398 protein-coding genes, 10 tRNA genes and 10 pseudogenes (1 of these 418 cut by a window edge) are annotated in these 461,373 nt (G+C 42.6%); 214 read left to right on the top strand and 204 right to left on the bottom strand.

Features of this window, described 5'->3' with window-relative positions:
* Positions 1-270: 270 nt before the first annotated feature.
* From ACX6CI_RS07785 to ACX6CI_RS07795, 3 genes are read left to right on the top strand one after another with little or no spacing between them, the layout of a single operon-like run.
* Positions 271-963, top strand: coding sequence for a hypothetical protein (locus ACX6CI_RS07785; RefSeq protein ID WP_458777600.1), 693 nt, complete (start codon positions 271-273; stop codon positions 961-963).
* Position 964: 1 nt separating this feature from the next.
* On the top strand, positions 965-1,624 hold the full coding sequence (locus tag ACX6CI_RS07790) for a FlgO family outer membrane protein (protein WP_458777601.1): 660 nt from the start codon (positions 965-967) through the stop codon (positions 1,622-1,624).
* Positions 1,625-1,636: 12 nt separating this feature from the next.
* Positions 1,637-2,464: an SDR family NAD(P)-dependent oxidoreductase gene (locus ACX6CI_RS07795; protein WP_458777602.1), complete on the top strand. Its 828-nt coding sequence runs from the start codon at positions 1,637-1,639 to the stop codon at positions 2,462-2,464.
* Positions 2,465-2,473: 9 nt separating this feature from the next.
* On the opposite strand, the gene ACX6CI_RS07800 is transcribed toward ACX6CI_RS07795, so the two are convergent.
* The 3 genes from ACX6CI_RS07800 to ACX6CI_RS07810 all read right to left on the bottom strand — a co-directional run bounded on the left by ACX6CI_RS07800 (position 2,474) and on the right by ACX6CI_RS07810 (position 4,757).
* Positions 2,474-3,175, bottom strand: a complete 702-nt coding sequence (locus ACX6CI_RS07800) for a DVU0298 family protein (protein ID WP_458777603.1) — start codon at positions 3,173-3,175, stop codon at positions 2,474-2,476.
* A 169-nt stretch (positions 3,176-3,344) separates the two neighbouring features.
* Positions 3,345-4,415, bottom strand: coding sequence for a DUF4388 domain-containing protein (locus tag ACX6CI_RS07805; protein ID WP_458777604.1), 1,071 nt, complete (start codon positions 4,413-4,415; stop codon positions 3,345-3,347).
* Between the two features lie 12 nt (positions 4,416-4,427).
* Positions 4,428-4,757, bottom strand: coding sequence for a hypothetical protein (locus ACX6CI_RS07810; protein ID WP_458777605.1), 330 nt, complete (start codon positions 4,755-4,757; stop codon positions 4,428-4,430).
* 262 nt (positions 4,758-5,019) lie between these two features.
* Here ACX6CI_RS07810 and ACX6CI_RS07815 point away from each other — a divergent pair, with 262 nt between their 5' ends.
* From ACX6CI_RS07815 to ACX6CI_RS07830, 4 genes are read left to right on the top strand one after another with little or no spacing between them, the layout of a single operon-like run.
* Complete coding sequence (locus tag ACX6CI_RS07815) at positions 5,020-6,153, top strand: MFS transporter (RefSeq protein ID WP_458777606.1); 1,134 nt, start codon at positions 5,020-5,022, stop codon at positions 6,151-6,153.
* Between the two features lie 53 nt (positions 6,154-6,206).
* Positions 6,207-6,710, top strand: coding sequence for a shikimate kinase (locus tag ACX6CI_RS07820; RefSeq protein WP_458777607.1), 504 nt, complete (start codon positions 6,207-6,209; stop codon positions 6,708-6,710).
* A gap of 49 nt (positions 6,711-6,759) precedes the next feature.
* Positions 6,760-7,116, top strand: a complete 357-nt coding sequence (locus ACX6CI_RS07825; protein ID WP_458777608.1) for a nitrous oxide-stimulated promoter family protein — start codon at positions 6,760-6,762, stop codon at positions 7,114-7,116.
* Positions 7,117-7,140: 24 nt separating this feature from the next.
* The gene (locus ACX6CI_RS07830) at positions 7,141-8,031 is read left to right on the top strand and encodes a TIGR01777 family oxidoreductase (protein WP_458777609.1); all 891 of its coding nucleotides are present in this window, start codon (positions 7,141-7,143) and stop codon (positions 8,029-8,031) included.
* A 95-nt stretch (positions 8,032-8,126) separates the two neighbouring features.
* On the opposite strand, the gene ACX6CI_RS07835 is transcribed toward ACX6CI_RS07830, so the two are convergent.
* Genes ACX6CI_RS07835 through ACX6CI_RS07875 form a run of 9 tightly spaced genes read right to left on the bottom strand, consistent with a single transcriptional unit; the run spans position 8,127 to position 17,061 of the window.
* Positions 8,127-9,020, bottom strand: a complete 894-nt coding sequence (locus tag ACX6CI_RS07835) for a phosphoribosylaminoimidazolesuccinocarboxamide synthase (RefSeq protein ID WP_458777610.1) — start codon at positions 9,018-9,020, stop codon at positions 8,127-8,129.
* Between the two features lies 1 nt (position 9,021).
* Positions 9,022-9,885, bottom strand: coding sequence for a DUF3108 domain-containing protein (locus ACX6CI_RS07840; protein WP_458777611.1), 864 nt, complete (start codon positions 9,883-9,885; stop codon positions 9,022-9,024).
* Positions 9,886-9,901: 16 nt separating this feature from the next.
* On the bottom strand, positions 9,902-10,762 hold the full coding sequence (locus tag ACX6CI_RS07845) for a UbiA-like polyprenyltransferase (protein ID WP_458777612.1): 861 nt from the start codon (positions 10,760-10,762) through the stop codon (positions 9,902-9,904).
* A gap of 3 nt (positions 10,763-10,765) precedes the next feature.
* On the bottom strand, positions 10,766-11,329 hold the full coding sequence (locus ACX6CI_RS07850; protein WP_458777613.1) for a UbiX family flavin prenyltransferase: 564 nt from the start codon (positions 11,327-11,329) through the stop codon (positions 10,766-10,768).
* Between the two features lie 20 nt (positions 11,330-11,349).
* On the bottom strand, positions 11,350-12,204 hold the full coding sequence (locus tag ACX6CI_RS07855; protein WP_458777614.1) for a menaquinone biosynthetic enzyme MqnA/MqnD family protein: 855 nt from the start codon (positions 12,202-12,204) through the stop codon (positions 11,350-11,352).
* A gap of 5 nt (positions 12,205-12,209) precedes the next feature.
* Entirely contained in the window at positions 12,210-13,487 is a 1,278-nt protein-coding gene (locus ACX6CI_RS07860; RefSeq protein ID WP_458777615.1) for an amidohydrolase family protein, read from the bottom strand.
* A gap of 18 nt (positions 13,488-13,505) precedes the next feature.
* On the bottom strand, positions 13,506-14,561 hold the full coding sequence (gene mqnC, locus ACX6CI_RS07865; RefSeq protein WP_458777616.1) for a cyclic dehypoxanthinyl futalosine synthase: 1,056 nt from the start codon (positions 14,559-14,561) through the stop codon (positions 13,506-13,508).
* A 17-nt stretch (positions 14,562-14,578) separates the two neighbouring features.
* Positions 14,579-15,676 carry an aminofutalosine synthase MqnE gene (mqnE, locus tag ACX6CI_RS07870; RefSeq protein WP_458777617.1) on the bottom strand — a complete coding sequence of 366 codons (1,098 nt, stop codon included), beginning with the start codon at positions 15,674-15,676 and terminating at the stop codon, positions 14,579-14,581.
* Between the two features lie 56 nt (positions 15,677-15,732).
* Positions 15,733-17,061, bottom strand: coding sequence for a sigma-70 family RNA polymerase sigma factor (locus ACX6CI_RS07875; protein ID WP_458777618.1), 1,329 nt, complete (start codon positions 17,059-17,061; stop codon positions 15,733-15,735).
* Positions 17,062-17,322: 261 nt separating this feature from the next.
* Here ACX6CI_RS07875 and malQ point away from each other — a divergent pair, with 261 nt between their 5' ends.
* The 3 genes from malQ to ACX6CI_RS07890 all read left to right on the top strand — a co-directional run bounded on the left by malQ (position 17,323) and on the right by ACX6CI_RS07890 (position 20,736).
* Positions 17,323-18,930 carry a 4-alpha-glucanotransferase gene (gene malQ, locus ACX6CI_RS07880; protein ID WP_458778449.1) on the top strand — a complete coding sequence of 536 codons (1,608 nt, stop codon included), beginning with the start codon at positions 17,323-17,325 and terminating at the stop codon, positions 18,928-18,930.
* A gap of 108 nt (positions 18,931-19,038) precedes the next feature.
* Positions 19,039-19,114, top strand: a tRNA-Glu gene (locus tag ACX6CI_RS07885).
* Between the two features lie 206 nt (positions 19,115-19,320).
* On the top strand, positions 19,321-20,736 hold the full coding sequence (locus ACX6CI_RS07890) for an IS1380 family transposase (protein WP_458775562.1): 1,416 nt from the start codon (positions 19,321-19,323) through the stop codon (positions 20,734-20,736).
* 191 nt (positions 20,737-20,927) lie between these two features.
* On the opposite strand, the gene ACX6CI_RS07895 is transcribed toward ACX6CI_RS07890, so the two are convergent.
* Entirely contained in the window at positions 20,928-21,806 is an 879-nt protein-coding gene (locus ACX6CI_RS07895; RefSeq protein ID WP_458777619.1) for a pseudouridine synthase, read from the bottom strand.
* A gap of 265 nt (positions 21,807-22,071) precedes the next feature.
* On the opposite strand from ACX6CI_RS07895, the gene ACX6CI_RS07900 reads away from it, so the two are divergent.
* Positions 22,072-22,422: a type II toxin-antitoxin system RelE family toxin gene (locus ACX6CI_RS07900; protein ID WP_458777620.1), complete on the top strand. Its 351-nt coding sequence runs from the start codon at positions 22,072-22,074 to the stop codon at positions 22,420-22,422.
* Positions 22,423-22,483: 61 nt separating this feature from the next.
* On the opposite strand, the gene ACX6CI_RS07905 is transcribed toward ACX6CI_RS07900, so the two are convergent.
* The 3 genes from ACX6CI_RS07905 to ACX6CI_RS07915 form a co-directional block, all read right to left on the bottom strand.
* A complete protein-coding gene (locus ACX6CI_RS07905; protein WP_458777621.1) occupies positions 22,484-23,641 on the bottom strand; it encodes an ATP-grasp domain-containing protein in 1,158 nt (385 codons plus the stop codon).
* Positions 23,642-23,722: 81 nt separating this feature from the next.
* Entirely contained in the window at positions 23,723-25,003 is a 1,281-nt protein-coding gene (locus ACX6CI_RS07910; RefSeq protein WP_458777622.1) for an O-acetylhomoserine aminocarboxypropyltransferase/cysteine synthase family protein, read from the bottom strand.
* A 252-nt stretch (positions 25,004-25,255) separates the two neighbouring features.
* Positions 25,256-25,759, bottom strand: a complete 504-nt coding sequence (locus ACX6CI_RS07915; protein WP_458777623.1) for a hypothetical protein — start codon at positions 25,757-25,759, stop codon at positions 25,256-25,258.
* Positions 25,760-26,019: 260 nt separating this feature from the next.
* Here ACX6CI_RS07915 and ACX6CI_RS07920 point away from each other — a divergent pair, with 260 nt between their 5' ends.
* On the top strand, positions 26,020-26,235 hold the full coding sequence (locus ACX6CI_RS07920; RefSeq protein ID WP_458777624.1) for an RNA-binding S4 domain-containing protein: 216 nt from the start codon (positions 26,020-26,022) through the stop codon (positions 26,233-26,235).
* Between the two features lie 40 nt (positions 26,236-26,275).
* On the opposite strand, the gene ACX6CI_RS07925 is transcribed toward ACX6CI_RS07920, so the two are convergent.
* Positions 26,276-27,817, bottom strand: coding sequence for an adenylate/guanylate cyclase domain-containing protein (locus ACX6CI_RS07925; protein WP_458777625.1), 1,542 nt, complete (start codon positions 27,815-27,817; stop codon positions 26,276-26,278).
* 115 nt (positions 27,818-27,932) lie between these two features.
* Positions 27,933-29,450 (bottom strand): leucyl aminopeptidase, encoded by a 1,518-nt coding sequence (locus tag ACX6CI_RS07930; RefSeq protein ID WP_458777626.1) that lies wholly within the window; start codon positions 29,448-29,450, stop codon positions 27,933-27,935.
* 158 nt (positions 29,451-29,608) lie between these two features.
* On the opposite strand from ACX6CI_RS07930, the gene ACX6CI_RS07935 reads away from it, so the two are divergent.
* Positions 29,609-30,652, top strand: coding sequence for a hemolysin family protein (locus ACX6CI_RS07935; RefSeq protein WP_458777627.1), 1,044 nt, complete (start codon positions 29,609-29,611; stop codon positions 30,650-30,652).
* 97 nt (positions 30,653-30,749) lie between these two features.
* Here the strand turns inward: ACX6CI_RS07935 and ACX6CI_RS07940 are convergent, their stop codons facing one another.
* The 3 genes from ACX6CI_RS07940 to ACX6CI_RS07950 all read right to left on the bottom strand — a co-directional run bounded on the left by ACX6CI_RS07940 (position 30,750) and on the right by ACX6CI_RS07950 (position 33,712).
* The gene (locus tag ACX6CI_RS07940) at positions 30,750-31,859 is read right to left on the bottom strand and encodes a S1C family serine protease (protein WP_458777628.1); all 1,110 of its coding nucleotides are present in this window, start codon (positions 31,857-31,859) and stop codon (positions 30,750-30,752) included.
* Positions 31,860-31,887: 28 nt separating this feature from the next.
* Entirely contained in the window at positions 31,888-33,270 is a 1,383-nt protein-coding gene (gene mgtE, locus ACX6CI_RS07945) for a magnesium transporter (RefSeq protein ID WP_458777629.1), read from the bottom strand.
* Positions 33,271-33,511: 241 nt separating this feature from the next.
* Complete coding sequence (locus tag ACX6CI_RS07950) at positions 33,512-33,712, bottom strand: DUF2065 domain-containing protein (protein ID WP_458777630.1); 201 nt, start codon at positions 33,710-33,712, stop codon at positions 33,512-33,514.
* Positions 33,713-33,905: 193 nt separating this feature from the next.
* Here ACX6CI_RS07950 and purM point away from each other — a divergent pair, with 193 nt between their 5' ends.
* A complete protein-coding gene (purM, locus tag ACX6CI_RS07955) occupies positions 33,906-34,958 on the top strand; it encodes a phosphoribosylformylglycinamidine cyclo-ligase (RefSeq protein ID WP_458777631.1) in 1,053 nt (350 codons plus the stop codon).
* Positions 34,959-35,046: 88 nt separating this feature from the next.
* Here purM and ACX6CI_RS07960 read toward each other — a convergent pair whose 3' ends face one another.
* Together ACX6CI_RS07960 and fusA are read right to left on the bottom strand one after the other, a co-directional pair.
* Positions 35,047-35,559, bottom strand: a complete 513-nt coding sequence (locus tag ACX6CI_RS07960; protein WP_458777632.1) for a MogA/MoaB family molybdenum cofactor biosynthesis protein — start codon at positions 35,557-35,559, stop codon at positions 35,047-35,049.
* 14 nt (positions 35,560-35,573) lie between these two features.
* Positions 35,574-37,637 carry an elongation factor G gene (gene fusA / locus ACX6CI_RS07965; RefSeq protein ID WP_458777633.1) on the bottom strand — a complete coding sequence of 688 codons (2,064 nt, stop codon included), beginning with the start codon at positions 37,635-37,637 and terminating at the stop codon, positions 35,574-35,576.
* A gap of 239 nt (positions 37,638-37,876) precedes the next feature.
* Between fusA and murJ the strand changes: the two genes are divergently transcribed.
* A complete protein-coding gene (murJ, locus tag ACX6CI_RS07970) occupies positions 37,877-39,523 on the top strand; it encodes a murein biosynthesis integral membrane protein MurJ (RefSeq protein ID WP_458777634.1) in 1,647 nt (548 codons plus the stop codon).
* Positions 39,524-39,649: 126 nt separating this feature from the next.
* On the opposite strand, the gene ACX6CI_RS07975 is transcribed toward murJ, so the two are convergent.
* Genes ACX6CI_RS07975 through ACX6CI_RS07985 form a run of 3 tightly spaced genes read right to left on the bottom strand, consistent with a single transcriptional unit; the run spans position 39,650 to position 43,349 of the window.
* A complete protein-coding gene (locus ACX6CI_RS07975) occupies positions 39,650-39,973 on the bottom strand; it encodes a phasin family protein (protein WP_458777635.1) in 324 nt (107 codons plus the stop codon).
* A 2-nt stretch (positions 39,974-39,975) separates the two neighbouring features.
* A complete protein-coding gene (locus ACX6CI_RS07980) occupies positions 39,976-40,989 on the bottom strand; it encodes a tRNA dihydrouridine synthase (RefSeq protein WP_458777636.1) in 1,014 nt (337 codons plus the stop codon).
* A gap of 14 nt (positions 40,990-41,003) precedes the next feature.
* Entirely contained in the window at positions 41,004-43,349 is a 2,346-nt protein-coding gene (locus ACX6CI_RS07985) for a cyclic nucleotide-binding domain-containing protein (RefSeq protein ID WP_458777637.1), read from the bottom strand.
* Between the two features lie 573 nt (positions 43,350-43,922).
* Here ACX6CI_RS07985 and ACX6CI_RS07990 point away from each other — a divergent pair.
* From ACX6CI_RS07990 to ACX6CI_RS08050, 13 genes are all read left to right on the top strand, one after another.
* On the top strand, positions 43,923-45,158 hold the full coding sequence (locus tag ACX6CI_RS07990) for a beta-ketoacyl-[acyl-carrier-protein] synthase family protein (protein ID WP_458777638.1): 1,236 nt from the start codon (positions 43,923-43,925) through the stop codon (positions 45,156-45,158).
* 159 nt (positions 45,159-45,317) lie between these two features.
* On the top strand, positions 45,318-45,569 hold the full coding sequence (locus ACX6CI_RS07995; protein ID WP_458777639.1) for an acyl carrier protein: 252 nt from the start codon (positions 45,318-45,320) through the stop codon (positions 45,567-45,569).
* 4 nt (positions 45,570-45,573) lie between these two features.
* The gene (locus ACX6CI_RS08000) at positions 45,574-46,962 is read left to right on the top strand and encodes a phytoene desaturase family protein (protein ID WP_458777640.1); all 1,389 of its coding nucleotides are present in this window, start codon (positions 45,574-45,576) and stop codon (positions 46,960-46,962) included.
* Between the two features lie 121 nt (positions 46,963-47,083).
* Positions 47,084-48,487 (top strand): phytoene desaturase family protein, encoded by a 1,404-nt coding sequence (locus tag ACX6CI_RS08005; protein WP_458777641.1) that lies wholly within the window; start codon positions 47,084-47,086, stop codon positions 48,485-48,487.
* An 11-nt stretch (positions 48,488-48,498) separates the two neighbouring features.
* Entirely contained in the window at positions 48,499-49,239 is a 741-nt protein-coding gene (gene fabG / locus ACX6CI_RS08010) for a 3-oxoacyl-ACP reductase FabG (RefSeq protein WP_458777642.1), read from the top strand.
* 3 nt (positions 49,240-49,242) lie between these two features.
* The gene (gene fabZ / locus ACX6CI_RS08015; RefSeq protein WP_458777643.1) at positions 49,243-49,683 is read left to right on the top strand and encodes a 3-hydroxyacyl-ACP dehydratase FabZ; all 441 of its coding nucleotides are present in this window, start codon (positions 49,243-49,245) and stop codon (positions 49,681-49,683) included.
* Positions 49,684-50,097: 414 nt separating this feature from the next.
* Positions 50,098-50,799, top strand: coding sequence for a protein TolQ (gene tolQ / locus ACX6CI_RS08020; RefSeq protein WP_458777644.1), 702 nt, complete (start codon positions 50,098-50,100; stop codon positions 50,797-50,799).
* Between the two features lie 4 nt (positions 50,800-50,803).
* Complete coding sequence (gene tolR, locus ACX6CI_RS08025; protein ID WP_458777645.1) at positions 50,804-51,220, top strand: protein TolR; 417 nt, start codon at positions 50,804-50,806, stop codon at positions 51,218-51,220.
* A 30-nt stretch (positions 51,221-51,250) separates the two neighbouring features.
* Entirely contained in the window at positions 51,251-52,129 is an 879-nt protein-coding gene (locus tag ACX6CI_RS08030; protein ID WP_458777646.1) for an energy transducer TonB, read from the top strand.
* Between the two features lie 16 nt (positions 52,130-52,145).
* Positions 52,146-53,441, top strand: a complete 1,296-nt coding sequence (gene tolB, locus ACX6CI_RS08035; protein ID WP_458777647.1) for a Tol-Pal system beta propeller repeat protein TolB — start codon at positions 52,146-52,148, stop codon at positions 53,439-53,441.
* A 30-nt stretch (positions 53,442-53,471) separates the two neighbouring features.
* The gene (locus tag ACX6CI_RS08040; protein ID WP_458777648.1) at positions 53,472-54,554 is read left to right on the top strand and encodes a tetratricopeptide repeat protein; all 1,083 of its coding nucleotides are present in this window, start codon (positions 53,472-53,474) and stop codon (positions 54,552-54,554) included.
* Positions 54,555-54,569: 15 nt separating this feature from the next.
* A complete protein-coding gene (locus ACX6CI_RS08045) occupies positions 54,570-55,301 on the top strand; it encodes a TlyA family RNA methyltransferase (protein ID WP_458777649.1) in 732 nt (243 codons plus the stop codon).
* 402 nt (positions 55,302-55,703) lie between these two features.
* On the top strand, positions 55,704-56,477 hold the full coding sequence (locus tag ACX6CI_RS08050; RefSeq protein WP_458777650.1) for a hypothetical protein: 774 nt from the start codon (positions 55,704-55,706) through the stop codon (positions 56,475-56,477).
* 105 nt (positions 56,478-56,582) lie between these two features.
* Here ACX6CI_RS08050 and ACX6CI_RS08055 read toward each other — a convergent pair whose 3' ends face one another.
* The gene (locus ACX6CI_RS08055; RefSeq protein WP_458777651.1) at positions 56,583-57,512 is read right to left on the bottom strand and encodes a manganese-dependent inorganic pyrophosphatase; all 930 of its coding nucleotides are present in this window, start codon (positions 57,510-57,512) and stop codon (positions 56,583-56,585) included.
* A 307-nt stretch (positions 57,513-57,819) separates the two neighbouring features.
* Here ACX6CI_RS08055 and ACX6CI_RS08060 point away from each other — a divergent pair, with 307 nt between their 5' ends.
* The 8 genes from ACX6CI_RS08060 (at position 57,820) to ettA (ending at position 67,713) form a co-directional block, all read left to right on the top strand.
* A complete protein-coding gene (locus ACX6CI_RS08060) occupies positions 57,820-58,896 on the top strand; it encodes a hypothetical protein (RefSeq protein WP_458777652.1) in 1,077 nt (358 codons plus the stop codon).
* Between the two features lie 313 nt (positions 58,897-59,209).
* The gene (locus tag ACX6CI_RS08065; protein ID WP_458777653.1) at positions 59,210-59,908 is read left to right on the top strand and encodes a putative metalloprotease CJM1_0395 family protein; all 699 of its coding nucleotides are present in this window, start codon (positions 59,210-59,212) and stop codon (positions 59,906-59,908) included.
* A gap of 63 nt (positions 59,909-59,971) precedes the next feature.
* Positions 59,972-61,285 (top strand): M18 family aminopeptidase, encoded by a 1,314-nt coding sequence (locus ACX6CI_RS08070; RefSeq protein WP_458777654.1) that lies wholly within the window; start codon positions 59,972-59,974, stop codon positions 61,283-61,285.
* Complete coding sequence (locus tag ACX6CI_RS08075; RefSeq protein WP_458777655.1) at positions 61,282-61,914, top strand: lytic transglycosylase domain-containing protein; 633 nt, start codon at positions 61,282-61,284, stop codon at positions 61,912-61,914. The genes ACX6CI_RS08070 and ACX6CI_RS08075 overlap by 4 nt, the downstream gene beginning before the upstream one ends.
* Before the next feature lie 353 nt (positions 61,915-62,267).
* Positions 62,268-62,783, top strand: coding sequence for a TorD/DmsD family molecular chaperone (locus ACX6CI_RS08080; RefSeq protein WP_458777656.1), 516 nt, complete (start codon positions 62,268-62,270; stop codon positions 62,781-62,783).
* Positions 62,773-65,016: a molybdopterin-containing oxidoreductase family protein gene (locus ACX6CI_RS08085; protein ID WP_458777657.1), complete on the top strand. Its 2,244-nt coding sequence runs from the start codon at positions 62,773-62,775 to the stop codon at positions 65,014-65,016. The genes ACX6CI_RS08080 and ACX6CI_RS08085 overlap by 11 nt, the downstream gene beginning before the upstream one ends.
* Positions 65,017-65,047: 31 nt before the next feature.
* A complete protein-coding gene (locus ACX6CI_RS08090) occupies positions 65,048-65,860 on the top strand; it encodes a 4Fe-4S dicluster domain-containing protein (RefSeq protein ID WP_458777658.1) in 813 nt (270 codons plus the stop codon).
* A gap of 167 nt (positions 65,861-66,027) precedes the next feature.
* Entirely contained in the window at positions 66,028-67,713 is a 1,686-nt protein-coding gene (gene ettA / locus ACX6CI_RS08095) for an energy-dependent translational throttle protein EttA (RefSeq protein WP_458777659.1), read from the top strand.
* A gap of 48 nt (positions 67,714-67,761) precedes the next feature.
* On the opposite strand, the gene ACX6CI_RS08100 is transcribed toward ettA, so the two are convergent.
* The 3 genes from ACX6CI_RS08100 to purD all read right to left on the bottom strand — a co-directional run bounded on the left by ACX6CI_RS08100 (position 67,762) and on the right by purD (position 70,630).
* Positions 67,762-68,085, bottom strand: a complete 324-nt coding sequence (locus tag ACX6CI_RS08100) for an Hpt domain-containing protein (protein WP_458777660.1) — start codon at positions 68,083-68,085, stop codon at positions 67,762-67,764.
* A gap of 162 nt (positions 68,086-68,247) precedes the next feature.
* Positions 68,248-68,880, bottom strand: a complete 633-nt coding sequence (locus ACX6CI_RS08105) for an L-threonylcarbamoyladenylate synthase (RefSeq protein WP_458777661.1) — start codon at positions 68,878-68,880, stop codon at positions 68,248-68,250.
* Entirely contained in the window at positions 68,849-70,630 is a 1,782-nt protein-coding gene (gene purD, locus ACX6CI_RS08110) for a phosphoribosylamine--glycine ligase (RefSeq protein ID WP_458777662.1), read from the bottom strand. The genes ACX6CI_RS08105 and purD overlap by 32 nt, the downstream gene beginning before the upstream one ends.
* A 187-nt stretch (positions 70,631-70,817) precedes the next feature.
* Here purD and ACX6CI_RS08115 point away from each other — a divergent pair, with 187 nt between their 5' ends.
* Complete coding sequence (locus ACX6CI_RS08115) at positions 70,818-71,420, top strand: TetR/AcrR family transcriptional regulator (RefSeq protein WP_458777663.1); 603 nt, start codon at positions 70,818-70,820, stop codon at positions 71,418-71,420.
* Between the two features lie 30 nt (positions 71,421-71,450).
* Here the strand turns inward: ACX6CI_RS08115 and greA are convergent, their stop codons facing one another.
* The 4 genes from greA to ACX6CI_RS08135 form a co-directional block, all read right to left on the bottom strand.
* On the bottom strand, positions 71,451-71,936 hold the full coding sequence (gene greA, locus ACX6CI_RS08120) for a transcription elongation factor GreA (protein ID WP_458777664.1): 486 nt from the start codon (positions 71,934-71,936) through the stop codon (positions 71,451-71,453).
* A gap of 304 nt (positions 71,937-72,240) precedes the next feature.
* Entirely contained in the window at positions 72,241-76,287 is a 4,047-nt protein-coding gene (locus ACX6CI_RS08125) for a tetratricopeptide repeat protein (protein WP_458777665.1), read from the bottom strand.
* 159 nt (positions 76,288-76,446) lie between these two features.
* Positions 76,447-77,631 (bottom strand): DegT/DnrJ/EryC1/StrS family aminotransferase, encoded by a 1,185-nt coding sequence (locus ACX6CI_RS08130; protein WP_458777666.1) that lies wholly within the window; start codon positions 77,629-77,631, stop codon positions 76,447-76,449.
* 59 nt (positions 77,632-77,690) lie between these two features.
* Positions 77,691-78,713, bottom strand: a complete 1,023-nt coding sequence (locus tag ACX6CI_RS08135) for a sigma-70 family RNA polymerase sigma factor (RefSeq protein WP_458777667.1) — start codon at positions 78,711-78,713, stop codon at positions 77,691-77,693.
* A 262-nt stretch (positions 78,714-78,975) separates the two neighbouring features.
* Here ACX6CI_RS08135 and lepA point away from each other — a divergent pair, with 262 nt between their 5' ends.
* From lepA to ACX6CI_RS08150, 3 genes are read left to right on the top strand one after another with little or no spacing between them, the layout of a single operon-like run.
* Entirely contained in the window at positions 78,976-80,769 is a 1,794-nt protein-coding gene (gene lepA / locus ACX6CI_RS08140) for a translation elongation factor 4 (RefSeq protein WP_458777668.1), read from the top strand.
* Between the two features lie 43 nt (positions 80,770-80,812).
* The gene (locus ACX6CI_RS08145; protein WP_458777669.1) at positions 80,813-81,370 is read left to right on the top strand and encodes a DUF4136 domain-containing protein; all 558 of its coding nucleotides are present in this window, start codon (positions 80,813-80,815) and stop codon (positions 81,368-81,370) included.
* 20 nt (positions 81,371-81,390) lie between these two features.
* A complete protein-coding gene (locus ACX6CI_RS08150; protein WP_458777670.1) occupies positions 81,391-81,993 on the top strand; it encodes a lysophospholipid acyltransferase family protein in 603 nt (200 codons plus the stop codon).
* 69 nt (positions 81,994-82,062) lie between these two features.
* On the opposite strand, the gene ACX6CI_RS08155 is transcribed toward ACX6CI_RS08150, so the two are convergent.
* The 6 genes from ACX6CI_RS08155 to ACX6CI_RS08180 form a co-directional block, all read right to left on the bottom strand.
* Positions 82,063-82,962: a DMT family transporter gene (locus ACX6CI_RS08155; protein WP_458777671.1), complete on the bottom strand. Its 900-nt coding sequence runs from the start codon at positions 82,960-82,962 to the stop codon at positions 82,063-82,065.
* A 52-nt stretch (positions 82,963-83,014) separates the two neighbouring features.
* The gene (locus ACX6CI_RS08160; RefSeq protein WP_458777672.1) at positions 83,015-83,737 is read right to left on the bottom strand and encodes an ABC transporter ATP-binding protein; all 723 of its coding nucleotides are present in this window, start codon (positions 83,735-83,737) and stop codon (positions 83,015-83,017) included.
* Complete coding sequence (locus tag ACX6CI_RS08165; RefSeq protein ID WP_458777673.1) at positions 83,727-84,503, bottom strand: ABC transporter ATP-binding protein; 777 nt, start codon at positions 84,501-84,503, stop codon at positions 83,727-83,729. Before ACX6CI_RS08165 ends, ACX6CI_RS08160 begins: the two co-directional genes overlap by 11 nt.
* A 2-nt stretch (positions 84,504-84,505) precedes the next feature.
* Positions 84,506-85,456, bottom strand: a complete 951-nt coding sequence (locus tag ACX6CI_RS08170) for a branched-chain amino acid ABC transporter permease (protein WP_458777674.1) — start codon at positions 85,454-85,456, stop codon at positions 84,506-84,508.
* On the bottom strand, positions 85,453-86,349 hold the full coding sequence (locus ACX6CI_RS08175; RefSeq protein WP_458777675.1) for a branched-chain amino acid ABC transporter permease: 897 nt from the start codon (positions 86,347-86,349) through the stop codon (positions 85,453-85,455). The genes ACX6CI_RS08170 and ACX6CI_RS08175 overlap by 4 nt, the downstream gene beginning before the upstream one ends.
* Before the next feature lie 70 nt (positions 86,350-86,419).
* Positions 86,420-87,547 carry a branched-chain amino acid ABC transporter substrate-binding protein gene (locus ACX6CI_RS08180; RefSeq protein WP_458777676.1) on the bottom strand — a complete coding sequence of 376 codons (1,128 nt, stop codon included), beginning with the start codon at positions 87,545-87,547 and terminating at the stop codon, positions 86,420-86,422.
* Positions 87,548-88,043: 496 nt separating this feature from the next.
* Here ACX6CI_RS08180 and ACX6CI_RS08185 point away from each other — a divergent pair, with 496 nt between their 5' ends.
* The gene (locus ACX6CI_RS08185; RefSeq protein ID WP_458777677.1) at positions 88,044-89,783 is read left to right on the top strand and encodes a DUF342 domain-containing protein; all 1,740 of its coding nucleotides are present in this window, start codon (positions 88,044-88,046) and stop codon (positions 89,781-89,783) included.
* 50 nt (positions 89,784-89,833) lie between these two features.
* Here ACX6CI_RS08185 and ACX6CI_RS08190 read toward each other — a convergent pair whose 3' ends face one another.
* The 4 genes from ACX6CI_RS08190 to ACX6CI_RS08205 all read right to left on the bottom strand — a co-directional run bounded on the left by ACX6CI_RS08190 (position 89,834) and on the right by ACX6CI_RS08205 (position 93,951).
* Positions 89,834-90,061 (bottom strand): hypothetical protein, encoded by a 228-nt coding sequence (locus ACX6CI_RS08190; protein ID WP_458777678.1) that lies wholly within the window; start codon positions 90,059-90,061, stop codon positions 89,834-89,836.
* A gap of 8 nt (positions 90,062-90,069) precedes the next feature.
* Positions 90,070-92,124 carry an HAD family hydrolase gene (locus ACX6CI_RS08195; protein ID WP_458777679.1) on the bottom strand — a complete coding sequence of 685 codons (2,055 nt, stop codon included), beginning with the start codon at positions 92,122-92,124 and terminating at the stop codon, positions 90,070-90,072.
* Between the two features lie 38 nt (positions 92,125-92,162).
* Complete coding sequence (locus ACX6CI_RS08200; RefSeq protein WP_458777680.1) at positions 92,163-93,089, bottom strand: glycosyltransferase family 2 protein; 927 nt, start codon at positions 93,087-93,089, stop codon at positions 92,163-92,165.
* A 196-nt stretch (positions 93,090-93,285) separates the two neighbouring features.
* Positions 93,286-93,951: a Crp/Fnr family transcriptional regulator gene (locus tag ACX6CI_RS08205; RefSeq protein WP_458777681.1), complete on the bottom strand. Its 666-nt coding sequence runs from the start codon at positions 93,949-93,951 to the stop codon at positions 93,286-93,288.
* Positions 93,952-94,210: 259 nt separating this feature from the next.
* Here ACX6CI_RS08205 and dinB point away from each other — a divergent pair, with 259 nt between their 5' ends.
* Both dinB and sppA read left to right on the top strand, forming a co-directional pair.
* Positions 94,211-95,308 (top strand): DNA polymerase IV, encoded by a 1,098-nt coding sequence (dinB, locus tag ACX6CI_RS08210; RefSeq protein ID WP_458777682.1) that lies wholly within the window; start codon positions 94,211-94,213, stop codon positions 95,306-95,308.
* A 226-nt stretch (positions 95,309-95,534) separates the two neighbouring features.
* The gene (gene sppA, locus ACX6CI_RS08215; RefSeq protein WP_458777683.1) at positions 95,535-97,394 is read left to right on the top strand and encodes a signal peptide peptidase SppA; all 1,860 of its coding nucleotides are present in this window, start codon (positions 95,535-95,537) and stop codon (positions 97,392-97,394) included.
* Positions 97,395-97,600: 206 nt separating this feature from the next.
* Here the strand turns inward: sppA and ACX6CI_RS08220 are convergent, their stop codons facing one another.
* Together ACX6CI_RS08220 and ACX6CI_RS08225 are read right to left on the bottom strand one after the other, a co-directional pair.
* Positions 97,601-97,993 carry a hypothetical protein gene (locus ACX6CI_RS08220; RefSeq protein ID WP_458777684.1) on the bottom strand — a complete coding sequence of 131 codons (393 nt, stop codon included), beginning with the start codon at positions 97,991-97,993 and terminating at the stop codon, positions 97,601-97,603.
* Between the two features lie 131 nt (positions 97,994-98,124).
* Positions 98,125-101,040, bottom strand: a complete 2,916-nt coding sequence (locus tag ACX6CI_RS08225; protein ID WP_458777685.1) for a M16 family metallopeptidase — start codon at positions 101,038-101,040, stop codon at positions 98,125-98,127.
* Between the two features lie 289 nt (positions 101,041-101,329).
* On the opposite strand from ACX6CI_RS08225, the gene ACX6CI_RS08230 reads away from it, so the two are divergent.
* The 3 genes from ACX6CI_RS08230 (at position 101,330) to ACX6CI_RS08240 (ending at position 105,359) form a co-directional block, all read left to right on the top strand.
* A complete protein-coding gene (locus ACX6CI_RS08230) occupies positions 101,330-102,253 on the top strand; it encodes a lysophospholipid acyltransferase family protein (RefSeq protein ID WP_458777686.1) in 924 nt (307 codons plus the stop codon).
* A gap of 131 nt (positions 102,254-102,384) precedes the next feature.
* A complete protein-coding gene (gene msbA / locus ACX6CI_RS08235; RefSeq protein ID WP_458777687.1) occupies positions 102,385-104,112 on the top strand; it encodes a lipid A export permease/ATP-binding protein MsbA in 1,728 nt (575 codons plus the stop codon).
* Positions 104,113-104,168: 56 nt separating this feature from the next.
* A complete protein-coding gene (locus tag ACX6CI_RS08240; protein ID WP_458777688.1) occupies positions 104,169-105,359 on the top strand; it encodes an O-antigen ligase family protein in 1,191 nt (396 codons plus the stop codon).
* On the opposite strand, the gene ACX6CI_RS08245 is transcribed toward ACX6CI_RS08240, so the two are convergent.
* The 5 genes from ACX6CI_RS08245 to hisI form a co-directional block, all read right to left on the bottom strand.
* Positions 105,327-107,159 (bottom strand): ATP-binding protein, encoded by a 1,833-nt coding sequence (locus ACX6CI_RS08245; protein WP_458777689.1) that lies wholly within the window; start codon positions 107,157-107,159, stop codon positions 105,327-105,329. The genes ACX6CI_RS08240 and ACX6CI_RS08245 overlap by 33 nt on opposite strands.
* A 9-nt stretch (positions 107,160-107,168) precedes the next feature.
* Positions 107,169-108,857, bottom strand: coding sequence for a DUF6909 family protein (locus ACX6CI_RS08250; protein WP_458777690.1), 1,689 nt, complete (start codon positions 108,855-108,857; stop codon positions 107,169-107,171).
* A 227-nt stretch (positions 108,858-109,084) separates the two neighbouring features.
* Complete coding sequence (gene yihA / locus ACX6CI_RS08255; protein WP_458777691.1) at positions 109,085-109,669, bottom strand: ribosome biogenesis GTP-binding protein YihA/YsxC; 585 nt, start codon at positions 109,667-109,669, stop codon at positions 109,085-109,087.
* 82 nt (positions 109,670-109,751) lie between these two features.
* The gene (gene hisG / locus ACX6CI_RS08260) at positions 109,752-110,627 is read right to left on the bottom strand and encodes an ATP phosphoribosyltransferase (protein ID WP_458777692.1); all 876 of its coding nucleotides are present in this window, start codon (positions 110,625-110,627) and stop codon (positions 109,752-109,754) included.
* A 44-nt stretch (positions 110,628-110,671) separates the two neighbouring features.
* Entirely contained in the window at positions 110,672-111,055 is a 384-nt protein-coding gene (gene hisI / locus ACX6CI_RS08265; protein WP_458777693.1) for a phosphoribosyl-AMP cyclohydrolase, read from the bottom strand.
* A 364-nt stretch (positions 111,056-111,419) separates the two neighbouring features.
* Between hisI and ACX6CI_RS08270 the strand changes: the two genes are divergently transcribed.
* The 6 genes from ACX6CI_RS08270 (at position 111,420) to ACX6CI_RS08295 (ending at position 118,505) form a co-directional block, all read left to right on the top strand.
* Complete coding sequence (locus tag ACX6CI_RS08270) at positions 111,420-111,866, top strand: FKBP-type peptidyl-prolyl cis-trans isomerase (RefSeq protein WP_458777694.1); 447 nt, start codon at positions 111,420-111,422, stop codon at positions 111,864-111,866.
* Between the two features lie 468 nt (positions 111,867-112,334).
* Entirely contained in the window at positions 112,335-115,262 is a 2,928-nt protein-coding gene (locus tag ACX6CI_RS08275) for a hybrid sensor histidine kinase/response regulator (RefSeq protein ID WP_458777695.1), read from the top strand.
* A gap of 187 nt (positions 115,263-115,449) precedes the next feature.
* Complete coding sequence (locus ACX6CI_RS08280) at positions 115,450-115,908, top strand: chemotaxis protein CheW (RefSeq protein ID WP_458777696.1); 459 nt, start codon at positions 115,450-115,452, stop codon at positions 115,906-115,908.
* A 7-nt stretch (positions 115,909-115,915) separates the two neighbouring features.
* Positions 115,916-117,046 (top strand): protein-glutamate methylesterase/protein-glutamine glutaminase, encoded by a 1,131-nt coding sequence (locus ACX6CI_RS08285; protein WP_458777697.1) that lies wholly within the window; start codon positions 115,916-115,918, stop codon positions 117,044-117,046.
* 39 nt (positions 117,047-117,085) lie between these two features.
* Complete coding sequence (locus tag ACX6CI_RS08290; protein ID WP_458777698.1) at positions 117,086-117,919, top strand: CheR family methyltransferase; 834 nt, start codon at positions 117,086-117,088, stop codon at positions 117,917-117,919.
* Positions 117,920-117,935: 16 nt separating this feature from the next.
* Positions 117,936-118,505: a response regulator gene (locus ACX6CI_RS08295; protein ID WP_458777699.1), complete on the top strand. Its 570-nt coding sequence runs from the start codon at positions 117,936-117,938 to the stop codon at positions 118,503-118,505.
* Positions 118,506-118,528: 23 nt separating this feature from the next.
* On the opposite strand, the gene ACX6CI_RS08300 is transcribed toward ACX6CI_RS08295, so the two are convergent.
* Both ACX6CI_RS08300 and ACX6CI_RS08305 read right to left on the bottom strand, forming a co-directional pair.
* The gene (locus tag ACX6CI_RS08300; RefSeq protein ID WP_458777700.1) at positions 118,529-119,737 is read right to left on the bottom strand and encodes a pentapeptide repeat-containing protein; all 1,209 of its coding nucleotides are present in this window, start codon (positions 119,735-119,737) and stop codon (positions 118,529-118,531) included.
* A 139-nt stretch (positions 119,738-119,876) separates the two neighbouring features.
* Positions 119,877-120,380, bottom strand: a complete 504-nt coding sequence (locus tag ACX6CI_RS08305; RefSeq protein ID WP_458777701.1) for a thermonuclease family protein — start codon at positions 120,378-120,380, stop codon at positions 119,877-119,879.
* A 481-nt stretch (positions 120,381-120,861) separates the two neighbouring features.
* On the opposite strand from ACX6CI_RS08305, the gene ACX6CI_RS08310 reads away from it, so the two are divergent.
* Entirely contained in the window at positions 120,862-121,338 is a 477-nt protein-coding gene (locus ACX6CI_RS08310) for a cyclic nucleotide-binding domain-containing protein (RefSeq protein ID WP_458777702.1), read from the top strand.
* A 37-nt stretch (positions 121,339-121,375) separates the two neighbouring features.
* A complete protein-coding gene (locus ACX6CI_RS08315; RefSeq protein ID WP_458777703.1) occupies positions 121,376-122,845 on the top strand; it encodes a sigma-54 interaction domain-containing protein in 1,470 nt (489 codons plus the stop codon).
* A 61-nt stretch (positions 122,846-122,906) separates the two neighbouring features.
* Here ACX6CI_RS08315 and ACX6CI_RS08320 read toward each other — a convergent pair whose 3' ends face one another.
* The 4 genes from ACX6CI_RS08320 to ACX6CI_RS08335 all read right to left on the bottom strand — a co-directional run bounded on the left by ACX6CI_RS08320 (position 122,907) and on the right by ACX6CI_RS08335 (position 127,101).
* Positions 122,907-125,360, bottom strand: coding sequence for a hypothetical protein (locus tag ACX6CI_RS08320; RefSeq protein WP_458777704.1), 2,454 nt, complete (start codon positions 125,358-125,360; stop codon positions 122,907-122,909).
* Positions 125,361-125,691: 331 nt separating this feature from the next.
* Complete coding sequence (locus ACX6CI_RS08325) at positions 125,692-126,165, bottom strand: chemotaxis protein CheX (protein WP_458777705.1); 474 nt, start codon at positions 126,163-126,165, stop codon at positions 125,692-125,694.
* Positions 126,166-126,249: 84 nt separating this feature from the next.
* Positions 126,250-126,705, bottom strand: coding sequence for a chemotaxis protein CheX (locus ACX6CI_RS08330; protein WP_458777706.1), 456 nt, complete (start codon positions 126,703-126,705; stop codon positions 126,250-126,252).
* Between the two features lie 24 nt (positions 126,706-126,729).
* The gene (locus tag ACX6CI_RS08335) at positions 126,730-127,101 is read right to left on the bottom strand and encodes a response regulator (protein ID WP_458777707.1); all 372 of its coding nucleotides are present in this window, start codon (positions 127,099-127,101) and stop codon (positions 126,730-126,732) included.
* A 312-nt stretch (positions 127,102-127,413) separates the two neighbouring features.
* Between ACX6CI_RS08335 and ACX6CI_RS08340 the strand changes: the two genes are divergently transcribed.
* The 43 genes from ACX6CI_RS08340 (at position 127,414) to ACX6CI_RS08550 (ending at position 165,712) form a co-directional block, all read left to right on the top strand.
* Positions 127,414-129,822, top strand: a complete 2,409-nt coding sequence (locus ACX6CI_RS08340; RefSeq protein WP_458777708.1) for a tetratricopeptide repeat protein — start codon at positions 127,414-127,416, stop codon at positions 129,820-129,822.
* Between the two features lie 144 nt (positions 129,823-129,966).
* Entirely contained in the window at positions 129,967-130,383 is a 417-nt protein-coding gene (gene flgB / locus ACX6CI_RS08345) for a flagellar basal body rod protein FlgB (RefSeq protein WP_458777709.1), read from the top strand.
* Between the two features lie 32 nt (positions 130,384-130,415).
* Positions 130,416-130,847 carry a flagellar basal body rod protein FlgC gene (flgC, locus tag ACX6CI_RS08350; RefSeq protein WP_458777710.1) on the top strand — a complete coding sequence of 144 codons (432 nt, stop codon included), beginning with the start codon at positions 130,416-130,418 and terminating at the stop codon, positions 130,845-130,847.
* Between the two features lie 2 nt (positions 130,848-130,849).
* Entirely contained in the window at positions 130,850-131,149 is a 300-nt protein-coding gene (gene fliE / locus ACX6CI_RS08355; RefSeq protein WP_458777711.1) for a flagellar hook-basal body complex protein FliE, read from the top strand.
* A 212-nt stretch (positions 131,150-131,361) separates the two neighbouring features.
* Positions 131,362-132,987: a flagellar basal-body MS-ring/collar protein FliF gene (gene fliF, locus ACX6CI_RS08360; RefSeq protein WP_458777712.1), complete on the top strand. Its 1,626-nt coding sequence runs from the start codon at positions 131,362-131,364 to the stop codon at positions 132,985-132,987.
* Positions 132,988-132,993: 6 nt separating this feature from the next.
* Entirely contained in the window at positions 132,994-133,998 is a 1,005-nt protein-coding gene (gene fliG, locus ACX6CI_RS08365) for a flagellar motor switch protein FliG (protein ID WP_458777713.1), read from the top strand.
* Positions 133,985-134,773: a FliH/SctL family protein gene (locus tag ACX6CI_RS08370; protein WP_458777714.1), complete on the top strand. Its 789-nt coding sequence runs from the start codon at positions 133,985-133,987 to the stop codon at positions 134,771-134,773. The genes fliG and ACX6CI_RS08370 overlap by 14 nt, the downstream gene beginning before the upstream one ends.
* A gap of 55 nt (positions 134,774-134,828) precedes the next feature.
* Entirely contained in the window at positions 134,829-136,184 is a 1,356-nt protein-coding gene (locus tag ACX6CI_RS08375) for a FliI/YscN family ATPase (protein WP_458777715.1), read from the top strand.
* A 23-nt stretch (positions 136,185-136,207) separates the two neighbouring features.
* Positions 136,208-136,669 (top strand): flagellar export protein FliJ, encoded by a 462-nt coding sequence (fliJ, locus tag ACX6CI_RS08380; RefSeq protein ID WP_458777716.1) that lies wholly within the window; start codon positions 136,208-136,210, stop codon positions 136,667-136,669.
* Between the two features lie 15 nt (positions 136,670-136,684).
* Positions 136,685-137,206, top strand: coding sequence for a MotE family protein (locus ACX6CI_RS08385; RefSeq protein ID WP_458777717.1), 522 nt, complete (start codon positions 136,685-136,687; stop codon positions 137,204-137,206).
* A gap of 6 nt (positions 137,207-137,212) precedes the next feature.
* Positions 137,213-138,745, top strand: coding sequence for a flagellar hook-length control protein FliK (locus tag ACX6CI_RS08390; RefSeq protein ID WP_458777718.1), 1,533 nt, complete (start codon positions 137,213-137,215; stop codon positions 138,743-138,745).
* Positions 138,746-138,755: 10 nt separating this feature from the next.
* Positions 138,756-139,571, top strand: coding sequence for a flagellar hook assembly protein FlgD (locus ACX6CI_RS08395; protein WP_458777719.1), 816 nt, complete (start codon positions 138,756-138,758; stop codon positions 139,569-139,571).
* A gap of 62 nt (positions 139,572-139,633) precedes the next feature.
* Positions 139,634-140,899, top strand: a complete 1,266-nt coding sequence (locus ACX6CI_RS08400) for a flagellar hook protein FlgE (protein WP_458777720.1) — start codon at positions 139,634-139,636, stop codon at positions 140,897-140,899.
* Between the two features lie 322 nt (positions 140,900-141,221).
* On the top strand, positions 141,222-141,989 hold the full coding sequence (locus tag ACX6CI_RS08405; RefSeq protein WP_458777721.1) for a motility protein A: 768 nt from the start codon (positions 141,222-141,224) through the stop codon (positions 141,987-141,989).
* Positions 141,990-141,999: 10 nt separating this feature from the next.
* The gene (locus tag ACX6CI_RS08410; RefSeq protein WP_458777722.1) at positions 142,000-142,782 is read left to right on the top strand and encodes a flagellar motor protein MotB; all 783 of its coding nucleotides are present in this window, start codon (positions 142,000-142,002) and stop codon (positions 142,780-142,782) included.
* A gap of 44 nt (positions 142,783-142,826) precedes the next feature.
* Positions 142,827-143,330 carry a flagellar basal body-associated FliL family protein gene (locus tag ACX6CI_RS08415; protein ID WP_458777723.1) on the top strand — a complete coding sequence of 168 codons (504 nt, stop codon included), beginning with the start codon at positions 142,827-142,829 and terminating at the stop codon, positions 143,328-143,330.
* 15 nt (positions 143,331-143,345) lie between these two features.
* Positions 143,346-144,320: a flagellar motor switch protein FliM gene (locus ACX6CI_RS08420; protein WP_458777724.1), complete on the top strand. Its 975-nt coding sequence runs from the start codon at positions 143,346-143,348 to the stop codon at positions 144,318-144,320.
* Positions 144,321-144,333: 13 nt separating this feature from the next.
* A complete protein-coding gene (fliN, locus tag ACX6CI_RS08425; RefSeq protein ID WP_458777725.1) occupies positions 144,334-144,702 on the top strand; it encodes a flagellar motor switch protein FliN in 369 nt (122 codons plus the stop codon).
* A gap of 10 nt (positions 144,703-144,712) precedes the next feature.
* Entirely contained in the window at positions 144,713-145,120 is a 408-nt protein-coding gene (fliO, locus tag ACX6CI_RS08430; protein ID WP_458777726.1) for a flagellar biosynthetic protein FliO, read from the top strand.
* On the top strand, positions 145,113-145,886 hold the full coding sequence (gene fliP / locus ACX6CI_RS08435) for a flagellar type III secretion system pore protein FliP (RefSeq protein WP_458777727.1): 774 nt from the start codon (positions 145,113-145,115) through the stop codon (positions 145,884-145,886). Before fliO ends, fliP begins: the two co-directional genes overlap by 8 nt.
* A 143-nt stretch (positions 145,887-146,029) precedes the next feature.
* The gene (fliQ, locus tag ACX6CI_RS08440) at positions 146,030-146,293 is read left to right on the top strand and encodes a flagellar biosynthesis protein FliQ (RefSeq protein WP_458777728.1); all 264 of its coding nucleotides are present in this window, start codon (positions 146,030-146,032) and stop codon (positions 146,291-146,293) included.
* Positions 146,294-146,300: 7 nt separating this feature from the next.
* Positions 146,301-147,080 carry a flagellar biosynthetic protein FliR gene (gene fliR, locus ACX6CI_RS08445; protein ID WP_458777729.1) on the top strand — a complete coding sequence of 260 codons (780 nt, stop codon included), beginning with the start codon at positions 146,301-146,303 and terminating at the stop codon, positions 147,078-147,080.
* A 106-nt stretch (positions 147,081-147,186) separates the two neighbouring features.
* Positions 147,187-148,251 carry a flagellar biosynthesis protein FlhB gene (flhB, locus tag ACX6CI_RS08450; protein ID WP_458777730.1) on the top strand — a complete coding sequence of 355 codons (1,065 nt, stop codon included), beginning with the start codon at positions 147,187-147,189 and terminating at the stop codon, positions 148,249-148,251.
* A gap of 5 nt (positions 148,252-148,256) precedes the next feature.
* Complete coding sequence (gene flhA, locus ACX6CI_RS08455) at positions 148,257-150,353, top strand: flagellar biosynthesis protein FlhA (protein WP_458777731.1); 2,097 nt, start codon at positions 148,257-148,259, stop codon at positions 150,351-150,353.
* Positions 150,343-151,782 carry a flagellar biosynthesis protein FlhF gene (gene flhF / locus ACX6CI_RS08460; RefSeq protein WP_458777732.1) on the top strand — a complete coding sequence of 480 codons (1,440 nt, stop codon included), beginning with the start codon at positions 150,343-150,345 and terminating at the stop codon, positions 151,780-151,782. The genes flhA and flhF overlap by 11 nt, the downstream gene beginning before the upstream one ends.
* Positions 151,775-152,674, top strand: a complete 900-nt coding sequence (locus ACX6CI_RS08465; protein ID WP_458777733.1) for a MinD/ParA family protein — start codon at positions 151,775-151,777, stop codon at positions 152,672-152,674. Before flhF ends, ACX6CI_RS08465 begins: the two co-directional genes overlap by 8 nt.
* A gap of 89 nt (positions 152,675-152,763) precedes the next feature.
* Positions 152,764-153,495: a FliA/WhiG family RNA polymerase sigma factor gene (locus tag ACX6CI_RS08470; protein ID WP_458777734.1), complete on the top strand. Its 732-nt coding sequence runs from the start codon at positions 152,764-152,766 to the stop codon at positions 153,493-153,495.
* A gap of 34 nt (positions 153,496-153,529) precedes the next feature.
* Positions 153,530-153,958 carry a hypothetical protein gene (locus ACX6CI_RS08475; RefSeq protein WP_458777735.1) on the top strand — a complete coding sequence of 143 codons (429 nt, stop codon included), beginning with the start codon at positions 153,530-153,532 and terminating at the stop codon, positions 153,956-153,958.
* A gap of 145 nt (positions 153,959-154,103) precedes the next feature.
* A complete protein-coding gene (gene flgF, locus ACX6CI_RS08480) occupies positions 154,104-154,853 on the top strand; it encodes a flagellar basal-body rod protein FlgF (RefSeq protein ID WP_458777736.1) in 750 nt (249 codons plus the stop codon).
* Positions 154,854-154,888: 35 nt separating this feature from the next.
* Entirely contained in the window at positions 154,889-155,674 is a 786-nt protein-coding gene (flgG, locus tag ACX6CI_RS08485; RefSeq protein ID WP_458777737.1) for a flagellar basal-body rod protein FlgG, read from the top strand.
* Between the two features lie 5 nt (positions 155,675-155,679).
* The gene (gene flgA, locus ACX6CI_RS08490; protein WP_458777738.1) at positions 155,680-156,624 is read left to right on the top strand and encodes a flagellar basal body P-ring formation chaperone FlgA; all 945 of its coding nucleotides are present in this window, start codon (positions 155,680-155,682) and stop codon (positions 156,622-156,624) included.
* A gap of 1 nt (position 156,625) precedes the next feature.
* The gene (locus ACX6CI_RS08495) at positions 156,626-157,312 is read left to right on the top strand and encodes a flagellar basal body L-ring protein FlgH (protein ID WP_458777739.1); all 687 of its coding nucleotides are present in this window, start codon (positions 156,626-156,628) and stop codon (positions 157,310-157,312) included.
* A 45-nt stretch (positions 157,313-157,357) separates the two neighbouring features.
* Complete coding sequence (locus ACX6CI_RS08500) at positions 157,358-158,476, top strand: flagellar basal body P-ring protein FlgI (RefSeq protein ID WP_458777740.1); 1,119 nt, start codon at positions 157,358-157,360, stop codon at positions 158,474-158,476.
* A gap of 14 nt (positions 158,477-158,490) precedes the next feature.
* Positions 158,491-158,802 (top strand): rod-binding protein, encoded by a 312-nt coding sequence (locus tag ACX6CI_RS08505; RefSeq protein ID WP_458777741.1) that lies wholly within the window; start codon positions 158,491-158,493, stop codon positions 158,800-158,802.
* Positions 158,803-158,941: 139 nt separating this feature from the next.
* Positions 158,942-159,523: a hypothetical protein gene (locus tag ACX6CI_RS08510; protein WP_458777742.1), complete on the top strand. Its 582-nt coding sequence runs from the start codon at positions 158,942-158,944 to the stop codon at positions 159,521-159,523.
* Positions 159,524-159,531: 8 nt separating this feature from the next.
* Complete coding sequence (gene flgM / locus ACX6CI_RS08515; protein WP_458777743.1) at positions 159,532-159,819, top strand: flagellar biosynthesis anti-sigma factor FlgM; 288 nt, start codon at positions 159,532-159,534, stop codon at positions 159,817-159,819.
* Position 159,820: 1 nt separating this feature from the next.
* Entirely contained in the window at positions 159,821-160,174 is a 354-nt protein-coding gene (locus ACX6CI_RS08520; protein WP_458777744.1) for a flagellar protein FlgN, read from the top strand.
* A 1-nt stretch (position 160,175) separates the two neighbouring features.
* Complete coding sequence (gene flgK, locus ACX6CI_RS08525; RefSeq protein ID WP_458777745.1) at positions 160,176-161,615, top strand: flagellar hook-associated protein FlgK; 1,440 nt, start codon at positions 160,176-160,178, stop codon at positions 161,613-161,615.
* An 18-nt stretch (positions 161,616-161,633) separates the two neighbouring features.
* Positions 161,634-163,271, top strand: coding sequence for a flagellar hook-associated protein FlgL (gene flgL / locus ACX6CI_RS08530; protein WP_458777746.1), 1,638 nt, complete (start codon positions 161,634-161,636; stop codon positions 163,269-163,271).
* 191 nt (positions 163,272-163,462) lie between these two features.
* Complete coding sequence (csrA, locus tag ACX6CI_RS08535) at positions 163,463-163,702, top strand: carbon storage regulator CsrA (RefSeq protein ID WP_458777747.1); 240 nt, start codon at positions 163,463-163,465, stop codon at positions 163,700-163,702.
* Entirely contained in the window at positions 163,702-164,163 is a 462-nt protein-coding gene (locus ACX6CI_RS08540; RefSeq protein ID WP_458777748.1) for a flagellar assembly protein FliW, read from the top strand. Before csrA ends, ACX6CI_RS08540 begins: the two co-directional genes overlap by 1 nt.
* Before the next feature lie 274 nt (positions 164,164-164,437).
* Positions 164,438-164,605: a hypothetical protein gene (locus ACX6CI_RS08545; protein ID WP_458777749.1), complete on the top strand. Its 168-nt coding sequence runs from the start codon at positions 164,438-164,440 to the stop codon at positions 164,603-164,605.
* A 288-nt stretch (positions 164,606-164,893) separates the two neighbouring features.
* Positions 164,894-165,712 carry a flagellin N-terminal helical domain-containing protein gene (locus tag ACX6CI_RS08550; RefSeq protein ID WP_458777750.1) on the top strand — a complete coding sequence of 273 codons (819 nt, stop codon included), beginning with the start codon at positions 164,894-164,896 and terminating at the stop codon, positions 165,710-165,712.
* 78 nt (positions 165,713-165,790) lie between these two features.
* Here the strand turns inward: ACX6CI_RS08550 and ACX6CI_RS08555 are convergent, their stop codons facing one another.
* The 8 genes and pseudogenes from ACX6CI_RS08555 to ACX6CI_RS08590 all read right to left on the bottom strand — a co-directional run.
* Positions 165,791-166,222, bottom strand: a complete 432-nt coding sequence (locus ACX6CI_RS08555) for a hypothetical protein (RefSeq protein WP_458777751.1) — start codon at positions 166,220-166,222, stop codon at positions 165,791-165,793.
* 55 nt (positions 166,223-166,277) lie between these two features.
* Positions 166,278-166,796 (bottom strand): flagellar export chaperone FliS, encoded by a 519-nt coding sequence (gene fliS / locus ACX6CI_RS08560; protein WP_458777752.1) that lies wholly within the window; start codon positions 166,794-166,796, stop codon positions 166,278-166,280.
* Positions 166,796-168,238: a flagellar filament capping protein FliD gene (fliD, locus tag ACX6CI_RS08565; protein ID WP_458777753.1), complete on the bottom strand. Its 1,443-nt coding sequence runs from the start codon at positions 168,236-168,238 to the stop codon at positions 166,796-166,798. Before fliD ends, fliS begins: the two co-directional genes overlap by 1 nt.
* 59 nt (positions 168,239-168,297) lie before the next feature.
* A complete protein-coding gene (locus ACX6CI_RS08570) occupies positions 168,298-168,657 on the bottom strand; it encodes a flagellar protein FlaG (protein ID WP_458777754.1) in 360 nt (119 codons plus the stop codon).
* Positions 168,658-168,751: 94 nt separating this feature from the next.
* On the bottom strand, positions 168,752-170,038 hold the full coding sequence (locus ACX6CI_RS08575) for a flagellin (RefSeq protein ID WP_458778450.1): 1,287 nt from the start codon (positions 170,036-170,038) through the stop codon (positions 168,752-168,754).
* Positions 170,039-170,494: 456 nt separating this feature from the next.
* Positions 170,495-170,857: pseudogene (locus tag ACX6CI_RS08580) on the bottom strand (flagellin N-terminal helical domain-containing protein); the annotation flags it as partial.
* A gap of 393 nt (positions 170,858-171,250) precedes the next feature.
* Entirely contained in the window at positions 171,251-172,891 is a 1,641-nt protein-coding gene (locus tag ACX6CI_RS08585; RefSeq protein WP_458778451.1) for a flagellin, read from the bottom strand.
* A 12-nt stretch (positions 172,892-172,903) separates the two neighbouring features.
* Positions 172,904-173,314: pseudogene (locus tag ACX6CI_RS08590) on the bottom strand (flagellin N-terminal helical domain-containing protein); the annotation flags it as partial.
* A 505-nt stretch (positions 173,315-173,819) separates the two neighbouring features.
* Between ACX6CI_RS08590 and ACX6CI_RS08595 the strand changes: the two are divergent.
* From ACX6CI_RS08595 to ACX6CI_RS08605, 3 genes are all read left to right on the top strand, one after another.
* Positions 173,820-174,509 (top strand): PilZ domain-containing protein, encoded by a 690-nt coding sequence (locus ACX6CI_RS08595; protein WP_458777755.1) that lies wholly within the window; start codon positions 173,820-173,822, stop codon positions 174,507-174,509.
* A gap of 131 nt (positions 174,510-174,640) precedes the next feature.
* Positions 174,641-175,678: a hypothetical protein gene (locus ACX6CI_RS08600; RefSeq protein ID WP_458777756.1), complete on the top strand. Its 1,038-nt coding sequence runs from the start codon at positions 174,641-174,643 to the stop codon at positions 175,676-175,678.
* A gap of 1 nt (position 175,679) precedes the next feature.
* Positions 175,680-175,976, top strand: a complete 297-nt coding sequence (locus ACX6CI_RS08605; protein ID WP_458777757.1) for an EscU/YscU/HrcU family type III secretion system export apparatus switch protein — start codon at positions 175,680-175,682, stop codon at positions 175,974-175,976.
* 39 nt (positions 175,977-176,015) lie between these two features.
* Here the strand turns inward: ACX6CI_RS08605 and ACX6CI_RS08610 are convergent.
* The 11 genes from ACX6CI_RS08610 to ACX6CI_RS08660 form a co-directional block, all read right to left on the bottom strand.
* Positions 176,016-176,092: transfer RNA gene (locus tag ACX6CI_RS08610), tRNA-Asp, on the bottom strand.
* Between the two features lie 18 nt (positions 176,093-176,110).
* Positions 176,111-176,186: transfer RNA gene (locus ACX6CI_RS08615), tRNA-Val, on the bottom strand.
* Positions 176,187-176,221: 35 nt separating this feature from the next.
* Positions 176,222-176,298 (bottom strand) — tRNA-Asp (locus tag ACX6CI_RS08620).
* Between the two features lie 18 nt (positions 176,299-176,316).
* Positions 176,317-176,392: transfer RNA gene (locus tag ACX6CI_RS08625), tRNA-Val, on the bottom strand.
* A gap of 35 nt (positions 176,393-176,427) precedes the next feature.
* Positions 176,428-176,504 (bottom strand) — tRNA-Asp (locus ACX6CI_RS08630).
* A gap of 18 nt (positions 176,505-176,522) precedes the next feature.
* Positions 176,523-176,598, bottom strand: a tRNA-Val gene (locus ACX6CI_RS08635).
* A 113-nt stretch (positions 176,599-176,711) separates the two neighbouring features.
* The gene (gene lon, locus ACX6CI_RS08640; protein WP_458778452.1) at positions 176,712-179,030 is read right to left on the bottom strand and encodes an endopeptidase La; all 2,319 of its coding nucleotides are present in this window, start codon (positions 179,028-179,030) and stop codon (positions 176,712-176,714) included.
* A 143-nt stretch (positions 179,031-179,173) separates the two neighbouring features.
* Complete coding sequence (gene clpX / locus ACX6CI_RS08645; protein WP_458777758.1) at positions 179,174-180,442, bottom strand: ATP-dependent Clp protease ATP-binding subunit ClpX; 1,269 nt, start codon at positions 180,440-180,442, stop codon at positions 179,174-179,176.
* Positions 180,435-181,046, bottom strand: coding sequence for an ATP-dependent Clp endopeptidase proteolytic subunit ClpP (gene clpP / locus ACX6CI_RS08650; RefSeq protein WP_458777759.1), 612 nt, complete (start codon positions 181,044-181,046; stop codon positions 180,435-180,437). The genes clpX and clpP overlap by 8 nt, the downstream gene beginning before the upstream one ends.
* 162 nt (positions 181,047-181,208) lie before the next feature.
* Entirely contained in the window at positions 181,209-182,546 is a 1,338-nt protein-coding gene (gene tig / locus ACX6CI_RS08655; RefSeq protein WP_458777760.1) for a trigger factor, read from the bottom strand.
* 155 nt (positions 182,547-182,701) lie between these two features.
* Positions 182,702-182,786, bottom strand: a tRNA-Leu gene (locus tag ACX6CI_RS08660).
* Between the two features lie 348 nt (positions 182,787-183,134).
* Between ACX6CI_RS08660 and ACX6CI_RS08665 the strand changes: the two genes are divergently transcribed.
* From ACX6CI_RS08665 to ACX6CI_RS08700, 8 genes and pseudogenes are all read left to right on the top strand, one after another.
* A complete protein-coding gene (locus tag ACX6CI_RS08665) occupies positions 183,135-183,998 on the top strand; it encodes a thioredoxin domain-containing protein (protein WP_458777761.1) in 864 nt (287 codons plus the stop codon).
* Between the two features lie 83 nt (positions 183,999-184,081).
* The gene (locus ACX6CI_RS08670) at positions 184,082-185,038 is read left to right on the top strand and encodes a PhoH family protein (protein WP_458777762.1); all 957 of its coding nucleotides are present in this window, start codon (positions 184,082-184,084) and stop codon (positions 185,036-185,038) included.
* A gap of 11 nt (positions 185,039-185,049) precedes the next feature.
* Positions 185,050-185,493, top strand: a pseudogene (gene ybeY / locus ACX6CI_RS08675) (rRNA maturation RNase YbeY); the annotation flags it as partial.
* 24 nt (positions 185,494-185,517) lie between these two features.
* Positions 185,518-186,249 (top strand): pyridoxine 5'-phosphate synthase, encoded by a 732-nt coding sequence (locus ACX6CI_RS08680; protein ID WP_458778453.1) that lies wholly within the window; start codon positions 185,518-185,520, stop codon positions 186,247-186,249.
* A gap of 135 nt (positions 186,250-186,384) precedes the next feature.
* A tRNA-Leu gene (locus tag ACX6CI_RS08685) sits at positions 186,385-186,473 on the top strand.
* Between the two features lie 534 nt (positions 186,474-187,007).
* Entirely contained in the window at positions 187,008-187,406 is a 399-nt protein-coding gene (locus ACX6CI_RS08690) for a hypothetical protein (RefSeq protein WP_458777763.1), read from the top strand.
* A 338-nt stretch (positions 187,407-187,744) separates the two neighbouring features.
* Positions 187,745-188,167: a DUF5681 domain-containing protein gene (locus ACX6CI_RS08695; RefSeq protein WP_458777764.1), complete on the top strand. Its 423-nt coding sequence runs from the start codon at positions 187,745-187,747 to the stop codon at positions 188,165-188,167.
* A gap of 165 nt (positions 188,168-188,332) precedes the next feature.
* A complete protein-coding gene (locus ACX6CI_RS08700; RefSeq protein ID WP_458777765.1) occupies positions 188,333-188,560 on the top strand; it encodes a hypothetical protein in 228 nt (75 codons plus the stop codon).
* 57 nt (positions 188,561-188,617) lie between these two features.
* On the opposite strand, the gene ACX6CI_RS08705 is transcribed toward ACX6CI_RS08700, so the two are convergent.
* The gene (locus ACX6CI_RS08705; protein ID WP_458777766.1) at positions 188,618-189,652 is read right to left on the bottom strand and encodes an IS481 family transposase; all 1,035 of its coding nucleotides are present in this window, start codon (positions 189,650-189,652) and stop codon (positions 188,618-188,620) included.
* A gap of 141 nt (positions 189,653-189,793) precedes the next feature.
* Positions 189,794-192,064 carry an AAA family ATPase gene (locus ACX6CI_RS08710; RefSeq protein WP_458777767.1) on the bottom strand — a complete coding sequence of 757 codons (2,271 nt, stop codon included), beginning with the start codon at positions 192,062-192,064 and terminating at the stop codon, positions 189,794-189,796.
* 742 nt (positions 192,065-192,806) lie between these two features.
* Between ACX6CI_RS08710 and ACX6CI_RS08715 the strand changes: the two genes are divergently transcribed.
* Entirely contained in the window at positions 192,807-193,418 is a 612-nt protein-coding gene (locus tag ACX6CI_RS08715) for a recombinase family protein (RefSeq protein ID WP_458777768.1), read from the top strand.
* Positions 193,419-193,446: 28 nt separating this feature from the next.
* Here the strand turns inward: ACX6CI_RS08715 and ACX6CI_RS08720 are convergent, their stop codons facing one another.
* Positions 193,447-194,550, bottom strand: coding sequence for a PDDEXK nuclease domain-containing protein (locus tag ACX6CI_RS08720; protein WP_458777769.1), 1,104 nt, complete (start codon positions 194,548-194,550; stop codon positions 193,447-193,449).
* Positions 194,551-195,085: 535 nt separating this feature from the next.
* Between ACX6CI_RS08720 and ACX6CI_RS08725 the strand changes: the two genes are divergently transcribed.
* The 5 genes and pseudogenes from ACX6CI_RS08725 (at position 195,086) to ACX6CI_RS08745 (ending at position 197,233) form a co-directional block, all read left to right on the top strand.
* Positions 195,086-195,721, top strand: coding sequence for an AAA family ATPase (locus ACX6CI_RS08725; RefSeq protein WP_458777770.1), 636 nt, complete (start codon positions 195,086-195,088; stop codon positions 195,719-195,721).
* A 4-nt stretch (positions 195,722-195,725) separates the two neighbouring features.
* Positions 195,726-195,998: a hypothetical protein gene (locus ACX6CI_RS08730; protein ID WP_458777771.1), complete on the top strand. Its 273-nt coding sequence runs from the start codon at positions 195,726-195,728 to the stop codon at positions 195,996-195,998.
* A gap of 207 nt (positions 195,999-196,205) precedes the next feature.
* A pseudogene (locus ACX6CI_RS08735) lies at positions 196,206-196,412 on the top strand (WGR domain-containing protein); the annotation flags it as partial.
* Positions 196,413-196,688, top strand: coding sequence for an HU family DNA-binding protein (locus tag ACX6CI_RS08740; protein ID WP_458777772.1), 276 nt, complete (start codon positions 196,413-196,415; stop codon positions 196,686-196,688).
* A 104-nt stretch (positions 196,689-196,792) separates the two neighbouring features.
* Positions 196,793-197,233: an alanyl-tRNA editing protein gene (locus ACX6CI_RS08745; protein ID WP_458777773.1), complete on the top strand. Its 441-nt coding sequence runs from the start codon at positions 196,793-196,795 to the stop codon at positions 197,231-197,233.
* Between the two features lie 656 nt (positions 197,234-197,889).
* Here the strand turns inward: ACX6CI_RS08745 and ACX6CI_RS08750 are convergent.
* A pseudogene (locus ACX6CI_RS08750) lies at positions 197,890-199,393 on the bottom strand (IS3 family transposase).
* 165 nt (positions 199,394-199,558) lie between these two features.
* On the bottom strand, positions 199,559-199,900 hold the full coding sequence (locus ACX6CI_RS08755; protein ID WP_458777774.1) for a hypothetical protein: 342 nt from the start codon (positions 199,898-199,900) through the stop codon (positions 199,559-199,561).
* A 169-nt stretch (positions 199,901-200,069) separates the two neighbouring features.
* Between ACX6CI_RS08755 and ACX6CI_RS08760 the strand changes: the two genes are divergently transcribed.
* The 6 genes from ACX6CI_RS08760 to ACX6CI_RS08785 all read left to right on the top strand — a co-directional run bounded on the left by ACX6CI_RS08760 (position 200,070) and on the right by ACX6CI_RS08785 (position 213,316).
* Positions 200,070-200,807 (top strand): substrate-binding periplasmic protein, encoded by a 738-nt coding sequence (locus ACX6CI_RS08760; protein WP_458777776.1) that lies wholly within the window; start codon positions 200,070-200,072, stop codon positions 200,805-200,807.
* Positions 200,804-208,249 (top strand): PAS domain S-box protein, encoded by a 7,446-nt coding sequence (locus ACX6CI_RS08765; protein WP_458777777.1) that lies wholly within the window; start codon positions 200,804-200,806, stop codon positions 208,247-208,249. Before ACX6CI_RS08760 ends, ACX6CI_RS08765 begins: the two co-directional genes overlap by 4 nt.
* Positions 208,250-209,869, top strand: a complete 1,620-nt coding sequence (locus ACX6CI_RS08770) for a SpoIIE family protein phosphatase (RefSeq protein WP_458777778.1) — start codon at positions 208,250-208,252, stop codon at positions 209,867-209,869.
* Positions 209,870-209,917: 48 nt separating this feature from the next.
* Positions 209,918-210,250, top strand: coding sequence for an STAS domain-containing protein (locus ACX6CI_RS08775; RefSeq protein WP_458777779.1), 333 nt, complete (start codon positions 209,918-209,920; stop codon positions 210,248-210,250).
* A 27-nt stretch (positions 210,251-210,277) separates the two neighbouring features.
* The gene (locus ACX6CI_RS08780) at positions 210,278-210,949 is read left to right on the top strand and encodes a hypothetical protein (RefSeq protein WP_458777780.1); all 672 of its coding nucleotides are present in this window, start codon (positions 210,278-210,280) and stop codon (positions 210,947-210,949) included.
* A 114-nt stretch (positions 210,950-211,063) separates the two neighbouring features.
* Positions 211,064-213,316, top strand: a complete 2,253-nt coding sequence (locus tag ACX6CI_RS08785; RefSeq protein ID WP_458777781.1) for a SulP family inorganic anion transporter — start codon at positions 211,064-211,066, stop codon at positions 213,314-213,316.
* A 632-nt stretch (positions 213,317-213,948) separates the two neighbouring features.
* On the opposite strand, the gene ACX6CI_RS08790 is transcribed toward ACX6CI_RS08785, so the two are convergent.
* The 6 genes from ACX6CI_RS08790 to ACX6CI_RS08815 form a co-directional block, all read right to left on the bottom strand.
* The gene (locus ACX6CI_RS08790) at positions 213,949-214,758 is read right to left on the bottom strand and encodes a DUF932 domain-containing protein (protein ID WP_458777782.1); all 810 of its coding nucleotides are present in this window, start codon (positions 214,756-214,758) and stop codon (positions 213,949-213,951) included.
* Positions 214,759-214,920: 162 nt separating this feature from the next.
* A complete protein-coding gene (locus tag ACX6CI_RS08795; protein WP_458777783.1) occupies positions 214,921-215,223 on the bottom strand; it encodes a hypothetical protein in 303 nt (100 codons plus the stop codon).
* Between the two features lie 73 nt (positions 215,224-215,296).
* A complete protein-coding gene (locus tag ACX6CI_RS08800) occupies positions 215,297-215,773 on the bottom strand; it encodes a JAB domain-containing protein (RefSeq protein WP_458777784.1) in 477 nt (158 codons plus the stop codon).
* Positions 215,774-215,876: 103 nt separating this feature from the next.
* A complete protein-coding gene (locus ACX6CI_RS08805; RefSeq protein WP_458777785.1) occupies positions 215,877-216,260 on the bottom strand; it encodes a single-stranded DNA-binding protein in 384 nt (127 codons plus the stop codon).
* A 110-nt stretch (positions 216,261-216,370) separates the two neighbouring features.
* Positions 216,371-217,336, bottom strand: coding sequence for a PD-(D/E)XK nuclease family protein (locus ACX6CI_RS08810; RefSeq protein WP_458777786.1), 966 nt, complete (start codon positions 217,334-217,336; stop codon positions 216,371-216,373).
* Between the two features lie 105 nt (positions 217,337-217,441).
* A complete protein-coding gene (locus ACX6CI_RS08815) occupies positions 217,442-218,110 on the bottom strand; it encodes a hypothetical protein (RefSeq protein ID WP_458777787.1) in 669 nt (222 codons plus the stop codon).
* A 520-nt stretch (positions 218,111-218,630) separates the two neighbouring features.
* On the opposite strand from ACX6CI_RS08815, the gene ACX6CI_RS08820 reads away from it, so the two are divergent.
* From ACX6CI_RS08820 to ACX6CI_RS08850, 7 genes and pseudogenes are all read left to right on the top strand, one after another.
* The gene (locus ACX6CI_RS08820) at positions 218,631-219,383 is read left to right on the top strand and encodes a hypothetical protein (protein ID WP_458777788.1); all 753 of its coding nucleotides are present in this window, start codon (positions 218,631-218,633) and stop codon (positions 219,381-219,383) included.
* Positions 219,380-220,726, top strand: a complete 1,347-nt coding sequence (locus ACX6CI_RS08825) for a type IV secretory system conjugative DNA transfer family protein (RefSeq protein ID WP_458777789.1) — start codon at positions 219,380-219,382, stop codon at positions 220,724-220,726. The genes ACX6CI_RS08820 and ACX6CI_RS08825 overlap by 4 nt, the downstream gene beginning before the upstream one ends.
* Positions 220,723-222,117, top strand: coding sequence for an HD domain-containing protein (locus tag ACX6CI_RS08830; RefSeq protein ID WP_458777790.1), 1,395 nt, complete (start codon positions 220,723-220,725; stop codon positions 222,115-222,117). Before ACX6CI_RS08825 ends, ACX6CI_RS08830 begins: the two co-directional genes overlap by 4 nt.
* Positions 222,118-222,125: 8 nt before the next feature.
* Positions 222,126-222,824, top strand: a complete 699-nt coding sequence (locus ACX6CI_RS08835; protein ID WP_458777791.1) for a hypothetical protein — start codon at positions 222,126-222,128, stop codon at positions 222,822-222,824.
* A gap of 22 nt (positions 222,825-222,846) precedes the next feature.
* On the top strand, positions 222,847-223,251 hold the full coding sequence (locus tag ACX6CI_RS08840) for a recombinase (protein ID WP_458777792.1): 405 nt from the start codon (positions 222,847-222,849) through the stop codon (positions 223,249-223,251).
* Position 223,252: 1 nt separating this feature from the next.
* On the top strand, positions 223,253-223,576 hold the full coding sequence (locus tag ACX6CI_RS08845) for a hypothetical protein (protein WP_458777793.1): 324 nt from the start codon (positions 223,253-223,255) through the stop codon (positions 223,574-223,576).
* Between the two features lie 406 nt (positions 223,577-223,982).
* A pseudogene (locus ACX6CI_RS08850) lies at positions 223,983-224,633 on the top strand (ornithine cyclodeaminase family protein).
* Positions 224,634-224,895: 262 nt separating this feature from the next.
* Here ACX6CI_RS08850 and ACX6CI_RS08855 read toward each other — a convergent pair.
* From ACX6CI_RS08855 to ACX6CI_RS08885, 7 genes are all read right to left on the bottom strand, one after another.
* Complete coding sequence (locus ACX6CI_RS08855) at positions 224,896-225,774, bottom strand: DMT family transporter (RefSeq protein WP_458777794.1); 879 nt, start codon at positions 225,772-225,774, stop codon at positions 224,896-224,898.
* A gap of 162 nt (positions 225,775-225,936) precedes the next feature.
* Entirely contained in the window at positions 225,937-226,689 is a 753-nt protein-coding gene (locus ACX6CI_RS08860; RefSeq protein WP_458777795.1) for an SDR family NAD(P)-dependent oxidoreductase, read from the bottom strand.
* 24 nt (positions 226,690-226,713) lie between these two features.
* Positions 226,714-227,526: an SDR family NAD(P)-dependent oxidoreductase gene (locus ACX6CI_RS08865; protein ID WP_458777796.1), complete on the bottom strand. Its 813-nt coding sequence runs from the start codon at positions 227,524-227,526 to the stop codon at positions 226,714-226,716.
* A gap of 48 nt (positions 227,527-227,574) precedes the next feature.
* Entirely contained in the window at positions 227,575-228,117 is a 543-nt protein-coding gene (locus ACX6CI_RS08870; RefSeq protein WP_458777797.1) for a nitroreductase family protein, read from the bottom strand.
* 309 nt (positions 228,118-228,426) lie between these two features.
* Positions 228,427-229,098 (bottom strand): hypothetical protein, encoded by a 672-nt coding sequence (locus tag ACX6CI_RS08875; RefSeq protein ID WP_458777798.1) that lies wholly within the window; start codon positions 229,096-229,098, stop codon positions 228,427-228,429.
* A gap of 48 nt (positions 229,099-229,146) precedes the next feature.
* The gene (xylB, locus tag ACX6CI_RS08880) at positions 229,147-230,664 is read right to left on the bottom strand and encodes a xylulokinase (protein ID WP_458777799.1); all 1,518 of its coding nucleotides are present in this window, start codon (positions 230,662-230,664) and stop codon (positions 229,147-229,149) included.
* Between the two features lie 15 nt (positions 230,665-230,679).
* Positions 230,680-231,786 carry a glycerol dehydrogenase gene (locus ACX6CI_RS08885; protein WP_458777800.1) on the bottom strand — a complete coding sequence of 369 codons (1,107 nt, stop codon included), beginning with the start codon at positions 231,784-231,786 and terminating at the stop codon, positions 230,680-230,682.
* A gap of 1,117 nt (positions 231,787-232,903) precedes the next feature.
* On the opposite strand from ACX6CI_RS08885, the gene ACX6CI_RS08890 reads away from it, so the two are divergent.
* Positions 232,904-233,545, top strand: a complete 642-nt coding sequence (locus ACX6CI_RS08890) for a GntR family transcriptional regulator (protein WP_458777801.1) — start codon at positions 232,904-232,906, stop codon at positions 233,543-233,545.
* Positions 233,546-233,659: 114 nt separating this feature from the next.
* Here the strand turns inward: ACX6CI_RS08890 and eno are convergent, their stop codons facing one another.
* The 5 genes from eno to ACX6CI_RS08915 all read right to left on the bottom strand — a co-directional run bounded on the left by eno (position 233,660) and on the right by ACX6CI_RS08915 (position 239,262).
* On the bottom strand, positions 233,660-234,940 hold the full coding sequence (eno, locus tag ACX6CI_RS08895) for a phosphopyruvate hydratase (protein WP_458777802.1): 1,281 nt from the start codon (positions 234,938-234,940) through the stop codon (positions 233,660-233,662).
* 164 nt (positions 234,941-235,104) lie between these two features.
* Positions 235,105-236,109, bottom strand: coding sequence for a type I glyceraldehyde-3-phosphate dehydrogenase (gap, locus tag ACX6CI_RS08900; protein ID WP_458777803.1), 1,005 nt, complete (start codon positions 236,107-236,109; stop codon positions 235,105-235,107).
* A gap of 145 nt (positions 236,110-236,254) precedes the next feature.
* Positions 236,255-237,658 (bottom strand): pyruvate kinase, encoded by a 1,404-nt coding sequence (pyk, locus tag ACX6CI_RS08905; protein ID WP_458777804.1) that lies wholly within the window; start codon positions 237,656-237,658, stop codon positions 236,255-236,257.
* Between the two features lie 125 nt (positions 237,659-237,783).
* Positions 237,784-238,128: a phenylpyruvate tautomerase MIF-related protein gene (locus ACX6CI_RS08910; RefSeq protein WP_458777805.1), complete on the bottom strand. Its 345-nt coding sequence runs from the start codon at positions 238,126-238,128 to the stop codon at positions 237,784-237,786.
* A 468-nt stretch (positions 238,129-238,596) separates the two neighbouring features.
* Positions 238,597-239,262, bottom strand: a complete 666-nt coding sequence (locus ACX6CI_RS08915; protein ID WP_458777806.1) for an HAD-IA family hydrolase — start codon at positions 239,260-239,262, stop codon at positions 238,597-238,599.
* Positions 239,263-239,959: 697 nt separating this feature from the next.
* Between ACX6CI_RS08915 and ACX6CI_RS08920 the strand changes: the two genes are divergently transcribed.
* From ACX6CI_RS08920 to ACX6CI_RS08940, 5 genes are all read left to right on the top strand, one after another.
* Positions 239,960-240,988: a TRAP transporter substrate-binding protein gene (locus ACX6CI_RS08920; RefSeq protein WP_458777807.1), complete on the top strand. Its 1,029-nt coding sequence runs from the start codon at positions 239,960-239,962 to the stop codon at positions 240,986-240,988.
* Between the two features lie 193 nt (positions 240,989-241,181).
* On the top strand, positions 241,182-241,766 hold the full coding sequence (locus ACX6CI_RS08925; protein ID WP_458777808.1) for a TRAP transporter small permease: 585 nt from the start codon (positions 241,182-241,184) through the stop codon (positions 241,764-241,766).
* A 97-nt stretch (positions 241,767-241,863) separates the two neighbouring features.
* On the top strand, positions 241,864-243,147 hold the full coding sequence (locus ACX6CI_RS08930) for a TRAP transporter large permease (protein WP_458777809.1): 1,284 nt from the start codon (positions 241,864-241,866) through the stop codon (positions 243,145-243,147).
* Between the two features lie 126 nt (positions 243,148-243,273).
* Positions 243,274-244,068 carry a nitroreductase family protein gene (locus ACX6CI_RS08935; RefSeq protein WP_458777810.1) on the top strand — a complete coding sequence of 265 codons (795 nt, stop codon included), beginning with the start codon at positions 243,274-243,276 and terminating at the stop codon, positions 244,066-244,068.
* Positions 244,069-244,223: 155 nt separating this feature from the next.
* Complete coding sequence (locus tag ACX6CI_RS08940) at positions 244,224-244,973, top strand: PHP domain-containing protein (protein WP_458777811.1); 750 nt, start codon at positions 244,224-244,226, stop codon at positions 244,971-244,973.
* A 367-nt stretch (positions 244,974-245,340) separates the two neighbouring features.
* Here ACX6CI_RS08940 and ACX6CI_RS08945 read toward each other — a convergent pair whose 3' ends face one another.
* The 9 genes from ACX6CI_RS08945 to ACX6CI_RS08985 all read right to left on the bottom strand — a co-directional run bounded on the left by ACX6CI_RS08945 (position 245,341) and on the right by ACX6CI_RS08985 (position 254,096).
* Complete coding sequence (locus tag ACX6CI_RS08945; protein WP_458777812.1) at positions 245,341-245,664, bottom strand: tyrosine-type recombinase/integrase; 324 nt, start codon at positions 245,662-245,664, stop codon at positions 245,341-245,343.
* Positions 245,619-245,858, bottom strand: a complete 240-nt coding sequence (locus ACX6CI_RS08950) for a tyrosine-type recombinase/integrase (protein ID WP_458777813.1) — start codon at positions 245,856-245,858, stop codon at positions 245,619-245,621. The genes ACX6CI_RS08945 and ACX6CI_RS08950 overlap by 46 nt, the downstream gene beginning before the upstream one ends.
* A 12-nt stretch (positions 245,859-245,870) precedes the next feature.
* Entirely contained in the window at positions 245,871-246,308 is a 438-nt protein-coding gene (locus tag ACX6CI_RS08955; RefSeq protein WP_458777814.1) for a hypothetical protein, read from the bottom strand.
* 647 nt (positions 246,309-246,955) lie between these two features.
* Complete coding sequence (locus tag ACX6CI_RS08960; RefSeq protein ID WP_458777815.1) at positions 246,956-247,888, bottom strand: 4-hydroxyproline epimerase; 933 nt, start codon at positions 247,886-247,888, stop codon at positions 246,956-246,958.
* A gap of 89 nt (positions 247,889-247,977) precedes the next feature.
* Positions 247,978-249,516, bottom strand: coding sequence for a BCCT family transporter (locus tag ACX6CI_RS08965; protein WP_458777816.1), 1,539 nt, complete (start codon positions 249,514-249,516; stop codon positions 247,978-247,980).
* Between the two features lie 131 nt (positions 249,517-249,647).
* Positions 249,648-251,057 (bottom strand): trimethylamine methyltransferase family protein, encoded by a 1,410-nt coding sequence (locus tag ACX6CI_RS08970; RefSeq protein WP_458777817.1) that lies wholly within the window; start codon positions 251,055-251,057, stop codon positions 249,648-249,650.
* A gap of 198 nt (positions 251,058-251,255) precedes the next feature.
* Positions 251,256-252,056, bottom strand: coding sequence for a dihydropteroate synthase (locus tag ACX6CI_RS08975; protein ID WP_458777818.1), 801 nt, complete (start codon positions 252,054-252,056; stop codon positions 251,256-251,258).
* A gap of 44 nt (positions 252,057-252,100) precedes the next feature.
* Positions 252,101-252,733 (bottom strand): cobalamin B12-binding domain-containing protein, encoded by a 633-nt coding sequence (locus ACX6CI_RS08980; RefSeq protein WP_458777819.1) that lies wholly within the window; start codon positions 252,731-252,733, stop codon positions 252,101-252,103.
* Positions 252,734-253,298: 565 nt separating this feature from the next.
* The gene (locus tag ACX6CI_RS08985; protein ID WP_458777820.1) at positions 253,299-254,096 is read right to left on the bottom strand and encodes a substrate-binding periplasmic protein; all 798 of its coding nucleotides are present in this window, start codon (positions 254,094-254,096) and stop codon (positions 253,299-253,301) included.
* 198 nt (positions 254,097-254,294) lie between these two features.
* On the opposite strand from ACX6CI_RS08985, the gene ACX6CI_RS08990 reads away from it, so the two are divergent.
* On the top strand, positions 254,295-256,538 hold the full coding sequence (locus ACX6CI_RS08990; protein ID WP_458777821.1) for a hybrid sensor histidine kinase/response regulator: 2,244 nt from the start codon (positions 254,295-254,297) through the stop codon (positions 256,536-256,538).
* A complete protein-coding gene (locus tag ACX6CI_RS08995; RefSeq protein ID WP_458777822.1) occupies positions 256,539-257,996 on the top strand; it encodes a sigma-54-dependent transcriptional regulator in 1,458 nt (485 codons plus the stop codon).
* Between the two features lie 18 nt (positions 257,997-258,014).
* Here ACX6CI_RS08995 and ACX6CI_RS09000 read toward each other — a convergent pair whose 3' ends face one another.
* From ACX6CI_RS09000 to ACX6CI_RS09025, 6 genes are read right to left on the bottom strand one after another with little or no spacing between them, the layout of a single operon-like run.
* On the bottom strand, positions 258,015-258,908 hold the full coding sequence (locus ACX6CI_RS09000) for a sugar phosphate isomerase/epimerase family protein (protein ID WP_458777823.1): 894 nt from the start codon (positions 258,906-258,908) through the stop codon (positions 258,015-258,017).
* Positions 258,909-258,968: 60 nt separating this feature from the next.
* Positions 258,969-260,762, bottom strand: coding sequence for an ASKHA domain-containing protein (locus ACX6CI_RS09005; protein WP_458777824.1), 1,794 nt, complete (start codon positions 260,760-260,762; stop codon positions 258,969-258,971).
* A 3-nt stretch (positions 260,763-260,765) separates the two neighbouring features.
* A complete protein-coding gene (locus tag ACX6CI_RS09010; protein WP_458777825.1) occupies positions 260,766-261,524 on the bottom strand; it encodes a DUF1638 domain-containing protein in 759 nt (252 codons plus the stop codon).
* A gap of 1 nt (position 261,525) precedes the next feature.
* On the bottom strand, positions 261,526-262,170 hold the full coding sequence (locus ACX6CI_RS09015; RefSeq protein ID WP_458777826.1) for a corrinoid protein: 645 nt from the start codon (positions 262,168-262,170) through the stop codon (positions 261,526-261,528).
* A gap of 15 nt (positions 262,171-262,185) precedes the next feature.
* Positions 262,186-263,121 (bottom strand): GTP-binding protein, encoded by a 936-nt coding sequence (locus ACX6CI_RS09020; protein ID WP_458777827.1) that lies wholly within the window; start codon positions 263,119-263,121, stop codon positions 262,186-262,188.
* Positions 263,122-264,468 (bottom strand): uroporphyrinogen decarboxylase family protein, encoded by a 1,347-nt coding sequence (locus ACX6CI_RS09025; protein WP_458777828.1) that lies wholly within the window; start codon positions 264,466-264,468, stop codon positions 263,122-263,124.
* Between the two features lie 457 nt (positions 264,469-264,925).
* On the opposite strand from ACX6CI_RS09025, the gene ACX6CI_RS09030 reads away from it, so the two are divergent.
* The 3 genes from ACX6CI_RS09030 to ACX6CI_RS09040 all read left to right on the top strand — a co-directional run bounded on the left by ACX6CI_RS09030 (position 264,926) and on the right by ACX6CI_RS09040 (position 268,525).
* Complete coding sequence (locus ACX6CI_RS09030) at positions 264,926-266,527, top strand: sigma 54-interacting transcriptional regulator (RefSeq protein WP_458777829.1); 1,602 nt, start codon at positions 264,926-264,928, stop codon at positions 266,525-266,527.
* Between the two features lie 356 nt (positions 266,528-266,883).
* Positions 266,884-268,314 carry a trimethylamine methyltransferase family protein gene (locus ACX6CI_RS09035; RefSeq protein WP_458777830.1) on the top strand — a complete coding sequence of 477 codons (1,431 nt, stop codon included), beginning with the start codon at positions 266,884-266,886 and terminating at the stop codon, positions 268,312-268,314.
* A 64-nt stretch (positions 268,315-268,378) separates the two neighbouring features.
* Positions 268,379-268,525: a hypothetical protein gene (locus ACX6CI_RS09040; RefSeq protein ID WP_458777831.1), complete on the top strand. Its 147-nt coding sequence runs from the start codon at positions 268,379-268,381 to the stop codon at positions 268,523-268,525.
* A gap of 507 nt (positions 268,526-269,032) precedes the next feature.
* On the opposite strand, the pseudogene ltrA reads toward ACX6CI_RS09040, so the two are convergent.
* Positions 269,033-270,281: pseudogene (gene ltrA, locus ACX6CI_RS09045) on the bottom strand (group II intron reverse transcriptase/maturase).
* Positions 270,282-271,157: 876 nt separating this feature from the next.
* On the opposite strand from ltrA, the gene ACX6CI_RS09050 reads away from it, so the two are divergent.
* From ACX6CI_RS09050 to ACX6CI_RS09065, 4 genes are all read left to right on the top strand, one after another.
* Entirely contained in the window at positions 271,158-273,551 is a 2,394-nt protein-coding gene (locus ACX6CI_RS09050) for a glycyl radical protein (protein ID WP_458777832.1), read from the top strand.
* A 42-nt stretch (positions 273,552-273,593) separates the two neighbouring features.
* Complete coding sequence (locus ACX6CI_RS09055; protein ID WP_458777834.1) at positions 273,594-274,508, top strand: glycyl-radical enzyme activating protein; 915 nt, start codon at positions 273,594-273,596, stop codon at positions 274,506-274,508.
* 12 nt (positions 274,509-274,520) lie between these two features.
* Complete coding sequence (locus ACX6CI_RS09060; RefSeq protein ID WP_458777835.1) at positions 274,521-274,850, top strand: cupin domain-containing protein; 330 nt, start codon at positions 274,521-274,523, stop codon at positions 274,848-274,850.
* Between the two features lie 207 nt (positions 274,851-275,057).
* Positions 275,058-275,834 (top strand): GntR family transcriptional regulator, encoded by a 777-nt coding sequence (locus tag ACX6CI_RS09065; protein ID WP_458777836.1) that lies wholly within the window; start codon positions 275,058-275,060, stop codon positions 275,832-275,834.
* A 101-nt stretch (positions 275,835-275,935) separates the two neighbouring features.
* Here the strand turns inward: ACX6CI_RS09065 and ACX6CI_RS09070 are convergent, their stop codons facing one another.
* The 6 genes from ACX6CI_RS09070 to ACX6CI_RS09095 all read right to left on the bottom strand — a co-directional run bounded on the left by ACX6CI_RS09070 (position 275,936) and on the right by ACX6CI_RS09095 (position 282,569).
* The gene (locus tag ACX6CI_RS09070; protein WP_458777837.1) at positions 275,936-276,736 is read right to left on the bottom strand and encodes a dihydropteroate synthase; all 801 of its coding nucleotides are present in this window, start codon (positions 276,734-276,736) and stop codon (positions 275,936-275,938) included.
* A 101-nt stretch (positions 276,737-276,837) separates the two neighbouring features.
* Positions 276,838-277,980, bottom strand: coding sequence for a uroporphyrinogen decarboxylase family protein (locus ACX6CI_RS09075; protein ID WP_458777838.1), 1,143 nt, complete (start codon positions 277,978-277,980; stop codon positions 276,838-276,840).
* 140 nt (positions 277,981-278,120) lie between these two features.
* The gene (locus ACX6CI_RS09080) at positions 278,121-278,753 is read right to left on the bottom strand and encodes a corrinoid protein (RefSeq protein ID WP_458777839.1); all 633 of its coding nucleotides are present in this window, start codon (positions 278,751-278,753) and stop codon (positions 278,121-278,123) included.
* Positions 278,754-279,242: 489 nt separating this feature from the next.
* Positions 279,243-280,031, bottom strand: a complete 789-nt coding sequence (locus tag ACX6CI_RS09085) for an IclR family transcriptional regulator (protein WP_458777840.1) — start codon at positions 280,029-280,031, stop codon at positions 279,243-279,245.
* Positions 280,032-280,347: 316 nt separating this feature from the next.
* On the bottom strand, positions 280,348-281,388 hold the full coding sequence (locus ACX6CI_RS09090; RefSeq protein WP_458777841.1) for a threonine aldolase family protein: 1,041 nt from the start codon (positions 281,386-281,388) through the stop codon (positions 280,348-280,350).
* 65 nt (positions 281,389-281,453) lie between these two features.
* Positions 281,454-282,569 (bottom strand): carbon-nitrogen hydrolase family protein, encoded by a 1,116-nt coding sequence (locus ACX6CI_RS09095; RefSeq protein WP_458777842.1) that lies wholly within the window; start codon positions 282,567-282,569, stop codon positions 281,454-281,456.
* A gap of 165 nt (positions 282,570-282,734) precedes the next feature.
* Here ACX6CI_RS09095 and ACX6CI_RS09100 point away from each other — a divergent pair, with 165 nt between their 5' ends.
* Complete coding sequence (locus ACX6CI_RS09100) at positions 282,735-284,114, top strand: aminotransferase-like domain-containing protein (protein ID WP_458777843.1); 1,380 nt, start codon at positions 282,735-282,737, stop codon at positions 284,112-284,114.
* Positions 284,115-284,872: 758 nt separating this feature from the next.
* Positions 284,873-285,235 (top strand): HNH endonuclease, encoded by a 363-nt coding sequence (locus ACX6CI_RS09105; RefSeq protein ID WP_458777844.1) that lies wholly within the window; start codon positions 284,873-284,875, stop codon positions 285,233-285,235.
* A gap of 369 nt (positions 285,236-285,604) precedes the next feature.
* Here ACX6CI_RS09105 and ACX6CI_RS09110 read toward each other — a convergent pair whose 3' ends face one another.
* Entirely contained in the window at positions 285,605-285,823 is a 219-nt protein-coding gene (locus ACX6CI_RS09110) for a helix-turn-helix transcriptional regulator (protein WP_458777845.1), read from the bottom strand.
* Between the two features lie 986 nt (positions 285,824-286,809).
* Between ACX6CI_RS09110 and ACX6CI_RS09115 the strand changes: the two genes are divergently transcribed.
* The 3 genes from ACX6CI_RS09115 (at position 286,810) to ACX6CI_RS09125 (ending at position 288,547) form a co-directional block, all read left to right on the top strand.
* Positions 286,810-287,412, top strand: a complete 603-nt coding sequence (locus ACX6CI_RS09115) for a class II aldolase/adducin family protein (protein ID WP_458777846.1) — start codon at positions 286,810-286,812, stop codon at positions 287,410-287,412.
* Positions 287,413-287,462: 50 nt separating this feature from the next.
* On the top strand, positions 287,463-288,086 hold the full coding sequence (locus tag ACX6CI_RS09120; RefSeq protein WP_458777847.1) for a hypothetical protein: 624 nt from the start codon (positions 287,463-287,465) through the stop codon (positions 288,084-288,086).
* Positions 288,087-288,355: 269 nt separating this feature from the next.
* A complete protein-coding gene (locus tag ACX6CI_RS09125) occupies positions 288,356-288,547 on the top strand; it encodes a hypothetical protein (RefSeq protein WP_458777848.1) in 192 nt (63 codons plus the stop codon).
* Between the two features lie 99 nt (positions 288,548-288,646).
* Here the strand turns inward: ACX6CI_RS09125 and ACX6CI_RS09130 are convergent, their stop codons facing one another.
* Together ACX6CI_RS09130 and ACX6CI_RS09135 are read right to left on the bottom strand one after the other, a co-directional pair.
* Positions 288,647-289,195: an NADH peroxidase gene (locus ACX6CI_RS09130; RefSeq protein WP_458777849.1), complete on the bottom strand. Its 549-nt coding sequence runs from the start codon at positions 289,193-289,195 to the stop codon at positions 288,647-288,649.
* Between the two features lie 198 nt (positions 289,196-289,393).
* A complete protein-coding gene (locus ACX6CI_RS09135; protein WP_458777850.1) occupies positions 289,394-290,272 on the bottom strand; it encodes a DUF2971 domain-containing protein in 879 nt (292 codons plus the stop codon).
* Between the two features lie 464 nt (positions 290,273-290,736).
* Between ACX6CI_RS09135 and ACX6CI_RS09140 the strand changes: the two genes are divergently transcribed.
* Complete coding sequence (locus tag ACX6CI_RS09140) at positions 290,737-291,090, top strand: PilZ domain-containing protein (protein ID WP_458777852.1); 354 nt, start codon at positions 290,737-290,739, stop codon at positions 291,088-291,090.
* Between the two features lie 563 nt (positions 291,091-291,653).
* On the opposite strand, the gene ACX6CI_RS09145 is transcribed toward ACX6CI_RS09140, so the two are convergent.
* From ACX6CI_RS09145 to ACX6CI_RS09155, 3 genes are all read right to left on the bottom strand, one after another.
* Positions 291,654-292,997, bottom strand: a complete 1,344-nt coding sequence (locus tag ACX6CI_RS09145) for a type II toxin-antitoxin system HipA family toxin (RefSeq protein WP_458777854.1) — start codon at positions 292,995-292,997, stop codon at positions 291,654-291,656.
* Between the two features lies 1 nt (position 292,998).
* Complete coding sequence (locus ACX6CI_RS09150) at positions 292,999-293,307, bottom strand: helix-turn-helix domain-containing protein (protein ID WP_458777855.1); 309 nt, start codon at positions 293,305-293,307, stop codon at positions 292,999-293,001.
* Positions 293,308-293,523: 216 nt separating this feature from the next.
* Positions 293,524-293,599 (bottom strand) — tRNA-Thr (locus ACX6CI_RS09155).
* A gap of 276 nt (positions 293,600-293,875) precedes the next feature.
* On the opposite strand from ACX6CI_RS09155, the gene ACX6CI_RS09160 reads away from it, so the two are divergent.
* Both ACX6CI_RS09160 and ACX6CI_RS09165 read left to right on the top strand, forming a co-directional pair.
* Complete coding sequence (locus tag ACX6CI_RS09160; RefSeq protein ID WP_458777856.1) at positions 293,876-295,234, top strand: hypothetical protein; 1,359 nt, start codon at positions 293,876-293,878, stop codon at positions 295,232-295,234.
* Between the two features lie 165 nt (positions 295,235-295,399).
* Positions 295,400-296,113 carry a septal ring lytic transglycosylase RlpA family protein gene (locus ACX6CI_RS09165; RefSeq protein ID WP_458777857.1) on the top strand — a complete coding sequence of 238 codons (714 nt, stop codon included), beginning with the start codon at positions 295,400-295,402 and terminating at the stop codon, positions 296,111-296,113.
* Here the strand turns inward: ACX6CI_RS09165 and ACX6CI_RS09170 are convergent.
* From ACX6CI_RS09170 to rpsT, 6 genes are all read right to left on the bottom strand, one after another.
* Positions 296,110-296,772 carry a phosphoribosylanthranilate isomerase gene (locus tag ACX6CI_RS09170; RefSeq protein WP_458777858.1) on the bottom strand — a complete coding sequence of 221 codons (663 nt, stop codon included), beginning with the start codon at positions 296,770-296,772 and terminating at the stop codon, positions 296,110-296,112. The genes ACX6CI_RS09165 and ACX6CI_RS09170 overlap by 4 nt on opposite strands.
* A gap of 48 nt (positions 296,773-296,820) precedes the next feature.
* A complete protein-coding gene (gene trpC, locus ACX6CI_RS09175; RefSeq protein ID WP_458777859.1) occupies positions 296,821-297,600 on the bottom strand; it encodes an indole-3-glycerol phosphate synthase TrpC in 780 nt (259 codons plus the stop codon).
* A gap of 30 nt (positions 297,601-297,630) precedes the next feature.
* Positions 297,631-298,665 (bottom strand): anthranilate phosphoribosyltransferase, encoded by a 1,035-nt coding sequence (gene trpD, locus ACX6CI_RS09180; RefSeq protein ID WP_458777860.1) that lies wholly within the window; start codon positions 298,663-298,665, stop codon positions 297,631-297,633.
* A gap of 30 nt (positions 298,666-298,695) precedes the next feature.
* Entirely contained in the window at positions 298,696-299,310 is a 615-nt protein-coding gene (locus ACX6CI_RS09185; RefSeq protein WP_458777861.1) for an anthranilate synthase component II, read from the bottom strand.
* Positions 299,311-299,385: 75 nt separating this feature from the next.
* On the bottom strand, positions 299,386-300,891 hold the full coding sequence (trpE, locus tag ACX6CI_RS09190) for an anthranilate synthase component I (protein ID WP_458777862.1): 1,506 nt from the start codon (positions 300,889-300,891) through the stop codon (positions 299,386-299,388).
* Positions 300,892-301,188: 297 nt separating this feature from the next.
* Complete coding sequence (rpsT, locus tag ACX6CI_RS09195; protein ID WP_458777863.1) at positions 301,189-301,461, bottom strand: 30S ribosomal protein S20; 273 nt, start codon at positions 301,459-301,461, stop codon at positions 301,189-301,191.
* Between the two features lie 326 nt (positions 301,462-301,787).
* Between rpsT and ACX6CI_RS09200 the strand changes: the two genes are divergently transcribed.
* The gene (locus tag ACX6CI_RS09200) at positions 301,788-302,879 is read left to right on the top strand and encodes a cyclic nucleotide-binding domain-containing protein (protein WP_458777864.1); all 1,092 of its coding nucleotides are present in this window, start codon (positions 301,788-301,790) and stop codon (positions 302,877-302,879) included.
* A 150-nt stretch (positions 302,880-303,029) separates the two neighbouring features.
* Here the strand turns inward: ACX6CI_RS09200 and ACX6CI_RS09205 are convergent, their stop codons facing one another.
* The 4 genes and pseudogenes from ACX6CI_RS09205 to ACX6CI_RS09220 form a co-directional block, all read right to left on the bottom strand.
* Positions 303,030-305,234, bottom strand: coding sequence for a peptidase U32 family protein (locus tag ACX6CI_RS09205; protein ID WP_458777865.1), 2,205 nt, complete (start codon positions 305,232-305,234; stop codon positions 303,030-303,032).
* Positions 305,235-305,534: 300 nt separating this feature from the next.
* Positions 305,535-306,113: a phosphoribosylglycinamide formyltransferase gene (purN, locus tag ACX6CI_RS09210; protein ID WP_458777866.1), complete on the bottom strand. Its 579-nt coding sequence runs from the start codon at positions 306,111-306,113 to the stop codon at positions 305,535-305,537.
* 47 nt (positions 306,114-306,160) lie between these two features.
* Positions 306,161-306,736: pseudogene (locus tag ACX6CI_RS09215) on the bottom strand (IMP cyclohydrolase); the annotation flags it as partial.
* Positions 306,737-306,745: 9 nt separating this feature from the next.
* Positions 306,746-307,141, bottom strand: coding sequence for an RNA-binding S4 domain-containing protein (locus ACX6CI_RS09220; protein ID WP_458777867.1), 396 nt, complete (start codon positions 307,139-307,141; stop codon positions 306,746-306,748).
* Positions 307,142-307,371: 230 nt separating this feature from the next.
* Here ACX6CI_RS09220 and folE2 point away from each other — a divergent pair, with 230 nt between their 5' ends.
* The gene (folE2, locus tag ACX6CI_RS09225; protein ID WP_458777868.1) at positions 307,372-308,121 is read left to right on the top strand and encodes a GTP cyclohydrolase FolE2; all 750 of its coding nucleotides are present in this window, start codon (positions 307,372-307,374) and stop codon (positions 308,119-308,121) included.
* 55 nt (positions 308,122-308,176) lie between these two features.
* Here the strand turns inward: folE2 and ACX6CI_RS09230 are convergent, their stop codons facing one another.
* The 4 genes from ACX6CI_RS09230 to gpmI all read right to left on the bottom strand — a co-directional run bounded on the left by ACX6CI_RS09230 (position 308,177) and on the right by gpmI (position 312,732).
* The gene (locus ACX6CI_RS09230) at positions 308,177-308,401 is read right to left on the bottom strand and encodes a hypothetical protein (protein ID WP_458777869.1); all 225 of its coding nucleotides are present in this window, start codon (positions 308,399-308,401) and stop codon (positions 308,177-308,179) included.
* Positions 308,402-308,407: 6 nt separating this feature from the next.
* Positions 308,408-310,345, bottom strand: coding sequence for a sensor domain-containing diguanylate cyclase (locus tag ACX6CI_RS09235; RefSeq protein ID WP_458777870.1), 1,938 nt, complete (start codon positions 310,343-310,345; stop codon positions 308,408-308,410).
* Between the two features lie 83 nt (positions 310,346-310,428).
* Positions 310,429-310,971, bottom strand: coding sequence for a ribosome biogenesis factor YjgA (yjgA, locus tag ACX6CI_RS09240; protein ID WP_458777871.1), 543 nt, complete (start codon positions 310,969-310,971; stop codon positions 310,429-310,431).
* Between the two features lie 138 nt (positions 310,972-311,109).
* Positions 311,110-312,732 (bottom strand): 2,3-bisphosphoglycerate-independent phosphoglycerate mutase, encoded by a 1,623-nt coding sequence (gpmI, locus tag ACX6CI_RS09245; protein ID WP_458777872.1) that lies wholly within the window; start codon positions 312,730-312,732, stop codon positions 311,110-311,112.
* A 171-nt stretch (positions 312,733-312,903) separates the two neighbouring features.
* Between gpmI and ACX6CI_RS09250 the strand changes: the two genes are divergently transcribed.
* The 15 genes from ACX6CI_RS09250 (at position 312,904) to ACX6CI_RS09320 (ending at position 331,093) form a co-directional block, all read left to right on the top strand.
* Positions 312,904-313,509: a hypothetical protein gene (locus ACX6CI_RS09250; RefSeq protein WP_458777873.1), complete on the top strand. Its 606-nt coding sequence runs from the start codon at positions 312,904-312,906 to the stop codon at positions 313,507-313,509.
* Positions 313,502-314,773: a molybdopterin molybdotransferase MoeA gene (locus tag ACX6CI_RS09255; protein ID WP_458777874.1), complete on the top strand. Its 1,272-nt coding sequence runs from the start codon at positions 313,502-313,504 to the stop codon at positions 314,771-314,773. The genes ACX6CI_RS09250 and ACX6CI_RS09255 overlap by 8 nt, the downstream gene beginning before the upstream one ends.
* Positions 314,770-316,695 carry a molybdopterin biosynthesis protein gene (locus ACX6CI_RS09260; protein WP_458777875.1) on the top strand — a complete coding sequence of 642 codons (1,926 nt, stop codon included), beginning with the start codon at positions 314,770-314,772 and terminating at the stop codon, positions 316,693-316,695. Before ACX6CI_RS09255 ends, ACX6CI_RS09260 begins: the two co-directional genes overlap by 4 nt.
* A 68-nt stretch (positions 316,696-316,763) precedes the next feature.
* Positions 316,764-318,491 (top strand): aldehyde ferredoxin oxidoreductase family protein, encoded by a 1,728-nt coding sequence (locus ACX6CI_RS09265; RefSeq protein WP_458777876.1) that lies wholly within the window; start codon positions 316,764-316,766, stop codon positions 318,489-318,491.
* Positions 318,492-318,506: 15 nt separating this feature from the next.
* On the top strand, positions 318,507-318,731 hold the full coding sequence (locus ACX6CI_RS09270) for a MoaD/ThiS family protein (protein ID WP_458777877.1): 225 nt from the start codon (positions 318,507-318,509) through the stop codon (positions 318,729-318,731).
* 237 nt (positions 318,732-318,968) lie between these two features.
* Positions 318,969-320,030, top strand: a complete 1,062-nt coding sequence (locus ACX6CI_RS09275) for a glycosyltransferase (protein ID WP_458777878.1) — start codon at positions 318,969-318,971, stop codon at positions 320,028-320,030.
* Positions 320,031-320,314: 284 nt separating this feature from the next.
* Complete coding sequence (locus ACX6CI_RS09280; protein ID WP_458777879.1) at positions 320,315-320,737, top strand: pyridoxamine 5'-phosphate oxidase family protein; 423 nt, start codon at positions 320,315-320,317, stop codon at positions 320,735-320,737.
* Between the two features lie 147 nt (positions 320,738-320,884).
* A complete protein-coding gene (locus ACX6CI_RS09285; RefSeq protein WP_458777880.1) occupies positions 320,885-321,706 on the top strand; it encodes a competence/damage-inducible protein A in 822 nt (273 codons plus the stop codon).
* A gap of 235 nt (positions 321,707-321,941) precedes the next feature.
* On the top strand, positions 321,942-323,039 hold the full coding sequence (gene ychF, locus ACX6CI_RS09290) for a redox-regulated ATPase YchF (RefSeq protein ID WP_458777881.1): 1,098 nt from the start codon (positions 321,942-321,944) through the stop codon (positions 323,037-323,039).
* Between the two features lie 356 nt (positions 323,040-323,395).
* The gene (locus ACX6CI_RS09295; RefSeq protein WP_458777882.1) at positions 323,396-323,599 is read left to right on the top strand and encodes a hypothetical protein; all 204 of its coding nucleotides are present in this window, start codon (positions 323,396-323,398) and stop codon (positions 323,597-323,599) included.
* A 274-nt stretch (positions 323,600-323,873) separates the two neighbouring features.
* The gene (locus ACX6CI_RS09300; RefSeq protein WP_458777883.1) at positions 323,874-325,361 is read left to right on the top strand and encodes an ATP-dependent DNA helicase; all 1,488 of its coding nucleotides are present in this window, start codon (positions 323,874-323,876) and stop codon (positions 325,359-325,361) included.
* Between the two features lie 28 nt (positions 325,362-325,389).
* Positions 325,390-325,665: a hypothetical protein gene (locus ACX6CI_RS09305; RefSeq protein ID WP_458777884.1), complete on the top strand. Its 276-nt coding sequence runs from the start codon at positions 325,390-325,392 to the stop codon at positions 325,663-325,665.
* Between the two features lie 401 nt (positions 325,666-326,066).
* Positions 326,067-326,426, top strand: coding sequence for a hypothetical protein (locus ACX6CI_RS09310; RefSeq protein WP_458777885.1), 360 nt, complete (start codon positions 326,067-326,069; stop codon positions 326,424-326,426).
* 194 nt (positions 326,427-326,620) lie between these two features.
* The gene (locus ACX6CI_RS09315; protein ID WP_458777886.1) at positions 326,621-328,129 is read left to right on the top strand and encodes a fumarate hydratase; all 1,509 of its coding nucleotides are present in this window, start codon (positions 326,621-326,623) and stop codon (positions 328,127-328,129) included.
* Positions 328,130-328,741: 612 nt separating this feature from the next.
* A complete protein-coding gene (locus tag ACX6CI_RS09320) occupies positions 328,742-331,093 on the top strand; it encodes a PAS domain S-box protein (protein WP_458777887.1) in 2,352 nt (783 codons plus the stop codon).
* A gap of 141 nt (positions 331,094-331,234) precedes the next feature.
* On the opposite strand, the gene ACX6CI_RS09325 is transcribed toward ACX6CI_RS09320, so the two are convergent.
* Complete coding sequence (locus ACX6CI_RS09325; protein ID WP_458777888.1) at positions 331,235-332,521, bottom strand: peptidase U32 family protein; 1,287 nt, start codon at positions 332,519-332,521, stop codon at positions 331,235-331,237.
* Between the two features lie 225 nt (positions 332,522-332,746).
* On the opposite strand from ACX6CI_RS09325, the gene mnmA reads away from it, so the two are divergent.
* The 6 genes from mnmA (at position 332,747) to ACX6CI_RS09355 (ending at position 338,766) form a co-directional block, all read left to right on the top strand.
* Entirely contained in the window at positions 332,747-333,772 is a 1,026-nt protein-coding gene (mnmA, locus tag ACX6CI_RS09330; protein ID WP_458777889.1) for a tRNA 2-thiouridine(34) synthase MnmA, read from the top strand.
* Between the two features lie 12 nt (positions 333,773-333,784).
* The gene (mtaB, locus tag ACX6CI_RS09335; protein ID WP_458777890.1) at positions 333,785-335,110 is read left to right on the top strand and encodes a tRNA (N(6)-L-threonylcarbamoyladenosine(37)-C(2))-methylthiotransferase MtaB; all 1,326 of its coding nucleotides are present in this window, start codon (positions 333,785-333,787) and stop codon (positions 335,108-335,110) included.
* Positions 335,100-336,362: a CinA family nicotinamide mononucleotide deamidase-related protein gene (locus tag ACX6CI_RS09340; protein ID WP_458778454.1), complete on the top strand. Its 1,263-nt coding sequence runs from the start codon at positions 335,100-335,102 to the stop codon at positions 336,360-336,362. The genes mtaB and ACX6CI_RS09340 overlap by 11 nt, the downstream gene beginning before the upstream one ends.
* Before the next feature lie 101 nt (positions 336,363-336,463).
* A complete protein-coding gene (gene recA / locus ACX6CI_RS09345) occupies positions 336,464-337,519 on the top strand; it encodes a recombinase RecA (RefSeq protein WP_458777891.1) in 1,056 nt (351 codons plus the stop codon).
* A gap of 384 nt (positions 337,520-337,903) precedes the next feature.
* Positions 337,904-338,062, top strand: coding sequence for a rubredoxin (locus tag ACX6CI_RS09350; RefSeq protein WP_458777892.1), 159 nt, complete (start codon positions 337,904-337,906; stop codon positions 338,060-338,062).
* Between the two features lie 110 nt (positions 338,063-338,172).
* On the top strand, positions 338,173-338,766 hold the full coding sequence (locus ACX6CI_RS09355) for a redoxin domain-containing protein (protein WP_458777893.1): 594 nt from the start codon (positions 338,173-338,175) through the stop codon (positions 338,764-338,766).
* A gap of 128 nt (positions 338,767-338,894) precedes the next feature.
* On the opposite strand, the gene ACX6CI_RS09360 is transcribed toward ACX6CI_RS09355, so the two are convergent.
* From ACX6CI_RS09360 to ACX6CI_RS09440, 17 genes are all read right to left on the bottom strand, one after another.
* Entirely contained in the window at positions 338,895-339,602 is a 708-nt protein-coding gene (locus tag ACX6CI_RS09360; RefSeq protein WP_458777894.1) for a cytochrome c biogenesis CcdA family protein, read from the bottom strand.
* A gap of 2 nt (positions 339,603-339,604) precedes the next feature.
* Positions 339,605-340,003, bottom strand: coding sequence for a thioredoxin family protein (locus tag ACX6CI_RS09365; protein ID WP_458777895.1), 399 nt, complete (start codon positions 340,001-340,003; stop codon positions 339,605-339,607).
* A 10-nt stretch (positions 340,004-340,013) separates the two neighbouring features.
* Positions 340,014-340,244 (bottom strand): thioredoxin family protein, encoded by a 231-nt coding sequence (locus tag ACX6CI_RS09370; protein ID WP_458777896.1) that lies wholly within the window; start codon positions 340,242-340,244, stop codon positions 340,014-340,016.
* Positions 340,245-340,323: 79 nt separating this feature from the next.
* Complete coding sequence (locus ACX6CI_RS09375; RefSeq protein ID WP_458777897.1) at positions 340,324-341,427, bottom strand: permease; 1,104 nt, start codon at positions 341,425-341,427, stop codon at positions 340,324-340,326.
* Between the two features lie 68 nt (positions 341,428-341,495).
* Entirely contained in the window at positions 341,496-342,248 is a 753-nt protein-coding gene (locus ACX6CI_RS09380; protein WP_458777898.1) for a sulfite exporter TauE/SafE family protein, read from the bottom strand.
* Between the two features lie 12 nt (positions 342,249-342,260).
* Positions 342,261-342,641, bottom strand: coding sequence for a rhodanese-like domain-containing protein (locus ACX6CI_RS09385; RefSeq protein WP_458777899.1), 381 nt, complete (start codon positions 342,639-342,641; stop codon positions 342,261-342,263).
* 16 nt (positions 342,642-342,657) lie between these two features.
* Positions 342,658-343,101, bottom strand: a complete 444-nt coding sequence (locus ACX6CI_RS09390) for an arsenate reductase ArsC (RefSeq protein ID WP_458777900.1) — start codon at positions 343,099-343,101, stop codon at positions 342,658-342,660.
* Positions 343,102-343,142: 41 nt separating this feature from the next.
* The gene (locus tag ACX6CI_RS09395; protein ID WP_458777901.1) at positions 343,143-343,559 is read right to left on the bottom strand and encodes a putative zinc-binding protein; all 417 of its coding nucleotides are present in this window, start codon (positions 343,557-343,559) and stop codon (positions 343,143-343,145) included.
* Between the two features lie 35 nt (positions 343,560-343,594).
* Positions 343,595-344,692 (bottom strand): ACR3 family arsenite efflux transporter, encoded by a 1,098-nt coding sequence (gene arsB, locus ACX6CI_RS09400; protein WP_458777902.1) that lies wholly within the window; start codon positions 344,690-344,692, stop codon positions 343,595-343,597.
* An 11-nt stretch (positions 344,693-344,703) separates the two neighbouring features.
* The gene (locus tag ACX6CI_RS09405; RefSeq protein ID WP_458777903.1) at positions 344,704-345,066 is read right to left on the bottom strand and encodes an ArsR/SmtB family transcription factor; all 363 of its coding nucleotides are present in this window, start codon (positions 345,064-345,066) and stop codon (positions 344,704-344,706) included.
* 473 nt (positions 345,067-345,539) lie between these two features.
* A complete protein-coding gene (locus ACX6CI_RS09410) occupies positions 345,540-346,190 on the bottom strand; it encodes a hypothetical protein (protein ID WP_458777904.1) in 651 nt (216 codons plus the stop codon).
* A 122-nt stretch (positions 346,191-346,312) separates the two neighbouring features.
* Positions 346,313-346,690: a response regulator gene (locus tag ACX6CI_RS09415; protein WP_458777905.1), complete on the bottom strand. Its 378-nt coding sequence runs from the start codon at positions 346,688-346,690 to the stop codon at positions 346,313-346,315.
* A gap of 4 nt (positions 346,691-346,694) precedes the next feature.
* Positions 346,695-348,407, bottom strand: a complete 1,713-nt coding sequence (locus ACX6CI_RS09420; protein ID WP_458777906.1) for a sensor histidine kinase — start codon at positions 348,405-348,407, stop codon at positions 346,695-346,697.
* The gene (locus ACX6CI_RS09425) at positions 348,394-348,759 is read right to left on the bottom strand and encodes a NifB/NifX family molybdenum-iron cluster-binding protein (protein ID WP_458777907.1); all 366 of its coding nucleotides are present in this window, start codon (positions 348,757-348,759) and stop codon (positions 348,394-348,396) included. The genes ACX6CI_RS09420 and ACX6CI_RS09425 overlap by 14 nt, the downstream gene beginning before the upstream one ends.
* Positions 348,760-348,889: 130 nt before the next feature.
* Complete coding sequence (locus ACX6CI_RS09430; RefSeq protein ID WP_458777908.1) at positions 348,890-350,296, bottom strand: sigma-54 interaction domain-containing protein; 1,407 nt, start codon at positions 350,294-350,296, stop codon at positions 348,890-348,892.
* 99 nt (positions 350,297-350,395) lie between these two features.
* Positions 350,396-350,836, bottom strand: a complete 441-nt coding sequence (locus tag ACX6CI_RS09435) for a response regulator (protein ID WP_458777909.1) — start codon at positions 350,834-350,836, stop codon at positions 350,396-350,398.
* Positions 350,837-350,852: 16 nt separating this feature from the next.
* Positions 350,853-352,088, bottom strand: a complete 1,236-nt coding sequence (locus ACX6CI_RS09440; RefSeq protein ID WP_458777910.1) for a cytidylate kinase-like family protein — start codon at positions 352,086-352,088, stop codon at positions 350,853-350,855.
* 557 nt (positions 352,089-352,645) lie between these two features.
* Between ACX6CI_RS09440 and ACX6CI_RS09445 the strand changes: the two genes are divergently transcribed.
* The 3 genes from ACX6CI_RS09445 (at position 352,646) to nhaD (ending at position 356,215) form a co-directional block, all read left to right on the top strand.
* Positions 352,646-353,170 (top strand): CBS domain-containing protein, encoded by a 525-nt coding sequence (locus ACX6CI_RS09445; RefSeq protein ID WP_458777911.1) that lies wholly within the window; start codon positions 352,646-352,648, stop codon positions 353,168-353,170.
* Between the two features lie 44 nt (positions 353,171-353,214).
* Positions 353,215-354,708 carry an SLC13 family permease gene (locus ACX6CI_RS09450; protein ID WP_458777912.1) on the top strand — a complete coding sequence of 498 codons (1,494 nt, stop codon included), beginning with the start codon at positions 353,215-353,217 and terminating at the stop codon, positions 354,706-354,708.
* A gap of 70 nt (positions 354,709-354,778) precedes the next feature.
* Positions 354,779-356,215, top strand: coding sequence for a sodium:proton antiporter NhaD (gene nhaD, locus ACX6CI_RS09455; protein WP_458777913.1), 1,437 nt, complete (start codon positions 354,779-354,781; stop codon positions 356,213-356,215).
* 195 nt (positions 356,216-356,410) lie between these two features.
* Here the strand turns inward: nhaD and ACX6CI_RS09460 are convergent, their stop codons facing one another.
* Positions 356,411-357,346 (bottom strand): LysR family transcriptional regulator, encoded by a 936-nt coding sequence (locus tag ACX6CI_RS09460; protein WP_458777914.1) that lies wholly within the window; start codon positions 357,344-357,346, stop codon positions 356,411-356,413.
* A gap of 172 nt (positions 357,347-357,518) precedes the next feature.
* On the opposite strand from ACX6CI_RS09460, the gene ACX6CI_RS09465 reads away from it, so the two are divergent.
* Positions 357,519-357,695, top strand: a complete 177-nt coding sequence (locus ACX6CI_RS09465; protein ID WP_458777915.1) for a hypothetical protein — start codon at positions 357,519-357,521, stop codon at positions 357,693-357,695.
* A gap of 137 nt (positions 357,696-357,832) precedes the next feature.
* Here ACX6CI_RS09465 and ACX6CI_RS09470 read toward each other — a convergent pair whose 3' ends face one another.
* A complete protein-coding gene (locus tag ACX6CI_RS09470; RefSeq protein ID WP_458777916.1) occupies positions 357,833-359,146 on the bottom strand; it encodes an MgtC/SapB family protein in 1,314 nt (437 codons plus the stop codon).
* A 397-nt stretch (positions 359,147-359,543) separates the two neighbouring features.
* Here ACX6CI_RS09470 and hutH point away from each other — a divergent pair, with 397 nt between their 5' ends.
* The 13 genes from hutH to ACX6CI_RS09535 all read left to right on the top strand — a co-directional run bounded on the left by hutH (position 359,544) and on the right by ACX6CI_RS09535 (position 373,836).
* Positions 359,544-361,091: a histidine ammonia-lyase gene (gene hutH, locus ACX6CI_RS09475; protein ID WP_458777917.1), complete on the top strand. Its 1,548-nt coding sequence runs from the start codon at positions 359,544-359,546 to the stop codon at positions 361,089-361,091.
* A gap of 16 nt (positions 361,092-361,107) precedes the next feature.
* The gene (hutC, locus tag ACX6CI_RS09480; protein ID WP_458777918.1) at positions 361,108-361,851 is read left to right on the top strand and encodes a histidine utilization repressor; all 744 of its coding nucleotides are present in this window, start codon (positions 361,108-361,110) and stop codon (positions 361,849-361,851) included.
* Positions 361,852-362,357: 506 nt separating this feature from the next.
* Positions 362,358-363,677 carry a histidinol dehydrogenase gene (hisD, locus tag ACX6CI_RS09485; protein WP_458777919.1) on the top strand — a complete coding sequence of 440 codons (1,320 nt, stop codon included), beginning with the start codon at positions 362,358-362,360 and terminating at the stop codon, positions 363,675-363,677.
* 78 nt (positions 363,678-363,755) lie between these two features.
* Positions 363,756-364,958, top strand: coding sequence for a DegT/DnrJ/EryC1/StrS family aminotransferase (locus ACX6CI_RS09490; RefSeq protein ID WP_458777920.1), 1,203 nt, complete (start codon positions 363,756-363,758; stop codon positions 364,956-364,958).
* A 133-nt stretch (positions 364,959-365,091) separates the two neighbouring features.
* Entirely contained in the window at positions 365,092-366,087 is a 996-nt protein-coding gene (locus tag ACX6CI_RS09495) for a TRAP transporter substrate-binding protein (RefSeq protein WP_458777921.1), read from the top strand.
* A 79-nt stretch (positions 366,088-366,166) separates the two neighbouring features.
* The gene (locus ACX6CI_RS09500) at positions 366,167-366,712 is read left to right on the top strand and encodes a TRAP transporter small permease (protein ID WP_458777922.1); all 546 of its coding nucleotides are present in this window, start codon (positions 366,167-366,169) and stop codon (positions 366,710-366,712) included.
* Positions 366,713-366,723: 11 nt separating this feature from the next.
* Positions 366,724-368,007, top strand: a complete 1,284-nt coding sequence (locus tag ACX6CI_RS09505; RefSeq protein WP_458777923.1) for a TRAP transporter large permease — start codon at positions 366,724-366,726, stop codon at positions 368,005-368,007.
* Positions 368,008-368,230: 223 nt separating this feature from the next.
* Positions 368,231-368,614, top strand: coding sequence for a RidA family protein (locus tag ACX6CI_RS09510; protein ID WP_458777924.1), 384 nt, complete (start codon positions 368,231-368,233; stop codon positions 368,612-368,614).
* A gap of 89 nt (positions 368,615-368,703) precedes the next feature.
* Positions 368,704-369,705 (top strand): D-cysteate sulfo-lyase, encoded by a 1,002-nt coding sequence (cuyA, locus tag ACX6CI_RS09515; RefSeq protein ID WP_458777925.1) that lies wholly within the window; start codon positions 368,704-368,706, stop codon positions 369,703-369,705.
* Between the two features lie 168 nt (positions 369,706-369,873).
* Positions 369,874-370,599 (top strand): cysteate racemase, encoded by a 726-nt coding sequence (cuyB, locus tag ACX6CI_RS09520; protein WP_458777926.1) that lies wholly within the window; start codon positions 369,874-369,876, stop codon positions 370,597-370,599.
* An 84-nt stretch (positions 370,600-370,683) separates the two neighbouring features.
* A complete protein-coding gene (locus ACX6CI_RS09525; protein WP_458777927.1) occupies positions 370,684-371,334 on the top strand; it encodes a GntR family transcriptional regulator in 651 nt (216 codons plus the stop codon).
* Positions 371,335-371,473: 139 nt separating this feature from the next.
* Positions 371,474-371,827: a RidA family protein gene (locus tag ACX6CI_RS09530; RefSeq protein WP_458777928.1), complete on the top strand. Its 354-nt coding sequence runs from the start codon at positions 371,474-371,476 to the stop codon at positions 371,825-371,827.
* Between the two features lie 686 nt (positions 371,828-372,513).
* Entirely contained in the window at positions 372,514-373,836 is a 1,323-nt protein-coding gene (locus tag ACX6CI_RS09535) for a helix-turn-helix domain-containing protein (RefSeq protein WP_458777929.1), read from the top strand.
* A 121-nt stretch (positions 373,837-373,957) separates the two neighbouring features.
* On the opposite strand, the gene ACX6CI_RS09540 is transcribed toward ACX6CI_RS09535, so the two are convergent.
* From ACX6CI_RS09540 to ACX6CI_RS09550, 3 genes are all read right to left on the bottom strand, one after another.
* Positions 373,958-375,598 carry a glutamate synthase-related protein gene (locus tag ACX6CI_RS09540; protein ID WP_458777930.1) on the bottom strand — a complete coding sequence of 547 codons (1,641 nt, stop codon included), beginning with the start codon at positions 375,596-375,598 and terminating at the stop codon, positions 373,958-373,960.
* Between the two features lie 614 nt (positions 375,599-376,212).
* Positions 376,213-376,923, bottom strand: a complete 711-nt coding sequence (locus tag ACX6CI_RS09545) for a GAF domain-containing protein (RefSeq protein ID WP_458777932.1) — start codon at positions 376,921-376,923, stop codon at positions 376,213-376,215.
* A gap of 88 nt (positions 376,924-377,011) precedes the next feature.
* Positions 377,012-377,248: a hypothetical protein gene (locus ACX6CI_RS09550; RefSeq protein ID WP_458777933.1), complete on the bottom strand. Its 237-nt coding sequence runs from the start codon at positions 377,246-377,248 to the stop codon at positions 377,012-377,014.
* Positions 377,249-377,533: 285 nt separating this feature from the next.
* On the opposite strand from ACX6CI_RS09550, the gene ACX6CI_RS09555 reads away from it, so the two are divergent.
* Entirely contained in the window at positions 377,534-377,941 is a 408-nt protein-coding gene (locus tag ACX6CI_RS09555) for a septal ring lytic transglycosylase RlpA family protein (RefSeq protein ID WP_458778455.1), read from the top strand.
* Positions 377,942-377,970: 29 nt separating this feature from the next.
* Here ACX6CI_RS09555 and ACX6CI_RS09560 read toward each other — a convergent pair whose 3' ends face one another.
* On the bottom strand, positions 377,971-378,573 hold the full coding sequence (locus tag ACX6CI_RS09560; protein WP_458777934.1) for a MarC family protein: 603 nt from the start codon (positions 378,571-378,573) through the stop codon (positions 377,971-377,973).
* A gap of 379 nt (positions 378,574-378,952) precedes the next feature.
* On the opposite strand from ACX6CI_RS09560, the gene ACX6CI_RS09565 reads away from it, so the two are divergent.
* On the top strand, positions 378,953-381,232 hold the full coding sequence (locus ACX6CI_RS09565; protein WP_458777935.1) for a PAS domain-containing hybrid sensor histidine kinase/response regulator: 2,280 nt from the start codon (positions 378,953-378,955) through the stop codon (positions 381,230-381,232).
* A gap of 118 nt (positions 381,233-381,350) precedes the next feature.
* Here the strand turns inward: ACX6CI_RS09565 and ACX6CI_RS09570 are convergent, their stop codons facing one another.
* The 6 genes from ACX6CI_RS09570 to ACX6CI_RS09595 all read right to left on the bottom strand — a co-directional run bounded on the left by ACX6CI_RS09570 (position 381,351) and on the right by ACX6CI_RS09595 (position 385,820).
* Positions 381,351-382,682 carry a M20/M25/M40 family metallo-hydrolase gene (locus tag ACX6CI_RS09570; protein WP_458777936.1) on the bottom strand — a complete coding sequence of 444 codons (1,332 nt, stop codon included), beginning with the start codon at positions 382,680-382,682 and terminating at the stop codon, positions 381,351-381,353.
* A 239-nt stretch (positions 382,683-382,921) separates the two neighbouring features.
* Positions 382,922-383,491, bottom strand: a complete 570-nt coding sequence (locus tag ACX6CI_RS09575) for an RNA polymerase sigma factor (RefSeq protein WP_458777937.1) — start codon at positions 383,489-383,491, stop codon at positions 382,922-382,924.
* On the bottom strand, positions 383,488-383,943 hold the full coding sequence (locus ACX6CI_RS09580; protein WP_458777939.1) for a hypothetical protein: 456 nt from the start codon (positions 383,941-383,943) through the stop codon (positions 383,488-383,490). The genes ACX6CI_RS09575 and ACX6CI_RS09580 overlap by 4 nt, the downstream gene beginning before the upstream one ends.
* Positions 383,940-384,263 carry a hypothetical protein gene (locus ACX6CI_RS09585; protein WP_458777940.1) on the bottom strand — a complete coding sequence of 108 codons (324 nt, stop codon included), beginning with the start codon at positions 384,261-384,263 and terminating at the stop codon, positions 383,940-383,942. Before ACX6CI_RS09585 ends, ACX6CI_RS09580 begins: the two co-directional genes overlap by 4 nt.
* A 156-nt stretch (positions 384,264-384,419) precedes the next feature.
* Positions 384,420-385,448, bottom strand: a complete 1,029-nt coding sequence (locus tag ACX6CI_RS09590) for a B12-binding domain-containing radical SAM protein (RefSeq protein ID WP_458777941.1) — start codon at positions 385,446-385,448, stop codon at positions 384,420-384,422.
* 81 nt (positions 385,449-385,529) lie between these two features.
* Complete coding sequence (locus ACX6CI_RS09595; RefSeq protein WP_458777942.1) at positions 385,530-385,820, bottom strand: putative quinol monooxygenase; 291 nt, start codon at positions 385,818-385,820, stop codon at positions 385,530-385,532.
* Between the two features lie 269 nt (positions 385,821-386,089).
* Here ACX6CI_RS09595 and ACX6CI_RS09600 point away from each other — a divergent pair, with 269 nt between their 5' ends.
* Both ACX6CI_RS09600 and ACX6CI_RS09605 read left to right on the top strand, forming a co-directional pair.
* On the top strand, positions 386,090-387,535 hold the full coding sequence (locus ACX6CI_RS09600; RefSeq protein ID WP_458777943.1) for a pyridoxal phosphate-dependent decarboxylase family protein: 1,446 nt from the start codon (positions 386,090-386,092) through the stop codon (positions 387,533-387,535).
* A gap of 64 nt (positions 387,536-387,599) precedes the next feature.
* Complete coding sequence (locus tag ACX6CI_RS09605; protein ID WP_458777944.1) at positions 387,600-388,499, top strand: bile acid:sodium symporter family protein; 900 nt, start codon at positions 387,600-387,602, stop codon at positions 388,497-388,499.
* A gap of 249 nt (positions 388,500-388,748) precedes the next feature.
* On the opposite strand, the gene ACX6CI_RS09610 is transcribed toward ACX6CI_RS09605, so the two are convergent.
* The 7 genes from ACX6CI_RS09610 to ACX6CI_RS09640 all read right to left on the bottom strand — a co-directional run bounded on the left by ACX6CI_RS09610 (position 388,749) and on the right by ACX6CI_RS09640 (position 399,816).
* Positions 388,749-389,405, bottom strand: a complete 657-nt coding sequence (locus tag ACX6CI_RS09610; protein ID WP_458777945.1) for a CBS domain-containing protein — start codon at positions 389,403-389,405, stop codon at positions 388,749-388,751.
* Positions 389,406-389,603: 198 nt separating this feature from the next.
* Positions 389,604-391,247 carry a DUF342 domain-containing protein gene (locus tag ACX6CI_RS09615; RefSeq protein ID WP_458777946.1) on the bottom strand — a complete coding sequence of 548 codons (1,644 nt, stop codon included), beginning with the start codon at positions 391,245-391,247 and terminating at the stop codon, positions 389,604-389,606.
* A 206-nt stretch (positions 391,248-391,453) separates the two neighbouring features.
* Positions 391,454-393,748 carry a serine protein kinase PrkA gene (locus tag ACX6CI_RS09620; RefSeq protein WP_458777947.1) on the bottom strand — a complete coding sequence of 765 codons (2,295 nt, stop codon included), beginning with the start codon at positions 393,746-393,748 and terminating at the stop codon, positions 391,454-391,456.
* 72 nt (positions 393,749-393,820) lie between these two features.
* On the bottom strand, positions 393,821-395,443 hold the full coding sequence (locus tag ACX6CI_RS09625; protein ID WP_458777948.1) for a SpoVR family protein: 1,623 nt from the start codon (positions 395,441-395,443) through the stop codon (positions 393,821-393,823).
* A 43-nt stretch (positions 395,444-395,486) separates the two neighbouring features.
* The gene (locus ACX6CI_RS09630) at positions 395,487-396,872 is read right to left on the bottom strand and encodes a DUF444 family protein (protein ID WP_458777949.1); all 1,386 of its coding nucleotides are present in this window, start codon (positions 396,870-396,872) and stop codon (positions 395,487-395,489) included.
* 208 nt (positions 396,873-397,080) lie between these two features.
* Positions 397,081-399,141 carry a serine protein kinase PrkA gene (locus tag ACX6CI_RS09635; protein WP_458777950.1) on the bottom strand — a complete coding sequence of 687 codons (2,061 nt, stop codon included), beginning with the start codon at positions 399,139-399,141 and terminating at the stop codon, positions 397,081-397,083.
* 123 nt (positions 399,142-399,264) lie between these two features.
* Positions 399,265-399,816 (bottom strand): NADPH-dependent FMN reductase, encoded by a 552-nt coding sequence (locus ACX6CI_RS09640; RefSeq protein WP_458777951.1) that lies wholly within the window; start codon positions 399,814-399,816, stop codon positions 399,265-399,267.
* A 319-nt stretch (positions 399,817-400,135) separates the two neighbouring features.
* On the opposite strand from ACX6CI_RS09640, the gene ACX6CI_RS09645 reads away from it, so the two are divergent.
* Together ACX6CI_RS09645 and ACX6CI_RS09650 are read left to right on the top strand one after the other, a co-directional pair.
* The gene (locus tag ACX6CI_RS09645; RefSeq protein WP_458777952.1) at positions 400,136-400,903 is read left to right on the top strand and encodes a hypothetical protein; all 768 of its coding nucleotides are present in this window, start codon (positions 400,136-400,138) and stop codon (positions 400,901-400,903) included.
* A gap of 223 nt (positions 400,904-401,126) precedes the next feature.
* Positions 401,127-403,586 (top strand): mechanosensitive ion channel family protein, encoded by a 2,460-nt coding sequence (locus tag ACX6CI_RS09650; RefSeq protein ID WP_458777953.1) that lies wholly within the window; start codon positions 401,127-401,129, stop codon positions 403,584-403,586.
* Positions 403,587-403,794: 208 nt separating this feature from the next.
* Here ACX6CI_RS09650 and ACX6CI_RS09655 read toward each other — a convergent pair whose 3' ends face one another.
* Positions 403,795-404,454, bottom strand: a complete 660-nt coding sequence (locus ACX6CI_RS09655; protein ID WP_458777954.1) for a rhodanese-like domain-containing protein — start codon at positions 404,452-404,454, stop codon at positions 403,795-403,797.
* A 517-nt stretch (positions 404,455-404,971) separates the two neighbouring features.
* On the opposite strand from ACX6CI_RS09655, the gene mgtE (ACX6CI_RS09660) reads away from it, so the two are divergent.
* Positions 404,972-406,336: a magnesium transporter gene (gene mgtE / locus ACX6CI_RS09660; RefSeq protein WP_458777955.1), complete on the top strand. Its 1,365-nt coding sequence runs from the start codon at positions 404,972-404,974 to the stop codon at positions 406,334-406,336.
* An 86-nt stretch (positions 406,337-406,422) separates the two neighbouring features.
* On the opposite strand, the gene ACX6CI_RS09665 is transcribed toward mgtE (ACX6CI_RS09660), so the two are convergent.
* Genes ACX6CI_RS09665 through ACX6CI_RS09675 form a run of 3 tightly spaced genes read right to left on the bottom strand, consistent with a single transcriptional unit; the run spans position 406,423 to position 409,275 of the window.
* Positions 406,423-407,502 (bottom strand): succinylglutamate desuccinylase/aspartoacylase family protein, encoded by a 1,080-nt coding sequence (locus ACX6CI_RS09665; protein WP_458777956.1) that lies wholly within the window; start codon positions 407,500-407,502, stop codon positions 406,423-406,425.
* A complete protein-coding gene (locus ACX6CI_RS09670) occupies positions 407,495-408,760 on the bottom strand; it encodes a RimK family alpha-L-glutamate ligase (RefSeq protein WP_458777957.1) in 1,266 nt (421 codons plus the stop codon). The genes ACX6CI_RS09665 and ACX6CI_RS09670 overlap by 8 nt, the downstream gene beginning before the upstream one ends.
* A gap of 8 nt (positions 408,761-408,768) precedes the next feature.
* Positions 408,769-409,275 carry an ATP-dependent zinc protease family protein gene (locus ACX6CI_RS09675; protein ID WP_458777958.1) on the bottom strand — a complete coding sequence of 169 codons (507 nt, stop codon included), beginning with the start codon at positions 409,273-409,275 and terminating at the stop codon, positions 408,769-408,771.
* A gap of 335 nt (positions 409,276-409,610) precedes the next feature.
* On the opposite strand from ACX6CI_RS09675, the gene ACX6CI_RS09680 reads away from it, so the two are divergent.
* From ACX6CI_RS09680 to ACX6CI_RS09690, 3 genes are read left to right on the top strand one after another with little or no spacing between them, the layout of a single operon-like run.
* Positions 409,611-411,299 carry a hypothetical protein gene (locus ACX6CI_RS09680; RefSeq protein ID WP_458777959.1) on the top strand — a complete coding sequence of 563 codons (1,689 nt, stop codon included), beginning with the start codon at positions 409,611-409,613 and terminating at the stop codon, positions 411,297-411,299.
* A 31-nt stretch (positions 411,300-411,330) separates the two neighbouring features.
* Positions 411,331-413,781 carry a mechanosensitive ion channel domain-containing protein gene (locus tag ACX6CI_RS09685; protein ID WP_458777960.1) on the top strand — a complete coding sequence of 817 codons (2,451 nt, stop codon included), beginning with the start codon at positions 411,331-411,333 and terminating at the stop codon, positions 413,779-413,781.
* Positions 413,782-413,789: 8 nt separating this feature from the next.
* Positions 413,790-414,761 carry a zinc transporter ZntB gene (locus tag ACX6CI_RS09690; RefSeq protein ID WP_458777961.1) on the top strand — a complete coding sequence of 324 codons (972 nt, stop codon included), beginning with the start codon at positions 413,790-413,792 and terminating at the stop codon, positions 414,759-414,761.
* 120 nt (positions 414,762-414,881) lie between these two features.
* On the opposite strand, the gene msrB is transcribed toward ACX6CI_RS09690, so the two are convergent.
* The 4 genes from msrB to ACX6CI_RS09710 all read right to left on the bottom strand — a co-directional run bounded on the left by msrB (position 414,882) and on the right by ACX6CI_RS09710 (position 418,633).
* On the bottom strand, positions 414,882-415,967 hold the full coding sequence (gene msrB, locus ACX6CI_RS09695; protein ID WP_458777962.1) for a peptide-methionine (R)-S-oxide reductase MsrB: 1,086 nt from the start codon (positions 415,965-415,967) through the stop codon (positions 414,882-414,884).
* Positions 415,968-416,368: 401 nt separating this feature from the next.
* Complete coding sequence (locus ACX6CI_RS09700; protein WP_458777963.1) at positions 416,369-416,635, bottom strand: hypothetical protein; 267 nt, start codon at positions 416,633-416,635, stop codon at positions 416,369-416,371.
* Positions 416,636-416,836: 201 nt separating this feature from the next.
* Entirely contained in the window at positions 416,837-417,925 is a 1,089-nt protein-coding gene (locus ACX6CI_RS09705) for a sensor histidine kinase (RefSeq protein WP_458777964.1), read from the bottom strand.
* Between the two features lie 12 nt (positions 417,926-417,937).
* Positions 417,938-418,633: a response regulator transcription factor gene (locus ACX6CI_RS09710; protein WP_458777965.1), complete on the bottom strand. Its 696-nt coding sequence runs from the start codon at positions 418,631-418,633 to the stop codon at positions 417,938-417,940.
* A gap of 251 nt (positions 418,634-418,884) precedes the next feature.
* On the opposite strand from ACX6CI_RS09710, the gene ACX6CI_RS09715 reads away from it, so the two are divergent.
* The 4 genes from ACX6CI_RS09715 (at position 418,885) to ACX6CI_RS09730 (ending at position 424,613) form a co-directional block, all read left to right on the top strand.
* Complete coding sequence (locus tag ACX6CI_RS09715) at positions 418,885-421,962, top strand: translocation/assembly module TamB domain-containing protein (protein WP_458777966.1); 3,078 nt, start codon at positions 418,885-418,887, stop codon at positions 421,960-421,962.
* 63 nt (positions 421,963-422,025) lie between these two features.
* Positions 422,026-422,562: a DUF924 family protein gene (locus ACX6CI_RS09720; RefSeq protein ID WP_458777967.1), complete on the top strand. Its 537-nt coding sequence runs from the start codon at positions 422,026-422,028 to the stop codon at positions 422,560-422,562.
* A gap of 67 nt (positions 422,563-422,629) precedes the next feature.
* Entirely contained in the window at positions 422,630-423,112 is a 483-nt protein-coding gene (locus ACX6CI_RS09725; RefSeq protein ID WP_458777968.1) for a glutathione peroxidase, read from the top strand.
* A gap of 163 nt (positions 423,113-423,275) precedes the next feature.
* Positions 423,276-424,613 (top strand): alpha/beta hydrolase, encoded by a 1,338-nt coding sequence (locus tag ACX6CI_RS09730; protein ID WP_458777969.1) that lies wholly within the window; start codon positions 423,276-423,278, stop codon positions 424,611-424,613.
* Positions 424,614-424,674: 61 nt separating this feature from the next.
* Here the strand turns inward: ACX6CI_RS09730 and ACX6CI_RS09735 are convergent, their stop codons facing one another.
* The 13 genes from ACX6CI_RS09735 to ACX6CI_RS09795 form a co-directional block, all read right to left on the bottom strand.
* Positions 424,675-426,627, bottom strand: coding sequence for an alpha-amylase family glycosyl hydrolase (locus ACX6CI_RS09735; protein WP_458777970.1), 1,953 nt, complete (start codon positions 426,625-426,627; stop codon positions 424,675-424,677).
* A gap of 60 nt (positions 426,628-426,687) precedes the next feature.
* Positions 426,688-427,566 (bottom strand): carbohydrate kinase family protein, encoded by an 879-nt coding sequence (locus ACX6CI_RS09740; RefSeq protein WP_458777971.1) that lies wholly within the window; start codon positions 427,564-427,566, stop codon positions 426,688-426,690.
* On the bottom strand, positions 427,563-428,405 hold the full coding sequence (locus ACX6CI_RS09745; protein WP_458777972.1) for an HAD-IIB family hydrolase: 843 nt from the start codon (positions 428,403-428,405) through the stop codon (positions 427,563-427,565). Before ACX6CI_RS09745 ends, ACX6CI_RS09740 begins: the two co-directional genes overlap by 4 nt.
* The gene (locus ACX6CI_RS09750; RefSeq protein WP_458777973.1) at positions 428,398-430,569 is read right to left on the bottom strand and encodes an HAD family hydrolase; all 2,172 of its coding nucleotides are present in this window, start codon (positions 430,567-430,569) and stop codon (positions 428,398-428,400) included. Before ACX6CI_RS09750 ends, ACX6CI_RS09745 begins: the two co-directional genes overlap by 8 nt.
* A gap of 223 nt (positions 430,570-430,792) precedes the next feature.
* On the bottom strand, positions 430,793-432,193 hold the full coding sequence (locus ACX6CI_RS09755) for an efflux transporter outer membrane subunit (RefSeq protein ID WP_458777974.1): 1,401 nt from the start codon (positions 432,191-432,193) through the stop codon (positions 430,793-430,795).
* Complete coding sequence (locus ACX6CI_RS09760; protein ID WP_458777975.1) at positions 432,194-435,343, bottom strand: efflux RND transporter permease subunit; 3,150 nt, start codon at positions 435,341-435,343, stop codon at positions 432,194-432,196.
* Between the two features lie 33 nt (positions 435,344-435,376).
* The gene (locus ACX6CI_RS09765) at positions 435,377-436,510 is read right to left on the bottom strand and encodes an efflux RND transporter periplasmic adaptor subunit (protein ID WP_458777976.1); all 1,134 of its coding nucleotides are present in this window, start codon (positions 436,508-436,510) and stop codon (positions 435,377-435,379) included.
* A 238-nt stretch (positions 436,511-436,748) separates the two neighbouring features.
* The gene (locus tag ACX6CI_RS09770; RefSeq protein WP_458777977.1) at positions 436,749-437,033 is read right to left on the bottom strand and encodes a hypothetical protein; all 285 of its coding nucleotides are present in this window, start codon (positions 437,031-437,033) and stop codon (positions 436,749-436,751) included.
* A 393-nt stretch (positions 437,034-437,426) separates the two neighbouring features.
* Positions 437,427-438,221, bottom strand: a complete 795-nt coding sequence (locus tag ACX6CI_RS09775; protein ID WP_458777978.1) for a substrate-binding periplasmic protein — start codon at positions 438,219-438,221, stop codon at positions 437,427-437,429.
* Positions 438,222-438,378: 157 nt separating this feature from the next.
* Entirely contained in the window at positions 438,379-439,932 is a 1,554-nt protein-coding gene (locus tag ACX6CI_RS09780; RefSeq protein ID WP_458777979.1) for a sigma-54 interaction domain-containing protein, read from the bottom strand.
* 260 nt (positions 439,933-440,192) lie between these two features.
* Positions 440,193-441,470: a spore photoproduct lyase family protein gene (locus tag ACX6CI_RS09785; protein ID WP_458777980.1), complete on the bottom strand. Its 1,278-nt coding sequence runs from the start codon at positions 441,468-441,470 to the stop codon at positions 440,193-440,195.
* A 265-nt stretch (positions 441,471-441,735) separates the two neighbouring features.
* Complete coding sequence (locus ACX6CI_RS09790) at positions 441,736-443,622, bottom strand: GNAT family N-acetyltransferase (RefSeq protein ID WP_458777981.1); 1,887 nt, start codon at positions 443,620-443,622, stop codon at positions 441,736-441,738.
* A 248-nt stretch (positions 443,623-443,870) separates the two neighbouring features.
* Positions 443,871-446,384, bottom strand: a complete 2,514-nt coding sequence (locus tag ACX6CI_RS09795; RefSeq protein ID WP_458777982.1) for an efflux RND transporter permease subunit — start codon at positions 446,382-446,384, stop codon at positions 443,871-443,873.
* A gap of 494 nt (positions 446,385-446,878) precedes the next feature.
* On the opposite strand from ACX6CI_RS09795, the gene ACX6CI_RS09800 reads away from it, so the two are divergent.
* The 4 genes from ACX6CI_RS09800 to ACX6CI_RS09815 all read left to right on the top strand — a co-directional run bounded on the left by ACX6CI_RS09800 (position 446,879) and on the right by ACX6CI_RS09815 (position 451,441).
* Positions 446,879-447,826, top strand: coding sequence for a radical SAM protein (locus ACX6CI_RS09800; protein ID WP_458777983.1), 948 nt, complete (start codon positions 446,879-446,881; stop codon positions 447,824-447,826).
* Positions 447,827-448,028: 202 nt separating this feature from the next.
* Positions 448,029-448,235 carry a hypothetical protein gene (locus tag ACX6CI_RS09805; RefSeq protein ID WP_458777984.1) on the top strand — a complete coding sequence of 69 codons (207 nt, stop codon included), beginning with the start codon at positions 448,029-448,031 and terminating at the stop codon, positions 448,233-448,235.
* A 311-nt stretch (positions 448,236-448,546) separates the two neighbouring features.
* Positions 448,547-448,921, top strand: coding sequence for a hypothetical protein (locus tag ACX6CI_RS09810; protein WP_458777985.1), 375 nt, complete (start codon positions 448,547-448,549; stop codon positions 448,919-448,921).
* 1,338 nt (positions 448,922-450,259) lie between these two features.
* A complete protein-coding gene (locus tag ACX6CI_RS09815; RefSeq protein ID WP_458777986.1) occupies positions 450,260-451,441 on the top strand; it encodes a papain-like cysteine protease family protein in 1,182 nt (393 codons plus the stop codon).
* Between the two features lie 185 nt (positions 451,442-451,626).
* On the opposite strand, the gene ACX6CI_RS09820 is transcribed toward ACX6CI_RS09815, so the two are convergent.
* The 4 genes from ACX6CI_RS09820 to ACX6CI_RS09835 form a co-directional block, all read right to left on the bottom strand.
* The gene (locus ACX6CI_RS09820) at positions 451,627-452,148 is read right to left on the bottom strand and encodes a hypothetical protein (protein WP_458777987.1); all 522 of its coding nucleotides are present in this window, start codon (positions 452,146-452,148) and stop codon (positions 451,627-451,629) included.
* A gap of 3 nt (positions 452,149-452,151) precedes the next feature.
* Positions 452,152-453,615, bottom strand: a complete 1,464-nt coding sequence (locus ACX6CI_RS09825; protein ID WP_458777988.1) for a hypothetical protein — start codon at positions 453,613-453,615, stop codon at positions 452,152-452,154.
* An 822-nt stretch (positions 453,616-454,437) separates the two neighbouring features.
* Positions 454,438-455,223 carry an EcsC family protein gene (locus ACX6CI_RS09830; RefSeq protein WP_458777989.1) on the bottom strand — a complete coding sequence of 262 codons (786 nt, stop codon included), beginning with the start codon at positions 455,221-455,223 and terminating at the stop codon, positions 454,438-454,440.
* A gap of 53 nt (positions 455,224-455,276) precedes the next feature.
* Positions 455,277-455,489, bottom strand: coding sequence for a hypothetical protein (locus ACX6CI_RS09835; RefSeq protein ID WP_458777990.1), 213 nt, complete (start codon positions 455,487-455,489; stop codon positions 455,277-455,279).
* A 274-nt stretch (positions 455,490-455,763) separates the two neighbouring features.
* Between ACX6CI_RS09835 and ACX6CI_RS09840 the strand changes: the two are divergent.
* From ACX6CI_RS09840 to corA, 6 genes and pseudogenes are all read left to right on the top strand, one after another.
* Positions 455,764-456,052, top strand: a pseudogene (locus ACX6CI_RS09840) (amino acid permease); the annotation flags it as partial.
* 90 nt (positions 456,053-456,142) lie between these two features.
* Positions 456,143-456,691 carry a hypothetical protein gene (locus ACX6CI_RS09845; RefSeq protein ID WP_458778456.1) on the top strand — a complete coding sequence of 183 codons (549 nt, stop codon included), beginning with the start codon at positions 456,143-456,145 and terminating at the stop codon, positions 456,689-456,691.
* 27 nt (positions 456,692-456,718) lie between these two features.
* Positions 456,719-456,892: pseudogene (locus ACX6CI_RS09850) on the top strand (GlgC family sugar phosphate nucleotidyltransferase); the annotation flags it as partial.
* A gap of 76 nt (positions 456,893-456,968) precedes the next feature.
* A complete protein-coding gene (locus ACX6CI_RS09855; RefSeq protein WP_458777991.1) occupies positions 456,969-458,822 on the top strand; it encodes a SulP family inorganic anion transporter in 1,854 nt (617 codons plus the stop codon).
* Between the two features lie 54 nt (positions 458,823-458,876).
* Complete coding sequence (locus ACX6CI_RS09860) at positions 458,877-459,950, top strand: galactose-1-phosphate uridylyltransferase (protein WP_458777992.1); 1,074 nt, start codon at positions 458,877-458,879, stop codon at positions 459,948-459,950.
* An 84-nt stretch (positions 459,951-460,034) separates the two neighbouring features.
* Positions 460,035-461,099 (top strand): magnesium/cobalt transporter CorA, encoded by a 1,065-nt coding sequence (corA, locus tag ACX6CI_RS09865; protein WP_458777993.1) that lies wholly within the window; start codon positions 460,035-460,037, stop codon positions 461,097-461,099.
* A gap of 92 nt (positions 461,100-461,191) precedes the next feature.
* Here the strand turns inward: corA and ACX6CI_RS09870 are convergent, their stop codons facing one another.
* On the bottom strand, positions 461,192-461,373 hold the final stretch of the coding sequence (locus ACX6CI_RS09870) for a mechanosensitive ion channel family protein (protein WP_458777994.1). Its footprint extends 658 nt past the window's final position; the window shows 182 of its 840 coding nt (coding positions 659-840); the start codon falls outside the window, past its right edge; its stop codon occupies positions 461,192-461,194.

Raw genomic sequence — 461,373 nt, forward strand, 5'->3', positions numbered from 1 at the left:
ATAATGAGTTTGTGTTAAAAAAAATTTAAAACAATATCCGGATTTCTTATTATTTGTGACAGGCTTTCTGCTGTAAGGTATTAAAATCATATATTTCCCTTTACTTTTTTGACAAATGTCCGATAAAGTTGAATAAATAATAACACTCAACAAAGTGGAGTTTCTCCGATGCGGCCATTTTTAGTTTTTACGTTGTGCCTATCACTTCTGACCAGCTGCAGCAGCAGACTACCAGAACCAATCAGCTATCCATATACTCAGCAGCAAAAAATGCAGGCATCAGAACATTGGGAAGTGCTCGCAAAAGACTTATCTAATCGGATAAACAATCAATTAATCTTAACTGATAACATTGAAACATCAGTCTATGTCAAACCAACCTGCGGAGATGAAACTAATCCTTGCCAGGAAAACGAAACGTCTACATTCAACGAAGCCTTTAGAGACCTACTTATCACAAGCCTCTATAATTTTGGAATCCCCACTGAGAGTCGACCAACACCAGAATCAATCAAAGTCCTCTACAAGGTTCAGGTTGTCAGACATAACGCCAACAGATATCGCAGTCTCCAACCAGGTCTTCTCACATCACTTTCTGCCGCAATTCTGGTACTGCGAAATGCCCCTTCAGAACTCATCCTCCTCGCTTCGGGCGTAGCAGCCGACGTTGCGAATACAAGTTACACCACGAACGGACATTACGAAGTAATTATAACCACTTCTATGATAGAGAATCAAAAATATCTCTTTAGGGCCTCAGATATATATTACATCAATGATACAGATTTCTATCAATATCAACAAAACCATAGTGAAACAACTGCGATTACACTTAAAAAGAAAAACAGTAGACCAAACAACTCAGCACCTTCCTCCGATAGACCATTCCCATCGCCACCCGAGGACATAGCCCCTGAAACAGTTGATGAATTAACACCCTCTACTACAGAGAAAGGTATCTAATATGAACAGTATCACAGGAATTGCTGGCAATATTCTAAGAACTCCAAGGATATTGTTTATTTTGAACACCCTTTTGATCCTTATTATTATATCAGGATGCGCAAACCTTAATTGCACAAGACTTGAAGGGCTTCTCGGGGGAAAGACGAACCTTGTTGATTTCTCTTATAAAATCGCAGAAGACCTCGTGGTCACAGCAATCCCTCCACTCATTCCCAGAAGCGACGAAATGCCTGTTCTAGTTACAACCTTTGTGAGTAACAGCAATTTAGAAGTTACCAGTTCATTTGGACGACTACTACAGGAACACCTGAGCTCCCGTTTAGTTCAACTCGGGTACACCGTCAAAGAACTCAAACTGGCCAATAATCTGTACATAGAACCTCAGTCAGGTGAAACCATACTAACAAGAGACCTAACACAACTTAACCCAAACCTCAACGCACAGGCCATTGTAGTTGGAACCTTTACCCGTACAAACAGAATGCTTTATCTTTCCTCAAGGCTTATCAATCCTGCGACAAACAACATAATATCCAGTAATGATTATACACTCTGCATGGATGATGACATTCTCGCTATGTTTGGTCTACGAAGGCATACAGAAGATGGCGGAACTGTTCATGAACCGTCTCAACCGATATTAAATAAAATTTTATAATTGTATTACAACATGACGTTACAAGGAAAGACAGCTCTCATCCCTGGTGCTGCACAGGTTATTGGCCGAACTATTGCAAAAAAATTCGGGGAAATGAAAGCTACACTTATACTGCCCGTCTTTGATTGGCCTGAATCCATCGAGGATATGAAGGAAGAGTTTACGTCTCTTGGCTACACATTTCACATAATCTCAGCCGATCTCAGGTCAAAAGACGGCGTATTATCGGTTGTAAATCGTATAAAACAAACAACTGGCAGACTCGACTATCTCATTAATAACATAGAGCGGGGAGGCATGCCTATTGTCCATGGAAGTTATGATCACGCTCATAATGAAGGTCAGTGGGAACTTGAAATTGAAACCACTCTCAGAGGGAAATGGTTACTTTATCACCACTGCAAAGATCTTTTAACAAAAAGCAGTGATGGTGCTGTACTCAACATCAGCTCAATCTCTGGATCAACGGGTCGTAGCGGGCCCGCCTCTGTTTTTTTTAATGATGGCTATAGTGCCGCTAATCGTGCAGTTGATTCACTTACTGAACAATGGGCCCGCGAATGCGCTCCCCATACCAGAGTAAACGGTCTTATACTTGGCCTCATAGAGGGTAGGCATGGTGAAGGTACAAGGGGATGGGCAGAGCTGAGCGAAAATCAAAAAAAACAATTACATGATCATATATTGCTTGGCCGTACAGGCAAGGCTAAGGAAGTTGCCGAAGCGGTGTATTACTTATCTGTACAGGCGTCCTACATGACTGGTTCTATTGTTAAAATGGATGGCGGTTTTAGTCTTGGCTCGAACAAGGTGCCGACTATGCCTCCTGGTATCTTATAAAGAGATCCGTTAATTCACTACACAACCGTCGTAGATTGACTTCAGGCAGACTTCTTTGAATTCACCTTCCATATATATTTTCATTACACCATCTTTTAAATCTGGGAGAACTAAATCATTGGATGAGTATGAGTGCCCTAAATGAAATAGTGCCCACAGTGCCAGATGACGGACCTCCAAATCACTTGATGCCAGATATTTTTCAATATCCTCAACTATTCCACGTGCATTCATCTCTTCAGGATAATGTTTACATACCGTTCCAATCCCCCAGAGCAAACCCCGTTGTAAGAGTGGCAATTCAAGATAGTTGCCGTCTTGAAACAATTCGTCCCCATCTTCCAGCATATAAGAGATCAACATATGTAGATACTCATGACGCAGCAAATCGCTATTACACATAATTTGTGCCATAGCCTCAGGAGCACCCCATCCGATCCCACCTGATTCGTCATTAAGAGTCCAGAGAAATCTTCGCATAATTACACGAGCAGATTCCGGATTTTCATCGGCCATCTTTGGAACAAGAAGACCAAAACTACTTACTGCATGCCATTTAATCCGCTCATTTGCATCACACAGTGCAGAAAACAAGGCGTTTATAAGTGCAATTCTAGGGTATACTGAAAGTTTAAACTCTAACTCAGCAGGCTTGTATGTATCCAACAGTAAAAATATTTCTCTTTTAACCTGACGACGACTCAAAGACATTTTATCTTAATTTTTCCCATTGATGAACTCGAGTTAATAAACAGTAAACCTTGTGAGCAAGCAGATTCTCAAGCAATAGGTGCCCTCACATAATCCATATAAGACCAGTAGGTATCATCATTGTGTTGCAAACAAATAAAGGGTAAATCACATGTAATATGGCAGAGAATCAATGTCTATCATCCAACCGCTTCATTCCCTCCATGATCATTCCCATAAATCCGCCAAGAATATCTAACTGCTTTTCTTTATGACTCAACCCCTGGGTAAATTTAAAACGACCTTCTTCAATACCTATGATCTCATAAAAGGCATCTTTACCTGAGAGAGTACGATACTCGACATGCACGATTTCACCTTCATTAAAAAGAATATCGCCCCTGTCATCTCCATTTTCCAGCTTAAGATGTCCGGTTTTCTGATTAGAATTTACCATCTGACAAAGTTCAACAATGGAAATATCAGAGACCTGACCAACCATCCCAGAAGCGAGTTCGGCAGCCCTCTGCTCATTCATCTTGTTTATACGACTCACTAGAAGTTTATAGAAAAACACCTGAAGCGTTGGGAATCTGTTGAGAACATGCTTGAAATTTTTCTGACTCATAACAGCAACCTGACAGGGATCCGCCGCCATAATTGTCGTGCTAACACGCTCACCTGACAGCAAACTCATTTCACCAAACACTTCGCCCTTTCCAAGTTCTGCAAACACCACTCCCTGCTCATCAATGACTTCAGCACGGCCTGACAGTAAAATAAACAAGCGATTACCGGGATCACCTTTTTGGGTGATTGGAAATTGCCATGGGAACTCTGTTAATTCAAGCAACGTAGCAAGATCAAGCAGGTCCTCATCGGAAAGAACCTTAAACATAGGGATTTTACGGAGCAATCCAGCAAAATGCTGAACACCTTCAATTTTCTCTCTTTTCTCTGCCGCTGCCAACAATTTCATCTGAACCGTTGCAAATTCTTTATCTTTTTTATATTCAAAACGGATCAGGCCTGTACAGCCACCACATTCAAATTTAGCTTTTTCAGTTTTCCCGTGGGAGTATCTTTCGTAGTTACTCTCGGCAAGAGCAATGTCAACAAGATCCTTGGCAAGAGTTAAACAGGTAGGCTTGGCTGCCGGTAAGAGCAAAATACCATCACTTACCTTTAACTCCTCCCTCACATTATACAGAGGGCAATGATCGTCCTCTGTAATTATGAATACTCCATTTCTAAAATTCATGTGAAGCCTTCATCAGTCGGATCGACCAAAAAGAAGATAAATAACAAAACCCAAAGCAGCTGCTCCGCCAAACATCACCGGAAGAATTTTTTGAATATCAATTTCGCCATCCACCAGAAGCGAATTTGCATAATCTGTTCCGGAGAAATACCACGCCCCTACTCCAACTGCTATTACAATAATTTGAGTCCAACGTTGCTTATACACCATATGTGCAAGCATAAGAACGAAAGGGACCATAAGCCAGGGATTAACCAGCACACCCATATAATCAACCTCTCGTAACTGCTGATCTATATGAGTTGACTCGAACCAGTTGGCAATATCAGTGAAAATTTCCATGTACAACTCCTTAAAACAATATTCAAACTACACATTCAATGTAAACATATAATCTACTATAGATTATACCACATATAACACAATTGACGAACTTAGGTCTGACCTTCATTTTATCGACTGTTTAGAGTTAAATATCGTATTTTCTAAAAAATGAAGGTAGGTAGACTTACGGGTAAGGCAAGTATTGCAAAAAACGACTTTAAATAAAACAACGTTTACTCATTTATATTCGAATACAATGCAAAATTTCAAGAAAGATCCTATGTATTTATATTTATTAATCCTTACACTCTGCGCAACAGGGGGATTACAGGCATGGCGAACCCTGTTTGACAACTTTGCCGTCCAGGTGATAGGTCTTGACGGACACCACATCGGTGTCATTCAATCAATGCGAGAAATTCCAGGGTTTCTTGCACTACTTGTGGTCTATGTCCTGCTTGTTATAAAAGAACATAAGCTTGCTGCAATTTCCATATTTATACTAGGCCTTGGAATCTGCCTTACAGGGATTTTCCCAAGTTTTTACGGTTTGATATTCACAACCATACTTATGAGCTTTGGTTTCCATTATTTTGAGACCATGAATCAATCTTTAACTCTTCAGTATTTCTGTAAGGCTGATTCCCCTGTTGTTCTCGGCCTGCTTCGTAGTCGATCGGCTGCATGCAGTATGGCTGTAGCAATATTTTTCCTGCTATTTTCTGATTTTTTTAGCTTTACGTCAATGTACCTCGGGTTTGGACTGCTCATTATTATTGTAGCGATTTTTGCGTTAATGCAAAATCCAACACGACGAGACCTCCCCGTCCAACATAAAAAAATGCTATTCAAAAAACGATACTGCCTTTTTTACCTGCTTACCCTGCTTGCTGGAGCGAGACGACAAATATTTATTGCTTTCGCAGTATTCTTACTTGTCAAAAAATTTGATTATAGCGTTCAGGAAGTCGCCTGCCTGTTTCTATTTAACAATGCCGTCAATTATTTTCTCAGCCCTTTTATAGGCCGATGTATTGCGAAATATGGAGAACATAAAGTACTATCGCTTGAGTACAGTGCACTCATTCTTGTTTTTATAGGCTATGCTCTTGTTGAAAATAGATACCTCGCCGCTCTGCTCTATATTTGTGATCACATCTTTTTTAATTTTGCCATTGGTATAAAAACTTTTTTTCAAAAAATTGCAGACCCAAAAGATATTTCACCTAGTATGGCCGTCGGCTTTACCATCAATCACATAGCAGCTGTGGCCCTGCCTGTGGTCGGAGGATTGTTATGGCTGATAGATTACAAAATTCCTTTTTATGGGGGTGCCATCTTAAGCGTCACATCACTGATTGCCGTTCAATACATACCTGCACAATTAAAAAAACATATGAGTGCAAATAAATAATGCTTACAATCTTCTGATAAAAACCTTTTTTCACAGCGTAATTCTAATTAATTATGAAAAAAACTAACATAGTACTCATTGGTATGCCAGGATCAGGAAAATCCACGGTTGGTATTATTCTGGCAAAACTCGTTACCAAAAGATTCCTTGACACCGATATTCTCATCCAAAATATGGCCGGCAAGAGTCTCCAGTCCATCGTTGATAATGAAGGACATATGGCACTACGAGAAATAGAAGAAAAAGTACTGCTATCAGTGCGTTGTAAAAATCATATTATCGCCACCGGAGGAAGTGCCGCCTACAGTGAGCCTGCTATGTTGCATTTACAAAAGAATGGAACGATTATCTTCTTGCAAACAACACTTGCTGAACTCAAATCGAGGATTCATAATTACGAGACCAGAGGACTTGCGAAACGACCAGACCAGAGTTTTCAAGATCTCTTTGATGAGAGAGAATCATTATACAAAAAATATTCGGATGTAACTATTGAAGGATCTTCCCTGACCCAGGATCAGGTGTGCGATAAAATAATAGCACATCTCAGCTTGTGATAACTCATCAGAAAATTCAATACATAGGTAAGGAAAAGCACTAACACGAATGGATTCGAAACGTCTAGTCAGAGAAAAAAAAACTATTCAAGCTCTGCTATCCCTCTATTGTCGGCATCATCACCCATCAAAGAGCGATCAGTTATGTACAGAATGCAAAACTGTATTTGATTACGCAATAAAACGATTGAGTGCATGTCCTTTACAAAACAACAAACCAACCTGTGCCAATTGTATAATTCATTGTTATAGTAAGGATATGCAAAATAAAATTCGTAGGATTATGCGCTATTCCGGTCCCCGTCTTATTTTTAAGCATCCAATTCTTGCCATATGTCATATAATAGACGGAAGGATCAAACCCAGCCCCTTAAAAAACGACAGAAGATCAAACCCAGAAGATTAATTAACAACCACACATTACTATCTTATGAAAACAATGATTACGGGCTGTACAGGACTTGTTGGAAGCGCCCTCATAGAGGGTTTATTTAATAATGGACATTCCCTTCAATGTTTAAAGCGTGACCTCACACCCGATAGTAATCATTTCTGGGCCACAGATAGTCTACCTAAAGACGACACTAACACTTTTGAAGCTGTTATACACCTGGCAGGTGAAAATGTTGCAAATGGACGTTGGTCGCAAAAGAAAAAAGAATCTATCCTGAGTAGTCGACTAGATGGAACTCGCGAAATTATAGATTATATATCCCTACTCACAGAAAAACCGAAAGTGTTTCTCTGTGCTTCAGCCATTGGCTTTTATGGGTCCCGCGGAAACGAACTGCTTGATGAAAACAGCAGTTTAGGTGTCGGTTTTTTAGCAGAGGTATGTCAACAGTGGGAAAAAGAAACACAAAGGCTGGAGCAACTTGGCGTAAGGGTTGTAAATTTACGCTTTGGTATGATTTTGAGTGCAAAAGGTGGTGCTTTAAGCAAGATGATTCCACCATTTAAGGCGGGCCTTGGTGGCGTAGTGGGTACTGGCGAGCAGCATATCAGCTGGATATCGATTCGTGACGTCGTATCTATTATAGATTTTATAATGAATAACGAGGCTATAAATGGCCCGGTTAATGTAGTGAGTCCAATACAGTGCACTAATCGCGAATTCACGAAAACCCTCGGTGAAGTCTTGAGCAGACCAACTATTTTTAAGGTCCCGACTGCTGTTGCAAGACTCATCTTTGGACAAATGGCTGATGAAATGCTACTCACAAGTTGCAGGGTCACTCCCCAAAAACTCATGCATGCAGGGTACACTTTTTTAGACCAATCCCTCGAGTCAGTTTTAAATAATTGCGTAGAATCTCGTTAGCTATACAACCTCTGTCTACATTACAATAAAAATGCGTTTAACCAAAGAAAGGTTAAACGCATCAATTTCAACAAAGTAACAGTAATTTGTTACGGTTACTTAGAACATATTCGTTGTTGTGCCTCTTCATATCTAGCAATTGTTTTATCAATAATTTCTTGAGGGAGTTTCGGTGCAGGTGCTGTTTTATCCCAATCAAGGGTAGAAAGGTAATCTCTTAGGAACTGTTTATCAAAACTCGGCTGAGACTTACCAGGTTCATACTCATCCATTGGCCAAAACCTGGAGGAGTCTGGAGTGAGCACTTCATCAATAAGGATGAGTCTGCCGTCTACTTCACCTAATTCAAACTTTGTATCCGCTATAATGATCCCCTTGGTTCGAGCATAATCAGCTGCTTTTGTATACAGGGCAACTGAAATTTCAGCGATCTTATCAGCTTTCTCTTTTCCAACAATCTCCCTCATCCTTTCCATGGAAATATTTTCATCGTGATCTCCCAGATCCGCCTTTGTGGAAGGAGTAAAAAGAATCTCCGGAAACTTATCGGACTCTTTCATGTTTTCAGGAAGTTGAAATCCACAAACATTTGTGTCTTTTTTATAGGCACTCCAAAAGGACCCTGAGATATATCCCCTGACAATACATTCAATAGACAAAGGTTGCGTCTTTTTAACAAGCATCGACCGACCACGAAGGGCATCAGCATACGGTTGACACACTTCAGGATACTCTTCAACCACTGCAGTAATTAGATGGTTTTCAACAATATCACCAAGTAAATCAAACCAGAACAATGAAAGCTCGGTGAGGACGGCACCTTTTCCAGGGATAGGATCTTCCATGATCACGTCATAGGCAGACAGACGATCAGAAGCGACCATCAGCAGTTTATCATCATGCCCGGGAATTTCGTACATATCACGGACCTTGCCTCTATGTTTAAGAATCAGGTTTGGGAAATCGGTGGTTTTTACAGCATTTGTCATTTTATTGTTCTCCTATGGTTACTGTCTCAACTGCATCATCACTTCCGGACGGCAAATAAATATCACAGGAAGGATTTTGATATTCTGTGAGTCTCGCCGTCAATGATCCAATTGCAATTTTTGAATTTATTTTTACCGGAACCCTGCATTTATCATTTGTATACCAGATCACAGTGTCACCCTTTTTATCATAGAGCCCTTTAAATTTCATCACTGGCATTATTTTAGCTGCTGCAACATCACCCAGAATTGTACCTTCAAGGGTTGTGATTTCAATTGGATGGACAGCAACCTCCACCCGTTTTTTATCTGCAAAGGTAGGTACAAGAAAGGGTTTATCTTTTACAAACGTCATAAGACGACTATTAAAAAACGAGGAAAACTCGTTATTCACTGGACCATCTAACTGGTATTCTGCTTTTAGCTCATCATCTTTCGTATATCTTACACTATATTTTTCCTGATCGAACTCTATATACCTGTGTGCAGTATAACTATATCCCTCGTCCTGCCATACTTCGTAAAGATAGGGAAGCTTGTCAAGCCCCTGCACCTTAGTCACATGTAAATCGGAGATGGGGTAGAAAAGGTGTACGGCTCCGCCTTTCGTTGTTATAAATGCACGAATCTCAAAGCCATCATCCACTCCATCAATTGCGTTCATCTCAAGGTGAAGCTCACCTATCTTGATTCCACCACTCCAGGAAACATCATATTTTAAAAATTCTTTCCCTGAATACCCATAGTGAACCAGATTTTGATCTATAACACCAACGGGTATGATCTTAGCAGTGGGAGCTATATCTGATGATTCAACACCAGCACTGACAAGTGAACAAATCGCCACCGAGAAAATAGTCAACACAAGAAACCATCTAGCTTTAAAGAGTTGCAAGAGAGACCCATGTGGCAAGAAAGAGTGTTATACTGATAAATCCATTCATTGAAAAAAATGATGCCTGTATACGAGACAAATCATCCGGTCGTACAAGCATGTGTTGATACAAAAGAGCAGCAGAGGTCAGTGCAATACCAATGTAATAGTAGACATTGAGCCCTTGTGTCCATCCGGTTATTATAAAAAGAACAAAGGCTAGAATATGAAACAAGCCCGCTAGTCTGAAAGCATTACGTTTACCGAGCCTTGACGGGAGAGAATACAAACCTCTTTTTTTATCAAACTCTGCATCAAGACAACCGTAGATTGTATCAAACCCTGCAACCCAAAACAGAACTCCCAAAGATAGAACAAAGGGATAATCAACCATACTATTTTTTACAGCAACCCACCCGCCAAAAGGTGAAAAGGCCAGTGCTATACCGAGAACAATATGACAAAGGGACGTAAATCTTTTGGTGACCGAGTAAAACAAGGTCAACCCTAAAGCAAGTGGTGAGAGCAATAAAGTCAGCTCGTTAAGATTATAACATGCGAAGAAAAAAATCATCGCTGAGACAATTATCATGAGCCATGCTTCTTTAAGGCTCACCTCACCGGCTGGAATTGCCCTTGTCGCTGTACGGGGATTATCTCCATCAAATTTCCGGTCAATGATTCTATTAAAACCCATGGCAGTCGTTCTGGCCCCTACCATTGCAACAATAACCCACAACAGAGTGGGTATTTCAGGAAAACCTCGAGACGCTAAAAAAGCTCCGATAAAAGCGAAGGGCATTGCAAATATGGTGAGCTTAAACTGGATCATCTCCAGTAAAACTTTAACTTTGTTAATAACAGACATGTGCTACCATCTTTTTCGATTAGGGCTATCAATACCTATCTGATCGGCCAGCCGCCAGGCATAGGTTCTTGCTGCTTCCTCAAGGCTCTTTGGCTTGAGATAATAACTGGGCATCGTAGGACACAGTGTTGCACCTGCATCATGAACAGCAAGCATATTCAGTAGGTGCGTTCGATTAAGAGGTGTCTCTCGAACAGCCAGCACCAGTGGTTTTCTTTCTTTGAGCATAACATCTGCTGCTCGGTGTATCAGATTAATTGACATTCCCCCGGCAATAGACGCAAGACTTCCCATAGTACAGGGTAGTATAACCATTGATGAATAATCACTAGATCCAGAAGCAGGAGACGCTGCAAGGTCAGCCACATCATACCACTTGGAGACACAGGGCAGATCCGTTGGAGCAAGACCCTGCTCCATTCCCAGCACCTTCTCACCAGAACCGGAACAAATACCATGAACAACAAGATCCATAGCATCGAGATTGTCTAAAAATGCTTTGAGAAAAAGCATTCCGCTTGCTCCGGTCACTCCAAGCAAAATTTTATGGGATTGACTCTGTTTCATATCGTACTGCCTCATACCTGCTAACTCAAATTTGCGAACATTTTAAGAGGTAAAGCCTGACTACTTATGATCTCACGACGAATAAGTAATTCAAAAAACGATTCAAGTGCCTTACATTTTTTCGGTGAGAGATCGTATTGAATACCCTTAAGGTAATCACGACACTTTTGCTTTGAAAGGGGAATTCTTTGAGCAGAAATCTCACAAATTTCATCTAATTTCTCAGCCCCCTCATCTCTACAACGCAACAACTCTCTGTGAATTTCTGACAACATTTCGGGCTCTCTTTCACAGAAATCTTCCCTTACCGCACACACCGCATAGACAAAAGGCAGGCCTGTTTTGCGTTTCCAGATATCACCAAGGTCAAATTGATACAAATACGTGGCACTCTCAACCAGTCGAAGAGCGTCGTCTCCAATTGCCAGGACTGCCTTAAATTCTTTTTCTTCGGCTTTAAGTATATCACCGGTATGGTAAACAGGAGTCACTCCATGAAACTCTTCTAATATTATTTTAACCAGCTCAACTGATGTCTCAGATTGTGAGGTTAACAAAATATCATTTTGGTGCAACTGATCAATAGGCACATGAGACAGGAGCACAACAGAAGCTACAGGTCCATTGGCACTAATTGATAATCCGGACAATATCTTGTATTTGTCGGGGTGTTTGGCGTATTCAAAACTTGATACGAAACCTAGATCAATCTCACCTTCTTCAAGTTTACTGTTTAAAACCGACGGAGCATCTTCAACGAGCTCCCAATCAGGTCGTAGTACACTATCCTTCCATCTTTGATGAATAGGCGCAGTGTTCAGGTAGTTAACGATTCCAATTCGTGCGACGATATCAGCTGACTGTTGAGTAGACATAGTCCTTAATTGCTCCTGGGATTCCCAAATGTTTGCTGGATCCATTCTATTTTTTCAGGCCTGCCATTTGATACCAACATGTTTAATAACTCGCTCTCTGTAATGCAATTTATACTTTTATTACTATAGACATGAAGAAATGCGGCATTTTTACCTTTCGCTATGGTTCCAAATCGGTCGCTTTGACCAAAGGCATCAGCTCCAGCCTTTGTGGCCATAGCGAGAATATCTGATGCCTTTAGAGCTGGATAATCTCTTCTTATAATTTTCATTTCTTCCCACATATCCAAATGGCTATTAGACGCAATGGAGTCAGTCCCAATTGCTGGAAGCAGCCCACAAGAAACCATATCCTCTATGGGTGCCTTACCTGAATGAAGAAAATTATTTGATCCAGGGCATACACAGATATGCGCACCAGATTCCTTTATAGAAACCAGATCTGCCTGAGTGACATGAACACAATGTACAAGCAGGGTCTTATCGTTTAATAAACCAAGATTGGAAAAATATTCTACAGTAGTGCCGGCATTAGAACCATACTCAAAAAAATCATCCTTCCAAACACCTCTTTTAACCAGAAAATCATAAAAAAGGCCCTCAGCTGATCTGATAAAATCAGTCTCAGCACTTACTTCAGCTGTATGGACAGAAAAGATAGATCCTAGCTTATCTGAGCGTTGTTTTATCTTTTTTAAGAGTTCTGGACGGGTTGAGTAAGGAGCGTGTGGAACTGTTATAACCTCAGAATCAAACTCACTCAATCTATTGTACGCTGCCTCCACGGCCTCCTTAGATGAGCCGAGCATTTCCAGCATATGGTAAACCTCAGGCAGTTGATCTTTTTTAGGAGCAAGTGAGCTTCCCAAAAAAGAATTGCCAATATCACCAATAAAAACTACCCCGGACTCAAACTGCTGAGCAACCTGCTCACGAGCTATTTCCAATATTGTATTTTCACTACTACCTGGGCCAAATCGTTGTTCAAGAAGATCTTCCACCCAGTCGGTGAATGTTTTTTCAGGGGCGAGAGGTTTAATTCCAGTCAGGTGGGATAATTCCAGATGTGAGTGAGCATTTACAAGAGCTGGCAGAAACACTCCAGTAAAGTATTCAACCTCTATATCAGGATATCGAGCGGATAAAAGTTCAACTTCACTCACATCCTGTATCTGCCCATCCCCAAGTAGCACAGCACCATCTTTAACTGCCCGGCCTGTCATAGTGAGAAGCCAGGGAGCACAAACTATGCGTTTTGTATAGGTTTGAGCGGATATACTCATAATCTCAGCCCAGTTACCTCAGTTAACGAGAGTGTAATCCATTAATCTCTGTCGAGGTGTATAACCTGCATCGCTTACCAAGCGCCTGATCTCCTGCTCTGAAAGACTAAAGCTCACTCCAGCGGCTGCCACAACGTTCTCCTCAATCATGGTGCTACCAAAATCATTTGCACCAAAAGAGAGAGATAACTGTGCGATTTTAGGTCCCTGAGTAACCCAGGACGCCTGAACATTATCTATATTATCCAGATATATTCTAGATAATGCCAGCGTCTTTAAATATGTGAGGGAGCTTGTTTTTTCAATATCTGCAAACACAGTGTTATCTGGCTGAAATGACCAAGGTATAAATGCGGTAAATCCACCTGTTTCATCCTGAGCATTTCGCACCCTACGAAGATGCTCTAAGCGTTCTTCTTTGGTCTCAACGTGTCCAAACATCATAGTAGCCGTAGTACGAAGTCCCAATTTATGGGCAGTAGTCATTACCTTAAGCCATTCGTCTGCAGTACATTTCTTTGGAGCAGTCAGATTCCGCACCCTGTCAGAAAGTATTTCGGCGCCTCCTCCTGGTATTGATCCAAGGCCTGCATCCATCAACCGTTGAATCACAGTTTTAACTGATAGATTTGATATCTCGGCAAAATGATGAATCTCAGGAGGAGAAAAACCGTGGACATGAATCCCGGTATCTCTCATGAAGCGAACCATTTTTTCATAGTATTCCAGAGTCAAGTCAGGATGAAGTCCCCCTTGAAGCAAAATCTGTGTACCACCAAGATCCTGTGTCTCTTGTATCTTCTTCTCTATTTCGTCAAAACTCAGTAGAAAACCATCCGGATCTTCAGGTCCCTTGAAAAAAGCACAGAATTTACAAGCCGAAACACAGATATCAGTATAATTAATATTTCTATCAATTACATAGGTGACATGTTGTTCAGGATGTTTTTTCCTGCGCACCATATCAGCAAGAAAACCAAGAGTATGCAAATCTGCATTCTCTTCCAGATACCTATAGTCCTCATCACTGATGCGGCTATTTGAGCTGATTTTTTCGATTATCTTCTCAAGCATATCAAAGCCTCCGAGCCTTAGTCACAAACGTTCATATCTTCATAGAGAGTATCCCGTAACACCGGAATCCTACCAGACTCTTTGATAAGTCGAATAAGCGTCTTACTACCTATGCCCTGCTCTGTTTCAGCACCTGCCATATGGGTAATTACTTCCTCTTTCACCGTGCCGTCCATATCATCGGCACCAAATGAGAGCGCCAGTTGCGCCATTTTAGGACCAATCATCACCCAATAGGCTTTAATATGAGGAAAGTTATCCAACATAAGTCTTGAGACAGCAATGTTTTTTAAATCACTCATCCCTGTTGTTTTAGATATATCGGACATCTTAGTGTTTTTAGGGTGAAAAGCAAGAGGGATAAACGCGAGGAAACCGTTGGTCTCATCCTGGGCGTGACGAAGTGCATCAAGGTGTTCTAAACACTCATCTACGGTCTCAATGTGACCATACAACATAGTTGCATTGGTTTTAAAACCTTGTCTGTGAGCAATCTTTGCAATGTCTAACCACTCATCACCGGAAATCTTCTTTTCACAGGTGATTTGCCTAATTCTTGGACTAAACACTTCAGCTCCACCTCCAGGAAGAGAACCGAGTCCTGCATCGCGTAGTAGCTCAAGTGTTTTTTCAATGGATTTTCCTGCAAGACTTGCAAAATGGGCAATCTCAACACAGGTGAATGCCTGGATATGCATTTCAGGCTTCACCTCCTTAATTCCTTTTAGAATTTCGAGGTAATATTCAAACGGCAGATCGGGATGAATACCACCAACCATATGTACTTCGCTGATTGGTTCGTCAAGCCTGTCACGCACCTTCTGCTTAACATCCTCAACACTCATCTCATAGGCAAGGTCTGAGTCTTTCTCACAGCCAAATGCACAAAACTTACAGAGATTAGTACATATATTGGAATAATTAATATGCTGATTGTAAATAAAATACGTATTATCGCCGTTCTTACGATTTCTTACCATATTGGCCAAATACCCGAGAGCCAAAATGTCATTACATTCGTAGAGGGTTTTGCCATCAGCAAGAGTCAATCTTTCTTCTGATTTAACCTTCTCGAGGATTGTTCCTAATCCCCGTTCAACAATTATATTTTCCATAATAAACAAAAAAGCCGGGTTATTAACCCGGCTTTATCTATATATAGTTAGCGATATCAATCGATAAAAAACTTCAATTTTTCCCTGCGACTGGAATGACGCAATCTGTTAAGCGCTTTCTTTTCAATTTGTCTAATACGCTCTCTTGAAACATTGAAAAGCTTACCGATCTCTTCAAGGGTATATTCAGCTTTTTCACCAATTCCAAAACGAAGACGAATGATTTTCTCTTCCCTCTCGCTGAGGGTCTCCAGAATATCATTTACCCTGCCGGAAAGTTCACGAGTCTGCACCGCATCATATGGTGATTGTGATTCCTGATTTTCAAGAAAATCGCCGAGGGTTGAGTCATCATCACCAACAGGTGTTTCGAGCGAAATAGGCTCTCTTGAAGCTTCCAGGATAGACAAAATCTTATCCATAGGTAAACTCGTCGCCTTAGAAATTTCAAGGGGCGTCGGTTCGCGACCAAGTTCTTTAAAAAGAGCATAAAACGCTTTAAAGAACTGGCTTCTGAGTTCAAGAAAGTGAACAGGTAAACGAATTGTCCTGGTCTTATCTAGAATTGCACGGGTAATGGCCTGACGGATCCACCAACTAGCATAGGTAGAGAATTTATTACCCTTGGTGTAATCAAATCGGAACACCGCACGCATCAACCCAAGGTTACCTTCCTGAATAAGGTCTGCCAGAGTCAACCCCTGATGCATATATCTCTTAGCAATAGAGACAACAAGCCTCAAGTTTGCCCGAATCATCGTGTCTTTGGCAACTTCAATAGATCTGCTATAGGCTTCAAGCTTGGCCTGCAACTCAAAAAGACACCTGATATCAGGGTATTTTTTTGAGGTACTAATTACATTGTAACGCATGAAGTTGAGCTGTTGTTTCTTTGGTTTAAGCGTAGGATCACGCTTTTCCCATAGATCTATCCGCTCCCGGAGTAACTGGATTTCACGCACACCAGATTCATCTTCACGAATAGCAGTTATAATTGCTTCAAATCCCTGACGAATGGTTTTGGAGTATTTTGCTTCTTCTTCAGGGGTAAGCAGATCAAAACGTCCCATTTCCCTTAGATAGGTTGTGGTCGTTTCTTCCGCTTCATGGGTTTCTTCATCTGATGAGTTTGCAGCAGCATCTTTTTCGGGGTCAACTGCAGACACATCATTTTTCTCCCAGACTTCTCCGGAGAGCGTTCGTTTCTCACCATCTTTTTCAACAGTGACTATTTCAATAGAATGAGCACCTAGAAAGTTAAAAATCGATTCTATTTCATTTGGGTCTTTTATTTCATCGGGAAGGAGGTCGTTAAGGTCGTCGAAGCTGATACAACCTTCTTTCTTACCGGCTTTTAGTAGGTTTTCTTTAAGTTCAGGCAGCACTAGACACCCACTCCATATCTTGAATTTTAAAGACTATGTTGTATTACTACCTATTGGTGGTAATCGCGATAGCCTCAAGAATCACCAAAGGGTATTTTGAAGATTTTTGACAAAAAAAAAGCTGACGAGACAAACCTCGTTAGCGTTTAGTAAATTGAGAAGAACGTATTAGTACACCATCTATATAAAAATTGCAATTTTTAAAAATAATAAACCACCATGTAGTAATAGCCCTTTTGAAACCTTGCACTATACTATGCACTGAGTATCACAGTTTCAACCTTGACCCACATTTTTCTTTTAAAAGTTGACCAAATCTCCTACAGAAAAGGATATTTTATGATACCTGAACGCTCAAGTGGTATACTTGCCCATATCACATCTCTACCATCCCCCTTTGGCATCGGGGACCTGGGACCATCTTGCTATGAGTTTTTAGATTTTTTAAATAACTGCCAGCAGACGTATTGGCAATTCTTACCCACCAATCCAACCAATGGCCACTTTGATTATTCCCCTTATATGGCAAACTCTGCCTTTGCCGGAAACCCTCACCTCATTTCCCCTGAACTGCTGTTACAGGCAGGTTATATAGAAAAATCAGAGTTAGATAATTTCCCACCCTTTTCTCCCTACATCGCTGAATTGGATCAGGTTGTACCCTTAAAAACACAATTGTTAAAAAAAGCATTCATACAATTTAGTAATGTCATTCCAGAAGATTACAACGATTTCCTGACCCAAAACAGTTGGCTTAACGACTATTCTATTTTCATGGTGGCCAAAGAAATCTACAACAATCAAGGTTGGTTTTCCTGGCCTGCTCCTCTCGCCAAAAGAGACCAAACAGCCCTTGATAATTTCAAAGAGCAGCACCAGAGTAAAATCAACTATTACAACTTTGAACAATACGAATATTTCAGGCAATGGCGGCTGCTTCAGAAAGAAAGTAGATCCCGTGACATCCAGCTCTTTGGCGACCTGCCAATCTACGTGAGTTATGACAGTGTTGATGTTTGGGCCAACCAGGACCTCTTCACCTTAGATCCCCAATCCCTTAAACCCACTCATGTATCAGGGGTCCCTCCTGACTATTTCAGCAAAACAGGACAACGGTGGGGTAATCCACTCTATAACTGGCAAAGTAAATCAAAAGATATCCAGGGTAAACTTGTTACGTGGTGGACCGAGAGACTTCGTCACCTTTTTACCCAGGTGGATATTGCACGAATTGATCACTTCAGAGGATTTGAATCATACTGGACGATTCCTGAAGAAAACGAAGATGCTACTACAGGAGTTTGGCTCAAAGGCCCTGGAAAAGTTTTTTTCAATGAGATCGAATCACGTCTTGGAAAAATGAATATAATTGCTGAAGACCTGGGTATAATAACGGAAGAAGTCGTTAAACTACGGGATGCATTACATTTTCCAGGAATGAAGGTGTTGCAATTTGCCTTTGATGGAAACCCCGAAAACAGTTTTTTGCCTCACAATTTTGAGACAGATCAATGTGTTGTATATACAGGAACCCATGACAACGACACCACCATGGGATGGTTTTTAAGTGAACAGTTGAATGAAAAGCAACGTAATGAGGTGAAATTATCAGCCAACAGATCACCTAATGATGCATCACCAATCAATAAAGACATGATGTACCTCGCCCAGGCCTCTATTAGTAAGCTGTGTATTTTCCCCCTCCAGGACGTCCTCGGCTTTGGCAACGACTGCAAAATGAATAGCCCGGGAGAACCGAAGGGTAACTGGAGATGGCGTTGCAGCAAGGAGTTCCTCAGCGAAGATGTTTCGCAATACCTTGCACAATCAACAATACGCTTTGGTAGAAATCGTAAAGAAAAATCTTAAATCCAGTTAATTTACAAGTGTCAAAGATCACTGAACACAACACGATGCGATACTTCTTTAAACAAAGTGTTGACATCACCCATAAGGTTAAGTATAAACACGCCTGCTGGCCCCATCGTCTAGTGGCCTAGGACACTGGCCTCTCACGCCGGTAACAGGGGTTCGAGTCCCCTTGGGGTCACCAGCAAACAAATTCAAGCACTTAGCGATCATTCGTTAAGTGCTTTTTTTATTTCCTGACTTTCTCATCTCTAAAATGAAACCTATCCTCAATTAGAAATGTAATTGTCTTTTAGCCCGAATTTCTCATTAATTAGAACAAAAAAGGCCACAAAAGTGGTATATTTAACGTTATCTCAAGACGTTAGATAATCCAACAAAGGTGGCCTTATGGAAACAGAGTGTACAAAAAGTTACCGTTCATTTCAAGTCCTGGGAAAAAGAAGGATTGTTGCTGATTTCAGTGGTGGAACCATAACTTCCGATGGAGGGGCGCTGTTACTTCGAGAAGTTGAGCAACGAACAGCAATTCTCCAACGTTTTTCAGAATGTTTTACGGACTATCGAGATTCCAAACGTATTGAACATAGCGTACTATCTCTGGTTTCCCAGCGGGTTATTGGCATGGCTTTGGGATATGAGGATCTTAATGACCATGACCGTCTGGCCAGTGATAAAATGCTTGCTGTAGCAGTAGGTAAAAAAGATCCCCAAGGCCTGGACCGTAAATCCATAAAAGACAAGGGCAAGCCCCTGGCAGGAAAAAGTACCTTGAACAGGTTGGAATTGACAGCAACCGATGCAGATTCGAAGAGTGCCTACAAAAAAATTGTCCTGCAACCAGAATCTGTAGACAATCTTCTAGTTGATATCTTTCTCGAATCACAAACAAAAATCCCTGAAGAAATAATCCTTGATGTTGATGCTACTGATAATCCCTTACATGGCAATCAGGAAGGTAAATTTTTCCACGGTTACTATAAAGCGTATTGTTACTTACCGTTGTACATTTTCTGTGGAGAACATCTGTTGTGTGCACGGCTCCGGACTGCCAATAATGATGGCGCAGCTGGTACAGTTGAGGAGGTGGATCGCATAATCGCGCGTATTCGCTTATCTTGGCCGGACACTCGAATAATTATTCGTGGTGACAGTGGTTTTTGTCGTGAAGAGATCATGGTCTGGTGCGAAGATCATGATGTTCACTTTCTTGTTGGAGTTGCTAAAAACAACCGCCTTGCTGAGGAAATTGCAGAAGAACTGGCGCTAGCCAAAGCGTTGTATCAATGCAGTGGAAAAGCGTCACGCGTGTTTAAGGATTTTTGTTACAAAACTTTAAAAACTTGGCGATGGCATCGTCGAGTTGTAGGAAAGGCTGAACATTTGGCCAAAGGATCAAATCCACGATTTGTCGTTACCTCGTTACCAGCTGAACTCTATGGTGCTCGTGATTTGTATGAAATGATGTATTGTGCCCGGGGTGATATGGAGAATCGCATAAAGGAGCAGCAGCTGATGCTCTTTGCAGCAAGAACCAGTACCAAGAAAATGCACAGTAATCAAGTTCGACTCTATTTCTCCTCTCTGGCCTACGTTCTTACTCAAGCCCTGCGTCGTCTTGGCCTTGAAGGTACTGTGATGGCAAAAGCTCAATGTGACACCATAAGAATTAGATTATTCAAAATTGGAGCAAGGGTGAGACTGACAGTAAGAAAGGTTTGGATAGCATTTGCCGAAGGATATCCCTATAAGGAGATCTTCGATCAGGTTTTGAAAAATATCGGCAGAATACCCATCAGGCATTAACTGTGAATTCTGAATGAGCAGTGCAATCGACAGTTGAGGTGCGTTCTCTGGAGAAAATAACTCAAGGATTTTCGCTAGAAATGGCCTCAAAATAACCGGCGTTGGTTGATTGCTAGTGCTGAGATTTGAAAGGTCGCACTAATTCATCTTTTTATAGTAAATGAGCCACCGCCTCCGCGAAATTTTACACCTTATGAGAAATCCGGGTTAGATTCAAATGACATTTCACAACCAGTGATTGGATCTCGAAACGCTGTTTTCTTTGAAAGGAGCTGAAGTGGTCGATTGTAGTCATCAACCGCCTTTTCTTTTAATGTAGGATAATATTGATCATTGACAATGGGGAGACCAAGTCCACTGAGATGAATACGAAGTTGATGTTTTTTCCCAGTAAGAGGAAGAAGCTGCAACAACGCCCGTTGGCCTTGCCGTCTGAGTAGTACTATTTTTGACCGGGCATTAACCTTGCCCTCACAGGTTTGCATTCGAAACCAGGGTTTGCCCTTTTCGATACGATTCTCCACCAACCATTCGGGCTCTATAATATCACCCGAAAAATTGACGACAGCCTGATAGGTTTTCTGAACTTTTCCATCCACAAATAGTTGTTGATAAAGGCCCCTTGTTTCTTTTTGGGCAGATATCAGCACGATCCCTGCAGTCCCCCTGTCAATTCTATTAATAGGAGATAAGAAGTTATTTCCTGTGCTCTCTTTTAAACGATTAAGGAGGGTTTCTGTGACATAGGGGCCACCTGGAGTGACTGGTAAAAAATGGGGCTTGCACACAACAATTAAATGATCATTACTAAAAAGAATGCGCTCCTGAAAAGGAATGACCGGTTCTTCTAGCACTTCTCGAAAATAAAATAATCGCTTATTAGGTCTATACTTCGATGTTAAAGAGACAGGCGTTCCATCTTCTGCAAGTAACTTCCCTGAGGTTAAACGTTCCCGCCATACCCTTTCACTAATTTGGGGAAAGCGACCAACGAGGAAGGCCAATAGAGTAGGATATGGTTTATCCACTTCAGGCATACACACAGTCGACGCACTTGGCGAAATACCCAATATATTGTTCCTTGCTAAAATTTGAACTAATTATGAGATTTTGCATCATCACTCAACTCCCAGCGCTATAAGGATATACCGTACACAGTTAGCATAGGTTGCGGCAAAGATGCGAAGACATCTGTTTAACATACTACGTAAACAGCAATATGTTCAGAGAACTTTTCCTCTAGATTCGATATTCGTTATCTGGTAACAATCAATGGATAGTTAAATGACATAGAAATTCAAAATTCTGATGATACTTTTGCCATATAGTGACTCAATGCATAATAGACCCTTCGTTTATCGCCCATTACCTCATTTTTCAAGAAAGCTAGAGCACGTGGAAGGTGTGGATCCATCCGGTTATACTCGTATCAGCAAGGTTATCGACCGACTTCTGGAAAATCCAGGCAATTCAGATGGCAAGATGCGAGGCCTCTATAATGGCCGTTTTAAAAAGTATGTCGGCCGAAAGGACTATCGACTGATCTATTACTGGTGTCATTTATGCCGTAAAGAAAATCGGCGATTGGAGGAAAAATGCGATGGTTGTGATGAACTACCGGACAACAGTGTGATATTTTTCGATCTTTACCACAAAAAAGATATGAAAAAATTCAAGGAATTGTAAAACTGACACCAAGGGTCCCCAAAGGTAAACACTGAGGTCACCCCTCTTTTTTTATCAACATTCACTTCACAAACATTTGAGGATCTACATTTTGAATATATTCCAAATCACTCCGGTTATGTTTCCCCACTTCTAAAAACATAAAGGCAAATAGCGGCTTGGTTCCATAATCTATAGGTCGCAGATCAATGATGGAGGGAAACATTTCTTCAAGCTGTTTGTAGTCAAACCACTGGCCAATCTTGAGGTCGCTATTATGTTCAAGTATCCCTATGGCATATTCAGTCTCTTGCTTATCCCGTAGTATTTCATCCCATGCTGGAACCTTTTTTTCTATAAAATACTCGTAGACATTTACGCCATAAGCATAAAATGCAATATCAGTTGAACACCAGCCAGCAAACCGAAGTGGATTTACCTCAATTGGGCGAACCTCACCATGTTCATCTATACGTATTTCGGCATGAACAGGAAAACCTCTTAGATCGCCAATAGAGCTCAGTTGCTGTAAAAACTTCATCACACTATCAGAAAGTTTTTCAATAATAGAAGCTGAAGTTACATACAACCTGTCACTCATATCATGGGCCCCATTGAACCTATGCTCAAGTATATTTAAAATAACAGGACTATTATCATCATCAAAATACGCATCGACAGCGTATTCAGTACCTTCTATAACAGACTCTATAATAAATACGCTGTCATCAATCACTTCTTTTGAAAAGGTCCTGCTTCCCTCTCGGGTCTTTTCAAGAATGTCATTTTTAGCATCTTGCCACTGTCCCTCATTATCAATCCGGTAAACTCCAGCGCTTAAAAAACCTACCGTTGGCTTAATAACAAAAGGTTTTCCAACATCAGAAAAAGAGAGGGTTTGAAGATCTGTACAGGCTATTTCTTTAAAATAAATATCAGGGAAAATTTCCTGGGTCGCTTCTCTAAAAAGAAGCTTGTTTTTAAGAATTTTAACCTTACTCAGGATCTCTGAATCACTTCCACAAAGATCTGCTATAACCTTGATCCCATTTTCACTATTAGTATAGATCCATCGATTATGGTTATTTTCAATGTGCTCTTTTGCCTGTTCTTTTGTTACATAGTTGACCCCATTTGCCACTTGAGCTACAAGGAACTCCGTGGGCAAAACAGGTACCTGAGACTGTTTGAGGTAATTAATTGCAACATCAGAAACATATGGTTCGTCAAAAATAAACATGGTTATCTAAACGTTGTAAGGTACAGATACGGACCCCAGGTAATACAATTTTACCCAGGGTTTCTTCAGAAATATACGTAATCAGGCTTTTTCAAGAGCCTTGGAAAAATCTTTAATAATATCGTCAATGGACTCGATTCCAACGGAGACGCGGATAAGTTCAGGTAAAACACCAGCACTACGCTGATCTTCTTCGCTGAGTTGCCTGTGTGTCATACTGGCTGGATGCAACACTCCGGTTCGAACATCAGAGACATGGACTACTTTTTCAGCAAGCGTTAAAGCATCCATCACTTCTTCTGCTTTTTCACTGCCACCGGCAACACCAAAGGTGAGAACCCCACTGCCAGCCTTCATATACTTTTTACACAGCTCGTAATTTGGATCACTTTCCAAAAGTGGATATTTAACCCAAGTCACTTTCTCATGTTTTTCAAGAAATTTGGCTAGTGCCAGGGCATTATCACTATGTCTCTCCATTCGTAAATGCAGGGTCTCCAGACCTTTATTAGATAAAAAAGCGTTTTGAGGTGCCATATAGCAACCAATATCTCTCACCCACTGAACCCTCGCCTTGACGATATAGGCTGCTGGCCCGAAGGTGTCAACATAGCTTAGCCCATGATAGGACTCATCTGGCTCTGTCATTCCAGGAAACTTCCCGTTGGCCCAATTAAATGTGCCGCCATCTACAATCATTCCACCAACACTGGTTGCATGTCCATCTGTATATTTTGTCGTCGAGTGAATCACTATATCAGCACCATACTCAAGAGGTCGGCAGAGATATGGTGTGGGAAAGGTATTATCAACGACAAATGGAACGTCCAATTTTTTTGCAATTGCTGCGAATTTTTCAAAGTCTAACACCTTGGTTCCAGGGTTAGACAAACTCTCTCCAAAAAGGAGCTTTGTATTATCTTTAAACAATGCCTCTATTTCTGCAGCAGGTAAATCCGGGTCAACAAAACTTACCTCAATACCTAACTTTTTCAGAGTGTGTTTGAAAAGATTGAACGTACCACCATATAGTGTAGACAGAGCCACCATATGATCCCCTGCTTCACAAATATTTAAAACAGAAATAGTAGAGGCAGTCTGGCCGGAAGATAAGGCCAGGGCACCAACGCCACCTTCCAGCTGAGCCATTTTGTTTTCAAATACTTCTACTGTGGGATTGCTGATTCGTGAATACATATGACCTGCTACTTTCAGATCAAACAGATCAGCTATCTCTTTGCAGGTATCATATTTGTACGTTGTGCTCTGGACAATGGGCACAACTCGTGGTTCACCATTTTTAGGACTATATCCGGCCTGAACGGCTTTAGTTTCAATATTCCATTCATCACTCACTATCATTCACCATTAAAAAAATTAATATAAAATTTCCCAAAGAAGATTAACTATGCTTTGTGGTTACATAGAACGATAGTAAGAAATAAGATTTAAAATTGAGAATTCAAGCGGGTTACTTCGATTTGGAAGGAAATAATAAAGGCACTGTAATTAATAGTTTTTTAGATCATCAGAACTTTGTGCGAACTTCGCCATTAAAACAACAATAAAAGGCGGCAGTCCAGTAACGAATAGCCGCCTTGCATGCATGTATAATTACTGTTTTATTGGCTCACCAAAAGGATTAAGCCTACTCGCTGCTGCAACATCTACTGTTACATAGAAGTTAGCCTGGGTCTTTCCTAAAGATCCAGCACCAGATTCAGTCAGCACAACCATGCAGGTCTTATTGGGTTTAGTAAAGGCCAACATTACACTGTTATACGACGCCTCTCCCACCAGTTTCCATTTATTGTTTCGCATGGAGGCAATAATGTAATCACGAAGCGAAGAGACCTGAACACGCCCCTTGTATACATGGATTCCACCCTGAAAGGAATCTGTACGCATTGCCATGCTGCTTTTTGCGTCCAAAACCATCTCAATGGGTAATTCAATATCGCCATAGCTTTCCACAACGGTAGTAACCGGAGCAAGGTCACTATCGGCCATTGACTCCATAGACTGCTTGTTTTTACTCGCGCAACTACTTAAGGAACCAGCTAAAAGCAAGATACAGCAACCATAACCAATTTTCTTACAATACGATTTAATTTGCATAACGTGGACTCCCTTATAGGAAAATATTAAAACCTGTGAGCATAAATTTATAATACGACAGGGTTTTCTTTAAAATGATTTATCAATTAATTGACCATTATTGAAGAAAAATGGCAACAAAGCAAGAGGAATCGGTCAATGTGATTGAAATTTGTATACATTTATAGTTTAGAACACTGACCAGAATATCAGTTGCAGGACATTTGTTTGCATATGGCAGGCCAATAAAAAATAACTATCAAAATCAAGGAACTACTATAATGAATAGAATACCCGTTGACACCCTTCCGATTCGTCTTGGCCAGTTTTTAAAACTGGCAGATATGGTTCAGGATGGGATCGAAGCAAAGATCAGGATTCAGGAGGGAGAAGTTATGGTCAATGGTACTGTTGAAACCAGAAGAGGTAAACAACTGCAACATAATGACATTGTATCTCTTTTAGATATGAAGGCACAGGTACTGCATAACAATTAAAAACCTGTTTTGTCATTAAGCGTATTCAATTGTGCAGCTATCATGGTTCCAGCAATTTGTATACATCAATCTCTGATGTCATTCCACGTAAGAGCTTAGGGCCAAGCAACTTGGCATCAAACTTTCCACCCAACTCATCCCACGCCTCTTTTGTGAGCAGAATCTGTCCCTGGTCCATTTCTGATGCGAGCCTCTGGGCAATATTAACTTCCGTACCTATAACAGTGTAATCGACCCTTTTACTTGACCCAACATTACCCAGAAACAAGGGACCACGACTCACCCCCACCCCAAGGCTTATCTGTTTAAATACAGGATGAGCATCAGCCCAATAGTCTTGAAGTTCTTTAAATTTAGCCACAAGCTCACGGGCAACATTCACAGCAGAAACGGTTTGATTATCATGGGGTATAGGTGCACCAAAAACTGCCAAGGCAGCATCCCCCATAAATTTATCCAACATTCCTTTATATGAGAACACAACAGAGGTAAGTAGTTCAAAGAAGATATTTAAAAACTCTCGTAGCTGACGCGGTGACACCTGCTGAACTAAAAGTGTAAAATTTCTTATGTCTGCAAACAACACAGTAAGATCTTGAATACTACCAACATCCATCAAATCCTGTCGACTCTCAACAAGCATTTTGGATACTTCAGGAGACACATATTGTTCAAGTAGAGTGCGGATTCTACTCTGTTCTTCTCGAGCTTTTAAGGATCGGATATTACCAAGAGCCATCATTGCCTGATCAGAAATGATAGAGAGCATTTCAAGATCAGAATCAGAGAATCTACAATCGTTCTCCGTTTCACTCACATTAATAACACCAACCACCTTATTTTTAAGGGTGAGAGGAAATGAAATTGCTGCCGATAATTCAGGTCGAACCATAAGGCTGCTGTAGGCCGTTTCAGACAAATTATCCCGGTTAAGAATAGCTGGAATATTTGATTCAAAAACTTTACCGGCAATTCGCTCACCCGGCTGAATTTGCAGATTATCCACATAGTGCTGATCTAAACCTCTATGTGCAACGATCTTTAATGTCCCTTTTATGTCATCAAGCATCATTATGGATACTGTGGATGAGCCAAATTCATTTCTTATTATTTCTGCCAGTTCATCAAAGATCTCATCTTCACTTGATACGAGTAAGAGTTTCTGACCGAGTTTATACAAGGGCAGAAATGCCTTCATACGGGTGATTTCTTCACGGCTAGTCACCGTTTTAAACAGATCGACAACCGCTTTTTTCAGTTCTGTCATGGAAACCGGCTTTATACAAACCTTATTAATTCCACAATTGGTAGCCATGACCACTCGTTCAAAATCGCCATCATCCACAAGGAGGATCCCTTGTAAGACAGGATTATGAATTCTAAGACTTTTGAACAACTCTATATCAACAGACCCATCTGACGATGAGTTAATTATGACCAGATTAATAGTCTGTGAAAGAGGAAGCGCGGCAAGATTAACAGGAACATCAGCACATATCACCTCATGTCCCAAGGGCTTTAAGGCCTTAACACAACCAGTTGTTATCTGATTACTTCCATCAATTAAAAGAATACTACTCAAAGATCCTACTCCAATCGTGTTCAATTTACTGGACTGAGTAAAATGAGCTAGCGAGGGGGGGGAAGCTATTCCCCTCCTCCACTATTCACTACCCATACATAGGGATTACTTTTACTTAACCAGCTGATTTTCTAATGAATTCAATAAGTGTTCGTACAGCTATACCTGAAGGCCCCTTGGGAATATAGCTCTTACTGGTAAACTCCCATGCAGTTCCTGCTATATCAAGGTGAGCCCATGGGGTCTTGCCAACAAAGGTGTGGAGGTATTCAGCAGCTGTAATAGATCCGCCCGGCCTTCCACCTGTATTTTTAATATCTGCCACTTCAGACTTAATCTGTTTTGCAAAGTCTTTACCGAGAGGCAATTGCCATGCAGGCTCACCAGCAAACCGGGCAGCTTCGAGAAGACCTTTCGTAAGTGCCTTATTATTACTCATCAAACCTGTGTAATGATGACCAAGCGCTATAATAACTGCACCTGTAAGGGTTGCAAGATCTATAACACAATCAGGACTATAGGTTTCAATCCCGTAGGCTAGAGCATCAGCTAGTATAAGTCTGCCTTCCGCATCTGTATTTTCAATTTCAGAGGTGACCCCACCATAATGGGTAATCACATCTCCTGGTTTAACCGCTCCTCCCCCATTCATATTATCGGTAGATGGGACTAAACAAATTACCCTCACAGCAGGTTTTTCTTTGGCAACAGCCTCCATAGCCGATAATGCGGCCGCCCCACCACACATATCATATTTCATATCCATCATGCCTGCAGCAGGTTTCAAACTAATGCCACCTGAATCAAACGTTAGCCCTTTACCAACCAGCATAATGGTTTTTTTAGGTTTTTCTGGACAATAATCTAAGATAACAAGTTTAGGGTCTTCATGGGAGCCCTGATTCACAGCGAGGATTCCGCCCATACCAAGTTTTTCAAGTTCTGACTTTTCAACAATCTTGCATTTAAGACTATGCTCCAAGGCAAGTTTTTCTGCAAAAGCTGCAAAATGAGAAGGCGTCCAATAGTTGCCGGGCTCATTTGCCATATCCCTTGCAGCGCAGGCAGCACTAACACTATTTAAGCCAAGATTAATGGACTTTCGAACAGCGGTCTGATTGTCAGCTCCTACGATAGAAACTTTTTTAAGACCCTTGTATTCATCTTTTTCTTTCTTTTTATAGGAGCTAAAGGCATAACCACCCAATCCCACGCCTTCAATTATGTATCGGGCAAAGGCATCATCTTCTATACCAGCAAGCTCAGGTAAAAGTATGGCAATATCATTCAACTTATTCTTTTTAGCAACCTGAGCAATCTGTCCACCTGCGATTCTCAACTCCTCGTACAAATCAGCCCGCTTCACTTTTCCTGATTTTTTCCCGAGGCCCAAAAGCAGTAGTCGAGGTGTCTGCAGTACTTTCTTACCGGTTACAAATGGTGCGTACAACAAAATCTGCTCTTCTTTTTTTGCAGCAAAATCGGTTCCACCTAAATACTGCTGAACAGTACTGGAAAGCTCAGTATTGAGAACAAAATTATCTTTCTTACCAAGACTCACAAAGGCAACAACCATATCTCCTTTAAAACCATCGACGCTTCTGTTTGAGACAACAAATTTAGGTAATTTCATAACAAACCTTATATTAATGTTTTCTACATGTTAGTTCCATGTGGTGAATTATCTAACAAATAACTATAAATATCAATTGCCAAGACACATCGTTTAATGCTTGAATAGATTAATAATCGTATTTTATAAACTTAATCCTCTAATTGTAAGATAAAAGAATGTCCCTGCTGCACACTTTATTCATTTCCGTATCCCTTGCGATAACTGTTTCTGCGCTCTGCTCAGTATGTGAAGCTGTTCTCTATTCCATAAGCTCAAGTCAGGTTGAGATGCTAAAGAAGAACGGACACTCAGCAGCAGAACACCTGCAATCTCTTCGAGCAGACATAGATGAACCAATCACCGCCATCCTCACCTTAAACACCATAGCTAATACCATTGGTGCTTCGGTCGCAGGAGCTGCTGCTGCCAAATTATTTGGAGATGAAAATCTTATTCTTTTTTCTGCAATTTTCACACTGTCTATTCTCTTTTTCTCTGAGATATTGCCTAAAACCATAGGCGTGACTTTTGCTTACAAGCTTGCACCATTTATCACCTATCCTCTCAGGGGGATGATTTTTATCCTCAAACCAATTGTGTGGCTTTGCAGGTCCATTACCAGAATGTTGCCCCAAAAAGATGAAGAAACTATATCAGGTGAAGAATTACAGACAATAGCCAGTCTATCAAGGGAGTCTGGCGATCTTGAAGAGAACGAAGAGAAGGTAATTAATAACATAATCGACCTTAAATCCACTATTGTTCGCCAGGTAATGACTCCTCGAACTGTCACATTTTCAATGGACGAACAACACAAGGTCTCCGAAGCAATGGAACTATTAAAAGAACTGGGTAGTCACAGTAGAATCCCTGTTTATAAAGAGGAACCTAATAATGTCTCTGGGATAGTGATGCTAAAAGATGTTTTACGATTGGCAGCCGACGGAGACAAGGATACCACCCTTGCCGAATTTAAGATCCCCGCACACTTTGTTCCTGAAACAGCTCCATTGAACCGAATTCTTATCGATTTTTTTGACAGAAAAAGTCACCTCTTTGTCGTCGTTGACGAATATGGAACAATGACTGGAGTGATATCGCTTGAAGATGTAATTGAAGAAATTGTCGGGCAGGAGATCATTGATGAAACAGACAATACCCAGGATATGAGGGAACTCGCCCGATCACAAAACATTGAATCACGATCTCTTTCTGACTGATACAGTTCGATTAATTCTAATTTATATCCTTGTGCACAAAGACAACGTAGTAGTTTTTATTAAAAAACACCTTGAACTATTATTTTTTCGAAATGCTCTAAAATGTACGTTCCCCAACAGCTGACAATTGTATTGAAACTGTTCTGAGTCTTCCATTTCTCATTACTGAGAAATCTACAACTGAACCGAGGCCGTGCCGTTCCATTTCATCTTTAATATCTGAAAGTGTGAATACCTTTACACCTCCAATCTCAACAATAACGTCCCCTAAAATAATTTCATTGCGGTATTGACTTGTGCCCTTGAGTCCTGCCCGATCAGCCGGACTGTTTTTCTCAACACTATAAATAAGCAGGCCATCTATCCCTAACCTGCTTGCCACCCTTCTATCAACAAAACTCACCCCTATACCAGGTTCAATGATCCTGCCATGCTCAATAATTTGCGGTACAATTGAATTAACAGTATCCACCGGAACAGCGAAACCAATACCAGCGTACCCCCCCGAGGGACTATAAATAGCGGTGTTGACACCAATCAACCTACCCGCACTATCCAAGAGCGGGCCACCTGAATTACCCGGGTTAATTGCTGCATCTGTCTGAATAACTCCAAGTATATCACGCCCGGTAATTGATTTAATTTCGCGATTAATAGCTGAAATTATACCAGAAGTGATAGTTTGATCAAAACCAAAGGGATTACCAATGGCAAACACCTTTTGACCAACAAGGAGATCAGCTGATACCCCAATGGCGATTGGACGTAAATTTCCAGGCAGAGAAGTAAGTTGAAGTACAGCAAGATCTTTATCGGGGGCAACACCTACGAGCACAGCCTTCCATGTTGAATTATCAGCCATGGTGACCTGAATTCTACTGGCATCCTTAATAACATGGTAATTGGTAACAATTCGACCTTTGGTATCCCAGACAAACCCTGATCCAGTACCCTGAGGAATTTCAACAGCATTTAAAGAGAAGAAACTTCTCTTTAAAGCAATACTGGTGACATATACAACTGAAGGTGAGTTTTGCCGAAAAATATCTATAGTATTGAGTTCATCTGAGGCGAGTTCTCCCCTGGCGGTGACAGCACGAGGCGAGACATCAACCCGGGACCAAAATCTATCGATGGGATCAACAACAAACCATAGTATAATTGCAGCAATAACAAGAAGAGTTACCGGTGATGTTTTAATAGTCATTCAAAACCCATTACAATAATACACTGTACTACAGATTCAAAAAGAGCTTGGCCACTGTAAAATACATTAGTACCCCTAGAATATCGATTGAGGTTGTTACAAACGGTCCGGTTGCAATAGCTGCATCCACGTCAAAGCGCTTTAATATAAGTGGAATAATAGTACCTAAGGTCGCTGACATTGCCATACAAAAGAAAATGGAGATTCCAACAACCACGCCCATAAGAGCGGGGTCTCTAAAGCCAATAAATGCAATAATTCCAAGAAAAAGCCCATAAATAAGACCAAGTATCAAGCCAACTCGCATCTCTTTAAAAACAACCTTGGACGTTTCTTCGAGGTTAATTCTACCCGTTGCAATTCCACGAACGATAATTGTTGAAGATTGCGTAGCTATATTACCCCCCATACCGATCACTATGGGAATAAATGAGGCAAGTGCAATGACCTTTGATAACTCCTCCTCAAAGGCCCCGATAATGAGCATAGCCATAATGCCACCAATCCAGGAAGCAAAAAGCCATGGCGCACGAATAAATGCGCTTTCCTTTGTAGATTTTAGCAGAATCTCTCTATCCTTACCAGCACCAGCCATCTGCAAAAATTCTTCTGAGGCTTCTTCTCTAATAACGTCGATGATATCATCGACGGTAACAATGCCCACAAGGGTGTAATTGGAATCAACAACTGGAACCGCAAGAAAATTATATTTTGAAACCACATGGGCGACTTCGCCCTGATCAGTGTCTGTGGTGACAGAAATAACATTGGAATTCATTATTTCTTTGAGCTGCCGCTCTGCAGGATGCATCAACAGTTCACGCAATGAAACAACGCCAGAGAGTTTATGATCTCCATGGGTTAAATAGAGATAGAAGACCATCTCTTTTTCTTCACTTCTCTTTTGAATAGAACTAATGGCATCGCCCGCTGTAAGATCTTCGTCAAGGTACATGAAGTCAGGTGACATTAAACCACCGGCACTCTCCGGATCGTATTGAAGTAGTTCTTCCACCTCATCCCGATCTTTCTGCTCCATATGAGATCGAATCTCGTCTGCGATAGCATCTGGTAGGATTTCAAGTAGATCAACAGCATCATCAGAGGGCATATCAGAAACGATATCTGCCATATATTGAGGTGTTAAACCTTTAACCAGATCCTCTACAAGCATCCCGTCAAGTTCACTTAAAAAGGTACCAACGGACTCAAGCTTAACAATCGTTCCAAAGACAGCTTCCCGCTCTTCTCCTGTCAGATGCCGATACACCCATGCCATGTCAGCTGGATGAGTCTTATTGATAAGTTTTTTAAGATGCTCGGTTGCTCCACGACGATTGAGACGTCTGACCATATCGAGGATAACCATGCCCTCGTTACCAACAAGCTCTTTCTTGACTTTACCTTCCATATCAGCACCGGCGGAAAAAATAAAAATTCGGATTGTTAAAAAGAAGTTCTAGATAAGGATTACTCGACAAGACCATGATAACCGAGTCAGTTTAGTGAGCATACAAAATTATAATAAAGATCAACCCTTAACGACAGCTCACGCCCCTCACACAGAGTAATATATTATGAAGTTCGTTAAATAATACATTACGCGTGGTCCTGTACAATACACAGGTTTCTAAAAACGGGTCAACGAAGCTTTAAGAAAAAAAGTTTGTTTTCTGAACAACAAAACAAATGCACAGACCGGTGATCAAAGCGACTACTCCCATTTTTCTCAGTTGAGCAGGATCACTTTCACTCAATTTTTTGAGCCAATCCTGCATGGCTTCAGGGGCTGCAGCATATGGCAGACCTTCCAGTACAAGTATAAGTCCTATCAGAAGAATTAAGAGTTTCATAGCGAGCCTTGTAACAAAAGGTGGCATATTTTTCAAGATACAGTTTTTGTCTTCGGCATCTGAAGAAGCTCTTTCTTGCAATCATGTTCAATTGCATTGCTTTTTCAAGCACCTCTGAATATTATAGTAAGAATATATATAAACGTTTTATCCACTTCCATATTCCGGAAGTTCTCCAAAAAATCATAAAAATATGACAAAACCTACTCAGTCGAAATACAGTGAGGCCGGAGTCGATATCGACAAAGGCAATCAATTTGTTGAAGAAATTAAAGAAATTGTTTCATCAACTCATCAGCGGGGAGTACTTGGTGGGATTGGTGGTTTTTCTTCCCACATTGCCATCGATACAAACAAATACAAAAAACCTGTCATAGTAAACTCCACAGATGGTGTTGGCACCAAGCTTGCCGTAGCTCATCTCTGTAATAAGCATGACACTATCGGAATTGATCTCGTGGCCATGTGCGTCAATGATTTAATTGTTGGCGGCGCGACGCCACTTTGTTTTCTTGACTATTTCGCAGTGGGAAAACTCGATCTTGATATTGCCAAACAGGTGGTTAGCGGAATTGCAGAAGGTTGCAAACAGGCAAACTGTTCTTTAGTTGGTGGTGAAACCGCCGAGATGCCAGGACTTTATCAAAATGAAGACTACGATCTTGCAGGATTTGTGACTGGCATTGTTGATCGAGATTCGATAATTGATGGATCAGATATTCGTTCAGGTGATAAAATCATTGGTCTTTCCTCCAGCGGGATCCACTCAAATGGATATTCTCTCGTGCGGAAAATATGCTTTACTGACAATGATCTTGCTATTGACGAGTATTACAGTGAACTTGGCTGCACCTTAGGTGATGAACTACTACGCCCAACCAAGATTTACGTACAGCCTGTATTAAACGTAATTAAAAACTTTCAAATAAACGGAATGGTGCACAATACCGGCGGTGGATTTATTGATAATATCCCTCGTATTTTGCCAAAAGGTTGCAAGGCTGTACTTAATGCAGACAGTTGGAAACTTCCCCCCATCTTCAATTTTCTTATGCAGAAAGGTGATGTTCCCCTGGATGAGATGTACAGGACATTCAATATGGGAATTGGCTTACTTGTCATCGTGAGCGAGTCAAAAGCAGATGATATCTGCCACCGCTTTGAAGCCTTGGGTGAGACCGCATCAATCATAGGCGAAATCTCCCATCTTGCAGACGATGAGACAGAGCAGGTGGTTATTTCTTGATCACAACTCTTACATAAAGTATCAAATACAAAGGCCACACTGACTACAGTGTGGCCTTTGTTGTTCCTAGTCGTTACGTAAATACACTCTACGGTGTAACACCGCAATCACTTGTACCACCTTTAATCTTTTCAAGTGCATGAGCAAGCACAGGGAGAACCACCTCCAGATTTTCCCGTGAAGCCTTGAGGCTACCTGGCAGGTTTATAATAAGGCTCTCGTTACGAATACCAACACGCCCTCGTGAGAGCATTGCTCTTGAGGTCTTTGCAAGACTTGCACTACGCATAGCCTCTGCCATACCAGGAATTTCTTTTCCAATCACCTCATCCATAGCTTCAGGAGTAACATCGGTGGGCGACACACCAGTACCACCGGTGGTGATAATGAGATCAATTCCTTTGTTGTCAACAATATCTACAAGAGTCTCGACAATCACCTCCCGCCTATCAGGTATAACCTCATAGGCGGCAAGGGAGTACCCTTCAGCGATAAGGGTCTCTTTCAGGTAAGCGCCACTTGTATCTTCTCGCTCCCCCCTTGATCCCTTATCACTCATGGTAACAACAGCAAAACTATATATAGCATTAGCAGTACTCATCAATATACCTTCGTCTATGCCTCTTCAGCTTTTGAAGCTGCAACAACTTTTTCAGCAAACTGGGCAGGTACTTCCTCGTAGTGAGAAAAATGGATGGAAAAACTACCCAAACCGCCAGTCATTGAAGTTAAATCAGTTGCATAAAGAAGTATCTCAGATTGAGGGACCTGAGCGTTAATAATCTCAAGACCATCTTTTGAATCCATTCCCATTACCTTGCCACGACGGGAATTGAGATCGCCCATGACATCACCAACGCTATCCTTACCAACCTTAATTTCCATATTCATGTAAGGTTCGAGCAAAACAAGGCCGGCCTGCTCAGCACCCTTTTTAAATGCAAGGGAACCAGCAATCTTAAAAGCCATTTCAGAACTATCAACGTTATGAAAGGAGCCATCAATAAGGGTGATTTTAACATCAATTACAGGGTAACCGGCAAGAACACCCTTTTCCATGGCCTCCTGAATCCCCTTATCCACTGCAGGTCGATATTGTTGTGGAATGACACCACCAACAATTTTGTCTACAAATTCATACCCGTTACCGGTATTAGGAGATATTTCAATTGTACAATCGCCATATTGTCCCCGACCTCCACTCTGCTTCTTATGTTTTCCCTGGATAGTCGTTGATTTACGGATAGTCTCCATATAGGGAATCCGTGGCGTGCTGAGTTCCATCTCAACACCAAATTTGCGTTTTATACGTGAGCCGACAACATCGAGGTGAACCTTGCCAACACCTGACAGCAGGACTTGCTTAGTTTGTGGCTGACGAGTCAGATTTAATGTCAAATCTTCATCGAGCATTTTAGTAATTGAGGAAAACACCTTTTCTTCGTCACCTTTCTGGGCGCTGACAGCAAAAGATATAACCGGCTTTAATGGCTCAGGGGATTCAATGAGTACAGGAGCCGCTGGATCACAAAGGGTATCACCAGTCCCGGTTTCTTTTAGTTTTGCAACAGCTACAATCATACCAGGACCAGCACTCTCAACCGCCTTCTGCTCCTTGCCCTCCATAACATAGAGCTGACCAAATCTTTCACTGATTTTCTTAGTTGAATTATAAAATGAATCACCCTGAAGAACACCACTAAAGACACGAAACATCGTGAGGCGCCCTGCATACGGGTCAGCCATGGTTTTAAAAACCAGAGCTGAAAATGGTTCATCCACGCTTGGCTTAATTTCAACTAATTCCTCACCATCGGGCCCAGTGGCCGTAATTGGCTGTCGATCTTCAGGTGACGGCATAAGTTCGTTAACAATATCTAAAATCGGTGCTGTACCCATATTTAGAGTTGCTGCACAGACACAGATTGGCGCAATCAAACCATTCTTAACGGCACCCCGTAAGCCAACCACAAGATCTTCTGTGGCCAGTTCACCCTCTTCGAGAAACTTTTCAATCAGATCATCGTCACTATCAGCTACATGTTCCATAAGTGCTTCACGAAGACTCGCAACTTCATCTACCAGCTCAGCTGGAATATCCGTTTCTTTCACCAGACCAGTGTTACCATCAAACAGGTACGCTTTTTCCGTTGCCAGATCCACATAACCCTTAAAGTTTTCCTCAGCGCCGATTGGAAGCTGAATCACAACAGGTTTAATTGGTAGAGACTCTTTTATCTGATCGACAGTTCTCTGAAAATCAGCTCGTTCACGGTCCATCTTATTAATGGCTATAACCGTTGGCAAACTCTGCTCTTTAATGATATTTGCAAATTTAATGGTCTGTCCTTTAACACCAAGGACGGCACCAATAACAAAAATTGCCCCATCAGCTACATGGGCTGTAAACATTGTATCATTAAGAAAATTATCATCTCCTGGGGTATCCATGAGATAGACATCATGTTTTTTCCATGAATAATTATGAAAACTGGTACTGATGGAAATGTTACGGCTAATTTCTTCATCCTCGTAATCCATCGCCGAGGAGCCTTCATCGACCTTGCCTAGCCTGTTAATCTTTCCAGCTGTGAATAGCATTGCCTCAGCAAGTGAAGTTTTACCGCAATTACCATGACCAATTATTGCAACATTCCGTACTATATTTGTTTCCTGCATTCTTCTCTCCTCAAAATCTTAGAATTTTCAATGCTTTATCCAAATCACAATACTACCTTCACCTACTTTTGTATTTTACCTGTTATACTAACAATACTAACCATATATTCAGTTTCAATTTGCAAAGTCAAGAAAGAATGATCGCTTCGTATTGATTACATTAAATATATCTTAAATACATAGAATGTTTGGATAGCATTAAAGGATTTTGTGGCAAATTTTCAATAATAGGAGTATCTTTGTCGAGCTTAATATTCTCTTACATTTCCCAGCGGACTCCTCAGTTGACAAACGATACAAGTAATAAAAAAACTATAGCTAAATCTGCAGCGGCTGTTGGCATAGCTGTTATGTGTAGTCGTGTTCTCGGTTTGATTAGAGAACAGATATTTGCGGGCCTATTTGGTGCGGGAATGACCTACGACTCCTTCGTTGTTGCCTTTAGAATACCTAACTTACTGCGAGACCTTTTTGGCGAGGGTGCACTCTCAGCTGCATTTGTCACTGTTTTTACAGCATACGACACAAAGAAGACTGAAGCAGAGACATTTCGCCTGGCATCCAACGTTCTGACGTTTATTCTTATCCTGCTCAGCGCACTCACTCTAACCGCTGTTTTTTCAGCGGAGTCATTAGTTCATCTGCTTGCACCTGATTTTGCACTTACCGCAGGAAAAGCTGAACTTACAGAGAAACTCACCCGTATAATGCTACCGTTTCTCATTTTCATCTCGTTATCAGCTGTTGTTATGGGAATGCTTAATACCAAAGGGAAATTTTTTATCCCTGCAATGGCGTCGAGTTTTTTCAACTTAGGTTCCATCATCGGTGGCGTAAGTCTAAGTTTTATTTTGCCGAAATTTGGACAACCAGCCATAGTTGGTATGGCTATAGGAACACTTATAGGCGGGCTCATGCAGCTCGGCATCCAGATACCTGCGCTTCTCAGTACTGGTTTTCGCTATAAACCAGTTCTGGACCTCAAGGACCCTGGCCTCAGACGTGTTTTAAAGCTAATGATTCCTGCAACCATTGGCCTTTCTGCGACACAGATCAATCTCTTTGTTAATACGAACTTTGCTTCAAGCTGCGGTGATGGTGCTGTATCATGGCTCTACTACGCATTTCGTCTGGTCCAGCTACCCATTGGAATTTTTGGTGTGGCACTCTCCATTGCAATGTTACCAGTTCTTGCCAAGCAAGCTGCTCAAAAAGATATCCAGAGCATGAAGAAGACCATGATCTCTTCACTTACCATGGTTTTTGCGCTCACTCTTCCAGCCACAGCCTGGCTGATACTCCTTTCCGAACCAATCATACGACTCATTTTCGAGCATGGAGCCTTCACTGCGCTTGACACCATAGCAACAGCTAACACACTCAACTTCTTTGCAATAGGCCTCTTTGCATATTCAGCAAACAAGGTGCTGGTCCCTGCCTTCTACGCACTGGATAAAACCAAATACCCGGTTATAGCTAGCTTTATAGCAGTGGTTTTCAACATTATTATCGTCTACTACACCATAGAAAGCTTCCAACATCTAGCCATTGCATTTTCAACATCATGTACGATGCTTATCAATTTTGTATTTCTGATGACTGTACTCTATAAGAGTATGGGAGGGTATTCCCTGACTGCGCTACTACGAGATCTAGGCAAAATAGGAATAGCGTGTGCTGGATTAATTGGGATTGTATTTACTCTACGCCCTTTAGTAGAAACATTCTTAGTGGGCAATCTATTGCAGCAGGGGGGAGGATTACTCGTTGTATTCGCCCTGAGTGGAATAGGTTATGTTACCCTACTCCACTTACTTAAACTTGATGTGATAAGTGTAGTCTTTGAAAAAATCACAGCTAAGTTGAGAAAGCAACCTACAGTTTAATATCTGTAACACTCCCTCGAATGTCTATGCTTATCTGAATCTGCGCTTTATCCGAAGTTTCACTTATCTGTTGATATAAAAGAATATGGTGATAGTACGTACCTGTGCAGATTTTCCCTTTACCCGTTAATCAGTGGTTGCATTCTGCTTTTTCATCTCTTCAAGATCTTTACGCAGAGCAATAATTTCATCCCGTAACTGCTGAACATCGTCAGCTTTTACCAGTGGAACCTTATCCATTGCCGACGCAACAATTTTTTCAGTTTGCTCCTTTATGGCTACCTTGGACTCTTCAGCCTTAACAAGCATTTCCTGAACAAACTTTTCACCTTCCTGTTCAGTTAATTTACCTTTAACAATCAGCTCTTTGCTCAGCTCTTCAACCTTTTCTCTTGTTAAAGCCGCTACACCCATCCCTGTAAAAGCTACTTTTTTTATAGTGTCAAACATGTTCACTCCCCACTGTGTAGTGTTAGCTCAGATTGAGCAGTTTTAATGAAAAATTGCTCACATCTCTCTTTTGCCTCGGCCATTGACTCCGAGCGTAATATACAACTTGTCAGATGATGGCCAAATTTAAAAGACGCGGCATAATACCTTGAAAATAGTTTAAGTCGTCCAAGTCTTTTATCTATAGTAAAGCTGGATTCAAGCAAGTCAAAATATCTAAAAAAAATGTCTTTTTTATTAAACTCGTCGTAAGAATTTTCAATACCAAAAAGGGAAGCTGCAATCTCACTGCATAGCCATGGCCTTTCAACAGCCGCTCTTCCGACCATAATACCGTCAGCCTCTGACTGATCTAAACATTTACGGGCATCGTCTACAGAAAAAATTCCACCATTTGCAAAGACTGGTATAGAAACACTATTCTTTGCAGCAGCAATACTCTTCCACCTCGGTTTCCGACAAAATTTCTCCCCGATCAACCGGCCGTGCACAGTAATAAGATCGACCCCTTCTGCCTCATAAAACTTACATGTTTCAGCAAGCTGTGTGTCATCTATCTTGAGGCCTAAACGAACCTTAACACTAACAGGCAGGTCGGTGTTTTTGCGTATTAGTCTCAAGACCTCTTGAAGCTTCCCCCGGTTAAGGGCAAGCGACGCACCAGCACCCTGTCTTTTTTGTATAGGAGCGGGACAACCAAGATTGAGATCAACACCATCAGCACCGAGTTTGTGTAACTTCTCTATGGCCGGCTGGATGTGATTACTATCTCCAGTCACAAGCTGATACACTAAGGGCTTTTCACCTTCGGTTCTCACAAGCATTGGTGATATCTTAGGGTTATCACTTGGAAGCCGTTTAGCTGCGAGCATCTCAGTATAGAGTAAACCAACTCCCCCAAGACCTTGAACAAGACTCCTGAGTCCACTGTGAGATAATCCTACCATGGGGGCAACTGCTACAGGCGGCCATATTTCAAGACCCCGGACTTTTACTGCACCTTCATTACCAGACAATAGCATTCACTCGATTATACACCAGCATTTTCAATAATTTTCTGCAACGACTGAGCATCAATTTTCTTGGACAATTTTACATGTACCGAGAAATTAAACATGTCAGGATCATGAATTCTTACACCGACAATCACCCCACTACAAGGCTTGAGTTCCTTACCTTCCACAGCGATTGTTGTGACAATCTGCCGTCCAAGCAACAGCTTTGCATTTTCCTTATTAGCTATCCTGATAGTAAAGGCCAACCCCGCCCTTGATATGTCGATTAATTCCCCGTTAAAGTTACGTTTACCCTTCTTACCATAGGGATCAAGCAACATGTTTTTGGTGATCAGGCTAACAGAATGCCGCGGGAATTCACGCCTGTCATCCCCTGACATCTGCAGTAACTCAGATATTTTTTTATACTTGTTACAATAACGTAGTAATTTATCTTCAATGCCCGGTTCAACCTTAACGAGCTCCGCCCACTTTGCCTGGTCCAGAACATGAAGCTGTACAGCTGAAATGGCCGTTAGACTTACCGTCCAGACCGAGGCAAAAAGGAACTGATCGATCCCTAAAATATCGCTGGGTTGCATACGTTTTAAAAAAACTTCATTGCCCCCGGCTACGCAACTCATACTAATGTATCCTGAATTTACAAAGTAGAGACTGCTATCGGTCTCCCCACTCTTCACTATAATATCGCCTTTATTATAATTTTCCTGACATAAGGCATAATAGAGTGTACTAAACTCCTCTGAGGTCATCTCTTCATATAAATCATTCCAGATTTCAATATGATGACTTGTGATGGAATTGCTTTTATGCTCTTCAATGAGCTCTCCTAACTGAATAACCTCAGACAGGGCGAGAGGGTTTACTTCAAGCAGTCGATCCCTCAACATTTCAGCAACGGTATAATCTTTTTGATTTAAATAGTTAACGGCCTGTTCGTAGATGAGATCGCCCGCCTCTTTCTGCTCACCCTTTTTAACATGACGCTGAACCTGCTGCTCAACATCATTCATCACAGCGTAAGCTAACTTCTTTCTCATAGGGTCTGCATCAAAGGATATCATATCATCGACAACACCCTGCTCCCTTGAGCTGTGTCGAATTTGCGGTTCAATGATATTTAAGGCTCCATCAATGAGCAAAACAATATGGCTCCCCCCAGTCGATTTGCTATAATCGTTTCTCATCTCTTGAAGGAGATGAACACTCTCAGGATATGGGAAATACTTAAGGGTGGTGATAATGGCACTAAGCAGCTCTGTTCCTGCAGAGGCTGAAAAACTACCCCTCATTTCAGCAAGGTCTCTTATGGCATTAAAGGCATCCTCATTTTTTTCACCTTGTTCCACCAGTAAGCGTAAAACGTGTATTTTAAGTCGTTCTCCTACAAGTGACAGTGCATTTATAAGGTGATTATTTTTTTCTTCACCCTCAAATTTAGCAATAAAACGAACAACCTCAAGCTGGACCCTTTCATCTGGATAGTTGCAATACTGCTCGATATTTTCATAGAGGTCGAGGTCACCTATTTCAGAGAGTATTACAATAACATTACGAATAACTGACCATGATTGTTCAGACTTCAAACACTTCAGCAGGACGGGTATGGAGTCATCTCCAAACAGCTTAAGCAGGTCAACAATAGCCAATCTTTCAACACGACTGTGGCTCTCAATAATACGGTTAAGTAAATATGCAACGGCTCTTGAACGTAGCAGAATTAGTATTCTTTTATAGTACTGACGTAATTCATTCTCTGCCAGATAACCGTCGGTCAACGTCTCCAGTATCGACTTCTTTTTCAGACTATCAATACAATTGCCGGCCATTGAGCGTATTGCAGCACTTTTCTCAATCTGCCCCAGGTGGATTTGAGACAGTAAAAACAGCATTTTTTCAGCATTTTTAACGAGTCCCTTCCATATAAGCCATTCGAGTAATTCTTCAACTCGCTTACAAAGGACAACTGATCCGGGAAGTACTTCCGTTTCAAAAATCACCCAGCTATACAAGAGATCCATGACACTGGTCATGGCTACCTTATCATTTTTGTCATGAACAAATTGTGAATATTGAGACAAAACAGCAAGAGCCCGCTCCCTGATTGCTATATCGTCATTGACGATTGTGGATCTGAGACAATCCAAGGCAACCGTCTGTTCATTGTCATTTTCATCTCTATTGGTTTTCAGAAAGTCTAAAAAATCGACCAGAAATTCTTCATTCTTAAGTGCATGAATGCGACCATTTTTCAACTCAAGAAAATTATGCTGAAACCGCAACTTGCGCCTTTCTCTTTCAGCACTTTCGATCGATTTTTTTACACTTTCAATAACTTCATCTTTATCATTTCTAGTCATTAATTTTGTAGCCTAATTCTAAACGTTATCGCGATAAAAACTCTGAACCATTTTTTCGTGATTCTCTCTCACACCAAGACATACGTAGTTCATAGTAACTATTAATAATTTTTCGGCCATATATATGATACACATATATACATTGAGCTCAAAGAAAAGCGACCTGTCTTACAGATAAATGCAGCAAGCAATAGATATATATCATTATAACATGGATTTTGCTTGAGAAAAAATCCTATGTTTACCACCTGGGCATTTTCAACAACGACACCTGTGAGTGAGTCTATGCACAGAGCAGATGATCAAGATGTATTGAATTGTAATTACAACACAATACGCGATTCATATCTCACTGAAGCCATAAAACAGATAGCTTTTGCGTTCTTTATTTTTTTCCTCTTGGTGATAACAAGGTTTGCAGTGAAACATATAAAAATTGAATTTTAGATAAAATTACTCTACATTGGCCCTTCTGTATTGACATTAAACTCATCTTACCAATAATCTTTGAGTCATAAGTAAAGTTACGATCTGACATTTTACAGACATAAATATAATAGCCCATACGAAAATATGCAAAATCCAAGAATAGTAATAACAGGAGTCGGACTTACAGCTCCAAATGCGAATAATTTAAAAGATTTCAGAGAGAAACTTGTTAACGGCGTAAGTGGAGTCTCCGAAATTGATCTCAGGTATTTTGGCAAGGCCCCTGCTGGAGTTTGCGATTTTCCCGAAACCTTATATCGGAAAAAAAAGGAAAACAAAAAGGGTACCCGAGCAGGCTGTATTGCTGTTTATTGCGCAAATGAAGCCATCAGGGATGGAGGGCTTGATCTTTCCATTTATGAACCTTCTCGCATTGGTGTCTATGTTGGCCTCACTGAGCATGGAACAGTTGAGACTGAAAATGAAGTCTACAATATTAGCCAGTATGACTATAACGTTGACTACTGGACCCATCACCACAATCCCCGCACGGTTCTCAACAACCCCGCAGGTGAAGTTACAATCAATCTTAATATTCAAGGTCCTCACTACACAATCGGCGCTGCGTGCGCGGCTGGCAATGCTTCTCTTATACAGGCTGTACAAATGCTCCGGTTGGGAGAAATAGACATGGCCTTTGCCGGAGGTATTTCTGAATCTGTAGGCTCCTTCGGGATCTTTGCAAGTTTCAAAGCACAGAATGCACTTGGTCATGCAGATGACCCAAAGCTTGCGACTCGCCCCTTTGACCAGAATCGCAATGGAATTGTTATTTCTGAGGGTGGTTGTATGTATACTATTGAACTGCTCGACCGTGCCCTCGAAAGAGGAGCCCATATATATGGTGAAATAACAGGCTACGCCATGAACTCTGACGCCAGAGATTATGTTCTGCCGTACGGCCCCCGTCAAGCGGAGTGCATGAACCTTGCTTTGAAGCGTGCTGGAATGAATCCTGAAGATATTGACCTGATTAACACCCATGCTACCGGAACTAAACAGGGTGATGTTGAAGAGATCAAAGCAATCAGGGAGGTATTTGGTGACTGCCCAAACACCTATGTTAACAACACAAAAAGTATAATCGGTCACGCAATGGGAGCAGCCGGGGTCCTTGAACTTGCAGGCAATCTTCCCTCATTTACTGACAATACCATTCACCCTACAATTAACATTGATGAGCTCGATCCAGACTGTGCTTTAGACAATCTGGTCATCAACGAGGCTGTTACAGATAAGAAGATCAATTCTATTCTTAACAACTCATTTGGTATGGTAGGTATTAATTCAACGGTCATTATAAAAAAATACACTAGCTGATAATTTTTGCTTTTAAAGTATAAAATTTTATAAACAAGATCGTTCAGGTATGTTATAGGAAGTGTTTTGCCTACCTAAAAGAATCAATCCTCTCTCTGATTATGAGTGAGAGTTTATTGTAAAGATGAAAAGCATCAAGCGTGAAATTTGGAGAATTACATGACAAACGAAGAAATTAAAGATCTGGTACTTGAAATTATTGAAGACATTGATGACGAAGCGGATTTCGACAGTCTTGACCCAGATCAACCACTGCGGGATCAGTTAGACCTCGACTCCATGGATTTCCTTGATATCGTCATGGAACTAAGAAAGCGTCATCAGCTTCAAATCCCTGAAGAGGACTATCCAAATCTTGCCACTCTCAACAGCTGCGTCACCTATCTTGAGCCTCTTTTAAAAGACGTCTAATGCTGTGAAAGTTCCTGTTCTGGTAATCGGCGGCGGCCTCTCCGGCATTGCCGCCGCAATTCGTATTGCCCGCTTTTCCTCTCAGGTTCAAATCCTCGAGCAGCACAGCCGTTTAGGCGGCCTCAATTCCTACTACTACCGCAACAAAAGCCTGCTTGAAACCGGACTCCATGCGATTACAAATTACGCGGAACCCAGAGACAAGAAAGCACCGCTCAATCGTCTATTACGACAACTTAAACTTCGACGTAAAGATATAACACTTCGCCAGCAGCTGGAAAGTAGGGTCGAGTTTGACCATGAATTTTTGCGTTTTTCCAACGAATTTGAATTGTTAAATAGTCAAATTCGCACGAAGTTTCCAAAATCCCACGATAGTTTTACCCTGTTACTGAAGTTTATAGACGAGTTTGATCCATTTCAACCGGCACCGTTTCGGTCTGCAAAAACATATTTGATAGAGTTACTTGGCGATAGTCTTTTAGTTGATATGCTGCTCTGCCCACTCATGTTTTATGGTTCAAGTTATGAAAATGACATGGACCTGAGTCAATTTGCAATCATGTTCCGGGCAATTTATATTGAAGGAATGTTCCGGCCAGAAGGAACAATCAAAGACTTTCTTGAACTGTTAACTGATCATTACGCATCTCTTGGCGGTACAATACGAACCAATACCAGAGTACAAAAGATCATCCAGACCGGTGGCAGGGTCTCGGGTGTCGAGCTTGAATCTGGAGAACATATAGAATGCGACCATCTTCTCTCAACTATTGGCCATGATGAGACTATGGCTCTCTTAGAAGAGGGAAATTTTCCAGACAGCTCTGGTCCCACAAGACTTGGATTTATTGAAACTATTTACGAAGTAGATAAATCCAGCACAGCTAATCTACCGCAAGACACAACCATTATGTTTTACAACAAGGGCAATAGTTTTAATTACGCTTCGCCCTCTTCCTATGTAGATCATTCAAGCGGCGTCATCTGCTTTCCAGCTAACTTCTCAGGTATTCGTGCTAAAGAAAACAGAGAAGTTCGTTTTACCCATCTAGCAAACTATGGTCTCTGGAAAGAGCTTTCTGGAGACAGAGAAAGTTACCTTGCACAAAAACGATCTTCTGCTACGATATCAAAGGACTATTTCGAATCCATCTTTGGTTCCTTCAGTCAGGATATTATTTTGGAAGACACATTCACTCCTGTTACCATTGAACGGTATACCTCTAAACGTCTGGGTGCGATATACGGCAACCCTGTTAAGGTAAAGGATGGCAATATTGGGTATCAAAATTTATTTCTCGCAGGGACTGACCAGGGATTTCTTGGCATTGTAGGCTCCATGCTCAGTGGAGTTTCAATTGCCAATCAGCACATACTTCCCAAATTATAATTAATGATTACAAATATGCTGAGCTTTCCACTTCGGCATTAATTACAAAAAGATACTATCACAATGTTCATCTGATACGAGTGATAGATAACATGTTAACTTCTGATTTCGATATTTATTTATGCCTGTATCACTCAACGAAATAAGCGACTCGTACGATGTTATTATTATTGGTTCAGGGCTAGGTGGCCTTACCACAGCAAACCGTCTGGCCTACTGTGGACATTCCGTTCTCTTGCTTGAACACCACCATAGACTCGGGGGCCTTGCAACCTGGTTTAAACGGCGAGGCCATATCTTTGATATTTCTTTACACGGTTTCCCGTACGGCATGGTTAAAACCTGTAAAAAATATTGGAATAAAGAGATAATGCAGTCCATTGTCCAACTTCCCAATATCGTTTTTAATAACCCGCAATTCTCTCTTAAGACCACCTTCAACAAACAAGACTTCACGAAACTTCTAAATACAGAATTCGGTGTTGAGCTTGAAACCATCAACAAGTTTTTTGAGACTGTTGGCTCAATGAATTTCTATGATGACCAATCAATGACCACAAGAGAACTCTTTGAGCAGTTTTTCCCAGGACGAAGTGATGTCCATCGTCTGCTCATGGAACCGATCACCTACGCCAATGGTTCTACCATGGACGACCCTGCAATTACCTATGGGATTGTGTTTTCTAATTTTATGAGTAAGGGCGTGTACACCTTCTCAGGTGGTACTGATAAGCTCATCGGTATGATGGAGACAGAGCTTGAAAAAAACGGCGTTACTATCTGCACAAAGGCAAAGGTCGACAAGATCATTATTGAAGACGGCAAGGTTTGCGGTGTAAAGGTTGGCAATAAAACAATCCTTTCTAAAGCCGTTGTCTCCAACAGTGGTATTACAAATACTATTTTTAATCTTACGGATAAAAACCACTATAGTGACTCTTATCTTGAACGGGCAAAGAGTGTCAGAGTTAATAACTCAAGCTGCCAGGTTTACCTGGGGATTAAAAAAGGTGAAACCATTGAAGATGTTGGAGATCTTCTGTTTACCTCAACTGCTGAAAAATTTGACTCTGATGAGCTTCTAGACTTCCATACCCAGTCAAAAACATTTTCAATATATTATCCTAAAACAAGACCGGGCCTTGACCGTTACACCATAGTCGCTTCAATGAACAGCCGGTATAGTGACTGGGAAAAATTGAGTCCCGAAGAATACAAACAGGAAAAACTTAATCTTATAGATCGATCAATACAAGACCTCGAACGATATCTTCCAGGTGTAACAGAAAAAATCGATTGGTCAGAAGCCGCCACACCCAAGACATTTAATACTTACACTCTCCACACCCAGGGCACATCATTTGGTACTAAGTTTGAAGGTCTTGATATCTCAAGAACCATCCACAAAGAAGTGGGCGGACTTTTTCATGTCGGTTCGGTTGGCATCATTATGTCAGGTTGGCTTGGCGCAATTAACTATGGTGTCATTGTTTCAAATGATGTCGACAGCTACATCAGGTCTTAAAGGAGTACACTGTGGAAGACTTTACAGATCAAGTAATACTTGTAACCGGAGCAACCAGGGGTATCGGAAAAGGCATCACTCAGTGTTTTCTAAAGGCTGGAGGTACTGTCATAGGAATTTATGCAGGCAATAATCAAGCAGCCGACACCTTTGCCACTGAAAATGCGCAATATTCTTCAAGACTCACCCTGCTTAAATGTGATATTTCTAACGAATCGGATGTAAGCGAGCTATTTTCCAAGATTGAAAATGATTATGCTCGCCTCGACGTTCTTATTAATAATGCAGGTATTCGCCAGGACGCAGTCCTTGCATTAATGGATTCAAAAAAATGGCAGCAGGTCATTGATGTCAATTTGACTGGTACTTTTTTCATGTCCAAGCAAGCCGTTTTACTTATGATGCAAAATAAATACGGAAGGATTATTAACATCACTTCTCCTGTCGCAAGGTTGGGCTTTGCCGGCCAGGCTAACTATGCCGCTTCTAAAGCAGGGCAAATTGCCATGACCAAAACACTCGCAAAAGAAGTCGCCAGAAAAAAAATAACTGTAAACTGTGTCTCCCCTGGTTTTATAGCAACTGACTTCATAGAAGACCTGCCAAAAGAACAATTGGCAGAATACAAAAAGTTGGTACCAGTTCGTAAATTCGGGACGGTAGATGATGTCGCCAATGGTGTTATGTTTCTTGCCGGAAAATCTTCGAGTTACATTACCGGAACTACCCTGGAAATTGCAGGAGGATTATAGAGGATGACTGAGATAAATGACATAACCCGCCTCATCCCTCACAGACCACCCTTTCTCTGGGTCGACAAAATCATTTCATCTGATTCGTCTACCATTACCACCGAAAAACATTTCCCAGCGGACCATGAGGTATTTACCGGACACTATCCAGGTAACCCAATTACACCAGGGGTTCTCCTTTGCGAGGCCATATTTCAAAGTGGAGCTCTACTCATGGCTCAAAATGGCTCTGAAAAATCCTCAGATCTGGTCCCGGTTTTAACCCGTATACATAATGCCAAATTTAAGCGCAGTGTGCTCCCTGGTGACACTGCCTCTATATCAGTTACAATCAAAGAGGTTATCTCAAATGTCAGCATTTTAAAAGGTAACCTTAAGGTTAACGGTAAGAGTGCCGTTCAGGTAGAATTTGCCTGTGCTATGGCTCCAGCCACTCACTCCTGAGTTATTTATAACCTCAAAATCACCATATTTTAGAGTCAACGTTTTCTTCTTAGCCTACGATTAATGATGACTAACATTAGGCTTTACTCAACGATTAAATAGCTCTTAACCGTGCAAATTTTGCACTTTATCACCGGACAGTCAACATTATTTTCCACTACCAATTGACCTGTTGAATTTTTAGGAAAAATAGGTAAGATATCTTCGCAGATAATGTTTTCGGATTAGCTTTTCCGACCATTCTTATTGCAGCAGATATCACTGAGTAATCTGAAACTATTCGTTTTTAATGAGCATTTTTCAGCTGACAATTTACTACAGCCTGGAAATTTCATATCCGATCTGGAAAATTAATAGTTAATATATTCAAATTGCTTTTAGAGTTTATAAAGCATAACTAACAGGTAAATATACGTGCAGTTAACAATCACTGATATGGTTTTGAACGCAGGCCCGGTAGGTCAGCTTGTAATGCTTACACTACTGATTTTCTCCGTTGTTTCATGGGCTATTGTCATAATGAAGTCCCGACTGCTCAAAAAAGTACGCCTTGACTCTGAAGATTTTCTTGAAACGTTCTGGCATTCTGCAAACCTCAATGAAGCTCATACTGCTGCTGAAGAATTTGAGTACTCCCCTCAAGCATCTGTCTTTATCGCAGGCTTTACCGAGCTGCAGAAAATCAATAAAATCAGATCAAGAAAAGATACTGAACTACAACCAGAAACCCTCGACATGCAGTTAGCCACCATGGACAACCTGAAAAGAGCGGTTCGAAAAGCTGAATCCCAGGAACTAAGTCACCTTGGCAGCAGCCTTCCTTTTCTTGCCACCACCGGTAGCGCCACACCATTTATTGGACTGTTTGGTACAGTGTGGGGCATTATGGCCTCTTTTCATGATATCGGTCAAAGGGGTTCTGCGTCTCTCGCCGTTGTTGCACCAGGTATATCTGAGGCACTCATTGCAACTGCAGCTGGTCTTGCAGTAGCTATTCCTGCTGTAATCTTCTACAATTATTTTGCCAATAAGATTGACGATATTGACGGTGAAATTTCAAATTTTTCAACAGATTTTTTAAATCTCGTTGAAAGAGATCTCATAAGCCGGGTATAAAACAATGGGACCCATGCGAGGAAACGGCAGGAAGCGCCTTGTCTCAGACATTAACGTCACACCTCTAGTCGACGTTATGCTCGTACTGCTTATCATATTTATGGTTACAGCTCCTATGATGACCCAGGGATTGAATGTTGATCTACCAGAGACAACTTCAAAATCTCTTAGGCAAGAAGAGAAGCCAATAGTCGTAACAGTGGACAAAGAAGGTGCAATCAGTATTAATAGCATTCCACTTGCACGTGAGCTTATGATTCAAGAGCTAGAAAAAAAATATTTGGCTAATAAAAGTCAGCCTATTTTTTTACGAGCTGACAAAAATGTACCATATGGTCATGTTGTCACTGTAATGTCTGATATCAAAACTGTTGGTTTTGATAAAATCGGTATGATTACAAAACCACCGGAACAAAATTAGATTGTGAATCCAGATTATCGAGTAAATCATATGGGCCCTACTGACTGGAAGCTACCACTCAATTTGGCTGTTGGATTTCATGTCCTTGTACTGCTAAGCAGTATATACTTACCAGGCTTTTTTAAAGCTAAACCTAAGTTTGCAGACATTTACACTGTAAGTATTATTAATGTTGCTGAGCCGCAAGTAGCTGCAGCACCTGCGCCACCAACGCCCAAGGTTGCTCCAGCAAAACCTGAGGTTAAAAGAATTGCGCCCCCTGTAAAGGCCAAAAAAGTCGCCCCAATAGCCGAGCCTGACCCCACTGCAGCCAGTGCACCTGTAAAAAAAGTTTCCTTAAAACCTTTGAAAAAAAAGGTGGTTAAAAAGAAGGTTATTGATACACCAAAAAGACCAACGCCTCAGCAAAATGATCTTGCGAAAAAAAGACGACAGGAACTCGCTGATGCTATTCGCGAAGAAGAGTTACTCGCCGAACGTGCACGTCTTGCAAGTGAAGCTGTTGAAATGGAAAAACAGTTGCTGCAGACAAGCAGACCGTCTCCTGCAATTCCTACTACTAGTAGTTCGACAAAAGGGAGTCAAGGCAGTGCAAAGGTAAGTAGTTCAAGCTCTAGTAAAATATCTCGTATGTATTATGCTGCCATTACAAACAAGCTATTACAATATTGGGCTCTACCCGAGTCCATGCAAAAGCAATCAAACCTATTGTCTACTGCGGTAATTACTATTAATAAAAATGGCCAAATTGCAGATATCTTTTTCGAACAACGTTCAGGAGATAGGGTTTTTGATCAATTTGTTACCCAGACAATTAGAGCGGCTAACCCCATGCCTGCCATTCCTGCCGCAATGAAAAAACAGAGAGTAGAAATCGGTTTGAATTTCAAACCTGGTGGAATTCAATAATACATTAACTTCAGATATGCCTAAACTACCCATGAATAAAACCTTTCTCGTTGTTCTTCTCAGTCTTTTGTATTTCTTTGTTGCCCTCCCGGTAAGTGGGGCAGAACGCGTTTATTTAGATATTTCTACTACTGAGACAAGGAAAATTAAAATTGCCGTTCCATGGTTTCAAAACACAAATATGCCCAAGCAAAAGCAGAAACTTGGACGCGATGTCGCTGACACCCTGGCTAAAGCTCTAAAGTTTCATGGTATCATTTCCATTATACCCACCTCCAATTATGGTGGTACTCAGGATGCGAACTGGGCAAGCCTTGGGGCTGACTATGCAATACTTGGTAACTACTCCCCTACTGCAAGCGCAATCAAATTTGAAATGCGACTCTACGATGTGGCTGGAAAAGAAGTCATTATGGGAAAAACTTTTTCCGGGTCTTTACAGCAAAAGGATAAAATTCTATTTAAATTCTGTGACAGCGTTATCGAATCCCTCACCGGAATGCCCGGTATTGCAGCGACCCGCATCGCCTTTGTAAATCGGGTCAACAATGTTAAGGAAGTATACCTCACTGATATTCTTGGTAGACAGGTCAGGCAGGTCACACGCCATAAACACTTAACTGTTTCCCCTCGATTTGTGCCAAAAAGCAACGCTTTAACGTACTCTTCCTACCATACCGGTAATCAGAACTTATACATTACTGACCTAAGTCAGAGCAAAACAACACGAGCACTCAGTAGAAGAAAGGGCTTGAATTTGGCTCCCGCCTGGTCACCTGATGGCAGATTCATGGTACTTACCCTGTCTAAGAATGGTACCCCTGACTTATACCTGACTGATAACAAGGGAAAAATAATCGATCAACTGACCAGTCGTGCGGGAATCAATGTATCTCCGACCTGGTCACCTGATGGCAACCACATTGTATTTACCTCTGATCGTAGTGGAAAACCACAACTGTATATTATGGACTACCGAACTCGGAAAGTTAGCCGTTTAACCTATGAGGGTTCGGAAAATGCTGAAGCGTCCTGGTCTCCAACTGAAAATCTCATTGTCTACTCTAGTCTTAGAGACGGGGTATATCAGCTTTTCACTATGGATCCATTACAGAAAAGCAGCCCTCAACAGGTTACAGAAGACCTCAGCCATCACGAATCACCTTCATGGTCACCTGATGGTCAACAAATTATCTTTGCAAAACGTGATGGCAAAAGAAACCAGATATACTGTATAATGAAAAATGGTTCCTATCAACGTAGGATCTTTACCCTTTCTGGATCCCAAACCTATCCGCAATGGTCCAGATAACATTAAGCTTAATTTTATATAAATAATATTATGAAAAAGTCATTCTTAAAACTTGCCCTGCTGCTTTCAACGGTCCCTTTTCTGGCCAGTTGCGCTTCGCAAACAGACGTAGAAGACTTGCGCTACCAGCTTCGAATTGTGAACAAGAAGATCGAGGATATGAAGTCAGATACCGTTGATCGTCTTCAGAAGCGGCAGGCAGCTGCCTCAGGACAAATGGATGTTCTGGAACAGGACATGATGCAGCTCAAAAGCCAATTGGAAGAGTCCTATTACTTAAACCAACGCCTGAGGGAGCAAAATAAAGAACTCGGAGAGTCTATTTCCAGCATTGCTGAAAACGAAGCTGCCCAGCGTGAAGAAGCTGTTCGTAAAATGCAGGAACAACAACGAGAAAAGGAAGAAAAACTTACCTTACTCCTGAATCAAAAGATTAAAGAACAGGAAGCTAATGTAAAGGCAATCCAGCAGGCACGTATAAAGGAAGCTGAACGCAGGGCAAAGGAAGCATCCATTGCAGCAGAACTTGCTAAGAGCCGGTCTAAGTCGGTCATTCAAACCGTTCCAACAAGCGGGAGCGTTAAGCATATACGACTAACAAAGAAAAAGAAGAAGCACAGTGTCGTTGCACCTCCAATTACACCCAGCTCTTCTTCACAGCAAGCGAGCACCCCAGAAACAACTGTTGCACAATCTACACCAGCACCTGCAGCTGCAAAGCCAACGAAAACCATGACTCAGGCAGCTCCATCCGGGAATCAATTTTCTGAAGGCCAAAAGCTATACGACCGTGAAAAATATAGCCAGGCACTTACTGTCTTTGAACAAATTGCATCTACCTCCAGTTCATCTCAAAAAGTTGATGCGCGCTATATGATGGGTGAGTGTCTCTTTGCGCAGAAGGAATATGATAAGGCCATTATGCAGTACCAGAAAATAATCGCCCAGCATTCAAGTTCAAATAAAGCTCCAGCTGCAATGCTTAAGCAGGCAATGGCCTTTGAGAAACTTGCTGACAAAGACACAGCCAAGGTTATTTATAAAAAAGTACTGAAAAAACATGGTAGCAGTAGTGAGGCACAAACCGCGCAAAAACGTCTTGATAACCTTTAGGCAGCGGCTACTCAGTTGAAGACTCGACTTGATCAACTCATCGTTGATAGACAATTAGCAGCAAACGTTGAAAGTGCAAGAGCTCTTATTGGAGCAGGTGAAGTGTACGTCAACGATACTGTTTCTGATAAGCCGGGTCTGCTCCTGAAACCATCTGTCCATATTCGTCTAAAAGAGAAATGTCCATTTGTCTCAAGAGGAGGGTTCAAACTACAGGGGGCCCTCGCTACTTTCAACCAACCGGTTGAAGGACTTATATGTTTGGATATAGGAGCGTCTTCAGGAGGATTTACTGACTGCCTGCTTCAAAACGGTGCAAAGCAGGTTTACTCTATTGATGTTGCATACGGGCAATTGGCCTGGAAAATCCGCCAGGATAACAGGGTTGAAGTCCTCGAACGATTTAATGCGAGAAAATTAACGCCAGAAGATATTAATCATGCCGACGTAGGTCTTGCTGTAATGGATGTCTCATTTATCTCACTGACAAAAATCCTACCCGTTTTATTTGAACTATTTACAGGTCGAGTGGCAATTATCGCCCTTGTTAAGCCTCAATTTGAATTACCTAAAAGTGATATTGGTCCCGGTGGAATAGTGACCGACCCTGTACTTCACCAAAAAGCTATTGATAAGGTCAAAGATTTTTCTCAATCTTTTGGCTTAATCGCTGATCAAGTAATGACTTCCCCTATCCTCGGTCCGAAGGGAAACACTGAATTTCTCATACATATCACTTCAAAATAACCAGCAACATCCCCTTCCCTTTCCGGTATCATACTTCAGGAGGTATTTATGTTTTTTTATCGTCTACGTTCACAGACTGCCACTGGTTGCCTTATAACGGCCTGCCTCTTATTCTTTTGTGCAGCCCCATCTAATGCACTAAGTAAGACTAGTAAACCCAATACCTTACAACTTATTTTCAGTAATAATATGGATGCCGAGCATAAACCATGCGGAGGCTGAAAATCCAGCAAACTGGGCGGTCTGTCCGGTAAAGCAACATTTATTGAGTCTCACGTAAATCAAGAAAATTCATCTTTACTGGTACTAGATGCCGGCAAATCCCTTATAAAAAATGGGCACAGTGTAAGAGACGACTTCACGCTCTTTAAGGCGAGCCAAATTGCCCAAGCCTACATTAAAATGGGTTACGATGGTGTCGCTGTTTCGGGATCCGACGTGGGTGATGGAGGCCAATTTATTCAGGACAGTTTAGAAATGGGTATGCCCTGGGTCTCAGCAAACCTGATATCTCCCAAAAAAACAATAAACGTACCTACATATCGTCTTATACAACGCGGTTCTCTTACAATTGCAATCACTGGCATTACTGATATCCCCATCAATGACAAGGTATACAGTGTTACCCCTTACAGGACTGCGCTCACTACTGTCATCGAGGAACTTTCCGGAAAATATGATATATTCATAGTTCTTTCTAACCTACGTGCAAAAGAAAATAACAGGCTCGCCTCCCTCTTTCCCGAAATAGACGTCCTTCTAAGCTCAGATAGTTCCCTTGGTAAAATGTCACCGGTGGTTATCGGCAAAACTCTAATAACCCAAACATCGAGTCGCGGGAAATATATTGGGCTTCTCAATATTGAATGGAACGATGGTGAGCAGTGGAACAATGGCAAGTTACCGTCAATTTCTGACTTAAAATCTCGACAGACCAGACTTTTACAGGCAATTGAGCAGCTTAAAAATGATGAAAATGCAGGTAAACGTCTGACTCGGCTAGAGTTGCAGGAAAAAAGACTCGCTATGGATATAGAAAAACTGCTTGACGAACAAAAAGCTGGTCTTGCCTACAACACTCATGCACTCAGTTTCTTTCCAGTACGACCTTCAACATCCCCTGAAGATATCGAGGCAATCGTCCAAACCATTGACAAGCGCAGTCGAAATAAGTAGGAGACTTTTTCTACGCCTCAGTATCAAAAACAAAAAAGAGGCTGATTACATATGTAACCAGCCTCTTTTTACTTCAACTACTGTAACTTTCTGCTACCTGGGATATTAACATCCAAAAGCGGTTTGCAGATTAGGTACAGTTTGCTTCTTACGGCTCATCATTCCATCAATCCACATGGAACCACCGTCAAGCTTCTTATCGAAGGCTTTTTCAATAAGTGCTTCGTCATCAGAAAGTACAACGAGGTCAGTACCTTCTTTTACAACGTCAGTCAGCATGAGCAGTACAGTGTGTCGGCCATCAGCTTTAACTTCTTTCATTGCATCAACAAGTGCTTCACGAACAGAAGCAACCTGGTCTAAGGTAGCAAGCTCAAGTTGTCCAACACCAACTTTTTTACCGTTCATGTCGAAATCTTTGTAGTCGCGGAAGAGAAGATCTTTTGCAGGAACACCATCAACAGCAGACTTAGCTTTGAGCATTTCCATGAACAATTCTTCAGTGTCATCAACACCTGCAATTGCTTTAAGATCTGCAACGGCAACTTTATCATCTTCTGTACAGGTAGGAGATTTAAAGTTAACAGTATCGCTTAAGATTGCAGCTAACATTCCACCAGCAACATCTTTTGGAATTGCGATGCCAGCTTCTTTGAACATCTTGTTCAAAACGGTACCGGTACAACCAACAGGCTCTGCTCTGAAAAGAATTGGGTTATTAGTGGTAACATCACCAATTTTGTGGTGATCAACAACGGCAACAACCTCTGCAGAATCAAGACCAGCTGGGCCTTGAGCGATATCACTGAAATCTACCAATGCGATAGTTTTATCTGCAGCACTATCAAGGAACTCAGGAGCTTCAAGTCCAAAACGCTTGAGAACAGTTGTAGACTCAGGGTTAAGATCAGCTGCCGCAATCTGCATACAAGCTTTTGCTTCCTGTCCTTTAGCATTACAGTATGCTGCAAGTGCGATGGCAGAAGTTACGGAATCAGTATCAGGGTTTGCGTGTCCAACTACGTGAATAGCCATGTGTGTTCCTCCAATGGAATTATTAATGTTTAAAAACCAAAAACTACTATATTATCAGTATTAACTGTTAATGTATATAAATTCGCCACATCAAAATAGTGTGTTCAAGTACGTCAGTCAAGCTTTAATGTTTTTTCCCCTTTATCGTAACGTAATTAGCTCCAAAAACATTCGTTTTTCCGTTTACTTAACCAAACAAAATCCAGGATTATCATCTATTCTGCCGTGACTTTAATAGAAAAAACGTTTATCGTGTTTTGGTTCACCATCAATTGTTGTTATTACTACTTTAAGCCCACTGCCTACCATGACCGAAACCAACGACAATACTGATCCAAGCTTTCCTCGTTCCCGGGTAAAAAAACAATCAAACCGTGTACTCTACCTGTTTATTATTACAATCGCCTTCCTCACCGGCGGTTTTTACTTCTATCAAAAAAACTTACAATCCATTCAAGAAGGTTCGGTCGCTGGAAATGATATTGTCGTCAACAATAAAGACTTAAATGAAACTACAAATAGCGATAACACATCCAGCCCAGCTGATAACAGGTCATCCCAGACAGATAATTCCCGAGCTATACGCCATGGCGGAGAACAGGTCATCCTGAATGGTGTATCAGGTACAAGCTCATCCACAACTACTACAAACCTTGCTATCCCCCCAGTAACTAACGAGGACTCCCAAAATGTTTCATTATCTCAAGATAATGCGACCAATAGTGAAGAGGATTCCTCCACTGACGAAACGTACATCTCAGCCATTTATGCTGAACAAATTGAAAAATTGAATGGTTTTTATGAGCATCTTGACTCCCAGCAGTATATGCAGGACTTCAATCTTCCCCAGCCAAGTAAGGCTCATTTTTCAAAACTCATTCAGAAGCTGATCGATAATCCTCCCACTGTAACGAGAGAAACAGATGATTTATTTACCTTACTTAAAAACACAGCTCACTTTTTCAGGATAATTGGCAAAGATAATATTCTTGTACTTAAAGGCATTCTTGATCGGGAGAAGGACTCGTTTGAATCAATTCTTAAATCGTTCTATACTCTCACCAATAAACCGGAATTACTTACAGAGCAATATTCAATCGTCCTCGCCCAGGACTCCTTATACGACTATGCATGTTTTTTCATCAACACCATGGGCGGAAGACTGTACCTGTTTAGACGGGACTCAAATTCACGTATGGTGGTGAGCTTTTACGCTATTTCTATAATCGATCGGGCAAATGATGCAGGAAACAGTCGTCATGGAATTGACATCCGTCCCGGAATTGACTCACTTATCGAGGAAATTGAAAATGGTGGTAAAAATCTAAAGATGAGAGAATTTTATCTTGACACACTGTATGACCTTAAGGTGAAATACAATTAGTGCCTTACTCCTGAACGCCTGCCATAAATAACAGGTCGTGCAGACTCTGAGAAACTCAGGAATTGAATTTAAAATCGTACGTTTAGTCTTACCACAAGATAGTGAACGCTGTGAGACCTTCGAGGCACTTATCCCGTGAATCGGGGTTAGAATACAAAATTAACGACTTACAGAGATACATTTTTTATTTCACTATGTGACAAAAATTGTCTCCACCCATCATTTTGCAATTCACAATAAAAAATGCACCAAAAGTTGCTATGTTGCTCAAAAATAGATATTATTAAAAGGTACACTTAACTTGAGCAACAATATGGAATTACAAAGCACATCAAACCCACTATCAGTTCAAAGCACAATCTTTTCTGAGGCCTACACCAAAAACGAGTCTCAAAACAAGGCTAACGGAAGAGATACGTCTGCCAATACTAATTCTGATATTGTCTCAATTTCCCAGCGGGCAAGAGAGAAAAATGCATCGGCCACTGGTGAAATAGACAGTAGAGATGAAGTACAAAAAGAATTCGAACAGGAATTCACCCAGGAAGAACGCGCTCAACTCACTGAGCTTAAATCCCGCGACACCGAAGTAAGAGCCCATGAACAGGCTCATTTAGCCGCAGCCGGGGCATATGCTAGAGGTGGAGCCTCCTTTACCTTTCAAAAAGGTCCAGACGGCCAGGCATATGCAGTTGGTGGAGAGGTCGGAATTGATCTATCTACAGAAAACGATCCAAATGCCACCATCCAGAAAATGCAAACCATACAGCGGGCCGCGATGGCTCCTGCAAGCCCATCCTCTACAGATCGCCAGGTTGCTGCCCAAGCCTCTGTAAAAGAAGCTCAAGCTCGTCAGGAATTACTTCAGGAACAACAAGAAATCCTTCTGAGCTCTGAAGAAGAGACGCCTAAGGTAGAGGCTGTTTCAAGTTCTCAAAACAACTCTTCAGCTCCTTCAGTCAGTTCACTCAAGGCATCCCTTGCCGCTTATGAGCAAATGTCAGCTATGTAATATTACCCGACATCCAGTGCGCAAACTCATTTATTCCATACTTTTGAAAGGTTACAGTAAAATATGAAAATATCACCATTTAATGAGGGATTATTTCAGTACCTGGAGTCTTCCCCCACCCCATTTCATGCTGTACACCAATTAGAACAATATTTTCTGAACAATAACTATATTGAGTTAAAAGAAGATGAATCGTGGAATCTCAAGAAAGGTCAATCATATTTTTTATCAAGACAACAAGGTGCCTTAATCGCATTTACCCTCGGTTGCAATGAAGAAGAGACTGACGGCTTTCGAATCATTACTGCCCATAGTGACAGCCCCTGTCTACAACTTAAACCTCAGCCTGATATCAACACAAAGGGCTACAAACAACTTGGTGTAGAGGTTTATGGAGGTGCACTGCTTGCTCCGTGGTTTGACAGGAATCTTACCCTTGCAGGACGCGTTACCTGTAGTCTTGATAATGGGTCTCTCCAAGTCTTCTTAGTTAATTTCAAACGCCCCCTGCTCACCATCCCCTCAATTGCTATACATCTTAATCGCGAAGCTAATAATGCGAGTTCAGTAAATAAACAAAAAGACTTACCCCCTGTTACCGGCTTACTGCATGAAGATGAAACCGGGTCCATAGAAGAACTCATTCTCAACTATATTGGCGTCAATTACTCGTCATATGAGATTGATTGTATATTAGGTTTTGATCTTTTTTGTGTGGATACCCAGGGCCCTACACTGCTTGGATGCAAAAATGAAATAATTACGGCTGCAAGACTTGATAACCTGCTTAGCGCTTATAGTTGCAGCCAGGCTATGGTTGATGCTGGAAATTCTAAAAATACCATGTTCTATATAGCCAATCATGAAGAAAATGGTTCCATGTCAGCTACCGGTGCCCAAGGTAACTTCATCAATTCTATTATTGAAAGAATATTACCTGACCCCGAAGATCGAGGTCGCGCCCTAAGCAACACCTTTCTTGTTTCAGTTGATAATGCCCATGCAACTCACCCCAATGCAACCGACACAATGGACCCTGCCCATGACATAAAACTCAACAAGGGTGTCGTGATAAAGGTGAATGCCAATCAACGTTATACGACTAACAGCATAAGCAATGCCATTTATAAAAAATTATGTAACGAGGTGGGGATTGAATCCCAGGAATTTGTCATGAAAAGTGATATGCCCTGCGGATCGACCATAGGTCCCCTTGCAGCAGCAAGACTTGGAGTACAGGCTATTGACATAGGAGCCCCAACACTTGGAATGCACTCGATACGTGAACTTACCGGCAGTGAAGACCCTGAAATACTCTACAAGAGTCTTAAACAGTTTTTATCCAGTGATGTTCACAAACAGCTCCTCAATATATGATATATTTTAATCACTTCGTTTTTTACCTTTGCATCAGCTGTTGTGTCATTTGCCCCAAATTAGCGGAAGCTGGCCTGCACAGCTCAGTCACCAAATATAAAAACAGTGAAGTCAACGAAATTAGTATTGAGCGCCTCAAAAAGTACGATCACCTAATACGATACTTCAGCAATTTTTCCTATTTTAAACCCAACCACAAGGTAAGTGCTGATTTTGTTCGCGCGCTGATCCTCGCTGAATCCAGCGGCAATCCACGGGCGGTTTCCAACAAAAACGCACTTGGCTTAGGTCAGATACTTGTCACAACTGGTCAAGAAGCTGCACAGGTGCTGGCTAAATCTAAAACCAGGTTTCGCTACATCGATAAAAGTACCCTCGCAAATCTTAAGAGAGCTGACCTTTTTGATCCTGCTGTCAATATACTTATCACCTGCTATCTGATAGCAAAATATAATCACAGATTTGACGGCAAACTCGATCTAGTCGTGTCTGCCTGGAATGCTGGGGAGAATACCAGCTCTTTAAAAAACGGCAAACATGCTCCCTACAGGGAAACTGAAGATCTCATAGGTAAGGTTAACGCCTATTACGTCTATCTATTAAAAAATCGTATTTTCCCACTTCGATAACAACATCAGGATATAAATATGCACTTAACAGATGCATGGTATGCGCACATTACCTTTGACCTCATGGTATGATGTGTTGGGTATCCGCCTTATATTTTTGACATTTTCCTACATTTATGGTCTCTTTATAAACAGAACATCAGTAGCCGGACCATATTTTGGTATTTACAAATAAGCCCTAGAAAAGTACTATTACACAACGAGCTTAAATAAACCGCTTTACACCATCCAATTTTTGTTATTCAGAGATTTTCAGCTATCCTCTGTGAGTAATTAATTTCATACATCTTTTTATGCAAAATAACTCTTCTGCTGAACACATAGCAACCCTTTACCGCTTTTGTGCTCAAAGTATGCAGTACCCCGGACATGATTGGTTTAACGAACAGTATGTTGAAAAACTTCAACTCCTTTTAGAAACACTCGGTGGCGACAATCAGGGAAAACAACTGACAGAATTTTTTGCATCAAGCACTGATATTTTAGAGGATCTTCAGGTAGAACATACCAGATTATTTATAAATGGTGCCCCCCATGTAGCAGCGCCTCCCTACGGCTCTGTCTATATTGATAAGACCCTCAGAGGAAAGTACTCCGACAACATACTGCAATACTATAATAGAGCAGGTTATACACTCAAGGCAGGGGCAGACCTGCCAGACAGTATTGTACACCAACTTGAATTTCTATCTTATTTAGCGAAAGACCAAAACCATACAGGTGAGAAAGAATTTCTTTCCAAATATTTTCTCCCATGGTTCCCAACATTTGCAACAAGAGTAAAAGAGGAAGCAGCACATCCTTTTTACCAGATTATCATAAGCCTTATTGATTTTTTCACAAAGGAGGAAGAGGAATATGGCGTTTAAACTTTCGAGGCGAAAATTTTTACAATCAGCCTCACTAGCAGCAGTCGCTTTACCGTTATCCGATGTTATTGCATCCGAAACAGGTCTTGAGCAATCACCTTTTGAACCAAAAGGAACTGTCAAAGACGAAACCATTGTCGGTGGTGTATGTGAAATGTGCTTCTGGCGCTGTCAGCTTGTAGGTAAGAAGCGTGGTGACAGACTCGTCAAACTGGAAGGTAATCCAAAATCTATAGATAACGGAAGCTCCATTTGTGCAAGGGGTAATGCCGGGGTTCAACTTCTTTATGATCCGGACCGTTTAAAGTACCCTTTAAAAAACGTTGGTGAAAGAGGCAATCCTAAGTGGAAAAGAATCAGCTGGGAAGAAGCCTTAGACGAATGTGGCGCGAAGCTTAAAGGCATTCAGGATCAATACGGTCCCCATGGTATTTCCGTCTTTCCCCACGGTTCCAGTGCAAAGTACCCCATGCATTTTTTTGAGAGAACTGTAGGAACTCACAATGTGAGTGAAGCTTCTTTCTTTCAGTGTAGAGGTATACGCGACACTGCGTATCTTTCAACCATTGGAATGCCTCCAGGTGAATTTGTTGATATGCCAAACGCCAAGGCAATCTTTTTACTGGGTAGTCATCTTGGTGAAAATGTCCATGTAAGCCATATCAAGAGATACATTAAAGGATTGCAGAATGGTGCAAAACTTATCGTTGTAGATCCAAGGTATTCAGCAGCAGCTGCTAAATCGGATATTTGGGTACAAATCAAGCCTGGAACCGATACTGCATTTTTGCTTGCAATCATGAACTACCTGATCAAAAACGACAAACATGCTGCAGACTTCATTGATGAGTATGGTGATGGTTTCGATGAATTCAAGAACGGTATTACCGGCTGGACTCTTGAAAAAGCAGCAAAAGAGTGTGAAATTCCTGCTGAGCAAATTAAGGAAGTTGCTGAACTGCTCGCTGCAAGTGCTCCTGGTGTATCAATCCACCCAGGAAGACACGTTTCCTGGTATGGTAATGATTTCCAGCGCCAGCGTGCTCTTGCCTGTTTAACAGGTGTTCTTGGTGCATTTTTTGTCAAAGGTGGCTGGGTACCTGCAAAGAACCCAAAAGTTGGCAAGATGAGTTGGGCCAAACATGATCATGGTGACGAACACAATCTCAACATGAATGAGGATGAAGAGTATGTTCATCCGTTCTCGCCTCCGGGAACACCCACCGAGCTTATCCGTGACACTGCCCTTAGCGGCAAACCTTATCCCATTAAAGGTTGTGTTATCTGGGGACAGAATCCGATCCAGACCATCCCGGGTCAGGAGAAGATGAAGGATGTTCTCAGACAGATGGATTTCGTTATGTGTGTTGATGTAATGCCAACAGATATAACCATGTGGGCTGATATTCTACTCCCGGAATCCAGTTACCTTGAGAGATATGACCTCATCAAAACCGGAACCCAATGGGATTTTGCAGATTCTCAACAACAGTTTATAGCTCCAAGAATCCCTTTTTCAGAGCCAATGTTTGAGCGCAAGGATCAGGTGTACATCACCAATGAGATTGCCAAACGCATGGGTTACGAGGACCAGATTCCTGTTCAATCCACTAAGGAGATGGTTGAAAAAAATCTTGCTGTTGCGGGTCTTACCCTTGAAGGTGTTGTTAAAGAAGGTGGAATTCACGTTCAAAAAGGTAAAGATCCTTATAACATGCCTGAGGATTTTGAAGTTATTTTCTATAACGAAGACATTGAGGACGCAGGTTTCTCTGGAATTCCCGCCTACGAGCCTGTTGAACAACCACCGAAAGGGTTTGCACGTCTGCTCTATGGTCGTGTTCCTGTACACACCTTTAACCGTACCCAGAATAACGCATGGCTCAACAAATCTATGCCAGAAAATCCTGTCTGGATTAACGATGAGATTGCGAAAAGCCTCGGTCTTCAAGACGGCGATTCGGTTGGTTTTATCAATCAGGCTGGATTTAAGTCTCGCACCAAGACCACAGTTAAAACAACGCCAGGCATCAGAAAGGATGCCGTTTATATGGCACACGGCTATGGCTCTGCCAATCCGCTTATGAGTGTTGGTGTCGATGCTGGTGTTGATGATACCAGCCTCATGACCAAGATCACAGTTGATCCGGAGACTGGAGCCCATGGCATGAGAAATAACTTTATACAACTTATAAAAGATGACAAGATTCTGGCAATTCCAGCCTCTGTCTAACTCAGCTTTAAGGTAATTTAGGGAGGATACAATGCAATACGGAATGATTATCGACCTTGAACGATGTGTTGGCTGTCACGCCTGCACCATCGCCTGCAAAGCAGAGTGGGAGGTCCCTGTAGAATACAATCGTAACTGGGTCTATCGTATGGGACCCAGTCTTGTTGGCCAGGAGATGGCATCAACATACTATCCCGGCCTGTGTAATCACTGTCAGGAACCGGTATGTGTAGATGAATGCCCCGCTGATACGATGGAAATGACTTTTAAAAATGCCAAAACAGGTGAAACCACAACCTTGGAAGTTGCTGCAACGTGGAAAGATCCTTTTGACGGCACTGTGCAAGTTGACAAAAGTAGATGTATCGGCTGCGGAGCATGCGCCGATGCCTGTCCATACAACGCGCGTTATGTAAATCCTGACCAGACTGACGACGTATCTGATGATGGTAAGGTTGATAAGTGTACCTACTGTAAACCTCGAGTTGAAGCGGGTGAAGAACCTGCTTGTGTACAGACCTGTATCACGGGTGCACGTATTTTTGGCGACCTTGATGATCCTGAATCAGAGGTCTCAAAATATGTCAAAAACGGCGCTGTAGGAATTGAGGCCGAAGGTGGAAGCCTTGGACCTAATTCCAGATACTATGGCAAGAAAAAGGATATGGATCTCCTTATGGCGACCCAAACTCCTGAACTTGCCGACATGGGACAGGTTCGCAGACGCGCAATGCTCGCTTCACTTGTGAAACCTGCCGTGAAGAAGGCAAAAGGCCTCGGTTTACTTGGACTTGTAGGTGCTCTTGCAGTTAAAAGTTTCAATGAAGATAAAGATCAAAGCTAAGTAGCCCTTTCTGGGTACAGCCCTCTTTTCTTATATACGCGATAATCATTTGTTTGATTATCGCGTATTTTTTTGTACTATCCTCGCAAAATCAATAGTCCTGTTTTAATGTAGTTTTTCATTCAGCTATCCATAGAAAATATACGTAAGCCACTGAGGAATTAATTATGAGTACCGACGACAAAAAAATCATCTACTCGATGTATAAGGTCAGTAAGTTTTATGACACAAAACCTATCTTAAAAGACATTTCACTTTCCTATTTTTATGGTGCCAAAATTGGGGTCCTAGGACTTAATGGTTCAGGTAAAAGTACGCTTCTCAGAATACTTGCTGGAATCGACACCGAGTTTAATGGTGAAACCAATATCTCTCCAGGTCTTACGGTTGACTATCTCCCCCAGGAACCGGAACTGGGGGAAGGCAAGACCGTTAAAGAGATAGTAGAAGAAGGCGTTCAGGAGACCGTTGACCTGCTTAATGAATTTAATCAAATTAACGATAAATTTGCTGAGCCCATGGATGATGACGAAATGCAGGCCTTAATTGATCGGCAGGCCGAGGTTTCTGATAAACTTGAGGACTTAAACGCGTGGGATCTTGACAGTCGTCTTGAACTTGCAATGGACGCTCTCAGGTGTCCTCCTGCAGATACTGTCTGTGACGTCCTCTCAGGCGGAGAAAAAAGAAGGGTTGCCTTATGTCGTATTCTCCTAAAACAACCTGACATCCTCCTGCTAGATGAGCCCACAAACCATCTGGATGCTGAATCTGTCGGCTGGCTTGAGCAACACCTCCAGCAGTACTCTGGAACAGTCATTGCTGTTACCCATGACAGGTATTTTCTCGATAATGTCGCCGGCTGGATCCTGGAACTCGACCGTGGCGTAGGTATCCCCTGGAAGGGTAATTACTCATCCTGGCTTGATCAAAAAGAGAAGCGTCTCGCCATGGAAGAAAAGAAAGAGAGTGACCGACAGCGTACTCTTAAGCGGGAGCTTGAATGGATTAAGATGAGCCCAAAGGGGAAGCGTAGTAAATCTAAGGCCCGTATTAGTTCCTATGAAAAACTAATGGAAAAAGATACTGAGAAACTTGCAAATGATCTTGAAATCTTTATTCCACCTGGACCGCGTCTTGGTAAACTTGTCATTGAAGCTGAACAGGTTAAAAAAAGTTTTGGCGATCGCATTCTGGTGGAAGATATGACCTTTAGTCTACCAGCCGGTGGAATTGTGGGAATCATTGGTCCAAACGGTGCTGGTAAATCAACTCTCTTTAAAATGATCACCAAAGCTGAGGAACCCAACGAAGGAACCATCAGGATTGGAGAAACTGTAAAGCTTGCCTATGTGGACCAAAGCAGAGACAATCTCAATCCTGACCACACCATCTGGGAAGCCATTTCTGATGGGCAAGATACCGTTTGGCTCGGTACCAAAGAGATTAACAGCCGGGCCTATGTTGGCAAATTTAACTTTTCGGGTTCAGATCAGCAAAAGAAGGTTGGTCTTCTCTCCGGAGGACAACGAAACCGGGTGCACCTGGCAAGGACTCTTAAAGAAGGGGGTAATGTACTCCTACTTGATGAGCCTACTAATGATCTCGATGTCAATACACTGAGAGCTCTTGAAGAAGCATTGGAAAATTTTGGTGGATGCGCGGTTGTCATCAGCCATGATAGATGGTTTTTGGATAGAATCGCAACCCACATTCTGGCCTTTGAGGGCGACTCACAGGTTGTTTGGTATGAAGGAAATTACTCCGACTACGATAAGGACAGAAAGGCTCGTCTCGGTAGTGCAGCGGACCAGCCTCATAGAATTAAATACAGGAATTTAACAAGGGATTAAATTCAGAACGGAAAGCCAACACCACTCCTTGCGGGGTGGTGTTCAGCCCTACAATTCAAGCAACTGACCCATGAGTTCTTTAAGGGTCTCCAATTTTTCCTCTGCTACCCCCAATCCCCCTTCCCTGCTATCGGTCTCAATAACAAATGCCACATCGTTAATTCCCTGAATGCCAAGACTCGACGCAGCACCCTTGATAGAGTGGGCGGCTCCACTTATCTTGAGAGCATCTTTCTCTAAGAGTCCATCTTCAATACGTCCAATATCAGACTTCAGGGAATCTTTAAATATTTCAAGCAGCTCCCCAAGTAATTCCGCATCATCTGCGGCTTGCTCCAGGGCAAACTCTTTATCCCAATTCAGTGCTGTCATAAATAATCCTTTTTAGTTTACACTTCAGATCTTTATAGAATAAAATATCTACATATAAATTATATGACACAAGTTTCTTCTTTATCTAGAACTATTTGAAACAGAAACGATAAAAAAACCAATACCAGCTGCTAACCCCGATCAACGAGATATCATTTTATCTCACGCACAGTTGATATTAATCGCCCCTTGACGAATAACCGTAAGCGTCGACTTCTCAATTCCAACTATAGTTGAACACAATCCTGCGTTGGTAAAACCTCCATCAAGGATATAATCCACTGAGTCACCAAAAATATCCAAAACATCCTTAGCACTTTTGGCAGGGTCCATTCCTGATGTATTTGCACTGGTTGCTGTAATGGCACGGTTAAATCTTTTAACGAGTTGAGAAGCAATTGGATTGGGTGAAATGCGGATACCAACAGTGCCCGTTCCAGCACTCACTTTAGGGTCAACTGTGTCTGCAGCCGGGAATATAAGCGTGAGGGGGCCCGGCCAATACTTGCCCATGAGTGGAATGAATTCATCTGGAATTCCTGTTGTTAGTTTACCAAGCCAACTAACATGGTCTACAAGAAGAAGCAGGGGTTTATGAACAGGCCTTTTCTTAAGTTGATATAACCTGTCCACAGCCAATGGGTTCTCAGGATCAACTGCCAGGCCATAATAGGTCTCAGTAGGAAAAGCAACAATCCGACCTTGTTGTAAAAAATTTACAGCAAGGTCGATAGAACTGCCAATCCTCTTTTCTACAAGATTGTTACATCTGGATTTTTTTGGCTTTTTCTTCAACCTCTAGCACCATATCCTGACGAAATTTCACAACCTTTTTAGCAAGTTCCTGATCTGAGAGGGCAAGTAATTTAAGGGCAAAAACACCCGCGTTTTTTGCGCCCGCCTTACCAATCCCCATGGTCGCAACAGGTATACCAGGAGGCATCTGAACTGTTGACAACAGTGAGTCCATACCACCCAAAGGTGATGCATCAAGGGGGACGCCAATAACAGGAAGATCAGTATGAGCCGCGAGTACTCCAGCGAGATGAGCTGCCATACCAGCACCCGCAATTACAACTTTAAGCCCTCTTTCTGCAGCTGTTTTCGCGTATTCCGCTGCACGTTCAGGAGTTCTATGGGCAGAAGCCACCGTCATTTCACAACGCACGCCTACAGACGTTAAAAAATCTGCAGCAGCCCTCATAACAGGAAGATCAGAATCACTCCCCATCACAATTCCAACCACTGGAACCTTCTTATCCGTCTTAACGCTACTTCTATTTAAAGCCTTTGCTCCGATGTCCGTACGGTGAGAACTACCCGTCCATTGAATTGCATCGACACCCTTATAGGCACGATCCCTTGCAACCTGAAGAGTAGTTCCAACTGCCGTTATACCAAGGACACGACCTCCATTTGTAACAATCCTACCACCCTTTCTCAAGGTCCCTGCATGAAACACCTCTACTCCTGTTACTGCTGCAGCCTTAGTGAGTCCATTGATGATTTTACCATTGGTATATGCACCTGGATACCCGCCTGATGCCATAACAACACAAACCGTAGGTCGAGGATCAATCTTCATCTCTATCCGGTCTAATTTACCATCAATTGCTGCTTCGAAGATCTCAACGATATCGCTTTTAAGGCGCATAAGAAGAGGCTGGGCTTCAGGATCGCCAAATCTACAATTGAATTCCAATACATTAATCGTATCTCCGTCAATCATTAGACCTGCATAGAGCATACCTTTGTACGGCCGCCCTTCTGCAGCAAGTCCCTCAATGGTTGGTGTCATAACCTTTTCCATGACAAAGTCTGCAATTGCATCTGTTACAACTGGTGCAGGCGAATAAGCCCCCATTCCACCGGTATTTGGTCCTTCATCATTATCAAATGCAGCTTTATGATCCTGGGAAGTAGGCAGCGGCAGCACAGTCTTACCATCGGTAAAAGCAATAAAAGAGGCCTCTTCACCCGCTAAACAGCTTTCGACGACAATCTTGTTGCCAGCAGCTCCAAAGGCCTTATCAGCCATTATGGTATCCACTGCCTCTTTGGCCTCTTTGACGGTCTGAGCTACAAAAACACCCTTTCCAGCGGCAAGACCATCAGCTTTAACTACAATTGGAGCACCACAGTTTTCAATATATTTTTTAGCTTTTTTCTTTTCCTTGAAAACTTTAAATGGCGCCGTAGGAATATTGTATTTTTTAAGGAATTCCTTGGTAAACACTTTAGAACCTTCAAGAATTGCAGCTTTTTTATTGGGCCCAAAAATTCGAAGGTTGTTCTTTTCAAACTCATCAACAATACCCTCAACAAGTGAAGATTCTGGACCAACTACTGTGAGATCAATTTCTTCAGCGATGGCAAAGTCAACAAGCTTTTTAACGTCTGTGGCTTCAATATTGATACACTCTGCGAGTTTACTGATTCCCGCATTACCGGGTGCGCAATATACTTTTTCGACCTTTTGACTTTGGCCAATTTTCCATACCAGTGCATGCTCTCGCCCGCCTGAACCAACAACAAGAATTTTCATGGTTTACTCCAGATATTTGTGATTTAATTATTATGAATAATCTGTAAAAGATACACCGCGAGTACAGTAGAACCACCCATACAAATGTATTGATCGTTGACAAATTTGGTCTGAATTATTACATGAATGAATAGTCATTCACTTTTCGCCAAACTCTATGAGACATTAACAGTCCCACTATTTAAAAATGAAGGCAGACAATAAACATACTAAAATAATCTCAGCTGCAACCAAAGTCTTTGCCAAAAAGGGATTTTTCACTGCAAGAATATCCGATATTGCCAAAGAAGCCAAGGTTGCTGATGGAACTATTTACCTTTATTTTAACAATAAGTATGACATCCTGTTATCTGTTTTTGAAGAAGAAGTTGGTAAAATTGTAGACAACACCAAAAAACTCATAGCCCAGCAGGACGATCCTGTGGAAATGCTCAAGGTCTATATCACCCAGCATATCCTGGCCATGAAAAAAAATCGATACCTTGCAGAAGTTATCCAGATCGAGCTGCGTCAAACCAACAAAGTTATTAAATCATACCGAGATAACAAGTTTAGTGAGTATGTGACAATAGTAGCAGAAATAATCCAGCTCGGTCAAAAATCGGGTAAATATAACCCCGAAGTAAAACCCGAAATTGCCAAAAGAATAATTTTTGGTGCACTGGATGAGGTCTGTAGAGTCTGGAATGCGTCCCTTGAAAGTCACTATACCGTAGATGAAATTACCGAACAGGTTGTCCTCTTAGTCCATAACGGGGTCTTAAATCCAGAATCACAACTCAAAGTATGATGTAAGCCCCGATGTCACCTCCACGCTATATCATGGCTGTGTGCTTGCAGTGATTTTGACCACTTCAAATTCTCTTTTGCCACCAGGTGTCACTACCATTACGTCGTCACCGACCTCTTTTGCAAGCATAGATCGTCCGATAGGGGACAAAACAGAAATAGATCCATTTTTTACATCGGCTTCCTCAGGACCTAAAAGCTGATAAATAACTTCTTCTTCAGTATCAAGATCGAGAAGTTCTACCACAGTCCCAAATACAACTCTGTTCGTGCTCACTTCTGAGCAATCTATAACTTCAGCTCTCGATAATTTATCTTTAAGTTCAAGTATCCGCCCTTCAATATGTCCCTGTCTATCTTTAGCGGCATGGTACTCAGCGTTTTCCTTAAGATCACCATGTTCCCTTGCAACTTCTATGGCCTTAACAACTACGCCACGCTCAACACGCTCTAAATGTTGCAACTCATCGCGCAGTTTCTTATTACCTGTAATTGACATTGGTATTCGATCAACCATCTATTCCTCCATAAAAAAAATCCTGTAAGGCATTTCTCTGCCTAAAAACAGGAATGTAACAAACATATTACGTTATTTTTTAGCTACAACCTTCCAACGAAGGTTAAAAACTGTATGTAACTCGAAAAGCACTTGTTAGTGCCTCACTCCTGAAAGCCTGTTATAAAAAACAGGTAACGCAGACTCCGAGCAACTCAGGAATTGAATTTTAAATTATACGTTTAGTATTACCACCAGATAGTGTACGTAGTGAGACCTTCGAGGCACATATCCCGCTCATCGGAGTTAGTACAGTAACACAGACTTACCAACTATAATGCAACGATAACGACAGTACTTTGTCCTTGTAGACATCGCTTGAACTCAAGCTAACGTTGCCTTTTAATAACAAATGGGGGCTCATTTCAAGGAAAATATCAAAACGTGCAGAATAAGCTACTGTTTCTTCATCCTCTAGACTTAATCCGGTATCTATTACAAAATAGCTCATTTTGTTTTCAAGATCTGTCAAATAGCCAAAAAAGTCTTTTTTAAGTTGAAATCCTAAGCGATGTTCTGAGTATGTTTCTGGACTCCAGTAACTTGTCACAAAATCTTCATTTATATTCTCACTGGATATTCCATCAGGGCCGTTGATGTCCTTACTTGCAAGAAATTGATAACTATAACGAAGGTCAAACTGTAAAGTATCCCCAAAGATTGAGTAGGAGGAGTACAGATAAAAACGATTCCTCTCGTTGTCATCACTATACATACTATACTGTATGTCTCCCCCAAAGCTCACGCCAAGCTCAGTCTCTATATTCATCCCAGTTTGGATAAACTGCCTGTAGAGGTTGTCTTCAAGGACAGCTACAGTATCGTCAACAGGCTCTTTTTCAAAGAGTATAAACCCAGAAACATAATCATCAAGTTGACCATTAAACTTAACATTATATTGGGTTTCGCCGTCATTACTGCCGTTAAACTTTTCAGCACCCAGTAATCCACTCAGCTCATAGCCACTGCCAAATTCATAAGTCATTTCCCCAAGAAGTATATTTGCCGCTGTCTTTTGTCTCCTATCGGTGGACTCATATGTATTATGGGCATACTTAAACAAAAAATCCATATTAAGATCTGGAGTAAACCAGAACGAAGTTCCAAGGGATGATTTTCTAATATCTACCACGCCCTGTCGTCCATCCCTCTCCTCTAAAGTTGCATCAATAGTATTTGTTGGACGTATTTGCAGTATATTTCTCTTAATGGATTCTTGCAGTTCTGGTGTCACCTCTCCTTCACTAGCCAGCTCTTCATAAACCTGGGCCTCTTTTCTAAACTCTCCAATCCTTCCATAGATTGTAGCAAGATCTACCTTGTTTTCTGTACTTTCTTCCTGCTCTATAAGTTTTTCATAACTTTTTGCAGCAAAATGATATTTCTTATTAAAAATGGATTTTCGCGCGAGGAACTCATCTTCAATGAGACTCTGCCAACTATACAATTCATAATTGGATGCAACTATTTCCCCTGTGACATTGCCCCGGTTATCTACCAGAAAAGCAGGAGCCATCAGCTCGGCGATGATCTCCGGATCGGACTCCAAAAGCAACATCATTGAACTCCAGAATGTTTGATGACGGGTAAGATATTGATAGTCGATATTCTTCTCATGAAACTCATCTATGAGCTTTTTATGAACAGGAGGGTCAAGAAGTCGAGCATATACCGCTAGAGCGTCTTCAAATCTCTTATTATTCCACAACAGCCTGGCATAGAGTACCTCAACCTCAACATCCTGATGGTTACGGCCATATGGTCCTCCTTCTGTTGCCTCCCTTCCAGGAAAACATCTTCCAAAATCATCCAAGGCCTCAGCATAGCGCCCAGCTTTTAAACGTAGATCAATTTTCTGCCGACAAAAGCCATCTTCTCCTGGAAATCTCCTTTCAAGATCTTCTGTTACAACCTCAGCTCTTTTAAAATTTCCGTCAGCAATACAAAGAGCTACCTGGTTATTCTTCAGACGAACAGAGTCAGTAACATCATCATGTATCTGTTGTATCTGTTTTAAAGTTCGTTTGGCATAATCTACATTCTGATATTCTATCTGTTTATCTATGAGATCTAATAGATTTGAACGACTACCATCAACGGAACCGACATACAAATCCAGACTATTGCTTCCCCCACTATCTCCTCTAGAAGATGTGTACTTCTGCCTCATCGCTATGAGTTCAGGATCGAAACCAAATTCACTACCCGAATTACCATATAACGTATCAGCCGCTTGAACATTTCCTACAGCGAGATACAACAGGTATTTTTCTTTCAAAAGCCTTGTGTAAAACTTGTTCCCGTTAGAAGCGCCCTCTCCGCTGCGAAGAAGATTATTTGTATTATCCACAAGTAAAAAAGCTTCAGACGCAACACCCTCCAGACGCAATAAACGAATTTCCGTCAATATTTTTTCACGTTGAAAATCTAAGGCCTTTTTAGATGATCCAACGTTAAAGTCTATCTTATCAAGCTGTTCAAACCACTGTCTGGCAATTTCAGTTTTCTGGTCATCAAGACTATTGGACACAAGCTGTAATATAACACTATCTTGAAACCGATTTTGCTGTAATAACTCCCTCAATATTTGTTCTGCATGACGTTTTCGGCCAGACTTACGCAATATTGACGTTTTAAGTAAATAGAAGTCTACGTTATCAACCTGACCCAAGTGAGCTTCGATCGCCCGGTCACAAATATCTAAAGCCTTTCCATATATTTTGTTCAGGGCCAACATCTCAATATGTTTTTTCAACAAATTCTTAGGAATTTGCGAATAATCCTGCCCTGCTCCTTCTTCAAATAACTGTTGCTGATCCTCTACCCTTCCAAGCCTGCCAGCAAGTCCAACTGCCATTAGCCTCATAGAAGAATTATCTGGCTCTAATGCCAGACACTGTGTGAAGGACGTAAGAGCAGCGGCCTCCATCCCAAGCTTGAGCTCAATATCAGCTCTCAGATGAAAATATTCATAATTCTGATCTTGCGGTTCAATAACTTCCAGATATTTAAGACTTTTCTGATATTGTTTTTGATCGTGAAGCAGGAGTGCAAGTTGGAGTGAAATTTCAGAACTATTGAAATTATTGATATGCAGAATTTCAAGCACATCGATCAGAGGTTGTTTTTTTTGTTCACTTTCAAGCAAAACAGCCATACGCTGAAAGATCAGTTGTCTGTTTGGTCCAATACTGGCAAGATCATTCCAGAGTAACTCAGCCCCCCCGTTTTGCACAATAGAGAGGAGGTCTTGTGCCATAACCTCCTGAATTTCGTTGATTAAAGCAATTACTTCAGTTTCGTCAGGGTGAAGTACTCTATACTGCTCGAGAAAATCTAACGCCTTGTCCTGTCTATTTAACTTATTTTGCGCAACATCTGCGGCTTTTAACAGAAATTCATCCTTATCATTTGAATACTTAATTATATAAGCAAGATGCGTCATCACATCTTCATATTGACCTGCAGACTCATTCACAGCCAATAATTTTAAGCGAAACGGAAGATAATTAGGGTGAAGTTTCAGATATCTGAGATAAAGAGCATTACGCTCAACCTCATACCCCTCTTGTTCAAATACAGGCAATGCCTGTAATATTAGACTATCTTCTGCATCATTATTTTGCAGCAGAGTTCTATAGAGCTGTCTTGCAAGATCATACTTTCTCAGCTCAACGGCATCTTTTGCCAAATCGTTGATCACAACACTGTTACCCGGTTGTCTCGCCACGAGTTGCTGCATAAGTGGGAATGCCAGTTGTTTTAGCCCCCTGGCCCTTAAACTATATGCAAGACCTGAAAGTGCTACATCACTGTATTTACCAGCCGGTTCCTTTTCGAAAATCAATCCAAAAAAACGCTCTGCCTCAATATATTTTCCCTGATGCGACGCCGACTGCCCTGCTACAAGAAGATATTCGATTTTATTAGGATTTTTCTCAAGTAATAGTGCGGCAATCTTAGAGGCTGTGGGAAAAGATTGTATACGAAGAAGAATCTTACAATACTCCCAATTCGCTTCCTCAATATTGGGCTTTATAGAAAAAAGCTGTGCATAGGCATCAGCTGCCAGTAGGAGGTGTCCTTCTCTCGCCAGGTTTCTCGCTCCATCCCAGAGAATTTTCCAATCAGGGGAATACGGAGCATTGCGGACAACTGAGATTTCCCTATCTGGGGTTATCTCCTTATTATTTGCAAAAGAGGATGTGGCAGAAGCAAGAACTACAAGGGAGATAAGCGAACCACAGCAAAGAAATTTAGCTGTGGTGTGTGTCTGTTTGATGGTGAAAATATTAATAAATTTATCTTTCATTCATTATAATCAGCACCTTGTACTGCAGACCGATATCCGCTGTTTAGGGCCTTAACCAATTTTATTCATAAAATCCGGCTAATAAGCGAGGAATTCCAATGAATGTATAAGACTCTAAGCAGCGGTCAATTGACAATGTACGTACAGAGAAATGGTACCCTACTCTTTATAAAACTGCACAACTTTCTGAACAAGATATTCTTGCATTTCATCTGTTAGCTCAGGGTAGATTGGTAAGGCAATGGTTGAAGCAGCCGCTTTTTCGGCCTCGGGATAGCATAGCCCTGTACCATAGTCACCTAAACATTCCTGTTTATGAAGTGGTACAGGATAGTAGACTTCACACCCTATATCATTTTTTTGCAGCCAATCCCGCAGCTCGTCTCTTTTTTCAACTCGGAGTATATACTGGTTATAAATATGAGTGTTTTTCTCCACCCCATTTTCAACCTTCTCCCCATACACTTGACTTGGAAGACTGAGCTTACCACTTGTTACAAGATCTGTAGTACTGAACAATCGATTGTAAGTGCCGGCGTTAGCACGCCTTTTACTATGCCATGACTCAAGATACGGCAATTTAACAGTGAGAGTTGCAGCCTGAATAGGATCAAGACGAAAATTTCCTCCGACCATCTTATGAAAATACTTAGGGAACGCGCCGTGATTACGCATTAATTCTAGCTTTTCAGCAAAGGCCTTGTCCTGTGTTACCACCATCCCGCCATCTCCAACACATCCGAGATTCTTACTTGGGAAAAATGAGAAACAGCCGGCTAAACCGATGGAACCAGCCCTTTGATAACTGAGATTTCCATCCACTCCGGCATGGGGATACTCAGCACCAATGGCCTGGGCAGCATCCTCTATGACAGGTACCTGATACTTATCCGCAAGCTCCATTATAGGCTTCATATCTGCACATTGTCCATAGAGATGTACTGGAATGATCGCCTTTATGCTTCTGTCGGTATCAGCGGCCAGTACCTCCTCCATCTTAACAGGATCGATATTGTAGCTTACAGGATCAATGTCAGCAAAAACTGGCACAGCACCAAGACGAAGAATCACACCCATGGTTGCAAAAAACGAATAGGGAGTGGTAAGAACTTTATCACCCTGTTTTATATCGAGGCACATAAGGGACACGAGCAGTGCATCGGTACCGCTGGTCACACCAACACCATATCCAGTAGCGCAGTAGTCCGCGATAGCCGCTTCAAGACCTTCTACCTCAGGCCCTTGGATATATCTGGTGGATTTAACAACACGTACAACAGCTTCTACAATATCATCTTCGAGATACTCAAGCTGAGCCTGAAGATCGAGTAAAGGTACTTTCATAATATCGATTGAGTTGGATTAAAATGAAGAGATAGGCGAACACCTATCTCTTTATAAAATTATGAAGGCGATGAGTTGATAACTATCTTTTCACCGTCGAAATAGTCGACAATATCTGGCATTTCAGCTTCAAGATATTTTTTCATCTTCTTAAGGAGGTTCACCTCTATCTGACGCACCCTCTCTCTTGAAATATCAAATCTGTCGGCGATATTCTGCAAGGTGAGCGGTTCGTCTGTGAGTAGACGCTTTTCGAGAATCATTTTCTCTTTGTCATTGAGTTTATGTTTGAGGACATCAAGTAACTCAGTGAGCTTGACCTTAATTTCTTTACCAGCCACGGTGGATTCGATTCCTGGACCGTTACTTGGAAGAAAATTCTTTTGTTCGTCGTCTGAGTCAGAACGAACTGGACTTTCCAGGGAAACATCCCAGTTATCCATTCGCTGCCCCATCTCGACCACTTCACGCTCTTTTACATTGAGACGTTCGGCAAGCAGTTTGGGTTCAGCCTTGAACCCCTGACCTTCCAGAAGTTTTCTTTCCTTATTTAGGCTGAAAAATAGCTTCCTCTGCGCCTGGGTGGTACCTATCTTAACAAGTCGCCAATTATCCATTATGAATTTCAGGACATAGGCACGAATCCAATAGGCTGCATAATAGGAAAATTTTACTCCGCGATAAGGGTCAAACTTTTTGGTTGCCTGGACAAGGCCAACATTACCCTCCTGAATGAGATCCATAAAGTTCTGCATCCAGTATTTCTGAAAATCCATCGCAACTTTAACAACAAGTCGCAGGTTTGAACTGACGAGGCGGTATGCAGCATCCTGATCACCCTCTTCACGAAAGCGAATCGCAAGCTCATCAGTCTCCTCACGTGAGAGGAGTTCGTACTGGCTGATTTCCTGCAAATATCTGTGTAACGCAGGGTTACTCAGCGCAGGAAGATTACCATCATCGGCAACTGACACCAGAGGATTCTCATACGCTTCCCGCTCTATTACCGGTTCCACGATATCTTCAGAGTTTATCTCTAACTCAGCTTCTGTTTCGTTTTTTACAGTTGTATTTTTGCTCATATACTTCAGTCTCCGGCCAATATACCCAGAAAATTTGGAAAGATTACGATATTACTATACCAGAAATAAAGTGCAATGTTATTATGATGGTTACAATATGGGTTACCACGAAAGTCTATCTAAAGCATTTCTTTAGTATAGCATATGTTTTGCATAAAATTATATGTTAATACTATCTACTATATGATAAGTAGTGGTGCGATTCAAATTTTAAACCATTATAAGGTACAGATAAACTCCCCTAGCTCACTCGACAAACAACATGAATAACATTAGAAATTTCAGCATAATAGCACATATTGACCATGGTAAGTCCACCCTCGCTGACCGTATGATACAAATGTGTAATATGGTTTCCGATCGTGAATTTCAGGATCAACTATTAGATAGCATGGAAATAGAAAGAGAACGAGGGATAACTATCAAAAGCCAGACAATCTGTCTCCCTTACACAGCTAAAGACGGCAAAGATTATATACTCAACCTTGTAGATACCCCCGGCCATGTTGATTTTAGTTATGAAGTTTCCCGTGCTCTCAGTTCCTGTGAGGGTGCACTTTTACTCATTGATGCAGCACAGGGAGTAGAAGCTCAAACCCTCGCCAATCTCTACCTGGCAATGGAAAACGACCTTGAAGTTATTCCTGTTATTAATAAAATAGATCTCCCTTCCGCTGATCCCGATAGTGTTGCTATTCAGATCGAAGAAGATCTTGGCCTTGACAGCGAGCATGTCCAACTCTGTTCTGCAAAAGTTGGTACAGGCGTCGGCGATATTCTTGAAGCCATTGTAACCCACCTGCCCCCTCCGGAGGGTGATGCATCAGAACCGCTCCAGGCTCTTATCTTTGATGCCAACTATGACCCTTTCAGGGGGACCATCATTTCTGTTCGTATCATTAATGGTACCATTAAGGCTGGTGATATTATCAGGTTTATGTCTAACAATAAGGAATACAAGGTTGATGAAGTTGGTTATTTCAAGGTAAAACGAGAAGCTGCCAAAAGCCTTTCAGCAGGCGAGGTAGGATATATTCTTGCCGGCATCAAAACAGTTGAGGACACAAGGCCTGGTGACACAATAACCACCGTCGATAATCCTGCCCCTAAGGCCCTGCCAGGATTCAGTAAGGTCCAGCAGGTGGTATTTTCATCCCTCTACCCTATTTCCACTGATGATTATGAAGAGTTGGCTGCAGCCCTTGAAAAATTAAAACTCAACGATGCGGCACTCACTTTTGAAAAAGATTCATCAGCAGCACTCGGTTTTGGTTTTCGCTGTGGTTTCCTTGGCCTTCTGCACCTTGAAGTCATTCAGGAGAGATTAGAACGTGAATTTGATATCTCACTTATCCTGACAGTCCCTTCTGTACAATACATTTTTGAATTATCTGACGGCACAATCAAGGAAATTGATAATCCAGCTCACTTCCCTGACCCTGCTCATATTTCCAAGATCGAAGAGCCATTTATCAAGGCTACAATACTTATGCCCGAACGCTACATGGGTTCTGTAATGAATCTGTGTATGGAACGACGTGGTGAAAATACAACCTTTCATTACCCGACTCCAGGGCGAATTGAATTGCAGTGTGAACTGCCACTGGCTGACGTGATCTACGATTTCTACGATAAATTGAAATCGATTACTCAAGGGTATGGATCCTTTGACTATGAACTGCTAGACTATCGCCCCAGTGATCTTGTCAAACTTGATATTCTTGTCAACAGCGAGGGTGTTGATGCACTCTCCCAGCTTGTTCATAGAAATAATGCCCGCGCAAGGGGACTGCACGCCTGCGAAATGCTTAAAGAAGAAATTCCCCGCCAGATGTTTAAAATAGCCATTCAGGCGGCCATTGGAGGTTCAATCGTTGCCAGAACCAACGTGTCAGCCCTTAGAAAAGATGTAACTGCGAAATGCTATGGTGGTGATATCTCTAGAAAACGTAAACTACTTGAAAAACAAAAAGCAGGTAAAAAACGTATGAAAACTGTGGGCAACGTCGATATTCCCCAGACTGCTTTTCTCGCGGTACTAAAATCTGATCAGTAGTAAAAAGTTATCGACTAACGTACGTTTTATGAAAGGTGAAGGTATGAGAACATATTTACTGCTTCTTTGCTTGGTATCCTTACTTCTACTGTCTTCGTGCAGTAAGGTGCAGGTAAGCCAGGATTTTGATAATTCATACGACTTCAAAATCGCGAACACCTACAATTGGGACAAGGAATTACAAAGTTCAACTGATGATCTATTAAAAGAAGATGAACTTCTCGCAAAAAGATTCTTTTCAGCCATAGAATTAAATCTTCAAAACCAAGGTATGAACCTCAGTGACACGCCGGATATCCTTGTCTCCTGCACTTACACGATAACCACTCGAATTCAGTCCGAGACGGTTCAACCAACAATCGGTGTTGGCTATGGGCGCTATGGTCGATATGGTGGCTTTGGCGTTCAATCGGGTAGTTCTGTACGTCAGTATGACAGGGGACTACTCACGATAAACATGCACAATGCAAAAGATGGTCGCCTCATCTGGAAGGGTAACGCCACCCGTGAAGTGTTTACCCATAGCAGTCCTGAACGGTTAACTAAGAGTGTCAATGAAATGGTGCAAGCAACGCTTGCTCAGTTTCCTCCTGTACATTAGTATTTTCTTATTGAAACAAAATGATCGAAGCTTTCTCACAAGGTGTTCTTAAGATTTTTGGCTGGAAAGCCGTTTCAGAGGACATAGACTATTCTAAATGTGTTCTTATAGGTGCTCCACACACCAGTAACTGGGACTTTCCACTCACGCTTCTTTCAGTCTGGGCACTTGGTCTTAAGTTTTCCTGGGTAGCCAAGGATACACTGTTCATTGGCCCAGTTGGAATACTGTTAAAAAAACTAGGGGGTATCCCAGTTGATCGCAGGTTACGCACAGGTTTTTTAAAAAGCATGGTGCAATCATTTGAGGAAAATCCAAAGCTTATTCTTGCCATTGCTCCCGAAGGGACCAGAAGTAAAACTGACCACTGGAAGGCAGGATTTTACAATATCGCCACTAAAGCAGAGCTCGACATATGTCTTGGCTATATAGATTACCCGAGCAAAACAGTGGGATTAGGACCACTGCTTAAACCAACTGGTGATGTTGAGGCTGACTTTATACAATTGCGAGACTTTTATAAGGATAAGACGGGGAGATTTCCTGAAAAGCAGAGTACAATTACACTTAGAGACAGAGAACGAGCTATTCTTCAAAGAGAAATTAAGAGATCCTCAAAATAATGTTACACCCGAAGAATAGATAACAGAACAAACGAGTATTACAATACATCACACCTTTTGTTATAGGTTCTATACATCTCTTTGCCTTACTCTTCTTTCAGACACCGCCTGAATAGCAAGGCCACTCAGGACAAGGCCCATTCCAACAATTGTTGATATAAAAATCTCTTCTCCCACAAAATAGCGAATAAGGAACAGAGAAACGATTGGAGAAATAAAAATCAGATTGGCAATTTTAGCTGTAGACTCTGTTAATTTCATCGCACTTAGCCACAACACAAAAGAAACGCCCATCTCAAAAACGCCTATATATGCAGCCCCAAGCACCCCCGTAAGGGTCATTCCTGTAAAACCATCTGTGCCCATGAGATACATGAAGATCAATGGACAGCCCCATAGAAAATTTAAGAATAAACCAACCACGGGATCCCTGTTATCTTTGGTATTGTAAATCCAGTACAGCGCCCATATTACTGTCGATGCGAGGGCATAGAATATGCCTAGAGGATTTTCTATCTCTAAACCGAGGACCCGCCCCTTCGTCGCAATAACGAATACCCCCACATAACTCACAGCAATGGCACACCACTGCTGCATAGAGACCCGTTGTTTTAAAAGCGGTATTGAAAGCAGGGTAAGCGTAAGCGCCCACGTGTAATTAATAATCTGCGCCTGTTGTGCCGGCAAAATATCATATGCTCGAAAAAGGAGTAAATAGTAGGAGAAGGGGTTAAGCAAACCAAAGGCTGCCCCAAACATAATATCTCGCTTACTACTCTTTAGGAGTACATCAAGTTTACCCGTTACAACAAGCAGAGCAAACAACACTACCAGTGAGACAGATGAGGCAATAAAAAGAAACTGGGTGGGGGTAAGATGACCCAGTGTTATTTTACTCACAGTTGCAACAGTTGACCAAAGGCCAACTGCTGCCAGTGCACAGCAATACGCTTTTGCCTGGTTTGTCATTTAGGCGCTATTTCTCCCTGGGCCATTAAGAACTCCCAAACTCACAACAAGATTATTTTTGTTTTCCAAGATAGGCTTCCTGAATTCTCTTAGAATTAAGCAGTTCTTCTGAGGTACCTGAATACACAATTTTTCCAACTTCGAGCACATATCCCCGATCAGCGAGTTTCAAGGCCGCCCTGGCGTTTTGTTCAACCAACAGAACAGTCACCCCGGTTTCAGCAATTTTACGAATTTGAGAAAATATAGCCTTTACGAGAATGGGTGCGATTCCAAGACTGGGCTCATCGAGAAGGAGGAACTCCGGTTTACTCATAAGGGACCTGCCGATAGCGAGCATCTGCTGTTCTCCACCGGACAAGGTGCCAGCTAGTTGTGCTTTTCGCTCTTTAAGCCTTGGAAACAGATCATAGACCCAGGTTAGAATTTCCTTATCCACCTTCGTCTTGGAGTAGGCTCCTAGAAAGAGATTTTCCTCTACAGTCAGAATATTGAAAACCCGCCGCCCTTCTGGGGAATGTGAGACTCCGAGGGAAACCACCTTATGTGCAGGGAGCTTGGTGAGTTCGTGGCCCTTAAATGTAATCGAACCACTTTTCACCTTAATTAACTGACTGATGGCTCGCATGGTTGTCGTTTTACCAGCCCCGTTAGAGCCAAGTATTGTAACAATCTCTCCACGCTGCACCTCAAGAGATATTCCTTTTATTGCAGCAATACTTCCGTATGAGACTTCCAGATCAGATATTTGAAATAAGTATTCGCTAGAAGTCATCGTCTTCACTCCCAAGATATGCTTCGATCACTGCAGGATTGGCCTGGACTTCGCCTGGGGTTCCCTCTGCAATTTTGCTCCCAAAATTTATAACAGTTAAATACTCGGTCACTTCCATGACTAAGTCCATGTCATGCTCAATAAGAAGAATGGTAATACCCCGTTCACGGATTCTGTAAATAGTGTCGATTAGAGTCTGGGTCTCATTATCATTGAGCCCTGCTGCAGGTTCATCAAGAATAAGTAGAGTAGGCTCTACAGCCATAGCTCGTGCCATTTCAACTCTTCGCTGAATTCCGTACGGAAGCGAACCAACTGTAGAGGTAGCATATTCTGTAAGGTTGAAAAAATCTAAAAGCTCAAAAACAACCTTCCAGTTACGGTTTTCATCGGCTCTTGACCATGGCGTATGGATGATGCCGTGCCATAACTTCTGCTTACTTTTGATGTGTCTGCCACTCATAACATTCTCGGCAACAGACATTTGACTAAAAAGCCTGATTGTCTGAAAGGTGCGAACAATTCCCATCCGTACAATTTTATGGGTGGGAAGCAGTCGAATCTCTTTACCCTTCCATACAATCGAACCTTCTTCACATGGATGAATGCCTGTAATACAATTAAAGACAGTTGTTTTTCCAGCACCATTTGGGCCAATGAGGCCATAAATCTGTCCCTTCTTTACTGTGAAACTGAGGTTATCTACTGCAACCAATCCCCCGAATCGTTTCGTCACATTTGTTAGAATTAAGTCATCTGCGGACATGATCACTCCCCTCCCTTGATAAAAGCCTTAGGGATTCGCCCAAATTTTGCAGGCCATATACCACGGGGCCGTAAAATCATGGTAAAAATCATTGCAAACCCAAAGATAAAGTAACGCCATGTCGCAAATTCCCTGAAAATCTCAGGCAGAACAAACATAACAAAAACTCCAAGTAAAATACCCGGGACCGAAGAACCGCCAACAATGACAATACTGAAAAAGAGAACTGACTGTAAAAAGTCAAATGCTTCCGGACTCACGGCAGAATACTGATTGGCATATACAGTTCCGGCCATTCCGGCGATCCCTGCCCCAAGTGAGAAGGCAAATATTTTATAAATCCTGGTATTGATTCCGACGCTTCCAGCTGCCAGATCATCCTCCCGGAGGTAATGAAGCGCTCGACCAATCTTACTTGTTTCAAGATTTCGGATAACAATGAGTGTTAAGAGCAATGCACCCAGAGCAGCATAATATGGAGTATATTCCTGAAAAGCAGCAAGCCCTGGGAACTCAAGCATTTCAAGGCCAAAAATACCGTTTGGGCCGCCGGTTACACCGCCTAGATTGTTCTGTAGGGCTTGTACAAAGACAATATTAAACCCAATTGTAACAACCAGCAGGTAATCCCCGCGAAGATGGATAATGGGGCCCGCCAGGATAACTCCAAATATTGCTGGAATAATGATTGCCAGTGGTAATGAATATAAGAGCGGAAGACCAAATACAGAGTTGCAGACAGCCGTAGTATATGCACCCAGACCAAAAAAGAGGGCCTGGCCCATATTAAACATACCCGCCTTTCCAAGTACGATATCCTGACTCAGAGCAACTATTGTAAAAATAACAAAGGTTGTTGCAACAGCAAGCCATCTCGAATCGAGTAATGCCGGGAGCAGAGCCATAACAAGAAAAAACAGTGGGTATCCGATGTGTTGTATTTTTTTAATCATACTTTCTCTGCTACCCTCTCACCTAGGATTCCTGTAGGTCGAACAATTAAAATCACAATCAGAAGAATAAAGGTAAATGCATCTGACCATGTACTCGATATATAGCCAGCTATAAAGGCATTAAATAGCCCAAGAAGAATTCCACCAAGCATAGCGCCCGGGATGTTTCCAATTCCCCCCATGATGGCGGCAACAAATGCATACAGTCCATATTGCCACCCCATGTTAAAGGTTATCCCCCTGTAATAAAGACCAATAAAAAGACCACCTACCGCGCCAAGGGATGAGCCAATAACAAAAATTGTAACAATAATATTATTAACATTTATCCCCATTAATCGTGCTGCATCCTGATCTATTGCACTTGCACGAATAGCTGTTCCTATCTTGGTTTTTTCAACAAAGAAATAGAGCCCAACCATGAGGATAGTGGATAAAACCATAATCAGAACCTGCATCAGACTGATCACAACACCTCCAATGTCCCAAATAATAGTCGGAATCAACTCTGGAAAGATGTGCATCTGGGGGCCCCAGAGAAGCATAATCCCGTTTTGAATAACCATTGAAGCACCAAGCGCAGAGACTACGGCAGACAAACGAGGGGCAGAACGAAGCGGCCTGTATGCGAGTCTCTCAACAGTAAAACCGAGAAGAGCAATCAGGATTATGGTAATTGCAAAAACTCCTAAAACAACAGGGAGTGAAATGCCGCCTCCAAGAAGTTCAGAGAAGACAAACAAGCCAACAAACGCAGAACCGGCAACCAGATCACCATGCGCAAAGTTGATAAGCTTCATAACACCATAAACCATGGTGTAACCAAGCGCGATCAACGCGAACATAGATCCAATGGTGAGCCCATTAACAAGCTGCTGTAAAAAAATATCCATGGATTATACACTAGGGGAAAGGAATAGGTTGAGCAGCAGACAGTGACACCTGCCTGCTGCTCTATTGTGCTTACTGCTTATAGACGATCTCGTAGCTACCATCTTTTTGGATACGATAGGTCATATAACCGCTGCCTATGCGATTTCCATCAGGTGCAAAAGAGATATTACCTGTGATTCCCGGGTAGTCTTTAAGGGTGTGAAGATAATCTGCCGCTTTTTTGGTATCAAAGCTCTTATTGGTTTCCATTGCATGAATGAAGGCTCTCATACCGTCTACGTTGAGGATGGTCCAGATAGATGGAGGCATCATGTCATATTTTGCTTTGTAGGCTTTGAGAAAATCTTTTGCCAAATCGTACGGAAGCATTTCTGGAGTTGGAACATTTACAATAAAAGCACCTTCCGCTGCATTACCAGCAAGCTTTACGAAATCAACGTTGTCATTGGCATCACCACCGATGAAGTCGGCTTTAATTCCTAGAGCTACCTGCTGAGAACGGATTAAGCCACCATCAGAGTAGTAGCCAGCAAAAAAGATAACATCCGGTTTTTTTGATTTGAGCTGGGTAAGGACAGGTGTAAAGTTCTGGGAACCGGCTTTAATCTTTTCACGTGCTACGATGTTCCCACCAAGCTTTTTGACAGAGTCCTCAACTGCAGATGCCAGACCATCTGCATAACTGGAGAAGTCAGAGAGAATGGCGATATTCTGATATTTTTTCTCGGTAACCATATAGTCAGCTGCAAAAGTAGCCTCTGCACTATTTGGAAAAGAATTTCTAAAAAATGTCCAGTAACCGTGCTCGGTTAACGTATCACTAGTTCCATCACTGGTTTGTAATACCCCTGCACGATAGTAGGTTGCCTGGGCAGCTTCAGCACAGGTGGATGTATATGAACCAATGACCATGGAAACACCCTTGTTAACGAGGTCTTTAGCACAAATAGCAGCTTTCATAGCTGTTCCTTCGTCATCACAGGTAACTACTTCTATCTGCCGTCCCATGACACCGCCATTACCATTAATCTGCTCAGCTAACAAACGAACAGATTGATCAATTCCCTGGCCCTCGTTTGCATAAGAACCTGTGATGGGTGCTTGTACACCAACCTTTAACGTTTCTTCGGCAAAAAGTGGGCTGGTAAGACAAAAAGATGCCACCAGTGACAATGCTACAGTTTTGGTCTTCAACATGTTTTCCTCCGGGCTAAAGTGTCTGATAGGTCTGTAAAATCAGCCAATGTACTTCAACAGGCTAAATTTCACGAACTGTTATATCGGATTTATCTCATTTCATCGATTATTTTCGATTACTTGAGTAAAATCCCTGCTTCCTCCTGTAAAACAATTTTTATTACATAAACGTGCAATGAGCGCATTGTATACCATGGCAGTGCACAACCTTCAAGACCGTTTGTCCTTTCTGTATAGTCGGTATGACACAGTTTACAGAGATAGCTATCTTAATCGATATCACGTTAAAATGTTAAACCTTTTCAATACCTCTTTAACTTTTTAGTAGTACATGTATTACGATTATGTGGATAATACCTCACTAGTTGAACAATCTATTCGATAGGTCTATGCAAAAACTTTTTTTAAATTGGCCACTTCTTATGATAGACTTACAAATATTCAATTGTATAAGATACTTCAGCTATTTCAAGTTAACTCAAAAAGGTACACAGTAATGGAAGCGCAACAGGATAAACCTAAATTTCTTAAACCACACCTTCACTTCAATACAAGTTTTATCAAAATTGGAGACGACTACACGACAGACAAGGTGGCGGTGACAGAATTGGTCATGGCTAATGCAACCCTTGCGACCTTTGAAAACTTTGAATTATACTCACTAAAAGGCTATGAAAAAGCGCCCCTTGAACCAGGTGAAAATGCGGAGTACGGTTCTGATGGCGAGTCTATAGTGGCAACCGTTGCAGGCTACCCAAAGGTAACGAAGAGAATGGTCAAGGGTGTATCAGAACTCTTAACGCTTATTTCCATAGAGCCTATCATCACTATCTCCCCTGACAAAATGAAGGCTACTCTGTCACTGCACCCTCCCATTGAAAGTGCTCCCCCTGTAACCGAAAAACTCATTGGCACAGTCATCAGCGACTCTGGAATAACATATGGTATAGATGATAATGCCTTATCTAAAATCCACACCATCATTAAAGACAAAGAAATAGAATTCAACAAAATCACCTTTGCAAAAGGAAAATCTGTTGGTGAAAGCTTCGATTCTTACCTGCGGTTCGATATGGAAATCGGTCCTATTGCAGGCACAATTCTCGAAAATGGATCAATTGACTTTAGGGATAGAAGAATCATGGTGGGTGTCAAAGCAAACCAATGCATTGCCACCAAAATTCCCGCAATAGAAGGAGACCCCGGGATAAATATCATGGGTGAAGAGACACCTGGCCGTACGCCCATAGACATAAAGGTACAACCGCTTAACGACGCCAGATTTATCAAAGAAACTAATCAGGTCATTGCAACCAAGGACGGTGTCCTCTCCATTGTTAATAAAAACGTTATCAAGGTACTTTCACACCAGGTAATAACTGAAGATATTGACTACAAAACTGGCAATGTTGATTCCGAAAATGCCGTTACCATCCATGGCTCTGTTCAGCCTGGCTTTAAAGTAAACACTGTTGGGGATCTGAAAATCAGTGGCTCGGTTATGTCTGCCTATATCACAAGTGAAGCAAATCTAGTTATTAGTGGAGGAATTACAGGCAAAAACAGTACAATTACCGCAGCCGGTGACTGTGACATTAACTTCATAGAACAGGGTAAACTTTACTGTGGCGGCCTCTGCGTAATTCGCAAGCAATCTTATTATAGTGACGTCATTGCTGATGGTGATATTCGCTGTAAATATAATAGCACAATCATGGGCGGCACCCTGTTTGCCGGAGGCAGTATAACCTTATTTAGTGTAGGTGGCGATAATTCGACCCCATCAGTTATTGCCGCAGGTGTCGTGGCAGAACGACTTACACACTATAATGATCTTAAAAATAGTATTATTGAGCAGGAGGAAGCCATTGTCGATTGGCTTCAGAAGTACAAAGGAAGTTCAACGTCAAAAAAAATCAGAAATATGGAAAAGGACGTAGCAGAAGTAAAGCTTAAAAGAATGAGAGTCAATCTCATCCCCGGGACGGGTATCTACTCAAGGGTGGCAGGTCCTGACGAGGAAATCGACACGAATAATCCTGATTATAATGACGAGGGTGGCATTGCCATAGATAAAATCACCATCGATGTCCATGGCGAAATCTATAAAGACACTGAGATCCGAATCGGTAACAAGAGTCTAAAACTTGAAAAAACCGTTAATAGCAGGCAGTTCAAGCTGCATCCAAGCGGAAAGCGTATTATAGCAGTCCCCTTGAAAAAAAAGATTGAGTGAACCTTACACATGTGACGTACAATCTTCTTGTACAATGGTTCCCGGGCCTGTTACTTTCGCACCCGCTGTACTATCGATTTGACACGACCCAGGCGATGACCATGTTTAGCTTTCACAAGGTACCCCCAGTAGCCAAAATAGTGAAGCAGGCTAACCACAAGAAGACATCGTCCCCCTGGGCCACCTCTTAGGTTACCAATGGGAACAATCTTCCCCAAAGCACATATTTTAAGAAGACGTGCCATGGTATAGCCAGTCAGTTCAAAACGTGAGTTCATGGCAGGTTTCATTCGTTTATTCTCTCTCGTAGATGTCTAAAAAAACAACGTAATCGCAGCAATGGTGAAAAGCGTAACTGCCATTTGGGGCGATCCCACAGGGGCACAAAACCTTTAAAAAACTCGGCCTTAGGTTTTTTCTGGCCATGAAAATCATCAAGATGGTGCTGATTGCGTATTCTGAAGACTTCTACTGTTTTGGGAAAAGCAAGCTTATTGACTAAAAGGGCATTAAACCATGGACGATAATCGGGGAGAGAATAATTCAGCATGGCAGCGGCCGCCCCAAAACGTTGTGCTGAATCATAAATCCCCTGCTGAAGAGGTGCAAAATAACTGTCCTGAGCGAGTTCCGCCTGCCCCACAGCATCTTCAGTACCCCTGAAAATAAGCTCATAACCATCATCTTTTAGTCTATAACCATTAAGTGTCGGATATGGTGCCCTGCACGCCTCTTCAAAAATATCCCGGGCGTAAAATAGGGTTGAACCTGCAAGATCGAATTTATCTCTGTCGTATATTATCCCTTCAACACTGTTTTTATCACTGGTATCATAGGGTACGCCCCTTGTTGCACCAAAGAGATAACCATGGCATTTCGGAGCATCCTCTCTATGGGCCACAGCCTCAAAGAGAAATCGTTGTATCGAACCGAGCCAGCCAATATCCACAATGGCGACATTCTGATGATCAAAAAAACCTACATCTTCAAAATATCTGAGCATTGCAAGATTAGCGTCCCTTGACTGACTTTTCACCTCATTCTGAAAGGTGTCGTCTTCAAGCATCGCCTCAAATTTCAGTCTATTTTCTGGATCATAACCATCATGAATATGACTAAGACATGTTTCTTTTGTCAGCCCAAAGGTATGCAGAATCGAATCAAACTTTTCTGGATTAAGGCTAAAAATCCTGCACACATCACGAAAATCCCTATTTCCAGATGGGAGAAACGCAATGCTTGCCTTAGTTTTTGTTAACCCCTTATAGGCACAGGACGAACCTGCAAGAGCCATTCTACTCACATACAAATACTCTATTTCAGGTAGATTATCCTGGGGATAGAGAGCCGGCATTGCTTGCTCCCAATAACGCTTAAAGGTCCAACCTTCACGGGAGAGAAAAAAAACCTTAGTAATGTTCTTTTCAAGACACAGCTCGGCAATCCTATGGACAAAGAGACCAATCATCGGTCCTATAAAATTATACCCTTCAGAATATAACGGTGTCTGCTCTATATTTTCGCCTTCATGGGGAGCCATCAATTGCTGCAATACCCTTCCCCTCCAAAATGGCTTTCCATCACTGTAGTTATAGTAGCGCTGGATGAGTGATTTTCTCTGGGTTTCTTTCGGGTCGTTTATGATAAGCGCATCAATACCCGCTTCAACGGCTCGCAACCCATCGGAAAAGCCATTATCTCCAATATGCAGCCATTCGCCATAGCTGATATCATACTTTTCAGCAACGAGTGGATATGCCTTTCCTGATGCCTTAGCCAGAAATGTATCTGCAGAAGAGATAACATCTTCAACAAAATCCAGAATGCCTGCATGTGCCACAAGCTTTCTTAAATGACTTGCGGGAAGATACATGTCTGAAATAATGAATACTCTTTTACCTACAGTCCTCAGTTCTCTGATCCAGTCTACAAGTTCTGGGCGCGGGACCAGCATACTGTTTTCCATAAACAGCTCATAATCCGTTACTGTCTCAAGCAGCTCTTCACCACGTTCGTCACCAAAAATGGAACGGAGCAGTTCCCCCATAAATTTGGGGTAACATGCCTCATGATCGTCAAAACTCTCACCAGTTTCAGCTCGCTGACGACTCTCAATTTCATCACGCAAACCCTGAACTTTTTGCCAGCCCACAGTGCATCCATGGGTTTTTGAAAGCTCTGAGATAAATCTGGCCACCGGAAGTTTTACCAGATCAGGATCATGGACCCTCCGAATTAAAAGGGTATCAAAGAGATCAAAGGTGACTGTCGTCTTATTTTCTGCCAGCTTGCGACCTTCTGCAATCAGATCATGAAGCGAATAGTATGTTTTAAAATCCATAGTGTTGAACACTTTTGGGTGTATGTAGTTACGAAGAACTATTTAAGCTTTTTACCTATCCAGGTTTTCAGACTCGTTAGAAGCGTTTTAAGAGCAGGTACTACACCTATGGCCTGGTCAGGCTCTAATACCGAACGAACGTCATGTAATTCATCACCAAGCTCTATCAACCTCTCTGCTCCCGCCTTGGCGTAGAGACGCGACTGTTCAGGCATTTTTTCTTGTAGATATTTTGCTATGAGTTCCTGATCCTGCCTCCGTCCAACAATTGCAGCCTCCCCAAGAGTATTACCATCATGGATCCTGTAATAGAGCAACTTTTCGTCATACATGTAGTGCACCCCTGACGGGAACTTCAGCATCAGTCTAAATATATAGTCGTAATCATGGAGATAACGAAGAGAACAGAATTTTCCTACACTTGCAGCTGCATCAGCCGTCATAAAGAGATTAGAGGTCGTCACCATAAAATTGCCCTTTAAAAAGGCTGCATAGATATCACCCACCTCTGTATAGTATTCCCTGTTTTTCTGGTGCCACCTGTTCCAGCCAAACTCCGGGTCGTTAAATTCTTCTCCGGCATCAGAAATTGGGATGACATCAGTAATCACACACTGACTATTGTTTTCCTTTTGGAATACCAGAATTTTTTCAAACCTATCGGTGGTATACACATCGTCAGAATTCAGAATCGCGACATATTGACCTTTAACGAGGGACAGGCCCCGATTGATGGTGTTAAAAGCATCCTGATTTTCCTGGTAATAATACGACAGACGCGGGTCGTCGTAACGTTCAACAATATCACCGGTACCATCTGTGGATCCATCATTAATGACTATGAGTTCAAGGTCATCTATGCTCTGGTTAAGAACACTATCTATTGCCGCCCCAATAAATTTTTCATGATTATATGCTGGAATGACAACAGAAATAAGCGGAGAATGGGACTTCTCAGATGACATCAATACCCCCAAAAAAATCGAGCCTGCATATAAGAAGACTCCATACTTTTTATTTATGTGGAATGTTTACATTGTAGAATGGGTAGCCTCTGCAACTACGACCAAACCTTGCCTTACTAATGAAATCTCAGTATCAAGTCAAGGTTTTGTTAACAAGAGCAACAGTCATAAGGCAGGTTCAAGTTCAACCACAGCCTCACTCTTTTGCTCTCAGCCTCTCAGGGTCCAGCAGGCTGATTCGTTTGCCACTGACTTTAATTAACCCCTCATCGCTCATCTTGGCAAATATTCTCGATAGAGTTTCTGGAATTGTTCCAAGTAAACTTGCGAGCTGACCCTTTGAAATATCAAGTTCAACCTCCTCCTCACTCTTTTGCTCTTCACTAAGATAAATGAGGTAACTGGCAAGTCTTGCTGGCACTTCTTTAAGGGATAAATTTTCTATCTGAGTTGCAAATTTACGCAGACGAAAAGATAGAACAGCCAACATGTTGAGGGCAAGAGACGGATTCGCCTCGACCAGGGTTACAAATTTATCACGGGGGAAAAATATCGTCCTCGTTTTCATTAAGGCCTCTGCCGTTGCCGGAAAAGGCTTGCCATTAAAAACAGGAACTTCTCCAAAAGGCTCTCCACCACCAAAAATATGAAGGATATGTTCTTTGCCAGCAAAGGAGATCTTTGATATCTTGACCTTCCCTTCTCCAACAACATAAAAACCGATACCCAGATCACCTTCAAAAAATATATTCTCTCCTTTAGTATAGTTTTTTAAAACTGCAATATCAGTGAGGGCATCTATTTGTTTAACTGGCAGCCCTTCAAAGAGAATACTGGATTCAATAATTTCTCGTTTATTCATAAATATATAACGTAAGAACCTTTGGGGATGGTTATAATGAATAGACCTTGAAAGGCCGTATCCATCTGTGGCTATCAGCTGGTAGTGTAACAACTTTTGCAACTTATACCAGTTCCAAGAAAGAAATGACTATCCGTTTGTGTATATATGTCTCTTACATCATTAAAGTCAAAATCTATCATATTTTTCATATCACCAGTTAGCCGTATGAATGTAATTATTATTGGTTCAATACATTCTTTCACATAAAAAGCATACAATGAACCTTTTAAGAAAAATAATCCATGTTGATATGGATGCCTTTTATGCAAGTGTAGAGCAGAGGGAAAACCCCGAATTCAGAGGGAAACCGCTCGTTGTAGGAGGGCGTCCTGAGGGACGTGGTGTTGTGGCCGCATGCTCCTACGAGGCAAGAAAGTTTGGAATTCATTCAGCTATGCCCTGCGCAAGAGCTGCCAGGCTTTGTAACGGCCTTATATTCACACGCCCGCGCCTGGACTTATATCGCGAAGTATCGGCACAAATAATGGCTATTTTCAGAAAATACACATCAATTATAGAGCCACTATCCCTTGATGAAGCCTTTCTCGATGTCACGACTAATCACCTCAATCAAACATCAGCAACTGTAATTGCCAACGACATTCGTAAAGAAATATACTCCGAGCTTGGTCTTACCAGTTCCGCAGGAGTGTCCTTTAATAAATTTATCGCCAAAGTAGCGTCAGACGTTAATAAACCAAATGGCATTACAGTTATTCCTCCGGATAAGGCTCTTGAATTCATTGCAGGCCTTCCCATTGGTAAGTTCTTTGGTGTTGGTAAGGTAACTGAAAAAAAGATGTTAAAACTAGGGATTGTCAGAGGAGGTGATCTCTTAAAATTTGAGGAAGACGCTCTCAAATTTCATTTCGGGAAATCCGGATCATTTCTCTACCATATTGTCCGGGGTATTGATGATCGACCTGTTGAATCACGGCGATCTCGCAAATCCATAGGCAGTGAAACAACACTTTCACAGGACACAAAGGACATACTAGAAATTAACGCTATACTATCAACAATCTCAGAAAAGGTGGGAACAGCGCTAGCTCGTAAGGAGTGTGGTGGGTACACCCTCACTCTAAAAGTAAAATATTTTGATTTTATCACAATCTCAAGGTCCTACACCTCAAAATCACCGATGTACACCACAGAAGATATTATGAATATAGTCCCCAGGCTTCTTGGTTCATGTAATGTGGGAGAAAAGAAGGTGCGCCTCCTTGGTCTATCAATCTCAAAGATAGTTGGCAAGAATGGTGGTCCAAGACAACTCCCCCTTCCATTCATATCAATGAAGAATCGGACGACCTAGAAGTTAGGCTGCAAAAAAATCTCACATTCGCTTCTACATATCTCATCCACCTCTCATCCATCCCCTAAAGAAAGTATAAAATTGTACATTTCATTTTTCACCATTTCTCTATACACTCATTGAAGAACCATGAATAAATGGCACGGTGGTTGAATTCAGGCTACATGGTGCTTAATCTCTGACTGCGCAAACAGTTCAATATCAATCCAACACATTCCATAGGTTTATGAAAGATCTACTCGCAGCCATTGTAAATATTTTCAAATATGCAGGAAAGTTCATTACAATCATTAGAAATACTGTTCTGAATCTACTCTTTCTCTGCTTAATTGTTTTTCTTGTGTTTTCTTTTTTCTCTTCAAAAAAGGCTGCAGATGTAACCATTAAGAAAAACAGTATACTTAGACTTGATTTATACGGAAACATTGTCGAAGAACGCAGGATTCCCAGTTCTGTTGAGCAACTTCTGGAAGATCCTCTATTGGGGGGGCAATCCAGACCGCAAGAGACCCTTCTTCAGGACATAGTTGATGTTATTAATGCCAGCAGTACAGATGACGAGATAGAAGTAATCCTCCTTAACTTGAGTAAGATGGGTCGAGCGGGACTCAATCAGCTTGAAACTATTGGAGAAGCTCTTAATACATTTAAAAAGACGGGCAAAAAGGTAATCGCAAAGGAAGATTATTACACCCAGTCACAATACCTCCTTGCCTCCTACGCAGATACGGTGATTATTAATCCCATGGGTGGTGTCGATATTCATGGTCTTGGGGTGTATCGTCTCTATTTCAAAGACGCCATAGATAAACTTAAGGTTAACTATAATATTTTTAAGGTTGGTACCTATAAATCCGCTCTTGAGCCACTCACCAGAACTGATATGTCAAGTCAGGACGAACAGCAAAATGAGATTTGGCTATCTAAACTCTGGCAGGGTTATAGTGATAGAGTTATCCAAAACCGTAATATGAATTCATTTCAATTACGGCGATATACAAATAATGTTGCTGAAGAGCTTAAAAGAGTCCATGGCAACACAGCGCAACTGGCACTTACCAGTGGACTTGTAGATAAAATTTTGACACGCAGTCAAGTTAAAGAACACCTCAAAAATCTGGTTGGGTCCCAAGGGAACTCCTTACCTGTCACCAGCACGAAAACATACCTCAGTAGTATTACCCCTTCTTATGCTCCGGATAGCAACTCGGAACAAAACATTGGTGTAATCATCGCAGAAGGAAATATTCTGCCGGGTAAACAGCCAACCGGCATGATCGGTGGAGACTCTCTATCCATACTTATCGATAAGGCTCGTACCGACAAGAACATTAAGGGTCTGGTCCTCCGCATTAACAGTGGCGGTGGGTCCGCTTTTGCCTCTGAAATAATTCGTCAGACTATTATTGAATATAAAAAATCAGGAAAGCCCATTGTTGTATCCATGGGAACGGTAGCAGCATCTGGAGGTTATTGGATAGCAGCTGATGCAGATGAAATCTGGGCCGAGAGCTCTACAATTACCGGATCCATAGGAATTTTTGGAGCAATACCAACCTTTGAAGAAAGTCTTAAATCCTTAGGCATATACAGTGATGGTATTGGTACAACCCCTCTGGCTTCGGGTCTTGATATCACAAGACCTCTGGCTGAACCCATTAAAGATTCTATTCAACAAACCATAGAGTATAATTATAGACAATTCCTAGATATCGTTGCAATGGGACGCAATCTTAATATCGATGATGTTGAAAGACTTGCTGAAGGAAGAGTATATGATGGATCAACGGCTCAGGAACTCGGGCTTGTGGATAATCTGGGTTCTCTTGACCAGGCAATTGGTGCTGCTGCAAAACTTGCCAAACTCACAGAAGCCAAGGCTCGTTACATACAAAAGCCACACACTGTAAAGGACCAGCTCCTTCAATACCTATCCATGACCCTTGCATTTCTAAACCCTAAAATTGACTCACATATTTTTACTAAAATCCAAAATATTATACATCAAAATATAACACAGGTTTTCACACTTACTGACCCATCCGGGGTGTATGCGATATGTGAGATCAAACCCTACTTTAAGTAGATTGCAGTTAGGGTCTTCTCAGTACCTTACTCTGGGAAAGCTGTCACAAAAAACAGGTAGCGTAGACTCCGAGAAAATGAGTGGTGGTGGGGTATGCTTTTCAATACCAAGCTACCCTCCAAGGGACTTATCCCGTTTATCGGGGTTAGTAATTTGTCGTATGGATACAGGAGAAGGGGAAAGGTAAGGTTCAATAATCACTTAGGCTATTCATCTATAATTTGAGGGAGAATTTCCATGGAAAAATGGATCCACTTCCAATCATTATCAAGAATTTTATAGCCTACGTGGAATCCTGATCCATCCGAAGCAGGCCTGGACCAACGAGGGATAACCGTGATTTTAAAATAGTTGTCCGCTTTTGAAAAAATTGCCCGATAGATTTTAGTTTCATCACAAAAAGCACCAGGTACTTTCATCATACTAAAGCCCTGGGCGGAGAGATCTTCAATAGAACCTTTAAAGACAGATTTGTCGTCAGCTAACTGACAATCAAAACCCGTTTTTTTGGTACGACGAAATTTTCTCGAACGCCTTCCAAAAACCGATTCAGCTACTCCCTGCGGTTTATTTTTTTTCACCATATCAGTCTTTGACAATAATTATCATTTTTCCTAGTAATTCAGAGAAGAACGGGGCTTTGAGCTATGTTGTACCGTGAATAGCTCAACATGGCAAATGCTTATTCTTCAATTCCATACTGGTCCAACAAAAAACATCCATAGATGTCCTAATGTACTGTAGCTTTCGCTGATGGTACATTACTTCCATCAGTTTTGCTCGTTTCTTTCACAACCACATTTGTGTCTATGATAGCTGTGGCCATCTTATTGCTCTGAATATATTTAGCTAAGAGAGTATTAATTTCGTTAACACTAATGCTCTTAATGTCACTTACAATATTTGTGGGCCAGTTTAACTGCTCTTTAAAGCTGCTCGACAGGGTGAGAACTGAATAAAGCCAATATTGATTTGTTTGGATATTTTCATACACGGAAGTAAGTACGGGCCTCTTAGCGCGCTCTAACTCCACTTCAGTCACCCCATCTTTTAAAAAGTCGTCCACTAGCTTTTTCAAGGCATCCAAAACCATTTCTTCCTTGCCATCTTCAACTTCAATTTCTACCTGCATAATACCATACCCGGGGTGCATTCGGCTCCCGTAACTTGAGACACTTGGAGAGTAACTTGCACCCAACTCTTCCCGTACAACCTTCCGAACCCTGTCTTCGAGTAGTGCCGCTACAATACTCAGTCGCCTTGTCCTGCCAATGTCCCAAAAATCATCAGTTGGCCAGGTCAAAAACAGTATTGATTTTGCTATTTCAGAATTAACTGTCAACTTCAGTGTCTCACCTTCCGGGAAATTGATCTGTTCATCCATCAAGCGCAAAGGAGGTTCTCTCAACGTAAGAGATCCAAAATATTGAGTAAGTACAGTTAACACCTCATCTGACTCAATATCTCCTACAATGGAAATTTCAAGGTCGCCAAAATCAAATATTTTTTGAATCCACGACTTCATTTGCTGAAAATCTAATACGCTCAATTCCTCCCAGGGTACCAAGCCGTAGTGTTTATTTCCCCCTGCAAAAAATGGTTGTACCTCATAGAGAACAGCCCCATCAATATCCTTTGATAACCTATTTTTCATCATCTCCATCCCTTGCATTACCTTTGTGTAGGCTGTTTGGTCAAATCCAGGATCAAGGAGCACGGTGTATAAAAACTGAACCATGATGGTAAAGTCTGAGCTCAGCGATGACCCCGTCCAAGAACTCGAAGAGCGTCCCATATGAAAGGACAGATCAACCGAACTTTTTGCACTCACGGTTTCAAGCTCAGACAGACTTAAGGTATTAGTACCTGACAAATTTATGACATCAGCCGCAACAGCGCTGCTTCCTGGCATAGGTTCATCCTGTTCACCAGCACCAAAATGTGCCGCAATTCTCACCTTATTTGGTTCATAATCTGTTTGTTTATAATTAATAACGAGACCATTAGTCAGGGTATACCTCGTCATGCCAATGTCTGGAAATTCCTCTGTTTGAAGGAGTGTGGTTTTTGAATCAGAAAGCCTAAGGTAGGGAAAAACTATTTCCGGGACGGCCGCTTTTTTAGCTATCACCTTATTAGTCAACTTTTTGTACAACGCCTTTATCACTTCATTTTCAGGTTTTTTCAGCTGAACATCGCCGGTCACCGTAATAAGGCGCCTCGGTTTATCCCAGATCTCATTAAAACCCTTACTTATATCCTCCACGGTTGTTTCATCTAAAATCTGGGTGTACAACTCAAGCTCCTGATTCGGAGACATATACACATCTCTATCGAGCAAATTGTTAACCATTCGCTCGGCAATCACGCGAGAATGCAAAGAAGATTGCGTTTGTACATTCTTTTGCAACTCGGAGTTTATTTCAGCCTTTGCACGTTCAAACTCCGCAGATGTAAAACCGTAACGTTTAGCGTATTCAAGTACCTCGTATATTTTTTCTAAGGTCGCGGCCCAGTTCGATTTATCAGTTACAGCATACATTGAGCCATAACCAATTTTTCGTGCAACATTCCCCGAAGAGTACTGCGCATGGGTGTAGGGCTGTTCACTTTTTTCCTCATCTGCCTGCAACCTGTAACCAATTATCAGGTCAGCTATAATACGGTTGAGATCTCTTTTTTTACTGTCAATGTCAGGTGGCTGGGGCGTTACATCCCATAAGGACTCAATTGAAACATTTGTTGAACCAAGATCCGGTTCATAGTTATACAAGACATTGAGCCCCGTATGCTTCATCCTGCCAAACTCAGGACGAGCTGGCATGGCTCCTACACTCTTTAAACCGGCAAAGTGTTTAATAATGATCTGTTCTGCAGACTCCACACTCAAGTCCCCAACCAGGACAAGAGTTATATTATCAGGCCTATACCACCCATCGTAAAAATCTTTCAGCAACTCATGATCAGCAGACTTCAAAACTGACTCTGTACCAATTGGTAACCTATTAGGATACCTTGTTCCATCAAAGGCAAATTTTGTATATACCAGTTGATTTCTGTACCTTGCAGAATCCCGAGACCGTTTTTCTGAAAAGATCACGCCTCGCTCTTTATCTATTTCAGAGTCAAGTAACAGCGCGCCTCTAGCATAATCTGCAAGGATTTTACAACCAACCCCTAATTCATCATCATCTCCAGTAGGCAGAATCAGATGATATACAGTCCTGTCAAACCCCGTATAGGCATTTGTATCTCTACCAAAATCCATCCCAATAGACTGAAAATATTCAACCAGTGTTCCAGGAGGAAAATGAGTGGAGCCATTAAACATCAAATGTTCAAGAAAATGTGCCACCCCTTGTTGGTCATCGCGCTCTTCGTTTGAGCCTGCCATAACTACAAGGTACGCCGCCACTCTATCATCTGGTTCATGATTTTCTTTAATCATGTAACTCAAGCCATTTGCAAGCGTACCTCTGGTAATAGTCGGGTCAGGACTCAAAGGACTTTCCTGGTAAGGCCAAATAAACTCTGTTATGCCAGGATGAGCACCACTATCGCCCGTAGCTAAGGCTATTCTGGTGTTGGTCAGTTGGTAACTCAATAAAAACAGGACGACGAAGGCAGCAATTAAAATTCTATACATTATGGGTCACGTTATTGGTCACGATTTATATATTTTTGTTTATTTATGAAAAAATATAGGTGCTGATCACAAAATAGCATGGGATTATTTCAATTTTTCTTCTTGAAGGCACCTTGAATTGAAGAGTTTTCACAAATGCTCACTAACAATGAAAAACCTCTTTGTTTCCTGAAAGGACTGTTGTAGAAGTATACCGTCCGTGGGCCACAACCAGGGCTCGTTTGACGATAGCATGATATGATTTATTTTAGGAATATTTTAAACTGTTACACAGACATAAAACAAAGTAATGAGACCAAAACATAAGCTGGAATACGCTCTTTTACGCAGCATCATATTTTGTATTAATCTTTTACCAGTACAGGTTATCCTCTTTCTTTGCAGTACCATTGGATATATTGCCTGGGTTATTTTTCCCTTTCGACTCAAGGTTGCGTATAAGAACCTCAGTACTGTTTACCCGGAGATGGACCACGCCTCTAAACTGCGTCTTATGAGAAATGTCTACCTTCAATTTACCAGGACCTTTGGACTTGTCTTCATTCTCCACCGAAAAAAGCTGACAACTCTTATTGAAAATGCAGAGATAACCGGTCTTGATAAGGTTGAAGCAGCACTTGCTGACGGCAAGGGAATCATACTAACGACCATACATGCCAGCTGGTTTGAGGCCTACTTTGCCTGGTTTAACATCAAAGACCTCCCCACAAGTCTTATATATCAAAAGCAGAGTAATCCACTCTCGGATGAATTTTTCGTGAGACAAAGAAGTCGATACGGAACAAGCCTGGAACACGTAAGCAGCTATGACGGGATGAAGGTGTATCAGGAGGCGCTTGCAAACAATAGAATTCTCATTGTCAGCCTCGATCAGAGTTACACGAGTCGTGGAGCCGTAATACCTTTTTTTAACACACCTCTTGCCTGCGCGAAAGGTGCCCCTATACTACATTTACGCACAGGTGCACCAGTTTTCACCAGTGTGTACTACATGGATGGAGGTAAACTTCATATCGATTTTGATGAAGTTGATCTGCCACATTATGATGAAACAAATGAGGAAAACATCAAGGATATAGCCACCAGGTCCATACAACTCTACGAACCTTTCATACGAAAGTACCCGGAGCAATGGTTCAGCCTCTTCCACCGTCTTTGGGGTAAAAAAGATTATCCTCCCGTTAAAAGAACTCTGAAACAGATTTTCTTTTAATTTTCCTTCATACTCCGATGGGTCTGTATTATGATGCACACTCATCTCAAGAAGAACATTTACCATACATCACATTAAAGGCAGTTTTTAGCTTAGCAAGCTGCATATTCCTATAAAACAAACGCGCTTCGATGACAAATAAAGAAATACTAAGCCGTCTCTACGAAGTCCTGAGACCATATAAGACAAAACTCATCATAGCGATGTTTGCTATGATCCTTGTTTCAGCATTCACCGGATCCCAAGCCTATCTGGTCAAAGATTTGCTGGATAAGATCTTTATGGAGAAAAACACCACCTACCTCAAGTTGCTTCCTCTCGTAGTCATTCTGATCTTTTTATTAAAGGGTGTGTTTTATTATCTCTATTCTATTCTTTTAGAGCTTGTAGGTCAGTCAATTATCAGAGATTTTCGTCTGGCAATTTTCAATCATATCCACAGGCAATCGTTATCATTTTTCAATGATATGCCCACCGGAACAATCATTTCCAGAATTATTTCCGACGTGAATCTTATCCAGCAGGCCGTGTCCCAGGCTCTGGTAAAGTCCGTTCGTGATTTTTTTACTGTTATCATCCTCCTAGGCGTGGTCTTTTTCATGAATTGGCGCCTAGCCATGATTACCTTTATTGTCCTTCCCCTTGCTGCACTCCCCATTGTAAAGTTTGGTCGACTGTTTCGAAAGCTTTCCACATCAACCCAGGAAGAAGTGGCCAATGTAACAAACAGCATCCACGAAACAGTCACCGGCAATCGGATTGTAAAGGCATTTACTAAGGAAGAGTATGAGGGAAAGCGTTTTAAAGACAAAATATACGGTCTTTTTTCGCTGACGATGAAAGATGCAAAATATAGATGCCTCCAGCATCCCATGATGGAATTTATTGGCGGTTTTGCAATAGCTATCATTATCTGGTTTGGAGGTTTAGGAGTAATCAATGGTACTGCAACACCAGGAACCTTTTTTGCTTTTTTAACCGCCCTTATTGCTGCCTACGAACCTATTAAGGGTGTTACCCGTATCAACTCTGTTATTCAACAGGGCCTGGCCGCTGCGACCCGCGTTTTTCAAATCTTAGATATAGAGCCTGAAATCCAGGATAAAAAAGACGCGAAGCCTCTACCACCCTTCCAAGCTAAGATTGAGTTTAAGAACCTCAGTTATCAGTATAACGATGAGGAAAAGGTTCTCAACAATATTAACCTCAATGTTCCGGCAGGACAGGCTCTTGCCATTGTAGGACCAAGTGGTGGGGGAAAAACCACGCTAACCAATCTTATTCCACGGTTTCTTGATATTAAAGAAGGGTCTATTACCATTGACGGCATGGACATTCGCGACGTTACCATGAGTTCTTTACGGAAGCAGATTGCCATGGTAACCCAGCAGACTATTCTCTTTAATGATACCATCCGCAATAATATTGCCTATAGCGATCAAAATGCAACAATGGAAGAGATCCACAATGCTGCAAAAGCAGCCCATGCAGATGAATTCATAGAAAATCTGCCAAACGGCTATGATACCATCATAGGAGAAGGTGGGGCAAGACTGTCCGGTGGTCAACGTCAACGAATTTCAATTGCAAGAGCACTACTTAAAGATGCCCCTATTCTTATTCTTGATGAGGCAACCTCAGCACTTGATACTGAGTCTGAACGGGAAGTACAGAAGGCACTTGAAAATCTGATGAAAAACAGGACAACCTTCGTCATTGCCCATAGACTTTCGACAATTAAAAATGCGGACAGAATCATCGTCGTCAAATCAGGAGAAATTGTAGAGGAAGGCACCCATAATGCGCTCATCAAGCTCGGCGGTGAATACGAAACCCTTTACAATATGCAGTACAAATAGAACACATATTCAAATAGGCGTAACTGCCCAAAAACTACAATAGTTACACACACGATATGACAAGGTCAAAAATCACAAGCCGTATTGAAACTGTCGGCCTCTACAGCCTCATAGCATCTTGTTTTTTTATACCCTTCTCATCATCCCTCATGGGGGCTACGACTATACTGGCCCTTGTCTGCTGGATTCTTTCAGGGAAAATCGTTGAATTGCCGAAATTGATGTTCACTGACATCATTGTGTTTTTTGCAATGGCCCTTCTACTACTGCTCGTTGCAGGACTGTTTTACAGCCCTGCTGAGATGGGTGATGCCCTATCCTCTTTAAAAAAATACAGAGAATTGCTGCTTCTTGCCATGGCTGTATCATACTTTTACGGCAAACAACACAAGGCATTACTCGCTGAACAGTTTTTCATCTCAGGGTCTATCCTACTGCTCCTCATCTCATACACCATGTATTTTGGTTTTATACCCACTGAAAAATTTGGATACTCCACTGTCTACCATATAACCCACAGCTTTTTCATGGCTCTGCTGGCATTCTGGTCCTTACAGCGACTCATCGTCGGACCTAAGTATCGCCCACTTTGGGCCTTGCTACTGCTTGCAACAATTATAAACCTTTTTTACATTGCACCAGGGCGAACAGGAATGTTTGTCTCCATTGTCCTTTTACTCCTCACTGTTTTCCAGCACCAATCTCTTAAGAAGTCCATCGTTGGTCTGCTAATCTGTACCTTTGTGATTAGCGCTACCTTTTTGAGTTCTGAAAATTTTTCATCAAGAGCCAAGGAGGCCGTAAAGGAGATCCAGAACTATCAACCGGGAAAGTCTCGAACATCTCTTGGTATGCGCTTTGACTGGTGGCATAACTGTATAACGTTGATTGCTGAAAGACCTCTCTTTGGACATGGCACTGGATCATTTGAAATAGAGCAGGGAAGACTGATTAAAGGAACTGAAACGAAGAAATCAGACAACCCCCATAATGAATTTCTCTTTATTGGGGTTCAGGTAGGCCTTGTCGGGGTACTACTCTACCTTGCGCTCCTCGTGAGTATTTTCCTTATCTCGCTTAAGAAAATCCCCCCTGGGAATTATCTGCTACAGGGTGTTGTTATAGCAATGTTTTGTGGTTGTTTGATGAATTCATTTCTCTATGATTCTCATCAGGGGCACTTTTTTGCCATCATAACTGCTGTACTGCTGCATTCATACCCTGGAAGATTCACACCTTCTGAGTAAGATCGTAAACTCTGTTCCTGATCCATAGGTGCTGCGTACTGTTAACGTTCCACCATGCTCTTCAACAGTCTTCAGAGAAAGGGCTAACCCGAGGCCTACACCATTACTTTTTGTGGTAAAATAGGGATCGAAAATCTTCCTAATATTTTCCTCCATTATCCCTGTCCCATTATCGCAAATGGTGAGGACCTGATAATCACGATCACGTTCTATTGTCACTTTCAACTCCCGCACACGATCAACATCTTCCATTGCCTGCAGGGCGTTCAGGAAAACATTTAAGATCACCTGACTCATCTTGTCCTTATCGATAAGTACCTTCGGCAGGTTATCAGCCACATGTCTGGTAACGTTCACCTGATAACTATCAAGATCCGGTCCTATGAGCGATAGAGTTTTTTCAAGCACACTCTCAATTGAGCAGGGCTCTATATCTAGCTTTGACGGCTTAGCGTAATCAAGTAATTCTCCAATACTACGATTAAGACGCTCAACTTCAGTTACAAATGTTTCTGCGGTCTGTTCGTCTTGTGCTGATCCAGCTACTTTTGCTTGCAGCAGCAGTGCAAGACCCTTAATAGAGCTGAGCGGATTCCGTAACTCATGGGCTACCCCTGCGGCCATCTTGCCTACAACTGCGAGCCTTTCACTGCGATGAAGTTCCTTTTCCAAATTTTTCACTTCAGTCACATCTTTTAAAAGCATAACCTCACCCACAAACTCGCTTGCGGTTGATTCAACAGAAAAAACTGTCACCTCAAGCGATCGTTCTCCATAGCTTACCTCACCACTATGGGTCACACGCCCACTTTCACTTGCTGAGTGGTTCTTTAATTCGCTAAAGAAATGAGCCACAGGCAGTGGTAACGAATCCTCAGGTAATCCGCCAACAACACCCTTTACACCAGTTATTTTCTCGGCAGCATCATTGATGACCTGAAGTGTACCATTATCTCCGGTGGCAATGATTCCAATGGGGAGTGAAGATACAAGGGCATCATTAAAGCCCCGCATTTTTCCAAGTTGTTTCTCTGAACCTTTGAGGTTTCGAAGGGTAAAAAATGAAAGAGTACCTCCAAGGCCTACCAGTAATATAGCGAGCAATTCCAAAACGATTTGAACAAATTGACGCTGTAATGGGGCTGTAAATTCAGAAAAATCGAGTTGCAACAAATAAATAGGAGCCAACCCCTCAACCCTTTCCATATCATTCTTAAAGGATTGAAAATATGAAAAGCGCTTTACACCTCTTTCCCCCTGAAAGCCTCTGCGATTATTTTGACGTCTAAAATGTTGTCCTGCGCCAATGTACCTTGTTGCAATGAGAACCTTTTCGGTTCCATCTTTTTCCGAGGTGAAAATTCGAGTTCGAAGGATTCGCTGATCCTTAGAGTGCAGATCATCAATGAGATTTTTTATGCTGTTACTATTGTCAATAGAGTTGTTGTCACCGGCTGATAACAGTATATTCCCGTGGCCATCAACAATTGAGATAAACTCAACGCCAGGCTGTTCGATTGCAAGTTCAAGAGCCGGTTGCATATACACCTCCCATGTTTCATAGGAGCCAGTCCTTCTCATGGAAGAGCGAATGGAATCCCCCACAGCGCTACTGATAAATCGTACTAAGGTGAGCCCTTTCTGCTCTACGGCTCTTGTGATAAGTTGTTTTTCCCGGTCATAATTGGCTATGGCAAAAAATGCGAGCAGCAGCAGGAGAAGGATACAGGCACTCCCTAATATCCAGGGAGAAAAGCTTAATAACTGCAGTCGCCTGCTATCACTTTTATCTTTAACCATCTACGTTTCCTACTCAGTCTCACTGACTATTTTTTCAAGGATAACTTTTGAAATCATATAGGTAGGAATTATACCATCGAGGCCCATGGGCCCTGACGCAAGTGTCTGTCCACTCACCATAGGGTTATCTGATGCGTAGTAGGCATAGCGGGTTTTCATGGTTCGTGGGATATGTCCTTGTATTATGGCCCCACTAATTGCTCTTTGATAGTGACCACCTTCCATTTCAAGGCCAACTGCACGCCAGCTAGAAGAAAGAAATCGCTCAAGAACATCTCTATTTTGCAGGGATGTGCCTAATACAGTCACCATGGGACCAATAAAAACATTGACATCTTCGGGAAAGTCTTTTCGTGTAAGATCATTATCAACAATATAATTATTTGCCGTACCTTCCATTACATGGGCCGTTGCCAGCATAATGTCACCCTTATTACCAGGTAGCACTCCTGCTTTTCCCATGATAGAAACAGATTGGAAATCACATTTTAACTCCACGTCCCCATCCATTTTGGGCGTCAACAACTCATCCATTATATCGAAGGCCTGGGTACCGAAGGCATAATCTATCACAACAATTACAGGTTTATTTTCCTTAAGGTACGAAATATCAATATTAAGATCAGGATGAAGGTTCGAAAGATCAACTTTCTCTAAATCTATAATATTAGCATCGATGGTTGACCCTGAAGAGTCCGCAAGAAAGGAGTACCCATGTTTTTTAGCATACTGGTCAACCAACTCCTCACTTTCACGAAGCCCTGTCACCATCTCATATATATTTGGATGTACCACCTTTCCACTTGCCTCAAGGGCCCCTGCTCCGTAAACCAAATTTCGCATTGAGTGCATGTTAGCACTTACTATATGCAGAGGCCTCTCTAGTATTCCTAGATCTTTTAAGGTCCGTTTTATACTTTTTGCCCAAAGGGTTGCATACTTCTGGTGGTCAATCATCTCCCTCAGTGAGGGTGTGAAATAGACGGTGAGTTCATTATCTCCGTTTTTCTGCTCCAGAATAACCCTTTTGCCAATGCCGTAGATGATATTAAATAACCCGTTATTAGAATCATTTTCTTTACGATTCTTCTCAAGATAATCGTACGTCGACCGGGTTTCCTTATACGTCCTGCCAAGGATTATAGATAAGTTCCAAATGGCCTGCTCAAGCTCTGCACTATCGAGTTCGCGCTCATCCTTTACCAATTTTTGAAGATCAGCCCACTCTGTACTAAGCCCCTCAACCCGGTTACACACCTGCTGGTAAATTTTCTGGGCTTCTATATTGAGAAATGTGATATGGGTGAGGATATCGTAGATCTCACTCTTTCCTGTGGTAATGACAAAACAGATTTCATTATCGGATACGGCGTAGGAGACTCTTCGCCTTTTCAGGGGCGTAATTTTTTCAAAGGATGTCTCCTGAAAATCTTCCTGGGCAGTAAGTATTAAACGAGTACATTTTTCAATGCCCTTAGGCATACGATCAATTACATATTCCAGGCCTTTTAACTCAGAGACTCTGGGGTCACTCATAGAACCATATATTTCAGGACTTAACTGTTTAAGTGCATCTGCTAACCGTTCTCCAATCTTGCCAGATGGCTTAAATGCACCCTGGAGAGTAAGGGAATCCGCGAGTATCTTAAAGGTCCTGATGGCGTGTCTCGCCCGCTGCGACTTAGACAGTTCCTGCATTTTCACTCCATTAATTATTGACAATATATAAATACTTCCCATTAACGTACAGGGTACTAAAACTTAAAAATAAGCTCAGAGCAATTCATTTAGACTGTAAACAAACAATCTATTCTATCAATGATACTACACATTAAAGGCAAATGCGAAAGATGGGACGAAACAATCCCCAAGAGAGTGAGAACTAAATGGGACGGGAAGCTAAAGGGTAATGAACAACACGTTGTCTAAGAAGGCAGAAAACCAGTGAGAGCCGCAATGAGTTCATCACGCCCCTGGCCAGTTTTAGCAGAAAAGAGAACTCGCTCTTCACGGCGCACACCGTGTCCCTTATCAAGAATCTGAGCATGCTTTCCCCGGGCACTACCTGAGAGTTTGTCAATTTTCGTATACACAACAAGACGAGGTATATCCTGGTCACGCAACCAATCCAACAGCTGTGAATCCTGGACCTTGGCCTCATGCCTGATATCTATAATAACCACAACACAACGCAGGGTAGCCCGGTTCTGCAGATAGGATGAGATAAGGGTCTGCCATGCGTCTTTCATCCCCTTAGGAACTTTAGCATAACCGTATCCAGGTAAATCGACGAGGTGAAACTGATTGCCAACCTGAAAGTAGTTGAGCCCTTGCGTCTTACCAGGTCTGGCACTGACTTTAACCAGCGCCTTTCTGCCAATCAACTTATTTATCAGGCTGGACTTTCCGACATTGGACCTTCCTGCAAACGCAATCTCTGGCATCCCCTCTTCAGGAAGTTGTTTGAGACTATGGACGCTTAGCAGAAAATCTATTTTTGAAAAATCCATTATATGTACCTGGAAAAGTTGCACCTACCTCGCTTCGATGAAAAAGCTATCATGAAAGCGAGGTAAATAGTGGTGTGCTCTTTTATGAAATGATTTTATTGAGAGCGTACTCAATGATGCCCTCAGCACCTATCTTTTTCAATTTCGGGATCAGTTCTCTGACAACATCCTCGGAGACAACAGTCTCAACAGAATACCAGTCCTGATTATACAAACTTGCAACAGTGGGCGCATTAAGTGACGGCAGGACAGCAACCAGAGCGTCCATATTCTCACTTGCAACATTCATCTTTAAACCAACAATGCGATCTGCATTTAAAGAACCCTGAAGCATAAGTGCGATATTTTCAATCTTTTCCCGTTTCCAAGGATCATCCCAAGCTTCTTTGTTGGCGATGAATTGGGTATTTGACTCCATCAATTCAAAAATGACCCGTAGACCATGGGCGCGAATGGTTGACTCGGTTTCAGTAACCTCAACAATGGCATCAGCAAGCCCTGACACAACCTTAGCCTCAGTTGCCCCCCAGGAAAACTCAATTTCAACATTGATATTTTTTTCTTTGAAAAAACGTTCAGTAACTCCCACAAGCTCTGTGGAAATCTTCTTTCCTTCCAGGTCTTCCAAGCACTTTATATTAGAGTCACCGGCAACAGCAATCACCCATCTGGTAGGTCTGTTACTCACTTTTGAATAGACGAGATCACAAACCAAAACGGTATCAGACCTATTTTCCATGGTCCAGTCTTTTCCTGTAATCCCGGCATCAAGCATTCCACTTTCCACATAACGAGACATTTCCTGGGGACGACAAATGGAGCAATCAAGCTCCTCATCATCAATTTTAGGAAAGTAATTTCGTGCTGCGGGTTTAATTCTCCAACCGGCCTTTTCAAAAAGCGCGATGGTTGCTTTTTCGAGGCTTCCTTTGGGTAATCCCAACTTCAATTGAGTCATGTCGTTCTCCAATATCTATAAAACCGCATGGGCGGCATAATTTATTATTTTTTTCCGTATACTTTTTCAGGATCAAAAACCGGTTCACCCTGCACTGTCAGTTTTTCTCCGTCAACAATTCTGTAGAAACAGGTTCTATGCCCTGTATGGCATGCTGCACCACCAAGTTGTTCGACCTTATAAACAACAGTGTCATCATCACAATCTACCAGGATTTCGTGAATTTTCTGGATATGGCCAGAAGACTCACCCTTAAGCCATAATTTGGATCTGGAACGACTCCAAAAATGAGCCTTTCCACTTTTAAGGGTCTCTTCCCATGCAAGCTTATTGATATAAGCCAACATAAGGACCTCGTTTGTTTCATGATCCTGAACAATCGCCGGAATAAGCCCATCCTCGGACTTACTAAAATCTAATGATACCATGTCTTCTCAATTTAACTATTTAATGAACTGAAAAATGTGATAATAAACGCAGAACCGCTACTATACAACTGAGAGGAAACTTTCTTCAAATAAAAAACTTATCTCAAGGAAGAATCTTTGTAAAAAGACGAATAAACTAGACAGCTATATCATTTTTGTCAAGCTACTCTCGCATTTTTACACTTTTGAGTGCACTTTTGAGTGCTATTACCTTGCATAAACCATATCTGCCTCTATAGTATGTCGCGACTAAAAAATCAGGTGCCAGGAGAAATGATACAACTGTAAAGATTCTCATTATTCCGGCTGCCAATCACATTTTACTCATAGAGTAACTATTTTAAATTAACCAAGGAGTCCTGTTGTGAGCACCCCAAATACAAATGATACTGTTGTCATCGCATTTACCGGAACCCTCGATAACGGCGAGGTTTTTTACACCGTCACAAAAGAAGAGCCAATGCATCTTGTTATCGGCGAGAGCAGCCTCCCTCCAACCCTTGAATCCGCCATTACAGAGATGAGTGCTGGAGATACCCAAAAGGTTCGTGTACCACCTGAAGAGGGGTATGGTCCACGGCAAAAAGAACTTGTTCAGACCATTGAAAGCGAAGCAATGGTAGAAAAACTCCAACCCAAACCGGGCATGATAATATCTCTTAAAGCTACAAAAGACGGAGAAGAACGTGATGTTCCTGCCACTGTTATTGAAGTAGACGGTTCTAAGGTTACTGTTGACTACAACCATCCACTCGCAGGTCACCACCTGAACTATTCGGTTGAAATACTAGATATAAAGAAAAGTAATTAACAGAGCCCTTTTGCAAAACTAGGATTTTCGTTCAAGACTGAGTTTTGTGATACATTTTACCACAGGCATATAGTTAATATGGCGAGGATAAAAATTTGAACAAAATGAAAAGATTGGGCGCAAGGACACTTTTGTAAGTGGCTCAACAGTTAATGATATGTAGCGATCATTTACACTATTTTATGCCTTTATAGAGTCGTAGTACAATCACTTCACACCATAGTTTCTTTTAATATTTCATTTTAATATCGATAACATAAATCGTCAGACTATGACGATTCCCCAATTACCATCTATTGTATAAAGCCCATACAATAGATGGTATTTTTGATGGTATTTTTGTTCACAGTACACACCCTCTAAAAATAGATCCTTCTCATTTTTTCTAAAAAACTCCTGTACATCGGAATTGCCCTATGTATAAACTTAAATAGTCAAAGACAATAACAATCACAGTAGGAGTGTTTTATGGAAATCGAAGATGACGAAATACTGCAAGGATTTATCGAAGAATCACTTGAGCATTTAGCTGATATAGAAAATGATCTGCTAGCCATTGAAGAAGCAGGTGCAGACATTGACGAAGATCTCGTCAATAAGGTCTTCAGGGCAGCCCATTCCATTAAAGGTGGCGCGGGTTTTATGGGTCTTACTGCGATCCAAAGTCTTTCCCACTCCACAGAAAATGTGCTTGGAATGATTCGCAGTAAAAAATTGATACCTACCCCAGAAATAGTCAATGTTCTGCTGATGGCATCCGATGAACTGCAAAACATGATTGAAGATGTACATAACAGTAATGATACGGATATCTCTGCCCACGTTGATCCCTTAGATGCCATTGCAGACGGCACCTTTTCACAACCCCCAACCGAGGCAGAGCAGGCCGAGACTTCAGCTCCTGAGGTTTCAGATCCGGAGGTTTCAGTTCCTGAGGAAATGGTTGAAGAACCTGTTGCAACCGAACCTGCTGAGAGTCCTGCGGAGTCAGCACCGGAACCTGTGGCAGAAGTCGAGCCTGAGCCAGAACCCGAACCGAAAATCGAGGTTGAAGTGACACCAACTCCTGTTGCTGCAGTACCTGAACCGGTAACACCAGCCCCCCAGGCAACAGCACCACCAGGCCAGGCTGCGAAAATTAAAGCTCCACCTCCTGCCAAAACTGAAACATCGCTTAGAGTGCATGTAAGTCTTTTGGATTCACTTATGAATCTTGCTGGTGAATTGGTCCTCAGCAGGAATCAATTGCTACAGACCATCGGATCTGATGACCTTCGTAATGCAGAAGCCGTTGGCCAGCGAATTGATCTTATTACCTCCGAGTTGCAGGAAGCGATTATGCTGACCAGAATGCAACCCATTGGTAATGTTTTCAACAAGTTTCCTCGAGTCGTTCGAGATCTTGCTAAAAAACTGAATAAAACAATTGATCTCACCATTGTTGGAAAAGATGTAGAACTCGATAAAACAATTATCGAATCAATTAATGACCCTCTAACCCATCTTGTTCGTAACTCTGTCGATCACGGTATTGAGATGCCCGCTGACAGAAAGAAGATAGGTAAACCTGATAATGGCCTTATAATTCTAAAAGCCTACCATGAGGCGGGACAGGTCGTCATCGAAATCAGCGATGACGGTAAAGGTCTTGATGGAGAAGCTCTCGCTGCAAGTGCCGTGAACAAGGGGCTTATCTCACCAGAGCAGGCCCAGGCCATGTCTGATAAGGAAAAAGTGAATCTTATTTTCCTTCCAGGCTTTTCCACCGCTGCCGCTGTAACCGATGTGTCAGGTCGTGGTGTTGGTATGGATGTTGTTAAAACCAATCTGGATCAACTTGGCGGCAATGTCGATATTATATCTGAGAAAGGTAATGGCACCACCATCTCCATTAAACTTCCCCTCACTCTGGCAATTATACCATGTCAGATTATTGAGACGGGTGGTGAACGATATGCCATCCCCCAGGTTAACCTTGAAGAACTGCTGCGTATCCCAGCAAGTCAAGTAAAAGAGCGGGTTGAGCGTGTTGGAGACGCTGAAGTTGTACGACTCAGAGGCACCCTCCTCCCTCTTATCCGACTCTCTGATGTGATTGGTGCACAACGAACCTACTTCGACCATCATGCTCAGGACGTTAAAGAGGACAGGCGAGAAAAAATTGCTGACCGAAGGGGTAAGGATTCGCCACTCTTTAATGAAAAAGGTTCCAAATCGTTTGAAAACAACAGCCAGCCTAGCGATAGAAAACGCTCAGTACTCGACAGAAGGTCATCTGCATCCAGTGCTCTAAACATTGTGGTTGTCTCGACCGGATCCATGAAATACGGCCTCATTGTAGACCGTCTCCAGGATTCTGAAGAGATTGTTATTAAGCCTCTTGGCAGACATTTGCAACAATGTAAAGGGTATGCTGGTGCGACGATAATGGGTGATGGTCGTATCGCTCTTATTTTAGATGTCAGCAACCTTGCCAGAATGGCACACCTCACCTCACTTGACGGTTCGGATCGTGCAGCTGAAGTTGCACAGGCTGCTGAAGATGCCATAAACGCCAAGAAAGATAAGCAGTCTCTTCTTATCTTTAAAAACTCAATCACTGAGCATTTTGCTGTTCCTCTTAATCAGGTAGAACGTATTGAAAAAATTAAACGTTCAGATATTGAGGATCTGGGCGGGAAGCGGGTGATGAAATACCGGGGTGGTAGTCTCAGCCTTATCTGCGTCGATGATGTAGCAATGGTCGAACCGCTTGCCGATGATGAGAATCTGCTGGTCATTGTGTTCAATATAGCCAAACGTGCTGTGGGACTTCTTGCCATCGGACCAATTGATGCTCTGGAAGTAACCGCAGATATTGATGACACGACACTGAGCCAGCCAGGAATCATGGGCTCCATTATTATTGATGACCATACAACGATGCTGGTCAATGTATTTGAGATGGTTCAGAGCCTTTTCTCTCAATGGTTTGAAGAGCAGGAAAAATTTGAAATTGATCAAATTGAAGATGACGGCCCGGCACCAACAGTTTTAATTGCTGAAGATTCCAAATTTTTCCGCAACCAGGTTAAGGGTTATATGACCGAGGTTGGTTACAATGTCATTGAGGCTGAAGATGGCCTTGAAGCCTGGAACAAGTTAGAAGAACACAGCGATGAAATCACAATCCTCGTCACTGACATAGAAATGCCCAACATGAACGGCTTTGAATTAACACAGAGAATCAGAGCCGATGAACGCTATGCAGATCTTCCAATTATTGCTCTGACAACGCTAGCCTCCACCGAAGATGTTGCAAAAGGTAAGGCTGTTGGGGTGAATGAGTACCACATTAAGCTCGATAAGGAACGCTTGATGGTCTCTGTTCACGACTATATCAAGAGAGTGCATTAAAATATTTACCGGGGAAACCAACACTTTCCCTGGTAAAGCAAAATAGCCTTACGCCGACAAATCAATCTACAGAACATAGCTCTAGTACGCCATAAAGAGTCAACACTGAATAGACGTCTTTAGGCTTAAGATAATTTTTCGGAGTTAGGCGCTATACACCTAAAATAGTTTTATACGGTATTGAGATATGAAACACACTAACACAGGCAATCAGTCTAAAAACATGGTCGAGCTGGCAACCTTCTATATTGGTGATGCTCTCTGCGGCATGGACATCCTGAAGGTTCAGGAAATCAATAAACTCATGCAAATGACAAAAGTTCCCCAGGCTCCTGAATATGTACTGGGTATACTTAATCTACGGGGACAGATCGTTACGATTCTGGATCTTGGCAAAAAACTTGGGCTGGGTGAAACCGATATTTCACAAGATCCAAGAAACATCATTGTCAATTCTGCAGGTGGCCACGTTGGTCTTCTGGTCAGACGTATCAGTGATGTGGTAACAGCTGACATGGAAAAAAAAGAAAGGGCTCCTGCTAACATGAGTGGGATCCAGGGTGAATATTTTACTGGGGTCTACAAGACCAATGACAATCTCATTGGAATTCTAGACGTCGATAAAGTTTTAACGATAGAGGACTGATACCGAGATGATAGGCACGAAAAATCTCAGAGTTCTCGTTGTAGATGACACCATTGTATATCGGAAAGCAGTTTCAGATATTATTGAGGAAATTCCTGGTGTTGAGTTGGCAGGTGTTGCCCATAACGGGAAAATAGCTATCTCTAAAATAAAAACCTTAAAGCCTGACATACTCACACTGGATATAGAGATGCCTCAGATGAACGGTATTGAGGTTCTCGAGGAATTAAAAAAGAACTATCCTGATATAGGTGCAATCATGGTCTCTACCCTCACGAATGAGGGTAGTGACATGACCATGAAAGCGCTGGATCTTGGCGCATTTGATTTTATCCTTAAACCACAGGCAAAGAGCCAGATTGAAGGTAAACAACAGATCCGAACAAGTCTGGAACCTATTCTGAAAGCCTATAAAAATTCAAAAATGGGTCATGGGAGGGTCAACAGAGCCAGTCGTGCTGCCCTTGGATCACCAGGAATCTCCAGAACAGCAAAGCCAACTGCCCAGGCAAGACCTTTAAGGCCCCTTGGTACAGGTCGCCCTGCGACAAGCAGAGGGAAATCTGAGATCGTAGCCATAGGCATCTCTACAGGCGGCCCAAATGCTCTTAACCAAATGATGCCAAAGCTGCCTGCAGATATTGGGGTTCCAATACTCATTGTGCAGCATATGCCTCCAGTGTTCACCAAATCCCTCGCTGCAAGTCTTAACAAGAAGTGTGCTATCACTGTTAAAGAAGCTGAAAATGGTGAAAATATCCTTCCAAATGTCGCTTATATCGCACCTGGTGGCAAACAAATGAAACTTGTTGCAGGAACTGATGGTCAAAACAGACGCATTAAAATAACCGATGATCCGCCTGAGAATTCCTGCAAACCTTCTGTAGATTATCTTTTCCGCTCCGTGGGAGACTATTATGTTGGCAGAACCACCGCTGTCATCATGACAGGTATGGGGTCAGATGGAACTAAGGGACTGGAAGTATTAAAACAAAAATCGGCCTATGTGATCGGTCAAAATGAGGCATCCTGCATAGTATACGGTATGCCCAAGGCTCCTGCAGAGCTGGGATACATCGATACAGTTGTACCGCTTAGTAAAATAGCCGATGAAATTGTAAAAAGTGTTAAACGCTAAGGGTAGCTGTAACACCCACAAATTCAACTAGCGATTATAATGATAAAGATCAGTCCTTCAGAACTCAAGCTAGTAGCTCAATACATTCAATCTATCTCTGGGATATACCTTGACCAGAGCAAGACCTACCTGTTTGAAACTCGCCTAAGTGCTGTTGCAGAAGCCAACGGATGTTCTTCATACCAGGAACTCTACAATAAGGCCAAAAAAGACGTTTCAAAACAGATTGAAAAACAGATTGTTGATGCCATAACAACAAACGAGACTCTTTTCTTTCGGGACAAAGGGCCATTTGAACTATTGCAACACAAGATACTCCCCGAGGTAATCGATTCAAAATCATCACTGTCTGCATTAAAGCCACGAATTAAGATCTGGAGCGCAGCCTCCTCAACCGGTCAGGAACTCTATTCCGTTGCCATAGTCATTAAAGAACTACTAGGAGATAGTAATGATTACAACTTTACTCTTCTAGGCACAGATATTTCTGATGCAGCAGTTGCACAGGCAAGCTACGGTAAATACAATAGATTTGAAATTGAAAGAGGTCTTGATAAAAGGAATCTGCAAAAGTACTTCACCCTTTTTGGGGATTCCTGGAAAATAAAAGATGAAATACGAGCCATGGTTCAATTTAAAAAACTGAACCTTATGATGCCCTTTTCTGCACTCGGTAAATTTGATATTATTTTTTGCCGCAATGTCGCAATTTACTTCACACTTGCCGATAGGAAAAAATTATTTACAAAACTTGCCGCGAGTCTTGCAGATGATGGATATCTGGTAATTGGATCAACGGAATCTCTTACCGGAGTCTGCCCTCTATTTGTGCCAAAACGACATCTTCGATCAATTTTTTATCAGAAAAAATAATTATTGAGGTATTACTATGCAATCACTGTCAATCCTCGTTGTCGATGACGATCCGGTTCTACGCATGCTACTCGGTGAGCGACTAAAAAAGGCAGGCTATGTAGTTGAAGTTGCAGAAGATGGGTATGTTGCACGAGATTTGCTAGAAAATAGAAGCTACGATGTTGTTCTCACTGACCTGATGATGCCAGGAGATATTGGCGGAATAGAAGTACTTGAAATAGCAAAAGAAAAAGACAGATCCATAGAAGTGGTATTAATAACAGCACACTCCTCCATTGATACGGCTGTAGAGGCGATGAAAAAAGGTGCCAATGACTACTTGGAAAAGCCCATCAATTTTGACGAACTTTTTCTTAGGCTGGATAAAATCGCAAACGTCCAGACCATCTACAAAAGTGCAATGGATCTACGACTGGCACTCAACAGAACAGAAAGAGAGGCAGCGGAAACCATTCAGGTTCTTGAACTTCTTAGCAACAAACTGCAGCAATCACTTGACGATGTAGAAAAAGAACTTCAACAGGAAGGTCTCACTTCTGATGATAGAATTACCAACGCTCTAACAATTATTGCCGAAACATAACACAGTATAAAACACCTTTGTTTTTAATTTTGCAGCATCAGAGGTACGTCTAAACCAAGAGTACCATTTAGTATTGCGCCATCGTATGAAGTGTTTTCCTGGATCGCCCCTGAAAGATCAGCACCACTCAAATCCGCTTTATATAAATCAGCTCCTTTAAGATTGGCTTTTTTCAAGTTTGCCCCAACAAGTATTGCTCCCTTCAGATTTGCCCCTCTAAGATTGGCCTTTTCTAGATTACAGCCTGTCAAATCGGCCTTTTCAAGGTCAGCTTTTTTTAAGTTTTTTCGGGAAAGACTCATACCTGAGAGATCGCAGCCAAAGCAACTCTTCGTATCAAAAAGTAGTTCAAGATTTACGAGCTTCGTTTCATCAACTTCTATCTCTTCTATCTCTTCTATCTCAGCAATTTCTTCAATTTCTTCAATTTCTGCCATGGCTATAGGGGGAACTTCTTTAGTCGCAATACCCTCCTCAGTTGATTCAGTTACCTCGCTTTGTTCCTCTACCAGATCCTTGTCAACAGAGGATGGCTTGTCATCAGCAATAACAACTTCCTCCTCAACAGGAACAGTGACCTGATGGACCATTGTACTTTTTTTAGCTGGTGGCGCTACTGGGACAACCGTTTCAGGCGGCGAACTTGTTACAACAGGTTTAAGCTCTTCAATGACAACGGCCTCATCGTTTTCTACCACAGGCAGGACAGGAGGTGTTTCACTGAAATCACGCCGATTATTCACCTTAACTTCTTTTTGTTGAGGGATTTTTTTAGGAATTGATGAGTCTTCGACATAGACATCCTTTTCAACCTCATCTACCCCTATATCCTCAAAGGGTTTTGTCGTAATAATCTCACCCGTCATTTTTGTCCCTCCAAGATATGCAGAGTCCAGGGAGACGCCGCGTAAATCAGCACCTGTAAGATCCGCATCACCAAGGTCTGCGCCCCCAAAAACAGCTCCATTGAGGATCGTGTTTTTTAGATTAGCATAGGATAAATTAGTAAGGACAAATGTGGACATAGACAGATCAGCACCTTCAAGATTAACTTTTGACAGATCCATTCTATTAAAGTTCAAACCCGTAAGATCGCAACCCGGGCAACTTTTTGTGGAAACAAGTTTGGCTAGATTTTCTTTTGCAGTAACACCAGGAGCTGCACAGGCTAGCTTGACTGAAAACGAAGAAATCAAAACAGCGAAGGCAAAACAGAAAATTCTTTTTTTCATTAGAGTACGTTGTTTAAAAAATTATTTTTAAGATACTGTTAATGGACACATATACTGACAACAAGGCAAAACATTATAGTTATGTACTGTATTTCATTTGCGACTGTCAACTACTGCAGCCGAACACTGACCATAGCCGCTATCTATGTTTATTGTATTTCCAGGTCCAAGGGGCAACCGAAGAGGATGTGCTCCAGATGTTTTTCTTTTGTTTCTTTGCAGCTTTACTGACTTTTTTCCAGGAAGAGCAGATCTTTTTCTTACAATATTTAGAATAATACCAGGCGAGGCCCTCACGTAATAATTTTTCATTTATACTTGTATCACCAACCTGAACAATTGCCACGAGCCTTCCATATCTATCATATTCAATGGGAGCGACTCTTACTCCTTTTCCAAGAATTATTTTTTTTACATATTTTTTTGCCTTTGCTGCATAGGCTTGATCATATTCTGGAGCATCTATCCCGTAAAGGCGAATTTCATACTTGTTGTTCCCAGCTTTCACTTTCAGAGAATCACCATCTATTATCTTGACCACCTTAGCATTAAAAGGCTTACTGACAGCTGAACAGGTACGATTTACATCACACAATAATAGTAAAGAAAATACCACAAAAAGACATATATACACTGGTTTCATAATTTCATAATTTTCTAAGAGGTGTCAAAATTACGGCATCCTTTACTCAGGCTATATAAACAGTACAAACTCAATCGGTTAATGATAACATAGAATAAGGAAAACACTGTTGTTTTTATAGGTTTCAATATGCTAGAATCTATTTGAGTACTATCATTATTACTAGTGAGCCTTTTGCAAAAATAGGATTTTCGTTCAAGATTGAGGCATGTGAAAAATTTTACCACAGGCATATCTTTAATATTCCGAGGATAAAATTTTGAACAAAACGAAAAGATTGGGCGAAAAGACACTTTTGCAAGCGGCTCTAGTATTAGTACTATTCACCTGTATCAGTATGACAAAAATCTAACTCCGATGAACGGAATAAGTACCTTGGAAGTAATTTTACGTTCGCAATGTTAAAAGGTTCTCCAGTTTTCCTGTTTTTTACGACAGGCTTTCAGGAGTAAGGCACTAATCATCTTAAACGGCTCTATCTATGGCACACCAAACATTAAGTGATACGGAAGAAGAAACGAGAGGTTTTCTTATACACCTCCCTGTTTTCTCATCTTTTTCTTTAGATGAACTTTCTACACTTGCAAAGCATATGAGTTATGTACATCTGCAAAGAGGGGAATATCTCTTTATGGAGGGTGACCAGGGCTCATTTATGGGTTTTGTTGTCAGCGGTGTTTTAGAGGTACAAAAGAGTACATCGTCAGGAGATCGTGTTCCTCTTGCCAGATTAACCAAGGGAAGTTCCATTGGCGAAATGGCAATTATTGATCAATCAGTTCGCTCTGCCACAGTCATAGCAAAACAAGCGACTACCATGGTAACCCTTACAGAGAAGGGTTTTGACATGCTTGCAGAACAACAAGCATCATTAGGCATCAAAGTTATTAAAAAAATTGCCAGACTATTAAGCCTTAATATGAGACGAACCTCGAGTAAACTTGCTGATTTTTTATAAAAATTGTACCTAAAATAACTCACACAATAAAATTTCGATGGACCAAGAGATACACATAGTCATTGCAGATAGTGAAAACAGCTCTGTATTTACGGAAGAATCATTTCCCGAGCTATCCTTTTCCTGTAACTTTAACAAGGTAAACAGTGACACTGAGCTCCTTTCCTCCCTTGCGGCCGATCCTGTACGAATTCTAATAATCGACCTTGATTTCAACAGTAATGACGAGGACTTATCCCTCATTTACTCGATTAAAAATAACCATCCTGAAATTTCTATTTTACCCTTAATTCCTGAAGGAAAGCCGCATCTTGCCAAATCATTATTTGAACTCGATCTTTTTTATTTTCTTCATAAACCACTTGAAGTGACTGAGACAGCTGCTGCGCTAAAAAGGGCATATGAAAATATACCACCTCGTTCCAAATCCCCTCAACCCAAGCCAGTCTTAGAAAAGATCAAACCATTCCATGGGATGATCGGGGCCAGTAAACCAATGAATCATCTCTTTGAGATGATCAGCAAGGTTGCAGAAGATGACCTCGCGACAATTCTGATACGTGGCGAGTCAGGTACAGGAAAAGAGATGGTTGCCAAGGCCATACACGCTCAAAGTAATAGAAAAAGTCAAAATTTTGTACCAGTAAACTGTGCCGCAATACCTGATGATTTACTTGAGAGTGAACTTTTCGGTTACACCAAAGGTGCGTTTACCGGAGCCAGCGCCAATAAACCCGGGAGAATTCAATACGCTGACAATGGAACCCTCTTTCTTGACGAAATTGGTGACATGAAATCATCATTACAGGCAAAATTACTCCGGGTTATTCAGGAAAAAGAGTTTGAGCCGGTTGGCGCCTTCAAATCCATTCCGGTTAATACCAGGATACTTGCGGCTACACATTGTGATCTTGAAACACTCGTCAAACAAGGGAAATTTAGAGAAGACTTATACTATCGGTTGAGTGTTATCCCCTTGCAAATACCCTCGCTTAAAGAACGTAAGCGCGACATACCGCTGCTTATCGAAGCCTTTCTTGAAAAGTTTGCAGACAAAAGGGGGCGGGAACCATTCACATTTTCGAAAAAAGCACGTGCAGCAATCATCTGTTACGACTGGCATGGAAATGTGCGCGAACTAGAAAATCTCATTCAACATATGGCTGTTCTCTACAGCGGAAAACAGGTTCAGCTCAGCGATCTTCCTGAAAAAATACAATCTGTTGAAATCCCAGATGACTTTGTTGACACCTTCACCAACGTTGACGACTATAGTGATCCAGCAGACACGGAGGATTCCACAACTCAAACTCAGAACATATCCTGGGAAAACGGGAAGATTGATTTTAATGAGGTAATCAATGACTTTGAGACACAGCTCATTGTGCAGGCACTTAAACAAACAGAGGGTAATAAGAAGGAGGCAGCAAAACTACTTAATTTAAAAAGAACCACTCTTCTTGAAAAAATTAAGAAAAAAGCAATTGAAGGATTGTGGGAAAAATAGATCCCACCTACACATTCAGGCAAGAAGCAATTATTTCTTTTTGAGAGGAAGAAACGACAGCTCAAGCCGCCATTTCAAATAAATTGTTGTTAATATTTTCCTTTATATCTTCAATTGTTGCTGGGGTCAGTAAGATATCCTGCACTCCATATTTAACTGCTTTAATCACCTTTGTTCTTGTCCATCCGGGTCCTGCCGCTACAATGGGAAGCGTACATGCTGAACTTATCTTTATTGCTGTACCAAACCCTTGCTCATTTACATCACTCATTACGAGATAAATCGCTTTCAATTCTCCCGGGATATAATTGGTAACACTGTCTTTAAATGACAATACTTTGACACCATACCCCATCTCAGTAATAGTTTCTGAGAGAGCAGATGCTGCTATTTGATCATCACCAATTATTAATATATCAAGGGATGTGCGATCGCTCTGAACTCGCTTTGCTCCCTCACTAACCTCTGAATCGTCACTCGTTTTCGATGTAGAAACTGTTGAAACTTCAACCACCTCAGGTTCATCAGATACCAATAAGCCTTCCAACTGCAAAAGACTTAAGGGAAAAAGCAACTGAACCTTACCATAGGTAGTCCCTCCAATGGCAAGCTCCATTGATGAAACATAGTAGTTCTGATCGGGAATCGGCTCATCTGATTCCACCTGAATCTTCATTGGTACAACCTGCTGCAGTTCTTTTTTTATAAAACGTATGCTCTTAGTATACTGTTCTTCAAAGACTGCGGTATAAACACCTGAAATAATATTTGCAATCTCACCGAAGGCATCTTCAGCATCATCACCAAAATCTTCCTCTGCAACCACATTGTCCAATTCGGCTGTTGGAAGCATAATAAGAATGCCGCCAACACGAATTGCATCTTTCAAGTCAACAGAGAGATAACTTTGCCCTTCCAGTTCACCAACGACATCCATATTAGCAATTACTTGCTTTGATGAAACTTCATCAAGAAAGAAATCTTCTTTATTTACAATCTTATTATCAAGATTAGCCATAATCACATCAGTACCAAGCAGACCAGACACCTCTTCCTGCATCTTGCTCTGACAGGCAGTAAGAAGTTTATCGACCCTTGCCTTATGTTTTTTAGCGTCTATCTTGGTTTCCTTATTCTCCTCCGCAACAGGCTCATCAGGTATGGTCTGGTCTTGTTGTTGATCTACGACAGGCGCCTGTTCTTCTTTCTTTTCTTCATATTCAGGAGGATATAAATCAAGCATTGACGCAGGAAATAGCATATTAACAGAGCCAAGTTCTTTTCCGTCAACACCAAGGGATAAACTGTTTACATAGTAGAGGACATCCGGGAAGGGCTCATCAGATTCTGTTTCCACCGTAAGGGGCACAACCTCAGTAAGACCTTTTTTGATAAATCTGATTTTTTTGGTATATAGTTCTTCAAACACTGCGGTATATACACCGGAGACTATGTTTGTAACCTCACCGTAGGCATCCTGTGCATCTTCACCAAATTCTTCCTCATTTACGGTGATTTCGAGTTCACTAGGGGGCAGCATAATAAGCACCCCACCGAGATGAATAGCATCCTTAATACCAAGACAGAAAAAACTTTGATCGTCCAGGTCACCTACCACTTCCATATCTGCAATCACCTGTTTGCCAGTGACGCGGTCTTCAAAAAACTCCTCCTTAGTGACAAAATAATTACGAATATCAGTAAAAACTGAAGTGACACCAAGTAATCCACTAACCTCATTCTGCAGCCGTGTCTGACACTCGTCAAGAATACGATCAACACGCTTTTTCTGCTTTTCAAAATCAACACGAGAAACCTTACTGTCTCCACCAGCATGTATCTCTGGTGACTCGTCAGAATTTGCAGCAGCCTTTTCCTGGCCTTCATCTGCATCAGCTATATCAACTGAGGCTTCCTCTACTGCAGCTTCATCGCTTACAGTTTCCTCTTCCAGCTCAAAGGTTGCAGCTGGAAAAAGCATGACCAGACTGCCAAGGGAGGACCCGTCCAAGCTCATCGTCCAACTCACTCGATAGAGTTGCCTGTTCTCTATGGGGTCGTCGGATTCCAGCTCAACCTTTGTTGGTGTAATTTTCTTCTGATTTTTACGTACAAAGCGACAAGACTTTGGATACATCTCCTCAAAGTCTTTGGTGAAAGAGCCTGCTATAATATTGGCTATTTCACCATAGGAATCTTCAATTTCTTCACTGTATTCTTCCCGGCCTATTACCTCGTCAAGTTCTGACTCCGGCAACATAATCAAAGTACCACCTAAACGGATGGCATCTTTAATCCCAACGAGTAAACACCCCTTACCGGTTACATCCCCGGTAATATCCATTTCAGCACAGATTTGTTTGCCCTGTAGCTGATCAAAGGTATTTTCTTTCGTTATATTTTCATAGGATTCAGAATCAAGAATAAACACTGTGCCCAAAAGTGATCCGACCTCATCCTGAACCCGGGATTTTACGGCCTGTAGTATTTTATCGATTCGTTTTTTCTGCTTCATGTAGGTGTCTTAGCTAAAATTGAGAATGAATACACAACCCTATAGATAGTATCGGAATAAAGACAAATATATTTAGTTCCTTTCCCCTGAAAACCTATCATAAAAAACATGAAACTCAGGAATTGAATTTGAAATCGTAAGTTTAGTCTTACAACCAAGGCACTTACCCCGTATATCGGGGTTAGTTCCTTATAATTTCATCCCATGTATTTTACGCATAAATAGAGTAATGGAACCTCTCCCGGCAGTTTTCCATTCACCAGGACAAGATGTCATACTGAAAACTAAGAGAGGGTAATCACTGCAAGACATAATTTTGACAGAAAAGGTATTACGAGTTCATAACGTACATCAATTCAATCCAAAATCTGTTTGCACCCATTTTAAATGGTACGATCACCCTGGCAGCATCTGTAATGCCACTCACATAAAAAGAATCTCCTACAATCGTTGTAGGTATTGCAAGCTCTACATTTACATCAACTTTTGCAAATGAGACTTTCAAATTACCAGCAACCATATTAGCAATTTCTCCAATGGCATCTTTAACATCATCATCTATCTCTTCAACATCCATGCCAAGAAACGAACTTGTTATCTCTGTTGCAACAACAGTTGGGCAATGAACTGCGAGTAAACCTTTTAGCCCACCCCCAAGTCCAATCATACTCGTGATATTCGAACTTATATCTACCCTGTCTTCCATTACAGCATCTTCAGATTCAAGCTCAACCATAAGCATCGTGGAGAACACGTCCTTACAACCGGCTACAATCTCTATTCCAACCTCAAGACTATCAGTCATCTTTGCGTCCTAATTTTGGATAAAAAAAGGCAGCTCACTATCGGGTAGGGAAACTGCCTTCACATTATCTATTAAAATTTTGATTTATTTTTCCAATTCGAGTTCAACAGAAAACTCACCGGCATCACATTTAAAGGGAATCACAACACGATCAACTTCCTTTGTTGGTTGAAAATCATAGTTTTCTCCTGAGACCACAGAAGGTAAAGACAAATCAATGTCTCTTCCGTTGTCAGACAATATCGCCTTAACGTTGCCTCCTAGCATATTAGCCAGTTCACCAACAGCATCCTCAACATCCTCATTCACTTCCTCAACTTCCATTCCGAGAAAGCTTCCAGTTATTGCCATGGCTACAGGGTGGGGAAAATGAATGGCAAGAACCCCTTTATGGGTTCCTGCCAATCCGATTACGCCTGTGATACTCTTATTAAGAGGCTCTATGCTGTCTTTGAGCTCTCCATTAACAGTAACTTCCATCATCACCATAGATGAAAAGATTTCACTGGTGGATTCTATTATTTTTCCAGATATGTCCACAATCTCCTCCGACCTTTAGAAGATTTATAAGAGAGGTCCGAGCACTTCATTGACCTTATCTGGCGTAAATGGTTTTTTGATTGCACCCAGTGCACCAAGAGACTTTGCTTCTCCTATAATATCATCACCTGTTTCTGTCGAAATCATGAGAACAGGAACATCTTTAATACCATCGCGAGTTGACTTTTCCCTTAAAAATGAGATGCCATCCATATTAGGCATATTAATATCACTTAAAACAATATCAACATGCTCTTTTTCAAGAACATCAAGAGCCTCTAGACCATCGGCCGCTTCGAAAATATTATCGAATTCTATTCCCGCCTGGCGCAGAGATCTTCCTATGATTTTTCTCATTGTGCTTGAATCATCTACAAGCAATACATTTTTTCCCATCACATTCTCCTATATGTTGTGACTTACGCACCCGTAGTATTCTGGATTTGAGTCCAGAAGTTGAGCACGCTATTTAACATTCAATGTTCATCTGCCTATCAACAGGCAATTCCAACAAAAACGTTTCATTGTAAATATTATCGAGAAGCAAATACAAATGTCAAATTTCTAACGTAAAAAATCGAATCAATTACATTTTTTTTTAAAACCTTTAACTGTAGGACCGCATTATCAATCACTTGGCGGACAATTACTCAATTTCACACATTCAAACTCTTTTTAAATCGGCACTTTTTTTGCTACAGATCTATTATGAAACATTTCATCACCATACTTTTTGCACTCTTCATATTATCTCCGGTTAATGTAACTGCCGCAGAGCTAACCAGAGTTACGCGTGTTGATACCAAAGATATCATCCAGATATACTTAAACTTCGACACCCCGCCTTCGTTTTCTGGTTCGGCAACCAAAAGGCGAATTGATGTTGAGCTAAAAGACACAGATATTGGAAAAGAGTTTCAACTGTTTAAAACTGACGAGAAAATTGTCAAAATTCTGACTCGAAAAAACAGTACGACACTGATCCTTTCTCTATTTTTCAGATATGAACCTCAAAATTTTAAATTAACTCCTAATACTAACAACACTATCGTACTGGAAGTCCTTCTCGGCAATGAGTATTCTAACTCCTACAAGAATCTTGCAAATAAACTTAAAGGCCTCACCGTAGTCGACAGGGCGACGCCAGACTTTACTAATCCATATATATTGTCTCCCTACCGAACGGATTGGATGGCCTTTTTTTCAAACTATGAAAGTCCACTACACATCGAAATCCCCGTCAAATTTACCCCTCCACCTTTTCCAATTGTGGAACTGCTACCACCCGGACTCTCAAACAATCTTGACATTCTGACCCCTGACATGTTGGACCTCGCCCAGAAGGAATCCTGGGACACCCTTGCGACATCACTTCTTGAAAAACTGCAGACCACAACCGGTCCGGAAATGCAGAAAATGATCGCCCTGACCTATGGTGAAGCACTACTGAGAAACGGTGACTTCGAAGGAGCGTTCAAGCAACTGTATTTACTAAAAGAAACGTATAAAGACGAACGCATTGGTACCTACGCCAACTATCTGCTCATTTGGCTACGTGCGAGATATGAAGACCCATATATTGCTGAGTATGAGTACAAAACGTTAGAGCCGTATATTTCAGATTCAAGCCCTCTTGCTCCATACTTTCTTCTCTCCAGAGTTGAAACATCACTATCAACAAAGGAATACAGGAACCTTAACAGGTTATTGCAAATTGACACAATCGCCCTGCCGCCTGATGTTCAAGAAAGAATAAAAATACGCGAGGCGGACTACTGGTTCGCAATAAACATTCCAGTCAAGGCGTATGCAGCGTATAAACTATTGGTTAACTCACCACTTTTGCGCACACAGCCCTACTCTTTTGGTGGACACTGTTCGACTCTTTATGATCAAAGATATTTTGAAGCTGCTGCCAGAGAATACAGCAAACTACGATCTATTATTTCAGGTGAAAACCTGATTGGTTTAGTGGCATATAGAGAATATATGTCAAAGCTTAAATTCATAGATGGTAATGAGCTTATTAATGATTTTACCCAGATTCAGAATGCATATTCGCGAACTGATGCTGGTAAACTTTCTGCAATTAAAAAGAATGACCTCAGGCTACTTGCGGACCGCCAGTACCTTGAAACAGCATTAACTCATTATAAGCAAATTGCAGACGAATCATCAACCAGAAGCATCAAGGAAGAAGTTGGATTCAAAGTTATTCTTATCCATACTCTGCTGGGTGACATCAAGACAGCGGTACCAATGCTCCATACATTTTTACGTGAATTTCAAACAGGCAATGTCAGAATTACGGCACAAGCCCTTTTAATAGACCTTCTTCCTAAAGAAATTAAAAGACTTGTTGATGACACAGATTATCTGGGGGCCCTTGTTCTTGCAAAACAGAACAAGGAGCTTTTTCAAAACAATTGGATAGACAGTAACTTCCTCATAGATATTGCCAAGGCATACCACAAAGTTGGGATCTACGATGAGGCACAAAAACTTTATCTATATCTCATTGAGATAAAGTCTGCCGACCAACGGGAAGAATTTTACCTGCCGATGATTCAAGCAACCTTTGACCATGGGAACTTCAGTCTCGTTGAAGACTACGCAGCACAGTACAGCTATAATTACCCGGAAGGGAAATACACAAATGATGTACTTCTTATAAGAATCCAAGCACTTGTAGCAGATGAAAGACTGACAGAAGCAAAACTTGCACTGCCCTCACCTCTTCCCGCTAATGGTACATTCCATCCCTTAGCTGCAACAATTTATTATCGAACTGATAATTACATTAAGACTGCTCAAACCCTGGAAGAATATGTAGAACTTGGAAAAAATATCAGCGGGCAACACCAGTTTTTTCTTGCTGAAAGCCTATACCAGACAAAAGATCTTAATGCTGCAGCGGATGAATTTCTTAAAATTTCCAAGGATAATATCTTTTATCATCAAAGCTTATACAGACTCGCCGATATCAATCGTTTACTTGGAAAAGAGGAATTAGCACTAACATTCCTCGAAAAAATTGTCGAAACAGAAGAAAACTCTCTTTGGAAACAATACGCGGAACGGGATTTGCAATATAATGTAAACAAAGACAAATATTAGACCCGTCATTTAAAAGTTCCAGATATAAACAAGACTGAGACACAGGACAATACAGCAGAATCTGTACCTCGTCACCCATTCCAGCTTTTACGAAGTAAGGTTCTTAACAAAAATCAGTTTTAAACATCTGCAACAGGTGAAACAATGTCAGTCATCAAACTTCATGATCAAAATATGCAGCTGCTCAGTAAGGTGCTCGATCTCAGAGCAACTAAGGCACAGGTCATATCATCAAATATCGCAAATGCTGAGACACCCGGTTTTTCCCCCTCTCGCTTTGAGTTTGAAGAGGACCTTGCAAATGCCTTATCATCGAGCAAAAATGTCCAACTTCAAACCTCTGATGACAAACATATCCCAATTGGTCCTGCCAATTTTAACAGCGTAAGCGGCAAAATCCGTTTAGATGAAGAGAAAGCAGGTATTGGAGATGATAACAATGTCAGCGTGGATCAAGAGATGATGGCACTCTCAGAGAACGAACTACTCTATGAAACTGCAGCTCAACTTCTTAAAAAGAAAATGTCTCTTCTTAAATATGTCATTTCAGGTGGACAATAACTCACACCGCAACCTATTATTCCGAGGAAGAAATGGACTTTACAAATACATTTAAAATCAGTGCTTCAGCCCTCAAGGCCCATAGCATGCGCCTTAATACTATTAGCTCTAATCTCGCAAATGTTGAAACCACCTCAACGCCAGAAGGTGGGCCATACAAAAAGCAATCAACATATTTTCAATCTAAGCCCTTATCTTTTAAAGACCAGCTCAACAATGAGGTTGCGGGAAGTTTAAAGGGCGTGGAAGTTACAAAGATTGTTGAAGACAAGACACCCCCAAAAAAGGTTTATGACCCTTCACACCCGGACGCAGCAGAAGACGGCTACGTAGAAATGCCCAACATCAGCGTCCTTAAGGAAATGGTTGATATGATGTCGGCCACCAGATCATACCAGGCAAATGTCACATCAATTAAAATGGCAAAAAGAATGGCCCTTAAGGCACTCGAAATTGGACAATAATCATGAATTCAATTGAAAGTTTAACTCATCTCGCCAGCACCGCCCAACAGGTAAGCAAAGAGAGTGACGTGACTAAAAGCAGTAATGCCTTTGGTGACATGCTCAAGAACATGGTAACAGAGACCAACAAGGATCAGACTATTGGTAATCAAGCTATCCAAGACCTCCAAGCAGGTAAGGCTGAACACCTCCATGAAGTTATGATTTCTGTTGAAAAGGCTGACGTATCGCTCAGAATGCTTGTTCAAATGAGAAACAAGGCACTTACAGCATATGAAGAAGTCATGCGAATGCAAATATGACGTTTAGTACCTTACTTCCAAAAAAACCGTCATAAATTTCAGGTAGCATAGACTCCGAAAAAACCGAAGAACCTCTTAACATTGCGAACGTAACATTACTTCCAGATAAGTGAACGTAGTGAGCCTTTCGAGGTGCTTATCCCGTTCATCGGGGTTAGCAAGACACAATCAACGATTTAGAAAGAAGTTACAATCAAAAAGGAACGCGCATAATGGAAGTCGCAGATACAAGCGTTGAAACCACGACCAGCCAGCCACCGGCGCCAATTGAGAAGAAGAATCTCGTTCAACTTGTTCAGGAGTGGCCACTCAGTAGAAAAATTGCAACCGGTGCTGTTGTGGTTATCTCAATCGTGTTATTTGCTGTTCTCATCATGCAGGCCAGGATAGCTGACCAGCAACTTCTTTATGCCAATCTTGAGATGCAGGATGCGTCCGAGGTAGTCACGTGGCTCAAAGGCCAGAAAATTGAGTACACCCTCAAAAACGGGGGCCGTGATATCTGGATTCCAGCCACTCAAATATACCAGAGCAGGCTTGATCTTGCTGCCAATGGAATGCCAAGTGGTGGTGGAGTTGGTTTTGAAATCTTTGACAAACAGAGTTTTGCCCTCACAGACTATGTACAGAAGGTAAACTATACAAGGGCACTGCAAGGGGAATTATCCAGAACAATTTCATCCCTTGCTCCTGTTGAAACAACCAGGGTACACCTTGCACTACCAGAGAAACGGCTTTTTAAAAATCAGCAAAAAAGTGGTACTGCATCTGTTATTGTAACCCTCGTACCAGGAAAAAATCTTGACCAGCAGCAGGTCCAGGGCATAGTCCATCTCGTTGCCGGTTCTGTAACAAATCTCAGTCCTGATAACGTCAAGGTCATTGATTCCAGCGGGGTTGTTCTTGAAGTCGAAAAGAAAAAAGATGACAGCCAGGTTTTCTCAGGCGAGATGCTCGCCTATCAGCAGGAAGTAGAACACCGAATGGAAATGCGCGCTCAGGCACTTCTTGATAAAACCATGGGGACTGATAATGCCATGGTTAGAATTTCAGCGACTCTCGATTTTTCAAAAGTTGAAAAAACCGAAGAGTTCTTTGATGGAGAAGAGCCTGTTATTCGTAGTGAACAGATTAATCAGCAATCTGCAGCAAGCGAAACTGAGGGTGGTATTCCCGGAGTTGAATCAAATCTTCAGGGAAACGTATTTGGGGAAACAGCAACTGGCCCATCATCGTCAAAGACTTCACGCACTACGAACTATGAAATTAGTAAAACTGTAAGCCGAATAATTAACCCGGTAGGTACAATCACTAAACTTTCAGTATCAGTGCTTGTAGCAGACAAAGTCCAGGTAGACGAAGAAGGCAAGGTATCTGAAATAACACCAAGAACACCAGAAGAGTTGAAATCCATTGAGAACATGGTTGCAAGCGCAATTGGGGTGGTTACAGAGCGTGGAGATATGATAAACGTTTTATCAATGCCTTTCGTAGCACCTAAAGAAGTCACTATAGCTGCTGAATCAGAACCAACGAGTTCTTTATATCAGTTTATACCGTTTATTAAATACGGACTTATTGGCGCTGGAGTATTTCTTCTCTATTTCTTACTCATTCGACCAGTGGTGAAAACAATGAAAGGTGAGGTCAAGGAGCATTATAAAACTGTTGAACAGCTAGAGAAAGAGCAACAGCAGAAACTTCTTCAGCAAACAGAAGCCGAAAATGAACTTCCCATGGAACCAGTTGATGACACCATAACCCAGCTCAGAAGAGAGGTTAATCACAACCAGGCTCCAACCGCATTTATCATCAAGAACTGGATTCAGGAAGGCTAATTAACAATGGCAATTGAGACTTTAACCGGTATTAACAAAGTTGCTGTACTTCTCATTTGTTTGGGAGAAGATGCGGCCGCCAAGATTTTTGAAGAACTTTCCGATGACGAGGTTCGGCAAATAACACGGGCAATGGCCAGTATTGATCACATACCAACAGACATAAAAGAGAAGGTTTTCCAAAACTACCGGGAATCAAAAGAGCAATTTGCAGGGCTCTTTGTCAAGGGTGAGGATTTTGCAAAAAACGCTATATCGGCAACACCAGGTGATCAACGATCACAATTGCTTATGGATCAATTCCTCTCAGGTACTGAGAGTAAATCTCTTGAAACCATCTCTCTCATGGCACCTGCCATGGTTGCGGGTCTTTTAGAACATGAACATCCACAAACGGTAGCCCTGGTACTCTCCACTCAACATATGGAACATGCTGCAGAAATACTTTCTCATCTTCCTGAAAGTATCATGTCAGATGTAGCCTATAGGATTTCAAAAATTGAAAAAGTTTCCCCTATGGTTCTCAATAGGATTGAAGACGCGCTACACAGGGAAATCGGTCTTGTCTCAGGGGGAACACAGAAAAAAATTGGTGGACTTGATACTATAGTTGGCATCCTCAATAACATGAAGAACAATCTTGATGCTGATATCCTTGAGAGCATGGAACAGGAAGACCCTGAGATGGCTGAAGAGATTCGCAAGAAAATGTTTACCTTTGAAAATCTTGTGGCACTCGACGGAAGATCTCTGCAAATGATCCTAAGAGAAGTGAACAACGATTCTCTGACCATGGCTCTCAAAACTGCATCAGACGAAATGAAGGCCAAGATTTTTGCAAATATGTCTTCAAGAGCCGCTGATATGATTCAGGACGATCTGGATGCCATGGGACCGGTACGATTATCAGAAGTCGAAATAATGCAGCAGTCCATTGTAAAAATTGCCATGAAGCTTGAAGAAGAAGGAAAGCTCGTCCTTGGAACCGGAGGTGGAGATGAGCTGGTCTAAATATTATAAAGATTCTAACTCTTTTAAGCGCGAAAAAATTGTTCAATCAGCGCCAACAGACGCAGCAGGCTGGCAATCAAAACCAAAAAGCACTACAACTCCATTTGAACCCGGGAAAGTCAGGCAAGATCCTGTACAACAAGAAGCAACACCAACACCTGACCCACAAAGTACCCCCCAAGATCCAACGGCTCATTCAGCGCCGGGAGACGAGAAGAAACCTAAAGCCACCCCTGAAGCACCACCCGTTGACCTGACGCAGTACATTCTAATTGATGAGGCCAAAAATAATGCTGAAGCCAGATACCAACAAGGCCTACAAGATGGTATTTCAAAAGCTGCTGAAGACTACGGCTCTGCAGTCAGTGCTCTTACTTCCAGCTGTGAACAATTAGATTCGGTTCGTGAAACCATCATTGGAAATAGCTCCCATGAGCTGCTTGAGTTCACTCTGCTACTAGCCGAAAAGATACTAAGGATTTCACTTAAAGAACAAGACCAGACAATTGTAGCCACCATTGAAGAGGCCTTACTTCGCGCTGTAAAGTCAGATGAGTTTACTGTCTTTATTAATCCAGCTGACTATGAAAAAGTCCAGAGCAAATCAGATGATTTTATCGCAGGAGTGAGCGGTCTCAATAATATAGTCATTAAAGCAGATCCAACAGTTGAAGAAGGCGGAGCAAAAATTGAATCGGAAAATTGCATTATTGACGCAACGATTTTCAGTCAACTTGAGACTATCCGTGAAGAATTACTCAAAAAGAAACCGTAGGCATCCACTTTCTCTGCCTTTCTATTTATTCCTCGCCTCAAATTGATGGACTGATATGATATTTGACCCTGAACAACTTGATACCATCAACGTCATCAAAATATGGGGTAAGGTAACTCGTATAGTTGGCCTGGTCATTGAGGGACACTGTCCCCATGCATCAATTGGTTCCCTTTGTGAACTCACCCCCATTGATGATGGTGAGAAGATATATGCCGAGATTGTCGGCTTCAAAGACAGCATTGCCCTTCTTATGCCCCTGGGAGAACTTCGAGGCCTAGGCCCGGGCAGCCTCATCCGTGTTGTCCGCACCAGCGCTACAATAAGTGTTGGTCCCAACCTGCTCGGTCGGGTCATTGATGCAATGGAAATCCCTCAGGACGGCTTTCCTGTACCGTCTCTTCCTGAAGAAAAAGATCTGTATTCTTTGCCCCCCGGTCCCATGGAGCGACAAAACATAACCGACTCCCTCGACCTTGGGGTTCGTGCGATAAACGGACTTCTAACATGTGGAACTGGTCAACGTTTAGGAATTATGGCTGGATCTGGGGTTGGTAAAAGTGTTCTTTTAGGTATGATGGCCAAAAATGCCAAGGCTGATATAAATGTCATAGCGCTCATTGGCGAACGTGGACGTGAGGTGAGAGAATTTATAGAAAGAGATCTCGGCAAGGAAGGACTTGCGAGATCTGTGATTATTGTCGTCACCTCAGATCAATCCCCATTACTGAGGATGCGTGGAGCATTCGTTGCGACTGCCATCGCTGAATATTTCTGCAATACAGGTAAAAATGTTCTTCTCATGATGGATTCTGTCACCCGCTTTGCCATGGCCATGCGGGAAATTGGCCTTGCTGTCGGGGAACCGCCCACCACTAAAGGATACACTCCTTCTGTCTTCGCCACCCTTCCTAAGTTACTTGAACGCGCAGGAAACTTTAAAAACAAAGGTTCCATAACCGCTCTTTATACTGTTCTCGTTGACGGCGATGATATGACCGAGCCAGTTGCCGATTCAGTTCGCTCAATAATAGATGGACATATTGTTCTTTCCCGGGCGCTTGCGGCTAAAAACCATTTCCCGGCCATTGATGTTCTGAGTTCAGCCAGCCGTGTAATGCGAGATATAACAGGGGAACGACATCAGGAGCTTGCAGGAAAGGCAAGAGATGTCATGGCAAATTACGCTGAAGCCGAAGATCTTATCAATATTGGGGCCTATGTCAAAGGCTCCAACCCTAAAATAGATTATGCCATAAGTAAAATAGATGCGATTACGGAATTCCTTCGCCAAAATTACAACGAGACGGCTACTCTTAAAAATTCTATCGAAACATTGGGGACTGTTTTAAGTGATCGTAAAGAAGAAGAACCTCTTCGGAAAAACCGAAGACAAACTGATCAACCTTAACGTTCTTATTTCGGGATATTACATTGGCTATCGAACCTAAACCATTTTCTCTTGAAACCGTACTCAGCTATAGAAAGCGCTTAGAAGATCTTGCAAAAAATCGTTTTTTTGAAGCTACAAAGGTAAAAGAAATAATAGAAGAAAAACTCAATCAGGAAAAAGATACTCTCTACAACACAATAACTGAATGTGAAAAACTTCAGGCTGAAGGAATTGAGATTAGAAAACTCATCCTCTTTGAGGAAAAAATTGTATCAGCACAAACCAATATTGTTGCGATAGAAAAGAACCTGGATGAAAAAATTAAGCTTGTAGAACAGGCGCAGAAAAACCTCATCACTAAAAGCCGTGAGTACCAGGTCATGAAGCGTCTCAAATACGAGCAAAATGCAGCATGGCAGCAACATCTCAACAAAAAAGAAGCAGCAATGCTTGATGAAGTTGCAGTGATGCGGCACGGCAAAGATCCTTTAAATGGACAATAAACACAACAGAGAGCTATGAACAATCATCTAATAAGCCATTTAATACTATGCAGTTTGCTATTTTTTTCCCCACTCTTTTACCTCTCCCCTGCCCTTTCAGCGGAAAACAACTATAGCTCTGTTGAGGAACGACGTATCCAAAAAACAATACTCGAAGAGCGTGCAAAAATAAGAAAAGAAAGAGAAGAAATAGATCTTCGTAAAAAGGAGCTAAAGTCACTCGAAGAGGGTGTCGATAAGAAGTTAGCAGAAATAGATGATAAATTGAAATCTCTAGAAACACTGCAGAAGAGAATAGAAACACTACTTGAAGAGAAATCAGCTGCAGAGCTAAAGCAAATTGAAAGTCTGGCCAAGATATACGAAAAAATGACGCCAGCAAAAGCAGCACTTGCCTTAACCGGCCTGGAACGACAACTTGCTTCAGATCTATTAGGCAAAATGAAGGTCAAGTCAGCTGCTAAAATATTAGATCAAGTCTCTAAACAAAAAACTACAGAAATCAGTACAACATATACCACCCTGCAATTAGAGTGAATTGATATGACACAACTACTTAATGTTCAAATGCCTGTACGGGACCTGCCAAAGGTTCAAATTGAACAATCCGGTACAAATTCCACGAGCAGCCCAAATACCGGAACAGGAGAATCATTCAACTCAGTACTCCGAAGTAGTCTTCCAAAAGATGGTGCCAATAAAACTCAAGGCAACCAAAATTTGACCAGCCAACAGCAATCAGGCAGCACCGTAAGCGATACTGGTCACACTCCAGATGATAATGGTATAGCAAATGAAAGCTTAGATAGTGCTATATTAGAATTTCTTAATCAATTTAACATTGAACCGGGCCAGCAACATTCTCCTGACGCACTTCTTTTGAGCCAGGAACAACTTATGTTGTTTCAACAACAACTCGCTTCCCTGACAGATGCGACTTCCCAGGCTTTTGCTAAACTAATCCAGCCCAACATTTCAAAGTTGGAGAATGGCAACACATCTGCAGATCAATTGGGCCTTGCTTCAGGTGCTAAAAGCTTCAGTGCCCAAAAAGCATTTTTTACCGACCCTGCCATACAGCACGCTCTAAAAGCAACTCCCCAGACAATAACCCCCCAACAGGAAGCACTGATGGAGCGAATTCAGACAATTCTTAATGGTGGTGGGGAAGCTGGGATACTTTCCATCAAAAATGTAATGGCACAAGATGGTAGCGCACTTCGGTCCCAACTCTTTTCATCATCAGCGCAGCTACAAACCCTGACTGTAGAGCAAACGACAACCAAGGTTACCCTTACAAGCAGTGAAGGATTTACAGCCCTTGAAGATGGCGTTTTTGCACCAACTCTTCGCAACAAGCAGCAGCTATCTGGTGTACGTCATGACACGACCCAACAATTTTATGATGCCAAGAGTCAACCTGGAAATATTCTGAGTGAAGCTGCAAACCTGAGTGGCAATAAGCAGGGTGATGATATGGGCCAGCAACCAGGGTCCGGTTTTAGCCAATCAACACCATTTTCTTCGTCTCCTGAGGCACCCAACACGTTTGCCATGCCCATAGGTTCCAGCACTGATCCTCTTACTACGCAGACCCTAGATTTCAGCAAAACTACGACGGTGTTACCATCAGGAACTATGGTTCAAGATCAAGATGTGATCCAACAGCTCGTCGAACGTTTTCGAATAAACCAGAGACAACTGGATTCAAAAATCCAACTCAAACTCCATCCTGTTGAACTTGGGAAGATGGAGATTGATCTCACAGTTAAAGAAGGCTCCATACGTGCAAATGTAGTTGCCCAAAGCCAACATGTTCAGCAAATTTTAGAGAGAAACCTCTCAAAACTAAAAACTGTACTTGAGCAACAGGGCTTTAACGTTGAAGACATTACAGTCACCCGTGAATCAGATATGGTAGGCAGTTTTGATCTTTTCGATCAGCAGCTCAACAACAGCGATTCATCACAATTTCTAAGTAAAAACGATAATTCTGAAACTAACACTCCGTTTATCTTAGATGAATTTCAGGACAGTTATATTGAGACCAATTCCGGTGTCAATGTAAAAGTATAAAGGAGATATCATGAGTGATTACATAAATCCACTGAGCGCGTCCTCCCGGGCAACCTCGGGCACAACTCTTTATGACCAGAAAGACCGGTCAGTAATGGGTAAAGAGGATTTCTTGATGCTTCTCGTTGAACAACTGAAAAACCAGGACCCTACGAACCCGGAAGATGCCACCGAATTTACATCACAGCTCACTGAGTTCAGCTCCCTTGAGCAACTTGAAAATCTCAATACCAGTATGGACAGTCTCATCGCGTCAAACCAGAATTCCGACAAAATCAGTACCCTTGGAACAATTGGCAAAGATGTAGCATATAAAGGATCGGAAATAAGTTACTCTGGTGAAAGCGTAGGCTTTGGATATCTTCTTAATACTACTGCAGCAGAAGTTACGATTACCCTAAGCCAAAATGGTGGCACCGTTGCAACACTAGAGGGCACTGAACTCAGTGCCGGCAACCATTTTCTTTCATGGGATGGCCTCACAGACGATGGAGAACAGGCTCCTGTTGGAGATTATGATATTTCTATTTCAGCCACTGACAGCGCAGGCGCTTCGGTTGCGGTTACATCGCTTATCAGATCCGAAGTTACAGGTGTAGACCTTGGAGGTACCAGTGGAGGAACCCTCATCACTGTTGCTGGTGAAATTCCATTCAGTTCAATTATTGGAGTATTTGAGCCCGGTAGCTATGGCGACAGTTCAGCTGCAACAGACGATGAAAAAGAATCAGACGAAGAATCAGTGACAGATACTGTTGATGAAGCTGTAGACACCGTAGAGGATGCAGTTGACGCCACTGAAACTATTGTAGACGCAGTAACATAGTGGTCAGCGCTAAAACATATTGGTCAATATTTGGGCTAATGCCGAATAAATAAGGAGAGAAAATGGGTATTTCAAGTGCATTTTTTAGTGGAGTAAGTGGTCTCAATACCAACTCCCAGGCGATGACCGTAATAGGTAACAACCTCGCTAACACTAACACAGTTGGGTTTAAAGGATCCAGGCATGTTTTTGCTGATCTCCTTTCCGGAACCATTAATGGTTCAGGCGGAGCATCACAGGTTGGTAGGGGTGTTGGTGTTTCCACTATGGATTCAATATTCAGTCAGGGAACCTTTGAAACCACTGAATCAAATCTTGATGTGGCAATCGAAGGTGATGGTTTTTTTATTCTTCGGCAAGAGGGAGATGAAACAGACTACTACTCTCGCGCAGGTGCATTCTCATTTGACGAAGATGGATATCTTGTCAATGCTGAAGGCCTATATGTACAGGGAATTGGCTACGATGATGATGGAGCCCTGATCGGTGGCGACCCAGATGATATTCAGGTTGAAAATACTGGTCTCATTGCAGGCCTGGCGACAAATAAACTCTCCCTTGAAACCAACCTTGATGCAAGTGAAGATATTTTAGCTTTGGCCAACTTTGATATCGATGATGACGCTACGTACACCTACTCATCTTCAACACAGGTATTTGATAGTTTAGGCGAGTCACATTTAATGACAACATACTTCATAAAAACGGGTGCCAATACCTGGAGTAGTGCCTGGAGTGCTGAAGATGTTAATGGAAATATTCTCCAGGGGCAGAATGCCGACAATCTTGTTTTTACAGAAAATGGGATATTGGTTGGAGATGCAGCTGATCCTCCTGTAGAAACCACAATAGATATAATTGGTTTAGACTGGGGTAATAATTCGGCTATAGGAGATATAGAGGTAACGTTTAATAATACCCAGTTTGATAGTAATTCAGTCGTCTTATCTCAAGATCAAAATGGCTATGGAGCGGGAAGCCTTACAGGTGTTGAAATAGACGGTGAAGGCAATGTGGTCGCCTTCTATTCAAATGGAGAAAGTAAAAACATTGCTCAGATGGTGCTTGGAAAATTTGTTAATCCAAATGGTTTATCTGCCGCAGGAAGTAATTTATTTACAGCGACAGCAGCTTCAGGGACCCCACGTGTGGGCGGGCCTGGTGCCGAACTCGGAACTATCTTCACCAACTCACTTGAGCAGTCCAATGTTGATATGGGTGTGGAGTTTGTTCGAATGATTACTGTACAAAGAGGATTTGAGGCGAGCTCTAAAATCATTACAACCGTTGACGAACTTCTTGACACAGTTATTAACTTGAAACGATAAAGTCATTTTTCTGACACCAAGCGTACTGGCCCCGGGATTTTTTTCATAAAACCCTGGGGCTTTTTTTTTGTTTCCATCCAATAACTCCCCATACCCCCATATCTACCTGGCTTTAAACTTCCTTCTATTATTAAATTAATAACTGGAATAATTCATGCAAACTTGAGTTTTAGAACAGCTGCGTCTATGATACATTTATATTGTATCAATTAAGAAAGTTTGTGTTTGCCCTGCTACTTAGCAGCACCAGGTAAGTGCACTACGAACGCAGCTTTTAAAGAAATCTCACAGTTTTAGTCATTATATTTTTACGGAGGATTTTTTGGATCTTTCAACAATCATAGGTATAGGTGCTGCATTTGGACTTATGCTTATGGCCATCCTGCAAGGTGGCCCCCTATCGATTTTCATTAACGTCCCTTCAATACTCATCGTTTTTGGAGGAACGTTTGGAAATACACTTGTTCACTATCCATTTGGAGACGTCTTTGATGCCATTAATGTTGCTAAAAAGACTTTGCTCCATAAAGAGATATCAATAAACGACCTCATCGCTCAACTCATGGAGTTTGCAAATAAAGCAAGAAAGGAAGGAATACTTGCGCTTCAGGGAGCAATGGACACCGTTGACGATGAATTTTTGAAAAAAGCAATGCAAATGGCCGTTGATGGCCAGGAGCCTGAGACCCTTCGATCAATGCTGAACACGGAAATTGAATATATCGAAATGCGACACGGCAAGGGCGCTGATATCTTCCTTGCGATTGCGGCCTATGCCCCGGCAATGGGAATGTGTGGAACGTTGATTGGTCTCGTGCAGATGCTGCAAACCATGGATGATCCAGCAGCAATTGGACCTGCTATGGCGGTTGCTCTTCTCACCACATTTTATGGTGCTGTTATCGCAAATGTCTTCTGTGCCCCCATGGCAGGTAAACTCAAAAACAGGTCAGCCTCAGAGGTGTTAACAAAATTGCTCATCATTGAAGGGATGCAATCCATACTATCGGGTGAAAACCCACGTATCATGGAACAGAAGCTCCACGCATTTATTGCGCCTAAACTAAGAGAATCGACTTTTAACAAGTAACGGAATTAAAATGGCCGAAGATGACGTTCAACAAGAACAGAAAAGCGAAAAATGTCCTGAGTGCCGTGCTGGAGCCCCTGCATGGATGGTGACGTATTCTGATCTCGTCACCCTTCTACTGACATTCTTTGTTCTCCTACTATCCATGGCGAACATGGACCCTGTACGCTTTACCGAAGCATCAAGCTCACTAAAAGATGCCTTCGGTATGCACAACGAGCCTGCTCGTGTTGACTTTGCTATACCAGTACTACCTTCACCACCAATCACGCCCTATTCTCCAATACAGGAACAAACAACTCAGAAAGTCTATGAGAAAATCAAATCTCAAATTGACTCACGGCGACTTGATAATAATGTCGGTGTTATCAAAAACGATGATGAATCCATAATACTTCGAATCAACGATTCTGTACTTTTCAACAGAGGAAGTGCCAAAATTGCTCCGAAAGCATACTCAATCCTACGAACCGTAGCTGATATTATCCGTCCCCTGCCAATGGACCTTCGGATTGAAGGACATACAGATGATATTCCTGTCTCTGACTCTGCGTACAGTAATTGGGATCTTTCCGTTGACAGGTCAGTTGGTGTAATGAGGTTTTTCACCAATAGTGATCTCCTTCCTCTAGACCGTATGTCCGCAATAGGTTACGGAAAAGACAGACCTGTAGTTCCCAATAGAGACGAATTAAGTCGCAGTAAAAATAGAAGGGTTGATTTTTTACTTAAACTTCAAAGTAATAAGAGCAAGACTCAACTTGCATCTCCCACAACTTCAGTCCCATTATAGAAGACGAAGCACCTTAAGAAATTCAATAGAAAAAGGCGAGATAGATGGCAGAAAAGACAGAAGATAATGCCGCTGAAGGCGGTAGCAAAAAGAAACTCTTTATCATTATTGGTATTGTTGTTCTGCTCCTTCTCATTGGTGGAGGTGTCGCCGGTTGGTTTTTCTTAAAACCTGAACCTCCACCCCCCGAGGAGTTGGACCCAGGCCTACAGGTGCCGGTACCTAACCTCAGCCAAACAACTGAGATAGGCCCCATGGTCAATATTGACGAGTTTGTCGTTAACATTATCAGTGGCGATAGTCCTCATTATGTCAAAGCATCACTTACCGTCGAACTGAGCAACGAAGCTGTGCAACCCGAAGTTGAGCAGAGAATGCCCCAGGTTCGGGATGCAATTCTCCTACTTATTGGTAACAAGACATATGAGGAGCTCCAGGACTTACAAGGAAAAAGGCAGCTCAAAGCTGAACTTACCAGTAAGCTGAACTCTTTTTTACAAACGGGTAAAGTTCGAGCTATTTACTTCACAAATTTTGTTGTTCAATAAGGTGATTTAAATTCCATGGAAGCGATTCTAAATAAACTGGAAATTGCAGCTCTGCTCAAAGCTATTCGTGACGGCCAGGTGTCCCTTGATGTCGATGGTAACCAGGATGACTTCTTAGCGTGCACCCCTGTTAACCTGTTCCACCTCGCACGGCCGGATAAAGGACAGTTCCGCATTCCTAATTTTGATATTATTCTTGACGCTTTTTGCAGGCAGTATGCCACCTCCCTTACTAACCTTCTACAGAAAACCTTTTCTATCACTCGAATAGGCCTGGAGACCTTTGAATTCCAGAAATTTATGGCTGACAAGAGCCCGCCGGGAGCCATAGGAATTCTTGATCTTCCCCCGCTCAAACAAGGCGCCCTGATAATTTACGACCCTAAGCTTTCTTTCTCGATGCTCGAGATCATGCTTGGAGCCTCAGCTGATATTGAAACCATACAGCTTGAACGACAACTTACGACTATTGAGCTTAACATATTAAGAACTCCAATGGATGATGCCTGCATTGATATTGACAAAGCATTCGCTCAGCTTTTCGATATCAAAACACATCTGATAAAACTTGAGAACAATCCCCGCCTCGTATCCATTGTTGAGCCGGAGGGTGAGGTCATAGTTGGAACACTACTCGTTAAAGCTGGCCAATATTCAGGTGAAATCCATCTTGTTTTCCCATTTAACACACTGGAACCACTCCGAGAGCTACTCAAAGAACTATTAAGTATTTCTACACAGACAAAAAGCTCATGGCATGAAATCATAGAAGAACAGGTTCAGGATATGCCAGTGACTGTCATAGCACAATCTGGAACCATTGACCTCACAGTGGAAAAAGTACTCAACCTGGAAGTTGGGGATGTCATAGCACTCGACTACGACCCTAATGCCCCTGTTCAGGTAATGGTTGAAAATAGTCCGAAATACTATGCCATCCCGGGAACACATAATGGTAAAAAAGCCATTAGTCTCGCAGGCTCATATTGATCAAGGAAATTGTATGGAAACCCCAGCAGATAACAGTAGACCAGATCCTGAAGAAATTAAAGAACTCTTAAAAGAAGACACGCCTTCTCCTTCCGGGGAAAAGTCACTCAAGAGTACAGGCAAGCGGAATCTTGATTTTTTGTATGACATTCCCTTAAATATTTCCGTTGAGATTGGCAGGAGTAAGATTAAACTCAAAGACCTTCTTAAAATGGGGGAAGGGTACGTCCTAGAGCTTGATAAGCTCGCCGGAGAACCCCTGGATCTTTATGTAAACTCAAAACTTATTGCAAAAGGTGAAGCTGTCATGGTGGGTGATAAATTTGGAATCAGACTCACAGATGTTGTCAGTACGGCTGATAGACTGGAAAATCTTGGATAAGCTCAAGGTGATGAGAATACCAATAGCCATTTTAGCTATACTATGTATCGCTTGTCCCGCTATACTTGCGGAAACAACGGCACCCCAGCCGATAGCAGTAGCAGGCAATGATATGCTTGCCAACTCATTTCGCGTAGTGTGGGGCCTACTTATTGTCCTTGGTATCATATTGATATTATATGGCCTACTGCGAAAGCGTTTTTCACTGTTGTCATCTCTTCCAGACAAGGAGATTAAAATTGTTGAAATTAAGCCTCTCATGGGGAAAAAAGCTCTTTGTCTGGTTGAGGTACGGGGTAAAGAATATCTTCTTGGTCTCACTGATTCTCATATTTCAAACATCGCCACACTTCCAGGAAAAAATGTAACTAGTTTTTCTGATACTCTTAAGCAAGAATCAGGTAGTGAAGATGAATAAACGATCTCGTCAAACACCTGTAAAAATAGCACTTTTTCTCTTTGTGTTCTGCACACTATTCTACTGGTCATCCACCTCTGAAGCTGTTGGTCTTCCTACGGTTACCTTTGGCGTTGAGGATGCTGAGAATCCGCAGCAGGTGTCCAGTGCACTGCAAGTGCTTTTTGTTCTCACCATTCTATCAGTTTCTCCTGCAATTCTGCTTATGACCACTTGTTTTACCAGAATAGTTATTGTCTTGGGATTTGTCAGGCAGGCAATGGGAACCCAGAACATGCCTCCAACTCAGGTGATACTTGGGCTGTCACTCTTCCTCTCTTTTTTCATAATGTCCCCTACCCTCAACACCATTAACGAAGAGGCTCTTCAGCCATATATTAATGAACAGATAGACCAGAGTGAGGCATTAACTAAGGCTATAAAACCTATGCGCGACTTTATGTTCAGCCAGGTAAGAGAAGGTGAACTCTCTCTTCTTACAGAAATAACCCTGGCAGATGAGCCAGAAACCCAGGAAGAGGTGCCAACTATGACCCTCATCCCGGCCTTTATGCTCTCTGAACTCAAACGAGCTTTTCAGATGGGATTTATGATCTATATCCCTTTTTTGGTGATTGACATGATCGTTGCATCAATACTGATGTCAATGGGTATGATGATGCTTCCACCGGTTATCATTTCGATGCCTTTTAAATTATTGCTCTTTGTACTCGTTGATGGCTGGAGCCTCGTTGTGGGATCACTTGTCAAAAGCTTTGGAGTATAGTCGCTATGACATCTGCTCATTTGAACAACATAGAACGTTTGATATGTTGATCCCCCCAAGATCTAACCTATATAATAGTGGTGATCTGTTTATATTTTGCCTGAATGTAAAGAACAGAGTGCTCTTCTCAAATGAGGTGAACAATGACTCCTGAAATTGCCATAGACATCTGCAGGAAGGCGATACAAACGATCCTCATGTGCGCTGCACCAATGCTGATAGTTGCCCTTCTCGTTGGTCTTCTTATTTCGATCTTCCAGGCCGCAACTCAAATAAATGAACAAACGATGACATTTGTACCAAAAATCGTTGCAGTATTCATCACCCTGCTGATCTTTGGTTCTTGGGTTATCAACACTCTCACGATTTTTACAGTTGGCTTATTTGATTTAATGGCAACGTTATAGATTTGTTGTGGATACTCTCCTTCCCATCGAACAGTTTCAAGCTTTTCTCATAGTTATGAGCCGAGTTGCAGGCTTTGTCGGAGCGGTACCTGTTTTTTCTTCTGCCCAGACCCCGAACCAGATAAAGACAGGTCTTGCCGTGATGCTTTCACTACTGATGTTTCCCATTATGGAGCCGCAGATTGGCCCCATATCCCTGGAACCGATCACCTTTGGTCTACTCATCGTCTCCGAAGTATTACTTGGTTTACTCCTGGGCCTTGTGGCCCGTCTCATTTTCACCGCAGTTGAGTTCGGAGCAACGGTCATAGGCTTTCAGATGGGGTTTGCAGCTGCCAATGTGTTCGATCCACAAAACCAGAGGCAGGTTGCGCTCATCTCCCAGTTTCAAAATGTATTCTCAATTCTAATTTTTCTGGCTATAAATGGACATTATCTTTTTTTGCAAACGGCCGTACGTTCATATGAACTTCTCCCTCCCGGAAAATTAAATTTAGCAGGAGATGCTATTCCTTACCTTATGGAGCTCTCCTCTCATATGTTTGCTCTTGGAGTGCAATTCAGTGCTCCAGTACTTACCGTACTCCTACTCTCAGGTCTCATTCTTGGTATCCTGGCAAGAGTATTCCCCCAACTCAATGTATTTCTCATTTCTTTTCCAATTAATATAGGAACTGCATTTATTGTCATTGCTTTGACACTTCCTTTAGTTTCTATGCTGTTAAGACGAGAATTTGACTCTCTTGTGGAAAGATTCTCCACCCTTCTTAATTACCTGTCCATATAAATTCATTTCCCCCCGGCTCTATAATTGCATGAAACGCTATAGTTGTATTCACTATATTGTCAGTAATTCTTAATTAGTCTCAACAGTCGTCATTACGGAATAATTCATGGCAGAAGAAAGCGGTTCCGGTGGGGAAAAAACTGAAGATCCGTCAGCAAAACGAAGAGATGACTTCAGAAAAAAAGGACAAGTAGTACAGAGTAAAGAAGTTCAGACTGCTGCCCTCTTTACCGTTGTACTCCTGTTCTGGATCTTCTATCTACCTAATTTTTGGGATAAGATTACCACATTGCTTTTTTCTTTATGGCAATCTAGCGGACAATTTGAGGTTACTCCTGCCTCTACAATGAATTTAGCCTACTTTCTTCTTCAACAGCTCGCCATTCTCATGGCTCCACTTTTTGGCCTTGTTTTTATTGTTGCTATTTTTTCAAGTATTTTCCAATTCGGCTGGTTACTCACCGGCAAGCCTTTAACTCCTGATTTTTCAAAAATGAATCCCATAAGCGGTATGGCAAGATTCTTTTCCAAAAAATCACTGCTTGAAGTTGTTAAATCCGTGCTCAAAGTGATTCTTATCGGTTATTTGGGCTATTCCACTGTACTGAACAACTTTCAGGAAGCCCTTATTTTAGTAGATGTCAGCGTTGTGGCTGCAATCAGTTTTCTCGGTAGAATTGCTCTCATTATATTTGCAAAAATTTGCGCCATTCTCATTTTTCTAGCCTTTATTGACTATCTATTTCTCAAGTGGGAGATGGAAGAAAAGATGAAGATGACCAAACAAGAAGTAAAAGAGGAGTTCAAACAAAGCGAGGGTGACCCCCACGTCAAAGCTCAAATACGGCAAATCCAACAGGAAATGGCCAGGAAAAGAATGATGGCAGATGTACCAAAGGCAGATGTCGTTGTAACCAACCCCACCCATATCTCAGTTGCTATCCAATACGACTCCGACAACATGGATGCGCCTATAATCATTGCAAAAGGTGCAGATTTGATAGCAATGCGAATCAGAGAAATCGCAAGAGAAGCAGAGATCCCCATTATTGAGAACCCTCCTGTGGCTCGGTTATTGCATTCTCTTGAGATAGGAGAACATATACCCGAGGACCTCTTTAAAGCAGTTGCTGAAATCCTCGCCCACGTTTACTCGTTGAAGGGAAATTAATTCCAATGGAAATGACCAGTATATTAGCCAACCTTAGTCCTCTTCGGCTTAAACAGATCTTAGGCCGCAGTGATGTTGTCGCAGCCCTTGGACTGGTCTCTATCCTGATGATCATGATCATCCCTCTTCCTTCAATTATTCTTGACCTTTTTTTATCAACCAATATCACTATCGCACTGCTGATTCTTATAATTAGTCTCTATACCGTTAAAGCCACTGATTTTTCAATTTTCCCATCTATACTTCTGACAACCACGCTATTTCGCCTTGCACTCAATGTTGCCTCAACCCGTCTCATTCTGCTCCATGGAGATGAGGGACCAGCAGCTGCTGGCTCTGTAATTCAGTCCTTTGGTCAATTTGTTGTCGGTGGAAACTATGTCGTTGGTATCGTCATTTTTGCAATTCTTGTACTCATTAACTTCATGGTTATCACCAAGGGTGCTGGTCGTGTCGCTGAAGTTGCAGCACGTTTTACCCTCGATGCAATGCCAGGAAAGCAGATGGCGATTGATGCCGACCTAAACGCTGGTCTTATTGATGAGAATGAAGCGAGGAAAAGACGAGAAGACATTGCCAAAGAGTCCAGCTTTCATGGTGCTATGGACGGTGCATCAAAGTTTGTTAAGGGTGACGCGATTGCAGGTATTATTATTACTCTTATCAACATTGGTGCGGGATTTATCATAGGTGTAGTTCAAAAAGGCATGCCCATGGCAGAGGCGGCTGCCAATTACACAATACTAACCGTAGGTGACGGTCTGGTAGGTCAGATACCAGCACTAATTATTTCCACTGCTGCAGGTCTTCTTGTCACCCGCTCCACCGGAGATAAGGATTTTGGTTCAGATTTAAAAACGCAGTTTTCAAATAACGCCATAGCCCTGTGGGTCGTGTCTGGAATCTTAGTTGTTTTTGCCTTAATACCTGGGCTGCCTTTCTTTCCTTTTCTTATATTATCCTTTTCTTTAGGGTTTCTAGCTTATCAAATTGATCAATCCAAAAAGGTACAAGAACAGGTCATAGAAGAGGCCCCGCCAGAACTTCCAGCACGGCAGGAAGAAAATTACGAAGAAATGCTTCATGTGGACCTCCTCCAACTCGAAGTGGGCTATGGACTTATTCCTTTTGTGGACGCCGCTCAAGATGGTGAATTACTCAATAGAATTCAGTCTATCAGAAAGCAGTTCGCTCTCAACAATGGGTTTATTGTGCCTCCTGTACACATAAGAGATAATCTGCAACTTACTCCAAATCAGTACTGTTTTTCTTTAAAAGGAGTAAAGGTTGCCGAGTCTGAAATACTCCCTGGTCATTTTATGGCTATGGACCCGGGCATGGTTACAGAGAAGATCTCCGGTGTGCCAACAACTGAGCCAGCCTTTGGATTACCTGCAATATGGATATCCTCCGACAAAAAAGACCGAGCGCAAATTGCAGGCTACACTGTTGTGGATTGTACCACTGTGATGGCAACCCACATCAGTGAAGTTATAAAACAACACTCCCATGAACTTATCGGCAGACAAGAGGTTCAGGGACTCCTTGATAATCTGGCTAACAACTATCCAAAACTTGTTGAAGAGCTTGTTCCAACAATTCTTTCACTTGGAACTATCATGCGGGTTTTACAAAACCTCTTGAAAGAAGCGGTTTCGATTCGTGATCTTCGTACAATTCTCGAAACCATGGCAGACTGGGCCCCTTCTACCCAGGATACAGACATACTAACTGAGTATGTACGCCATTCGTTATCCAGGACAATAAGTAATGACCTTGCCGTAGATGGTGTGATTCCGGTCATAACCCTGTCAAAACAAGTTGAAGATACTGTTCAGAAAGCCATTCAACATAAAGAACAGGGCAGCTATCTGGCAATCGATCCCAACAATGCACAACAAATCTTAGACAGTGTTGGAGAAGCTATTCCTCTTTTTGATGGCGGGAGCAGACCTACTATCCTTGCTGCCCCACAAATCAGGCCATATCTCAGAAGCCTGACTGAGCGATATTACCCTGCAGTAAACGTAATTTCACATAATGAGATTACACCTAATCTAAAAGTTAGATCAATTGGAACGGTGAACCTGGATGCAAGTTAGAATTTTTCAATCTGCAGACATGGCCTCTGGCCTGAAAATGATAAAACAGGAACTAGGCCCCGATGCGCTCATCCTGTCGACCAAAACAATTAGAAATGGAAAGCTCGGTTTGCTCAGTAAACCGATGCTTGAGATCACAGCTGCCATTGACACTGAATATCCAGCCTCTAACAGTCAACAGGTAAGCCCAGCAACAGCACCAGCCTCCCAAATCGAGAACTACGAAAAAAAACCTGAAAAAACCGACAACAGAAGCTTTAACCATATTGTAAATGATCCGGTAGAACAATTTCTAAATCAACCGTTAAATCAAACTTTTAATCAAGCAACGAATAGTGAACAGGAAGCTTTCAGAGAATTCCCCTCTGAAGAAGTCAACGAGGCTTTACCAGCACCCCCTGCATTATCGCCTTCAACCCCTGATACAGAGCCAGTTGCCTTTAGAGAATCGTCCGGTCTTGAAGGTGAGGTCAATGAGCTTAAAAATCTTGTTAAAGCTCTCGCTGGACAAATTACTGAACTGAACCAAAAAGAAAAAGATCCTGTTCAGGCTACAGCTTACGAAAACCCAGAAAAAAATGAGAAGATACTCAAACGCCACAATGTGCCACGTGTAACAGCCCAGGAAGTTCATGGAGACCATCTCCTATCTCTTCTTATATCAAGAGGGATCAATGTTGAAACCGCCAGGAGCATTGCTGGATTTATGCGTGAGTCCCTTACAGAACAAGAGCTCTGTGATCCATCACTTGTCACAGAAACTATAATAAAGACTTTGCAAAACTTAATAGAGGTAAATGCTCCAAAGTTTTCAGATACCAGTGTACAGCGGCGGATAGCTCTTATAGGGCCTACAGGCGTTGGTAAGACAACCACCCTTGCTAAAATTGCAGCGTCCTATTTAAAACAACACTCTAAGTCCATCGCTCTTATCACCATTGACACCTACAGAATTGCGGCCGTGGAACAGTTAAAGGTGTATGGCGAAATCATGCATTTACCTGTGGACGTGGTCATTACTCCGGAACAACTCACACAGGCCCTCATACGACATCAGGACAAAGAGCTTATTCTTATTGATACAGCGGGCAGGAGCCCAAGAGACAGTTTCTGTATTGATGAGCTTGCCTCATTTCTCGCCCCTGAACACAATATAGAAAAACATCTTGTTCTTTCTGCCACAACGCGAGAAAATGAATTAGTTGAAACTATAAATCAGTTCTCAAAACTGGAAGTAGCCAATACAATTTTTACAAAAATCGATGAATGTCTTAGCCTTGGCGTCCTTCTTAATACGCAATTACACAATTCAAACCCTATCTCATATATCACTAACGGGCAGAGGGTTCCAGAAGACCTACTTGAAATAACGCCCATAAAAATAGCTGAACTGATCATGTCTCAAGACCAAGGATCCATGCATGAGTAATCCATCACAGCCAGCAAATGACCAGGCACATACACTGAGAGGACTTAGCTCAATTGATATAAGCCCGGCCTCAACGAATAGTACACAGACAACCAATGTCTATTCTATTACCAGTGGCAAGGGAGGCGTTGGCAAAACTGCCGTTGTGGCCAATCTGGCCTACAATCTCGCATCCATGGGAAAGCGGGTACTTATTCTTGATGCTGACTTAGGTCTTGCAAATATCGATGTTGTTTTTGGATTGTCTCCGCAATACAACCTCAACCACTTCTTTTCCGGTGAATACGAACTTCAGGACATCATGGTCGAGGGCCCCCACGGAATACAGATACTACCTGCCGGTTCCGGTGTGCAAAATTTCATTAAACTTGATGCACAGCAAAAAATGCGATTGCTTGACGGCCTTGATGCAATGCATAACCATTTTGACTTTGTTCTTATTGATACAGAAGCTGGAATTTCCGAAAACGTGACTTACTTTAATACTGCAGCCCAGGAGATTTTAGTGGTTACAACTCCTGAGCCCACGGCTATTACAGATGCATATGCCTTAATGAAGTTGCTCTCCACCCAGTACCATGAGAAAAAGTTCAACCTTGTTGTAAACCAGATACGTAATGAAGATGATGCCCTTGATGTGTACCGCAAACTCACCATGGTAGCCAATAGATACTTGGATATCTCCATAGATTACCTGGGCTCAATCCCTGAAGATAGACAAATGATTGACTCTATCAGAAAACAAAGGGTTATCAGTGAGATTTTTCCATCATCTAAAATAACACAATCATTCCACGAACTCGCAGCCAGAATAAGTTCAGAACCTTCACAGTCGAGCCCCAAGGGAAACCTACAGTTTTTTTGGAAGAAACTGCTCAACATGCGAGGATAAGCGCCTTGATGCTTACCCTAAAATTGATCTCAACATACACTCTGGATTCCTTGTCTTTATTAAATTTTTCTGGAGTAAGGTACGAATAGATGCTTTACGATCAACGCCCCCAAACAGATGATATTGCCCAAACGATAAAGGATCACCTCTACCTTGTCGATATTCTCGTTGGAAGAATGGTCACCCAGGTTCCTGCCTTCATGAACAGCGATGATATGAAAAGTGCAGGGATGCTCGGTCTGTTTGATGCAGCAAAACGATTCGACGCATCTAAAAACATTAAGTTTAAAACCTTTGCCGAATATAGGATTCGAGGGGCCATCCTTGATGAGATGCGAAAGCTTGATTGGTTTTCACGCTCCCTTCGTGACAAACAAAACCGTGTGGGCAAAACCATAGTAAGCCTGGAACTCAAGCTTGGCAGGGACCCGGAAGAGCATGAAGTAGCCCAGGCAATGGACTTGTCACTTGCAGACTACCAATCACTTCTTGCTGAAGTCAGTCACCTCGGTTGCGTCAGCCTTAATGAAACACTCGACTCTACACAAGAAGGTCGTTCATTTCTTGACTCAATATCCGATAATAGACGAGACAGTCTTCCTGGATCACGTATAGAAGATCATCAGCTCACCCAAAAAATAGCAACAGTTCTCGAACAACTCTCCGAAAAAGAACGCCTCGTTATTGCATTGTATTACTACGAAGAACTCACACAAAAAGAAATAGCAGAGGTATTAGAACTCTCTGAAGGAAGAGTATCGCAACTCCATAGTCAGGCCCTTATTAAATTAAAAAGTAAACTGGCATCGCACTTGTATTAGAAATATCAAGATTACAATTTGAGGAATAATACATATGCAAATCACACTGAGTCACATGATGTATCTATCAACAGGAATAATAGGGCTTATATTGTTAGCCAAATGTGTCCTTGTAAAAAAAGAGAACATTCTCCTCTCCGAGCAGTTAACGCAGGCGACCATCAGTCTTGAGAGTAACAGAAAAAAGCTGTCTGACCTGCAAAGAAGACATGAGGAAATCACAGCGTTCCAAAAATCAATTCGAGAAGCGGAACTCACAACAAGTCTTCAAAAACCTCGTCTTTACGCAGCGCATGATGAGTCAAGATATTCAAATAACAAAAACGTTCCTGAAAAGTATTCATACATCCGTTCTCTCACCGAAAAAGGGATGTCTGTAAAAGAAATTGCAACTGTCTTATCAATTTCGCCCCACGAGGCAAACCAACTTGTAACACTCACCATGATCAGCCCCGCATCATAAGTTTAGAAGGGACTTTTCATTTAAGAATTACTTGTAACATCCGATAAGTAATTAACCCCGGTAAATAAAATAAATGCCGGCTGAGCATCCTAAACAATAGTTACAAGGTGCTCTATTTCACACATTACTCTTAGCGAGATAACAAATGGTCTCAGGAAAATACAGCGCTCTCTCAGGGGCTATAGCTCGGGAACAAACCATAGCCAATGTAAGCAACAATCTGGCAAACGTTAACACCAGTGGCTTTAAAAAATCAGCTGTAAGCTTTGAATCAATACTACGAGGCGAGAAACAAGCGACGCAGGCCAAAGGTATTAACTACAGCAGAGTGAGAGAAAACTTCTCAGACTTTTCACCTGGAGCTATCAGGCAAACAGATGATCCTCTGGATATTGTGATCCATGGAGAAGGATTTTTGAAAGTCCAGGGACCAGATCAGATTCTCTATACTAAACGAGGCGATCTCAACATTGATAGTGATGGTGTCCTTACCACGAGTAACGGCCTCCCCGTCCTTGATGATGCAGGGGGAGAAATAATCATCCCCGACACAGAATCATCTGCTGTCGCATTTAGTGATTCCGGAACTATTTACACCCTTGGCGAACAGGGGGAGCGAACCGAAGTCGGCCAGCTTGGACTTGTTACTTTTGATGATCCATCTCTACTCAAAAAACAATCAGACACAACCTTTTCACTTGCCGGGGGAGCTCAGGAAGTTCCTGACGGAGATTCAAGAATATTGCAGGGAAGCCTTGAATTATCCAACGTTAATATGACGGCAGAAATGGCAAAAATGATCGATAGCTACAGGACATTTGAAACCTATCACAAGGTTCTAAAAAGCTATTCAACAATAGGCGAACAACAAACAGAACTTGGCTCGCTAGGCTAAGGTCTTTTTGACAACTTTTCTTAAGGATACACCCTATGATCCGCTCATTATGGACAGGCACCACGGGAATGCACGCGCAGCAACTCAGTATCGATGTTATTTCCAATAATCTGGCTAACGTCAGCACCACAGGCTTTAAAAAAAGTAAGGCTGATTTTCAAGACCTGCTCTATCAGGCAATGAAAGTGCCGGGGAGTCAGACTTCCTCAGATACCGAATCACCCACAGGTATTCAGGTCGGACTTGGTGTTAAACCAGCCGCTGTTTCCAAGATTTTTACCCAGGGAGACCTCATTCAAACAGAAAATGAACTCGATGTCGCCATTGAGGGAAACGGATTCCTCCAGGTTGAACTCCCCAACGGTAATACATCATACACCAGATCTGGAGCAATGAAGCTCGATGGTAATGGCCGTCTTACCAACTCAGATGGATATCAAATTCTTCCAGCTATCACCATTCCCGATGGAGCAACCCAGATTAACATTGGCCAGACAGGGATTGTGAGCGCCCTAATCGGTGACGACACTGAGCCAACTGAACTTGGAACCTTACAGCTCGCTACATTCACGAATAACTCAGGGCTGCTGGCAATTGGTCAAAACCTCTTTGAAGAATCAGCATCTTCCGGTGACGCCCAGGTAGGAACCCCTGGCGACGATGGTTATGGCACCCTGCTGCAAACCTACCTTGAGGGTTCTAATGTTAATATTGTTGAAGAATTAGCCAGCATGATAACAACCCAAAGGGCCTATGAAATTAACTCTAAATCAATTCAGACATCAGATGAAATGATGCAGACCACAAACAACCTTATATAATAGCTATGGTTAGATTACTCATCATACTTACGGTTCTCCTCATTGGGCAGCCGGTTTGCGCTTTTGACGTTACCTTTAAAAAGACGGCAACAGTCGATGATGCAATTGTCAAACTTGGTGATGTAGCAACCATCGACAGCGTAGATGAACTGGCAAGTGCCCTTCTAACCATCCCTGTGGCCAATTCCCCTGCTCCCGGCGACAAAGCCTATTTACGTTCGCGCAAAATACAAAAATACCTGAGCACAAGCCAGTCTCTACCTGAAAATATAGAATGGCAAGGTTCATCAACTGTAGAAGTTGTAAGAAACGGGATAACAATTGATTCGAAAAGAATGCTGGACTTTATTTCAGATTACCTGCGTTCCCAAAAAGACAGCCTTCCAATTGCCGTTATCAGATTCCTACCAACCTCTCACCCTCTCCCTTTTACCCTGCCTACAGGGCAACTCACCTGTGATGTCATTCCCTCAAATCCTGGGATTTTGAGCAGCTCCAGATTTTCACTTATCTTCAGGGTTGACGGTAGAGTGGTCAAAAACATGTCCATTAAGGGAAAGGTCGAAGCAAGAGCCAACATTATAACTGCTGCTATCCCCGTTAAAAAAGGCACAATACTCTCTGACAGGCATCTTCAACAAACTGTTATGGATATCAGCGAGATTAAAGATCCCGGGTTTTCAATTGATGAATTTATCGGAAAAAAAATCAAAAGAAGCCTTCGAGCCGGAAGTCCGATTAATGTTTCCATAGTTGAAAGTTTACCTATTGTTTTTAAGGGGCAAAAGGTCAAAATCGTTGTTCAATCGGGGCCTATGCTCCTCACCGCTACAGGGCTTGCTCATACTGATGGAAAGAAAAATGAATTTATCAGGGTGCAAAATTTAAATTCCAGCAAGGTTGTATTTGGTCGTGTTACCGGTCCTGGTGTTGTGGAGGTACTTTTATAAAATGAAGAAAACCATATTACTATTATTCAGCGCTCTACTGCTCACCAGCTGTGCTGTAAAAGATCAGAGTCCTATCGTTATTCAGGAGCCGTTAGAAGAAATATACGACACCAAGGATATTCAAAAAGAATCCGGATCGCTTTGGAATCCGAATAACGGGTCCATGTTCACAGATAGAAAAGCACAACGGGTTGGCGATATAGTTACGGTCTTAATCTCTGAAACTGCCAGTGCATCTAAAGAAGCCTCAACAAGCACATCCCGGGACACCAGTATGTCTGCCTCAATACCCAATTTCTTTGGTCTGGAGAATGATGATGTCTGGAACGGTTACAACCCTGTGGATCTCTCAAATCTTGTTAATGCAGAGTTCAGCAACGGTTTCGATGGCAACGGCACAACCAGTCGTACTGAAGATCTCTCGGCATCTTTAACGACCCAGGTTGTAGGACTATACCCCAATGGACAACTCAAAATTCGAGGGGGCAAAGAGGTTATGGTGAACAACGAAGTTCAGATTATCTATCTCACGGGCATCATCAGGCCTGTTGATATAACAGCCGCAAATACAGTGAGTTCAACCAAAATTCTTAATGCCAGAATCAGCTATACCGGTAAGGGGGCAATCAGTGATAAGCAGAGTCCTGGCTGGGCAATGCGTATACTCGACAACGTCTGGCCTTTTTAAGGCTGTAGAATGTATCAATACCACCTAACACCTATAGATATACCTATGAAAACAAGAAGCCTGCTTAGCATATGTTTATTAACTTTTATTTTTGCCTGCCAAAGTGCCTCGGCTGCAAGAATAAAAGATATTGCCCAGATCCATGGGGTTCGTGACAATCAGCTGAGTGGTTACGGTATTGTTACTGGATTAAATGGAACTGGTGATGACATGACTAAATCTGTCTTCACTCTGCAAGCCATCTACAACATGATGACTCGCCATGGGATAACAATTGACCCGGATAACATAGATGACATTAAAATTGAAAACATAGCAGCAGTTATGGTGACAGGCACCCTTCCACCTTTTGCCAAGTCAGGTTCCAGAATGGATGTTCAGGTTTCTTCCATAGGTGATGCGGAGAGTTTAGCGGGTGGTACCCTGCTGATGACTCCTCTCCTCGGGCCTGACGGCAACATCTATTCAGTGGCCCAGGGTCCTATAACCATTGGTGCATTCTCCTATGGAGGAAAAGCTGCTCAGGTTCAACAGAATCATCCCACCGTTGGCCGTATTGCTGGTGGAGCTATTATTGAAAAATCCGTGGACATGGAAGTTGGCAAGGATGGTCAGCTACAATTTCAGTTAAGGGATGCCGACTTTACAACGGCTTCCAATCTTGCGGCTTCAGTGAATAAACGTTTTGGTAAAGGAACCGCCTATGCCGACAGCCCGGGCACTATTCAAGTAAGGGTTACCGAACCATACAAAGATAACATAGTGGATTTTGTCGCAGCCCTTGAAACTCTTGATGTCAGATCGGATACACCTGCTAAAATTGTGGTGAATGAACGAACAGGCACCATCGTTATGGGGAAAGATGTCCGGCTTTCAACCGTTGCAGTCTCCCACGGTAATCTGAGCCTTATCATCCGTGACGACTATAATGTCTCCCAACCAGCACCATTTGGTGAAGGTCAGACGGTGGTCACCCCTGAAACAACAATAGACGTCATTGAAGACGATGGAGAACTTGTTCTTCTTGACCTTGATGATGGTGTTTCAATTGGTGAAATCGCAAATGCACTTAACGCCATTGGAGCCACACCACGTGATCTCATCGCTATATTTCAGGCCATTAAGGCATCCGGTTCTCTTCAAGGCGAACTCGTTGTTCTATAATTACAGGTGATAGAATGGACTTTAAAATTGACCCCCGTATACATGCAAGCCATGCCACTAACCACATCCAAGATCGTAAAAGCCGTGATCTTGAATCCCTCAAAGAGTCCAGTAAGGAATTTGAAACAATGTTTGTCATGGAAATGTATAAGGCCATGAGACAGGCTATCCCTGAGGGTGGACTGTTTGAAAAGAGCAACGCCACTGAGATATTTCAGGATATGCTTGATCTTGAACTCGCAAGAGAATCCACCAAAGGCCAAGGTATGGGGATTGCCGAGGCAATGTACAAACAGATGGCCTCGCATATTGAAAATAAAAAATAGATGCACCCTCCCCTCCTTCAATAAATCACGTTTTTCCTAAACTAAACCTCTTCGGCCTCCGATAGTATATATAAGAGAAAAATGAATTCTTTCTAACTGAGCAAGGAAGCTCAGTGATTATCCCGCAGGGAGGCCAAGCATGATAGACAATACAAATAACAACACATCCTCAAAAATACTACTTCCAGGAAAGACTCAACATACTGAAAACATTTCTCATTCTTCCAGGAATACAGCTAACAGTGAGAATGGCCATCCAGCCAAAGATCAAGTGAATCTATCGTATAGTACAGAGTCTGTAACCACCTATCAATACGACATGTCGCTTGAACAAACAGCTGGCGACGGTCTCGACCTGTTACGTGGATTAGTATTAAATATTTTCAAAGAACAAGGTCTGGAATACACAATAGACACCCCTGAGGGACCAGTTGACCTTGAATCGATTAGTCCGGAAGAAGCACAGGAATTAGTTGCAGACGATGGTTATTTCGGGGTAGAAAAAACAGCAGAGAGAATTTTTCAGTTTGCAGTAGGTATTGCGGGGGGAGACGTGGATCGTCTTGAAGCTATCAAAGAAGGTGTTAATAGCGGATTCCAGGACGCCTTAGATGCCTTTGGCGGAGAGCTTCCTGATATCTCTTTCGAAACGTACGATGCTGTCATGAACAAATTAGACGAATGGGCTGGTATTTCAACAAGTCCTGAACCTTCAAGCTAGGTGAAGTCATGAGTGTGGAATTTTTTGGAGTCGGTGGCCCAGGTCAGATCGGCAATCTAAAAAAGAGTGATAAAACATCCTCTGAGAGCAAGTCGGTCTCCTCAGGAGAAGATACAGTTCAATTTTCCTCAATCTTACAAGAGGTAAATAAGGCCCAGGCAACAACGCCTAATACCGGTACAGAGCGAGCAGAAAAGCTGCAAGAACTCAAAGCACAAATTCAGGACGGCTCCTACGAGCCTGATCTGAACAAAGTTTCTTCTTCTTTATTACAATTTTTAGTCGAAGGTAGATAAAATGAATCCCAAGACAACACACGATTATCTCGTACTGTTACGTGATCTCATTCTACAGGAACGCAACTGCGCCATTAATCTCGATATTGACGGCATGACACGAGTCATCCAGAGCAAAGAAGAGATAGTCAAAATATTGGCCCATGTTAAAGATGTTGATGAAAGTGATAAACCCCTTACACAACAGATTCGAGATGAAAACAAGCGTAACGCCTTTTTGTTTAAATCGACTCTCAGCTGGATTAGACAGACCATGGAGTTTTTGGGCCAGAAAACTGTCACGTCAACCTATGGTGCACAGGCAAACAGTGTGGCATCTCAAGTAAACGGTCGTCTCATCTCAGGACAGGTGTAATATGGCTGGTCTCCTCAATTCTCTCAACGCTGCGCGAACTGCTCTTGAAGTAAATCAGAAATCCATTGAGATCATTGGTAACAACATCTCAAATGTGAACACTGAAGGTTACTCAAGGCAGCAGGCGGTAATGGAAACCTATCCGGCCATGAACTTTGGCGATTTTTTCGTCGGCCAAGGCGTTAAAATTTCTGATGTCGCCCGTGAGCATGATGTGTTTATTGAAAAAGAGATTCAGAACAAATCAGCAGAATATGGATATCAGGAATCGTTATCAAGACCACTATCGGAACTCGAGCAGGTCTTCCCTGTAACCAACGACAACCTTTCTTCAGACATTGATAATTTTTTTGACTCACTCCACGAACTATCCGCAAACCCCAGCGATCTGGTTCAACGCAACAACGTCATCCTCCAGGCAGGTGTACTCACCACCAGTTTTAACAATATCATGGATGACCTTGACTCCATCCAGAGCAACATAAACCAGACGATTGTCTCTGAGATCGATACCATCAATTCACAACTTCAGACGGTGGCCGATCTTAATGACCGTATTTATCAAATAGAAATTCAGGGACAGACCGCAAATAGCGCACGTGACGAAAGAGAAACTGTCATTAAAGCACTTGCGGCAACCCTCGGTGCCCAAACCTACCAGACAGAAAATGGTATGGTCTCAGTACAACTTCCAGGTGGCCTTCCACTGGTCGAGGGCAATATGGCGATGTCCATATCCACAGAAACCGATGGCTTAGACCTTACACTCCAGCTTCACGCCGGAGGGGTTACCAGGGAGCTCGGAGAAAACAGCCTTGGAGGTAAACTCAAAGGACTGGTGGAAATACGCGACACTTTTATTCCTGAACTTGAGGCTGACGTTGATCAAATAGCCTATGAAATGAGTAGTCAGGTAAATATTCAGCATATGGCAGGCGGAGCACTCGACTCCACCACTGGAAACTTATTTTTCTCCATACCACCAAATTATGTTGCATCCCCTCCGGGTCCTCCACCTACCGAAACTGAATACGCCGGCGCTGCCCGTGCCATGTCCGTTGCTATCACCGATCCCAAAAAAATAGCAGCAGGAGCAGCCCCGGATACTGGCGGGTCAATAGCAATCGGCGACAACAGCAACGCCCTTGCCTTGGCAAATATTGGCACTGACTATCTTGTTGACAACGTCGATAATTTTAATTCCCTTTATGGCCAAATTACCGCAAAAGTCGGTGTTGCCAGTAATCAGAACGCCCTATCCCTCTCCGGCTCTGAAGACGCGCTTCTGCAACTCGAAAATTTCAGGGATGGCTTAGTTGGTGTATCACTGGAAGAGGAAATGATCAGTCTGATCCAATTTCAACGAGGTTTTGAATCTTCTGCTAAGTTTCTGTCAACGATTGATGAAATGATGACCACAGTTATTAATATCAGGAGATAATAATCTAGGTATATTATTATGAAAGTCACAGACAACTCAACATTTCGTCTTATGCAGACCAATCTCAACAGAATTACGACTGACCTTCAGGAGTTGAGAAATCAGGGTGCAACAGGACTAAAGTTTAACACATCCTCTGACGACCCTACTGCAATTCGTCCTGTACTTAACACCAGAACAGAAATTCAGGAAACAAACCGCTACCTTGACACCATGGGTAATGCCGGCGATGGAATGGCCTCCACCGACAGCCATCTCTCAAATGTGGAAAACATTCTTGTCCGCGCAAAAGAAATTGCAATCAACTCAGTAAACAGTGCGTTGAGCCAATCTGACCTCAATACTCTTGCCGATGAAATTACAGAACTCCGGGCCGAATTGCTTTCCACTGCCAATGCAGTTGTGGATGGAAAATATATTTTTGCAGGCTATCAGGAAAATACCCCGCCTTTCACAGTAAACGAAAACTACGATCCAGACCTGTATGATATAAACGTTAGAGACTCCTGGCCATATCACTACCAGGGTGACAATAACCCTACAAAACTAGAAGTAACGAGCCATGAATTCCTCGAAGTAAACCTTACCGGTAACGAGGTGTTTATGGGTATCTCCAATGAGATATTTGAAGATGGAACTGGAGTTCCATATCAGGGCCAATCTCTCACATCCGGGACCATTCAACCAACCACTGGTGGAGAATTAACGTTCACTCCAGAAGGTGGCACTCCGTTTACGATCCCGTCCACTGATCTTACCGATACTGACAATAATTTTGCCGGCAAGGTTTCAGCTCTTTTAAACCAACCAGAAACGGGGCTTGTCAGTACGACCAATCCTGCAACGGTTAATTTAGGCAGTCTCCCTCTAACTGGACTAATAGAGGGTACCGACACCTATGATCTCACTATTACTTCCGGTGGAGTCCCTGTATCTGTCAGTTTAGATGGTCCTTCAGGCTACGATTATACTTTGGAAGGCTTGTCGTATGCACTGGCGAACAGCCCACCACCTGTAACAAACCTCTCTTCCACAGGTGGAACTCTGGCTAATGGCGTAAGCTATGATATTTCCAGCGGGTCACTGGTGTTAACGGGTCCCGATTCCGGCCCTAATGCCGGTGCCGAAATTGAACTAACAGAAACTATTCCAGTTACAGCCAGCGGTGGCATCGATGGTGGCTCCCAAACAGTATACGGCACCTTTAATATTGCACCAAACTCATCGACAAATGTGGACATCTCCGGGGCAGGACTCACAGATTTTGGCCTGGTAGCTACAACCCTTGATGGTGCATCGGGTAATCTTGATCTGTTCACTGTGCTTATGCAGACAGAAGAAGCCATCCGGGGTGGTAATATTGATGAGTTGACCGGTGCTGGAGGCTCTTCTCTTGCCCTCATTGAAAAGCTTGAAGTTGCCGCTGATCAAAATCGCAATAGCCGTAGTACTCTTGGCAATAAAGCAAGCAGAGTAGAGTCTGCCATTTCTCATCAGGAAGACGCATTAATTGATTTAGAGACAATTCTTTCTCGCTATCAAGATGTGGATATGATAGAAATTTATAATGATATAATTCAGAAAGAGACCGCTTTTCAGTCAGCACTTAGTATAACAGGAAGGGTTTCACAGATTTCAATTCTTGATTATTTTTAGCCACCGATTAAAATGGGGAAAGGCTGCTTGAGAGCCTCTTACCCATTTCGCTTATGGTACTTTGAAGAAAAAGTAATTTTTCAAGGTAGACCAATGCTTACGTCTGTTAGGGGACATGGAGGTCGCACTAGCAATATTCAAACATTCGTCCAACCTTTCAGGCGACATTCGCCATTATTACGGAGTCTAACATGCTGGTTCTCACCAGAAAACTGGGTGAAGGTATTGTCATTGGCGATGATATTACAATTACAGTTGTCGAAACGAAGGGTGGAAATGTTCGTATAGGCATTGATGCTCCCCGGGAAAAGAAAATCTATCGTCAGGAAATATTTGATAAAATTGTTGAAGAAAACCGAGATGCTGCAAACTGGAATATGATTGATCTCGACAGCCTGAGCGATAACCTTACTACAATCAAAGGTAAATAATGGAAAAGATAGTCACTCGATTTGGCGAAGTTGAATATGACCCAGAAAATCTGGTTTATTTCCCTGCCGGAATAATCGGTTTTCCCAATCTTCAAAATTTCATCGTTATGCCCAACAAAAAAGAAGGGCCGTTATTCTGGATACAAAGTATCGAAGATCCTACCTTTGCCTTTGTTCTTACAGATCCGACTAATTTTTTCTACGACTACCTCATTGCGCCGGACGCTGGCGAACGGCAACATTTACATATTGACGAAAACGACCCCTGTTTTATTCTCACTGTTGTAACGGTACCGCCTGATCAGAATATAACTCTCAACCTCGCGGCTCCCATTCTCTTCTCACCGAAATCCAACCGAGCAATGCAGGTTATACTCGAAGATGTGAAATACAGTGCTAAAACGCCGTTGCCCCAACCGGATAAAGGTACTGCTCAGGCGGAGAATAGTGAAAAGAAGTAATTTCCCATGAGTAAGACACAGGGGGATCACATCGGCATTTGATTCCCATGCAACAAAGAAGCATCTACTTTACCAGGTAAAAGGTGAAAAGATCAAAAGTTCAATAACTGATATTGTACAGTTTTTCTCCGACACCACAAAAGCCTACTGCCAATTTGAGCAGAACATTCTCGATCTAACTGAGTCACTCTCCACCCTCTCAGCGCAACAGCTTGATAATGGATGCCAAAAACTACGTCTCCAAAGATCAAAACTGGAACAACTTGACCAACAGATGTTTAATATCCTTGAGCTCGCCGGTGAATCAATTTCACAGGAAAAACTAATTGAAGACTATAGAATTGCCCTGGCAAAGGCAAATATGGCCTCAGAGCAACTCTATCAGAAATTACAAGAACTCAAAATTACTCTTCAGGAAAACCAAGCCAATTTCTTAGACTAGAGCCTTTTAGATGCAATACATTGGCACGAATTGTTATTCGTACCACATTGTACGCCCTTACCATATACGTATAACCTGAGATACCAGGCCCCACTGTTTTTCTCACATCCTTGTTTTGGCATATATTTCGCAAAACAAAACCTGCATACAGAGAAATAGATTAGAAATTTCTCTGCAAAGTTGTCAAATGTTACTTACATTTCAGTTTTGAATCTCGAATACCAAAACGGAACTTCGTTGATTTGTAATGTACAAGGCAATTCTTTTCATCACAGGTGGAGGATCAACATGGTGGATTCAATCAATAGTAGTTTTAGCAGTGCACGCAATATTACCACTGCTCAGAGCGGCGTAGAAAAAGCATTCTCTCGTCTCAGCAGTGGTTCAAGAATTAACAGTGGGATGGATGATGCTGCCGGTCTGGCTATTTCCGACCGGATGAGTTCGCAAATTCAGGGGTTAAACCAAGCCATGCGCAACGCCAATGATGGCATCTCTCTGGCGCAAACTGCTGATGGAGCCCTGTCCGAATCAACCAACATTCTACAGCGCATGCGCGATCTTTCCCTGCAGGCCGGTAACGGTATTTACAATGATAGTGATCGGGCTTCGATGAATGAAGAATTTTCAGAGCTCCAGTCAGAGCTAGACCGTATTGCCGGTTCAACCTCCTTTAATGGCAAAAATCTCCTTGATGGCAGCATGTCCGGCAACATTGCATCCTTTCAAGTTGGCGCTAATGCAGGCGAAACCATAGAGATGTCCATAGATGGTGCCACGCAAGCTGATCTCGGCACAGATTCTCTTAGCATAGCAACCGTGGCCGGCGCGCAAAACTCCCTATCAGCGATAGATGAAGCCATTGGGAACATTTCGACCAACAGGGGAAATCTGAGTGCAGTACAGAATCGTTTTGAATCATCAATTGCAAACCTTGGCAATGTTTCGGAAAATCTTGCAGCGTCAAGATCCAGAATTGCTGATACTGACATTGCTGCAGAAGTGTCAAATTCATTAAAAAACAGAATTTTAGCACAGGCAGGAGTGGCCGTGCAAGCCCAGGCAAATCAGTCCGCAGGACTGTCACTTAGCCTGTTGAGTCGGTAATCTACTGTAATGGTCTTTGTTCCCATGCGCTGCATGGGAACGAGAAAAACTGGAGATGATTTCATAGCACTATCAGCATTAGAATGACTTATTGACTATCCTGCCATACCGATCCTGCTGACTTTTATAACCATGTAACGCTTTTTTTCCCTGTTTAACAGTTTGCATTTCATTTGCTAAAAGATATTTGACGCTGGTAACCTTGGGAACAGTTTTTTCTATCAGGCCAAGCATATCCTCCTGCAACTCTTTTCGATATTTCAAAAAAGCAACTCTACTGCTACTGTCTTGCAATACATTGAGTTGTTGGGCCACTTTTAGGTCTGTTTGTTGTATTTGACTTTGCAACTCTGAAAATATCACATTAAATTTTGTGATAGATTCAACAGATTGCCCCTGAAGATCACCTTTCAACGACTGCAACAAGGTTATCATTGCACGGTATTGTTCCAGGGATTGATGGCAGAGTAGCTCTACACTCGTGTTATCAGTATCTTGCATTCTATCCATGATTACCCTGCTGTTATTTTTGCCTTTTGTTGTAACGATGCTATAGATTCAACAGTTAGCGCGTAACCGAAAATGGCTTGTACGTCGCCGGTTCCTGATAGGCGCTGACAGCCTGTGACTGAGGAGGAGTAAAAGCCTGTTGTTGAACATTCGTTGCCTGATATGGATTCGAGACCTCCACTTCCTTTGCTGCCTGCTCTTTTTTGTTCAACTCCACAGCCTCACCCCAGGTTTGCCGTAAATCGACCAATAATTTCTCCACTGCCTGAAGCTTATCAAGATCATCTTTTATATTTGCAGCCGTGAGTTCACGAATCATAAAATCATACAGTGCATCGAGGTCATCTGCAATCTGCCCACCAACTTCACGGTTTAATGAGTTAGAAAACTCAGTTATGATTGCCATGGCCTTTGAAATGCCGGAGATTTTCATTTCAGAATTATTTTCTTCAATACCTGCAATAGCCCTACGGGTAAAACGTATAGCGCCATCATAGAGCATCAATAGAATCTGTTCAGGAGATGCGGTGCTCACCTGATTTTCCTGATACTGGTTCATATTATAAGTATTCATTATCTATTCCCACTGCTTAAATTTGAAAGCATATCCATTTGCTGGGTCAGGTAGTCACTCTGCGAGTTCAGGTTGCTGACAAGCAATTCCATGGCATTAAACTGGGCCCGAATACGCTCTTCAATTTTATCGATCATCGGCTCTTTTAATAATATCTGGTTATCAAGACGTTTAACCACCGATTCATAGCTATTACGTTTATCTGCATACATTCCATCTGTGGCTGATGTGGCACCGAGGAGGTATGAATTAAATTTCTTCATAACACCATCAACCTCGTCTTCACCTGCCAACAACTTAACAACATCATCAAATTTTGATTCCAACGCTGTATCAAGTTTACCGTTGTTAAGTAATAAGGTGCCGTCAGACTGGGTAGAAATACCTATTTCACTTAAAATCTGCAGCGATCCACTACTACCGACCGCATCGGATAAAACAGACTGGAGATTGCGTTTAATGTCATTAATGGTTGCATCACCCCGAAGGTAATCACTGAGGGAATCTTCCTCTGTATCATCTTCACTATCAGACGAATCACTGGTGGTCTCTTCGACTTCTTGATAACCTGAAGAAATCCAATCCATAATTTCGTTATAGCTGGATACAAAGGTGCTCAATTTTTCTTTGAGGGCTTCATTGTCCGCTTCAACATTTAAGGTGGAAGTTTCATAGACGGCCGGACTTCCATCTGTTGCTGGGGTTACAATCTCACTCTCGTTGTTGAGATTAATGGTAACACCGGCTATCACTCCAGAAAGGGTGTTGGTGTTACTGACCACTTCAATACCGTCAACATAGGCGACAGCCTGTTGGGCGGCACGCACATGGGAGACGGAAAAATCAATAGGGTTGTTTTCCGCGTCTTCTAAGTCATGGGAAAGCGAAAAACTGGTCGCAGCATCTTTACCGGTCAGAACCAGGTGATAGTTGGAACTACCCCCCCCGTCATTTATAATAGACGCAGAAACTCCAGTATCCTCAGAGACACTGTTAATTGCGGCCATCAGCCCCTGTAGTGAATTATTGGTTTCGTTTATCTCAATTCCCAAATCGTTAATAGCAAAAGTTCCTGTACCTAACAGACTCTCGGTATCTGAACTGTAACCGTCTGTAACTGTTTTCTGTACCTGGGCGAGTTGAGCGACAGCAATGTCATAGCTACCAGTGCTTGCCCCATTGGAAGAGGCCGTAATAGATTCTTCGGAGCTCAACCGGACACTGGTTGTCTGGACTTCACTGGTTATGTTGAGGTTACCAACAGCTGAGCGCAGATCGTCCAGTCTTGTGTTAAACTGGCCATAGGCCTTCAGACGTTGGCTTTCATATTCCTTATCAGCCTCTAGACGATCAATGGGTCTTCGTTCAATAGCCATGAGGCTATCAACGAGGTCTTCCGTGGGCAGACCTGTGGCCAGGCCACCGAAACTTATCTCTGCCATGCCATACTCCTCAGCTTAGATTGGTAGCTAACTCTTTACAATGTAAAACAAAATAAGACTTATCTGGAAGTATTTACAATCTGACCGCGCAAATCTTCCAAAGTGGCTTTCATCCCCAAAACATCCTCAGCAGGGACCTGCCTGATAACCTCATCTGTTTCTGTATCAACAACTTTTACAACGAGTTCATCAAATTCCTGACTATTTTCAAAGCGCACACTGTACTGTCCGTTTTCAGTAAGCCCCTTAATCTGGTTTAAAATCTCTTCGGGCTGAACGGCAGTTTTATCGCCGCTGCTACTTTTTTCAAGGTTCGCATCTCCCTTGGCGAGCTCCTTACGTCCAGCCTCAATAGTGTCGCTAGCCTTTGGTAACTGCTGAAGTGATGACCCTGTTACGTTAATTGCTTCAACTTGCATAATATACTCCTTTTCAAAACGACACATCCCGGTTTATCAATACCTAAACTGGGGGCTGAAACATCCAGCCCCCAGGTTGAGTTTATTTAATTGATTAACCTAAGAGTGACAGAGCCAACTGCGGTGCCTGGTTGGCCTGGGCCAAAATAGATACACCAGCCTGTTGCAGAATGTTAGACTTAGTCATTGCCGAAGTCTCCATGGCGATATCCGCATCAAGGATACGAGAACGGGCAGCAGAAAGGTTCTCTGCAACATTGTTCAGGTTGGCAATAGTAGATTCAAAACGATTCTGCACCGCACCAAGACCACCACGGATGGTATCGATATCGGAAAGAGCAGCATCAACAGACTCAATTGCAACCCATGCATCCTCGCGGGTCGCAACATTTACCTGATCGATGGTTGTTGTTGCATTACCAACAGCATCAAGACCTGCTGCTGCCAGCCCAGCGCCCTGTAAAGAAATATCAGAGGTGCTATCGAGGGAAATTTGCCCCTCGTGGGATACACCAACTGCATCAGCAGCAGCATCAGCAAAACCAGCACCGGTATTGGTTCCGGTCGTTACTTCCTGCATAACCAGATCAGCACCATCACTATTTGCGACTGTGATATTATTGTCGGCATCAACAGATGCAGTATAACCAGCAGTTGTCAATGCTGAAACAACATCACTTGCATTAACAGTACCGTCGGCTCCTGCAGCAACACTTACATCTACAGTATCAACAGATAAAGTATAAGTACCTGTTACAGAAGTATTCTCAGACTGCATTGAAGATAGACCAATAGAAGACTCGTTACCTGCAGCCTGGGTCATGGTAAGAGCATTCCCTGCGCCAGAAGTAAATGTATAATCTCCGTTGGTCGCCAGACTTACAGTTCCAGTTGTACCAATATTTGCCGCAATATCAGTTGCCAAAGCAGCTTCGGTCAAATCACCGCCGGAACTGTTGGTATAGACAGCTTCCTCACCATCGATGGTGAAAGTAAGCGTTTCACCATCAGCTACAGTTAAGCCGGTCAAATCAAACGACTGAACTTCTGCTTGTGCTGCTACACCAGGCGTATCTAAACTAAAACCAGGTGTAGTAGGCGGCGCGGTGTGGCCGGTAACCCCAGTAATAACTCCACCTGAAGGTGCTGCATTTCCGTCAGTGGCCGCCTGGGTGAGGGTTACACTACCATCACCGCTATTGGCCGTCATAACCCAATCAATACCGGCAGTATCTGTTGCCGTCAGACCATTAAGTGCGGCATCCATGTCACCATCACCAGTAATAGCGGAAGCAGCAGTGGTGAAGTCTACTGTAGCGCCACCAGTGAAAGTGAATTGTAATGTAGCACTAGCACCAGCGGTCATGCCAGTGAGATCCATGGTCTGAATTTCTTCCACCGCTGCTTCACCATCTGTTGTCTGGGTTGAAGCAACTGCTGCATCAACTGTACCTTCCAGAGCAACATCTTCAAAAGCAAAGGTTTGAGAGTTTACAGCAGTGGCAATAGTGCTACCAGCAGCTGTGTTAATTGCTGATGCTATATCAGCATTGGAACCTGAAGCTGTCTCCGCAATATCAGTGCCATTTACACTAATGGAGCCCGCAGCAAGCACTGCAGTACCGGTGACATTGGTACCCGCAACGGCTGTACCATTCGGAGCATCAATGGTAGTACCCACCTGACTTAAATCAGCCGCGGCGGCACTGGAAATATCAAAAGAAATTGTCTGGTTTGTTCCTGCATTAGCACCAACCTGAAAGGTTGCGTCTTCAAGGGATCCATCAATTACTTTTTTACCATTGAACTCAGTTGTTTCAGCAATACGGTCAAGCTCAGCTTTCAACTGAGTTACCTCATCGTTGAGCGAGGCACGGTCAGAGGCACTGTTTGTATCGTTTGCAGACTGGACAGCAAGCTCACGCATACGTTGCAGGATGTTTGTACTTTCCTGAAGAGCACCTTCAGCTGTTTGAGCAAGGGAAATACCGTCGTTGGCGTTACGGGCGGCCTGGTTAAGACCTCGAATTTGGGAGGTCATACGATCGGAAATCGCCAGACCAGCAGCATCGTCTTTTGCTGAGTTAATTCGCAGACCAGAAGAGAGGCGCTGCATAGAATTGTTTAAGGCACCCTGTGATTTACCTAAGTTACGTTGGGCATTAAGAGACGCTACATTTGTGTTAATTGTTATAGCCATGTTTTCATTCCTCCATGAATGAGTGTGTTAATTCGGGCATCCTTGCCCTGTTTAATAAAACAACATGTGTATTACGTATTACGTTTGCAATATAGTTTTTTTTCCGTTGCCCCTCCTTTAATATTTTATGTTTTTGATGCTTATTAACCAGCTTTTCAGAAAAACACTGGAAAGTCAAAGAACCTTTCCTTATTCTCTTGTCGTCTGGTTGCTTCATAATCTTTAGATAAAAAGTTCTTTTTTTGATATTTTTTTTAAATTTTTTCTATTTATATATGATTACAGAGAGTTATAGTTAACTATAATTTTTTCTTTGACCTTAATTTCCCCTATAGACCCAGGAGCGTTCCCATGCAGTGAATTGGAACACTCCTGGCAGAGACCTGGGAATTCTTAGCCCTGCAGCAGTGACAATGCTAATTGAGGCGTCTGATTAGCCTGGGCCAGTATAGAAACCCCAGCCTGCTGGAGGATATTATTCTTGGTCATGGCGGAAGTCTCCATGGCGATATCCGCATCAAGTATACGTGAACGTGCGGCAGAGAGATTTTCCGATATACTGTTTAAATTACTGATAGTCGATTCAAGACGATTCTGCACGGCACCCAGACCGCCACGAATAGTATCAATATCCTCTAAGGCTGCATCGACGCTTGCAATGGCGATCCAGGCGTTTTCACGGGTATCAACGCTCACTCGATCAATAGTAGTAGTAGCGTTGCCGGTGGTGTCCAGTCCGGCTGCAGCTAAACCTGTTCCGGTTATAACTATATCAGCGATACTATCGAGAGTAACCTGCCCCTGATGAACAACCCCTGTTGCATCAGCTGCTGTTGCGGCAAAACCTTCTCCGGTATTTGTTCCTGTTGTTACCTCTTGCAGGGTTAAATTTGCACCATCTGCATTAGCAACAGTAATATTGTTGTCTGAATCGACTGAGGCAGTATAACCCGCAGCTTCAAGAGCAGTTACAACATCAATTGCATTGACAACACCATCGGCTCCTGCATCAACAGCAACATCTGTAAGTCCCGCCACATCAGGACCCACACTCAGGACATAGGTCCCGACTGCTACACCTGAGGGTTCTGTTGTGCCCGAAGAAAGTCCAAAAGCAGCGGCGGTGTCGGCATTTGAGCCACCTATAATAATATCTGTAGCAGATGAAATAGAGACAGAACCATAGGTGGTATCATCATAGGCCCCAGCAGCGGCATCTAAACCTGTTGTAGTTGCAGCATCACCTACAAAACCTTCTACAATTTGTATATCAGCACCTGTCGCATCACTGAAGGTATAATCGCCGGATAATGCCCCACCATTATTTGTAAAAGTAATACCAGCACCTGCCCAGTCATATGCCTCAATGGCTCCATTCACGTAGTCGGCATCAATGGTTGTAACCTGTGGATCAACTGTAGCCACAACTGGTTCTCCAGCTATGGTCAATGAGTATGTTGCACTACCAGCAGTCGTTCCTGTTACCGTGATGAATGCTGAACTGTTGAGCGAAGCACTGCTGGCACCAACTGAAGTGGTTATCGTTTGTCCACCAGCAGTTGCTGCTGTTTCTAGAGCTGTTGCAAGAGTTGCGGCAGTTGTACCAGCGCCCGCTCCAAGAGGTACTGCGCCAACACTTTGCCCGGCAATAGTCAGATCTCCTGTTCCGGCCACCGCTTCTGTAATCGCTGTACCTGTAACTATCGCTGCAGTACCACGCTCAAGTGATATATCCTCAAAGGGGAATGTCTGAGAATTGACTGCAGTTGCAGTAACAGTTGGGTCTGCACTATTAATAGCATCAACGAGATCAATATTGGTACCATCTGTTGCCCGAACAATATTATCGTTGATTACCAACTCTCCGGTTCCAAGTGGTGCGATCATGTTAGTTCCGCTAACTGGGAGACCTGCTGGTGCATCAATTACGGTACCCACATAACTGAGGTCCGCAGATAAAGCACTTTCAATAGCGAAAGTAATGGTCTGATTGACCCCAGCGTTTGCCCCGACCTGAAAGGTTGCAGAATTCATCGTACCGTCAATAACTTTTCGACCATTAAATTCCGAAGTTCTGCCAATCCGTTCAATTTCAGCCACTAATTGAGTCACCTCTTCGTTCAGCGATGCTCGATCAGAGGCACTGTTGGTATCATTGGCAGACTGTACAGCCAACTCCCGAAGTCGTTGAAGAATATTGGTACTTTCCTGCAAGGCACCTTCCGCTGTCTGCGCCATTGAAATACCATCATTAGCGTTCCGTGCAGCCTGATTCATACCTTTGATCTGCGCAGTCATTCTATCTGAGATGGCAAGACCTGCAGCATCATCCTTAGCACTGTTGATGCGAAGACCCGAAGAAAGCCGCTCCATAGATTGGGACAAATCATTCTGACTTTTTCCTAGGTTTCTCTGGGCATTTAAAGATGAAATATTGGTGTTTATAGTAAGTGCCATTTTTAATGATCCTCCATGAGATACTAACCGGCCTCAATGCCGTATATTTTTGTAATACAAATTGTCCAAATTCCAAATTAGATGTCCAGTCTGATAAACTTATCGGTGGAGGATTATGAAAATTTAGATATTTCTTGACAAATAGACGAAACTAGGACTAATGATTTTTTAATTGAGCTAATATTAAAATAAAACTAAAGATTTCAGGAACACGTGTTGAGATGCTACTTGAGAAAGCTGATATGATGACTGACAGGTGATACTCTAAATAATGGCAAAACTGTAAGAGTGAGGTATTGCTATGAGTAACACATCCAATGATCAATAGAATTGACTTCATGTTTTCTTGATGCAAATCTCAAAAAATGCTAAAATAAATTCAATACATAGCTTTTCTGGTATGTGATAGAGGTTCGCTAAGAATTAGTCTCTCCGTCATTCCTGCTACAAACATGCAATAATGCACTTAAATGATCAATTATAGGTTATTCCGAGCCCATCTATTATGACCCAAGATATCAGCATTCTAAATAACATTTCTGACGGGAAGCCCGTTCACCTTTTTCTTCCACTTCTGAATCGACCGGATATGATACGGGCTCAATGTATCTATCAACAGACATCCTCCCCAAAGTTTTCACTCATCTTTAAACCCGGGGTCCTGCCTGTCGATGAAATAGATACCAGCAAACCAGCCATCATTAATATTGATATGGGTGGCCCCACCCTTTCACTGGAAGCCAATATTCTAAATATACCTAACTCTCAAACTATCGATCTAATAGTTAGAAAATCTTTTAGCCATGAACAAATGCGAGAATTTTTTAGAGTAGATGCTGTAACGAGTGTTATCTCAAAATCATTTGAGACAGCTGTTTTTGATAATACTAGTGAAGGGCAGGCTACCCCAGGAACAACTGTAGATATTAGTGGCAGTGGTATATTGGCCATTTTTGAGGAAAAACCTCCACAGACTGAACACATACGCCTTGAAATTGTAGTCCCTACCGCAGAGGCTCAAACTGTATCAGTTTTCGCCCACCAGGTCAGACTACATAAACTTCACGACGGGCGATATGAAGTTGCCTATCATTTTGATGATATATCCGATGAAGACAGAGACATCATCATTGGAACCTGTCTTGTCTTGCAACGGCAGATGCTTCGATTAAAGGTGCAAGTTAAAGACAATTAGTGGGTTGGCTAGGACAAACCCCAGTTAACATTTCGGTCTCACAGTTCTGTAAACAGGAGTACAGTTTTTCAAATAGTTGCTCTTGGATAAAATACAGATAAACTTTTTGATAAAATAACCGACACATAAGTATGGATACCATTCGCCCTCTTACATCCATACCTCCTGTAGGCTCTACGACATCACAGGGCCGGGGGCAACAATCACAGCAAGGCCAGTTACCCTTAGGGCAACTGATTAAAGCAGTGGTTGTTGAAGCCAAGGGACCTGATCAGTTCATACTCGATATTGGTGGCAATAAACTTGCGGCCCAGTCCCAGGCTAAACTTAATATCGGCCAAAATCTCCAGCTTCAAGTTACTCAAACCAGTCCACAGATCGAACTCAAGATTGTAACTGATACCCTCAATCAGTTTGTTGGAAAATCCCTCACACTTGTTGGCAAAAACATCGACCTCAGTAGTCTTTTTCAAAGTTTCAGTCAATCAGCTTTATCCCCTCTCCAATCACTCACGCCTACAAGTCAGTCGATCCTCGAGAGTTTTTTTTCCCTCCAGCAGACGGACATTGGAACCCAGGGTGGAGGAGCCATATTAAAACAACTCCTTGAAGGTATTGGCCTCAACCTTGAACATCACCTCGCCAGGGGGGATAAACAGAGTGCTGCTGCCACACTAAAGGCGGCCTTACTCGAAGTTGCACACTCCTTCAAAAATGCTGAGACAATTGCCAATAGCACCAATAAAGTCATTACCACAATAGAGCTGTTTCAACTTACACAGCTCAATTCAAGTAACGATTCGTTTCTTATCTTTCCCCTCCCCTTACCGTTTGTCGAAGCAGGTTACTTACGTATCGCAAAAGATGGTTCCAGCGACGGCTCTGGGGAACAAGAGGAATTTAGATTTTCATTGCATCTTACGATGACTGATCTTGGTAATATTTGTGTTGATTTTGTCAAAACACCCGAAAATCTTCTCATTCGATTTAGAGCAGAATCTTTGGAAAAGATGGAGTTTATTGAGCAGTATTCAAAAGAACTCACAGATGCAATTACCGATGTACCCAACATAAGTATCTCATTTGCTGAGGATGCCACAGACCCCATAAGCGACCTTATAAAACAGGTGGTGCCAGAAGGTCAATCCATGCTCGATACTAAGGTGTAATATGGAACCGAGGTCCAAACAAAAAAAGGCTGTTGCGATTCTTTATGATGACAGTTCAGCTTCAGCTCCTAAGGTCATTGCCAGTGGAAAGGGTACTATTGCAGAAAAGATCATCGAAACAGCCGAGGAGGCCGGCATACATATACAGCAGGATCCAAATCTGGTCGAATTACTTGCAAAAGTGGATATTGGTGAGGATATCCCCGTGGACCTCTATCAAACAGTGGCCGAGGTCCTGGCCTTTGTCTACAAGGTGAACAACAGGTTTAAAGACAAGGTTTCAGGAGGGGGAAAATAGAAAAAGGGTTTGTAGCTAAGCTACAAACCCTTTCTTTTCTGGCGGAGCGGACGGGACTCGAACCCGCGACCTCCGGCGTGACAGGCCGGCATTCTAACCAACTGAACTACCGCTCCAGAAACTCTATACTGTGATGGTGGGCGACACAGGGCTTGAACCTGTGACCCTCGGCTTGTAAGGCCGATGCTCTCCCAACTGAGCTAGTCGCCCATCTCAATACAACTGCTATAAAACAATCAACCTCGTGGCGGAGCGGACGGGACTCGAACCCGCGACCTCCGGCGTGACAGGCCGGCATTCTAACCAACTGAACTACCGCTCCACGAGATGTTTCTTTACTTGGTGGGCGACACAGGGCTTGAACCTGTGACCCTCGGCTTGTAAGGCCGATGCTCTCCCAACTGAGCTAGTCGCCCATCTCGATAGTACTGCTATAAAACCTTCAACCTCATGGCGGAGCGGACGGGACTCGAACCCGCGACCTCCGGCGTGACAGGCCGGCATTCTAACCAACTGAACTACCGCTCCATGAGATACTTCGTTGCTTGGTGGGCGACACAGGGCTTGAACCTGTGACCCTCGGCTTGTAAGGCCGATGCTCTCCCAACTGAGCTAGTCGCCCTCGCAACGAATTGTGAGGCGTTTTTTACCAACTTCCCTCTGGTACGTCAAGCTAAAAACAAAAGTTTTTACATATTCATTCAACAATAGTTTTTTCGTTTCTATTTCAAAAACTTATTGCTTTTTAAAAACGGATTCACCCTCACCAACTACCAGTGCAAAGTCCAAAACTTCGTCCATATGATTCACTACATCTATGGTAAGAGCCTTACGAATTTTAAGAGGTACATCGTTGAGATCACGTTCATTTTCTTTTGGAATCAAAACGTGGGTCACGTTCCCTCTTCTCGCCGCGAGAAGTTTTTCAGTTAAACCACCGATCGGCAACACCCTACCCCTCAGGGTAATTTCCCCGGTCATCGCCATGTGATGTTTCACCGGAGCCTTTATTAGGGCTGACACCAAGGTCGTCGCAATGGTAATTCCTGCAGATGGACCATCCTTTGGAATTGCCCCTTCAGGCACATGAATATGAATATCGAGCTTTTGATAGAAATCAGCATCAAGACCTAATACATCGGCTCTGGACCTAACGTAACTGAGTGCCGCCTGAGCTGATTCCTGCATAACATCACCAAGCTTACCGGTAATGATTAGCTTTCCAGCACCGGCCATAAGGGTAGCTTCTATTTGCAGCAACTCCCCTCCAACCTCAGTCCATGCAAGCCCTGTGGTAAGACCAATTTCGTCATTTTCTTCAGCAAGACCATAGCGAAATTTTGGTGTTCCAAGATACTTCAGTACCGACTGCATACCAACTCGGTATTTCTTGCTTTTAAGATCCTTTTTCAGACGCTCACGTGCTATCTTTCTACACAGTGAGGCAACGATACGCTCAAGATTTCGTACTCCGGCTTCTCTTGTGTACCGTCTAACAACCTCAAGAATAGCTCCATCAGTCATCTGAATATCACCGCTCTTGAACCCATTTTCCTTAACCTGCTTGGGAATAAGGTATCCATCGGCGATTTTAAGCTTTTCTTCTTCGGTATAACCACTGATCTGGATAATCTCCATCCTATCCTGGAGAGGAGCAGGAATACCATGCAGACTATTCGCTGTAGTTATAAAGAAAATTTCAGACAGATCATAATCGATATCCAGATAATGATCATTAAAGGCAACATTCTGTTCAGGATCAAGCACTTCTAAAAGAGCCGAAGAAGGATCTCCCCTAAAATCCATGGACATCTTGTCTACTTCATCAAGACAAAAGACAGGATTAGATGAGCCAACCTTTTGCATGGACTGAATGATCTTCCCTGGCATTGCTCCAATATAGGTACGTCTATGGCCACGAATCTCAGCCTCATCACGCACACCACCAAGAGATAAACGGGCAAACTTTCTGCCCATGGCCCGTGCAATGGATTTACATATGGAGGTTTTACCTACACCTGGAGGCCCTACCAAACAGAGAATTGGCCCTTTGATCTTCTTTACCTGAGCCTGGACGGCCAGATATTCAAGGATTCTCTCTTTAGGCTTTTCAAGACCGTAGTGATCTTCGTTAAGGATAACTTCAGCCTTATTAATATCTATCTTGGACTTTTTCTTCTTATTCCACGGCAGACTAACAATACAGTCTATATAGTTACGCACCACCGTTGTCTCAGCAGACATCGGTGGCATATTTTTAAGTTTTTTGAACTCTTTAATTGCCTTTTCTTTGGCAATCGCAGGCATCTTTTTCTTATTGATGCTCTGCTCGAGTTCGCCCATCTCATCAAGACCATCTTCATTCTGGCCAATCTCAGTCTGGATTTCACGAACCTTCTCACCGAGATAGTAGTCACGCTGGGTTTTCCCCATTCGCATCTTAACTTTTGCGTTGATTGATTTCTCAATCTCGCTGAGTTCAATCTCTCTATTGAGTATCTCCAGGACTTTTTCTATTCGATTAGCAAGAGGCTCAACTTCTAAAATTGTCTGCTTCTCATCACTTTTAAGGGGTAAATGGGAACAGATTACATTTAGAAGCTTCAGAGGATTATCAATAGCCTTAATAGAAACAAGAACTTCTTTGGCAATTTTCTTATTACCAAGGGCATATTTTTCAAAGAATTTTCGTAGCTCTCGCTCATAGGCAACTACAGCTGCAGATCCAACTGATTCATCATCTCGTTCTTCAACTTCAGCCTGTAAAAAATCATCGTGGGGAACGTATGAGATCAGCTTTGCCCTGGATTTACCTTCCACAAGGGCCTTTATTGTGCCATCGGGAAGTCGAAGAAGTTGCATAACACTTGCCAGGGTACCGTACTCATACAAATCTTCAGTGCCTGGTTCGTCCACTGTAGATTTTTTCTGGGTTACCAAAAGTATATCTGTTTTCTTTTCCATTGCATCCTCAAGGGCTGCAATGGACTTCTTTCGACCCACAACTAATGGTGCAACCATGTGCGGGAAAATCACAAGGTCCCGCAATGGCATAAGGGGGTAAAGTTTTGTCACAAAATCTCCTTTACTAACTCACGAAAAAACGTATCAACCCCGGTAAACTGGAAATAAGCCGGGATAAGTACCTTCATGAAATCATTTTAAACAATATAAACAAGAAAATGAATTCTAAGGTACTAACCAGTTTTCAATTCTTCATTACCCTTATTGTGGTAAAGAATAACCGGATAATCACCCTCATTAATCACCTGCTCACTAATAACACATTCCTGCACATTCTCTTTGGAAGGCAGGTCATACATTACCTCGAGCATTGAGGATTCCATAACAGAACGCAGGCCTCTGGCCCCGGATTTCCTGGTTAGTGCTTTCTGAGCAATTGCCGAAAGTGCACCTTCAGTAAACCTAAGATTCACACCATCAAACTCAAAAAGTTTCTGATATTGTTTTGTCAGGGCATTCTTTGGTTCTTTTAGAATCCGCACAAGGTCTTCTTCAAGCAGCTCTTCCATGGTTGCAATAACAGGAAGTCGACCAACAAGCTCTGGGATAAGACCAAATTTGAGAAGATCCTCAGGCTGTACTAACCGGAGTAATTCACCAATCTTTCTTTTCTCATCACCGGTCACTTTAGCACCAAAACCGATAGATTTTGCGCCCTGTCTACGACTGACAACCTTATCGAGACCGACAAAAGCACCACCAACAATAAAGAGGATATTGGTGGTATCAATCTGTACAAGCTCCTGCTGAGGATGCTTGCGCCCACCTTTTGGTGGAATAGACGCCACAGTTCCTTCTATTATCTTCAACAGTGCCTGCTGTACACCTTCACCTGAGACATCTCTTGTAAGGGACGGACTATCAGACTTTCTGGCGATCTTATCGATCTCATCTATATATATGATACCACGTTGCGCCTTGTCCACATCATAGTCAGCAGCCTGGAGCAAACTGACAAGGATATTTTCCACATCCTCTCCAACATATCCAGCTTCCGTCAGAGTCGTTGCATCAGCCATACAAAAGGGAACATTTAATATGCGAGCTAACGTCTGGGCAACAAGTGTCTTACCTGAGCCAGTAGGTCCAATGAGTATAATATTGGACTTCTGCAGTTCAACAGAGTCGATATCAGTTGGAGCATCAATTCTCTTATAATGATTGTGTACTGCAACAGATAGGACTTTTTTAGCAAAATCCTGCCCGATTACATAATCATCAAGATGCTCATTGATCTCTATGGGCTTAAGGGTGATCTGCTCATCCTCAGCCTCTTCGACACCTTCAACATCATCTTTTTCCAGAATTATTTCATTACACAGTTCAATGCATTCATCACAAATGAACACATCTGGACCTGCAATAAGCTTTTCGACTTCATCCTGGTTTTTTCCACAAAACGAGCAGTTACAGTCAGGTCCGTTGTCGTTTACATCATCCATCACTTTTTTCCTCTACCAGTTCATCTCGATTAGTAAGAACTTTATCAATTAAACCGTACTTCTGCGCTTCAACAGCACTCATGAAATAATCCCGTTCAGTATCTGCTGAAATTTTCTTTATTGTTCGCTTGGTATGGTGGGCCAGCAATTTATTAAGATCACTCTTCATTCTCAGTATCTCTTTTGCCTGGATGTCAATATCAGTTGCCTGACCTTGGAATCCCCCCATAGGCTGGTGTATCATAATACGAGCGTTTGGTAAAGAATATCGTTTACCATCCGTTCCGGCAGCAAGTAAAAATGCACCCATGGATGCTGCCTGTCCCATACAAAGTGTGGCGATATCGCACTTCACATATTGCATTGTATCATAGATTGCCATACCAGCAGTCACAGATCCACCAGGAGAGTTAATATAAAATGTTATGTCCTTTTCAGGATTCTCAGCTTCTAAGAATAAGAGCTGGGCAACAATGACATTTGCAACATCATCATTAACACCGGAGCCTAGAAAAATAATACGCTCTTTCAATAAGCGTGAATATATATCAAAAGCTCTCTCTCCACGAGGACTCTGTTCAACCACCATCGGCACAAGATTCATCTATTTCTCTCCTTAAAACGGTTCGACTGCATAAGGTACTAAACCAGATGCAGTCGTTGTTATTAACTCGCTATACTAAGCATATGTTAAATTGAATAATCACATGCTCATTATAAGACGTATAAGGTGAGATGCAAGGCATCTCTAGCAGCTTTTAACCGCTTATTTTACTTCAGCCTCTTCTTCTGCAGGTTTTTCAGTTTCTTCACTAGCAGGAGGGGCATCAATAAAAACAGCCTGATCTCTTAACCAACCGAGAATTTTCTCGTTGAGTAGCTCGTTCATAAATGGGAGAAGGTCGTCACGGCTCTGGAAGAATTCCTTAACCTTAGCAACTGGCATATTATACATATCACCAATACGCTTGAAACCTCTTTCCATATCTTCGTCTTCAACTTTAACGTCTTCTTTTTCTGCGATTTTCTTTAAGATAAAGTCGCCGCGAACGCGCTGTTCTGCAACAGGGGCATTCTGCTCTGCAAGCTTTTCTTTAGAGAGGCCAGCAGCTTCAAGGCTCATTCCGCCCTGCTCAAACTGTTGCTCGGTCTGCTTGATCATCTGCTCGATCTCAAAAGCAACAAGTCGCTTAGGAACATCAAACTCATGATTTTCAAGAAGTTTCTGCATCATTCTGTCGGTAAGAACGCCCTGGGCAGTCTCTTCGCGCTGCTTGGTTATCTTGTCCTTGATAGACGCCTTGAGTTCTTCAAGGGTCTCAACACCCTCACCAACATCTTTTGCGAAATCATCATTTAGTTCAGCAAGAACACGCTCCTGAACCTTCTTAACCTTGATGCGAAATTCAACTTTTTTGCCTTTTAGTACAGGATTTGGATGGGTCTCAGGAAAGTCAACCTCATGGCTTGCTTCCTCACCAACCTTCATACCTACGAGCTTCTCCTCGAAATCAGCACCCATATTACCGGAACCAATATCAACAGAGTAATCGTCATTTTTTACCTGTGCCATTTCGGTGCCTTCATGGTATCCCTGAAAGTCAACCACAACGACATCTTCATTTTTCGCGGCACGATCTGTTACTTCGGCTAGTGGTGCATTTTCTTTTTGCAGGCTGTTGAGCTCAAGACCGATCTCTTCATCTGTAACAAGAACTTCTTCTTTTACAATTTCCAGACCTTTATACTCACCAAGCTCAAACTCAGGTCGAACATCAACTTCAGCAACAAAAGTGAAAGAACCGTCATCCGCATAGTTAACTTCCTTAACATCAGGATGTACAATTGGGTCAATACCCTCTTTTTCTACTGCGGCAAAATAATTTTCCTGAACCAAAGTCTCACCGGTTTCGCCTTCAACCTGACCCTTGTAATTTCTGACAATTACATTTTTGGGTACCTTACCACGACGGAAACCCTTCATCTTGACGTCTTTTTTTAGCTTATCATACGCCTTGTTCAATAATGGTTGAACAGTCTCTGAGGGGATTGTGACAGTGATTTTTCTTGTAAGAGCGCTGATTTCTTCGACTTTTACATCCATCGATGTACCTTCCTTTTATTAAAATTATAATATCCACCTGTTTCCACTCAACAACACCATTTAACCTCTAAAAAAAGGAAGTGCCGGGAAAACTTGGAAATACGTTATAATGAGTGGAAAAATAGCAGGTGAGGTTTTTGGCTGGTATAAAAAAATGGTGCGAGAGGGGGGAGTCGAACCCCCACACCGTAAGGCGCCAGATCCTAAGTCTGGTGCGTCTACCAGTTCCGCCACCCTCGCATCCAATTTTTAATTCTTCAAATAAAACAGTGTAAAACTGTTCTATCCAAAATGGTAGCAATCTTAAACTCAACCACACCCATAAAACGGTACTAGATAATTCACAACTATCAAGTCGTCAAGTGCGCAATTGCGTTTTTGTGCTCCCATGCAATGAAGAAAAGACTTATATCACCTTAGGCATCTCGATGCTAGTATTATTTTCAGTTGTTTTATTTTTTTTAATCATACTATCTAAACTGCCATTAGAGTTTCTTGCGAAAACAACGGAGAGTGGCTATTGTTGTGCCAGAATTATATGGAGTGACTTTCACTTTTAAGATTAATTATTTATATACGAGATTTATAATGTATTCAAAAATATTTACAGGTTGTCTTCTCTCTTTAGCTATAGCAACACAAGCCCCTGCAGCAATGCCAACGGAAGGTAAAGACAATCTGGTGGAGTGGAGTCAAGTTGGCAAGTGGTCTATTGGTGCAAAACCTCTCGACATGGTTCACTCATTAGATGCTAAATTTGTTTATGTACTGACAGATACGTCTGAAGTGAAAATTTTTGATGCCAGTGGAAAATTCCAGGGTGCGATCCCTGTTTCCGACAACATTTCTTCAATTGATATTTCCCCCCAGGGAGAAAGACTCTACCTCGTAGACAACAGTAAAAATGAGTTCCAGGCAATAAGCGTTGCATTTGTCCATACTATAGATACAAAAGGATCTCCTTTCGAGGGACCAGCCGATGCTCCCATCACCCTCACCCTTTTCACTGATTTTGAGTGTCCTTACTGTAGTAAAATGGGACCGCTTATTGATGAGGTGTTACAACGAAATCCTAAAACGGTCAAAGTTGTCCTTAAAAACATGCCACTTAAGTTCCACAAAATGGCAAGACCGGCTGCGTATGCGGCCCTTGCAGCCCATGAGCAGGGGAAGTTCTGGGAATACCATGATCTACTTTTCAGTCAGAAACAACTCACTGACGCAACCTTTGAAGAGCTAGCGACTGAGTTACAACTTGATCTCGACAAATTCAAGGCAGACAGCAAGTCTCCTGAAATCTTAGCTAAAGTTGAAAAAGATCTACAGGATGCCAAGAAAGCGGGTGTAACTGGCACACCTACAGTATTTATTAATGGCAGACGCCCTCAGCAACGAAGTCCGCAGGGCTACCAGGCAATCATAAATGAAGAACTGCAAAAACTCGCGAATTAATACCTTACTTAGGAAAAGCTTTCATAAATTACAAGGTACGTATCCCGTAGTCTCCTCGCTTACGGGGTTAATAGTATAAAAGTATGAATCAAAATATAATTAATCGCGAACTATCCTTTGCTGACAACAATAATGCCTGCCTGCTCTATGGTGATTTGAACCGTAACCTGCAGGCGTTAGAGAAAAGCACAGATGTTATAATTAGTGCTAGAGGCAATAGTGTCAAGATCACGGGTCCTGCCCATGATACAGACCTTATAGCCGACCTGTTACAACAGCTCTATGAACTGATAGGTAAAGGCTACCCAATTTACAGTTCAGATTTCGTTTTTGGACTTAAAGTACTTGAGGCGACCCCAAAGGCAAAGCTTGGCAGAATATTTCTTGATAAGGTCTATGTCACCACACAGAACCGAGTCATTTCTCCCAAAACCCAAAACCAGAAGATCTATATTGATGCCATTCGGCAAAACGATATCGTGTTTGGTAATGGCCCAGCTGGTACCGGTAAAACGTACCTTGCTGTCACAATGGCTGTATCTGCCCTTGCAACAGGTGAAGTCAGGTCCATCATATTAACACGACCTGCTGTTGAGGCTGGAGAAAAACTTGGTTTTCTCCCAGGTGATCTTGCCCAAAAAGTAAATCCCTATCTGCGCCCGCTGCATGACGCACTTAATGATCTGCTAGGTCCTGAAAGAGCCGCAGATTTAATTGAACAGGAAGTAATTGAGATAGCGCCACTGGCCTTTATGAGAGGGCGAACTCTCAGTAATGCCTTTATTATATTAGATGAGGCGCAAAATACGACCAAGGAACAGATGAAGATGTTTCTTACCCGTATAGGTTTTGATTCAAGGGCTGTCATAACTGGTGACTCCACCCAGATAGACCTGCCAGTTAAAACACAATCGGGGCTCCTGCAGGCCAAAAAGTTGCTTTCCAATATTGAGGGAATCGGTTTTTGCACGTTTACACAGCAAGATGTTGTTCGCCATCCACTGGTTCAAAAAATCATTAATGCCTACGAAAACAGTTAACTGAGGTTACCGTGCCTTCCTATATTAAAATAGAGTGTTCAACGTCTCACTACCCGTTGCAACGTGATAAACTATTACGATTATCTGACTGGCTACTCAAGGAGTGTGAGGTCGCCAATCAGAATGTCAGTATTGCGTTGGTCGATGACAAACAGATACACGAATTAAACCTGAAATATCGCCATAAGGATTCTCCGACTAACGTATTATCCTTTCCATTTGCTGACGGAGCTGATAAATCGCTGCTTTCTCAAATAGAAGTGACAGAACTTGGAGATATTGTCATATCCCTTGAAACAGCACTAAAAGAAGCGACCGAATACAAACAGACATTTCATCAACGATTATCCTGGCTCCTCACCCATGGCATGTTACACCTCCTCGGTTATGACCATGAGCGGTCCGAAGCAGATGCCAAAACTATGTTTTCACGAGAACAGGAAATTCTAAACAAAATTAACCACAAAAGAGGACACCAGATGACTAACCTTGCAATTAATGTAGATCACATTGCGACCATCAGACAAGCAAGGGGGATAACTGAGCCCGACCCGGTAGCTGCTGCTGCGATATGTGAATTTGCAGGAGCAAGTGGTATCGTTGTTCACCTGCGAGAAGATAGAAGACACATACAGGATCGAGATGTGTTCCTCCTGCGGGAAACCATTAAAACAAAAATGAACCTTGAGATGGGGGCAAACAAAGACATCATCAAAATAGCCCTTGAAGTTCAGCCTGATCTAGTAACACTGGTACCCGAAAAAAGAGCAGAGCTCACCACAGAAGGCGGTCTCGACATTGTCACACAAAAGAAAAAAATAGCTAAAACCATTGATAAAATGAGTAAAGGCGTTATTCCAGTTTCACTTTTTCTTGATCCTGACAGAGAGCAGATAGCAACCGCCAGTGAGATTGGTGCTACATTTGTTGAATTACATACCGGTCGATATTGTGACGCCCTGTCTGAGCAGGATCAGCAACATGAGTTTATGCTTTTAGAAGAAGCTGCTGAATATGCCGTTTCCCTTGGTTTACGAGTTAATGCCGGCCATGGTCTCAACTATCAAAACACAGCCCCTCTTGCTGCCCTTGATACAATTGAGGAACTTTCCATCGGCCACTCAATTATTGCAAGAGCCGCCTTTACTGGTATTGAAAAGGCAGTAAGAGATATGTTGCACATTGTACAAAACGCAAGTCACAGTATTTAAGGTATTATTGCAGGTATGTTGCACTGAGATACATGGATTTTACAATATCAACTTCGTAGATGAAGAAAAATATTCATCATTTAGAAAGGATGATGATTGACAACAATATTGTACATGTGTTAAAAGCAACCAGTCGCCTGGATGGTGGAACTGGTAGACACCCGAGACTTAAAATCTCGTGGGCCTTAGCGCCCGTGCGAGTTCGATTCTCGCTCTAGGCACCACAAATATCAAGCACTTAGAGGGATCACCCTCTAGGTGCTTTTTGTTTTCCTGCTCTTCCGTCTCACATCCGTCACACAATACTTGGAAAATTCTCTCCTGTTTCCAGATACTTTCGCATAATTAACCACGAAAGAAATTTTCCAGTATCACCACCACTTCTCCTTTCTAGTACCTCATAACTCTTCCTAAGTCTTATTACACCCCCCTTATTACTTTTGCGTAACTGCTGTTACGATTTCGTAATTACTTTTCTTGACATTTAATCTCCATAGTATATCAATTATTATGATATCTATTTAACATATTGAAATAGTAGGATTTATGGGAATTAAACAAGAAAAAATGATTAAGGACGCCGTTGATAATTTAGCGGTGAAATTGCCAATCTCTCAGGCTGCAAAACTCCACGGTGTATAACGCCAGCGAGCTTCGCAAGTGCTCAAAGAGAACGGCATAAAAGTAGACAAAAGAAAGGGAACACTGACCGTTCCCATTTCACAACTAAAGACGATAACCAAATTAAGGAAATGATCATGAAAAAAGTAATTGTACTAGACGAAAGCAAAGGAGTTTTTGCCAGAACTAAAGAACAGCAACAAGCACAGCAGAAAGAGAATGACATCAATCTCAGAGAAGCCATTATGTCAGCGGCTGAGGAAGCTGGCCTTGAAGTATCACCGGATCTTATTGCTCAAGCAAAACTCCGCTTCGGCTTTGGTAGTGGCGAAGTTCGTGCTCTATCTGTCTACAATGACCTTGGTGAATTCATGCAACACCACGATCATAATGCCAAAAAGATTAGAACCGTGACTCAAGCTGTCGATGAAAGAGCCATCAAGAAAAAGCAACTATATGATGAGCTTTGCCATTACGCAGAGATTGGCGATATGAAATCTTATCGTTCTGTCCGTGCTGAGTATGCCAGCTTGTAACGATGTCAAAGAAGTCCGTCAGAAAGAGGATTAGGAATAAAGTTATTCCAATAGACTTATGCCTATTGAACAAGAGGATATGTAATGCCAAAACAAAGCGACCGAGATTGGCAAAGAATCAAAGAAGCCACTCTCAAGAGACTAGGAAGAATCAACCGCTCTCCTCAGCCAAAACTGAAAAGAGTGAACCAGCAAGAGCGGATTGATCGTCACCGGAGAAAGTTCAAGTGAAACGTATTAAGAAGCTCCCTCTTTGCCAATGTGGGTGCGGGGGCAGAGTATCAAAACCTGGTAACAATTTCATACTAGGACACAACCAGAAGTCTTCTGACAAAACAGTGAAATCCAATTCTCAATGGAAACCTGGTCAGTCTGGAAATCCCAATGGTTACCCTACTGGCTCAAGACGAAAGAATTATGTCCGTTGTGACAAGATTATTGAGCAAGCTGCCCCTGAGCTTATAGAGCGCCTTATCGAGAATGCGTTGTCCGGCTCTAATCAAGCTCTACGCACTTGTGTTGAAAGGATACTCCCTGTAGCAAAGAATCATAAGATCCAGATAGACTTTCCCACTGAGATTAACACAGTTAAAGAGGCATCCGTTGCAGCCAGCTTTCTTCTTGATTCTGTTGTTACTGGGAAGCTCTCTGTACAAGACTCTGAGATCCTATCAAGAATATTGGACAAAAAGATCCATGCAATTCAGATATCCGATATTGAGAGGGAGTTGGAAGAGTTGAAAACGAGCTTGGCTGAGTAACCTTTTTTGAACCCCTTTCCTCAGAAACGAGAGGCCCCCGCCCATTCTCAGACTGAATGCACAGGGATTTTTCAGCGCAACGATTTACTGATTATGAATGTGACATTTGGATTCCTACTCAAGCATAGGGACAAGATACCCAAGAAATATTGGAGAAGACTGATTATGGCAGCAGGAATTGGAGCCTTAAAATCGGCTGTGGGCAGAATAAAGAGCAAGATCCCAGGACGAGACAGAAGAATCTCAGTCGTCTTTGAAAAGAGGGATGGAACTATAGATTGGCCACCGGAGGACAGAGTCAATAAAGGCGGGGTACTTGTAGTACCTGAACCTTTCACCAGCGACCCTGAGGGAGAGTTGCTATGGGAACTTTATTGCGCCAATGAGGTGTAGTGGTTCAGACCTGATCTGACAGTTGCCGGTTTTTCAGCTGCAATTGTCAGATTAAATTCAATCTATATATTTTTCGTTCCAAATAATTTTTCCATCTACAAGAGTTTCCATCGGTGTGCGGCCACAGCACATTTTACCTTGATGAGTACGCTCATTGTTATAATAATCAATCCATTCGTCCAGATCTTTTTGCAACGTATCCATCTCTGAGTATATTTTTTTCCGAAACGTCACTTGATAAAACTCCTGTAGAATCGTCTTATGGAACCGCTCACAGATCCCATTAGTCTGAGGAGACCTCACTTTCGTTTTCGTATGGTCAATATCATTAACAGCCAAATACAGCTGATAATCATGGCGATCTACCTTACCGCAGTATTCCGTTCCTCTATCAGTGAGTATCCTCAAGACCGGGAGTTCGTTTTCTGAGAAGAAAGGCAATACTTTGTCGTTCAGCATATCTGCTGCAGTAATTGGCGTCTTGGTTGTATATAACTTCGCAAAAGCTATCTTTGAATAGGTATCAACAAATGTTTGCTGATAGATTCGGCCAACACCTTTGAGTGTTCCAACATAAAATGTGTCTTGCGAGCCCAAGTAACCTGGATGCACGGTTTCTATTTCACCAGATGCCTGATCATCGTGTTTCTTCTTTTCAAGGGCAGTCACTTGAGCTTCGGTGAGAATGATACCTTCTTTTGCTACGTGCTCTTCTAAGGCTTTTAAACGATCTCTGAAGCACGAGAGGTTGTGTCTCAGCCAAATACTACGAATTCCACTGGGAGAAACAAACACTCCAGTTTTCCTTAATTCATTACTGGCCCTTGTTTGGCCATGAGCGGGAAAGTCTGTAGCATGTTTAACTACAGCAGCTTCAATGTGTTCATCTACACGGTTTTTCGTGTTTGGTACACGACGATTGGCATTGAGTAAGGCTTGGACTCCACCGTTATCAACTGCCTCTTGATATCGGTAAAACGTGTCTCTGGATAGCCCCATGACTCTGCAAGCCTGAGAAACGTTACCGAGCTCCTCTGCAAGATTCAAAAGACCAGTCTTGTGTTTAATTATTGGATTGTTAGAATGCAACATGAGGGTTACCTCCATGGTTTTGGTTGTTGGTCGCACAACTATCAAAACCGGTAACCCTCGCTTTGACAAGCTCGGTGTCAGATTAGGTCTGAACTAATTCAAATGAGGATAGTAATATACAGGGTTGTTAACCCTGCATTTTTAAATTCCACCAACCAACGCAATTGTTCGTTTTGTGAACCCCTCTAGCTCATCGTGAGTAATAAACTCACTGTCAGCATTAGGATTTTGTTCATGGTGATATTTCTTTGAGTAATCGTTGATAGACTCAATTTCTTCAAGATCCGATTTGGCATGACATAGTCCTGATGTATCATCTGCATTCCTGATCTTCTGAATGAAGTCACCTAGCCATTGCCCGTCTTGGAAGTGACCGGGAAAATGAGTTCTTAATAAGCCCTCCAGGAAAGGTCTTATTGCCCTCGCTACTGCCAATAGGTCTCCAGTTCCCTCATCAAGAAAAGCGATGAGCGTTGAATAATTTTTCATATATGAGGACATCAGGGCTTCTTCAATATTCCACTCAACTATTGTACTACCTGTACTGAATTTTGGAATTTGCAGTGTTTTAACTGTAGCAGAAGGATATTTATCATAAATGAGCTTCAAGAAATAAGGATCATGGGACAACACAATAACCTGTTTAGCCTTATCACTTATTTTTTTACAGAGTTGCGCGGTTGATTCCCTACGGAATCTATCAAGACTAGTAAATGGATCATCAAACGCTACCAGCTTTTGATTTAAAGCACTGTCATGGTCTAACGACGCAAGAAAAAAGGCCAAAGCTAATGAATTTCTATCACCTGAACTTAGAGAAGTTTTGAATTTATTCAAGCCTACGGTGACGTTGTTAATTTTTAGATGATATTGGGAGTTTGGAGAACCACCTGAATAGTTGTGTTTAACCTTTGTTATCGAAAAACCAGTATTAAAACAGGCCAAGTGGGAGTTGATACTATCTTCGTACAACCCCATTTTTTGATCACAGTATTGATCCAGCTTTTCTCTCTCAGCTTTCTTTGCGTCTTCGAGTTTTGTTTTTTCTCCTTCAATCCTTACATACTCGTTCACAGCATCTTTTACTTTTTGTGTGTGACGAGTTTGGACCAATGCAAGTGCTGCGAGCGAGGATGAAGCTTGTACTTCTTGTTCTTTTTTGGGAAGCGATTGCTTAAACTCCCCTATCTTCTGGTTGATCGCTGCAATTTCTTGATTGTAGCTCTGGATACTGATGGTTAGATCATCAACCTTTTGCTTTGCTTCAATGTAATTTGAGGACAGTTCTACAGTGCTAATGGGTGCTTGCTGTTTAGCCTTAATAAGTGTCAAGCATTCTGATAGCAGTTTTTTGAATATCTCATCGATGCTTTCAAAAATGACTACTGGTAGCTCTAAACCTTTTAAATGGTTTCTCCAATATTCAAGGTTTGTCTGGTTTTCAAGAAGTTTGGCCTTTATGCCAATGTAGGCAGATTCTCCTAGACGACTGTTCACAGTGCTCTCTAGTGAGTTAACACTTGCCAAAAGGTCTTTGTATTGTTGGTTGAAGTACGTCTTGTACGCCTTAATCAAATCAATATTGCTAACGTCTTGGCCGCAAAAAGGACAATTATCTTCTTTTTGTAAGTTGGCACCAAACGAGAGCCACTTCTCATTTGGTTGAGCCATACCGCTCTCCAAATGTCGTTTCACATGCTCATCAGCACGCTCATCTATTTGCTCTATGCTATCTAGAAGGGTTTGCTCAATTTCTATTGGAACAACCGGGAGGACTAACGTGGCGAGGTTCGGCTTTGTGTTAATCACAGATGTGTTGGCTATCTGTTCTTGTATGGTCTTGAGCCTACCTTTAGCTTCTACTATCTCAGTATCAATATTTTCGTTTTCTTGAATTGCCAGGTATTCTTTCAAAGGCACATTTTCAGGCTTATATTTCTCTACGTCTTTTATTTTAAGTTTAAGCTCCTGGTTAATTTCTTTAATGTCACCAGTGATCTTATCAATTTCCTTATAATATTTGACGCCTTCTTCACCAACTATGACTTGGAATAGGTTCTTTTTGTGCTGATGGTCTACTGTGTCACCGGTATAGATGTTGTTGTTAACAAAATCGGAATCGAATACTAGAATTTGTGGACACTCTTGATCCCATGAATCTCCAGTAAAGTTACAAATTCCGTTTGCCGTTTGTATCTTACATTTACAATCACCAGAGGTGCCTAAAGTCTTTCTCTCTTTGATCAGTAAGGAATTGTTATCCTTTAGCGAGCGCAAAATGGAACATAAAGTTGTTTTCCCTCTCCCATTTTCTCCGTAAAACAAATTGACCTGCTTTAGAGTCACATCCCCTTTGGCAGAGAATTTTTCAAATTTTCCAACATTGTGTAGATCAATTATTTTTCTGATCATAAGAAACTTTTCATGTTGTGCTGATTTATAGGTTTATCAAACAAAGAGCAGGGCATAATGTTACAAGAACCATTGCACCAATATTGTGAATGACGATGGTTTTGTTAGGAACTATTATATGAAAAGGATTAATTATGCAAGTGTTTGGAATTCTATTGTTTTGTGCTACATCGTCACACTATGATTCAGGAGACGTGCAGGATTATGTAGATTCTCGATCAGAGAACCCGAAGAAAGTTACATCGTCTTCATAGAAACCGAGAGTACCCCACCCTCCGCCATTGCCTGCTCGCCATTGTGAAGAAGATTCACCACACCTGCTTCATCTGGGTTGCATTATCAAGGACGCAGTCTGTCTTAGCATCACTACGTAAGTCGATGGAAATATAAAAAGAACTACACCGTGTTCAATATATGTTCAACGGGATAGCAGTCTAATTCTTCCTATATTTTCCGTCAGCCGCAGTTATTAAGTATTCCTTAATAACTGCATTTTCCTCCAATTCATTATCTGCAAAACAGTAGTGATATATAGCAAAAGTATAAACCAAAACTCAGTAACACTAATTCGAGATGTCTCAAAGGAATGCTACAACGATAACTCCTGTCGAAAAACTCTCGTTTTTCTTACACTTACAAAACCTATTGTTTATCATAAACCTGTGTGCAAGAATACTCGTCGACAATCAATGCACACTAAACTGTGACGACACTCCCTTTTCGACACCAAAATGAGAGAACTATGCAGATAGGATATATTCGCCTCTCAAAAAATGATGGCTCCCAAGTTTTTGAGCTTCAGCAGGATGCTTTGGTGGAATCTGGTGTTGATTCTGAAAGAATTTATAAAGATCAGGCATCCGGAAGGAGAGATGACCGGCCTGGTTTGCAGGCCTGCCTCAAAGCTTTACAACCAGGCAACACTCTTGTCGTCTGGAAACTTGATCGGCTTGGACGTAGTCTGAAACATCTGGTTTCCATAGTTGACGACCTTAATAAGCGAGAAATCGGTTTTAAAGTCTTGGCAGGAACTGGTGCTCAGATCGACACCACGACATCTAATGGTCGATTAGTTTTCGGTATCTTTGCTGCTCTTGCAGAGTTTGAGGCAGATCTTATCCGTGAAAGAACAAAAGCTGGACTTGCTGCTGCCAGGGCAAGAGGGCGACTCGGGGGAAGGCCACGCAAAATGACCAAAGAAAAATTGCGAATGGCAATGGCTGCAATGTCAGATTCAAAATCAAATGCGACTGAGGTTGCCAGTAGCTTGGGCATCACTCGAACATCGTTGTACGATTACGTGAACGGTGATGGTTCACTCAAAGAGTTGGGTGAACAATTACTTGATGCTTAGCTGCTGCTCGCTGATTGAGCTAAATTTTCTACCGCCCACTCTTTTTACTTTTAATTGACTTGATTAAATCTTCCGTCATTTCCACTCCCGATCCCTCATCTAAAGAAGAGACCCCTTTCTTTATGTCTGATTTTAGAGGTTCAATTCGGTTTTCATTCTGATCGTCACTGCTTAACATCCTTCGCTCAGCAAGCCGTTCTCGCACCTCGATTAGTGTACTTTGCAGTTTCTTTTCCAAAAGTTCCTTGGGTGGCAACTCTGTCCAGTATTCGGCAACCATGATGTTATCTTTCCGCATATTGAGAAGTTCGACTTGCTCCTTACCGGCCTCAGCACAAAGAATGAGCCCAATTGGAGCCTCTTCATCTTGCTGCCGTTCGTGCTTATTCAGCCAATTGAGATAAAGCTCCATTTGACCTTTAAACGCTGCTTTGAAACGGTCAATCTTCAGTTCAATGACCACCAACCTCCTGAGTTTCCGGTGAAAGAACAAAAGATCCAGATAGAAATCTTCTCCATCAATAATCAAGCGTTTTTGGCGTTCAACAAACGCAAAGCCTTTGCCCAGTTCTAATATGAACAATTCAAGCTCTCTGAGGAGAGCGTTTTCCAATTCATTTTCAAGGTACCCCTCTTTCAATCCTAAAAAGTCCAGGAAATAGGGATCTTTAAAGTTGCCACTAAGATGGCTGGAGTCGGCCAATGTTAACTTTGTATCTGCAATTTCGGATCGTTCAAAGATTTTGCGCTCCATCTGTCGCTGTAACTCACGCTTACTCCAATTATTTTCAATAGATTGTCTGGCATAAAATGACCGGGCCTCACTGCTTTGCAAGGTGATGAGAATGGTAAAATGTGTCCAACTCAATTGTGACACCAGTGGTGACACAATTTCAAAATCAGGGAAAACCTCTGCAAACTGCATCATTCGCCGCAGATTCCTGGCCTCAAAGCTTTTCCCGTATTGTACGACCAACTCCTTTGCCAAAGAAGCAATCACCTGCTTCCCATATTCCGCCCGTTCGCCGTGAAGGATCTCTTCATTGATTCGCTTTCCCATATGCCAGTAGGTTGCAGTAATAGCACTATTTACCGCTGCAACGGCCTGCTTCTGACCCTGCTCAATCTGCATTTTCAGGTCTTAAGAAGATCACCTTGTGCGTTGAATGGCAAACGATCATTTAACTCATCACTCATAATTTACACCTCATCATTCTAATTGAGCCAAAGAGGTAACGCCTTTTGCGTTTTTTCGCCAGACAATATCAATTCACCAATTGCTCCCCCCGCCTGACACTCCAACCATAAGAATTCTTACCGCGAACTAGCAATTTACCTGTTGCATACGTTGCTTCTCTGTACTAATTAAACTCTTCCTTTGACACAAAAACACATGTTTTTTTGTGTCAAACGCATAATATCCAATACAGGGAATTACATCTAGAATTAGATAGTTATAACCCGCCGCTACAAAAGATGGGTGATGACTTCCTCTTTTAGAATCTCAACAATTTAGACTGTCATACGTCAATCATCGAATCCTCTCAAATATGTTTTGATTACTTACTCTTGATTTGAAATTAGAAAAGAGATAGTCTTATCCTCTAGACAAATAGTTATCTTTTTACCTTTTTTCTAATTAATCTTTTTATACATTTTACATAGCCATGAAAACCATCTCATTCGTCTCCCAAAAGGGTGGCGTTGGTAAAAGTACCCTGGCCCTTGCAACTGCATATGAGGCATCTAAAAGTGGTTTATCTGTTAAGGTCGCTGACATGGATACTCAACAGGGCACCCTGTCCGATCTTCATAGGCAGCGTCTTAATAATGGTATCTCTTCCATTGGTTCGGTGGAAATCTTTGCAACGATCAACGACCTCCAAAAATCTGTCACAAATAGCAATTTTGATTTCTTAATCATTGACGGTACTCCCAGAGCCAGTAAAGGAACACTCGCAGCTGGAAAGATATCCGATCTTATTGTATTGCCTTGTTGCTCAAGTAGAGCAGATCTCATTCCCACCATCAAGCTAGGACATGAACTCGTTAAAAACCAGATACCGCGTAGCAATATTGTTTTCGCTCTGTCCAGGGTCAACACAGCATCAGAAATCCATGATGCGAAGGAGTTCATTACTGAAACAGGATTCAAAGTCCTGGATGGCTGTATTTTTGAAAAACCTGGTTACAGACAATCCCAAAACGATGGGTATGCTTTGACAGAAACAAAATGGAAAAGCCTCAATGACAAGGCTAACGTTGTACTTGAAAGTATATTAAGCAACTTATTGAGCGAGTAGGAAAATGGCTGATTTCAGCAAAATAAAAAAATCCAAGAAAAGCCGATTCGGTGACGCTCCCTCACCTGAGGATGATGACAATAACCTCGAAGCTCCGGAAACAGCGCCCGCTCGAAAACCACGAAATAAAACTGGCCGTACAGTCGCATTTGCCACCAAAGTCACCGCAGAATTTGATGAAGAGTTCAGACATATTGCCTTCTTTGGAAAAATGAAAAAGGTTGAACTCCTCGAAAAAGCGTTAGAGGCATATAAAAGAGAAAACAATATCGAATAGATAAATATATATCTTTTTATCTTTTTATCTTTTTTCCATTTTATCTTTTTAGCTGTTTATACTATATTATGATGATACAGAGCACATCACACCTCCCCTCATTAACTATGGTAAATTCAGGGAAAAGGATAAAAGATGGACTGCCACAAATATTCATACTATGTGTGCATCATCCCCGACCGAAACAAATAAGCATTCTATGAGCTTTTTGCCGGGAAAGACCTTTTTGGATTTATCCTAATCCGGAGATGGGGAAGAATTGGTACCAAAGGACAACCTGGAAAAAAACAGCGTTTTCATAAACAAATGGGAATGCTGAAAGAGTATGAGCGGATTCGTCAAGAACGGATAAAACGTGGATACCTAAAGGTAAACCAGACTTATCATAAAATCATGTACAATCAGGAGAACTAAATGAACAAGAAAGAACTGGTCAACTACATTGCTGACAATGCTGGACTTGAGAAAAAACAAGCTGCAGCAGCCTTGGATGCTACCCTCAAAGGCATTACCGAGACATTGGGTAAAAAAGACAAGGTCAGTCTTATCGGTTTTGGCACTTTTTCAACATCAGAGAGAGCTGAAAGACAGGGGAAAAACCCTCAAACAGGTAAAGCGATGACAATTCCGGCAAAAACGGTTGCCAAATTCAAAGCAGGCAAGGCCTTAGGCGCTGAGGTTAACGGTTGATGCTCTTTAGATTATAGCTATGATGTTATTTTCAATAAGCCGTGATTCGAACCCACTGGATCACGGTTTTCTTTTCCACACTGAAAAAAATAAGCAGTGCTAATATGACAAAATCCTACGTTCCTCGTATGCACTCGGCTGAACACATCCTCAATCAGGGCATGGTGAGGAAATTTGATTGCGGCCGCTGTTTCAGTGCTCATGTGAATAAGAAAAAATCTAAATGTGATTATCATTTTGATCGCGAGTTGACAGATGTCGAGGCCAAAGAAATTGAGGCTGCGGTCAATGAAACAATCTCAGCCGATTTGGAGGTAACCGAAGAAATGATATCTCTAGATCAAGCCACACAGCGCTACAACATTACAAGGCTTCCAGATGGCGTGGAGAAAGTACGGATTGTTCACATCGGCGATTACGACGCTTGCCCCTGTATTGGTGAACATGTGAAGCGGACAACAGAAATCGGAGCCTTCCAGCTTTCCTCTCATGATTTTTGCGATGGTGTCCTGCGAATACGGTACAAGCTCGAAGATGCGAAATAGTTCCAGTACAATTTTTCCTACCACGTTCAGTTTTAAGTTTAAGAGGGCTGCAATTTACGGTGCTTTGTGCCGCACAATTGCTATTTTGCAAACTATTTTGTGTCGATACCAAGGAAATTGCAAAATGGAGCATTAATCCACTCAAATAATGCCTCTAAAAAGTATCATTTTCCTAACACTTGACTTTCGAGTTCGCAATCATTGCAACATAGGATTTTCATGGATAATATCAGGTTTTAGATTTCGGATTTATTGTTAGGAATTTGCTGCAAATGAATCATCGAGATACAGGAAGAATTCTAAGTTGCAGGATTTCTTAAGTGTTTGACCTTGCCAAGACTAACCTTGGTAATCAAGTTGAGAGGCATACCCCGTAACCTCACAGACGCTTTGATTTTATACGAAATACCACCATGGTGAGGTGCTCATGGAGGAGATATTATTTCAGATTCCGAAAATTATGTTAGGCTTTGTCAAGATAGTTTTCGCCTCATTTGCTCATTTGCAAAGATTAATTTGGTGTCCTTGTTGTAACCCGCTTCAGCAAAAGCCAACTCTTCTGACGAGCTTGCCTGCGGAGCCCATTCTCAGAGTTGGCTTTTACTAAAGCTCACCACTGTGTTTAAATTGAATTGCATAAAAAGTAGTACTCCCTTTTATGCAACAATTAGGTCCTTATCATTTCCAGGGGCCTGGTTTACAGGGTTAAGCTCAACAGCTGTCTCATGATTCCAGTTTCTGCTCTTGCCAGACCATCGTTCAGGATGCTTTCTTCTTGCGGTTTCATACACAGCTTTTCTTTTCTTCAGAAGAACCTTATCTTTACCACGATGGCGCTGTACCGGTGTTACAAACTTCAAACCGCTGTGACGGTGGGAATAGTTATACCATCGACAGAAGGTTGCTACCCATTGCCTGGCTTCGACAACACTATCAAAAGGTTTAGCGGGGTAAATAGGGACGTACTTGAGTGTTTTGAATAAAGATTCGGAAAATGGATTATCATTGCTTACTGAAGGGCGGCTAAAAGAAGGGACAACACCGATTTTCTGCATCGTAGCAAGCATAGTTGCACCCTTCATAGGACCACCGTTATCAGAATGTAAAACGAGTGCATGATTAATCGGTAAAGCTTCTTTGAGACGAGTCTTTCTCAACACATCAGCTGCTTGTTCAGATGACTCATTTTCATATACCTCCCAACCAACAATCTTGCGGCTATAAATGTCCATAAATAGGTACAAATAGAAGAACTGACCTTTTATGGTACTGGCCAAATAAGTAATGTCCCAAGACCATAATTGATTGGGACCATTTGCTGTATAAGAAGCTGGCCGTTTTACTGTACTGGGCTTTGCTGTGCGCCCTCGATGGTGTACTTGGCCAACAGCTCGAAGAATAGGTAAATAGTGCTTTCAGAAGCGATAAATTCACCTCTGTCAGCTAATACAGGAACAATTTGTTTGGGTGGCAAGTCCATAAATTCTTCACTATTGCATATTGAAAGAACTGCACTCCTCTCTTGCTCACTGAGTTTGTTGGCTGGCTTCTTTTCTACTATTTGTCGCTGATCGTCTACACCATTAACACGCCAATACTGTAGTGTACGCACGGTGATATCAATAATTCTACAAGCTTGTTTTTGCCGGGCGCCATGGCACACGGCGGTAGCTATAGAATCAATAGCCATCTGACGAATCTCAGGAGAAATTAATCTTCCTCGTTTTCCCCCCAGACGGCTTCCCACTTTTTTGACAACACCAATAGATCAGCTGTTTCAGCTAAAGCCTTTTCCTTACGATTAAGCTCTCGCTCAAGCTTTTTGATTTTTTGCTTATCTTCACGGCGGTCCTGGCTTTGAACCCTTTTTGCCTGACTACTCTTTTCATACCCTGATAAAGCTTCTATTTTCCATCGGGAAATCTGCTCTCTATACAGTCCTCTACTACGGCAATACTCACTCAATTCAGCTTCATTGAAAGAAGTAGTTTCAATCACAACAGTCAGTTTGTCGCTTGCTGACCAATTTTCAGGCTTATTATCTCTTAGCACAGCCACCCCTTTGTTCCGGTATAATTTTCTCCATTTATAGAGAGTAACATCTGAAACTCCTATTTCACTACTCAATTGTGGAATAGATACTGGATTGGGAGGCATCATTCTTTTGATTACTGATTCCTTGAACTCATCTGAGTAACGTTTTGACACTAGATTTTCTCACACCGCCCATTTGTTATATGTGGAAATATTTTAGGTGCAAACTATTCTGACACATAGGGATTGCTTTCAAAGGGCAAGGAGCAACCCTCATCCGTTGAGGCACGCTTATCCATAAAGTGTCTCAATCCACCTGATCGCTTCAGTGTCATTTACCTTTCCGAGATGTCTTTGAGTTGTTGAAAGATCTGCATGTCGTAGAATCGCTTTGCAGGCGATTTCTATGGCAGCACCAGATCTTGAGACATAAGTCGCTGCATGACGCCGGAGATTATGTCTCCGCAGGTCGATATTGACCATTCTGCCTGCTTTTTTCACCATAGACCAGGCGGCAACGTAAGAAATGGGAAAAATTCGGTCATTGTTGCCGATATCCGTGGCTTTTACGTAGCCGGTTAACCTTTCCAGTATTATTTGTGGAACATAAACCGTCTCCCATGATGTATACAAGACACCTCCGTCACTCATAAAAAGTAAGGAGTCAAGCTTGCAATTTATCTTTAACTATGCACATAATAACAATTATTGATCTCCTCTTTGTTCTCGTGCGAAGATAGTTGGAAAACACCGATAATCGGTACATCTTCAACTCACCACCAAAAAGGAAAAAAGCAAATTTATGAATCTAGTCGTGCTCACTCTACTCTGCTTGCTCACACTCCTGTCAGGACCATCTTTCGCTCAACCAACACTTCAAATTTTTTACGAGGAACGTCCACCATATGCCAGCAAAACGGATATTCATAGTGTTGAGGGGTTGACCGCCACACCTGTTGCCAATGCACTGAGCAACGTAGGTATCCCGTTCAAATGGAAAAAGATGCCTTTCAAACGTCAACTGGTGACCATCAAGGCAGACAAGAAGAACGTATGCGGAATTGGCTGGTTCAAGAAGCCTGGAAGAGAGGAATTTGCCCGCTATTCCATTCCAATTTACCAGGATAAGCCCACTGTCGTTCTCGCTAGAAATGGTGATGATGCGGTTGCCCGCCATTCTGATATCAAAAGCCTCTTTTCCGATAACTCAATTACACTGCTGGTAAAAGACAGCTTCTCTTATGGTACTTTCCTTGATGAACATATAGAAAAAATGCAACCAAAGACGTTGACAGTCATAAGCAGCAACACGGGTGAGATGTTGCAGATGCTTCTTAGCGGCAGAGGTGATTATTTCCTTGTTGCAGAGGAAGAAGCGACAGATTTTTTTCAAAAGAAGGAGTTCTCCGCCTCTCAATTTGCATTTCATCGTTTTCCAGAAATGCCGCAGGGTAATAATCGATACCTGGCTTGCAGCTTTTCAGTCCAACCAGAGATCATTGAAGCTATAAACGTTCAACTCCAAGAGAACGACCTTTGATTATAAACAAGCAGATGCACTGTATTTTGCCACCTCAATTAATGGGATGTTGTAAAAGGTTGAGTCGAGCAGTGGCATTCTTCCTCGTGCTCATTGCGCTACCACTTACCAGTATAAAGGATGTGCATGGCGAAAATGACATAGAGGCCATAGCGGCTTCAATCAGCCAATTCGTTTCACAGCCCTTTTACAACTATGATTCAGACGTCGTATCCACGCTTATCGTCTCGCTTGTAAATACGTACCCCTCAATTATCGCTGTAGAACTGGTCGACACTAATAATGACACAGTTTTTTTCAGCGGATACAGAGAGAGCGGCACCTTCAAGCCTCAGGCCGAATTGCCAAAAGAAATTCTCTCAACATTGAATCGTCATGAATATGATGTGATTTTTGAAGATGAGCCAATCGGACAGCTGATTCTCCACTACGCTTTCATTGTAGAGAACAGAGTACAATTATCACCTGCTGAACTTCAGTGGGTTAAAGAAAATCCTGTCCTTCGGGTCGGCAATGAGAACGACTATCCACCATTTGATTTTGTTGAAGATGGTGAGGCCAAAGGATACAGCATTGATGTTTTACGTCTTATTGGCGAAAAAACAGGCCTCTCTTTTGAGTTTGTTAATGGGTTCTCTTGGTCGGAATTCCTTGAAATGCTCCGCACGGATAATCTAGATATACTCCCGGTGATAAGTAAAACCAAGGAAAGACAGGAATATACACTTTTCACATCCCCCTATATTGAATATCCAAAAGTACTAGTTACCAAACAAGGGGATTTGGCAGTCCAATCACTAGAAGATCTATCACGATCAAGTGTTGCTATCGTAAACGACTACTATTATGAACAGACCGTTCGGGATCGTTACCCTGACATAAGAGTAGTCGAAGTTGGCAGTTTTTCGGACGGCCTTACAGCCGTTCTTGACGGGCGCGCCAGGGCATTTATCGGCAGTCGGGCGGTAGTCGACTATACCATGCGAAAGAAACTCCTTGTTGGGTTAAGGATTGCAGGACCATCGGGGATAGATGATGACGAACGCAACAAACTTCATATGGGGGTGCGAAGAAATCTACCCCAACTCCAGTCAATACTGGAAAAAGGATTAAAGAGCATAACTCCTGAAGAGGAGAAAACGATAGCGAATAAGTGGGTATCTTCCTCTGCAAAACAATCAGCCCAACAAATAGAGGAGCTGTTTGATACACAAATCAGGTTCACGGAGAAAGAGCAGGAATGGCTGAAGCATCATCCAACGTTGTGGGTCGGGGTTGATCCTGACTGGCCTCCCTTTGATTTCATCGACGATTCAGGAAAGCACAGTGGAATTGCAGCTGATATCCTGAAAATTTTTGAGAGGAAAACAGGCATCAGCTTCCTGGTTCAGAAAGGACTATCATGGCAAGAGGTTTTAGCCAGAGCGAAACAGAGAGAGCTGGATCTCATCCCGGCATTAACCGGTAGTCCTTCTCGTTCAACCTATCTTACATTCTCACAACCCTATATCAAGCAAGAGTGGGTATACGTCACCAGAAAGGATCATCCTGCACTTCCACCGCTTTCACATCTTTCTGATCTTTCCGGCAAAGTTGCTCTCGTACGGGGCTATGCTGTAACTGACACCATTCTTGATCAATATCCAAAGTTGAATTTCCTGCTGGTCGACAATGCACGTCAAGGTTTACAAGTGGTGAGCAACGGATCCGCTACAACATTTATCGAGAATCTGGGCGTCGTCAATCACTTGCTGAATACCGGTGGATTCCCCTCACTCAAGCCGGCAGGCTCCACCGGTCTTGAACCGCAGAATATTCAAATTGGTTTTCGCTCTGATTGGCCCGAGCTGGAAAGCATTGTCAAAAAAGTATTTGATTCAATTCCAGATCATGAGCTCATGGTCATTGAGGAGAGCTGGTATATGCAGTCCCAGTTTTCCCACGATGCGCAAATTGATGATTTGCAAACCGGTGGCCTGGTATCAAAGAACGTAATTCTTATCCAGTTAGCAATCGCATGTATTGGGCTACTCCTTCTGATCCGGGCCTGGCAGCGCCTGGAGCGGCGACACGCCATTTACATCTCCCTTGTCTTTTTATTGCTTAACCTGATCTTTGCCAGCTCAAGTGCACTCTATTTCTTCCTCCAAATCAACAAAGAGATTTCAACGGCTGAAGAGAAACGGATTGAATCACTGCACCTTGCTGATCTCCTTCGTCAGACATCCGATGACCTTACGCGGATGGCACGGACTTACGTTGTATCCGGGGAAAAACGGTACTTGGAATACTTTTCAACAATTCTTGCAATCCGTAACGGAGAAGCTCCACGGCCAAAAGAATACCACAATATCTACTGGGACTATTTGAGTGCAACGAACAAAAAACCACGGCCAGATGAACATCCTGTTGCTTTTGAGCAACTCATGAAAGAGCTGGATTTCACGCAACATGAATTCAATATGCTGAACAAGGCAAAATACCAGTCAGATACCCTTGCCTTAGTCGAACAGCGTGCTATTGCGCTCGCCCAGGGACGATACCCTGATGAATCAGGTCAACTTGTAAAACCGGGTCCTGTTGACCGGGAGCTTGCTCTCCAACTCCTCCATGATCAAGAGTACCATGGTGCCAAAGCCCGAGCCATGAGGAACATCGAAGCATTCAGCAAAGCTATAGCTGACAGGACCAACAATGAAATCCTATCCTGGGAAGCAAAGAGAGTACGGCTTGTCAATCTGCTCAAAATTCTTGGGACCTGCACAATTTTTTTGATACTCCTCCTGCTCTTTACTGCCCTATACTGGTTTAGCCCTAAAGCAGAAAAGGTGGTTGGGGCAAGAGAAAAAGGACCTGTAAAGAGCGGGGAGAGAAATGATCTGGTGAGAAAAAGTATCATCAGATCATGGCCGCTACTTCTGGCATCAGCCGGCGCTGCCCTCGCAATCACCCTGCTTGCTCTCAATCATATGAAACAGCAGCAACAACTTGAGATGGCAGACCTCCGCGCAACCTTGCTTACGGTCCTGGATACTACCTCAACTGGCACACGAAACTGGCTCAATGAGCGTCAGCGGGAGGTGAAATCATGGGCACACCTGCCCAGCGTGAGGCATTTGGCGGATAAACTTTCCATAATTGACAACAGTAATCCGGACGAGCAGTTCCGAAGCGCCGAAGAACAGTATACACTCAACACCCTTATGCAGCCCCTTCTGGCAGAAGGTATCTATACAGGATATCTGATAGTACGGGAGGAAGGACTTGTCACAGCTTCAAATGTGCAAGAATACATAGGCAAGACCTTTACAAGTTCAAAAGATATTGCCTTTCTTAAAGAAAGCCTGTCCGGCCCGCAATTTACAGCATTGAGCCTACCCAGGAAACGGGAGGCTGATGATACATTGTTTGGCCAAACTGCAAACATGATGGCTGCTTCCACTATCCCTCTGTACAGGGATAACTCACATGCAGTTCTCGTCCTGTTGATCGATCCACAACAGGATTTTTCCGATATATTACAACGAGCACGCATCGGAGAATCGGGGGAAAGCTATGCCTTCAACCGTCAGGGGGTGATGATCAGCGAAAGCAGGTTCGATACTGAACTTCAAAAGATTGGCCTGCTGAAGCCCGGAACCCCCTCTCTTCTCAACATAAAGCTGAGAAACCCTGGTGGTAACCTGACTGAAGGTTTCACCCCCTCTTTGGCTTTCGAGGACTTACCTCTAACCCTTATGGCCCAATCGGCCATCGACGGGAATAACGACGTCAACCTCGAAGGCTATTTTGACTATCGCGGTGTCCCTGTCATAGGCGCATGGTATTGGGATGAAGAGCTTGGTCTGGGAGTGACTTCCGAAATCGATGTCGCTGAAGCCTATACCTCCATTCGTGAAATACAGCGTCAGACCACAATCAGTCTACTCACCAGCCTGGGATTAATCCTCGCCCTTTCTATTCTCTTTGTGCGAAACCGTATAAAATCTGCTCTCGCTCATGAAGAGCTTGTGCAAAGTGAAGAGTTCATCGCCGCCCAGCTCGATTTTCAGAAGGTCCTTCTCGATGCTCTCCCAAGCATCATTTTCGTTAAAGGACCGGATACACGATACACCGTCTGCAACGCCGCATTTGAAGAGGCGTTTGGAATGTCGCGGGAGTCACTGATCGGTAAGACTGTTCTTGATCTCGATATGTTTCCTCTGGAGATGCGAAATGAGCTTCAGGAACTTGATCAGAATCTCCTGGCTACGGGTGGAGGCATGCAGGAGGAACGTTCTTTCACCCTGGCTAACGGTGAGTCCCGTGACATGCTTCACCTTAAGCAAACCTTCACCCTAAAAAATGGTTCTCCCGGTGGGATTATTGGTGTCTTAATCGATATCTCTGAAATGAAACAGGCTGAACGGGCTGTTAGTGAAGCGGAGGAACGCAGCAGGCTGCTCCTGGAGTCAGTTGGTGAAGGTATTTTTGGGGTTGGTAAAGATGGGCTGGTTAATTTCATAAACCCGGCGGGATTGGAAATGATTGGTTTCTCTTCCGAGGAGATCATCGGCAAACAAATACACCCTATCATTCACCATTCACATGCAGATAACAGTCCCTACCCTGTGGAAGAGTGCCCAATGTATAGATCTTTAACAGAAGGTGTCGAGTTTTTTATAACTGATGAGATACTCTGGAGAAAAGACGGTTCTTCATTCCCTGTAGAGTATACCTCTGTGCCAATTATAAAAGGGGATGAGCTCTTGGGCTCCGTTGTTGTTTTCAGGGATATCAGTGAACGGCTGAAGGCTGAAAGGGCCCTTAAGGAAAATGAGGAAATGTTAAGTAAAATTACTTCCTCTGCTTTGAGTGCAATCATAATGATATCCTCAGAAACAGGGGAGGTAACTTTCTGGAACAAGACTGCAGAGCAGATTTTTGGGTGGAGTGCCAGTGATGCTGTAGGTAAAGAATTAGATGATTTGATCGTTCCGGAAAAGTACCAAATGCAACACACCAAAGGACTGGAACATTTTCGTCAAACTGGAGAAGGTCCTCTTATAGGCAAATCTCGAGAGCTCACAGCCACCAACAAGGATGGTCTAGAATTTCCAATCGAACTTTTGCTTTCAAGTGTTAATCTTAATGGGGTTTGGCATGCAATCGGTTTAATCAGTGATATTACTACACGTAAAAAAGCCGAAGAGGAAATAAGGAAGGCAAAAGAGATAGCAGAGGCAGCAACCAAAGCAAAAAGCGATTTTCTTGCTAACATGAGCCATGAAATTCGCACTCCCATGAACGCGGTGATAGGATTGTCCGACCTGTGTCTTCGCACTGACCTCTCACCCAAGCAACATGATTATCTGGAAAAGATCCACGGCTCAGCCAATTCTCTACTTGGAATAATCAATGATATCCTTGATTTTTCAAAGATCGAAGCTGGGCGACTGGACATGGAAGCAATTCCTTTTGAGCTGGATAAAACGCTCAACAGCCTGGCAACGATTGTCTCGATAAAGGCCAGGGAAAAGGGTATTGAACTTCTGTTTTCAAGGGATCCCGACGTGCCGGTCACTTTAGTGGGAGACCCCTTACGACTTGGGCAAATCCTGACAAACCTCGCCAACAATGCCGTCAAATTCACTGATGATGGAGAAATCATAATCTCAATTGCCCTTGATGAACTCTCAGAACATGAGTGCACCATAACATTCAGAGTTAAAGATTCCGGTATCGGGATGAATGAGGAGCAACTAGGGCGGCTGTTTAAATCATTCTCCCAGGCTGACACCTCTACCACAAGGAAATATGGTGGTACGGGGCTGGGCCTTGCAATCTCAAAACAGCTTGTAGAGCTGATGAGCGGGACCATATGGGTTGAAAGCGAACCCGGTAAAGGAAGTACCTTTGCCTTTACCGCCCGGTTTGGAATTTCTGAACTCAAGCAGAAACCGGCGCTGATCCCGGCGCCTGACTTGCGGGGCACGAAAGTGCTGGTCGTTGACGATAACACCAACGCCCTGACCATCCTTTCAGATTATCTGGAGCAATTCTCATTTGAGGTCAGTACAGCCGAGTCCGGCGATAAGGGGCTGGCGATGATGAAGGCCGCAGACTCACCATTTGAACTCGTATTGCTCGATTATAACATGCCTGGCCTCAATGGTATCGAGACAGCCAGGATTATACGAGATAACTACGGGGATTCAGTAAAGATCATCCTGGTATCTGCCCTCAACCAGGACGATTATATGGATGATCCAGATATCGATTTGCTAGACAACTACCTCTCAAAACCGACAAACCCCTCGCTGCTGTTCGATGTCATAATGGAGGTATTTGGAAAAATCGATTCAGAAAAGAAAGTATCTGAAAAAACAGGGGATATCACCGACGAATCACTTAAAACAATCAAAGGGGCACGTTTGCTTCTGGTTGAAGATAACAAAGTCAACCAGCAGGTGGCCGTTGAGCTTCTTGAACTTGGTGGCTTCAACGTCGATATAGCGAATAACGGTCAGGAGTGTCTTGAGATTCTCGAAAACCAGCCACATGTATACGATTGTGTTCTCATGGACATCCAGATGCCGGTTTTAGATGGATATGCAGCAACCGCCAGAATACGGGAACAACAGGAATACGATGATCTACCAGTGCTGGCCATGACAGCCAATGCCCTCGAAGAGGATAAAAAACAGGCGGCTGAGGCCGGTATGAACGACCACATTGTCAAGCCTATAAATCCCGACCACCTTTTTGCAGCCTTATTAAAATGGATCAAACCTGGTGAAAGAGAGGTTGCTGAAAAGGATCAGCAGAAAACTGCAGCTGATTCAGGCTCGACATCACAGCAACTGCCAGACTCACTCCCTGGTATCGACATTCAGACGGGCACAGGCCAGGTTGGTGGAAATGTCACCCTCTATCTCAAACTACTCAAAGATTTCCTGGCAGACCATAGCCAGGATGGTCAGGAACTGGCCCATGCCATTGAGCAGGAAGATTTGGCAACAGCCGAGCGTATAGCCCATACGCTCAAAGGGATTGGGGGTACCCTGGGTGCAAAGGATCTGCAGGAGAACTCAAAAAACATCGAGAAGCACATCAAAGAGGGCGATCTTGAACAGGCCAGGGAAATATTGTCGGTATTTCGCGAAGCCCTTGAGATCGTTCTGGATGGACTTACCCAACAATTTGGTGAAGAAGAAATCGCACAGAGCGCTTCTGGGAAATCGCCCGATGAACTCCTGGAAATGGTGACTACCCTGAGCACATTGCTGGAAGAAATGGACCCTGAAGCTGAGGAACTGGCGAATAGTCTCTTGGCGGATGTAGGAACGAACAACACATTGCGATCCGTTTCCAAAAAGCTGGTGAAACAGGTCAGCGGTTTTGAATTTGAGGAAGCCCAGGAAACCCTGGCTCAATTAAGAACAGGGATAGAGGAAATGTAGATGGATGAGAGTAAATACAAAATACTGATAGTTGATGATGAGCGGCTCAACATCAATGTGCTCCATGACCTCCTGAAGCCATATTACAAGACCATGGCTGCAATAAGCGGGAAGCAGGCCCTCAAAGCCGCAGAGTCAGCAGCCCCTCCAGACCTCATCCTGCTCGATATCATGATGCCGGAAATGGATGGCTATGAGGTGTGTCAACGGTTAAAGGAAAACAAAAACACCTGTGATATTCCTGTCATGTTCGTCACCGCTATGGGGGAAAGTACCGATGAGACCAGAGGGTTCGAGGTGGGAGCTGCCGACTACCTGACCAAGCCTATTTCTGCTCCAAAAGTCCTTGCACGGGTAAAAACCCAGCTTGAGCTTAAACAGCAGCGGGATGACCTCAAGGCTGCGTACCAGACAATCGAAGCCCATAAAGACCGAATGCAGGAAGAGCTGAACGTTGGTCGTGACATCCAGATGAGTATGGTGCCCCAGCTCTTTCCTCCGTTCCCTGAGCGCAATGAATTTTCTCTTCATGCTGCGCTTATACCTGCCAGAGAGGTGGGCGGTGATTTTTACGATTACTTCTTTATCGACGAAAACCGCATCTGTGTCTGTGTTGGTGATGTGTCAGGCAAAGGTGTACCAGCGGCCCTGTTTATGGCGGTAACCCGAACACTGATGAAAGCAAGAGCCACCGAAGATATCTCTACCGCCAGTATTGTCACCCGAGTTAACGATGAACTGAGTAGCGACAACAAAAAATCGATGTTCGTCACAGTGTTCATAGCGGTTTTTGATGTCGTCACAGGAAAGCTGACATTTACCAACGGTGGCCATAACCCGCCTGTTGTGCGCAAAGCCGATGGTGAACTTCTTCAGCTCACACAGCGCCATGGTCCGGTCTTAGGAGCGATGTCCGGACTCACGTACAAGGAAGACTCTATACAACTGATGAAAGGCGACCTTCTTTTCGTTTACACAGATGGCGTAACTGAGGCAAGGAATTCGGAGAAGAAGTTCTTCGGCGACGACTACATGCTGGAGGTACTCAATCAAACACGAGGCTTTGATACTCAGGAAACGACTGAGCACTTCATTACTGAAATTAAAAGGTTTGAGGACACTGCCGACCAGTTTGATGACATTACTGTTCTAGCGCTGCAATACGCCGTAGCCCCGGATACAGACTCTCTGCACAAAGTGGAGATGAGCATCACTAACGACCTGAAAGAAATTGAATCTGTCAAGGACCGTTTTAAAGAATTCGCTGAAGAAGTTAATTTAGAAACAAGTATTCGAAGAAAATTGAGCCTGGTCTTTGACGAACTGGTCAACAACGTCATATCATACGCCTATGAAGACGATGATCAGCACACAATCCTTCTGACATTTGTTAAGGCTGGTGACAGGCTGATTGTCACCATAGAAGATGATGGGATGCCATTTAATCCGTTCGAGGCTCCCGCTCCTGATACCAGCTCTGAGATTGACGACAGGCCAATCGGAGGCTTGGGGATCCATCTTGTTCGCACGTTAATGGATAAGGCTTCATATAATCGGAAGGTCGACAGAAATGTCGTTACCCTCATTAAAAATCTCACTGTTGATACGAAGGAAAGTTAATTTGTAAGAAACAGCAAAAATACCCAATTCTACAAACAAGGAAGACGTATGAATATTGAAACTCGTGATGAAAATGGTGTTGCGGTCGTTCTTCTCACTGGGGAAATGGATACTATGACCTCACCTGAGGCAGAAAAATTTCTCGGCAACCTCCAGCAGGAAGGTAAAAACAAGATTCTACTTAACTTAGAAAAGCTCGATTTCATTAGTAGTGCCGGCCTTAGAGTCCTCCTGGCTACAGCGCAGAACCTCAAAGGTGAAGGCGGAGAGTTACGGGTTTCCAACCTCAACCCGGATGTCAAAGAGGTGTTTGATATTTCAGGGTTCAGCACCTTGTTGATGGTTTTTGAAAACGAAGCAAAAGGGCTGGCAAACTTCTAAATATCTTTTTTTTACGAGGACATGACCATGGCGTCCACAAGGACGATCACTCCGAAGATTGTTATAATTGGTGACGGGTTGATGAACGCCAGGATAAACCCGGCTAGTCAATACGTGACTGCACAGGCACATCTAGGAAACCGGGAGATTGAACGTCTCTTTGGCTTTGGTTGTAATTATGGTAATGGACCGTTGCCCCTTTTATTGCGGGAAGCTATAAAGGCCGCAGAAGTTGAACCGCGAATAGCAGTCATACTTCTCCAGGACAAACCTCTAAAGAATCGGAGTGAGCCAGGATCTGAAGATGATTTGGGAGTCCCGGTCGAGTTTAAGGATATTTTTGATCAATCCTTGGTGGTTGAAACAGAACCCCGTAAAATTGCGTGGGACCAATTGCATGCTGCTATCAACTCGTTTCTTGGTGATCACGTTGAGGACCAACTGTACACCCCAATCGACATGGTCACCTGCTGGAGCGGGTCTATAAACTCTGGCGGAGTAATGAAATACATTTTGTTCGCTCACCCGGAGGTTCTCCGGCACATGCCCTCATGGATAGTGCAAAGGGAAGTTCCAATTATCTCAACCTTTGGACACAGGAAGCAGCCAAACCGTATGATCTGGCAGCAGCAACCCTGCTTCTTCGCTCAGCAGGTGGAGAAATTTTTGATCTGCACGGTGAGCCAATCAACCCACTGAAACACAGTGGCCCATTTTATGCAATTAACGGAAACGATTTGCATTCATCGCTTCCTGAAATTTTACGCAAATCTCTATTGAGCATCACTTAATTCAAACTGCAAGGGAGCACGCATGGCTTCAACAGGCACAGCAACTTCTAAAGTCAGCACTTCAATTGTATCCGATATCACCGCAGCTGGAATATTCGGTATTCTCAACACCAGCTTTATGGTTTCGTATGCCACCCTTATATTCTCTAAGACCTGCCCTGATTTTTTTGGTGCCGGGGTGGCCTTGTTTTTGGTGGGGGCCTGTGTTGTTTCTGTGATCCTTGCCCTGCTATCCACATACTCTGGTACCATTGGCAGTATCCAGGATGTGCCTGCTGCCATTTCGGCGATTATCGCCTTATCACTTGCACAACTGCTTTCAGCTTCACCTCCTGAGACCCTTTTTGCAAACATTTTTGCAACGATAGCCGTCTCCACAGTACTAACCGGCATAGCTTTTCTTCTACTCGGTTATTTCAAACTCGGCAATCTAGTCCGTTTTATTCCGTACCCGGTACTCGGTGGTTTTCTTGCTGCAACGGGGTGGCTTCTCTTTACTGGAGGTATTCAGGTATCAACAGGAGTTGCCTTAAAGGTCTCCGGTTTAATAACCTTCTTACAAAATGTTCCCTTTATACCGCTGTTCCTTGCCTTGGCTTTTGCAGTAACCCTACTGACCCTGACTGGCAAATACCCAAAGAATATGTTTATTACCCCGGCGACCATCCTCATAACCATTGTTACCTTTATCCTGGTTGCTCTCGCATTCGGTGTATCTATCGACCAACTCAAACAAGACGGATGGCTACTTGGTCCACTACCGGACGGTCCACTGTGGAAAGCAGCAACCTTACCCGATATAACACGCATCGACTGGATGATTGTGTTGCAGCATGCTGGCAGTATTGCCACCATTGTAACATTAAGCGCAACATCATTCCTCCTCAACTCCAGCGGGATTGAGGTGATAGCCGGCAGGGACCTTGATATGAACAAGGACCTGAAAGCAACAGGTATTGCCAACCTGGCAACAGCCATCATTGCAGCGCCTGCTAGTTATGTGCTGGTCAGCCAAACAGCTTTGGCTACACGTATTGGGGCAGTATCGAGGATGGTTGGCGTCATGCAGGGAATGTTCTTACTTCTCGTATTCTTCGTTGGCGGAACATTCCTCGCTTTTTTTCCTAATTTTGTTGCAGGTGGATTATTACTTTATCTTGGGTTGTCAATGCTCAAGGAGTGGGTTGTCGATAGTAGGAAATCTATATCTAGAGTCGATTATGCAATCATCATCAGTATCGTTCTGGTAGTTGAGTTCTTTGGTTTTCTCCAGGGTGTTGCTGTTGGTGTAGTAGCTTCGGTCGTTATTTTTGTTATTCGCTACAGTACAATCAATATCATCAAGGAAGTACGTGATGGCAGCCAGGTACGAAGCAGCAAAGACCGTCCTATAACTGACCAGAGAATGCTTGATTACCATGCAGAGAGTATGCTTGCTTTACAACTTCAAGGTTTTATATTTTTCGGTACTGCTAACAGTCTCTATGAAAAGGTCAAGAACCTGGCATCAGCGGAAGAGAGCCAGTTAAGATTTCTCATAATGAATTTAAAGCTTGTACAGGGTATTGATTCATCGGCAGTCCAGAGTTTCTCCAAACTCGCCAAGCACCTTGAAAAGCAAGAGATTCCTTTAGTACTCGTCAACCTTTCACAATCCATTGAAATGACACTTAGAACAAATGGTTTCACCCCGGAAAACTATCCTTCGCTTCACGAATTCGCGGACATGGATCATGCCACCGAATATTGCGAAGACAGGATAATTGCGGTTGAAACTAAGAAAATTCAGCAGGCAAAAGATAGTACACAGGGGCTCGGGGAGTCTATGCTGGGAGCAGTCTACTCAGATATGATGGCTGCCCTGGAGATTCAGGTGATGTTTGAGAGTCTGACTGAAAAAATGAAACCTTACCTCCAGGAAATGGCGGTGCGTGAAGGTGATCAACTGTATGCCGAACATGATGAGTCCAGCGATATTTTCTTTATTGTACGAGGCCAAGTCACACTCTCTCGAAAAGACAGTGAAGGGAAGCTTAACCGAATTCGAACACTCGGTCCCTGGACTATCACTGGAGAATTGGGTTCCTATCTTGGTTACCACGCCCCGTATGATGCCAACGTGGTTAAAAGTGGTTTGGTATACAAGTTAACAGATGACAATCGGAAGAAGATAGAGCAGGAAAACCCGTTGCTTGCTTCGGAATTTCAAAGATTGATAATCACCATGCTGGGTAACCAGTTGATGAAAACCAGCCAGATTATAGGTGATAATTAGAGCATACTTTTAGGATCTACCGCACAGATCAATTTCGTCAAATTTTAGAACACTTTCTGAGAGGTTAGAGTTGCAAGGTCGGATACAGTCGCTCCCAATGGAGCAACTGCAGACTTAAGCTTTCCAAAGACTCTCTTCTATCCTTACATTCAAACTATTGCTCCATTTGTAGCTGTGCTCAGGACTGGTAGTAGATACTGATTTTTCGAGAGAGTCTTGTTAGGCAGAGAGCCACATACCATGGCACGATCAATCAACCATCAAAAATAAAAACGGTCAAACTATATTGTCAGCCGCCAACAGCGGGTACATTGGCTGCGAACTGATGTATCTGTTTTGTATGTAGTTATATTACAAACCAGCCTGTACGACGAAACGATTGGGTCGAGTAATCACCAGGACTATTTAAAATTTCTGTCAGAATTAGATGCCTGCCCCTTTCCTTCTGATCACAATAATGGAAATCTGAGTATCCATCAGACTCTCTTGCAAGGTAAAAATTTGACCTGCATACATGAACACTTTGACCAGTGAAGCAGTTTGTTAACAAGCCTTTTCAAAATAAAAAAGCCGCCTCCCCGAAGGGAAGCGGCTAGTAGTCAGGGGGGCAAGGTTAAAACCCTTATTTGCTTCTATGCAATTTCCTTAGCAAGTTTTTCCATTTCCTGAGTCAACACCCAGAGGGCTTGGTTTAACTTAAGATTCTTATCTAGGGCTTTTACCGGTCTGGTTGTTACCCTTCGTCTTCTCCCGTTTGTTCCGACTTTAGATCCGCGTAAACCGCCATCGATTATATTCTCCTGAATTCGATTATAGGTATTCCAAACATTAGGTCCCTCATCTTCATACCTTCGTGTTTTCAAAAGATCATCAGGTTGAACAGGAGCTTCATCACGCTCATCATAAACCAGTCGATGGGCTGATTTGGCAAATATACTCTGTGCCTCGGGGATGAGTTCAATCTGCTTCAACTCATCCATCTGACCAGCAATGTCACCTGCAGATCCTGCAATTTGCACGGCGGACTGCATAAAATCATCTGGGTTAAATCCAATATGCTTATGGCTGAAATTGGCATATTCATCACCAACAACCAATCCATTTCCACAAACAAAGCGCCAAATCCCAGCCATAAGTTTGAACGAACAACCTCGATCATGGCTGTTATAGAGCAGGAGATCAATACGCTCATCTCGCATGATCAAATCTGGCTGTGCAAAGCGTATCAGATGTTTTTGATATCCATTACGTGCTCGCTTCCTTACCCCTGACTGCGTGGCAAAGATAGGCTGCCATCCTACGTCACGTAACAGGTCAATGGCCTTCACTGTAGGAACAAAGGAATACCTGGAAGAAACACCCTCCATAGGTTCCCAGGCTCCAGCTGCAGGTGCCATTTCGATGATATCGTCGTTTGAAAGAATTGAAATATTGCGTGTCATGGCCTTGTCTCCATTTGGTAAAAATAAAACAGGGACAAGACATACCTCCCCAACGGGGGCTGTATGCTGCCCCTGTTGAGGGATACCTGCCTGTTGGCAGTTATTGTGTTGTTCTACTTATGGTTGCAGATATTCTGGTTGTTCGTTCTTTCTCATTCCGTGTTACAACCCTTTGAAAATCCATGTCCCAAGCACCTCTATAGCCTGGCCTCTGGTGACAACCTGAAACCGACCGCCTTTTTCCGACATTTTACCCAGAAGAAAGCTGGCATTTTCAGTTCCTGCTCTGTAAAGCCAGGTCAACGCCTGCTGTCTCATGTTTGCTGCAGTACGCTTGCAAATGGTGGTTGCGTGAGCTGTACGGATCAAAAGGATTTCCCCGTGCACGTCACTAAGTAACTGATCACTGACCAGCTCCCGGGGTTCCGCAACAGTAACGGGATGGATAGCTTGTGCTGTTTGCATATCTTGCCTCCTTAAATAAAAAAGGGACAAGACTCCCCACCGGGGCAGAATTGCCCCTGGTGAAAGGGAATAGTTACTTTAACAAACCAAGATCCATGAAGGATGTAACCTCATTGCCGACAACAAGGTGATCAAGCACCTTGATTTGCAATGGATCCAGAAGATCTTTGAGCTTTCTTGTTAACTCAATATCCTCTTTACTCGGTGTAGATTGTCCAGATGGGTGATTGTGGGCAATAATCACTGCCGCCGCATCATAGCTGAAGGCAGCCTTAACCACTTCACGTGGATGCACAGTATTGCAATTAATAGTCCCGGAGCAAATCACCTCAAAACCAAGACTGTTATTAGCGCTATCCAGAAACAGACATGCGAACACTTCCACACTGTGCTTCCGGATTTTCCAGCCCACTGCTACCTTGGCATCATATGAAGAGCCAATAAATTCGCCTTTTTCAAGACGCTTGTCACTGAGTCGACTTGCCTCCATAAACACTGCATCTGCTGGAGCCGGTTGATATTTTCCTTTTTCTTCTTGTATGTAGAGCATTGATTGATCCTCCAAATAAAAAAGGGGAATCAATGCCCTTGTCAGGGGTATGATTCCCCTGGTTAATGGGTTCTCTCAGCTTTTATTAGGAAGGGGCAGCATCCTAAAATGGAACTTCATCCTGGTAACTCGGGGGAGCTTCGTTTCCAGAATATCCATTGCCGCCATCTGAATTACCAAGCATCTCTATTTCTTTGGCATGAATCTCTGTGATATAGTGCTCTACATTGTTTCGATCCGTCCATTTTCGTGTTTGATTCTTTCCCTCCACATAGACTTTTGAGCCTTTTTTGAGGTACTCAGTGCAAATACTCGCCAGGTTTCTCCAAGCAACAATTTTGTGCCACTCAGTTTTTTCCTGCTTGTTTCCCTGCCCGTCTTTCCAGCGCTCAGTAGTAGCCACTGAAAATGAACATACAGGTGTACCGTTTGCGTCCCGAAGTTCAGGATTGCTTCCAAGATTGCCGATTAAAGTTGTTTTTTGCATGACTTCTCCTTGTAATAAAAATGAGCCAGGAGAACATCAAGGTCCCCACCGTGGGGAAAATATTCCCCTGGTCGGGTTGGATTGGGTAAAAATTAATCCGTTGGACTTACTTATTTTGGAGCTCTTCTAATATCCAAAAAGGAAAACGTCGAAGGCTCTTGAAACTCTGATATAGAGGTACCATTCTCAGCTAAGAAATTATCCAGGCTGGTCATATCCAGATTCTGTCGTGTACGGGTTGCCTTTTTGAGAAGATAGCCTCCAGCCCGGAAATTTCCTCTGCCACGAACCATGGTGAGCAAGATCTTCTTCTGGGTAGCGACTTTTTCCTTGTACTTCTTCTCCTTTTCTTTCAGTTTTTGAAAGTCAGCGATAAAGTCATCCATTTCAGGAATATCATCTGCTGCAAACCTAGGACACGTCCTGATATGGTTACAAAAACCACACAGCGGTCCTGGTTCTGTTTTCAGTTCTATTTTTTGTCCTTTCAGGCTTTGCTGATAGTCATTCCAAATAGATTCAGCCCGCTGAAGTAATCCATTGTAAAGCGTGTCCTGCGGGGTATAGCCGTTGTAAAAACCAGCGTCACCTTCGTTTAGATCAAGAGATAATACAGCCCCTTTGATCGTATAATCAGGATACTTTTCAGCCAGGGCTCCCATCTGCAGATAGAGCTGCGACTCCCAGGAGCTGTACGGCTGATCCGGTATCTTTCCGGCTTTTACTTCAAGGATGGATTTGATCTTCTTCTGCTGCGCGGTGAACACAAAGTCGATATGCACCAGTGCCGGAAGCTTATCGGTGGAAATATCCACTTCCACCTGTCGCTCATAATTACTGAATCCGGCTGCGGTAAACGCTGCTGCTACAATATCTTCGGCCATGTGTCCCCGCTGAAAACGTAACAGGGTAGCCAGGTCATGCTCACAAGGATAAATCCTTTCAAGAATTACCTTTCGAGGACAATATCCGACATCGGATGCGCCCAGGTAATTCCGTCTATCACCAAGTGTTTCTTCGGTATGCTGCTTCGAGAGAAGCTGTAAGCTGTTATGCAGGGTATGTCGAATATCCATTCTGTTCTCCTTTGATAAGCCGAGAGAGAAAACACGGATATCCCCATGAGGGAAAGTGTATTACTCCCTCATTTGATTGATGTCTTGTTGTCTTAAAAGTTAGCGTTAGTGTACGGCGACCTCCTTATACCAGTTTTTCTCAGCTCCATCCCACCGGAATCCAACAGCTTTCAACAGTTCTTTCTTGTTGAAGGTATCTCCAATGGCAATAAGTCTTCCATTGAGCTGCTGATAGTCAACACCGGCGATTTGAGGGCCGGGCTGGGGTGGTGTCTGTGGATCCGTGGTTTGTGGTTGCTGTGGCAGAGACTGTCTATTGTTTGCTGGAGGCCTGTTTCCAGAACCGCTTTTATATACATCTTCAAGCAATCCTCTGTAAGCATCAGAACCAATAGAGACAAGAGAAAAACACTTCTGAAGAGCGTCGGTAACGGCACCTTTGTAGGCATCGCCAACGTTTTTCTTCACAATATTCATTTGCCCTGTCTGAGAGCCTTTGCAAAGCCATTCGTTTGTTATGCGAATAAAGAGCTTCACTTCCACCACTGCCTGGAAATCAAAAATTTCCTTGCTGACAATTTCATAACGCCAGTTCTCAGGCTGCAGGATTTCATTGACCGCATCAAAAACGTACTGGGGCTTGAACCCGTACCTGATCTGACCGATGACCTTGCCATCTCTGTCTTTGAACATCACTTGCTGCACTGCTTCGGAACCGAAGCTCCGCAACTGTGCATTGATCTGTTTTACTGTCTCGGAAAAATTCTCTGACATTGCTGTTTCCTCCTCGTTGTCTTTTTCATTAGGGAGGGAAAACAACACTACCCCTGGGGGGAGCATATAATTTCACTCCCTGATTTGGGGTTTACTTATATCTATGAGGAAAAAAGTCTCAGTGAGGCACATAAAAGTGCTGCATCAAAAAGACGCAATTCTCCTGGACTATTTTCTAAGGAAAAAAAAGGGGGCAGAATTTTTAGTTCAATTCTGCAGGGGTAGTTGCCTGGGTTTACAGCAGGGAAGTTCGCATCCGCGATTAAACTTTACTGACCAGACATGCCGTGCGGCTTTGAAAACAAAAAGGTTCCAAGGGTCATCCACAAAACAAAAGAGGTTCAATTATATGATTAAACATTTTGTCTGGAGCCCAGCTAGTTCCCGACTTTGCGGGATTACTTGAAAGAATCAAGTGGAATAATACTACAAAAATATCTCTTTTTGGGGGAAAAATCAAAGAAAATGTTCCGCCCCTGGAAAAGAGTATATAGGAGGGGAATTTTTCGGAGCGAAAATTATGGGAGCGACATTCCACCAGATCATCGATGCGTTCGTAGGTAAATACGGCCTGACCAAGGGACAGGTGATAGCTGAAATTGAACGAACTTTCTCTTCCATGCTATCACGCTGGCACCGGAAAAACGTGGTGGTTGTTTTCACAGACGACCAGCTTTTATCTCTCGGCTATCACGATGATGCTGCAGGTCTAATCCAAATGCCGATTGACCTCGCAACCATGCGCGGCTGGAACACCATCAAACGGATACTGGAGAAAAATCTCAGTACAGCAGCCTGCATGGACGAGGTCTACAGATATAAGCGTAAAGAAAAAGACATAGTATGGGGAGAGATTATCTCACGAAATGAGAAGAGATTGGGGATCGAGCTGGATATGGAATTCGGTGTTTCACTTTATGCGACCTGCCCTCTGCAATATCTCGGTAAACATGAACAGAAGCAACTGCTGAAAGGCGACAGGAAATATTTTCATATCCGAAGGATTGAATCAGTAATGTTTGGTGATATCCCTCGAACACAAGTCACGGTCGACCGGGTATCAAAAACTCTTGTGGTCAAGCTCATCAAGCACCAGTTGAGCCCGAAGCTTCATGAGATCAAGCTCCGTTGTACCAAACGCTATGTAGGCCATAAGAGCTTTATCCAGTCCAGTCGGTATCTCCCTAAAAAAGTGATATTGGAAGCCGCAGACGAGCTGGGTGAGCATATCCAGGTGAACGTGATTCGGGAGAGGAAGTCGCAGAGCCCATGATATTCACACGCAAAAAGATTAACGAGTATGCGGTTGAGCTGGGAAGCGGAATCAACCTTGAAGCTCCCGAAACAATTATGCAGATCAGGTATCCGGATAGTTACCGAAAAGCCCACTTCTGGTGTTTTGGGACCACCAGGGTTGGCAAAACCAGAGCTATGGAAAACATCATCGAGCAGGATATCCGCAAAGGTTATTCGGTGGTGGCCATTGATCCTAAAGGCGATGCTGATCTGTTTTCTAAAATTGTCCAGGTCGCCTTCGAAAATGGCCGGCAGGAGGATCTCATGCTGATAAACCCGATCTTCCCACAGTACAGCGCAACCCTCGATCCTCTATCCTCATATTACATGGTTGAGGAGCTGGTTGCGCACATCACTGCAGGAGTAACAATCGGCAGAGAGCCATACTATTACAGTGTGGCCTATGAGGTGAGCCTGCTGGTTGTGCAGTCACTCATCATGCTCGCCCGGGCAACAGGACAGAAGCCATCGTTTAATCTCAGCGATATCAAAAACAACATCGGTCATGACGATCTGGCTGAACTCAAGGAAAAGCTCGACTATATCGACGATCCGGAGGCTGAACAGATTTCAAGAGATCTGGCAAAAATTCTGGTTACCCCGGCGGAGTTCAATTCCAAGGTGGGTAGTTCCCTTCGTGTAGCCCTCACCGAGCTGACCTCTGGAAATATCGGCAAAATTATCGGTCATGCCGAAGAGGATCGATTCATTGAGCGACTGGAGGCTGATAAACCTGTCATCCTAGTTGTTCAACTCGGCTCACTTCTGACTAAACGTGCTGCCTACTCTGCTGGGAAAGTCCTTATCTCCATGCTGCAGGCCTTCGTCGGCCGCAGGTATTCCAGCGATAAGCGGGTTACTCCACCCTTGGCACTGCATATCGATGAGGCTCAGTCGGTTCTCTACCATGGTATCGAGGATCTTTTTGCAAAGGCCGGTGGTGCTGGGATCTATATCCATGGATACTGCCAATCCATCAGTCAGCTCTATTCAGAGATTGGCCAGGATCGGGCCAACACCATCCTTGATAACTGTAACACCAAACTGTTCATGCGGGTACCAGACACAAAAACAGCAAAATATGTCTCAACCCATCTTGGTGAAAAGCGTACCTATAGCCCAATCATCTCTCTTGGTGGTGGACTCTCTATTCGTGAAACAGAAGAAACCCGGATCAAACACACCGAACTGTTAAACCTGGCTCCCCGGCAATTTTTCCTCACCACCTATTCCGGTGTGTACCGGGGAGTAACCAGAGATGTATCGGAAGCCTCTATTAAAGTTGTTTTCCCGGATGTACAGGAGGCTCTCCAGTCATGATCAGTTTCAATGAACTCCTCATTGCGGCCATTGGTTCCCTGCTCTTCTATATCCTGAGCATTGTGATTTTCGGCAGGAAACAACAGGCAGAACATGATCAACAGGAAATCCCACTGAGCAAACTTGCCGGCATCTGGGCAGAAAGCAAACAAACCGGCCAGATTCATATCAAGAACATTGCACCCTTATGGCGGAAAAGCACAATTACCGAAGAAGAGCGCTCTGAGTATCTTTTTAAATATTCCAATACAAGGGAGTGGTTTCAGGAAAACATTTCAGATCAACCATGGTTCAACCAAGCAGAAGCCCATACAGAAATATGCTACCAGCTCTTGCGAATGCTTGAGTCAGAAGATCCCTGCCCGTCTGTTGTCAATCCATCCAATGATGTTGAAGCCTCCTGGGATACAAATACCTACAACATGCTGGGCAGGACATCGCTTCTTGACCACAGCCTGCATGTTGCCGAGCAAACTATTGATCTGCTGATTGCTGCTGAAGCACATCACGTCATTCCCGATACCATGATTGCCGCACTTGGACATGATATCGGCAAATTACCTACCAACAGAACCCACCTATACAGTCTGGGAGAGCATCCTCTAGCAGCAGGGCGACTACTCGCTGAAATTAAATTGTTTGGGCAACTCTCTCGCAAAGAAGAAATTTCAAAAGCAATCAAGCATCACCATATGAGACCTGAAGGGTTGATTGGTAAAACCCTCAAAAAAGCGGATCAAAAAGCCAGGCAATTAGAACTTGAAGAAGCTGTTAATCTGCAGAAACAACAGGAAGAATATGGTGAAGATACTGCACATAAATCGGTTCCCCTGCCAGCACCAGAAAACAGTCTGGCAAGACAGGCTGATGCTGATATTTATGGCGGTGATGAAAAAGCTGGTTCAAAAAACAACAATTCTTCCGGGGCGATTAACCAGATAAATATCTCAAACTGGTTTGAGGCAGGAGCATTTCTGGATGAACTGAAACCTTATATCAACCGACTTGAAGGCAGGAGGTTCATGGCCTTCTCCATGCCAGGCGGTTATGTCTATTTCCAGATCCGAGTCATCGAAGAAGTAAGCAGAAAACTGGCCGAGAAAGCCGGTGCAATGGACATCGCCACCATGGCAGACAAAGACAAGTCCATGCAGAAAGTCCTCTTCAGTGTGGTGGAACAATTTCGGAGCGGCCACAACATGATCGCAAGAAACCTTATCAAAGATCAGTATTTTGGCGGCTATTTCACCATTAAAATGAAGAGTGGCAAAACGATGAAGGGATATTTCGCACCCTTTAAAGCTGAAGCCTTTGGCTCAATAGCTGAACTGGAAAATAGTAAAAAGGGCATTCTCAAAAACTTTGTATCCGTTGATGTGTATAAGAACTGAGGGAACCCATGCCAGGAAAAGACGATTACAGTACAAACACTACGATTATTCCTCTCGGTAGCAGCGGCGGTTACAGGCCACGCAATATTATCAGCGCTATTTCAGAAATCCAGCAGTTCTACGTCATAGAGAGCCAGGGGCAGAATATCCCCTCTGAATTCCTGACCCTGGAAGGCTCACTCGACCTTTTCAAAATCGGGATGAGAAGCGGATTTAACGAGGGGCTGTTTATCGTCCTTCTGTTCCCTGTTTTCTCTTTTTACCTACTGCCCTTCGTTCTCGAAACCTCGGATCCATTCGCCAAAGGCATGGTGACGCTTGTCCCCTACCTACCCCTGATTATCAACACTGTACTATGTGTCTATATCGGAAGGTATTACATAGGCAACATAACCCGGCGGGCCATCAACTCACTGTTCATTGGCAGGGGCATGGTGCTGCTGCTGAAAGGGTTCCTGATCTATGTGATCTATCAGATAGTCTACAAGCTGAGCACTCCAGAGTATGTCTGGGCTGTTGCACAGAAATTCAGCCAACCAGAGAAAATATACCAAGGCTATTTGGAAATTCTCCCTGAGTTGGTTCCCCTGGCCACCGAGACAGCTGTGGGGATGTGCTTTGCAGCTATCTCACCGTATATCGCCTCCTATGCTCTGGATAAATGGAGGCTGTATAGAGCAAATAAAAATATGCAAAAAATACAATAATCAACACTTGCAGGAGATGGAAATGACAGAACAGAAACAGGTAGCCGGAAATGGGAAAAGCGGAAACAAACGCACAAGACCAACCCGTGAAGAAATACTGGAACGGAAGATCAACATGGCAAGGGAGAGAGGAGCCAGGGTCATAAAGGTTAATTCGCCGCTTGGATCAATAATGTTCAATGTACTTCGCCAGTTTGACCAAGCCTATGCAAGCTTTAAAGGCAAACTCGGCGAGCCCGGTGGAATTTCCCATGAAGACGGTGCCCAAATGATGGAAAAAGCAAGGGATATTACCATAGATTTTTCTGATTTAACCAGAGAACTGAGCAAGAAAATTGGTTTTCGTTACTACATACCTGAGGAGTTGAAAGCTGTGAAGGTGGATGATGACGTAAAAAATGATGGGCCATTTTTAATAGAGAAATAAGATGATTGAAGCGCAAACTAGAAAAGCATTCCTTGAAGAGGCAATTCCTATCAATCCTCCCCTGCCAGAATATTTCAATTCTACTCCAAATGAGGAACGACCTGATTGGCAGATCGAGGTGCTGTGGAATCGACCGTTCATTGAGACAACAGCCTTTTTTAGCAATGAGGAATTTCGGGAGGACTGGTACAAGCACTGGCCTTCAGGAATAAGGTATGATGCCAGGTGTTTGGATGGTGGTGCATGGGACAGGTCCACTTGCTGGGGAATGTTCCCCACCCTTACTGAAGCTATCGAGTGTTGTAAAAATGGACCAATGTGGTGAAGTAATCCTTTGCGACATCCCCAATACCATGATGCATTTTCCTAACAACACTCCACGTGACTACCTTTCGAAGTGCAACAGTAACAACATAAATGTATACGATGCTCCAGCATATTGAGATAGTCATGGATTATGTTGCGCGATTAGTTATGTTGTTAGCGTCCAGCTCAGCCGAGGCTGAACCCAATCCTACAACTAACTAAAAATACCAGAAATAACATTTTAGTTAGTTAGAGCGATAATATGCAGGTATACTCTTCGGACATTTCCCGGGTGGCACTAAAGACAGTAATGATAAACAGGGATAACCCTTCCAAGGGGTTGCCCTTTATTCATGCTATGGTCACGCTTTTTGATTCTTCCACTGGTGCACCAGTCGCTTTGATAATGAGAGGTTATTACGGCAATGCGCACGGGAGCAGTTTCGGGACTGGCGACAAAGCTCTTTTCAAGAGAAGATTCTAAAGTCGCTGCAATTATAGGAGCAGATGCCCAGGGCGAAACGCAGCTTGAAGGTATATCCTGTGCCAGAAACATTCAGAAAGCATATGTTTTTGACCTGCAACGGGATCGCGCTGCAGCTTTTGCTTCAAAAATTAGAGAAAAACTTGGATTTGAAGTAGTTGTTGCCTCATCCCCTGAGGTTCTATCTGAAGCGGATATCATATGTACATCCACTTCCTCTCCAAAACCTGTTTTTAATGACGCAAACATTAAGAAAGGACCCTATATAAAAGGAGTTAGGTAATACAGAAAAGACATGGCGGAGACACCTTTTGAAACGATAAGACGAGCTAAAGTTGTCGTTGATCAGAAACAGGGTTGTCTTGCTGAAGCAGGAGACCTGACCCAGCCAATAGAACAGGGGCTGTACAAAGTAGATGACATCCATGGTGCATTAGGCGAAATTGTAACCAACCAAGTTAATGGTAGGGCGAGCCAGGATGATGTTACAGTTTTTAAATCCGTAGGCATAGCTGTTCAGGATTTGGTCACCGCAGACCTGGCACTTAAATTGGCTGAAGAATCAGAGATCGACCAGCAAAACACGCTATAAATATACCAACGCAAACCGTTAAAGAAAAAAACTACACCATGTAAGCCTGCCCAGTTTTATACTAGTATTTTTAGGCCAGCTTGGTTTGGGTCTTATCAATGCTATTCCTAACACACCGTTCGTTGATTATTACTACTTATCTCATTTCGGTAATATGGGTATAAAGATATTATGATTACCCATGGCAACATTAAGGTGAATACTTATCGTTTGAGTAATTTACCAGTCAAAACAAATACATGACAGAACTTATTTGCATTGACTAGGAAGACTTTCCTGCCATGAAAACGCCACTAGTCAAGAGTATCCCTCCGACTATGACCGGCAGCGTAATTGGCTCCCTTAAAATGACCCAGGACAAAAGTACGGCAAAAAATGGGACAAGATTAATAAATACGCCAGCGCGAGCAGCACCAATTTCTTTTATTGCAGAATAGTAGAGTGTCACTCCTGCAGCCGTTCCAAATGAACCGATGAAAATTAAATGCAGCCAGTTTGTCACAGATATTTCAGTAAAGGTGTTCCCTAAGCCATATATCATAACAAGTGTAAAAAGTAGAAATGAGCCAATAAGAGAAGAATAGAGAACAGTATGCAAAGGAGTGAACTTTTCCATCACCTTTTTACCAACAAGTGAATATACCGTCCAACTTGAGATAGCTCCCAAAATTGCAAGTTCACCCTTACCCACCCCACCAGAAAATAGCCGGTGCCAATCACCACTGGTAAGAACAAAGAGTGTACCAAGAAGTGCCAGTATAATGCCTAAGTATTGGGGCCGCTTGAGTTTTTCGTGGAGAAAAAGTGCTGCAGCAATCATGATCATCATAGGGTTAAACGCAACGATGAGAGAAGCTCGTCCTGCTTCGATGTATTGCAGGCCTTTAAAAAAGAAAAGGTTAAAACCTACAGGACCGGTAATGGCTAGTATTACCAACAAAAAGAGATCTTTTGTACTGAGCGTTGGTACCTTTTTCCTTTGGAGAAACAGGGGTACCAGCAATATCAAGGTGGCAAATGTGAACCGGAGCAAGGCACTGATAATAGGGTCTATTGAATTAGAGACGACTTTCCCAGAAATAAATGTACCAGACCAAAACAGCATTGTGGTGAGCAAATAAAGATACGGGCGGATTTTCATATTGTTCACCAGAGAAATTCTAGCTACGTAGATAATGGGAATATTTTAGTTAATGGGCTCCATCAATATAGTATATTATCTATCTTTAAAAGGCTTTTTAAGCTACAAACAAAAAAAGGGCAAGGATCTATACAACACCCTTGCCCCCGATCAAACCGATCTTTATTTAGCTAAGAATCCTCCATCAGCAACCAATTCAGTACCGGTTACAAAAGAAGCTTCATCAGAAAGCATAAAAAGTGCTGCCTGAGCAATTTCTCTGGGTTGAGCTAATCGTCCCATAGGATATTTTGCTATAAGTTTTGCCTTCAGAGCTTCATCCTTGTCATACAGATCTCTCACCATTGGAGTCAGAGTGTGGCCAGGACAAATCAGGTTTGCCCTGATACCTTCCTGAGCAAAGGTCAGCGCAATATTTTTTGTGAAAGTAAGTAGGGCAGACTTAGAGGCAGGATAAGCACAACTTAACGAATCACCAGAAAATGTAGTCACAGAACCCGCATTTAAAATAGCACCACCGCCAGTTCTTATCATGAGTGGAATTGCATATTTGCAGGAAAGAAAAGTACCTTTGAGGTTTATTTCAATGGTTCTATCCCAAGCCTCTTCCTCTATTTCAACTACGTTCCCAAGTGGGGCAATACCAGCTCCATTAAAAAGTGCATCTAATCGCCCATACTCTTCTTCACATTTTTCGTATAGCCGCTTCATATCTTCGGCTTTAGTGACATCGGCAACAACACCTATCGCTTTCCCACCTGCAGCAATTATCTTTTCTACTACCGTGTTGATGCTTTCCCCATTGATGTCTGCTACGACTATTGCACTGCCGTGTTCAGCAAAGTAGACAGCCATTTCAGCACCAAGACCTGATGCACCGCCAATAATTACTGTCACCTTATCTTTCATTCTCATGAAACTTCTCCACTTTTAATCTGATTATAAAGTAATTTCGTCGCTATCAAATAATATTCGGCCTTCCTTGCCACCAGAAAGTCTCATAATTTCACCAGTCATATGACCAGATAACTCAGGACAGGCGAGAAAAGTAACGGCTGAGGCAACATCAGTTGGCTCACCAAACTTTCTTAACGACGCAGTTTGCAATACTTTTTTCATCCTTTCTGTATCTTTCATTGTGTTTTCAACCATCCCAGTCATGATAAAACCTGGCGCAACGGCATTTACCCGTCCTTGTGGCGAAATTTTAACAATTTCATCTTTAAGGCTGGGAAGTAAACCGTAGTTGGCAGCGGCTTTAGCTGCTCCATAATCACAATGATAAGGCTGCCCCCAGACTCCAGACATCGAAGTGACCAACACTGCACTTGGGTTTTCTAACGGTTTTCTTTTTAGAGATCGAAAGAACTCTCGCATACAGAAGAAATAAGGGAGCACATTAGCATCTTGGGTTTTTTGCCATTGCTCAAGACTCATATCCTGAATCGGTGTTGCTTGCTCTTGAAGGTAGCCGGCATTGCAGATAAGAGTTTTAACAACACCCAGCTGCGACTCAACCTCACTCCACATTGAGGCTACGTCTTGTTCTTTTGTTAAATCAGCCGAAAATATTGCGGCCCCATTTTTAAGAAATACGTCTTCATCCTTTAAAGATTGTGCTGCAGACTTATTACTGTTGTAATGAATCGCTATCTTCGCACCCTTAGCCGCCAACTGTCTCGATATTTCCTGACCAATCCCTCCAGAAGCACCAGTAACCAGCGCCACACTGTTTTCCAAACTCTTTGTCATTGCAACCTCCATATAGTTACCTGCTTAAAGTCACATCTGTTTATGATTTTACTCACCCAGAGGCATCACAATGATAGGTCGTTCACCGTCTTGGAGAGGGAGCAACTTGCTGATTTCTTCTTCGTGTATTGAAACAATGAGCACAGTTCCAAGACCATGAGCCGCAGCTCCCAGTGCAATGTTTTGACATACGGTCCCCGCTGTTGCCCATGTCCAGTCATTGCGCTTCTGATCATTGACTTTATCTTTATAGTTTTTAAATAAACCGGTAATGATAAGGACATGCGATGCATCAGGCACAAACTCCTGTCGAGCAATCTGGCTTCTTACGTCATCTGGAGAAACACTTGTCAGATGACCTGTATCTCCATCATAAAGCTCTACTCCATCCTTTGAGGCGACATAAACACGAATGATAACATCACGCATTGGCATTGGAGCAGTACGGCCTCCTGCTTCCCGGTTTTTGCCAACTCCGGCCCAAAGCACTTCTAGCAAAACCTCTTGTTCAACTGTAACCTTATTATATGACCTAGAGGTGCATCTTTTTGTTAGTGCTGTGTGTAGATCAACTTGTTGTAGCGTTTTCATAGCTGTCTTCCCTGCTTCAACTTATTTATAAGAAAATCTTACCTAGCCATCAGCAAACGGCACTGGAACAGCCAGAAAACAGCTACTATGTTTTCCGACTGTTCCAGTTCTATACTCCTACTGACCAAGTTCATCAGCTCTCCCCTTATCTCTCAATTAAGCGCAACTCAGCTGTAAAAATAGACTGTATTTTTTTACGAGAAATTATTACGAACCTGAAAGTTTGTGCTATTTCTTCTGTGCTATTTGCCTTTTACTTAGTCGCTTTAAATAAACCGCAACAGAAAAAGGGGAGCGCTCCTGGGGGAGTTACTTTTTCAGATATGAATCTACTACCTCTATCTGCTCACCAAAGGACTTGTCTTTGCCAAAATCATGCTCAAAAAATGCAGAACCAATAGTGAAGCCCCATGGCTTTATCTGCTTCATTGCATCAAGTCTTTCATAACTGTTGACACTACCTGCAATAAATATTGGTAGATCAATTGCTTTTACAAAGCATTCAGTCAGTTCTTCTGGGCTGCCATCCTGATAGCGGTAAGGAGAAAGAATGATACCGTCCGCGCCTTTTTCTACAATTCTCTTTCCACCATCAACAATCTCATCGATGGTTCCGTAGAGCTTTCGAGGCATGCCTTCTTTTCGTCCACAAGATGGAATGAACTTGATTGGTGCCCCTTTGATCACGTCTGTCACAGAATCAAAGTATTCGACACCCATCAGATAGTCAAAACCGTGCTCAACTGCGAACTGCGCCGCTTCTACACACAGCTTTTCATCATCAACTAAAGCTTCAAAAAAAACTTCTTTTCCCTCTTTCTTCATCAACTTTACGAGGGCTGAAGCATCACTTGGTGTAATACCATCTTTTTTGAAACCCCAGTATTTTGTTGGAGCAGCCTTACTTGCTTCAAATACCTCAAAAGCATCTTCCACAGTTACGTCTTTCCATGTCAACATTGGAATTAATTTAACACTCATTGTATACACTCCTTACTGATATGATTTTGTTTATGTGTTGCTAGCCATCTAGCTTCTTGTACTTTCAATATATTTAGCTAAATCCGTATAGGTGCCGGATAGCTTCTCTTGTATTTCCTTATAGAAGCGAAACATTGTGTCATACCCTTTCACACTTTCCTGATTTGGGATGAACTTTTCTTTGATTCGCACGCACTTCTCAACTGCATCCAGAGTATCTTCAAAAATGCCCACTCCGACCCCTGCAAGCATTGCTGAGCCATAGGAAGAGTCACCATTTTCAAGTTTGTAGACCGGTTTATTGGTTGTATCAGCGAGAATCTGACACCAGGTGGAACTTCTGGCTGCTCCTCCCACAAATCTGATGTCTTCGTAGGCAAGGCCCATAGTGTCAAACATGGTGAGCATATCTCTCACGGAAAATGTCACCCCCTCCATTACCGCACGAGCAAAGTGACCAACCTCGTGAAAGATGCTTGCCCCAACAAAACTTGCTCGCAGGTTCGGATCCCAGTATGGCGCGCGTTCACCCAGGAGATAAGGATGGAAAATGAGGCCATCAGCACCAGGGGCGATTTTTCTGGCCTTTCTGTCTATTGCTTGATAAGCGCCATCTTTATCTTCTATATCTTCATAAAGCAGGTCTCGAAACCAACGCATACTGAGGGCTGCAGAATTAGTACCTGTTATTGCGTACCACATGTCAGGTACGACATAATTGTAAGTTGCTGTTCTAGGTGACGGACAAGGTGCAAGCGTAGGTAAATTGATAGTAGCGGCAGTAGCCATTTTCACAACGCACTGACCAGTCGCAACTGCTCCTGCAGCGTAGCATTCAATAGCAGTATCTGAAGTACCAACAATAACAGGGGTGCCGGCACTTAAACCCAGATCATCAGCGGCCTTTTGGGTCACAGTACCCGCAATTTCATGGGGTTGTTTTATCGGTGGCATTACATCCACTGAAAGAGATGCGAGTTCACAAAGACGCGGAGACCAGGTACCATCTTTTGCATCAAGAAACATGCTTCCGCCAGCGTCGATAATATCCGTTTCAATAGTGCCAGTCAGGGTATAACGAATGTAATCTTTTGCATAAATTACATGTTTTATTTTACTATGCACTTCCGGCTCATGGTCACGAAGCCATAAAAGCTGAGGCAGCGTCCAGGTGGGCGAAGGCGGATTGAGGCTGATTGCCATAATTTCCTCCCCGTGGTTGTCCATCAGCCACTTTGACTCTTCGAAACTTCTTGAATCGTTCCACATAATTGTGTTTCGTAGAACATTCTCATTTTCATCAAGAATGACAGCATTGTGCGTTGGGGCGTCAACACCGATTCCTTTAATATCTTTTGGGTCTACTCCACTACTCGCAATTGCCTTATTAAAGGCTATCTTTAGGCTTTTGTACCAGTCGGCAGGATTTTGTTCTGACCACGTTGGGTGCTCATGAAAGGTCGTTACCTCGCTTGTTCCGGAGGCAACAAAGTTTCCTTCTGAATCAAGAATACTAATCTTGCAACCGCCACTTCCTATATCTATTCCTAACAAATACTCGTTCATCTCAAGATCTCCTGATTAACTAAGCATGGTGTGCTTAGCTGATGTATCCAAACATTCCAGATATTTAAGGGTGTTAACTACGAGTGTTTCGTTCACTTCAAAAGGCATGTTGTGCGCTATAGAACCTACTCGACACATTCGGGCAGCAACCTCGCCAAGCTCCTCATCAGAAGGATTTTCCCAACCAATTTCAGCAAGGCTGATGGGGAGACCTATGGCACGATAAAATGCCATAAGCTCGTAAATTTCTTCCAGTGGTCTGTCTTCCATAAGAAGTTGAACCATCAGCCCTACCGCCACTTTTTCACCATGTAGAGCAGAGTGACATGCGGAAATAAGGCTTACACCACCAGCAAAAGAATGCGCTATAGCTTCGCCACCATTTTCAAAACCTAAGCCACTGAGAAGAATATTTGCTTCAATCACTTTTTCTACAGAAGGCGTGAGAAGATTCTCGTCAGCAGCCATTTTTGCCGCAATTCCATGGTCCATCAAAATTGAGTGACAGAACTGTGATAGTGTCAGCGCGGTTAGTGTACACCTACTACCCTGGAAATTTTTCGCCCCAGATGCAAAGCAGGCTTCTGCTTCGTATTTTGTAGCGATCGCATCCCCCATCCCTGCTACCAGAAAACGTGCGGGGGCTGCAGCTATGATCTCAGTATCAACAACAACCAAATCTGGGTTGCGGGGTAGAAAAAGAACAGCTTCATGTTCGTGGTTAGGGGTGTATATAACAGCAAGACTTGATGTTGGAGCATCTGTGGACGCTATAGTAGGTACAATGACACAGGGGCAATTCAACTCATAGGCTACTGCTTTTGCAGTATCCTGCGTCTTACCCCCGCCTACAGCAACAATTATCTCTGAGGATGTTTGACTTGCTCTGTCTTTGAGTCTTTTAATTTCATCTCTACTGCACTCATTGCCAAAAGTCTCAAAAACGGCTTTTACTCCACTCTTACCAAGACTTTTCTCAATTTTATACTTGGCAAAACTAAAGACAAATTCATCGCCAATCACCATACAGCTATCACCGAATTTTGATATTTTTTCGCCAACCTTATGTATAAGACCTGGCCCCTGACAATATCTTCCTGGTGAAATAAAAATGTTCTCCATCCCTGATTCCTCTTACTCGTATATAGTTGGAATGATTGAGCCTACACTGCCAGTGCACTGGCAAACATGTGTTTTACCTATCTATTGTTTTGTGGAAAAACCACAGGGACCTACTACCCAGGCAATAAAAGTAGACCGGCCCTTTGCTGCGGAATTTTAAAAACGACGTTCATACTGCACGCCCACATCATGGATAATCTCCCGACTCAGCAACGTAATGATCTACCAACCAAAGCTGCAACCGAAACGAGAGTTGATCTTTTTTATGGATAGGTAAAAATTTAAGGCAGCTGTTTAACAGTCCCTACTACAACTACACCAATATTGTTTTTAACTATCGTTAAGCTGCGCTATGTCATTTTTTCAATTCATCATGTATTTAGCTTGAATCTGAGTTCAGCAGCATTCAGATTCCGTTAGTGCCATCCGATCTTTAGACATTAGCTTTCATCTTTTCTTTACACCCATCTGCCCCCATCCTGGTCAAAAGAATTGAAGGAATCATTTCGCGCAAAGCGAAACTAACACCTTAGATCTAACACCTAAGGTATCAGTTGGCATTGCAACTGTCAATAAATTTAAATTTAACAAAAGTATTTTTAGCATATACATCCGTATTCACTTGTTTTATTTTTACTATCCCGAGAATAAACTGAGGCCTTAGGTCAGAATTTAGGATAATTATATCGACAAATTCTGCTATTACTTATAGGGTATATGGAGTAGCAAGTGGAACCTAAGTCGAGTATGTTTAGTGCTACTGTGTACAAGCCCCTGACATCAGCCTCCATCTCTTTGTCGGTCTTACAAGCTGTTTCTGCAATGAGTTGAGTAGTATTGTATAGTTCTCTGCTCTATCTAGGGGGGTTTAGCTTTGAGCTCTTCTAAAAGAATACTGAAATGACATTGGCTTTACAGGAGCAGACTCTTTGTTCTTTGAGTAACAGCTTGAATGTGTTGTATAAGGTTCAACGTCTTACTACTGTATGAAACATGACAGGTGTTACTTGCAACAGACGTAAAAGAATGGTCTAAGATTTATCAGATCTTATAAAGATAATAATGACTGAAGATTACAGTCTTTATCATTTAAATATATTTCATATGGAATTTCGTTATGGTTAATCGAAGTTTAGTGCGAGACCAGGTTTATGACTACATCCGCGTTCAGATGAGCAAAGGAATTTTACAGCCTGGCAGTATCGTCTCAAAAAAGAAGCTCATAGAAGAATTAGGAGTAAGCCAAACACCTCTTCGTGAAGCTTTCCTTCAACTTCAAGCTGATGGTTTTGTAACTATATTGCCTCAACGAGGTGTAGAAATTAACGCTTTAGCCTGGACTGATGTTAAATACATTTATGAGATTTTAGGTAGTCTCGAGTATTCGACTATCCTCTCTGTGTTCGACTCCATAGGAAAAGCACAACTGAAGAAGATGCACAGTATTAATAAGAAGATGTACACCTCCTACCACAATAAAGATAATCACAAGTATTATATGGAAAACATCAACTTCCATAATGTGTACCTTGATCTCTCCAACAATAAAAGAATGGTCGACATCATCAAAAAACAGAGGCAGGTACTTTTTGACTTTCCGCGAAAAAAATATGGTACTGGATGGAGGGAGGAGAATTACAATGAGCATTTAGAATTTTTAGAAATTCTCGAAAAAGGCAATGCTCTTGAAGCAGGCAGCTTTATTAAAGATGTTCATTTACGAATCAAGGAAAAATACCTGACAATCGATGAGAGATAGTGTTTACAACAAAAAATTAATCTTTGTAGTCTTTTTAAAGAGTTACTTTGTAACAATTAAGGAAAAAAGCTGTAGGTGTCTTCGATATGTAAAGACACCTTTTTATTTACGATGCTACGCCCCATACAAAGAATTTTTTCCTAGTTTTTCTTCGATCCATAACAATCTATTATATTTGCATACACGGTCAGTCCGACTCAAGGAACCTGTTTTTATTTGACCGGTATTTAATGCAACAGCGATATCCGCAATTGTTGTATCTTCTGTCTCACCGGATCTATGACTTACAACCGCAGACCAACCAGCCTTATGAGCCATTTCGATAGCGTCCAATGTCTCTGTAAGTGTCCCAATCTGATTGACTTTAATTAAAATAGAATTTCCAGCTTTTTCTTGAATAGCTCGCTCTAGATACTCAACATTCGTGACCAGTAAATCATCACCAACAATCTGTACACGATCCCCAAGCCTTTCTGTCAAAAGTTTCCAACCGGCCCAATCATTTTCATCCATGCCATCTTCAATGGAGTCAATCGGGTAACGTTCCGCTAGAAATGCTAGATACTCAACCATCTGTTCAGATGTTTTCACAACCCCTTTGCCCTCTTTTATAAAATGATATTTTCCATCTCTATAAAATTCACTTGCTGCAATATCAAGGGCAATTGAAACCTCCCCCCCCTCCTCTTTTCGTCCAGGTTGATACCCTGCAACTGTAATAGCTTCGCAAATTATATCTAGTGCATCATCTACTCCTTCGAGCTCAGGCGCAAATCCACCCTCATCACCCACAGCAGTACTCAAATTCTCTTTAATCAGGACATTTTTTAAGGAATGGAACACCTCGGCTCCTATCCTGAGAGCCTCTTTAAAGGACGATGCTCCAACAGGCCGAATCATAAACTCCTGAAAATCAATTGGCGCATCAGAATGTGCCCCGCCATTAATTATATTCATCATGGGTACAGGCATATTCTTAGCATTGATTCCCCCTATATATTGGTACAGAGGAATTTCAAGAAAATTTGACGCTGCATGTGCAGTCGCAAGAGATACCCCAAGTATTGCGTTGGCTCCGAGTGCGCTTTTATTAGGGCTTCCATCTAGAACGAGCATTGTGTTATCAATTTTCACCTGCTCTCTTGCGTCCATTCCCCGTAAAGTCTCAAAAATGACAGTATTCACATTTTCTACAGCCTTTAAAACACCCTTGCCACCATATCTGTTATTATCTCCGTCCCGTAACTCCAGCGCTTCTTTTTGTCCGGTAGAGGCGCCTGACGGAACCATAGCGGTTCCTGTCACTCCATTTTCAAGAGTAACCTCCACTGCCAAGGTCGGATTTCCTCGAGAATCGAGTACCTCACGTGCATGAATATTTCTAATTTTGGACATAATTGGCCTCCAGATGATGTAAGTAGATGAAAAGTCTGTCCTGGAAAGGAAGCCTCCATAAAACGTTATGAAGGCTCTAGGTGTGCGGAAATTCTGCCGATACGTCCTCCTACTTCAATGCGAAGTAAAACAGGAGCATACCCCTAGAATGTTACGAAGCTACGCTAAATAGTTTTGCAGCTATCCATATAAAGCATAAGATCGAGCATACGGTTAGAGTAGCCCCACTCGTTGTCATACCAGCTCATAACCTTAACCGTTTTGCCAATCACCTTAGTTGACTGGGCATCAATGACTGAAGAGTAACTTGACCCTTGAAAGTCAATAGAGACAAGCGGCAAGTCTGTATACCCCAGATACCTGTCAGCTGCTTCTTTAAGAGCATTATTTACTTCTTCTACAGTTGTTTCTTTCTCAACCTCCATTACGGCATCAACAAGTGATACATTTGGCGTTGGCACTCGTACAGCAAGACCGTCAAATTTACCTTGCAGTTCCGGAATAACCAAAGCAACGGCGGACGCGGCACCAGTTTTCGTTGGAATCATCGATAGGGCAGCACTACGTGCCCTTCGTGGATCAGAGTGTGGCGCATCGAGAAGACACTGATCTCCAGTGTAGGCATGTACAGTGGTCATCAAACCAGTTTTTATGCCGAATTTATCAAGAATAACTTTCGCGAAAGGTGCCAAACAGTTTGTTGTGCAGCTGGCATTAGAAACGACATGGTGTTCAGTGGCTTCGTAGTCATCCTCATTAACGCCCATCACAAAGGTCTTTACCCCAGCTTTTGCCGGTGCGGAAATAATGACCTTGGATGCTCCGCCATCTATATGTTGTTTAGCAGACTCCATATCCCTAAACAAACCAGTACATTCTGCAACATAATCCACTCCTGTTGCACCCCAAGGAATATCAGCAGGGCTTCGATGACTGGTAACCTGAACCCTTCGCCCATCAACAATAATACAATCATCTTCCGCAATCACTTCAGAATTCAGAGTACCCATGACAGAGTCGTACTTCAGTAGATGTGCCAGCGTTTTGGTATCCGTCAAATCGTTGATTGCGACAATTTCGATGTTTTGAAACTCCTTATCCATAACTGCTGCTCTGAAAATACTTCTACCGATACGTCCAAATCCGTTAATCCCAACTTTAATAGTCATATTTATACTCCTCTGTTTTCTTCTGGTTTGCTTTTATTCTTGTGCACTTCAAATACTCTTTGGTGATCTTTTCGTTTCTTTTTACGTGAATTCATGAAGGTACACATCTCGTTTACCAGGGCTTTGGCATAATGATTTGATACCACTACAAATCTAACACTTGAACTGTATTTGTTGTACCTGCAACCCAACCAGGGCTGCCTCCCGTCACCACAAGTTTATCGCCTTTAGTCACCTTTCCGGTTTTCAATGCTGAAATAGGGGCACTATCAAACATTTTGTCACTATCCGTTGAATGCTCAACAAGACTTCCATAGCATCCCCAATAGAGAGCCAGGGACCGTATGACTTTAGTCTCAGGGGACAAGGCGATTATTGGATATCTCGGTCTAAAGCGAGCGATATGCATAGCAGTCCTCCCCGAACGAGTAGGAGTAATTATTGCGTCAGCATGAAGCCTCTCGGCCAAGACACATGTTGCTTGAGCAACACACTCTGAGGTGTTTTCATGTGGTATAGACTGCAGGTACCTGTCATGAGGAAAATCTTGTTCTGTGGTTTCAGCTATTCGCTTCAGGTAATGCACTGCATCTACCGGATACTTACCACTAGCTGACTCCTCTGATAACATTACTGCATCGGTACCATCTAAAACTCCATTGGCTACGTCGGTAACTTCGGCCCGAGTTGGTCTTGGCGAATCAACCATTGAACGCAACATCTGGGTTGCTATTATCACTGGTTTTCCTAAGGAATTTGCTTTTTTAATTAGCTTCTTTTGAATAAGAGGAATTTTTTCTAGAGGCACCTCAACACCTAAGTCTCCACGGGCAACCATAATACCATCGCAAGCATCCATGATTTCATCAATGTTCGAAATCGCCTCATGCTTTTCAATTTTTGCAATGACTGGGGTTGTCTTATTCTTTTGTGCAATACGATCTTTTAAATCATATATGTCTTGAGCAGACCTGACAAATGATAGGGCAATAAAATCTACATCGTTGGCTAAGCCAAATTCTAGATCAATGAGATCTTTTTGAGTTAAAGAGGGCGTATTGAGTGAGCCGCTTGGAAGATTAATGCCCTTATTCGAGGTCAGATAACCTCCGATAACTATTTTACAATACACCTCGTTGCTACTGGCACGCACCACCTCAAGCTCTATGAGACCGTCAGCAAGCAGCAGAGTATCGCCACTGTTAACCTCTGCCGGTAAATCCTTGTATGAGACTGACACTCTTTTAAGGGAGCCCTCAACGGGATCACTTGTCAGGGTAATATACTGATCTGGCAAAAGTTGAATGCCTGGCTCAGGGATTGTCCCGATACGAATTTTCGGACCACACAGATCTTGCAATATGGCAATATGCTTTCCCAAACTGTCTGAGATTCGACGAATATTTGTAATCTTTGCTTTGTGTTCTTCATGAGATCCATGAGAGAAATTCAATCTTGCGACATTCATCCCCCCAAGAATCATTTCTTCTAAAATCTCAGGTGATTCACTTGCAGGACCAATGGTACATACAATTTTAGTTCTCGGCATCTTCGCAATCCTCTCACCTCTTGATAATGAGATGAAAACTTTCGGTTAATTGACACACAATGTCTTCCTAAAACCTGTAACAGAACCTATCTACAACCTGAAACGCGAACTGTTGCAGGCACAAGCTAAAAGGTTTTGCCATTCCAGCCAAATTGCTCTCTTTCAAGCACCTGAAAATCGAGATACATCCTGTCAGGGTTAATCCCAGTTTCCCCTTCAATATATGTGCATATTTTACTTGATAACTCGGTGCATGCAGCAACATCCAACCCGATGCTTTTAATTGTGAGATACGCACAGGAGGAGTTACTCGCGTTAAAGGACATAGAGTTAGATTGACCGTATGAAACCATTACCCATTTTTCAGGTTTCTGTAGTAGTTCAGCCATAAATCTTGATGATTTTTGGACAAAATTTTTCACTTCTGCATCACCTAACTGTAGATTTGTTTCAATTTTAAAATAAGGCATGCTAACTCCCTTGTGTTATGTTGTTAAGAATTTGTGAATTGCTAAAAAAAACATTACATTAGATGTGTTGAGTTGGTTAACAGAATTGAAAGCTTGATGGAAAAATGTGTCAGGAAGGAAACAGGCCCAACCTGACACGGATCGAAAAGGTTAGGGGGTACCTTCTCTAAGGAGACCTCAATAACATCAAATATGAGAGCAAACGAAGATCACGCTACTTTGAACGACTTTCCTACTTAACTATAGTGGTTTGCCCGGCAAACGAGTACAAGAATGAAAACAACACTCGCCACAATGTTGGGGAACACTGAAAACTCATGTTTATCCTGATTTTTCTCTTCCCTTAGAAAAGCCCTCTCACCCCTACATAAGAAGCTTTACTTGAGAAAGTGAACAATACTTGCTCCCAGTACTCGTTTGCCCGTCAAACCTTACAACACTACTTTACTCCACCGCACAAAAGACCCATTACCATATATCCATCTGTTGTATTTCTGAATAACTATTTATTATGAGCGTGGCGCTTTTCACCATATTTCGATCCATCTCTTTATCCGGTAGAGCGATAACCTGCATCCCTGCAGCTAATGCCGCCTCAACACCTGCAGGAGCATCCTCAAAAACCACGCAATCCTCTGGAGCAGCTTCCATTCTTTCAGCGGCTGCAAGAAATATATCTGGTGCTGGTTTCAACTTTTTTACCTGAGGATCATCACCCGTTACTATGGTTCTAAATGTGTTGAACCATTCTGTATGTTTTTTGCTAGTTTTCATATTGAAATGATTAAAGGGAGAGCTGGTTGCTACACCCATTGGAATACCTTTCTCTCCTAAGAATCTTGTGAACTCAGGAGCCCCCTTAACTGGTTCAGTATCTGGATACCAGTCATTCAAGATTTCAGCTCTTTCATCAAAAAACTGTTTAGCACTTATCGGTAAACCAAGTCCATCCACAATAATGTTTGCACCTTCCCAATAATCTCGACCAAGGGTTTGTGCTTTAACTTCCCAGGTAAGCTGTCTATCAAAGCGTGAAGCAATCTTATTTGTTGCCCTATCATACATTGGCTCTGTATTCAAAAGCACACCATCCATATCAAAGATTACACAGCGAGCATCCCTACCTAGCCTCATTTTCAATTCCCCTTTTCACCTTACTACATGGTGTTATTCAACTTACGATGTAAAACCCACCCCAACAATTAATCTCAAACAGAGCCTAAGGCCTAAGGTACCAGTGGGCAGTTTTCGTGTCAATATTTTTTTGTTTCGTATCATGTGTTGAAAGAATTTTCTCAAACAAACACCTCAGCCCAACTGAGGCCTTAGGTCTCATTTTTTTCTAATCAATAATATTTTTTTATTTTTACCATGGATCACAAATAACTGTATTTATTACATTTTACTTCAATAAAGATCATAGTAAATGATTATTCGGCACAATTATTTAAAAAAAAACATCGACAATTTACAAGAAAACCGATACGGTAGTTCTTAAGCAAACTGAAACCTTAGGTACCGGAAAAATCGTTTTAATGAACACGCTTTTTACTCATTCAAGATGAATTTGCCGTTTTCAAACCGGACCTATATCTAAGCCGAAGCGGCTCAGATACAAATCTAACATTGAGGAAAAATGACAAGAAAGGCTATTCACTGATTAATGACAGGAGAAAAAGTCTAGGTGAGAAATTTTTTAGCTTTAACGAGACAGTTTTCATCTAAAACAATAAGGAGGGTCACTCGCTAATCAGATGTCCAGGTAGTAGAATATCATCAGAATAACTCTTATGAATTATATTTATCGTTTTTCATCTTCGAAGGAGGCAACATGTTATTGCAGAAAGGAATCAAAAAAATAGCTTTAGCGGCGGCTTTAGTCACATCGATTTTCATCTCATCATCAGTGCAGGCAAAGAGCGTTGTTAAATATGCCGATGTATCACCCTTCCGCCTGCTTGGAATGGGTACTGAATATGTTGGCAATTATCCCTTTCTTGGTGTTCTGAAATTCTATATGGAATTGCCTTCCATTAAGGGTAAACATGAATTTAAAATGGTGACAAACGTCTACTCTTCTCCCAATGATTGCCTCAACGCTGTGGCAACCGGGGCAGTTCAGATGACCTATTCGGCGCCATCCTTCCTCGAGCAGTTTAATCCAAACTGGAAAATAACTACTACCCCTGGTCTGTTTGACGATTTTGAGCACTTCCTACGTACAGTTAAAACAGAACCATGGCAAAAAATGGTCAAAGAGCTTGAGACCAAGCAAAAGGTTAAAATTGTTAAATGGACCGCCAATCTTGGTAGCTTCATGCTCTTTACCAGCAAACCTATCAATAGCGTTGAGGACGTCAAAGGGCTCAAAATTCGCTATAATGGTGCTCAGGGATACGCCCAAGCCCTTAAGAAGTTTGGTGCTACCCCTATTGCTCTACCTTACACTGAGGTAGTTTCAGCCATGCAAACACACATGATTGATGGTTTAATTAGTGAGATCCAAGCATCCCCATACTACGATTTACCTCGCTACTCTAAGCATCTAGTCCCAATCACCTGGGCAATTTCACCAATGGCAATCGTGGTTAATGCTGACTGGTGGGATGGTCTTGACGATGTTTCAAAAGAAGTCTTCACCTACGCATTTGAAACTCCCTCGGTTTACCAAGAGTTAGATCGTCAAGAGAAAGATATGATCGCTAACTGGGGAACAATGCCTAAAGGAACTATCCGAGAAGATATGAATCCTGATGAAAATACCAAATGGAAAAATATGTTGTTGGAAGTTGGTGCTGACTTTACCAAAGATTCACCAAAAGAACTCATTGATGCAGTCGAGTCAACGAGATCTATGTAGGTTAGAGTTCAAATAAGTCCTCAACACTGATAGGATGAGGTATTAAGTCAGGACTTCATTTAAACGGAGTCCTGACTTACAAGCCTTTACTTGAAGTTGACGTAATTGTCACAACAGCTGGGTAAACAATTACCTGGTTTAGGTTACTGAAGTGAGATAACTGATTTAACAATTAATTGATGGAGAATGACCTGTGGTTAAGGATAAAACAGTGGCAGAAAAAGAAAGCCAAGAGCCTGACAAAGGATTCACACAGACTTCATTTTACTCAGTCCATCCTCGTCTTAGAAAAGTAATCAATGTTTGGATAACATTTTGGGCATGCGTATTCTTTGTCGGCGTTTCAGTGAACTTCATAGAAATAGTCACTAGAGTGTTTTTTTCATCCACAATTGATCTGATGTACGACATACCAATTTGGTGTACGATCTGGTCCACACTCATGGTTACCGGGCCAATTCTTTTAGATAATGAGCATGTATCCATCGATGCAATAACTATCCATCTGAGAGGTCTTACTCAAAAAATAATACTTGTACTCAATGCCCTGATCACGCTTGCATTTGGTATCATTATAACTGTGAGTGGATGTATTTCCGTAAGCAAACTCTATCAGTTTGGTACTACCTATCCACGCTCTATCCCTATACCAAGCTGGTGGGTAGAAATCTGTGTCCCAATATCCATGTTTATTTTTTCATGTTTTGCCTTTTATGACCTTTTAAAAAAATTACGCCTTAAAATGACCCCAAAGATTGAAATGGAAGAATACATGTAAAAAGACCTGTACTCTTTTGACACAGTACAGGCTGATATCTTTACAATTTATTCTCACAGTTTTTTGCTAGGCTCTTAATTTCTAGACGGACAATCTTATGACCTATGTAACGTATTTATCAATAGCTTCTATTGCAGTTCTATTTCTAATAGGGACTCCTCTTACTGTGGCATTTAGCATGGGATCCATAGCTATGATGCTATATGTCATGGATTTCCCGTTGGGTAATGTCGCTCAGTTATTCTTTCTATCAATTAATGGCTATCCACTGCTGGCCATGCCATTTTTTATCCTTGCAGGACATATCATTCTCCGATGTGAAGGAATGCGATATCTAAGGGATCTCATGAACTACCTTGTTGGTGGATTCCATGGTGGACTTGCTGTAGGTATCATCATTTTTGCAGCATTCTTAGGGTCCATTTCAGGTTCTGCAACTGCCTGCCTTGCGGTTATAGGCACTATATTTGTTCCTCTCATGGTGGATTCTGGCTACGGTCGTCCATTTGCTTCAGCTCTTGCTGTTACTTCAGCAGGTCTTGGAGCAGTCATTCCCCCGAGTGTTTTTCTGATTATATTTGGCTCAGCAAATAGAGTATCCATTGCTGATTTATTTATGGGAGGTATCGGCCCTGGTCTGCTTGCCACCTTTCTCATGTGTCTGCTTGCTCTCTATATATCTCGTAAACGAAAATACAAATTTTCAGTAACCTCTACATCCGCCCAGAAAAAAGAAGCCTTTATCAAAGCATTGCCCGTTCTAGTGATGCCACTTATTGTCCTTGGTGGAATCTACTCAGGCCTTTTCTCCCCTACCCAGGCAGCTTCTATTGCCGTCTTCTACTCGCTTTTCATATCTGTCGTATTTTATAAGGGGTTTGGCAAACAAGAGTTCCGGGATTCTATTGTCGAAACAATCCGTCTTTCAGGCATGATTTACTTCCTTGTCATTGGTGGTGAATTTTTTGGTAAAGTCCTTGGTTACATAGAGCTTCCACAACTCATATCAGAATGGGTTGTTTCAATGAACTTTGGTCCGGTAACGTTCCTGCTTGCGGCTCAGGCACTTCTACTGGTAATGGGTTTTTTCTTCTCTAGCTTTCCAATGGTAATTATTGTACTGCCGGTATTTATGCCAAGTGTATATGCTCTTGGAATAGATCCTGTACATTACGGTGTCCTTGCAATTTTTTGCTCGATAATAGGGGAAGTAACTCCGCCAATGGGACCGCAACTCTGGATTGCTGCTCCAATATGCAAAGAAAGAATTGGTAATATTATGCGAGAATCCTGGGCGTTTTTAGGGGTGCAAATACTCACTTTGATACTTGTCACCTTATACCCGCCAATTTGTCTCTTCATTGTCGATTTAATGAGGTAAGCTGCAATCTGAAAATAAGAATGTTTTAGATGTAAAAGGCATGTATCGGGATAACGATACATGCCTTTTTGCTATTACCCTTCCACACCAATATTTTAAGATAGCAAAACAACAGGACAAACAGATATGAATTCAATTGTAATAGATAAAACAAAGTGTAAACAAGACGGCTTATGTATTGCCGAATGCCCCTATCTCCTGTTTTTAGAGGGAGAAGATAAGATCCCAGTCCTCGCCAAAGGAGCGCAGGAAGCATGTATTAATTGCGGACACTGTATTGCAATTTGTCCGGGAAATGCGATCACTCTCAACACCGTTTCTACAAATGATTGCGAACAGGTTCAAAATGATCTCAAATTATCTCAAGACCAGGTGAGTCAATTTATTAAAGGTAGACGATCAATACGATCGTATAAAAAACAACCTGTAGAACAACCTGTTCTAAATTCTCTACTCGATATTTCCAGATGGGCACCCTCTGCCCGCAATGGTCAGCCAGTATCCTGGATTGTCATAAACAGTCCAGAAAAGATCCACGCTCTTTCTGGCATGGTAGTCGAATGGTTACAGAAGAATAACCAGCTTGAAAAGATCGTTGAGGCATTCAATGGCGGTAAAGACATGATACACCGTGACGCACCTTGTCTCTTAATAGCCCATGCTTCAAAATTGAGTCCTAGACCAACGGAAGATTGTTCTATAGCCATGGCAACTGTGGAAATCGCTGCTCCCGCATTTGGACTTGGAAGCTGTTGGGCTGGTTTTTTTATGGCTGCAGCAAAAGTTCATCAGCCAATCTTAGAATATCTCAATTTACCTGAAGATCATGAAGTCTATGCTGCTCTGATACTTGGCTACCCTAAGTATAAATATAGTTATATTCCTCCACGAAATGAAGCCAAAATCGATTGGCGAGTTTGATATTGATGTTCTAGCTGGCCTTAATAGAACGTGCTCAATACGCAATCAGGTAACATTCTCCTGAAGACGTTCCAGAACATAACAAATAACATGCAAATCAAATAGTTACAGCTCCACGTCAAGAATTACAAAATACAATACCAGAAGAGCGAGAAATGCAAATTGAAGTAGATAGCCATACACACACGATATCTAGCGGTCATGCCTATAGTACCCTTAAGGAAAACATAGAAGAAGCTGCCAGAAATAATATCAAACTGTTGGCAATTACTGATCACGGTCCAGCAATGCCAAGTGCTCCTCACCGCTGGTATTTTATGAACATGCGTATTATCCCTCGAGTTATTGATGGTATTGGCATCTTGCGCGGAGTAGAGGCCAATATTATAAATGAACAGGGGGAACTCGATATAGGTCCCGAAGTTCTTGAGCGCATGGATATTGTCTTAGGTAGTCTGCATCTCGCTGTTTTTGAGGCAAAAAACAAAAGAATCCACACGGACACTGTAATTAAAGCTATGGCATCAGGAAACATTGATGTATTTGCCCATGGTGGTAATCCCCTTTTTCCTATTGAACCAAAGGAAATTGCCAAAGCAGCCGCAGAGTATGATGTGTTAATTGAAGTAAATAATTCTTCGTTTACTACATCACGCAGTGGCAGTGAAAAGAATTGTATAGCTCTCGTTGAAGCAGTAGCAAGCTATGGCGGATTGCTCACGTTTGGTACAGATGCCCATATAGCCAGTCGCGTTGGCATCTTTGACAAATGCACTTCCCTTGTAAATAAAGTCCGTTTTCCTCCTGAACAAATCATTAGCCTGAGTGCTAAGAGGTATATTCAGTTCTTACAATCTAAAAAGAATCGAGAAACACTATCAGAATGCCTTTTTCACTTTGAATGAGAATAAGACTGAAGCTATTGTCTTATAGCGGTGAAAACAGCTCTGCATTGGGAAAGTTACCAGGCAACCTTTAATGATCAATACGAAAGCAGTGATAGCGGTCTTAAGTGTATGAAAATGTAAAGACTGTTTCTTATGATTTTCTATTATTGTCTTTTATGCAATCAAGCAATGATATACAGTCTACATACGTAACAAATCCTGTTTTTTTTCGTTTATTATTAGGTTGTTACATATCTCATTTTCTCATATTTCAAGATTAAATGTCAAGATATCTCAAAGAGTAATCCCGCCGGGAGTCAGTGCGAGAATGGGCTCTCGAAAATGCTCGTCGGAGTATCTGACTCCTGACGAGGCGGATTTGGCATTATTTAAAAACGTCATTCTTCATCACTTTCTCCATTGTAGTATCATGTTGAGCCTTCATGTTCGATAATTTGCTGTACCGCATCGTCTGTTCTATTTTCGAGTGTCCTAACAACTCTGGGAGCGTAACTACATCAGCACCTGCATTGAGCAACTGGGTTGCCATACTATGACGCAAATTGTGATAGGAAATAGATATTCCGCTTTTCTTTGAGTAGTATTCTATACGCTTTTGAATACCACTAACGGAAATCGGCTTGCCTTTATGTGTACCTTTTTCTACCAAAAAGATTTTTCGTTCCTGCGTTGGCTGCCTGACCAGCAAGCACCTGCAGTATCATTGCTGATATAGGCTACTATATCTTCGCCTCCTTTCCCGCTCCGCACAAAAATCTGATTATTCATATAGTCAATGTCATCAGGGCTCAGTTTGGCCACCTCGTCAACTCTAGGCCCACAACGCAGCATCAGCATGAACAGGGTATGATTTCGTTTCTTGGTAATAAACGTAAATATCAAACTAAGGTAACTTTATTTTGGATGCCTTGGTTGAGGTTTCGGCATTCGTAATGCCATCAGAGCTCGATCTCGATCTGAACCAATTACACAAAGGATACATTGTAAATCCTCGATCGTTATAAAACGGGGGAGTGGTTCGGGAAGCTTTAAGCGTATCTTACGATCCAGAATTGCTGTCGGTAAAATATCTTGCTCTACAAGGTAGGTGATAAAAGCATAGAGAATTCGCAGATAATTTACAATGGACTGTGTCTTTTGCCCTCGCTCTTGTTCGCAATCTACAAATTTGCCCATATCCTGATGAGTCAGGACATATAGGTTGGTTCCCTCGCCTTTAAGAAAGTGCAGGAAATAGAGAATTACCCGACCTGAGCTCTTGATGATACTTATTGAAAGATCTTTGATGTATTTGTCGTACACATGTTGTGCGGCAAGCTCAGCTCCATGCAAACCACGTTCTATTAATCGAGAACATGAGAGTTGAGCCCAATACCATTTTGGGTTCAGCGTTGGGTTTGAGTACCTACAAACTCAGTTTGCAAATACTCATCGGAAAAGAACTTTTACTTTAAATCTGAGAAGTTGGCTGCAGAAATTAGTTCAGTCTTACCGCCTCCTTTTTCTTTTTTAGAAAAAAGCGAGCGTTAATAACCTTAGTATATCATTTTTAACGTTTGAATTTTGTTACGTGGAGTCATGGATAGTCTCTAAATTCAGGCTGCTTGTTTTGTATTAGGATCTACAGACATCAGGAAGGTCGATATACATTAAACATATCGCGCCAGTGAGCCGCTAAACTTTTGATAGAGAATAGAGGTTAATTGTGTAGCAGCTCAATACCTCTGAATCATCCGCTACATGTTATAGAAACAGGGATTATTCTTCTCGAAAATGCACAAAGCACAAGGTGTTGTCCTCTATCTGAAAATTGTTGATTAACGTTACGATAATTCGATATGTTTGAGGAATTATGGTTAGAGTATTCGATCATTACATAAAAAACTTCAACTCCGAGAAAACTACACCCGGAGTTGAGCATGTGCGGAGGAACCAACTCCACATAAATCAATTCTATATCGAAACCCGACTTAATCAGTTTACAAAACAATACCGGTTTTAAACTCATCCTCATCATTGTAGATAAGTTGAGCCTCTTTTGTAACAAAAGCACGCCCGGTGATAGTAGGGAGGATACTGCCATTCCCGCTAGCCTGGTAACTCAATCGATAACTGCTGCCGATTGTGCTTTCCTGGATGATTTCTTCCCCCGGTGCAAGTAGATCGTCAACGGCAAGACTCGCTAAACGTGCAGAACAACCTGTCCCACATGGAGAACGGTCATAGGTGTTGTCTGGACACAATACAAAATTTCTGCTATGTCCTGTGTCGGTCAAGGCCGGTCCATACAGAATGACATGGTCGATGACACCACCATGGTCCCCCATAACATTACTGGAGATAGCCGCCTCCCTGATAGCTATAGCTGTATCTGTCAAACTACGAATGTTGGAAGGAACAACAGGAACAGGGCTTTCATTCACCAAAAAGAACCAATTCCCTCCCCAAGACACATCACCTTTCACCTCACCTATTCCGTCTACCTCTATGGTGACATCCTTATATAACCGGTAGCTTTCAATATTGGTGACTGAGACAGTATTCTTATCCTTTAAAGTGACTTCTACAACACCGACAGGTGTTTCAATCTTATAGGTACCAATTCCAATTTTACCAATATGTGCCAGTGTCGCTGCCAATCCTATTGTTCCGTGGCCACACATACCGAGCACTGCGGCAGCATCGAAAAAGATGACACCAGTTACACACTGAGGATCAACAGGTTCGACTAATAAAGCACCAACCATTGCCTCCTGTCCATATGGTTCCAGAACTAAAGAACGATATAAATCTTTATGCTCTGTGGACAATTGCTCAGCCCGTTCAGCCAAAGATCCGAAACCAAGATCCGGTCCACCTTTTAAAATTACTCGGGTCGGCTCACCTTCAGTATGACTATCTACAACATGCATTTACACTTTCTCCACTCACCTCAACCTGACCACTCTTCATTATACTGATCAGGTTGAAGTGGCATAGTATCAACTGTTAAGCGCTTTACCTATTCCTTCTCAGCGCTCGCTTCTCTTAACATCTCCCTGCCAATTGTGAACACCAGGAGTATCAGCACCACAGAAACAATAAGCCCTGTTGCAACGGCTAGCGACTGGGTAGCCTTCATAGTATTCAAAGCCAGCAACACTAGACCAACACCACCGAGCAACAGCCCCCAAGTAATTTTAATCAGAATTGGAGGCTCACCATCTTCTGCATGGGTGCCACAGGTCATATACGCAAGAGTAGTGGTTCCTGAGTCCATATTGGTCGTAAAGGAGACGTAACAAGCAAAAAGAAAGACTGGAATAGTGATAGCAGCAAGGGGAAGATTGTTAAGAAAACTAAAAGTGGCAATCTCAACACCTTTTTCGTTCATCAGAGTCCAAATTCCTGCTGCGTTGTTCATATCAAAATATATTGCAGTTCCACCAAAAATTGCCATCCATATCGCACTGAAAACACTACCAATACCTACGTACATTATGATCATCTGGCGAAGAGTTCTACCAACGGATACCCTTGCTACAAAGGCACCAGTTACAGGACCTGCGGTGATCCACCAGCACCAGTAGAATGCAGTCCAGCCACCTACCCAACCATCACTCTCATTTAAGGCATCGGTATAGAATGAATCTGATAGAAAATTTTGCAGATATTCTCCAAAGCCCTGGGTAAAGATGTCAGCAATAAATTTAGTGGGACCAACTATCAGGATAAACGCCATTAAGACGAGATAAACATAGTAGTTCACACTACTGAGAACCTTAACTCCACGCTTGAGTCCGGTACAACTTGAGATTGTGTACGTTGCGGTAATCGCAAGAACAACAAGAAAGCTCGTCGTAAAGGTGTTCGGGATTCCGGCCATAAAATTGAGGCCACCGGAGATCTGCTGCGCACCAAAAACAAGTGAAGGGGAAATAGCAGCCACATAAGAGAAGATAAAGAGAGACTCAAATGCGTATCCCAAAGGTCCGTTGAGTTTCTCTTCGCCAAACACAGGAGTAAACATATAACGCAACTGAATAGGTCGATTCCTCGAAATCAACATATATGCAACGCCAACTCCAAAGGTCAGATGCAGAGCAAAAGGAGTAAGACACCAGTGAAGGTTAGTTTTCCTCATCGCCAAGACAGCGGCAGCGGCAGATCCGCCCTCAAGCCCTGCTCCCTTTGGAGGTCCCATCCAGTGGTACATGGGTTCAGCAACACCCCAGAAGAGAATACCAATCGCAATACAGGCACAGAGCGACATTGCAAACCAGCTTGTGCAACTGAACTCAGGTTTAGCATCTTTACCACCGATACGATGATCTCCAGCTCTAGTGAAACAAACCCATCCCAAAAATCCGGTTGCTATAATTCCGGTCCACATAAAACCACTTGCAAAGGTGGTGCGTATGTAAACAATGGCCTCCTGGGCAAAGGTGCCGAACCCTTCAAGATCGACAAGTCCCCACATAATGATAGCTGAAAGAACAACAACCGGCGGTATTAAGACTGGAAACTGCGCTTCTTTCCTCGCTCGTGCTAAGGCATTCATACTACTCTCCTCTCATCTTTTCTATGCTTCCAACGATCCCCATGACCGTCCCCCACATAAGTATTTTTTGTCCATTTCCTTTCTGATTCAAAATTGGTAATAGCGTTCAATCTGTTCGGACGACACAGATTTCACACCTGTAATACACTCCTCGAAATCCCTTTGGACTCGAGATAACTCAATAGATCCGACTCAACCTCTATAAAGCTTTGAGGTTGCTCATAAGATCCGAGCATTTTCTCTTTATTCCTGTCGATATTGTCATGAATTGCTTGCTGAACATCGGCAGTTCCTTTCATGCTCCTGACTCCTATTTCAGGGTTCCAGATCTCCTTGCGGCAAAGCTTCATGGTATGAGGCGAAGTCATAAATTCACCTCCTGGCCCCTTATCGTTAATAAGATCTACAACCAAGGTTTCATCGTTAACGACAACACCTTCTCTAATTCTTTTAACCAGCGAGATTACTTCAAGGTCCACCATAAACTTATCGACAGACATAGACTTCACACTGTCAAGAGCCCCGGCGGCAAGGAGCACCATGTTCACATTGGCCTGGGAACAAGCCGATAACAACATCATGCTTTCATAACCACTTTGAGCAGAAACCTGCTGACCATCACTGGAAGCCCCGCCACTACGACAAGGCAAGCCATAAAATTTGGCCATTTTGGCTCCATACATAATGGAAAGTGCATGTTCCGGCCCCCCAACAACAAAAGCGCCCGTACGCATATCCGCTGAAGTCGACTGGTTTCCATACACAACAGGAACACCCTCTCTCACCATCTGGGTAACCGCAATACCGGCCAGCGTCTCAGCATTTCCTAGCGCCAACATTCCGGCAAGAGTTATAGGAGCCGTAAAACCGGCCATTGCTGCAGGAGTGATAAAGACGGGTTGGCCGTGTGAGGCATAGGCAATAAGGGTATCGAGCGCGTTACGATCCATCTGCAATGGGCTCAGAGTGTTCACGATGGTCATCATGCGCGGCTTTTCGAGAAGCTTATCATGACCACCAAAAACGATTTTCAGCATCTCCATGAGGATTGACATCTGCTCTTCGTTGCCTTCCATTCCGATCAACATCTTGTCAGAATGTCGCAGAGTCTGATACAACATCACAGGGGAGTTGTACTTGCTATCTATGTCTGAAGGTTCGATTAAGATACCGCCATTAACATTGAAATTGTCACTTTGATGAACCAGTTTCGCGAACTGGATATAATCTGCCAGGGTTCCATTGCGCTTGGTTCCATCACGTTCGATCATATATGGAGAACCATATCCGGCTGCCACCTCCATATGATCGCCGCCAAAGACAAAATCGTATTTAGGGTTCATGGCATGAACAGAGAACGTTTTTGGGGCTTTCCCCACCAGCTCCATAAGCTGTTTAGCTGTGAAAAATATTATGTCAGCTGAAACCCGCAGACCATTTTTCTTTGCAAGTTCTATAACTTTCGGATGTTGAAACCGCATTCCACTTGTTTCCAGAATATTCATGGAAGCATCGTGGATTTTTTGTAAATCACTGTTCATCAAAACCACTCCTATAAAATAGCTTTACGCTCAAATTTGACCCCAGCAAGGGGATAAGTGCCTTGTCAGTAGCTTGAAGGTTTTAATTTCAATTGCTCCTCCAGTTTGCTTGCTATTTTGCACAGAAAAACTGGAAGAAGGCACTAAAGAGCCTGTCTCAAGTCAGTACAGACCTGAATGATGAAAACCTGAATTTTCTTAGCTCTCTATTGCGCCTAACCGCACATTCTTGAGGTAATTCCCACAGAACCGGTCATTACCAAGGAGCATGTCCGCCGTTTGGATGGTCGCCATGATCTTTGCATCCAGGGGATCAATTATTGCCGAATCCATTCCAGCATCCATCATCAGGGTTACAAAGGTCCTGTTGATTATTTTTCTTTGGGGTAAACCGTAGGAGATGTTTGAAAGGCCACCTGTGATATGAATTTCGGGATAGAGGTTTTTGATACCACGTACAGCATCCAGCACCATGGTTCCCTTATTGGTGTCGGTACTTATTGGCTGTACAAGAGGGTCAACATAGATGGAGCTGACTGGAATACCTATAGCCACAAGTTCTTTAACAAGACGTTCCGCTCGTTCGATGATATCCTGTGCTGAGCCTGGCATTCCAGCATCATCCATGCAAAGAGCAATGATTTTACACGCTTTACCATCTAGAAAAGGCATCATGGCGTCGAACCTCTCCTTCTCAAGACTAATGGAATTGACCAGAGGCTCCTTATTAACCATACCAAAGGCCATCTCCAGCACCTTTGGGTCAGGCGAATCGAGCGCCAAAGGAAGATCGATCACTGGCTGAATAGTCTCCAGCAGCCATTTCATATCTTCTGTTTCATGCCCTATCCTTGCCCCAGCATTAACATCGATAAAGGTCGCACCGGCCTCTTGCTGACGTTTTACATCATCGATTATGTAGTCACCATTTCTCATAGCTACAGCCTCCTGCACAAGCTTCCTGGAGGTGTTGATCCTTTCCCCGATTACTTCAAACATTAAACGCTCCTCAATATGAAAATAACTCTACTCAACGAACTTGATTACGCTGTTAACTCTTTGGCAAGACGAGCCGCAGAACCTGCATCATAAGCAAACCCATCTGCTCCAATCTCATCTGCAAATTCCTGGGTCACCGGTGCGCCACCTACCATGATTTTCACCTGGGAACGAAGTCCACTTTTCGTTATGGCATCAACAGTTTCTTTCATCGCTGGCATTGTGGTTGTGAGCAGCGCTGAAATGGCAACAACCTGTGCACCGCTTTCTTTGATTTCTGCAACAAACTGTTCAGGCGGTATATCCACTCCAAGGTTAACCACTGACATGCCTCCACTTTCCATCATCATTGCAACAAGGTTTTTACCAATATCGTGGAGATCACCCTTAACGGTGCCAATAACAACCTTGCCACCGGCCTGAGCCCCGTCTTCGGGTAGATGTGGTTTGAGTATATCCAGGGCCTGACCCATGATACACGCACAGTTAAGAACCTCTGGGATGAACATGTCTCCGCTTTCCATCCTGTCACCGACGATATCCATTCCTTTTATCAGGCCTTCATTTAAGATCTCTTTACCACTCACGTCAGCTCCCAGTGCAGCCTCAACCTGGGAAAGAAGCTCACTCTCATCACCATCAAGTAATGCCTCGGTAATTTTAGTTAAATCCGCCATCCTGTTGTCTCCTAAACGATTTTCCCCCAAGGGATTTTTCGGGAATGTTCAGCTAAATACAATCAGATATTCATTGAATGACGTCATCCATCGTAAGGCGCCATTTAGGGCTACTATTACAAATTGTATGCCACAATTGTATTTCACAAAAGGCGTAGAGACAGGGAGCAAAGCATATTAACTTGACAAAACAAGGTGTTACGGCAAACACAAAGAAGTGCCAATGCGGATTAAGGAAGAATCAAAGGAATTATACAAAAAAGAAAATAGTGTCACATCTTAACCGGAAAATGTGCGCCATTTGGGTGGAATTTTCGTTTCATTTTTTCATGCTAGAGAAGGGCATGGAATACCCTTAGATCCTGTCTATTGCAGAATAATAGAGCTGATTACATAAAGAAAGCCATGGTAGTCCATGGACTGCAAACGACAACTGAGGAAAATTCTAAAAACGACCAAGACAATTCTTCCACCACTAGTGGAATGTTGTCTTCTATCAGTGGAATAGTGGAATATTTAGACGAGGTTCATCGCTAGTAAAAGAAAAATACCTGGTGGGTGGCAGTTAGTCGGTATTATCTGTCGTTTTCCCCTGATTGACGAGCTGTTGATACACACCATTGGACCGAATGACCTTGAGCCCCGCATTAAACCTGGCGATCAAATCTTCGTAGTTGGGATATTTACGAGATACCATCAAACAAGTCTCCAGTTCACTTTCAAAAGACGAAGGAAAAGCGGCAAAATCATTTTTCTGATCGGGGAAAAACTTATTGACAAGATACCAGCCTAGCCGTTCATCAACATACAGCAGGTCTATCCTCCCCTCCACTATCTTCATGAAGTTTTGCCTGTCACTATCCACATAATCTGGAGTTATTCCAGCTTGCTTAAACGACTCCTCATACCAATATCCGGTGACAGCGCCAATCCTGTAATGGGCCAGCTCGGTCAATCGATCACTGGTAATGGGCTGAGGATGGTGAGGTCTATAGTAAAAAAAATAGGGATTATGCGGCAACAGACTATCTGTAAAGGCAAAACGTTTTTTACGTGCTGCATTTTTTATATAAGCAAAGGTTGCAAAGGCCAAACCGTCTTCAACATAGATTTCACCTCTTTTCCACGGGTAAAACGAGATGGTTACAGGAATGTTCACCTCTTTAAAGACCGCTCGGACAATCTGGGTCGCAACCCCTCCCCCCTCCAGATCTTTTCCGCTATAGGGTGCATATGCTCCCGATAAAAGAGGAACAGGTTGACCCTGCCACTCTGCCAATGCCGGCAGTGGAGACGAAAGGGTGTTGAACAACAAACAAAACAATGTGCACGTTACAAAACGCCTCAACCAAGAATACACCACGAAGATCTCCTTTATGAGTTGGCTCGATTGCCTTGCTTAATTAGAGGGGAGTATTTTTAAAATACCAATTATATACTAAAGAAGGTACCGTAAAATTAAATGTGATAGCAGATAATAGACATGAAATATCAATACATACCGCGTTTTTAAAATGCTGTTTTTATTGATATAAAACACTGTAAAAGGACTCATCTTTCTATGATATTTCCTCCCCAAAAAATCAGGACCAGAAGAATTTCCCTCTCAATGCAACTGACGCTGGCGATGATCATCATTGTATCAACGATCAGTCTCGCGACCAGCTTCACAATTTACCGGGTTTTGTCTATACAATCAGAAAAGGCGTTCATTGAGAAAACAGAGGGGTTGTTTAACCGGATCCAGGAAGATGTGGTTCTTCCATTATGGAATATGAACTACCCTCTTGTGGCAAAGATATCTGACTCCTTTCTGGATTATGATGAAATAACAATGGTTTGGTTGAAAGATCACAAAGGTCGAACTGTCTATCATTTTGAAAGACAGCTCACATCTGACGAAGTAGTTAGTACTGCCAATATTGGACATGAAAAAGAACTCGTTGGATCTTTGACTGTAGGGTTCACACCAAGATACTATAAAGCCGAAAACTTCAAATTATTAACAGCCACCCTGATAACCGTATTTTTCTTGATCCTCGGCCTGTCGCTTTCCACCCAGGTTGTCGTTCAACGACTTTTAGCCAAGCCGATTAGCTCACTTATCAGCCGCATACAAAAACTAAAAAACAACCAGTATGAGGCTGATACAACAGAAGACGATTACCCTGAAATCATGTCCATTCTTGAGAACTTCAATGAGATGGCAAAAGAGGTCAAAAATAGAGAAAAACTGCTCAAGCTTGAGGCCATGGAACGAAAACTGCAACAAGATAGGTACCGTCTACTTGCTGATAATACTGAAGACGTTATCTGGACCCTCGATATGGAAAAGCGAACAACCTATGTCAGTCCCTCAATCATGCAATTGAGAGGGCTCACACCGGAGGAGGGGGTGGAGCAACCCCTCGAAGAAAAAATACTCCCGGAATACCTCAAGATGTTCACCGATTTGTTGGACCAGGCGGTTACATCGGGAAAACCAGCAATAATAGAAATGGAACAATTCCGAAAAGATAGATCGAGTGTCTGGGTTGAGTCCAATATCAAACCGATCTATGATGATAGAAGAAAGCCAATTGGTTTTATAGGTGTTTCCCGTGATATTAGTTTTCGCAGAGAGGCTGAGGCAAAACAGAAGGCCCTTGAACAACAGCTTTTTCAGTCCCAGAAGATGGAAGCCATGGGAATTCTGGCCAGTGGTATAGCACATGATTTCAACAATATCCTCAGCGGGATACTCGGATTTTCCGAATTACTCAAAAATGATTTAGACCAAATTGAGCAGGCCGGAAAGATGAAGCGATGGGTAGATATCGTATTAACCTGCGGGATTCGCGCAAAGGATCTGGTAGCCCAGATTCTCGCATTTACCCGGCAAGAGAATGAAACGATAGCACCCATAAACCCTGCAACAATAGTCAAAGAGGTTGGCAAACTTATCAAAGCCACCTTGCCCAGTACCATAAAAGTGGAAGTAGCTTGTTACTCGAAGGCACTAGTCCTCACCGACGCTGTCAAAATACATCAAATTGTTATGAATTTATGTACCAATGCAGCATACGCTATGAGAGAAACAGGTGGGACACTCTACCTTGGCCTGGAAGATATACAACCACAAACCACACCGATAGAACAAGACAACTCTCGGGAGAGCTTTGTACGCCTCAGAGTTAGCGATACAGGCCCTGGTATTGATGAAAAGACCCGGGACCAAATCCTGGACCCTCTGTTTACCACAAAGCCCGAGGGAGAAGGCACCGGTCTGGGGCTTTCAGTGGTAAACGATATCGTTACAGACATGGGCGGGAGTATCACAATCAATAGCTCCAAAGGACAAGGGGCTACTTTTGATATTTACTTACCAGTTTATCAGAGCTCCCTTGGCCTGGGAGAAACCGTGGATAGTCTTGACTCCATCCTGGTTACAGGTAAGGGAAATATTATCTATATTGATGATGAAAAAACAATGACTCAACTGGCAACAGAGCTGCTAACCTCGTTGAGCTACAAGGTAACCGCATTTAATAGTTCCGTGGAGGCACTTTCTCACTTTAGAACCCACAGTGAAGAGTATGATCTTGTCATGACAGACCTTACCATGCCGGAGTTGACAGGAGACCAGTTGTGTCAACAGATACGAAAGATTCGACCAGATATCCCAGCAATACTAGTAACAGGAATTCTTGAGGATGAACCGAATCAAAAGTTTGAAATCTTTGATGCGGTTCTCAGAAAACCAGTACGCATTGGCAAAATGGCTAAAACCATCCAGAATGTTTTTGATGCACGTGAGGGGCAATAAATGGCAGATATTTTGATCATAGACGATGAACCGTTTATTCAGGAGCTTTTGTCCGAAATGGTCGAGCGCCTTGGGCACACAGCTTATACAGCGGGAACCCTTGACAAAGGGATGGCCATACTCAAACAATCAGATATTGATCTGGTCTTTCTCGATATTAACCTGCCGGATGGAGATGGTTTAGAATCCTTGCTCTCAATCCGACAGAGTCCGTCAAATCCTGACGTCATAGTGATAACAGCGGTAGGAAGCAGTAAGGGTGCTGCCATCGCCATCCAGAACGGTGCCTGGGATTATATTACAAAACCTTTTGAGGAAGATAAACTTAATCTGCAGATAACGAGAGCCACGGACTATCGCAAGCTAAAGGAGAAACATAATATTCCTGTAGCTATTAACGTAGCTGGGATCATAGGAGAGACAGGTGGGATAAAAGCCTGTATCGACCAGATAGCCGAATGCGCCACCTCCAAAGCCAATATTCTCATAAGTGGGGAAACAGGAACAGGCAAGGAGCTTTTTGCCAAGGCAATTCATAACAACCATCATATAGTCACTGGCAATTACATAGTCGTAGACTGTTCAGCTTTACCTGAAAATTTAGTAGAAAGCGTATTGTTTGGCCATGTAAAAGGTGCATTTACAGGGGCTGACAGGACCTCTGAGGGCCTAATAAAAAAAGCGAACCAAGGCACCTTGTTTTTAGATGAGATAGGAGAGCTGCCACTCCCCATTCAGAAAAGATTTTTAAGGGTACTCCAGGAAAAACGGTTCCGACCTGTGGGCAGCTCCAATGAAGATTCCAGTGACTTCCACCTCATCTCGGCCACCAATAGGAACCTTGATGAAATGGTTAGGGACGGTAAGTTCAGAAAAGACTTACTCTATCGCCTTAAAACCGTCTCGATTACCTTGCCTCCATTACGAGACAGAAAAGAAGATATCCAGATACTCACCCAGCATTATATCCGTCACTTTTGCAAGACAATGGGGATTAAGACAAAGGCATTACTTCCTGAGACCCTTGACATCCTCGAAGAATACTCATGGCCTGGTAACGTAAGGGAACTTGTCAATGCCATCGAGAAAGCGGTGATGACAGAACCGGATCACCCGATTCTTTACCCTATGTTTTTACCTGACAATATTCGGATAAACTTCACTCAAAACAGAATGGTTGACACCGATATAAAACAGCAGAGCGGCAATGAAAAATCACACCATTCAGAACCACTTTTAGCCGATCTCTATAAAGATGACTCTTTTCCACCACTCAAGGAATTTAGGGAAGAGACCATCGGTAAAATAGAGTCTATCTACCTCAAGTCCCTCCTGGACCGGAAAAACTGGGACATCAGTGAAGCCGTTTCAATTTCCGGGATCGGAAAGAGTCACCTCTATGCCCTGATAAAAAAATATAAATTAAAAAGAAAACCGACCTCTTCCGTGCCTGAATAAAAACAAAAATCTTTTCACCTACAAAGCGGGGACCTCACCTACTTTTAAGACATTTCGACAAAAGTCGACACTGCGTGCCAAAGCCGTTTTTTCAATTTCCAGGGAACGTTCCATACTGTTCATATCCCCTACCATATCCAGCTCGATATTTATGCGATCCATATGTGGGCATTCTTTAATAAGCTCATAAGCTCCAACCATATCAAAATCACCATCTCCCACCGCAGCACCCTCTGCTTTTAATCCCCAGGGCATATATGATATACGATTATCTCGAAAATGATTTGTAAACGCGCGAGGAGCAAGATTTTTAACAGCACTCGCTGGGTTTTCTGTCACATGATAGCCATTAGCCGTGTCAACACAGGCACCAACTAAAGGATGGTTGATTTCATCTAATACCCAAAGGACTTCTTCTGAAAACGCATCCGCATGATTTTCTACAGCAAGGCGAATATTCTTTTTTTCTGCATAATTCAGGGCTTCCTGAACATCCTTTACAAATTTTTCGAGTTGTACCACAACATCCGGATGAAATTTGGAACGTCCATACGGCCTGGGCCTAACAACATCTACACTAATCTTGGCAAGATCCGCCCCTATATGATCCGCGATATCCAACCCTTCTCGAATTGTATGATTCAGCGTTGGGTCGTAATCCGCATTCATTGAGAAGTTATACTCAAGATAAAAATTCAGCTCCTTGGCCCTGTCCCGTACTTTATGAAGATAGCTTGGATCAAGGCTTTCAAAAGCTGCGTCATCCAAGTGCAAGCCTTCTAGGCCTAAAGATGCGCAGTGATCCATAAGTTCCCAGATATTCATCTGCTGCTCCCAGGGTAAGGTCAAACCGCCCCAAAGTTGTCCAATACCATGGAGATAAAAACCATATGTGTGAAATCCAAGCTTCATTGCACTCCTCCATTAAATAAAAAACTAATTTTAACACCTACTCTCTTACTCGGAATCAAATTAAAAGAGTTCTTCAACCTTCAACTCCAGACCAGGGAAGGTCATCTGTGTCACATATTCATCGGTGAAACCGGCGTGCATAGAGAGTTCCAGGTATTCGGTACGACCTTTCAAGTCCTGAACTATCCGGTCTGCATCTTTTTCGGTGGCATACCTCATCACGCCACAACCTGCACCATTACCAAGGACACGTACCGCACCTTCCATCTCCTCAGGCACAAGGCCTATTCGAACTGCGTTTTCAGGGTTGAGAGCCGCCCCAAAGCCACCAGCTAAAAAGAGATTTTCAACTTGCTCTGCTTGTATACCGGCTTCTTTTAACAGTGTTTCTATTCCCGCACGTACTGCTGCTTTGGCAAGTTGAATCTTGCGAACATCTTCCTGGCTTAAAAAGATATCTTCTGCTACGAGAAAGACAGGTTGGGGACCATCCCGCCTTACAAATTCAGAAAGTTCCCCTTCGCCTTCCAGCCTGCCGGTTTCATCTAAATCCCCTGAACGAAGCAACAGGGCCAGGCAATCGATAACAGCAGACCCACAAATTCCTACAGGTTGTGCACCATCAATAGTTGTATAATCGAAACCCTTTTCCGTACGAAAAATTGTATCAACAGCACCAGGCTTTGCAATAGTCCCGCACGACAGTGTTGCCCCTTCAAAACATGGCCCCGCAGCAGTAGAGCAGGCATACAATTTTTCGCCATCACTGAGGACTATTTCCGCATTTGTACCAAAGTCTACAAGCAGGAATGGTTCTTTTCTTTTGTGTGCATCTGCAGCCAACAGAGATGCAACAATATCTGCTCCGACGTAGGCAGAAATACCCGGCATAATAACAACCGGGGCGTTCGACTCAATATGCAACTCACTGGCATGGAGCTGCATAGAGTCAAGAGTAACGGAAACAAACGGAGCTTTGCTGATATATTCTGCAGGAAGAGCACAGAGGAAATGGATCATACAGCTATTGCCGGTAATCGCGATCATGGTCGGATCATCAATATCCACACCTTTAGCTTGTAGCTTTCTACAAAGCGTATCCTTCATCCTGTTGACCTGCTCTACAATCGCCATCTGTAGTCCACGAATACCATCTTCTCCCTCACTCATTGTATGGTGAATACGGGAAATAACATCAGCCCCGAAAGATGCCTGTTTATTCTGTTCACCATATACTTCAATAACTTCCTGGGTTTTAAGATCCATCACCATTGCTGCAACGGTGGTTGTACCAATATCAACAGCCAGGAGGGTATGATGCTCGCTTGTACTGAAACCGTGTAGTACCTTGTCTTGCAACAGGGCGTATTTTTGTGTATCTCCACGTAAGAAAGCAGGTAATCCAGCTTGCTGGGTTAGAGAGAGATTATGTGACTCAGCTCCGGAGGTGGCAAGAATATTTTGGATGTCTGTGCTTTGATCTTCCAGAGTTCTTTTTTCTACCAATAACTCTTTATGTTCTATCAGTGGTACAAAGTCATAACTGGTGGTTGAGATTGTGGTAAGTACCTTAATTTTGCTCTGGTGCGGTATAGATAAAGTAAGGCCATTATAAGCCAGAGTATAACAGGCCAACCGTAAACCGTTAGCAAGTGATGGTCCACTGAGACGTTTGAGTTCTTCCACAGCAGGAGTAGTGTTGGCGTAAATCAAACATTTCCCACAACTCCCTGTCCCCCCACAGGGTAGCTGCAGCAATTTAAATTCCCGTAATACATTACTAACCGGTAACCCTTCTTCCGTTTCCAGCCGATGCAGACCCTTTTCAGTGGTTACAACAATTTCAACTCGCATTACTCATTTCACCTCAACACTTTCCAGTGTCCCTGCTGGAGTTAATGTCACAATCTTACCCGGCTTGATATGCAGAAATCGTGATTTATCCTTACCACCCTCTAAAAGAGCAGAGAGATAATTATCTGATCCGGAACATTCCTGATATGGCAGGTCCGCCTCTTTTGCAAAGCATCGTGCCTGGGCCTCAAAGAAGCCACCCTCCCTGGCATATCCCTTTTCTATCTGGGCGAGCTGTGGCCAACGAATAAGAGTGACAGCATTGTAATTTCTCAACCAGCTCAATTGCTGTTCCATCAGGTAGTCTGCGTTGTCTGCACCGTACTTCTCAACGTATTCAGCATGAAACCGTTCTTTATTTCGAATCAGCTCAGAGTCAGCATAGTTAACCCAGCCTGGGGATTGCCAATATGTCGCCCCGTTTTGAGAATATTCACCGCTATCATCCTGGTCTATCCCGAGCAACAATGGAATACAGTCATGAACCTTGGGAAGAATGAGTGTTGAGAACTGAGTCGTAACTCCAGACAACCCCTGCCCACAGAGTCCATACGCGAGCAGGATGGTTCCACCGTCGCCGTTTTGTTCTTCAAATTCATCGACAGCCGCCTGTACAGTTTCACGAAGTTTATCCGGACGTTGATGCAGCCCCATTTCAAGAAACTGTACGGGAGGTGGACTGTCCATCTTGTCCAGCAACCATTCTATCTCCAGACGAAAAACCTCACAGGCCAGTACTATCATGATTTCGTCTGGTTTCATATCAACCTCTAATACTGTTGCAGTATTCTACGGCCTTATCTGCAGCATTACTTGCATCCTGAACATAAAAATCCGCCCCGATGGATTCACAAAACACCTGAGTAAGAGGAGCTCCACCAACCATAACCTTTGTCTTCCCGGCCATTTCCGAATCGTTAAGTAAATTCACAACGTCTTTCATATGCAACATAGTTGTTGTGAGCATTGCGGAACAACCGATCAGATCGGCATTATGTTCTTTAGCGGCCTTTACATAGGTGGCAGGATCAACATTATTACCAAGATCCACAACTGTCAGCCCCTTACTTTCCATCATCATACCGACAAGATTTTTACCGATATCATGTAAATCATCTTTTATGGTGCCAAGAACGACAGTACCCTTAGTTTCTGTAGCATCTGCTGCCAGAAGAGGCTTTAACACATCGGTACCTGCACCCATTGCACGGGCTGCAATAAGAACCTCTGGGACAAAGATATCATTGTTCTTAAACCGCTCACCAATGATCGACATACCGGGCATCAGACCATCATCAATAATCTCCTGTGCAGTTAGCCCCTCAGCAATAGCTTTGTTGACTAATTCAACAGTCTCTTTTGATTTCCCCTTCTGCATCATCTCACTTATTTCAGTCAACACGCTCATGGCAACTCCTTCTTTTTATTGTGTTATTAAATTCTGTTGTAACAAAGCATTTTGAATGGACACACCAGTCCCTTTCATGCAGATAATTGTAAGCGGTACATCTTTATCCTCACACGGTTCAAGTTTGAATCCCCTGCCGGTATCCGAGACATAAAGATGACGTTCACCATCATAGAGATACCCTTTGACCCTGAGCACATCCTCGTTTTCATTCAGGAAGTGGAGCAAAGGCTCAACACCTTGAGGAGCCGAACTGACGATGAAGCTATCTGGCCTGTTCTCCTTTGTATTAAAACCGAACAGGTTGCCCTGGGTTTCCACCCTGGTACTGGATACAAGATTCCCTTCATCGCTCAGACACATCATCCCACCACTATCGCCCAAGTGATGTTTATAAATGGAAATTTGATCGTTCATTTTCTCGATATAATCAACCGCCCTTCGTATCTCTTTGTCGCTTGCAATATCAGTTTTTGTGATAACCACAACATTTGCCGCTTTTACCTGCCTGGGAATAACCTCCAGAACATGGGAAAGCTTCCAGCTTTTTATGGGATCAAAAAGGCAAAGAACTGAAGGCTCTTCATACACCTCGTTTAATTTAGCCATCCATAAAAGAGACTTCATGCCGGCAGGATCAGACATGCCGGATGCTTCAATAATGAGTATCTCAGCATCGCTTTCAGCTAGATTGACCAAGGCCTGGACAAAGGAATCTTTTAGGCATGAACAGAAGACCGATCCACCGGATAGTTCAACCAACCGGTCCTTGGCATCACAATTTTCAAGATCGGTAAGATCGAGCAGGCTGCTATCGACCGGGGCTTCCCCAAAATCGTTCAACAGCACTGCCAGTTTGCGATCTTTGAATTTATGTAACAACTGACTCAGAAAGCTCGTTTTCCCGCTTCCAAGAAAGCCAGATAATATGATGAGTTTCTTTTTCATCATCTACTTCTTCGCTGCGGTGATCTCTTCCTTCAATGTTTCAACTGTCGGAATGAGAGAAATATGTCGAATTTCACCATTGATCAAAATTGAGGGCATGTTTTTCAAGCCAATTTTCTCTGCAAATGCGAGGGTCTCCGGATACATGATTGACCGCTCAACAACCTTGACATCGTCGCCGAATGGAGCTGCTGCCTCATTGGCTGCCATAACCATATATCCACAGGCTGCACAGGTTTTTGAGTCAATGGTAACCACCTCTACCAAGACATGGTCGAGATTGGCGTAATCGGGTAACTCGATCTCAGGGAGATTATCTTTAGCAACATAGTTTTCCAGCGCCTTTTTCACTGCTTCTGGATTATGTACCGCCTGTCCAATAGCAACCAGATTGTCTGCTGGAGCGTTAAATGGCACATCGCAACCAGGAGCAAGGATAAAGCGATCAGTACCGATTGCATCCATCAGATCCAGAGCAAATTGCTGGTTGTCCTGCTGGGTTCCTAGAAGCATTGTAACGGTAAGCTGTAGGTTTCCGGACATGATGATGCCATATTTGTCGGTAATTTTTTTTGCCTCTAGTATGTCAACATTCTCATCAATGGCGATACTGTCAGGTTTGGTCAGGCACATCGCCTCTATATTCTTGGTTGCATCCCCACAGACAAAGAAAGAAGAAGGCATCCCTTTCTCACGCATTTTTTCAAAGAAGGTTGTGCACGGCTCACTTAAGAATGTATCGAACATTTCAGGAGAAATTTGCGAAACTAAAGGATCAACAATGGCAATAACATCGCAACCCGCCTCTATGTACATCTCAGCTAATTCTCTTACCTGCTCTTCACAATAGTTTATGAGTGTTTTAACCTGCTCTTCATCGTCATACATATCCATGAAAATGTTAGTCCCCCGCAAATGCGAGGCAAGGGTAAAAGGACCGCAAACAAGGCCGTACATAGCAATTTCCGGACACTTCGCCTTGAATCGCTCCATCGCATCAACAATTAAAGGGATACGTCCATCTGTCTTTTTCAGCACCTGATTGGGAATAGTGAATTCACTTGCAAGGGGATGAGAGCATACGGTTGGTGGAGAATCCTTGTACCAGGTTAAATCACAACCCAGGATTTCTGCTTCGACCTGAAGATCGAAAACAGCGGGCATGCCATCTGGCGAATACTGTTTTTCCGCCTCGACAAGACATTCATAAAGTTTATCAGCACTCTGAAAGATCTCCTCAGCCTTGTAGCCTTTGAGATTGGCAATTTGAGCACCTGTATATGGGACCCATGGTGTCCGGTTCACAGGTTTACCGCCCAGTACATTGAAAATGAGTTCCTTACCTCGCATTGTCTTTCTCCTTAAGATCGTTCTAAGTTACCTATACGCCTTAGCCTTGGTATAAGTGGTTTCACTTTGCTACCGAACTCTATTGAGCAAATAATATGCCACACCTGGTACTCGATCTTTGGAGAAGGTGATTGTATAGACTTTTTCGCAAGAAACCAAAAATCCAGACTAGGATTATCTGAATCTTATAAGTTAACTCACTAGTATTTTGCTTTTTTTCAACAGGGACGTCTAAAGGCAGATAGTGCTTTTGAAAGACTCTATAGATTGGATTTAATCAAAGAATTACCCAACAGTTGGCGAAAAGAAAAACATGCGACATTATTTTCGAAAAATAATGTTATATTTTGTCGAACATGATGTATCATCTTTTTCTCCAAGGACGTTTTCATAAACGATTTACTCATTATGAATTATCTACAGACAGTTCATTGTTCAATAAATAGAGGGTTGTGCATTGTATATCCAAAATTCTGATACGGTAACAGTAATAGATATAACCAACAACGAGCTCCACCCATTCCTCTCTGTTCTGGATATAGGTGTAATGCTCACCGATCTTGAAGGTAAAATTACTTACTACAACCCCAAACATGCAAAAATGGATGGGATGAACCCGAAAGAGGTCCTAGGACGTAATATTTTAGATGTTTACGAGCTTGACGTAGAAAACAGCTTAATTATGCGCTGTTTACGAACCTCACGGCCTATCATTGAATGTCCGGTCATGTATAAAACCAAAAATGGCCATATAGTCGATTCGATGCACGACGTTATTCCTATTTCAAAGGACGGGAATATTATCGGTGCAGCCAGTTTTATAAAATACTTCCAGATAGTGGCCAGCCCTCCAACCACCAATGAGACGGAGGTAAATCAGCTTTCATTTGATGGAGATACCGATTTTTGTTTCAACGATATAATTGGCAAGAACTCCCTGTTGCTAAATGCCGTTAACAGGGCAAGGCTTGCAGCTTTGACCAATTCCCCAGTACTCATACATGGTGAAACCGGTACCGGGAAAGAGCTCTTCACCCAATCAATCCACAATCTCAGTAGCAGAAAAGATAATAGGTATATTGCTGTAAACTGTTCTGCAATTCCTGAAAATCTTCTCGAAGGTATTCTTTTTGGAACCAGCAGGGGAGCCTTTACCGGTGCACTTGACAAACCAGGCCTTTTTGAACGTGCCAACGGAGGTACCATTTTCCTTGACGAGATAAACTCAATGAGCCAGGAAATGCAGCCGAAACTACTACGTGTGATCCAGGAAAAACGTGTTTGCCGTCTTGGTTCACACAAGGAAATAAAACTGGATGTTAAGATAATCGGCTCGATCAACACCACTCTTGAAAAAACACTCCTGTCTGGTGAAGTTAGATCTGATCTGCTTTTCAGATTAAGCGTGGTGTACATCTCCTTACCTCCTTTGCGGGAAAGAAAGGATGATCTTCCTGTACTTGTTGATTTTTTCACAAAAAAATACAGTAGATTACTTGGAAAGAACGTCTCCGGCGTTTCAAGCGAAGTGCTTTCTATCTTCCAGCACCACAGTTGGCCTGGAAATATCAGGGAACTGGAAAACACCATTGAAGGATCTATGAACATGATAGGCAGAGAGGCCTTGATAGAGCGGTGGCATCTGGTATCCGGTCTGGGGCTGATGGAAATGTTTGTTAATGAAGGTGAAAAAAACGAAACCGGATTTACAAAACAACCTTCCTCCTGTCGCCCTCTTCCCACTTTTAATACGGATCAGCTCCAATCAGAAGAAGATGCAAAACGTATTTATGTAGAGGCTCTATCCGACGCCGATGGGAATATCTCAGATGCAGCGATTATGCTAGGAATATCCCGGCAGACATTTTACCGAAAAATCAAATCATTGCGTATCAACATCCCTAAAAAAGATGCAAATACTGAGCGTCAAAAAATAATGCATCACCTCAAGGCATATGACGGAAACATATCCAAAACTGCGAAAGCTTTAGGGATAAGCAGACAACTGCTGAGGTACAGAATGAAGAAGATGAACATTGATAAAACCCAAATCTCATGACTCCCTTTCTGTACTCACAAGCCCAATAATTATTCTCTATGATGCAAATTATGAGACAGGTTATTCGACAAATTGGAGCAATTATTTTCGAAAGTTTTGTCACATAATTTTCAACACACTCTTTCCTCCCTACATAATAGATAGCCTAAAACGTTCAACATTTCTTTAAGAGGCTGTCACTTCCTCCAAAGCTACACAGGTTCCACCAAAAGACCAGCTTACACACACCCTCCCACAATCAGAGCTCTAACCTTTGTTGGCATGGAAGTTGCGAAATGCAAACACATCTTTAGCAATCATTATTGAGCAACTACGACTTAACAACTACAACCAGATCATTTTCAAGAGGAGGGACCATGTTTGCAAATATGACTCAATTTACCCCAAGAATGCGCGTTATTTCCGATTCCCAGATTAATGAGATACACATGGCCGCATGTGAAATTCTCGAACGTACGGGAACCTTGATTCATTCGGAGGATGCTAAAGAACTCCTCCATAGCCATGGTGCCTATATTGAGAAAGGTGATCTCGTTAAAATCCCTAGCCACTTAGTTGATAAAGCGCTGCGCACTGTTCCGGAGAGATTTGTACTTTGCGACCGGGAAGGAAACCGAAAGTATCGAATGGAAACCGGTAAAACCCATTATTCTCCTCTTGTTGACAACATCGATATCATTGATCCCTATACACGCAAGCGTAGACCATATATAGGATCTGATGCCAAGAAGATGGCAAAACTTATGGACTATACCAGACATATGGATGTAGTTCAGGTAGGTGCATTCGCAGAAGATTTGCCCGCAAATATTGTAGACAGAGTAAATGTGCGGGAAATGTTTTTCAACCAGAGAAAGGCAATCTCATTTAGCCCGAACGGCCCCCAAGGCTTGAAAGACATTATTGATATGGCAGCAATTGTCGCCGGTGGTCACGACGAACTCCGCATTAACCCAAGGATTATCAAATTGGGAGAGCCAATTTCTCCCCTGGTTCACGATGCTGATGCTATAGAAGAACTGATGATCTGTGCCAAATACGGGGTGCCCATCGTCTACTATCCGATCCCAATGGGAGGGGCTACCGCTCCCGCAACATCAGCAGGCCTTCTTGCTCAAGGTCATGCGGAATCCCTCACAGGTCTTGTTATCCACCAGCTCACCAATCCTGGAGCACCATTTCTCTATGGTGGTGTTGCAACTGTTATGGATATGATGTCCACAGTCTGCGTTTATGGTGGGCCGGAGTTATACCTTCAGTGCATGGCTCTTTCTGATATTGCTAAACACTTCAAACTACCATTTTGGGGAACCGGCGGATGTACCGACACCAAGCAACTCGATGCTCAAGGGGCTGCAGAAATCGGTATGTCCATATTTATGACAGCCATGACCGGTGCTAACCTGGTTCATGATGTGGGGCTGCTTGACCAGGCGGGACTGGTTGATCCAAGCAACATCCTGTTCTGTGATGAGGTGATCGACCACGTCAAACACTTCATGCAAGGGATACATTTAAGTGAAGAAAACTTTGCGCTAGACACCATTCATGAGGTAGGCCCTGGTGGGAATTTCCTTACCGCCGACCATACCATTGATCATTTCAGGGGATTCTGGAACCCAACCTATTTCACTAGACCAGCAATGGGTATGAAGGAGGGTGCAGACCTAATGAAAACTCTCAATGAGAAAGTTATCAATATTGAAGAGACTCATGAGGTACCACCTCTTGATCCGGATAAGGTTGCAGCTATCAAGGATCTAGAGCAGAAATGGATGAAAAATTAACCTAAATCCAGATATCAACATGGATTAGAATAACCGGCACTTGGATCCAGACAGGAAGGGGTCCATGTGCCTGACAACTATGGAATTCATCGCAATTATCTATGCATTTTTAGCTGGAAACCTGAACGGCACAATAGGTGTCTTTTCTAAATTCTCTGGTTTAACAGCGGGCAGTAAGGGAAGTTCAAACAACACCTCAGAATTGCCGTAAAATTGAGTAAATGCAAAGAAATTCTTACCAAAGACTCTCTTAGGTGGTACTGCTCTCAAAAATGGAGAGAAAAAGCCCAAGTCGCAACGACCACTTTCATTAACCCTTTTAGGGCAAATCTTCTTTGCCTATCAGTGCTGAAGGCTACTACTGTTTCTTGAAGGTCCAGCTTTCTTAATCGCCTAACGATAATTCGTGATCTTCGGGCGAATAGATAATCCCTGAATCTCTCATCTCAGCTTTCTGAATACCGGGATAGACTTTCTTAAAGAGAGGGTAGGTGGCAGTATCACCGAATTGCCAAAAAATGGAACAACTGTCTAGTAAACCTAACCAAAGATTATGTTTACAGGTTACTCCAGCGCAACTGTTAGGTTAATCGCAAGGCATCACAATAAGACACGTGACATCTTCTGTTAGCCTGAAGCCAACAGTCGAGTAGCCCGGTGGAATCTCACCACCAGGCTCTCACAGTTCCGGACGTGAGCCTCTCAACTCATCCGGCTCCTATTGTCCAGCCGGAGGCCGCATTCCAAGTATATGCCAGTGTCCAATTAGCAATGAATGCCGAATAGCTACACGTGCTAACCAGTGTGTTGCTTTTCGTTGTTGCCCTCTCATGTTCTTGAATTTCCTCATGACCCATTTTGTTAATACACGATTTAGGATGCGAAAAACCTTAAACATCTCCGATTTTTAAAACTTCGCATAATAATTAATCCAGCCTCGCACCTTGGAATTGAACATCCTTGAGAAATCATTGAGCGATTTATCTGTGCGGTTGTGAATCCGCCAACTCCGTATTTCATCACGTATTGCTTTTGCAGCTTTATTACTCATGCCAGGTAGGAACCCAAAAAAACTTACCTTTTTTACTCATTGAAACCCGTGGCCTAAAAGTATAGCCCAGGAAATCAAATTTGCAGATCGGATAACTCCCTCGTCTGTTGTCTTCCTTACAATAGACAATTTTCGTCTTTCAGGATGCAACTCCAGCCGACACTCTCTTAACCGCTGTTCAATAGCAACTCTAAACGTTTTAGCTTGTGACTCACTTCTACAGTGACAAACCACATCATCAGCATATCTTTCAAACGGAAGAGGAGGAAATTCCCTGTCCATCCACTTATCGAAAGCATAGTGCAAAAACAGATTCGCCAACAAGGGACTGACAACACCGCCTCGTGGTGTTCCTTTGTCGCTTGATTTGATTTCTCCGTCAGGATATTGAACTGGACATTTCAGCCACCGCTCAACATACAACAGAATCCATCGGCAATCTGTATTTTTCGCCACAGCCTTCATCATGAGCTCATGGTCAATATTGTCGAAAAAAAACGTGATGTCCAAATCTACAACCCACCCATACCGCCAACACAGCTGGCGTGCAACTCCAACCGCATCAATGGCAGACTTGCTCGGGCGATACCCGTATGAGTCCTCATGAAAAGTGGTTCTATAATGGTCTTCAGGGATTGTTTGACCACCATCTGAGCTATACGATCGTAACTGTTGGTATTCCCAACGGCCGTATTCTTCCATCACTCTTTGGTATCTCAACTCGACGCACTGGAGGAGGTAGATAACTACCTGAGGACATACGATTCCATAATTTGTAGAGGTTATTTTTCAAATCCTCTTCAAAATCGGCTATCGACTGACCATCCACCCCCGCTGCTCCACGATTTGCCTTTACTCTCAAGAACGCATCCCAAACCTGCTGTTTAGAAATTTGGAACGGCTTTACTTCTTCCATCTGGTTGTCTGATTGTTGAAAGCTGAACAATGTAGCCCCTTCACTCCACCTTCATTACAAAGGATTCAACACTACTACAGGCTACTCCGCCCCTGTGCTCCGCATCGGTACTCTCGTCCTTATGGGGCCTCCACTTGGATTTCTCCCATAACATCAGTGCGAAAGGTTCCCACGTTCCACACGAAAGCCCAGATCATATTCACGCCACCTTTATGCCGGACGCCGCTCGGGCAATAGACAGGGTCCCCCCGAACTTATCCTGGGATGGAAATAGTTCCCAGTTTTGACGACACCTTATAGTTTCGACACCTCATCAGTTGTTCGTTGTTACTCGTCTCCATGATCCATATCTGGCCCGACCATTGCCGGGCCTTTTTCCTTAACGCTCATCATCATGGCTCTTTACCAAAGCAACTTGTGGTGGTTTGGTGCCTGCTCCTGTAAGCCGACCCCGAAGGACCTACCCTCATCTTCCGTGCAGCCTCGTGGCGCACTATTTCCACTATATCCTAACTTAAAAAACATGTTCTCTATTGAGTGATAATTCGATATTCTTTCTCGAGTAAAAATGAGGATTCCTAATACATAGCACGACGTTCCAACTAACAAGTCCTGCACGCGCCAACCATCCCCCCTGTGTTCTTACCCTGTAATCGATACGTAACCATCCTAAATGAGCAACGGAGATTGTTAAGTAGAGCTCCTTTATAATCAAACTTTGGAGTTGACAACTTAGCAGTAGATAATGTTTAATCACCCAAAGGTTGACCATTTAATTATTTCGTCACCCTTTTACGAAAACAGTACACTAGAGTGTATTGCCTATACGTAAAATGGTGAAAGAAAATAGGCCGCGCTAACTAATGGAGGATTCTAATGCTCGATATGACTGAAGGTATGACAATTTCTGATAGAGGGAACAAACTCAAAGAACAGTTCTTTTCCTACACTCCTTCAATTTGCCTTGAGGCGGCAATTGCCAAAACTAAGGTTTATCATGAAACAGAAGGTGAAGAAGAGATTATCCGTCGGGCAAAATCCTTTTTAGAAACTTGTAAATCAAAGACAATCACGATCCATCCGAACGAGCTGATTGTTGGTAATGCTGGCAGGACTGGCAGATGTGCGGTGATCCACCCTGAACTTGCAGCATTGTGGCTCATTGATGAGCTTGAAACAATATCTGGTAGATCCCAGGACCCTTATGCAATAACAGAAGATGAAAAACGAATTTTCCGTGAAGAGATATTTCCCTACTGGAAAGGCAGGACTGTAGAAGATCACTTCCTCAAACAGGTTCCTCCCGCAACACTGGACGTTTTAAAGGTTGGGGGCGTCATCGACTCAGCAATTAAATATAACTGTGTTCCTGGTGACTTTGTCCCGGATATTCCCTCCATTTTGCAAGGAGGTTTCGGACAAATTGTACAACAAGCTGAGGAAGGACTTTCATCTTTAGATCTTTCCCATAACCACATGGATTATGAGAAAAAGGCCTTTTATGAGTCTGTGCTCTTTACATGCACCGCATTTGCGACTCTGGTTACCAGATACGCGGACGAATGTGAACACCAAGCACACACTGCAGAATCAGGTAGAGCAGAGGAGTTGTTGCGCATGGCGTCTAATTGTCGCCATATTGCATATCAACCAGCCGAAAATTTCGAACAAGCCGTACAACTCGTCTATTTTCTGCTTGTAGGGTTGCACATTGAGGGCAATGCAGGTGGATATTCTTTGGGAAGGCTGGATCAATATCTTTACCCATACTACCAACGCGATATTAAGAGCGGGATACTGTCTGAAGAATATGCACTGGAAATTCTGGAGTCATTTTGGGTAAAAACTGGTGAACAGATCTGGTACTGGTGTGAAGAAGCCGCACACCATTATGCTGGATTTTGTGCCTTTCAAAATATCTGCCTTGGAGGCACAGGGCGTCATGGTAATGATCTCGTCAATGAGTTGAGTTACCTTATGCTTCAAGCCACCATTAATCTGCAGATGGTGCAACCTTCTCTCTCCGTTCGCATTAGTCATAAAAACCCAGAAGATTTTTTCCTCAAAATTGCGGAGTTAGTTCAAACCGGCACTGGATTTCCTTCTATTCATTCTGACAGGGTAGGAATTGAAGCGGTTATGAAGAAAGGGGTTCCACCTGAAATTGCACGTGAGTGGGCTCCTATTGGTTGTGTAGAGCCTCAAGTTCCTGGCAAAACCTATCAGTGGAGTTCATCGGGGCATTATAATCTAGCTGCAGTTGTAGAATTTGTGTTCACCAATGGAGTTCATAGAAAATCCGGTAAAAGAATTGGCCTTGAAACCGGGCCGGTTTCAGACATAACGAGTTGGAAGGAGTTTGAAAAACGAACATACGCACAACTCGATCATTTACTCACCCACTTTAATGTTATTCAGAACCTGCTGGAAAACCTCCACTACAAACACTTACAGAATCCATTTGCATCAATTCTCACCGATGGTTGTGTTGCCACCGGTAGAGATCTCACCAGAGGTGGAGCAGTTTATAATAGTGGCCCTGGTATGAACGGTAATGGAGTTGGAGATTTTATTGACTCCCTCAGCGCTGTTAAACAGATCGTTTTTGAAACGCAACAGACAACTCTAAGAGAGATAGCAAAAGCTCTGGAAGACAATTACCAGGGTTACGAAAAACTTAAAAAGCTCATAGACGAAAACCCATATAGATGGGGGAATGGTGAAACTAAAGCTGATTCAATAGGGGAAACTTTATTTTCCTACCTCATAGAGAAATGTAGAAGCTACAAAGGTCTACTTGGCAATGATAAACTCCCCGCGCTTTATCCTGTTTCCTCAAATGTCCCACAAGGAATATCTATCGGAGCACTGCCTTCAGGGAGAAAGGCTTACACCCCCCTTGCAGACGGTTGTTCTCCATGCCCGAGCTCTGACAGAAAAGGACCAACAGGCGTGCTGCAATCTTTATCTACACTCCCCTACCCAGCTATTGATGGAGGGACATTGCTCAATATGAAATTTACCCCAAACTCTGTCGATGGTACTGAAGGTCAACGTCGTATCTCAGCATTTATGAAGACATTTATTGATATGGATCTTTTTCATATCCAGTTCAATGTCATAGGCCAGGAAGTGTTACAATGCGCCCAACAGCAACCTGATGATTACCGCTCTTTACTCATTAGAGTTGCGGGTTACAGCGCGTATTTTGTTGAGCTGAGTAAAGAGGTTCAAGACGATATTATCAGTAGAACAACACATGCTCTATAAACGAATCCCATAATATTACTCCTAATTTTCATAGTAAAAGATATGCGTGATTTAACAGCTGAGATAGTCAATATACAAGACTTCTCATTACATGACGGTCCTGGGATCCGGACGACAATTTTTTTTAAAGGTTGTCCTCTGCAATGTTTGTGGTGCGCAAATCCTGATACCCAGAATAAAAAGCGACAGTTGTTCCACTCTGCATCACGTTGTACCGGCTGTCGGGAGTGTTCTACTATTTGTCCAGAAGAATGTATTAGCTGGAGCGATCAGATTGAAATTGACCGTACCAGGTGCACTCTTTGCGGGGAGTGTATCAAAAATTGCCCGTCATCTGCCTTGCGTGTTGATAGCTATGAAGTAACAGTCAATACAGTTTTGGAGAAGATCCAGAAAGAAAGCCTTTTTTATAGGAATTCTGGGGGGGGAGTGACCTTATCTGGGGGAGAGCCCTTATCTCAGCCACTCTTTGCTGAAGCGGTACTGAAAAAATGTAAAAGATGGGGAATACATACTGCTATTGAGACATCGGGTTGTGCACCATATGAAACGCTCCAAAGGCTGAGCAGCCAACTGGATCTCATCTATTTCGACATTAAACACGTGGATGATGCTGTTCACCTTGAAATCACTGGTGTTAGCAACAGTCTGATACTTGAAAACCTTGAAAAGATTTCACAGATTCATCAAGGGCTCATAGTGCGTATTCCTACTATCCCAACTCTCAACTCCTCCGACAATGATTTCGCAAGACTAGGGGAATATCTTTTAGAAAAAACGGCAGTAAAACAGGTTGAGTTTCTCAACTATCACCGACTGGGCGAACAGAAGTACACATCAATTGGCCAACCATATACTCTTCGCCATCTTAAACCGTTCAGCAAAGAAGAGTTTGAAAGTCGTATTCATAAATTTAAAATTGATTTTCCCACATTTAAGGTAACTTACCATGTCTAATAAGGTGTCTCTATGAACGAACAGGTAATAAAATTTGCAGAAGCTCCAGTCGTTGAGTGTGTTGAGTCAAAACTTGGCAATACCTCCACCAAAGTAGAGAAGTATTATGTCTCAGATTCTGTCCAGGCAGGAGTTTGGTGCTGTAAAAAAGGAGCATTTACTATAGACGCTCACGCAGCAAATGAGATTTGTCACATACTGGAGGGTACCGGTGCAGTCACACACCCTGACGGAACCATATGTAATTTTGAAGCAGGTGATACCTTATATATCCCAAAAGGAACGGCCATGAAGTGGGATGTCATAACAGATATCAAAAAAATCTATATGGTTGCAGATTGAACAATTGTTGTAAGACTAGATGCTATCGGCTCTTTTTTGTTGTGGTTCTCTGAAAATACTATGACAGCAATAGTTTTTGGAGCCGTTGTAAATCAGATAATCTTGGGAGTTTTGAATTTTTTTCATTATTGTTATGGTGACATAACTATAGCCAGGAAATGTCGAATTAGGTGAGTAAGAATAAATGATGATTCCTGGTAACTCTTCATGATTTCAACAATGCTAAACCAGAAAATGACCAAAAAAGTTTCCAACAATAAACATATAGAGATATATGACTGGCTTCTGACTCAGATTAAGGAGAAAAAAATCTGTGTAGGGGAGCAGTTACCCACGGAAAAAAGTATCGTTGAGCGGTTTGGCGTTAATCGCACTACCGTTCGAACAGCCATGTCTAAGCTCGAAAAAGCAGACATGATAATTCGAAGAAGTGGGAAAGGTACATTTCTTATTCGAGATACTCATCCCCAACTAGCTCGCACATTGAACAAGTTAGAGGTCGTCTCCCAGGATAGTGTATCTGGAAACACAGATTTTAAGACTATAGAGAAAAAGTGGGGAAGCGTTCCTGATGATATTCGTATGATGCTAAACGGAAAGGGAAAAGAACTCCTGTCGTTTAAACGGATAATCTCTCTTGATGGGGAGCTGGCTCTTTTAGAAAGAACTTTTCTCAATGATAAGTTATCTGCTGTTTTTGAGGATTTAGATACTAACCAATCCTATTATCCTCTTATTGAAAAGTATGGGCAGGAACGAATTTCTCACGTCAAAATATCGTTTACCAGCAGACAACCTACCCAAGAAGAACAAACACTCCTGGGGATTGATCAGCACCACCCATGTATAGCGATGCAATCTTTGCTTTATAACGATGAGGAAGTGGTTCTTGAAGTCCTGGAGTCACTGTACCGTGGTGATAAATACACCTTTACCATGGAATCTACAGTCGAGTTGCCATTTAGCTTAAAAAACAAAAGATAGTTGTCAAAACCCAGCCAGACAATTAGAAATTTTTCGTATAATAGTCTGCCCGGGTCCATCCCCACCAGATGGTGGAAGTCATAGCCTACATTACTATTACTTTATGCGACAATAGTACCTGCCCGAACACTTTTTATATAGTTCATACAGAATTGATCGTGCCCCCCAAGCATATCTGCGGTTCTCATCAGTGCCATGATATCATTATCAAGAGGATCCATTATTGCTGAGTCAAATCCATAGGCTATCATCATAGCCAGAAAACATCTATTGATGATTTTTCTCTGGGGAAGACCGTATGAAATATTTGACAATCCTCCAGTTGTATGAACACCGGGTACTTTTTCGTTAATAGATTTAATGGCGTTCATAGCCATCATTCCATTTGTTACATCGACGCTCATAGGTTGAATGAGAGGGTCGATAAAAATATCGTCTCGAGAAAACCCGATTTTTTCAAGTTCTTCTACCAGAGTTACTGCACGTCCGACAATATCTTCGGCATCTTTGGGCATACCCGAATCATCCATACAAAGTGCTATAATACGACACTCTTTGCCTTCTAAGTACTTTATCATCGGCTCAAACCGATCTTTTTCAAGGCTTATGGAGTTAATCATCGGCTTATGTTTAACCAGCTCATAGGCCATTTCAAGAATTGCCGGATCTGGGCTATCTAAACAGAGAGGGAGATCGGTCGCTTCTTGAACTACTTGAAGCAGCCATTTCATATCCGCTTCTTCATGACCAATACGGGCCCCTGCATTTACATCAATATAGGATGCGCCAGCCTCGGCCTGCTTTATAACATCCTGAGCTATATATTGACCATCTCGATCTATTACAGCTGCTTGAACCTTTTTTAATGTGGTGTTGTTTCTCTCACCAATTACTGTGAACATAATATTCCCTCTACAGGTGTTACTGTGACAAATGAATCGCAGTAACATCCTGTAATTTCCTTATATAAAAACGTGCTATATCAAAATAAAAGACGTTCAGATTATTTTAAATACGAAGGCACGTACTCTCTGGCATGCTGAAACATTGTTAAGATGTTTTCGACAGGAACATCAGGCTGGATATTATGCACAGAACCAAGAACATATCCCCCACCTTCTCCGAGCTCCTCAACCAGTTGCTCTACAGTCTTTTTAACGTCGGCAGGACTTCCTTTGGGTAGTATATTTACACTATCAACCCCTCCCCAGAAAGCCAGCTTATCTCCCCATTTCTTTTTCAACTCGAGAGGCTCCATTCCCGTTGCTGAGGTCTGTACAGGATTGATGCAATCAATTCCCATATCAACCAAGTCATCCAAGATAGATGTTATAGCCCCACAGGAATGAAACACTATCTTTGCAGGTGACATGCTTTTAACCAGATCAAAAAATTGCTTATGTCTTGGCTGGATAAATTTAAGATAGTGATCACGACTAAACTGCAGTCCTCTTTGGGCTCCAAGATCGTCAGAATTAAATATGATATCAACGTCTTGGCCAACTTCTTTCAGCAGGTTGCGTGTGATCTGCATTGTTACGTCATTAACCGCATCAAAGAGAGCCTCTAGAAGGGGCGGATCCCGCACCATGTCCATATACCAATCTTGAAAGCCTCTTAAATATTGGGATATATGAACAAACGGAGCGGGAATATTTAATACCGTAGCACAGTCAGTATTCTCCCTGATCCACTGAATTCTTCTTTTGAGCGGCTCAATAAGCTCTGGTTGATCCGGGTCAGGCCAAGGATAATTACTTATTTCTTTGATGGTCAGTGGCCCGGAAAGAGGATATTTCATCTGATCAAAGTAATGCCCTCCCACTGGTTTTACCCTCTCAATCCCCCAAGGATCGATATGCACGCTCTCATCTACAAAGCGTCCTCCTGGCAACGGCCCAGGAAGAACAGAACGTGTATCAATATCGAGTTTTTTCAGAATAGTTTCATCCGGCTCAACCACCTGCATCATCACATGAGAGATGTTGTTTTCAACTTTGACTCCAAAGTGATCTTTAAGCTTTTCATAACCGGCAACAGTGATACTGCTATCAACAGATCCTCCCATATCTAATGGCACCATGTCAGGTTGTTCATGGGAAAGTGCAGCTAGTATTCTTTCTCTATTTGTCATCTTGGCTTGCATGGGAATACCCTCTTGTAGTGAGATTGCTCAATCGGAAACGAAACCTATATCGCGATGAGCTTGAATTTAATAATTTACTTCCTGCTCGAATGTAGACATCATCTACAGTCCATACACGATTGGGATGTGCCGACTCCCTTTTAGTGAATAAGTGTCTTTGCGATTTTTCCTGCCGATCCGGCATCCGGGGCAAATCCATCAGCACCAATTTCGTCTGCAAACTCTTGGCTGACTGGTGCTCCACCAATCAGAATTTTGACCTGATCGCGAAGCCCAGCTTCGGTGATAGCATCTATAGTCTCTTTCATCATTGGCATGGTAGTGGTGAGAAGAGCTGATAGGCAGACCACCTGTACTTCTTTTTCTCGAATTGCCTGTACAAAAGCGGAAGGATCAAGATCCACACCGAGATCAAAGATTTCCATGCCACCACTTTCAAGCATCATTGTGACTAGATTTTTTCCAATATCATGAAGATCACCTTTGACAGTACCAATTGCAACTCTACCGGCAGCTCCAACGGCACTATCTCCTAAAAGCGGCTTCAAAACAGCGACACAATTTGCCATGCTCTGTGCTGCCATCAGTACTTCTGGAATAAACATTTCGCCGCTTTCCATTTTACCTCCGACAATATCCATTCCACCAATCAAGCCTTTATTTAGGATATCAGCTGCTGAGACACCGCTTGCCAATGCACTATCAACGAGATTCATTAACTCAGCCTCATCACATGCTACCAGAGCAGTGCTCATTGCCTTGAAATCTGACATTTTTCCCTCTTTGAGTAATTAGTATTAACCCTCAGGCAAATTAAGGCCTAAGGTATCAGTTTAAAGCGCATATTTTCACATATCGAAATTAAATTTCATTATATGAGATACCTTAAAGAAAGTACGATGTCAACAGATAATTCTTATGCTATCACACCAATCTGCCGTGAAAGTATTCACGGTACAAGCCAATTGTACTGAGCCAAATGCGGGACTTTCATAGTGCATGAGGACTACAATCATGACCACAGGTGGAAATATTGGAATAACTGGAATTATAAAAAATACTGAAGAGAGCAATGCGAGTTCTCTGCTTTAGCTAAAGCAGTAGATAATGCTGCAGACGTTCTTCTCTTTGTATATTCTGAGTGGATTGTTGAGAGGGGTGGGCTTTCTAAGAACGAGAAAAGAAGTCGCTCTACAAATTACCGCGAAGACACTTCGCTTATCTCATTTCGGAAAATAAAAATATATGAATTGAACAGAGTATTAATTTGAGAGGTTTTGAGAGGTTATTTCATTCGCAGCCTTACGAAGTTCATCCAGTAAAATCTGATGATGTTCTTCATCAAAAGAGGCAGAGACTCCGCAGATTGTCAATGCTGCTAAAATTTCCCCTTCAGCCCCTCTTATCGGCCAACCAAGAGCAGAAACTCCATCCGTACCATCCTGGTCACTAATCGAGTAGCCACATTTACGAATTTCTTTTAAGTTTTTCCTCAACAATTCTGGGCTTGTAATCGTTTTTTTTGTCATTGCGAAAAGAGGTTTACTTGCAATAATTTTTTCCTGCTCCGCTTCACTTAAGTGAGCTAATAGTAACTTTGGCCCTGCACCAATGTGTAGTGGCATGCGTCCCCCAACATCAAGTACAGCAATTCTGATATGAGGATTCCCATCAATTCGCTCAATGCAGAGCGCTTCTTCATTGTCGTAGACAATGACATAGGCGGTTAGCTTAACACGCTCGGCCAGGTTCTTTACTACTGGCCTGATCTCATCTTTAAAAAGCTTATGCCAACTTATTTTCCCCGCCAACTGAACAAGCTTAAAAGAAAGACTGTAGCAATTATCTTCTGAGTCTTGCCTTACATATCCAGTGCTTTTCAAAGAATCAAGTATCCGATGGCAAGTGCTCATATTAAAACCAGCGAGCTTACTTATTTCAGTTAATGAAACAGGTTTTCCCACTTCTGAGAGCAGCTCAATAAGCTCTAAGCCTCTTTCCAGCGTGTGAACCTTGTACTGTTTAGCTGGTTTATCAGTGCTTTTTGTCATCTTTTGCATTTCATAGAAGTTGGCAACTTTTCGGTGACACTTTTTCCATTTATGATACCCTCTGAAGTGCTACACGCTGTAACAACTTCGCTCCTAATTCGAGGGCAAATACATGCTATTAAGAGCAAATTTACAGACCGTCATTTTCATGTGTCCCCCTTCAGTTGCTGCCCCCCTCTTTTCAGTATTTTATCATACTTAAATGATCACAAAATGCTACATGTTTGAATTTATATTATCTCCTGTTGTGCCTAACACACTCCCTCTACCCGGTTATTTATCAACAATTCTATTCAACTACCGTGTGGGCCTGTGGTCAATACTCTTCGAGTATATTTCTAACCTCAGCTGCTAGATACCTTACATTTTCTTCATCAACTCCATAGTGAGTTACCATTCTAAATGAACTTTGAGAAATTTTCTTGGCCTTAATTCCTTTATTAAGTAATTTTCCAAGGAAGTTATTAATAGATAGGCCAGGTGTAGCAATAGTACCTGTGACAATATTTGTTTGAATGTCCCTGATGTCTACCACAAGGTTATCCATGTTTGTAAGAAGACTCCCTAGTAACGTGGCATTTTCATGATCGCGTAAAAGTTGAGGCTTCATGGTTTCCAGAGCAACTATAGCGGGGGCAGCCATAAACCCCGCCTGTCTAAGGCCACCACCAATTCGTTGTTTATACCACCTGGCCTTTTCAATGAAGTCCCTGGTTCCTGTAAGTACTGCTCCAAATGGAGAGGCAAGGCCCTTGGTCATCGCAATCATAACGGCATCAACATTCTCAACTATTTCTTTTGCAGATACTCCAAGGGCGGCTTCTGCATTTAACAGTCTGGCACCATCCAGATACACGGGTAAGTCGTACCTTCCAGCCAACGCGCAAACCTTATCTATATTTTGCTTTGATACTACAAGCCCCTTATTTAGATCGTGACTGTTTTCCATACAAATGAGGCCGGTAATAGCTCTTTGAATGCCTCTTGCCTGAACTAATCCTTCTATTAAATCGACGTCATATACGCCCTTTTCCACAGGAAAGGATCTCGCCTGTACCTGAGATAATGCCGCAACCCCTCCTACTTCAAGGTTAAAAATGTGGGAATTATCACCAACCAGCAGTTCCTCACCTCTGTTGGTATAACTCATTACTGCCAGTTGGTTCGCCATAGTACCCGAGCAGGTAAAAAGGCCCGCCTCTTTTCCCAGCATATCAGCAACCATTTCCTCCAAACGTTTTACCGTTGGATCCTCACCCATGATATCATCGCCTATTTCTGCATTGTACATAGCCTCTTTCATGGCTTGCGTCGGATGGGTTACTGTATCTGATCGTACATCGATTACCTTTTCCACTCTTACTTTTCCCTATGAGTATTATTGAGTTACAGCCTTATAAAAGGATTAATATTTCAGAATTCCTACTCAGGTTCAGTCCCGGGAGTAAATGGGAAATAGTCTCTGTTTTCGCTCTCGTTCCTTTCACATGTACAATATACGGGTTCAAGTACTGATTTATTGATCGCAAAATTAAAGACATCATTTCTCTGATAGTTTCCTGAAATATCATGCATTGCTTTCAAAGGTATTTCAGTAGAAATATCACATTCAGCGTAGGCGATACCCTCTTTATTATCTTTTATTACCTCGCTACAAATGGTGCCTGAAGGGCTGACAATCATTGAGCCTGCGAAGGTAAGTTTATCCATTAAATCTCGTATTTTTTTACTTCCCATTGCCAAAATTTCCATACCTTCCTCGTCAATTGCCTGGGAAGAAACCACAGTAAAGAGTTTTCCTTCATAGGACATTGAACATGCTCGGACAAGTAGTGTGTCGAAATAGTCCTGCCCTCCTGAGGGGTTGCGGGACGTTGGAAAGAACGGTGGGTATGTTGATATATGGATTTGCTCGCCTTGTGAAATAAGTGCATATTTTGCGAGTGAATTAGTGTTTTCCCCGCAAATAAGTGCCCCTATTCGTCCTATTTCTGTATCGTGAACATTCATTGTGGAGCCGTCACCAAAGGACCAGACAAGTTTTTCCGACCAGGTTGGAAGCAGCTTTCTATGCCTGGCAATCATGTTTCCATTGCGGTCAAAGATAAGGTTGGTGTTCCACAAGACCCCAATACTTTGCCGTGGAGCTTTTTCATTCACCCCGATTGATAAGAATACGTTGTTATCTTTTGCAATCTGCTGCAGCTCATAAAAGGCGGGACTGGGGATCTCAATTGCGTTTTCAACCAGTTGTTTGAATAAACCCAGTTGATCAATAGGCGCATGCATGTGCACCCATGAAGGGAAACCGGATATAAATGTTTCTGAGAAAACGACAAAATCTGCTCCGTTAGCTTTCGCTTCTTCTGTCAGCCTACGTACCTTTTTTATAGTTGCATCCCTGTTGTTATAAACAGGTGCCGCCTGCACTACGGCAATTGTCGGTTTTGGGTATGTATCTCCGCTGATTGTGGCTAACGAATCTTTTTTTTGCTTGCCAAGATCTTCTGGTACGTTTGGATCGTTGACGTCTTTCATCTTGTTTCTCCACAGTTTCACAACATTATCAAAATATTGTTGGACCATTTACACGGTCTGCTATCGATGTAAATCTTGATTGGTAGTACTACTTATATATTGTATGGTTTTCACAAATTCAACGACTGCATTGTATGCAAAACAATATTTACCAGGAGAGATATTGTGTGGAAAGCAACCGATATTAATCTGCGATCACCCAAATACTTGAGTATTGCAGATGCCCTTGAATCTGACATTTCAGCTGGAAACGTTTTGGCAGGTGAACAATTGCCTCCGCAAAGAGAACTCGCTGATCAATTGTCTGTAAATCTGTCCACCGTATCTCGTGCATACAGGGTAGCTGAGAATAGAGGACTGATAAGTGGTATTGTGGGAAAAGGTACCTTCGTCTCTACTGACGTTTCGATAAACCCGGAAATGATTCCAATAGAAAAACACAATCTGAAACAGATTGAGCTGGGAGTGGTTTCTCCACTCCATTCCCTTGATCCGGACTTACAACCACGACTCATTAAACTCTCAACCAACCATGATCTTGCCTCATATGCCCGCTATACAGAACCTTCCGGTTTATCGCAGCATCTGCAAATCGGAGCTGAGTGGGCAAGTAGGTTTAGCCTCTCCATGAGGCCCGACCTAGTAGTGGTAACAGCAGGAGCACAGCATGCCTTAACCTGTACTTTTATCGCTTGTTTTAGGCCGGAAAGTCGTATAGCAGTGGATTGTTTATCGTATCCAGGCTTAAAAGCGTTAGCCTCAATGATGAATATCCGCCTTGTCCCCATAAACATGGACGAAAACGGGATGATTCCAGATTCTCTTAATAGTGCATGCAACAGTCACCCTATTGAGGGAATTTATCTCATGCCGAGTTGCCACAACCCAACTGGGATTACAATGGGGGAAAGGAGAAGAATTGAGATCATCGAGCTCATAAAAAAACACCGGTTACTTCTCATCGAAGATGATGCCTATTACTTCACTTCTGAAAACCCTCAACCTGCCCTGTCATCATTTATTCCTGACAACAGCATATTTATTGCCAACTTCTCTAAAATACTTTTTGCAGGTCTGAGATCAGCTTTTGTCTTTAGTTCTCCCAAAATACGAGAACAGCTGATCCGGGCGGTGCTCAATACCATATGGATGGCTCCATCACTCAATACTGCAATCCTCTGCGATGTAATTGAAGATGGCACCATAGATCAGGTGATCAAGGCTAAACTTAAAGAAGCAAAATCAAGAAACAGCATCGTAGGTTCAACGCTTCCCTTTCAATACCCTCTACCTCCCACACAAAAATTCTACCAATGGTATCAGTTACCCAAGCCGTGGAGCGCTGCTCAGTTTGAAACATATGCCCTTCGAAGAGGTGTAAATATATTCTGCGGCGAGAAATTTGGTGTTGGTAATCAAGCCATCGGTCAATATGTCCGATTGGCCATTACCAGCCCGGAAACGAGGCAGGATTTGTCTGTAGGTCTGGCTATATTAAAAGACATCCTCCAAATAGGACATTTGGATGTTGATGGGATTAATTAAATATTACAATCGTAAACAAAAGCAAAAGGTTCGAAATTGCGATCAAAGAAAACATCACCTGCAACTTCGTGTATGAAAATTCCAGTGTATGCGTAAAACAAAACCTGTTTTCTCGGAATTACGCTAAAATGGAGTAACTGCTGACTTTACCATAACCAAAGAATTTATTCATCGACAGACAGCCTGCTACAATACAAATTGTAAGCGATAAGGGCGAACCATACACTTCGAAAAGTTACTCCATTTTCAAGATATTTTATCAACATTATTTTTGTTTGTCAGATCGAAATAATAGTTGAGACTGCCCTATAAAAGCACGCAAAAAAGCAATAGGATATTTGATTGTCGGTCTCCTATTTCCGTGGCGAGGTATGCCTTTTGTATAGAGAGTCCCAATTGCCCATAAAATAAGTTGACGACATACCAATCCTGCAATACACTTAGCTCAATGACTTGCTACTAAAGTGGTAAGCGGATAGTGAAGGGTGTTTTTTATAAAAGAACATCAGGAGGCCAGCATTTATGAGAAATGCTGGTTCATTACATAACCGATACTACCGAAATGGTATTTTGGTGACCAGGATCCGAAACGGACTGGTTCCCGTCATCTGGCAATGAGTCAGACCGGGCTTCAATGAAGAGAAGCCTGCTCTGCCTTTTGCAATCACACAAAGTAGGCTTCAAAAAGAAATAGGAAGTCTACTGTCCCAATGTTATCCCTTGTTGAGTAGACTTCCGTAACATTTTCGGAGTCCTACATGTCAAATAACATCTCAAAACAACGTCTTGCTGCATTCAAAAAACAATCAGGTAAATGTTATTATTGTGGTTGTATGATATGGTTGAAAAATCGAAATAAATTCGCTCTTAAACATGGCATTTCTGAGTCAGAAACATCAAGATTCCAATGTACTGGTGAGCATCTTTTAGCCAAGTGTGATGGAGGGAAAAACTCTTATAAAAACATCGTAACTGCTTGCCAATTTTGCAACAGAACAAGGCATAAAATGAAGAAACCACCTGTTCCTGCCAAATACAAATCGCATATCCAGTTACGACTTATGAAAGGAAAATGGCACCCTCACAAATTGCAACATTTACTCTCTCATACGGGAGTATAAAAAGTGACTTTCAGGTCATTTTCATCTGTATCATAGGGGGCATAGCAGTCGCATTTTGATAAAAATCGGGAGCACTATAGTCGTACCGAAGGGGCATAACGGTCGTAAGGTGGGGGCATAGCGGTCGTAAGCAGGGGGTATTGCGGTCACACGAGGGGGCATTGCGGTCGTACGAAAGGGGCATAGCAGTCGTAAAGACGGGGGCATAGCGGTCGTAAAACCAAATCGCAGATTTCTTGCAATCCCTTTGTTGTTGGGTGTTACAGAGGACAACAAAAACCAGCTAATCTTTCTTTAATCATCTTTAATCTTATATAGGACAAACATGCTGGCTAAAAAACCACCTTGTTTTCGTTGCCAAAAAGGAGTCTATGAAACTGAATTCTTTTCTATCAGCTCATGGATATCTTCTACCCTCCAGACGGTAATGCGTGGACCAAGTTTTATCGGCTCAGGGAACCTGCCGGATTTCACCCCAGCCCACCAGGTGCTTTTGGATACAGGGATAATCGCTGGAACGGGCGGGTTGCCCTTTGGATCTCCAATGATGCTTTGTAAACGAACGAAACCGGTTTCTGGTAAAATCATGTCATTCTCCTATTGGTTAAGGGGACTGTTCATGATTCCATTTTAATTTATGGAAAGGACTTGTGTCGAGCAATGATCCGCCAGTTTGCATACAACACCAAAACGGAGTATGAGCAGACAAGGACATCTGTTTGTGTTGCTACAAACGGGGAAAACGTAAACCTCTTCCGTGCAAGTGGCTCACGATCGTTTTTCATGGTGTGTATCCGCCACAAGTCACATTGACCGGATACCGGATAGCTCTGCCATCTGACAATGGCAGGTGAGCAGCTTTCTTAGATCCCGCCAGATCATGCATGGAGACACGGACGGGTAATCTGAACTCAGCAGAGTGAATCAGATTTTATTGCTATACTTAAGTTTAAAGACTATCCTTTTCAGTGAATAAGAAACATTCACCAAATCAAACGGAATCATATCTTATTACACCATACTACACGGTGTTAGATATTATTGCCAAATGAAATTTAGAATATTTACAATAAAAACAGAATGTTGACCTGGTGGTCATCTTTTGGGGCTTTCAAGTCTAAGAAAATCAAGATAATCGGCTTAACTCTGCCTAATTTCCCTACGTTCCGAAAAATACTTGGGAGAGATATTTATCAACAAGTGAGATAGAATAAAATCATCAAATCATTCGTCTGAAAACCCTTCACACTCCGCTCAGACTCACAGATATAGAGATTGACCTAGATAGTTAAAATTTTTTTTTGTTATAATTATTAGAAACCTGACCTTAGCTGATAAAAAAATAGTATATAGAAGTGAGCTACACTTCAAAGGTAAAATTAAGGCCAAACATAAGGGGTGTACGGAGGGGTGTATTTCAATAATCGAACTTTTTTTAAACCTATTACTTACTATAATCACTAGATATGTTAGAACAGTTCCCCTCCCGCTCTAGCACCACAAATAATAAAGGGGTTCAGTCTTTTGACTGAACCCCTTTTTTATTATCTTCATTTCAACACCAATCTAATACTATGGAAAGCTACCAAGGGGTTAAATTTAACCATATTCAACGTAAAGCCACATTCACCTATGATGATAAGCTAACAGAGCTTAATCGAATCGCCTACATCTTCTCACAGCTTGGCTTGACACCTGTACACCCTGAAGGAGCCTATGGAAATCAATCATACAGAACGCCCACGGACTCGTTTATAATCACTAAATCAGGTATGACACCTGAAGCTCAACTTCAGATCGATAACTATTGTGAAATAGTCGATTACAACAGCACGACCAACACCTTTTCAACCAATGGCACTGCCACGCCTTCATCTGAGTGCTTTTTGCATAATGAAATCTATTCTGCATTCCCCGGGATCTCCGTCATCCTGCATGGTCACTCATCTCTATTAAACGACTACACGAGTGCGCTTAACATTCCAGAAACCACTCAATTTCATGATTATGGAACAATGGAGTTAGCCCAGTCTGCACTAGAACTCGCCGAAGAAGGATTTTTATTTTTTATGTTAAAAGACCATGGTTTTGTAGCTCTTGGAACCACTATTCAATCAGCAGGCGATATGGTCCTTGACTACTATGGACAACTCATTAACTTTTTGAAAAATAAGTAAGATTACAGTGTGAAACTAACCATAAGAAATAAAACAACCAAGGACACAATATGAAGAAGATAATCGCCCATGTAGCAATCGCCCTCACCCTCTCACTCCCTTCTTATGCTGAAGACATCCAGGGTGAAGCGGTCGATAGCCTTTCAACAGCCCAACAGTTTGTCTCTGACGGAAACTTCAAAAAGGCCATTGAAGAAATAAATTATGCCCTGGCTAAAATCAATGAATTGACCGCAACAGAACTTTTAAAATACATTCCAGATGCACCTGATGGATATACCCTCATCAATAAACAATCACAGGGAGTTGATGCGGCAGCTTCAATCGCAGGTACTGCTGGCGCTACAGCTGAATACAGTAACAGTGAAGGTGGTCATATTAGCCTTAATATTGCTATAGGCGGCCTCACCGGAAAAATTGCAAGCATCGCAGCCCTTGGTTCAATTTTCGCAGGGCTCAGTCAGGAAACCGGCACAGGCCAGACGCGACAAGTACGTGTCAAGGGATACACAGGAACAGAACTATATAACAGTACTGATCAGACCGGAAGTCTCAGCTTCCAGATTGGAGAAAAAACTTCAGTGACTTTCGAGGGCAATTCAATTCAATCTGCAGACACATTAAAAACCCTTGCAAAAAGTTTTGATTTCGCAGGTCTTGAAAAAAATTACTAAACCACCAACTCCTCTGCTTTGTTATAAAAATACAAATCAGGGGAGTTTAGCGCAAAAACACAAAAATAATATTTCTTTTTACGACCTTCTTTTTTCGAAATACCCTATGTAACTCGCTGTAATCTTTACAACATGTCACACTTATAGGTATTTATACCTAGTAACACTAGGTACACTTGCCCATTTACTCTTTCATAGGTTTTCCATATACTAAGACTTAAGATATTTTATTAGTCATTTAAGAGAAAACCTGAGACGAAGAGTGGGCAATGAGTAATACAAGAAATCGAGAAAAGAAACGACAACTCAATCAAGAACAACTTTCCGATCATAACAAAACAAATAACATTGTTACACCAGACAGGGTCTGCGTCATCATTACCCAGAAGAAAAACAGTTCTTGGGTTGATGATTTAGATGCGAGAGAACGATTAAACAAATGCCAGCGAGTTTTTCACTGAGCCTGGATCTTGTTTCAATAGTACTACGACTACAGCAAAAAAAGGGCATTCCCCATATAGAGAAATACCCTTACAACGTGCTTGAAGCTGGTTGTTTACTTAGCCTTTGAAATAACGCTTCAGTAAACCGGCAAAAGCCATACCGTGGCGCGCTTCATCCTTACACATTTCGTGTACAGTGTCATGGATTGCATCATATCCGAGCTCTTTGGCTTTTGTTGCTATTGCCTTCTTACCCATGCAGGCACCATTTTCGGCTGCAACCCTTGCTTTAAGATTTGCCTCAGTATCGGCTTCAACAACTTCACCAATCAACTCGGCAAATTTTGCAGCATGCTCTGCCTCTTCCCACGCAATTCTCTTGTAAGCTTCTGCAATTTCAGGAAATCCTTCACGATCTGCCATACGGCTCATTGCGAGATACATTCCAACTTCCGTACATTCTCCAGCAAAATTAGCCTTTAAGCCTTCCATTATTTCAGGATCACAACCCTGAGCAACACCAACTACATGCTGATCGGCCCAGGCAAGACTATCACCAAGCATTTCTGTGAATTTGCTTGCTACAGCACCACAATGAGGACAATTTTCTGGTGCGCTATCGCCTTCATGGGTATATCCACACATTGTACAAGTAAACTTTTTCATTAATTTCTCCGTTATTGTTTATAGTAATGATTCTTTTAAAGGAATGATTACTATATGAAAACCGTTTACTTGTCAACAACAAATATAGAGAAAACTCAAAGGTGTAGAGCCAAACCCCGATAAACGCGATAAGTAGCTTGTGTAATACCCAAGGTAAGTCTCTATAAGAAATTGTGTGTAAACAAATGGAAGGGCTATTTACCTGGCTCGATAAGGTATCTGACAATATGAGATACCTTTAACGGGTCGTATTCCACGCTTCGACAGGTACATTTTCAAAGAATTCATTGAAATTGTAATATTAGGAGTTGGCCCCAAAAACAGATGGTCAAGAATAAGGGAAGATTTTTTTGTATCAGCCAAGTTAAACTCAACATAGGGAACCAACATTGATGTTCCCTCACGAAAAAGAACAGGTTCTGCAAGGTAATCTGTTATCACAGGCGACACTATGCGCCACTCCTCTTCTTCTTTAAAGGATGGGTGCTTTAGAATAGCCGCAATGCGTAGAAGATCACTTTCAATTTTTTCAAAAATTTCATGATAGACGCTCACTCTATCTTTATTATCCAGGTTATCTTCAATTTTATCTGCGAGTACTTCAACAGAGTCAATTATCTGGCTGATCAAACACCGCTGTTCTTTCCGCTTATAAACACATTTTCCAATCTGAAAATTCTGTTTTTGAGCACAATCAAGGATGAAACCTGGCCTGAAACCAAGACTCACACCTTTACCTATGCGACTATAACCCCGCCATTGACTCAACAGATTTCCGTTTGCGCGAAACGATGAGGCAAAAAGCATATGACCATTGGTTATTCTATGAGTAACCCAATCGAGAAACTCATTAAGTAGGTCAGGCTTAGGGTGACCTGAAACGACCCTCTCAGTAATTTCAATTCTGATAAGATCAACAGTATGCTTTAATTCTGCTGAATCATTCATATATCTAATATCACTGGCCCACAGTTTATTACTATCGATTATCCCGAGTAGACCACTGAACGTAGTATAGTGATACAGCCGCTCCGTTGGTGTGTATGAGTACAGCTTGGAGGTAATTTCATGGATCATGTTGATATCTGCATCTATATATGAGGATTGTATAAAACGATCATTATTGACTTAAGATACCTCTTTCGCACATCGTTTAACAAAGTCTTTTGTTATTTTGCATTTTACCATAAAAATCACACGATACTGTATAAAGTATGAGTTTTGTAGAAATACAGAGTAGTAAAAGTCAACTCGTTCATTCGCCCCCATTGTACAAGATTACATAATCCATGCGCATCCATGCAGCCAGCGTGCTGGCTACAACGGAAAGACATTGAATTATTAGGCCCTTTGAGGTACAATTAATTACCTAACCAATTACATCTTCACTGAGTTCCCGATACTCATTTGCACCCCTCTACTATTACATGAAGCATTGAGTACAGAACCGATACAATCCACCCTTCACGTATTGAAGAATAGAGTATTTCGATTTCCAGCGTGAAGAAAACGTCGTCAAATCTCTAGCCAAGAAGGTGAAAATGAATAGACGTATAAGTCAAAGAATTGAAGTTCAAAATGTAGTTGCCAATCTATCAAATGCAAAAGACTCTTTTGCAGCAACCGTAAACGATGTTTCCCGGGACGGGATACTCCTTTCAGATATTCCCATATCAATACAAGACAAGAGTGAGCAACTATCTATAGTCGTTTCCGCAAATAACACAGATTACAAAATGGTGGTCATACCAAAGTGGATTAACGAAATTAACTCACAAAAACGAATGGGCTTAGAAATTATCGACGCGCCTTTAGATTGGGTTTTATTTGTGATGGATTATCATCCAATGGATGAAAACATCTGGGCGGCAACAACAAATGTACCTGATTGTTAAATAAGCTTATTCCCGGCAAAATATTAAAAGCCGTTACAACAACGGTTACCCAAAGCAACTTTCCGGGCTCTCCAATAACAGAGACTTACGTCCCCAATTTTATCAATAGAGTTTCTTCACAAAATAGAGCCTTGACTGACTATAGTAATTTGGGATTATACACAACCGATTATGTCACCCTTGCGGGTGGAACAGTTAGAAGAAATTTGTTGAACTCTCAAATAGTCTTAAGTGTCAGGGAACAGTAAAGAACCTACGAAAAATACCAACAAATTGCGGCAAAGAAGTTAGGGGAAAAATCTTTTTTGATCTCCTTATATTTATCGGAGCTGATTGACAGCTGGTAAGGTTTTAGATTGTTCTTAAGAATAGAGCCGCTTGCAAAAGTGTCTTTTCGCCCAATCTTTTCGTTTTGTTCAAAATTTTATCCTCGGAATATTAAAGATATGCCTGTGGTAAAATTTTTCACATGCCTCAATCTTGAACGAAAATTCTATTTTTGCAAAAGGCTCGAATATAGAATCGGATTACAAAAAAATTACTCAAAATGAAACAACTTCACCTCACCTTCTCGGTCCATGCGACATAACCTTGTCGGCAAGAAGATGAGTATCTATCTCTTTTATCATACTATCACTCATTCCAGCTTGCCTTGCAAAGGCTGGCCATTGTGATACAGTTTCAGCGACTTCTTCAATGATATGCTCTCCGTTGTTCACTTCCGCATAATCTGCAACATCCATCAAATCATCAAATCCAATATTCTCCTGTTTAGAGTTTATTTTCATTTTATGGAGCGTTTCAATATACCCATCCGGATCATAGGTATACGTCAGGTCGTAGGCCGGTGATAAATGCCATATGCCATCTTTAGACATTAGATAAGAATCGTTTTTTACATGGTCATCTGTGACCCTGGACAACACCTTAAAAACCATTCTCCTGAACTGCTCTTCTCTTTCGGGATACTGTAACTTCAGGTTTCTCATAATATCAAAAACATCTTCATATCCCACGCCCCCCATTGGGTTCCACCCAAAATGGCCTAATGACGCAAGATTAAGGGCATGAATACGATCATTACCATTTCTATCAAATCGCTTCGTTAAGAAGTGTGCTCTGCCACTTTCTTCCAGCAATGTACACTCCATCATATTTATTCCTGAGGCTTTCGCCATAAGGTAGTACGCGTATTCTACTCTTGTCTCACCTAAAACCTGACCAATATCATCCTTGTCCCAATCACCAAAACCATCAAACTTCAATAGATAGTGCTCATAACCATCTGGCACACTACCTTGACCTGATAGCATATGACCATCTTCATTCATAGCAACAATTGCTTTTGGTACAGCTCCACCAGCTGATGTACCAACACGCATGATGTCATACATAGCCTCTGTCGTTTCTTTTTCAGATTGATTAACATTTACGTCTATTACATCACGCCTTGCAACGGCCTCCTGTGCCAATTTTCGCAAACTATCCACATACACATCAACAGTCTTGTCCAGCTTGGTACCCACTAAACATGGCTCAAACTCCAATGCTCCCATACCTCTTGATCCAATATATGCTAATCGCTCAACAGGGTTGAAGGTATCCGGTCTACGGCCTTGCTTTCTCAGCCAATCATTGATAACTGCATTTCCAAAATTATCGGGTAGGGAGTTTGCTAACAGCCCGGGCAAACCATGAAATGTTGTTTTGTCTAAATGTGGAAATTCAAAGTAATTTGAAACCAATGCCTTTTGAAGGCTCATATACACGGGAGAAAGATTTAATCCTAACTTGAGAAAAGATTTGTTGTACTCGAATGCAGCACACCCTTTTTCGCGTAACCAAATCGCGGCCCCGACGTCCTCACCCCATATCTTAACTGTTGTTGCTGAAATAATTTGAGCCATTTTAATCTCTCGTCTTTTTTGGCGTTGATGCTCTCTGGCGTTGTTTGCCCTGCATCTTAACCACCTCTATAGGGGACATGGAAACTTCTGGCAAAAAATTATCTAACTGATCCAATGCATCTAAGACTCGCAGTATTTTTATGTATGTAGGTAATCGACTTTCTCCCTTTTCTGCTTTTTGCACGGCATTAATGGAAATACCTGCTGACAAGGCAACCTGCCCTTGGCTAAGGTTACTCCTCAACCTGGTATCACGGAGTCTACTCCCTAATATTTTTACAATTTCACGATCTGACTTAAGAAACATCATAACACACTCCTAAAAGGTTATTATAATCTTTTTATAACTATAACACATCTCATAGAGTGTGAATAATTGTTTTTTAGATGGTTGGTTTTCGAAGTTGGTATACTGCCAAAGCTAAGGGATGGCTGAATTTCCTGCCTGTGTCACAGGTACCAGTTTAGGGGATCATAAAAACAGAAACGGCCACTTAGAGATAAGTCTCTAAGTGACCGTTTTTATTGGAGCCAGCAAGCGGGATCGAACCGCTGGCCTACGCTTTACGAGAGCGTCGCTCTACCAACTGAGCTATGCTGGCATTGTGCATAAATATAAATTGTAATAGGCGTTTATATCAGGTAATTATTGAAAATTCAACAAGAATGAAATATACAAAATGAACAATTTCTCTTCCTATCATTTATCTCTACAACAATACTTACTTTATACAATTTTAAAAAAATAATTCGGAGACCAATTGTCAATATCTGTAACAATTCGCACCATTGCCATATGTATTATTTTGTTGTTCATGTCAGGATGTATCTCAAATGAATCACACTCCCCTAACGGTAAATGCATATCGTGCCATACAATGATAATTGACCAGAATCATGACATTAAATGCAGCACTTGTCATGGTGGGATAGACACTGCAGAACAGAAAGACCGTGCCCATCAGGGCCTTGAAAGCCACCCGTCACATCCAGAAAACATAGATAAAAACTGTGGAGGGTGTCATCATAATATTGCCAAGATTGCTCCTCAAAGTCTCCACTTTACCCTTTCAAACAGCACTAATTTGTTTCGTACAGCTTTTGGCGCTAAAGATCAGCTCAGCTCTTTTATTGAAACACCTATTGCTCGCGCCCCATCTACTATTGTCGAACTTGGAGATGATCTTCTGAGAAGGCGCTGTTTTAAATGTCATCTCTATGACTCTGGCCAATCCTATCCATCCACCTCCCATGGACAAGGGTGCGCCGCCTGTCACTTTACTACTGGAGAGGTTGAGAACAAATCACACTCCTTTAGCACACCAACAGATGATCGCTGTTTATCCTGCCACTATGGGAACTATGTAGGTAGTGATTATTATGGCCGTTTTGAGCATGACTTCAATGTTGAATACAGGACACCCTACACCACAACAAACGAACACTTCAGGCCGTTTGGAGTTGAATTCAGACAGCTCAGTTCCGATATTCATCAGTGTAAAGGTCTTCTTTGTATTGATTGCCATACAGGTAAGGAACTTATGCTTCAGGGATCAAAGCCATCCTGTGCAGGCTGTCATGACAAAGAACGTTTAAAGGATAGCCTGCCTGAAAGGACCTCCTTACATGATGGAACCTTTATTTTGACATCTGTATCTGGTACAAAACATCAGATTCCAACACGTAATCACCCTGCTCATTTTAACCAGAATCAACAAATATCCTGTCAGGGATGTCATGCCCAATGGAGCTTTGACGACAGAGGGAAACATTATATACGAATTGATTCGGATGAATTTGACAGTTTTTCAGCCTTAACGGTGCAGGGGAACCATGAAGTCGAATCCCTTCTTACCAATAATCTTGATTTTGACAACGAAGAGCGTCCCATCACAATGACTGACAATCTCACTAAAGAGTCAACAACTGGCATCTGGCTTAAAGGTTATGTCACTAGACGCTGGGAAGAAGTACGACTTGGCCGAGACAAGGCAGGCACAATACAAGTCGTTCGCCCAATGCTTGACTACTCTCTTTCATGGGTTGATGAGGATGAAAACGTGATTTTTGATGCTGTCCAGTCAAAAAATAGAAATACCAGCGTTAGAACCTATACTCCTCACACAACCGGGAGCGCCGGGATGTTTTACCAGTCCCGCATACAACAGTTTCTAGCAAGAGAACAGCAGTCTCAAATCAACTCCGCCGAGTCTCCTGATACACCCTTAGGAAATTAATAAAGAGTCATTTTCTGTGAGAGTTTATACGGAAAAAATTTAATCAGAAGTAAATATGGAAATGTACATTTGAAGAACTATCTACTAATTTGCCCCAATTTCACGTTGCCTATACCGAATCCAGGATATTTTGATAGTAATACAAATGTTCGTTTCCTCTCGAGCTTGTGTACTTTTGCACTCTTTTTTACACTGTCAGTAACAGTCCCCTTTACAGCTGTTGCGAAAAGCCATCCGCCCACCCAAGCGCCCTATGTAATAAAAAATAAGCGATACTACCCGATCCCCTCTGCCCATGGCTATAACGCACAAGGAATAGCATCCTGGTATGGACCCGACTTTCATGGCAGGCGAACATCTAACGGCGAAATTTATGATATGCATGCCATGACAGCGGCCCATAAGACCCTGCCGATGAACACAATGTTGCTCGTAAAAAATCTCGATAACGGCAAAAAGACAGTGGTACGTGTAAATGACAGAGGTCCCTTTATCAGGGGAAGGATTATTGACCTCAGCTTTAAGGCCGCAAAAATTTTAGGTGCAGTCGCAAAGGGTACTGCGAGAGTTCAGATCACTGCACTGGCTGAGAAAAAGAGAAACTCGAAAAGTGGTCATCGTGATCTGGTCTACAATGATTTAAATATTGGGGAGTTTTATGTGCAAATTGGGGCCTTTGCCCAGAAAATAAATGCGATCAAACTACAACATCGATTCACTGAAGCGGGGCATACCACAGTGATCCAGAAGTATTTTGGCCCAGATTCTATCCTGTACAGAGTCCAGGTATATGCAGGTAAAGAAATACACCTGGCTGAACGTGCCGAGAAAGCCCTTCTCGATCACGGCTACATAGGTGCATTTATAATAGCGCGTTAAATGAGCGAACCTGCAACAACAGCGTTTTGAACAATTGCCATTGCCCGTGAAATCTTCTGAGGGTCTTTAATCCCGGGAGAAACCTCAACACCTGAGTTTATATCAAGACAGTATGGTTGAGCTGATTCAATTGCCGCTTTGATATTGTCAGGCGCAAGACCTCCTGCCAGTAAAACAGGGCGCTGCAATAGAAGCTTTTCAACAATAGACCAATCAAAGACCTCACCCGTTCCACCTTTTGCCCCAGACACATAGGTATCAAGCAAAAACGAATCCACCACCTGATCGTAGGGCGAAAAGTCTGCAGCAGTGCTAGTGCTGCCAACCCTAAACGCCTTAATGATATAACTGCAGATTGACATTTCCCTTAACTGCGCGCAATACTCAGGACTTTCATCCCCGTGCAGTTGAATGGCAGTAAGCCCTACTTCGGCCGCTTTTTTCACTTCATCAAGACTTGCATTAACAAAAACACCGACCTTATCGACAAAGGGAGGCAGAGACTGAATGATGTTTTTAGCCACAGTCAACTCTACACATCTGGGGCTTTTATGATAGAAGATAAAGCCAAGCGCATCAACTCCATGACTGACTGCAGTATGGGCATCTTCTAAACGTGTCATACCACAAATTTTAACTCTGGTTCGCCTGACTTCCATTTTTTATCTTTATTATTGTTACGGGTAAAGGGGATGAATAACCAGCAGCTAGTTTCGTAGTGAGTCTAAAAGATCACTATTTGCTCCAGCACGCATTAGAGTTTCTCCAATGAGAGCCGCTGCAATACCCTCGTCACGAAGTCTTGCAAAGTCATCTTTTGTTTTAAGACCAGATTCGCTGACTACAGGAATATCAGAAGGTATCATTTTTTTCAGACGAAATGTTGTCTCAAGATCCATGGAAAAGTCTTTTAAGTTTCTATTATTAACCCCGATAAGATCACTTCCCGCCTCAAGCGCTTTTTCTGTCTCCTTCTCATCATGAACTTCCACAAGGGAGTCCATTCCAAGTTCTGCTGCCATCTGCTTATACTCCTGCATCTGATTCGTTTCAAGGATGGCGGCAATGAGTAAAATCGCATCAGCTCCACATTTATGGGCTTCTTTTATCTGTAACTCGTCAATGATAAAATCTTTTCTCAGTACCGGCAATTTGATAGCATCACGGACTTGCATCATATAGAGAAGTGAACCTTGAAAATAATCAACATCTGTGAGCACTGAAACAGCCTGGGCTCCATTGCCTTCATAATTTGTGGCTATTTTAACAGGATCAAAATCAGCACAGATAACACCTTTAGAAGGAGATGCTTTTTTCACCTCCGCTATAACTGACACCCCTTCAAAGGCGAGCAGTGCGTTCCTAAACCCTCTTGGTCCATCGGGCTGAGCCTCTTCAAACCCTTGGGGCAGGTGTATTCCATTACTACGAAGCAGTTCAACTTCCTGCTCTTTGGTTGCAACGATTGTATCTAATATATGTGCCATCTACTCTCTTCCTTATTTGGGCGTGCCCTGCTATTTTTTTGCGCAAAAAGCCACGAGCTGATTAAGCTTTTCAAGAGCTGCACCTGACTCCACTACTGACCGGGCCAGTTCAACACCCGCCTTGAGGCTATCCACCTTTGCAGCAGCAAGCAGTGCAGCACCAGCGTTAAGAAGAACCATATCAAGTTTTGCTCCCGCAGTTCCTCTCAGGACTTCTCTGACCTGTTCTGCAGCGTCTTCAGCGGTTGCACCACCCTTTATATCCTGGATAGATGCACGTGAAAGACCAACATCCTCAGGTTCTATACTGTAATCCTTTACCTTGCCATCACACCCTTCTGCAATATATGAGGTACCGGTTACAGTAAGTTCATCCATGTTCCCCTCACCCCAGACGACAAGTGTATGCTTCATTCCGAGACGGACAAGCACCTCTGCAAGTGTTGTGGTGAGTTCTTTTGCAAAAACTCCGGTGAGCTGAACGTTAGCACCGGCCGGGTTGGTCATGGGACCTAAGATATTAAAGATAGAGCGGATCCCAACCTCACGACGAGGGCCAATGGCATGTTTCATGGCACCGTGGAGCATTGGAGCAAAGAGGAATCCTATTCCAACACTTTGCACACATTTAGAAACCTCACTCGCACTCAGGCTTAAATCCACCCCTAGGGCTTCCAGCACATCGGCGCTCCCACAATTTGAGGAAACTGCGCGGTTCCCGTGTTTTGCGACAGTAACACCAGCACCAGCAACAACAAAAGCGGTAGTGGTTGAAACATTGAATGTTCCTGAACCATCGCCACCTGTTCCGACAATATCCATGAGAACATCACCACCAGCAGTATCCACACCGGTATCGACAAAGGTTGCTTTTTCACGCATCACACGGACAGCACCAACAATCTCGTCGATGGTCTCACCTTTCATCCGTAATGCCGTGATAAAACTGCCGATCTGAGCCTCAGTGGCGGCTCCTGACATTATTTCATCCATAACAGAGACCATCTGGTTTTCTGTTAAATCTTTACCTGTAACTACCTCACTAATGGCCTGTTTGATATTCATGACATTTGCCTTTCAACTGTTTCTGGATATTTAATTATTTTCAGGTCGTAACATCTGAGGATATTTGGGGCTCATGAAGTTTTTCAGGAGCGTGATACCTGCAGGGGTCAAAATTGACTCAGGGTGAAACTGAACGCCTTCAATAGAAAGCTCTTTATGACGCAGCCCCATAAGTTCCCCCTCATCGGTTCTGCATGTGATTTCAAGGCAGTCCGGTAAGCCATTTTCTTCAACAATGAGCGAGTGGTATCGCATACCTTCAAAGGGACTTGGTAAGTCTGTAAAAACACCTTTTCCATCATGGCTCATGGGACTTGTTTTGCCATGCATTATCCTACCTGCACGAACAACAGTTCCACCAAAACATTCCCCAATGGATTGATGACCAAGACATACACCCAAGATTGGCACCTTGCCCCCAAAATGCTGTATTGTCTCAATGGAGATCCCAGCTTCTTTTGGGGTTTTGGGGCCGGGGGAAATAAGAAGCCGATCAGGACTTTGAGCTTCGATCTCCGCAATGGAGATCTTATCATTTCGGTAGACCCTGATATCTTCAACACGACCGTCCTCTCTTGCGTTAGAGGCAATGGTCTGAACAATATTATATGTAAAGGAATCGTAGTTATCTATAATTACAATCATATCTAATACCGGTAAACGGTTAATAAGTCTGGATACGTACCTTCAGCACATTCATTACATTGAATGCACACGATACTAAAAACCTTTTTCTGCAAGTTCGACAGCGCGGCGTAAACCAAGGGACTTGTTAATAGTCTCTTCAAATTCCTTATCCGGATCGGAGTCTGCAACTATTCCGGCACCGGCCTGAACCCAAAGATCATCGCCTTTCATAACGAATGTTCTGATTGTAATACAAAAATCCATATTACCAGAAAAGCCGAAGTAGCCAACTGAACCGGCATAGGCTCCACGCTTATCGGGCTCAAGTTCATCTATTATTTCCATTGCCCGAATCTTAGGAGCACCACTGACTGTACCTGCTGGAAAGCAAGCAGACATAACATCAAACTGATCATACCCTTCGTCAATAATGCCATGGACGCCTGAAACAATATGCATAACATGGCTATATCTCTCTATTACAAGCAGGTCCTGAACCCGAACATGGCCACCTTTAGCAACGCGGCCAACATCGTTACGTCCAAGATCCACAAGCATCATATGTTCGGCACACTCTTTTGGGTCAGCCAGGAGTTCTTTTTCAAGGGCCAGATCCTCCTCCTCTGTCTTCCCGCGTTTTCGGGTTCCAGCAATCGGTCGTAGTTCGATGTTCTCTTCTTCCTTTCTCACAAGGATCTCTGGAGAAGAGCCTATCTGAACAATATCACCTAACTGTAAATAGAACAGGTACGGACTGGGGTTAATATGCCTGAGCGCGCGATATAAAACCAGAGGAGATAATTCGGTTTTTGTATGAAACCTCTGGGAGAGCACAACCTGGATAATATCACCCGCTCGGATATACTCCTTTGCGGTTTCAACCATCTCTTTGAACTGCTCTTGTTCCATATTTGAACTAAAAACATGGGGCTTCTCAATACCTTTGCTGCTTTCAGAAAACAGCGCACTATCAACTGGCTGCTTAACCTTGGTGACCACCTTTTTGATGAGATCAACTGCCTGCTGATAGAGCTGTGCGCTATCTACGTCACAATCGGTCTGAACCCAGCAAACCACTGTAACAGTCTGTTTAAAGCTGTCATGGACAAGGACTATTCGAGGAATCATAAAAGAACAGTCAGGCAGATCAGTTGCAGGTCGACTATCAGGAAGATTTTCCATAAAGCGGACCATATCGTATCCAAGAAAACCGACGGCCCCACCACAAAACTTAGGAAGTTCTTCGTACTCTGCGGCCCCATAACCCTCAATCATTTCCTTGAGGGCAACAAGAGGGTCCGAGGTAAAAGTCGTCGTGTTATCAAGGCCCTCTCGGGCTTGACTGACACTGACCTGATCTCCCAGGGAGGAGAAGGTCACCAGCGGGTCATATCCAATAAAAGAGTATCTACCCCATTTCTCGCCCCCTTCCATACTTTCGAAAAGAAAGACATGTTCACCTTCGCCAGCTATTTTGGCAAAGAGGGTTAAGGGCGTATCGAGGTCGGCTACGATCTCTGTGCATATTGGAATGAGCTTTGAGCTCACTCTATCCTCTGTAAATCTATGTAAATCGGGGAAACATTTAACGTTCGACATATCTTCTCAGCAAGGCTTAGTTCAGTTATCTCAACTATTATTTATTCAGCAACAAAACGAGCAACATACCAGCTGTCCGCCTAGTTTGTCCAGTATCTTAGGCGAGTAAAATTGGTAAAGTTAGAGGAAGGTGGGTGATGACATACAAATGTTGATTCAAATGTTGATTCAAATGTTGATTCAAATGTTGATTCAACGAAACAAAAGATCAAAAAAAAAGGCCATGGAACAACATGTCCCATGGCCTTAAGTATATCCGTTGAAAGAATCTCCAACGAAACTGCAATAATCGTTAAATTATGCAGCAGCAGTCATTGCATTAACTCGCTTAGTCAAACGAGAAATTTTGCGAGAAGCGTTCTTCTTATGGATGGTACCTTTGCTCGCAGTCTTAGCGATAACGATGGTAGCTTCGTGAAGAGCAGTCTTTGCCTCATCAGCGGATCCAGCAGCAACAGCTTCATCCAACTTACGGATTGAAGTTTTCATCATTTTTCTGTTCATTTTGTTACGTAAACGACGAACCTGCGCCTGGCGATTTCTTTTTTCTGCGGATTTATGATTAGCCACGAAAATACTCCTCCTGTAATTATCTTGTCTATCTAAATAGTTAGATGTCTTATATCATCACGCCCGTCTTTTAACGCATCACAAGAGCAAAAGAGAAACGGGCCATTTGTAGTTAATAAAATAAAGAGAGCAATTTATAATGCAAGAAACTTATAAAGTCAACAGTTATCGTAGGGCAAAAGTAGGCAAATAGACTCTTAATGATAGCTGAAGTTATTTGACACCGGATTAACCATTACGATATGCTATATAGAGCAGAAAGATAAACTGCTCATTAATAACATGTATCATAACCTATAACTCCTGACTGTACAAAAGGCTGGCTGATGGGATTTCCAAAAATTATCTTTACCATTACTGAAAACAACCACTGCCCCCTTTATCAATACAATGACCTTTTTGAACTATCTGGAATTGCCATCCCCTTAAAAGATGCCGACAGTAACAGTGTAATCACCACAACTATCATTACCCACCCCGCAGGTAAAAGAAACTGTAAGATTCTTGACGGTGATCTCAGCAAGCTCATCATAAATTATGAACGAAGTGACAAGATTCCTGTCTGCATGATGAATTGCTCCGGCTGCACCGGTTCCATCAAACTTGAATACACGAAACAGCACTCCCTCCTCTCCTCAGAAGATTCCAGCACCCTGTCCGATGAGATTGGCTCAATTATGCACCTGCTGTCCAGCTTCCCCTTCTTTAAAAATATTGACGCACACAACCTCGATAAGGTGGTCAACTTCTTTAGTATGAAGAAATATAAGGCTGGAGATATCGTCATTCGAAAAGGTGATCCTGGCGGCAGACTATTCATCATTGTGGCAGGCAGTATCAATGTGCTCAATGACGCAGGCATAATCATTTCCGTCCTCGACAAAGGGGAGGTGTTCGGAGAGATGTCACTTATCTGTAACGATGCTGTGACTGCCACAATTCAGGTAAAAGAAGAGGCAACAATCTTAGATATTGATCAGCCCAATTTTCATAAAATCCTTGATATCTATCCAGATATTCAACTTTATTTTTCAAGACTTATGGCCGAACGACTTAATCAGTCCAACACAGTGAGAGCCAAAGATCTCAGTTCAGGAATAGTAGGAGACCTAAAAGAAATACCCGCAGAAGCCCTCTTTCAAACCCTGAACATGAATAATAAAACCGGGATACTGACAATTTCTGATCTCAGTAAGGGGACCGCTCGCTTTTCATTTCGTCAGGGAGCACTCATCAAAGCACGATACCACGACTACGACGGCGACATGGCCTTTTATGAAATTCTTAAAGAAAACTCGGGTAGATTTCGCTTTACCCCAGGCATATCAAAAGAGGATTTTGATACACCTGAGATCGGATTCTTTATGAAACTGCTAATGGAAGGAATGCGTCGGATTGATGAGAATAAAGCAAACTAAACCGAACAGATATGAAAATAAGCCAGAATAAGCACCTTGGTGCTTATCGTAATACACTTCGATTTTGTAGTTTTCACTCCAACTCCCTTAAACCTTTTGTCGACAATGGGACAACTCGTTTAGAAAAAAATTTGAGCAGTATTGCACATACTATTCTAGAACTCCCAAATAATTAAATGTTGGGAGTTTTGAGTACCTTCCATTATTCAGAAGTCTGTCTGACAGCTCAGCCATGGCCCGTTTAGAACCCTGGCCGCACACATCAACCACTACATAATTAACACCAGCCTCTTTTAGCTCAGTTAGGTATGGCAAGAGAGACATCGGTTTTTCAGGAAATGTCTGGGTATAACCTTCTTTTTTACGAATGACATAGGGTTCTTTTCTTGGGCTCAGTATCTGCTGTTCGTACTGAAAATGTTTTGCTGCAAGCCTTGATGTATAGAGAGCAGGCGCTCCGTACACATACATTCCAAAATTCATTTTTTTGCCACTTCGACTCCTATCATACCCAGCTATGAATTCAGTAAGAGATTTTTTGTCGAACTCAATACTTACCTGTGTTGACTCCACACCGTTTGAGGCAAGCTCCAGAGCAGCCTGACTATTATTGACATTTAAGGTGTAATCGCCAAAGAGATGAACCTTTTCCCCTTTAAATAATTGCACCTGACTTACATGGGCAATTTGAAAAGATCTAAACCCGGAACGGAGTAGAAGTTTGACCTGTTTTCTCATTCGGGACAGATCATTTTCCATTATCAGCGGAGGCAAGGCCCACGTAACCATCCGTGAACGTCTCCCCAGTCCTTTTTTAATCTGACCTACCTGACTGAGCATCTGCTTTTCAAACGGAAGTAAATATCTATCCGGATTCAATGCCTGTTGACCAAGTACCATTTTAACTGAATCTGTTTTCAGCCACCACTCCATGCCAATCTTTTTCCTCGACTTTCGGTGGCTTGGCATATATTTACCGGTATCTTGCTCAAGGGGCTCAGCATCCTCAGACACGATTCCGCACACAGCGTCCTTTACATCTTCGACATAAGAGTGCAGTGCCTTAGCCTTAAGCTTTAATTCAGCCGCAACTTTTTTTATGGGCAGACGCTTAGCATCCCTTGCTCCGCTATTTGCGCCATCAACTCTGTAAACCTCAACATAGCCTCCTTGAGGAACAGCAAGGCCAGGCGGCAGACTGATTGAGATTTTCTCTCCAGCTTCTGCTATCTCTCTTTTTTCACCGGTCACAAAAAGTGATTTCAGTCGAAATGCTGTACGATCCCCCACCGGCTCCACATGAAGTCTTAACCTGTCGCCCAAACCAACCCGTGATTTCACAACAAACCGGCAGGTGAGTTCATCTCCAACCATTTTGACCGCACTAAAGCGACCAAGGTGGGTTCCCATATTACCAGAATGATACGGTGTAATGGCTTCCAGGGGTTGAGGGGTGAAGAAATACCCAGAGCTGGTCTTACGACTCATGGCTTGCCCGGCAATTTCTTCTGCTTTTCTGAGAGCCTGTTCTTCACTCCCTGCCTCTGCGTCAATAACAGTCCTGTAGGACTCAACAATTGACTGAACATAGTGAGGTGAACGCATACGACCTTCAATCTTCAATGAAGATATTCCCAACTCTTTTAAGACAGGAACAACTTCAAGTCCTGTGAGATCATTCATGGAAAACAGATAGCGACTACTCTCTCCGCTCTTTGTTTTGCCCCGGGCCCCACCCTTGCCTCCACCGGTGTACGCCCTCCTGCATGGCTGGACACAGCGCCCACGAATACTACTTTTACCACCGAGATAGGAAGAGAAAAGACATAACCCAGAAAACGAGAAACACATTGCCCCATGGATGAACACCTCAAGCTCAACCTCTCCACGCTTTGCTGCAACAGTCTCAATCTCTTTAAGTGTCAGCTCCCGTGCAACAACCACCCGTTCACACCCCCTTTCCCCAAGAAAACGCACACCGTCGGAATTATGCACTGTCATAAGGGTAGAGCCATGAAGTTGGATTTTCGGGAAAAACCGTTTTACCAGCTGCAACAGGCCAAGATCCTGAACGATCAAACCATCCGGATTGATTTCCTGGATGAGACTAAGGTTTTCTATCACTGAGCCAAGTTCATGTTCTAAAAGAATTGAATTTGCTGCTATATATATCTTTTTACCAAGATCATGACAGTGCTGGGTCATGGCACCTATCTCATCGAGCTGCAGGTCTCGAGCAGGGTTTCTGGCGTTAAACCCGGGAGCTCCAACATAGATGGCATCTGCACCACCATTTAATGCTGCATGGAATGTTTCGATGGTACCTACAGGCGCTAACAATTCAATTTGACTCATATTTTATCTTACTTAGCTCTCGGATTTATCTAAGAATCGGAGCATAAAATGAAGGTTCAACAGAATAAACAAATCAGCCGCAGCATGATGTAAGCTACGACTGATTCGTGATTTTCACTGCCTTACACAGGAGTTTCTGAAATAACACCAGAAACTCCTGAAGACTATGTAACATCATAAAAATGATGCAACCGGCCAGGCACTTATCCCGGCTTATTTCCAGTTTACCGGGAACAGATAGTATAAGGACGAATAGTGTGATGGGAATACAAGTGAGAGCAATTGTTCAATTCATTACAATCAGGAAACTCTTTTCCAAAAAAACTCCACCCCATGTTCATCCACACGGTTTAAGGCTTCCGGAAAAGTTTTACACTCCATTTCAAAAACTTTTGAGGCAATGAGATCAACATCATCATCGTACTCAATATCGACAGCACGCTGAAGAATTATAGGCCCCTCATCGTATTTTTCGTTGGCAAAATGCACAGTACAACCTGTCACAGTACAGCCACGTTTTTTTACATCACTATGAACATGGTGACCATAGAATCCATCCCCGCAAAAACTAGGAATAAGAGATGGATGTATATTGATGACCCTCTGCATAAGAGCGACAGGTGGAGTATACAACTTCAGATAGCCGGCAAGACAGACAATATCTATATCGTACTTCCTGATAATGTCATTGATAGAACCATTATCTGCTGCATGAAAAGCGGGATAACCATATTTTTCTGCTTTCTCAAGCCCCAGCACTCCTGCGACATTTGAAATCACAACCTCTATGGAAGCATTGAGTCGTCCGTCCTCAATGTGATCATGGAAATTATCAAGTGTACGACCACTTCCAGATATCAACACGGCCAGCTTTAACATAATTACTCTCCGTCAAAGTAATTGTTCGCATCCACATCAACCTTTTCAAGCCATGCAGAAATTGCCGTATCATAGGCGGCGGTCAGGGCATATACTTTTTTCATGAGGTAAAACCTGGTCTTAAGCGTTGTATTACCTGTTGCCTTGATTTCTTCAATGACTTTTGGATAATCTGCAGGATCAACGATTACGGTCACATCATGAAAGTTCTTAGCAGCTGCACGAAGCATGGTAGGACCACCAATATCAATATTTTCAATGGCATCAACCAGAGAACAATTGGGATCTTCTACCGTTTTATTAAATGCGTATAAGTTAACCGCAATAATATCTATATTCTTCAAACCATGATCAGCACACTGGCTCTGATGATCCTTATTGGCTCTCTGATTGAGAATACCACCATGTACTTTAGGGTGTAGAGTTTTAACTCTTCCATCAAGCATCTCAGGAAAACCAGTAAAATCTGAAACATCCATTACCGCAAGCCCCGCATCACGGAGTTTTTTTGCAGTACCACCAGTGGACAGCAGATCAATCCCCAGTGAAGCAAGTTCCTGTGCAAAACCTTCAATTCCTGACTTATCTGTCAAACTGATCAGTGCTCTTTCTACCTTACCCATAATCAACTCCTATTCATCTTTTCGTGTAAATGTTCTAATTTTTCGTCTATCTCTTTTACTCGGTTTATTTCCCGGTGCAGAATATCCATCTTTTGACATCCGGCGCAAATCCCTCTGTTCTTCTCTTTTTTTGATGCTTTCTTCTGATTCTACATACAGAAGTTGAGCCTCTTTTGCAGGCCTTCGATATTTTGAAATTCCTAAAACAGAGATATGAAAGGTCATAAAGCCAATAGTGATAATCAGTTCATCACCAATTGCAACATTACGTGAAGCCTTAACTCTCGATCCATTCAAATGGACCTTACCACCATTCACTGCTGTAGCAGCCATGGACCTGGTTTTAAAAAATCGTGCAGCCCACAACCATTTATCGAGGCGAACAGCAGGAGTATCCTTTTCCATAAGCGTATTATCTAGATTTGTCTTTTGGGATTTACAACAAAGAAGCTGTACAGAATACACTTAATTAACAACAAACGCATGAAATTTTAATCGCCGTCAAAACAACAAAGAAAAGAGTATTGTCTATAATGATCAAACAGGGTATGTAAGAATCGTTTCTATGTAATAAAAGCCGCGTTCTACGATGCACAAAGACTAAAAGTAGAAAGACAACTCAGGATGTGAATTACGTGAACAAACCTATGTATATCCAAACAGTCGGTTTAAAAGACCTCAGGACCCCTATTCGTGTCAAAGAAAAGGACGGAGGTCTGCAGAATACCATTGCCACTGTCTCCATGCAGGCAAATCTCTCAGAGCAGAGCACAGACAATTGCGCAGACATATTCACATCTGTCCTGCACGAGCATATTGACGAACTCTCTGTTGCCAGCTTTTCCACAATACTATCAAAGCTACAGACCGAGTTGCAGGCGAAAAGTGTCAGACTGGAAATGAGTTTTCCATACTTTATCAACAAAAAAGCCCCTGTCAGCGATACCTACAGTATGATGGAGTACGACTGTACTTTTTCAGGCGGTATAGGGGACAATGATGGCTTTATTCTAACCATCCGAGTTCCTGTAACAACTCTATGCCCATGCTCAAAGGAGATAAGTGCAGGTGGAGCCCACAATCAACGAGGTGAAGTAACCCTTAATGTAACATTTGAAAATTTTATTTGGGTTGAAGATCTCATTACCATGGTTGAGCAGTCGGCATCCTGTGAGGTATATACACTACTCAAGCGTCCTGATGAAAAATACGTTACAGAAAAGGCCTTCAACAATCCAATGTTTGTTGAAGATGTTGTTAGAAAGGTGGCGGTTCTTGCACTAGAGCACCCTGACATCAAATGGTTTTCTGCAAGTGTTGAAAGTTTTGAATCCATCCATAAGCATAGTGCCTACGCCTATGTGGACAGTGACGAAGTTCGCTAAAACCGAGAAGCCTTTTCCACTATTGCTCTCAGCTGTTTTGGGTGGGGGCCTAGAGTTACAACTTTGTGGAACCAAACCCATCAAAGCGTTTTCTAAACTCTCCTGACTCTTTTTCTCCGTCCAGCATCCTACGGAGCATATTTCGCTCCTGTGTTACTATCTTCAACTCAGCCTCCAGGGAGGCGATGTCTTTAGGCTCGGCGCTATCAATCTTTTTCTGTAACTGATCTACGCTCTGCTGTGCTTTGTATAAATCTTTTGCCATTAATCGTATTGACATCTCTACTCACTCAACCAGATTATCGCTGGCTATCTCAAAATTTTGCGCAACTACTCGGTTACGTCCCTGATTTTTCGCTGTATACAAGGCTTCATCCGCATTCCTGTAAACGGCATCAACAGACGCTCTTGCATCTGACGGTATAGTCAACACTCCAGCGGAAACCGTAATAACAGATGCCACCTTACTCCAGTTATGCTCTAGTGCTCTTTCCTCTACGGCCTGTCGTATAGATTCAATAAACTCCAAATGAGAATTCGAATCCTGCTTTGTATAGAGTATACCAAACTCCTCTCCTCCAAGCCTGAAGCAATAATCACTGCCACGGGAGAGTTTTCCCTTCATAATCGCTGAAACTTCCTGCAAAATCTTATCGCCCTTCTGATGCCCGTAATTGTCGTTGTACTGCTTGAAAAAATCTATATCAAGCATTGCAAAGACGATATCACATTTTTCCCGTTGTGCTCTACTGAGTTCTTTTTTGATAATCACGTTAAAAAAGCGTCTGTTATAGAGATCCGTCAACTCATCAGTGATTGAAAGATGTTCAATCCGCTTCTTATCAGTGATATCCTGGTAAATCACAGAATAGCCAATAAGTTTCCCACTATCATCTTTTTTGGGCAACACCTTAGTGTCCGCCCAGAAACAATCACCATTGTCCCTGGAATGTTGTAATTCCCCGGACCAACTCCCCTCTCTTTCAAGAGCTTCCCAAACCTCATCATAATATTCTTTTGGTCTTGTTTGGCAATAGAGCTTGTCATATCTCATACCCACAAGGCTATTTTTATTAACCCCAAGACTCGTTGCAAGAGCACTGCTTGCCTCCTGAAAATTTCGCTGTAAATCTAAGGTTCCTCTATGAATATTTTTATCAATAAGATCTACAGATTCAGTCAGTTGTCTGTTTTGCTGTGAAATTTTCCTATACAGCTTAGTTGGACCCATTGAGATCAGAAAAGCAAGGGGTACAGAGAGAAGAGCGATTATTGCAATAATAAAGACTGCGGCCTTTTGCCTTTCTTCCTTCATCGAATTGACTATTTTTTCATCGGCATGCAATACAAGCATTGCCCCGTCCTTAAGCAATAGATTGCCAAGGGAACCAACAAACAGATTACCCAAACTCAGCAAATTACCACGCTCCACATGATGGAGGATCTCATTTGCATATTCGGGGTAAACTGTCTCCACTGAGTGTCCACTTTCTGTATATCTAGACCATGAATATTCCGATTGATGAGCTACAAGAAAATATCCATCCTGATCCAAAAGACAGAGATGAAACATACTGTTGTGGGTGAGCTTGTTAAGGAATCGCTTCATATGAACATTAATTATTACGATTCCCCTAAAATGCTGGTTGTAATACACAGGGGATGCAACGCGGAGAACAGGTTTTTCCGGCATTTCAATCTGACCATGCTCGATATTAAGATCAAGCTTTGAATACCAGAAGGAAAATGGAGGTGTTTGGGAGGCCTCCTGAAAATAATATCTCTTTCTTTTGTCCTGCAAACCGCTTTTTGGAACAACCAGAGCCCTTTCCCTGCCAATGGGCCAATCGGCCCTGACCCTCTCCATCCCATATTCGTCAATATAACGAACCTGCATAAGGGATGGATTACTGTTAGCAACAGTACGATAACAGACCGTTAGATTGTTATAATTTTCTTCACTGGGATTTTCAAGATAGTCAAAAAGAACGGAGGTGTCACGTAGGGCACTCACAACGTATTCCAGGCCTGCAGTAAAATGTTCAAACTCTCCAACGGTTTGATCAAAGACATCTTCAGCATTAACCTTCAGCTTGGCGTCCATGGCAACGGTATCAAGACGATAGCTGATAACCGCCGTAAAAAATGCGATAGCAACTCCAAACAGAGCAAAAAGCCCGATGTAATACCACCTGTTTGCCCTGTCTCTTACCTTACCTGCCATATTTCTCCCAAGATAATGAAGTTACTAAAGGAACGTTTTGAATTATTTTACATCATTAGCTACTCTCTCTTCAAATTTTGGGACTAACTATTTTTCAACAGCTGATCTTTTTCAAGAGCAGCCTTAACTATACGAAAGACCTCCTTATAGTGATTATGAAATCTGGTCTTAACATATTGGTGTACAGTTCGACGTAAGTCTCCACCATCTATAGAGTATTCTTCAATCAGAGCATCAATCTGTTCACCATACCAGTCAGGCTCCCAAGCTTTACGCTGCTGCAGGGTCGCTTGCTGTTCCTCAATTGCTTCAGTGATGATTGCGTCTCGTAATCGCTCTGCTTCATGGTGGAGTTTATTCTCTTTTAACTTGGAGCCTTTTCTGGCCGCAAGAAAATCGAGGATATCAGAGACATTCTCCTCTCTCATCAATTTGGCCATATACTTAACCTGACGTTTGCGGGAACCACCTTTCACCTTGCGGCACTGATGGATTGCCTCTTTAAGTTCATCACTGACCTCAAGTTTTTTAAGATCCTTATCTGAGAGCAGAGCAAGCTCTGAGGCGGCTTCCTCTTCCTGCTTAAAGCGCCGTTTCATTTCCGATTTACTTATTCGTTCAGCCATTTTTTATTCTCTAGTATGTTAGTGCCTTATTCCTGAGCCTCTATATTAAGTCACAAGAAACATTAAGACACCATTTGAAACCGTAAAGTCAACAATACTTCAAGGCACTTACCCCGGCTTATTTCCAGCTCAATGAAGTTATCGCAACTTCAACAGGGAGGGCTCATAATCAGCAGGAGGTTCAAGCCCTAAAAGAGTACACAAGGTTGCTGCCACATTTGCAAGACCCGGATCATTCACCCCACTTAATTCAAACGCATTGGCTTCACTATAGTCCTTTACAATAAAAGGAACCGGATTCAGAGTGTGCGCCACCATTGGATTTTTAACACCATTTTTAACTGACCACATACAATCAGCATTCCCATGATCAGCAGTAACAACCAGGATCCCCCCAGCATTTTTCACAGCTGACTCAATGCGCTTTAAACAGATATCAACCGTCTCAACCGCTACTCTAATCGCTGCTTCATCGCCGGTATGCCCCACCATATCGCCATTTGCAAGATTGAGACGTATAAATTTATGGGAACCTGATTTAACAGCATCCACAACTTTATCAGTCACCTCCCCAGCCTTCATCCACGGCTTCAAATCAAAGGCTATTTTATCCGAAGCAATCTCTTCATACTTTTCATACTTCTCGTCAATATAGCCGGACTTATTACCATTCCAAAAATAGGTCACATGGCCAAACTTCTGCGTTTCTGATATTGCATAGGAGCTTACCTTGCTGGCACAGAAATACTCACCAAGGGTTCTGTCAATTGCCGGAGGTTGCACCAAAAAATTCTCGGGAATCATAGCATCACCATCATACTGCATAATACCCGCATAGAAGACATCAGGAGTCCTCACCCTGTCAAAATAAGGGAAATCCTTATCTTCAAAGGCCTGAGATATCTGGATGGCCCGATCACCTCTAAAATTAAAAAAGACAACGCCATCTCCGTCCTCAATGGTGCCCACAGGGCCATTAGCATCAGCTACAACAAAACTCTCCATATACTGATCGGTCATTTCAGCATCTTCATCGTAATAGGTTTGTACAGCATCTGCTGCTGAACTAAACTTCCGACCATCACCTAACACATGCGCCTTCCAACCCCTTTCAACCACAGACCAGTTGGCATTATATCTATCCATGGTGGTAATCATACGCCCGCCACCGGAAGCTATTTTATAGTCAAATTCCGCACCATAGCTTGCGATTTTTTCTTCGAGGGCAGCAATGTATATCAATGCACTTTTTTGGTCGACATCACGACCATCGAGAAGAACATGTAAGCGCACCTGAGGGATGTTTTCGGCAGCGCATCTATCCAAAAGAACAAACAATTGCGATATATTAGAATGTACATTCCCGTCTGATAACAGACCAATAAAGTGCAGGGCATTACCGTTTTTCGCTCGCTTCTGCAGTTCAGCCCAGACGTCACTTTCAAAAACAATCCCGGAGGTCAGGGCGTCATTGACCAACTGTGCACCCTGGGCAAATACCCTGCCTGCACCAAGTGCATTATGACCAACTTCCGAGTTACCCATATCACCATCAGAGGGCAAGCCAACAGCCGTACCATGGGCCTTTAATTTAACCATAAGTGGTTCCCTTAAAAGCCGATCTAATATCGGAGTATTGGCCATATACACACCATCCTGGTCATCCTGGGTACCAATCCCCACCCCATCCATGATGACGGTTACTACGGGACCATTAAACGTATTATATCCTTGGGTTGGCTTAAGTGCACTCAGTGTCATTTCTTGTCCTTTTAAGGTGTTTTAAGTAAATTGATTGCATTTTTTTATATCGCTAAAACAAAAATAGTTGTAAATATATGAGCATACCATACGGCAGAAACACTGGTTGTGTTGTGATCATGCAACATCACCTTCGCCGGAGATTTGACATGTACATGATAAGTTTTAAAAATGGAAGAGCAACACCCCAATTTAACAACCACATTAAGTGTCACACCTGACTCTTATCATCTTTTCACCACCATATTACAATCTGGTATAGAGGTAAAGACCTCCAGCTCTACTCCTATTACTGCTTTTCTTTGTCAGCTCCCTGGTTTCAGTCCCCAATATATTGGTAATACTGTAGAAACTATTTTTTTAAATGGAAACCCCGTCGATGATTTAGCTCTACCCTTTACCGGCAAGTCACCAACACTTGCCCTGTCTGCAGCTATGCCTGGTCTCGCCGGGGCAATTTTCAGAAAAAACAGTATCCACTCCGCACTCAGAACCCAAACAGATACAACCGATAGTCAGACAACAGACGACCTTGAAATCGTTGTAACCTTAAAACTATTTAATACCATTGCCAAAGAACGTGGAAGAGATCTCCTCACGAGGGGAGTTTCAATCAAATCAACAAAGGTTTTAAACTTTCTTAAGAGCCGCTCTGGACTTTGTGATTATATAACTGATATTGAGTTAGGTAGTAACTCTATAACCTACATGGAATTTCTTAATGAAATTTCACAATTTCAAACAACTCATCTCAAGGTCATAAACGCAAATGGTTGAAAATACGACAACAAAAGACATGCTCGGCCGTGGGGGCTTATGCACCGTCCCCCAGGCACAAGAGATACTCAAGGATCGACTAAAAACAATCCCTGTCGTAACGGAAGAAATACCTCTTAAAGAGGCCTTCGACAGAATCCTTGCTGAACCAATTCTCTCAAAAGAAAACCTGCCAGCACATCCTCGCTCTACCATGGACGGTTATGCCGTTCGTGCGGCTGACACCTTTGGCGCCAGTGAGTCCATGCCCTGTTACCTCAACATTACTGGGGAAATATTCATGGGCAAGCCTCCAGTGGGCGAAGTAAAAAAGGGATGTTGTTATAAAATACCAACGGGCGGACTTTGCCCTGAGGGAGCAGACAGTGTTGTGATGTTTGAGCATACAGTCCCTGTAGATGAGACCATGCTCGAAGTTGTAAAGGGCGTTGGCAGTGGCACAAACCTCGTACAAAAAGGTGAAGACATAGGCGCTGGCAGTCAGGCCTTGCCTGCTGGGTGGCGTCTGCGTCCACAAGACATTGGTCTTCTTGCTGCCATTGGTATCACAACCGTTAAGGTTACGAAAAAAATACGCGTTGGTATCTTATCAACGGGCGATGAAATCATTGACCACTCAGAAGTTCCGCAGCCTGGACAGATACGTAACATCAACACCCTTGCAATCTGTGGTCTTGTGCGCCAGGCCGGCGGTGTCTATGTGGATTACGGCATTGTAGCTGATAAAAAGGAAATCTTTCTTCCTGCAATTCAAAAAGCTGCAAAAGAAAACGATATCGTCCTTTTTTCAGGTGGCAGTTCAGTTGGGGTACGCGACCTCGGTGAACAGGTCATAGAAGAATTAGGCCCTCCGGGCATTCTTGTCCATGGAGTAAAACTCAAACCGGGAAAACCAGTCATAATTGGTCTAAGCGGAGAGACTCCAATTTTCGGGCTTCCCGGACATCCAGTATCTGCCATGGTCTGTTTTGACTTTTTCATAAAGCCCACCATACGAACACTTTCAGGACTATCTGGTGTTGATCCGTTACCTGTTGCCACCGTATCCGCCAGGCTTTCAAGAAATATTAATTCCGCTGCTGGTCGCATGGATGTTATTCGAGTCCGGCTTGAAGAGATCGATTCCATATGGACTGCCCAACCTATCATGGGTAAATCCGGCTCCATCTCCACCCTTTCCAGAGCCCACGGATACTTTATCATCGACGATGACAGCCAGGGAATTTCCGAAAATTCAATTATAAAGGTCACACTCTTCCAATGAGCAAGCGAAACGTATACGTAAATAACAAACCCCTCGCCGAGGCAAAAGAGCTGTGGCTTGCAGCACTGAAAAAGCACGGATTTTTCACCAACAATACCGTTGAAGAAATCCCTGTTGACGACAGTCTTGGAAGATTAACTGCAGAGCCCGTAATAGCCAGGCGTTCATCGCCCTCCTACAATGCCGCTGCAATGGACGGCATAGCTGTTCATTTCAATGATCTTGCAGGAGCCACAGAGGCGTCTCCTTTGCGCCTTTCAGATGACAAATATCAACCGGTCAATACTGGTAATGCCATCCCTGAAGGCTATAACGCCGTGGTGATGATTGAAGATGTTCATCAGGTAAGTGCCAATGTTGTTGAACTGCACTCCCCAGCGACACCCTGGCAGCATGTGCGAACCATCGGCGAAGATATCGTTGCAACAGAACTGATAATTCCCGAGGGGCACACAATCCGCCCAATAGACCAGGGTGCAATGCTTGCAACAGGAGTGACCACCGTTGCTGTTCAAAAACGACCAAAGGCCCACGTTATTCCCACAGGCAGTGAACTCATTCAACCTGAGCATAGTCCAGAACCTGGGCAAATTATTGAGTTTAACTCCCGTATTCTCGCAGGATATCTTAGTGAATGGGGCGCTGACACAAGCCGCGGTCTTCCGGTAAGTGATAACCCTGAGCTTTTGAAAGAGAGTCTTGTAAAGGCCGCTGCCGAAAACGATTTAGTGGTTCTTAATGCCGGAGCCTCCGCTGGAACCCGTGACTATAGTGCCAAGGTTCTCGATGAAGTTGGCACTGTCATTGTTCATGGAGTTGCTATAAAACCTGGAAAGCCGGTTATCCTTGCCATGATTGGAGATACACCTGCCATTGGCCTGCCCGGTTATCCGGTCTCTGCACTTCTCACCATGCGGATTTTCATTCGTGACATCCTCTCCATGTACCTTGGTAAAGGATCTCCAGTTCGTGAATGTGTACCCGCAACCCTCTCCCGCCCTGTACATTCTTCCATGGGAGTTGATCAGTTCGTCCGTATAACTCTTGGTAGAGTCGGTGACAACCTTATGGCCACGCCATCAGGCAAAGGTGCAGGAGCTGTTATGTCGCTAGTCAGGGCTGATGGCCTTTTAACAATTGGTTCTGGTAATGAAGGCATAGGAGCTGGCGAAGAGGTTGAAATCGAACTACTCAGGCCCCAGACAGAAGTTGATGCCACCCTTGTATGTATAGGAAGCCATGACAACATCCTTGATCTCATGGCCAACCAACTCTATAAAAAGCGCCCGATGATTCGTATCTCTTCAGCCCACGTAGGTTCAATGGGAGGGATTATGGCAATCAAACGAGGTGAAGCCCATATTGCCGGAAGTCATCTACTCGATGAAGAGACCGGGGAATACAACGTCAATTTCATCCAGCGCTTTCTAAAAGACATTCCCCTCCAGCTGATTAACCTCTGTTACAGAGAGCAGGGACTGATTGTTGCTAAAGGCAATCCTAAAAACATTACGAGCTTTCACGACATTGCTAAAGAGAAACACACCTTTATCAACCGACAAAATGGAGCTGGAACCAGATTACTCACAGACAAGATTCTTCAGGATGAGGATATCTCTCCAGCAACTATCCCTGGCTACGACCATGAAGAGTATACCCACATGAGTATTGCCGCCTCGGTTGCAAACGGAAGCGTTGACACAGGGCTTGGAATACGAGCGGCTGCCAACGCACTGAATCTCGACTTTGTGCCCGTCGCAGAAGAGAGATATGACCTGATCATACCCAGGCCTTTTATGGACAATCATAAGGTTGCGACTCTTCTGGACCTTATTCGAAACGACAGTGACTTCAAAGAATCCGTATTACAACTCGGAGGCTACAACCTGAGAGATTGCGGCGAGGTCATGTACGAACAGTAACATTCGTACGAAGAAACAACACAACTTGAGCAACGAATCAGCAAAACATAACAACAAGGAGAACAACAATGGCTGATAAGATTTTTCGCGTAAACATGACGGACCTTACTACCTCTGTCGAAGATGTGCCCGAAGCGTGGGCCGGACACGGTGGACGGGGTCTTACTTCTACTATAGTTTCGGAAGAAGTTGAACCAACCTGCCACCCACTCGGGGCAAGAAATAAATTGGTAATCGCACCAGGCTTACTCTCTGGTACTGTTGCTGCAAACTCCGGTCGTCTCTCAATCGGAGCTAAAAGCCCTTTAACTGGCACCATCAAGGAATCCAATGCAGGTGGAACCTCTGCTCAACTTCTGGCAAAAGCCGGCTGTAAAGCAATTATCATTGAAGGTCAGCCTAAAGAAGATAAGTGGTACAGCCTTGCACTCACTCCAGCTGGCGTTACCATCAGTGAAGAAACTGAACGTATTGGCAAAGGAAACTTTGATGTCATCAAAAGCGTCAGTCCTGATGCTGATAAGAAAATAGGCATACTCTCTATTGGCCCCGCTGGTGAGATGAAAATGAGCTCTGCCAATATCTCTATCCAGGATCCAGATGGCGGCCTGCGTTCAAGTGGTCGTGGTGGACTTGGTGCGGTTATGGGCTCTAAGAAGATTAAGTTCATCACCATCGACCCTCAAGACGGTACAGTTGAGATAGCGAACCCGGAAGCATTCAAAGATGCTAATCGCGCCTTTGCAAAAGCCCTCGTGAACCACCCTGTAAGTCAGGCTCTCGGTGCGTATGGAACCAACGTCCTTGTTAATATTATTAACGAGTCTGGTGGATTACCAACCAAAAACTTCACCCAGGGACAATTTGAAGGGCATGAAGCCATTTCAGGTGAAACCATGGCTGATACCATCACCCAGCGCGAGGGCAAGGTAAAGCACAACTGCCACGCAGGTTGTGTTATCCAGTGTTCACAGGTGTACAATGACGCCAAAGGCGACAAACTCACCTCAGGTTTTGAGTACGAGACTATCTGGGCCCTGGGCGCTGACTGTTGCGTCGATAACCTTGACCACATAGCAGAAGCAGATCACCTCATGGATGATATTGGTATTGATTCCATTGAAACCCCTGTAGCCATTGGTGTTGCTATGGAAGCAGGAGTTCTTGAGTTTGGTGATGGCGCTGGTATCTGCCGCATTCTTCGTGATGAAGTTGCCAAAGGAACCGGCCTTGGAAGAATTATTGGAAATGGAGCTGGATCTGTAGGACGCGCCTTTGGAGTGACCAGAGTTCCTGTTGTAAAAAACCAGGCTATCCCAGCATACGATCCGCGTTCAATTAAAGGTATGGGTATAACATACGCAACCTCTACCCAGGGCGCTGATCACACAATGGGTTACACCATTGCGACTAATATCCTGAACGTAGGTGGTCAGGTTGATCCTCTTTCAAAAGAAGGACAGATTGAGCTTTCCAGAAATCTTCAGATTGCAACTGCTGCCATTGACTCTACCGGTATGTGTCTCTTTATTGCCTTTGCAGCCCTTGATGACGAAACCTGTTTACCAGCTCTCATTGACCTGTTGAATGCACGTTTTGGTATCAACCTCAATGGTGATGACGTTGTCGGTCTTGGCCAGCATATTCTGAAAACTGAAAGAAAGTTTAATATGGCTGCAGGATTTACCGCCGCAGATGATAGACTTCCAGAATTTTTCTACGATGAGCCACTACCACCACATAATGTAGTGTGTGATTTCACCGGTGAAGAAATTGATACATTCTGGAACTTCTAAGAAATAGAGCAATCTATGAATATCACAGTTAAACTTTTTGCCTATTTTCGGGATAACCGCTTCAATATTGAAAAGTGGGATATACAACCGGGTACCACTGTTGGGAGTATAGTCGATTCACTTGATATTGATCGGGAGGAAGTTGGTGTACTTATGATTAATCATAAACACACCCAGTTTGAGGTGGAACCCCAGGAGGGTGACATACTTGCGATCTTTCCCGTGGTGGGCGGCGGCTGAAATCATTACAGCCAATACGTAGTTCAAAGCCCGAATCACTCCATTGTGATTCGGGCTTTTCTATTTTTTTTCAAATTTCCATTTTTATACGTAGGCTTATCATTCTACATTTATTACCTTCCTTATGTACTTAACGAACTTATAATGATACAGGTCTATTTTGAAAATCCGGTTTATCTCTCTTAGAGCTCTTCATAAACAATCCTTCCAACGTTTAACAGGTTAACGTTACGATACATGCTTAATTTAGACATTTTATGGTGGGGACGATCAGACATCAATTATTCCCGTAATAGAGTTATTCGAAGCTGCCTTAAACGACTAGGATGCCACTTCACTGAATTTAGCCCTATACTCTCACCCTTAGGACTTATCGAAGCATATATTCGAAAACCTTCAAAGCCATCTCTTATCTGGGTACCATGTTTTCGCCAGCGTGATATTGACTCAGCCTCATTCTGGGCTCAAAAATTTGATGTACCTTTAGTGTTTGACCCACTCATCAGCGCCTATGATAAACAGGTCTTTGAAAGAAAGAAATTTACGGAGGGTGACAAACAAGCCGAGAAATTGCTTCGATGGGAAATGAAAATATTTCAAAAAGCGGAACTTGTCATTGGCGACACAAAAGAGCATTGTAATTTTTTCCACAACACATTAGGTGTGAAACAATCACGGCTAGTTGATATTCCTGTTGGAGCTGAAGAATCAATATTTAAGCCTATTTCAGCCCTCCCCCGTCAGTCCGCCCCTCTCACAATCCTCTTTTATGGAAGTTTCCTTGGACTCCAGGGCCCTCTCACTGTAATTGAGGCAGCCAAGAGATATAGTGGTCCAGAAGTTCGATGGAAGTTCATAGGAGAAGGCCCTCTCTTACATCAGTGTAAACAACACGCCAAAGGTGTTGAGAACATAACGTTCATCCCTTGGGTTCCCTATGAAGAACTACCTAACCATATTCAATCAGCAGACATTCTTCTTGGCATATTTGGCACTTCTCAAAAGGCCCACAGGGTGATACCAAACAAAGTATATCAAGCACTTGCATGTGGCAAACCTCTTGTGACAATGCAATCTGGTGCGTACCCTGCTGACTTCATTTCAAATGATAACCTTGGCATCATCTGGGTCACATCTGGTGATCCTGAGGACTTAGCAGTATCGGTTTCAAAACTTGCCAGCAATAGAGATAAACTGGAGTCTCTTGGAGAACAAGCCTACCAGACATTTAAAAAACACTTTTCTGAAACTGAAATAGAACAACAACTCCACGGTGCACTCCAACAGTTCGTACAGTAATAGTCCAGTAGTCGTTCAGAAACGATCAGAACAGTTCCAATCACCTTTATAGCACATTTATCTGTCAAGAAATCTTCATTGGTTGATGTATAAAATTTTTCAATTTCACTGGTAAAAACACGTTTCTGTTTTATCTATAGTAACTGTACATAACCAGCCCCAGAAAAAGAGCTAATTATCTCGCTTTTAATCCTCAGCAAGCAGATATACCGTTGTTATCGATTAACTTTTTCTATATACGTTTCTGGGACAAGGCACTACAACAACTCATCAGGAGGCCCTATATGGCTGATTTAGAACAGCGTATTTTAGATATTATCCACAAGCCACAACTTGCAGCACTTGCAACAGTAACAGAGCAAAATAATCCATGGGTACGATACGTCGTAACAATAGGAGGAGGAGATCTCTCCCTTAGATGCGCAACCTTTGTTGACTCCCGTAAAGCCGAGCAAATTAACAACAATGACAATGTACACATTACTTGCGGGGTTAATAGTCTAATGGAGATGCAGCCGTACCTTCAGGTCCAGGGAAAAGCTCGTATCACAACTGATAAAGACGAGCGACACGCTTTTTGGAACGATATGCTCGCTCCCATCTTTGATGGCCCTGACGATCCAAGATATTCGCTCATAATAGTAGAACCATACAGGATTGAGTATTGCACTCCCGGGTCCTACGAACCTGAGGTCTGGACCAAATAATCATTCACGACCGACGAACCTTCATGATAAATAATGGTTTATCATGAAGGTTGCCCTCCCTATTTTCAAAAAAGTGTTTTAACGACCCGTTACAACACTATTTATTACAATATTTCTAAATACCTTGATAATAAGGTACGAGGTGTTATGAGAAAGGCAGCGGAAGTCGAGATAATTATCGTCGGCAACGAGATACTGACAGGGGATATTTTAGATACCAACACTAACTGGTTATGTCAACTCGTCCATGGCCGCGGTGGTATTGTTACGAGGGTAACAACTATTCCTGATATTCTTACTATTGTGGCCGAAACCGTTCGCGAAGCAGTTGCACGTAAAAGTGATATCATCTTCACCTCAGGAGGACTTGGGCCAACATCTGATGATCTCACCCTTGAAGCAGTTGCAAAGGGTACTGACAGAGAAATCGTTTTACACCCAGAGGCTCTAGAGCAGGTAAGACAACAATATGATCGTTTTTTTGAACAGGGCATCATGTCACAGGGTGGACTCAACCCTGCCAGACAAAAAATGGCCTGCCTCCCTGAGGGCGCTGTTCCCCTTCACAATCCCGTAGGAACGGCGCCAGGCGTACTCCTTCAAGTTGAGCAAACAACAATTATCAGTGTTCCTGGCGTCCCATCTGAACTCAAGTCGATTATCAAAGAATCTCTGCACAATTTTCTTGACCAGACCTTTGGTGACGGTACAGCTCTATCAAAATGTGTGGGAGTCACCTGTAACGACGAATCCCTTCTGGAACCAATACTTATTGATATCGTGAAAAGATATCCAGATATTTACACCAAATCTCTAGCGACAACCATTGGGGAAAACCCTGAAATGGATATTATTATGACAATTTCTGGAATAGGCGAAAAACAGGCTATGATCGAAAAGGGATTTCAGGAACTTTGTAACGGTATTGTTGAACTTGGTTTCGCTATACATATAAAACACATTTCATAACCAATCCTCAATGTTACGGCATATCTGTGCAATTACGTGCCTGATCACAACACCTCTGCATACAACTTTTTTTCGCCTATTTCAAAATAGTGACACATATTTTTCCATGTAAAGCATTCCAATTATTAGTTTTGCTATTTACTTATTGAAAATTCAACTTGTGTTATAGCTTCTTTTCCTCTATAGTCTGCCTCCATTTGCCCTATTTCGTCCCAAAATTAAGGAGTTCTCGTTCATGAAGATTGGAATTGTAGGTTTACCTAACGTCGGTAAATCAACACTGTTTAATGCCCTCACCAAGGCCGGTGCTGAGGCCAGTAATTATCCGTTTTGCACCATCGAACCCAATATAGGTATTGTAAAAGTTCCGGATGAACGCCTTGATGTTCTAGCTGTCATGGGAACCTCAAACAAAATCATCCCCACCTCCATCGAGTTTGTTGATATCGCAGGCCTTGTAAAAGGAGCATCTCAGGGTGAGGGTTTAGGAAATCTTTTCCTAGGCCACATCAGAAGCGTTGAGGCCATTGCCCACGTCGTCAGATGTTTTGATGACGAAAATATTACCCACGTTCACGGGGCAATCGATCCCGTAGGCGATGTTGAAACGATCAACCTCGAACTTATCCTTTCAGATCTTGAACTCGTTGAGAAGAGAATCGTTACTGAAGAGAAAAAAGCCCGAGGCCAGGATAAAGAAGCAAAGATTAAGCTTGCAGGCTTTCAAAAGGTAAAGGCAGTTCTCGAAGATGAAAAACCAGCACGCCTTGCTGATTTAACCGATGATGAGAAAACACTTATTGCCCGTGAGACCCAATTTCTTACCAGCAAAAAAGTAATCTACGTGGCTAACGTCAGTGAAGACGATCTCGTTTCCGGTGAAGACAACGCCTACGTAGAAAAACTTCGGGCTTACGCTGAGACTCAGGGCGATGAAATCGTCTGTGTTTCTGCTAAAATTGAAGCTGAGCTCTCTGAGATGGATGATGAGGAAGCAAAAATATTCCTCGCAGATCTTGGTATTGAAGACTCAGGTCTTGCCCGCCTCGCAAAAGCGGCCTATTCACTTCTTGACCTGATCTCATTTCTGACAACTGGTGAAAAAGAGACCAGGGCCTGGACCATTAAGCGTGGCACCAAGGCACCTCAGGCTGCAGCCGTTATTCATACCGACTTTGAAAAGCACTTCATCAGGGCAGAGGTTGTTCCCTATGACGATCTCGTTGCTGCTGGCTCCTGGGCCGCTTCAAGAGACCTGGGGAAATTACGTACAGAAGGAAAAGACTACGTCTTTCAAGACGGTGAAGTAACAGTATTTTTAACAAGCGCCTAATCCCCTGCATACCATACCAGAGTTATTTGCACTGCCTATAGCTCTGGTCCCCTCCCCGCCTCTTTTTTTCGCCACATTACCTCCAATACTATTTACTTACCAAAACCTTACTCCATTTCCCCCACAGGGTAAGGTATTTGTAAGATCACTTACACATAGTGAATTTTATAAATACCGGAGGCTTACATACATGACTGCCGTACAGAAAGAAGAATTATATAACAAATGGAACTCATGCGACCGAGAGACAAGGATTCGACTTGCCTGTAAATATTTAAAAATTCTGCGCACAGATGAAGAGCACATAAGTTGGCTGCTCTTTCTACAAAATTACATGGAGAAAGAATAATACTACAATGAGTCACAGTAAAACCCTGACAGCTGCACAAAAAAAAGACCTGCTTATCGAATGGAATCTCTATAGCGAAAGCCAAAAAGCTCCTATTCTATTAGAATTTAGTAATAGTTGTAATGATACATACAGCCAGGATGACTTCCTGGAATTTCTACGATATAAACTTCAAATTGATGGATATTGGAAGAAAGTGGGAATATTGTAAATTTTCTACCCCCGATAAAAGGAAGTAAGTCTGGATAAGTGTCTTCACGAAATTCAATCGTAAAAGACAAGAATTTAATTTCTAAGGCACTCATGTATCCTTGCCATCGCTGAATATTTCTTATTAACACTCAGTCACCCCAACCTGATTTAGCCCCTTAACCATTTTGAATTCTTGACTTCCTCTACAGAATAGGAAAATATAGGACTCTCACTTAAGCTTATTTGTTTTGGTCGTATTACAGCTTTTAGTTAAAGTCACGTCAGGTATTCATATGGATCCTTTCACTCTTCTAGCAGTCGCATCTGCTGCCGGCTTTGTTTTTAATAAGCTTGCCAATACATTTGACGGTGAAGAACGCCGTGAATTTACCTATAGCAAAGATCTCGTTGCGAAAATCAAACCTGATAATAGATCTGAATTTGATCTGAAAACAGTAGATGTTTTACCTGAGTACAAGCTGGTAAAAAAACTGGTTGAATCAAAATTTCCCTTAGTATTTATCACTGGGGGAGCTGGTACAGGAAAAAGTACCTTTGTTCGTTGGGCTCTTTCTGAATTTGATGGATCTGTCCTGCTTGGAGCACCGACTTCTATGGCTGCTCTTAATGTTGGTGGAAAAACACTACACTCCCTCTGCAGCCTGCCTCCCGGTTGGATTGTAAAAAAAGATATCAAACAGTTTCCCGCCAAAAAAGAAATCAGTGAAGCCAAGCTTTTGATAATTGATGAAATCTCAATGGTTACATCCAATCTACTCGATGGTGTCAGTGCCTTCCTGCGCGTCAACAGAGGGGTGAACAAACCCTTTGGCGGGCTTCCCGTCATAATGGTTGGAGATATGTTCCAGCTCCCTCCTGTTATTAAACATAATCTGCAGCCCCTTTTTGTGAAACACTATGGCTCTGCCAAGTTTTATAATGCCAAATGCTTACAAAACAGCACATATTACGGCGTTGAACTCAATCGAACCTACCGGCAATCAGACCAGGAATTTGTTGATATACTTACCAGACTTCGTGAAGGAATTGATCTTAGAAAAATAGTAGATCGGCTCAATAATGGATGCACTATTACTTCCAATCCTCCAGAAGGATCAGTCTGCCTCCTGCCTCGTAACAAGGAGGTTGAAACAAGAAATAATCATGCGTTGCAAAAACTCCCGGGAACAGCTAGGTCCTATAGAGGTATAGTATCTGGTGGGTTTAATTCATCCAGACTTCCTGCTCCCAAAAATCTTGTCCTCAAAATTGGTACTCAAATTCTTTTTACCAGAAACGACAGAGCCAAAAGGTGGATAAACGGTACAATAGGTGTTGTTCAGCGGCTGCTCAATGATAAAATTTTTGTTCGCCTCACAGAATCTGGCAAAGTAGTGGACGTTGGCCGGGTACAATGGGCCGAACATCACTACGGCTGGGATAAAAAAAGTAACAAGATACTCCGCAGCCAAATTGGAACCTACAGTCAATTCCCTCTGATCCCCGCCTGGGCCAGCACTATCCATAAAAGCCAGGGAAAAACCATTGAAAAAGTGCATCTTGATTTGGGAGCAGGCTCTTTTGAAACTGGGCAAACCTATGTAGCCCTTAGTCGCTGCCGTTCCTTAAAAGGACTCAGTATGTCTCGACCACTGAAAGTAGATGACATTCTCGTAGACTTTGAATCAAAACATTTTTACGCAGGTCTACGTGAAATCATAAGTAAACTACCACCCCATAAAATGTTGCAGACACTAAACAACAGTGAAAATAAACATTAGGAAATAGGATAAACTTATGGAGAATAGTATGCTACACCCCGCTTGGATTAAAATTCTGTTTGTATCTTTTATTACTGTTGCTCTCTGTTTTGCCATGATTTCCAGTTTTTCCAGAAGCTATTATAAAAATACCCCCATGGGCAGGCTCAGCCATAGCCAATTACGTGTTAAACAAGGCAATGCCAATATCGAGCAGCGACTCAACGTCTTTGTCTTGTCCCTGCTCTTTAGTGTTACCAATCTTCGTATCCTCATCATTACTCTTCTTATCGCCGTAGCTATGAATTTTATTTTAATTTCATAATTATTTCGTTTTTTTGTAAATATGAAAAATTCAGTCATTTCAACAATAATGATTACCAAAACACTCTATAGCGCACGGCACTTATACATCCTATAAATATTTTTTACGTCAGTTCACTATGACTTATCATCAATCTGGTTTATAGTATTGTCTATACACAGGCGGAAATATAGACAGCGTCTGTGAACTCTGTTTGAAGTTGTTTTGAAACAAAGATGTTACATGTTGTTTTTTCATATAGTTACGTTAGTTTTAGAAATTGATTAACCAACCGCATCACCGTAAGACCTGTATCAAACCACTTGTTTTCTGGGTATCACCCGCTGTCTCTTCCCCCTTTTACTTTATTACATGCAGTCTTGGCATATACTGCCTACTGGGAATATTCAGGAGCCAAAACAATGATGTTTCAACCGATCAACAATTACACCATGCTCAGTCAGCCATCCACCGTACAATCTGTGGTGAACCTGCTATTTGAAGATATATCATTACGGGATCGTGTCATTCTCGCAGGCCTCAGTGAAGAGGAGTTTGATTCCCGGGTGTATCTTTCAATGGCAAAGATAATCCGAAAAGAATTTGGCCTCTACAGTGGAAACGATGAACTCCTTCAATCATGCTATTCCTATCTTGGTCGTGAGTATGACTCTTTTGAAGATCCTGCTATGGTAATAATTAAAGAGCTATGGAAACGTGTGAAAAAAGGACACAACCTGCGACTTGTTGATAAAAACGAAGCTGCAACAACCTCCGTGTAAATTGTTTTATTACCATTTCCAGTAACAATCTACAAATACACTGATTTTTACTAGACCTTTCTTGCTATTTCTGCAATTTTCTCTGGCCAATTCCATGAGCTAAATGTAGAGTGAGAGTCACTTTATAGTTACTCAATCGTTGCACTAGACGTTGTATTAGACGTTGTACTCACTCATTACATAAAGGGTTGGCCATGAACACAATAAAAAAAGCTGATTTCGTCACTTCCATTGCAGACAGCCTACAGTACATTTCCTACTACCATCCTCTCGATTTTGTAAAAGCTGTTCACAAGGCATACAAACGTGAAAAAAACCAGGCAGCAAAGGATGCTATTGGGCAAATTTTAACCAATTCTAAAATGTCAGCCGTGGGTAAACGCCCCATTTGTCAGGACACTGGTATAGTGAATGCGTTTATTAAGATTGGAGCTCAATGCCAATTTGACACTGAGGAAACCATTCAGGAAATGGTCAATGAAGGTGTACGACAAGCCTATGACAATGAGAGCAATCGTCTTCGCATGTCAGTCGTTGCAAACCCTGCCACAGATCGCAAAAACACAAAAGACAATACACCAGCGGTTGTCTACACAGAGATTGTCCCCGGTGACAAGCTTGAAGTACATATTGCCGCCAAAGGTGGTGGATCAGAAAACAAAAGTAAATGCGTGATGCTTAACCCAAGCGACTCCATAGTTGAATGGGTTAAAAAGACTGTACCAACCATGGGTGCTGGCTGGTGTCCTCCTGGAATTATTGGTATCGGTGTTGGTGGTACAGTCGATAAGGCCATGCTTTTGGCTAAAGAGTCGCTGATGCAGCCCGTTGATATAGATGATCTTATTGAGAAAGGTCCTTCTACCAAGCTTGAAGAGCTTCGTCTTGAGCTATTTAACGCTATCAACAGTCTTGGTATAGGTGCCCAGGGACTTGGGGGGCTCACGACTGTGGTTGATGTAAAAATAGCCGAATTTCCTACCCATGCGGCATCCCTGCCTGTTGCTATGATTCCAAACTGTGCAGCCACAAGACACACCCACTTCACCCTTGATGGTTCAGGCCCTGCTCAGCTTACAACTCCTGATATCAATGAGTGGCCTGATATTTCTATTGGAACTGGCAATGAAATAAAACGTGTATTTCTTGATGGAATCACAAAAGATGAAATTTCGACCTGGAAATCAGGCGAAACTCTGCTCCTCAACGGTAAGATCCTCACCGGCCGCGATGCTGCACACAAGCGTATTCAGGATCTTCTGGATCAAGGCAAACCCCTTCCTGAGGGAGTGGATTTTAACGGGCGTTTTATCTACTATGTTGGTCCCGTTGACCCGGTAGGTGATGAGGTCGTTGGACCCGCCGGTCCCACAACGTCAACCCGCATGGATAAGTACACCGATATGATGCTCGACCAGGCAGGGCTCATCGGTATGATAGGCAAATCTGAACGTGGCGATGCCACCATAGATGCCATAAAAAAACATGGCACGGTCTACTGCATGGCCGTAGGTGGCGCTGCATATCTTGTCTCAAAGGCCATTAAGAAATCGAGAGTAGTTGCCTTTGAAGACCTTGGAATGGAAGCGATCTATGAGTTTGAGGTAGAAGATATGCCCGTAACCGTGGCCGTTGATTCCAGTGGGGAAGCAGTTCACAAGACAGGCCCAACTTTCTGGCAAAAAGAGATCTCTAAGATGTAACTACCCAACAGATGTTCCCCACAAGCCAGTGACTGGTCGGGAGAGAAGGGATACTCAAGTGTAGTGGTTCAAACTGATCTGACAGTTGCCTGGCTTTTAGCTGCAATTGTCAGATCAGCTCTACACTCATTCAGTTTCAAGGCAATATGCCGGAATTTGTACAGTACATTTGTAGCGTATAAGATTACGCTGAATCTAAGGCAGCACTCCTACATTTATCCATATTTCGGACAGCGAGTTGCACAATGTCAACGTTCTCTGTCTTCTACGCCTGTCAACAGAGAAACAGGGCTTTGGTGCGATCAAACGTTCACGCTGACAGGCTTCTGTACAATCAAGCTTTCCCCAGATAATCAGCGGTGAATACAATTCAAAAATAAGGACACAGGAAAAACAGTCCTGTTGCTTACCAACAATTCTACAAATTTTCAGCGTATCAGCTTTCAAAAATATTGCATTGTATCTGCTGGTTACAGTGTAAAGTCACATCAAATTCAACCAAACACACATGGTTTTATATAAATATTGTTCAAATTCTCCTATTTATGATTCAATGAGGAGTATAGGTTTTAGATAATAAGCTTGGAAAACTGAATTTTATGAGGATTTTCTATGTCTAGAAAACCCAGCTATGAAGAGTTGGAACAGCGCGTAAAGGAGTTGGAGTTTGCTGAATCAGAGCGAAAGCTACAAGATACTACCACCCAAGCCAGCAATGAACTTCTGTTCTTTTTTATAAAATATTCTCCTATCTCTGCATTTTTAAAAGAAGTTTCCAAAAAAGAGAGCAAATTCATTTACATCAGTGATAGTTACTCTGAAATACTTGGTATTCCTGCATCAGAAATTACAGGCAAGACCATGGGTGAGCTATTGCCCCATGAACTTGCCGAAAAAACGACCCAGGACGATCATGACGTTGTGAATAGTCTTGAAAAAAGAGCATTTTGTGAAGAAGTAAACGGCAGACGCTATATTACATACAAATTCCCACTTCAGCAGGATGGAAAAACATACCTGGCTGGTTACCGGATTGACACAACTGATTTAGAGCATGCTAAAGAGGATATGGAAAATATCTTTAACATGTCCCTGGACCTCATTTGTATTGCTGATATCAATACTGCAACCTTTCTCAAGGTAAATTCTGCATTTACGGAAACATTAGGCTACAGTCAACATGAATTATTAAATAAACCCTTCTTAGATTTCGTCCACCCTGATGACTTGGATATAACCCTTAATATCATAAGCGAAAAACTCCAATCGGGAGCCAAGGTAATTTCATTTGATAACCGATATCGGTGCAAAGACGGAAGCTATCGCTGGCTAAGTTGGGTCTCTCATCCGGTTGCTGAAAAAGGTTTAACCTATGCCATTGCCCGCGATATTACAGAATCAAAGAAAGCTGAAAAAGCTCTCCAGGAGAGTGAACGAAAATATCGTAATCTTTATCAATTCGCCCAGGTAGGTCTTTTTGAAACACATCTTAAAGATTCTACAATCATCACATGCAACCAGCGATATTGTGATCTGGCTGGGTTCCCAGATATCACAAGTGCCATTGGTAAGGATACTCTCCAGCTTTATCACAATTCAGACGATCGTGAAGAAGTCAAAAATATCCTGATTAAAGAGGGGAGCATTACAGACCACGTAATCCAGATACATAATCGCCAGACTGGTATCCCTGTCTGGATCGAATTCAGTGCCCATTTAGATAGGGTCAGGGGAACAATTGAAGGAACTCTCATTGATATAACCGAACGGAGGATCGTTACAGAAGAGAAGATACGTCTACAGAGGCGCCTTACCCGTGCTGAGAAAATGGAATCTCTTGGGATACTTGCGGGGGGTGTGGCCCATGATCTTAATAATGTGCTTGGAGTCGTCCTTGGATATACTGAATTACTGCTTCTAAAAGCTGAAGATTCAGACCCAGGGAGACCCCAGCTTAAGGCTATTATGAAAGGCGGCCACAAGGCAGCAGCGATTGTAGATGACCTGCTGACTCTTGCCAGACGTGGTGTTCCTAAAATGGATGTTTTAAACATCAACACAATCATCGTTGACTGTCAACAATCCCCTGAATTTGAAAATTTACTTCTCCACCACCCCTTAGTCACAATCAAAACAGATCTTGAGTCTGATCTGCTCAACACCTCCGGATCTTCTTTGCATATCAGTAAATCCATATACAATCTGGTGTCCAACGCAACTGAAGCCATGTCAAAAGGTGGCACAGTTACTATTAAGACAAGTAACCAATATCTTGATAGACCTGTTCATGGATATGACAAGATTGATGATGGTGACTATGTCCTTTTATCTGTGTCCGACGAGGGAGAGGGCATCAATGAAAATGATATTAACCGAATCTTTGAGCCATTTTACACAAAAAAGGTCATGGGAAGAAGCGGAACTGGACTCGGCCTTGCCGTGGTCTGGGGTACAGTGAAAGACCATCACGGTTACATTAATATCCAGAGTAACGAAAATACAGGGAGTACCTTTACCATTTATTTTCCTGTCACAAGGGAGAAGATTGTATCTGAGAAGACTCCTGCAACAATCTCTGAATTAAAAGGGAACGGTGAATCCATACTTATTATTGATGATGTGCAAGAACAACGAGATATTGCAACAATCATTCTAGAAGAATTGAATTACACCGTTAACAGTGTTGCAAGCGGTGAAGATGCTGTGGAGTATTTGAAGACAACGACAGTGGATCTATTGGTTCTGGACATGATAATGGATCCAGGAATTGATGGGCTCGACACGTTTAGAAGTGTGCTTGAAATACATCCAAATCAAAAAGCGATTATTGTAAGCGGCTTTTCAGAGTCGGACCGGGTGAAAGATGTCCTGTCTCTTGGTGCTGGGGCTTACGTGAAAAAGCCTTATGTCATCGACAAACTGGGATTGGCTGTAAAAGAAGAACTTGAGCGAACCAGGCTATAATTTTTTCCTCCCTGCCTCGTTAGTATATTCCTGACGTCGTCATGACATACCTAAACACCACCATAGCTGGCACCAAAGAAAAAGACATATCCTATTGGGAGGAAACCGAGCCTGTTACAGGGTGTAAAGAATACCGCTTGCCTATAAAACTACTTGTTGTAACTGCTTTTTCTTTCTGCGTAGAATTGCATTTACATCACATTCCGTAAATAGCGGCTCTGTATATAAAAAGAGTTTATTGCCGGGATTTGCCTTTTCAACTTCCCTGCCCTCTTCATCTTCCAGCCTGGTTATTTTGACAGCTTTACATTCAATTCCCCGAAGCATATACTCAATTTCCTCTCCGGGTCGTACGGTATTGCGGATCTCAACAAAAGGAGCATCACCTGACTTGCGTATTACAGCCACCGGTTCGTATGCCTGCTCTGCTCTTGAAGAACTGTAAATCATTTCAGAGCTTCCGGGTTTATCTATTATGAAATTCTCGGTCATGCCACGGGTTCCAGAACGACTGATCTCTTCCATAAACATTTGTGGATACTTGATAGTCTCAGGCTCTTTCCAGGCTTCTGCTGGCAGTCCTTGCAAATAATCAAGAGCAGCACGGTAGATGCGAACCACAGCCCCCACATAAAAGATGGACTTCATTCGCCCTTCAATTTTCAGTGAATCAACGCCTGAAGCCACCAATTGTGGCAACATTTCAAGTAAACACAAATCCTTTGAATTAAAAATATAGGTGCCCCGCTCATCTTCCTGCACCGGATAGTATTCACCGGGGCGTTTCTCCTCAACAAGAGAATAGCTGAACCTGCATGGGTGGGCACAACTGCCCTTATTTGCATCACGACCTGTCAGATAATTGGAAAGCATACACCTCCCGGAATAGGAGATACAAAGAGCACCGTGTACAAAAACCTCTAGTTCACCCTTGGTTTTATTTCGAATCTCGGAGATTTCAACAAGGGACAGCTCTCTTGCAAGGTTAAGTCTTGATGTTCCCTGCTCAAACCAGAAATTCGCTGATTCATGGTTGGTCACATTGGCCTGGGTAGAGAGATGAACAGACAGACTTGGAACCGTACGCTTTGCAATATTCAACACTCCAGGATCAGAAATGATAATCCCATCCACACCAATTTCATCAAGCTCTAAAAGATATGAGGGAAGCCGTCCAAGATCCTGATTATGTGCAAATATATTAATCGTCACATAGACCTGTACCCCATTCTTATGTGCGTATTCCACCCCTGCTCGCATGGCATCCGGACTAAAATTACCTGCCTTTGCCCGAAGACTAAATTCTTTTCCTCCAAGATACACGGCATCAGCACCATAGTGCACTGCGGTGACTAATTTCTCATAGTTTCCTGCTGGAGCCAGAAGTTCAGGCAACTTTATAGTTCCGCTCGTACTTTGATATTCCATAGACGCTTTATTTAAGTGATTTTCAGTCATGATGTGCTAAAAAATAGACTTTTATTTTCTTCTGGCCCTTTAGAATTTTCATTCATGTACTACAATGGTACAGAGAATTTTACATGGTGTTTCATGCGTTGGCAAAAGTACACGGATATGTATGTATGAAACAGTATAATTTCAAGGCAATTTTATCTGCGCCTAGCAGCGCTCACTACTGGCACACAAGTAATTATGAATATAGGTATCGCGATGAGCGGTGGGGTTGACTCCACCGCCTGCGCATTGATGTTAAAAGAGAAGTATCAGGTTAAAGGTTTTTTTATGCGCCTTGCCCAACCTGACTTTGACATGCAAAAAGAACGGGTTGAGACTGTAGCCAAACGTCTTGATATTGATCTTGAGATCATTGATCTGAGAACTCAATTTGAAGCGGCAGTTTTAAACTATTTTTCAGGAAGCTATTTCAGCGGCCTCACCCCAAACCCATGCGTTATCTGCAATAAAGAGATTAAGTTTGGTCTTTTTCTCGATGCAATCCTTAGTGCCGGAATGGATAAGATGGCAACGGGACACTATGCACAAGTCACACATGATGATGACAGGTATCTTCTTAAAACAGGTTTCGACCCGAAAAAAGATCAATCCTATTTTCTCTCAAGGCTCAGTCAAAATCAGCTCAGCAGGATTATCTTTCCATTGGGAGATAAAGAAAAAGAGTCAATTTATGAATATGTTGAAGATAAAGGATTCAATCACTTTCGTGGCCAGGAAAGCCAGGACGTCTGCTTTCTTGAAAAAAACCAGATCGGCAATTTTCTTGATACAAGAAAACCAGCAAGTAATCCTGGCGGCAACATCGTATCCACAAGCGGTAAGGTGATGGGCAAACACACCGGCCTTTTTCATTACACCATTGGGCAGCGCAAGGGCCTTGGTATCTCCCACCCCGAACCACTCTATGTTATCCGCCTTGATGGAGAAAGCAATAGCGTTATTGTTGGCTCTAATGAAGAGTTGTTTAGTACAACCATACGTGTAAAAGAACTCCACTGGCTGAGTGGAACAGCTCCTGATTTTTCAAAATTGTATAATGTCCGTATCAGATACAGTCATAAAGGATCACCAGCTCAACTTGAACTACGCAACGAAACAAGTGGCACCTTTACCTTTTCCGAACCTCAGCGGGCTATTACACCGGGCCAATTTGCTGTTGTTTATAATAATAGTGAGCTGCTTGGCTCAGGAATCATCGAGTAGGTTTTACCTTTTATGAAGAAAGTTTTTATCACCACCCTGGGCTGTAAGGTCAACCAATTTGAATCCGCTTCATTTAAAGCAGGTTTTGAGGATGCAGGTCTAGAGATTGTTTCTAAAAATGAGCCTGCCGATATTGTGATAATTAATAGCTGCACAGTTACCGCAAGTGCCAGCGCGCAATCCCGCCAGACTGTCCGTAAAATGGCAAGGAACAACCCGGACGCGAAAATTATTGTAACCGGCTGCTACGCAGAAATTGCGGCGGAAGAACTTGCAAAAGAAGAAGATCTCAAAGGTCGAGACTATACCCTTGTAGGGAATTCCAAAAAAGATGTTCTGGTGAGCAATGCACTTACAGATTATGAAGCAACGACAAAGATCATACTGGGCTCACTCAAAGATGCCCAGGAAATTTGCGAGCTTCCTGTCCGAAAATTTGGTGAACGTTCGAGAGCCTATCTACGGATACAAGATGGATGTGAGAGCTACTGTTCCTACTGTATAGTTCCATACACCAGGGGGCCGAGCAGGTCGCTTGCTCCAGATAAGGTGCTGGAACAGGCAAGGGTATTTGAGCAGGAAGGTCACAGGGAGATTGTCCTCACAGGTATCCACATCGGTTATTACGGTAAAGACCTTGATGGCGAGCACGATATTGTATCTCTTATCGATCAACTCACCCTGGAAACTCCAGGGGTACAGTACCGGATCAGCTCACTTGAACCTGTGGAGATTAGTGACAATTTACTTGATCTCATGGTCAAGCGAGAAAATATCCAGCCCCATCTGCATATACCGCTACAGAGCGGACACGATGAAATCCTGAAGCGCATGAATCGGCGCTACGACACAGCGACCTTCAAACAAATTATCGATACTTGTAAAAATCGCCTCCCTGATGCGGCCATTGGTATAGATATACTTGCAGGTTTTCCAGGGGAAACTGAAGAACAGTTCAATGAGGCGCTTGATTTTTTAGAGGATCTTGATTTTACCTACCTCCACGTCTTTCCCTACTCAATCAGGCCTGGAACGCCTGCAGCCACCTTCCCCGATCAGGTTGAAAAAAATATTAAAGAACAAAGGGTTGCCAAACTCCGAGAACTCAGTGATTATAAAAGAGACTCTTTTTACACAAACCAAATTGGACAGACAGTGACTGTTCTTGTGGAAGGCCTGCGAGACGATACTGGCCTTCTCAAAGGATTTAGTGACAATTATGTAGCCGTTCGTTTTAAGGGGGATGATTCTCTCATTAATACGCGGGTGCAGGTAAAACTCCAGGCTCTTGTTAATAATTACGTTCAAGGAGAATACATTGACTCCAATGAAAGTTGAAATAATCGCCATTGGGGATGAGTTGACATCAGGTCGCATCCTCAATACCACGAGCAGTTTTGCAGCAAGACATCTTTTCGAGGCGGGCTATGACATTTACGCCATGAACACCATCGGCGACAGTCCAAAGCTCATAGGCGAAGCCCTAAAACGCGCACTTTCAAGAGTAGACGCAGTTCTTGTAACTGGCGGCCTTGGAACGACAGATGATGACATGACCAATGAGGCGGTATCGAAGGCCCTCAACCGGCCAACCATGCCCAACCTTGAAATTCTCGCCAACATTCGCTCCCATCTCGACGAAATTACGCCAAATCCTGTGAGTCATCTTGAAAAACTGGCATGGCTTCCTTCAGGTGCTGAAGCCCTGAACCCGCAGTCGCAGATGGCTGGATATCAACTCATCCACGAAGATAAACCTATTTTCTTCCTCCCAGGTGTCCCAAGGCAAATGCGACACCTGATGATTGAGCAGGTACTTCCTAAGCTCTCTAGCTGGCATACTGACCATCAGATGGCCACCTACCATAGAATTTTTCGGATTTTCAATCTTCCTGAAAGTGAGGTTAACCGGCATATCACAAGTATCGACCTGAGCCCTGATGTACATATTGGCTATTATCCCGTATTTCCTGAAGTCCACTTAAGCCTCACCGTAAGAAATCAAAAAAACAACAACGCCAAACGACTGTTCAAGTCTTCAGTAAAAGCTATAAATACCGTTCTTGGAGATTCCATATACGGTATAAACCGCGACTCCATGGAAAAGATTGTGGGTTGTCTCCTTTCAAAGCACGGCCTTACCCTAGCTGTTGCTGAATCATGTACGGGGGGGCTTATCTGCTCAAGCCTCACTGACACCCCCGGAAGTTCTGACTACCTCCTCGGTGGCGTTGTCTCCTACTCCAATTCCTTGAAAGAGAAGTACCTGGGTGTAGCTGAATCCCTCCTTGCAAATCACGGGGCTGTCAGTCGCGAAGTAGCTGAAGCTATGGCAGTCGGAGTACGTGAACGCAGTATGGCTGATATTGGCCTTGCAGTCACTGGCATTGCAGGACCTGGCGGCGGCAGTGATGCAAAGCCTGTTGGTACTGTTTACATAGCCATTGCAACGGCTGAAGAAAACTGGGTATCAAAATTTCACTTTGGTGGTAACCGCAGACAGGTCCGAGAGCACAGTGCCCAGAGCGGACTGGACCTGATACGAAAATACCTTCTTAGAATAGAGGATCAGTATCTGCCCCCAAGTTAAAATTGAGAATTCGTACTTTTATCATTTTTATTTATTCAGAAAATTATGGTAGATAGTAGCTATCAAAATACGTGTACATTTAATTATTACCGGAGAACAATATGGCTTCACCAGCTAAAAAAGATAAAGGCAGTAGTGTAGACAACGCAATCAGCCAGATCCAAAGACAATTTGGTAAGGGCTCCATCATGAGACTTGGCTCCGCGGAAGCGGAAAACATTCCTGTGGTTCCTACAGGTGCTCTAAGCCTTGATATTGCCCTTGGAGTCGGAGGATTTCCTAAGGGACGTATCACAGAGATATATGGTCCTGAATCATCAGGAAAAACCACCCTTGCGCTTCACGTCGTGGCCGAGGCACAAAGGAGTGGAGGAACTGCAGCTTTTATCGATGCGGAGCATGCTCTCGACACCTCCTATGCTGAACGCCTCGGGGTAAATGTTGATGATCTTCTCGTTTCACAGCCTGACTTTGGTGAGCAGGCACTTGAAATTGCCGAAATCCTCATTCGCTCCGGTGGTGTGGATGTCATCGTCATCGATTCAGTAGCAGCACTTGTACCCCGTGCTGAAATCGACGGTAACGTGGGAGACTCCCATGTTGGACTGCAGGCACGCCTTATGTCCCAGGCCATGAGAAAATTTACCGGTGTTTTGAATCGAAGTAACACCATCCTCATATTTATCAATCAGATTCGTATGAAGATCGGGGTAATGTTTGGTAATCCTGAAACGACAACCGGTGGTAACGCTCTTAAGTTTTACTCATCTCTTCGTCTGGATATTCGCAGGATCGGGCAACTCAAAGACGGTCAAGATATCATAGGCAACAGAACTAAAGTAAAAGTCGTAAAGAATAAGGTTGCTCCACCTTTTAAAATTGCTGAGTTTGACATTGTTTACGGTGAAGGTATCAGTAAGGTTGGTGATATGCTTGATCTTGCCGTTGAACTCGAGATTGTTGAAAAAAGTGGCTCCTGGTACTCCTATATGGAGGAACGAATTGGTCAGGGAAGAGAAAATGCTAAACGTTTCTTAAGCGACCAGCCAGAAATGTGTATAGAGATAGAAAACAAAGTTCGTATGGCATACGGAATGGCAACTGTAGATGCACCACCTGCATCCGCCCCAGCTGATTCCAGTCCGGCTGCCGAATAGCCACACTGTTTGATCATCCCGGGATCTCTTTTCTTAACTGATCCCGGGATCGCCCTACCAACATTGATCTCATTCCTTACAGCAGTAGTAATTTCGTGAGACTCAATCTTTTGTCACAGCCCAACCACTCCACTTGACTCCTTTTGTTTAAAAGGTGTATTCTTAAACCACGTTTCACGCTCTCATCAAATGATTCTAAAAACCTGATCCAGCATACATACCAACTTGGCCCTGCTGATATGAAATATTTTACATAGAAACATTAAATCTTCATGAGCTAAATTCATTTGATTATTTTATAGTTGACTCTCTAATCGAAGTTGCTATAATAGTTCTCAATTAGGAATTATTATCATTAATTAAATCTTTTAAGGAGATATCAAAATGGAAAAATGGGAATGCCCTTGCGGTTATATTTACGATCCAGCAGCAGGTGATGAAGACAATGGTGTAGCACCAGGAACTGCATGGAGTGATTTACCAGAAGAATGGGTTTGTCCACTGTGTGGTGCAGACCAGGACTCTTTCTGGAAAGTTGACTAAGTAACAACTATAAGCTACCTCTTTTTACCAGAGGTAGCTTTTTTCTCACCCTCACTGTTAGACACCCCTAATCATATAAGAGTACACAAACACACATAAAGGAACTTTAAATGAGCTTACTTGTGACCCAACCTGCACCAGATTTCACCGCAACTGCGGTTTTACCGGACAACAGTTTTAAGGAAGATTTCAGCCTATCTGATTATAAAGGGAAATATGTATTACTGTTCTTTTATCCTCTGGATTTCACCTTTGTCTGCCCTTCTGAAATTCTTGCATTCAATAAGGCTGTTCAGGAGTTCAGTGACAACAACTGCCAGCTGATTGGTATTTCCACTGATTCTGCATTTTCCCACCTTGCCTGGAAAAACACGAAGATAAACGATGGTGGCATTGGTAATATCCAATACCCTCTGGTGGCTGATCTTGACAAGTCTATTTCCAGATCATATGAGGTACTCCTCGATGCAGGAATTGCACTACGAGGACTCTTTCTCATTGATCGTGAGGGAATTGTTCGCCATCAGGTGGTCAATGATCTTCCACTTGGTCGTAGTGTCAATGAGGCACTTCGTGTATTACATGCTCTTCAGTTTACTGAGGAACATGGAGAAGTTTGCCCTGCAAACTGGAATAAGGGAGAAGAAGCCATGAAGCCAACAGCTGCAGGAGTTGCTGAATACCTAACCAACCATATAGATTAATTTTACCTGTATCACCCAACACAGGATGAGGACAGATTTGTGCTCATCCTGTGTTTCATTTTCTCCCCCCGTACTCCTGGCTACACAACAAGCCCCCATATATTCAGAGCAAAATACATTGCGTCCAATCATATCAGATGCGCCAATGGTTGGCCGATGAAATACAGACCAAGCGCTCCAATGCAGATACCTGCTAGCTTACGAAAAAAAGTACTTCCGCGCTGCCAGGCACTATTTTCCAAAAATCGTTTCACCAGTGCTGTGGAACTACCGGCAATAGCTATGGGGATACAGTGCCCAAGTCCAAACAGGATAATAAAAACGACACCTGTAAGAATTTTCTGTTGAATGGTAATGATAGCAAGAATAGGCGCTATAAAGCCAAAGGTGCAGGAACCGGAAAGAATACCGTAGGCTAACCCAAGAATGAAAGCGCCAGCCATCCCTCTCACCTTGATTGTAGCAAGTAAGCCATTTGACATAGAACAGTGGGCAAGGCCTAAGATGTCAAGGGACACCCAGATTAATATGCCCCCTACAATTATACTCATATAGGGCCCAACGTCCCCAAGCATACGACCAAGAAGCGCACAGACAAAACCAATGGTTGCGATGGTTATAAAGAGACCAATGGTGAAGAGTACGGCGTAGAGGGCGGCTTTACGACCCTCAATTATCTGATTTTGCCCAGCCACATAACTCACAATAAGCGGTATTGAGGCAAGGTGACAGGGGCTGAAAAGGACACTCACCACCCCCCATAAAAAACAGCCAAGGCCCCCTAAAAGGAGGCCCTGATTCATCCATGAATTGATAGTCAGAAAAATTTGATCCATGGCTATTTAACCCCGAGTTGAGTCAGCTCGGCGATTATTGCATCTTTATCGAAAAAGCCCTCATGACGCAGTACTTCTTTCCCATGGGCATCGTAAAAAATCTGAGTCGGGATAAGACCAATACCAAATTTTCGTCCAGCCTCAGGATTCTCCCAAACATCTATAAAAATTATAGCAGCCCGACCCGTATACTCATTTTCCAGGTCTTCCATGATTGGTGCCATCATCTTGCATGGGATACACTTTTTTGCGCCAAGATCCACCATGGTTACCATTCCCGGAACAGGTACCTGGGGAAGCTCTTCTGCAACCAAAAAAGTGGATGTTACTCCAACAAGCAGACCAAGAGCAATGAATACGATGAGGCTCTTACATAACCTCTTATAGTGATTGTTTACCACATTCAGCTCCTTAACTTATCCACTCTTCAACTTCACTTTGTTTTGGAGCACGCCCAACACATTTAACCTCACCGTCAACAACCACAGCGGGGGTTGAAAAAACACCAAGTTGAGCTATTTCCTGAAAGTCAGAAACCTTTATAACACTGGCCTCAATTCCCTTAGCAGCAACTGCAGCTTCAACAGTTTTTTGCGCCTTTTCGCAGGATGCACATCCTGGCCCACATACTTTGATTTCCATAATTTCCTCTTTTGTTGATTTATTATAATTTTTAATAATATAAGGTGGTGACGTAACAATTGATGCCATAGGACCAGCATCAGATGACCAAGTTAAATAAAAATCCGGTGAATAATATTCCACAGCCTACAACTGTAATAAAAACTGCTATTAATTTAGGTTTGAGTACCTTGCGGAGAATTACCATTTCAGGAAGGGACAAGGCGATAACACTCATCATAAAAGCGAGTACGGTGCCAAGTGCGGCACCTTTTCCAAGGAGCGCCTCAACGACTGGTACTATACCTGCGGCATTTGAGTACATGGGAATACCAACCAAGACCGCACCAGGAACCGACCACCATGCATCCTTGCCCATAATTGAGGCCATAAAGGTCTCAGGTACATAACCATGAATAAGTGCTCCTACACCAATTCCCGCAACAACATAGATCCATACCTTACCGACGATATCACGGACAGCTTCTTTACCACGGTCAACCCGATCGGCCCAGGACAGCTTTTCCTCAATAACAACAGCTTCACCCGCCCGCATCGCCTGTACCCAGTCTTCAATCCAGTTTTCGAGTTTGAAGCGCCCAATAACCCATCCTGAGACAATAGCGATCATAAGACCTGTAACAAGGTACAGTGCAGCGACCTTCCAGCCAAGCAATCCATACAAAAGAACAACGGCAATTTCATTGACCATGGGGGCTGCAATGAGAAAGGAGAAAGTCACCCCCAGCGGCACTCCAGCCTGAACAAAACCAAGAAAGAGGGGAACAGCTGAACAGGAGCAAAACGGCGTGACAATACCCAACAGAGCAGCCATAACGTTACCTGCTGACTCTCGTTTTCCGGCCAAATATTTGCGGGTTCGCTCCTGGGTAAAAAAAGAGCGAATCATACCGATTACAAAAACGATAAGAGTCAGTAGCATCATCACCTTAGGAGTGTCATAGACAAAAAACTGGACGGCCTCACCAAGGTGACTTCCCTTTTCAAGCCCCAGGGCCGAATAGGCGAAAAAATATGAAAAAGGCTCAAGTTGCTTATAAACAACATACCAAAGAGCAAAACCGAGAAGTCCTAAAAGTATGGCTTTAATCTTGCTGATGTTTGAATTGCCCGGGCCCTGTTCAACCTCTTCATTATCGATATCTCCACTCGTATCGTTGGCTCCGGTTTGAATTACTTTCATGAATGTATTCCTCTTATTTTCTTGCACACATTACCAGGAAACTGTTCCAGATAAAAACAGTCCCTTCTTTACGTAAACATTTTCTGTATCATTCGAGCTGCCAGCAGTAAAAGCATGACACCAAGAAACTTTCGTACTGCGGCCGGACGCATATTCTTTTGCATGACGACGGTTCCGAAATACCCTCCTATCCAAGCTGAAACTCCTACAAAGCCAAGGATTTCCCAGCTAACTGAGCCCATACTGGCATAGGCGAGAAAGGCAGTAAACGAGGAAAATGGAACTGCAAATGCCGTCACTGTAGCAACCTTTTTAGGGTTAAATCCCTGAAGGATCATGAGTGGTGAAATCAATCCACCACCGCCAACGCCTAATAACCCCGAGAGAAACCCCGAACAGACTCCGGTGAAGAACGGTCCTGTGACTGGCCTGTCCTCCCGGTATTGATCCTTGAATTTTGAACCGTTAAAAAATAGGATCATAAGCCCTGAAAAACTCAAGAATGTAACAAAGGCATACATTACATATGTAACAGGAATATGTAGACCAACCCAGGCGCCAAATGGAGCGAGCAGGATGGAAGCAATAATGATTGGCAGACCCAAGCGAATATCCAACCGTTTTTGTCTGATATTCGACCACGTTGCCCCCATCATGCTCACGCCGTTCACAAATAGTCCAATGGATCTCGCCTCCGCAAAAGGTAAACCGATCCAGGTAATCGCAGGAATCAACACAAGAGCTGACCCAACCCCACCGAGGGCAAAGATAAAACTCAATACAAAGGACATTGCGCTAATGGCAAGGATTGAAGAATCCATGATACGTCCCAATTACGCAGGTATTTTAGTCAGTGGTCCAGGCTTAAAAGCGCCAATCATCTCTTCCATAGTAGCGGTTAAACCTTTTACCCTGGTAAAGCCATTGGCACGGAGATATGTATATGCAACCGCACCACGGAAGATGGATGAGCAGAAGGCGATAATACATTTGTCTTTGGGCAGTTCAGCAAGCCTTGCAGGGAGTTCATTGAGTGGGATATGAACTGCAAAAGGAAATTCGAGATAGCCTTTTTCTTTGTCAGTACGTACATCGAGGAAGAGGAACTGCTCGTTTCCAATGACCTTACGCATTCCCTCTACACTCATGGCGTGTTCCCCAGTTCCAAGAAAATCAAAGTCCATTTCTGATAGTGTTTCATCTAGTTCTTTCATGATTGTTCCTTTACTATTATTTGTTTTCCAGAAAGCCCGGGAGAGAAAGTATACACACCTTAATTTCGTCTCGAACTCTCCTATAATGAACTAGTTTTTCTTCATCGGAGCCTGCGTGTTCAGCAAGCTTTGGCGGATCATCAAAACCGACATGAATCCTTTTTCCCGGGAAAAACGGACATGTATCATCGGCATGGCCACAAAGGGTTATAACCCAATCAAATTTTTCAATGGGTAATTCATTAATCAGGTTCGATTCCTGCTTTGAAATATCGACACCTGCTTCTGCCATTGCTTTAATCGCAAACGGATTAAGCCCATGCTTTGTAATACCTGCGGAATAGGCATCTATCTGCTCGTGTTTCAAGGCCTTTGCCCAACCTTCAGCCATCTGGCTCCTGCAGGAATTTCCTGTACAGAGAAACAGAATTGTTGTTTTCTTATATGTACAAGTTGTCATGTTTATTCATGGGCCTTTGGAGTGAGTAGCCTGAATTAAAACTATGTGGAGCAGCAGCATCCTGGAAAGAGAGGTGGCTTTTGTGAAACCCTATAGCTTGCAGCGTAAATGGAATTTTTTGCAAGTTCTATATCCTCCGGATCCAGCTCTGCCTGCTGGCGATCATCAATTCCCATTTCTGTTAGATTAAGGGTGAACTCTGTTATGCATTTCTGCTCTTTCAACGTCTCTAACATACACTGCTTATGACACCCATCGACAGTTATACAGCGGTCAGAACTGTTTATCGCCTTGCGGACAGTTTCCAAGTCCTTGATTTCGTTTTCTAAGAGCACTCTCACCTTGTGATTGACAGTCAGCTCTTCTGCTGCCTCCACGACTAATCTGGCTAAGTAGGAATCCCCAAAACATGGGATGATGAGGATGTCGTATACTTTTTTAGGATCGATCGTTTCCATATTTATCTCTTCCTCTACCCATTGACCCTTTTGAATCAGTCAACACCCTGCTGTTTCAGATGTACGTGGCATACGCCGGATAGCGTCTTTTTTTCATGGGGAAAATATTTCTTTTTTAGCCTGAGGGCAACGCCAACCAGAGCAATCAAGACAGGAACTTCAACCAGAGGGCCAATAACAGCTGCAAATGCGACACCGGAGTTGATGCCAAAAACAGCAATAGCAACAGCAATTGCCAGTTCAAAATTATTTGATGCGGCTGTAAAGCTGAGTGTCACAGTTTGCTCATATGTCGCCCCAACCTTCATCGAGAAAAAGAAGGAGACAAGAAACATAAGAAGAAAATAGATGGTAAGCGGTACAGCAATACGTATTACATCAAACGGTAACTGGACGATGTACTCACCTTTTAAAGCAAACATCACAAGAATGGTAAAGAGCAGAAAGATCAGCGTGAGTGGAGAGATCTTCGGGATAAAGACAGTCTCATACCACTGCTTACCTTTCATTTTTATACCAATAAATCGAGTCACCATACCGCCTAGAAAAGGGACCCCGAGATAAATAAAGACAGACTTTGCAATTTCCGCAATGGAGATATCTACAACTGCCCCTTCCAGCCCAAACCATGCAGGTACAATGGTGATAAAAATCCACGCATAGAGTGAAAAGAAGAAGACCTGAAAGATAGAGTTGAAGGCAACAAGTCCTGCACAATACTCAGTATCTCCATCTGCCAGATCATTCCAGACGATGACCATAGCAATACATCTGGCGAGACCAATGAGAATCAGTCCGACCATATACTCATGGTGTCCAGAGAGAAAGGTTATGGCTAACATGAACATCAGTACTGGGCCGATAATCCAATTCTGGACCAATGAGAGCAGCAGAACGTTTGTATTCCTGAAGACCTGACCCAATTCCTCGTATTTTACCTTTGCAAGGGGTGGGTACATCATCATAATCAAGCCGATGGCTATGGGGACATTGGTTGTACCCACTTGAAAGCTATTGATGACCTCATTGACCTGAGGGTACACATAGCCTGTACATACCCCGACAAACATAGCCAGAAAAATCCATAGTGTAAGATAACGGTCAAGAAATGAAAGCTGTTTATTTGCAGGCATGTTCATCACTCCTATTTATTGCAAGCACTTTGGCAGGGTAAATTATTTTTAGTTAAGAGAAATTGTTTACATCTTTTTTCGTCCTCAACGGCTTTTGCCAAGTCCGAGCAGTGTTCCTTGATTCCTTGCAGTATTGCAGATCCGAGAGCCTGGTCTTCAACGATATCGTAATACATCCAGGTCCCATGCCGTTTGCCATCTACCAGTCCTGCGCTACGCAAAAGTGCCAGGTGACGCGATGCCGTTGATTGTGGAATCTCTAAGGACTCCATCAAATCACATACACATAGCTCACCGTGATTCAGTAGGAGAAGAAGCATCCTCAGCCTGGTACTGTCGGAAAGTGCTTTGAATAATTGTAGTTCGGCTTGCATATTCACATCCATTATAAAAAGTGGTGCCCTATTGCTATCATCACACACACCCTTATATCCGCATATACGGATGTATCGCAAGTAATATTTTTTTGGTATTTGGTTTGTTCAATATCTAAGAACCCATTACTTAATTGGCAAACCCAGACGGACTACTTGCAATTACGACCTAGTATTAGTAGCTTAAAGTGAAAAAGTAGAAATATTGTAAGAAGTATTACATGTGGTTTGTGAGTGTTATCTATTTCGTCAAGAGACTGAGGCTCAAAGAACAACCCATAGATGTAGGGTTTATATATTGTGAGCCAGAACAGATTAAATGCCCCACTCTGCCTTACAGGATACCTGTAATCGACACAGGCGCTCCAAAATGGTGGCAGTTTTGGTGGTATTATATCATCTTTTCTGCCACTATTTAGAATACAAAAACTTGTAATTTCGAGATATTGAAGATCTGAACGTACTGGCAGTAGTTACGTTTCTTTAATAGTGGGGAGGGTTATTTGGACTGTGTCCTGAATTTTCTTGCATTCGCCTTCTAGCATCTTTGCTAGAACCAACTCTTTTTCCGCTGGTATGTAATTGGCTAACGTGACAGCTGATGGTTCTTTGTACGTCGCATTCACATGAACCTCCCCTCCACTCTCTGCTGCTTCAATACAAAGAGTGGTTCCTCCAGTAGCACAATCGTAGAGATTGTCCAGAACAACAAATATGAGCGCTTGAAGCGGGAGTATACAGGTCTTTATGGTAATATCTGGGCATTGAATGCACACCTTAACCGATTTTGATGCCGCCTTACGTGCGCTGAGCGCAACCATTAGCTCTAGTGTTTCCCGTAAATTCGCCTGACTGACGGGCACATCTCCACTGTGAGCAAAACGGTTAAGATTAAGCATGATGCTATTTGACCTTGTGACCTGCCTGGCAATAGTTGCAGTTGCACCATCAACATGACGAGATGGGACAGCGCCATCCTCGCCGGCCATCATAGCAAGATCATTAAGTAATCCGGCGTTTTCATTTATAATAGAGAGTGTGTTTTTGATTTCATGGGACACTGCGGCTGAAATTTTGCTGAACACTTCAACGCATAGAGCATCCACATCACATTTGTTTTTCATATAACACTACCACTAAAAATTATTTAAACTGCGACTAGTATGCAAAGAGTTCATGGCCGAACAACTGCTCCTACCCTACCACAACGCTGTACCGGTCATAGCTGTAATACCTGCAATACCTATTAAGCTGTTGCTTCAGCGATTTTTTCAAGGAGCAGGCTAAGCTCAACCGGTTTCATGATATAGTCAAAAGCACCAAGTGCCATACCCTGATTTCCAGCGCTGAATGATCCGTGGCCAGTCAGTATTATTACTTTTAAATCCTCATTATTTTCACGTAGTTTAGCCAGAACCTCCAAACCATCGAGGTCTGGCATCTTTAAATCCAGCAACAGGAGATCTGGAACCTGTCTGGATATAGCCTCAAGGGTTTGCTCACCTGAGCTTGCGATATCGGTATCATAGCCCCTCAGTTCCAGTCTTGTAGCAAGTGTCGAGGCAAACTCAACCTCATCATCGGCGATAAGTATTCTAGAAGTGCTGTTGTTTTCTTGGCTCATTGTTTTAGTTCTTTTGTGGAATGGTTATAGTAAAAATGGTTCCATGACCAAGGCGAGATTGCACGGTAATATCTCCACCTAATTTTTTGATAAGTCCATAGGTTATAGATAGCCCAAGCCCCGTTCCTTTACCGGTTTCCTTCGTGGTGTAAAAAGGCTCAAATATTTTTGGCAGCACCTCATCAGCTATTCCAGGACCGTCATCCTCTATGGTAACCTGTAAACCAGAATCTGCTTTCAGAGAGCGTATCTGGATACGCCCGCTGTCACCAATGGCATCTATCGCGTTGTTGATGATATTAAGAAAAACTTGTTGTAACTGAAGGCGATCACTTGTGGTCAATGGTAAATCATCATATAGATCCAGCTCAAGCTTTATCCTGTTATACAGCATAGCATTATCTAGAAACTGTATAACTTCACGAATAATTTCATTAATATCGAGCTGCTCTAAGTAGACATCCGTGCGCCTGGCAAAGCCCAGCAGCCTGTGGGTAATTGCTTTACAACGATCTACACTCTTATTTACCACCTTCAGGCTGGACTGTATTGTTCCTTTATGGTCAAAATCGACCTCTGACATCGCCAGAATATCCTCAACAAGGCCCACTTTTTGATCGATTATTGCCAGTGGATTATTAATCTCATGACCGACTCCCGCTGCCAGTCGCCCAATAGAGGCAAGTTTGTTCGTGTGTTCTGCTTCTTTCAGCATGGCCATCTGGGTTTCATCTGATTTCCGGATAAAGGTTGTCAGTACCCTAACAAGGGTAAAGGTAACAAAGAGACTGATCACCAAAGAAGCTAGAATTATCTGAACAAGCCGCTGCTGGAATCTTTTCCAGTCATCCTGATGGATATACTGCCTTTCTACTAGCACCAGGTTCCAGGGACTACCTTCTATGGGGCCAACAGCTTTAAAGATATTTTCACCACTATCAGAGATGCTATGCTGAATTCCTGGTTTGATTGAGTATTTAAATTGTGAATGAATTTCCCCAAAATAGAGTGAAGAAGTCTGTAGTATACCCTGATTATCAACCAAAAAAAGATCATCTGTGGCATTTGTTTTTATGGTGCGGGTAAACTGCTGCAGAGCGGCTGCATCAATTGTAGCCCTGAGGATCCATCTGGAACTGGTCCTCGGGTCATCGTTACCAACTGCAATGGCAAAATGAGGAACACCACGGTGGCCCGAATACACGTCGCTCACATACACCCCAGTATCAAAAATAGCCTTAAACCATTCTTCTCCTGAGTAGTCAGTCCCAAGGAGATCATAACTGCCGAAATAGGCCTGCTGTATACCGCGCTGATCAATGACTCCAAGGTCGGCAAGCAAAGGATAATGGGACTTGACTCTGGTAAAAAGCTGTTCCAGCTGATCCCCTGCTATCAGCTCGAGAAAACGATCCCGCTTGGCGGCAAGTTCAATGACCGTTTTAAGACTTTCAATCATATACTCTATCGATTTAATTGAACCGTCAAGTTGCCATTCAAGTTGCTCCTCTTCGGATGTCTGAAGCAGCTGCTGATAGTTGTAATAGCCAAGGCCACCTGCCAGAAGAAGAGGCAACATGGCCATGCCGAACATAGTTGTGAAGAGAATGGTTCGGAGTCGTTTGTAACTTCTCTTTTTCAGCCCAAGATCAAAAAAACTCTTAAATACATTTGGACTCAGCCTGGTAAATACAGTTTCACGCTTATTTGGTTTCATAAGAGGATATTTTTTCCTTGTCTGGGTAAAGCACCGCTCCTTGCTGCAAGGTACCATCCAGGGTTTTATCAAGGACGGTTTGCCAATCTCCGATAACACCATCGAGTACATTTACTTTTTTCCAAACAAGAAAGTTGTAATGTAACTCTTCAATACCATTGCAAACCATAGCAGTAATATGCTCTTCAACTACCATATGGCACAACTCTTCATCCGATGGGCGTTCCATGATAATGGTTTTGGGTTCCCCAAGCAGTGAACCATCTTCATACCTGGCAATGAGAACCTCAGTTGCCAGATCAAACCTGGGTGCGACAAAATCGCCTTGAATGGGAATCATTAATTTTTGCACACAGAACCTCAGCTCATATTACATAATGGCAAATGTATTTAATAGGCATGTATCGCTTAAAACAGAGGTTTTCATTACTCTCTGATAGCAAAACATGAATTGTTGTGACACCTGGCATGCCTTGTTCTATTTATGACAGCAAGCCATATTTCTTCATCTTACGCCACAGCTTCATCCGAGTCCATTGGAGATGGGATGCAACTTTCTTTCGACTACCAGCATACTCTTTGAGGGTATCAATGATCATCCGGCGTTCAATATCATTCCAACTCTCCTGTTTTGGCTCAGACAAAACAATTGCAGGGTTGGCCTGCGCCGCTGTATCCTGCAGAGATTGAATGTGAGAATTCTCATCATCACTGATGTGAGGTTCAGCAGGGACATCAGGGATTGGTTCAAAGATATACCCCGGTAGATGTTCGATCCCAATCTTCTTCTCTTTGCACATGTTTACGGCATACTCAACAATATTACTCATCTCCCTGACATTTCCTGGGTAGATGTAACTGAGTAGCGAATCCATGGCTTCAGCGGTAAAGCCGACTATATTACTCCTTAGGGCAGCCGTAAATTTGTCGAGAAAATGGTCTACAAGGTAACGAATATCGACATCTCTCTCGCGGAGAGGCGGCAGGTGTACGTAGAGAACATTCAATCGATAAAAGAGATCTTCTCTAAATTTTTTCTTTTTCACCTGCTCCTTAAGTGAGCGATGCGTTGCAGCTATAATTCGAACATCGACACTGATACTTTGCTCTCCGCCAATGGGAAAAAATTGTCTGTCGTCCAGAACAGATAGTAGTTTTACCTGTAACGGCAGAGGCATATCACCAATCTCTGTCAAGAAAAGTGTGCCCCGGTCAGCCAGTTTAAACATCCCGGCCTTATTGCGTGTTGCTCCGGTAAAAGCCCCTTTTGTGTGACCAAACAGCTCAGACTCCAGAAGATCTACAGGAAGGGCCCCGCAGTTGATTTTAATAAAGGGAAATCTGGCCCTAGGTGAGTGATTATGAATTATTTCAGCAATCTTATCTTTACCTGTTCCAGTTTCACCCGTAATCAGAGCAGATGCATCGGTTTGTGCGATGAGTGGTATTTTGTCGAATACCTCCTGCATCTTAGGACTGTAGCCGATGATCTCGTTTGAAGAAAAACTCTTGTTGCTCGGATCTTTTTTAACCTCATCAACCTGGATCACTTCTGTAACAACAAACAAGCCTCTCCTGTTATTTTCACCATTTGCAAGAGGTGAAATATAACAATGTACCGGGATCTTACGTCGATAGCAGTTAAGAATATCCCCTTCTAAAGTTACAGGTTCCCCTGTTTCCAGCACTGCTTTGAAATGGCGATCTCTGTTATTGCCAACATTGCTGCGTAACACCAGCTCACCATGAATGCCCTGCACCTCATCTATAACATGGCCGCTCATTGCCTCCATGAGTCGGTTCATATCAATAATCCTGAGCTTATCGTCGAGCACCATCGCCGGAGACGGTACTCCTTCAAGCAGGGATTTTATGTCTGGAGTAAACATTGCACCTCTTGCATTGCTGGCGGTTCACCAAAAAGGTCAGTTTTACTTGTCGACAGGCAGTTTATCGAGCAAACTCCCATAAGTAATAGATTGATTACTTTACCAGCCCTTACTTTTAAGAATTTTTTCAATCTCCTCTTGGGACTTATTTTGCAAAACAACAACTCGCCTGTTATGGGCATTTTCAATCTTGTTAAGCAAATCAGCTATATCAACCGGCTTTTCCAGCAGGTCCTCTGCCCCTATTTTCATAGCCTTGACACTGTTTTGAACAGAGGCGTGGCCAGTAAGCATTATTATTTCTGCATCGGGGTGCTTTGCTTTAATTTGCTGCAGTGTCTCCAGGCCGTCCATACCGGGCATGGCAAGATCCAATATTATAGCGTCAAAGGAATACTCATCAACCATATTGACTGCATCCTCGCCACGGTTGACGGTCTTGACCGTAAGGTTACGAGCCTCAAGTCGCTTGGAGAGAGCATCGGTAAACTCCTTTTCATCATCCACCAGAAGTACTCTTGCGTGAAATTTTTTATCCACTTCCATCCTCCATTTATCACCCATTTTCTGGGGTACCATTTTTACTGGCAGCTGCAGCGGCTTTTTCACTGGCAGCCTTTATTGTGTCAGACAACTCTTCGATATCTACAGGTTTATTCATATAAGCAAATGCACCCAACTCCATACACTGCTGCATGTCATCCATGGTACCATGACCTGTGAGAATTATTACTTCTACCTCAGACGCAAGTTCTTTTGTTCGGCGCAGTACTTCTACACCATGAAGACCGGGCATTTTAAGATCAAGCACCATGACATCTGGCTGATCTTCGCTGACAACTTCAAGTGCTGTTTCTCCATCATACACACCATAGGTTCCAACATCACGGCTGATCAATCGTTCTGAAACTGTCTTTACGAACTCTTTTTCATCGTCAACAAAAAGCACCTTGGAAGGCAACTCGAACTTCTGTCGCCTGTAAATAGAGTTTTTCGTACTGGGGCTTTGCTTGACGGTAACCGTACCCACACCTTCCACTTGCCTAGCCTGCAGAACCAGCTCTTCCTCTAGTTTTTTAAAATTAAAGACATCCTCCTGCACGGTCAGAGTAACATCTCCTCCTTCAATAATTATATCAACTTTATGGCCTTTTTCGAGGAGATTATGTTCAATCTTTGCGCCCACCATTATATCCTTGACAGCCTGCTGTGACTCATTAGTGCGCAACACTGAAGTAGTGTGAAAACATTTCAGAGTCGCTTCTACCAATTCTTCATCAGTTTTTTGATCTACAGGAATAACCAAATCATATAAAGAACTGTCATAAGCCTCCTTGCCAAAGAGAAAATCGGTCCAGCTGTAGGCTAGTTTATCAAAATCTTTTCTCGATTTTTGCGCCTGTTTCTCGCTCATTCCACTGGCAACAGCATATGCGATGCGATCTGCCTGGGAAGCAACAACCAAAACCTTAAGAACGTGCTTGATACTTGATGGGATAAGTGAGGTTAAAAACCCTTCAAACAAAAACTGATCTGTACTGTCCAGTTTTTGTTGCAATGTTTGCCTCAGCAGATTGATTGACTTCTCTCTTTCGAGGGTAAACTTGTTGAACACTGAAGTCTTGCCAAACATTGCCTTTCTTAATTTATCTACACTGACACCCGATGCAGCAGCAGTATCTGCCACCAGGTTCTCATCAGTATATATTTTTAGAGTAAGCCTGCTCGCTAGTGCATGAGCAATGTTTTCAGCTGGAGTGTGACGACATGGAAATATTGCGATTGATGACATGACCTACCTCTTAGATATTATTTGAGGATCTTAATGAGTAACGGGTTGATACGACTTCCTTTGCGAGTTAATTTGCATCAACCGTGCCACATCTTCACTTCGTCTGATTATTTAATAATATCTGCATCTTGACTCGGCATCCTACAGTTTACCCAATCTCTATATACATGGCCTCGCCCCAAAAGTAACACAATGCAACATTAAGTAACATTACAGCCAGGCACACAAGGTGTTACATTTTTCAACCAACATATATATCTCGTATAATTAAATATATAACAAGATACCAACAGTAGTCAAGTTACGCCCACACCGCATTACCCCACCTCGAAAAGTATCGTTATGTAACACTTAGTAACATCACAGCAAGTTTAAAAGTAGGTTTTCACAGAATACGCAGACTCCACGACAGCTCTACATGCCTAATATAAAAACATAAATACAGTTAAGGTCCGGGGTGGAATGCGTTTTGCTAATATGCAGATTGATACTTTGTAGAGAACGCTAAGCTTAAAGCTGAGCAGATTATAAAGAGTAATACAACCTATGGAGAAGTCATGCATAGTGAAAACTTCGATGTCCAGAAAATCATGATACCAGTAGACGAGTATCCCAGCATTAGAGAGGACGAACCTATCAGCAACGCTGTGGCACTTATACTTGCTCATAGCTCCTCAGACAGCCAGCACCTGCACTACAAAGAACTACTGGTAATTGACAGCAATGACAGGTTGGTCGGTATGCTCGACGCAACAAGTATTCTGAAAAGCTTCTTTCCCTCTATTCTTGGAAATCCCACTACCCAGGTTTACGTGGGAAAAAAACAATCACATACCGACCTGTCGGTACTTCTCGAAGATCATTTTCGTGTGGAGTGCAAAAGGCAAACAGCAATAGCGGTCAGAGAATATATGCACAAACCACACCGATCCATAGATGCCTCTATGCATATACTCCATGCTCTTGAAATAATAGTAAAGGACCAGGAAAGAACATTACCGGTAACTAAAAACGGAATTTTACTCGGGGCGGTCAGAGTGACAGACATCTTCAGAGCACTTGGTAGCTACTGCACAATATGATTTTGCATATAATAACATTACGATAGCTTAAAAAGGGTATGAGTATGAGTGAGATAACTGTATCAGAAGCAGGTGAAACAAGTGGTCCAATTGACTACAAACGATTCTTTTTCATGTTCTTGGGGATTCTGTTTTTTTCAATAGTGTACTGGTCACCTCCGTGGCCGGACGCCATTGACCCCTTGGGTGCAAATTTTGAATTAAGCAGAGAAGCCAAAGGAGCACTCGCAATATTTGCTCTTGCCGCTACCTGGTGGGTATTTGAGGTGGTGCCCATTGGTGTAACGAGTATCTTAATCGGCACCCTGCAGGCTCTGTTTTTAATTCGCTCTCCCAGTGTTGCATTTAAAGACTTTATGGACCCCTCGGTGCTGTTCATTTTTGGCTCCATAGTCATCGGGATGGTCTTCACCAAAACCGGCCTCACCAAGAGACTTGCCTATAAGATGCTGTCCATAGTAGGTGAGCGCACAAGCATGATTTATCTCGGTTGCTTTGTAATGACTGCAGCTCTTGCTCATCTTATGGCTCATACGGCAGTTGCAGCAACAATGTTTCCGCTTTTGATGGCAATACACGCCCTGTATTCAGACAGCGATGAACCGACACGTTTTGGCAAGGGTCTTTTTATCGGCATGGCGTATGTCGCCGGAGCTGGAAGCATTGTCACCCTGCTGGGTGCAGCGAGAGGAGCCGTCGCATTAGGGTTCTACAAGGACATCATGAACGTCGATGTCAGCTTCTTTGAATTGTCAATGTATATGTTCCCCATAGGGTGGATCATGGTCTTTCTGCTGTGGGGATTTTTCATGATCTTTTTCAAGCCGGAAAAAGCCGCTATCGCCGGCCTCAAGGAACGTTCGAAAATAATGTATGCAGAATTGGGTGCCTGGACTCGTAAGGAAATTCTTACCGTAACCATCGTGCTTGCGACAATCATACTTATCGCTCTCAAAAACTTCATCCCTGCGCTCTCCTCTCTTGACAAGACCGGGATCATGCTCTGCTCAACTGTTGCATTTTTCATGTTTAATATCCTTGACATAGATGACCTGGAAGAGATCCCTTGGAATATCATTCTGCTATTTGCCGGTGCTATGTCAATTGGTTTCTGTCTCTGGGAGACAGGTGCTGCCAAATGGCTGGCCGTAAACTGGCTAAAGCTGTTCGTTAATGCGCCAGCAATGCTCTTTATCTTAGGAATGGCCTTTTTTGTAATGATGATGACTAATTTTATCATGAACGTTGCAGCCATCGCTATATCCCTTCCAGTCGCGCTGGTTATAGCGCCTTACCTGGGTGTGGCTGGCGAAGTAATCCTTTTTTCTTCACTGGTTGTAGCGGGAATGCCTTTTCTCTTTCTGGTAGGTGCTGCACCTAACGCCATCGCCTACAACTCGAAACAATTTACCACCGGTGAGTTTGCAATGTACGGTATCCCTGCGTCAATCCTGCTGATGGTAGTGACCTGGCTTGCCGTGGCAGTTATCTGGCCCATGATGGGTATGGAAACGATTATTCCGGCTGTTAACGGATAAGTTCAACGTATCAGCTTAAACCAAGCCAGCTTCCGCTGGCTTATGTCAATGTAATGTAAAGGAGTACAACATGCAGAGAAAGTACCTTTTTAGCCTGTCAGCATTTTTTCTGACGACACTTACAACCTTGGGGCTAGCCTCAGCAGCCTCGGCTCCAGGTGGGTCAGAGGAGGTCCTGTCTCTTACCAACCACTGGGCTGGTTTTATCGCAATAGCCGTTTTTGTGATCGCCTATATTTTCGTCATGCTCGAAGAAGTTACCCATATGAGAAAATCAAAACCGGTCATGCTTGCAGCCGGTATCATTTGGGGGCTGATCGGCTTGATATACGCCATGAATGGTATTACCGGAGTAGCCGAGGTCGCCATCAGGCATAATATCCTTGAGTATGCGGAGCTGTTTCTCTTCTTGCTCGTTGCCATGACCTTTATCAACGCCATGGAAGAGCGTCTAGTGTTTGAGACGCTGCGTGTAAAGCTGGTAAATGCAGGTTTTGGCTTTCGCAAGCTCTTCTGGATTACCGGTGTACTTGCATTTTTCATTTCACCAATTGCCGACAATCTCACAACAGCTCTACTGATGTGTGCCGTTGTTATGGCAATCGGTAAAGACAATAATAAGTTCATCCTGCTCTCCTGTATCAATATCGTTGTTGCAGCCAATGCAGGAGGTGCTTTCAGCCCCTTTGGAGACATAACTACCCTGATGGTTTGGCAGAAAGGTATAGTTCAATTCCAGGAATTTCTGGTTCTGTTCATTCCATCCGTCGTGAACTGGCTTGTTCCGGCAGCGATAATGCACTTTGCAGTACCTAACCTTCAACCAGATGCGAACACCGAAGACATCAAGCTCAAACGAGGTGCATTTATCATCATCGGGCTCTTCCTTTGGACGATCGCCACAGCGGTTAGTTTTCATAATTTTCTACACTTGCCACCTATGGTTGGTATGATGGCCGGATTATCCCTGCTCAAGATGTACGGCTACTATCTCAACAAAACCCATAAGAAAAATGCTGCGACCTATGATCCTGAAAAAGCCCAACAGCGGATTGGACAGATCGTACCATTCGATGTTTTTTCTAAAGTAGCCCGTGCTGAATGGGACACCCTGCTTTTTTTCTACGGTATAATTCTCTGCGTTGGAGGCCTCGGCTTTATGGGGTATCTGGCACTTGTCTCACAATTCATGTACCTTGATCTCGGACCAACAACAGCAAATATCCTGGTAGGCATTCTTTCAGCCATCGTTGATAATATTCCTGTAATGTTTGCAGTGTTAACTATGATGCCGGATATGTCCCATGGACAGTGGCTACTCGTCACCCTGACAGCAGGAGTCGGTGGTTCTATGCTGTCAATCGGATCCGCTGCTGGTGTTGCATTGATGGGACAGGCTCGCGGGAAATACACCTTCTTTGGTCACCTCAAGTGGTCTCCGGTAATTGCCCTGGGGTATGTCGCGAGCATTTTTGCCCACTTCCTGGTGAATGGTAAACTGATGTAATTTTTTGAATTACTTGAGATCGGAACGTTAATTCCACATAGCCCAGATAAGGTTTACACTTTTTCTGGGCAAGTGGAACCTCATTCCCTATGAGGTTTCAATTCCACTTATTTCCATCTGTGATATATAGACACATCACCTCCTCACCCTTCTTCGAATTTTACTTGAGTCTAGAGTGGTACAATGCCTCAAACCTTACCTATCTATGGTTACAAGAGATTGAAATAAATCTTTATTCTTCTTAACCTCCTGAACAATATAATCAATGGTTGTCTTCACCCGGGCAAGTTGGCGAGTGTCCGGGTTAACCTGAAGCCAAAACTCTCTTTCAATTGAATTTTCAGGCAGGACCGGAATCAAACTGTGTATCTGATTGGCCATAAAATATGGTAATACGGCAATCCCACCGCCCTCCAACACCGCGTGCATCTGAGTCATTGATGTTGAACTGCGAAAGTGTGTTGTCAGACTGGTGCCAATTTCGCCTACAAATCTAAGATCCTGATCAAAAAGCAGATCATCAATATACCCAATATTTCTATGCTTACTTAGATCTTGAAGACTTGTAATGGGCTCTCTCCCCTCAAGATACTCAGCTGTTGCAAACAGACCAAACTTATATGCCGTAAGCTTTCTTCTCACGATATTCCCGGCGGTAGGTTTTTGAAGAGTGATAAGTATATCAACCTCTCGCTTGGACAAGCTGTAATACATCGGAACAGCAAGTAGTTCGATCTCAACCTCTGGATGTGTTTTTTGCAACTCTATGAGTTTTGCAGGCAGAAAATAATTACCTAAACCATCAGGAGCACAAATTCTGACAATGCCCGTGAGCTGCTTATTTCTTCCTGCAACTGATTCATGCAGTTGAATACATGTACTCTCCAACTGCTCAGCATACGGAAGAAGCTTTTCTCCGGCTGGGGTAAGGCGGCAACCCTTTTCCGTTCGTTGAAACAGCTGGGTTTGCAGTGAATGCTCCAGAGCCGAAATCTTTCTACTCACGGTTGGGTGGCTGGACTTTAGTTCTATTGCTGCCGCCACAAATGATTGATGTCTGCACAGTGCAAGAAAAATTCGCAGATCATCCCAATTGAGCTCCGGCTGATATTCTTGTTGTATTCCTGACATGTTACCTCATGCATTCCTGTACAATGATTATCTCCCTCTTCTAGGTGTACATTTATGTACACCAGGTAGGCACTTTCTTCTATTTACCGAAAACTAACATTCACTATAGTAGAAAGCAAGAAACAAAAAGTCCTTGGAACCAAGGATATAATCAATATATAAGAGGTGAATCATGGAAAACAAAGAACTTCGTAACGACTTAACACAACAAGAAGAACTGATTGCCAAGGGAAGAAAACTCCATACTGAAGCAGTTCAACAAGCTATCACCTTCCTCCCAAAAGAACTTGGAAAATCTATCTCCAAACTTTTTGGTGCTGGAAGCCTGGGAGCACATCCTGCCAAGTAAGTAAAAGTATCTGGTTTGGTGCAGCAAAACAGAAAGTGCAGTTAGCAAAAAACGGGAGTAGAGTAAATTCTACTCCCGTTTTTTTATACTGTATAACCAAAGCCCTATGGCAAACGACCCTCATCTCTACATACCACCTACATCAGGAGCAGCACACAAAGTCCAAGCCCCGTTGCTCCAAGAAGAATAGAGCCTACAATCGCCCCAAAACGCCACCCTCCTGAGTAAACTGCAATACAGCTTTTCACTACACTATTTGAAACCACCGCAATTGTTACCCCCATGGCACCTACCGTATGGGACAACTGACCTGCCTTAGTCTGCTCGGTAATCGACAGAGTAATTGCATCAACATCGGCAAGCCCGCTCACAAGTGAAGCAAGATATATTCCTTTATCCCCAAGGTACATATTCGCAAACTTAGCCACAAATAAGATCCCCACAAAAAACAGGGCAAACTTTATCGCAGGGCCAAGAGAAAAGGGATTTGAAAGCTGGATTGCCTCAGAAGCATCACCATCGTCTCCCTCCCTTCCCTTGACTGATTTAATCCAGAGTACAAAAACAGCGCCCCCTGCAGCAATTGTCATGGCACCTATTGACCAGAATAACGGGATAACAAGGGGCCAATCCAGTATTGCAACCACTACAAGCACCCTGCCAAACATTGTCGCATTGGCAATAATGGTAGCAAAGGCAAAGGCGTTAAAATGTGCAGGATACTGTTTTGCCTGGGTCGCCATTGCAGCAGTTACAGCGGTAGATGAGGTTAGCCCTCCAACAAGGCCTGTTAGACCGAGCCCTTTTTCTGTTCCCAGAAATTTAGTGAGAAAATATCCGATAAAGCTAATCCCTGAAATAAGGATGATCAGGAACATAATTTTATACGGATTAATCACACTCCACGGGTCAATCTCTCTATTGGGCAGAAGAGGCAGAATAATCAGAATGATTGCCAAAAATTTTAAGGTATCAACAAGCTCTACACGCTTAAGCTTGGTCACCGCGCTATTCATAAACCGCTTTAATGACAGAAGGGTTGTTACAATCAGAGCAATGGTCCCCGCAGCATATGGATCAATGTAGCAGAGCATGCCAAGACCACAGCAGACAACAGCTGCAATCTCAGTGGTTATTCCCGGATCTTCCTTGTATGAGACCATGTACATCGCAGCGATAAAAAAGATAAGCCCTGCCATAATAATAGGGGCCACAAAGGGATATTCACTACCGACAAGTGCCGTTAAAAATCCTCCTAAGGATAGTATTGAAAATGTCCTGACCCCTAAAAATGTATCGGAAAAGGTGTTAACCTCCTCCTCGCGTTCCTGAGCGCTCGACTCACCTTCACATTTTGATTTTGGTGGCTTTATAGAGCGCTCTAGCCCCACCAGCACCCCAATCCCCAAGGCATATAAGATGTTTAGAAATACGTCCACAGGCAGTTCCATTCTCTCCCCTACTATAATTATGAATTACCAATTGATTTTAGACTGTTACCTTATTTACTTACCAACTCCCTCTATTGTGATCAAAGTATTTTTTGCGCTACTATGTTCATACATAGTTTGTTTTTACGATGGTTGTACTCAATCTCGCCACACACTTGTATATACGTCATCACGCAATCCAGAAACGTTCACTCCTCTTTACATATAGTCAAACTTATCCTGCCCCCTGTTGCCAAGATGCTGGAGGGCCAATATTAGTATTGAAAAACTACAACCACATTTATAGTGCAAAACCGTTTCATCCCCTGTATCAATAGAAGAACAATTTGTATATACATCTGAATAATATTGAGGCCACATACCATCCATGTCACAATCAGTTCTAAGAGGCAAATTCATGGAAACCATACGCATAGTTCCTGGCAAACTCAGTCTTGGCCAGGCACGAAAAATCAACTCCTCCCCTATCCGCTTAGAGCTCGACCCCTCTTCTCGTGAAAAAATAGAGTCATCGGTTAAAACCGTTCAGGGAGTCATTGACCAGGGACGGGTTATTTATGGAATAAACACCGGCTTTGGTCTACTTGCGAATAAAGTTATCCCCAATAATGAGCTAACGGAACTACAACATTCTATCGTGCTTTCCCATGCTGCTGGAACTGGCAGGGCCATGGATGTATCCACCGTACGACTCATCATGGCACTAAAGGTGAACAGTCTGGCAAGGGGATACTCAGGTATTCGACAAGAGGTTATCGAGGCAATACTATCACTTGTGAACAGTGAAGTATATCCATGGATCCCACAAAAAGGATCAGTAGGAGCCTCAGGCGACCTTGCCCCTCTAGCCCATATGTCTACAGTACTCCTCGGAGAAGGTGAGGTCTTTTACAAGGGACATATTCTTTCAGGAAAAGAAGGTCTTGAGGTAGCAAAGCTTAGCCCAATAGCTCTCGGCCCAAAAGAAGGCTTGGCGCTTCTCAATGGAACCCAGGCGTCAACAGCATTTGCCCTTCAAGGTTTGTTTGCAGCAGAAGACCTTTTTGCAGCCGCCATGGTTAACGGTGCACTCAGCGTTGAAGCGGCCCTTGGTAGCAGGCGACCCTTTGAGCCTCTGATTCATGAGGTTCGCGGCCATCAAAGCCAAATCGATTGTGCCGAGGTATACAGGGACCTGCTTGATCATAGTGAAATCGAAGCCTCCCATAAATACTGTGAATCTGTTCAAGACCCATACTCGCTCAGATGCCAACCCCAGGTGATGGGGGCATGCCTCACCCAATTGCGTAATGCTGCAGATGTACTCCTCATCGAGGCCAACGGAGTCTCTGATAACCCACTGGTATTTTCAGACCAGGACGATATTATCTCCGGGGGAAACTTCCATGCAGAACCTGTAGCCATGGTCGCCGACAACCTGGCCTTAGCCTTTGCTGAGATCGGAGCCCTCTCAGAGCGTCGAATGGCACTACTTATTGACAGTCACCTCTCAAAACTACCACCATTTCTAGTGGAGAAGGGAGGACTCAATTCAGGGTTTATGATAGCCCAGGTAACCTCTGCTGCCCTTGCCAGTGAAAATAAGTCTCTTGCCCACCCTGCATCTGTAGACAGTCTACCAACCTCAGCCAATCAGGAAGATCATGTTTCCATGGCAACCTTTGCAGCACGAAGGCTTACTGATATGAAGGAAAATAGTGCGGGCATACTTGCCATCGAACTACTTGCGGCCTGTCAGGGACTTGATTTTAGGGCACCCCTTAAGACATCTACAAAGCTTGAAGAAGCAAAAGGAATGCTGAGAGAAATGGTTCCCTTTTATGATAAAGACAGGTACTTTGCCCCAGATATTCAAAAAGCTACCAAGCTTGTCTTGTCAGGAAAATTCAACAATCTTATGAGTAAGAATCTTTTGCCAAGCCTTATCCCGGATCCACAACAATGAGAGACAGAGCAATCGTATGATAGATAGCACAACACCTACGCCAATGTATCGGCAGATTATGGACTATATCCTTGGCAACATTAACTCAGGGGAGTGGCCTGTCCATGAACGAGTGCCATCGGAGGCCCAACTTGTCAAAACGTTCAACACCTCACGAATGACTGTAAACAGGGCTCTTCGCGAGCTGACCAAGGAAGGTCGCTTGATCCGCAGACAGGGAAATGGAACCTTTGTGGCCCCAGCCAAAGCGCAAACCGCCCTTCTTGAAATACACTCTATTGCAGATGAAATCACGCAGAGCGGCGGCATCTACTCTTGTACAGTGCACCTGTTATGCGAAGAAAAGGCGTCTCCAGAACTTGCAGTTCAAATGGAGCTACAACCGTATAGTCGAATTTATCATTCTATCATTGTACATAAAAACAAGGGCATTCCAATACTTCTAGCAGATAGGTTCATCAATCCTGCAATAGCTCCAGATTACCTCAAGCAGGATTTCAGCAAAACACTGCCCACTGAGTATCTTTTAAAGATCGCGCCAGTAGAGAAAATCAATCATGTGGTCGAGGCACTTATTCCACCAGCCTGGATTAGGGATCTTCTTGAGATCAACGAGTCAGAACCGTGCCTGACCCTCTATAGAACCACCTGGTCAAAGACAGTAGTTGCAACAAAAAGCAGCTTCTACTACCCCGGTTCCCGGTACAGCCTTGGCGGCACATTTTCCACTTCGAGTACAGGAGATATTCTTATTGTTTAAGAGATATTTACCTCTTAACTATTTGCACATATTCCATGGAGAACCTTTACCACTCAGGTGATATCCACTGCATCCTCACAGCTTACAGAACACTCCTGCACAACATTCTATTGTTTTTTTACCCTTATCGATCTTTGTTATTTGTTCATTCGGAGACCCCACCTACCTGCTTGATGGAATCATTACTGGCAACCAGATAAGATATTGAATTCATACACTTCTTCTCTTCATATTCTACAACATACCATTCTTAAACTTTCATTTATTAAGTATCACCATCCAACATAAAACCAAAAAACAGCATATTTTTCATAATATCATTTACGCATTGGCACACCTAACACCCCTCAACCTCACCTAATTGTTTATTTATTTTTTATGTGATATTTTTTTTATAATATATTTTATAAAATCTTTTATAATATAATTGACAAGGGCTTTTGTTTCTGTTTTCATTAGCCACAATTCAAATATTGATAACGATCCAATTAAGGGGAAATACTGTTATGGAATATATAAAAAAAGCAGAACTCAGTTTCGAAGAAGCGAGTAATCTAAAACGGGTTATAGTTGAAGGTCTTCTAGCCGAAATTAAAGAAGGCGGCGAGAAGGCTGTAAAAAAACTCGCTAAAAAATTTGATAGCTGGGAGGGAGATTTTATTCTTTCTGATGAGAAGAAACAACAGCTCATCAACCAGGTTCCTGACAGTGTTAAAAGGGATCTTGAATTTGCTCACGCACAGGTTCATGGCTTTGCAACAGCCCAACGTGAGTCTATTACAGATTTCGAGAAAACAACCATTGAAGGTGTTCGACTTGGCCAAAAGGTCATCCCTCTGGCGGTAGCTGGTTGCTATGTACCTGGTGGTAGATTTGCCCACGCCTGCTCCGCTATTATGAGCGTTGCAACTGCAAAGGCAGCAGGTGTAGAGACTGTTATTGCCTGTTCCCCTCCTCGTGGTGAAAGTATTGCCCCTGCAGTTGTTTATGCAATGCACATTGCTGGCGCTGATATCATTCTTGAGATGGGTGGTGTACAAGCCATTGCCACCATGGCATACGGCCTTTTCACTGGCAAGAAAGCAAACATCATTGTTGGTCCAGGTAACGCTTTTGTTGCCGAGGCAAAGGCAATTCTTGTAGGTTCCGGACAATGCGCCATCGACGTTTTCGCTGGCCCCACCGAATCTTCTGTTATTGCAGATAAAACAGCTGATCCAATGACTGTTGCAATCGACCTGGTTTCCCAGGCAGAACATGGACTCGATTCTCCAGTATGGCTCCATACTGATTCCAGAGAAGTCGCTGAAGCGGTTAATGAGATTATTCCAAAACTGATAGCTGAAATGCCAGACCCTGCAACTCCTGAAGCATCATGGCGTGATTATGGTGAAATAGTACTATGCGAAGACCGCGAAGAAGTCGCGAAAGTAAGCGATGAATACGCCTCAGAGCATGTACAGGTTCTTGCTGAAGATCTTGACTGGTGGACAAACCGCCTCACCAACTACGGCTCTCTCTTCTTAGGAGAAGGTTCCACTGTAGCCCAGGGAGATAAATGTTCAGGCACCAACCATATACTCCCAACCAAAGGTGCTGGACATATCTCCGGGGGACTCAACGTTCATAAGTTTCTTAAAATTACTACCTATCAGGAAATTGGCAAAGAAGCGAACCTCACCGTAGGTGCCGCAGCTTCAAGACTTTCTAGAGTAGAAGGCATGGAAGGACACGCCAGAGCTTGTGATTGGCGTCTTCGCAAATTTTTCCCTGAAACAGAATGGGATTTCGAGGTCTACCAGCACACCGACTACACCAAAGCGTAAGTGACCACCCGGGCATAGATTATAATCTAACCGTGATTTCTGGTCCCAGGTTAAGCCTGGGACTATCAGGAGAGAGATATGACACAGGAACTAAAGAAATTCACAAAAGATTTCACCCTCCAGGAGCCATTATCCGAAGATGCTATTGCAACTGCTGTAGAGATCATGCGAAGCGGCAAGCTACATAGATACAATGTTGCCCCAGGTGAAGATGGCGAAGCCGCTCTACTTGAGCAGGAATTTGCCTCTTATATGGGAGCAAAATATTGCCTGTCATGTGCGTCCTGCGGTCAGGCCATGTACCTTGCTCTAGTTAGTGCTGGAATTAAGCCCGGTGACAAAATTCTCTGTAATGCCTTTACTCTTGCCCCGGTTCCGGGAGCCATTCATCATACAGGTGCTGAAATTGTACTCGTTGAAATTACCGACGACTACACCGTTGACCTTGATGATCTTGAAATGAAGGCTAAGGAACACGATGTCCACTATTTCCTAGCCTCACATATGCGCGGCCACCTCACTGACATGGAGCGGCTAATGGAAATATGCGACAAATATGACATTGTTCTGATCGAAGACTGTGCCCATACTATGGGAGCGTCCTGGAATGGCAAAAAATCCGGAAGCTTTGGCAAGGTTGGTTGTTTCAGCACTCAAACCTATAAGCACATGAACTCCGGTGAAGGTGGGCTTCTCACCACTGATGATCCTGATCTCATTGCAAAAGCAATCATTCATTCCGGGTCATATATGCTCTATGAAAGGCATCTTTCACGACCTGACATGGACGTCTTTGAAAAAGTGAAAAAACAGACTGCAAATTATTCCTGTCGTATGGATAATTTGAGAGCAAGTATGCTCAGATACCAACTCCGAAACCTCGATAAGCAGTGCGATCGCTGGAATTCTCGCTATGTCCTTCTCGAAACAGCAATCAACAAGGTTCCTCAACTCGCCTGTCCTAAACGCCCGGATGCCGAAAAATACGTCGGCAGTTCTATCCAATTTTCAATTTCCGGGCAATCTAAAGAAAAAATCCACGAGTTTTTAAGTACAGCGCTTGAACGGGGTGTGGAAATTAAGTGGTTTGGCCATAGTGAACCTGTAGGATTCACCAGCGCTTATTCCAGCTGGGAATACCTTGGAGACCTGCCAACGCTTCACAACACAAACCGAATTCTTGCAAATATGTGCGACATGCGCATTCCACTCACATTTAGCCATGATGACTGCAAACTGATTACAGAAATCATAGCCGAAGTAGCGGAAACAGTTTTTTAAATGACCGATATTTCAAATATTATACGCAGTAGGGTCTGCGTATAACCAAGATTTCACTCGTATGAAATCGATACTCTATCAACAGACATTCTGTACAATAGAGGATTAACTGAAACATTCTTAGGAGAACGTGATGTTAAAGAAGATTGCAATAACAACAATTGCCGTTTTGGCAATGGGACTCAGCATTCAAAGTGTATCCGCAAAGCAGGTATTTCGTGTTGGAATGGGAGATGCTATTGACTCCGATCAGGGCGCAATGGCAAAGCAGTTTAAAAAGCTGGTTGAATCTCTTTCCAAAGGTGAAATTGAGGTTGAGCTTTTCCCCAACGGAGCCCTCGGCACCGAAACTGAAATGCTCCAGAATACCCGTCGTGGTACCCTTGACATGGCTTTTGTAGGTGTTGGTAATGCAGTACCTTTCGTCCAGGCTCTTGGCACACTTACCATGCCGTACCTGATTGAAAATCATTACGAAGCCATTCAGGCTACCACCGGTGGTCTTGGTGCACATTGGAATCAGCTTGCAGCCGAAAAAGGTGGCTTTAATATCCTCGGTTGGACTTACTCCAACTTTCGTTACATCACCAATTCTAAGCGTCCAGTTGCAAAGCTTGCTGATGTAAAAGGTCTTAAGATTCGTATCCCTCAAAACAAAGTACTCATGGCCACTCTGAAGTCATGGGACGCAAATCCAGTACCTATGGCATGGTCCGAAACCTTCACTGCTCTCCAGCAGGGTGTTGTTGATGGTCAGGAAAATCCATACATCGTAAACTACACCATGAAGTTCCATGAAGTTCAGAAATATATAACTGAAGTTCATTATCAGTATTCTCTTCAGCCACTCATCGTTGGCGTAAAATCAATGAAGAAATATGACGAAGCCACCCGCGCTCTCCTTATCCGCGCTGGCATTGAAGCTCAGCAATTCTGTATTGCTTTTCAAATTCTTGAGGCCGGAAAAGCTAAGCAGGGAATGATTGACGGCGGTGTTGAAGTAAGCATTCTCGAAGATGAAGCAGAGTGGAAAAAACTTGCTACAGAGAAAGTATGGCCTGAATACTACGATTTCATTGGCGGCAAAGAAAACCTCGATATGGTTCTCGACGCCCTAGGAAAGAAATAACGGCTGATTTATGGGAATGGCGTGGGCTGGTGCTATTACCATCCCACGCCAACATTATGAATCTTCTGGGGAGAATCCCATGTTCAAGTCACTGCTATCTTTCTTAGATAATCTAGAAAGCTATATCTGCCAGATATTACTTAGTTTTTTTGTTGTTATTTTATTTTTACAAATCGCACTAAGGGTTTGTTTCAACTATGTCATTCCCTGGAGTGAAGAAATTTCGAGGTTCGCCTTTGTCTGGTTTGTCTTTTTTGGTGCAGCGTACGCAGCACGACTGGCTGCACATAACAGGGTAACCATTCAGTTTAAACTGTTCCCTCCAATAGTTCAGGATATAGCAGTCATTATAACTGATATCATCTGGATCGTGTTCAACCTCATTCTCATCAAAAAAAGTATTGAAGTAATTCAGGATCTCACTGAGTTCCCTTACATGTCACCGGCCCTTGAGTGGTCTATGGCATATGTATATTGGATATTCCCCATCAGTTTTGGACTAATGACTCTTCGTATTATCCAGGTTGATGTGATGAAATATATATTCAAGATAGACATTAAAGACGTTGATTCTGTCGATCTTGAAGAAGCTAAACAATCCGTCGTAGTAGCAGACAAAGCTTAGAGGAACACAATATGTCAGCAGCAACTATTCTGTTTATCTCCTTTGGCACTCTGCTTCTCATGGGTGCCCCTATCGCTGTATCTCTTGGCGTTGCCGCCATGGCGGCCTTTTTATCTGTGGGCCAGGACTTGTCAACCCTTGTACAGGTTGCCTTTTCTTCAGTTAACCAGTTCCCTCTGATGGCTCTACCTGCATTCGTTTTATCTGGCGCACTAATGGAAACCGCAGGCATCTCCCGACGCCTTGTTAAAGTCGCTGAATCCCTTGTTGGCTCCCTCGATAGTGGTCTTGCGATCTCTACAACTTTAGCCTGTATATTTTTTGGTGCTATTTCCGGTTCTGGCCCCGCAACTACGGCCGCGGTCGGCATGCTCATGATACCAGCTATGATAAATCGTGGTTATGACAAAGGCTACGCGTCTGCTGCAACAGCTGCATCCGGTGGAGTTGGAATCATCATTCCGCCCTCAATTCCTATGGTCATTTATGGTGTAACAGCGCAGGAATCTATCACCGAAATGTTTGTCGCTGGAATTGTACCAGGCTTTCTTATTGCCTTTGGCCTCATCATTGTCCACGTTATTCGGTGCCGCGGCAAAGGATACGGCAAGGGTATGCCAAAAATTTCGTTTGGTCATATTGTTAAAACCATCCGTGAGGGCTTCTGGGCAATCATGGCTCCTGTAGTTATTCTCGGCGGTATTTACTCCGGTTTATTTACACCTACAGAGTCAGCCATCGTAGCTATATTTTATACCCTCTTTGTAGGTATTTTCATCTATAGAGAACTTACCATCAAAGGGATAATGAGTTCACTTCAAACCACAAGCTGGCTTACCGGTCGTGTACTCATCATCATGTTCACAGCCTATTCCTTTGGTCGTCTACTCGTTCAGTACCGAGTACCTGATATAATTGCAGAAGCTCTACTATCAATCACCTCAGATGTGCATCTCATCTGGGCTTTGGTCATTCTCTTTCTGCTTTTCATGGGCATGTTCATGGAGACACTCGCAATCATCATGCTTGTAACTCCTGTACTGTTACCCATTATGGTAGGCCTCGGTATTGATCCAATTCATTTTGGTATCGTCCTCGTATGTTGCTGCGGTGTTGGTTTTTCCACTCCACCTCTTGGAGAGAACATGTTTATCGCCTCTGGTATTGGCGGTGTTACTCTTGAAGAAATTTCACTTAAGGCTCTACCCTTCTGTGCGATTACCATAGGCGTCATTTTTCTCATGGCCTACTTCCCGGATCTGGTCATGTGGCTCCCACGAGTAATGGGTTATTAATTTGGATCGTTAGTGCCTTACTCCTAATTTTCGATAATAAAAAACAAGAAAATGGGAGTATCTATAAAACTGAGAACTTACCCATAGTTACAAGGCACTTATCCCGGCTTATTCCACGTTTACCGGGGTTAGAGAGTAACGGTATCGTTGTTGTAATTGCAGTTCAAAATTGAAGTAAATTTATTTTTCAGTTGTTAGTTACGTTACTAAAAGGACACAAACTATGTCAAATCAAGCCATTCAAACAACCAAAGCCCCTGCCGCTATTGGACCTTACTCCCAAGCGGTTATTTCCGGAGATTTTCTTTTCACCTCCGGTGCACTGCCTATCGATCCTGCAACAAGCACCATGGTTCAGGGCACTATCGAAGACAGGGCCCATATGGTCTTTAAAAACCTCGCAGCAATTGCTGAAGAAGCGGGAACATCGCTTAACAACACTGTCAAAACAACTGTATATCTTGCCAATATTGCTGATTTCCAAGCGGTAAATGGCATTTATAAAGAATATTTTTCAGAACCTTTTCCAGCAAGAAGTGCATTTCAGGTTGCTGCACTTCCTCTGGGAGCTGATCTGGAAGTAGAGGCTGTAATTGCAGTAAAATAAACACGACAACTTGCGTGCAGCAACCGAGCTGCACTGTTATCAAACAACCATAATTACCTAGCCCTCAATGCGGCTAAAGGAGTACCAAAATGGATTTTACTAAATTTGCACGACGCGGATATCTTCAAGGTCAAACCCCTCTCGAGCCAATGGAAAACCTCAGCAAGGCTCTTGGTGGCGATGTAAAACTTTACATCAAACGCGATGATCTTCTCCCAGGTGCTGCTGGTGGAAACAAGACCCGTAAGCTCGACTTCTGTATCGCAGACGCTATGGAAAAAGGTGCTGATACCATTATCACTTGTGGTGCAGTTCAGTCTAACCACGCTCGCCTCACCGCTTCATGGGCTGCAAAAGAAGGTCTTGAGTGTCACCTTGTTCTCGAAGAGCGCGTTAAAGGCAGCTACAAGGAAGATGGCAGTGGTAACAACTTCCTCTTCGAAGTGTTAGGTGTGAAAACCAAACGTGTTGTTGAAGCTGGTTCCGATATGATGGGCGAGATGGAAAAAACCGCAGAAGAACTGAAATCTGCAGGCAAAAAGCCATACATCATCCCTGGTGGAGCCTCTAACTCCATCGGTGCTCTCGGTTACGCCGCATGTGCTGAAGAATTAATGAACCAGATCAACGTATCTGGCCTTAAGGTGGATCACATTGTTGTACCTTCAGGTTCTGCAGGAACCCATTCCGGAATGGTTGTAGGTATTTCTGGAACCAACGCTGGTATTCCTGTGTCTGGTATCAATGTTTCCCGTCCTAAAGATGTTCAGGAAGAGATCGTTTTCAAGCTTGCTGGTGATACCGCAGAACTCCTCGGTGTTAAAGGTGGAGTTGCTCGTGAAGACGTTGTTTGTTACAGCGAATATGTTGGACCTGGTTACTCCATCCCAACTGAAGGAATGATTGAGGCTGTAAAGCTTTTCGCCCAGGAAGAAGCAATTCTTCTCGATCCTGTATACTCAGGAAAGGCTGCTGCAGGACTTATTGACCTGGTTCGTAAAGGCACCTTCCCTAAAGGTTCTACTGTGGTATTTCTCCATACTGGTGGTTCCCCTGCACTGTACGCATACTTGGATACTTTCCGAGCATAGTCCTCCCCATAACTATTAGCGACAGCTGCATCCTCCAGGAGTGCCGGGACATGTCCCGACTCTTTGAAATTCCACTGGCTTTAGCCAGTGGAATTATTTTTTGCCAGCACGTAAACAAATACATAATTTATACAATTCATAATCCCATTAACCGGTTAGGTCGATACAATGAGCGAAAAAATACCAGGAATTATTGGCGGTATGGGCCCTGAGGCTACCGTTGATCTTATGCAGCGTATTATTGCCAATACCCCCGCAGGCGATGACGTTGACCATATCCATTGCATTGTAGATAACAATCCCAAGATACCTTCCAGGATAAAAGCTATTCTAAATGGCGATGGTGAAGATCCAGGTCCTTGTATGGCCGATATGGGTAAAAAACTAGAGGGTTATGGGGCGGATTTTCTCGTTATCCCCTGCAATACAGCTCACTACTATTATGATGATGTCGTAAAAGCGGTGAACATCCCTGTCATTAACCTCATCGATCTGGTTGTTCATCAGGTCGTATCACAAAACCCTGGTATGACGCAGGTTGGAGTTCTTGGATCAACGACCATCGTTATAACCAAATTGTATGAAACCCGTTTTGCCAAGTTCGGTATAGAAGTAGTTTACCCTGACAAACCTGCTCAGGAAGACCTTTTTCAAATTATAAAAAATGTTAAAAGGGGAAACACAGGTGAGACCGTTAGGAAAAACTTTTCAGCCATTGGTGAGCACCTCCAAGCTAAAAATGTTACTCTCGCCATCCTTGGCTGTACAGAACTGGGAATTATTGCAAATGACCTTCCCATAACGTATATTGATGCCGCTGAAGTTCTGGCCCAAGAGATTGTCGAAGTAGTTAAAAACGGTAAGGCTCCACACGTCTGCAGCACCGCTTCTTGACAAAGGAAGTTGCAACAATTAACTAGCAAACGAATAGTTTGCTAGTTTATAATAATAACAATTTGAATAATCAGGGAGAACAACTTGGCAGCTGACGCATCTTCAATGAAGTCCCTTGTGGCTTATCAAAAAATAAGAGATCTGATTCTAGATGGTCAGAAGTTACCGGGTTCAAGACTTATCCTCCAAGACCTTGAGAATGAGCTCGAAATTGGCCGTGGTCCTATCAGAGAAGCTCTTATGAGACTCGATCGATCTGGACTTGTAAAGAATATTCCCTACAAGGGTGCTATTGTTGCTAGTCCTCCGAGCCAAAAAGAAATCTATATTCTGTTTGATATCAGACAGGATCTGGAAGTCCAGTTGATATGCGAGGCTATTAATAACTTAACACCTGAAAAACTGGATTCTATCGTTCAGCTCCATAACCAGATGCAAACAATTGACTCAGGTTTTTACAATCTTGACAGGCAGTTTCACCGTACAATCAATGATACAGCCAATATGCCTCATATTTCTGCGATTGTTGATAAACTTGTAGAATCCGTGGAAGCATTTCTGACGATTTACATGCAAGATACAGCTGACAAACAAAAATTCATTGAAGAACATGCTCAGATTGTTGCGGCCTTACAGGCTGGAGATATTGACCTTGCGGCTGAGGCTATGAAAGCAAACGTACTGAGTGGTCTTGAAATTGTTGAACGAACCTTGTCTCGATTTATCATCAAGTAACCCGTACATTTGACAATTATCCGGCTCTACATTCATTGTAGCCATCAGCAGCATACTCCTGAGCCTACCCAACTTTTTATCATCCCAGAAAAAACTAACCTATTTTCATTAGATTATTAGCCTAGATATAAGGAAATAAATGACTATCACACGTATGGAAACAAAACAAAGAATGAGCAGATGTGTCATTCACAATGACACTATCTACCTCTGCGGACAGGTTGCAGAAGATTCTACAAAAGGGATCAAGGAACAGACTGAAACAATGCTGGACAAGGTTACAGTACTTCTTGAGCAAGCCGGCAGTGATGCGAAACATATACTCTCAGCAACCATCTATATCAAAACCATGGATGATTTTGCAGACATGAATGCAGTTTGGGATAATTGGGTTCCTGAAAACCATGCCCCTGCCCGCGCCTGCGTCCAGGCAAGCATGGCAAGAGAAGAGCTCTTAGTAGAGATATCAGTAATTGCTGCAGTAATAAAATAGCTCACGTACAAAGGCTCCTCAGTAAGAACTGGTCCCTGTCTTTCAACCAGTGGCCAGAGTTTGTAGTTATAGCACATATCTTCGTTTTTCTGCCTCTCCCCCCATGGGGGAAGATTTTTTTCAAGCTACAGCTTTAGCCAATTTTTCCAAATAAACCTCCTCTGATATTTGATCGTCCAATGAGTTGTGGTGTCGAATCGAATTATATCGTAGCATAAATCTTACTATTCCTTGTTCAAGCTCATCAGGGAGTGTTGTTACGAATAGCAGGAAACATCCAAAGCTCTGGTGTTATTGCAATTTTGAGAGATTTCATATGTGAAATCAGTGTTTTCATGAAGTTCATATATCTCCTCTAAACCTGATGTTTCTCTTTGGCCCACCATATATCAAGCTTCTCTTTGAGAGATATAGAGGTATGATAGATATGATTTCAGTAACTTAATCAATGAAACATTTAAGGATTGATCTGAGAAACTTTGACTAATGGACGCAATGACCTGTACTTGAGTTGACGTCCTCCCAACGTTGGAAGACAAGGAGGACCTTACATGTGAGATGACCTGAATAGGTTTTGGAAAGACATTGATTAACTACAGCCATTTTGCTAGATTTAATGTGATGTCATCGTCACATATCTTCTCTTCTATTATTTTTTACTTCTTTCTATCGGCAATAAAAATACAGTGAACAAAACATCCGAAACCAGTACTAAAAAGAAACGTGTCTCATCGGGGATACCTGAACTAGACCGGCTCATGGGCGATCTGTATATCGGTGATAATGTTCTGTGGTACGAAGATGTCAGTAGTTTCTCATCCGCATTCTGTCTGAGTTTTATCAAAGAGATACTGGGCCGGAAGAGGCCGCTAATCTATGTGACCTTTGATCGTTCACCTAAAAATGTGGTTTCTTTCCTCGGGTCGCAGGCTGAAAGTCAGAACCTGATAATTCTTGATTGCTTTACTAACGGCAAGGGAGATGGATCAGAAGTTTTCAACAAGTTCTATGAAAAAGATGGAGCCCTTTGGCCCTATAAAGTTATCAAAGTAAATGATCCTACGAGCCCGGGCCGTGTCGGCGAGGCTATATACGGTCTACACAATACTCTCTCTGGAGACGTACACTTTATTCTGGATAGCCTTACTGGGATGCAGTCTCTTTGGGGGGGAGAAGATCATGTTATTGACTTTTATGGCAAGACTTGTCCTCGACTCTATGAACTCGATACTATCGCTTACTGGCTGATCGAGAAAGGAGCACACTCCAACAGACTTAAAGCAAACATTAACAAAATAGCACAGGTTGCAATTGATCTTTCTGTACGCAGGGGAAAATCGACGCTCAAAATTCTCAAGGCAGAAAAGCGGAGTTCCAAATTCCTCAATGAACATCATGAGTATCTCTGCGAGGGCTCAAATGTAATTTTTGAAAGAGAGAGGCAGCTCAAACCTAGATTTGACCTTGGAGCAAAAATAAAATCTACCCGCCTTATGCGTGGTATTTCACAAAAGGAGCTCGCAGGGCTTACGGGAGTGACTCCAAGTACAATTTCACAGGTGGAAAAAAACCATATCTACCCTTCGCTTCCCGCCCTGTTTCGCATAGCTGAAAGTCTTTCTGTTGATGTAGCCACGTTATTCAAGGAGCATGGAACGAGGCAAAATGTCTATGTGTATACTGCGGACAGCCGATCAGTTACCAGCTTGGCGAAAATTGTAAAAGACAACGCTGAAGCGGAATTGTTGTTACCGCCAGATATCGATACACCAGCTGAAGCAACAATTATACGAATTCGAGCTGGTAAAAAATTGGCAGGCCATTTTGGAGCCCATAAAGGAAAAGAATTGGGCTATCTCATTTCTGGACAACTGGAGATGACTGTTGATAGCCAATCATACAAAGTTAATCCGGGCGATACCATTTATTTACAAAAAGATATACCTGGCAGTTGGAACAATACATCTGACCAGGTTGCGGAGCTTCTCTGGCTGAAGTTCAAAGAATAACGCGGATCGTGATTTCGCTTATAATTTAAATCTTGCTCGTTAGGATATTGAGGTATAAATCAAAAAATAGGCACATCGAGCAGGTATCAAGATGTGCCTTGTACATTATCGTTATTTTTTATTATCTCTTGAGAATTGCTTCAGCCGATTCTTTTTGAGCTTCTGTCAGGAACGAAATCCCTGTTTCTACTTCTGTTTCACGGTTGGCACTGAACAAGTCATCCCTTGAAATCTCTGATAAATTGAATTTTCGCACACCAGCCATCAATTGCTGCAAGCCGCAAGAGAGCTTATCAACATAGCCTGCTATAGCCACTGCACCGAAAGGTATATTCTTCATTTCATCAGCGCCAACTTTTTGTTTTACATCTTCCCAGGCCGAGAATATCTCTTCTGGGTACTTACCAAAACTTTTTACGGTTTGGGGTAGTTCGTCCCAATTTCCATTTACTTCCGTTCTTCTCTCTGGGTAGAAAGCTCCTTCAATGTTGCTGCCGAGATATCCGGGAATCATCGGAGCACGACCCATGCAGACAAGTTTTGTGTAAGGAGCACCTATAGCCAGAGCTTTAAAAATATGATCCTCCCGGGCAAAACCGCCGGCAAAAGAAATATCTGGAACTTTAATACCTTTATCGTCAAGAATCTTGCAGTAATCATAGGCTTTGGCGTGTAATGCAAGTGATGGTACGCCCCAGTGTTCCATCATATTCCATGGACTCATACCAGTTCCGCCACCTGCACCATCAATGGTTAGCAAGTCAAGTTTGGCATCCGCAGAATAACGAATTGCCATGGCAAGAGCCTCCATACCATAAGCGCCTGTCTTTAATGATATTCTTTTGAATCCAATGCTTCTTAAATAATCAACAGAGCTCATAAAGGATTCACGAACTTGGTCAACGGTATCGAGATCAGTAGCCCCAAGTCTGCTATGCCTGGCAAAGGATGTGATGGCACGACGCTCAAAGGCTGCCTGCACTGTAGGATCAGTCGGATCAGGATCGACGACATAACCTCGCTCTTTAAGGAAAATAGCATAGTTAATCGATTTGACCTGGATTTCACCGCCGATTACCTTGGCTCCTTGTCCCCACTTGAGCTCGATTATTACGCCATCTCCGTATTTGTTCATGACGTATTCTGCGACCCCATTTCGGGTATCTTCAACATTGAGTTGAACAAAAATAGCTCCATGGCCATCATCATAACGCTTAAATATGTCGATGCGTCTATCTAATTCAGGGGCTGAAGTAATTTTTCCACCACCTAATTTTGATTCTTTATCAACACCAACGACGTTTTCACCAATAACAATAGGAAACCCGCAAATGGCTGCACCTGTGGCAAAGGAATTCCAATATTTGGTGGCTATAAAGGTTGATCCCAGAGCCCCGGTCATAATGGGTACACGGCACTTCACCTTGACCTCATTACCATAAACTGTTTCGGTACTGGCATTAGGAAAAACGCAGTCATCAGGATCTTTGGTCATCCCCTGACTTAACCCACTGGACCCATAGGCATATCCTTGAATTCTTAGGGCATGATACCCCAGGCCAAGTGAAGTTACATTGCTTGATCCAGAAGTAATTTTACCGAAATTTCTTGGATAGAGCATCTTGCGCCCCCTTAACGAAGACATCCAGGTTTCACACTTACCTTTGCAATCAGAGCTGCAAAGAGTGCATAATCCGGATTCACAGGGATTACCTCTGTTAGTGGTACCAAGAGCATCATTTTTTTTAGGCCATTGAATCATTTGGTGGTCTCCTTTTCTGGTTAAATGAATACCGAAATCATCTTCTGTGAGTCAATCTAGCTGGACACATGCCATGAGCGCTGTAGAACAATAACGAGTCAAGACTCAACAGGAATTTCTTTGTAAGCATTGGTGTCTAGTGCATTCTGGATTTATTGAAACGTATAGAAACCTCCTGTTACAAGTAGTGATTTTCAGAAATCAGAGGCCAGTTGCGGTGTTGTGTGCGGGCAAAAAAAAAGGCATCTGTCCTCTGGGTAGAAGGATCAGACACCGTTGTCTTAATCGTACGAATAAACTACACGCCTTTGTGCAGGTTGGGTAATATTTGGCTGTTTAATTTAGCTGCACTTAATTGAGTTGTCAAGAACAATCCTTTTTTGAGGTAGATCACACGGTAAATATTGTACTATGAGCCTTTTGCAAAACGAGGATTTTCGTCTAAAATCTAGGCCTGTGAAAAATTTTACCCCAGGCATATAGTTAATATTCCGAGGATAAAATTTGTACAAAACAAAGATATTGGCCGCAAAGACACTTTTACAAGTGGCTCTTATGTCAAATGAGTGGAGGGAAGATGAGGTTGGGCGAAGAGGCAATTTCTTCAGGTAGCCTTAAAGCTCTTCCGACAAGATCAGCGCTTCAGCTATTTCCAACATGGATTTACGGGTATCCATACTCCGTTTCTGAATCCAGCGATATGCTTCTTCGCCATTCATACTACGACGATCCATAAGAATCTCTTTTCCCCTTTCGATCTGCTTTCTTGTCTGAAGTTCTTGCTCAATAACTCGTGTTTTTACAATAAGCTCGGTGTTATGGATGGCGACAGCAGCTTGACTTGCGACAGCGCTGAGCATGTTGATATCTGTTTCAGAGAATTTGTAGGGCTGGCTGGTAAAGCAGTTAAGTACACCTATAACGTTGTCCTCCTTACCCTGCAGGGGAATACTCACCATTGAGACTAACCCTAGCCTACTGGCCATCTCTTTTTCCTTGAATCTATCATGATTTTTCACATCATCAATGACATATGGTCGTCGGGTGGAAAGTACATATCCAACAACGCCTTCATGAAGTCGCAATGCCCTGTCTTTAACATATTCAGGCTCAAAGGATTGGGTAGCTTTTAATTTAATTAGAGGCGGATTCTCATTATCATCGACAAGCCATAATGAACATATCTCAACTCCTGTAACCTTGGCAGTTACCATTACAATCAGCTTAAACAAATCCTCTAAAAAAACATCAGAAGTGATGGCCTGACTAATATCCATTAGCGCCTTAACATAGTGGTCATACGTGTGTTGAGTGGATTTGTTCATACAAGCCTATGTTCTAAAGAGATAGACATGAGTGACATTTTTTGTCGCGTATGTCTGTTTGTTTGTTGTAACCATATGGTGAAAAAAGTCAGTTACTGTTCTCCAGATAGTTCAATCCTTTTTGGGTGATAAGGTTATATTGCAGGTCGGTGTCAGTTTGTATGATACCAAGGCTATCCATGGTTTTTAGAATCCTATGGAGTTTGGCAAATTGTATATCCATTATTTTTGCAATAGCAACAGTAGGAACAAGTTGGGGCTGCGGGGTGCGTAAATTATCCGAGAGAATGGCAAGAACTTGAAGCTTATGTTTGTATAAGGACATAGCGACCTCCTGCTGGAAGATAAATCGAAATTAGAATACTTATGAATGTTCATGTTTATACGTTATTATCACTGGATAACCGTATAATAAAATATCGATAGCCGCAATCATATTATTAACCACAGGTAAATATTGTGCCAATTATTTAGCACAAATAAACCTCTGTTCTTCTAGAACAGCATATCTTGATATTTGACCGGGATATTCCTGTGCAGTTACAGTTTTTCGACACTTCAATTCATGTATAGGTAAACCTCATTGAAATCACACAATACTCCGCTAAAAATATTTGATCATCACAGTCGATTCATTTATGTTCTTGTGATATTTACCACAATACTATCACTGTTTAATGGTTGTTCTATCCACGAAAGCCCTTCTCAGTCGTCAAAAATATTTGAATATAAACAGAAGGGAATCGCTTCATATTATGGAGATAAATTTCAGTTACGGAGAACTGCCAGCGGAGAAATATTTAACAACAAATTAATGACAGCAGCTCACAAAACATTACCGTTTGGCACCCATGTGTTAGTTACAAATGTGCAAAACGGCAAGTCTGTGAAGGTCAAAATAAACGACCGAGGCCCATTTGCTCAAAAGAGAATTATCGACCTCAGCAAGGCTGCATTTGCAAAAATTGAAAATTTAGACAAAGGACTCATAAAAGTGGAAATCATGGCTATTGATTAACACCATTCTGCGGTACCTCAACCTGTGCTTTAATTCAGATGCAGGAAGTTTTGTATGCCTGTGAAAATGACCTGCGCAGCAATGGCCGAGACGAAAAGTCCAGTTACCTTGGGCATAATGATTAAACCCTGCTTGCCGATAAGGCGTTTTACACTTGATGAGAGATAGAGCATTAAACCCACGGTGACAACTGCAAGAAAAATAGCAAATCCCATAAAGAGTTTTTCTGTCACACTACCAGCCTCAGCCCCACTTACCAAAAGCACACCAATAACGCCCGGACCTACCGTCATGGGAATAGCCAGCGGAACAATTGCAATATTTCGACTCGTGTTATGGTGTGAAGTGTTATCTTGATCGGAGATCATTGAGAGTGCAGAAAGAAAAAGAATGGTTCCTGCACCAATTCGAAAGGCATCAAGTGTTATTCCAAAAAGTTCAAAGATATATTTCCCAAAAAGGAAAAAGACAAAACAACTCACCATGACGCCCATGGTCACACGAATCGCCGTCCTTTTCTTTTCAAAATCTTCAAAATCATTGGTCAGTGAGATAAAGGCCGAAAGCACAAAAAATGGCGTAAGAATGACAAGTATTTTTAAATAAAAATTAATAAATGTATGTACGAGCAACGCGAAACCTCTTTGAAAAATATTTTACATTACCCACCGCAAAACAACCGATGAGACAATAGTATTTAAGAGAAAAAAATTCGGAATATGATCTTACAGATTTCAGCATCAAGGCTTTATCTCATCTAACAGTTCAATTGTACATTCTCTTTGCAAAGATCTAATTTGCTGTTGCTCTATTTCTTTGTAATTCTTTTGAATTATCTACCAAAAGTTACCAATTGACCGTCGTTTTTTGATTCTATCTTATCATTAATCTGCCGTTCTGGTAAATTTTTCTTAGATTTCATGTTCACAACTATCTTTTGGTGATAAAATAAATAAAAGAATTTTAATTTAATACACCGTGCTCTTCCTTCCCACCTGAAAAACAAAGAATATGAAAAAAAAGATACTATCTGCTGATGATGACAAATTGACAATGGATTCTGAAACTTTCAGAAGCATGTTCAAAGAACACAGTGCAGTGATGTACATCGTTGATTTGTCGACATTTGCCATCATTGATGCCAATCAAGCGGCATTGGATTTTTATGGTTATGATCTGGACACAATGCTCACCAAACGTGTTCCGGATCTCAATATCACACCTGAGTTAGAGATTCGTGCAGAGATCAAACGGGCACTAGATGAAAATCGGTCCTATTACGTATACAAACACCAGCTAGCCAATGGCGAAATACGTGATGTAGAGGTATACGCCAATCCAATTTCAGTCAAGGGGCAAGAGTACTCATTTTCAGTCGTTCATGACATCACTGCCAGAAAAAATATTGAAGACGCTTTACAAGACAGTCAAGAGCGCTTTAAAGCGTTATCGAATGCTACCTTTGAGGCCATCTTTATCTCCGAAAATGGTATTTGTCTTGACCTCAACAGGACAGCTGAGCAGATGTTTGGTTATTCACCTGATGAGGCTCGCGGAAGATACGCAACTGATTTTATTGTCTCCGAAGATCGAGAAAGAGTAAAATCCAATATTCACTCTTGCAGTGAAAAACCTTATGAGGTGACCGCACTTCGCAAGGATGGCTCCACCTTCCCTTCTGAAATCCAAGGCAGGATGACTACTCTCAAGGGGGCAGATGTCCGTATAACTGCATTGCGAGATATAAGTGAAAGCAAACGAACTGAGAAGGCTTTAAAAGAGAACGAGGAAAAATATCGAACCTTGTTTGATATGGAATCAGATGCGCTGGCTGTGATTGAAATCAAAACTGGTAAGATGCTTGAAGTTAATAACGCATTTATTGAGCTCTATGGTTATAGCCGTGATGAAGTCATCAAGATGAAAAACACAGATTTTTCTGCCGAGCCGCAAAAGACCAGAAGTGCCACTCAAACTAGAGGTACATATATACCGGTCAGGTATCATAGGAAGAAAGACGGAACTGTTTTTCCAACAGAAATTTCAGCCAGCATTTTTAATTATCAAGGCCGCGATGTACACATTGCCGCAATTCGTGATATCACCGAGCGTCAACGCCTGGAAGCTCAGATCCAACGCTCCCAGAAGATGGAATCCATGGGCCTTTTAGCTGGTGGTGTTGCCCATGATTTGAATAACATATTATCCGGGATTGTCAGCTACCCGGAATTGATCCTCATGGATTTGCCAGAAGACAGTAGTCTCCGAAAGCCCATCAAAACAATGCAGGCAGCAGGTAACCGTGCGGCTGCAATTGTTGAAGACTTGTTAACAATTGCAAGAGGGGTCGCAACGACTAAAGAGATACTAAATATTAACGCGCTTGTTAACGACTATCTGGAATCACCGGAGTTTGAAAAACTTATCCAGTTCCATCCTGCCGTCAAGGTACGTACTGATCTCGATGCCAATTTGCTCAACACCATAGGCTCTCACTCCCATTTGCGTAAAGTTGTCATGAATCTGGTCTCAAATGCTGCAGAGGCCATCGAAGGTGGAGGGACAGTCACCCTGTCGACCCATAACATATTCGTGGACAAACCATTAAAGGGCTATGAGGATGTTAACATTGATGAGTACGCAGTTTTAAAAGTTGCCGATGACGGGAGAGGGATTCCCTCAAATGAAATTGAAAGAATCTTCGAACCGTTTTACACTAAAAAAATAATGGGCCGAAGTGGGACTGGATTGGGTCTGGCGGTTGTATGGAATGTTATGCAAGATCACGAGGGCTACATCGATGTGAGCAGTGAGAGTTGCGGCACCACCTTTCAGTTATTTTTTCCAGTCTCCAGAGAAGACATCATTGAGAGTTCTTCATCAATAGCTTTTGAATCCTATATGGGTCATGGGGAGACCATTCTTGTCATCGATGATGTCGCCGCTCAGAGGGAAATTGCGTGCAACTTTTTGGAAAAATTGGGTTATGTAGCCACCGAAGTTTCCTCTGGAGAGGCGGCTGTAAAGTATCTGATGAATCATACGGTTGACCTGCTGTTACTCGATATGATTATGGAGCCAGGCATAAGTGGCCTCGAAACATATGATCAAATATTGAGGAATCACCCAGGTCAGAAGGCTGTCATCGTGAGCGGCTTTTCAGAAACAGATGCTATCAAAGAAGCTCAACGGTTGGGAGCGGGGAAATTTGTTAAGAAACCTTATACCTTTGAAAAGATAGGACTTGCCATCCACCGAGAGTTAAGCAGACCAAGGAGTAGCTCAATATAGTGCACAGATCTAAAATGTTCGTACAGTTTTAGTCTTAAGCCCCACGATGAGATGCATTTCTACAAGTAAGGGTACCTTGAAAAATCAGGTCCAAAACAGCAATGACAAGTGTGTCTTATTAATCAATATTATTGGCTATAGCGCCTAGTTCAGTCAACATTGACAAGAGACATTCAACAGCTAATTTTCCGCTATTTTTATCAAAGGTCTCATTTTTTCCGTGGGTTAATCGTATTGGAGAAATATTTCTCTGGGATCTGGTTCCAGGTCCCAGAACAATTGGATAAAATCGTTGCTTACATTGATCATCCATACTGCGGGTTACAATTGTAGCATCAGAAACGCCTACGTTATACGTTTGTTTAAGACGCAGGTGCTTATTTTTATACTCTTTAAGATAGCTTAAAATATGATGATTTGAAAAAGCCTTGTCATAGTTCATCCCTTCAGAGATTGAAAAATCTTTCACTTGCCTGTAACTCAGCCCATCAAGCTGGCTATGGACACTTTCAATTGTATCAAATGAGCGGTTACTGAGAACCAAATGATGTACGACCGGCGCCTGCCCTTCTGATATATATATTTTTGAAGGTATAACAGCAAAACCTGATTCATCGCCAGCCAAGAGAAGATCACTATCCAAAGACTCTGCAATTACACTTGTCAGTAGATTTTTCTCCCGAGGAACCGAACAGACATGCCCTCCTTTCTGCGTTAAGACTTTACCTCCTTTACCTCCTTTACCTCCGATACTTTTAGTATCTATGTCAGGGCGAATACTTACCGGGTTCCATTGACTCAACTGAGATAGAATAGTACGCAAACGATCTAATGTGTCAGATACCCGAATAACAAAGTTTCCCCGTTCAGCTGTATAAAAACTAAAAATTGAAGGATCTGAAACGGTTACGTTATTTTCAAGAACAATAAAGAAAGTATCCTTTTCTGAAATTGGGAGAACAGTGCCTAAATCCTCACCTATCTGGCGAGATGTCTTAATACCTGCCCCTTCTTCTTTGAAGGTGATAGTGAACACCAGATTGGATAATTTAATTTCCCCAAGACGAGCAAGCCTACTGATTAAGAGTTCAAAAGCTACACCCGCTTTACAATCACTCACCCCACGCGCCACCATCTGGTACTCATCTTCATACAGTGAGAATGGAGAAAACGGTTCATCCCATTCCAACGGATCTGCATCCACAATATCCATGTGCGCACTCAGATAAATAATATCCTGATTCACATCAATTTTTTCCGGGCAGGCGATCAGATTTTTCTTCCTGTCTCTGTAAACGCGGTATCCCATGAGATTCTGAGACAAAACATCCTGACACCAGCGCATTCCGGTTTCAATCTGATCAGGTTGCGTGAACACGGTGGGTATTTTTACAAGATCTCGAAGACAACCCAGGTATTCTTCAAAATCAATTTCATTCTGCCGTATCATCAACTCATCTCAACCTATATCTTTACCCAAGGTAGATATTATACATATCACTATTTAGAATAGCGTACCTTTTAGAATAACGGGGAAACAGTGTATGAAGGGGGGATCAGATAATCCCGGGGCTTCATCAGCCTGGAAATACCTCTCTTAAAATATAATAAGAATAGAATGTCTCATTACAGCCTCCTTGAAAACTCGTTTCTTCTGATCAGACGAAACACACACTATTTTCCTTCGGATCAATTCTTCATTTTCTTCTCCAGGATTTTTTTTGCACGGTAGACTCTGGTTTCTATGGTCTTGGGGCTAACATCCAAAATTGCGGCGCTTTCAATCTGACTCTTTTCTTCTAAAGTGAATAAGATAAGGGCACTTTTTAGTTTATGTGGCAGTTGAGAGATATATTTGTGCAAACGAGCAACGTCCTCTTTTCTTTCATTTTTTTCCTCTATCCCAGCATCATAACCAGTATCTGGCGATTCCTTCTCCTCAGCCTCGTTAAAAGAGAATATTTTACGCAACGCGTGTTTGCGACCTTTATCCCTGCATAAATTTAAGGCGATTTGATACAACCAGGTTTTAAAACGATATGCCGCATTAAAAGAAGCAGCCCTCGTATAGACCCGAACAAATGTTTCCTGAACAATATCATAGGCAAGAGATTCATCGTGAATGTATCTGAGCACAAAGTGATACAGGGGGTTCTGGTAGCGCTGCATGAGAATATCCAGCACAAGATCTTCTCCTGAACATAACCTTTTTATCAACTGCTCATCACTGTCATCATGACCCGGAGCAACTGTCATCATGGATTGTTTCGAAGCCTCTCTACAACATGGTTTTGAAGAACTTCGGCTTGCTCAGCAGTTAACACAGTTTTTATTTGAGCGAGATGTTGTAACGTCAGATGTTGCAAAGCCCCCATAGGAGTGTGGATCGCCATCACAACATCTGCGACATCCTCATCTTCATAGCCCTTTTGTTCGATGATCTGTGCCAGTTTGTTATTGGCTGCAGCCATCTGTTCTATGTAGATCTGCTTTTGTTTGAGGTAAGCCTCTTCAATAGGTGCAAGAAGAAGTTTCTGCTCTTTCGTCACCCCAAGGGTTGTGGTGTAAAATGTGTCTATTTCATTATGGGAGGCCGGAACACAGTGAGCGTTCTGGGTCTTAGCGGGTGCTGTTTTCTGACCAATAAGTACACCAAGAGAACCACCTGACAAAAACACAATCACGAGTACAATTAGGGGAAATAGTTTCATGGTAGAGTTCCTTGACCATTGAGAGATAATAAGTTTGTGGTCGTCAGGCTTTGATGGGAGAAATATCGCAGATCAAAGAGATCCGGCTCACCTCCTTTGTCAAAACTAATCTGAGATAACGCAAGACAAGAGCCTAAAATAAGGACGAGGGAAAAAACCTTCACCCCAGGGCTTAAAGTGAGATCAAGCCAATTTGGCGGCCCATCTTTTTCTCTTGTAGCCCTGACTTTTTCCCAAACATCTGTTCTCAAACTACTCAGCGCATCAAAGGAGGGTTCCTGTTGAACTGAGTGAGCTATTTTTTTATCAAGTGTATCCATAAGTCACTCCTATAAAGGGATTCTACCATTAATACGTTTAAGATCGAAATATCCCTTAATAATTTTAGGCACACCCCTTTAGTCAATTAAGGCCCTGAATGCATAAATAGTTGGGGATATATACCCTATGACGGACGATACAGAAGGAATTTTCTGCTAAATCATTTTCTTACGCAAGTCATGAAAAACAGATTCAAGATGTATTGATTTATCACTCGTGATCTTCTCCATGTGCTGCTCGACCACTTGCTGCATTGAAATATTCCCAAGATCGGAAAGTTGGGCGTAATACCCTAGTCTGCGCCCCAAAATAAAATTATTTTGCTCATCTTCAGGTAGAGATAAAAAGCTTTTTAGGGTAGCCATAAGTTTTGCCTTATCACCTGGTAATGTACCATCCACTTCCGGAAGGAGATCAACACTGTGGAAGTTTCTAAAATGACTATTAATACCTGTGAGCTTACTCAGAATCTCAAACTCTTCTTCAATCATCTCAACTTCTGATAGCAGAGTAAAGTTACCGTCATCAATCATCTGAGCCAAACCAGTACCGTCTTTTACCCCTAGGGTAAGGTTACGTATTTCGCACGGATCAACTTGGTTTAAAACATCGATTGTTCCCTCTACGTGCAGCTTTGAGAGTTCCTTACCACCCAAACCCAGAATGACAAACACCATCATTTTCATCCCAGCCTGTTTTGCCCGACGAGAGGATTCTATAAAATCTTCAGGGGTTGTGCCTTTTCGCACCTTTTTAAGCACCTCAGCAGATCCTGACTCCAAGCCACTATAGAGCATATTTAAGCCGGCATCGCAGATCTCCTGCATTTCAGCAGCAGATTTTCTCATCATGGTCTGAGCTCTGCCATAGGAGCTGATTCGTTTCAATGACGGAAAAGCGTCTTTTAGGGCGCTGAGCACCTCAATAAGATTGTCTGTACCCATTACAAAGGAATCACCATCCTGCAAAAAGCAGGTTTCAATAGGTGCCCCATTGTAATAGTGCTTTGCAGCAATAATATCTCTTTTAATATCATCCACTGATCTGATGGAAAAGTGGGCCCCTTGAAATAGAGTGCAAAAAGAACATTTATTCCAAGGACAACCTCTGGTGGTTCTAATCAGGAGGCTATCCGCCTCAGTTGGCGGTCGAATTGGGCCTTGCTCAAAGTCAATCATTTCCATATTCACCCTGGACTCTTTTATAATGAATCATAAAAGGAGGTAGGCTATTAAAAACATATCTCCCTTCTTAGAACATAAACCTCAGGCTATTTTACTCATTTCATTGACCGAAAATGCCTCTACTGCACCTTCAGTTGCGGCCATATACTCCTTGAGATGCGTATTCCCCACATGTTTCTGCCACAGTTCACGGGATTCCCAGTTTTCATAGAACAAAAAGTGAGCCGGATTTTCATTGTCCTGATGGAGATCATAATTAATACACCCCTCTTCTGCACGGGTAACGTCGATCAACTTCAGTAGTTCTGCCTTTACCAGTTCAACTTTGTCTGCCTTAGTCGTAATATTTGCTACGATTGTTATTTGAGCCATTTTCCTCTCATTGTATAGATTGATACTACTCATTAACCTGCAATACATACCTGCAATACATACCTGTAATAATAACAATAATAATTGTTTTATAAAAAACAGAGAAAGACTTTTACAAAATGAAGATCTTGTGTCAGATAAAAGCAGAATCCGAAAGGGGTAGTTTTGTAAGTGGTTCTATAGCCTCAATATGTTACTGTAACTCTTCTCATTACGTCAGAAACAGATACTACAATTTCGATAAATATAAGTCTTGGATCAAGGTCAAAATGTCTCCCAAACAAACCATAGATATAAACAAAGCATTTTCTGCAGAAGAGTTTAAAGCCAATGGATATAAAGTGGTGGATATTCTCGCGAATTACCTGGAAAAAGCTGAGAACAGAGCGCTCGACAATGTACTACCACCAGTTACACCTGAAGAAATGCTTGAAAAGTGGAGTGGAGAGTTCCCTGAAGAACCTGGCACTGATTTCACCTCCCTTATTGATAAAACAATCGAATTATCAAACCATCTTCACCATCCAAGATACGTTGGCCACCAGGTGACGTCTCCCCTGCCCCTTGCATCACTCTGCTCACTTGTTGGCGCACTCTTAAATAATGGTAATGCCGTTTATGATATGGGACCTGCGACGACAATTATGGAGCGCAAGCTCATCGTTTGGATGTCTGGCCTCATCGGGCATACAACAACGGGCGATGGATTCTTTACCTCTGGAGGTACTCTTGGAAACCTCACCGCACTTCTCGCTGCTCGTCAGGCTAAAACAGACTATGACATTTGGACTAAAGGCGCTAAAGAGACAGAGAACCTTGCTATCATTGTCTCTGAGCAATGCCATTATTCAGTAAAACGTGCTGTCTCTGTGATGGGGCTTGGAGAACAGTCTGTCATACCAGTACCGGCAGACGATAATTTCCATATGGATACAACCCAGCTTCAAAGTGCCTTAGATAAGGCTAAAACGGATGGGAAAAAGGTCATTGCTGTAGCTGCAAGTGCATGTTCTACAGCAACTGGTAGCTATGACAATCTTGAAAAAATTGGCGAGTTTTGTGAGAAGAACAATTTATGGTTCCATGTAGATGGGGCCCATGGCGCATCAGCTCTTATCTCAAATAAATATAAACATCTCCTAAAAGGTGTTGAGAAAGCAGATTCCCTCGTTTGGGATACTCATAAGATGATGCTTATGCCCGCGCTCAATACCGCAGTCATCTTTAAGAACCCTCACAATTCCTATGAGGCATTCTCCCAAAAAGCCTCATACCTCTTTGAAAATGAAGCAAAAGAAGAATGGTATAACATGGCCCACAGGACCATGGAATGCACCAAATTAATGATGGGTTTCAATGTGTACACCTGCCTCTCTGTCTATGGAACAAAGTTTTTTGGGGATTATATAGACCAGGTCTATGACCTGACAAAAGAATTCGCAAGAGTCATCAACAGTAGTCCCGATTTTGAGATAGCTATCGAACCCGAGTGCAATATAATTTGTTTCAGATACCTTGCAAAAGATCATCCAGACATGGACAATCTTCAATTTGATCTACGAAAAAGGCTCCTGAATGAAGGATCATTTTACCTCGTACAGACAGAACTAGCAGGCAAAGCATATCTACGATGTACCATTATCAATCCACTCACCACCATTGATGATCTTCAACTACTCCTGAACCGAGTAAGACATTTTGTTTTGGAAATGTAGAGAGGTACAAAGGTAAGATTTGTAGAAGGGATAAACGTAACTCGTAATTAATGGAAATGTACACATGGGCAGAAAAGACTACATACTGATTGCTGTTTTATATGGCTCACTTATCTCCGGTGTTTTCTTCCCTCATATCTCTGAACAAGTCTCGCCGTATATAAAATACCTGATGATGACTATGCTTTTCTTGTCATTTATCAAGATTTCGCCAAAAGATGTCGGCGATGCAATCGTCTCCAACTGGCAAGGATTAATATTAGGTTTTATCCTTCGTTTATGTATCGTTCCCATCCTTGCCTACTATGTTACATTAATGATTTATCCTCCCCTGGCACTACCGATCCTACTACTTGCCGGGGTCTCTACCGGGGTTTCATCACCATTTTTTATGTCACTCTGTAAAGGAAATATTTCCTACTGTCTGGTGATGGCCGTTACAACCAGCCTCTTTGTCCCCATCAGCCTTCCTTTCATGGTTAATACACTGGCCAAAAGTAGTCTCAACTATGATTTGCTATCCATGGCAATCTTTCTTGCCACTGTCATATTTGTTCCGCTCATTGCAGCATTTAGCTGTAGAAAGATATCACCGAAGTTGCTCGAGCAAATCAATAGAAAAGGATATCCGATTGCTCTGGTTGTTATTGCTGCAATAAATTTTGGTGCATTGGGCAGATATGTCCCCTACCTTCAGGCGAACCCGGCTCAAATCCTCTACTGTGCTCTTTTCTCTCTGGGACTTGGGGTCACGTTATCTTTTATTGGATGGATGTCAGAAAAAGGTAAACATTGGCCTGATAGAGTGGCAGCGGCAGGAAGTCAAACCTGGGTTAACAATGTACTTATTATTGCTTTGGCCATACAGATTGATCAACCCCTGGCCGCCACCTTGAGTGTCTTCTATTTTATCCCACTGTATGGATCTGTTGTCTTTTTTACAGTTCTTGCAAACCGTAAATAATTTATAGATCGGTCAAGGGCCGTTACGTTAAAAAAACTGTGGTGAAGTGTTATACTGATCCAATTTTATCTCTCTACCAGCAAGCCTTAGATACCATCTAGAGAAAAAGGGTTTGTTCCCCAAAGCCCATCTGGATTCGTACATTCAAACGCTTATCATCACTACGTTACATACTGCGTAAAGATCCATTTTAGGTATTATATAATTCCTACATACATTAAGACTGCATTTGAGCCAGCGAAATAGTTGCTAAAAATTTTGGCTATCCTCTTGTATATAGTTAATTTGCACACCTAATTTCCTCGCAGCATTAAACGCATATTCAAGGTCCTCTCCGTCTGTCTTCATGGTTATCAACCGCTGCTTTTTTCCATAATTATGATGGATATTCATGGATAATATTAGCACCCCATAGCGTCGTAAAACCGCAAGAAGATCGTAGAATTCATCGGAAGTTTTACCCATGATAATTTCTACCCGTACACCGTCTTCATTTACAGCGAATATTTCCATAAAAGCCCTGAAAATATCAGACTCTGTTATTATACCCACAAGTTCACCATTCTCGATAACTGGCATTGCACCAACCTTGTGCTGTCGCATTCGTTTTGCAACCAGTTCCAGAGGAGTCATCGCTCCCACCCACATGGGATCAGCCGTCATTATTTCGCCAACGCTCGTCGACTCGGAAAAGAGCAACGCAGACCCAGCAGAACTTCCATCAAGAGTTGATGGCAGGGCATTATACATATCAGTTGTACTCACAATCCCAACTAACTGCTTTTCCTTATTCACCACAGGCAAACGCCTGACATCAATATCCCGCATTAAAAGCCGGGCTTTTTCAACTGACGTCGTCGTTGATATTGTAGTAGGATTTTCGGTCATCCATAGCCTGACAAACATTTCCCAGCCTCACAGCAGAGTTAATAAAGAAATAGAAATACGATGTATATTGAGTACCACCTACTTCTAACCGAGATAAACGGGATAAGTACCTTGTGAATTACTCGAAACAATGAATGTTCCTGAACTCAGTTTCTCGGAGTCTACGCTATCTGTTTTTTTAGGCATCTTTTCTGGAGCAAGGTACTGAGTTCGCTATCAGATGGGATTTACCACTATCTCTGCGGTTGTGGTATGCATTTTAATTACAACACCACTCATTTCAGAATGCAGAGCCATGGTCTCATTACCAATTCTAATTTGACTCCCCCCAGCAATAGTTCCATGAACAGTCACGGTTTCCGGAGTGTAAAATGAGTCATTATCTCCAATGGAATCTTCCCGTGTCCCGGGGATAAGATTTAATTCAAACAGTTCTTTTTCTATGGCCCTCAGTGTTTTTTCCCGCCGTAGTATTACACTCTTTGCCTGCTTCGCCCTACCGTGTCGATGGGCTAAATCCTGGGTTTCCTCAAGTACTGTTTGATATTCTTTTTGTAAGTTCTGATAGAGATAATACCTCGCAAGATCGACACCTACTGCAAGAGATATTGGTTTTGCTGTTGAAGAACCAATTTGTCCGCAACTCACAGAGCCGCTCGCAACGATATCTCCGCCAATAATCTTGACACTCTCAGGGCAGTGCAAATCTCCACCTGCTTGAATTGAAGAATAATATGCCCCGGAACGGATCACAACATTGCCACCGGCAGAAAGCGTACCATTTTCAATGTGATTCAATTCAGCTGTCCCCTGTACACGAATTTTAGTCTTTTGACCTACAATGCCACCCTTAACTATTATATTACCGTGCGAATTGACTGAAGCAGACTGAACGTTCCCCTCAATAAGCACATTCCCTTTTACTGAGACAATAAACCCGGGCTGCACTGAACCTGATATTTCTACGCAGTTCTGAGATCGTATGTTTCCTGTATGATAATCGATATCTCCATCGATCTTTTGCTTGGACAAGACACGGATTGTATCCTCGTTGACCACACTGAGTACGCCAGAAGCTGTGGCTCGTATTGTTCCATCATCCTCATTGTAGTATGTGTCATCAGAAACCTTAACCGTGATATCCTGGCCATCTGGTGCTTCAATTGGTTCTCCCGCCAGATTGCATCCAGGCTTACCCGCTGTGGCCGGAACCTTACAGGCCAGCAATTGCCCCTTTTTGACGCCAACAAACATGAGGCGTTCTCGAAAATCGATGGTTCCATCTGCCAGGATCTTTCCCGGTAAAGGACCGATTTCCACCTCAAACCTGATATAGGCATCATCACCATGGACAGGTCTCTTACCTCGGGCAATCAAATGGTCAAAAATCGGTTCACCAAGTGTATTGAGTGCGTCAAGAGCCACAGTAACGGCCTGAAGATCAACACCAAAACTCACGTTTTCATTTTCCAGGACATCCTGTACGAGGCCAAGGTTAAGAACGTTTGCAGGTTTTGTGGCTGGAAAGAGATTGATTGACGCCTCCATTTTATTATCCGTTACAGAGACCAACCTACACAGTGTAACAGATACCTTCGCCTCCTGTTTTGAACTTGTGACGACTGTTTTAGGATAACCATAGCACGAGGCAAGGAGTTGACTGCCATCTGGACTCAACTCTGTACTATCACCCGAGACCAGTTCAGTTGTTGGAGCTGCTTTTTCTCTATTAAGGGACAAGAGGAGTTGACCGGGAGTTACAAACGTATCACTATAACCTTGCCGATCTCCTTCTCCTGAGACCGTCTTTGAGGGATTTTCCGAGAAATGAATAATTACTCCGGGAATTACTTGAGACAATGTGCCCATATCCTTGTGCAATGTAATGATAACTCTTGACGAGAGTAATTGCGTAGACCCGCCACTGTAATTTGAATGCAAGCCGTCCGGAGAAAACTACATTATTTGTGACTTTGAATTGTAATCAACACACATAAAAAATGCTGGTTTCCAGACACTTCTCACCTGTTGAGCCACACCTTACCTGTAGTCAAAAAATAACAGTTTTAGACCTGTCTCCTGTCAGAAAAAATCTGCGCCAGATTATTATCCACAACATATATACAAATCTCTTTTGCACCCTGTCTTGAATAGCGAAATTTCTTTTGTAATTTTTCAATCATAAAGGTGACATCACTCTGAATCTTGTCATCATACGTTTTGAAATCTTCATGGTTAAAATCTTTAATCGCTCTACGAAAATTTTCGTTTTTCATAAACGGTTCAAGCACCTTTTCCTTCAAGGTATGAATATATTTTTCGTGGAGATTGTGATAAAGCGATGTCTCTGTTATTCCGAGCCCATCTCGTAACATTTCCTGGGGCAATGCTGTTGTGGTATAACTTCTTTGTACATTGCTTCGAAACGTCAAAGCACTCGTTGATTCAATCTGCAGACGCGCTTCAATCTGAGAAAAATAATCGTCGTTTATCTCTAGCTTATCCCCTGTAAACTCACACACCTCTGTGGTTCCGGGCTCAAAATTGACCGCAAATATATAGTTGACGAGATCTCTTGAAATCTGATCTTCATTATAATAGTAGAGGGATTCTTTGACCTCCTGGAGCACTGTGTAATTATACATCCTGAGAAGGGAGTCGAGAAAGCCCATGGGCAGGATGGCCTTATTTTCCTTACACTGTTTTCTAAAAAATTTGCCGAGCATTGACATATCAATGAGTTTATCATCTTTTGCATAGGTTGAATAAAACTCATTAAATAATTGGATTGAATCCCTGCCGGAATAGCCTGTCCAGCCATCTTTTTCAGATTCGGCTATAATCTTATGTCGACGCTTTGAGGTAAACTCTGAAACATCCTCTTCAGAGAGCCATTCAGGGATATGCCCTGTGAATATTTCCATCTTTAAGAGTTGCAAATTGGTATCACAATAGAGCTCATATTTCTCAGGATTTCCAATCCACTCCTTCATGGCGTCAGACTCTGTTCGAAGCCTTGTTGCAATGATGATCCGTGCAAAATTATGTAATACCCGCGGCAAAAATCCTTCATCAATGTGCTTACCAAAGTTCTCTCTGTAGATATCCACCTCGGTTTGCAGATCGAGTACATAGGGAATGTTTATGTATTGCACCCTGTCGGCAAAGGCGTGGAGATCATCAAGGAGTTTTTTATCCTCTGGATTCATCAGCGCAAAGAGCAGAGAATCAACCTGTTCTTCTATATCTTCAACCTTATGGACCCCATCACTGATGATATTGTGTAGTTCCATTAACCTGTCAGTATTATGGGACTTAATATCCATAAGGGCATAGATACCATTGTTGGTCTTGGCATAGCGAGAGTAGAGATAGCTCACCCGCTTTCCGGAAGTAAAAAATGAATCCAGACTACGCTGGATCATTTCACTGGTCATTACCCCATGACGTAGAGGCTTATCTCCGGGATTAAAAACTGATACACCCTCGCCTATGCGCCGATTAAAGATGTAAGGCCTTGCAAATACACACTCCATCACCTTCATCGGATCCTGAAATTTCCGGAGCAATTCCTGATACATTGAAACACAAATGGTGCACGGTTCCTCATGGAACAGCCAGTCATACTTTTTCTCTGTGAAAAGGTGCCATTTAATTTCATCATTTTCAAAAAGATCATCAAAAAACTGACGGCGGATCTCTTTTGGGATGAGGAGCAGCGGATTATCGTGGCTTGGACAGGGAACATCAAAATAACTTCCTAGTTCAGCATCTTCCTTACAGGCACATTTAACTCCTGCAGCCAGATTATTTTGACCATCGTTTTCTAATACCCAGGCGAGCTTGTCGGTGATTGCATTGAGGTTATGGGTCTCACTCATTGCCTTATCATGCTTCATTCTCCAGACGACTTCATATCTGGAACCTTGTGGAGAGTTGGCGTATTCTTCGAATTTTTGCAGAAAATTGTTTAAAAAAGTTGATTTCCCGCTACCGTGGGGGCCATCAAATATATAAATTTTGTTCTGCTTGGCGCCAACCTTAAAACTATCGACATGCCTCATAAGACGATTGGCAAAAAGTCTATCAGCAAAAAAAGGTCTGTCAGAACCGTGTACAAATAAATCACCACAGTCATACTTGAGAAACTGGATGCTTTCCGGATCATCACTCTGCTCGTCTACACCGTCACAAACATACTGTTTGACCATATCCGGATAGAGCTGATAGACATTTCGAATATAACGATCCGGATATTTGATAACTTCTTGCAGGAAATCAGCAAACGAAAGTACAGGAGACTGTTTCCACTGCTCTTTCGTCTTTTTAAAGTTTGCGAAAACCTTGCTTAAATCGCGCATACAATTCCCCTTAGCCACTATATATCTAAAGAATTTACCTCTTTTAGGTAAATGATGGGTGAGCAACTGCTACTAATCGATAACAACCCTCATCATCTTCTTTTTATGCATTGTATATTTTACTCTTTTCCACTGAATCCTTTGCTGAACAGATTCCTGCGGGCCCGGCTGGGCTTCTTGCTTAACGGGCTTTGCTTCATGGGTAAAAAGACTCACCTTATTTCCCCACAAATATTCTATACCCATAAGAGTCCCACCAATATATTCACGAAATAGAGGCTTATTTTCAAAAATATGATTTATCACCAGGCTGTTGTCGTCATCAATATCAACCTTCACAGCGGGAGGATGATACAACGAGTCTGCAACCATCTTTTTGTAATGTTCAGCCTTTTTTGATTTTATATAGTATTCCCAGGTCATACGCTGTTTATTTAGTCGTTTGTCAACCACAAGCAACTTATGCATATCCACAAATTCCTGGTCTATGAATGTATTTACAAACATCGAATCGCAATAATTCTCACGAATATCGAAAATAAAATCCCTTCCAGCGCTGGTATTTTTATTAAAATTATTCCGTTTATGCTGATCAGATATCCGCTGGTAATCATATGACAAGCGGCCCTTATTCGCCTGCTCCTCAAGATAGTAAAACAAGCGCATCCCCAGAGCATATGGATTGAGACCAACCTTAGGAAGCGAGGTGACCTTGGCGTTTACGGCTGCAAAGGCGACTTCATTACCGCTGATTCTGTCATCTTGTAAAAAGAGCGTCTCATGCCAGTAACTGGCCCAGCCCTCATTGAGGATCTTGGTTCTGATCTGGGGTTGAAAATACAACGACGTAGAACGTACAAGCTCTATAACCGAAAGCATCCATTTATTATCTTCACGGTTCAAGAACTCCGAATGTTCCATTATGAATTGAAGCAGATCAAGCTTTCCAGGCCCACTTTCCCGCTGCTTGACGGCTTTGCCATACAATGACTCAAATTCAGCATGCCGTGACTTAATATCCTCAACAAAACGGGCATCCGCCCCTTCCTTAAAGTCACGCCTAAACCCATTATATTTTTCGATCTCAGAAACATAACCGGCGATCGAACTGTCATCTTTGGCCTGGATGAAGCTATCAAAATAAAAATCGACCCTGCTGAGCTTCTTACTCTTAGCCGTATAGGACTCCAGAAGATCGTAGTAACCAACCAGATTATCAATTGATCGTGCAAACTCAATAATGTAGTCCACCCAGCGACCTTTTTCTGAACGAAGCTTTGCAAGCAGCCTTTTTTCAGCAAGAGCCTTTCCTGCAAAATCGTAATCCCAGGTATGACGAAAGTAGAGATTGTTCTGGAAGAAATCGATATGGCCAATCACATGATAAAAGATCATCACGTTCAGCCAGTCCGGGTTGTTATCATTGTAAAAAGAGATGGGCGGTCTTGTATTAATTACAGTCTCGTAAGGGTTATTCGGATAGAGTTCATACTGCCCCTGTTCCTTCATCACCTCAACATCCTGAACCCAGTAGTCATACAAGGTCGGGATCATATTTTTAGGGGAGAGTTCCAGAAAATCGCGATTGGTCACAATGTATTCAAGACTTTCATCCTGGAATCGCAGACCAGCATCACGGGCCCGCTCTTTGCAGCCTTCCATGATTTTTTTCGCATGCTGACTTACAAGTTCCATATCACCTCACAAAAAACATGGGTCATAACTATGACAGTATAGGTTACGAGATAAGCTCCCGTATTCCCTTTATTAACCTGGATTCATCTGTATCCTTTGTTATCACATCCATCCGCAGAAGATCGCTTTTCTCCATGAGCAAACCTGATTTCTTGATGTATTTTTCAACCTCAGTCTGCCCTGAAATGCCATAACCATTTTCGGCGATTGTTATTCCTACCCGACTTGCATACTGGAGGATTTTTTTCAGCTCCGGAATCGATTTTTCACCTTTCGTATCCCAGTCATCTCCATCGGTACCATGGAAAACATAGATATTATTCTCCAAGGCAAGGGACTCGTCTTCTACTATTTCATTGACAAGTTTATATGCACTTGAGACTTGAGTTCCCCCGGCGACAGTTGAATTATAATAGACCTGAAAATTTTCAACCTCCTTGGCTTCAGTGTCGTGGAGGATAAAACGCGTCTCAACCTGGTTTTTATATTGGTAGGTCAGCCAGGAATAGATCAGCACATGCTGATTCACGATCAACTCAGTGGGCTTACCACCCATTGACCCTGAGTAATCCCGTACAAAAAAAACAACCGCCTGGGACTCATAGTCCTTTTCTTTTGAAAGAATCCTATAAACCCTGTCATTGGGGGACATCAGAAGTGATTCAGGATCAACCTGTTCACAAGGCCTTACCCGGTTAAGCGCAATATTTGTTTTCAATACACGCCTAAGCGTTGCCTTTTTGTCCAGAACCTGACCAAAACCCCTGTTCTGATCTGTCAGATCGTAGGTATACTTACTCAGGGATTTCTTCTTCCCCTTATCTTTGAGATTCGGCAATTCAAACTGTTCGGTCAGAATTCGGCCAAGATCATAGGCGTTGGATTCAACATCATGCTCGCCACCATCTCCCTGGCCGGCACCACCCTGGCCTCCCTGCTCTGGTCTTACCTGCTCCTCACCGATAATATCGCCTTCTTCTCCATCACCGGTTCCGCCATCTCCATCTGATGGGTCACCATCCCCCTCACCCTCGCCTTCTTCATCAGGACGAACCTTGTCATGGAAAAGCTTTTCCTCAACTGTTGTGGGTACGATGACTATCTTGTCATCTCCATCCTGACTGGGCTTAACCATTTTGCCCACCCTGATTTTTCGAGGAAAGCCATCCTCCTCCCTCTGCTTATCCCTTTCAAGCAAATAATCAAGGGACTGAACAGTATTGAGTGCCATAAGATTAGGGGGCGAGGCATTATGAAGCATCTCCAGATCGTTATAGCTGTAGATGCTCTTAATGCCAGGCTTGCCAGGAAGATGGTGTTCTCCGTCCAAAGCAAGCAAATCCAATTCATAACGGATTTTCTCATCCTGAGCCTGGGTGAGACCATCTTTTTTCAGGGATTCATAGAGTGCATAAAGTTTGTTTTTCATCTAGTAACACCCTGTTTAAACATTGGTTCTACGAGTAACTTCTGTGACTTCAATTTGCCTGAGCCTTTTCAAAAGTAGAATTTTCATTCAAGATCGAGGCTTGTGAAAAATATTACCACAGGCATATACAACATATCTCGAAGTCTACGCTTATCTGAGGATAATATTTTAAGCAAAACGAAGATATTGTGTAAAAAGACACTTTTGATCAGTTTTCATCCACCTGAGTACAAAAATATTCAATAGTCTTCTGGGCACAGGTTGTGCAATAACCAAGTTTATTTAACATGGTTTCAATCATACGATCGTAGAGCTTCTGATTCTCCTCATTCGTCCTATTGGCAAGTGCTCCAATCAGACTTCCAGAGCCTGCAATATCGGATTTTAAACGAACATCTGTGACCGCTTTAACAAGTTCCAGGTTATCCATAAAATCATAATCTGGCCGAACAGAAATCTTTTGACCGTAGATCTTCCTGATGGAGGTTCTAAAGGAGTCCTTCTGTTCTTTGGTTTTCAAACCAAGACAGTCCTCAACTGAGTTGATATATCGTTCATCGATCTTGAGTGCCTGCAGTTCACCTGTCTGTGGATTTTTGTACTTCCACATCTTATCGGCACCAAGATTTTCGGCATCATTACCTATGATCATGTTCACATAGTTCAAGACATCCTTACGGATTGCCAGCGGCTCATCCATATAGGCGTTGAACATCTCTGTCATGATGCGCTCACGGTAGAGACCTTTTGCAATTTTCAGGTCATCGAGGAACTTGGCGCGATCCTTTGCCTCCGAAACATAATCAAGGATAACCCTTTCAACGGCATGGAACACATCGTAGGCAAACATACACTTGCCCTCATTGGTCTCTGAACTCTCGAGCATCAACTGAATTGACCTACCGAGATTTCTCTGCCCCAGTCCCTTTTGACCAAATCGCTTGGTGATCTGATGTTCCTGACTGAGGGTATCAATCACCTCAGATAGTGTTTTAAGACTTTTTTCACCTGCGACCTCTCCTGCTGCAAGTTTCATTGTCTCAATGGGAGTAAGCTTTTCAGAGCGTGGGAGTCTTGTGAGGACAACACCCACTGAAGCAGCATAATTAAGGTTTGGATCCTGGTGCATTGCATCACCGGTTAAAGTGGTTTTCGACTCATTACCAATTGCATATGCGGTGAGATTTTTTTGCAGATCATAGTTGGTGTTATGGGACACATAACAGATCCTGCACCTATCAACGATCGGTGCCTCCTCCTTTTCCTCAAGAAAGCGGTTAAACTCGGAGTTATTGCTGGTCGCGACAATCAGAGTATCGATGGGCCACTTGTAGCCATCAATCTCAATACATCTATTCTGAATGATGCCTAAGTAGACCTGAACAAGATCTTTTTTGTTCTTGTAAATCTCATCGCTGAAGTGAATACCACCTCCGGCAACCCTTGCCAGAGCCCCTCGTCGTAGATCAAATCTATAGGGATTGTTGGTGTCAGTTATATGGAGCAGCCGCTGAATTGACTCTTCACCCAAAAGATCCACGGCAGAGGAGGTGATCTTGTCTTTTGCAGGATACTTACCCGTCACAGTACCAAGACTTTCAATAAGCGGGACCTGAACAATCTCAATAAAATCGAGAATATCCTCTAATTTGCCACCCGTATACTCACGAATATCATTTAGAATATAGGCAGAACATGCTCCCAGAGGCCGATAGTTTTCATACCACTCTTCAAGAAGAGCAGAAGAAGCACGGTATCTTGTCGCCAGATATTTTCTGGACTCTTCCTTTGTCTCATGAAGATTCATGGCAAGAACCATAGGATCTTCATAGGTCTGGGATTCGATTGTTTTTATATTGCCGTAAGAACCGAGTTTATCAAGACCGACAAAGCGAAAGGTGTATTTACGGTTTTTGGGAATAGACAGAAAATCCCTGTACATGGCACATAAGTACTCTACTAGGAATGTCTTTCCGTTGCCGGGCTCCCCCACAAGCACAAAGGCCATCTCAGAAGAGGAGCCGCCCTGGGAGGCATCTTTAACAAAGGAGACAAAGGAATTAATTTCATCGTACATACCGATGATATGTTTTTTCCCTTCCCTGAAAATTCTGAAATCAAAGGTTGATTTACCGTTAACTACAACCTTATCGATTTCCCCCTCCAAAACCATACGACTGACACTTTGAAAGGCATTTTCAAATATTCTATCGCCTTTTTTTACAGCGGTGATGTGCTGGTGAAGTACGTTTTTTCCTTTTTGGGCCATCGTTCCCCTCCTGAGCAGGTTGAGATAGATTGATACAACTGTTTGTAATGTATTATCAGCATAATTGTTTTTTTTTACAAGGGATGACCGGAAAATATTCGTTTATATTTTGATAGGTTGCTCTTAAGATCGTCGTATATCTGCAGCCCAGCTTCTTAATGCAATGAGCTGCTCAACAACGAGGGACTGGATTTTTTCATCGACCAAATTACCCGATTCATCATAGCTGCCGCTAAAGGCATTGCTCAACAGTTCCGGTTTATTTAATGGGTGAATATCTAAATACACACACACCTGACGAAGATGATACTGCGCTCGTCCAGTCCCCATCCCCCCACCTGCGCCGACAATGGCGGCGGGCATACCAGCAAGCAGCGCATTATCAGGAACCCTGGAGGCCCAGTCCAATGCATTTTTGAGTGCAGGCGCCATGGAATAATTATATTCAGGACAGCCAAGTAACAGGGCATCAGCTTCCTTCAGCTCGTTAATAAATCTCTGAACAGGAACTGGAATAATTTTAAGATCAGCATTGTAAAACGGTAAATCAGCCAAGTCTGCAATGTGAACAACAACCCCCTCGGGAGCATTATCTCTTGCATATCTAAGTAAGCCCAGATTTGTTGACTGCTTCCTAAGACTGCCACAAATACCTAATATTTTCAGTGTTTTCATCTATTTCATCCCGTTAACTTTTGAGTAGAGATACTATCTGAGCATCGTTTTACGTTTGCCTTGGCTCATTGCTCACAAAAATTCAACAATATCATTTGGTCCTTCACATCTTCAAATATAAGTCAACATGACTACAATTTCCATTGACCAGCATCCCCTAAAAAAGCATTACTAAAAGCCAGTGTAACAGAAAATTGAACTTAAGACCTTTTACACCGGGACGTTTTTGCATATAATAAACCAGCATCACAGGAAAAATTAACTCAGTACACATAAAATTACCGGAAAGTCAGCAATGGTACTTTTTTTCAGATTATATATGATACTCATACTATGGATGGTGAGTTCAGCTACTGCTTCAACAACAGATATAAGTGCCCCCGTTAACACCTCCGACAAGGTAATCTTTTCGACAGACGACACTCCAGACACCCCGCTCTATCATTGGATGGACCTATTGTATAAGGATCTATTTTCCAGAATGGGGTATTCTTTTGAACTCTTGTCAATGCCCTCCAGGCGTGCAAATTATGAGGCTGAATCAGGCCTTATTGCAGGTCAGGCGAAGCAGGTTAAAACATTTCAGGAAAAGGTTCATAACCAGATCAGAGTCCCGGAATCACTCTACACCCTAAAGGTGATAGCGCTTACGAGAAGATCACATCCTATTATGTATGAAGGCATCAAAGATTGGCAGGATTTATTGAAATTTAATCCGAATGTGGAATATATTCAAGGTTACCAGACTGCAAAGAAATATCTCAATTCTCTATTTAAACAGACGCAAATCAGCACTGCCGTTACAGCGGAGAGCGGCTTTTATAAATTAAAATCTGCATACACCGATGTTTTAATCATGACCTACCTGGAAGCCTTACCTTACTTGAATTCTGATGAATTTAAACATTACATAGCTCCTGCAGGAATACTGGCAGAAATGGATGTACATCCCTATGTCCATAAAAATTTCAGCTACCTGATTCCTCAGATGGCTGAAAGCTTACAAGAGATGAAACAAGAAGGGGTGATCAAGCAGTATTGGTGCGATGCCTACAACATCAGTGGCGTATCTATTTACCCTCATTAATAACTGAGACAAGCTTCAGGTATAGACGTATTCAGAAATATTTTAGTGTTCGTTCCCTGTTAACAGGACTTAAAAAAATTGCTGTATAACAATCGTAAAACTTGTAATAGTTCGTATTACTATCATGTTAAGATACTAAGAACTTCATACATACCCTCTCTACTTTGATACTATTGTTTACGATGATGCAGTTCCCCCTTTTCATTTAACACTAACAGGGTTTATGAGAAAATTATCACACCCCACCCTCCAGACTGTTCTTTTGCTGCTCCTCATGGTCCTTATGCTCCCTCTGGTATCATACAGTGCCGAAGAGGTGACGCCTGTAGAAACAGATAAGAAAATAGCTGCAACTGTTGAAGAGAAGACAACCCTCATCAATCTCTACTCATGGGCCACTATTCTTCCTAAAGAACTTATTGACCTGCAAAACGAAATATCTAATAACAAGAGAATCATAGCAGTTCAAAAAGAGCTCCCGGCTTTAGAAAATGATATTGAGACCATCAGATGGGATACCACAATGGCTCAAACGAGCCCTGACCTTCAACTTTTACAGATAACAAGCCTTCAAAACAAAACACAAAAGATTGTAGCTCGCCTAAAGAAAAACACAGATTACATCAATGAGACAATCTCATTCTGGTCGGCCACAAGAAAAGAATGGCTCAGAAAAAAAGAGCAAATTCTTCTCATGGATGAAAACAAAGAAACTCCACTTATTTTAGGTGCAGAACAACATAAAAAGCTACTGAGTACTATCGACGAAGCAATTTCTCTCATTGAAAGCCACCTCAAATTATCCCTTACTGTTGGAAAAGTTATCGGAGAATTGCAAATATCGCTCTACACCATTGACGGAAACTTGGAGGCTTTAGACGAGGAGTTAAAAAGTACCTCAGTTCAACAGACCGCCCCATCAATGTTATCTGCTGAGTTTTATTCCCGCTTAAATCGTAACATTATTGTCCAGAGTTACAATCGAACCAAACTCTTTTTTGAGGGACGTCTTAAAAGTGTCAAAGATAATCTCCACTACCTGATTGTAGGTTGTACCGTTTTTTTAATACTGTGCTTTGTGATATCTAAATCAAAACATCTGATTGGTCCAAATTCAGAGTGGATGCCTTTTAGTAAACGGCCCATCGCCACAACAGTATTCATGGCATCAACCATTAACGCCATTGTCACCGTCTTACCGCTCAAAGCTGAACTCCCCGAACAGTGGGATGCACTTCTTCAGGTAATCACGCTGATTGCTATCACACGAATCAACACATTTTTAATGGAGGACATAGATAGGCGTAAACTCTTAAACAAATTGGCCTTATTTATGGGTGGAGCCGTTGTTATCCTACTTTTAGGCCTGCCACAGATTTTACTACTCCTCTATGTCTTCTATGTCTCAGTAGTTACCTTTTGCTACTATCTCTTCCAACTTCCATTTACAAGAGGCAAAAATCTAAAAGAAGTATGGAGAAAGAGAGCCTGGGGGGTATTACCAGCCTTTGTCATTATCTCTGTGGTGACAGGATACGACCACCTTGCCATTATGACCTTTTCTATCCTGCTCTCCTCAGTCATTGGTTGTCTCGTTATCTGGGTTCTCTACCGGTTTAACCTTGGATTTATCGACATGATACTTTCATTGTTACCGTCAAACCTCGTTAAGGAAAACTATGTAGAGATACTGCAGAGTGTTCGACCCATCATAAAATGGTTACATATTTTCATTCTCATTACCATTCAGAGTGTTATTTGGGACATCTATCCTAATATCAGCACAGCATTTTTAAGCATAAATAATCTTGGCTTTGATATTGGTGAACTCCATATCTCCCTGCGTTTTATTTTTACGGTGGCCTTTGTCTTTTATGGAGCCTTAATTACATCAAGAGCAGTGCAGACACTGCTACTTAAAAATATTCTTCCACGCTATAAAGCGGAAAAAGGTGTACAAGCCTCCGTTACCCGCCTCGCCCACTACGCAATTTTGACCTGTGGATTTCTCATTATGCTGCGGGTCCTCGGTTTTCAGCTTAACCAACTTACCCTACTTGGTGGCGCCCTGGGGGTTGGTATCGGATTTGGACTTCAGGCTATAGTCAATAATTTTGCAAGTGGTCTTATTTTGCTGTTTGAAAGACCTATTAAGGTTGGTGACACCATCCAGATCGGTGAACAATGGGGCGAAGTTAAAGGTCTTGGTTTAAGAGCAACCATCATTCAGACCTTTGATAATGCAGAAATTGTCGTCCCAAACTCTGATCTTATCACAGGTCAGGTAACAAATTGGACACTTGGGGATCGCAGGGTCAGGGTAAAAGTACCTGTTGGGGTTGCATATGGGACTGACGTGAACCGTGTTATAGAAATTCTCACATCCTGCGCACATGCCAACCCTATGGTTCTTGGCACCCCAAAACCAAGTGCGTTGTTCCTTGCCTTTGGCGCCAGTTCCCTTGATTTTGAATTACGTGTTTGGATTCCAGAGTTTCTCGATAAACTCCAAGTGCTGAGTGACTTAAACCAGGACATTGATTCTGAATTTTCACTCAACAATATTGAGATTCCATTCCCTCAGTCGGACCTCCATTTGCGTACAGTGGATGAGTCTGCTGCTGCAAAGTTAAGTGGTACGTCGAGAGAAGAAAAACTACAAAACAATATACTTACCACTTAAACTGATAGGATAATACTACAATTTTTCTTTTGCATTTTATTCTATCAGTGATTTTCACGTGTTACCTAAAGAGGGTGCGGGGATAAATCCCCCACACCCCACAGGTCGCTCTATTGGCAGTAATTATGTGACCTCGGCAGCATACCCTGCCAGATTTTACCCATATACGATGGGCGAATACAGTTACGCTAACAGAAAACCCCGTCTGTTACTCGGAAGGCGGCAGTACAGGTATGATGGCATCAGCCAAATCCTGGGTTACGGGAAGCCCCGTATCCATCCAGGACACGGATGATTCTGGATTCTCGATGCGGTCCGTCCTGGTCTGAACAGTTACTTTATGTGGACTTCGGTTCTGAGGGAGCCTGGTGGGATACCCTCTGTATCCTTCATAGACGTTGTCATATAATGTTCCCTGAAATCCACCACGGCCGCCCTTGCTGTTCTCTTCTTCTTTCAATATGTTATCAAGCTCGTAAATGTTGGTGAATCCGAGGTCTTCGAGAAACAATGCGGCAGCGGTACTTCGACCGCCGCTGCGGCACATCGTTATAAGCGCCTGGTCTTTATCATTGCCAAACTCCTGGAGTGCTAATGCTCCGAAATTGGGGTTATTCTCAGTTACCACCGTCCCATCTGCACTGAATGTTTTAGTGAGCCAAGGAATGACATAAAGCCCATCGATCCCGACATACGGCATCCCTACCCAAGAACATTCTTCCAATGTTCTTACGTCAATCAGAATGGCATACCCGTCGTTTACCATATAGTAGGCTTCCTCGGCGGTGACATTTTCATACGCAAAGGTAAATCCTGATCCCAGAATTATAAATGACACAATCGTGCATAATAATAGTTTAGATTTCATTGTAGCTCCTTTAATATGTATTGTAAGAGTAACTAAAATCTGCATGCCTATTGAAAGCCATAATCATATCGATAAAACAACTTCCTTCGGAGTGAGACATTAATATTTCAAGAAGTAATCAGCAGAGTCAATTGCGTATAAGAGGTTTTTTGAAGTTCAAATTCATACTACCTGTCACTATGAAATAGTTTTATACTTATCTCCAACAAAATATGCAGGGCTGCATTGGCCAACCTCCTTTAAGGGTAAGTGAATAACCTATTGCTTGACAAGTTGTTCGATTTGCTCGGTTGAAAAGAGTAGCATCATTAACAATTATGATGCACATCAACGATAGTGATACCACGCCTAACAACAGGAGTCAAAACAAAACATACTCTCGCTACATATCGTTGATCTTCCAGTTATCTACGAAAATGTATACTGGCAAGCAACTAACACAAAAAAAACCATCATGTTTTACAGTTTATTATTAAATACATACGCTGTCTATCCATGAAATTGAACAAGGTATAAAATGGTTGATGAAAACACTTCCTTGGAAACTCTCAGTGCACTGATATCTGCAAAGGAAAATTCCGAATTAGCTACATTCTTTGAAACACTCAGTCCCCAGGACACAGCTCGGGTCGTCTCAAGACTTTCTGAGCGCGATAGACTGAGCTTGTTTAGTCTATTGAGTCCTCAGGATGCTGCTGATGTTATCGAGGACATACCTGAGGAGCAGGCGGCAGATATGGTCGAAGATATGCCGTCTGACCAAGCAGCTGCAATAATGGAGGAACTCGCCAGTGATCACCTAGCTGATGTGTTAGGTGAAATGGATAGTGGCGCAAGCAATGCTATCTTATCGAACATGTCCCATGACGATGCAGAAGAAGCACGACTCATGATGGCTTACGATCCAAATTGTGCGGGTGGCTTGATGATATCAGAGTTTCTTGCCTACCCTTCAGAAAACACCATTGGTGATGTCCTGAATGACTTACAAGCAAACAGTCAAAAATACATAGATTATAATGTTCAGTATTTTTATGTGACTGACAAAAGAAAACAGCTCGTCGGTGTACTTCGCATTCATGATCTGCTATTTCCGGCGAGAGACACCAAACTTACCGAGGTTATGATCAAAACCCCTCTCAGTGTTTCGGATACTGCTACTTTACGAGAACTGAAAGAATTTTTTGAAGATCATCACCTGTTTGGTGCACCAGTTGTGGATGGAGCAGGAAAGCTCGTTGGTGTGGTTTTACCCAGAAGTATTGAGGAGGCCGATAACAAACAGAAGACAAAAGCATTTCTGCGATTGAGTGGAATTATTGGTGGCGAAGAATTTCGAACAATGCCTTTACTTTCTCGCTCAGGACGACGCCTGTCCTGGTTAAGTCTTAATATTGTTCTCAATATTATCGCTGCGAGTGTTATCGCTCTCTACCAGGACACTCTCGCTGCGGTGATTACCTTAGCTGTTTTTTTACCAATGGTGAGTGACATGAGTGGCTGTTCTGGTAATCAGGCTGTCGCTGTTTCAATGCGTGAACTTTCACTCGGTTTAGTTCGACCAAAGGAGTTACTCTGGGTTCTGGCCAAAGAGGCTAAAGTAGGCGTAATAAATGGCCTGGTGCTCGGCTTGCTGCTTGGTGGGGTTGCGTATTTATGGAAAGGAAATCCCTGGCTTGGTTTTGTTGTTGGAGGAGCGTTAGCAGCAAATACGCTAGTTTCTGTAAGTCTCGGTGGAATGTTACCACTCATTTTAAAAAGGTTTAAGCTTGACCCAGCTCTTGTTTCAGGACCACTGCTCACCACTGTCACAGATATGTGTGGTTTTTTCTTCGTTTTGAGTTTTGCAAGTGCCGTTTTAACACAACTAGGAGGCATGTGATACTTGCCTTCTCAGCTTCGTTGCTATCAAGACTAAAGAGGTGTTTAAAGTATGTATTCTCTTTAAACACCTCAACGTTCTACATATTACTCTTCAGGTGGCTCGGTTAAGAGAACACTAGAACCTAGTTCCTCCATGACCTGCAGCTCAAGGCCATCTTCTTTTGATCGTAATTTCTCGAGTTTATCTGGACTATATTTTCTCGGTAATTTACCGAGGTTGCATATAGGTTCACCAGGACTGATGGAAGGTAGACTGGTCATTCCCATCACGACACCATTGAATGGAGAATGAACAGTACTCTGTCCTTCGCCAATAATTGTTGTATTGGTCGCAAGTGGTTGATCTTTTTCTACGATATCACCAGGTTGGATATGAAAATCGAGAAAACCTCCCTGTTCAGCCCTAATCCACTTTGATTTCTCAATTACTATCTGATAAGGAGGACTTTCTATATCAGAGTCCAACATTTCCAGTTCGATGAGCACGTTTTTTATTCCACGAACTGCAGTTTCTACAATGCCGGGTTCAACTTTCCAAACTTCTCCACCTTCCATGATGATGGTTGGACAACCTGCACGACACGCTTCACGGCGGAATGAATTTTTAGGGCCTTTTCCGTTGATAATAATTTCTGCACCAAATGCCTCTGCAATTCTGCGCACTTCAGGATTTGTTAAATCACCCCGAATTGTAGGATAATTAGTTCGTCTCACTGATGCTGTATGTAAATCGATACCATAATCACACCTCATTACAATCTCGTTGAAAATTGTAAATGCCATTCTACTGGCCAGGCTCCCATCGGCAGAGCCAGGAAACGAGCGGTTCAAATCACGACGATCCGGCAGGTAACGAGAGTGTCGCTCAAAGGCAGGAAGATTCAGAACCGGGATTAAAACAATTGTACCTTTCAGTAATTGAAACTCCTCGTCCTGAATCAATTGTCGAATGGCTCCACAACCATTAATTTCGTCACCGTGTAAAGCGGCTGTAACAAAAACTACTGGACCATCTTGAATTGCACGACGAATGTGAATCTGTATTTCAACATTCCTGCTACTATAACTTTCGCCTATAGTAAGCTGAACATTACGTGATTCACCAAGTTCAATTTTTTCGCCAAACCAATCGGATATTGATTTACGGGATTCTAACTTACTCATTGTTGGTCATACCCTTATCTGATGGTATTGAGACGGATTCGATTGTTCCCGATTCTTTATATACCTCATCAGCTACAGGAAGTTCAGGCAAATCTTTAACTTTTGGCCGGCGTTTACGGCGAACCTTTCCTGGAGTCATGCCACGCATTAGTTCAAGCTTACCAAAACAGAGCAGGCGATCTCCTGCGAGCAATTCTCGACTAGGTTTGGGATTAGGTATGACTTTAGTATTTCGATGAAGAGTCAGTACCGTAATATCTTTTTCTCTCAGACCTGATTCAGTAATAGTTTTTCCTACATATTCAGACCCCTCAGGAATATGGATTTCAGCAACTCCGTATCCACTACTCACGGTTAAGCGTTGACGAAGATCAATTTCAGGAAAATCCACCTGAGCTGCAATATAGTCAATTATTGATCCGGCAATATCGAGTTGTGTACACCCCTCAATTCCTTCCAAGCCTGGTGAAGAATTGACTTCCATTATTTGCGGACCATCTTTTCCTTCAAGTAGATCCACTCCGGCCACTCGAAGTCCTAAAATCTGGGATGCTCGCACAGCAGTCTCTTTGTAAACATCATCTAGCTCTACAGGCTCAGTAATACCTCCCCTGTGGACATTACTTCGAAACTCCTGTCCTTGAGCTACTCTTCGCATTGCCCCCACCACTCTATCACCAACAACAAAGGCTCTTATATCCCTTCCCTTGCTTTCTTTAATGAATTTCTGGATAAGAACACTCTGTTTCTGACTTTGTAAAAGTTCTATGATGCCAGCTGCAGTACTGATGGAGTTCGCCAGAATAACACCGATTCCTTGAGTCCCTTCAATCAATTTGATTACAACAGGGGCTCCGCCAACTCTCGCTATTGCGGGGAGAACATCTTTTTTATCTCTGACAAATGTGGTTTGAGGAATGCCAATGGAATGGCGGCTGAGTATTTGTAAGCTTCTTAACTTATCTCTTGAGTTACCGATACTCGCAGATGAGTTTGCGCAAAACACATCCATTTGTTCGAATTGCCGTACAACTGCGGTACCATAGTAGGTGATGGATGAACCTATTCTTGGCAGGACCGCATCATATTGAGAAAGACGCTTTTGACGAAAGTAGAGATCAGGCATCCCCTGATCCAGATCAATTGCAAACTTTAACGTGTTTAAAACCTTAACGTTGTGTCCACGTTGCAGAGCAGCTTCACGCAGTCGACGAGTACTGTAACTGTTAGCGTTACATGAGAGAATAGCCAGTTTCATAATCGCCCTTATTTTTGAGATTTACTATCTGTATTTTTACGTTTTGGTGTTTTAACCGTTTTCTTTCGTTTTGGTCTGCCACCATAATAAGATTTACCAGCGTCAACGAGGAATCGTCCTCTGAATGCTTCACGCCCCAGAAGCATCCTAAAACCCATATTATCTCGACTTGCAAGTGTTAATTCAACAGGCCATCTCTTACCAAGTAATTCGATCTCGGTAATAATTACAGGTCGCATCTTTGCAATACCGCTTGAGCTTTTAACAGACCTGAATTCAAGAATTTTCGCCTCCACAACCATTTTTTTTTCATGGGAGCGTTGGAGAGGATGAACGTTAAAGCGGACCCATTGGTCCCCATCCCGATCAAATGTTTTCAATTCGAAGGCATGCAAGGATGATGAGCGTGCACCGGAATCGACTTTAACTTTGATTCTTTCAATACCGATTTCAGGCAGACCGACCCATTCTCGCCAACCAATAACAGGTAAATTGCTTTGCTCTAATTTAACCATCTTTTCTCATACCTTTTTCTATTGATGTTATTTTGTGTTCCGTTGAAGTAATACTACTTTTTACTGTTTTTGCTCTTGTTTCAATCATTATCCTCAACTAATTAAGAATAACTATTAACGACTATATGTTATTCTAATGCTATAGAAAACAGTTTTTAATTAAGAAAGAGGACCATAGTCTAGTCTATCATAAGATTTTGATATATTGCTCCTCTTTTACCGAGATATGAACTTAAATAACTGCCGATATTACTTGAAAAATAGTGCTTGTATCGAATGTTATCCAGTCAGGCTTCAGAACAGTCTGGTCCTCAAAAGAGACAAGGTTACATACCATGCACAGTAAAATACTTATAATTGTCTGCTGTACTCTATTTCATTTATACCCCTTTCATTCCTGGGCGGACACATCAACAGATTCCACAGTTGCTCCACAAGAGCTACCAACGATTGAACCAGGAAATGACGTTACAACTATGCTTACGTCTCTGCTTGAGCTTCAGAACAACCTGAAAGAACAAATTCGAATATCTCAGAAGAAGTTAACCAACAGTAAATCAGAATCAGAAAAAAGCGTCATTAAGGAAGAAATTTCTCAGCTTGACAGGCAGTTGTCAGAAACCGTGAACGATTTTGAGCGCATTGCAACAGGAGTAGAGCCAGCACTGTTTGTGGAAAAAAAACCAGAAACATTCAGCTGGAAGAATGAGCTGGCCACTCTTGTAGAGCCGGCAATCAAAGAACTGAAAAGATTTACGATTAGATCAAGACAAAAATCAGACCTAAAAGACAAGATTGCTGAGCTGCGCTTATTAGAGACAACTGCAATACAGGCAGTCGATCACCTGGAAGTTGTACTAAAAGAGACCGAAGATAAACAGGTTGGAAAAGAGATTAAAGCCCTGCAACCAGAGTGGCTTAACATTCAAAAAAGGCTTGGCAATAAACTAGAACTCGCTGAAAGAGAATTGGCCCATCTAAAGACGCAGGAGTTCTCTTTTATCGAAAGTACAAGCAACTCACTCCGGGAATTTTTTCGTAACAGGGGGTTGTATCTGTTTTCCGCAATTCTGGCTTTTTTTGTAATCCTGATGTCTTGTCGGTTATTATACCGGTTGCTTGCCAAAGCCTTGCTGAGATTAAGTTCAACCAATGAACAGCGGTCTCTTAAACTCAGGTTTTTATATGTCGTATTTCAAGTATTGTCTGTAGTTCTCGCTGTTATTGGCCTGTTTTTTGTCCTTTACCTGGCTGAGGACTGGTTCCTGTTAAGCATGGCTATTATTTTTTTTCTGGGCCTTGCCTGGACAATCCGCCAAGCCTTACCGAAATTATGGCAACAAGGAAGGTTGATGCTCAATATTGGTTCTGTTCGCGAAGGTGAACGAATTATGTTACACGGGGTCCCCTGGAAGGTCGAATCTATTAATGTATTTAGCAGACTCGTCAACCCCTCTCTAGGGGTTGAATTGCGTTTGCCTATTGAAGATTTGATTAGCCTTATCTCACGTCCTTATAATCAGGATGAGCCCTGGTTTCCTTGTAAAAAAGGCGATTGGGTTGTCGTTGGTTCATCATCTCGGGCAAGGGTTGTCAGTCTCTCCCACGAGCAGGTTGAACTGGTTGAACGCGGAGGAAGAAGAATAACGTACCCAACAGAAACCTTTCTTCAAGCGTGTCCTGCCAACCTTTCTCGTAACTTCAGGATACGGGTAACCTTTGGACTCAGCTATGAAGTACAAGATGAAGTAACATCCACGATTCCAAAAGTATTGAAAGATTTTCTAGAATTAAAAATAGCCGAAGAAGGGTATGATAAATGCTGTCTTAACCTCCAGGTAGAGTTCTTCCAGGCCAATTCTTCTTCACTCGATCTGATAATTCTAGCCGATTTTGAAGGACGCATGGCTGATCTGTATAAAAGACTGGAAAGGGCCATACAGCGATGGTGTGTTGACTGCTGCACACAAAATGATTGGGAAATCCCCTTCCCCCAGCTCACTGTACATAGAGCCGAAAAATGAATGCGTTATAGGTTTTTGTATTGCTGGGGGTATGAATAGTATTTTAAATCAATTCCTTTACGGACGAATGAAAAAAATCTCTTATTTTGCATGTAGATTTGTGATCATTGCAATTCTTCTTGCCTGCTCATTACATGTTTCTGCTGCGGCCGAAGAAAAAGTAGCTGTCCCCACAGAGAAACAAAAAACAACATTCATAGATCTCTATTCATGGGCAAGCATACTACCCAAAGAACTCATCGATCTACAAAATAGAATTGCCAAAGATAAGAAGATAACGTCGATTGAAGGAAACATTCCACAATTGATTGCTGAGACAGAAGCGATCAGGTGGGATACGACAATAGCTCAGACGAATCCAGACATACAACCTTTTCAAGTAACTAACCTACAGGAGAAGACTCAGAGACTGGAGGGGCGCCTTAAAAACATTACCGAACCAATCAACGCACTTATTTCTTTTTGGTCCGACTCCAGGAAGCAATGGATAACTAAAAAAGAACAGATTCTTGCAATCGAGCAACATGAAGACTTCCCACTGATGCTGGGAGTAGAACAACATGCAAAATTAGTAGATACCGTTAACGAAGCTCTATTGATTGTAGAAACACATCTCAAATCGGTCTTATCTATAGGGAAGAAAATTGGAGACATGCAGATCATTCTCTATTCAATAGATTCTGATCTTCAATCTTTGGATATAGATATTAAAGAAACCTTCGTTCAGCAGACATCCCCTTCAATGCTTTCTAATGATTTTTACTCCTTACTCAGTATTGATATGGTTTCGAAGAGTTATGAGCAAACTAAGCAATTCTTTTGGGATCGCTCTGAAAACCTGCAAAATAATCTCCGCTATCTGTTAGTAAGTTGTTTCGGATTTGCTCTCATCTGTTTCGCCATAGGCAAGACAAAAGATCTCATTTCTTCAGACTCACACTGGCAACCTTTTGCTAAACGTCCGATTGCTACAGCTATCTTTATGTGTTCGAGTGTTAATGCAATTGCCAATATATTTCCTCTCAACACGAATTTAACCGAACAATGGGAGGCACTGCTGCATGTACTTACATTAATTGCAGTCATGCGCCTGACGAAGCACCTCATGCTCAACAGAGTGAAAAGAAAATTACTCAATCAACTGACGTTTTTCTTAAGTATGAGCATGATTCTGTTCCTGTTGGACCTTCCGCGGATGGTAGTTTTACTCTATGTGTTTTATGTCTCTATCGTGGCTTTTCTCTACTATCTATTTAAACTTCCCTCTACCAGAGGTAAAAATTTCAGCGATGTCTGGAAACAGAGAGGGTGGGGAATTTTTCCTGCAGTAATAATTGTTTCAGGACTGATAGGATACAATCAGTTAGCGATTATAGTTTTTTCTACTTTACTCTCTGCAATAATTGGATGTTTAGTGATTTGGGTGCTGTATCGTCTTCATCTTGGTCTGCTGGAACTCATTTTGTCTCTGTTGCCATTTACACTGATCAAAGAAAATTTCTCTGATATCATACAGAGTATTCAGCCTGTCATAAGATGGTTGCATATAGTCATATTAATTACTCTTCAAAGTGTCATCTGGGATATTTACCCCACCATTCCTACTGCATTTGTTGGAATTAACAACTTCGGCTTTGACTTTGCTGGTCTACATATCTCATTTAAATTTATTTTAACTGTAGTGATTGTCTTTTATGGTGCCTTTATTACCTCAAAAGCTATACAGGCACTGCTTTTAAAAAATATACTCCCTCGATATAAGGCTGAAAAGGGAGTGCAACTATCTATCACACGCCTGGCCCATTATGCTATTCTGGCCTGCGGTTTTCTGATCATGCTGAGGGTGCTTGGTTTTCAACTCAACCAGATTACTTTACTGGGTGGCGCTCTAGGTGTCGGTATCGGTTTTGGGTTACAGGCAATCGTCAATAACTTTGCAAGTGGTCTGATTTTACTCTTTGAAAGGCCTATTAAAGTTGGTGATACCATACAACTCGGCTCAGAATGGGGCGAGGTTAAGCAACTCGGCTTGCGTGCTACGATTATACAGACTTTTGATAATGCAGAAATAGTTGTTCCTAATTCTGATCTTGTTACAGGACAGGTAACTAACTGGACTCTGGGTGACAGGAGGGTACGAGTTAAAATCCCGATTGGTGTTGCTTATGGTACAGATGTCAGCAAAGTTATGGAAATCCTTGAGACCTGTGGAAATGCGAACCCCATGGTACTCAGCCACCCTAAACCTTCTGCGCTTTTTCTCGCTTTTGGCACCAGTTCGCTCGATTTTGAACTTCGTGTATGGATTCCTGAATTTCTTGATAAGCTACAGGTGTTAAGTGATTTAAATCAAGATATTGATAATGAATTCTCAATGAACAACATAGAGATTCCGTTCCCGCAATCTGATCTCCATCTTCGGTCTGTAGATGATGAGGCTGCTGATCAAATTCGCAGAAATACACAATTGACTGAAGAGTGAGGCAGAGTATGAAAAATGATGGGTTAATCCATGCGGTTTTATTTAATGGCAATGGTGGTGGCCGTGAATTGACTTGGGACGAAATCAATGCCTGGACTGAGGAAAGTGGAACAATTTGGATTCATCTATCATATATGTCTCCAGAGACAGTTACTTGGCTCCAGGATAAAAGTGATCTGGATCCATTTATTGTTGAGGCACTTTTAACCGAGGAAACAAGACCTCGATCGACTGTCATCGGTGAAGGACTACTATTAAACTTGAGAGGTGTTAACCTTAATCCAGGTGCAGATCTCGAAGATATGGTTTCCTTGCGAGCCTGGGTAGAAAAAGGAAGAATCATAACTACCAGAAAACGTCCTCTTCTCTCTGTCAGCGAACTTAAAAAAATGTTGCTTAAAGGAAGGGGGCCCGTTTCACCGAGCAATTTCATCGTAATGATTAATGAGCTGTTAACATCGTACATAGAGGAAGCCGTTGATAAAATAGAGGATAACATATCAACTCTGGAAGAACAGGTCTTCTCATCTCATGAAGCTGTTCTTCGCTCGCAGATATCAGCTATACGCAGAGATGCAATTATCCTTCGTCGTTATCTGGCTCCTCAAAGAGAGGCAATAGTAAGACTGCAGGTTGATAGTCTCACCTGGTTTAGTACTAAAGATGAAAGACCGTTACACGAAACAGCAAATAGTCTTATACGAATTGTTGAACATCTCGATTCCCTAAGAGACAGAGCTAGCGTGGCCCAAGAGGAACTCACAAATTCTTTATCTGCTCAACTCAACTCTCGTATGTATGTGTTGTCAATTATCACCGCCGTTTTTTTACCTCTGAGTTTCTTTACCGGATTGCTTGGAATTAATGTTGGAGGAATTCCCGGCGCAACCTATAGGTGGGCTTTTCTGATTGTTATTCTGCTGCTTATACTTGTTTGTATTGGCCAATTTTTTTATTTTCGTAAAAAACGTTGGATATAAGGTTTTTGAGGCGCTCTAACGGAATAACAGGCCGCTGTTGAGTACCTCCAACAGCGCCCGTTAAAGATCATAAAAAATATTGGCACATTTCAGGAGAAGACATCTACTTCACGTAACAGCTTATTCAAAATTTTGAGCAAAGTGAGCGAACCCTTCCGCTTCAAGTTTTTCCACCGGAATGAAACGAAGCGAGGCAGAATTGATACAGTAGCGCAACCCTGTCGGTGCAGGACCATCTTCAAAGACATGTCCCAGATGGGAGTCACCCTTTTTACTTCGAACCTCAGTGCGCACAGAGAAAAGAGATATATCATCTTTTTCAACAATATTTTCATTCACAAGAGGTCTTGAGAAACTTGGCCAACCGGTCTTCGAATCATACTTATCTTTTGAGCTGAAAAGCGGCTCATTTGAAACTATATCAACATAAATTCCGGCTTTTTTATTATCCCAATACAAATTACTAAATGGAGGCTCAGTCCCCTCTTCTTGAGTCACTTCATATTGAAGGGGAGTAAGCTTTTTCTTCAGCCCATTTTTTTCCACTACTTTCAACTCTTCTTCTTTATCGGAACCCCATATTTTCGTAAGGAAATTGTCCCTGCCAGAACGCGATCGATAATACTTATATCTGATAGGATTTTTCTTATAGTAGTCCTGATGATATTCTTCAGCTGGATAAAACGGCGCTGCATCAAGTATTGGTGTAATAACTGTCTTCGCAAAAACACCGCGTTCATTAATTTCTCGTTTTGACTCCAGAGCAATCTGTTTTTCTGCCGCATTATCTACAAAAATGGCAGTGGTATAGCCGTGTCCACGATCAACAAACTGTCCACCAGCATCGGTTGGGTCAACCTGCTTCCAGTACACATCAAGCAACTCCTTAAAACTGACAACTGTTGGATCATATGTGATTTCTACTACTTCAATATGACCATCTCTCATATAGGTGTTATAGGTCGGATTTGCCGTTTTTCCTCCTGAATAGCCTGAAACAACACTACTTACACCTTCAAGCTCTTCAAAAGGCTTTTCCATACACCAGAAGCAACCTCCTGCTACAATCGCTGTGGCTGTAGTACCTTCTAGAGCTTCCACCACTTTACTATCTTTTACAGCCCCTGCAGTTTGCATACTTTTAGCCACCACAGTACCCACAGCTGCAGACAACACACATACGAATATTATCACAAGAGATCTCATTGTAACCTCCACAACGTCTTATTATATGAATCTAAAATTACACCTACCCTAGTTTGGCTCACCTGGGACAGTGCGTATATAAGTCCCTGACTGTTTCAGGGATCGTTCCATGGACTCAATAGATATTTTGCCCGGATCATACACCACACTATTTATTTCACGACCGTTCCGCCATCCCTTATCCACTTCAATAACTCCAGGCTGCCCATCCAGGACAGCTTTTCCAACATCGTATCATCCCACTTCGAACGTCGCCTGATTCTGCTGAGACTCCATGGCCAGGGAGACCGTTGCAAATGATAGAAGAGATGATACAACCAGTACAATGAATACGTCAAAAATCTTCATATTCCTTCCTCCTAAGAGTTGTTATTGGCTAGACACAAGATAGAACAGATCACCTACTCCATTTTTTTCATGTCACTGCCCATACTACTCTCCATCTCATCCTTCATTGTCTCAGCTTTGCCAGTCATATCTTCTGCCATTGGCTTTTCCATTTCACTGACCATCATTTTTCCTTCATCTTTCATCTCAGTGTGCATTGATGCCTTGTCCATATGATCCATAGTGTCTTTAGCCATATGATCTTGTTCTGCACATGCTGTTAATGCAAAAAGGCTTACCAACATTGCTGCAGACATCAAATTCAAAGTAGATCGTTTCATGATTATCCCCCGTAAAATTTTGGTCTTTTGTTTCGACTTTTTCTATTGTTACAGATAGAGGTCTTTCCTCTTACGGAGTACTATGGGGACCAGATGTAAAGGGAGTTTAAAGGAAATGTAAAGATTAGATAAAGAAAATTTTCTTCTCTATTTGAGGTGCACTCCACCATTATGAAGTGAATATGATACGAAAGTGTACAGCTAGTTAGAATTATTCTGAGGCAGGGTAAACCAGATATGAGTCTCTCCGGGAATACTCTTTGCCCCAACCTTACCACCATGTGCCTCAATGAGTTCTCTAGTGATGGCAAGACCAATACCTGCGCCTCCTGCATCACCAGCACCCCTTGAACGGGACTTGTCAGCTCGAAAGAATCTCTCAAACACATAGGGAAGATCTTCTTCTAAAATACCAGGTCCACTATTTTGAAAATCCACCTTAACCCCCGATTTAACGGGCGATATATCAATAACAACACGTCCTCCGATCTCAGTATATTTCCAACAATTTTCCACCAGATTTCTAAGCGCCTGTAGTATCTTGTCAGGGTCAGCCATCACCCAGTACTCTTTCTCAGAAGCGGGTGTGGACATCTCAATTTCCTTCTTACTAAAATTGGGGATTTGCAACTCCACCATCTGCATAACAAGCTCCCGAAGGGAGATCTTCTCTCGTTTAAGATAGGCCCTGGCGGCATCTGCTCTTGCCAGCTGCTGGAGGTTTTCGACAAGATGGACAAGGCGTAAATTTTCCTGCTGGAGCATTTGGAAGGTTTCTGGTGTTGGCGGAATAACCTCATCGTTAAGTGCTTCAAGATACCCACGCAGGTTGGTCAAAGGAGTCCGTAGCTCATGGGCAACATCAGCCACCATGGTTTTCCTCAACTGTTCAATCTGTTCGAGGCTATCCGCCATACTGTTAAATGCATATCCAAGCTCCCCCACCTCATCATTTGTTGTTACCTCTGCCCTTAAAGAAAACTTTCCTGCAGCGATTTCTTTGGTGATAGCAGTCATTTGAGAAAGCGGCCGCAATACCCTTCTTGTAAGCAGATAACTCAGAATAATGGCAAGCCCTAAAGCTGCAAGGCTAGCCCAGATAAGATAGTAATGGATGGAGGTCAGAAACATATGATGTATTTCGTCCGGAGAAACATCATAGGTGTCCATCAGCGCCATAAAATAATTTGCGGCAAGCTTGTCAACCGCAAACCAGACAATGAGAAAGATTACAAGAATAACAGGGACAACATTAGTCAGGAGTAACTTCCAGAGTAGACGGTTTTTCATAGCAGACTACCCTTACCCTTCTGTAAAAGTGTAACCAAACCCGCGAACAGTGAGGATAAACTTTGGTTGTGCTGGATTCACTTCAATTTTTTGCCTGATTTTACCTATATGTACATCTATTACCCTCTCAACGACAGTCTCACCATGTTCGTAAAATTTCGCTAACAGGGCGTCTCTCGAAAACACCTGTCCAGGTGAGGACATCAAGATATGTAACAGTTTATATTCAGACGTCGTCAGACTTATAACCTTGTCATCAAGGATGACCTTACACTTTTGAGGATCAACGCTCAGTCCTCCATGCCGTAGAACCTTATTTGTCTCACTTACAATTTTTCTTGGCTGTGTCCTACGCAAGATTGCCTTAACCCTCTCAACAAGTTCCCGCGGGCTAAAGGGTTTTACCACATAGTCATCAGCCCCCAGGGAAAGGCCAAGAATACGGTCAATCTCCTCTTCCCGTGCGGTGAGCATAAGGATGGGGACATCAGAAAATTTTCGTAACTCCCTGCAAATCTCCCAACCATCCACCTTTGGCAACATTATATCTAAAATTACAAATCCGGGATTCTTTAACCTGGCAAGGGATAGGGCCCTCTCCCCATCATAGGCCGCAATGGTGTTAAAACCCTCTTGTTCTAAATAGGTTGCAACCAACGTAGAGGTGTTTTTGTCATCCTCCACTATAAGAATGGGACTTTCAAGCATTGCGTATTTTTCTCCAGATTTATGAGCTACATATTGTATAGAAGAACGAACATGCATAAAAGTATAAGAATTGAGATAAATATTGCTTAGTATTCTTCGCCTTTATGAAAAATGTTTCCATCCCGGCAGCAAAATAATGTTAGAATGAATCACTCTTTAATTACACTGAAACTTTCGTAAATAACTTGTTTATAATAGTATAATTACATGTAGTTACGGTTGCTCATTTTATCCCCTTGGAGAAATATATAATGGCACAAACAAAACCTTCGTTATTACGCTCCCCTGCTCTGAAAATTGGTCTTGGTGTTCTTTTTATCCTTTTGTTGATTGTACTATTTATTCCACAATTAAGTTCGACAAGCTTTGTGAGTGAAAAAATCAAAGCCATCATCAGCGAAAAAGTTCCAGGCCAGGTAGACTTCTCTAATATAGAGCTCTCATGGACCAAAGGTCTGCACATTGCAAATCTCCAATACCAGGATCAACTTCAAGGCATTATTTTCACTGTGGATGACGTATCCACCTCCAAGGGGCTCTTTACCCTGGCAACAAACTACAAGGATGGTGGGGTTATCAACATAACCAGGCCACAGGCCAGAATAACCATCCCAGAAAAGGAAGTATCTGCATCCGAGACAATAGTCAAGCCAGCTAAAAAGGTTGAAACACCCAGCCCACAAACGGTATCAAAGAATAAGGCAGAGACAGAAGGTGAGCCTTCAAAAACTCCTGCACTTCCAACACTTCCACCAATAAATGTTCAGATAAACATCACAGAAGGCTCCCTCATAACCGTCGAGCCCGGTAATGTTGAAAAATCAATCATAGAAAATTTGGATGTACATCTTAAGCTTGATGGCCCAGCAGGAGCACTCAACTACAAACTATCCTTTAACAATGGTCAGGCTGCTGGCACGTTTACAGGTGAAGGCGATTTAGTTCTTCCACAGGGTGGAGCGGTTGACCTTAAAAAACTAGAATCACAGGCTAATATTTCAATATCCGAGTGGCAAATTGCTGATTTTCTTGACCTTGCAGCATCAAGAGCCGATAGTCCTGAAGGAGAGGGGCTACTTAATGGCACCTTGCAACTGACAGGTAAAGGCGTATCTGCATTAACGCTTACTGGCAATCTGACCGGAAGTGCAATTAAATTACATGGTGGTCCCCTGCTCTCTGATACGCCATCTATAGAAGAGTTTACAGTACATCTCAATGCGATAACTCAAAATGACAATCTTGAAATAGAAGCTCTTAAACTCAACTCACCATTTGCCACAGTAGATATCTCAGCCAAGGCACGTGACAACATCCTGCAAACCCTCACTGCGAAGGGAAAAATTGATATTGCTGAAATTTTCTCCCAATTTCCAGCGACCCTTAATTTGCAAAAAGATATGCAGGTGTCAGATGGTATGATCGATATTGATGCAAACCTTACTAACAACAATGGTGAGACTCTTTTCAATGCAAATGGTCATCTTAAACGTTTAATAGGCACAGCAGGGAAGAAAAAGATATCACTAAACCAACCTGTAGACATCAACATTGCTGGCAGTCAAAATAATAAAACCATCAATCTTGACAACCTTGCTATGACATCTTCTTTTCTCACAGCTAAGGGAAGCGGTAATAGTAGCGCCATGCAGCTCAACGTCAAATCCGATATTGATGCAGCTCTTAAAGAACTTGGTAAGTTTATTGATCTTGATGGACTTGAATCAGGCGGAAAACTTAACCTCACACTGACCACTACAGGTAATGAGGCTAATACTACACAAGTTACCGGCAACCTGCTTGTCGATGGCTTTAGGCTTTCTTACGACAAGGCCGAGATCAGCCCAAAAGACACATTGTCCGTTAATTTTGCAAGTGAGTTGCTCCTTGAAAACAACTCCATTCTAAAAGAGATACGTAACACCAGGCTTCAATTTGCTTCATGGCTGGGGCAAGGTACTGTAACAGCCAATTCTATTGTCCCAAGTACTAAAGAGACACCAGGGATTATAAAGCAAGGCCATTTAAAAGGTAATTTTGACCTTGACCGCCTAACCACCCTGCTCCACTCCATGGAGTCTCTTCCAAAAGAGCAGCATCTTTCTGGCCCACTTAAATTGACAGCAAAAGTTGATGGAGAAAATATTGAAACCCCGACTGTCCATTTTTCACTCAACGCAAGCCCGTTTACCTATACAAGTTCTGGTAAAAAATACACAGATGATAGTGTAAACATGGAGGTCGATGCACATATAGATCTCATAGAGAAAAAATATGACTTAAAAAATCTCACCTTTGCATCTACTCCCGTGGCCCTTGCCAGTAAGGGCGAGATGTTAACCAAAAATAAGGAACAGTACCTTACAGCTGATGGAAAAAGTACATTTGATCTAAAAGTCCTGAGTCAACAACTGCAATCCTATGCAGACCTTAATCTTGAAATGACCGGGGTTTCTTCAGAACCATTTGAATTACAAACTAACACAAAGGGCGGACAGTGGACAGAGATCCCAAAAGTCACCGAGTTCAGCACCTCATTTCATGCTGATACCATTGTGGGTTATGGTCTGAATATAACGTCACTTGACTTACCAATCAGATTAAAGGACTCAATTGGTGCAATTGACTTTAACGCCAAGGTCAACAATGGCCTTATGACCTTAAAACCAACAGTGGATTTTTCAGGCGATTACCCCGTTGCCTCCCTCCCGGAAAACAGCTCCATACTTAAAGATGTTGAGCTGACAGAAGATATGGCCAACGATTTGCTTTCTAAAGTCCATCCACTTTTTAAGGGAGCTGCAACCACATCAGGAAAAGTCAATCTCAACATGAAACATATGAGCTGGCCCGTTGGACAAGATCAGCAAAAAGATGTGAGCTTTACAGGGGCATTTATCTTTGACAAGGTACAGCTTCAAGCGGGCTCTCTTTTGTCTCCACTTCTAACGATTATGAAGACTGACGAGGACAGTATAACACTGAGCAATGAGCCCATGACCTTTACCGGTGCAAACGGAAGGGTTACCTGTTCTGCTCTTACAGCGAGCATCAATGAATACTACTCTATCATTTTTGAAGGATCAGTCGGCTTTGATCAGAGTCTTGATTATGTAGTAAAAATACCGGTTACACGTAAAATGGTAAGTAGCAAAATATATAAGTATCTTGAGGGCACATACATCACAGTCCCCATCAGCGGAACGGTATCCAAACCAGCTATTAGTAAATCATTTGTGCAAAAAGCCCTCGGTGACCTTGCCCTGCAAGCAGGGACAAAGGAGCTCGGGGACCAGGCAGGAAAGCTACTACAAAATCTTTTTAAGTAGTGAGCCTTTTGCAAGGGGCTCTGATATGTCACGACCAGCGACACAACGTAGTAAGGGGGCAGAATGTATAGTGAAATATTGAAATTTTGGTTTGAGGAAATCAAACCAGCTCAATGGTTTAAAAAGAGTGATGATTTTGATCAGCATATACGAGAAAGGTTCTCTCACATCCATGAACAGGCCGTGCGGTGTGAACTCTTTTCCTGGAGAGAAAGCCCTCAAGGCCGCCTCGCTGAGATTATTGTGCTCGATCAGTTCTCAAGAAATATGTTCAGGGATTCACCTCTTGCTTTTAGCAATGATCAGATGACACTAACACTTGCCCAGGAGGCTGTTGCTCAAGGAGTTGACCAACTTCTGGAAACAACCGAAAGAGGTTTTTTGTACCTGCCATATATGCACAGTGAGTCCCTTGCAATACATGAAATTGCAGAACAGCTCTACACCCGTCATGGGGTAGAAACTACACTTGAATGGGAGTTAAAACACAAGACAATCATAGAACGTTTTGGTCGTTTTCCCCATAGAAACGAGATACTAGGCCGTACCTCAACCAGAGAAGAAATCGAATTTCTAAAGCAACCAAACTCCAGCTTTTAATGAAACAGACCTCACTTACAGGGAAAATCATATTTTAGATATATCAACGACCGTAAAGGAGCACTCTATGCAGGACATTTATGGGATCGAAGTCACTACAATCGATGGAACGGTAACAACTCTTTCACAATATACAGGGAAGGTTTTACTTGTTGTGAACGTCGCCAGTAAATGTGGTTTTACCAACCAGTATGCTGGACTTGAAGAACTATATCAAAAATATAAGGATCAGGGTCTTGTAATACTCGGCTTCCCGTGCAATCAATTTGCTGGACAGGAACCCGGTTCAGAAGAAGATATTTTGAATTTTTGCCGACTTAATTATGGTGTTACATTTCCAATGTTTGCCAAAATTGAAGTTAACGGTAACAACGCCCACCCTCTTTATAAACACCTAAGAACACAGTGCCCGGGTATTCTTGGCAGTGAAGCCATAAAGTGGAACTTCACCAAATTCCTGATTAATCAAAAAGGCGAAGTCTTAAAACGTTACGCTTCAGCTAAAAAAATATCTGAAATGGAAAATGACATTATCCAACTGCTAGAATAGGAAAACGCTTGTTTACTGCTTCATCCCCAAAGGTTACGGGGAGAACCGTAACAGCACCAACAACACTCGTCTATCTTCATAGAAGATGATTCTTAAAAGTGCCTTTTCACTCAAAAAAGATATTTATTTAAAATTAGACATCATTTCAACGTAACCCGTTCATATGTTAATACAATATTTCAGATCAGACGAAACAAACAAAATAGGCCCCTTACAACAGTATCTTGGAGCATGGTGCTTTTGCCTGACTATTTCTCTACTAGTGCTGCTATCTGGCTGCTCCAAGCCACAGTTATTACTTATGCCTACCCCGGTCATTTACAGTGACGCCGAAGTTGACCCATTCAAACACCTCAGGGATGATCAAAAAAGCACAAAGTCGGAAATCTTTTATGTCACCAACCGAGGCCCCGAAAACAAAAAGCAGAAACTGAGTTATGGGAACACATATGATACATCACTTCACTTTGGAACTGTGACAGTTCAACTAGGACACCCGGAAACAACATGGGATGAATTATATAACGCCTCCCTTTCAATTGATACAAGCTCTACTCTCCCTATAACCGTTGACAATATTACCTTAGATAGCTCCATGAAAGTTAACAGTTCTGTTAAAGATATTGAACTGACTCCTGAACTATCAGATTTTTTTAATAAAATTAACGCCAGCCTTGCCGCGGCCAATGATAAAGAGATTATGCTCTATGTCCATGGCACCAAGGTGGATTTTGCTAATTCTGTGATTTTAACCGCCGAAGTCGACCACTTCGCAGGAAGAGACTTTGTGGGAATAGCCTTTGCCTGGCCTTCTCATCAGGATATATTCCACTATCTGATGCGAACAGACGTAAAACGGGCTAATCAGTCCAGCACCGCACTAAGAGATCTTCTGCTCCTGCTATCAAAATACACAACGGCTGAACAAATCAACCTGTTATCATATAGCGCAGGGGGTAAAGTTGCCTCTAAAGCCTTACATGAATTGCGCCAGGAATATGTAGAATTAAACGCAAAAGAGTTGAAAGAAAAACTGAGAATTGGCTCCGCTGTATTTGCCGCAGCGGATGTTCAGGTTGATGTCTTTATCGATAGAATATTCTCAATAAGTGAAATAGCTGAACAGGTCGTCATCACAATTAGTGACTCAGATAATGCCTTGCAAGCTGCGCAACGATTTATGGGTGGTACGTACAGAACCGGGTCATCGGAAGCTGAGGCCACTGAAAGAAAGTTTATAGCTGAAAACAAACTGGATAATGTTGAAATCATCGATGTTTCAATCGGACAGGAATTGCGAGGCTTTGATATTGTCGGCCATCACTACTGGTACAGGCACCCATGGATGAGCAGTGATATTATCTTTCTAATGCGAACGGACCTCCCACCGGCCCGAAGAGGTCTTACCCCTGCAGATCAGGACAGTATCTGGTATCTCCCCAGTGACTACCCCAATCAAATAAGAGCTGCCGCAAAAGCTGAACTCGAAGGTCAGTGGTGACCGACTTTTAGAAAATAAACCAACAAAAATACAGCAATGAATCACCCCGTACAACCAGTGACTATCTCTCAGTCAACCAATAGAAACTATAGCCCGGAATCACAAGACTGTTTTTAAAAACATCCGGGCTTTCTCCTCTGTATAAATCCACAAGAGACCGGTACCTTGTTTTCCACTGGCCAAGGTCTTCAAGATTTAAATGTTGGGGCTTATTGCTAAAATTTGCAACCACCAGAACCTGTTCTGTAGGTTGATGGATGTGATACCTGCCAAAGACGAAAAGGTGTGGATTTTCCACGTCGATCAGTTCACGATTATTAAAATCTGCAAAAACATCAATTTCCTTACGTACGGCAATCATCCGCTTAAGAGCACTAAAAATTTGATATTCAACCGTACCTGGGATATTCCGCTGCTCTGCCTTCTCCCAATCTATGGACGGGCGGTGAACCCATCTCGTATCCCCTTTTTTATACGGGTCATCCTTATAGGAATCATCGTTGAGGGTTCCTGTTTCATCACCATAATAGAGGAGTGGAATACCACCAAAAGAGAGGATCATCCCATGGAGCAACAAGATCAGTTTTATGGCGTCGTTAATCGCGACACTATCTCCGCTCTCAAGTGCATACTCAAGTCCTGCAAGAGAGGCAAGAGACCCTGAAATCCTGGCATCACCAGTCTTTGGATTCTCACCGAAAGGCAGACCACGGGCATGGGAGACATCAAATTTCCCGGTAAAATAATCGATCAGAAATTTCCTATGTTCTCCTGGTTGATAATCACAGAGAAGGATATCCATGTCATCAAACCCAAGACCTATATCATCATGGCAACGTACATAATTAAGCCATGTGGCACCATCGAGTTTAACAGGAAGACTCTGGATACCCTGGTTCAGTAAACGAGTATTCTTTGTGGCCACCGCATCCCACAAAAGAGCCATAAAGGTAGCATTGTAGGCAATCTCACATTCCTTAGCGATAACTGCATCTTCTCCGAAGTATTTAATCACCTCCACAGGGGCAACAATGGCCTCAGCAATAAAAACGACGCCTGGGGCCGTAACCTGACAACAATCTTTTAAGAGTTGCAGAATAAGGTGTGCTTCCCGTTCATTCTGACAGGTGCTGCCGATCTTCTTCCAGAGAAAGGCGACCGCATCAAGTCGCAGGATATCAGCGCCCTGGTTGGCCCAAAAGAGAATAATATTGAGCATCTCAATGAAGACAGAGGGGTTACTGTAGTTGAGATCCCACTGAAAGTCGTTAAAGACCGTCATCACCCAGCGGTTCATCTCTTCATCCCAGGTAAAGTTACCCGGCGCAGTTTCAGGAAAAATTTCAGGCATACTCTGCTCGAACATATCGGGAACATTTCGATTCTCAAAGCAGTAGTAGTAATCCTGAAACTTCTTATTGCCCGCCTTGGCCTGCTCGGCCCAGTAGTGCTTATTTGAGGTGTGATTTACAACGACATCAAGGACTAGAAAGATATCCCGCTGCTTCATCTCGGCAGCTAAGGCCTGCACATCTTCTAAGGTGCCAAGCTCAGGATTAATTTCCCTGAAATCGTTAACAGCATAGCCCCCATCACTACTGCCTTCAGGGCAGCGCATGATTGGCATTACATGCACCAGATTCACCCCTAATTCCTGAAAATAATTGAGGCGTTCCTTCAAATTAGCCAGATTACCGGCAAACCCCTTGCAATAGAGTGCCATACCAACGAGCTGCTGGCTGAGAAACCAGTTGAAATTTCTTTCCCGGGCTAGATCGAGTGCACGAAGGTTCTCCGGCCGTTTGATATACTGCATGGCCATTGCTTCCACAAGCTTTTGCGCCTGCTCTGCAAAATCGTCACGATCCCCATATAATTTTTGAAACAGACCATGGATACCATAGAAATTGGCCCCCAGCCTAGTATAAAAATAGCGAAGATCCTGTTCTGAAATCTCAGGCTTAATGCCATTGAGAATCTTATTAAGAAGCGTGTGGGAAACCTGTTCGTACATACTCTACCTTTCTAATCTGACGTTTCTGGTAACTACTGCCTGTAGATTCCACTAACTACCTTATGGGGTAATAAATTCCTGATAGAATTCAAGATCACTGGTCGTTCCACCTCTGAGCCCCACAACCTTGCCAGCAAATTTTTGTGCCTGTTGAAGATTACTATCAACGGACAACCGTTTTTGTAGGCCATGAATATACATGGAACTAAAGGCATCCCCTGCCCCCACAGTATCGACAAACCGAGCAACCTTGTCAGGGATCTGGTGATACAACTCCCCTGCCGCTGTTCTGACAAGTGCGCCCTCTTCTCCCTGGGTAACAATAAGTTGTTCTATCTCATATTTGGACTGAACCTCACTCATCAGGTCTTTGACATCTGCACTCCTGGAAGCAAGCAACTGCAACTCATCCATGTTCATCTTGACCCAATGGGCACTTTCAAGCATTCGATATAGTTCTTCCCTCTTCCACCATGGCGAACGTAAATTCACATCGAAAAAAACTTGCAAACCCTTATTTTTGATGAGTTTTTCATAAGCCTTTCGAGAAGGTTCGTTACGTAAAGAGAGGCTACCGTGATATAAGATTCCATCCATCACCTTCTCAGGTAACTCTTCTGCCGATATAAAATCATACGCGCTGTTATTTACTATATTATAGCTCGGCTCATTATCCTTAATTATTACCTCAACCTGGCCGGTGGGATACTCTTCATCCACCTGTATGCCGGATATATCCATCCCCCACTGTTTCATTGCCTCCAGCACCTGTGTGCCATATTCATCCCTTCCAACTCTTGAGATAAAATGAGGGTTATCTCCCAGTGCATAAAGATGCCAGGCCAAATTAAAAGGAGCGCCACCAAGTACCGACTGCCCGTCTGGAAAACAGTCATACAGGACTTCGCCTACAATATAAATTTTATTCATTTCACTCATTTCAGCTCCAACCTTTTACCCACTTCAGGTATGTAGTGTACAACTCCCTGCACAACCCCTGCTGAATAATTGCCACCAAGGCTATACGTAGTATCCTGCGCCAGATAGAGAGAGTCCACATTACCATTTTCTTTTGCCAACTCTACTGCCTGCTTTTGTATCTCCGGGTGGGCATTAGCAACTAAAATCGAATTAACATGGCTACCTAGAACCAGCAGGTCGTTACCACTATCCCCTGAAAAGATTGTTCTTGATAAATCATATCCCAGTTGTTGTTGCAAAAACAAAATTGCGTGCAGTTTCGTGGCATTTCGAGGAAGGATATCCAAGAGTCCAACCTCGGCCTGCTCATCAATACTCAGAACTAAACTTGCCAAGACACCACACACTTCAAGCTCTCTCGCAGCCAAACCTACAATCTTTTCATGGTCACTACCCATTGGGAGATAATAGCTCAGTTTATAGTCACTCTGTTTAGTCTCTTCCTGTAACGTAAGATCAGTAAAGTGACTGAGAAGTTTCTTTAGCTCAACATGACTTTTTCCACGCCAGTCTCTTGAAATTTGCTCCTGCCAGGAAGACATCTCCTGCCAGTCACCGTTCGTATTTTCGTAAATTTTACTCCCCACATCTGTAATTGCATAGGCAGGTATGGGCAGGCTGTACTCTTCTATGGCGTCTTCCACCAACTGCAGATGTCGCCCGGTAACATACACAAGTTCAACCTCAGGCAGGTGACACATCTGTCTAAAAGTATCCCTTGCCATGGGGTGTTCGGGCTGAGATCCATTGGGGATAATGGTCCGATCCATGTCGGTACAAATGAGTAATTTATTCACTTCCTTCACTCCCAGCTATTTCCATGGGATCTTTACAGCTACCGAAAAAATCATAATACTCAAGGGCCTCCAGAATCCCCCCTGCATTAGGACGTTTTGAAAAATAGATCCTATCTATATCGTCTAACTGGGACAACTCTTCTTCATGGCGGTTAGCAACCACAGCAGCGAGTGTATTACCACGCATCATATCTTCATCAGCCCCAGATCCGCCGGCCACAAAGACAGATTCCAGTGGGAGGCATAATTGTTCAACCACATAACGCAGAGCCATCCCCTTTGAGGCCCTGAGGGGAAGAATATCAAGAAACTGGCCAAACGCCGTTTGGATGAAGAAGGATAATTCCTCACGGTGCAGTAACTGTTTAATCTCCTCGACATCAACCTTCTCAGGATCAATATAATAACTGATCTTAAAACTACTCCGATTAACAAGGGGCTGACTTTTAAGGCCTGGCATATCAAGCAGAAGGGACCTGATTTTACGGGGAGACCACTGATAATCAATATGTTTTGCCCACGCCTTATCAGCGACTAGTTTTGGTGCGTGATAGATCTCCGTACCGCTGCTGGTGATAAGCACATCCGGTTCAGGGATTTTATGTTTTTTCATCAATTTAAGAGCAGAATCAAGCCTCCGCCCTGTTGCAATGATGAAATAACTGCTGGTTCGATTGACCCTTAGAACAGTGGCCAGCTCTCGAAGGGATTGGTCCTTACCAATCAGGTTATGGTCAAGATCACTGACAATAGCACGATCACGATAGAGACCGGCACGGGGTTTAACTGGTATGCGTAAAAGTTCCTCTGACCTTTCGGCAATGGGTTTCACCACTGTGAAATAACGTTTGGCATGGGCATCCCAGGAGTAGTTTTCTTTAACTCCAGAAAGGCCATCCCTGGAGTATTGCTGCCATAACGATTTATTTCCTAAAAGTTTAATTAAGGCTTCAGATATGGTTTTTGGCTCCAACGGATCAATAAGAAAACCATTATTACAGTTGCCAATAATATCACGGGGACCACCATCTTCTGTGGCCACAATGGGTAAACCAGATGCTGCCGCCTCGATAAGTGTTAAGCCAAATGGCTCTGTGAGTGCTGGATTGACAAAAACACCACCGGAGGCTGCTGCTATCCGGTAAATCATCGATACCTGATCCCGGCGGTGATGCTTAGGCAGGGTAACCGTACCATAGAGATCGTAACGATCTATTGCTACCAGTAATTCGTAGAATACCTCCTGGGCACTGTCTTCCAACTCATCTATATCATCCCGATTCCCTGCAATTATTATGAGATTAGCAAGTTTTTGAAGCTCCGCAGATAAACCAAAGGCTTCAATAAGAGCAACGATGTTTTTACGACTATCCGGCCTTGAAAGAGCAAGAACAATTGGTTTCTTGGGATTTTTCAAATGTCTTGTCAGTTCATCAAAAAATGGTGTTGTTAATTCTTCACCTGTCGACGGAGTGAACTCATTCAGATCGGTGCCCGGTGGAACGACCCTCATCTGATCCGGCTGATAGTGGTCATATAACTCATATTGCTCAGCAATTTCCTGCCGGGTACTAGTGATTACCCTTTCTGCAGTGGCAAGTGTCAGTTCTTCAGCCTCAATACGCCTGCTCATATTAAAGCGGGTCTCAATTTCACCTGCACTCAGTCCACTTGCAAGAAGTCGACTGCGTTTAACCCGGCCAAGGGAATGACCGGTATGAATTTGAGGGACTCCGAGTAAACGTGCAAGCCTTGAGCCGACATAGCCAGCATCAGCATAGTGGCTGTGTATGATATCTGGAAAGCAGTCATTCTCACGAAAGAATTCAGCAAGGTTATCCGTGAAAAAATCCAGGTGATCCCAGAGTTCTTCTTTAACAAGATACCCTTCATGTCCGGCATCAATACGCACTATTCGAAGACTATCAGAGAATTTTTCTATCTGCTGTCCATAGTCATCAGAGACATTTTCATCCACAACACGCTGGGTAATCAGATCCACCTTAGCAATACCTGGAAGTCGGGCTAAGGCATGGGCCAGCTCGACGACATAGAGGGTCTGCCCCCCCGTATCTGAATCTCGGCCTAACTCCAAATCGTTCCAACGAATCAAACCGTGTATGCTTAACAGTACAATATACAGTCCATCTGTTTTTTGAATCATTGAGTCGCCTTGTTTATTCCTCTATTTTTTCAGCATTAACTCCTTTAAAGCCAAACACATTACCTGACAGTGAAACCTATCGACATTACATGGCAAAATCAATACTTTAAAAAAAAATGCCCGCTCAGACATATCTGGCGGGCATTTTTTCAGGTAATTCAGGTAACAGTCAACGGGTGACTGTGTTCATTTGTTGAGCATTAAGAGTCAGATAAGATGAGCGCTACTCCAACTCCTCTATGGCTAAACCACCGCCAAGAACCTTATATAAGTTGATCTGATTGACGAGTTGTTGCCTTTGGGTCTCAATGGCACCTTGCTGGGCCGTAAAGAGGTCTCGCTGGGCAACCAGAACATTTAAATAGTTGTCGATTCCCTGACGGTACCGATTAAAAGAGAGGTCATAGCTATCCTGGGTTGCAGCCACAAGCATCCTCTCTGCCTCAAGTTGCTTGCCAAGAGTTTCATAGGCTGCGAGCTCGTCTGCGACCTCACGAAAAGCTGTCTGCACAGTTTTTTCATAGGCTGTAACTGCAATTTCCTGATCTATTTCGGCAACCTTAAGGGTCGATTTATTAAGCCCTGCATTAAAAATAGGCAGGGAAAACGAAGGCCCAAAGGTCCAGCCCCCACCTTCAAAAAGATCACCAAGGTTTTCGCTTGCAAAACCGACGGAACCGGTGAGGGCTATCCGTGGATAAAAATTTGCCCGCGCAGCTCCAATATTAGCTCCAGCACCACGAAGAACATATTCAGCCTGTTTAATGTCTGGTCGTTTCAGCAGCACCTCTGATGGTAGACCGACGGGGAGGTCCTGCAGCAGTGCAACACTCCCTAAATTATCCTTGAGCGGGATTCCTGACGTATCACGCACACCTAATAATAAAACAAGGCCATTCTTATCAAGCTGAACTAAACGACGAAACCGAAAAAGATCAGCCCGAGCGGTTTCAACTGAAATACTGACCTGTGCAAGATCAAGCTTTGTTGAAAGACCAAAATCATAGCTTTTCTTAATAAGATCATAGCTTTTGTTTTGGGCAGCCAATGTATCCTTTGCCAGATTATAGTTTTCCATATCGGTCACGAGCTGCAGATAGGTCACAGCAATTTCCGAAATAAGCGATATGGTCAGACTTTGTTGTGCCGTTTCAGTCGCCAGGTAACTATTTAACGCAACATCACTCAGACTCTTGATGCGTCCAAAGAAATCAAGTTCATAATAAGGTACGGCAAGTCCCACACGATACAGCTCAGAAGTGGACTCGCCGTCAAAATACCCCTGAAGATCAGCAGCAGCATCACCATTTACCTTGGGATACAGGTCTGCTCTTTCTATATCATAGGTTGCGCGCGCTCTATCAATATTAAGAATTGCCGTTCGCAGGTCTTTATTGTTTTCAAGACCGAGTGAGATAACAGTCTGTAGCTCTTCTGATTTATAAAACTCTTTCCAGGGGATATCACTTGCAAGTGTAACCTCAGTACCTGCTGATTCTTTTATGTCTGAAACCTCATTCCAGGTTTGCAGCGTCATATCCTGGGGTTGTTTATAGTCTGGCGCAAAAGCGCATGACGAAAGCAAGCTACACCCCAGAAGTAGAGTAAGATATTGTTTTTTCATCTATTTTCCTTCATCAGTTTGCTGAGCCAATTGAGGCGATTTTTTACTACGTAATTGAGAGAGTTTTTCAAACAACACAAAAAAGAGGGGTACGAAAAATATCGCAACAAATGTCGCAGTAATCATACCGCCAATCACCGCAATACCAATGGCGTTCTGAGAAGCAGAACCTGCTCCTGTTGACTTAGCAAGAGGTAGAACACCAAGGGTAAATGCCATAGAGGTCATAATAATAGGTCGAAACCTCAATTTTGCAGAGGTGGTAGCGGCCTCAAGTACGTCCATACCACCATCGTGTAGCTCTTTTGCAAATTCAACAATTAGAATTGCATTCTTGGCACATAAACCAACTGTGGTAAGAAGCGCTACCTGGAAATAAATATCGTTACTCAGACCAAAAACAGAGGTGGCTATAATAGACCCCACAACACCTAGCGGCACCACAAAGAGCACTGAAAATGGAATGGCCCAACTTTCATAGAGTGCTGCAAGGCTTAAGAAAATAATGATAAGAGATATCGCATACAGTGCGCCAGCCTGGGAGCCTGAAAGCTTTTCCTCATAGGAAAGACCCGTCCATGCATAGTTGATTCCGCTGGGCAGAGTCCCTGCAATTTTTTCCATCTCCGCCATGGCCTCACCCGTGCTTACACCCGGGGCTGGCGCTCCCTGAATATTCATTGAAGAATTACCATTAAATCGTTCAAGACGAGGGGAACCATAGGTCCAATATGCGTTGACGATACTTGCAAAGGGAACCATCTCACCAAGCCCGTTTTTCACATACCATTTATTAATATCATCTGGCTGCATACGGTAGATGGCATCACCTTGAACATACACCTTCTTGATTCGGCCGCGATCAATAAAATCGTTTACATAACTCGACCCCCATGCAGTGTTCAAGGTTGAGTTAATCTCACTAATGGAAACCCCAAGAGCCCGCGCCTTTTCCATATCTACATCAAGTTGATACTGCGGTACATCATTAAGTCCATTAGGACGAACACCCACAAGTTTCGGGTTTTGGCTGGCCGCACCCAAGAGTTGATTCCTCGCGGCCATTAATTGTTCATGGCCAAGACCTGTCTGGTCAATAAGCTGAAAATCAAAACCAGAGGCATTACCAAGAGCAAGAATCGGAGGAGGATAAAAGGAAAAAATCAGAGCATCTTTGTACGGTGCCATAGCGCCCATGATACGTCCGGCAATGGCCTCCATGGATTGATCGGGATTTGTACGACTGTCCCAATCCTTTAGCATAATAAAACCCATACCGGCATTTTGGCCATTTCCAGCAAAGGAGAAGCCACTGACTGTCAGGAATTCTTTAACATTAGCATCTTCTTTTTCTAATAAATACTTTTCAAGAAATTCCATCGCCTCAACTGTTCGTTCAATAGACGCACCAGCCGGAGTTGAAACCATGGAAAACAGTACACCCTGATCCTCATCCGGTAGAAAACCGGTGGGGATTTTTTGAAACATAAAAAAGAGACCAGCGCAAATTAGACCGTAAACCACAAGAGATCTCTTCATCCTCCCAGCCATATACCCCGTAGAAGAATGAAATCCATCCCTTGATTTATTGAAGTATTTATTAAATAAACCAAAAAATCCGGTGGTTTTTTCTACATGCCCCTTCTTCACAGGTTTAAGCAGAGTAACACAAAGGGTTGGGGTGAAAACAATTGCGGTTAAAACCGACAGAGTCATTGCAGAGACAATCGTAATGGAAAACTGTCTATAGATAGCACCGGCCGAGCCACTGAAAAAGGCCATGGGAACAAATACAGCAGATATTACCATGGCAATACCAACGAGAGCCCCGGTAATCTGATCCATTGATTTTCTGGTTGCCTCAAGGGGTGAGATCCCCTCCTCACTCATAACACGTTCAACATTCTCCACAACAACGATGGCATCATCCACCAGTAGTCCAATAGCAAGCACCACAGCAAACATGGTGAGCGTATTGATGGTAAAACCGAAAACATTGAGGATGGCAAAGGTACCAAGGAGTACAACCGGTACTGCAAGTGTCGGAATAAGTGTGGCCCGAAAATTCTGAAGAAAGAGAAACATTACTAGAAAAACCAGAATAATGGCCTCAATCAGTGTATGAAAAACACTCTCAATGGAGATCTCAATAAATGGCGTTGCGTCATAGGGAAAACTATACTCAACACCTTCAGGTAAGAACTCGGCAAGTTCAGCAATTTTAGCTTTAACAACTTCTGCAGTTTCAAGAGCATTAGCGCCCGTGGCAAGGCTAATTCCAAGACCAGTAGCAGGTCGCCCAACATATCGCACGATGGCTGAATAATTTTCTTCCCCAAGGGCAACGCTTGCGACATCGCGGAGGCGAACCTGAGACCCATCTGTATCAACACGCAGAATTATGCTTTCAAATTCTTCCACCGTTTTAAGGCGGGACTGTGCCAGAACAGTGGCGTTAATTTCCTGGCCTTTTACTGCTGGAAGACCTCCAATTTGCCCTGCAGATACATCAATGTTCTGCTCACTAATAGCCTGGATAACCTCATTAGTGGTAAGCTGGTAGCTATAAAGTTTATTTGGGTCGAGCCAAATACGCATAGCATAAGGATCGCCAAAGGCCTGTACACTACCTACACCCGGTAAGCGGGAAACGGTATCTTTAATACTTGATGCTACAATATCAGAGAGGTACCCCTGGGTCATCTCCCCATCTGTTGAGAAAAAAGATACGACAAAGAGGAAACTTGCTGACGATTTTTCTACAACAACACCCTGTGCCTGTACTGAAGCAGGGAGAAGAGGTGTTGCCGTCTGAACCTTATTATTCACCTGTACCTGGGCAATATCAGCATCCGCTTCCGGCTCAAAGGTGACAGTAATAGTAACAAGCCCCGAAGAATCACTGGTTGATTTGAAGTAACGAAGATTGTCAATACCTGTCAGGCTCTGCTCAATTACCTGTGTAACACTATTTTCAATTGTAGTAGCAGAGGCACCGGGATAAAAAGCGCTTATGGTAACCTGTGGTGGAGCAACCACCGCAGGATACTGCTCAATGGGCATAGATTTAATTGTGATTACGCCGGCCAGCATAGTCAGGATAGCAAGCACCCATGCAAAGACCGGTCGATCAATAAAGAAACGAGACATATTGTGTCCTTTTAATAATAGGGAGCCTTTCTATTAATTGTTATTTGCGGCAGGGGTAACAACAACTGGTGTATTGGGACGAAGCTTCTGAAAACCTTCTGTAATTATAGTATCACCCACATTAAGACCTTCAGTCACAATCCAGTTATTTTCATGGCGTTCCCTGGCGACAATGGGGACCAGTTGAGCAGTCTTATTATTATCGATCACCCATGCTCTCATTTGTCCACCTGATCCAAGAATCCCAGCCTTTTGCGGGATGATTATGGCATCAACAGTATCAAGGAGCAGGGTTGCTCGTACAAAAAGGCCAGGGAAAATAAGCTGATCCGGATTTGGGAAGATGGCGCGAAGCTCAATACTTGAGGTTGTGGGGCTAACAGTTACATCAGAAAATTGGAATTGCCCCTGGTGCTGATAAATATAACCATCACCCAAATCCAGGGAAACCATTACCTTATCGGTATTTTTTGATTTATTACGAAGACTTATGACTTTTTTCCGAGCTTCCTGCATATCCACATAAATTGGATCAAGTTGGGTTACCGTTGCAAGAGGATTGGATTGATTTGCGGTAACAAGGGCACCTTCAGTGTAGCTTGACTTACCAATCTGTCCACTAATTGGTGAATATACCTTGGTGTAGTTCAAATCAATTTCAGCAGACTCAATAGCAGCTTGAGCAATTGCAACTGACGCCTTTGCATCGAGTAGAGCAGCTTTAGCATCATCATAATCCTGTTCACTGACCACGCTCACCTTAAGCGATTCACGATAACGCGACTCTTTGGCAGATATTGACGCAAGGTTTGCTTCAGCACGCAACAGATCCGCTTTCACCTTGTTATAAACAGCCTGGTAAGGTGCTGGGTTTATTTGATAAAGCTGTTGCCCCTGCTTTACCATACTACCTTCAGTAAACAATCGTTTAGTAATAATACCTGTAACCTGCGGCCTGATTTCCGATACCTTATAAGCCACTGAACGTCCAGGAAGATGTTGAGTGAGTTGAATTTTGGTTGCTTCAAGTTTAATTGCTGAAACGGGAACCGCACGAGGGGCTTGTTGCTGCGGTTGCCCATCGTCTTTTGCTGCGAAAACGGGTTCAGCGCTTATCATAAACAGTATGATAATGGCTAGGCTGCATAAAAAGGTCTTTTTCGTCATGTTAAGTGTCCTGATATTTTAATGGATATAATTACGCCAAAATTTTGCTATGATTGGAAAATCAATTACCCGCGAGATTACGTGTCTTCATTACTGAACCAAACGACTATTGTTGCTAACAAGAGCATACTCGCGGCCAGTTGCACGCCGTCTTTTATGTTATCGAAGAACTTCATAACCATGGGGCTGGATATATTATTGTAAGACATTTTATCCTCTCATTGGTTGACTTATCTTGTTAAACTGGTTGAAGTTGTTGCCATACAGAGTGGGATACTAGACCAAATTCTTTAAGATAACGTGCAAGGCTTACCCCAAAATCACTTTTCTCCCACTTGATATCTGTGGACGTCCAGATGAGGTGAAAACTCACATCACTCTCTACATTTTTCATCCGATAGGTTTTGATCTCGGGTTGAGAAGTTTGTTTTCTCTGATCGTGTACCCTTGACATTAACGTCCTACAGAATTCTTCTGACAGGGTAGTTGTTCCCCTTAGCGAGATGATTTCTACTATGGACATCACTTCTCCTTTTCTCAAATAATGCACTGTTGCTCAACCATCTTTGACTGAACCAAAGTACAACGAAATTTTATTCAAAAGAGTTAAGCGAATATCGTGCCACTATTAACATACTATTACTTTCAGTTACTTAAGCAAAAGACATCTAGAAATGTGTGATATATGGCACCTGAACAGGTGTCACATATCACACCTTCAACAAATAAGTGCCATATACGGCACACAGGACTCACATAAGGAAATAAAACCGGGGAAAAGAGTGTTGCTTCTCTCATTGCGCCACAATCTTTGAGAGAATAATTTATCGAAAGTACCGTAGTGCATCCCTCTTCCTGGAAATGGCGTAACTTTACAGGGAGACATGAACCACTAGGCAGAAAAAAAGTAAATCAGTTACTCTACACTTTTAAAATCATCGTTCCTCTCATATTTATCCACTATACGCCTGATATCCCCGTTCGCTTTAAGCTCACCAAACGCTTTGTCGATAGCTGGAAGTAACTTTCTATGCTTTGAAAGCTTGCTCATCATCAAGTGCATACTTGTAGGTCCGAACCTTGCTGCAGTAACCTGAATTGAGTCTTGTAAATTGTGCTCTCTTATCACATCAAGGCTTGGAGCCAATACGTCTATTATAATATCTGCACGCTTGAGGGAAAGAAATGGAAAGATTTGTGATTCCCTATTCAAATATATTGTTTGAATACCATAGGCATCTATATTTTTTTTATGCCAACCGTTCCCTGCATTTGTCACAGGTATAATTTCGAGACGTTTTATGTCATCAACAGTTCGTATTTTTTCTATCTTTTCAATGAGAGGATGGCCTTCGTACGTGAATACATGGAGATAAAAATCGTAGAACACGTTTTGAGATTTATCGGAGTACTTTAGCCGCTCTTCTGATGGCATCATGATTGTAAAATCAATCTTTCCAAGCTCAAGGTACTTCTGACACCTTTTCCAGGGAAAAGTTTTAAAAACGACCTTGTAACCCAATTTCTTTTCGAATATTTCCTCCAGTATCTCAGCATAAATACCTCGAGGTTCACCATCTTTCGAAAGGTAATATATAGGCTTCCATGGGGTATATCCAAAGGTAATTGTCTTGATAGTTTCATCAGCATTTACCCCTGATGAAATCCCCAATATGAGGCATAAAGCTGACACAAGAAAGATATTTCTCAAGTTCACCTCATTGTTGCATGAAAGGGTTAATGTAAGTAAAGGACGATGTGTAATAACATATAACACTATTTTGCCATCCCCTTGAACGATTTATCCTGATAGAAAAGTTGAAGATTACTGCTATCAATAATAAACGACAGTAAAAACATGGCACATCTCAGCCCACCTTTACATCTCGCCCATAGGGAATGTTCAATTTTTGCATCTTATTTCTAAGGGTGGATGGGTTCACTCCCAATAGAGTTGCTGCTCCATTTTTACCTTTCACCTTGCCATCAGCCATTTTAAGGACTTCCAATATATGTTGTCTGGTAACATCATCAAGCAAAATAGGCCCCTTGGGCTTATTATGTTCAACCTGTTTTTGATTGATAGGTGAAGTCGAGTCCAGGCTACTAAACTCTAAATCTCTGCTTGGAGTTTCAAGCATATTGCGAATAATTGTGCGTTCAACAATATTTTCAAGCTCGCGAACGTTTCCCGGCCAGTGGTAGGCTTGGAGTCTATCAAGGGCCCCAGGAGCCAGAACTGGTTGCTTGCGCAAATTCATTTCCTGTCCCTTTTTCTCTAAGAAATATTGGGTTAGAGCAAGAATATCTGACTTTCTCTGACGCAAAGGAGGAATCGTAATTGGAAAAACATTAAGCCTAAACCAAAGATCCTCCCTGAATTGTCCCTGATCAATCATTTGAGGCAGATCTCTATGGGTAGCGGTTATAACACGTATATCCACAGGAATTGGACTGTTCCCGCCCACCCTTTCTATCTCTTTATTTTGTAAAACCCGAAGCAGACGTACCTGGGCTGTTTGTGGCAACTCGCCTATTTCATCTAAAAAAATAGTTCCTTTATCCGCCCTTTCAAACAAACCTCTTTTAAGGGACAAGGCCCCTGTAAAGGCACCTTTTTCATAACCAAACAGTTCACTATCAATTAAGGATTCGGGTATCGCACCACAATTAACTTTTATAAAAGGTCCACCTGCTCTGGGAGATGAGTAGTGTATTGCATTGGCAATGACCTCCTTGCCAACCCCAGTTTCTCCCATGAGCAAAACCAAACTTTTTTGGGGAGCGATTTGTCTGACCATTTCCATTACATGCTTTAAACCAAAATCGGAACCTATAATTTCATCTCCTGCAATACGATGTAATTGCCGGTTCAGGTACTGATTATCGTCTTCTAACAGCTCTTTGAGCTTTAAGACTTCCTTGTGCTGTAGATGATTTGACAATGCAATCGCCGCAGGATCATGAACAAGTTTTAGAAGCCGTTCATGTTCCTTGCTATACTTATCATGTCCCCTGGCAGCAAAAGCAAGGACACCTAATTTTTGGTCATCAACGACAAGCTTGAGAACAAGAACAGACACCTCTTTCACATCCATTTTTTCTAAGACAATACGGCCCAAAACATCGTCTTTCAGCCGATTTAAAATTTCGGAAGCGCCATCACCTTCATTCTCCATTGCTATAACAGCTTCACTTGAAAGATTTACAGGCGTAGTAGGTAGTTGCATGTCAGGTGTTCCAACGGATGCTATGTTAACAATGGTTTGAGTCCTAGAGTCGTAAATACTCATACCAACACTATCTACAGGCATATAATGCTTGAAAAAATCTAACGTTAATTGCAAAACTTTATGGAGATCTAAGCTGCCACAGATAATTTTTGTGGCCTTGTGAAAAAAAGCCATATCACTATTTTGCATCTCATATTTCCTTATCTATTGAGCCTTTTGCAAAAATAGGATTTTCGTCCAAGATCAAGGCCTGTGAAAATTTTACCACAGGCATATCGTTAATATTCCTGTGATAAAATTTTGAACAAAACGAAGATATTGGGCGCAAAGACACTTTTGCAAGTGGCTCTATTGGCTTTAACATCCTTACAACTGATACAATCACTAGACGGTGCTTTGAAAAATTAGGTGATTCGTTCAAATTCGAGACGCTTGAAAAATACAACCGATTACATGCTATCCTTTCTCTGTATAGATTCAATTTTTTTCATATAACTGCCTAGCATATCCGCTTCGAATTCTTCATTAGTCGCATATACTCTGCCAAAAACTGGTTGCCACAAACTCTCGTCTTCCATACACATGTAAAAAAAGACCTTCTCCTTCCAATTATCAGGGAAGGCATTATACACAGTAGAAAATAGATCTTTTTTAATATCAAATGGGTAGCTAAGCTTACCACCAATCTCTTCCATGGGCATCTGTAAGATTGAGCTACTCAGAAAACGTTGTCGAATACGCTTTAGGACAGGCTTAATAAATGTAAGCGTTCCTAAAGAAATCATAACCACCTCTTCCGGTTTAAACATTTCGGTTAACCTGGAGACAATGTCCCTGTAGTCGTTCTGCCACCCTTCATACCACACCATTGGATGCAGATGAAAACCAACTGGGCTGTTTTTATCTGCAAGTAATCTGGCACTTTCTAATCGTTTATCGAGACCTGCCGCACCTTTTTCTTCATGGCTGATTACAATCGGTGGATTAAGCGACCAGGTAAAAACCATATTGGGAGGTGGTTGATGCTCAAGAAAATATTCAACCCGACCACTTTTAGATTTCATCTCCAAAATTACGTTAGGATGTTTTTCAGCAAAATGCTGGAGAGACTTATGTAAACCAAACCTATTTCCCCACATCAGGGAGTCGGAGGATTGGCCTGTTCCAATATGATATATTTGATCGGGATCCAGGTCCAACTGTTCGAGGTGCAAGTCAATATCTTTAATGAAGCGCACCTGATTATTATGATAGAACGACTGAATAGAACAGTAACTACAGTCAAAACCACATTGCTGGACCGCATCAAGAGTTTTAAGATTACAGCACCTGGTTTTCTCTGATGCAACAGGACACATTCCCATGATATTGCCGCTAAGAGGAGTCTCTACCAGCTGCTCTGCCGGGAACTTTCTTTCTCCAGTATTTGCTGGGATCTTGCTGTCGTAGACTTTCTCCCTATTTTTGACCTTGTCATACCCGGCCTTTATCTGCTGAAAGATTATTGCAGCAGCTTTCTTCCCCCGTGCCTTCGCAACTGCATCCGGAATATAAAATTGCTCAGGCGAACCGGCATTCCAACACACCATATCCGCACAGTATTCGGTGATCATCCTCAGCTGCTGATAGGAAAGCAGCCAATTTTCTGCAAGCAAAGTGAGCCATTCCTGCTGCTCTATGTCAAGCTTTTCAAATAGGGGGATTGAATCAAATTTAGTCTGTTTCATTACTTCAAATCGCCCTAAGCAGGCCCTGGCTAAAAAGCATTATAATTCAAACATCTTTAGGATGTATGACTTCCAGTAAGAAAACTCATGCACTAATATAGTATCGCCCGCAAAAAATTCCATTTGAAATCAGAAGATTTTTTTGACCGGCCTATTATCCGCTTTTATAGAGCAATGCAGAAAGTGATCAGAAGTAAAAGCAGGACTGATAAGCCCTACTTCAATTTTTTATGATACGATTGAAGGTACCTTGCGTGTGGTTGGATTAATTGGCAAGTTCATTGAAGCGGCAATGTAGTAACAGGTCACCATCTTCATGGTCTATGGTAACCTTGTAAGGCAATGTTTTAAAGAGATTAACCATCGCCTTATTCGTAGGGATTGTGTAAGCGACAAGACCTGCAAAACCATTTTCCCTCGCTGCTTCTGCAAGTTTTTTCATAAATATAGTTCCCAGGCCTTTTCCCTGGAAATCTTCGCTGACAGAAAAAGCCACCTCGGCCATGTTATCACCGGTAAGTTTCAAACTCTCTGCTACTGCCACAATCCGTCCAAAATCGACATCTCCAGCCACAGCAACCAGGGTCAAATCATTTATATAATCTATGTGAGAGCGATTTTTCATATCTGCCCGTGCAAAAATAGTTTTCTCGCTAAAAAACCTCATCAGCACATCATCTTTGGATAGGGTGTAATAGTGTTCCTGAATTTGACGATCATCAACTGGTTTAGCAGGACGGATAGTGACTTTTTGCCCATTGAACTCCAGGGTTTCTTCCAGACGTATGGGATAAACCGCCCGTGATGCTTCTCCCAGTGTCCTTTCAGTGTCAATAAATCCTAGCTCCTTGGCATCCTCCAAAAGGGATTCTCTAAAGTCTGGATGCGCTATGCTAATCATTGCGATTACACGCTCCTGAAGACTCTTTCCAAACAGATTAACACAGCCATATTCAGTGACGATATAGTGAACATCACCCCGTGGAACAACGACTGGGTCATCGTTGAAGGTGGCAACAATGCTCGACTCCAGACTATCTTTTAACCCCCTGGTTGAATAAAGCATAATGATTGATTTACCTGCAGGTGCGCGCCTTGCCCCACGAACAAAATCCGGAATACCAGAAACGCCTGCAAACCTAGTTGATGCAGATGCCTGTGCAGTAACCTGGCCTGTAAGATCCATCTTACTTGCAACATTGATAGAGATCATTCGGTTATGTTGAGAGATTACAAAGGGGTCATTGACATAATCTGATGGGTGAAACTCGACAGCTGCATTATCGTCGAGGAATTCATAAAGATTTGGGGTTCCAACGGCCATCGAGGCAACCATCTTCCCTTCATTAAGCCCTTTTTTCTTATTTGTAATATTTCCTCTGGCGTATAACTGCATAATGCTGTCGGTAAGAAACTGCGAATGGACGCCAAGATCGTTTTTATTCGATAGGGTTTGTACTGTAGCCTGGGAGACTGCATCAAGGCCTATTTGCAGGGTTGAACCATCCTCTACCAGTTTGGCAACATGATTACCTATCTGTTGTGCCACTTCAGATGAGACCTTGTCCGGTAGTATTTCCAAAAGATCCTCTTCATGTTCAACAAGTAAATCAACATCATTTACATGGATAAAGCTTTTACCCATCACTCGCGGCATTTTCGGATTCACCTGGGCTATAACAAAACTTGCCGATCTTGCCGCAGCCAAGGTCACATCAACGGAAATACCAAGGCTCATCCAACCAAAATCATCCGGTGGGGAAACCTGAATCAACGCGATATTCAGTGGGAGTTTTCTTGTGGTAAAAAGACTCGGCGCATCGGACATATTCATTGGGGTAATAAAGCGTTTTTGTTTGGCCAGATTTCTTGAATTCGCCCCTCCAAGATAGATGGTTCTGATATTAAGATTGGTATCCTGGGTTTTATCTGCAATGGCGGCAAGGGACGCAGTTTCCCGACCAAGTAAACGAACAATCTCCAGTCCACTAAAATTATTTGATTTCAGAGCGAGTTGCTGCACAAGCGCCTGGGGTTCCCCGCAGCCTGAGCCGATAAATACCCGATGCCCAGAGCGAATTTTCTGAATAGCTTTTTCAGCGTCTACCCGTTTTTCCAGATACGCATCTGCCCAGTACTTGGATTGTGTCATATCCTGCTCCGTTTGCTTTTAATTGTGGTTTCACAATAATTACGTTAACGTTCACGTTAATTACAATATCATAGTTTTTCAAAAGCATCTATACTTTTTGAAACGTCCGTGACTATCGGTTGGATGGGAGGAAATTAAAGCAATATACCTGGGAGTGTATTACAAAATCAGGGGGGAAATTAGGAGAATATTGCAAAAAGAAAACAGCCAGCTCCTGGAGTTCAAGAGCTGGCTGCTTCTGTATACTTTTACTTTATACCTTCAAAGGGCTTAAACAAAATCAACAACTGCGGCAGCAGGGTCAAGGCAGTAATTAACGCGATAAACATTGCAAGACCGGTAAAGAGACCAAAATAAATAGTAGGTAAGAAATTAGAGAGCATCAGGATCGAAAAGCCAACTATAATAATCATAGAAGTATAGTACATAGCATGCCCGATTGAGTGGTGACAGCGGTGAAGAGAAGCGTAGTAATCACCATCTATCTCAATTTCTTCCTTAAAACGATGGATATAATGGATAGTGTTATCAACCGCAATTCCAATACTGATTGCTGCGATTGTAATGGTCATCATATCCAGAGGGATATCCAACCACCCCATCATTCCCAGCACGGCACCCGCTGACAACAGATTAGGGAATAAGCCGATAAGAGCAATTTTCAGAGACCTGAACAAAACCAAAAACATGAGGAGTAAGGCGATAACCACAACTCCCAAGGTCTTAATTTGTGATGAGAACAGGCTTTGGAGCATATTGTTGTAGAGGATCATAGCTCCTGACAAGTGGACCTTATCTTCTTCCAAGCCAAGTTTATGAACGAGGTCGTACTTAATTTCCTTAAGTAGTTTGTCTCTTTGTAGGGATTTCATCGAATCTTTAATTCGTACTGAAAAACGAAGCTCATTATTCTCAAAAGAGACATACGGCTTTAATACTAACCCTTCATATTCCTCAGGTAGTTTTTGATACAGAACTCCCATATCTATACTATCCAACGACTTTCCGTCGTTAATATGACGACCTATTTTCAACAGCGTCCCAAGAGACAGTACTTTTCCAATTTCTGGTCTGTTATCAAGATAATCGTGTACTTTTTCAGCTACCTCCAGACGTTCATCCATAAACCAATACTTACCAGCAGCATCCTTTGCGCCCTCCTCTTCATCAGCAAAGAAATCGTCTTCTTCCTGAAAATCATCAAACGCTGCATCATCCTTATCATCTTCATATGTTTCAAACTGAACAATAACGTCGAGAGGTGTTGTTCCACCGAGCTTTTGATCGATGATTTTCATTCCCTGATAAATTTCTGTCGACTCCTTAAAGTAGTCAATAAAACTGTTCTCTACTCGTAACTTTGAGACCCCAACAACCGTTAAAATGGTAAAGATTAAGGTTAAGAGCAAAATTGTTTTACCGTATGACTCTGTGATTCGACCAAGAAACCCGGTGAATGAAAATGTAATATATTTATTTTGCTTGGGTAAACCCGGTTTATCCATGAGCATTGCACATGCGGGTAGCAACAAAAAGGTGAGTGCCAAGGATAGAACAATACCAAGACTCATCATGTAACCGAAGTGTATCACCGGCTTTATGTCACAAATCATGAGTGAGGTAAAACCTGCAATGGTTGTAAGAGTTGCGTACAGGCACGGTATAAATTTGGATTGAATTGTTTTTACAACCAGAGTGTGGTTATCCGCTTCTGGGAGTGTCACTTGATACTCACGAAACCGGACAACTAAATGGACTGAAATAGCCAGGGTCAAGATGAGCTGTAAAGAAATAAAATTAGATGAAATAACTGTAACGTCCCAGCCAAACGCGCCCAATATCCCCATCATTGAGATAGCAGATAAAAAACAGCAGAGCATGGGAAGTAATATCCAGCGTTTACTCTTAAAGAATATTCCCAGCATCAAGGCCAGTAGGAAAAACACACCTATGCCGAACATTTTCAGGTCATTTTTGATATAGGTGATCATATCGTCAGCTATCATGCTGACCCCGCCTAAGAAAAGCCTGCCCTTGTCACGACTACCATTCATTATAGTCCTGACGGCCTCTATATTTTCGTGTTGTTTGGTATTGAGTACAATCTGCCTGTCTCTGATCTCACTTACTATGCGGTCGTATTCAGCGGCTTCTGCAGATGAGAGTTGCCCTTCTGCCTTTTTATCGAGGAATTCATTTCTTCTGGTGGTAAGTGCAATTGAGGTTGGATCGGCCTTAAGGTTAACAATAATAGCCGTGGTCTGCATGTCTCTATCAACGAGCAGGTCGCGATAAAAGTGACTTTCAGATAGCTCAATTTTTGCCAGTTTTTTATCGATAGTTGGAGATGCCAATGAAGGAATATCGCCCTTAGCAAGATCTGTAAAAGATACCGGTGGACTTTCAAGTAGTGGAACATCTAAGATTGTGAGGACCGACTCTACCGACTCAAGCTGGTTAAACGAATCCCGTAATTTCGTTATAGTTTCAAGATTTTCTTGATCCAGCAACTCGCCCGACTTGGGAGTAAAAGCAATCAGTAGGAAGTCCTGCCCCTCATATCGTTTTGAGACTTCTCTTGCATAACGTAAATCTTGATCATTTTCCAGCAACAGCGTCTCTGTCGAGGCATCGATCCGAAAATTTCTAGCCTGGTAACCTAGCACTCCCACCATCAAAGTGAGGACCACGATTGCCAAAACGGGTTTATTAAGAACCCAAGTCGTATACCACCGAGCAAACTTCCCCGAATTATTGTCCATTATGTCCCTTCGTACTGTAATTTAAGCAAAGAATTAAACCACCAGTTTTGCCGGTGACTCGCAACTGCACAATGTATCTGATGATTCAAACTGAGTGCCTCGGTAGTTTCCTGCTACCGACTTCTAAAAAGATAAGGTCTCCAGTGAGCAGACTGCAAAGGTTAGCACATGCAATGTAGCAGTGCAATATCAAGTGATTTGATGTCCATAATATTGATCAAGAAGATGGAGGAAATCCACTAGAAATATGGAAACAAATCAACGCCTTTGACAACGGATTAGTCAGGATTTACAACATTGTCCAACTACACAACAATGAGGATACAGGTATTATGCCACAGTGTGTGATACCCAAAATATACATTGGCAAACTATACTATTGATTGTTTCCATTTTTTGGAATAGAGCCGGATAAAATATGGTATTTTCCTGAAACGGTAATACCTACCATTTGTTAAAATGTAAAACTGTTTTTAAGCTTATAAGGAATGTACATGTATAAATATCTTTTCGGACCGGTTCCCTCCAGACGTCTGGGGATTTCGTTAGGCGTTGACCTTGTTCCCCATAAAACCTGTACTCTTGATTGTATATATTGTGAATGCGGTGAAACAACCAACCTGACAATGGAGAGAAAGGAATATGTTCCAGTTGACCAGGTACTCAAGGAACTTGAAAACTACTTTAAGAATAACCCTGATCCGGACTATATAACTTTTTCAGGATCAGGAGAACCGACCCTCAATATAAAAATTGGAGAAGTCCTGGACTTCATCAAGCAAAAAAAACCACACATATCCATAGCTGTCTTAACCAACGGTACTCTTTTAGGGCTTGAAGACGTAAGAAAAGATCTATTAGGTGCCGATCTGGTCATGCCATCCCTTGATGGAGCATCCATTGCTGCGTTACACACTCTCAATCGCCCCCATGACTCCATTGACATAGAAAGCTATATTAATGGTCTTGCACTTTTTCGCTCAGAATTTACGGGAATATTTAACCTTGAAATCTTTATATTACCAGGGTGCAATGATAGTCAGGAAGAAATAGCATTGATGAAAAAGGCTATACAAAGAATCAATCCTGACCTTGTACAACTGAATACTCTTGACCGGCCTGGAGTCGTAGCTGACATCAGTACAGCAAGTCTACAGGACCTTCAAAAAATAGCAGAATTTCTTCAACCAATTAAAACAGAAATTATTGCTTCAGCTCCCCAACGAAAGGCAGTTAGCTCCTATCAGGGAGATATGGAATCAGCTATTCGGGAAACCATTACCAGACGCCCCTGCACCTTGGAAGATCTGGCCACCTTCCTGGGCACCCATATTAATGAAATTAATAAATATCTTGGGGCACTCGAAGAAGCTGGAGATATTGAGTCTGTCCGTGGGGATAGAGGAATCTTTTATCAATCCAGAAATAAATTCACTGAGTGATCAGGCCGATAAACCAGATATCCCAGATCATTTCCCCTTATATGTTGTCATTTAACGGTATAGGTTAAAATGGGAAGCATTGAATCATAGTCTGCTGTATTTATAGATAGTCTATGGTCAATGCTAAATACACATGGACTGAGTTGAATTGATCGAAGATCTCTTCTCACCCATTTTGAATAAGAAAAACGAGGAGAATGGAATGGCAACATTGCAAGAACAAGTAAGAGAGGCCGCAAGGGTTGCGGAAGAACAGAGTGTGGATGAAGATTTTAATGCAATGTCCTGGCTAGATCTTTTACTTGAAGAAAATCCTGAATCATTTGATGTCTTTTTTGATACAGCCTGGACTGATTTATCTGAAGATGAAATGATGCAAAGAAACGCCGCAATTAGAAAAGTACTTTAACCCGGCAAACAGGTAAACTATTAGTATCGCTGAACAAGTACCATGGAAATGGTGCGATATCAGTAAGTTTTCCAGCACTCAATTTTCATGCACGTAAACTGAAATCACCTTTGTCAGCAAAAGTGTAAGATAAGGTCTCTGCCTTGAGCCCAATTTCAGTTTCAAACTATCCCCTCTGGAGCTTGAAAGATTGAGTGCAGAGATATTGACTCTAATTGTGCTGATGAAAAAGATCGCCTTTGCACTATTGTGCTGGAATTATGATATTTTCAAGACAAACAGATCTGTAACTCAATGGAGGATAAACTGGAATGACAACCTACTCACCCCCAGATTATAACGTGGCTCTGGAGATTGCGTTCAGCGACTTCAGATGCATCGTCGGTGTCGGATTCGATGTGACCATTGTTCATAGCAAAAACAAGCGGCACATCCCAGGTATGTTGATCATCCCTGAGGTAAACGATTTTCCCGAGGCGTCATCAACAGCGACCGCCTGGCTGTGGTTAGACGATTGCCCCAACATGCTTGAGGGAACACGCATCAAGATTACAGTGGGTGAGCCGTGTGACCCTATGTTGTCTCCGGAGAAGCATACTGCAATGGCGAACCACACGGGCTTGGGTATAGGAGCTTTGGTGATAAGAAACTGGAACACCGAACAAGCAGATCCGAGCGATGCCTAGTACGCGCCATAACCATTTATTGCACCCAAAGATAAAATCAGATAACATTATTTAACGTACAAACATTAAGCGTTACAAGACAGTATAGTGGCTATGATGAAGGGAAAAATGTTGACTCTCTGCCAAGCTGGATTGCTACATATTCAGTTACTATCGTGCAAACTGCCTGACAATCCAACAGTAGGTTTTCTGCGTATAACCTGCTTTCGATGTACAGGAATAGTCTAAAGTTGCGGGTTTGCTTAAATGGTTAACATTGCCAATACGAGCCTCTGCCACCGCGGCAATATGCGCATCCATAACCTCTCATGGACTAAGTTCTGATATCAGGCTGCTTGTTTGATGTTAGGTTTTGAGAAAGGTCGAATTTTCAGGGTACAGTAATAAGATTCTGGTTTGAGAAAATTGAGTAATGAGAGATTGTTAAGGAAATGTATAGGAATTAAAATATCTTATATGATACTTCCTCGATCAGTATTTTTTCGACTAGATTATCAATCTGGCTTTCTAGATTTATATAATATATCGACTGATTTATTATACTTGTCTTCAATCTGCCTGATGTTATACACCCATAATATCTAGAGGCCCAAAATCAGACAGCCTTGGCACACATTAAGAGTCAGGGTTTCTGGGCCAACAGTGCATTGTTTCAGAGTACAACATTGGCGTACAATACAGTTCGCTGGATGGCCTTATTGAGCGGAGATAAAACCTTGCGCCGTTGGGAACCTGATACCACTCGAACATTTCTTGTTCGAATGGCGGCTAAATTTACCACTGGAAGTCGTCAGTGGAAGCCGACTGTCCCTGAATGCATGCTCTATAGCCAACAAAGGGGATGCCTGGGGTGGTGTCGGGGAACCCTGACTTAACCTTAACCTACCCGACACAAAAAGAGAAGTTAACAGCACAATAGAGAACGTCCACCTTGCCTATGGTAAAGTGCGCGAATGCAAGTCTACTTTTTGCGTCAGCACTGAAAATTGTCTTGATTTTAATTATCAGGAACTGAAAAACACGAGTCGTTTTCTGCTACGGAGTCAATACGTGCGACCATGTAGCACGTGCTGGCGGTCGGATTTACCTTTAACTACAAACTGCAGGATTTAGGTAGTATGTTTTCTATCTATAAATGGGGATTATTTTCTGTATTCCCTTCTGCTACAAATGGATAGGTTCACTAGCTATTTCTATCATACTTCTTATATTATTCTTAATACATCTTAATCCTAGTCAAGGAACGTAAACGAAAAAGACCTAATCACTTTTATTAAAAAAAATATGGCTGCCAAAATTAAACAACTAATAAACACAAAGAAAAAGTAAGAGGAAAATATGCCTATAATATTTTCACAAAAGGCACCAACTGATGGTTTAATTCTTATAAAATCGCATTTATCACAATCGCGAAGCATCGTATCCGACAGTGGCCTTTGTAATCTAATGGGTAAACAAGCATTACATGCAAGTGATCCTATTCAGATATGGAGTGTTGATTTGAGAGATTTACACGTAAGTCCTTTGAGTAGTGTCACTAAAAAAGGGGAATGGCGCTACCATGTTTTTGATGGTAATAATGCAATAACTGAGGTTCAATTAGGTGGCGCACCTGGCACAGATGTGTCCGCTACTTTATATGGTCCTACTACGTCGGGTATCCTCGACGCACTTGTAATCGCTGAAAAGTTACCAGAAACACAAACACAATCCTTTGAACCAAGGCTGCTTCTTATTCCCAGTATCCCTTTTTCTGGATTATGGTTACATAGTTCAAACAACGAGAGTAAGGATCTTGTGATTCCAATACCTCCAAGTTCAATATCACTTAAACCATTTAAACCTATATCATTTGCTAAATTTGATTCTGAAATTAAGGATGAAGCATTAGAAACATTAGCTAAGATTAATGCAGCTCCCGGTCCTTCAGGTGGTTCCGGTAGAGACATCTCTGCAGTTGGTTACGCCAATGCAATACCAACTATATTTAATCTCACTCCTTTAGATTTGGATGTAGTGGAGCCGATGTCCCCTGATAAAAAACTTGAAACTCGGTCTAGATTACCAGAATTCATGCAACATCAACAACAATCAAATTGGTGTTGGGCAGCAGTAGGGACATCTGTCGGGTTACTTTTTGAAACAGGTGAATGGTCTCAGTGTGATACCGCGACCAATTGTCTTTTCAATGAAGATTGTTGTAAAAAACCAAGCCATTGTGATGTATATGGATATCTTGACAGGTCTCTTACTTACGCAAAATCGTTTGATTACAGCACAGAAGATACAGCTACTTTGGATGATATAATTCAGCAGATTGAGAACCATAGGCCGGTCTGTGCACGAATAGCTTGGAATGGTGGTGGTGCACATTTTATGGCGATCACGGGCTATGATGGAAACAGTATAATAGTACAAGATTCTATATTTGGAACAACCAGCATCTTATATAACCTTTTTCCAAAGTCATACAACAGTGGTGGTATCTGGACCCATACCTTTTATTGTAAACCGTCCTGAATCATATATTTTTTCTTCGATGAAAATATGAGATGAGAATCCCCCCCCAGTTTTGTAGATATATACCTCTAATCATCAAGCAGGTTGCCTTTGTCAGTAGCTAACCTACTTGATTTTTATTTGAGACGAGACCAAATAAAGTGAAACAGTATCAATAAATTAAGAATGACAAATTTCACTTTGATTTAATCATATTTTGTCATCCTCAAACATATACGCCTATAGTCTGAGTATCTATTAAGGTCTAAAATTGTATTCTCTTCAGAATTGGCAACACTAACCCATTCAGGCATATGCCTAACGCACTCACGATACCGAGCGTTAGTTCTTGCAACACCTTTATTAGGGACACAACCAATTTCAGACCATTTGGAAGCCACCTCCTGCATATCAGAAGCACGCTCAACTTGCACATAAAAATCTTGCTGCCCTACAGCGAAAATCATATTTGGTTTTGACGCAAAAAGTTGCCACGCTGATGCAGTAGATTCCGAAACAGACTGAAAAGCAAGTTCGGAACAATTCCCATTTCCATTGTCCTCACAATTTTCAAGATAACAAACAGGAAGTTCAACAATTTTTTCGTTGGTCCTATTAGAATCATCGTTTCCAGGGAGATACAAGTTGATTACGTGAGGTCTTGTTAAATCACACCCAGAACAAATAAATACCAGAAATAAAGTAATTATAGACATATTTTTAAGCATAATCTATAGCTCCACACCTGAATTTCTAGCGTGAGTTTGGGCAAGCTCGTCAGCTTTCACAAAAGCATCATGTATAGTATCCCAATCGTCATCTAGAGCCTTGTTTGTGACCGTATGATAACCAAGAATACGAATATTTTCCTCACCATCGTCAAGAATCAGATCATGACCACGTGTTTCCACCTTCTGGCGTTCTTCGTTTCTAGTGTACCCTCCACTTCCACCAAAGTTAATGCCATATATTGATCCTGCTGCGGAGCCTCCTGCGCTAAAATCTTTTTTGTAATCATATTCCCATTTTTGAGTGTTATTGAAGGTCACTTTAAATCCGCGACATACAATCAGATGGGTGGGAACGATATGAAGAGTGCCTTCATCCCCAAGCCATCGATCAAACATTCTAAGATTTCTTAATATGATGGGATTCTTGAAAATGTTTGGGGTGTACCAGGTACCTGCCTCGAAAGGTATGGCCATTAGAGATTTAACGCTGATAGTCATTTTTGTCGTAGTCTTGAACTCATCTTCTATGGTTGTGCTCGATTCAGCTCGACTTCTCAACTTAAATGGGCCATATGATACTCTACCAGAGTAATTCCAATCTGTTGTTATTTTTGAACTTGCTTCGCTTTCCTTCGTTATATCTGAACTCAGGCTACCTAAGGTGGAGTCTGTGATAGTCTTAACTGCTACAGTAGGTAACATCATGTATGTGTTAATAAAGAGATTTGAATCATGAGCCGGTAGACTAGCAAAATAGGTAACATTAAATTTAGCACTCTCTTCTGGAGGATAAGTGTTATCCTCAAATCGAGGATAACGCATAGTAGAGGCTGGACTCACTGCTTTTTTATATGCATCAAGTAGCGCTTTGTGGTCTGGGTTTTCGTATTGCCTATCACGTATAGCTATTTGTAATGCAACTTTTAAAGTTTGGTCCTCTCGCAATTGCTTTAAAGTGTAGCTGTCTGCTTGCCCCTGGAGCCAATGTGTTTGTAATGTTATGTTGGCTCTGTCTGTCCCAGTGGCATCACAGTGGGCGATCCACTTCTTCAATAGCCGTGTGGAAATGCGATATTCTTTCTCAGAGAGATTTTCAATCTCTACTTCTAGTTTGTCAAGTTCCTCAAGATCATCTTCATCAAGCTCCTCAATTTCCACTAATTTTAGTGCTTTTGAAAGTAAACCTCTATATTCATCCGAGAGTTTTGTCCCTATCTGAAGACCTCCACTCAAGGTGTCCGTTACAGGTTTTGGTTCTAAAGCTACATTAAAAGCGAGGTTTAAGTGACCGCGAGAAAACCACTCGTAATCCTCTGCATTAATGTCAAGCGGGATGGATGTAGCTTGAATTTGGTATTTTCCACCACTCGATATTTCACCAAGAGCATTTTTGATAATAGAATAAAAGTGGTCTATCGATAGTGTCCAATTTTTTAAAACATCTACTTCTTGAATTGATGACATTTGTGTTCTCCTTTAATTATTCAGAAATAAAAGATGATCAAAATAATTTGTCGAAAAAGAACTAAACAAAGCAGGATGGGCCTAGGATGTCTTGATGTCATCTTGATAAGATGACAAACGAGAGATAAATAATTCCTTTAAACGTTGCCCCATCTAAAAGTAACCTTTTCTCTTTATTCAACAAAAACCCTAATTACATTTTGTAGATGTAGGTCAAGAGGCGTAAAGCCGTTAGTTACGCCAGAAAAGTAGCTTCTAACAGTCTCATATTCTAAAAAGCTACTTGAGGAACGACCATACTGATAGCCTCTTGACAGCACACCCTACTGATACATTGTGGTACTGTAAAGAGGGTATTGATACTAGTTTTTCACATAGGTATCAATACCTACAGGGGGAGGTGTTGTGTTTTGACAGAGCTCAGATAAATGCTAGGTTATCGCTCTCAAATCAAAGTTTTTGTTACAAAAGTGGTGCTGCCTTAACCAATAATTGCCACGATAAGCCTTAAGGTGCTGAGCAATTGGCCAAAGTTTACATGTTTCCTGTATCTCTTGAAGCATGCCTCTATGCAAAGTTGCTCCATTTTGAGCAAACCCGATGCACGATACTACTTTCTTATCAACGTCTGTTTCAAACTCGCAGCCACCTATTTGGGTAGATATACTTTCAAGAACAAGGCTTTCATTTACTCAACTTACAAGTACAGGTATCTCTTATCGATTTTGACTGATTAGTTCAAACAAATTTTCTTCAAGATGATGCCTAAATGCTCAGGGAGGAATCCTGCAAAACACGGCGTATTAACCGTAATAGCTACATCTACAATTCAGTATACAATCGTTTGACGACCTCTTTGCCATGCTTTTTTTCAAGCTTTCGCATTATGAAGTGTCCCCTTGCCATATCTTGAAAATGATCCATAAATATAGTGTTAATTATCGCTCCTCCAGCAGCACCAATTGCAGGTATAGATTGAGCGGCTGCCTTTTCTGTGACTTGAATACTAAAGCGTTTCGCAATCAGAGATATTAACCTGATTAATACCGGCGCACCTTCGTCGGTTAAGGTTTTACTTACAAGAAACTCTGAAGCATCAGCGAGTGATTTTGAAAGTGTTGCACGAACCGCGTAATAGCCACTTTCGGCTCCGTCATCCAACTGACTGTTTCCGCCAAGGGCGAAAACCTCAAGGCATGCCAGCTTAGTCTCAATAGTTGAGATGGATTCACCTTCGCTCCTTGCAACATCAGCTATTGAACGCAGCATTATTGACGTTGATATTGGCAGTTCTATGGCTATTGCAGAAATCCCGAAAAATCCACCAACACCACCGCTAACAGCCGCACCTAATTTGTGCCAAATGTTAGACGACGCTTCACCAGGAATATCTTTCATTGTGAATATTGCGGCTTCTGAAGCCTTAAGCAGAGCAGTCTGGGTTACGTCGCCTATGCTCTTATTCCAATTATCTGGTAATAACCCCAAACCTTTTTCAATTGGAGTCCCTATAAAACTCGTTATTTTAGAGGCAATACCAGGATTTTCTAAAAGTTTTTTTGCAACCTGAAGTTCTCTTCTATCTTGATTTGGGAAACTTGATGTCATATGAAACTCCTTGATTAATCCCCATTATGCCACATCCACAGTCGAGAATTTCGTCATTGTGCATGACTCTCGCCCCAGTTAGCAATACGCGAAGCCAAACGTCCCCAACCAGTATCATTCCTGTTTATTCGGTGACCATTTGCGAGAAGATTCCTGTGAGCTATACCACCTTCTGTAAAACAGAAAAGGTATGCTTCAATATCCTCTGGGTCATTCTGTCCATCTCCATTCAAGGTAACAATAAGGACGAACAGTGCAGCTTGCACGCCGGTCCTTAAAGCACCACTTTGTCCATATTGTCGAGTCACAGATTAAGGAAACATGAAGAATAGCCAAACTCAAATTGAAGTACTTTATAAAATTTTGGTACCTGACATAAAAATTACGGCTGCATGCACAATAACGTATTATAGCTTTACTAGAAGGTTCTCTCTAGAAAGGATAAACTTTAGACTGGATTCTTAGGCGAAGTGTATTGAGTAGCAAAAAATTACAAATGGCACGGGAGCACAATGCTTGCTCTGCGTGAAGCTCGCCCCTATGCAAAATCGGATAAAATCACCTGAAAATCGAGGGACACTTGGAACTTTTTCCGGAGTATTTACTCCGAGTATCCTGACCATTCTCGGCATTATTCTTTTTTTTACGTCTCGGCTATGTTGTCGGTAGCACCGATTTAATGCATGCCCTCATCATAATCGCACTGGCCAATGTGATTTCTGTTCTAACAACCTTCTCACTTGCCGCCATTGCCACTAATCTTAAAGTTAAGGGCGGCGGCGATTATTACCTGATATCAAGGACCCTTGGGTTTGAATATGGTGGTGCCCAGAAGGTGCGGCATCGTTCTGGATAATTTTTGCTGTGTTTTTTCCAGCTGTTACCGGATTCACTCAGGGAGTTAAACAATATCGAAGTGATGTCTTCACAAAGGTTATTTCAAGCCAACACTATCCTCGTGAACTGGATCGATGAGCCTGACAGTGACAACAGAAATCGGCTACTTCGCTATGGACAATACTTGCAGCATGGCCATAGAATTGGTTGTCATATTATTATTCTTTCCACTTCCCAGGAATCCTGGGATGCAATGGATAATCAACATAATGAAGACAGGCGTATCAACGTTTGGTGGCGCGGTAATGCCTCCAGCAGGCTGATGCTGTTGCTTGCTTATCTCACCACACGTGACGAGAAATGGCATGACGCAAAAATCAGGGTTCTTGCAGTGAACTATTCGAAACAGTCAGAGGAAAACCTTGCAGATCTCGTGAATCTCATTGCCGAGGCGCGCATAGATGCTGAGCCAGTTCTCGTTGATATAGCGAATAAGTCACAGCTCATCAGCTATTCGTTTGATGCCGCATTAACCCTTATGCCTTTTGATCTGCGTGATCACGAACCAAGAGATATTTTCGGATATACTTTGGGGGATGCAGGAGGCAGGGTTAGACAAGATAGGTATTAGCGAGACGTCTGATCAGGATCGAAAGGGGCAATTATTGATTCAATACTGACATGTAGTGTGGTCATAAAAAGAGGCCTTGTCCGCCACTCTGTTTTATTTCACAATATCTTTGTGGAAGACAACGCAGTCATTGAAAACTCAATAATATTCCGAGAGTCAACGCCAGAACAGACGACTGTTCATTTGGCTAACTCAATTTAATAGTTTTTATAGTCCGGTGCTTCATAACAATAAAATATATAATTCAGATGAAAATCCTTTTTAAAAGGGGATAGACATGGAACGAAAAACAGTGAGCAGCCCATCTGGGAAAACTACCGAGTGGACATATCGATTATTGCCATTTTTACTCTGGTGGCCTCATGTTACCAGGAAAACAGTCCAAGCTGACGTGGTTGCCGGACTTACGGGGGCTGTTGTAGCTCTCCCCCAGGGGGTTGCTTTTGCTACTATTGCTGGAATGCCTCCTGAATACGGTCTCTATACGGGAATGATTCCTGCAATTATTGCTGCACTGTTTGGCTCTTCGTGGTTATTGGTTTCAGGACCAACGACTGCCGCTTCTATTGTATTGTTTTCTTCCTTAAGCCTGCATGCAACTCCAGGGAGCCCGGAATACGTCCAGCTTGCCCTCACCCTGACCCTGATGGTTGGATTGATTCAACTGAGTATGGGCCTGGTTCGTTTTGGTTCTCTGGTTAATTTTATATCACATTCAGTTATTGTCGGATTTACTGCTGGCGCTGCTTTTTTGATTATTGCCAGCCAGTTAAAGCATTTTTTTGGACTGATCTATCCAAGGGCTGTTCATTTTCAAGACTCGATCTATAACTTCACAATACATATAAAAGAAATTAATCCATACACCACTGCTGTTGGCATTTTCACAATTATTACTGGAATACTGGTAAAAAAATACCGCCCGAATTGGCCATATATGATTGTCTCGATGTTGGTAGGTAGTGCTGTCGCGGCGTTCATCATTTCTTTTGTGGGTAGAGAAACTGCAGTTATTGCCACAGTCGGCTCCCTACCGGCAACACTGCCTCCGCTTTCAATGCCTCATCTGACGATGAGCAATATCAAGCTCCTGGCTCCCACAGCTCTGGCAATGACACTCTTTGCCTTGACTGAAGCTGTATCAATAGCAAGATCTCTTGCAGACAAAACCGACCAGAATCTTGATGGTAACCAAGAATTCATTGGCCAGGGGCTCTCTAATATCATTGGTCCTTTTTTCAGTGGATATGTGGCCACCGGTTCTTTTAACAGGAGCGGTATGAACTATGAGTCAGGTGCTAAAACTCCTCTTGCTGCGATATTTGCTGGTATTCTGCTGATCGTAGCTGTTCTCTTTATAGCTCCGTTGGCGACATATCTGCCAAACTCCGCGATGGCTGCAATTTTGTTTCTCGTTGCCTGGAAATTGATTGATCCCCATCACATCATGAAAATAGTCAAGACCAGTAAAACCGAGACTGTGATCCTGGGCTCAACCTTCCTGGCGACACTGTTTCTAGAACTCCAGTTTGCCATCATGCTTGGTATTATGCTGTCACTGGCAATTTACCTCAACAGGACATCCCACCCTAAAACCTTGGTACGGGTACCCGATTCCCGCCAGAAATCGAGGGCCTTTGTCACCGACCCAATGCTGCCTGAATGCCCGCAACTCAAAATCGTCCGAATCGACGGCTCACTCTATTTTGGGGCAGTCAACCATGTCAGAGCCAATCTGCAGCAGCTCATGCATGCAAAACATGAACAAAGAAACCTTCTGCTCATTGGAAGCGGAATTAACTTTATTGATATGGCAGGTGCCGAACTACTACTTCAGCTTGTAAAAGAGAGAGAAGCGGCAGGTGGACATCTCTATTTCTACGACATGAAAGAAGGGATTTGTAGTCATTTTAAATTTTTAGAATATCTTCTCGATATTGGTACCGATAATATTTTCCTCTCGAAAGCGGAGGCTATTTCTGAAATATTTACGCGCCTTGATAGATCTATATGCAACGATTGTACTTCTAAAATTTTCATAGAGTGCACAACGATTCCGATTGATAGCCTTACCGAAAATATACACCAAGAAAATAATATACTAAGAGAAAGTCCCAAGTTATCTACCTGAAGGAACTCTTTTTTAGCGGAAGGTCGATTTTAAAAGAGGTAAAAGGAGGACATCATGTCATCTGAAATATTACGCGAAATTCGTATCAATCCGATTATTCCAGCAGAGTCGGTTTTGATTGCAACAGCAAGAGGCAACAGACCGCTTGAAAAACTCACAACTTCTTTTATGGATCGTCGTGAGATTGTACCAGAATGTCAGTTTTGTCGCGGCAATGAGCATCTTACTCCTGCAGCTATCTTGAATCTTCCTGATGAAGAACATTGGCAGATAAGGATAGTCCGGAACCTCTATCCTGTCTTTGGTGATGAACATAGCCTGCCTGACATTAACCTGGGTATCCATCATGTCATTGACGGCTACGGTCAACACGAGGTCGTTATAGATCATTCCAATCACGGTATAGAAGTTTGTTCAATGGAGTTATCTCATATTGCCTCACTTTTTGGCATCTATCGGGACAGAATGAAAAGACTCTATGACTCAGATGAAAGCCATAAATATGTGTTGGTTTTTAAAAATTTTGGCCCAGCCTCAGGAGGCAGCATTGCCCACACCCATAGTCAGATAGTTGCTATGCCGGTGATTCCCTTTAACGTTGAAATGGAAATTACCAGCAGTCTGAGATATTTTCGGGAACATAAATCGTGTATCTTTTGTTCTCTGATGGATGAGTCATTAACCTATGAGACCACTGTTTATGATCGACTATCTGGTCCACTCAATCGCAGGATAGAGGTTAGTAGATATATTGTTGAGAAAGGAGATAGTTTTGTGGCCATTAAACCTTTTGCCAGCAGATATCCATGGGAACTTCATATTCTGCCACTCTGCCATAGCCACGATTACCGAACAATAACAGATCTTGAATGCTTTGACCTGGCGCGTGTCTTACGCCGGGTAATGTTGCGGTTACGAACGATACTTGGCGATGTGCAGTATAACTATTTTCTCCATTCAGCCCCCGCTCATCTGCAACACCAGGAGTGCCAAGCCAGTTTTCATTGGCACCTGGAGATTTGCCCAAGAACTTCAGTTCCCAATGGGTTTGAACTTGGATCAGGTCTGGCAATTAATACGGTTAGCCCAGAAATAGCAGCTGAAAAGATACGTTCAGTAGAATTATAAGAAATGCAGACTTCATCATTGGATGAAGAACCGAATATTTTTGGTTATGTTTAATACTTTATCTCAAATAACAATGGAGAATATATGGCGCGTTTTTTGAAAAGCAGTGAACAAACTGCTGGATTGTCTCCCTGGTCTCCTGTTTTTGTCGGTAACCAGAAAATTGACAAATCGATCATCCGCATATTTGATTACGATCAAAATTCACTCGAAGAACTCGATGTCCAAAATCCAGAGGATGTAAAACGGTTTCTTGATACGGATACCGTCACCTGGATCTGTGTATATGGGCTTCATGATGTGGAGATGATTACAGAAATAGGTAAGATTTTTGGTATACATCCACTCATTCTTGGGGATATCGTCAACACAGGACAACGCCCGAAAATGGAAGAAGATGAAAATTACATTTATCTGGTCTTGAAAATGTTGCGATTTGATCAGGAAGCAGAAATCGTAAATTCAGATCAGCTTTCCATTATCTTGGGAGAAAATTTTCTTATATCTTTCCAGGAAAAGCCTATCGATATCTTCGCGCCGGTAAGGTTACGTATAACTAAAGGTAAAGGGCGAATCAGGGCCAACGGGCCAGATTACCTAGCCTATGCCCTTCTTGATACAATCATAGATAACTATATGATTGCTATTGAAAATATGGGTAGTAAAATTGAGGATATTGAAGATCTCATTTTAGATGACCCCAGTCAGGAACTACTCAGCCAGATCACCAATTATAAACGGGAGGTGAATTATCTTCGAAAAGCCATACGTCCGGCCCGTGAGTTAACAATACAGTTGGCCAAAAATGACTCTGAATTTTTAAGGCCCCAGACAACTCCATTCCTCAAAGATCTTCAGGATATCGCCACCCAGGCGACTGAATCACTTGATTCATATAGAGAAATGCTCTCCGACCATCTCAATATTTACAACACAACGGTGAGTAACAAGCTTAATGAAATAATGAAAGTGCTCACTATTTTCGCCGCCATCTTTATCCCACTCACTTTTATTGCAGGAATTTACGGGACAAACTTTGAATATTTGCCTGAACTGCACTTTAAATACAGTTATTTTATATTTTGGGGGGTTATGCTGTTGGTTGTCTTTGTGATGTTGCGCTTTTTCAGAAAGAAAGGCTGGCTATAGTGCATTTTTACCAAACAATTCAATAGATTGCCTGCAAACAAAACTCACTGTACAAAACATACCTTTTGATTTTTGCTCCACAACTGCCGGATTTATTCTCCGGCAGTTGTTTTATTTTTCTCAACCTCATAATGGACACTAATCTGCCAGTCGAAATATTCCAGACCTGCATTGCGAAGTTGTTGCAGCAGTTCACTCTTAAAGGTGGTTTCCAGGGGAGCACCACGACCTGGCCAGATTCTAAATTTTATGCGTAGCAGAATATCACTGAAGC

The sequence above is a fragment of the Desulforhopalus glucosivorans genome, from assembly GCF_054397165.1.

Coding starts and splice junctions, on each gene's coding strand:
- ACX6CI_RS07785 (WP_458777600.1), top strand. CDS start 271: ATGCAGGCATCAGAACATTGGGAAGTGCTCGCAAAAGACTTATCTAAT.
- ACX6CI_RS07790 (WP_458777601.1), top strand. CDS start 965: ATGAACAGTATCACAGGAATTGCTGGCAATATTCTAAGAACTCCAAGG.
- ACX6CI_RS07795 (WP_458777602.1), top strand. CDS start 1,637: ATGACGTTACAAGGAAAGACAGCTCTCATCCCTGGTGCTGCACAGGTT.
- ACX6CI_RS07800 (WP_458777603.1), bottom strand. CDS start 3,175: ATGTCTTTGAGTCGTCGTCAGGTTAAAAGAGAAATATTTTTACTGTTG.
- ACX6CI_RS07805 (WP_458777604.1), bottom strand. CDS start 4,415: ATGAATTTTAGAAATGGAGTATTCATAATTACAGAGGACGATCATTGC.
- ACX6CI_RS07810 (WP_458777605.1), bottom strand. CDS start 4,757: ATGGAAATTTTCACTGATATTGCCAACTGGTTCGAGTCAACTCATATA.
- ACX6CI_RS07815 (WP_458777606.1), top strand. CDS start 5,020: ATGTATTTATATTTATTAATCCTTACACTCTGCGCAACAGGGGGATTA.
- ACX6CI_RS07820 (WP_458777607.1), top strand. CDS start 6,207: ATGAAAAAAACTAACATAGTACTCATTGGTATGCCAGGATCAGGAAAA.
- ACX6CI_RS07825 (WP_458777608.1), top strand. CDS start 6,760: ATGGATTCGAAACGTCTAGTCAGAGAAAAAAAAACTATTCAAGCTCTG.
- ACX6CI_RS07830 (WP_458777609.1), top strand. CDS start 7,141: ATGAAAACAATGATTACGGGCTGTACAGGACTTGTTGGAAGCGCCCTC.
- ACX6CI_RS07835 (WP_458777610.1), bottom strand. CDS start 9,020: ATGACAAATGCTGTAAAAACCACCGATTTCCCAAACCTGATTCTTAAA.
- ACX6CI_RS07845 (WP_458777612.1), bottom strand. CDS start 10,762: ATGTCTGTTATTAACAAAGTTAAAGTTTTACTGGAGATGATCCAGTTT.
- ACX6CI_RS07850 (WP_458777613.1), bottom strand. CDS start 11,329: ATGAAACAGAGTCAATCCCATAAAATTTTGCTTGGAGTGACCGGAGCA.
- ACX6CI_RS07855 (WP_458777614.1), bottom strand. CDS start 12,204: ATGTCTACTCAACAGTCAGCTGATATCGTCGCACGAATTGGAATCGTT.
- ACX6CI_RS07860 (WP_458777615.1), bottom strand. CDS start 13,487: ATGAGTATATCCGCTCAAACCTATACAAAACGCATAGTTTGTGCTCCC.
- mqnC (WP_458777616.1), bottom strand. CDS start 14,561: ATGCTTGAGAAGATAATCGAAAAAATCAGCTCAAATAGCCGCATCAGT.
- mqnE (WP_458777617.1), bottom strand. CDS start 15,676: ATGGAAAATATAATTGTTGAACGGGGATTAGGAACAATCCTCGAGAAG.
- ACX6CI_RS07890 (WP_458775562.1), top strand. CDS start 19,321: ATGGAAACAGAGTGTACAAAAAGTTACCGTTCATTTCAAGTCCTGGGA.
- ACX6CI_RS07900 (WP_458777620.1), top strand. CDS start 22,072: ATGCATAATAGACCCTTCGTTTATCGCCCATTACCTCATTTTTCAAGA.
- ACX6CI_RS07905 (WP_458777621.1), bottom strand. CDS start 23,641: ATGTTTATTTTTGACGAACCATATGTTTCTGATGTTGCAATTAATTAC.
- ACX6CI_RS07910 (WP_458777622.1), bottom strand. CDS start 25,003: ATGATAGTGAGTGATGAATGGAATATTGAAACTAAAGCCGTTCAGGCC.
- ACX6CI_RS07915 (WP_458777623.1), bottom strand. CDS start 25,759: ATGCAAATTAAATCGTATTGTAAGAAAATTGGTTATGGTTGCTGTATC.
- ACX6CI_RS07920 (WP_458777624.1), top strand. CDS start 26,020: ATGAATAGAATACCCGTTGACACCCTTCCGATTCGTCTTGGCCAGTTT.
- ACX6CI_RS07930 (WP_458777626.1), bottom strand. CDS start 29,450: ATGAAATTACCTAAATTTGTTGTCTCAAACAGAAGCGTCGATGGTTTT.
- ACX6CI_RS07935 (WP_458777627.1), top strand. CDS start 29,609: ATGTCCCTGCTGCACACTTTATTCATTTCCGTATCCCTTGCGATAACT.
- ACX6CI_RS07940 (WP_458777628.1), bottom strand. CDS start 31,859: ATGACTATTAAAACATCACCGGTAACTCTTCTTGTTATTGCTGCAATT.
- mgtE (WP_458777629.1), bottom strand. CDS start 33,270: ATGGAAGGTAAAGTCAAGAAAGAGCTTGTTGGTAACGAGGGCATGGTT.
- ACX6CI_RS07950 (WP_458777630.1), bottom strand. CDS start 33,712: ATGAAACTCTTAATTCTTCTGATAGGACTTATACTTGTACTGGAAGGT.
- purM (WP_458777631.1), top strand. CDS start 33,906: ATGACAAAACCTACTCAGTCGAAATACAGTGAGGCCGGAGTCGATATC.
- ACX6CI_RS07960 (WP_458777632.1), bottom strand. CDS start 35,559: ATGAGTACTGCTAATGCTATATATAGTTTTGCTGTTGTTACCATGAGT.
- fusA (WP_458777633.1), bottom strand. CDS start 37,637: ATGCAGGAAACAAATATAGTACGGAATGTTGCAATAATTGGTCATGGT.
- ACX6CI_RS07975 (WP_458777635.1), bottom strand. CDS start 39,973: ATGTTTGACACTATAAAAAAAGTAGCTTTTACAGGGATGGGTGTAGCG.
- ACX6CI_RS07985 (WP_458777637.1), bottom strand. CDS start 43,349: ATGACTAGAAATGATAAAGATGAAGTTATTGAAAGTGTAAAAAAATCG.
- ACX6CI_RS07990 (WP_458777638.1), top strand. CDS start 43,923: ATGCAAAATCCAAGAATAGTAATAACAGGAGTCGGACTTACAGCTCCA.
- ACX6CI_RS07995 (WP_458777639.1), top strand. CDS start 45,318: ATGACAAACGAAGAAATTAAAGATCTGGTACTTGAAATTATTGAAGAC.
- ACX6CI_RS08005 (WP_458777641.1), top strand. CDS start 47,084: ATGCCTGTATCACTCAACGAAATAAGCGACTCGTACGATGTTATTATT.
- fabZ (WP_458777643.1), top strand. CDS start 49,243: ATGACTGAGATAAATGACATAACCCGCCTCATCCCTCACAGACCACCC.
- tolR (WP_458777645.1), top strand. CDS start 50,804: ATGGGACCCATGCGAGGAAACGGCAGGAAGCGCCTTGTCTCAGACATT.
- ACX6CI_RS08030 (WP_458777646.1), top strand. CDS start 51,251: ATGGGCCCTACTGACTGGAAGCTACCACTCAATTTGGCTGTTGGATTT.
- tolB (WP_458777647.1), top strand. CDS start 52,146: ATGCCTAAACTACCCATGAATAAAACCTTTCTCGTTGTTCTTCTCAGT.
- ACX6CI_RS08040 (WP_458777648.1), top strand. CDS start 53,472: ATGAAAAAGTCATTCTTAAAACTTGCCCTGCTGCTTTCAACGGTCCCT.
- ACX6CI_RS08050 (WP_458777650.1), top strand. CDS start 55,704: ATGGGTTACGATGGTGTCGCTGTTTCGGGATCCGACGTGGGTGATGGA.
- ACX6CI_RS08055 (WP_458777651.1), bottom strand. CDS start 57,512: ATGGCTATTCACGTAGTTGGACACGCAAACCCTGATACTGATTCCGTA.
- ACX6CI_RS08060 (WP_458777652.1), top strand. CDS start 57,820: ATGACCGAAACCAACGACAATACTGATCCAAGCTTTCCTCGTTCCCGG.
- ACX6CI_RS08065 (WP_458777653.1), top strand. CDS start 59,210: ATGGAATTACAAAGCACATCAAACCCACTATCAGTTCAAAGCACAATC.
- ACX6CI_RS08070 (WP_458777654.1), top strand. CDS start 59,972: ATGAAAATATCACCATTTAATGAGGGATTATTTCAGTACCTGGAGTCT.
- ACX6CI_RS08075 (WP_458777655.1), top strand. CDS start 61,282: ATGATATATTTTAATCACTTCGTTTTTTACCTTTGCATCAGCTGTTGT.
- ACX6CI_RS08080 (WP_458777656.1), top strand. CDS start 62,268: ATGCAGTACCCCGGACATGATTGGTTTAACGAACAGTATGTTGAAAAA.
- ACX6CI_RS08085 (WP_458777657.1), top strand. CDS start 62,773: ATGGCGTTTAAACTTTCGAGGCGAAAATTTTTACAATCAGCCTCACTA.
- ACX6CI_RS08090 (WP_458777658.1), top strand. CDS start 65,048: ATGCAATACGGAATGATTATCGACCTTGAACGATGTGTTGGCTGTCAC.
- ettA (WP_458777659.1), top strand. CDS start 66,028: ATGAGTACCGACGACAAAAAAATCATCTACTCGATGTATAAGGTCAGT.
- ACX6CI_RS08100 (WP_458777660.1), bottom strand. CDS start 68,085: ATGACAGCACTGAATTGGGATAAAGAGTTTGCCCTGGAGCAAGCCGCA.
- purD (WP_458777662.1), bottom strand. CDS start 70,630: ATGAAAATTCTTGTTGTTGGTTCAGGCGGGCGAGAGCATGCACTGGTA.
- ACX6CI_RS08115 (WP_458777663.1), top strand. CDS start 70,818: ATGAAGGCAGACAATAAACATACTAAAATAATCTCAGCTGCAACCAAA.
- greA (WP_458777664.1), bottom strand. CDS start 71,936: ATGGTTGATCGAATACCAATGTCAATTACAGGTAATAAGAAACTGCGC.
- ACX6CI_RS08125 (WP_458777665.1), bottom strand. CDS start 76,287: ATGAAAGATAAATTTATTAATATTTTCACCATCAAACAGACACACACC.
- ACX6CI_RS08130 (WP_458777666.1), bottom strand. CDS start 77,631: ATGAAAGTACCTTTACTCGATCTTCAGGCTCAGCTTGAGTATCTCGAA.
- ACX6CI_RS08135 (WP_458777667.1), bottom strand. CDS start 78,713: ATGAGCAAAAATACAACTGTAAAAAACGAAACAGAAGCTGAGTTAGAG.
- lepA (WP_458777668.1), top strand. CDS start 78,976: ATGAATAACATTAGAAATTTCAGCATAATAGCACATATTGACCATGGT.
- ACX6CI_RS08145 (WP_458777669.1), top strand. CDS start 80,813: ATGAGAACATATTTACTGCTTCTTTGCTTGGTATCCTTACTTCTACTG.
- ACX6CI_RS08150 (WP_458777670.1), top strand. CDS start 81,391: ATGATCGAAGCTTTCTCACAAGGTGTTCTTAAGATTTTTGGCTGGAAA.
- ACX6CI_RS08155 (WP_458777671.1), bottom strand. CDS start 82,962: ATGACAAACCAGGCAAAAGCGTATTGCTGTGCACTGGCAGCAGTTGGC.
- ACX6CI_RS08160 (WP_458777672.1), bottom strand. CDS start 83,737: ATGACTTCTAGCGAATACTTATTTCAAATATCTGATCTGGAAGTCTCA.
- ACX6CI_RS08165 (WP_458777673.1), bottom strand. CDS start 84,503: ATGTCCGCAGATGACTTAATTCTAACAAATGTGACGAAACGATTCGGG.
- ACX6CI_RS08170 (WP_458777674.1), bottom strand. CDS start 85,456: ATGATTAAAAAAATACAACACATCGGATACCCACTGTTTTTTCTTGTT.
- ACX6CI_RS08175 (WP_458777675.1), bottom strand. CDS start 86,349: ATGGATATTTTTTTACAGCAGCTTGTTAATGGGCTCACCATTGGATCT.
- ACX6CI_RS08180 (WP_458777676.1), bottom strand. CDS start 87,547: ATGTTGAAGACCAAAACTGTAGCATTGTCACTGGTGGCATCTTTTTGT.
- ACX6CI_RS08185 (WP_458777677.1), top strand. CDS start 88,044: ATGGAAGCGCAACAGGATAAACCTAAATTTCTTAAACCACACCTTCAC.
- ACX6CI_RS08190 (WP_458777678.1), bottom strand. CDS start 90,061: ATGAACTCACGTTTTGAACTGACTGGCTATACCATGGCACGTCTTCTT.
- ACX6CI_RS08195 (WP_458777679.1), bottom strand. CDS start 92,124: ATGGATTTTAAAACATACTATTCGCTTCATGATCTGATTGCAGAAGGT.
- ACX6CI_RS08200 (WP_458777680.1), bottom strand. CDS start 93,089: ATGTCATCTGAGAAGTCCCATTCTCCGCTTATTTCTGTTGTCATTCCA.
- ACX6CI_RS08205 (WP_458777681.1), bottom strand. CDS start 93,951: ATGAATAAACGAGAAATTATTGAATCCAGTATTCTCTTTGAAGGGCTG.
- dinB (WP_458777682.1), top strand. CDS start 94,211: ATGAACCTTTTAAGAAAAATAATCCATGTTGATATGGATGCCTTTTAT.
- sppA (WP_458777683.1), top strand. CDS start 95,535: ATGAAAGATCTACTCGCAGCCATTGTAAATATTTTCAAATATGCAGGA.
- ACX6CI_RS08225 (WP_458777685.1), bottom strand. CDS start 101,040: ATGTATAGAATTTTAATTGCTGCCTTCGTCGTCCTGTTTTTATTGAGT.
- ACX6CI_RS08230 (WP_458777686.1), top strand. CDS start 101,330: ATGAGACCAAAACATAAGCTGGAATACGCTCTTTTACGCAGCATCATA.
- msbA (WP_458777687.1), top strand. CDS start 102,385: ATGACAAATAAAGAAATACTAAGCCGTCTCTACGAAGTCCTGAGACCA.
- ACX6CI_RS08240 (WP_458777688.1), top strand. CDS start 104,169: ATGACAAGGTCAAAAATCACAAGCCGTATTGAAACTGTCGGCCTCTAC.
- ACX6CI_RS08245 (WP_458777689.1), bottom strand. CDS start 107,159: ATGGTTAAAGATAAAAGTGATAGCAGGCGACTGCAGTTATTAAGCTTT.
- ACX6CI_RS08250 (WP_458777690.1), bottom strand. CDS start 108,857: ATGCAGGAACTGTCTAAGTCGCAGCGGGCGAGACACGCCATCAGGACC.
- yihA (WP_458777691.1), bottom strand. CDS start 109,669: ATGGATTTTTCAAAAATAGATTTTCTGCTAAGCGTCCATAGTCTCAAA.
- hisG (WP_458777692.1), bottom strand. CDS start 110,627: ATGACTCAATTGAAGTTGGGATTACCCAAAGGAAGCCTCGAAAAAGCA.
- hisI (WP_458777693.1), bottom strand. CDS start 111,055: ATGGTATCATTAGATTTTAGTAAGTCCGAGGATGGGCTTATTCCGGCG.
- ACX6CI_RS08275 (WP_458777695.1), top strand. CDS start 112,335: ATGGAAATCGAAGATGACGAAATACTGCAAGGATTTATCGAAGAATCA.
- ACX6CI_RS08280 (WP_458777696.1), top strand. CDS start 115,450: ATGAAACACACTAACACAGGCAATCAGTCTAAAAACATGGTCGAGCTG.
- ACX6CI_RS08285 (WP_458777697.1), top strand. CDS start 115,916: ATGATAGGCACGAAAAATCTCAGAGTTCTCGTTGTAGATGACACCATT.
- ACX6CI_RS08290 (WP_458777698.1), top strand. CDS start 117,086: ATGATAAAGATCAGTCCTTCAGAACTCAAGCTAGTAGCTCAATACATT.
- ACX6CI_RS08295 (WP_458777699.1), top strand. CDS start 117,936: ATGCAATCACTGTCAATCCTCGTTGTCGATGACGATCCGGTTCTACGC.
- ACX6CI_RS08300 (WP_458777700.1), bottom strand. CDS start 119,737: ATGAAAAAAAGAATTTTCTGTTTTGCCTTCGCTGTTTTGATTTCTTCG.
- ACX6CI_RS08305 (WP_458777701.1), bottom strand. CDS start 120,380: ATGAAACCAGTGTATATATGTCTTTTTGTGGTATTTTCTTTACTATTA.
- ACX6CI_RS08310 (WP_458777702.1), top strand. CDS start 120,862: ATGGCACACCAAACATTAAGTGATACGGAAGAAGAAACGAGAGGTTTT.
- ACX6CI_RS08315 (WP_458777703.1), top strand. CDS start 121,376: ATGGACCAAGAGATACACATAGTCATTGCAGATAGTGAAAACAGCTCT.
- ACX6CI_RS08320 (WP_458777704.1), bottom strand. CDS start 125,360: ATGAAGCAGAAAAAACGAATCGATAAAATACTACAGGCCGTAAAATCC.
- ACX6CI_RS08325 (WP_458777705.1), bottom strand. CDS start 126,165: ATGACTGATAGTCTTGAGGTTGGAATAGAGATTGTAGCCGGTTGTAAG.
- ACX6CI_RS08335 (WP_458777707.1), bottom strand. CDS start 127,101: ATGGGAAAAAATGTATTGCTTGTAGATGATTCAAGCACAATGAGAAAA.
- ACX6CI_RS08340 (WP_458777708.1), top strand. CDS start 127,414: ATGAAACATTTCATCACCATACTTTTTGCACTCTTCATATTATCTCCG.
- flgB (WP_458777709.1), top strand. CDS start 129,967: ATGTCAGTCATCAAACTTCATGATCAAAATATGCAGCTGCTCAGTAAG.
- flgC (WP_458777710.1), top strand. CDS start 130,416: ATGGACTTTACAAATACATTTAAAATCAGTGCTTCAGCCCTCAAGGCC.
- fliE (WP_458777711.1), top strand. CDS start 130,850: ATGAATTCAATTGAAAGTTTAACTCATCTCGCCAGCACCGCCCAACAG.
- fliF (WP_458777712.1), top strand. CDS start 131,362: ATGGAAGTCGCAGATACAAGCGTTGAAACCACGACCAGCCAGCCACCG.
- fliG (WP_458777713.1), top strand. CDS start 132,994: ATGGCAATTGAGACTTTAACCGGTATTAACAAAGTTGCTGTACTTCTC.
- ACX6CI_RS08370 (WP_458777714.1), top strand. CDS start 133,985: ATGAGCTGGTCTAAATATTATAAAGATTCTAACTCTTTTAAGCGCGAA.
- ACX6CI_RS08375 (WP_458777715.1), top strand. CDS start 134,829: ATGATATTTGACCCTGAACAACTTGATACCATCAACGTCATCAAAATA.
- ACX6CI_RS08385 (WP_458777717.1), top strand. CDS start 136,685: ATGAACAATCATCTAATAAGCCATTTAATACTATGCAGTTTGCTATTT.
- ACX6CI_RS08390 (WP_458777718.1), top strand. CDS start 137,213: ATGACACAACTACTTAATGTTCAAATGCCTGTACGGGACCTGCCAAAG.
- ACX6CI_RS08395 (WP_458777719.1), top strand. CDS start 138,756: ATGAGTGATTACATAAATCCACTGAGCGCGTCCTCCCGGGCAACCTCG.
- ACX6CI_RS08400 (WP_458777720.1), top strand. CDS start 139,634: ATGGGTATTTCAAGTGCATTTTTTAGTGGAGTAAGTGGTCTCAATACC.
- ACX6CI_RS08410 (WP_458777722.1), top strand. CDS start 142,000: ATGGCCGAAGATGACGTTCAACAAGAACAGAAAAGCGAAAAATGTCCT.
- ACX6CI_RS08415 (WP_458777723.1), top strand. CDS start 142,827: ATGGCAGAAAAGACAGAAGATAATGCCGCTGAAGGCGGTAGCAAAAAG.
- ACX6CI_RS08420 (WP_458777724.1), top strand. CDS start 143,346: ATGGAAGCGATTCTAAATAAACTGGAAATTGCAGCTCTGCTCAAAGCT.
- fliN (WP_458777725.1), top strand. CDS start 144,334: ATGGAAACCCCAGCAGATAACAGTAGACCAGATCCTGAAGAAATTAAA.
- fliO (WP_458777726.1), top strand. CDS start 144,713: ATGAGAATACCAATAGCCATTTTAGCTATACTATGTATCGCTTGTCCC.
- fliP (WP_458777727.1), top strand. CDS start 145,113: ATGAATAAACGATCTCGTCAAACACCTGTAAAAATAGCACTTTTTCTC.
- fliQ (WP_458777728.1), top strand. CDS start 146,030: ATGACTCCTGAAATTGCCATAGACATCTGCAGGAAGGCGATACAAACG.
- flhB (WP_458777730.1), top strand. CDS start 147,187: ATGGCAGAAGAAAGCGGTTCCGGTGGGGAAAAAACTGAAGATCCGTCA.
- flhA (WP_458777731.1), top strand. CDS start 148,257: ATGGAAATGACCAGTATATTAGCCAACCTTAGTCCTCTTCGGCTTAAA.
- flhF (WP_458777732.1), top strand. CDS start 150,343: ATGCAAGTTAGAATTTTTCAATCTGCAGACATGGCCTCTGGCCTGAAA.
- ACX6CI_RS08465 (WP_458777733.1), top strand. CDS start 151,775: ATGAGTAATCCATCACAGCCAGCAAATGACCAGGCACATACACTGAGA.
- ACX6CI_RS08470 (WP_458777734.1), top strand. CDS start 152,764: ATGCTTTACGATCAACGCCCCCAAACAGATGATATTGCCCAAACGATA.
- ACX6CI_RS08475 (WP_458777735.1), top strand. CDS start 153,530: ATGCAAATCACACTGAGTCACATGATGTATCTATCAACAGGAATAATA.
- flgF (WP_458777736.1), top strand. CDS start 154,104: ATGGTCTCAGGAAAATACAGCGCTCTCTCAGGGGCTATAGCTCGGGAA.
- flgG (WP_458777737.1), top strand. CDS start 154,889: ATGATCCGCTCATTATGGACAGGCACCACGGGAATGCACGCGCAGCAA.
- flgA (WP_458777738.1), top strand. CDS start 155,680: ATGGTTAGATTACTCATCATACTTACGGTTCTCCTCATTGGGCAGCCG.
- ACX6CI_RS08495 (WP_458777739.1), top strand. CDS start 156,626: ATGAAGAAAACCATATTACTATTATTCAGCGCTCTACTGCTCACCAGC.
- ACX6CI_RS08500 (WP_458777740.1), top strand. CDS start 157,358: ATGAAAACAAGAAGCCTGCTTAGCATATGTTTATTAACTTTTATTTTT.
- ACX6CI_RS08505 (WP_458777741.1), top strand. CDS start 158,491: ATGGACTTTAAAATTGACCCCCGTATACATGCAAGCCATGCCACTAAC.
- ACX6CI_RS08510 (WP_458777742.1), top strand. CDS start 158,942: ATGATAGACAATACAAATAACAACACATCCTCAAAAATACTACTTCCA.
- flgM (WP_458777743.1), top strand. CDS start 159,532: ATGAGTGTGGAATTTTTTGGAGTCGGTGGCCCAGGTCAGATCGGCAAT.
- ACX6CI_RS08520 (WP_458777744.1), top strand. CDS start 159,821: ATGAATCCCAAGACAACACACGATTATCTCGTACTGTTACGTGATCTC.
- flgK (WP_458777745.1), top strand. CDS start 160,176: ATGGCTGGTCTCCTCAATTCTCTCAACGCTGCGCGAACTGCTCTTGAA.
- flgL (WP_458777746.1), top strand. CDS start 161,634: ATGAAAGTCACAGACAACTCAACATTTCGTCTTATGCAGACCAATCTC.
- csrA (WP_458777747.1), top strand. CDS start 163,463: ATGCTGGTTCTCACCAGAAAACTGGGTGAAGGTATTGTCATTGGCGAT.
- ACX6CI_RS08540 (WP_458777748.1), top strand. CDS start 163,702: ATGGAAAAGATAGTCACTCGATTTGGCGAAGTTGAATATGACCCAGAA.
- ACX6CI_RS08545 (WP_458777749.1), top strand. CDS start 164,438: ATGTTTAATATCCTTGAGCTCGCCGGTGAATCAATTTCACAGGAAAAA.
- ACX6CI_RS08550 (WP_458777750.1), top strand. CDS start 164,894: ATGGTGGATTCAATCAATAGTAGTTTTAGCAGTGCACGCAATATTACC.
- ACX6CI_RS08555 (WP_458777751.1), bottom strand. CDS start 166,222: ATGGATAGAATGCAAGATACTGATAACACGAGTGTAGAGCTACTCTGC.
- fliS (WP_458777752.1), bottom strand. CDS start 166,796: ATGAATACTTATAATATGAACCAGTATCAGGAAAATCAGGTGAGCACC.
- fliD (WP_458777753.1), bottom strand. CDS start 168,238: ATGGCAGAGATAAGTTTCGGTGGCCTGGCCACAGGTCTGCCCACGGAA.
- ACX6CI_RS08570 (WP_458777754.1), bottom strand. CDS start 168,657: ATGCAAGTTGAAGCAATTAACGTAACAGGGTCATCACTTCAGCAGTTA.
- ACX6CI_RS08575 (WP_458778450.1), bottom strand. CDS start 170,038: ATGGATCTCACTGGCATGACCGCTGGTGCTAGTGCTACATTACAATTC.
- ACX6CI_RS08585 (WP_458778451.1), bottom strand. CDS start 172,891: ATGAATTCTGCAACCTTTCAGGTCGGGGCAAACGCTGGGGTCAATCAG.
- ACX6CI_RS08595 (WP_458777755.1), top strand. CDS start 173,820: ATGACCCAAGATATCAGCATTCTAAATAACATTTCTGACGGGAAGCCC.
- ACX6CI_RS08600 (WP_458777756.1), top strand. CDS start 174,641: ATGGATACCATTCGCCCTCTTACATCCATACCTCCTGTAGGCTCTACG.
- ACX6CI_RS08605 (WP_458777757.1), top strand. CDS start 175,680: ATGGAACCGAGGTCCAAACAAAAAAAGGCTGTTGCGATTCTTTATGAT.
- lon (WP_458778452.1), bottom strand. CDS start 179,030: ATGCCATTGCGGGACCTTGTGATTTTCCCGCACATGGTTGCACCATTA.
- clpX (WP_458777758.1), bottom strand. CDS start 180,442: ATGGATGATGTAAACGACAACGGACCTGACTGTAACTGCTCGTTTTGT.
- clpP (WP_458777759.1), bottom strand. CDS start 181,046: ATGAATCTTGTGCCGATGGTGGTTGAACAGAGTCCTCGTGGAGAGAGA.
- tig (WP_458777760.1), bottom strand. CDS start 182,546: ATGGATGTAAAAGTCGAAGAAATCAGCGCTCTTACAAGAAAAATCACT.
- ACX6CI_RS08665 (WP_458777761.1), top strand. CDS start 183,135: ATGTATTCAAAAATATTTACAGGTTGTCTTCTCTCTTTAGCTATAGCA.
- ACX6CI_RS08670 (WP_458777762.1), top strand. CDS start 184,082: ATGAATCAAAATATAATTAATCGCGAACTATCCTTTGCTGACAACAAT.
- ACX6CI_RS08680 (WP_458778453.1), top strand. CDS start 185,518: ATGACTAACCTTGCAATTAATGTAGATCACATTGCGACCATCAGACAA.
- ACX6CI_RS08690 (WP_458777763.1), top strand. CDS start 187,008: ATGAAAAAAGTAATTGTACTAGACGAAAGCAAAGGAGTTTTTGCCAGA.
- ACX6CI_RS08700 (WP_458777765.1), top strand. CDS start 188,333: ATGGCAGCAGGAATTGGAGCCTTAAAATCGGCTGTGGGCAGAATAAAG.
- ACX6CI_RS08705 (WP_458777766.1), bottom strand. CDS start 189,652: ATGTTGCATTCTAACAATCCAATAATTAAACACAAGACTGGTCTTTTG.
- ACX6CI_RS08710 (WP_458777767.1), bottom strand. CDS start 192,064: ATGATCAGAAAAATAATTGATCTACACAATGTTGGAAAATTTGAAAAA.
- ACX6CI_RS08715 (WP_458777768.1), top strand. CDS start 192,807: ATGCAGATAGGATATATTCGCCTCTCAAAAAATGATGGCTCCCAAGTT.
- ACX6CI_RS08720 (WP_458777769.1), bottom strand. CDS start 194,550: ATGCAGATTGAGCAGGGTCAGAAGCAGGCCGTTGCAGCGGTAAATAGT.
- ACX6CI_RS08725 (WP_458777770.1), top strand. CDS start 195,086: ATGAAAACCATCTCATTCGTCTCCCAAAAGGGTGGCGTTGGTAAAAGT.
- ACX6CI_RS08730 (WP_458777771.1), top strand. CDS start 195,726: ATGGCTGATTTCAGCAAAATAAAAAAATCCAAGAAAAGCCGATTCGGT.
- ACX6CI_RS08740 (WP_458777772.1), top strand. CDS start 196,413: ATGAACAAGAAAGAACTGGTCAACTACATTGCTGACAATGCTGGACTT.
- ACX6CI_RS08745 (WP_458777773.1), top strand. CDS start 196,793: ATGACAAAATCCTACGTTCCTCGTATGCACTCGGCTGAACACATCCTC.
- ACX6CI_RS08760 (WP_458777776.1), top strand. CDS start 200,070: ATGAATCTAGTCGTGCTCACTCTACTCTGCTTGCTCACACTCCTGTCA.
- ACX6CI_RS08770 (WP_458777778.1), top strand. CDS start 208,250: ATGGATGAGAGTAAATACAAAATACTGATAGTTGATGATGAGCGGCTC.
- ACX6CI_RS08775 (WP_458777779.1), top strand. CDS start 209,918: ATGAATATTGAAACTCGTGATGAAAATGGTGTTGCGGTCGTTCTTCTC.
- ACX6CI_RS08780 (WP_458777780.1), top strand. CDS start 210,278: ATGGCGTCCACAAGGACGATCACTCCGAAGATTGTTATAATTGGTGAC.
- ACX6CI_RS08785 (WP_458777781.1), top strand. CDS start 211,064: ATGGCTTCAACAGGCACAGCAACTTCTAAAGTCAGCACTTCAATTGTA.
- ACX6CI_RS08790 (WP_458777782.1), bottom strand. CDS start 214,758: ATGACACGCAATATTTCAATTCTTTCAAACGACGATATCATCGAAATG.
- ACX6CI_RS08795 (WP_458777783.1), bottom strand. CDS start 215,223: ATGCAAACAGCACAAGCTATCCATCCCGTTACTGTTGCGGAACCCCGG.
- ACX6CI_RS08800 (WP_458777784.1), bottom strand. CDS start 215,773: ATGCTCTACATACAAGAAGAAAAAGGAAAATATCAACCGGCTCCAGCA.
- ACX6CI_RS08805 (WP_458777785.1), bottom strand. CDS start 216,260: ATGCAAAAAACAACTTTAATCGGCAATCTTGGAAGCAATCCTGAACTT.
- ACX6CI_RS08810 (WP_458777786.1), bottom strand. CDS start 217,336: ATGGATATTCGACATACCCTGCATAACAGCTTACAGCTTCTCTCGAAG.
- ACX6CI_RS08815 (WP_458777787.1), bottom strand. CDS start 218,110: ATGTCAGAGAATTTTTCCGAGACAGTAAAACAGATCAATGCACAGTTG.
- ACX6CI_RS08820 (WP_458777788.1), top strand. CDS start 218,631: ATGGGAGCGACATTCCACCAGATCATCGATGCGTTCGTAGGTAAATAC.
- ACX6CI_RS08825 (WP_458777789.1), top strand. CDS start 219,380: ATGATATTCACACGCAAAAAGATTAACGAGTATGCGGTTGAGCTGGGA.
- ACX6CI_RS08830 (WP_458777790.1), top strand. CDS start 220,723: ATGATCAGTTTCAATGAACTCCTCATTGCGGCCATTGGTTCCCTGCTC.
- ACX6CI_RS08835 (WP_458777791.1), top strand. CDS start 222,126: ATGCCAGGAAAAGACGATTACAGTACAAACACTACGATTATTCCTCTC.
- ACX6CI_RS08840 (WP_458777792.1), top strand. CDS start 222,847: ATGACAGAACAGAAACAGGTAGCCGGAAATGGGAAAAGCGGAAACAAA.
- ACX6CI_RS08845 (WP_458777793.1), top strand. CDS start 223,253: ATGATTGAAGCGCAAACTAGAAAAGCATTCCTTGAAGAGGCAATTCCT.
- ACX6CI_RS08855 (WP_458777794.1), bottom strand. CDS start 225,774: ATGAAAATCCGCCCGTATCTTTATTTGCTCACCACAATGCTGTTTTGG.
- ACX6CI_RS08860 (WP_458777795.1), bottom strand. CDS start 226,689: ATGAGAATGAAAGATAAGGTGACAGTAATTATTGGCGGTGCATCAGGT.
- ACX6CI_RS08865 (WP_458777796.1), bottom strand. CDS start 227,526: ATGACAAAGAGTTTGGAAAACAGTGTGGCGCTGGTTACTGGTGCTTCT.
- ACX6CI_RS08870 (WP_458777797.1), bottom strand. CDS start 228,117: ATGAAAACGCTACAACAAGTTGATCTACACACAGCACTAACAAAAAGA.
- ACX6CI_RS08875 (WP_458777798.1), bottom strand. CDS start 229,098: ATGAGTGTTAAATTAATTCCAATGTTGACATGGAAAGACGTAACTGTG.
- xylB (WP_458777799.1), bottom strand. CDS start 230,664: ATGAACGAGTATTTGTTAGGAATAGATATAGGAAGTGGCGGTTGCAAG.
- ACX6CI_RS08885 (WP_458777800.1), bottom strand. CDS start 231,786: ATGGAGAACATTTTTATTTCACCAGGAAGATATTGTCAGGGGCCAGGT.
- ACX6CI_RS08890 (WP_458777801.1), top strand. CDS start 232,904: ATGGTTAATCGAAGTTTAGTGCGAGACCAGGTTTATGACTACATCCGC.
- eno (WP_458777802.1), bottom strand. CDS start 234,940: ATGTCCAAAATTAGAAATATTCATGCACGTGAGGTACTCGATTCTCGA.
- gap (WP_458777803.1), bottom strand. CDS start 236,109: ATGACTATTAAAGTTGGGATTAACGGATTTGGACGTATCGGTAGAAGT.
- pyk (WP_458777804.1), bottom strand. CDS start 237,658: ATGCCGAGAACTAAAATTGTATGTACCATTGGTCCTGCAAGTGAATCA.
- ACX6CI_RS08910 (WP_458777805.1), bottom strand. CDS start 238,128: ATGCCTTATTTTAAAATTGAAACAAATCTACAGTTAGGTGATGCAGAA.
- ACX6CI_RS08915 (WP_458777806.1), bottom strand. CDS start 239,262: ATGAGGCTAGGTAGGGATGCTCGCTGTGTAATCTTTGATATGGATGGT.
- ACX6CI_RS08920 (WP_458777807.1), top strand. CDS start 239,960: ATGTTATTGCAGAAAGGAATCAAAAAAATAGCTTTAGCGGCGGCTTTA.
- ACX6CI_RS08930 (WP_458777809.1), top strand. CDS start 241,864: ATGACCTATGTAACGTATTTATCAATAGCTTCTATTGCAGTTCTATTT.
- ACX6CI_RS08935 (WP_458777810.1), top strand. CDS start 243,274: ATGAATTCAATTGTAATAGATAAAACAAAGTGTAAACAAGACGGCTTA.
- ACX6CI_RS08940 (WP_458777811.1), top strand. CDS start 244,224: ATGCAAATTGAAGTAGATAGCCATACACACACGATATCTAGCGGTCAT.
- ACX6CI_RS08960 (WP_458777815.1), bottom strand. CDS start 247,888: ATGCATGTTGTAGATAGTCATACTGAAGGTGAGCCGACCCGAGTAATT.
- ACX6CI_RS08965 (WP_458777816.1), bottom strand. CDS start 249,516: ATGAATGCCTTAGCACGAGCGAGGAAAGAAGCGCAGTTTCCAGTCTTA.
- ACX6CI_RS08970 (WP_458777817.1), bottom strand. CDS start 251,057: ATGAACAGTGATTTACAAAAAATCCACGATGCTTCCATGAATATTCTG.
- ACX6CI_RS08975 (WP_458777818.1), bottom strand. CDS start 252,056: ATGTTTGAAGTAATCGGGGAAAGGATCAACACCTCCAGGAAGCTTGTG.
- ACX6CI_RS08980 (WP_458777819.1), bottom strand. CDS start 252,733: ATGGCGGATTTAACTAAAATTACCGAGGCATTACTTGATGGTGATGAG.
- ACX6CI_RS08990 (WP_458777821.1), top strand. CDS start 254,295: ATGATATTTCCTCCCCAAAAAATCAGGACCAGAAGAATTTCCCTCTCA.
- ACX6CI_RS08995 (WP_458777822.1), top strand. CDS start 256,539: ATGGCAGATATTTTGATCATAGACGATGAACCGTTTATTCAGGAGCTT.
- ACX6CI_RS09000 (WP_458777823.1), bottom strand. CDS start 258,908: ATGAAGCTTGGATTTCACACATATGGTTTTTATCTCCATGGTATTGGA.
- ACX6CI_RS09005 (WP_458777824.1), bottom strand. CDS start 260,762: ATGCGAGTTGAAATTGTTGTAACCACTGAAAAGGGTCTGCATCGGCTG.
- ACX6CI_RS09010 (WP_458777825.1), bottom strand. CDS start 261,524: ATGAAACCAGACGAAATCATGATAGTACTGGCCTGTGAGGTTTTTCGT.
- ACX6CI_RS09015 (WP_458777826.1), bottom strand. CDS start 262,170: ATGAGCGTGTTGACTGAAATAAGTGAGATGATGCAGAAGGGGAAATCA.
- ACX6CI_RS09020 (WP_458777827.1), bottom strand. CDS start 263,121: ATGATGAAAAAGAAACTCATCATATTATCTGGCTTTCTTGGAAGCGGG.
- ACX6CI_RS09025 (WP_458777828.1), bottom strand. CDS start 264,468: ATGCGAGGTAAGGAACTCATTTTCAATGTACTGGGCGGTAAACCTGTG.
- ACX6CI_RS09035 (WP_458777830.1), top strand. CDS start 266,884: ATGTTTGCAAATATGACTCAATTTACCCCAAGAATGCGCGTTATTTCC.
- ACX6CI_RS09040 (WP_458777831.1), top strand. CDS start 268,379: ATGTGCCTGACAACTATGGAATTCATCGCAATTATCTATGCATTTTTA.
- ACX6CI_RS09050 (WP_458777832.1), top strand. CDS start 271,158: ATGCTCGATATGACTGAAGGTATGACAATTTCTGATAGAGGGAACAAA.
- ACX6CI_RS09055 (WP_458777834.1), top strand. CDS start 273,594: ATGCGTGATTTAACAGCTGAGATAGTCAATATACAAGACTTCTCATTA.
- ACX6CI_RS09060 (WP_458777835.1), top strand. CDS start 274,521: ATGAACGAACAGGTAATAAAATTTGCAGAAGCTCCAGTCGTTGAGTGT.
- ACX6CI_RS09065 (WP_458777836.1), top strand. CDS start 275,058: ATGATTTCAACAATGCTAAACCAGAAAATGACCAAAAAAGTTTCCAAC.
- ACX6CI_RS09070 (WP_458777837.1), bottom strand. CDS start 276,736: ATGTTCACAGTAATTGGTGAGAGAAACAACACCACATTAAAAAAGGTT.
- ACX6CI_RS09075 (WP_458777838.1), bottom strand. CDS start 277,980: ATGCAAGCCAAGATGACAAATAGAGAAAGAATACTAGCTGCACTTTCC.
- ACX6CI_RS09080 (WP_458777839.1), bottom strand. CDS start 278,753: ATGTCAGATTTCAAGGCAATGAGCACTGCTCTGGTAGCATGTGATGAG.
- ACX6CI_RS09085 (WP_458777840.1), bottom strand. CDS start 280,031: ATGACAAAAAGCACTGATAAACCAGCTAAACAGTACAAGGTTCACACG.
- ACX6CI_RS09095 (WP_458777842.1), bottom strand. CDS start 282,569: ATGAAAGACGTCAACGATCCAAACGTACCAGAAGATCTTGGCAAGCAA.
- ACX6CI_RS09105 (WP_458777844.1), top strand. CDS start 284,873: ATGTCAAATAACATCTCAAAACAACGTCTTGCTGCATTCAAAAAACAA.
- ACX6CI_RS09110 (WP_458777845.1), bottom strand. CDS start 285,823: ATGATTTTACCAGAAACCGGTTTCGTTCGTTTACAAAGCATCATTGGA.
- ACX6CI_RS09115 (WP_458777846.1), top strand. CDS start 286,810: ATGGAAAGCTACCAAGGGGTTAAATTTAACCATATTCAACGTAAAGCC.
- ACX6CI_RS09120 (WP_458777847.1), top strand. CDS start 287,463: ATGAAGAAGATAATCGCCCATGTAGCAATCGCCCTCACCCTCTCACTC.
- ACX6CI_RS09125 (WP_458777848.1), top strand. CDS start 288,356: ATGAGTAATACAAGAAATCGAGAAAAGAAACGACAACTCAATCAAGAA.
- ACX6CI_RS09130 (WP_458777849.1), bottom strand. CDS start 289,195: ATGAAAAAGTTTACTTGTACAATGTGTGGATATACCCATGAAGGCGAT.
- ACX6CI_RS09135 (WP_458777850.1), bottom strand. CDS start 290,272: ATGATCCATGAAATTACCTCCAAGCTGTACTCATACACACCAACGGAG.
- ACX6CI_RS09140 (WP_458777852.1), top strand. CDS start 290,737: ATGAATAGACGTATAAGTCAAAGAATTGAAGTTCAAAATGTAGTTGCC.
- ACX6CI_RS09145 (WP_458777854.1), bottom strand. CDS start 292,997: ATGGCTCAAATTATTTCAGCAACAACAGTTAAGATATGGGGTGAGGAC.
- ACX6CI_RS09150 (WP_458777855.1), bottom strand. CDS start 293,307: ATGATGTTTCTTAAGTCAGATCGTGAAATTGTAAAAATATTAGGGAGT.
- ACX6CI_RS09160 (WP_458777856.1), top strand. CDS start 293,876: ATGATAATTGACCAGAATCATGACATTAAATGCAGCACTTGTCATGGT.
- ACX6CI_RS09170 (WP_458777858.1), bottom strand. CDS start 296,772: ATGGAAGTCAGGCGAACCAGAGTTAAAATTTGTGGTATGACACGTTTA.
- trpC (WP_458777859.1), bottom strand. CDS start 297,600: ATGGCACATATATTAGATACAATCGTTGCAACCAAAGAGCAGGAAGTT.
- trpD (WP_458777860.1), bottom strand. CDS start 298,665: ATGAATATCAAACAGGCCATTAGTGAGGTAGTTACAGGTAAAGATTTA.
- ACX6CI_RS09185 (WP_458777861.1), bottom strand. CDS start 299,310: ATGATTGTAATTATAGATAACTACGATTCCTTTACATATAATATTGTT.
- trpE (WP_458777862.1), bottom strand. CDS start 300,891: ATGTCGAACGTTAAATGTTTCCCCGATTTACATAGATTTACAGAGGAT.
- ACX6CI_RS09200 (WP_458777864.1), top strand. CDS start 301,788: ATGGGATTTCCAAAAATTATCTTTACCATTACTGAAAACAACCACTGC.
- ACX6CI_RS09205 (WP_458777865.1), bottom strand. CDS start 305,234: ATGAGTCAAATTGAATTGTTAGCGCCTGTAGGTACCATCGAAACATTC.
- purN (WP_458777866.1), bottom strand. CDS start 306,113: ATGTTAAAGCTGGCCGTGTTGATATCTGGAAGTGGTCGTACACTTGAT.
- ACX6CI_RS09220 (WP_458777867.1), bottom strand. CDS start 307,141: ATGGAAAAGGATACTCCTGCTGTTCGCCTCGATAAATGGTTGTGGGCT.
- ACX6CI_RS09230 (WP_458777869.1), bottom strand. CDS start 308,401: ATGTCAATACGATTAATGGCAAAAGATTTATACAAAGCACAGCAGAGC.
- ACX6CI_RS09235 (WP_458777870.1), bottom strand. CDS start 310,345: ATGGCAGGTAAGGTAAGAGACAGGGCAAACAGGTGGTATTACATCGGG.
- yjgA (WP_458777871.1), bottom strand. CDS start 310,971: ATGGCTGAACGAATAAGTAAATCGGAAATGAAACGGCGCTTTAAGCAG.
- gpmI (WP_458777872.1), bottom strand. CDS start 312,732: ATGACACTGAGTGCACTTAAGCCAACCCAAGGATATAATACGTTTAAT.
- ACX6CI_RS09250 (WP_458777873.1), top strand. CDS start 312,904: ATGGAAGAGCAACACCCCAATTTAACAACCACATTAAGTGTCACACCT.
- ACX6CI_RS09255 (WP_458777874.1), top strand. CDS start 313,502: ATGGTTGAAAATACGACAACAAAAGACATGCTCGGCCGTGGGGGCTTA.
- ACX6CI_RS09260 (WP_458777875.1), top strand. CDS start 314,770: ATGAGCAAGCGAAACGTATACGTAAATAACAAACCCCTCGCCGAGGCA.
- ACX6CI_RS09265 (WP_458777876.1), top strand. CDS start 316,764: ATGGCTGATAAGATTTTTCGCGTAAACATGACGGACCTTACTACCTCT.
- ACX6CI_RS09270 (WP_458777877.1), top strand. CDS start 318,507: ATGAATATCACAGTTAAACTTTTTGCCTATTTTCGGGATAACCGCTTC.
- ACX6CI_RS09275 (WP_458777878.1), top strand. CDS start 318,969: ATGCTTAATTTAGACATTTTATGGTGGGGACGATCAGACATCAATTAT.
- ACX6CI_RS09280 (WP_458777879.1), top strand. CDS start 320,315: ATGGCTGATTTAGAACAGCGTATTTTAGATATTATCCACAAGCCACAA.
- ACX6CI_RS09285 (WP_458777880.1), top strand. CDS start 320,885: ATGAGAAAGGCAGCGGAAGTCGAGATAATTATCGTCGGCAACGAGATA.
- ychF (WP_458777881.1), top strand. CDS start 321,942: ATGAAGATTGGAATTGTAGGTTTACCTAACGTCGGTAAATCAACACTG.
- ACX6CI_RS09295 (WP_458777882.1), top strand. CDS start 323,396: ATGAGTCACAGTAAAACCCTGACAGCTGCACAAAAAAAAGACCTGCTT.
- ACX6CI_RS09300 (WP_458777883.1), top strand. CDS start 323,874: ATGGATCCTTTCACTCTTCTAGCAGTCGCATCTGCTGCCGGCTTTGTT.
- ACX6CI_RS09305 (WP_458777884.1), top strand. CDS start 325,390: ATGCTACACCCCGCTTGGATTAAAATTCTGTTTGTATCTTTTATTACT.
- ACX6CI_RS09310 (WP_458777885.1), top strand. CDS start 326,067: ATGATGTTTCAACCGATCAACAATTACACCATGCTCAGTCAGCCATCC.
- ACX6CI_RS09315 (WP_458777886.1), top strand. CDS start 326,621: ATGAACACAATAAAAAAAGCTGATTTCGTCACTTCCATTGCAGACAGC.
- ACX6CI_RS09320 (WP_458777887.1), top strand. CDS start 328,742: ATGTCTAGAAAACCCAGCTATGAAGAGTTGGAACAGCGCGTAAAGGAG.
- ACX6CI_RS09325 (WP_458777888.1), bottom strand. CDS start 332,521: ATGGAATATCAAAGTACGAGCGGAACTATAAAGTTGCCTGAACTTCTG.
- mnmA (WP_458777889.1), top strand. CDS start 332,747: ATGAATATAGGTATCGCGATGAGCGGTGGGGTTGACTCCACCGCCTGC.
- mtaB (WP_458777890.1), top strand. CDS start 333,785: ATGAAGAAAGTTTTTATCACCACCCTGGGCTGTAAGGTCAACCAATTT.
- ACX6CI_RS09340 (WP_458778454.1), top strand. CDS start 335,100: ATGAAAGTTGAAATAATCGCCATTGGGGATGAGTTGACATCAGGTCGC.
- recA (WP_458777891.1), top strand. CDS start 336,464: ATGGCTTCACCAGCTAAAAAAGATAAAGGCAGTAGTGTAGACAACGCA.
- ACX6CI_RS09350 (WP_458777892.1), top strand. CDS start 337,904: ATGGAAAAATGGGAATGCCCTTGCGGTTATATTTACGATCCAGCAGCA.
- ACX6CI_RS09355 (WP_458777893.1), top strand. CDS start 338,173: ATGAGCTTACTTGTGACCCAACCTGCACCAGATTTCACCGCAACTGCG.
- ACX6CI_RS09360 (WP_458777894.1), bottom strand. CDS start 339,602: ATGGATCAAATTTTTCTGACTATCAATTCATGGATGAATCAGGGCCTC.
- ACX6CI_RS09370 (WP_458777896.1), bottom strand. CDS start 340,244: ATGGAAATCAAAGTATGTGGGCCAGGATGTGCATCCTGCGAAAAGGCG.
- ACX6CI_RS09375 (WP_458777897.1), bottom strand. CDS start 341,427: ATGAAAGTAATTCAAACCGGAGCCAACGATACGAGTGGAGATATCGAT.
- ACX6CI_RS09380 (WP_458777898.1), bottom strand. CDS start 342,248: ATGGATTCTTCAATCCTTGCCATTAGCGCAATGTCCTTTGTATTGAGT.
- ACX6CI_RS09385 (WP_458777899.1), bottom strand. CDS start 342,641: ATGAAAGAACTAGATGAAACACTATCAGAAATGGACTTTGATTTTCTT.
- ACX6CI_RS09390 (WP_458777900.1), bottom strand. CDS start 343,101: ATGACAACTTGTACATATAAGAAAACAACAATTCTGTTTCTCTGTACA.
- ACX6CI_RS09395 (WP_458777901.1), bottom strand. CDS start 343,559: ATGGAAACGATCGATCCTAAAAAAGTATACGACATCCTCATCATCCCA.
- arsB (WP_458777902.1), bottom strand. CDS start 344,692: ATGCCTGCAAATAAACAGCTTTCATTTCTTGACCGTTATCTTACACTA.
- ACX6CI_RS09405 (WP_458777903.1), bottom strand. CDS start 345,066: ATGCAAGCCGAACTACAATTATTCAAAGCACTTTCCGACAGTACCAGG.
- ACX6CI_RS09410 (WP_458777904.1), bottom strand. CDS start 346,190: ATGAAAAACAAATGTGATGTGGATGCTCTATGCGTTGAAGTGTTCAGC.
- ACX6CI_RS09415 (WP_458777905.1), bottom strand. CDS start 346,690: ATGAGCCAAGAAAACAACAGCACTTCTAGAATACTTATCGCCGATGAT.
- ACX6CI_RS09420 (WP_458777906.1), bottom strand. CDS start 348,407: ATGAAACCAAATAAGCGTGAAACTGTATTTACCAGGCTGAGTCCAAAT.
- ACX6CI_RS09430 (WP_458777908.1), bottom strand. CDS start 350,296: ATGTTTACTCCAGACATAAAATCCCTGCTTGAAGGAGTACCGTCTCCG.
- ACX6CI_RS09440 (WP_458777910.1), bottom strand. CDS start 352,088: ATGTCATCAATCGCAATATTTCCATGTCGTCACACTCCAGCTGAAAAC.
- ACX6CI_RS09445 (WP_458777911.1), top strand. CDS start 352,646: ATGCATAGTGAAAACTTCGATGTCCAGAAAATCATGATACCAGTAGAC.
- ACX6CI_RS09450 (WP_458777912.1), top strand. CDS start 353,215: ATGAGTGAGATAACTGTATCAGAAGCAGGTGAAACAAGTGGTCCAATT.
- nhaD (WP_458777913.1), top strand. CDS start 354,779: ATGCAGAGAAAGTACCTTTTTAGCCTGTCAGCATTTTTTCTGACGACA.
- ACX6CI_RS09460 (WP_458777914.1), bottom strand. CDS start 357,346: ATGTCAGGAATACAACAAGAATATCAGCCGGAGCTCAATTGGGATGAT.
- ACX6CI_RS09465 (WP_458777915.1), top strand. CDS start 357,519: ATGGAAAACAAAGAACTTCGTAACGACTTAACACAACAAGAAGAACTG.
- ACX6CI_RS09470 (WP_458777916.1), bottom strand. CDS start 359,146: ATGGAACTGCCTGTGGACGTATTTCTAAACATCTTATATGCCTTGGGG.
- hutH (WP_458777917.1), top strand. CDS start 359,544: ATGGAAACCATACGCATAGTTCCTGGCAAACTCAGTCTTGGCCAGGCA.
- hutC (WP_458777918.1), top strand. CDS start 361,108: ATGATAGATAGCACAACACCTACGCCAATGTATCGGCAGATTATGGAC.
- hisD (WP_458777919.1), top strand. CDS start 362,358: ATGGAATATATAAAAAAAGCAGAACTCAGTTTCGAAGAAGCGAGTAAT.
- ACX6CI_RS09490 (WP_458777920.1), top strand. CDS start 363,756: ATGACACAGGAACTAAAGAAATTCACAAAAGATTTCACCCTCCAGGAG.
- ACX6CI_RS09495 (WP_458777921.1), top strand. CDS start 365,092: ATGTTAAAGAAGATTGCAATAACAACAATTGCCGTTTTGGCAATGGGA.
- ACX6CI_RS09500 (WP_458777922.1), top strand. CDS start 366,167: ATGTTCAAGTCACTGCTATCTTTCTTAGATAATCTAGAAAGCTATATC.
- ACX6CI_RS09505 (WP_458777923.1), top strand. CDS start 366,724: ATGTCAGCAGCAACTATTCTGTTTATCTCCTTTGGCACTCTGCTTCTC.
- ACX6CI_RS09510 (WP_458777924.1), top strand. CDS start 368,231: ATGTCAAATCAAGCCATTCAAACAACCAAAGCCCCTGCCGCTATTGGA.
- cuyA (WP_458777925.1), top strand. CDS start 368,704: ATGGATTTTACTAAATTTGCACGACGCGGATATCTTCAAGGTCAAACC.
- cuyB (WP_458777926.1), top strand. CDS start 369,874: ATGAGCGAAAAAATACCAGGAATTATTGGCGGTATGGGCCCTGAGGCT.
- ACX6CI_RS09530 (WP_458777928.1), top strand. CDS start 371,474: ATGACTATCACACGTATGGAAACAAAACAAAGAATGAGCAGATGTGTC.
- ACX6CI_RS09540 (WP_458777930.1), bottom strand. CDS start 375,598: ATGATTCAATGGCCTAAAAAAAATGATGCTCTTGGTACCACTAACAGA.
- ACX6CI_RS09545 (WP_458777932.1), bottom strand. CDS start 376,923: ATGAACAAATCCACTCAACACACGTATGACCACTATGTTAAGGCGCTA.
- ACX6CI_RS09550 (WP_458777933.1), bottom strand. CDS start 377,248: ATGTCCTTATACAAACATAAGCTTCAAGTTCTTGCCATTCTCTCGGAT.
- ACX6CI_RS09565 (WP_458777935.1), top strand. CDS start 378,953: ATGAAAAAAAAGATACTATCTGCTGATGATGACAAATTGACAATGGAT.
- ACX6CI_RS09570 (WP_458777936.1), bottom strand. CDS start 382,682: ATGATACGGCAGAATGAAATTGATTTTGAAGAATACCTGGGTTGTCTT.
- ACX6CI_RS09575 (WP_458777937.1), bottom strand. CDS start 383,491: ATGATGACAGTTGCTCCGGGTCATGATGACAGTGATGAGCAGTTGATA.
- ACX6CI_RS09580 (WP_458777939.1), bottom strand. CDS start 383,943: ATGAAACTATTTCCCCTAATTGTACTCGTGATTGTGTTTTTGTCAGGT.
- ACX6CI_RS09585 (WP_458777940.1), bottom strand. CDS start 384,263: ATGGATACACTTGATAAAAAAATAGCTCACTCAGTTCAACAGGAACCC.
- ACX6CI_RS09590 (WP_458777941.1), bottom strand. CDS start 385,448: ATGGAAATGATTGACTTTGAGCAAGGCCCAATTCGACCGCCAACTGAG.
- ACX6CI_RS09595 (WP_458777942.1), bottom strand. CDS start 385,820: ATGGCTCAAATAACAATCGTAGCAAATATTACGACTAAGGCAGACAAA.
- ACX6CI_RS09600 (WP_458777943.1), top strand. CDS start 386,090: ATGTCTCCCAAACAAACCATAGATATAAACAAAGCATTTTCTGCAGAA.
- ACX6CI_RS09605 (WP_458777944.1), top strand. CDS start 387,600: ATGGGCAGAAAAGACTACATACTGATTGCTGTTTTATATGGCTCACTT.
- ACX6CI_RS09610 (WP_458777945.1), bottom strand. CDS start 389,405: ATGTTTGTCAGGCTATGGATGACCGAAAATCCTACTACAATATCAACG.
- ACX6CI_RS09620 (WP_458777947.1), bottom strand. CDS start 393,748: ATGCGCGATTTAAGCAAGGTTTTCGCAAACTTTAAAAAGACGAAAGAG.
- ACX6CI_RS09625 (WP_458777948.1), bottom strand. CDS start 395,443: ATGGAACTTGTAAGTCAGCATGCGAAAAAAATCATGGAAGGCTGCAAA.
- ACX6CI_RS09630 (WP_458777949.1), bottom strand. CDS start 396,872: ATGAAAAACAAACTTTATGCACTCTATGAATCCCTGAAAAAAGATGGT.
- ACX6CI_RS09635 (WP_458777950.1), bottom strand. CDS start 399,141: ATGGCCCAAAAAGGAAAAAACGTACTTCACCAGCACATCACCGCTGTA.
- ACX6CI_RS09640 (WP_458777951.1), bottom strand. CDS start 399,816: ATGAAAACACTGAAAATATTAGGTATTTGTGGCAGTCTTAGGAAGCAG.
- ACX6CI_RS09645 (WP_458777952.1), top strand. CDS start 400,136: ATGATACTCATACTATGGATGGTGAGTTCAGCTACTGCTTCAACAACA.
- ACX6CI_RS09650 (WP_458777953.1), top strand. CDS start 401,127: ATGAGAAAATTATCACACCCCACCCTCCAGACTGTTCTTTTGCTGCTC.
- ACX6CI_RS09655 (WP_458777954.1), bottom strand. CDS start 404,454: ATGAAATCTAAACTATTATTATGCACGATTGTGTCATTTATAATTCTG.
- mgtE (WP_458777955.1), top strand. CDS start 404,972: ATGGTTGATGAAAACACTTCCTTGGAAACTCTCAGTGCACTGATATCT.
- ACX6CI_RS09665 (WP_458777956.1), bottom strand. CDS start 407,502: ATGAGTAAGTTAGAATCCCGTAAATCAATATCCGATTGGTTTGGCGAA.
- ACX6CI_RS09670 (WP_458777957.1), bottom strand. CDS start 408,760: ATGAAACTGGCTATTCTCTCATGTAACGCTAACAGTTACAGTACTCGT.
- ACX6CI_RS09675 (WP_458777958.1), bottom strand. CDS start 409,275: ATGGTTAAATTAGAGCAAAGCAATTTACCTGTTATTGGTTGGCGAGAA.
- ACX6CI_RS09680 (WP_458777959.1), top strand. CDS start 409,611: ATGCACAGTAAAATACTTATAATTGTCTGCTGTACTCTATTTCATTTA.
- ACX6CI_RS09685 (WP_458777960.1), top strand. CDS start 411,331: ATGAATAGTATTTTAAATCAATTCCTTTACGGACGAATGAAAAAAATC.
- ACX6CI_RS09690 (WP_458777961.1), top strand. CDS start 413,790: ATGAAAAATGATGGGTTAATCCATGCGGTTTTATTTAATGGCAATGGT.
- msrB (WP_458777962.1), bottom strand. CDS start 415,967: ATGAGATCTCTTGTGATAATATTCGTATGTGTGTTGTCTGCAGCTGTG.
- ACX6CI_RS09700 (WP_458777963.1), bottom strand. CDS start 416,635: ATGAAACGATCTACTTTGAATTTGATGTCTGCAGCAATGTTGGTAAGC.
- ACX6CI_RS09705 (WP_458777964.1), bottom strand. CDS start 417,925: ATGAAAAACCGTCTACTCTGGAAGTTACTCCTGACTAATGTTGTCCCT.
- ACX6CI_RS09710 (WP_458777965.1), bottom strand. CDS start 418,633: ATGCTTGAAAGTCCCATTCTTATAGTGGAGGATGACAAAAACACCTCT.
- ACX6CI_RS09715 (WP_458777966.1), top strand. CDS start 418,885: ATGGCACAAACAAAACCTTCGTTATTACGCTCCCCTGCTCTGAAAATT.
- ACX6CI_RS09720 (WP_458777967.1), top strand. CDS start 422,026: ATGTATAGTGAAATATTGAAATTTTGGTTTGAGGAAATCAAACCAGCT.
- ACX6CI_RS09725 (WP_458777968.1), top strand. CDS start 422,630: ATGCAGGACATTTATGGGATCGAAGTCACTACAATCGATGGAACGGTA.
- ACX6CI_RS09730 (WP_458777969.1), top strand. CDS start 423,276: ATGTTAATACAATATTTCAGATCAGACGAAACAAACAAAATAGGCCCC.
- ACX6CI_RS09735 (WP_458777970.1), bottom strand. CDS start 426,627: ATGTACGAACAGGTTTCCCACACGCTTCTTAATAAGATTCTCAATGGC.
- ACX6CI_RS09740 (WP_458777971.1), bottom strand. CDS start 427,566: ATGAGTGAAATGAATAAAATTTATATTGTAGGCGAAGTCCTGTATGAC.
- ACX6CI_RS09750 (WP_458777973.1), bottom strand. CDS start 430,569: ATGATTCAAAAAACAGATGGACTGTATATTGTACTGTTAAGCATACAC.
- ACX6CI_RS09755 (WP_458777974.1), bottom strand. CDS start 432,193: ATGAAAAAACAATATCTTACTCTACTTCTGGGGTGTAGCTTGCTTTCG.
- ACX6CI_RS09760 (WP_458777975.1), bottom strand. CDS start 435,343: ATGTCTCGTTTCTTTATTGATCGACCGGTCTTTGCATGGGTGCTTGCT.
- ACX6CI_RS09765 (WP_458777976.1), bottom strand. CDS start 436,510: ATGACGAAAAAGACCTTTTTATGCAGCCTAGCCATTATCATACTGTTT.
- ACX6CI_RS09770 (WP_458777977.1), bottom strand. CDS start 437,033: ATGTCCATAGTAGAAATCATCTCGCTAAGGGGAACAACTACCCTGTCA.
- ACX6CI_RS09780 (WP_458777979.1), bottom strand. CDS start 439,932: ATGCAAAATAGTGATATGGCTTTTTTTCACAAGGCCACAAAAATTATC.
- ACX6CI_RS09785 (WP_458777980.1), bottom strand. CDS start 441,470: ATGAAACAGACTAAATTTGATTCAATCCCCCTATTTGAAAAGCTTGAC.
- ACX6CI_RS09790 (WP_458777981.1), bottom strand. CDS start 443,622: ATGACACAATCCAAGTACTGGGCAGATGCGTATCTGGAAAAACGGGTA.
- ACX6CI_RS09795 (WP_458777982.1), bottom strand. CDS start 446,384: ATGGACAATAATTCGGGGAAGTTTGCTCGGTGGTATACGACTTGGGTT.
- ACX6CI_RS09800 (WP_458777983.1), top strand. CDS start 446,879: ATGTATAAATATCTTTTCGGACCGGTTCCCTCCAGACGTCTGGGGATT.
- ACX6CI_RS09805 (WP_458777984.1), top strand. CDS start 448,029: ATGGCAACATTGCAAGAACAAGTAAGAGAGGCCGCAAGGGTTGCGGAA.
- ACX6CI_RS09810 (WP_458777985.1), top strand. CDS start 448,547: ATGACAACCTACTCACCCCCAGATTATAACGTGGCTCTGGAGATTGCG.
- ACX6CI_RS09815 (WP_458777986.1), top strand. CDS start 450,260: ATGCCTATAATATTTTCACAAAAGGCACCAACTGATGGTTTAATTCTT.
- ACX6CI_RS09820 (WP_458777987.1), bottom strand. CDS start 452,148: ATGCTTAAAAATATGTCTATAATTACTTTATTTCTGGTATTTATTTGT.
- ACX6CI_RS09825 (WP_458777988.1), bottom strand. CDS start 453,615: ATGTCATCAATTCAAGAAGTAGATGTTTTAAAAAATTGGACACTATCG.
- ACX6CI_RS09830 (WP_458777989.1), bottom strand. CDS start 455,223: ATGACATCAAGTTTCCCAAATCAAGATAGAAGAGAACTTCAGGTTGCA.
- ACX6CI_RS09845 (WP_458778456.1), top strand. CDS start 456,143: ATGTCTTCACAAAGGTTATTTCAAGCCAACACTATCCTCGTGAACTGG.
- ACX6CI_RS09855 (WP_458777991.1), top strand. CDS start 456,969: ATGGAACGAAAAACAGTGAGCAGCCCATCTGGGAAAACTACCGAGTGG.
- ACX6CI_RS09860 (WP_458777992.1), top strand. CDS start 458,877: ATGTCATCTGAAATATTACGCGAAATTCGTATCAATCCGATTATTCCA.
- corA (WP_458777993.1), top strand. CDS start 460,035: ATGGCGCGTTTTTTGAAAAGCAGTGAACAAACTGCTGGATTGTCTCCC.